This window comes from Gaetbulibacter aestuarii, assembly GCF_039537665.1.
Lineage (GTDB): Bacteria > Bacteroidota > Bacteroidia > Flavobacteriales > Flavobacteriaceae > Gaetbulibacter_A > Gaetbulibacter_A aestuarii.
This window is the reverse complement of the sequence record NZ_BAABAY010000001.1, coordinates 980416-1441788: the sequence shown is the minus strand read 5'-3', so window position 1 is coordinate 1441788 and position 461373 is coordinate 980416. Positions and strand designations below refer to the sequence as shown.

Here is a 461373-nt window from a genome sequence, read left to right as displayed (position 1 = left end):
AGAAGTGGTGGTAACAGCCTTAGGTATTAAAAGAGAGAAAAAGAGTTTAGGTTATGCCACTCAGGAGGTTGCGGGTGATGCCGTATCGAAGGTACAAAGCCAAAACTTCGTGAACTCTCTTTCCGGTAAAGTTGCCGGTCTGGACATTAAAGCATCTGGTACCTTAGGTGGTTCTGTAAACGCGGTGATTCGTGGTAATGCATCGATTGCAGGAAACAACCAGGCGCTATTTGTTGTAGATGGTGTGCCAATTAACAACGATACGCCAAACACAGGTAGCCAGGCTACTGGACGTGGTGGTTATGACTTTGGTAACGCTGCCGGAGATATTAACCCAGATGACATTGAGTCCATCAACGTATTGAAAGGTGCTGCTGCATCTGCATTATACGGTTCTAGAGCTGCCAACGGTGTAATCATGATTACAACTAAAAAAGGAAGCAAGAACAAAGGTCTTGGTGTTACCATCAATTCAAGTTTAATGATGGGTACAGTTGATAAAACAACTTTACCAACATACCAGAAAAAATATGGAGCTGGTTACGGTCCGTTTTACGATGGCCCTGGAAACTATTTTGGATTATATGATGTAAATGGTGATGGAATTGATGATGTAACAACAGTATTTACAGAAGATGCATCTTACGGTGCCGCTTTCGATCCTAACTTATTAGTGTATCAATGGAATTCTGTTTACCCGGAATTAGATACTTACAAACAAGCTACACCATGGGTAGCAGGTGCTCATGATCCAAACTATGTTTGGGAAACATCTACAACTGCAGTTAATTCTGTATCCCTTGATGGTGGTAGTGAAACTGGTTCATTCCGTTTAGGTTTAACCAACATGATGCAAACTGGTAACTTACCAAATTCAGAGGTTAAAAGAAACTCTATCAACTTTAATGGATCTCAGGATTTAACTGATAAATTAACAGTTTCTACGGTTTTCAACTTTACTAAAACTGATGGTAAAGGACGTTACGGTACAGGTTATGACTCCAACAACATCATGCAACAGTTCAGACAATGGTCGCAAATGAACGTTGATTTTAAAGAGCAAAAAGAAAGTTATTTCGCAACAAGACAGAATACAACTTGGAACGTTTACGGATTTGATAATCCAACACCAATTTACTCTGATAACCCATACTGGACATTCTACGAAAACTACGAAACCGATACAAGAAATCGTTTCTTTGGTAACGTTGTTCTAGATTATGAATTAACAGATTGGTTGTCAGTTATGGGCCGATTCACTTTCGACTCTTATGCTGAATTACAAGAAGAGAGAACAAACGTTGGAAGTTCTAACATTCCAGATTATACAAGAAGAAACAGAAATGTATCTGAGTATAACTACGATTTAATGTTGAACTTCAATAAAGATTTAACTGAGAAATTAAATCTTGCAGGTACAGTAGGTTTCACATTAAGAAGAAATGATTGGAACACTATCACTGGTACTACCAACGATGGTTTATTATTAAAAAGCTTATATTCTCTTTCAAACAGCTCAGGACCTATTACAACTGCTGAGTATGACGCAACCAAAATGGTTGACGGTATTTATGGACAAGCAAGTTTAGGATATGACAATTTTGCTTACATAGAAGGAACTTACCGTGTAGATAGATCATCTGCTCTTCCAAAAGCGAAAAACACTTATGATTACTGGTCTATTACAGGATCTTTGATTTTCTCGCAAATTATGGACGCAGATTGGTTGAGCTTCGGTAAATTAAGAGGAAACTACGGTATCGTAGGTAATGATACTGATCCATACAGAGTATTCAACTCTTACAATATTGTAACACCTCCATTTAATGGTGGTTTAGCAAGTAACCCGGGAGCACGTTCAAATCGTAATTTATTACCTGAAGAACAGAAAAACTGGGAAATTGGTTTAGAAATGAAGTTCTTGGATAACCGTTTAGGATTTGATGTAACGTACTACGATGCTAAAAACATCAACCAGATTACAAGTGTACCGGTATCAAATGCTACAGGTTATACATCGGCATTACTTAACGCAGGTACTATTCAAAACAAAGGTTGGGAAGTACAATTCAATGTAACGCCAATCAAACTTGAAAATTTTGCCTGGGATGTAACTTTAAACTGGGCTAAGAACGAAAGTTTAGTTGTTGAGCTTACTGATGGTATAGACAACTTACAGTTAGGTTCTTTCCAAGGTGGTGTATCGTTGAATGCAACTCCTGGTCAGCCTTACGGTACTATTAGAGGTAGAGACTATGTTTACACTAACGGTCAGCCAACTATTTATACAGCAGATGACGCTCCTAGTGGATCTTATGTAGGTGCTTACCAAAGAACAAGTGATAATAACGTAGTAATTGGAGATATTAACCCTGATTGGACGGGTGGTGTTTTCAACAGTTTCACATACAAAAATCTTAACTTAAGTTTCTTAATCGATATCCAAAAAGGAGGTGATGTATTCTCTCTTGATACTTGGTATGGTTATGCAACTGGTTTATACGATTTCTCTGCTGGAACTAACGATCTAGGCAACCCTGTAAGAGATCCTATTACTGGAACTGCCGGTAACTACGGTGCTGATAGTGGTGGTGTTATTTTACCAGGTGTAAATGCTGACGGATCTCCAAACCAAACAAGAAACTATGTAGGTTGGTACGCCAACGGTTGGGGATATGCCCGGGCTCCTAATGCAGCTCACGTTTATGATGCTGGATTTGTAAAACTGAGAGAGGTAAGTTTAACTTACAACTTCACTGATAATATATTAGGTAAAACTCCATTTACTAGTGCTTCGTTATCAGTAATCGGTAGAAACTTATGGATCATTGACAAGAGTGTTCCTTATGCAGACCCAGAAGCTGGTTTAGGTGCGGGTAACATTCAAGGATACCAATCAGGTTCATATCCAGCGGTAAAAGAAGTTGGAGCTAATCTTAAACTTAAGTTCTAAAAAAATAAATTATGAGAAAAATATTTATAACAATTTTATCTCTGGTAGTCTTGGCGTCATGTATGAGTGACAACCAATATGAGAACTACAACAGAGATCCGAAAAATCCAACTCAGGTTGACGCGGCATTCCTTTTTAATGACGCTATGAAGAGTTTGGTAGATCAAATGACGAGCACCAACGTAAACACGAATGTTTACAGGATGTTTAGTCAATATTGGACAGAAACCACGTATACAGATGAGGCGAACTTCGATTTAACGAATAGAAATATTCCTCAAAATCACTGGTCTGAAATGTACAGAGATGTATTATTAGACTTAACAGACGCTCAGAACATAGTTATGGAAAGTGATATGTCAGCAGCAGATAAAACTGTAAGAATGGCACAAACTGAAGTACTTTTAGTTTATACGTGGCAACAAATGGTAGATACCTTTGGAGACATTCCTTATTCTCAAGCTTTGGATGCCGGTACCTATCCACTTCCTGCTTATGATGACGCAGCTACAATTTATACTGATTTATTATCTCGTATAGATGCAGCTATTGCAGACCTTGGTGGAAGCGGTGAAGGTTTCTCTATCGATAACCTATATGGTGGTGATGTAAGTGCTTGGCACAAATTTGCAGCATCATTAAAATTAAGAATAGGTATCCGTTTAGCTGATTCAAATGCTACAGTTGCTAAATCTGCTGTTGAAAGTGCTTATAGTGCTGGTGTATTTAGCTCAAACGCAGATAATGCATCATTCGTTTATTTAGGAACTTCGAATCCAAACCCAGTTTGGACTTCATTAGTGCAGTCTGGTAGAAACGATTTCGTAGCTGCGAATACCCTGGTAGATATCATGAATGGATTAGATGATCCAAGAAGACCTGTTTACTTTAACGAGAACTTAGGGCCTGATACGTACGACGGCGGTCCTTACGGAGAAAACAACTCTTACGAAAGTTATACTCACGTAGGTGACATGCTAACTGATCCAACGAATCCAGCTTCCTTAATGGATTACGCAGAGGTATCTTTTTACCTTGCTGATGCTGCAGCCAGAGGTTGGTCTGTTGGAGGTACTGCTGAAGAACACTACAATAACGGGATCACAGCATCTTTCGATTATTGGGGTGTAGCAGACGTTGCATCTTATTTAGCCAAGCCTGAAGTAGCATACGCTACAGCTTCGGGAGACTGGAGAGAAAAAATAGGTACGCAATTTTGGTTGGCTATGTACAACAGAGGTTTTGAGGGATGGACAGTTTGGAGAATGTACGATGCTCCTACTCTAAATCTTCCTGCTATTAGTGGATTACCTGTACCAACACGTTACACATATCCAGTAAACGAACAAAACTTAAATGAAGCTAACTGGATGGCAGGTTCAACTGCTATCGGTGGTGACGAGCAAACAACTAAATTATTCTGGGACGCTAATTAATTCCTAAATAATTTTGTTAATAATTTTAAAAGCTGCTCCAATTGGGGCAGCTTTTTTTATTTAAATATTTGTTATTGTAACAATTACCATTAATTTCAGTCTTAATAAAAAGAAGAACTTTAAAAAAACCAAAATGAACCAACTAAAAACGATAGGCATAATTGCGGCTATGGTAATCAGTCTGGTAGGCTGTAATAAATCCGATGTAAATTTTGAAGGAGAATTTGATAATACAGGCGGTAATACAAACCCAGACCTACCGCGTACTGAACAAGATGTTCGAAATGATTTCCAAAACTTAAACTTACAACCAGGTATAAACGATGTTCAGCTAGAATCCTTAACAGAAGGTCTCTTTTGGAAATTTAGGGTTATTGTACCTGAAGGTGCCAGCGACACCAACAAAAAACCACTCATTTTTAATTTACATGGATCAGCACGAACGGTATCAGCCGATATTCATAAAAGTACGGGTTGTTTAATTGAACCTGCAACCGATGGGATTTTAGATGCCTATATTATTAGTCCCAACAGCGATGGGAAATTGTGGTATGAGGTAAATAATCAAATTCAGATATTAGCCCTCTATGATCTTGCTACCTCTTACCTATATGTTGATACAACAAAAACAGCTATAACAGGCTACAGTGATGGCGGCAATGGAAGCTGGTTCTATATGCAATATTTCCCTGATATGTTTTCAGCCGCAATTCCAATGGCTACCTCTTATAATACGGTTAAAAATGATGGCTCCATAGAAGCCATTCAAAAACCGTTGTATGTCATTCACGGGGAGAACGATCAATTATTTCCATTAGCCACTACACAAGGTTACGTAGATGCCTCTATTAACGCTGGTTCAGACATCACCTTTGTGGTAGCACCGGGATTAGACCATTACCAGCCATGCGATTACGTTTCATATTTACGGGATGGTATTGAATGGCTGACAAATACAGTTTGGAATTAAAACTAAATTTTAAGTGAAAAATGCCCTCTGTATTCTTCGCCGTTCGGTAATTGCATATAATACCAATAATCGTCAGGTGTTAAAAGTTTACCATTGAAGGTCCCGTCCCAACCTGCGGTAAGGAATGGATTGAATGTCTTTAACAACTTACCATAACGATCAAATATTTTGATGTAGAGTACACTAATATCGTATTTATCACGATCTAGGCCATAAACATTCCAAACATCATTAGATCCGTCATTGTTTGGCGTAAAATATTTTGGAAAGCCGAAAATATAAAATGATTTTGATACCATTTGACAACTATTCGCATCTTTTACGAACAACTCATGTTCCCCTTCCCTGATACCTGTAAATAATCCTGAATCCTGAAATTCACCATTAGGATCATCTAAAGCATACAGAAAAACTTCTGTTGGTGTATTGCCAAGAGCAACATTGATACTATGCCCATCAATATTTAGATCCTGAATCAAAGGTAATTCGTATTCTTTCACATTTACTAAAACGGTTTGTTCACAATCAACGTTCGGGTCATAAACCAGAACTTCATAAGCTCCGGGTGCCTCTACCATTATTTCCGGTGTTGTAGCGCCTGTATTCCATATATAAGAATAATCATTCCGCAGTGCTGGATTCATTCCTGACGAAATTGTATACGGATATTCTGTTTTACAAATTTGAATATCCTGATCAGCTAACTCCGGAAACGACTTCACAAAAAGTTGTAAAGTCCCCTCGCCGTAGCAACTATTGTCTGATTCAACACGAATATAAATATCGTCTGTATTTGAAGCGTATATATCTGGTAAGTTATTACGTCCAACCGCAGCTGCACTGGCCGTTTTATAAAACGTAATTTCTACATTGGTAGAAAGATTCAATTGACTTTTGATTTCAGCAGCCTTAGCGGCTAAATCAAAATCAGCAACACCATCGTTATCATAATCGCAGGAAAAAAGTTCTTGAACACCTACATTTACAGGTTGTGTGGTTTTTAGTTTTACTGTGGCAAGGTTATAACAATCTGAAGTTAACCCATATACTTTGGCATACAATACTTCATCCGGCGATTGATTTTTATAGATTGGACCAAGCCCATTTACTTTAAGCGTATCGTTAACAGCGTCATTTTGGGTGTGATAATAAAATACTTTAACATCAGCTCCATTACCCAGGCTTATCGGCTCATTAGCTTGATCTAAATCGAAGGTAGCTATACCATCATTGGGGTCGCCGTCATAAGAATCACATTGAACCAAATCGTATGTCGTATCTAAAACCTGGGGTGCTTCCTGAATAAAAATAGACTTAATAAAGGGATCGCGTTTCACCCCGTTTTGAAATAAAGTTAAACTTACCTGGTAATTTCCTGGCACAGTATATTCATGATAAGGTTCTTCTAAAGTAGATGTTTCACCATCTCCAAAGTCCCAAAGCACAGTGTCATAAACGTCATCTGTTGTAATGTAAAAATGGGTTGCATCACCTAAACAAGTAAATTCGTAATCGAATGTAAAGAGGAAAATAGATTGTATGAAAGGTGGTAATCCCAGTCGGACATATTTGTTATTTCCACCAAGGCCAACTGAATTCTCAGAATAATTACAAGCCGTTCCCGGAATATCCGGATTATCAATTACAGATAGACTTGTACCAACAGTAGCTACCTTGTACCCCGCCCTATATATTTTTCCATTAAGAGCTAATTGCAAAGCCCCCGCTATATTTTGAGTCGTGCTTATTGTTTTTCTGGAATTTGCAACATTAGAACTAGTAACGTCATATTGAAACAAATTTCCTTCAACAAAATCGTCTGATTCATTAAAAACATTATTTGTAATATACAATAACTTCGAATTTGGGGAAAACTCCACCCCATACGGATAGGCGTTCGTTAATAAAATTCTTTGGTTTGTTACGCCGCCACTTGAGTCATCAAAATCATAAAGTAAAACTTTTCCTGATTTTTTTCGTCCGGAACGCGGGCTACCGGCAAACGTTGAACTATGGGCAATTGCGAGTTTACTGCCATCGGGAGACGCTTTTAAGTAGCCTATTGCAGAAATATTTACACCTTCGGCATTTATAACAGGATTTACAGATTCCGGAACTGTAGAAATTACGGGATTAACATTTACACCGTTATAGTCAACCTTGAAAGCTAAAAACTTATTTATAAAATAGGTAATCACCCAAATAGAGGTTCCATCACTATGGGCTACTGCAGTAATCTTTTCTGTAGATTTGAACTCCTTCTCGGTGGCGTTGTTAGGGTTGTAGGTAATCAACGGTGTGTTTTTGGTACCGGGCACAATATCTCCAAATCCATTATTCAAATTCAGATCCACCTCAGAGTAATTGACACCATGTATTTCAGGCACATCTTTTAAATAATAACTAGGAAGATCTACAGTAAAAATGTAGTAATGCGTTGTTGTTCCGGGTTTTGGGATAATAATTGCCGACTCGGTGCTTGAACTATGACCAAATAGTCCAAAACCATTAGGCATTAAATCATGTTTCCTGTCCCAAACTTGAACACCATCCGTGTAGAATAAAAGATCTCCATTTGAATTTGAGATGGTAGCACAACCTTCACTTGTAGACAGCTTCCCATCCAACAAAGGTGTTGGTGTATTGGTTTTGAATTGCATACCAGCAAAAACACCAAAATACCAGTTCGCAGATTCCTTTTGGGCGAAGCCCATAGAAGCCATAAGAAAAACAATTATAACTAGTAATTTTTTCAAAAGAAGTAGTGTTAGCAGTGTAGTAGAGCTATTTAAAAATTAAATTTCAAATAAGTCTCGAAAATTTTGTTTGTTGATTGATTTTTTGAAAGTACATAATTTAAGCTTGAGTATCAAAAAAAACCGATAAAATTGAAATTCAAACTGAGAAAATGATAAAAAATATATTTTTATGTTCAGGAGTTTGACAAAAAATAGATTACAAATTAAAGCTCTTTTCAAAAAACAACACAAAAACCTTGAAGATTAACTCATTATTCAAATTCTAATTTAGAAGAAACTCGTCAGATATATTTTTGAAAAATAAGCATTTTTAACAGCGTTTAATTCAAGTAAAATCCTAACAAAATATTGAAAAATCTACCTTAAAACTTTAATATTAATATCAGTTTTTTCTTACCCCTGTGTTAAATTTTTAAGGAATACTGCCTAATTCCTCAATTTTACCTCAAATTTTAACGGTGTTTTGTTGTTTTATTAACTATTTATTAAGATTTTTGGACTTGACTAACTCTAATAATTATAATAATGAAAACAAAGTTTAGTGGATTGCTAACGCTTTTACTGGCGTTTGTGGTGCAAATTTCTTTTGCACAAGAAAAAACAATTTCAGGTACGGTATCAGATGCAACTGGCCTCCCTTTACCTGGAGCTACTGTTTTAATTAAAGGTACCTCTACAGGTACATCAACAGATTTTGATGGAAAATACTCAATTAAAGCTGCACAGGGTTCTACCTTAGTGTTCACTTTTGTTGGGTATACCACAAGAGAAGTTGCAGTAGGTAGCTCTAACACGATCAATGTAACTATGGAAGAAAGCACAGAATCGCTTGAAGAAGTTCTGATCGTAGGTTATGGTACCTCTACCAAACAAGCCTTTGCAGGTACTGTGAAAACGGTTGATGCCAAGGAATTAGAAATTAAAAACGTTTCTAACATTTCTCAAGCATTAAATGGTGAGGTTGCCGGTGTAACTGTAATTAATACTTCGGGACAACCTGGTACAACATCAACAGTACGAATCAGAGGTTATGGTTCTGTTAACGGTAACAGAAGTCCGCTTTATGTGGTTGACGGTGTTCCGTACAATGGTAGTTTGAATGCTATTGCTCCATCGGATATTAAAAGTACAACCGTGTTAAAAGATGCAACTGCAACTGCTATTTATGGTTCTCGTGGTGCTAACGGTGTAATTTTAATCAATACAAAATCAGGGTCTTCTAAAGATTCTTACATTGAAGTTGAAGTTAAAACCGGTATCAACGATCAGTTAATTCCGCGTTATAACGTTATCAGAAATCCTGAACAGTATATCGGTCTTGCATGGGAAGGTATTTATAACAGAGGTGTTATTTCTGGTCAGGCTGATCCCGTTGCATTTGCCAACGCAAACTTATTTAGCGCTGGGTATTTAGATCCGGGGTACAACATGTGGAATGTAAATTCTGCCAGCGAATTAATTGACCCTGTAACTCATACTGTAAGACCTAATGTAACTAGAAGATATACACCACTTTTATACTCAGACGCTGCCTTTGATTCTGCTTACAGAAAAGAAGGAAGTTTAAGAATGGGCGGTGGATCAGATAAATCTAACTACTACTTTTCTTTGGGTTATTTGAATGATGACGGATACGCCATCAACACTGGTTATGACCGTTATAATACCCGTTTAAAAGTTGATTCAGATATCAAAAAATGGCTAAATATTGGTGCAAACTTAGGTTATGCTTATTCTATTAGTAGAAATAACGGACAAACTGTAGGTTCTGAAAACGTGTTTGAATTTGCAGATAAAACAGCACCTATTTTCCCAGTATTTTTAAGAGATGATAACTACCAGTTAGTACCAGATCCTATTTTTGGCGGTAATGTGTATGACTTTGGTAATATTTCAGGATATCGTGCTAGAAACCAATCAGACGGGTTAAACCCAATTGCTACGGCATTATATGACCGTGTTGGTTTTAAAAGACACGAATTGAACACCAATTTATCTATGAATATTACATTCACTGATTATTTGACATTAGAAACTCGTTACGGTTCTCAATACTCTATTGAGCATTACAAAAATTATTCTAACCCTTTTTATGGAGGAGGATCAACAGGTGATAACCCTGGAAGTTTGTTTGTTAGAGATAGAGAACGCTGGAATCAGAACTTTTTGCAATTATTAAGATTTAATAAAAAGTTTGGAGATCACTCTGTTGAAGCATTAGCAGCTCACGAAACTACTGATTTTACATTTCACGAATCAACTCAATCTAAAGCCTTGGTTGTTGTGGATGGTTTGTTAGAACTGGATAACTTCCTTTTTAACCTATCGCCTCCTACTGGTTTTGAAGAAGGTTTCAGCATTGAATCATATTTCTCTCAAATCAATTATAACTATAGAGATAAGTACTTCTTAACCGCATCGTTAAGAACTGATGGATCTTCAAGATTTGTTAATGATAAATGGGGAACATTTGGATCTGTTGGAGCTGCCTGGGTAGTTTCAAATGAGGACTTCATGAAAAATACCATTTTCTCTTTCTTAAAGGTGAAAGGTTCTTACGGTGTGAATGGTGATCAAGCCGGTTTAGGTTATTATGATGGTTATGACACGTTTACAACATCTTTATTAAATGGTATTGCTATTTCTGCGAATACAAATGGTAACCCTGATCTAACATGGGAAACTTCGAAAATGTTCCAAGCTGGTGTTGAATTTAGCCTGGGATCATTTTTAGACGGTAGTGTTGACTACTACGACAAAAGAACTGATAATTTATTATTTGATAGACGTGTAGGACCTTCTGCAGGTATTGCTGTAATTACGGTTAACGACGGAGAATTAACTAATAAAGGTATAGAATTTGATTTAACCGGTCATATCATTGATAACAAAGACTTTACTTTAGACCTTACGGCTAATGGTGAGATCTTAACCAATGAGATTACTAGAATGCCTTTAGACCCTGCTACAGGAGAACAGAAGATTTTAGATAACTCTGCCGCATTTTACGGTTACTCTGTAGGTCGATCTATCTTTGATTTTTATATGAGAGAATATGCAGGTGTTGACCCTTCAAATGGAGCACCAATGTGGTACCAATATTATGATGATATCAACAATAACAACGTATTAGATGCGGGTGAACCTTCATCTAACTCAAATAGTCCTTGGGTTCCGGTAGATACAAATCTTCAAAACAGAACTGGTTCTATTGTAGAGTATCAAACTTTAGTGCCTGGAGCTAATATCAAAAAAAGAACGACTACAAACTATGCTGATGCCGCTAATGTTTATATAAACAAAAGTGCAATTCCAGATTTACGTGGTGCTTTCAGATTAGCAAGTACGTTTGGTAACTTTAATTTTGCAGCTCAGTTTACTTACAGTATTGGAGGTTGGGCATATGATGCGCAATACGCAGAATTAATGAGTGACCGTTTTGGTACTTTAGGTAATAACTACCACCAAGACATTCTAAACAGATGGATGCAACCAGGTGATATTACTAGTGTACCAAGATTAGCCGACGGTATTGACCAAAACAGTACTTCTACGTCATCTCGTTTTTTAACAAAAACAGATTATTTAGCACTTAACAACGTTTTACTTGGCTATACATTCCCAGAAAAATTCATTAAGAATACAGGTATTAATTCCTTAAATATTTGGGCTTCTGGAGATAATTTATTTATCAAAACCAAGAGAAACGGTTTCAACCCAACTACTAGTGAAAGTGGTAACTCAGGTCGTAGACTTTACGCTCCTTTAAGTACTTTCACCTTAGGTGTTAGAGTTAAATTTTAAAAAAAAAAGAATATGAAAAATATATTTAAATTAACGTTAGTTACAGCGACCTTAATACTATCAAATAGCTGTAGTAAAGACTTTTTAGAAAAGGAACCTTCGGAGTTTATCACAACGCAACAAGTTGCTGAAGCCGCTTCTAAAAACCCTGATGTAATCGCAGGAACCATGTCAGGTATTTATGCCTTGATGTTCCAGACAGGCACAGGGGGCACCGGTGGTCACGATGATTTCGGTCAGAAAGGTTATGACATTTTCGCTGATATGTTATCCAGTGATATGGCTCTTTCCGTAAGTACTTATGGATGGTACCGTGCAAGTATCACTGAATATCAGTGTACTCAAGATTATACTTACACCGACAATTATCAGGTGTGGAGATATTATTACAGAATTATCCGATCAGCGAATACCGTAATTGGTGCTTTGGGTGGTAATGATGCGATTCCTGAAAATGTGGAAAACCAATACATTATGGGACAAGCTAAAGCAATTAGAGCGCATTCCTACTTCTATTTAACTCAATATTTCCAAAAGAAATATGATCCATCAGAGAATATTTTACCATTTTATGATGATTTAGAAGACCAAAATGGGCCTAAAGTTCCTGCGTCACAAATTTATGATCTTATGATCAGTGATTTGACCTCTGCAATTTCGTTGTTAAACGGTTTCGAAAGAACTGATAAAGTTCAAATCAACCAAAATGTAGCCAAAGGAATTTTAGCCTATGTATATGGTGCTATGGGTGATAAAAACCAAGAAATTAAAACGCTTACGGATCAAATCATTGGTTCTGGAGAGTTCACTTTAATGAACGAAACAGAAGTATTAGGCGGATTTAATGATGTAAACACACCAGGATGGATGTGGGGTGCTGATATCACTCTTGACTCCGGATTGGATTTGGTGTCTTGGTGGGGTCAAATGGACTACTTCTCTTATAGCTACGCAGCTTATGGAGATTATAAAGTAATTGATGAAGATCTTTATGATAAAATTCCAGCTGATGATGTAAGAAAAGGACAATTTTATGATGTTTCAACATCTGTAAGATTCTTACAACCGTTAAATAAATTTTATGATGCCAGTAGAACACCTTACGGAGCTTCTACCTCTGTTGTAGCCGATTATATCTACATGCGTGTAGCTGAGATGTACTTACTTAATGCAGAAGCTAATGCTAAAATAGGAAACGAACCGGCGGCCAGAACGAGTCTGAAGGCTTTAATGAACTTGAGAGTACCTGATGCTTCTTATGTGGATGGTTTATCCGGTCAGGCTTTATTGGATGAAATTTCTCTTCAAACTAGAATTGAGTTATGGGGTGAAGGTAAAAGTTATTTAGAAATGAAGCGTAATAAGGAAACAAGAACAAGAGGACCTAATCACCTTTCTTTTGTAGGTGTTCCTATTCCTTATGATGATGAAAAAATGACTTTTGAAATTCCAGAAGCTGAAATTTTGAACAACCCATTCGTTAGTGAACAAAATAATTAAAATTTAAACTCATGAAAAAATTAATATATATATGTGTAACATTTTTGGCTTTGTTCACCATCCAAAGCTGTGAGGACAGCTTGCTTGAGGCAGATCTAAACTATGTTGCATTTGGTAAAGCTTCATATTCGACGTCGGTTCCTGTTTCTGGGTCAACCACAGTAGATATACCAGTTTATACTTCGAATATAACAGGAGCAGACAGAACATTTAATGTCGCTGTTGATGCTGCAAACTCCACAGCTGCAGCAGGCTCATTTACCGTACCAGGTTCAGTAACTATTCCTGGAGGAACAAATGAAGGTACCTTATCCGTTGCATTAAGCGATGTTGATCTGGGTATTGGTAACAACGCTGTCGTAATCAAATTTGATATGGCGGAGGAAGGTCTTAATACAGGATCATCAACAACCGTGAATTACATCCAACAGTGTGAAGAAATAACCGCAACACTGGACATTAACTTTGATTATTATTCAGAGGAGACCGGTTGGTATATTACTGACGCTTTAGGAGGTACTGTAGTTGAGGCTGAAGCTGGTACTTATGCTGATTACAAACGTGGTTCCGTAAGCGAATCTATTACCTTATGTGCCGGTAGAGATTATACTCTTGTTTTCACAGATGAATTTAGTGATGGTATGGACGACGGTGGTGTTTTAGGTGACTACACCCTAACCATTGGTGGTGTTGTAAAAGTTACCGGCGGCGGTGCCTTTGGTGCTAGCGAATCAACTGCTTTTGATACCAAGTAATTACGCACCGATTTAAATATTAAAAAGAGCCTGATTTCTCAGGCTCTTTTTTTATACCTTTAGACCATGGAAGATCAGACCCAAATTTTTGGTTTACGGGCTATTATTGAAGCCGTAACTTCAGGAAAGACCATCGATAAAGTTTTTTTACAAAAAGGACTTCATGGTGAACTATTCAACCAGCTGGAATCCCTAATACGTGCTGAAGGCATTAATACTTCTTATGTTCCGGTTGAAAAATTAAACCGACTTACAAAAAAGAATCATCAAGGGGCTGTAGCACAAATTTCTCCTGTGGAATTTCATGATATGGAGACCTTGATATTACAGATTGTTGAATCTGGAGAAACGCCACTTTTTTTACTACTAGATCAATTGAGTGATGTTCGGAATTTTGGCGCAATCATTCGTACTGCAGAATGTACCGGAGTGCATGGTATCATTATCCAGAAAAAAGGCGGTGCTCCAGTAAATGGCGATACCATTAAAACCAGTGCCGGTGCCGTTTTTAAAGTGCCTATTTGCAAAGTAGATCACATTAAGGACGCCGTGTTTTACATGCAAGCCTCAGGTATAAAAGTTGTAGCTGCTACTGAGAAAACCAATCAAACATTATATGATGTTTCCTTTAAAGAACCTACAGCCATTGTTATGGGTTCTGAAGGGCGAGGTATCAACCCATCCATTTTAAAAGTGGTTGATCATAAAGCTAAACTGCCTCTTTTAGGGGAGATTGAATCTTTAAATGTGAGTGTTGCTTGTGGCGCCTTTTTATATGAAGCCGTTAGACAACGCCTTTAATCCTTTTTCTTTTTTTTGTAATTATAATTGATAATGATCTGTTGAGAGTCCTCCTCCTCTATTTCTTCAGGTTTTGTTTCGATAAAATTTCCATCTTCATCAAAATGGTTTAAAAAGGGATCATCCGCTTCCTTAAAATCGGGTTGTTCCCAGGCATAAGTTTGTCGCCCAGCTATTTCTTTTTTAAAAAACAAAGCAAAAACCAGTCCGGTGATCAAACCAGCCAAATGACCTTCCCACGACATGCCCTCCTCTACAGGAAATACATACCAGATCATGCTTCCATATAGAAAAATAACACCCAGAGAAAGCGCTACAAATCTATAATTCTTTGCAATGATACCTTTAAAGAAAATAAAACTGAAAAGCACGTAAATGAGTCCGCTGGCCCCAATATGATACGCTGGTCTTGCAATACACCAGGTAAGAAATCCGGAAATTAATACACCATATATTAAGACACGCCAGGCAATAGCACGATAGAAATAGAATAAAGCCATACTCAAGATTAGTAAAGGCATGCTATTATGGTACAAATGTTCTATGCTACTATGGATAAACGGACTCAAAACAACTCCTCGTAATCCCGCGAAGGTTCTCGGGTAAATTCCGAAGGTGTTGAAATTGTATCCAAAACGCACTTCGAACCAGAAAACGATCCAAAGGAATAAAACGAAAAATACCGGATAGCCAACGACTCCGGTAGTGAATTGGAACTGTGATTTTGACTTCATTTGATTAAATATAGCAAATAATACTCCAAGTTGCAGCCTGATGCTAAATTGGCAGTATGCTACGTGAGTCCTGCCTACCGGCAGACAGGGATTATAGCAAACTACCGTGTAGTGTGGAAAGCACAACCCCCGATTTTTATCGGGGGACACGCCCAAAACTTAAAAATTTTGCTTTAATTTTACGTTTATGAATGCAAATGAGCCATTGGCAGAACGCTTACGACCAAAACACCTGAAGGACTATGTGAGTCAGGCACATTTGATAGGCGAAAAGGGTGCATTAACCCAACATTTAAAACACGGATTGATTCCATCGATGATTTTTTGGGGACCTCCGGGAACCGGAAAAACAACGCTGGCTCATATCATAGCTTCTGAATCTGAACGGCCTTTTTATGCTTTAAGTGCCATAAATTCCGGGGTAAAAGATGTGAGGGAAGTTATTGAAAAAGCAAAGCAAAGTGGTGGCTTGTTCACCACGAAAAACCCTATATTATTTATTGATGAGATCCACCGATTTAGTAAATCGCAACAAGATTCTCTTTTACAAGCTGTAGAGAAAGGTTGGGTGACCTTAATTGGTGCCACTACGGAAAATCCGAGTTTTGAGGTAATCTCCGCCTTGCTGTCGCGGTGTCAGGTTTATATTCTTAACGCATTTGAAAAAACAGATCTGGAAACCCTTTTAAATCGGGCTCTGGAAACAGATGAGTTCCTTTCGAAAAAAAATATCACCTTAAAAGAAACGAAAGCTTTACTTAGATTGTCTGGCGGGGATGCCCGAAAACTATTGAATCTTTTTGAACTGGTTGTTAATGCGATCGATAGTGATACCATTGAGATTACGGACGCTTTAGTAATGGACAAACTTCAAAACAGCACCGTAAAATATGATAAGACCGGTGAACAGCACTACGATATTGTTTCGGCTTTCATAAAATCGATTCGTGGAAGTGACCCGAATGGTGCCGTGTATTGGCTGGCCCGTATGATAGAAGGTGGTGAAGATGTTAAATTTATTGCGCGTCGTATGCTCATTTCGGCCAGTGAGGATATTGGTATGGCAAACCCGACCGCTTTGGTAATTGCTAATAATACGTTTCAAGCTGTGAGTACCATTGGGTATCCGGAATCTCGTATTATTTTGAGTCAATGCGCTATTTATTTAGCATGCTCTCCAAAAAGTAATGCCTCCTATAAGGCTATTGGTGCGGCACAACAGATGGTTAAAGAAACCGGCGATCTACAAATTCCTTTAGATCTACGCAATGCGCCAACAAAACTCATGAAGGAATTAGGATACGGCGCCGACTATAAATACGCCCACGATTATGCAAATAATTTTGTTGATCAGGAGTTTCTTCCCGACAGCATTAAAAACACCAGATTTTATGAACCCGGAGAAAATGCACGTGAGAAAGCGCATCGGGAATTCTTAAAAAATCGTTGGAAATCGAAATATGATTACTAAGCTTAAAACTTAATATTCAGTACTTTTTGAGAAACCACACCATTTTCTAAAGCCTCGTAGATCCATTGTCCATTAGTCTTGTAAATGACTGCTGATCGATTTTCAACCAGGTAAACATCTGCAACTTGTGTATTGAACATGCGATACACAACTTTTGGAGACCTATCAACTAACTGATAACCATTCGTGATTTCCTGAGCGTATAAGGTTTCTGAACTTGTATTGGATATTGCCGTGGGAACTTGTGGTGTAGCAACAACGATCACTTCGTTTTGCTTTTTTTTAGGGGCCTCCGTAAGCATTTCCGCCTCAGGTTTCTTAATTTCTGGCTTGTCCTGAGATTGTTTAGATTCAGCAACCATATCGGTTTTTGGCTGATAACTGTAATTTAATAATTCTAAAGGCTTAAAGGCATTTCGAGTAGCTTCGGTAAAAGCTCTTTTAAAATCTTTCTCCCGGCTTTCACCTTCCGGACCCTTGTAAACCTCTACTCCATCACAATTTTTAAGAACCAGGTTCAATTTTGTTTTAAACAAACCACTGTCCTCTACTAAATCAGAATTTAAGGCCAGGCAACGATTTTTCTGCAAATCTTCAGGTAATTGTTCGCCTTCCATATAGGCATCAAAACCATATTTTTTAAATAAAAATTTAGAAAGTGCATTGATCTGATATTGATTAGGCTCTTTCAGAAATTCATATTTCTTTGGAACAATCACATATTTATAATCATTCAAACTGGTCTGAGCCAAAGCATTGAAACCTATAATGAAGCTTGTAATAAGCGTTAATAGCGTGGTTTTCATTTTTATTTTTATAATAATTAGAATTTAAAGATAAGCATACATTTTAAAAATTCAGCGGTCGTCTAATGCAAAACCATACTAAAGATAGTTTTTCAATAATGATAAATGATTGATCTGAGGAATAACTTCGTCAATAGCATCGTTTCTAATGTTGAAGAAAATAACTTCCATGCCTATATCACGAGCTCCAAGCACATCGGCTTCATAATTATCGCCAATCATCACACTTTTTTCACTGCTGGTGTTGGCCTGTTTCAAAGCATGATGAAAAATATCCGGATGTGGTTTTTTAACCCCAACCGATTCAGAATTTGTAATGGTATCGAAATAATGAATGATATTAGAATGTGTTAACTTTTTGTGCTGAACCTCCTCAAAACCGTTAGTAATGATGTGTAATTTATACTGATTACTTAGATAATTCAGGATCTCTTCAGTATGATCGAATAAATGATTGAAACTACTGAGCCAGGTGATATAATCTTCGGAGAGCATATGGATCTGTTCGGCCTCCAAAACAATGTCAAGAGCTCTAAAGGCATCATCCAAACGTTTGAACCGAAGATCGGATTTGCTTATTCTGTTCTCCCTGTAAAGTTTCCAATAATTCAGATTTATTGGCTCGTAAACTTCAATGAACTCGTTTAAATTCACCGAAATAGCATTGCTTTTAAATATTTTATCAAAAGTTAACGCTGAATTTTTATCAAAATCCCAAAGCGTATGATCTAGATCGAAAAACACATCAGTTATGCCTTTAATCTTCATCCTGAGCCGAATTTAATATCATATTGAACAATTCTTTATAGCCGTTCCAGCGTTCATTCTCGCTAAAAGTATAATTATGAAACACCGCGGTGAATTCACCATTTACGGCCTTTACTTCATCAATTAGTGCTCCCAAAGCCTTCTTCTTGTCGAGTAATGAATGCTCTTTTAAAAGGGCATAATCTAAAAAATGATAAGGACAAATCTTTAATGGGGTTTGTACTTCGTAATCCAGATCATAGAACAAAAACGGTGTGCAACTCCCTGCACGAAAACCTAGTTGGTTAACATAGCCCATGGTATAATCCTCCTGAATTTCTAATTCAATTAAATTTCTATAGGAATCCGGTAAATTTAATCGGGAAAATGATTGCCTGCTAGATTTTAAAGGCATATTGATGATTTCTTCCATTCGTTTCTTCTCTTTTTTGAGTATCTCGGCATCATCGATGGCAAAATAGGAAGCTTTCAATCCGACTTCACAATAATCGGCAACATGTTTAATTAGGGAAACAAAATTGCGTTTATTGGGGTTGATCCCCTTGTCATAAGTTGAGTAATCTCCAATCAAAAAGAAAAAAAGAAATTTAAATTTACTTAGCTTCTGACGGTTAATAATGTATTTAAATGTATCGTAAGGATCGTGTTTAAACCCAAGTAAAACCGCATAGCGCATGTAGAGATCCCGTAATCGAAATTTGAAAAAATCTTTAACGGTACCGCCCGTTGTACGCATGAGTCCCTTCAACTTAAAATGATAGGCTACAGGAACATCAATAATCGGTTTAATGCTGTAATGCTGCTCAGGAAACTCGTAGTCGGGAAATTGCTTTTGTAAGGCGGCTTTGAATTTATATGCCCAGATATCTACAACAGGCTGGCGCAAAAAATTATGTTTGTATGCCAGGCTTTCGGTGGCCATAAACCGACCGTATTCATCTTTCACATGAGGCAAATATTCTTCATACCGCGATAACAAATAAAATGATGCCGCAAAAATATCATAAGGTATGGCGCTCTTCTCCCCGTTTGGAAAGAAACACTTTGTGTTGTCCCAATCAGAAACATGGATGTCGAAATCATTCAAACCTTGTTCAAATAAAATGTCATGACTTTTAATAAAGAACTCGCTACCCAACTGCTGTTTGGTGTACGACATTTTTAAGCTATTGTGCGCAATAAAGGATTCTATGGTGTTCGTAAAATCGACTTTAACACCCAATACTCTGGTACAAATATGCCGAAAAACATATTTGAGACGTGGTGAGATGTTATGCGTATAAACTAATAACATTAAAGAAGAGTTTCATCTGCAAAACTAAAGTATGCTTTTTCTGTGATAATAAGATGGTCGAGTACGGTTATATCCAAAACTTTTGCTGCGGTTTTCAATTTTTCTGTAATTCTTTTGTCGGCCTCACTGGGTTTTAGGGTACCTGACGGATGATTATGAGCTAAGATCAAACTGGTAGCACCCAACTCGAGCGCTTGTTTTAAAACCAGTCGCACATCTACCAAAGTTCCCGTGATGCCTCCTTTGCTCAATTGATTTTTTTGAATGACCTTATTTGAATGATTTAAATAAATGATCCAAAATTCTTCATGCTGTAATTCTCCAATCAGTGGTTGCATCAACTCAAAGACCGAATTGCTTGAACTAATTTTTGTTTGTTTTTGAGCATCCTCTAAACGTCTTCTTCGCCCCAATTCCAAAGCGGCCAAAATAGTAATAGCCTTGGCTTCACCAATGCCTTTAAAGTCCATTAATTGTTTTAAAGACATTTTTCCTAAAGCACTTAGATTGTTATCAACCTGCTTTAAAATACGTTGACACAAAGCCACAGCACTCTCATCCCTATTTCCAGAACCAATTAAAATGGCCACCAACTCAGCATCACTCAAAGCGGCTTGTCCTTTATACAGTAGTTTTTCTCGGGGCTGATCTGCCTGGCTCCAGTGTTTTATTGAAAACGAGGGGCTTTTTTCAGTCATTTGATAAATATAAATATTGTGAATTTATCAAACAATTTATTTGAAGATTAAACAGACGGTTTTAATTATTTTGAATTATTTTTTTCCGACTAAAGGAGTTCTTTTACGTCTTCAAAATCTAAACCACCATAGTTTCCAGAGCTCATTAAAAGCAGCGCTGTATTTTTTAAATTTTGATCGAATAAAAAGCTTTTAAATGCCTCGGGATTGGTATAAATAATGAGATCCTCACGATCAAAAGCAGTCGCAATTTGATCTTTACTTACCGCATCCAATTTTTTAATGGCAACAGCATCGGGGGAATAAAAAACCACGGCCTCATCGGCTGCATCCAGAGCGCCTTTATATTCCTTTAGAAATTCTGCATTCAAACTGCTATAAGTGTGCAATTCCAAACATGCCAAAAGCCGATAGTTCGGGTATTGTGCCTTAACGGCTTCGGTAGTTGCCTTTACTTTACTTGGCGAATGTGCAAAATCTTTATAAGCGGCACTAGAACTTGTTTCTCCTAATTTTTCAAGACGTTTGCTCGCTCCTTTGAAGGTTGCAATGGCCTCATAAAAATCGTCCTCATCTATACCCATATGCTGACAGATCCATTTTGCACCCGCCAGATTATTTAGATTGTGTTTTCCAAAAACTTCAATAGGTAAAGGCCCTTCGGAAGTTTCTAAAAAGGTTTGTCCGTTCTCGATCGTATAATCCGGTGTGTGGTAAGGAATTTTTCGGATGGGGTTTTCTGAAGCTTCCACCACGCGTTTTACTTCAGGATCTTCTTCATTGTAATTGATACTTCCTCCGTTAACAATAGAATCTACAAAAATCCGGAATTGCTCAACATAATTCTCATAGGTTGGAAACACATTGATATGATCCCAGGCTATACCACTTAATAAGGCAATATTCGGTTTGTATAAATGAAATTTTGGTCGACGATCAATAGGTGAACTCAAATACTCATCGCCTTCCAAAACAATAAAATCATTTTCTTCCGTAAGTTTTACCATCAAATCAAAACCTTCCAGTTGGGCACCCACCATATAATCTACGTCGCGATCGTGATAATGCATCACATGCAGAATCATGGAGGTTATTGTTGTTTTTCCGTGGCTTCCACCAATAACAACACGGGTTTTTTCTTTAGACTGTTCGTATAAAAACTCCGGATAACTATAAATTTTCAATCCAAGGTCCTGGGCTTTCAAAAGCTCTGGATTATCAGCTTTTGCGTGCATTCCTAAAACAACGGCATCCAAGGCATTTGATATTTTTTCAGGAAACCATCCAAAGTTTTCCGGCAACAAACCGGCATTTTCCAAACGGGATTTTGAAGGCTCAAAAATAGTATCGTCGCTACCGGTTACTTCATAGCCCATTTGTTGTAAAGCCAAAGCCAGATTGTGCATGGCAGCACCTCCAATAGCAATAAAATGTACCTTCATTGTATTTTATGTTGATTTTTTTTTAGAAAATATTCAGACTGTAAATATAGAAATTGACCTTCTAAAAGCCAGATGAAATTGCTGATTTCTATAATTGAAAAACTAAGGCCTAACGATCCAGTATTTTTTGCTTTTCAGCCTTGAAAGATTTTATCTGTGGTAATTCAGCTAAAGCCAGGTCGATATACTTTAGAGCCTCTTTCTTGTTTTGTTTGTGCATTTGGATCTGAGCTAAACGATAATGTGCCCAGGCTTTTGGAACACCATCCTTGGAGCTGTAATTCCGGATGTAGGTATGCAAACAGGCTTCACCTTTTTCCAGATCTATATTATACTCGGCAGCCACTTTTCCTAATTGATAATACAAAGCGTTCCTGTTTAATGCGCCTTGAGGTGTTTTGCTATCCCTACCTCGTTTTTTACCAGAGTTAGCACTTAAAGCATCACTCTCATCGATCCCCATTTTATAATATTTTTCAGCCAATTCCGGTTGATTATCGTATTCATAAACATAACCTAATGCCAAATAACCATCCAGTTTCGATAAATCCAAAAGCTCATGCGCATATTTTAAGGATTTGGTTTTGCTTCCCCCAAAAATTCCCGGTAATTGCATGTACAATTCTACCAGTGCCCAGCGCGCCTCAATATGTTTTGGATCTAATTCAATGGCTTTTAAAAAAGAAGCTTTCACATCGCCAATATAGCTTAGCGCTTTAAACTTGTTTTCCAAGGCCTTCATTCCTAAAACGCCTCCATATTTGTAATGGTAATCGGCATTATTACTGTTAAGTTCAATTAATTTTTTATATTCCTCCAGAGCATTATCCCATTTTTTCTGGTAACCATAGGAATCACCCAAAAGTTCAATAGCTTGCTGATTGTTAGGCTCTTTTTCAAGAAAAACTTTTATTAACTGTTCCGCTTTGTCGTATTGTTTATTTTGAAGAAATACCTCAACACCAGAAAGCGCGTTTTGCCCAAACATGGTGGCAGGTAACAGAAGTAGGTACAGAATTTTCTTCATCATATACAGGGTGAAAATGCAAATTTAAGATTTCTTATCTATTTAGGAAAAACATATCCATAACATAACGAAAGGCTTATCGTAATATTTCATTTCAAATCGTTGATAAGCCTATTAAGGTACATTAAATAAATGAATTCTTATTTACTCGGTGGCATTGTTGGTCTTACTTCAATCTTACTTGGTAAGGTTCTTGGATGCATTTTTAGTAGGTCGATAACCAACATTCCTATATCTTCTCCCTGAATTTTCCAGGCATCTTCACTGTTTGGAGTATGCCCGTTAAAATGGGTTGCCACAGAGCCTGGCATAATCGTACTCACTTTTATATTGTATTGCCGTAGATCGAGCATGGCAGCTTGTGTAAAACCGGTTACCCCAAATTTACTGGCATTATAGGCAGAACCTTTAGCGAAGAAATTGGTGCCGGCTAAACTTGAAATGGAAATAAAATAACCTTCTGATTTTTTTAAGGCCTCTACACTACTTTTTATAGAATAGAAAACGCCACTAAGATTGGTATCAATTGTTTCTTTCCACTGCGCTACGGTTAATTCATCTACAGCAGCAAAATGTCCCAGACCGGCATTAGCAATCACAATATCCAATTGACCAAAAGCCTCAAGTGTTTTAGCAACAGCTTGAGCCTGGCTATCATAATCTTTAACATCGGCTTCAATACCCAACGCTTTCGCTCCGGTTTTGGAGGCTTTAACTAATTCACTGGCAGCATCTTGTGCCGCTTTTTCATGGCGACTTGTTATAGCTACTTTTACTCCTTCATTAAGCAGGGCCAAGGCAACGGCATACCCGATACCCTTTGTTCCTCCTGTAACCAAAGCAACTTTATTTTCTAATAAACTCATATTAATTTCTTTTTTCTGATTTTATACGAATTTACGAAAACAACAGGCCTTCCCAAAAGATAAAATGTTAGGATAATTATAAAATTTGAAGCGAGAAGCAAGCTATTTTTTGGGTGGATATTTCGACATTACCTTATCAACTAATTGCTGAATTCGAGCCAATCGATTTTCAGGTGTGGCATCCGGATTAAATCGGTAATCACCTACAGCCTGCCAGAATAATTGTTTCTTGTTTTCATCTACAAAATCGATAGTGATCTGACGGTTAATCTGACCCTGACCTATAGGCAAGCCAATAGAAATACCTCCACCCATATTTCGGCCTCCACCACCAACGCCAAGACCCACAGTTTGATTAGGCGCTTGCTGGAATGCCTGACTACTGATATCTATAAAAAAGCCAGGGTTATCTGATAATTCCATACCCATCGTTTTCAATTTAGCGTCCAAAGCATCTAATAAACGTCTCGTGTCAAGATCGCTCAAACCCGGTTTCATATCACTGTAATAATTGTAAGTCTTGTATTGATTGAAATTGGTTCCCCGATCGTAATCATAGGTCACATAAATTGGAGCGCAGGAGCTCATCACTAAAAAAAGTATCGACCATTTAAGAAATTTCATAACACCTATTTTTCTTTAAATTTAATTAAAAATCAGCTGGTTTTTATGATCTTAAACTAAAATATTTGCTCATTTCATTATATATTTAGATATTTGTCTAAATACCTAAATGATGAATTATTTATTTAAAGCTTTAAACGATGAAACCCGGCGTCAGATTCTCGAGCTTTTAAAACAAGGCGACATGACGGCTGGTGATATTGCTGAAGCCTTCGATATTTCGAAACCCAGTATTTCTCATCATTTAGATATTTTAAAACGTGCCGAATTAGTTACCAGTGAAAAACAAGGACAATTCATCACCTATTCCATCAATACAACCATACTTGAAGATGTACTGCAATGGTTGATAACGCTTAAAAAATAAACCGATGAAATTAAAAAAAGAACTTCCGTTGCTTCTCATTATTGCCATACCATTGGTCTATTTGGCCTATGTATGGAATAGTTTACCTGAAACCGTCCCGCTTCATTGGAATTTTAAAGGAGAGATAGATAATTGGGGGGATAAATCCACATTGATTTGGACAACTTGCCTATTTACCATATTCATGTATGGTTTACTTTCAATAATTCCGTTCATAGATCCTAAGAAGAAACTTCAAAACATGGGACAGAAATATTACAATTTGAAATTCTTCCTGCTACTATTCATGTCCGGTATTGCTGTCTTTATTATTTATAGCGTTAAGGAACAAGCCATGCATAATCCTAATTTACTTTTTATTGTTCTGGGATTACTTTTTGTTGTTTTAGGAAATTATATGAAAACTATTAAAGCGAATTACTTTATCGGAATCCGCACGCCATGGACTCTGGAAAACGAAACCGTTTGGAAAAAAACGCATCAATTAGGAGGCAAACTTTGGTTTGTTGGTGGTTTACTTATTGTGATCTGTTGTTTGATTTTTAAGAAAGAACTCAGTTCTAAAATATTTATTGGGATTGTGATTACCATGTCACTTATTCCTGTGCTTTACTCCTACGTCACCTTTAAAAAATTAGATTCTTAAATTTTAAATTCTATGAGAGGCTTCTTATTTAAAATCATTTTCCTTTTGAGTTTTACTGTTGTTTTTTCGCAAGCAAAAAGACCTCAAACACCCGAAGCACCATTCAACTATACTTCCGACACCGTACATTTTAAAAATCCAAAGGCTAATAATATTACATTTGAAGGAACACTGACTATTCCCAAGAACATTAAAAACCCACCGGTTGCCATTTTAATTACCGGGTCTGGTCCACAGGACAGAAATGAAACTGTGAAACAGTTCAATCACAGCCCATTTTTAGTTTTAGCAGATTATTTGAGCCGTCACGGTATTGCTGTTCTTCGCTATGACGATCGAGGAGTTGGGAATTCTGAAGGTGATTTTTCAACGGGAACCTCATACGATTTCGCTACAGATGCCGAAGCTGCTTTCACTTTTTTAAAACAAAGAACCGATATTGACACTTCTGCAATTGGTTTAATAGGCCATAGTGAAGGCGGACTCATAGCACCTATGGTAGCTTCTAAAAACAAAGATGTAGCCTTTGTGGTTTTACTCGCAGGACCAGGCGTTGATGGTGCAGAAATTTTACGAAGTCAGGCTAAAAAGGTTGGAATGCTTTCCGGTGTACCACAAATTCAGTTAGATGAAAATGATACATTGAGTAAAACTATTTATGAGGTGATTAAAACCACTAAAAATGAAGATTCCATCGCAGCTCGGGTAACCAGAGGCCTTAATGATTATAAGGCGAAAAATCCCATGTCTGTTTTAGCACCATACATTACTCCGGTAATGATCGAGCAACAACTCAAAACATTGAAATCGCCATGGATCAAAGCTTTCATTCGGATCGATCCTAAGGATTATTTACAAGAAACGACCTGTCCGGTATTAGCTTTAAACGGCAGTAAGGATGTTCAGGTTTTGGCCGATCTCAATTTAGAAGGAATAAAAGCCGGTTTGGAAAAAGCACAAAATACTGATGTTACTATAAAAGCGTTAGAAGGACTTAATCATTTATTTCAAACAGCCGAAACAGGAATGCCGCAAGAATACAGTAAAATTGAAGAAACCTTTTCTCCAAATGCTTTAGAAATTATTTCGAACTGGATTTTGGAGCGTTTTCATTAGCGTTCAACAGCTTCCAAAGTACATCCTTGAGTTCGGTAAGTCCTTGTTGCGCCACAGATGAAATAAAGAGAAAAGGTACCGGAAGTGTTTTATCCAATTCGGCTTTCATCTCAGCTTTCAGCTCGGCGTCGAGCATATCACTTTTGGAAATGGCAACCAAGCGATCTTTATCAAGCATTTCAGGGTTATAACGACGCAACTCATCCAACAAAATATCGTATTGTTCTTTGATGTCTTTAGCATCTGCAGGAATCAAAAACAGTAAAATAGAGTTTCGTTCAATGTGTCGTAAAAAGTAATGCCCTAAACCTTTTCCTTCCGCAGCACCTTCAATTATACCGGGAATATCAGCCATAACAAAGGTCTTGAAATCGCGATATTCAACAATTCCTAAATTGGGTTTCAATGTTGTGAATTCGTAATCTGCAATTTTGGGTTTTGCTGAAGTGATAACCGAGAGCAATGTTGATTTTCCGGCATTTGGAAACCCTACTAAACCAACGTCGGCAAGTACTTTAAGTTCAAGAGTTACATCTTTTTCTTCCATGGGTAAACCGGGTTGGGCATACCGTGGTGTTTGATTGGTAGACGATTTAAAATGCCAGTTTCCAAGACCGCCTTTGCCACCTTTAGCCAGGATTTTTTCTTCGCCATCTTCGGTAATCTCAAAAAGAACCTTGTTGGTTTCGGTATCTCGAACTACGGTTCCTAACGGCACTTCTATTATAGCATCCTCGCCATCGGCACCGGTACTTCGGCTTTTACTTCCGTGCTCACCATGACCGGCTCGAACATGTTTTTTAAATTTAAGATGAAAAAGTGTCCAAAGATTCTTATTTCCACGAACGATCACATGACCACCACGACCGCCATCGCCACCATCAGGGCCGCCTTTAGCTACATATTTTTCGCGATGTAAGTGCGCAGAACCCTTACCTCCATTTCCGGAAGCGACATACAGTTTTATATAATCAACAAAATTACCTTCAGTCATGCGTTATGGGTTCCGCTTTGCGGAAAAATTAAATTAATATTTCAGGAGCTTATTACAGCTTATCGATTACAGCACTTAAGCGTTTTGTGATATCTTCAATAGAACCTACACCATCAACGCCAAAATATTTGTCCTGTGCTGAGTAATAGTCCTTTAATATCGCTGTTTTTTTGTAGTATTCAGAAATTCTGGTTCTGATCACAGATTCGTTAGCATCATCAGGTCTACCGCTGGTCTCACCACGTTTCAAAAGACGTTCTACAAGGATATCATCGTCTACTTCCAAAGCGATCATCGCATTAATTTGAGAATCCTTCGAATCCATTAATTTATCTAAAGCCTTTGCCTGCGCATTGGTTCTTGGGAAACCATCAAAAATAAAGCCTTTAGCATCGGCGTTTTTTTCAACCTCAGCATTCAACATATCAATGGTTACCTGATCGGGAACCAACTCGCCTTTATCCATGTAGGACTTGGCCAACATCCCCAGTGCTGTTTCATTTTTGATGTTGAATCTAAAAACATCACCGGTAGAAATATGTACTAAATTATATTTTTCTTTTAAGAAATTCGCTTGTGTTCCTTTACCTGCTCCAGGAGGGCCAAAAAGCACTAAATTTGTCATGTGTTGTGTTTCTTTTATTTGATAAACTTCAGGAATATCGCGTCCTAAACCGTTATAATCTAAACCATAACCTACTATGAATTTGTTTGGAATTTCCTTTCCAACGTAATGCAATTTGAAATCCTTATTGTAAGCTTCCGGTTTATGAAACAGAGTCGCAATTTTTAAAGTTTTTACCCTTTCATTATTAAAAATACGATACACTTCATTAAGCGTATTTCCGGTATCAATAATATCTTCCAAAATAATAACCGTGCGGTCTGTGAGATCCTGAGTCAATCCAATTAAACGTTGGATATCCTCGGTAGATTTCACGCCTTCATAAGAAGCTAACTTAATAAAAGTAACTTCGCAGGGTTTCGGATACTTTTTCACAAAATCGCTAACCACCATGAAAGAGCCGTTCAAAATACCCACAAAAACAGGTATTTCGTCTCCAACATCTTTAGAGATTTCAGCAACCATTTTATCTAAGATAGCATCAATTTCCTTAGCCGAGATAAACGGTTTAAAATATTTATCGTGAAGTTTAATCACTATAACTTGTTTTTAAGGATGCAAAGATAATCAATAGATTAAGGAATACCCATTTTTGAATTGCCATTTCCTGAGTATTTTAAGATTTAAGTGTATTTTTGCGTATCATTGATGACGATTTTACCCAAAATAACAACATGAATTACTTTTCTTCAAATTTTAAGCTCGGTATTTTAGGTGGCGGCCAACTCGGAAAAATGCTGCTTTACAATACGCGAAAATTTGACATTTACACCTGTGTTTTAGAAGCCAGTGAAGCGGCACCTTGTCGGATTGCTTGTGATGAATTTCACCTCGGTGATCTTTTAGATTATGATGCGGTTTATAATTTTGGAAAACACGTAGACGTTCTCACTATCGAAATTGAAAACGTAAATATTGAGGCGCTGGCCGATCTTGAAAAGGAAGGTGTTAAAGTATATCCGTCATCTAAAACATTACGTACCATTCAAAATAAGGCAAAACAAAAATTGTTTTACGTAGATCATAATTTACCAACGGCACCGTTTTCCAGATTTGCTTACTTATCCGAGATCAAAGAAGCCATAAACCACGGTGGATTAAAATTGCCATTTGTCTGGAAGGTTGCACAATTTGGCTATGATGGCCAGGGCGTAAAAATTGTAAAATCGATTGAAGATCTTGAAGGTCTGCCCAAAGGAGAATGTATTGCTGAAGAATTAGTTCCTTTTAAAAATGAACTCGCAGTGATTGTTGCCCGCAGTGCCGCCGGCGAGGTAAAAAGTTACCCCGTTGTAGAAATGGAATTTCACCCGGAAGCCAATCAGGTGGAATATGTGATCTGTCCTGCCAGAATACCGGAAGCAGTTGCTAAAAAAGCGCAAGAAGTGGCTCTAAAAACTTCTGAAGCTTATAATCATGTTGGATTACTTGCGGTGGAAATGTTTCAAACTCAAAATGACGAGATATTAATCAATGAAGTCGCACCAAGACCTCACAATTCAGGACATCAAACCATTGAAGCCAGTTATACCTCGCAATTCGAACAACACATTCGAGCTATTTTAGGTCTTCCTTTAGGAAAGACGGATAGCAAAGTTGGCGGCGTTATGGTAAATCTTGTTGGAGCAGAAGGATATACCGGTGATGTGGTTTATGAAAACATCGCTGAAATTATGAAAATGGCTGGTGTAACACCCCATATTTATGGTAAGAAGCAAACGCGACCATTCCGTAAAATGGGTCATGTCACTATTGTAAACGAAGATTTGAATGAAGCCCGGAAGATTGCTGAACAAGTGAAAGGATTAATTAAAGTAATAAGCACCTAATGACAAAAAACTTACCAGTTACACTAGCCATATTATTCATTTCATCCATTTTTTATGCTCAAGATATTGTTTTCGAAGCTAATGAAAATGTAGTTGTGCCGGTAGGTAAGGACAACGACCCCGTAAATGCATATTATACAAGCTATGATGGTTTCTTTAATCTGACGTTTACTAAAGACGAACTTATTGCTTTTAGCCGTTTTAATGATGCTTTCGAGAGAACTGACAGTATTCGGATCAATAAAACAGATCCAAGCTATTATGACGAAATAGCGACCTTCGGTGATAAACAAAAGCAGGCTGTGGTTTTTGAAAAGGAAAAAATGCTGCAGGGTAAATCGAAAAAAAATTATTTTTTTGTTGTTTATGATTTTGAAACCCATCAAGTGGTTCAAAAGACCATGGAATTTAATTTTGAGAATGAACAATTCTTGAGCACATTCACCTATAAGGATGCATTTTACATGTTAACTTTACTTCAAGATTATCCTATTTTAAGATTATACCGCCTGGACCTTAATTTAGAAAACACATCGCACAACGTTAATATTAAAAAAGGACCTCTCTATTATAACAACAAATTAATCGATTTTCCCGAGAGACCCGATTATTTGAGAAAATATCTGTTCGGTTTCGAATTCACGGTTAACTTCAAAGTTATACATGAAAATCAACCTACTGATATTCAATCTATAAGTGCTCCAAGTAAAATTTATGTTAGAGGCGACAAACTATACATTGGTTTGGATTCTAATAAAGATTTCAATTCATTAATTGAAATTAACCTTAATGATTACTCTATTTTAACCCGGCAAAATTCTAGAACTTTTTTTCCAAGAAACGAAAATACCGGTAGAAAAGTGAATTCATTTTTGTTAGATAATAAATTATTTCTTTTAAAGGCAACTAAAAAACGGGTTGCATTAAATGTTCTGGATTTAAACTCGAACAGTTATTTATTCGATAAAACCTTTGATTCAAATTCTCCATATTATGCTGATAGAAATTTGGTGATTTCCGAGGAAATATTAAAAACTCATTCGATTCCTAAGACTCAAATTGACAAGGATGCCAGCATAAAAAATCGGCTTAGACAAATTACTAATTTTCAAAGTGAAGTGGGATTAAAAGTCGTTGAGACAAAGAATAATTACCTTGTTACCATAGGTGGTTATTTTTATAGTTCAGGAGGGGTTATAATGATGGGAGGTATGGGTAATGGATTTGGTAGCCCACCACCTACGATGATATTTACACCTTCCTACTCAAGAACAAATTCATTGGATTTTTATCTTGATAAAAACAATTATAATTTAGCTTTGGATGTTGATTCCGGCTATTTTAAAAAGATGGATGACTTTCTGGTAGAAGAAGGTAAAGATCCTAAAGGCGTAAGAGCCGAAGCCAAAATAAAATTCAAAAGAAATGATGCGTTTTATTTCGGTTACTTAAATACAGCCGATCAAAAGTATTACATTAGAAAATTTAATTAACATGAGCAAAGTAGGAGTTATTATGGGAAGTAAAAGTGACCTTCCCGTTATGCAAGATGCCATCGACATCTTAAAAGGATTCGAGATTGAAGTAGAAGTTGATATTGTATCAGCGCATCGTACCCCGGATAAACTTTTCGATTACGGTAAAAATGCACATACTAGAGGCTTTTCGGTTATAATTGCCGGTGCCGGAGGTGCAGCCCATCTACCCGGAATGATTGCATCACTATCACCATTGCCCGTTATTGGCGTACCTGTTAAAAGCAGTAATTCTATTGATGGTTGGGATTCTGTGCTTTCTATTTTGCAAATGCCCGGTGGTGTGCCTGTGGCTACTGTAGCTCTTAATGGCGCAAAAAATGCGGGAATTTTAGCCGCTCAGATCATCGGAGCACAAGATACCGGTGTTCGCGACAAAATCATAGCTTACAAAGAAGGCTTAAAAACTAAAGTAAACGAATCTGCTAAAGACCTAAAATAAAAAAAGCCTCAAATGAATGAGGCTTTTTTAGCTATTAACAATAATTCTTTTGAGTTAGTCACTCATGAAGTATCTGAGACGAATATAGAAAAAAATTATTATGTGCGCATAATAATTCCAATCCTAAAAAATTATTTTTTTTAAAAAATGAACAAATACCTAAAAATACCTTTTGCAACTCCTTATAATTCAGCACCTTTTTCAAAAATTAAGACTGAAGATTTCATGCCGTCGTTCGTCGAATCGATGGATAAGGCTCGAGCCGAAATTGACGATATTGTTGAAAATCAAGACCCTCCAACTTTCGAAAATACCATAGAAGCCCTGGAGTTTGCAGGAGAACAACTCGATATTATCTCCAGTATTTTTTTCAATTTGAATTCGGCAGAAACTAACAAAACCATTCAGGAAATTGCTCAGGAAGTATCACCGATGCTCTCGGAATTCAGTAATGATATAACACTAAACCAAGAGCTTTTTAAACGTATCAAATCGGTTTATGATTCAAGAGAACAATTAAATTTAACCACGGAACAGGCCAGACTTCTGGATAAAAAATATAAGAGCTTTTCTCGGAACGGTGCCAATTTACCCGAAGATAAGAAGTTACGCCTTCGTGAGATCGATAAAAAATTATCACAGTTGAAGCTGAAATTCGGAGAACATGTTCTGGCTGAAACCAATCGTTTTGAGTTGCTGGTAACTGATGAAAATGACATTACAGGGTTACCGGAAGGCGCAAAGGAAGCCGCGAAACATTTAGCTGAATCCAAAGAAAAGGAAGGTTGGTTATTTACACTGGATTACCCAAGTTACATTCCGTTTATGACCTATGTTGAGAATAGAGCATTACGTAAAAAAATGGCGTTGGCATTTGGTTCTAAGGGTTTTCATAAAGATGATCTGGATAATCAGGATATTGTTTTAGAAATAGCCAAATTGCGTTTCGAGCGCGCCCAACTTTTAGGTTATAAAACCCATGCGCATTTTGTTTTGGAAGAGCGTATGGCCGAAACCCCGGAAAAAGTAACTGAATTCCTGAATGAACTTTTGGAAAAGGCAAAACCTGCGGCAGAACGGGAGTTTAAAACTCTTGAGAATTTTGCTAAAGAATTGGATGGTATCGATCACCTTGAAAAATGGGATGGCGCCTATTATTCGGAAAAATTAAAACAAAAATTATTTAATCTGGATGATGAGTTGTTGAAGCCCTATTTCAAACTTGAAAATGTTATTGATGGTGTGTTTACCGTTGCCAACAAGTTATATGATCTCAATTTTGAGCTTATCGATAACATTGACAAATACAACGACGAGGTTTTAACCTATAAAGTAACGCAAGGCAATGGCGCATTGGTAGCTATTTTTTATGCCGACTTTTTCCCGCGTCCCGGAAAACGAAATGGTGCCTGGATGACGGTTTACAAACCGCAGTTTGTTAAAAACGGAGAAAATCACAGACCTCATATTTCTATTGTTTGCAACTTTACAAAACCAACAAAAACCAAACCTTCATTACTTACTTTTAATGAGGTAACAACACTATTCCATGAGTTCGGTCATGCCTTGCACGGTATGCTGGCAAACACCACCTACCCTAGTTTATCGGGAACCAGTGTTTACTGGGATTTTGTAGAATTACCCAGTCAGATTTTAGAAAATTGGTGTTATGAAAAAGAAGCTTTGGAAATTTTTGCCAAACACTATGAAACCGGCGAGATGATTCCTATGGAATATGTAAAAAAGATCAAAGAATCAGCTACCTTTAATGAAGGTATGCAAACCCTTCGCCAATTAAGTTTCGGTTTGTTAGACATGAGTTGGCATGGCATTGATCCTTCAAAAATAACCGATGTAAAAACCCACGAATTGGAGGCTTTCGAAAACAGCCGACTTTACCCGGATGTTCCCGAAAACTGTATGAGCACCGCATTTTCACATATTTTTCAGGGTGGTTATTCCTCGGGGTATTACAGTTACAAATGGGCCGAGGTTCTTGATGCCGATGCTTTTGAATATTTTAAAGAAGAAGGCATTTTTAGCAAAACCGTAGCCGGGAAGTTCAGAACCCATGTGTTATCCCAGGGTGGTACGGAAGACCCGATGGTTTTATACAAAAGGTTTCGAGGTAAAGAACCGGAACCCGAAGCTCTTTTGAAACGAGCAGGCTTAATTAAATAAATGTTCCATTTTTTTAGTTTATTTTTGGGTATCAAAAAATTGCATTATGCCTGAGCATGAACTTCATCCTGATCAGTGGATCGATTTATACGCCGACTATCTGTATAACTATACGATCGTGCGTGTAAATGATAAAGATATTGCTCAGGATTTGGTGCAGGACACCTTTTTGGCAGGATTAAAATCAATGAAAAATTTTAAAGGTGAAGCCAGTGAACGTACCTGGCTTATTTCCATTTTAAAACGCAAAATCATTGATTATTACCGGAAGATTAATTCGAAAAAAGGTCAGGCTGAAGTTCGGATGAACTATTCCGAGGACTCAGAAGGTGAAGGTGATTGGTTGGAAGAACGCGTTGCCGATCCCTTTGATAAAACGGCGGAAGACGCCATGCAAAATGAAGAGCTTGGTGATGCCATCTACCGGTGTCTTGAAAAACTCCCTAAGAAACAGGCCGAAGTATTTAAAATGAAAAGCATCGAAGGTTTTGAAACTGAAGTAATTTGTAATGAACTCAATATTAAAGCGTCTAATCTTTGGGTAATAATTCATAGAGCACGCACGGCAATGGCACAATGTTTAAAAGAAAACTGGTTTTAATTATGTTTAAGATTTTTATTCCCTGTAAAGAAGCCAATCACAATTGTGACAAAACACAATACAAGGAGTCCTCCTTGTCTGAAAAATTGAAACTTTATGCCCATCTCTTATATTGCAGAGCATGCAGAAGGTATACCAGGAACAATATCAAGCTAACAAAATTGATAAAAAAATCACAGGTAAGATGTTTAGATAGGGAGTGTAAAAAGCGCATGAAAAAAGATCTTGATTCCTTAATTAAAAAAGGCGCTTAATAATATTCCAAAAGCCTTAACAGTAACCAAAATACAGGCACACCTTCTACCCAGAAAGCACTGTGATACTTCCCTTGCTCTTTATTCGAAGTAATTAATAACAAAAACAATATAAGTATTATAACGAGCAAGACACCGCGTGTAAAATCGGAACTTGTTTTTATAAAGTAGTTCAAGAATAAAGTCACGAATAGCAGAACTGTACCTATTATTTTTGTGAGCTTCACACCAATTTGTTGCGGGACCGTTGACAATCTTAAACTATCATACCTAAGGTCCCTGATCTCAAAAGGCAACATTAATACCAAAACAATCAAAAAGCGTTGTAAAGCAATAATTATCACCGACTGATCTACATGAATTTGATGTTCAATTACGGGAAGAAATACCGTAACACCCATCCAAACCAGTGCAATCAAATAAATTTTTAACCCAACAACACTACGCAGATTTTTTTCCTGATCTATAAAGAATCGTTTTGGTAAAAAAGGTATCGCATACAAGAAAGTTACTAATCCAAATCCGCCAATGTAATACAGAGTTCTTAAGCTCAATTGCAGACCAAAATAACCCATCAAAATAAAACAGAAAAAGGAAAATATCTGGATCATTTTGAGCTTATTGGTTAAACTACGATGATGAAATTTTGCAATACCAAAGTACTTCACAAAATTATAGCCAGTGATCGAGGCAAAAAACACAAAAAACAAGAGGTTTAAATCCAAAGGAATCTGCAAGTCTAAAAGCGTGATCCACGAGAGGCTGACCGCCGATAAAGCCACGTGAATACTACTATCAATGTAAAAATTAAAAACTTGTTTAAACACCTTCATTTTATAAAAATACACAATCTGTTAATAACGATTGCAATTGGTTAAAAACTTTCCTTTTTATCCATTAATTCACGTTAATTATTACTTACTTTTGCAAAATTATATAACATATTGCAACTTAATGAATACAAAAGCTTTTGCACTACGCCATATTGGCCCTAGAGAAGAAGATCGGAAATTAATGTTGGAAACCATAGGAGTGGACTCGTTAGATCAGCTCATTAACGAGACGGTACCTGCGGATATTCGTTTAAAAAAGCCTCTCGATCTTGATGAACCCATGACCGAATACGAGTATTTGTTACATATTCATGAGTTATCTAAAAAGAATAAAGTATACAAAACCTATATTGGTTTGGGCTACCACCCTACTATTACTCCCGCGGTAATTCAGCGCAATGTTTTGGAAAGTCCGGGTTGGTACACCGCTTACACACCTTATCAGGCTGAAATAGCCCAAGGACGTTTAGAAGCCTTGTTGAATTTCCAAACGATGGTTATGGAACTTACGGGTATGGAAATTGCCAATGCCTCGCTTCTAGATGAAAGTACCTCGGCGGCTGAGGCCATGGCCTTATTATTTGCCGTTCGGGACCGCCAGCAGAAAAAGGATGACATCGTAAAATTCTTTGTGTCAGACAGAACCTTACCACAAACCTTAGCTGTTCTAGAAACACGCGCTGTCCCCATTGGTATTGAATTGGTCATAGGCAAGGAAGAAGACTTTGATTTTTCTTCAGACTATTTTGGAGCATTATTGCAATATCCCGGAAAAGCCGGTGAGATCACAGATATTAAAACGTTTATTGAAAATGCAAATGCTGCGAATATAAAAGTAGCTGTTGCCGCTGATATTTTGAGTTTAACGAAGCTCGAGGCTCCCGGAAAGTTTGGTGCTGATGTTGTTGTTGGTACGACCCAGCGGTTTGGAATACCTATGGGCTTTGGTGGTCCACATGCCGCTTATTTCGCAACCAAAGAAGCTTATAAACGTTTTATTCCAGGCCGAATTATTGGTATCACCAAAGATACTGATGGTAATCGTGCCTTACGTATGGCACTTCAAACTAGAGAGCAGCATATTAAACGGGATAAAGCCACTTCTAACATTTGTACGGCTCAGGTGTTATTAGCTGTAATGGCAAGTATGTATGCCGTTTATCATGGCCCTGAAGGTCTGAAATCAATTGCTCAACGCGTTCATGATAAAACCGTGGCACTGGCTGAAGTTTTAGGAAAATTAGGATACAAACAAATCAATAAAACCTTTTTCGATACACTTCAAATTAAAACGAAGGCAAAACGCATGAAGCGAATTGCTACCAAAAAGAAAGTAAATCTTTGTTACCAGGACCGAAAAACGGTTACCGTATCGCTTAATGAAACCACGTCATTACGAGATCTTAATTACCTCATCTCGGTTTTTGCCGAAGCTGCAGAAAAAGAAACTATTGTTTTAGATAATGTGCCACATGTTAACATTATTCCTGAATCATTACAGCGCAAAACAGGGTTTTTAACTGAGGAAGTTTTTAATACCTATCATTCGGAAACAGAATTAATGCGCTACATCAAAATGCTTGAGCGCAAGGATCTGGCCTTAAATCATTCCATGATCCCATTGGGTTCATGTACGATGAAGTTGAATGCCGCTTCGGAAATGTTACCATTAAGTATTTTTAAATGGGCCAACATTCATCCGTTTGTAGCAAAAAAGCAAGCCAAAGGCTATTTCAAAGTTCTGAAAGATCTGGAAAATCAACTGACTAAGATTACCGGTTTTGCCGGAACATCATTACAACCTAATTCCGGAGCTCAGGGAGAATTCGCAGGATTAATGGTGATCCGTGCCTATCACGAATCTAGAGGAGAATCTCATAGAAATATTTGCTTAATTCCTTCTTCCGCACACGGGACCAATCCTGCAAGTGCAGTTATGGCAGGTATGAAAGTGGTGGTCACTAAAGCATCAGAAGATGGCAACATCGATGTTGATGATGTGCGTGAAAAAGCAGAATTGTATAAAGACAATCTAGCCGCACTAATGGTTACCTATCCATCAACTCACGGTGTTTATGAGTCAAGAATACGAGAAATTACTCAAATAATTCACGATAATGGTGGCCAGGTCTATATGGACGGTGCCAATATGAATGCTCAGGTTGGATTAACTAATCCGGGGAATATCGGTGCAGATGTTTGTCACCTCAACCTTCATAAAACCTTCGCTATTCCTCATGGTGGTGGCGGACCGGGAGTTGGGCCTATTTGCGTAGCCAAACAATTAGTTCCGTTTTTACCGAGTAATCCAATAAGAAGAACCGGTGGAGATCACCCTATATCCTCTATTTCGGGAGCACCTTTTGGATCGGCTTTAGCCTGTTTAATTTCTTATGGATACATAAAAATGTTAGGTTCAGAAGGATTAACAGAAGCTACAAAAGTGGCTATCTTAAATGCGAATTATATCAAAAAACGCTTAGAAGGCAGTTACAACACTTTATATTCCGGAGAGCAAGGTCGTGCTGCTCATGAAATGATTATTGACTGCAGACCATTCAAAGCATATGGTATTGAAGTTACTGATATTGCAAAACGTTTAATGGATTATGGATTCCATGCGCCAACCGTATCGTTTCCGGTGAATGGTACCATGATGATTGAACCTACGGAAAGTGAAAGTAAAGCCGAAATGGATCGTTTTTGTGATGCCATGATATCCATTAAAAAGGAAATTGAGTCTATTTCCGACGAAGGAGATAATAATGTTTTGAAAAATGCACCGCATACTTTGGAAATGATCACGGCTAATGATTGGCATTTGCCTTATTCCAGAGAATATGCTGCTTATCCCCTGGAATTCGTTAGACATAATAAATTTTGGCCAAGTGTAAGACGTGTTGATGATGCTTATGGAGACAGGAATTTAGTATGCTCCTGTGCCCCTATTGAAGCGTATCAAGAGGCTTAGAAGGTACTTTTGAACATCGTAAATTTTGAGGTTCACATTCGCGTTATTTTTTATAAAGGTCTTAAATTGCCTTGGACTAAATTAAATACAGAGAAATTAATTTATGAAAATAAAAATAACCGGAACGGGGAGCTATATTCCTTCTTATGTTGAAAAAAATGCCGCGTTCCACAACCATACGTTTTTAAACAGTGATGGTTCTGCTATAAATGCTTCAAATGAAACCATAGTTCGTAAATTTAAAGCCATAACGGGTATAGACGAACGTCGTTATGCCAAAGATCACCTAAACAACTCGGATCTGGCATCTTTTGCCGCAGAGCGCGCTATTGAAAAAGCTGGTATTAGTCGGGAAGAACTCGATTATATTATTGTGGCTCACAACTATGGTGATGTTCGTTTTGGTAGCCATCAAAGTGATACGGTTCCAAGTATTGCCTCTCGTGTCAAGCATTTGCTGCGTATAAAAAATCCACGTTGCGTAGCTTACGACATTCTATTTGGTTGTCCGGGTTGGGTGGAAGGTGTTATTCAGGCTCAGGCATATATCAAAGCGGGTATGGCCAAAAACTGTTTAGTGATTGGTGCTGAAACACTTTCGCGAGTTATTGACCCATATGACCGTGATTCCATGATTTATAGTGATGGTGCCGGCGCTGCTGTACTTCAAAATATTGAAGATACTACAGACACATCTGCGGGAATCTTAGCTCATGATTCTGTAACCTATTCTCTGGATGAAGCCCATTTTATTTTCTTCGGAGAAACCAATAATCAAGAGATCAATGATAACCGACGCTACATTAAAATGTACGGCCGAAAAATTTACGAATTTGCCATCACTAATGTGCCTTTAGCAATGAAATCGTGCCTGGATAAAAGTGGTGTTGATATTAAAGACCTAAAAAAGGTTCTGATACATCAGGCTAATGAAAAAATGGATGAAGCCATCGTGAAGCGTTTTTATAACCTTTATGGTTTGGAGATGCCGGAAAATGTGATGCCCATGAGTATTGGTAAACTTGGCAATTCCAGTGTTGCAACAGTACCAACCCTTTACGATCTCATTTTAAATGGTGAACTAGAGAATCAATCTATTCAAAAAGGCGATATTATTATGTTCGCAAGTGTAGGCGCAGGAATGAATATTAATGCGATTGTGTATCAAAATTAAATTCTTGACTACCTTATAAGTGCAAAATGCGACTTAAATTCGTATGGCTTAGAATCGTAAAAATAATTAACCAAAAACCAATAATCATCAGCGGGCATTTTTGCTCCTCTGTAGGTTCCATCCCACTTATTATTTTCAGGATTTAAGGTTTTTATTAATTTACCATATCGGTCAAAGATATTGAGTTTAAAATCACAATTAATATCAAGTATTTCAAGACTCCAGAAATCATTTTGACCATCACCGTTGGGAGTAAAGTATTGTTTTGATTTAAAACATTGGTTAACTTCTCTGGAAATACATTCGAGCTTTACATCAGGTAGATTAACCAAACAATTACTATTAATTTGTTTTACCTCAATATTCGAATAAATCCCACTTGGCAAACCATTCAAATATATAATTCCATTAGCATCGGAAATCAGTGTTTCTGAATGAGAAACATAGTCGCTGTAGCTAAGTTCATAGGTAGTATTTTCCAGCAAACCGGATACCATAAATGCGCCATCAAAAGCATCACAGGAAGTTGGATTTCGGAAACTTATTTGTGCCGTAAGTGGAGGCGCTGAAAGATCTATTTGTCCTAAATTTTCACTGCATCCCGTTTGGGGATCTGAAATCTCTATTTCTGAATAACTTCCTGCTTGTAAGCCTGATAATACTAATGTTCCGTTTGCATCAGAAACCTGGGTAACGAACTGATTCGAACCATCATTATATGTTATTGAATAAGACCTGTTGACCGATAGACCGGATATTGTTATACTTCCGTCAGGCGCATTACACGTGGTTGGATTGGAAAATGCAGAATTCGCATTCAATGAAAAAGAAGACAATTCTATTTGTCCAATATTTTTCGAACATTTTGTATTTACATCGGTTACCACGATATCTGAGTAAGTACCTGAAGACTGACTAGTTAAAATCAATCTCCCATCAGGGTCTGAGTTTTGATTAATCGTCTTTAAAGAACCATTATTGTAACTAACCTGATAAGTTTTATTAGCTTCCAGCCCTGAGAATGTAATATTCCCATCCATCGCATCGCAATTAGGGTTTGAAAATGATTCGATTGCATATGTTAGTTCTCCAAAATTAAGAATCCAGACAGCGCCTTTATTGGTTCCATTTTCACTATCGCGATAGGCTCCTACGCCGATTTTTAAGTTATTGCTGTTAGTATTTAGTAAACATACTGAACCACCAAACAAATCCCCATTTGATAATTGACCCGAAAAACAATTTTCATTATATGAATAAAAAACAAATAAAAAAGAAGTAACGAGGCAATTTAAAGGAGTCTGGTTCGTATTGGTGCTTTTATGACTTCAAAATATAACTTTTTTCGATAAGCTCATAATATTAAAGTTGTATTTGTTGATTTCTCCGATAAATTAATTTTTATTTCATTTTCAACCAAATGTTTAGATCTTTTATGAGTTGAAATTTGTGAGTTAGTACAACAACAACAATGGCATTCAAGCCTACCTTCACAAGGAGGTTTAGAATATTATTTGAAAATTCGGGCAGGGAATAAAATACCATAAAGGATAGCACAACCAACAATACTAATTTCAAATAGTTTTTGTCGAAAGGTAATATTCCGAATTTCCTGTAAATAAAAACCAATTTAAAACAGTTAAAACTTACCATAGCAATTATAGAGGCGTAAGCAACACCAATAATACCAAGATTGGTTTGGGTAAGGAAATATAGATTTAGTAGAATGTTGGTTAAGGCCAGGATCAAAACGGAAACCACGTTAAACCGATAATATTTTGAATAGGAGATAATTTCAGAATTAAATCCCGTGGCCATATTAAAAAGTACGTTAGCGCCAAGAAGAACGATAATGGGAATAGTATCGACCAATTTATCATAGGTTGGTAAAAGTTGAAAAAGCGAATCAATACCCAATAAGACTGAAGTGTATAAAACCGCACCTACAAAAAACAACAACCTCGCAATTTCCTTGTATTTTACACCTAGTTCGCTAATATTTTTGCTTTTGATATAGTCCGAGATTTTTGGAGCATAGACTAAAAAGATCCCTGTAGCGGGAATTGCCAGGGAAGACGCCAGGGCCACCCCAATATTAAACGTTCCGTTGGCCTCAAAAGACAAGAACTCAGGTATCATAAAGGCATCAATCCTAAAAGCCAGTAAAGAGCCAAAACTCCCTAAAAAAGAAAACAAACTATAACTATAATATTCCTTTCGGGAAATCTGAGAAAACAACGATCTAAAATTAAATCCCTTTATGGCCTTATAGTGCTTGAGCATATACAACACTAAAAGCAAAAGCAATAAAAAATACGATCCTACAAAGGTCCACAAGGCATTTATCACATTTAAATATCCAAAAATCAAAAGCCCGAAAATGGAAGGCAGCATAATTTTAGGAATGATCTTTTCGTAAAGCGTTGGTATTTCTAACTTTTCAATATTAGTAGCCTGCCTTTTAAACAATTCAACAAAAGCTAATACAAATCCCAGCGGAAATGCGTAAAACAAGTATTTGTAATTCTCCCAGGTAACGACGTAGTTTCCTAATAAAAGCACTAGAAAAAGAACAAAACTGATAGCAAGAATTGTAATTATGCCATATTTAAAAAGATAGCTTTTATTTTCTTCATTTAAGTTAGGATAAAAATGGATCAAAGCCTGTGCTCCACCGAAAACCATCAAAGGAAATAATATTTGTGCAATGCTATCTACATAACGCACGAGTCCTAAAAATTCTTTGTCTAAAGGATAAATGAATAATGAAGAAATGATTCCGATGGCCACACCAAAATAATTGATTAGCGTGTACCAAAATGCCTGTTGACGCGGTCTGATTTCTTTCATTACTTGTAACTTGATCGTTTTTTATACAACGTAATTATGCGGAGTTTTAATCCGGCAAAATAAAACAACAAGGTAAAGAAAAGTCTGAGAATTTGGGAACTTCCATAGAATTTTGAAAAATACTTAGGCAATCCGAAAACCGATCGAAAGGCTTTTAAATATCCCATTATAAGGGAATGATTAACGTTTAGTACCGTGGAAAGCATCATGAACTTCGATTGGATCACGTCTTTTTTAAAATGGCGTTGTATAACTCTATCATGAACCATTTTAGTTCGTTTTACAACACCGATTTTAAATTGATGATATCCAACGCGATCAACGTAATTTCTGTCCTCACCATAATGACTGAACAAAGGTTCAAACAAACCAACCTGCTTAATAACCCGTTTCGGGATGAGCCAGGCGGCCGCATTTACAAAAGGTACTTCAATTAAATTTTCGGAAATAGTTTTTGTTTTGCGCTGGTAATAACGTTCAAAATTTGCGTCTAAGGTCGTATTATCTGCAGAGAAATGTAACGGACTAAGAATTCCAAATTCCGGATTATTCGCCGCAGTGTCAACCAAAGCTTTCATGGTTTCAGGAAAAATCCAGGTATCCTGGTTCAGAAGAAAAACATAATCAGCCCCGCGCTGTATGGCCCTTCTGATCCCTAAATTATTTGCTTTACCAAACCCCAGGTTTTCCTCTGATTCAATAAGTTCTACCTCAGTAAATTTCTGAACGAGAGATACCGTAGTATCGGTAGACTTATTGTCGATAACAATCGTTGAAACGGGATAGATCGATTGCCGCAGGGATTGTAAGTTCTTTTCTATCCAATGTTCTCCGTTGTAGGAAACAATAATTATAAATACCTTTTTTTCCAAATTTACTCAGTTACCGAACAAAAATAGTCATATTTGTACTTATTATTGGCCTTATATGAACTTTTACATTGTTATTCCAGCGCATAATGAAGCCGATGTTATCGGAAGCACTTTAGAATCATTGACCAGACAAACCCTTTTACCAAAGCGTTTGGTTGTGGTGAATGACAACTCTAACGATACTACGGGCGAGGTGGTTCAATTATTTACGAATAAACATTCGTGGATTTCGGTAATACATTCTAAATCATCGAACGAACATTTACCAGGCTCAAAAATTATCAATGCGTTCTACAAAGGTCTGAAGACCCTGGACGAAAGCTATGATGTGGTTTGTAAATTTGACGCCGACCTTATTTTTCCGGAAAACTATCTGGAGCAATTGGCCCTTCACTTTAAAAAAAATAAACGGCTGGGTATGGCTGCAGGATTTTGTTATATTGAAAAAAACGGACAATGGATTCTTGAAAATTTAACCCGAAAGGATCATATACGTGGTGGACTAAAAGCCTATAGAAAACAGTGTTTTAAGGATATCGGAAAACTGAAACGTTCGATGGGCTGGGATACGGTAGATGAATTATTGGCCAAGTATCACCATTGGGACTTATTAACGGATGATACCCTTCATGTAAAACACTTAAAACCCACAGGACAAAGCTATAGTAAAGCATCAAAATATTTACAAGGCGAGGCCATGTATAAAATGCGTTATGGCCTTGTAATAACCTTTATTTCCGGTTTAAAACTGGCCTATCGAAAAGGCCAAATGGGCTTGCTAAATGATTATATCGCAGGCTATTTTAAGGCCAAAAAAGAACAAGCAGATTATTTAGTTTCAGAAGCCGAAGGGAAGTTTATCCGCAAACTCCGTTGGAAAGGCATGTTGGGGAAACTGAATTTTTTAAGCAGATCTTAAAACCTATTTTAAAACAAACGTGAGCGGATTTCCAATGGCTGCATTTGGAAAACTAATATTTAAAAGGGCCGACATAGTTGGCGCAATATCAGTTATCGCGGTACGCTCAAAAGTTGCTCCATGCTTTATTCCTTTTCCAAAAAATAGTAACGGTACATGGGTATCGTAATTATAAGTGGAGTGATGATCTGTTCCTGTTCTATTCCATTTATTATCCTTAAATACTTCGGGATCATACACATATAGCATATCGCCGGAGCGTTTTTGATTATGTCCGTTTGCCAACATCGTTTCTATGTATCCTGATGGTCCTTCAAACTGGTTGATATCGGAAGTACTATAAACCTTATCGATCAATCGATACTGCAACAAGGTATCAGCAACTTTTGATTTTATTTCAGAGAGGTTCAATTTATTTGAATCAATTTTATCATGGTCGAAAAAGATCTGATCATTGCTCACACTCCAAACTAATTGTGGCACCTTATAGCTTTTTTCCAGGTAACTATTAAGATCCTTCTTCATTTGCTTTTCATCAAATAATCCTGCAGGAATCTTTTTGGATAATAAGTATCTTGGCACATTCGGAGCGCCATGATCGGCTGTTAGAAAAACGGTGTACTCCCCTTTTCCAACCTGCTCATCCAAAGTTTTCAATAAGCGTGCTAATTCAAGATCCAAACGAATATAGGTATCTTCAACTTCCTTGGAATTCGGTCCAAAATCATGACCTACTTTATCCGTACTGGTGTAGCTTACGGTAAGTACATCGGTGATATCATCCTGTCCTAAAGCTTCATTTTTAAGTGCAGCGATAGCGAAATCAGTAATCATCGTGTTACCAAACGGACTTTCAGCCAGTAACTTATAATTTTCATTTTCAGATTTCAATGCATTCAAATCATATGGAAAAGTAGCCTGTTTTCTTCCATTATAAATACGTTCAAATGTATTTAGATCACTGCCACTTTCTGTGTAGGTTTCAATAGGATACAGTGTATTCCATACCTGCCAATACGAGTCAACTTTCCGCGAAGCGTTAAAATCTTTTACCCATTGCGGTAAGTCTTTCATGTAATAAGTACTGGATATCCAGTTTCCTGTGCCGTTGTGTTCATAATCGAACCAATAAGCGGCATTTGCAGCATGCCCTGCAGGCAAAATGGCGCTTCGATGTTTTATGGAAATTCCTATAGTTTTCCCGCGCATCTGGGTAAACAACCGGTTTTCATCTCCAAATGTTGTTGTTAACATTAAATGCGGCGACATTTTTCCGTCTTTACTCTCCGTTCCTAATGGTAAAACACTATCATCCTCAACACAATAAATGCTTTTTCCGGTTTTTTTGTTGAACCAATCATTTCCTATGATGCCGTGATATTTAGGCGTGGTTCCGGTGAATATTGAAGCATGTCCAGGTCCTGTTTTAGTAGGGGCATAATTGAAATGATTATTCTTACAATTATAACCTTCATGGATCATACGCTTGAAACCTTCATCCCCAAACTTATTATAAAAGCGGGTAAGGTAATCGTATCGCATTTGGTCGACCACAATACCAACCACAAGTTTGGGTCTTTCTGAATATTCTATTGTGGATTTCGTTTGGGATATTTGTGCTTTACAAGACAAACTTAGTATAAACACCAAGAGTAAAGCATAACTTGTTTTAGCCATTATTCATTCTTTTAGGGGCTCAAAAATAGATATTTTAAAAGAGGATTATGTAAAAATAAGGTTAAATACGCGTAACTTTTTTTACTTTAGCAATTCATAAAATTTATATGACTTACCTACGCAACATAGGAACGTACTTTTTAATGATTGCTGAAATGTTTCGAAAGCCCACCAAATGGTCGGTAATGAAACTACTTATCTTTAAGGATATCGACGATCTGATTAATAATTCTATTGGAATTGTCGCTTTCATTTCATTTTTCGTTGGTGGCGTTGTTACGATACAAACCTCACTAAATATTGACAATCCATTAATCCCAAAATATCTTGTTGGATTTGCAACGCGGCAATCGATTATTCTAGAATTTGCACCTACATTCATGTCTATTATTATGGCTGGTAAGGTAGGTTCATTTATAACCTCCAGTATAGGTACCATGCGTGTTACAGAACAAATTGACGCCTTGGAGGTTATGGGAATTAATTCTCTTAATTATCTGGTTTTCCCGAAATTTATTGCCCTGTTAACGTATCCCTTTATCATTACCATCGCGATGGTTTTAGGAATTCTCGGAGGTATGGCAGCCAGTGTTTATGGGGGCTTTAGTACGTTGCAGGATTATATTACCGGAATTCAATACGACTTTATTCCTTTCCAAATAGGATACGCTTATATAAAAACGATAGTATTTGCTTTCATTTTAGCTACGGTACCTTCCTACCACGGCTATTACATGACCGGTGGTGCGCTTGAAGTTGGTAAGGCCAGTACAACATCCTTTGTTTGGACGAGCGTCCTTATTATTGTACTTAATTATGTTTTAACTCAAATGCTGTTGACCTAATGATAGAAGTTAAGAATTTACATAAATCCTTTGGCGACAGCCATATTTTAAAAGGTATTTCTACGACGTTCGAGGAAGGAAAGACCAACATGATCATTGGGCAAAGTGGATCCGGAAAAACGGTATTTCTAAAATGCCTTTTGGGATTATTTGAATTTGAAGAAGGAACCATTTCTTATGACGGTGAAGTTTTTGCGGGACTCACAGAAGATGAAAAACGGAATTTACGTGCCAAAATGGGGATGGTTTTTCAGGGAAGCGCCTTATTCGATTCCATGAATATCGTTCAAAACGTGATGTTTCCGTTACAGATGTTTACCAAAATGAGTAAGAGTGAAATGGAAGATCGGGCCAACTTTGTATTAAATCGTGTGAACTTAAAAGATGCTCATTATAAAATGCCTAGTGAGGCTTCCGGCGGAATGCAGAAACGGGTTGCTATAGCCCGTGCTATCGTGAACAATCCGAAATATTTGTTTTGTGACGAACCTAATTCAGGGCTCGATCCAAAAACGGCCATTGTTATCGACAATTTGATCCAGGAGATTACCATTGAATATAACATGACCACAGTGATAAACTCTCACGATATGAACTCCGTTATGGAAATTGGTGAAAAGATCGTTTTCCTAAAGAATGGTATCAAAGAATGGGAAGGTTCTAACAGGAATATTTTTAAAACCGAGAACGAATCTATTACGGACTTTGTTTATTCTTCCAATCTTTTCAAACGCGTACGTAAAATGTACCTTGAAGAAATTAATTAATTCAGACGTTTCACAACAAGGGTATCCAGATCGTACTTCTCCTTTAACCAACGTTCCAGTCTTTTCTTGTCTTTTTCCCTCGAGGCATCATTTGATAATGAATCAATCCATTTTACAGAAAATTCAGGAATGGTATCCATTTTTTTGAAATTAGAACGGATCACATTCGCGTAGCTAAACTCATCGATGGTCTCATAATTAATTTTAAGTTCGTCTAGAAATTCCTTTAAGGGAATCGTATTTTTTTCATACCTCGATAATTGACGCACCTTATTTTCTAAAAATGAAATTTTTTGAGTCTGTGACAGCAAATCAAGAGAATCTCGCGTTCGCAACTCCGACATATATCTAAAATTATCAAAGCTGCTTGACTGATTTTGATTTATTACAAGCTTTGTATTCGCCAAAGCACCGTATTTCGACATGCGGTCTTGTAAAGCGGCGATCGTCTTTTCAGGAATAACATCTAACCCAAAGGTATTGAGTTCAATAGTAGATTCGCCATTATTGGAATATTTATAGGTTACATTCTTTTTTAAATAATCCACATGTGGTAGATCGGGCATTGTACCTAATTCATTAATGACATAACTTTTCGCGTCGCGGCTAAAATTACTCTCCTTTACCACATTAATAAAGGTCCATACGGCCGGGATCATCACCACAATAGCCAATAAAGAAGCTATTCGCGCGGTGCGTTTTCGCTTCGCGGAATTCACATATTTCAGCATTGGGAAGCCCAAAACCTTTACCACAATAAAGGTGGCCAGCGCAATAAAAATAGTATTGATGATGAATAAATACATGGCTCCGCCAAAATACATCCAGTTGCCTATAGCCAGACCATATCCTGCAGTACACAACGGAGGCATTAAGGCTGTGGCAATAGCTACCCCAAAAATTACGGAGGCTATTGTACCACGTTTGGTTCGGGCAATAATCAAGGCCATACCACCAAAAAAAGCAATCAAAACATCACGAATATCAGGTTTCACGCGACCCAATAATTCCGAGGTATCTTCACTTAGTGGAAAAATATAAAAGAATAAAAAAGCAGTGATTAAACTTAAAACGATCATGATCGCGAGGTTTATCAACGAGCGTTTTAAAGTATCAATATCATTAATGGCAATGGATAGACCACAACCTAAAATAGGACCCATAAGTGGGGAAATTAACATGGCACCGATAACCACTGCGGTAGAATTGGCATTCAAACCGATGGAGGCTACAAAAATAGAACAGATCAAGATCCACGCTGTAGCCCCTTTAAAGGATATATCCCCTTTGATGGCTTTCACGGTTTCATCGCGATCTGTATCGCCACGAAAATCCAACAATTCCTTGAGAAATCGTTTTACACTTTTAACTAAACCCTGAGCATCTTTTTTAACGGCTTCTTTTGATTTTTCTACAGCCTGCTCGTGCTTTGCTTCCTCTTCCTCAGAGAAATTGAACTTATTTTCTTCTGCCATTTTTAACCATATTGCTCACCAAACTTGTCTTTAACAGCCTGGAGTACTTTTTTGATGTCCTGTTCTTTTGATTTAGGAAAGATAAGCAAAACTTCCTCTTTATCAACAATGATATAATCGTTCAGACCATCAATAACTACAATTTTATCTTTTTTGGTCCGCAACATGTTACCTGAGGCATCTTCTACTAATGTTCTGGCATTTACTACGGCATTATTATTCTCGTCTTTTTTCAATTTATCGTAGAGACTTCCCCAGGTTCCGAGGTCGTTCCAATCAAATTCAGCAGCGATCACATAAACATTAGACGATTTTTCCATGATCGCATAATCAACAGAAATATTCTCCGCTTTCGGGTAGTTCTCTTTAATAAAATCGGTTTCTGCATCGGTGTTATAGGTTGAAATCCCGGATTCAAACAATTTGAACAAATTTGGTTGGTTACCTTTAAATGCTTCAACCACACTTTTAACGCTCCACATAAAAATACCGGCATTCCATAAAAAATTACCTTGTTCTATAAAGGCTTTTGCAGTGTCATAATCCGGTTTTTCTCTAAACTGATCTACCGGTTTAATGGTTTTTTCAGCTTTTTTATCAAATTCAATATAGCCATACCCCGTGTTAGGGAAAGTTGGCTGGATCCCAAGCGTCATTAAAGCATCATTTGAAGCGCAGAATTCAAAAGCCTGTTCAACATTTTTTGAAAAGGTCGCTTCATCTTCGATCCAGTGATCACTTGGCGCCACGATCATAAGCGCATCCGGATTTTCCTTTTGAATTTTAAGAGAAGCATACAAAATACAAGGTGCTGTATTCCGCATAGCGGGTTCCAGAACGACCTGCTTCTGAGTAACTTCGGGTAATTGTTCTAATACCAGATCGTTATAGCGTTCGTTGGTTAAAATATAGATGTTTTCCTTTGGAATAAAATGTGCTAAACGATGAAATGTCTTTTGAATCAAGGTATCACCGGTTCCCAACATATCGTGAAATTGTTTTGGAAATTCTTGTGTGCTTACCGGCCAAAATCGCGATCCTACGCCTCCAGCCATTAAAATGGCATAATAATTCTTGTTCATGTTAGTTGTTTAATAATTCTACTTCAGCATTCGGATTAAATAAATAAATACGTCCTGATTTAATCTCTATGCACTCATAACGCTTGACACGTTTCTTTCCCATTTTGAATATTTTCCCGTTGTAAATTCGGAAATGACGCCCTAAGGGAATTTCAAAAATATACGTTTTATTGTTGGGTTCATCAAATTTTTTTAATGCCAGAGCCAAAGCTGTATCGGTATCACTGGTAGCTTTTGGGTTTTTAAAATGTTTTGCCAAAAGTGGCAATAGTTCATCCGGAAAAATCTCAGGATTCAAAAAAGGCAACATAATCCGTTGAAAGGTATGTTTCCATTCTTTACCATGAGGTTTTATAAAACGACCATAATTCTGATAAGCCTCAAAATGCGCAATTTCATGAAGCAGAGTGATCAGGAAACGGTAATGATTTAAATTTGAATTGATCGTAATTTGATGCCTGCCATTGGGTAAGGCTAAATAATCTCCATGACGCGTTTTGCGCTCCTTTTTTATTTTAACCACCAAATGATCGTGTTCTAAGAGCTTCCTTACGCGAGGTAAGGCCAGTTCGGGAATATAATCAGTGAGATGCTCTGTCATGGCGCAAAAATACGGTTATATTTAAAAGAAGAGGAAGGAGGTGTAAAATAAAATATTTTACAGGTACTTTAATATTTTAGGGCAAAATGTCCTATAAAATAATGTTCATTATCTAATTCTACACGGAACCAGTAATCTGTTGATGGTAGTTTTTCACCTTTATATAAACCATTCCAACCTATACTATTTGGAGTAAGTTGTTTTAACAACTTGCCATATCTATCAAAAATAAAAATTTTAGCCTGAGGATATTTGGAAATACCTCTGATTTGCCAGGTATCATTTACCGCATCATCATTTGGTGTGAAATACTTTGGGTAATCTACTACGGTAACCGATTCAAAATCTTCACCACAACCCAATTTATCTCTTACATGAACATTATAAATACCTCCCAACAAATTATGAAACAAATTAGAGTCCTGATAATTTATACCATCTATCGAATATTCAAAATCACCATCACCTGTGGCTATAATCTCAATAAAATTATCGTCGGACAATTCGTTATATTTAACATCGGTTATGGTTGGCAATGCAGATCGTACGAGTTTAAATTCAAAACTATTCTCACAGGTAATGCCATCTTCACTCCTAGATATTTTTAATTTGTAATTTCCAGAGTTTATCAAATTAACTTCATTAGTATTTGATAAGATTTCTCCATCCTGATAAATCCATTGATAACTATCAAAACCACTAGCAACGTTCAGTGAAAGTGAGGGCTCCAGATCACACAAATAATAGCTTTCCTCCAAAACAACCTCAGGAAGTTGCTTTACAACGAGATTAAAATGTGTTTCGGAATAACAAAGGTTATTAAGATCATTCTCGACCCTTACATAAATAGTTTGATTCCAGGGTTTTGTGTTTCTGAATGACGACGGAAACGAGTTTCCAATGAGATTACCTGATTCATCATAATAAATAACACTCAAATTATGCTGATCTCCAATGATTTGTGATTTTAAATTTGAAGTATCAAAATCAGCATAACCACCACCTGTATCACAAGCATACCGTATTTGGGGCTGATTAATTTGAGGCTCACTGGTCGTTTTTAATACTAACGACGTTTCAGAATAACAACTGGTTTGTGGGTTGGTTACACGTACGATTAAGGTTTCTTGATTTGGAACAGTATTCGTGTAGGGGTTAGACAAGGGCGAAACCAATTTATTTCCATTTAAATCAAAAAAGGTTACATCTAAATCTGTTTGATCACCTAAAACATCCTGAATAATATTTGAGGTATCAAAATATTCAGAAATGCCATCGTTATTATCATCGCAACCGAAAATTTCATTTAAAGGATGGGCCTCAGGAAAAGGATTTGTTTTCAATTTAAAAGTTTTTGAATTGATGCATCCTGTTGAAGTATGTATTGCATTAACTGTAATTACTTCTTCGTGAGGTATATTATTCTCAATATTATCTAAAGAACCCGTGATCTCCTGTCCATTTTCAAAATAAAAGTGGATTTCTACATTTGAATTATTTGAACTTATTTCTTCCTTGACTAACTGTAAGTTAAAAAAAGCAAAACCATTAGTCTCATTTGAACAATTCACTAAGTCTGTAACACTTTCCAGATTAGGTTGAGGGTTTACAATCAAATCAAAAGTAGTCTCAGAATAACAACATGGATTATCATCATGAGAAACTCTAACCGTTATAGTTTCAGTACCCACAACAGTATTAGTAAATGGATTAGGCAACAAATCATATTCATTTCCACTTCCATCAATAAACTTCACAATCCTGTTAGTTTGCCCACCAAGCACTTGTGCTACTAAGCCTGATGTGTCGAATGTAGAAGATATGCCCGAATTAAAAGTATCTTCACAAGCATAAATATTTTCAATACCATAAGCATTGGGTGGTTCTTTAACATTAATGGTTTCAGTCAATACCTCGACACTTCCATCTTTTCCTGTTACAGTTGCTGTGATAGTATATATACCATCTTGTGAAAAATCGTGAAAAGGAGATAAATCTGCCGAGCTATTGTTGGTTCCTGAAGCCGGATCACCAAAATCCCAAATTACAGAAGCAATATTTTCTTTTTCTTCTACTCTAAACTCTTTTAAAAACTCTGAACAAATACTTGATGTGAATATTTCAAATTTACGCTCTGATACCACATTCTTAGCACCTGTAAGGTTGATATAAAATTTCCCATCTGGACGTCCGAGCTCTTCTGTGGTAATATATTTCATATTACAATAATTCTCATAGTAATCTTTAGTTCCGCAACCTTTATACCATGAAAAGTCATCATCTATTTCTGTCCCGGCAATAAACATAACTCCACTACCCCAAACAGTCTCATGTACAACCTCCACTAAAATTTTATTAACTGCAGGATTTATAATGATGGGCTTATCAAAGGTGATATTTATTATTCTCGGGTAATAATCACTAATATTCGGTAGCCTAACAGATTGGCTACTACCTATTAAATTAGATTCTGAAAATGAATTAGGGAAATTGTCATCAATTTTATAAATATTAAATTTAATACTAGCTCCTCCGTCAGAACCGCTTATCCCTACTTGACCGGAATTAATAACTAATTCTTCATTAGTTAGCAAACCAAATTGATCCAAATCAAAAACTCTAGCCCAATAAAACATAGCCGAGGAGCATCCAAACATTGAAGTTCTTATCAAGCTATCACCTACATTATGAGACAATCTAAGTAAATCACCTGAGTTTGAAATATCAATAGCTTCACCTGTTACATTGATATAAAAATTTGCATTTGGAACAGGATTATTTAACTCAGTAGTTTTAGTTAAAGTATAATTTCCATCACAGCCATGATACCAGGATTCACCAGTATCTTCAGCTGTACCTGCAACAACAACCCTAGCCGATTCGGGATTATAAGAATCGACCGATTTGTGCACAGTAACCAATATTCTGTCTGTGCCAGCCGGAACAACAATGGGCTCTTCAAAATTTACTTCAACAATTTCCGGATTACCACTAATAAACGGTGCCAGTCCAACACTCCGAGTTCCCAATACAGTTCGAGGATACTGTGATTGAAAAAAGACAGGAAAATTTTCATCAATACTAAAAACACTAAAAGATAGACGTGCTCCCGTATTGGACTCACTTAAAGCCACTTGACCAGAATTAATAAAAAACTGTTCATTTGGATTTATTCCAAAGTCAGACAGTTTAAAAATTCTTGACCAACCTTCATCGCTATCCTCACAGGAAAACATTCCTGTATCAATTGGCGTATTTCCAACATTATGGGTAAGTGTAATTTGCGCTACAGAACAGAAGCTTAGGAAAAAAAATAGAATTGACAGAATATTCTTCACGCTCCTAAAATAGGAAAATTGATGAATATATTATTTTATTCCAGAAAAAAAACACATTAATTCGATAAACATTAAGGTGTAGAATTAGATACCTGAAGTAATTTCCCGTTATAGTATTTATTTCCATTGAGTGAAAACTCAAAAATGTAGTCTGCCATTTCAAAAGCTGTTGTTGGAGCCTGATATCCGGGAAAGGCTTCTTCCAACATTTCCGTTTGAACGGCCCCTAGAGCTAACACATTAAATGAAATACCTGATTCTTTGTATTCTTCAGCCAATAACTCGGTTAAGGTAATTACCGCCCCTTTACTGGAACTATACGCCGCCAATCCGGGAAATTTCATACTGCCCTGCACGCCTCCCATGGAACTGATGGTGAGTACATGACTTCCTTTAGTCATAAAAGGCAAAATATTTCGAGTTAATTCGGCTACACCAAAAACATTGGTTTTGTAAACGATTTCAAAGTCTGCCGTTGTTGTATCAGAAAAAGGTTTATTTACAAGAGCCCCGGCATTATTAATTAATATATCAACCTGTTTCCAGTTTTTAGATACAAAATCTTCAACTTTTTTGTAGGCTTCAGAATCATTCAAATCGAAAGAAAAACAGGAAACACCTTTGAGATTTAAATCTTTAACCGGCTTTTCATTCCGCGAGAGCGCCAAAACTTCATGACCCGCTTTAGCAAATAATTTTACCAGTTCAAAGCCAATACCGCGACTGGTTCCTGTAATAATAACATTTTTACTCATTCTCATTTAGTTTTATTTCGTCCATTGGTGCATTAACCATACCGCTTAAGGCAGGAATCATCTCGTTTACAAATCGTGTCATATGATCAAAATCCATTTTGTCAACCTCATCATCAACATGATGATAATAGTTGAAATTTGTAAAATCGAAAGTTGATATGGCTTGTGCCGGAACATGAAATTCCCTAAAAAACGGATAATTATCAGAACGCATGAAAAGATTTAATTTTTTGGCTTGCGGTAAAAATCTAATTATGGTATCCTGGGCGTAAGAGTTCAATTTTTCTGCCATATTCGATCTGTTATATCCGGTTATATATGCTAATGCAAATTCGTTGTCTCGAGGCACTCCAATCATTTCAATATTGATCATGGTATAAACATTCAGATCCAAATCTTTTAATTTTGAAGCCAAATGCGCCGATCCTTTTAGTCCTTTTTCTTCTCCGGAGTACAAGGTAAACAAAACACTCCGCTTGGTGTGATGTTTGGCAAAATATCTGGCCCAGGCCAAAATAGCTACGGTTCCGGAGGCGTCATCATTAGCACCATTTGCAATAGAATCGCCATCTACTTTTTTTCCAAAACCGATATGGTCGTAATGAGCTCCTAATATAACGAACTCATTTTTTAATTCAGGGTCCTCACCTTCTTTATAGCCTACAATATTGTAACCCACGATATTTTGAATATTAAAGCTGTCGCGATAGGTTTTAAAAAAAGGTTTGATTTGGTTCGATTTGAAGTTAGCCTCAATAAATTGAGCTGCTTTTTCAATACCCGGACTACCGGTTTCGCGGCCTTGCAGACTATCGGAAGCCAAATACTCAAGATCAGCCTTAATTTGAGATTTTTGTATTGGCGCTTCCTGAGCTTTACAACTAAAAAGAGCCAGGACAAATAGTAAGGAAACGATCTTTTTCATAAAATTTTTTTAGCGACTAAAGGTATAAAAAAGTTGCTATTTTGATTGAAATTAGGATTCAAATACCTTTCGAATCAATCCATTTTGAAAGAAAAATAATATTTAACTCCAAAATATAGGCGCGCCTAACAAAATATATCGTTTAACCATTAAAAAATCATTAATTTAGAGAAAAAAATCAACCATGCCAATATATATGGACCGGCACGAATTGCCGCACGATATAACACCCGAAAAATTATCAGAGCTCCATCAAAAGGATCTGGATATTGAGCATAAGCATAACTGCAAAGGATTTACTTATTGGCTGGATCTGGACCAGAAATACGCCTTTTGTTTAATTCAGGCGCCGGACAGGGAGGCTGTTTTTAATTTGCACAAAGAATCTCATGGCGATCTTCCAACAACCATAATTGAAGTTGAACCGAACATAGTTGAAACTTTTTTAGGCCGCATGAGTGATCCTGAAACAGATAGTCCTGGAAAACTACCAAAGATCAACGATCCTGCATATCGCATCCTCATGATGCTCAATTTAAAACACCTTAATAATCTTAATAGTTTTAAAAATGATTCTGGTTTTAAGAGCCATTTTAAATTGAAAATTGAAAAGCTTGTCAAGGAAAATGAAGGTGTGATAACCTCCGCCAATGCTACCGAAATACTGGCTTGCTTCAAAAACGCTAAAAAGGCCATTAAGACTGCGGAAATAATTTCCTTGGAAAAACAGGCCAATAATTTCCATGACAATGCCTTTACCATTGGTATCGTTTCCGGATATCCTGTTACTCCTGACACCAACTCCTTTTTTGAAGAAGCCATTTCGCACCTCAAAAGAGTTTGCACTTTTGTGAAGGCACCAATAATTATCAATAGTGAATTAAGAGCTACTTATCATCAGGAAGAAGGACCCAAAAGAAAAGCTCTAAAAAACGCCTACATTCTTACTCCTGATGATGAAAAATTCATAAAGAAAGTTTGCAAATTTATAGATGCTAACTGGCAGGACCCTAAATTGAATATGGATCGTTTCAGTCAGGATATGGGTCTGAGTAAATCTCAACTCTACCGTAATATCATGCGTTTAACTGAAAAACCTCCCAATGCCTTTATTAGAAATTACCGATTAAGCCAGGCACTAGAGCGTATTAAAACACAGAATGGCAATATCTCCGAAATTGCCTTCGAAGCGGGTTTCAATAGTGTAGGTTATTTTTCAAAACAATTTAAAAATGCTTTTGGCGTGCTTCCATCAAACTACTCAAAATCACTTAAATAAATCTTATTTAAAACGAATTATGCAATAAATGTGCTATCATTTGCATGATTTGTCCAAATTAACCTTGTGCGCTTCTCGTAAATTAGTAATGAAATAAAAACTTCATTATTAACTAACAAACCAACTCTTATGAAAACTCTTAAATCAGTACTTATTCTAGTAAGTTTATTAACAACACCAATTATTATGGCTCAAGAAAGTACTGCTGCCGATCTTTTAAGAAAAGAAGCCAGCACGCCAAAAATGAACATGTACGTTATTGAACGTGAAATTCCGAATGTAGGTGCATCCACCACGGAGGATCTTACCAATATCTCCAAGAAATCTTGTAGTGTACTGGATGGGATGGGATCAAACATTAAATGGATGAACAGCTTTGTAACCGGTGACAAAATTTACTGTGTATATCTAGCGGAAAATGAGGAACTCGTTAGAGAGCATGCTAAAAAAGGCGGTTTCCCTGCGAATAAAATAAGTAAAGTAGAAACTGTTATCGATCCATCAACAGCCAATGAACAGTAAATCAAAACAGTGTAATTATAAAAAAACCACTTCAAATGAAGTGGTTTTTTTATGTTTTCTTAAGTTATCTTAAACCAGCATGGTTACCGGGTTCTCAATGTAACCTTTTAAAGTTTCAAGGAATTGAGCTCCTGTAGCACCATCCACAGTTCTGTGGTCACATGCCAAAGTTAGTTTCATGGTATTTCCTGGAACCACCTGACCATTTTTAACTACTGGTTTCTGAACAATAGCACCTACAGATAAAATAGCCGAGTTAGGTTGATTGATGATCGATGTAAAATAATCGATACCAAACATACCAAGGTTTGAAATGGTAAATGTACTTCCTTCCATTTCCTGAGGCGTTAATTTTTTATTTCGTGCCTTACCCGCTAATTCTTTAACCTCAGCACCAATTTGTGGTAAGGTCTTTTCATTGGCAAATCGCACTACCGGAACAACGAGTCCGTCAGGTACAGCCACAGCAACGCCCATATGCACATGATGATTCAAGCGCATTTTGTCCGGGAACCATTGCGAGTTTACTTGCGGATGTTGTTTTAAGGCTAAAGCACAGGCTTTAACAACCATATCGTTATAGGATATTTTCGTATCCGGAATGGAATTGAATTGACTTCTGAAGGCAATGGCATTATCCATATCGAATTCCACAGCCAAATAATAATGTGGCGCTGAGAATTTTGAATTGGTCAGTGACTTGGCAATTGCTTTTCGCATTTGCGAGTTTGGCAATTCTTCAAAATCTTCTTGACCCATTGGTACAAACTTACCAACAGATGCAGCGGCTCCCGGCGTATAATTTTCAATATCGCGTTTTACAATACGACCGTGATCACCCGAACCTTGAACTTGATTCAAATTAATACCTTTTTCCTCTGCTAATTTTTTCGCTAAAGGTGAAACGAAAATACGTCCGTTGGATTCAATAGGCGCCGGAGCCGCTTTGCGTTCCTGAGGTTGTGCTGCAGGCGCCGGTTTAGATTCCTCTTTTGGAGCTTCTGTTTTAGGTGCTGCTTTTGGTTCTTCCGCTTTCGAATCGTCGGCAGATTCAGGTTTATAATTTGCAGCAATGCCTGAAACATCGGTGCCTTCAGGACCAATGATAGCTAGCAAGGCATCAACCTTGGCAGATTCTCCTTCTTTTAAACCTATTTCTAGTAAAGTTCCCGATTGGAAAGATTCAAATTCCATCGTAGCCTTATCGGTTTCAATTTCTGCTAAAATATCACCTTCTTCTACTTTATCACCTACTTTTTTCAACCAGGTAGCTACGGTACCTTCCTCCATGGTATCACTTAAGCGAGGCATGGTCACTATAGTAACCCCTTCAGGAAGTTCTGGTGTTTCAGCAGTCTTTTCAGATTTTTCGGAAGTTTCTTCTTTGGAATCAGCAGCTTCAGCTTTAGATTCAGAAGGTGCTGATTTTTCTTCAGATTTTCCTTTACCTTCAATTAAATCTGAAACGTCTTCCCCTTCTTCGCCGATAATTGCCAAAAGATCATCAACCTTTGTGGTTTCTCCCTCTTTAACACCAATGTAAAGTAACGTTCCTTCATTGAAGGACTCAAATTCCATGGTAGCTTTATCGGTTTCAATTTCTGCCAGGATATCACCTTCTTCTACTTTATCACCAACTTTTTTGAGCCAGGTGGCGACGGTTCCTTCCTCCATCGTGTCGCTTAAGCGCGGCATGTTTACTACTGTAGCCATAGTTTAAATATTATTAGTAATGAATGGATAGTCTTTTTGCTCATAAACCGCATCGTACATCACATTTTTCTCGGGGAATGGCGATTCTTCAGCAAATTTTTCACATTCGGCAACGCGTTCTTTCACACGTTTATCAATTTTTTTCAGATCTTCTTCACTCGCATATTTCTTCTCTAAAATAACCTCCTTAACCTGGGTGATTGGATCTATCTTTTTATAATCTTCTACTTCTTTTTTAGTTCTGTAGTGCTGTGCATCAGACATCGAATGTCCTCTGTAGCGATATGTTTTTAGCTCTAAGAACGTTGGCCCACCGCCTTTGCGAGCACGCTGAATGGCTTCATCTAAACCTTCAGCTACCTTAACAGGATTCATTCCGTCTACCGGACCACAAGGCATTTCATAACCCAATCCAAGTTTCCAAACGTCTGTATGACTTGCTGTTCTGGCTACGGAAGTTCCCATAGCATAACCATTATTTTCACAAATAAAGACTACGGGAAGTTGCCAAAGCATAGCCAGGTTAAACGTTTCGTGAAGTGATCCCTGACGAGCAGCACCATCACCAAAACAACAAAGTGTTACGGCATCGCTTCCTTTGTATTTATCACCAAAAGCTATTCCGGCACCTAAAGGAATTTGACCTCCTACAATACCGTGTCCTCCATAAAACCGATGTTCTTTGGAGAAAATATGCATCGAACCTCCAAGTCCGTGTGACGTTCCTGTAGCTTTACCGTAAAGCTCAGCCATCACGCGTTTCGGATCTACGCCCATCCCAATGGGTTGAACGTGATTACGATAAGCGGTTATCATTTTATCCTTGGATAAATCCATGGCATGTAAAGCACCTGCCAGTACGGCCTCCTGACCGTTATATAAATGAAGAAAACCTCTAACTTTTTGTTGAATGTATACTGCAGCTAGTTTATCTTCAAACTTTCTCCAGAATGACATTTCTTCATACCAATTGAGGTATACCTCTTTTGTTATTTTTTGCATGGATCGTTATGTTTAATACACGAAATACAAAAGTAACACTTTGAACGTTATTGAGAAAACACTTCAAGTATAAATTTAACCGAAATCGTTATAGCACAGAGTTATCAAATAAAAAAGGCAACAAATTTTTCAAAGATGCTGATTTTGCTACCTTTCCCGTTTCTCCCATAAAGTAAATTTCGATGGGAAATTGTTGCTTAATTTCATACTCTGCAATAGCTTGCCGACAGGCTCCACAGGGTGGAATTGGCTTTTCTGAAAGTTTCATTTTTGAACCCGCAGAAATAGCCATTTTTAATATCCGAATTTTGGGAAATCGGGCGCCTGCGTAGTAAATAGCCGTGCGTTCAGCACACAATCCTGAAGGATAGGAGGCATTTTCCTGATTACTTCCAATAACAATCTCATTGTTTTCCATTAATAGAGCCGCTCCAACCTGAAAGTTAGAATAGGGTGCATAGGCTTGTTTTCGGGCTTCAATGGCTTTTTCCATTAATTGTTGAACATCATTTGACAATTCATTCAAATCATCAAAAACCTCTAAAACCGAAGCCACTTTAACTTCTTTCATTATTTACATATTGGTTGTACTAAGATAAAACAAAAAAACTATTGCTTTTGGCAATAGTTTTTTTGTTATCATGTTTGTTTAACTTTTAATATTCACGGTAAGAATCCGCACCAAAATTAAAGGTTAATGAAAAACGCAATGTGTTTTCAAGCGGGCTTTGAACTTTTGAAGCAGAGAACAAATACGATAGGTCAATGTTTACAATATTAGCTTTAAATCCGGCTCCCAGCGCGATAAATTTTCGAGCACCTTTATCCTGGCTCTCATTAAAATAACCCAATCTAAAAGCGAATGCATCCTGATAACGATACTCTGATCCGAGGGCCCAGGTAAATTCTTTTAATTCCTCACTGAAACCACCGGGAGCATCTCCGAAGGATTGGAACATTCCTTCTACAAATCCAACATCCTGTGATTTTCCTTGATAAATAACTCCGTTCGTATCAGAAACCTGATTTCCTAGAGTGTCTGTACCTTCATCATACTGTCCGTTTCCATTCGTGTCTGTATACTCATATTCGGTTCCAAGAATGGGTGGTGTTGGCACCAATAATTTTGTTGTTTCCAGAGTCACGGCTACCGTGTTGTAGTTGTCCAGAATAAAATCGAAACCGGCTCCTAAACGCAAGTTGGTAGGTTGAAAGTTTTCCTGCCCTGCCGCATCATATTTAAATTTCGGACCCATATTTTGAATTGCAAATCCGGCACGCCAACGACCATTAAAATCAGCATAGGCCTGTTCTTCACCCTGGTAATAACCGGAAATATCTACTCCAAAAGTACTCGCGGGAGAGGCATCGCCATCCACGCCGGTTAGTCTCAAATCCGAGCGTAAATAACGCATGGCTACCCCCATAGCAAATTGATCGCTTAAGCGTAAGGAATATGAAGCATCCAAAGTAAATTCATTCGGACGTTGTATCAAGGCTGTAGAAAACTCATCAGCCAGAAATTCAATATTTCCAAGAGAAAAATATTTTAAACTTACACCAAATGCGCTTCGCTCATCAAGACGATTAAAATAAGTAACATTTCCTAAAAATATATCATTAACCAGCTTACTTAAATAAGGGGTATAACTTACTCCTATTCCCGATTTCTCCTCAGAAAACACATATTTTGAGGGATTCCATTGTTGTGAAAAGGCATCAACAGAAGTTGCCACACCCATATCTCCCATCGATGCTGCGCGAGCATCTGGCGCTATGAGTAAAAATGGCATTCCGGTAGTGATCACCCGGGAATCATTCTGGTTGGGAATTATAGTGGTTTGTGCTGTAACTTCCTTGATACCAATAAGTAGTATCAATGAACATATTAGTTTCTTCATTGTTAGTGTTAGTTAGAAATTTAGTTTTATAGTATGACTAGTTTTTCAATTTTTTCTGCTCTTTTATCCAAAACACTGGAATACACAGTTAATTTATAAATGTAAACACCTTTTCCCAGTTTATCTCCAAAATCATCACGACCATCCCAAATAATATCTCTGGATAAGGTGCTCGTTGTTACTCCTGCTCCGGTGGTTTGCCCTTGAAGGGTTCGAACCAATTTTCCGGATACCGTGAATATCTGTATAGAAACGTCTAAAGGTGCCGAACTATTGTGATTGAACCAAAATTCCGTGTAATTCACGAAAGGATTTGGGTAATTTAATACATTTTCCAGTACCAGGCTCTGATCTTTATCATAAACGATAAATTGAATCTCCTGAATAGATGAATTATTAAATACATCCCAGGCCTTTAGCGTTAAGGTGTGTAATCCCGGAGCAAGATCCCGAAAAGGAAAAGTCACTAAACCTTTAGTGTAATCGTCTACTTCCGTTTGATAATAATCATTCAAGATGAAGGGGTTTGTTTCATCACCATCCAAAATAGCTACGATATCATGCCCTACACCACTAGCTGTGTTTATACCGTTTTCATCCGATAGTTTTGCAAGCAAGGTTGGCGATTCGTTTGTGATACCTCCTGAAACAAAACTTTCGTCATTCATAAAGAGGTTAATTATGGGACCCGTATTATCATTGACGGCATTTTCGTTAAGTCCACCAATTTTTACTGTATTGACACTCGCTCCTGTTTGATCTTCGAGAGCCGCATCGTTCTCAGAGTAAAAACTCACTTTTCCAAAACCAACCGGAATTCCAATGTCCTTTGGAACTACAAAATCAAAAGCAAATTGTCCGTTCTTAACAGAAGCCTGACCTCTAAAAATAATTTCACCCAAAGTTTCAAAATCCATTTTAACTAAAACACCATTATTTCGAGTGCCATCATTGGCCAAAGTTTGCCTTTGAATATTCTTATCGAAAATTGTCGTAGATAAAACTCCATTATAATTGGTTAACAAATTGCCTGAAATGTCAGTGACCTCTCCGGCTAATTTCACATAGCTTAGGGCCTTCAAAGTATCAGTGGCCTGCCCTACCGGTACATCGTTTATACTAGTTAAACGAACTCTGGGTTTTGGAAATGCCAGGGTCATTGCCGGGTCGCCAATAAAAAACACCAATCGCTTTTGTTCCAAATTGGGACCGCCAATATTATTCTTAGCTAAGCGTAAAGCTTCAGCCATTGTAGGGTATTCATAATCACCAAACGTATCATTGGTACTGTATGAAAATAAATATTGCCCTAAAATTTTGTTGAAATTAATTCCGAAGGTAACAAATACCTGGCGCGTTGTGGTAATTAAACCAATGGAGCCTGCTTGTTTGTTCCAATAAATAAGTTCACCGGCAGTTTCTCTGTAGGGATTATCGAATTTGGTGAATTCGCAAGTCACCGTTACAAAGCAATGCAGTTTATTGAAATTCCGCAGATTTTCAATATCCGGTTTCAGAAAAATACGTTCCTGAGCAAGAGCATCTTCACCACCATGACCGAAATAATTAAAAATTAAGGCGCCGGTATCAATGGCATTTACCAGAGCGGTATTCACCTGAGGATATCTTTCGCCTCCGGCGGAAGTTTCTTGTTTATAGGCATCCGCATAAATTTTAATAATATTAATAAAAGGTTTATTCTGTACAACCTCATTCGCAATAGCTTCGGAGGTTTCTTCAATAATACCTTCCCAGTCCTGATCGACGTCATCGGAGACCACAACATAATTATTTCTCCAACTACCGAAAGATTTTTTTTCGTAATAAGTGGCGATCTTATCCACAAGTTCCTGAGCGCGTTGTGGCGAATCCGCCAGAATGCGACCAACAGCAATATCTAGTTTATCTGAAGCTACCATTGTGCCCTCTTGAGGATCCATCATGCCATAAAAATCATCAGAAACAAAAGAATTGGTTTCACTAAAACTATTATAAGAATACCAAGAGGGAACAATATTCGTATTGTTGGGAATGCGGTCTTTATAATCAAAAGAACCGTCTCCAAACAGACAAACATATTTAACACGATTTTGCGTGGTGCTCGGATTGTCGTAAACATATTTTATAAAGTTCCTGATAGCACCTATATCGGGATTCCCTGTACTGAATTCGTTATAAATAAGATCTAACGTTACCACTTTAACATTGAGATTGCTTTGCTGTTTGTGAATTGCAGCCAGGCGCTCTGCCTGAGACAACAAGGCCACAGGCGTAATAATGACATAATCGATATCCTGGAATTGCCCCTGGCTGTCATTAAAAATTGTGCCCTTAAGATCTTGATTGGTCAGCGTTGGATCAGAGTCCATTTGCGGTTGGTAAAAATCTAAAGACGTTACCACCTGATATTTTCTTAAGGTGCCTAAATTAGCATTAAATGTAAAGCTATTATTAGCGTCGGTATTTTTTATAGCGGTTACATTATATTTATCAGTTACATCCCATACTTCAGAAACATTACTTGCATTACTTAACGTGTAAGAGGCTATACCAGAATTAAGTGCAGCATCCTTTTTTTGAAATAAAAATTGCTTGTCATTGAAGGTCAAACCCCGAACAGCCTCTATGGAAACATAATCCAAATAGCCTTTTGCTGAAGGATTTCCTTGATTATTATATTCCAAAGCAACATTTAAAACCGATCCGGAAACATTAATATCACCATCATAGAATCCATCTGATGCTAAATTAAAGGTTGGAGCTTTTGGCAAAGTTATAGAAGCCACATTAGCGCTATTTACCCGAACATCCATGGTGCTTTGAGAAGCTGAGGCTGCAGCTGCAAGGACTTTTATATGAACCGGTTCTGTAGTTACTAAATTGGGTAAATTAAAAGTTAACGTTTTTAAATTTTCAATATCAAAGCGATCGGCAAACCAGCGTCTACCCAAATTCGCAATATTGAAATTATCTTCTTCATAAAACTGATAATCATCAAAGGTACTTATGGCCATATCAACAGTACCCTGAGGCTGAATAGCAGCCTGGATTCGTTTCCCATTTCCCGGGCTTATATTCAGATAATAATAGGTTTTGTCTGTATAGCAATTAATGTGTGTATTACTTTCGGAATTAAATTGTTTGGGACCATCAGCAAAGAACAAAATATAATCGTCGTCATTAAAAACACCATCGCTTTCGCCAACAAATTCTATGGCATTCTCCTGAACATCTATTGGGTAAGGCGTTTGATTGGTATAAGGGATCATGGCCCCGCCATTACCATAAATCTTAACCGTTCTGGGGTCTAAACCATCAACGCTAACACCTAAAGCACGAATGAAATCTTTAGATAATTTGTATACACCAGTGGAATCAATATAGAATTTGTACCAAAGTCCTGAACTAAGAACAGAGCTGCTCACCCCTTTTTGTAAACTGAATTTATTCTGTGTACTTATTTTTCCAAGGTTAGAGCCAAATCCATAGGAAACTTGAAATGACACTACTTTTTGAAAACTGCCTGAACTGGACTTTATAATAGGCGACATTTGAAGTATTACAAAACGTTTACCACGAGCTGTGGCATTTTTTAAACTTGTTTTTAACGTACTTGGAATTTTTTTCGGATCCAGATCTTTTAATTCCGTAGAAGATAAATTAGCATAAATAACGTTAGAAATTTGCAGTGAAGCCTCGTTCACAATTTGAGAGGTTTCCCATTGAGCTATAAAGTTTAATCCGTTTTCGGTATCAAAATTGAAATAAGCCGGATCGAATGCAGGAAGAACCATGGTCTCATTTCCATCAGAAATTTTGTAATCACCGTCCCAATTCAGGTTAAAGGTTTTTTGCTGTGCAAATCCTGCTACCGAGATCATTAATAAAATATACCCTAAAACTTTCTTCATCACCAAATAACGTTCCTAACTAACGCAATAGTATTGCTAATTCACAAATAATAATATTTGAACAAAAGTAAAGATAATATTTTAGGAAAATTGACGTTTTAATTAGACTAACGGAGTAATAAAACGAATAAAATCATCGACGAAATGCATCAAAAATAGGGTGAAATGCTCTTTTTTTTGGTTAAAATGCATAAAATCACTTGCGTTGTTCGGTTTAATTGTTATATTGCAGCACCAAATAAAATATTTTTAGCTTACTTAAACGTATGGATATGAAAAAAATAGTAACGTACAAGATACTGCTAGTAGCGGCTCTCACGGTAGTTGCAACCAGTTGTAAAAAATCTTCGAGTTCGAGAAATAGTTCCAGAGCTACCGGTTGGGAAATTAATTCCAAAGATGGTGGTTTTCAGTACAATACAGATTTTAAAGAGCAGGAAACTTCTCCTGGTCTTGTATTTATTGAAGGTGGAACATTTACAAAAGGACGTGTTCAAGATGATGTGATGCACGATTGGAACAACACACCAACTCAGCAGCACGTACAATCTTTTTACATGGATGAAACTGAGGTGACCAACGAGATGTACCTCGAGTACCTTGACTGGATCAAACGTGTTTATCCCCCATCAGAAGAAAAATTCAGAGCCATTTATAATGGCGCTTTACCAGATACTTTAGTTTGGAGAAACCGCTTGGGCTATAATGAAGTGATGACGGATAACTATTTGCGTCACCCTGCTTACGGACAATATCCTGTGGTAGGTGTAAGTTGGATTCAAGCTGTAGAGTTTGCAAACTGGCGTTCAGATCGTGTTAACGAATACAACCTTGAAAAGGCAGGTTATTTAAAACGTGATGCCAAGGTTTTGGATGTTAACGCCGAATCTACTTTTAGTACTGATACTTATATCAATGCACCAACTTTAACCTATGGTGGTAATGAAGAAGTATTGAATGGTGATGGTAAAAGCAAACGTTTTACTAGAACGGATGCAGACGGAAACGAAACTAATATTTACGCTACAAGAGCAACCGGAATTATTTCTCCAAAATACAGACTCCCAACAGAAACTGAATGGGAATACGCCGCACTTGGTTTAAGCGAATTAAGAAGTTATAACCTTTATAGAGGTCGTAAAAAATATCCTTGGGAAGGTCAATATACCCGTAATGGTTCCCGTAAATATCGCGGCGACCAATTGGCTAACTTCAAACAAGGAAAAGGTGACTACGGCGGAATCGCAGGTTGGTCTGACGATGGTGCCGATATCACGAACAAGGTGAAATCATACGAGCCTAATGATTACGGATTGTACGATATGGCCGGTAACGTAGCCGAATGGGTCGCTGATGTTTACAGACCTATAGTTGATGGCGAGTACAATGATTTTAACTACTTCCGAGGAAACGTTTACACTAAAAATGCGATTAATGATGATGGTACGGTAAAAGTTGTTGGTGCTGATAATATCCAGTATGATACACTTTCGAACGGGAAAGTGGTAGCCAGAAATTTACCTGGTGAAATCGTTCAAGTACCTGTAGACGAAAATGAGACTTATCTTCGTACTAATTTCGATAGAAGTGACGAAATAAACTTCAGAGATGGCGACAAACGTTCTTCAAGAAATTACCAAAGTTTTGGTGATGATGATGAAAACACCGATGAAGAAGCTCAAACACGAAAAATGTACAACTCTCCAGTAAACAAAATTGAAAGAGATGAGAATGGTAAAATCATCAGAGAATATGATAAGAGTAATACCAGAACCTCTTTAATTAGCGATGAAGTTCGTGTTTACAAAGGGGGCTCATGGAAAGACAGAGCTTATTGGTTAGATCCTGCTCAACGCCGATACTTCCCACAAGATATGGCTACCGATTATATTGGTTTCCGATGTGCGATGTCGCGAGTAGGTTCAAAATCTAAAACGCAAAAGAAAACAAAAAATTAAATACGTTTTTAAGCATAAAAATCAAAAAAGTCCTGACATTAGTTAGGACTTTTTTAATACATTTATTTGTAAAACAAAATCATTGGACACAGCACATCTACACCAGCTTTTTTTAGAATGCCAAGCGGTATCAACCGATACCAGAAAAATTAGTAAAAACGCTATGTTTTTTGCCTTAAAGGGCGAGAACTTCAATGGTAACGCTTACGCGGAAGAGGCCTTAAAACAAGGCGCAAAATTCGCCATTGTAGACGAGGTAGAATTCCAAACATCTGAAAACATTATTTTTGTTAAGGACTGTTTGAAAGCCCTTCAGGAACTGGCAACTTTTCATCGATTTTATTTAAAAACGCCAATAGTTGCTCTAACCGGAAGTAACGGGAAAACGACAACAAAAGAACTTATAAACGCCGTACTTTCTCAGAAATACAAAACCACTGCTACCGTAGGAAACCTAAATAATCACATTGGCGTGCCGCTAACATTGTTATCCATGACCCCGGATACTGAACTGGGTATCGTTGAAATGGGCGCCAACCATCAGAAAGAAATTGAATTTTTATGTAGTATTGCGCAACCCGATTTTGGTTTGATCACCAACTATGGTAAAGCTCATCTTGAAGGTTTTGGCGGCGTTGCAGGCATTATAAAGGGAAAAAGTGAGATGTATGACTATTTAAAATCTCACGAAAAAACCGCTTTTGTTAATGCTGAAGACCCTATCCAAATGGAAAAAACAGAAGGTATAAACCGTTTTACCTTCGGAAATTCAAATCAGGATGTTCCTGTAGATTTTAAGAATGCCAATCCTTTTGTAAGACTGGCTTATAATGGGTTAGAGATCCAAAGCCAACTTATCGGAGATTACAACTTTACTAATATAGCTTTCGCAGTGGCTATGGGGCATTATTTTAAAGTGGATAAGTTGTCTATAAAACATGCCATAGAAAGTTATGTACCATCAAACAATCGCTCTCAAATTAAAATTTTAGGAACAAATAAGATCATTTTGGATGCCTATAATGCTAATCCAACAAGTATGCGCGCTGCGCTTTTAAATCTTAGCCGGCAATCCGGATCTAAAATGGCATTTCTAGGTGATATGTTTGAATTGGGTGAAGATGCGTTGAAAGAGCATCAAAATATTGAAGAACTTGCAAATTCCTTGGATATAGAGGCTATCACTTGTATTGGAAAACATTTTTCAGAGGCTGCTACAACATCAAATAAAATATCTCATTTCAAAACCTTTGAAGCATTCAAGCAAGCTACAGATCTTTCCAATTTAAATCATAAAACCATCCTAATAAAAGGGTCTCGAGGTATGGCCATGGAGCGACTTTTAGATTTACTTCCTGAATAATAAGAAGATATGCTATAAATAAAAAAGTGCCTGAAATTCATCAGACACTTTTTCCGTTTAGATAATCCTCCCTAAGAATTGACTAATAGCTGTTCAAATATCATACAAAAAAGCATACGACGCAATACTCAAAATGAGTATTTTTCAATATTTTTAAATTTTAACATATTGATTTGTCAGGAAATAAGTTAAATAACGGCGTTTTGTTTAACCTTTTATATCAAAAACTGATTTAATTTCATCATACCTATAAGTTCGCCGGTAGAAGAAATGTTCAATTTTTTTAGAATATTTCGGCGGTGTGTGTCCACAGTATTCGGACTAATATTCAGTTTTTCGGCAATTTCTTTACTAGAATAATTTAAAACCAATAAGCGAATCACATCACGTTCTCTGTTACTTATCCCATCAGAAATCAATTTCTGAGAGAAGTTATTGAAATACATCGTATCGTATTCATTATGGGCATTCAAGCGTTTCGCAGAAGCACAAATCTGCAAATTAATATCAGGATGCAATACGGTATAGTGTGCAAGGCCTATGATAGGCTTATTATTTGTATCAAATTCCAGAGGACTTGTATTCTGAATGATATTCACATACTCATCATCAGCATTTTTAAACCTGTAGTTCCATGTGTAGGTCATTTTCTCTCTATCCCCTTCCGGAATTTCATTTAATGTAAATTCCATCAGACTATTTAAGGCTTGCAGCCATTTCTCAAGATCGTCCGGGTGCATCCTACTCCAAAAATAACGCATCCCATGCTCCTCAAAAAGGCTTTTGTCAAGACCTAAACAAGATCGCATGTTCTTACTCACATATTCAAAGGTTAGGTTCTGCGTATTCGTGATGCAGAAAAATGTTGAACTATAAGGCAGATAATCGTCTAATTCAATGATTTTGTTTATGTGATGTTCGAGAGAGGGATTATCGTAAGACTTAAATATTTCATGGTAAGCTGATTTGATATTAATATCATTCATAGCAATTGGTAGTTTGTACGAAAAGTAATAAAAAAAGCTGAATCAAAAAATAATATGTCAAGATACACAAAAATATCGACAGTAAAATCAAGTTTTTATTTTTCGTGTTCTCCTGATTTCCAAATCTTAAAGTGCATATTTTTTGAATAAAATTTGAATAATATTTATTTTTAATTGATATATCAATTACATTTGTATCAAACAAATATTATGAAGACCCCTGCAAAGACCGTTTTCTACACGATCGAAAAAACCATTAAAACCTATAGAAAATTTTCTACCCGAAACTTTTTAAACGTTGTTGACGATATTACGGTCGATCAAAAGTTGATATTGCAATATCTGGATAGTTACCCGAAATTAAGTCAGAAAGAAATAGCTGAAATGGTTTTTAAAGATTCCGCGTCAATTACAAGAATGATCGACCTTATGGTGAATAAAAATTTCCTGAAGAGAACAATAAATAAGGACGACCGTAGAAGATTCAAAATTGAACTCACTACGAAAGGAAAAACAATATTATCAAAATTAGAACCTGTAATAAAGACCAACCGCGAAGCGGCATTTTCTGGAATTCCAGAAGAAGAATTGGAACAACTAAATAAAACCCTGAATAAAATTTTAGCAAATATCTCCTAACTACCAACACTTTTCAAAATTCAAACAAAGTAATATTATGAAAAAAGCCATCCTGATTATAAGTTTTTTCCTTTTAGGAATCATTCAGGCAATTTCTCAAAACAATGAACAAATTACAATCGGAACGAAACACACACTTCATTCAAAAATTTTAAATGAAAATAGACCATTTTTGGTGAGCCTTCCCGAAGGCTACAATGATAAAAACTCATCCTATAAAAGATATCCGGTACTTATTGTTCTCGACGGAAATATACATTTTCAATCCATAAGCGGCATGGTGAATTATATGAGCTCGGGTTATAACGGAAATTTGAAAATCCCTGAGATGATCATAGTCGCCATAGAGAATATCAACCGAAGACGAGATTTCACACCAGATAAAATCATTACAACACGAAAAAATGACTCCGGGGGTGGCGAAAGGTTTTTAAGCTTTCTAGAAAATGAACTCATCCCTTTCCTGGATGAGAACTACAGGACTGAACCATACAGAATTCTATTCGGGCATTCTCTCGGAGGGTTATTAGCTGCGCATACCTATATGAAAGAACACACTCTTTTTAATGCATTTCTTGCTGTGGATCCCAGCTTTGGCGCCTGGGATGCTACTACCATGGATAATAAATTAGCTACTGTTACCGACAATTCTTTTGAGCGGTTTATTTACATAGCTACTGCTAACTGGGGAAAACGAAATTTTAGAAATCGCGATAGGCATGTGCGGTTCTATGAAGCCCTAAACAGTAAATGTAAGAATGAGTTTCCTGGTAAATTAGAATACTTTGAAAATGAAAATCACGGTTCCGTTCCACCCCTTGCTTTTTATCATGGCATTTCAGCCTTGTTTGATGGTTATGGGGTTTACTACCGTGATGTAAAAAACACGAAGCAACTTGAGCAACATTTTCAAACCTTGTCGGATCGGCTTTCATGGAATGTTAATCCTCCTGAAGCTCTTGTAAATCGCATAGGCTACACGATGCTAAGAAGCAATGATCAAAACAAAAAGTCAGAAGCCTTAGCTTTCTTTATTATGAATACTAAAAACTATCCAAAATCATTCAATGCTTTTGATAGTTTAGCAGAGGCCTATGATCATTTGGGCAATATAGAAAACGCCATAAAAAATTATGAAAAATCTCTTGCTCATAATCCCAACAATGAAAACGCAAAAACCAAAATAAAAATCCTCAGAGAGGATCTAAAAAACTCGAAGCAGACAAAAAGTTATTTACCAAATCAAAACCCAATAAAAACCATAAAAATGTCAAACTCAAAACCGTTAATTAAACCAGGCCTCTGGCAATCTATGGGTAAAAATCCGTTTTGGATAAATGTTGTAGAAAATAATGTTTTTTGGCTTGGGATGAATCAAAAGACCGATGATGTAAATCTAGGTGAAAACTGGTGCCATGTTGGCCTCGGAAAAATAAAAGACGATACATTAGAACTGACATGGGCGGATATTCCTGCAGGAAAAGATCAATTAAATGGAAAAATAACCGTGGAAATAATCAACGAAACACATATGAAAGTTATCCAAGATTCAGGTAATTTTGGTAAATCAGAATGGCATTGGGTTGCTCTCAATAAATCGTTTTCTGAGGTAAACTTATAGATAAAGGTCTTTAATTCATTAATAAAACCAAACCATAAAAGCTCTTAAGTATACGTGAGAGATATTATCCTTTATCTGAATTTGTTACCCTGAACTTGTTTCAGGGTCTATCTGATTTAGAGCTTAGATGCTGAAACAAGTTCAGCATGACAAAATTTAGTAAGGTCCGAGAGGTTTGTATTGGTACAACAGAAAGCGTAATGCTTTAAAAAAGTTCAAATAAAAAAATGCTCAAGTAAACTCCATATCTATTATCCTCTGATTGGTGCTGTCACCCTGAACTCGTTTCAGGGTCTATCTGATGTAGAACTTAGATGCTGAAACAAGTTCAGCATGACAAATTTTAGAAACGTCGGAGAGTTTTGCTAAAGCATATCAATAAGCGTACTGCTTAAAAAATAGTGTAAAAAAAACGCTCGAGTAAACTCCATATCTATTATCCTCCGATTAATGCTGTCACCCTGAACTTGTTTCAGGGTCTATCGGATTTAGAGCTTAGATACTGAAACAAGTTCAGCATGACACAGTTTAGAAAGGTCTGGGGAATTTAATTACGTCGAAGTTTAGAATGCTTTACAAAGCAAAAATTAAAAAACCTGTTAGCCATGAACTAACAGGTTTTTTTCAGTTGTAACGCTATTAATCATTACAAAGGGAGGTTGAACTTTATTGCTTTACAAGCTTACGAATACCGTTTTTATTGTCACGGGTTTGTAAGTGTACGAGATATATTCCGGTGGTCAATTGAGAAACGTTCATTCTTTTATCACTTAAAGTGGATGAAGTCATCACCACTTTACCGGTGATATCATAAATTTTAATAGTTGAAATTTCATCTTTAGTTTGAAAGTTCAGAACATTTCGAGCCGGATTAGGGTACATACTAAATGTTGCTGTATTAAATTCTCGATTTGCAAGTGTATTATCCGCTACGATGGAATTGAATTCAACCGTTCCGGAATCATTAGCCTGCCCGGGATTAGCGGAAATGGTTGAACCAATACCTATAGTAAACGTCTGATTACCGGTCCATTCAGGATCAGTTCCGGCATCAGAAAGATCAAAAGTATAGGTTTGGTCCGATGCATCGCTGGTACTCATGGTCATTGTTCTGGTATTCGTACCATAAATAAATCTAAGTTGATCATTTGTTGCTGAATTATTTTTCAAAGTTATGTGTACATACTTATGTGTATCGGCATTAATATGATGTAAAGTTTGCTCAATTTTGGCATATTTACCAGGATCAGGAGTAAACGTTAATATACCTCCTGCAGGGCCTGAAATACTTCCGTTAGTAGCCACAAACCCTTCAGTATCGTTATCTGTATCAAACGTATAAGTTTCTCTCAAAGTGGTTGGTATAGAGGAAATAAATTCAATTTTATCGATATTAACCGTTACTCCTCCAACCGGAACCGTATAGGTAGCATTACCAGCTGCTTTAAAATGAACCTGAATATCATCTTCCGTAGCGGTATCGCCCCACTCCGAATTGGTTAAATCAAAATAATAGGTAACATATCCTGAATCACCGGCTGTAATATCTTGTTGTTGATAAACGCGACCACCGGCAGCTTTTGGATAAGAAATTCTCAAGAATGTTGGTCCGTTAGCACTCAGATTTTGTAAGGTTACCGCACAAATGGTGTTCGTAACACCATCTACGCCTGCCGTGGTACTTCCGAATTTAGGGTTATTAACACCTTCGGTTAAGTCGACAGCCACAAAGGTAGCATTCGGGGTTAATGTTGCACCTGTAGTAACTGCATCCCAACCATCGGAAGAGCTAGTAAAATCAAAGGTTTGGGAAAATCCAAACAAGGGGATTAAGATTAAAGTTAATAGCGTAATTTTTCTCATGATTTTAGTGTTTAGTTTTGAATTAATTAATTAGTAATTTTTTACAATTGGTTTCACCGTTTTTGAATAAGACCTTAACCAGATATATCCCGGATTTTAGATCTGAAACATCAATAGTTCTTGAGTTTTCCGTAGAGAACAACTGACCTAAACTACTGATTAGGTGAATATTTGAAATAGTTCTGTGAGTTTGAATATTTACGACACTTGTCGCTGGATTTGGGAATAATTGAAAATCTTTTTTTGATTTTACTTGATCGACACCTAGCGTACCATTGCCTAAGATGGCATTTTTAACGTCTTCCACCCAGCTCCTGTCTGAAACTTTGTAAATGGTTTTATTAGATTTTTCACCGGCATCCCAGGCTGTAAAACTGAATCCCCTACTTATAGCAGCATCTGCAACATATTCATGATACAATACTCTGGAGGTATTATCAGGGCCGCCATAACCACCACAAGTATTATTTACATAATCATAACCACAATAGTTGTCGGCACCAAACTCCCCTAAAAAAACGGGAATGTTATTCGTTTGAGACCAATTTAAAACAGTATCAAAATGACTATCCACATTGGCTTTATCAGCATCAGTTCCCCAGTTATAATCAGAATATTGTTGTTTTGAGGAACTTGTAAATTTAAATGGTACGTAATAATGAAATGTTGCAATTAAATGCACATCACTTGAAATGAGTGAACTCGATATTTGTAATGGGGCCTGCCAGGAATTCGCCCCACCACCGGTAATGATCACATTTCGTGTGGGATTGGTTTGCCTGATGATACTTAAAATATTAGTATTTACATTATCTACCTGAGAAGCGGACATATTAAAATAAGGCTCATTCATAATTTCGAATAATAAATTCTCAGATTTTAATTGAAAACGATCCGAAATAGCGGTCCATATCGCACGAAATCGGTCTTCAGCCGCAAGAAGGTCATTTCCTGTTTTATATTCTGGACTTGTAGCGTCGTAACTTTCCCAATACCATTTATCGCCATGTACATCAATAATTGCTACTAAACCTCTGGTTAATGCCCAATCTGTAACTTGTTCTACACGATCTAAAAATGTAGGGTCCACGGTATAATCATTAGGGCTCCCTATATAGTTATTACTCGAATCTGTATAGGTAACATCTGCCAATGCCGTGGTGTGCTTATCAAATCGAATTGGTATTCTTACCGTCGAAAAACCTTCGTTCAAAACATCATCAAAATAGGTTTCTTCCACAGCAGGTGCCCAGTTACCCTCATAAGGTGCACTTAGAACATTTCCCAAATTAATACCTCTGCCCATTTTTGCAACCATTTCCTGTGGGGTCGCCTGGCCAATACTTTGCCCGGAAAATAAAACGAAAAGAAATATCGTAATGGGAAATATTAAGTGCTTCATTATTAACTACTAACCATCATTTCTTTTTAACCTTATCTTTTCCTTCACGGCGCGCTTTCTTCTGTTTCTTGGTTAGAACTTCAGAATACATCTGCTTGAAGTACTTTTTGTTTACAGCCTTTATAGCTTCTTTATCAGCATTACTTTTGCGTAAGCCTCTTACCTCTTCAAGGCGCTTCATTTCCAATTCCGTTATTTGCGCCATTTGATCGTCTGTCAAGGCCTGAGATTTATCCCCGGCAACAATCTCCATATTTAATTTGTTTGCGCGTTCAGAAGCTTTCTCCTTCATTTTTGATTGAGCGGATACACTTAGGGAAAATCCAATAATCAGTAAAATTGCTGTTATTATTCGTTTCATTTTTGTTTCAGTTTTTTTTGGTTATTAATTATTGAGCGATGGCTTTCACATTATCAAAGCGCCATCTGGTTCTGTAAAAATCAAAATCAATGGTTTGGGTAACACGCATCGCGATATAAAAATCACCCGTTGCGTTAACAGTAAAGGTTTCTCTTTTATAGGTATTATTACCATAACCCTCACCATCCATACTTGCTACCGTTTCAGAACCAAGAACCGTCCAATCACTTTCGTTAAAAGTGCCTGAACCATCATAGGTTTGCGACCAATAAATTGTAGCCTCACCTGAGTTCTGATTTTTGAAAGCGTAGGATACATCAACAGAAATATCAATCGTTCCTCTTCCTGTTTGAACGGGTGTTACAACCACATTATCAATCAGTCCGAAATCAGCAGCAACCTGATTACTGTTATAAAACAGGTTCAATCCGTTATCTGAAGTTGCAGTTACGTCATTGACGTCACTAAACGAACCGGAATTGGTAATCAAATCAATTTGTTTGTTAGAAATATCCTGTGTTGGTAATATGATGTTTTGGAAACCTAGCACATCATTTAAATAAGTATTGGAACCATCGTTGGATTCAAAGGTTTCAACATAACTATAGGCGCTTGGATCCGGATCATTTTCTACAATGGTCGTGTTATACTGAATTAATGTCGAACCAAGATTTAATCCTCCTGAGGCATTGGTCATATCCAAAGTGAAGGCTTCATCACCTTCAAAGGTCGTATCATCAATAATTACCAGGTCTAGTGAAGCGGAGGATGAACCTGCGGGGATCATCAAATTATAAGGACTTGTGGTATCACCATTAAAGCTATAGTCATCTCCTACAGTAGCTGTGCCTGATGCCGTTATCTCAATCGTAGCATCTGCTGTAGTTGTTCCGGAAATATCAAAATTAAGGGTTACCGTACCTGCTCCTTCATCAATGGTTACAGGATTGGATGCATTAAAATCGATCGTAGGATTTGGTGCTTCGTCATCATTCACAATGGTTATTGTAGTTTCCGGAGTTGTTCCAATCGCAAGTCCGCCGGAAACATCTGTAATCGTAAAAATGATGTTTTTATCCACTGCGTATTCCGAATTATCGATAGGTTGCACATTAATACTGGCCGTTGTAGCTCCTGCCGGAACATTAATAGTCATTGTTGCACTAGTCTGTCCTTCAACCGTATAATCAGTACCGTAAACAGCATCCCCTGTGGCTTCAATAGTAATTATTCCACCATTTGTTGATTCCTGATCAAAAGGCATATTTATGGTTGTGCTCGATGCATCATTTTCCTGAATACTACCTGAATCACTTTCAAAACCAACAAGGGCTACAAGGGGATCGTCATTATCCAGGATGGTAAATGAGATCGTCAAATTTTCGCCTAATTCTATACCACCCGTAGCATCGGTTAAGGTAATAGTTAAAGTTTTGTTGTCTTCAATCAGATCATCATCAACAGGTTGAATAGAGAAAGTTTCCAACAAGCTGTTTGCATCTACCTCAAGATCAAACGACGCACTACCTGCGCTAGTTTCAAAATCGGTTCCGTATTCTCCACCGGTAACGGACACTGAAATGGTTCCTGCAGCATGATTGTAGGCGTCGATACCGATGTTAATTCCTAAAGCAGTAGTGGCGTTTTCTACTTCAGTGATTTCTTTTAATGAAAAATTTGCCACACCAGTTCCATTCGCCTGAACTTCATCTTTTGCACAGGTAAAATAAAGCGCAGACAATAGGATGGTGATTATGATTAGTTTTAGTTTCATGAAATATATAGTTTACTTAGTTTCTGTAAATGTCATGAAAATCACTTATTTAGAGGTTCGAAAATTGTCAGATAGAGTTTATTTTAAGTAAATTATTAACAAAAAAGCATTTTTACAGGCTATTTTTTATCAATAATGCTTTTTTATAAAATTCTAGTTATAAGAATGTAGATTAACAACTTTAATAGAACCGATGGTTCCTGTCAAGCCTTTTGAAGTTGTGGTGTAAGTCATTTTCGTTCCTCCAAAATTATCTTCGGTATACAATTCAACTTTAAAATCGAAGGGTACCATAATAGACTTAATATTGTCTTGATTTATTCCAATGCTTTGTAGATCTGAAAGGGTATAATTTCCTTCAGATAATCTGAAAGCATTTCCGGCGTAATTATCACCATCGTACAGTCCAATGGCGTCTGGATCTAATATAACATCACGAACCGGAATTCCCGCGGCGTCAGGAGTTTCTGTAAACCAAACATTATTGGCATAATCGTAATATTTGTTACCGGCATTTACAGACCATGGAATGTTATAAGCATCAAGAGATCTGGTCATGAAAGATGCAAAAGCCACTTGAGCTGGGATATCAAAATCATTACCTTTATTATAGTTTCCGGCCATCCAGGCGCCCACCCAGGTTACATAGCCTGTTTGTTGCATCCAGTTCACAGCCGTATTAATAGGATCCGTAATATTCGCACGCTCCTGAGCTGTAGATCCGTCATTCCAATATTTTTTGTTAGTAGAATCTTTGGTTGGTCCAGCTGCGTAAAAATGCCATTCTACCATGGTGTACTTATCTTTTGGCAATTGCAGGTATTGCAAATAATCAGGATTCGATAAATTTACAGGCGGGAAAATAACGATACGTTTTGGATTGCTTTCCCGAATGGCTGAAAGCGCAGAAGCGTAAAAGTCATTTATGGCTGTGTAATTCTTTTTGTACGTGCCTGAAATTTCAACCATGATATTAAAGGTTAAGTTTTCAGAATAATCTTTGAATTCCAAAGCCAGTTTTCGCCACCAAGTAGTAAGGTGGTCTTTAGCATCTGCATCACTGGTGGCTGTATCTTCAATATAATGGCCTTGATATGCTATAATGGGATAAATATTGTGAGCCAAACAAAAATCGACCTGCCCTTTTAACATAGAAATAAAATCAGGTCCAAGATCTTCATCCTGAACACGAATTCTAACATTGGTAAATCCGGCCTCATGAAAATCGATTACGACTTGTTCATTGAACAAGTCCATGTATTTTGAGAATTCTGCCCAGGTTACATCGAATCCTTTACCTAACTGAGCCACATAATCAACTGGTAGTAAGCCAGAGCCTTTAGTCGCACCCGGACCTTTTAAGGTGTCATTTTGAGTTGGATTAGTATTTGACGTAATTAAATCTGAGGATCCCTTTTCACAAGACAGAAAAAGAATACAAATAAAAAATACGGTAAATAGTGGTTTAAGTTTCATGGTGTATTTAGTTAAATTGGTTTTGGTAAAACTCTCAAAAAACACACCGATAGAGGGTATTAAAATTGTCAGAATGGGTCTACTTTCGGTCCAGGCACAATCTTACTCCCTTTAATACTGGTTGTATTCCATTATATTTTTTTGGTTATGATACCACTTTCCTTGTAACCAATACGTTGTGCCATGGTGTAAATGTATTTACCTTTTTCTACTGAAATAGGTTTCGTGTAAAGTTGCCAGTGACTATTGAAATCAAATTTTTTATCAGGACCGTCGGATATGATGTAAGCAATGGAAGCCCCTTCTGTGGCACATTCAATTGCCAACTTACCGTTATCATACAAGATGTTTGGATCCTCTGTTGAGGGTTGTTTAAAACCGGGCCACATGATATCGATCAATTCGGTTTCCGGCATCTGCCCCATATCGGCATAACCTTCGTAATGATCTCTAAAAGCCGTTCGCATTTGACCTAAAACCTCAGCATACTTTGGATCGTCTGCAAGATTGTTAAGATTGAAGGGATCATTGTTACAATCATAAAGTTCTTCCTTGGTTTTGGTTTCAAACCAGCTTTGCTGTACGTCGTTGAGCTTTCCTTCTTTTTCAAGTTTAAGAAAATTAGACATCATCGGAATTTGTTTTCTATAGCTGATATCTTTGTATTTAGGCAATTCCGGGAAGAAATTTCGCAAGTATAAAAATTGTTTATTTCGAACCGAACGGATGCGGTCTGAGTATTCATCAAAACGATCTGAACTACCAAACACATAATCGCGCTTTTGCGCATCGTATTTTCCCCGAAACGCCTTTCCTTCCATATATTCCGGTGGTTTCACTCCTGCGAGGCTGAGTACTGTTGCACCCAGATCAACATAAGAGATCAACCGATCGGTTCTCCCCTTGGTTTTACTGTTAATGTCCTTAATTAAAAATGGTGTTTTCAGCCCGGAATCATAGATCTCACGTTTTTCTCGCGGTAGAGGCCCACCATGATCGCTGTAAAAGAATACAATGGTATTGTCGTACAAGCCATCCTCTTTTAATTGTTTTAAAATGGCTCCAACCTTGGCATCCATAAGTTCGATATTGCTGTAATTTCTCGCTACCATATGCTTTGACGCCGCATTATCGGGAAAATAAGGTGGCACATAAACACTGTCTGGATTTACCGTAAGTGGTAAATTTTCATGTTTCCAAAGTTTACTTTCATGGGTATCATCAATATTGAAAACCGAAAAGAACGGTTTTCCTTCAGGACGGTTTCGCCAGTGCGCTTTTCTGTTATTTTCATCCCAGGCGGTCACAGGAGCTGCAAATTGATAATCTGTTTTTTGATTATTGGTACAATAGTAGCCATCGGCTCTCAAATATTCCGTAAAACATTTTACTTCGGCAGGAATAACTGCAGAATATTGCCGGATAGGTTCTCCGGTGATATCATTTCGACCCAGTTCCTCTTTGGTCTTATAACTTCGATTTCCCCAGGATTGCACGTCTTGTCCGGTTCTCATGTGCATGGTTCCTATGGTTGTTGGATACATGCTCGTTATAATTGAAGACCTACAAGGTGCGCAAACACCAACAGTAGCAAAAGCATTATCATACACAACACTTTCCTTAGCCAGTTTATCAAGATTGGGCGTTTTCGCAGTTGAATCTCCATAAAATGATAAAGTCGGACTAATATCCTCACACACGATCCAGAGGATATTTGGTTTTTCTACCTGTTCTTTATTTTCAGATTTCTGAATTTTCTCTTGACATCCTACCAACAAAGACATTACTAAAATGAATATCAGGGTGTAGCTTATATTTTTCATGATTTTATCTTTTTATTGATTTTGTCAGCATCATTTATGGTGGATTTACCATCAATATAACCCAGAGTTTTTAGGAAATTATCCGTTTTTCTTAAAGTGTCTTCAAAATAAGGTTTCCTATGGAAAAAAGCATGCTCCGCGCCTTGATACAAATACAAATCACAACGACTACCAACAGCTTTCATTTTTTTCTCATAGTCTCTGGAAGAGGCTACAGGTGTTGTTTTGTCGTTTTTGCCAAAAAAAACAATGGTGGGCGGAGCACCTTTAGTAATGTTGTGCAAAGGAGAAATTTCCAAATAACGCCCTTTCATTTTTCGATAACCATAGCCATTCTTACTATTATCATAAACCGGATTAAATAACACCAAAGCATTTGGTTTAGAGCTAATATTTAAATCTTCATTCGCTCCCTCTAAACCTCCAATATTACCGCAAACGGCTGCTAAATGCCCTCCGGCTGACCCTCCTCCTGCCGCTATTTTATTTGGATTAATATGCAAAGCATCTGCATGTGCTCTAAGATAGCGTATCGCAGATTTTGCATCCGCTACGGCTTCAAAAGGAGACGTGCCGTGGACATTAAAAATCCGATAATCCGCAGAAAAAGTAATCATACCTCTTGACGCTAAATATCTGCATTGTCTTTTAAAGGCCTTATAACTGCCACTGTTCCAACCGCCACCATGAAAAAAAACAATACTGTTATATGTTTTATTAGAATCGTAATCCGTGGGCTTGTACATGTGCAATTTCAGGGCAATAGTGTCTATTGTTTTATAAGTGATAACTTCCGGATCTATATTGGGAATATAGGACTGTGCCTGAAGCAAGAAGCCTAAAAAGAATATAAAACCGAACCCAGTAAGTTTCATAATCCTGACATTAAAAATTCGCTTTCCATTCATCTAATTCCTTCAGCAAGGTATCCGTTTTTTCAGGCATTTCTTTAGCAAGGTTGTGAGATTCTGAAGGATCTTTCTTTATGTTGTATAATTCCGTTCTTCCTTCTTCATACCAATTGATCAATTTGTAATCGCCCACACGAATAGCAGAAGATTTAGTATCACCTGTGTTTTTCGGTCTGGCATTTGGCGAGTGCCAAAAAACGGTTCTTTCAGGCCAGTACTCTTTGTTATTCAAAACAGGTAAAAAACTTTGACCATCGGTATCCAGTTTTTCTCCGGAAGTCATATCCAAAATAGTAGGAAACACATCCATAAGCATCACTAAAGATGCGTTTTCATCGCGAGGTTGAAAGTGATTCTTCCATTTTACAAATAAAGGCACTTTAAGTCCGCCATCATACAACCAGCCTTTACCCGCACGTAATGGAAAATTCGAAGTGGCCAAATGACGTTGCTTATAACCGTCATTGGAGAGTCCGCCATGGTCCGAAGATAAAATCACAATAGTATTATCTGAAATTTGTAAATCGTCTAGAACCTTTAAGAGCTTACCAACATTTTCATCCATATTTTCAACCATACCGGCATACACAGGATTATCCTGACGCATTTTGGTTCGCCCTGTTCCTTCTTTTATATATTCAGGTTGATCGCCAAAATCAAATTGGGAAATTTCTTTTTTATTTCTTTCCACATCCTCCGGCTTGGCTTCAAGAGGTTGATGCACCGCATAAAAGGCTAACATGGCCATAAAGGGTTTCTTTGTATCCCGATTTTTGATGTATTTAATAACCTGATCGGTTAAAACATCGGAAAGGTAATCGCCTTCTTTTCCAATAGAATCCATATCCACGATAGATTTCTTATTGGTTTTCCAATTATGTTTTGGTGTATTAAACGGATAAAAATAACTAATGGGAGAGCCTGCTGCTCCCGCTGCCAGTGAAAAATTATAGCCAAACCCCTTAGGACTACTGGCACCTGCTCCTAAATGCCATTTACCAAAATAGGCCGTTTGATATCCTGCTGCTTCAATATGCTTTATATAATTTTTATCGTTTGAAATAGCTCCGATTTCAAAACCGTCATCAGGAACCGTTCCATTTTGAATAGGATATCCTCCTGTCATCATAGCATAGCGTGAAGGGACACAACGCGGATAATTAGCATAAGCATTATTAAATCGCACAGATTGCTTTGCCAAACCATCGATATTAGGCGTTTGATATATTTTAGATCCCGTTAAACTCAGATCGTAATACCCCAGATCATCTACATGAATGACAAGTATATTGGGTTTTTTAGATATTTCCTCTTCGGTCTTTTTCTGTTTACAAGAAAAAAACAATAACGTGATTAAAAAGAAAACACTCAGATATTTAAAATACCTATATTTCATTTCTACTAACCTTTAAAGCTTTTTGTACACTGTAATACGCGGGAATAGGTTTAAATTTGTTGTCGTAGATCGATTGAAAATTTCCTGTACCTTTTTTTGGTCTCACACTTAAATCCCATAGATTGAGTGTAACTTCACCCTGCTTACTTTTTTCAATAAGTACATCTACGATTTTATCGTACACTTTTTTTTGGATTTGACGTTCACTTTTCAACTGATCTGCTTCATTATTTCGAACCAGGTAATCTAATTCAGTAATGTGAAAGGCTAAATCATGACTGTGAGCCCAATCAATTAAATCGCTCAATTTTTGAATAGTTTCATCCATGTTATCAACAAAATCTTTTCGTTTGGCACCCAAAAGTAAATGCGCTTGCCATCCAATACCATCTACCCGGTAACCTTTCGATCTTAAATAAAGAACCGTTTCTTTTACTTTATTCCACATCGGGGTTTCCATACCTACATTTTGATTATAAACCAATTCTTTGTTAGATCCATATTTTGTTGCGATCTCGAATGCTTTCAAAATGTATAGCGGATATCCATTTTCATCATAGCCCATTTTTAGCCAGGGATTTTCCCATTGATGCGTTCCTTCTTTTGGCCCGAACCATGAACCATCACCTAAAATGGTTTCATTAACAACGTCCATATATTTCACACAAGATTCATTATTGAATTTTTGAGTGATGGCCATCATGTATTCCTCCATGATTTTCGATAACTCTTCCGGAGTTCTGTGATCTGCCTTGGCCCATTTAGAAGCCTGCGGACTAACAGGTGAATGCAACCTTACAACTAAATGATGATCATTCGCGAAATCAATAAAATCATTAAGTTCAGTCCAATCCCATTCTCCAGGTTTCGGATGAACCCGAGTTTGTTTAGCCGCATTTGCAGGTGTTAAGTACTTAAAATCCTTTAGAAATAATTTTTCTTTTTTGGTTCCCAACTCCTCATAATTCAAGGTAGCACCAACACGTAATGGGGGAATCGATTTAATTTTATCTATGGCTTTTTCTTCCTGCGAAAAGCCTGAAAAAACCGTACAAATAAAAAGAAAATACAAAATCTTTTGGTTCATTATTTCTTTGGCTTTTCGTATTCAATATTATTTCTACCACCTTTGTGATTAGGTTTCATTTTCACATGTCGATCCTTTTTGAATTTTTCCAGTTTTGCTAGCATACTGGCAGCCTTTTCAGGCATTTCTTTTGAAAGATCGTGTTTCTCAGAAATATCGGTAACCACGTTATACAATTCCACTTTACCGGTTTCCACGAATTGCAATAATTTATAATCACCAATCCGAATCGCGGAAGTCTTATCATCGCCTGTAGAATTCGGACGCGCTTTATAAGAGTTCCAGTACACGGTGCGTTCTGGCCCGGGTTTTTTATTAAGGATCTCGTCCTTCATACTTACTCCGTCAATACCTTTTATTTTTTTGTCCAACACCAGATCAATGATCGTTGGGAATACATCCATACCCAGGATAACCGTTTCCTTATCTTCACCCGGTTCTCCGTGTGGCAGTTTGAAAATCAATGGCACTTTGATACCTCCTTCATAAATCCATCCTTTCCCTGCTCTTAAGGGTGCATTGGACGTTGGAATTAATCGGTTATTTGGTCCTCTAGTTGAGAGTCCGCCATGATCTGAAGTCAACACAATAAGGGTGTTTTCGTAAAGCCCTTCATCTTTTAATGTTTGAATTAGCTTTCCAATATTTTCATCAACATTTTCAACTAATCCGGCGTAGGGCGGGTAATTTTGTTTTACACGGGTATCACCATTACCTTCTTTAACGTAAGTTGGTCCATCGCCAAAATCGACATGCTTCATTTGCTCCTCGTTACGTTTGATATCTTTTTCCTTTGCTTCAATAGGTGTATGCACTGCATAGTAAGCCAATACACCCATAAAAGGTTTATTCTTATTTTCCTTGATGTATTGAATGGTTCTTCTCGTTAGAACATCTGTTAAGTAATCACCTGGTTTAGCGTAATCTTCAACATCTTCAATGGGTGCTTTTCCTCCTTTTTTACGATCTTTTTTTGGCTCATTAAAAGGATAAAACCGTGAGTGTGTACCACCCGCTTTACCGGCTGCGAATGAAGAACTAAAGCCCATGCCAACGGGACTGTCTTCATGATCTCCCAGATGCCATTTCCCAACGTAAAAAGAATAGTAGCCTTCATTAGCAAATTGCCTGGCAAAATTACGAGCCTCCGGAATAGAACCCGGGTTACCATGATTCTCTTTAAGAGGATAAGTTCCCGTCATGATACCGAAACGTGAAGGAACGCAACGTGGATAGCTGGAATATGCATTATCAAAGGTAAATCCGTTTTCCGCCAACTGATCAACGTTTGGCGTGTTATACATCACAGAGCCATTACGACTTAGATCGTGGTACCCCCAATCATCCACTATAATAAATAATACATTTGGCTTTTCCTGGGCTTGTAAATTTCGCAAGAAAAGAACAGCTGCAAGGATTACGATATATTTCAAATGAGCTCTCATACTATCCTTTAATATTCGTTTTATTATTCTTGATTTTATTGGCATCCTGACCAATTTTGGCCAAATGCTTCAATAATTCAGCTTTTAACTTTTGAACCTCCTTTTGATACTCGGGTTCCTTAACATGGTTCTTGGTTTCCAACGGATCTTTTTCATAATCATAGAACTCTTCACCAACAATATAATCTTCTTTATACGGCTTAAAACTTCTGTAATTATGGTCTAGCCACAGGGTGTAACGGTAACGATCGGTACGAATTCCATAACCCATGCGAGGTCCTCTGCGATATTGATGAAATGCGGCGTCCTGGTTAACTGTTGTAGCAGGATCATCGTCCAATAAAGGCACTAGAGAAATACCTTCAGCCTGATCTGATATTGGGACACCCGCAAGATCAAAAAGTGTTGGAAAAGTATCCAATAAATTTACAGGATTATGGCTTGTTTGGTTTTTGGCAACACCCGGACCTGCAAACATGAAAGGAATGCGTGTAGCTTGTTCAAAATTAGAATGTTTACACCATTCTGTGTGATCGCCCAGGTGCCAACCGTGATCACCCCAAAGTACAATAACCGTATTTTCTAAAATACCACGCGCTTCAAGAGCATCTAACAATTTACCTAATTGGGCATCGATATAAGAGGTGCAGGCCATATAGCCATGAATGAGATGCCGCTGTTTGGCTTCCGGTATTTTGTCTCCAATTTTTAGACTATCCGGGATATCGCTGAAAGCTCTTAATTCACCAAAAGAATGATAGGCAAATTCCGGTGTTCCTTCAGCTAGTTCCTGAAATTTCGCTAATTCAATTTTATCTTCATCATATAGATCCCAGTATTTTTTAGGAGCAATAAAGGGTAAATGTGGTTTTTGGTAACCCACACCCAGGAACCATGGTTTATCACCTTTCATTAGAATATCTAATTTTCTTAGAGCCTCTTCAGTGTAAAGTCCATCAAGATAAGCTTCATCTGATACATCTACATCTTCGGTACTTGGTTTGATGCGATCAAATACATAACTACGAAGCTTCCCTCTGTTCAATCCTTTGGAAGTCGCTTGGTCTATTAAAGCCTGCATTTCCTTCTTGGTTTCGGGATTTTGATAAAATTCAAACATAGGATCACCGTATTTTGGATCAAAATTATCCGGTTGGATCCATGGAATACTCCAGCTTTTACCATCATGCCCCGGAGCGGCCGATGGTTTGTGGTAGATTTTACCAATAGCCGTGGTTTCGTACCCTTGAGAGATCAAATATTCGGGCATAGAAACAAGATCCGGAGCCGATTTTCTAAAATCCGTGTGCAAGTCCCAAACCTTGGTAATATCCGGATAAGTTCCTGTCATCACACTAGCTCGAGACGGACCACAAACGGCATATTGCACATAAGCATTTGTAAAAGTCATACCCATTTTTGCCAGACGGTCGAAATTTGGTGTGATCATTTCGGAGTGACCGTAATTCGAAAGCAAAGGTTTCAAATCATCAACGGCAATAAAAAGAATATTTTTCTTTTGAGTATTGGTTTGTGCCTTGCAACTCAAAGTTGCTAAACACAGCATTATGGCAAATATATTTTTCATATTATTTTCTTGTATTGTTTTTGTTGACAATATCTCTAACGGAGGTCTCTCCATCAGGTTTATCAACAATTAATCCAAAATCCTTATCGGTTATTTTTCTGAAATCGGCCAGAGATTCATCATCTCCATATTGTTTCATGAGGCCTTTTAATTCTTCTTTGAGATGTTCCACTACATTGGAATATTGAGGATCGTTTATAATGTTATGTAATTCATTAGGGTCTTTTTCACGATCATACAGTTCCCAAACATCAATGTTATAATAAAAATGAGCAAGCGTATATTGAGGGGTTCGAATACCATAATGAGGCTGCACATGATGCCAATATGGGAATTCGTAGTAGTGATAATACATGGCCTGCTGCCAATCCTCTGGTGTATTGCCCTGTAAAACTTTTTTGAAGCTTTTCCCCTGCACCTCATGATCTGTGTTGATCCCGGCGATATCCATAAAGGTTGGAGCAAAATCGATATTCGAGATGATATCGTGATTCACAGATCCGGGTTTTACCATTTTTGGAAATCTCACGATAAATGGCATACGCAGTGATTCTTCATAAATGAAGCGTTTATCAAAAAAACCGTGATCACCTAGATAAAATCCCTGGTCGGAAGTTAAAACAATCATGGTGTTATTTGTTAATCCGTTTTTATCCAGATAATCAAGAACACGCCCGAGATTATCATCAACAGATTTCACACAGGCCAAATAGTCCTTTATAAAATTCTGATAACGCCATTTTCTACCATCCTGATAGCTCATACCCTCTGGTTGCACAAGTTCTCCCGGTTTAGCTCCATAAAACTCCCAGGCCAGGCGCTCCTTACCTTCTAAGCTATCGGGCGATTTTAGTTTCATATCACGACGAGAGAAAAAATCAACCGTCATTTCCGTATCTCCGGCTGTTAACTCTCTTCCTTTATAATCATCATTGAAAGTTACCGGATAAGGCATTTCAACATCTTCCCAAAGCTTTTCATATTTATGGTCAGGTTCCCAAGGACGATGTGGCGCTTTGTATTGTAACAACATTAAAAAAGGAGCACTTTTATCGCGTTGATTCTCCAGCCAGTTCAAGGCAAAATTGGTTGTTAAGTTACTGGAATAACCGGTTTCTTTAACATCCTTACCATTTTCATTGTAAACAGGATCCCAATAATGTCCCTGTTGCCCTGCGGAATTATGATATTTAAAAACGTCGAAACCTTTAGGCTCAGAACCCAAATGCCATTTTCCAAACAAACTGGTTTGATAGCCATTCTTTTGAAATTCCTGAGGAAAGGTCCATTTTGAAGCATCAAATTTTCCACCACTTTCATTTTTATAATAACCATTTACATTACTGTAATCTCCGGTTAAAATACTGGCTCTACTTGGGCCACAGATAGCATTGGTACAAAGCACATCTTCAAATAACATACCCTCATTCGCCAATCTGTCAATATTCGGTGTTGGCGCAATATCTTTATAGATGCCACCATAAGCACTAATTGCCTGAATGGTAAGATCATCAGCCATGACGTAAATAATATTCGGTTTTTCCTGAGATTCCTCCTCATTTGTCGCTTTGTTACTGTCGTTTTTACACGAAAAGGAAGCGAAGACAACAAACGCCGTTAAGGCAAGAAGGGATGCTAATGTTATTTTTCGTTTCATTTAATTTTTTAATTATTTATGACTTTATTTCTGTTCTTATTCTTTAAGGTTAATGGTTTCGGTAGCCTCGAATGTTACTTTTTTCAAATCCTTATCAGCCGAGGAATCTCCTGTCATAACCGTAAATTCTCCAGGCTCAACTACGAAGTTGAAATCAGCGTCATAAAAAGCCAGGCAGTTCGCGGTTATGGGCAAAGTCACCGTAGTAGTTTCTCCCGGTTCCAGGTGAACCCGTTTATAACCTTTGAGTTCCTTCACCGGTCTTGTAAATGAACTTATATTGTCTCTGATATACATTTGAACAATCTCATCGCCGGCCATTTCTCCGGTATTCGTAACATCTACTGAAACCTGAATAGTATCATTAATTGATGAAAAGGTTTCTTGTGATAATCGTGGTTCAGAGATTTTAAACGTGGTATAACTTAATCCAAATCCAAAAGGATGTAATGGTACTTTCTCCTCGGTATTGTACTTATGAATATACATGGTAGGCTTGTGGTTGTAAACCATTTGCAATTGACCTACAGATCTCGGGATGGTTACGGGAAGTTTTCCGCCAGGATTCAATGCTCCGAAAATAGTTTCTGCAACCGCCTGCCCTCCGAAGGATCCGGGTTCGTAGGCGTAAATAACGGCGTTGGCTTGATTTTCCAACTCGGGTTCTGCAATAGGACTACCACTTACATAAACCACAATAACCGGTTTACCGTTAGCCAGGATTTTGTTGGCCAGGGCCATTTGTTTTCCGGAAAGTTCAAGTGTCGCCCGATCAATATTTTCACCGGTCGTTTTATTAGGCCAGTCATACCGAAATGAATTTTCACCCAGAACGAGTATCGTCATATCGTATTGTTTGGCCAAAGTAGCAGCCTTATCAATATCACTGTCTTTCATTTTTCTTGAGCGTTCGCCGGCATTAAAGTAATCTACCTTAAATCCATTTTTTTCTCCCAGTGCTTTTATGCCTTCATAAACTGTCGTTGTATTTTCTGCGGGTTGTTCGTAAACCCAATCGCCCATAATCGTTTCGTTATTGGCATTCGGACCCGTTACAAATATGGATTTATTACTTCCTTTCAACGGCAGAATGCCATTATTCTTTAACAAGGTTATAGCTTCACGAGCTTGTTTTAAGGATGTTTCCTGATGTGTTTTATTAAAAACAACTTCGTTTTCCTTCCCAACCTCAACAAATGGATTTTCAAATAAACCCAATCGAAATTTAGCTTCCAATATTTTACTACAAGCCTCATCAATGCGTTCCTGAGGTAATTTACCCTCTTTCACCAATTGGATCACATAATCCGCAAACTTAGGTCCGTGCATATTCATATCCAGTCCTGCGGCCACTGAAAGCAGCGAGGCTTCCTTGTAATCTTTAGCAATATGATGCCAATTTGCAATTCTGGAAACATCATTCCAGTCACTCACATAAAATCCATTAAATCCCCAGCGGTCTCTCATCACATCGGTCATAAGAAATTTGTCCATATGCGCGGGAACGCCATTCACTTCATTGTGCGATAACATAATAGAAAACAGGTTTCCTTCTCTTACAGCTTCTTTATAAGGCGGTAAAAATATTTCAAACAAGGTACGTTTCGACACATCCAGCGGAGAGGCATTAAGACCGTTAAGAGATTCGCCTCCGCCAATTAAATGTTTAGCACAAGCGATGACATGATTGGGTAAATAGGTTCCGCTTTCAAAATCATCAGATTGTAAGCCCTGGATGGTAGCCAATCCCATTTTTCCTACCAAATAAGGATCTTCACCAAAGGTTTCTCCGGTGCGTCCCCAACGTGGATCGCGCAGTACATCAATGTTCGGCGTAAAGGCCCAATGAGAACCGGTGGCGCGCATTTCAAGGGCTGTTTGTTTACTCGCCTCTTTTAACAAAGCATCATCCCAGGTAGCAGCCTGTGTAATGGGAGAAGGATAAATTGTAGCACCGTTGTAAAGACCGTTACCATGAATGGCATCAATACCGATAAGTAATGGAATTTTTAAAGGTGATTTTTGAGCAAGCTTTTGTAGCTCATTAGCCTCCTCAGCGGTTACTACGTGTAAAAAAGACCCTATTTTACCTTCCGCTGCCATATCGGCAATATCTTGAATGGAATAGCCGGGATAAAATCCTTGTGCATCGTTTTTATCCAATTCGTCTGCCTTGAGGTTTTTCATCGCTTTGCGCATATGTTCTAAACCTACGTATTGCGACATTTGAGCTACTTTATCTTCAAGTGTCATCCGGGCCATGAGATCGTTTACGCGATCTTCAATTTTGGCTGAAGCATCTAGATATAGAGGTTCACCATTGTTAGACACTGATGTATTGTCTTGTTTGCAGGCAGCAAACAAGACAAACACAATCAGATACAATAAAGTATTGCGGGAATTCAAATTGTATTTCATTTCAATTAATATCCAGGATTTTGATCAGCTTGAGTTATGGCCTGGTTACCTGAAATTTCAGTTGACGGGATAGGTAACAGCATGTTTTTCACACTAACCGGATACATATAATCTTTTCTCGTATCAAAAGTTGGATTTGCATTATGAGGTTCTACAACTTCCTGAAGGAAATACTCATAGCCACGACGTCTTACATCAAACCATTCATGTCCTTCTGCCAGTAGTTCATATTGGCGCTCTCTCATAATGCGCATTCTGAACTCATCCTGAGTCATACCACTCCAATCTGCCGGCGCTGTGGCATCACCACTGGCCGTATGTCGTGCTCTGGCCAAAACTTCATTCACATAAGGATAAGCGTTTGCCGGTCCGTTAAGTTCGTTCTCAATTTCAGCCAGTGTTAACAGCACATCAGCATAACGTAACACTATAAAATTTCTACTGGTTGTGGTACCATTATAGTTGTAGTCCAGATATTTTCTGATGTATGCGTAGCCATCATTACCTCTGTCTTTTGCCGGATAAGTTTTTTGTTCTGAACCATCTCGTAGCAAATAGAAATCATAAATAAATGTGGCATCTATTCTAGGATCACCAGGATATTGTGCTACATGCTGATCAAAGGTTTCTTTATTCGGTCTGATACGGCCAAATGTTCTTTGATCTGTAGCTATATAAGCACTATTTTGTGGGGTGTACATTCTGATAACATCGGAATTTCTTGTTGCCCCATTTTGAGCGTATTGAATTTCAAAAATTGATTCAACAGTATTTTCATTTCCTTGTTCAAACAGTTCAGCATAGGTAGGTGTCAGGCTATACTTTCCATAAACCGGCATAATTTCATCATAAGCCTTTTGCCAGTAAGAAGGATCTCCTCCATCTTCTCCAGCCAATTGCACATATACTTTCGCCAGATAAACGTAAGCTGCAAGATTTGCCGGTCTGCCGGGCACATTAGCACCAAGTTCTGGCATCATGGTCTTGGCCTTTTCCAGATCGGAAATAATGAGACTATAAACTTCTTCTTTTGAAGCTCTTGGCGTGTGCAATGTTTCCGCCGTTGCCGGTTTCGTTTTAATTGGAACACCGCCAAACAGTCTTACAAGATCAAAATAAACGACACCTCTCATGAAATAGGCCTGACCCAAGGCTGATTCTTTGTTCGATAGATCAGCATCGGAGTTTTCCAGGTTATTGATGATCACATTGGCCACATTAACAGTCTGATACATTTGAGGCCATAAACGTGTTAACCAGGTATTAATTGGAGAACAGTTCAAGCTTGTGGCATCAGAACTAGCGCCTTGATTAGACCAAAATTTTCCTGAATGAGGTGCGATAAGGCCGTGCCAGGATGAACCGTGATATGCCGGATCGGCATAACTTTGATACAAACCATTAATGGCCGTTTCCACACCATCTACAGATGAGAATATTTGATCTTCGTTGTAATAGGTCTCGGGTAATTCTTCTAAGGCACTGTCGCAACTTTGAAACGCTGCAAACAAGGTTAGAAAATAGAGTATATATATTTTATTTTTCATGATGATATGCTTAAAATGTTATGTTTAATGAGATAGAGTATGATTTTTGATTTGGAAAAGAACTCCAATCTAAACCAACTCGAAGCGGATCAAAGGAAAAACTATTAACCTCAGGATCGAAGCCACTGTACTTCGTGAATAGTAATAAGTTCTGACCTGATATTGAAATATAGGCATTCGATATGGCCGGAATATTATCCACAGGAATGTTGTAACCCAGGGTCACATAATTCAACCGAAGAAAACTACCGTCTTCAATTAATCGGTCTGTAAAACCTGTATCACGAGCCAGATCATAACCCACTCTCGGATAGGTTCCGTTAGGATTAGATGGTCTCCAGGCATTAACATAAGCTTCTGTTCTTATGTTGTTAGAATTGGCATCGGCATAGGCTTCACGTAGTAAGTTCCCATTAGCGATGTCATTGCCTTGCACGCCGTTAAAAAAGAAACTTAACGATAAATTTTTATATTCAAAACTTGAACCAAATCCGTAATTAAAATCAGGGTTTGGATCTCCGATAACGGTGAGATCAGCATCTGTAATGTTACCATCATTATTTTGGTCCACCAGATACACATCACCTAATTGCGGTGCTATACCTCTAAAGGTAGGTGCGGCACTTAACTGCGCTTCATTTGAAATAATACCATCTGTGGCATAACCATAAAATAGTGCAGGAGCCTGACCTTCAATAAAGATATTCGCTGGTACTTTAAAGTAGTTACCACCAGAAACTTGTCTACCTAAAAAGGCACTATACGTTTCTGTACCGAATTGTGCAGGCGGAATACCTAATCTGTCAATTTTATTTCTATTGAAAGAAATGTTTCCATAGAGGTTCCAGGTAAAGTTATCTGTTCTAATAATATCGCCTGCTAAACTTATTTCCAACCCTTTGTTGATCAAATCACCCTGGTTAGCATAATAGTTTTCAAAACCATTAGAAGGTCCAATTTCAACATTCAACAGAAGATCTGATATTTTCTTGTAATATACATCCACGGTTGCAGTGTATCGATCGTCATCAATACCCAGGTCGAAACCAGCGTTATACTGACTCGTAGTTTCCCAGGTAAGATCGGGGTTGGCCAAATTCGTTGGAATAATTGCGGTAAGGGCTCCCCCATTAGCATCGGAATACGGTGTTTGGGTTGGACCGAAAGGCGTAATAGTGCGGTAATTTGGAATACCCTGATTACCGGTAAGCCCCCAACCTAAACGTAACTTAGCCTCAGAAAGCCAATCCACCTTGCGGAGGAATTTTTCTTTGTTCATTTTCCAGGCGAAAGCTAATGCCGGGAATTTACCCCAACGTTTTCCTTCAGCAAATTTACTACTACCATCTGCTCTGAATGTTGCAGTAAAAAGGTAACGATTCATTAAGGTATAGTTAAATCGACCTAAAAAGGAAATAATAGTTTCCTGTTGTTTATCGAAAAACAAAGGTTGATATACCTGACCTGTTGAAATACCATCAGCTCTTAAATCCTTATTTGGAAAATCTGAAGCCTGATTGGTTGTTCTTTGTATTTGATTTTGATCAAAAATCACCCCAACAGTTCCGTTTATTCTGTGTTTATTGTTGAATCTTTTTTTGAACATCAGGGTATTATCAACATTATATCTGAAACGTTTTAATGTACTTATACCGGCCTCACCATTAGCATTCTTACCTCTAAAAACCCCTGTGCCATACCAAACTTTACGTTCTTTATTTCTGTAATCCCCTCCAAACTGCACGCGGTAGGTAAATACATCAGAAATATCATAATCTAATTTAATAGATCCCAGAATTCGGGCTTCGCGGGAATAATCATCATAATCCTTGATCCAGGCTCTTGGACCATCAAGGGATTCTTCAAAATCGGTTCCGAAGAAATTATCCTGAAAGTTCAAAATAGGAGCTCCGGAAATAATTTGTCTTACCAGATTATTATTTGTACCACCTAAATTATCTGTTCCTTTAGATGCAGAATTTTTTTGATAATTTGCTGATATCTTCGTGTGAAGCTTTAACTTATCAGTAAGGTCATTCCTTAAGTTCGCAACAAAATCGATACTTTTAGCATAGGTTCTGGGAATAAGACCTTTGGTATCCGTAAATCCGGCACCATAATAATATCTGTTATTATCACCACCTCCTGAGGCGGTTATTCTTTGATTTAAGTTTATTGTTGATCTATAAGTATCTTTACTCCAATCTATACCCTGTATTCTATCTATAGAATTCGCATTGTCGATCATGTATTGCTCACTTGTTTGGTAATACGCTGCACTACCGTTTGGGTATATATAAAAAGAAGGATCGTAGCCTAAATTTGCTCTGTACTCATTTTGATACTCTATATATTGTTTTGGATCCAGCACATCAATATTTCTGGTGATATTACCTATTTTGGTTGTTGAGCTGTAATTAATTTTAGCGTTACCAGGTTTACCCTGCTTTGTGGTAATAAGTATTACACCGTTTGCTCCTCTGGAACCATAAATTGCGGTGGCGGAAGCATCTTTTAATACTTCGATACTTTCAATATCTCTTGGGTTAATACCCGATATACCTCCTTGTGGAGACAAATAACTGCTTCCTCCTGACAAAGGATCCAAGGTATCTTCTGTGGCCGAATCTACAATAACACCATCTATAACATATAATGGCTGTGTATTACCGGTTAAACTATTCACCCCTCGAATCCGAATACTGGACGGCGCACCTGGTTCTGTGCCATTGGCACTTACAAGCACCCCTGCAGCACGACCCTGAAGTAAATTTTCAACACCTTGAGATTGCGCAACAGCGTCCTTTTTCGGAAGAACAGAGGTTACAGAACCGGTTAGATCTTTACGGTCAACCTCACCATAACCAATAACAACAACCTCATCTAATTGTTCGTTATCTTGTTTAAGAACAATACTGATTGTTTTCTGGTCTGTAATAATAACCTCCTTGGTCACATAACCCAGGTAACTTACAACCAGTGTGCTCGGTGTTTCACTGAGAGTTATCTTAAATTTTCCATCAAAATCCGTGACTTCTCCTTTTGATGTTCCCTTAACTACAATAGAGGCTCCCGGTAAGGGAAAGTTTGTTTCGTCTGTTACAACACCACTTACTGTATGTTGTGCCAGCATCGCCAAAGGAAACATGGCAAAAAGTAGAAAGAGTAATTGCTTTGTGTACTTCATTGTTTTTTAGTTATTAGTCTTAAAATTTAGTGTCTGAAATCAGCTCTTAAATTTTTAGTCTAGTTGGTAATTTATTTTTTGAGTTTAGTTCATGCTAAACTAATTTTTTAATGCTTTTTCGAGTTTTAATAATTATCAAAAAGGGTATATTTATCGTCAAATTCTAGCTTTTTCACAATATAAACCCCCTAAAACTATGGTATTTATAAAATTTGGCAATAAAATATACTGAATTATAAAAATCTACTATTCTGAATTTCAGTCTTGTAAACTATCCACAAAACCTGTTGGAGTTTGTCCGTAAAATTTCTTGAAAGAGGTACTAAAATATTTAGGATTGGAAAAGCCAGAAGCATAGGCCACTTCTTTGATACTTTTATCCCCCTGAATAAGTAGTTTTTTAGCTAGTTTTAATTTAGTATGAATAATAAAATCCTGGGGTGAAAGATCAACAAGACTTTTCAATTTCATATAAAGTGAGGTTCTACTCATGCCAAAAATGTTCGATAGATCGTGTACAGAGAAGTTATTATTTTCAATATTTTGAAGCACAGATTCTTCGAGATCTTCTAAAAATTTCTGATCATTCTCATTTCTGAAAGATGCAGCATTATCCGCATCTGTCTCGTGAACATATTTTTCTCGCAACTTTTGCTGCCATTTAAATGTGTTTACGATTTTAGCCAAAAGAAATGGCATGTTGATAGGTTTCTCTATGTACTCTGAAATACCACTTTCTATACTTTCCAGTTTTTGAACAGAATTTTGAAGCACCGTGAGCATAAAAATTGGAATGTGATTCAAATTAATATCGTTCTTGATACGCTTTGACATTTCAATACCGTCCATTTCCGGCATAATAAGATCTGTTAGAATGAGGTCGGGGAAATTTTGCATCGCCATTTTTAAACCTTCCTCCCCGTTGTGCGCTTCAAAAACCTGAAAATGTGTTCCTAATGATTCTACCAGAATATTTCGTAGCTCATCATTATCTTCAACGATCAAAATCTTATTATCACTCAATTCCGCCAATTCACTGGGATCCTCATGTTCAATTAATATATCTCCCTGAATTTGAATTTTTTCAGAGTTAGTTTCCTGATGTTGGTGTCTAGCTTTAAAATTCTTCAATACTACGGTAAAGGTTGTTCCCCGGTTCTCCTGACTTTCAAATTGGATAGATCCTCCATTTTTCTCGATGAGTTTCTTGATCATTATAAGGCCTAAACCAGTGCCTGGTCTTTGGCTATTAATAACATTTCTAGCCCGGTAGTAACGTTTGAGAATGTACTTTTGTTGGTCTTTTGGAATGCCCATCCCAAAATCTATCACCTTTAGTTTAAGTTCACCGGACTTTGTTTTATCGAGTTCAATAATGATTTTATTATCATCGAAAGAATATTTTATGGCATTCGAAATTAAGTTAAGTACCACCTTATCAAAGGTTTCCTTATTGTAATAGAATAATTCGTTGGTCCATTTATTCCTAATTTCAATTTTTAAATTGTGGTCTTCAAACAATGGATTAAAATCACTTACTATCTTTTGAATATGCTTTTCAAGATTAATAGGAGAAACATAGCTTTTACCTGATTTATCTGTAGTCACTTTATGAAAGTTAAGCATCTGTTCAAATAATGAGCTAATCCGTTTTACGGTTGTTTTTATTTGATCTTTTGGAATATCGTGTTTCGCTTTTTCTGTAGCATTATCAAGTGATGATAATAATATAGTTAAAGGTGTTTTTATTTCATGCGTAATGTTATTGAACATATCAATTTGCTCATCAGCATTTCTTTTATTTACAATAACACTCGTAAAATGGATAATGAGTAAAATGACCCCTAAAATTATAAGTACGTAAACAAAAATAGCTTCATTGGTTGCCCACCATGGTGATAAAACCGTTATATTAATGGTACGTGCCTTACCAAAATTTCCATATTTATCAGCCGCTTTCACCTTAAACGTATATGTACCTGAACTCAGGTTGGTATATGTAGCAAATGCGTTATGGCTGGGCGTGCTCCAATCCGGATCGAATCCTTCCAGTTGCCATGAGTATTTAATTTTTGAAGGGGTCCCATGAGAAATACCGGTAAACGCCAATTGAATGGAGTTTTCACTACTTTTAAGCGTAATATTTTTGGTAACATTGATATGCTTCTGCAAAATTTTTGAATCACCGGGATCAACATCTTTATTGAACAACCTGAACTTATCAAATACAACGGCCGGTTTATAGTTATGGCCTTTAATTTCATAAGGATTATAGGTTGTTACTCCGTCCACACCTCCAAAAGCGAAAAGTGAATCTTTAAGCTTAGCGAAACTACCGTAATTAAATTCGGTACAAGCTAAACCATCACGTTTGTCGTAAATATTAATGATGGTATCTTTAGCACTCGTTTTTATATGAGCCAAACCTTTCGTAGTGCTCGCCCAGATATTGTTGTTATCCTGAACAATGACTCCTTGAATGATATCAGAGGGTAAACCCGATCGCATATCCAGCTTTTTGCATTGTTGGCTATTAAGATCATAAAACATTAAACCCGTACCATTAGTTGCTAAAAGTAATGTTCCGTTATTTAATTGGGCCAAAGCGTTAATATTAGAATACGCTCTACTTTGTGGTGTTGGTCTTGTACCCTCAATGAGTTCGAACCGTGATTTGTTTGGATTGATTCTGAAGGCTCCATTTTTTCCGGCGGCAATAATATCACCAGAATTAGATTCTATAATGGACTTTACAGGCTGAATGGGATAGGTGTCTATTTTTCCATTTGATCTTATAACAGTAACGTCGCCCTGTATTCCCCCGAACCAAATATTATTATGAGAGTCTTTACAAACCGTGTAAACCTTTTTTAACTGGAGTTTTTCCGATTTCTTCGAATCAAATTTCGTGATGCGAAAAGTATTTATATTAACTCTTAGCAAACCACTGTTATAGGTTCCCATCCACATATATTCATCATCTGCAGCAAGGGCTAAAACGACGTTATCACTACTTCCCGGACCGGAAAAATCATTGAGATGTTTCCATGTATTTGTTTTCGGGTTCCAAATACTAACACCTTTTTTTGTGCCAAACCAAAGCTTATTGTTCTTATCAATAGCAATCGATCTCGTGAAATTTGTAACTAAACTGTTTTCATTATTGATTCGGTGCTGAATCTTATTAAAAGGCAAGCGATACGAATTAAAATAATTCACACCACCACCGTAAGTTGCCAACCATAAAATCCCCTCGTTACCTATTTCCACATCATAAATGCCATTACTGGAAATAGAGTTCTTGTCATCAATATCGTCTACAAAATGATTTAGAACGTTAAAATTTCTATCTAAATAGTACAAGCCATCTCCATCGGTGGCCAAATAAATATTTCCAAGATCGTCATTGCAAATATCAGAGATCGGATAATGTCCTGGGTTTTTAAAATCAAGCGGTTTTAATATGTTTCCAGTTGGATTAAGGGTAAAAATTTTTCCAGATTTTGTTCCCACGAATAAGGCATTATTAGCCTTATTGATTAAATCTACATTTTTAATATCAGATGAAACAGGGCTTAAAATATCACTCTTAATATCGTATACATACAAACCGTCTGAAGCACCAACAAATATTTGATGCTCTAAATAATAAATGGAATATAGAACATGATTACTTATTAAACGAACAAGCGTATCTTCCTTACCATTAGGATTGTATTTCCAAAGACCATTATAACAAGCGATCCAAATATTTCCTTGATCATCTTCAATAATTTCATTCACTAAAGAAGGGTTTATATCAGGTGTTTTTCCAACGAGATTGAACCGGTCAAGAGTATTGTCGTATAAACAAATACCATTTTCCATTCCCGCCCAAATTCGTTGTTTGGAATCTATAAAAATATCCATGGTTCTGTTACTTACAGAACTTGGCAAACCATTGTACGTATTATAAACTTTATAGAATTTTGAGTTGTGTTTTAAAACGCCTTCTTCAGAGGCTATCCACACGTTTCCAATACTATCCTGAACTACAGCGTAGGTGATGCTCTGTGTAGAAACATTTTCACCGGATAGTTGTTTAAACTCAACGGTATTTTGAGCAAAAGACAACTGAAAAACCCCAATTACGGTCAGGCAAAAAATAAACCTTACGGAATTTAAAAAAGTGGTTATATTTCGTTTTTTCGTAATCACAATAACATAGACTCAAAGAATATCAAATATTTATTTTAAGAGCAATTAAATTAATTTTTTGTTAATAACAAGACTTAAAATTAATAAATTCTTAAGTAATGACGCTTTTTGAACCTAAACCGACAATTTACTAACCTTAACACTTTTGATAAAAATTAATTTTACCTTTCATGTTATAAACCCTTTAGGTCATCGGTACAATGAAAAACAATTATTCCGTTTGTTTTGTTTACAGTATTCTTTTAATCATAAGTTTGGCAACCACCAGGGTGAATGCACAACAAACTTCCTATACTATATCCAACGAAAAATTAACCGCAACTATTTTGGCTAAAGGTGCAGAATTAGCCAGTTTAAAGTCAGATTCTCTTGAATATATTTGGCAGGCAGACCCGAATTACTGGAATCGACATGCACCCATATTGTTTCCAATTGTAGGCCCTTTAAAGGATAAAGAATACATCTTAAACGGAAAAACCTATTCGATGCCTCAACATGGTTTTGCACGCGATTACGATTTTAAAGTAATTAAAAAGTCACCGAACGCTATTACCTTCGAACAACAGGCTAATACCGAAACTAAAAAAATGTATCCTTTCGATTATGTACTGCAAATAAAATACACTTTGAAAGGAAACACACTCCAGGTTAATTACACGGTTAAAAATCCTAATTCTGACACCATGTATTTTTCCCTGGGTGCCCATCCGGCATTTAACTGTCCTTTTGAACCGGGACAAAACCGCCACGATTATGACTTGGTATTTGATAAGAAGATCAAAACTAAAACTAAAAATAAGAATGATGGGTTATATATTGATGATTATTCTGAAGTTATGAACGCTCCGGGGGAGATAAATATTTCCGATACCTTATTTGATGAAGGCTCTTTAACTTTTAATCCAAATCCGTTTTCAACAGCAACCTTTGTGTACAAACCAACAAATAAAAAATACCTCAAGGTAACCTTTAGGAACTACCCGTATTTAGGCATTTGGTCTGCCGGAAATTCTCCTTTTGTATGTGTTGAACCCTGGCATGGCATTTCAGACAATTACGATCACAATAAAAAACTTGAACAAAAAGAGGGTATAATTCCATTAAAAGCTTCCAGAGTGTTTCAGTGTAACTTCTCCATCCAAATACTCTGATTAATGCTGTCACCCTGAACTTGTTTCAGGGGCTATCTGATGCAGAATTTAGATGCTGAAACAAGTTCAACATGACAAAATTTGGTGATATCCAGGAGATTTGGATATGTACATCAAAAAGCGTAGTTCTTTGAAAAAAGTCAAAAAAATGCTCAAGTAAACTCCGTATCTATTATCCTCCGCTTAATGCTGTCACCCTGAACTTGTTTTAGGGTCTTATCTGATCTAGAATTTAGATACTGAAACAAGTTCAGCATGACAAAATTTAGTAAGGTCAGAGAGGTTTGTATAGGTACAAAAGAAAGCGTAATGCTTTAAAAATAGTCCAAACAAAAAAGCTCTTGACACACTCGATATTTACTACCCTCCGATTGATGGCGTCACCCTGAACTTGTTTCAGGGTCTATTATATGCAGAATTTAGATGCTGAAACAAGTTCAGCATGACAAAGTTCGGCAATATCAGGGAGATTTGCATACGTACACCAAAAAGCGTACTGCTTTGAAAAAAGTCAAAAAAATGCTCAAGTAAACTCCGTATCTATTATCCTCCGCTTAATGCTGTCACCCTGAACTTGTTTCAGGGTCTATCTGATTTAGAGCTTAGATGCTGAAACAAGTTCAGCATGACAAAATTTGGGAATATACGTGAGATTTGGATATGTACATCAGAAAGTGTACTACTTTGAAAATAGTATAAACAAGAAAACGATGCTAATTATCCTTTTTTTCAAGCTCAAATTCAAAAGTAACCACGATATCTTCTGCAATTTTATTCCTCACAATTTTAGGAATTTCAATCTCAAAGTCTGAAGCGAGTACCTTGAATTTTCCTTTCATATAAACTTCATTTTTTTTAAAAGATAAAATAACCGGTATGCTATTCAGTGGTCTTTTAACACCATGAAATGTTAATTCCCCACGAAGTATTAAATTCTTAGCTTCCTTTTGAAGCGAAAAACCTTCAATTGTTCCTTTAAAAACAGCCTTTGGAAACTTATTAGATTCAGCATAGTTTTCATTGAAATGCTCCTCCATCAAAGCATTTTTAAACCTAAATCCGGTTACCAAAGCCAAGGCAGCAATATCTCCATTATCGGTATTAATAATTGCTGTAACTGATTTATTTGTTGCAGCAACCTCCTCAAAGGACGGCACAGAAGCTTCAAAACTTATTAACCCTGTTTTAGTAATATACCTATTTTGTGCATTGGCCCAGGAGCCGAAAATAAATATAATTAACACCAAAAAATTTTTCATTCCACAATGACGTTATATTGAATTTAATTCTCCAATAAACCATCATCTTTCCATTGCTGAATAAGACTTTTATCACTATCCGATAATGGATCGTTAGGAGACGGTGGCATTGGATTTGTGGAACTATTGACACGCGTTATAATCAAATCAACATAGTTTTTTACCTGGGCATAGGTTGTTAAAGCCATTGGTGCACTATTAACAGGTGGATCACTATGGCAAGAAATACAATTGCCATTTATTATACTTGCGATATCCGAAGTATAAGTCACTTTAGTGCTATTCGTAGGATCCGGAGTTGGATCAGGTGTTGGATCAGGCGAACCCGGATTAGCACTATCAGAGGAGCAGTTAAAAAGTAATGCCGTGATGACTAAAAGTGAAAGAGCATGTTTAAGTTTCATAATTTTCTAAATTTAAGTTGTACTATTTTTCAATAAATCCCATGGCCTGCCATTCTGTTATAATATCAATAAGATTTTGAGGTAATTTTTGTCCGCCATAAGGCATTAAACTTCCCGGACCGTTACCATTAATTTTACTTATTAAATTATTATTCAACACGCCATTTTTTACATTGGTATAGCTTACCAGAGAAATACTGGCCCCATTTGTTGGTGAAATTCCATGGCAGCTAATACAATTGTTATCAATAATTGGTTTTACGTGATCCACATAGGTTATTGTATTCCCTTGTGGTAAATCTTCTATTAAATCATCTGTACTCACACTGGTACAACTAAGCGCCGATAAGCAGATAAAAACGAATATTAATTTTTTCTTTTTGAACATGATTCTAATTAAAAATTCGGGTTAAATTAAATCCAAAATAAATATCTCCCTGACCCCAATCGCCTGTTGCCTGACCTAAAAAACCATTGGTATTCATTGCCTGAGCATTAGTAAATAGCAATTGAAAAACGTGTCCACCGGTTTCAATATCCACACCTATGGAAAGCGGATTTTTGTATGGCGAATCCGCAGCTCTATTTAAATGCCAACCATAATCAACATTTAAAGACCATCGTTTACCTAACTTATACCGCCCTCCTAACCCCAGAGCAAATTGTGAATTATCCTGATCATCAATGGCAACATAGTTGTCGTGAAAAAATGTTGGGGCCAATTCCAGAGATAAACCGGAGTTTAACTTTCTGGAAACGAGCAGTTGGGACATATAACCTAAGCGATGTTGAAATTCCAGTTTAGGGAGGTTTGAACTACTTAAAGCTGTATTACATAAAATGGTGTTATAAGATACCAGAGTAAAAGGAAAACCATTTTCCTGTTGACTTATGAACCTGATTTTTACTGAGGCCTCATAGGTTTTTTGGAAAGAACTCCTCGAAGCATTTATATTAATTGCATCAGAAAGTCCGAACACAAAATTTAAGCGTGTTACTGCATTATCCAATCCGAAAAAACTATCAAATCCATTCTCAATACTACCGAATCGATGGGAAACCATGAATATGAATTCTCCTTTAGAAATTAGTTTTGTCGATTCGAAATTAACAATCTTTATCCCTTTAAAAACAGCAGAGATATCTTGATTGCCTATGGAATCCGTATTTATTTCCTCAAGCAAATTGTTTTGGGAAAATGAAAAGATGGGAATACAAATGAGTATGTATAAAAGAGTTTTCAACATTTTAAATTTTTACAAATTGCTTAGTTTTGGCGGAGGTATCCGACGATAGTTTAACCAGGTAAATACCTCTAGACAAGTCTGAAATATTAACTTTAATGAGATTACTATTTTCGTACGATCTGTTTAAGAGCTCCTTTCCTAACAGATCATAAACATGAACATCTACAGTACTTAGTTTTTGAGGTAATTTGAGATTAAGAATTGCATTTGAAGGATTAGGAAACATTTCAAATTGGGCAATCGCATTTTCATCTATTCCTAAACTGTTTTGAACGGTTATCGTACCATACATAGATAACGGATGAATTGAACATTCGTAATCATTCACGCCCTCAACAGTAAAGGTTTTTGAGTATACATATCCTAATCCGGATTGGTTTCCACTATCAAAATTTGGCTCTACACTACTTCCTGCAATTCCGGTAACGGTATGGTTAAAATCATCATCCCAAATCCATTCTACGGTATCACCAACGCTAATAGTTTTGCTTGCTGCTGCACCATTCACTCCAATACTCCAGTAAATCTGATACGTTGTTTGTGCAGAAACACTGAACAAACTGAATAATAAAATAATAAGTAATTGTGTTTTCATAATTTAATGATTTTGAGTTTCTATTTTACAATGGTCCATTTTAATTAGGTCCAAAAGGTCATCATAGCCAATAAACCGGCCTTTTACTTTTATATTATTTGATTTAAGACTATCTAACTGAGAATCAAATTGACAAAACACCTTGTTATTTAAGGTTAAATCAAGTTTATTTTGATCCGTTAAATTTCCTTGAACCTCGATTATTTTATTCAAATATTTTTGCTCAGAAGCTTTTGGGTTGGCATAAAATTCCGCTTCTAAATCATTCGAATTCATCACAAATTCAGCAGGTTCTTCTTGTATGTTCCGATGCTCGTGATAGATGTAATTATATATCAAGTAGCCTAACACAAGAGCTAATATTAAAACCATCCATTTCTTTTGCATAGATTTTCAAATAACAAGCAGGTCAGTTCACGGTTTTTATTTGGAGACTGGGCATCTGACATCTAGGACAATCCCCTTAGGGAAAAAACAATTCTTCTTTTTCTAATATTTTAAAAACTTAAAACCTTCTATAAAGCTTTTTAAGTTCAATCCTAAATGTCATTAATAACAAAAATTAAAATATCTTAATCTATCATCATTACCTACTCTAAGGTCTACCCTGGTTTCACCGGAGTAGGTCTGTATTTCGTGCAGAGTCCAATTGTTATTACAATATGGCAGTTGAGGAATATCGATAACAACAGTCATATTGTTGCCTGAGCCACTAACCGTCCAGGTTCCAAGCGCTTCAATTCCTGACCAATAAACATAAATAGTACCGTCCTCATAAAAATTAAAATAGTACCCATCGTAATAATTATCATAATCGTTTTTATTGCGCTCTAATTGGTCTATTTCCCAACCGTTGCAATTCGTTAAAAATGAAATTAGTTCCTCTTGGGTACATTGGTTACAATCGTCGTCATTAAAATTGAAATCGTCATCTTCGTCACAATCATTACCATAAATCTCGATGGCTTCTTTAAGTTCGCTCAGATTATAAAGTGTTATTTCGGTTCCATCAAACAAATAGACTGTTATAGGAAACTCTATATTGATGATGTCGTTTTCATCAATATTGTGGAGAAATTCGTAAAGATCACGATCATTGTTAAGCGTTAATGTTTCTATTATTTCTTGGGAAGAGCTAAAAACAGTTGCCAAAATAGGGTATTCAAAATCGAGGCATTCAATATCACTATCCATTTCATTTTCACCATTACATTGACTTGCGTAATTAATAAGCTCATTGTTATTCTGAATTTCAACCTCCGTAAAATCACTCAAGACAATCGAAATAGGAAAAATAATTTCCAAAGTATCTGTATCATCGTCCGTGGTATCAAAAATAAATTCAACAGCGTTAAGGTCATCCTCATTATTTAAGATAATCTCAGTACCATTTGCCAATACCGTTATAGGCAGTTGGATACTAAAACAATTGGCTTTATCAAGAATATTATCAATGGACCCATCATTCATCGCTGTTGCCTGCATGAGATTTACCAACAATGAATTAGGCATCAAATTTTGATCATTAGTGGCCTGGGTAAACTCCGTATCTTCTGTTCTGCAGGAGGTCAACAAAAGCATCAAAAAAAGAAATAAATAAAATAATTTGAAATCTACTTTCATATTAGGTTTGTTGCGTCTTCTATTAATAGAACAACTTACTCTAAAATTATCCTGAAAATTATCTTAAAAAAATAATTCCGATTAAAAAACACTTTTTGATTGAAATCAATTTTTTTAAAAATTTTTAATCCTGATCGAATATTTAGTAGAAATTAATAACTTCAAAACAAAGGAAATACGATTCTGCCTGCTTTAATTTTAATTGAATAAATATTTATATACTTTTAATTGAAAATTTTACAATTTGTCTGAAGAGTTTGATAAATCTATTTGCAAAGAAGCGGTCTTCGAGAAAGTGTATGAGGCTTTTGCTCAAGGATTGCATGATTATTTGTATTACAAATATGGCGAGGAAGTGAACCCGAAAGATCTTACTCAAGAGGCGTTCATTAAACTTTGGGATCATTGTAAAAAAGTAAGTTTTAATAAAGCAAAATCATTTTTATTTACCGTAGCGAATAACATTGCTTTAAATAATATTAAACATAAAAAGGTTGTTTTAAAGTACCAGAACACGAAACCTAAGGATTATACGCATGAAAATCCAGAGTTTCTGTTTGAAAAAGAACAATTTCTTCAACGCTATAAAAAGGTATTGGAGTCCTTATCTGAAGAGCAACGCACAGCTTTTTTATTAAGTAAGGCTGAAGGAAAAAAGCACAGAGAAATTGCAGAAATTTTAGGTGTTACCCAAAAAGTGGTTGAATATAGAATCTATTCCGCTTTCGAAATTTTAAGAAATGAATTGGATGGATTCTCATTATAATAATCAGGAGATTTCGACTTTAAATTGTTATATTAAAAAATGATAGTTCCTAAATGAATAAAGATAAATTATTAGAAAAATGGTTGAATGATGCATTGACTGATGCCGAAATGGAAACATTTAAGGCCAGAAATGATTATGAACTAAATTTATCTATAGTCGAAAACGCAAAACTTTTTAAGGCCTCTGAAATTTCTACGGTTGAAGAATTTCACAAATTCAAAGCGGATTATAACTCAAAAAAAACCTTTTCAAAAAAGAGAACGTTGCTCATGCCCATACTGAAAATAGCCGCTGTTTTGGTTATTGCTTTTGGCGTTTATTGGGTGTTGTTCTCAAACCCCATGGTTACGGTTGAAACGCTTGCTATGGAAAAAACTAAGGTTGAGTTACCCGATCACTCTGTTGTAACTTTAAACGCTCTTTCAGGAATTGAATACAATAAAACCAATTGGATTTCTAAAAGAGAAGTGCGCTTAAGCGGCGAAGCCTATTTTAAAGTTTCAAAAGGAAAAACATTTAACGTAATTACCAATCAAGGTATTGTAACGGTAGTTGGCACCCGCTTTAACGTAAAACAACGCGACCAATATTTTTCAGTGAAGTGCTTTGAAGGACGTGTGAAAGTATCTTCAAATGGCATCGAAAAAATCCTTGAAAAAGGAGACTCTTACCAAATATCAAACGGAATTTATGCGAAAAGAAAAATAGCATCTTCGCAACCTTCCTGGTTGGAAAACAAAAGTAATTTTGAAGCTGTTCCTTTGAAAGAGGTTTTCGCTGAGCTGGAACGGCAGTATAATATTGAAATAATCTATAATGATGTTGATACTGAACGCCTGTTCACCGGGGGTTTTGTTAATGACAATTTGAAAAACGCTCTCATTTCTATTACTAAACCTATGAATTTAACCTTTGAATTGCGATCATCAAAAATTGTCATTATTCATGGGAAAAATCAATAGCGCAACAGGTCTTTCTATTTGCATTTTTCTTTTCATCTCCTTTTCGTTAAATGCTCAAAATCCGGCTCATAAGAAGCCGATTTCAGAGTTATTCCATGCGCTTCAGTCTAAATATCAGGTGCAATTTAATTATGATGAAGCTTTGGTTTCTGGAATAACATTAGAGGCCCCACCAAATAACCTCTCCTTAGATGAAATATTGAGCTATTTTGAAAAGCATACCCGCTTAGTATTTTCAGTATTAAACAAAAATTTGATTTTGGTTAATCAAAAACCTCCTTTGCTCTTATGTGGTTTTTTGAAAAATATTGAAAATCATGATCCCATAGAATCAGCCACCATTCAAGGAATACTAAATTCAACCACCAGTGATTCATCTGGCTATTTTCAATTGGAAATGAGCCAAAATAAGGACAGCATTACCATTCGCCATATTGGATTTAAAACTCTTGTTGCAGCTTTTAATGATCTCAAATCCGGAGAGTGTTCAGAAATTTTTCTTCAGCCTAAATTTCAAAATCTTTCAGAGGTTATCGTATCCAATTATATCACAAATGGCATTAATAAATTAAATGATGGTGCCTATGAAATGAATTTTTCAAATTTTGGAATTTTACCGGGTTTGGTCGAATCCGATGTTCTAAAATTAATACAGGCCTTTCCGGGTATTCACAGTATTAATGAAACAGTTTCCAACATTAATATTCGCGGTGGGACAAACGACCAAAACCTGATTTTATGGGACGATATTAAAATGTATCAGTCAGGTCATTTTTTTGGTTTAATTTCCATGTTCAACCCACAGATTACTCAAAAAGTAATGCTTACCAAAAATGGCACGGACGTCAGTTATACGGATGGGGTTTCAGGCACCATTTCTATGCAAACGGAGGAGCAGGTAAATTCAAATTTTAAAGGGAATATAGGTGTAAATTTCACAGATATTAACGGATTTTCGGATATTCCTATAGGTCGTAATTCTTCACTCCAGGTAGCGGCGCGAAAATCTCTTAGCGATTTTGTAAAGACGCCAACTTATCGCGAGTTTTTTGAGAGGATTTCTCAAAATACTGAAGTGGAAAGTAATAATTCAAACATTACAAATTCTGATAAAAGATTCGATTTTTATGATACCTCATTACGTTGGATTTATAACATGAGTGAAAAGGACTTTTTAAAAGTGAATTTTATTAATGTGAGTAATACGTTGCGATTTAATGAAAACACCGTGGTTGATAATCAAGAAAAATCGAAACAAAGTGAGGTCAGTCAGAATAGTATCGCAGAAGGTATTCAGTACAAAAGACTTTGGAATAAGAATTTTACTTCTACCCTGGAAGCCTACGAAACTGACTACAAACTTCGAGCCGTAAATGAAAATATTTTGGCTTCACAGCGCTATCTTCAAGAAAATAAGGTTTCAGAAACAAGTATAAAATTAATAACAGAACTTAAAATTAACAACAGTTTTACCCTGTTAAACGGTTATCAATTTATTGAGACTGAAATAACCAATCTGGACGATGTTGATAACCCGATCTACAGAAAAAAGATATCCGAGGTATTAAGAATACATGGCCTTTTTTCCAATTTAGGATTTAGATCAAAGAGCACAAAAACCAATCTTGATTTTGGTCTTCGAGCTAATTATATTGAAAAATTTAACAAAACCATTATTGAACCTCGCTTTAGTTTTAATCAACGATTTCTTGAATATTTCACTTTTGAAATTTTAGGGGAATTTAAAAATCAAAGTACCTCGCAAATCATCAATTTTCAAAATGACTTTTTGGGCATAGAAAGGCGACGGTGGCAATTATCAAACAATCAAGACATTCCCATATTACGAAGTCAACAATTTTCCACAGGTTTAAATTTTAGCAAAGCCGGTTGGCTTTTAAGTACGGAAGTTTATGAAAAAAGAGTAAATGGAATTACGGCACAAAGTCAAGGATTTCTTAACCAATATGAATTTGTGAAATCTCATGGAAGTTATAAGATTTTTGGACTTGATTTTTTAATAAGAAAACGACTTCATAAATTCAATACATGGATGAGTTATTCTTTTATGGATAATACCTATGATTTTGAGGATTTTGAACCTTATCCGTTTCCAAGTAATTTTAACATTGAACACTCCATGAGTCTGGGCACCTCATTTAAAACAAAAAATTTAAAAATTGCTGTCGGACTAAATTGGCACACCGGGAAGCCTACCACAGAGCCCGTGGATGGAGATAATATAGTGGATAATAAAATTATTTATAAAGACCCTAACAGTTCTTCTCTAGATGACTACTGGAAGTTCGATTTATCTGCGTTATACAACATTAAAATAAATCCGAATACGCATGCTAATCTAGGGGCTTCGATTTGGAATCTTTTTAATGTAGATAATATCATTAATAACTATTACCACATTGAAAACAATAGCGTAAAAGAGGTAAAGCAACATTCGCTCGGATTGACAACCAACCTGGTTTTACGCGTATTTTTTAATTAATTTTTATCTTAGGTATTGCTATAAGAAACGCTTGACAAACGCCGTATTTATTATCCTCCGATTGATGCTGTCACCCTGAACTTGTTTCAGGGTCTATCTTATGTAGCTTTTAGATGCTGAAACAAGTTCAGCATGACAAAATTTGGTGATATTCGGGAGGTTTGTATAGGTACAACAGAAAGCGTAATGCTTTAAAAAAAGTTCAAATAAAAAAATGCTCAAGTAAACTCCGTATCTATTATCCTCCAATTAATGCTGTCACCCTGAACTTGTTTCAGGGTCTACCTTAAGTAGCTTTTAGATGCTGAAACAAGTTCAGCATGACAAAATTTGGCTATCTAAGGGAGACTTGAATATGTACATCAGAAAGTGTACTGCTTAAAAATAGTGTAAACAAAAAAAACGCTCGAGTAAACTCCATATCTATTATCCTCCGATTAATGCTGTCACCCTGAACTTGTTTCAGGGTCTATCTGATGTAGAACTTAGATGCTGAAACAAGTTCAGCATGACAAAATTTGATGATATTCGGGAGATTTGAATATGTACATCAGAAAGTATACTGCTTAAAAAATAGTCCAAACAAAAAATGCTTGACACACTCGGTATTTACTAACCTCCGATTAATGCTGTCACCCTGAACTTGTTTCAGGGTCTATCTGATTTAGAGCTTAGATGCTGAAACAAGTTCAGCATGACAAAATTTGTTGATATTCGGGAGACTTGAATATGTACATCAGAAAGTGTACTGCTTTGAAAATAGTGTAAACAAAAAAAAACGCTCGAGTAAACTCGGCGTTTTTTCTATTTATTCGTGGGCGCGAAGGGATTCGAACCCCTGACCCTTTGGGTGTAAACCAAATGCTCTGAACCAACTGAGCTACGCGCCCTCTAAATTGGACTGCAAATATAAATTAGTTTTTAATACTGCAAAAACTTTTTTATAAATATTTTAAATAATTTCGGCCACTACAAAAGTGCTTCCACCAACAAAGATCACATCTTCATTTGACGCTTTTTCTAAAGCCATTTTATACGCTTCATTAACTGAGCTGTACGTATTTCCATGGAAACCATATTTTAGGAATTCGTTCTTTAAAATTTCTGCGTCAAGTCCTCTGGGAATATTCGGTCTGCAGAAATAATAATGTGCCGTTTTCGGAAATAAAGGAATAATCCGACTTAAATCTTTATCGTTTACCACGCCAATCACCAGGTGCAAACTTTTTGCATTTAAGGTTTCCAATTGCTGCATGACGTAAGTTAAACCTTCTTTGTTATGTGCCGTATCGCAAATCGCTAATGGTTGTTGTTGTAAAACTTGCCAACGCCCCAATAAGCCGGTATTTTTTACTACATGAGACAAACCCTTTTCTATAGCCTCATCAGAAATACCCCAACCATTTCGACGTAATTCGTAAAGTGTTTGAACCGCCGTTTTGATATTTTTTGCCTGATATATGCCTTTCAGGTCGGATATATACGTTGCATATTCCATGGCATCTGCGAACTTAATTTCAACGTTTTTCTCTTTCGCAATGCGGTTGAAAACGGGTGCCGTTTCTTTTTGAGTTTCCCCAATGACAACCGGTACTCCCGGTTTTATAATGCCCCCTTTTTCTTCGGCAATTTTTTCAAGGGTATCTCCAAGGAATTGCATATGATCGAATCCAATATTGGTAATTACTGATACTTCCGGAGTAATAATATTTGTAGAATCCAGGCGACCTCCCATGCCTACTTCAATAATGGCGATATCAACATTCTGTTCCTTAAAATATTGAAAAGCCATTCCAACGGTCATTTCAAAAAACGACAAGGCATGAGATTCAAAAAAAGACTTATGTTTTGCAATAAAATCCATTACATAGCCTTTTGAAACGGGTTCACCATTAATCTTAATGCGTTCCCTAAAATCCTTTAAATGGGGTGACGTATACAAACCTACCTTATAACCGGCTTCCTGTAATACCGAAGCGATCATATGGCTTGTAGACCCTTTGCCATTTGTACCGGCAACATGAACAGATTTAAATCCGGTTTCAGGATGATCAAGGTAATCTGTAAGAATTAAAGTGTTTGAAAGATCCGCTTTATAGGCAGCTTTTCCCTGATGTTGATACATAGGAAGCTGTGCAAACATCCAATGGAGGGTTTCTTTATATGACATGGGTTATTGACCCAATTTGAAGTTAACTTTTACGAAGCCTATTTGTTTTACTGGCGCATTATAGTCTGCAGGCCATTTATGAGATAAGGCAATTTTTTTCGCAGGTTCTAATAAACATGGATCAGTATTGGTGGTACCTTTAACTCCCGGGATAGCTTCGATAACGTTTCCCGCCTGGTTCACGGTTATTTTAACAATCACCAAACCGGACTCGTTACACTCTTGTTTTAAGGTTCTATAGGTTGCACGACCCCGTCCATTTAAACCATAACCCACTCCGCCACTTCCGGTACCTTCGCCACCAAAATAACTTGGCGCATAGGGATCGCCATTGAGTTGCCCTTTATCTCCGGAAACCGAATCATCACCCTCACTTCCTGTTGGGCCATCAGATCTACTAACTCCGCCTATCAAAGCATCAAGCTTTTTCTTTTTTTCTTCCTGTTCGCGCTTTTCTTCCGCAATACGCTCGGCTTCAGCCTTGGCTTTTGCTTCGGCTATAGCCTTGGCCTTGGCCTCTGCTTCCTTTTGTTTTTTTATAGCAATGTCTTCGGCATTATCGGCCGTTAAAACCTCTTCTTTTGCTTCCGCTGATTTTGTTGGCTCTGCAGCCGTTTTTTCAGTTTGTGGTGGTGTTTCTACCTGTTTTGGCTCAGATTTAACCGGTTGTTTAGGCTGCACAATTCCACTTCCAAAATTACTATTACCAAAATTAACAGCGACACCATATTCTTCAGGAGGATCCATGTAAGGGGTTCCCACTACAAATAATAGTAGTAAAAGAATAATAGCGATAAGCGCCGTGAGCTTCGCCGAATCCTTCTCGTATTTTGTTTTAAAATAGCTCATTAATTAGGCCGTACGGCTAAAATAACTTTAACTTTATTTCGGTTGGCAATATCCATAACCTTAACCACATTCTCAACAGGTACTGATTTTTCAGCACGTAAAATGATAGTTGGTTTTGCCTGATCCGATAGGGCTGCCATCAATTCATTTTCCAGAATACTTTCACCAACCCGCTTTTGATCGATATAATAGGTTAAATCTTTTTTGATACTCACCGAAACCGATTTTTTATTCTCGGTTTTTCCACTGGCTTTTGGCAACACAATATCAATAGCGTTGGTTGTTACCAGGGTTGAGGCGATCATAAAAAAGATAAGCAAAAGGAACACAATATCTGTCATTGACGACATATTGAATTCCGGTGTTACCTTGTTTCTTCCTCTAAAATTCATATTACGTAGGTTCGTTTAAGTGATCTAGGAATTCCAAAGAATTAGCTTCCATTTGATATACTACTTTATCGGTACGAACTACCAGATGGTTGTAGGCAATATAGGCTACAATTCCGACGATAAGTCCAGCCACTGTGGTGGTCATAGCGGTGTAAAGACCGCCTGCCAGTACATCCATTTGGATTGTTCCTCCCGAATTCGCCAATTCAAAAATGGCAAGAATCATACCAACAACGGTTCCAAGGAACCCGATCATTGGGGCCGCTCCTGAAATTGTCGCAAGTATACTTACGTTCTTCTCAAGACCATAAATTTCCAATCGTCCTGCATTTTCTATGGCGGTATTTATATCCGCCAGAGGTTTTCCTATTCTGGAAATTCCTTTTCCAATTAATCGTGATACCGGCGTATTTAATTGTGCACATAACAATTGTGCTGCTTCTATTTTACCGTTACTCACATGGTCTTTAATTTGATTCATAAAGTTAGCATCTACTTTAGAAGCGGCTTTTATAGCGAATAAGCGTTCAAAATAAATGTAACAAGCTATAATTAGGAGCACGAATAATACGGCAATAATTAATTGACCGGCTAAACCGCCACTAGTTATAAGTTCAATGATAGATAATGACTTCTCAACAGGCTCACTATTCGCGGCAGCCTGAGCAGCATCTGTTTGGGTTTGTAATAATTTTAAAAGCATATAATGGTTGTTTATTGCAATTGTATAACGTAGGTTTTTGTTTTAAAGTATGTTTAAAATAAGGTCCTGGTAACCATAAAGGCCGCAGCACCCACGAGGAAACCAATTAATGCCAACCATGATATCTTCTTCAAATACCAGAAGAAATTGATTTTTTCCATGCCCATGGCTACTACACCGGCAGCAGAACCAATAATAAGCATCGATCCTCCGGTACCTGCAGAATAGGCTACAAAATGCCATAATTCGTTATCGATAGGTTCGTGGAACATACCTAAGGTGGCAGCCACTAAAGGCACATTATCAATGATTGCCGAACCAACACCAAGAAGCAAGATTACGATATCGGAAACCGTATGAGCTTCATAAGCATAGTGTGTTTCGGTTCCGAGAAGCGGCATATGCTGTTGTAACGACTCTGCAAAATTAAATAGGATCCCCAGCGATTCCAGTGCCGCAACGGCCATCAAAATCCCTAAGAAAAACAGAATACTAGGTAATTCGATCCTTGATAAGGAATGATGCACCGGACTGTGATGTGCAGCAGCATCGCTTTCTTCAGAATCATACTCGGTCATACTGAATTTTGAGCTACTATAAATTTCTGCGAAAATCGCAACAACGCCTAATGAAAGCATCATACCAACGTATGGAGGCAAGTGTGTGATCATTTTAAAAACAGGAACAAAAACAATAGCTCCTAATCCTAAATAAAGCATGGTGCCACTAAATCTGGATTTTTTCTTTTCTTCGGTATCATCAAATTCGAGATCGCCTTTGAAAACGGGCAGGAAGGATGCAATTAATGAAGGCACAGCCATACACAGGAAAGATGGTACAAAGAGATAACCCAACAAATGACTGGTAGTAACTTTTTTACCAATCCATAACATGGTGGTGGTAACGTCGCCTATTGGAGACCATGCTCCTCCGGCATTTGCCGCAATAATAATCAAACCGGCATACCACAGTCTTACCTCACGGTCTTTTACCACCTTCTGAAGTATCGAAATCAGTACGATTGTTGCCGTAAGGTTATCGATGATCGCAGAAAGAAAAAAGGCTAAAAGTGAAAACACCCAAAGAATTTTTCTTTTACTCTTGGTATGAACAAAATCTTTAATTGTTGAAAAGCCATCGAAATAATCAATGATCTCAACGATGGTCATGGCACCCAGAAGGAATACTAAAATTTCAGACGTTTTTCCCAAATGATGTAGCAAGGTTTCCTCCATCAGATCGATTTTCTGCACGTGATCTAACAGACCAAAATTTTCCATCAGCGTATGTTCCGCAGAATCAAACCAATTGGGAAACGCATCAATACCCAAAGAAATGAGAGCCCACATTAAGGCCATCATGACCAGAGCAGGGATAAGTTTGTCTATTTTTAAACTGTGTTCAAGGGTTATCGCTAAATAACCCATCGCAAATATTAAAATAATTAGAGCATCCATGTGGTAAAATTTAAATAAGTTGGTTTAATGCAATTTCAAAAGCAGTGGCGCTTATCCCTGTTTTTGAATTGTTTTTATTATGTATTCTCTCAATCGCTTCTTTTATGCGATTGGATGTATCATTAAAAATGGCTTCATCTGTCATCTGCACACGGCGCTCCATAAAATAAGCAAAAACTCGTGCCATTCCGCAATTCGATATGAAATCCGGTATTAAACTCACACGAGTGTCTGTTTGCTCCATTATGGGCCCGAAGAAAATTTCTTTATCAGCAAAAGGCACATTAGCCCCGCACGAAATAACTTCCAGACCACTTCCAATCATCTCATCAATCTGATCGCGGGTAATCAAACGCGATGCTGCACAAGGCGCAAAGATTTCAGTTTGAATTTCCCAAATTCTTTTATTGATCTCCTCGAAAGGAATAAGATCATCCGCTTTCAAGGTATTTCCATTTTTAGCTAAAAATAAGGTTTTAATTTCTTCAAACGAAAAACCTTCCTCATTAATTAACCCTCCGGCAATATCAATAATGCCTACAATCTTCGCGCCCATTTGCGACAAATAGTAGGCTGCAGCAGCGCCAACATTACCAAATCCCTGGATTACAGCGCGCTTTCCTATAACCTCGCCACCATAAATATCGTAAAAATGTTTGACAGCTTCAGCAACACCAAATCCGGTGATCATATCTGCTACCGTATATTTTCGCCTTACATCGGGTGAATAGATTGGATTTTCGATCACTTTGATCACACCTTGACGTAATTGTCCTATTCTATTTATTTTATCAGCTTCCGTGGGTTTAAAATGTCCGTTAAAAACACCTTCCTGTGGGTGCCAAACACCACTTTCTTCAGTGATCGGAATCACCTCGTGAATTTCATCAACATTCAAATCCCCACCGGTACCGTAGTAACTTTTCAATAATGGCGATACGGCTTTATACCAGCGCTCTAAAACACCTTTTTTCCTTGGGTCATGCGGATCGAAATTGATACCCGACTTTGCGCCTCCAATGGGCGGACCGGAAACGGTAAATTTGATCTCCATGGTTTTAGCAAGTGATAAAACCTCATTCATATCCAGCCCTTTTCGCATCCTGGTTCCTCCACCGGCGGCGCCACCGCGCAGGGAGTTAATAACAACCCAGCCTTCAGCATCGGTCTCAGAATCTTTCCAGTTAAAAACTATCTCCGGGGCTTTATTTTCATATTTCTTTAATAATTCTTTCATTTCTAATTAATTATGTTTTCGTTTCGCTTTTTTGTGTTTTTTTGGATGGCATTTCATGAAGCGTAGCTACAACTGTGTCATTAGAAAAGGGTTTCGATTATTAATTCAACAAATATAAAAAACTAAAAGGCTTCACGGTTAAAAATGCCCTATTTATGGTGTAAATATTTTACCGGAACTGTGGTTTTTGGAGGCTCCTGTAACACTTTTCAAACAATTTACTTCGTCACGCAATTTTAAAACCCCTAGAAAACCAAAAATGAGCGCTTCTTTAAATTCAACAAGATCAGAATTCGGGATATGAAGTTGATTTGAGGTTTTTTCTCTTAACCGATCTATTAAAAAAGTATGGTATGCCCCACCTCCGGTAATAAGCACGGTAGCGCCGGTTGTTGTGTTTAGCACTTCACTGATTTGATCAGTAATATGCTCAGTAAATGTTCTCAGCACAATTTCTACCGGCAGATCCATCTTATTGATTCGTGGAAGAATTTCTGAATTGACCCATTCTATACCTAGAGATTTCGGAAATGGCAAAGCATAAAAATCTAGATCATTCAAACGCTTTAAAAGTAGATCATCTACAGAACCTTTTGAAGCCATAGAACCTTCATTATCATATTCAAAACCTAAGCGATTCGCATAATGATTAAGTACACTGTTAACCGGGCAAATATCATACGCGATACGCTCACCCTCGTTTTCAAAAGAAATATTAGCAAAACCACCTAAATTCAAACAGAAAGTATAATCAGAAAACAACAGTTTGTCTCCAATAGGAACCAAAGGAGCACCTTGCCCGCCCAAAGCCACATCTTGTGCTCTGAAATCACAAACTACGGTTTGTTTTAATTTTTTTGAAAGCATAGAGAGATTCCCTATTTGATAGGTGTAACCCTTGGCCGGTTCATGTTTTGCTGTATGCCCGTGAGAGCAAACCGCATCTATCCCGTTTATATGATTTTTAGAAATAAACCTTTGAATAATATGAGCTAAAAATTCGGTGTAATCGGCATCTATTTCACGCAATTGTACCTCTGAAAATGTTACCAAATGTTTTAAGGTTTGATACCAGGTTTCAGGATATTTTACCGTTTCAGAATGGTGTATCGTATAACGCCATTTTTCTTCAAATTCAAATGTAACATCAACCAGATCGATACCATCGAGAGAGGTGCCAGACATGACGCCAATAACCCGAAATAAATTTTTCTTCATATTGGGGTAAAAATAACAATCAAAATTGAAAAATTCACATCAAAACGGTATATTTGTAAACTTTTTTATAAAAAACAACCTAATAATTACGAATTATGGATTTTAGCCTTACTGAAGAACACCTCATGATACGCGATGCCGCTCGAGATTTTGCCCAAACTGAATTACTTCCGGGTGTCATTGAACGTGATGAAAAACAGGAGTTTCCCGATGAACTTGTGAAGAAAATGGGAGAGCTCGGATTTATGGGGATTATGGTAGACCCGAAATACGGCGGTAGTGGTATGGATACCATTTCCTATGTTTTGATCATGGAGGAATTGTCTAAAATAGATGCTTCAGCTTCTGTGATTGTTTCGGTAAATAACTCTTTGGTTTGTTACGGTATCGAAAAATATGGTTCAGAGGCTCAAAAAGAAACATATTTACCAAAACTTGCCACAGGCGAATTCGTAGGTGCTTTTTGTTTAAGCGAACCTGAAGCCGGTAGTGATGCTACTTCACAACGCACCACAGCCATTGACAAAGGTGATTATTACCTTTTGAATGGGACTAAGAACTGGATCACTAATGGTGGTCGCGCCGATGTATATCTTGTGATCGCACAAACCGATAAAGACAAAGGTTCCCACGGAATTAATGCATTTATTGTGGAACGCGGCACGGAAGGTTTTCATATCGGACCCAAAGAAAACAAATTAGGTATCCGCGGAAGCGACACACATACCCTGCAATTCAATGATGTAAAAGTGCCAAAAGAAAATCGTATTGGTGCTAACGGATCAGGTTTCCGCTTTGCGATGAAAACTCTTTCCGGAGGACGTATCGGTATTGCGGCCCAAGCTTTAGGAATTGCTTCTGGCGCTTATGAGCTAGCGCTTAAGTATTCTAAAGAGCGTAAAGCCTTTGGAACAGAGATCAGTAATCATCAGGCGATTGCTTTTAAACTTGCCGACATGTATACTGATATTGCTGCAGCGCGTCATTTGGTAATGCAGGCGGCCTGGGATAAAGATCAGGGTAATAACTATGATAAATCCAGTGCTATGGCAAAACTTTACGCCTCGAAAGTCGCTATGGAACACACGGTAGAGGCGGTACAAATTCACGGAGGAAATGGTTTTGTGAAGGAATACCACGTGGAACGTTTGATGCGTGATGCGAAAATTACACAGATCTATGAAGGAACTTCCGAAATTCAAAAGATTGTAATTTCAAGAAGCGTACTACGAGACTAATCCTGTATAATTTCAATAGATAAAACTAAAAGACGCCGCACTGAGGCGTCTTTTTTTTGTTAAGAAAGCTTAAAGTTTTCGACTTTACACATATCTATCTTTATCTTTAGAAAAAAAAGAATCATGCAAAAAACATATTACGACCCTGCCGACCTCAAAAAATTTGGAAACATAAGCGACTGGAACGAAGAACTCGGCGCTAAGTTTTTCGATTATTATTCTAAAGTATTTGAAGAAGGCGCCCTTACCGCAAGAGAAAAATCACTTATTGCATTAGCTGTGGCTCATACCATTCAGTGTCCGTATTGTATTGACGCCTACACCGGTGATGGTTTACAGCGCGGCATAACCAAGGAAGAGATGATGGAAGCACTTCATGTGGCTGGCGCTATTCGTGGCGGTGCCTCTCTGGTACACGGCGTGCAAATGATGAATAAAGTGAATAAACTCGATATGTAATTTATGACGATAAAATCACTACACAAGCGTGAAAGCGATTTAGCCCAAAGTAAAAATCAACTGGAAATTTTATCGAACGGAATCTTCCGCAATGGTGATTTACCAAAATTCAAGGATAAGATCGCAGAAACGAATCAATTTCCCCTTAAGGCAAAACCTTTGGAAATCCTGCAGATCAACGTGGGTTACATGTGCAATCAGGTATGCAAGCATTGCCACGTGGATGCCGGTCCGGACCGCAAAGAGATCATGACGCGTGAAACCATGCAACAATGTTTGGACGTTATAAAAAATACCGGCGCCCATACTTTGGACCTTACCGGTGGAGCGCCTGAAATGAATCCGAATTTCCGTTGGTTCGTTGAAGAAGCTTCAAAAATTGGTGTTAAGGATTTTATAGTTCGTTCCAATTTAACCATCATCCGTGCCAACAAAAAGTATCACGATCTACCGGAATTTTTCAAAAAACACAAGGTGCATGTGGTAAGTTCCATGCCGCACTGGACGCGCGGAAAAACTGACAAACAACGTGGCGACGGTGTTTTTGATAGTTCTATAAAAGCACTTCAAGAACTTAATGCCGTAGGTTATGGCATGCCTGGTAGCGACTTAAAGCTGGATCTGGTTTATAATCCTTCGGGCGCATTTCTTCCCGGCGATCAAGCTTCCATGGAAAAAGATTTTAAAAAAGCCTTGTTGGAAGATTTCAATATTCATTTTCATAATTTATTCGCCATTACCAATTTACCGATATCACGTTTTTTGGAATACCTGATCGCATCAGAGAATTATGAAGATTATATGTATAATCTGGTTGAAGCTTACAATCCGGCTGCCGTGGCTAACGTGATGTGCACCAATACCCTTTCTGTGAGTTGGGATGGGTATTTATACGATTGCGATTTTAACCAAATGCTGGAACTACCCGTGAATAGCAACGTGAAACATATCAGTGAATATAATGAAGACCTTTTGGAAGGTCGCGAGATCGTCATTTCTCAACACTGTTATGGTTGCACTGCAGGAGCCGGAAGTAGTTGTCAGGGATCTGTAGCTTAACATGAAAAAGGGTGTCATATTTTTATTTCTGGTTGGAACGCTTACCTGTTTTTCGCAGAACAGCTTAGTAAATGTTCTAAAAAAGTATAATAAAAATGAGGTTTCTTACATCATGCCGGACCAATTAAATCCGGATAATCCCAAACTCATTTTGTTAGACGCCCGGGAGAATAAGGAATATCAGGTTAGCCATATCAAAAACGCAAAAGAGGTAGGTTACAAACACTTCGATCTTAAAAGAACGGAGGCGCTTATTCCCAATAAAACCAGTAACATCGTTGTATATTGTACTATTGGTGTGCGTTCTGAGAATATAGCTACAAAATTAAAAAAAGCGGGTTATTCCAATGTGTTCAATTTATACGGTGGCATTATTGAATGGAAAAACAAAAAGCATCTCGTTTATAATAAACAGAACAAACTGACGGATAGTATTCACACCTTTTCCAAACCATGGGGTAAGTGGTTAACAAATGGCATTTCGGTTTATGACTAAAGATCTCATTATTGTATTTGTAAAAAATGCTGTTCCCGGAAGGGTGAAAACGCGTTTGGCAAAATCCATTGGCGATCAGGCCGCTTTTGAGGTTTATGAATCCCTCGTTAACCTCACAAAAGATACCTTAGTCCGTTTAAAACACGACAAACAGGTTTATTTTTCTGAAACCCTTGAATCTAGGGGCTGGAAAGGTTTTGAAAAACACGTTCAGGAAGGTTCTGATCTGGGAGAACGCATGCACAAGGGCTTTCAAAAAGGATTTCAAGATGGATATCAGCGCATTATTCTCATCGGCTCTGACTTGCCGGATATCAATGCTAAACTTATAAAAAAGGCTTTAGAAGCCTTAAACCAAAACACCCTGGTTTTCGGTCCGGCCCACGATGGTGGTTACTACTTGATCGGGATGTCTGAATTACAATCACAGGTTTTTAAAAACAAGGCCTGGAGCACCTCAACCTTACTTGAATCAACACTTCAGGAACTCGATAATAAAAACATAACTTATGGTTTATTGGAAACTTTGAATGACATCGATACCTTTGAGGATCTAAAGAAATCATCATTTTACAAAAGCAACAACATCCTTCGACAAAAAATAGAACAACATTATGGAGAAGATCATTGAAGAAACAGTAACCTACCTAAAAGACAAAGGCTTCGAAAACCCTGAAATAGGGATCATTCTTGGTACCGGTTTAGGGCAACTTATTGAAGAGATCAATATTTTCAACGAGGCCAGCTACAACCATATTCCTAATTTCCCAACAGCCACGGTTGAGTTTCATAAAGGAAAACTTATTTATGGCGAATTAGAAGGAAAAACCATTGTGGTGATGCAAGGTCGTTTTCATCTTTACGAGGGCTACACACTACAGGATGTTACTTTTCCGGTGCGCATTATGGAGAAACTGGGTATTCAAACCTTATTAGTTTCAAATGCTGCGGGAGCCATCAATCTTGATTTCAAAAAAGGCGAACTGATGCTCATCGAAGACCATATCAACCTGCAAGGTAGTTCTCCTCTGGCGTTTAAAGGTGTGGAATTTCTGGGAGAACGGTTTACAGATATGAGTGCGCCTTATGACGCCGAGATCAACAAGCAATTCAAAGCTATCGCCAAACGAAAAAATATCAGGCTGCACGAAGGCGTGTACGCTAGTGTGGTTGGACCCCAACTTGAAACTCGTGCCGAATATCGCATGCTCAAGATCATGGGTGCCGATGCCGTAGGAATGAGCACCGTTCCGGAAATAATCGTAGCAAATCATCTTAAATTGAAGGCTGCCGCCGTTTCTGTACTCACTGATGAATGCGATCCTGACAATTTAGAACCGGTAGATATTCAGGATATTATTGCCAATGCAGGAAAGGCCGAACCTAACATGATCACGCTGTTTAAAGAATTAATAAGAACACTTTAAATTTGGGGCGTTACCGCAATGGTCGGGCCTTCGGGAGTTGCACTTTCAAGGCGCTTGAGGAGATTACCACGTCGTTGCCTCCTCGTAATGACGAATCGGAACGTCATTGCGAACCAAGTGAAGCAATCTCATGATTAGAAATTCATTTCATTAGGTTACCACGTCGTTGCCTCCTCGTAATGACGAATTGAAACGTCATTGATAACAAAGTGAAGCCATCTTATGATTAGAAATTCATTTCATAAGATTACCACGTCGTTACCTCCTCGTAATGACGAATTCCTAATAACAATCGCAATCCGTTCTTCTAAACCTGAATATCAATCCAAAATTATGTTGGAAATGCTTGGTTAAATACGATTCAAAACTGTGCTTATAGGTCGTATCGATACTCAAACCAAAGGTCTCTGAAATCCAATACTTCAAACCAATACTGGCATTGAGTGTCCCCGCGCCTACCAGACTTTGCTCCAAATTTGAATTGGAATTATAAGCACCTTCATGAATCCAGGTATAGCCAAAACCAGCGGCGATATACGGCTCAAGATTTTCGTTTTTGAATATTTTTTTCAGATCCTTATTGATCATCGCATCAACACCAATATAATTCAAGCTATTTACATTAGCCGAATACTGCCCGGGAAATTCCCCCCAACGTGTGATACTGTTAAAAGATCCTCTTAAACTAACAAATACATCATCTTTAAAATAGTACCCAAAACGAGCACTCGGGATACCAAAATTCCAGTGATCATTAGCATTAAAAAATTCATCGAATAAAGGTCCTTGGGGCGCGTTTTCTCCAACAGGATAAACGTCTACAACATTAGCTCCAATTTCAAAAAACCAGGGACTTCTGTCGGTTCCAATTTGGGCAAATCCCGAATGTCCTGCAAGGAGCAGCATAGAAAAAATAAAAAATCTTCTCATAATTTTCTTTTAGTGGTTAATTCATTTTGGTGCAGCAAAAAGCCGCTTTGGTTAATTACTAAAACGTATCTATAATGCATATTGTGTCGTGAGGGAGGCAACCAATAAGCGACACGCTACAGTTTGGTTTACGTGTTACTTACGATATTTTTCGCAAAATAGATGTTTTTGGGCAGTAATAAAAATCAAAAAACCTAAGGATCGCATCTGACTTGTTATGTTTTATTAGGCAAAACGACTTATCTTGTGCATCACATTAATTGCACCTATATGAGTTATCACGAAACCACCCAGAATGTTTACAAAGAAGCAGCCCTAACCCCAGATATTGGGCTTTGCTGTACAACAAATCCTATTTGGGAACTCCCTGGATTGAAAATTCCAAAGATCATGCAGGAGATGAATTATGGGTGTGGCAGCACAGTGCACCCTCGTGATCTGGCAAACAATCCTAAAATGTTATATGTTGGTGTAGGCGGTGGCATGGAATTGCTGCAATTTGCATATTTCAACCGCCAAAAAGGTGGTGTTGTAGGTATTGATGTGGTAGACGAAATGCTTGAAGCTTCACGGAAGAATTTTAAAGAAGCTGAAGCTCAAAACCCATGGTTTAAAAGTGAATTTGTTGATCTTAAAAAAGGCGACGCACTGAACTTACCTGTAGAAGATAACAGTATTGATGTGGCGGCACAGAATTGTTTATTTAATATTTTCAAGACCGATGATCTTAAAAAAGCAATTTCTGAAATGTACAGGGTTTTGAAACCTCACGGACGTCTGGTAATGAGCGATCCAACCTGCGAACAGCCCATGAACGACACCTTGCGTAACGATGATCGCTTGCGAGCACTGTGTTTAAGTGGTAGTTTACCCATCAAGGAATACGTAAAAATGCTTACCGATGCCGGTTTTGGCACGATTGAAATTCGTGCTCGTAAACCCTATCGCATATTAGATCCTAAACATTATCCAACGGATGAGTTGATTTACATAGAATCTATAGAAGTTGCTGCCATTAAAGATCCGATGCCTGAAGACGGCCCGTGTATTTTTACCGGTAAAGCTGCTATTTATTATGGGGAAGACGATTATTTTGATGATAACAAAGGCCATGTGCTCCTACAGAATCAACCTCTGGCGGTTTGTGATAAAACCGCAGGAGCCCTTGCTGCGTTGCATCGTGATGATATATTTATCAGTCCGTCCACTTACCATTACGATGGTGGCGGCTGTTGCTAAATTTAATATTCTAGAGTGTAAAATAGGCCATGGAAAAGTATTGGGACATTTTATTGAACGCCTATTCCGGTTACTGGAATTATCTGAAAAAAGAATTTCTATTTCAAAACCAATGGGATAATTATTTCTATGGATTAATTCTCATTTCACTGATCGTTTGGCTTTTAGAAGCTGCTTTCCCATGGCGTAAAAATCAGGCCTTATTCCGTAAAGATTTTTGGTTGGATACCTTTTACATGTTTTTCAATTTTTTTCTGTTGAATCTGATCATCCTTATTGCTCTTTCCAACACAGCTGAAGCTGCCTTAAACGATGTTCTGAATCTTATAGGGTTAAATCTTGCTGAATTACGACTATTCAATGCAGATGATCTTCCAAAATGGCTGGGCTTACTCATTTTCTTTTTGGTGAGTGATTTTGTGCAATGGAACACCCACCGATTATTACACCGGGTACCCTGGCTTTGGAATTTTCACAAGGTTCATCATTCCGTTAAGGAAATGGGATTTGCAGCGCATTTAAGATATCACTGGATGGAACCTGTGGTTTACAAATCATTACTCTATATCCCCTTGGCCCTGGTTGCTAATTATCATGCTCAAGATGTTGCTATTGTTTACTTTTTTACCATCGCCATCGGACATTTGAATCATGCCAACCTGGGTTGGGATTACGGTATCCTGAAGTACATTTTTAATAATCCAAAAATGCACATTTGGCATCATGCCAAAGAATTACCAAACCACGCACGCTACGGGGTTAATTACGGTTTAACGCTTAGTATTTGGGATTATATTTTTAGAACTGATTTCGTTCCTCATGATGGTCGGGATATTGAATTAGGCTTTGCCAATGACGAGACCTTTCCCAAGGATTTTATGCACCAAGAGCTTTATCCACTTAAAAAAAAGCAGTAAATTAATAAGATGAAAGTTTTATCTATGCTTTTTTTACTCAGTTTTGTTGTGTTTCCGAAGACCGCTTTGGATTCGGATGCTATTCAACCTAAAACAGCACAAAAGGTGAACCATATGCTTTGGACAAACCTGCTTCAAAAGCACGTTTCTAACGATGGTCATGTAAACTACCGGGGTTTTAAAAAGGACTGGCCTGCCTTAAAAAATTACATTACAATTTTAGGCAAACAAACACCTCAAAGCAATTGGTCGAAACCGGAAACATTAGCCTATTGGATCAACGCGTATAATGCGCTAACGATAGATCTCATTTTAAGACATGATCCTGTAAATAGTATTAAGGATATTCGAAATCCCTGGAAACAAGAACTGTGGACTTTGGATGATAAAACCTACGATCTGGATTTTATAGAGCACCAGATACTGCGTAAAATGCAGGAACCACGCATTCATTTTGCAATCGTTTGTGCTTCATATTCCTGTCCGAAATTGAGGAACTCCGCCTATAAACCAGATCATTTGAACGATCAATTGGATCAAGCTGCGAAAGATTTCATCAATGATCCAAAACGCAATGACCTTTCAGAAAACAGTATAGAAATCTCCAAAATATTTCAATGGTTCCGAAGTGATTTTGAACAACATGGGAGCCTCATTGATTTTCTAAATCGTTTTGCCGATATTGAAGTTTCAAAAAACGCGCGCATCCGATTTAAAAACTACAATTGGGATTTGAATGATTAAGATTTCCATCATCATACCGGTTTTAAACGAGGTGAATACCATACCTAAACTTTTGGAACATCTCACCCAAAACATATCAAACCCAAAAACTACGGAGCTCATTTTTGTAGATGGCGGAAGTGATGATGACACATTAAAATTGCTGAAAAACACTCAGAACATTCATGTTTTTAATTCTGAAAAGGGTCGTGCGAAACAAATGAATCTCGGTGCAAGAAAAGCTCAGGGCGAGATCCTTTATTTTTTACATGCAGATTCACTACCTCCTAAAAATTTCGATCATTTGATTCTTAATGAGGTTTCCAAAGGAAATAAAGCAGGATGTTTCAAAATGAAATTCGACAGTAATCACTTTTGGCTGAAATTGGCTGGTTGGCTTACGCAACTACCTTTTCCAGCTTGCCGTGGCGGCGACCAAAGTCTATTTGTTACCAAAACCCTGTTTAATGACGTTGGAGGTTACGACGAGACCTTCTTTATATACGAAGACAACGACCTCATCAGGAAATTATACAAACGAAAGTCTTTTGTTGTAATCAATAAGTGGCTCATTACTTCGGCTCGAACGTACAGGTCTCACGGCGTTTGGAAACTGCAGTACTATTATGCTGTAATTCATTTAAAAAAGTTCTTTGGAGCTTCTGCTATGCATTTGAATGAATATTACAAAAAGCATGTTTTGCAATCTTAATTTCGACCTTTTTCCTTTGGATATAATCTTGGTAAGGGATCACTTTGATAAACAGCCTTTGTATCGATATTCATAGCAGATAACCGGCCGGTAAACGCTGCTCCGGTATCCATATTCCAAATGGTGGCCGCTTGCATTGGCATTTCAGAATCATAGCGAATCGTAGGGGTATGCCCGATATAAATTTCGTTGTAATGCTTTAAACGGTTGGGGTAATTAGGGTTGTCCTTTTTAATGTTTTCATCCAGGGCCAGGGCCATTTCCCAAAGTGTTCGATCGTAAAAAAAAGTACCCGTATTCACTTCTTTTTCCACGCCGTGCATCGAGGTAAATCCGGCGTGAATGAACAAACGATTATCAGCATCTAAATAATAGGATTTCATCGTTTTGAAAAATTTCAAATGTTCATGTTTAGCTTCTTTTGAAAAATCAGCATAACTTTCCATGGTAGCTTTACCGCCATGAATATACCAGGAAGGATTTACGGTGCCATCCTCCAACCAATTTTCGCACCAAATATCATGGTTGCCTTTGATGAAGATACACGAGAACTTATTTTCTAATTCCATTAAAAACTGAATCACCTGGGCCGACTCCGACCAACCATCAACATAGTCACCCAAAAAGATGAGTTGGTCTTCCTCAGTAATTTCCATAGTATTTAAAAGTTGAATCAAGGCTTTGAGTCCGCCATGAATGTCGCCTACAACAAAAGTTCGCATGAATAAATTGATTTTAAAATTTTGCTTAGATATTAGCCATTTAAGCTGTATTGTTTTTTGATCAGGGCTTCTACCGGCTTGTTCTGTGGGGTATACATGGTATTATTTTCACCTCCTACCCTGTCGTGATCATGAAACCACTTCCACAGAAAACCTCCAGAAAACCAGGATTCATTCCAAAAGGTTTTAAACAGCGCCTCAGTAGCATTGTATTGAGCCTTAACATTAACACCCTTCATATTACGGTCGCTCACCCAGGGCGCTTTCCCGGTGTAATCGACACTGCGATAACCGTATTCAGTAAATAAAACGGATTTCTTAACCTGATCAGATAAGGCCTTAATTTCAGGTTTATATTTTTCCCATCCCGCTAAACAATCTTCTACACTGGGCATTTTTTTATCACTCACCGGAAAATAAGCGTCTATGCCAACATAATCCAGATCACTCCAGAACGGCACTGTTTCATACTCATTCCAATTAGCCGCATAAGTTAATTTCCCTTTATAAACAACTCTAATTTTCGAAATTAGGTCCTTCCAAAATTGAGGACGCTCATGCGTAAAGTTCTTTAGCTCAGTACCTATACAAAACAAGGATACATGAAGTTGTTCTGCCAGTTTCGCGTAGGTTAAAATAAAGTTTGAATAGGATTTCTCAAAAGTTTTCCAATCGGCTTCACTCGCCATGGTTATTTGACCGGTAAATTCACCGCGCCATACCCAGATCTGAGGTTTTAACATGACCTGAATATCATGATCCTGCAATACTTTTATGTATTGCTTCACACCTTCAACCCGCTCACCAAACCATTGGCGCTCCGTGTTAAAAATGAGTTCCGGATGTTTCAGATCGCGTATAAATCCGAAAGGCATTACCGAGGCATAATTAGCATTTAAATTAATAACCGGTTGAATATGTTGTGCATCAATAGCATCACGGGAAGCCACGAAACTAACGCCATCAATTTTTTTAGTCTGGCCACCACAGGATGCCAGAATAAAACATAATATAACAGACAGGTATTTGGCTATTTTTGATCTCATAATAAGCCTAAGCTTTAGGGAAAGATACTAATCCATTTTCAAAAATTATTCGGTTTTTAAATTAAACTTCTGTTAAGTTCTTATCTTTAACTTCGACTGATTCACAACAAATCGCCTTTATGGAGCACATTGTTATTATAGGAAATGGAATTGCAGGTGTAACTGCAGCACGGCATATCCGCAAGAATTCTGATAAGAAAATAACAATCATTTCAACTGAAACCCCCTTTTTTTTCTCACGAACAGCCTTGATGTATGTTTACATGGGGCATATGACCTTTGAGCAGACCCAACCTTATGAAAATTGGTTCTGGAAAAAAAATCGTATCGATCTTAAACAAGGTTTTGTAAACCACATCACACCGGAAAATAAAATGCTTCATTTAGATGATGGCAGTACAATACATTACGATAAACTCATTATCGCTACAGGAAGTAAACCCAATAAATTTGGTTGGCCCGGACAAGATCTAAAGGGTGTTACCGGCTTGTATCATAAGCAAGATCTGGAGAATCTGGAAATTTATGCGCCAAACAATAAAGTGTGCCAGCGTGCTGTAATTGTTGGTGGTGGTTTGATTGGGGTAGAATTGGCAGAAATGCTTAATACCCGAAATATTCCTGTTACTTTTTTAGTGCGAGAATCCGGTTTTTGGGGCAATGTTCTCCCTGAAGGAGATAGTAAGATGATCACACAACATATAATAAGTCATGGGATTGATCTGCGACTAAATTCAAATTTAAAAGAAATTAAAGCCGATGAGAATGGCACAGTGAAATCTATTGTGATCGCAGAAACAAACGAAGAAATTCCCTGTAATCTCGTTGGTCTGACTCCCGGCGTTTCACCGAATATTGATTTCTTAAAGGATTCCGGAATAAAAACGCATCGTGGTGTGATAGTAAACCGCTATTTAGAAACGAATGTGGAAGCTGTTTATGCCATTGGTGATTGTGCTGAGCAAGAAGAAGCCATTGGGCGACGAAAACCTGTTGAAGCCGTTTGGTATACCGGTCGTATGATGGGTGAAACTTTAGCTCAAACCATCTGTGGAAATCGGATGAAATACAATCCCGGGCATTGGTTTAATTCGGCTAAATTCTTTGATATTGAATATCAAACTTACGGTTGGGTGTCATCCAAACCTTCCGACCATGAAGTTCATTTTCATTGGGAACATAACGACAAAACAAAATGCATAACCCTGGCTTATCATAAAACTGAGAGAACACTTCTAGGCATCAATACGTTTGGTATTCGGATGGGTCATGAGGTTTTTGATCGGTGGCTTACTGAAAAACGGGATATCGATTTTGTGATCGATCATTTAGCTGAAGCAAATTTTGATCCTGAGTTTTATGCACATTTCGAAAATGACATTAAAAAAGCCTACTTAAAAAACTATGATACTGTAAACCTATGAGTTTAAAACTAAATACCTCCATGGCTTTGGTTAAACCCGACGCTCAACCTTTGTCATCCAAACAAAAGGGTGCTGTTGCTTTGGGGACCTCCGGATTGTTTATTTTACTTTTAGCCCTTTTGAACACAAGCTTTCCCCATCAAGGTCTGTTTCTTACTTTAGCTTTAGGCCTGATAACTTTGGGTGTTGTATTATTTACGCACGACCTCTATTTAAACAAACATGAAGGTATTAAAAATGATGGTGTTTGGTTTAAAGCTATAACGTCCCGTGGCACCATAAGTTGGATTTTAGGAATTGTGCTCACCTTATTTTATATCGTACTATACTTTTACCCAAATCTTCTGGGACTAGCATCGGATGGTGGAGAAAACACCGGACTTGTGGGTTTATTCGATCCGCTGAGTAAATTATTAAGCGGGAATCCCGCGAGCCAATGGTTTGTTTATGGCACACTATACACCCTGGCTATAACTATTTTCGGATATAAATTCATTTTAAAATATCGGCATAATCGCTACGAAAAACTCCGGACTATGTCTGTGATGTTCTTTCAATTAGGTTTTGCTTTTTTGATTCCGGAATTCATGTCGCGCCTGAACGAAAGTCCAAATTATAATTTACCCTATTACGATTTAAAAAGTATCTGGCCTTTAAATTATTATTTATTCGATCAATGGTCTGTAAATGGGTTTTTATCTTCAGGAACTCTTGGTTTATCCATGCTGATTTTTGGCATCGTTTCGATATTCATTATCACTCCTATTTTAACCTATAAATATGGTAAGCGCTGGTATTGCTCCTGGGTTTGTGGTTGTGGCGGACTTGCTGAAACTGCGGGAGATTCTTTTAGACAACTTAGCGACAAATCTTTGAAAGCCTGGAAGCTGGAGCGCTGGCTAATTCATACCGTTTTGGTGTTTTCTGTGATCATGACAACCGCTGTTATTTACACCTATTTAGGTAGAGATCCTTCACGCTATTGGTTAACTCAAAACGTTTTTTTAACAGGTGTTGGGGTGCTCCTAACTCTGGTTTTTACACTTGTTATGATATTTAAACGGCACAGTTTAGGTAAAGATGCCCGCTACGGTGCCATAGGTTATTTTGTAATTATCGCCTCACTTTTTGCCATGCACTATACCGGTACTACCGATAAGATCTTTTTGATCAAAGCGAGTTCCTTACGATCCGCCTACGGTCTTTACATTGGTTCTATTTTTTCCGGAGTTATCGGCACCGGTTTTTATCCCATTTTTGGCAGTCGTGTTTGGTGTCGCTTCGGTTGTCCCATGGCCGCTATTTTAGGATTTCAGCAACGGTTATTTTCAAAATTCAGAATTACCACCAATGGCGGGCAATGCATTTCCTGCGGAAATTGTTCCACTTATTGTGAAATGGGTATCGATGTGCGTGCATATGCTCAGAAAGGAGAAAATATTGTACGCTCCAGCTGTGTAGGCTGTGGAATTTGCAGTGCCGTTTGCCCAAGAGGTGTTTTAAAACTCGAAAATGATACCATGAAAGGGCGCATAAATTCCAATGAGATCTTATTAGGGAACGATGTGGATTTAATGGATCTGGTTAATAAAAAATAATTCCTTAAACAATTGTATTTTTGCAGCCTAAGTTTAACCCATGGCCGTTATTAAAGTTATTATTCCCGCCTTCAATGAGGCAGATTCTATCGCACTCGTCATCCAGGAGATTCCAAAAATCGTAGATGAAGTGATTGTTGTAAGTAACGGCTCAACCGATGCTACGGAAGCCAATGCCGAAAAAGCCGGGGCTACTGTTCTTACTGAAACGAATAAAGGCTATGGCTATGCCTGTTTAAAAGGGATGGACTATATCGACCGACAGCAAACAAAACCGGATATCGTGGTATTTTTAGATGGTGATTACAGCGATTATCCTGAAGAATTGACTAAAATTGTTCGTCCTATTCTGCAAGAAAACATAGACTTTGTTATCGGCGCTCGCGCCAAACATCTCAGAGAAAACGGTTCGATGACCACACCACAGATCTTTGGAAACTGGCTGGCCACAACTTTAATGCGATTTTTTTTTAATGCAAAATTTACCGACCTTGGACCCTTTCGAGCTATTAAATACGAAAAGCTCTTAGCCCTGAACATGCAAGACAAAACCTATGGTTGGACCGTAGAAATGCAACTTAAAGCCCTGAAACAAAAACTACAATATTCTGAGGTTCAAATTCATTATAGAAACAGAATTGGTGTTTCAAAAGTTTCAGGTACGGTAAAAGGTGCTATATTTGCAGGCATAAAAATTCTGGGTTGGATTTTTAAATACAGTATTAAATGATTTTAGAAAAGATAATTATAGTAGTTTATACCTTCGCATTGATCATGATTTTAGCCTATGCGTTGGCACAACTGAACTTATTGTTTAATTATCTCACTGCCAAGCGTAAGGAGGATACTTCAGTTAAATTCGATTTTTCGAATCCGGATGAGATCCCCATGGTCACCATACAGTTACCGGTGTATAACGAAATGTATGTTATGGATCGGTTATTGGATAATATTGCGAAAATCGATTATCCTAATGACAAATTGGAAATTCAGGTGTTGGATGATTCTACAGATGAAACTGTAGAGACCACTCGAGCGCACATAGAAAAATTACAAAAGACTGGACTTGATATAAAACACATGACGCGTGAAAATCGCGTAGGCTTTAAAGCTGGAGCATTGAAGGAAGGTTTAAAAACGGCTAAAGGTGAATTTATAGCCATTTTTGATTCTGACTTTCTACCTGAGGAAGACTGGCTGAAACGTACCGTTCCTTATTTTAAAAATCCAAATATTGGTGTGGTACAAACCCGCTGGGGACATATCAACCGAAACTATTCTATCCTAACGAAAATACAAGCTTTTGCCTTGGATGCGCACTTTACTCTGGAACAAGTGGGTAGAAACAGTAAAGGGCATTTTATCAATTTTAACGGTACCGCGGGTGTTTGGCGTAAAGCGTGTATCATCGATGCCGGAAACTGGGAAGGTGATACCTTAACAGAGGATCTTGATCTAAGTTATAGAGCACAACTTAAAAATTGGAAATTCAAATATCTTGAGGATGTTGAAACACCAGCTGAATTACCAATTGTGATAAGTGCGGCGCGCTCGCAACAGTTCCGTTGGAATAAAGGTGGTGCTGAGAACTTTAGAAAAATGCTTTGGCGTGTTTTGAAAAGTCATAATATATCAGCTAAAACAAAAGTACATGGATTACTTCATTTGCTAAATAGTACCATGTTCCTGAATATCCTTATCGTAGCGATTTTAAGTATTCCTATGCTCTACATTAAAAATGAATACGCGCATTTAAAGACATATTTTATAGTGATGAGTTTCTTTGTGACCAGTACTGTAATTTTCTTCATTTGCTACTGGATCATGTACAGGAACATTTATGGCGATGGCATTAAGAATTTCATTCGCTATGTAGGAATGTTCTTCGTGTTTTTCTCCATCGCGATGGGCTTCTCATTGCACAATACCATTGCCGTTATTGAAGGCCATTTAGGTAAGAAAAGTGAATTTGTACGGACTCCGAAATTTAACATTAGCAAATTTAAAGACAATTGGAAAACTAATAAATACATCAATAAGAACATTTCTGTGAATGTTATTTTTGAAGGTTTGCTTATGTTGTATTTTGGTTTCGGATTGTACAGTGCCTTTGTAGTAGGTGATCAAGGTGGAGACTTCGGGCTATTCCCATTTCACCTGATGCTTTTCATCGGTTTTGGTTATGTATTCTTTAAATCGATAACCTCAAAAGTTTAAAATTTCCGACTTCATTTTAATGTATCTTTGATACATGTTAGGTAAAAGTTCATACTTAAATAATAAGGTACCGATTATTTTATTAGTGCTTTTAAGCACCTTGTTTTACTGGAGTTTTGCTTATGATCTGGAACGAACCGATTATTTTAAACTTCTAAGTTTATACTTCGGTTTATTTGTTTTCTTTATCATTCTTATCAATAAACTAAAGGATCAACCCAAGGTCTTAACATGGTTAGCTTTTGGTTTTCGGGCTATTTTTTTGTTGAGTATCCCCAATTTATCTCAGGATTTTTATCGTTTTATTTGGGATGGCCGCATTATTTTAGAAGGTTTTAATCCTTTTATCCATAACGTTGAAAATTTTATTTCGAGCGGTCTGTTTCCGGTAGCTCAAGCTGAAACGCTTTATCATGGCATGGGTGTTTTAAATGCAAGTCATCTCTCAAATTATCCACCAATAAATCAATGGTGTTTTATCATAGCAGCCCTGTTGGCGAATAAAAGTATTTTGGGATCTGTTATAATCTTGAGATTGATCCTAATCGCTGCTGATTTTGGGACGCTTTATTTTGGAAAGAAGTTATTGAAACTCCTTGGAAAACCGGAGCATTTAATATTTTGGTATATTCTGAATCCCTTCATCATCATTGAACTTACCGGAAATTTACATTTTGACGGCTTGATGATCTTCTTTTTAATATGGAGTTTGTATTTACTTCATCTTGGAAAATGGGGTTTAGCGGCAATTCCTTTTGCAGCATCGATCTCAGTAAAATTGATGCCGCTTTTATTTTTACCCTTATTTTTCCAATGGTTCCGGGTAAAACATAATAAGCATAACGAAACGGAACCTTCACACCTTAGGGTAAAAAGACTACTGGTTTTTTATTTCATTATTGGAATCATTACGCTGGCTCTGTTTGCTCCTTTTTACTCCCGTTCCTTTTTTGAAAACTATTTAGATACTGTAGCGCTGTGGTTTCAAAAGTTCGAGTTCAATGCCAGTTTGTATTACATTGCCAGAGCTATAGGCTATGGGTTTCGAGGCTATAATGAGATCGCCACTATAGGAAAATGGATCGCGATTATCGTGTTTTTAGCGGTCATGCTATTAGCTGTTTTTAGAAAAAATAAAACCATGGCACAACTCATTACCACAATGCTTTTCGCCCTAAGCTTTTATTACTTTACAGCTACAACCGTGCATCCCTGGTATATTGCCACGCTTTTATTTTTAAGCATTTTTACACGTTTTAAGTTTCCTCTGGTTTGGAGTGCTGTTATATTCCTAAGCTATTTGGCATACTTGCATGTTGATGACTCCGATAAATCTGAAAATCTCATTATAATTAGTATTGAATACGGCATTGTTTACGGTGTTTTCCTCTGGGAACTTTTTATAAAAAAAGGATCAAAATCCGTGACTTAAATTGTTCTGCCTTTAAAATTCAGATCCAATTTGCAAGTTTGGCTATAAACAGATCGATGACTTCAATGACGATCAGAATAATGATGATCCACTCCAGCCTGCTGCTTTCATTGTGATCCATAATATCTTTAAAAAGCTCCAGATTTTCTTTAATTATTTCAATACGATCATTAATCAATCTGTAATGATCTTTGAGATCAAAGACTTGCTTTAAATCCTGATTTAATTTATTGAGTTCTTCAATCTCCCAGGTAATTTCAGGGGAGTCAAAAATATAAAGGTTCTCAGCAATTTTATTCTTGATATTCAACACTCTGCCAATATATCGTTTTAAATTATGTCCTGAAATATCCAGTTTTCCATGTTCTTCCAAAAACAACGTATGCTCATTTGTTTCGGCAAGTAACTCTTGCGTAATTTCTGAATACCGATCTAAGGCTACCGATTGCGACGTGTTTAATAGCACTAAACGGATCATTTCTTGATCTAAATTTGGCAGAATAACGGTGTCGAAAGTAACTTTTAAGGTATTGGGTTCTACCGAAACTTGAACGGAATCTGAGAGTTTTTCAGAGGAATAATGAAAACAATACGGGATTAATTGTTCCAACGCACCACTCATTTCTGAAGGCGACATATTAAAAAAACTGACTATGCCATATTGAAAAATATAGATGAATTTGTCCTCTGATATCGCATAAAAGAGTTCGTCGCTATCCTGAAAAAGCAATCGCCAGGCCAACTTTTCTCTGCTTGACTTTATGCTGATAGCACTGGCAATCTGGTAAGCAACTACCGTATACATAGAGCTATAATTTGCAACAACCCTCTTGGGCTCCTTACTCTCGCAAAAGAATCAAATAAAAAATTAAAGTGGCTTCAAACTTTCAACACGATAAATAACTTCATCGTCTGAGTCGTCTTCCACAAAGGTTATTCTGAAATTGGTATCAACTAAACTCTTATCGTTTTTTAGGTCGTATTGTTTTAAAACGCGCGGATGAACTTCCTCAAAAGCTAATTCCTCGCCATTTTCAAACCAAAACGTAAAATAACCGTTTTTGTAGGATTTAAAAACAGCTGTTCTCATGGTATTTATAATTGGTTAATCGTTATCATCGTCGTCGTCATCCTCCAGTTCGCCATCCGGAATATCAGGATCCTGAACGGCATCCGGATCGTCGGTATCAAAATCTTCATAGTCGTCCTCATCATAGTTTTCCATGGTTACGGCAAGCTTGGTACTAACCTTCACCAAATATTTGGTATCCTCTGTGGTAACCTCAACTGCCTCAATAATTTCGTTATGTTGATTTCTGAATGAAATGATCTGATCGTCATCATAACCATCAGGATATTTCTCCACCAACATCGCTAAGATTTCAGGGGTTAGTTTTTTAAAATCTACAATGACACGTTTCCGGTTATCATTCTTATTTTTCATTCTAGTGGATTTAAATTTCTTTTTAGCATCAATTTACATGCCCAAAAGATAAGCAAAAATTAATGGCGCAACAATAGTAGCATCACTTTCTACAATAAATTTAGGGGTGTCAATATCTAATTTACCCCAGGTGATTTTTTCATTAGGTACCGCACCGGAATAAGATCCGTAACTCGTTGTAGAATCACTGATCTGGCAAAAATAACTCCAGAATGGTGTATCGGTACGTTCCAGATCCTGATACAACATAGGCACTACACAAATTGGAAAATCACCTGCAATACCACCACCAATTTGGAAAAATCCAATACCTTTTTCTGAATTAGCAGTATACCAATCAGCTAAAAAGGTCATGTATTCAATACCCGATTTCATGGTACTGGCTTTCAACTCACCTTTTACCACATAACTGGCAAAAATATTACCCATGGTGCTGTCTTCCCAACCCGGACAAACAATTGGCAGGTTTTTTTCAGCCGCCGCATACATCCAGGAATCTTTAATATCAATCTCATAATACGCTTCTAAAACGCCTGAAAGCAACATTTTATACATATACTCATGCGGCAAGTAGCGTTCTCCTTTAGCCTCAGCTTCCTTCCAAATTTCAAAAATATGTTTTTGCAAACGACGAAACGCCTCTTCTTCAGGTATACAAGTATCCGTTACCCGGTTTAATCCCTTTTCAAGAAGGCCCCATTCCTCTTTTGGCGTAAGATCCCGATAATGTGGTACGCGTTTGTAATGTGAGTGTGCTACCAAATTCATGATATCTTCTTCAAGATTCGCCCCTGTGCAAGAAATAATATGCACCTTATCCTGGCGGATCATTTCGGCAAAACTTTTACCAAGCTCGGCAGTACTCATCGCTCCCGCCAACGATACCAGCATTTTCGCACCCTTGTTTAACTGGTCTTCATAACCTTTTGCAGCATCCACCAGAGCGGCAGCATTAAAGTGTAAATAATGTTTTTCTATGAATTGAGAAATTGGTCCTTTTGTACTCATTATCAAATTATATTTCAGTATTAATCAAGCTGTTTTTCAGTATTCTTTTAATCTTTCTACGAATTATTTGTGGGTATCATACCCTAAAATTTGAAGCAGATCGGCACTTTCCTGTTGCTCACTAAACACTTTGGAAACCAATTTACCACTGGCATCCTTATCTATTAAAATGTGTTTCGGTGAAGGAATCAGGCAGTGTTGCAAGCCGCCAAAACCACCAATCGTTTCCTGATAAGCTCCGGTATTAAAAAACCCAATATACAACGGTTTTTCTTTATGATACTTTGGCAAATAGATCGCATTCATGTGCTGCTCACTGTTGTAATAATCGTCGCTATCACAGGTTAAACCGCCCAGTAGCACACGCTCATAGCTATCCTGCCAACGATTTATAGGCAATAAAATAAAACGTTTATTAATCGCCCAGGTATCAGGAAGTGTTGTAATGAAGGATGAGTTAATCATATTCCATTTCTCACGATCGTTCTGTTGCTTTTGATACAAAACTTCATAAATAGCACCGCCGCTTTCACCCACGGTAAAACTACCAAATTCGGTAAAAATATTGGGAACATCCACACCTTCCTCTTCACAGGTGAGCTGGATCTGATTTATGATCTCATCGATCATATATTCATAATCAAATTCAAAAGCCAGAGAATTTTTTATTGGGAATCCGCCACCTATATTCAGACTGTCTAAAGTGGGACAAATCTTTTTCAAACTAATATAAACGCGCAAACATTTCAGCAATTCGTTCCAGTAATAGGCATTATCGCGAATTCCGGTATTTATAAAAAAGTGTAGCATTTTTAGTGACACTTTTTCGTTGGTTGCTATCTGACTTTTATAAAATGGTAAAATATTTTTGTAACCAATTCCAAGACGCGAGGTATAGAATTCAAATTTAGGTTCCTCTTCGGAAGCAATCCGAATTCCCACATTAAAGTGGCCTTTAATTTCTTGTGAAAGCAGGTCGATCTCCTCGTAGTTATCAATAATCGGAATCGCATTTTTATGACCGTTATTGATCAATCGCGCAATATTGGTAACGTATTGAGCACGTTTAAAACCGTTACTAATGACGTAGGTATCATCCGTAATTTTACCCGTGGCTTTCAACTGTTCAACAATATCAATATCAAAAGCCGAAGACGTTTCAATATGAATGTCATTTTTCAAAGCCTCATCCAAAACATGTTTAAAATGAGAACTTTTGGTACAATAACAATAGTAATACTTTCCTTTGTATTTATGCTTTTTAATAGCTTCGTCAAACCACCTTTTAGCGCGGTTAATATTATTCGAAATTTGCGGTAAATAAGTAAACTTTAGAGGCGCCCCATAGGTTTCAGTTAAAGCCATCAAATCAATATCGTGAAACTGTAGTTGCCCCTTTTCAACTTTAAATTCTTCCTGAGGAAAATCAAATGTCTGATTTATTAAATCAATGTATTTCGTATTCAATGTGTAGTAAAAATAGTTTTTAAATTAGTTTTGCTCCTTAAAAGTAAACAATGAGAAAAACAAAACCAATCAAATACGTATTTGATTTTGAGTTATAGGCACCAAGCCAAAGCCGTTTGGCGCGGCATGGATTGAGGTAGCGGAAGTTAGCTTTAAAATTCGGTTGCTTAATCTGTAAGCTGCTTTTGAATATGACTTCCTGAATTTCAAAAGCCCGAACATAGAAACAGGTTTCAAATTGTTCAGCTAAGCGAGCCGCAAATGTAAATTATTTTTTAACACAGCAATCGTTTTGTAAAATAATTTTTTGGGCGTTCCCCTGCGGGTCGGGCTTTCCGTTGCAAGTCCTCGCGCTTTAGCGCTGTGGGCTTTTCACTACAATCCCTAACGCGAATCCGTAAGTTTTAAGAAAATTAAAATACAACGAGAAACAGCACTAAATTCAGAAAAAAGCTTTCTTATTTAATTTAATTATACGAATTTTCTTAAGTTTTCACTATATTGTTTTCAGAAATCAATCGCGCTCTATAACATCTTGATTTACAACCATAAACAAACCAGAATACGCTAGAAAACCTCAACCACTAAATGCCGATCATCGAATTAAAAACCGTAATTAAAGCGAAACAAGCCATCGTTTTTGATCTGGCACGAAGTGTTGATTTACACAGAATTTCCTTATTGCATACCAGAGAAAAAGCTATTGATGGTAAAACAACGGGGCTTTTAGAATTAAATGATTCCGTAACATGGCGTGCTAAACACTTTGGCGTATACCTTAAGCTTCGTTCTAAAATAACGGAATTCGATCAGCCTCATTTTTTTGTAGACGAAATGGTTACAGGTCCTTTCAAAACCATGAGGCACGAGCATGTTTTTATTACCTTCAAACAACAAACCATAATGACCGAATTCTTTTATTATCAGGCACCCCTGGGAATCTTCGGAAGGCTGGCCAACATCTTATTTTTAAAATGGTACATGACTCGTTTATTGATCAATAGAAATCAAGTCCTTAAAGATTATGCCGAGAGCGATAAGTGGCATAGCGTTTTAAAATAATAGGATAATCTAAACCACAACATTCAAAAATTCGTTTTTTAACATCTGTATTTAATTGATTTTTAATATCTTAGATACTGCTATTAATAAACCAAAAACCATCATGTTTAAATTCAAGTCCGTTCTATGGCTGGTCTTGACATTGTTTATTGTACAAGTCAGTTATTCCCAAACTATTTCAATCGATAAAAATTCGAAGTATCTAAAAAAAAATAACCTGATATTTTCTAATCATCCTAAAGAGGATCAAATAGGTAGGAAATTCTCGATCCTTAAAATCAATGAAAATTGTATGATTCTGAAACTGGAAAACTCAGATGGCAATTGCGGTGACGAGACCCAAATACAAATTGAAAGAAGTTTAAAGGTTACGAATCACAGTTTTCAATTATGGATAAAACCCAGTACCGAGCACGTTACAGAAAAGCAATTCATTGAACACGCTTTTCTGGTGCTGAATCAGGATCCCTTTGAAGATGGCATAGTAGGCTTAAAGGGCTATATTAAGCTGGAGATTCGAATGGAAACGACCTATAAATACAAATTACCCAAGACGAAGGATTACGATTATTTTACCTATGCTATGAATTTTGAGAATGATTAGAAAGGAAAACGAAGCCTGGTCATGGCCAGGAAGGTAATAATTTGGTAATCTCATGAAACAGATTGCTTCGCTTCTCTCGCAATGACGGTCCTTTTTGTTATTGCGAGAAACGCAGTGACGTGGTAATCTCTTTCCAAGGATTGCTTCGCTACTCTCGAAATAACTTTATTTCTACAACATTTGCAACTGATTCAATTCCTGCTTGCTCAAATGTTTCCAGTGGCCTCGAGGAATATCTTTTTTAGTAAGATGTGCAATAGCTACACAATCGATGCTGATGATATTGTAATTAAAGTGTTCAAAAATAGTTCGAATGATGCTGTTTCCGGTATTCTTGATTTTCAAACCAATTTCCTTTTTCGAAGCACCATCAATGTAACTGATCTCTTCAACGGTTATTAACTTACCATCGATCTTAAAACCACTTTCAATCTTTTTCAAATCCTCCAACTTCAAATTCTTATCCAGTTCAATATGAAATAGTCGCGGCACACCGTGTTTAGAATTGGTAAATTTATCGTGTATTTTATCGTCATTGGTAAACAATATTAAACCCTTAGAATTACGTCCTAAACGTCCAATTGGCTTAATATCCGACTTGGTTGCATTCGCTACTAAATCCATAACCGTTGGTCCTTTGCTATCGCTGGTTGTTGTTGCGAAACCTTTAGGCTTATTAAGAAGCACATAGGCTTTTTTTTCAGGATTGATTCGAGACCCATCAAAGCGAACGTCATCATTGAGTTTTACTTTATAGCCCATTTCTGTAACCACCTTGCCATTTACGGTTACCAAACCGGTTGCAATATGCACATCAGCTTCCCTACGGGAACAAATACCCGCATTGGCCACATATTTATTCAATCTGATTTCATTGGAATCGGATGCCTTTTTAGGAGTTCCTGTTGATTTTTTTACAGGGGCATTTCCGCGTGCGTAACTCTTGGAACGCTTATTATCCATACCGCGTCCTGAAGCTTTTCCTTTTCCCTTACTCCCTTGATGTCTGCTCATTACTTCTGAATTTTTTTGCAAAGATATAGTTAAATTAATCACTAACGATTTTAATCCCTATAATTTACTAAATCCGATTTAAAACAACGCTAACCTTGATTAAAACAATACAAAACACACCGGAAACGATAATGAATTTGAGGATGTTATGGAGAATCAGGTAATGTAATTTTCTTTTAGATAAACGCAATACCCAAAGAAATACCAAAAGCAAAAATGTACTAAAATAGAAGTAGAGGTACATGTAACCAACATCGAAATAATTCAATAGCAAATACGTTGGGATCAAAGTGAGTATCGCTAAAATAGTAAGCATAATTTTTGACACTTTTTCACCATAAACTACCGGTATGGTTTGATAATTTTGAACCAGATCTCCTTTAATATTTTCCAGATCTTTGGTGAGTTCTCGCATGGAAATCAATAAGAATAAATACATTGCGTGAATAAAAATGACCGTTTCGAAATTCTTATAATACAGGAAAATCGCAAAAAATGGGGTGATCGTGAGGATCGCCGAAGTTAAATTCCCAACAAAAGGCAACTTTTTAAGTTTGTGTGAATAAAACCAAATTCCAAAAATATAACCTGAAAAGAATAGCACCGCATTAAACGATACATAACTTGCCATGATTACGGCTGCAAAATTAAGCACAAAATAGAAAGATAGTTTGGTATTCTGACTTACGAATTGGTCCAATTGGGTTTTCAAGGGGCGGTTGATCAGGTCTTTTTCAGAATCGTAAAAGTTGTTGATAATATAACCACCCGCAATCGTAGCAGCAGATGCTAAAACCAACATGAGTAAATTTTCATCAAAAAGCACAGATCTTAAAGGTTTATCGTGCGCCATGATATAGATGGAAGCCAGGTATTGGGCAATAACCATCACCAAAATATTGTAGCCACGCACTGCAGAGAACATACTAAAAAACTTAAGAATGATATGTTTCTGTTTTGTAGCTGTCATACCAGGTCCTTATTTAATAATTGCCCTTGCGGACCTTTTAGTGAGAAGAATAAAAATACTTCTAGAAATTATAAACAACCTCTAATTTGTAACCGGCGAGAGCCTGTTTTGCTTTTTCGATATCCTCGGTAAATCCTAAAATATAACCACCACCACCAGATCCGCATAACTTCAAATAATACTGGTTCGTTTCCAGGCCTTTTTTCCAAAGGTCGTGGAATTGCGTGGGAATCATTGGTTTAAAGTGATTAAGAACAACCTTGGATAATTGTTTGGTGTTTTTGAATAAGGATTTGATGTTTCCGGTAAGGAAATCTTCAACGCAGGCATCCGTATGTTTTATGAATTGATCCTTCAACATGTTACGGAAACCTTCCTGCTTCATGTTTTCCATAAAAATACTTACCATCGGAGCAGTTTCGCCAATAACACCACTATCAATTAAGAATACGGCTCCTTTACCATTACTTTGCTGTGCTGGAATTCCGGTAGCCTCGATATTATCTTTAGAATTAATCAGAATTGGGATACTCAAATAACTGTTTAAAGGATCAAGACCAGAAGATTTACCGTGAAAAAATGACTCCATTTCCGCAAAAATAGCCTTCAAATTCAACAGCTTTTCGCGTGTTAAATTCTCCAGTACTGTAATTTTATCTTTGGCATAATTATAATAAATGGCAGCCACTAAAGCACCACTACTACCTACACCATACCCTTGCGGAATGGAAGAATCAAAATACATGCCTTCATCAAGATCGTGATTCAAAGCGTCCATATCAAACTGCACCAGACTGTCATCAATGTTTTCCAGATATGCCGCAAATCGCTTCAAACCTTCATTTGATTTTATGGCCTTCTCCGAAGGATTTTTATCCACTTTTAAAGCGCCATTGTAGAAGTTATAAGGAATGGACAAACCTTTGGAATCTTTGATGATACCATACTCACCAAAGAGTAAGATTTTCGAGTAAAATAAAGGGCCTTTCATTAAGCAATTTTTATTTGATAGTTGTACAAAATTACAACAGTTTTGCACCAAAACCAATTCTGTCACTAATATAATGACCATTTTGGCAAAATGCAACTAGTTCATTTTTAATAAATTCGCCAATCTGTTTTGCTTCATAATCGGGAAATAATAGGTGCACATTGGCTCCGGCATCCAAAGTAAAACAGAGATGGGCTTTTGTTTTTTCACGATACGCCCAAATCGCATTTATAATTTTTAATGTATTTGGTTTCATTAAAATGAAATACGGGTTGCTCGTCATCATCATGGCATGAAGCGTCAGTGCTTCCTGCTCCACCAAACTCATAAAGCCCTCTAAGTCGCCGCTCTTTAAAATTCCTTTCAACTGCGACAGATTATTTCCGGCTTGTTCAAAACGTTGCTTAGCGAACGGATGACCAAACATTAAATTGTGGCCAACCGTGCTACTAACCTGCTTTTCTCCTTTATCAACCAACAGAATAGTATCGTGATAATTTTTAAATACCTCATGCACTTCATATGGGTATTTTATTCCGTATAAATTAGAACTTCCCTCAATGCCCTCATGTTCACCCCAAACTACCAAATCACCTTCAATACTGCGGCAGGCACTTCCGGAACCAAGACGGGCCAGAAAAGAAGCTTTCTTTATAAAGTCTGCTTCCGAAAGGTTATCGGACATGGCCTTTTCAATACTCATCAAACATAATGCAAGTGCGCTCATGCCTGAAGCCGAAGAAGCAATTCCAGAACTATGAGGGAATGAATTTGAAGTTTCAATTCGAAAATGATAGGATTTCAAAAAGGGCAAATACGTTTCAACGCGTTCAAAAAAAGTGAGGATTTTAGGTTTGAAATCCGGTGCTTCCTTGCCATCTAGCAATATGGTAAATGAAAAATCGCGCTGATCTTCCTTTTTTGAAAAATGTATTGTCGTTGTTGTTTTACATGCATTAAGTGTAAAACTGATTGACGGATTTTCAGGTATTTGATTCTCGCGTTTCCCCCAGTATTTCACCAAAGCAATGTTGCTTGGTGACGACCAGGTAAAAGCACCACTGTTCAAGCTTTTTGTGTAGGGTTTTGGAATAAATTGGGCGTCCGTCATATTTTATATTTCTGTGGGCAAAGATAATAACTTTCGACATGCACGTTCGAAAAAATACATCTTAAGCTCCTATATTTTGAGCGGCAATAAAAGCTCCCGTCCAGGCATTCTGAAAATTAAATCCGCCAGTAATCGCATCAATATTTAAAACCTCCCCTGCAAAATAAAGATTTTCACAACATTTGCTTTCGAAGGTCTTAAAATTCACTTCTTTCAGGTCAACGCCTCCTGCCGTTACAAATTCTTCCTTAAACGTACTTTTTCCGTCGATATTGAAAACGGCCTGAGTCAGCTGATCTGCCAATGCCTCTAACTGATTTTTATTTAGTTCTGCCCATCGCATATTTTCGTTTATGCCTGCTGATAAAACCAATTTTTCCCAAAGTCGTTTCGGGATATCAAAGGAAGCCGATTTACGAACTAATTTCTTGCTGAGATCGTGTTTTAAGGTTTTTAATTTTTCTATAGCCGACTCCATATCCATAGTAATAAAATTTATTTCAATATCGAATTTATAATTGCAGGCCGCTAATTCAATAGCTCCAAAAGCAGAAAGTTTTAATATCGCCGGCGCACTAAAACCCCAGTGTGTCATGAGCAAAGGACCCGTGCTTTCTAAATCTGTGTTTAAAATCTTAACATGAACATGAGGTACCACCACACCGGGAATATCCTTAATCCGATCATCTTTACAATTAAAGGTGAATAAGGAAGGAACCGGCGCAACGATCGTATGTCCAAGTTCTTTTAAAAGCTCCCAAATTTTGGGATTACTTCCTGCAGCTACCAAAACAGATTCAGCATCAAATGTGTTTTTATTTGTACCAACGATAAAGCGATCTCCTTCTTTTTGGATATTTTTTACCGAATGATTTAAAAGAATTTCTACACCATGCTTTTGAGCTTCATTTAAAAAACAATCTATAATGGTTTGGGAAGAATCAGATTCGGGAAACATCCGACCATCATCTTCAATTTTCAGGGAAACACCGCGCTTTTCAAACCATGTAATCGTATCTCCGGTCATGAATTGATGAAAAGGTCCTAATAATTCTTTGTCACCTCGGGGATAATTTTCAATTAAGTTCCTGGGGATAAATTCGGCATGGGTTACATTACAACGTCCGCCACCCGAAACTTTAACTTTATTAAGTACCGTGTTTCCGCGCTCAAGAATACAAATTTTGAGGTCTGGGCGTCGTTTAGCAAGATTGATGGCTGCAAAAAATCCTGCAGCACCGCCACCAACAATGATCACATCTTTTGATATCATATCCTATCAGGAAAGTCGGTTATTATGCCGTCTACACCAAATGTTTTCATTCGTTCAATATCCGAAGGTTCATTCACTGTCCAAACATTTATTTTAAAACCTTTCTTGTGAATTTGGTTCACAGCATCTTCAGATAATAAATTAAAATCAGGATTAATAGCCTTCGCGTTTATGGTTTCAGCAAAAGTTAGTGCCTTCTTTAAACTGGTTTCCGTAAGGACGGCCAATGGGATATTTTTATTATGTTGAAACGCCTTTTTTAAAAGATCTTCTTTAAAACTAGAAATGATAAAGTCGCTATAACTCCAGCCTTTTTTCAGAACATAGGTTTCTATGATATCACAAGCCTCCTCAGCAGTTCCTTTGCCCTTCAATTCCACATTAACAAAGCATTTTTTATCAACCAGATCGAGTACCTCAACTAAGGTTGGAATCTGAAAATTCTTTAAAACTTTGAGTTTTTTAAGTTCTTTTAATGTGAAATTTGAAATTTTTCCTTTCCCATTCGTTACGCGACCAAGGGTAAAATCATGAAAAACGACCAACGCTCCGGAAGCACAAACATGCACATCCAACTCAATACCGTCAGCTCCGAGATCGATAGCTTTTTGAAATGACGGTAGCGTGTTTTCCGCCACATAGCCTCTGGCGCCACGATGTCCTATTTTTAATATCTGAGTCATCTTAATTTTTCGGTCGCATTAAACCTTCTTGAGCTACAGAGGCAATCAATACACCATCTCTGGTATAAATATTCCCTCTGGCAAAACCTCTTGCAGCGTTAGCATTTGGGGATTCAATAGAGAAAAGTAACCAATCTTTAAAATCGAAATCTCTGAAAAACCACATGGAGTGATCTAAGCTCGCCGATTGAATATTACCCCAATGTGCTTTACTGGCATGAGGATTCATCGCTGAAACCAGGATATTATAATCTGAAATATAAGTCAGGATTTGTTGTTTGGTTGCGAGATCCAAATCATCAACATTCCCTTTTAGCTTGAACCAAACATCATTAAATGGCGGCAGATCTTTGCGTTCCATAGGATTTGCAATTACGGTGGGTTTAAAGTCGATGGGGCGATCCACTTCAAAAAACGCTTTTAATCCGCTGGGTAAATAATCATTAAACTGATGTAAAATATCGGTCCAGCTCAGTAATTCCTCGGGCTGTTTGAGATCCGATTTCATGGCTTTTTGATGGCTGTAACCGGTTTCCTTTTTATGAAAAGAGGATGCCATGATAAAAATAATACGATCCTTCTGGCTCGCAGTCACCCGGCGTACGGAAAAACTACCACCATCACGTAGAATATCTACTTTATAGTCAATGGGCGTATTAAGATCGCCAGCCTCTAAAAAGTAGGCGTGTAAGGAATGTAATATTCGTCCATTCTTTACCGTCCTGTAAGCCGCATTCGCAGCTTGCGCCAATACTTGTCCGCCAAAAACCTGCGGACTTCCAATAGATTTGCTAGTTCCTGTAAAAGTATGGTCGCTTACATGATCCAGAATGAGTAGATCCAATAAATCGTCGACTGAAGTCATTTAAAAAGTTTTATGTAAAAATAGGAACTAAACCTAAGGATTAAAAACCTTAAAGGTTAAAGTATTGATCATGGTTATAACGATCCTGATCAAAAGTATATAAAAAAGCACCTCGGCGCGAAGCCGACATATCTTTCTCATCAAGTTTTACAAAGGCACTGATCTGGTTGAGCTTTCTGCGGAAATTACGTTTATCTAAAGATTCATTTAAGATACCTTCGTACAAGGCCTGAAGTTGTGGAATAGTAAATTTTTCAGGTAATAAATTTAAAGCGATAGGGGTATTTCGAACCCGGCGACGCAAACGGGTTATAGCAGAATGAACCATAGAAACGTGATCGAAGGCCAGTTCGGGAAGATTATCTACCGGAAACCATTTAGCGCCATGCTCCTCTATTCTATCATCATCGTACTCTGACCTTAGAATCAAAGCAGTGTAAGAGATCGAAATGGTGCGTCCTCTGGGATCGCGATTGGCTTTACCAAAGGCCTTTACCTGCTCCATATACACATTTTCTAACCCGGATAAATTGAATAGAACACGATTGGCGGCTTCATCGAGATCTTCGTCGTTCCCAATGAAACCGCCAATTAATGACCATTTTCCTTTTTGAGGTTCAGCACCTCTGTGAATTAAGAGACATTCTAATCGATTATTATTGAAACCAAAAATAATACAATCCACAGCGATCTTGATCTGCTGGGTTTGTTGATCGAACAGACTTTCAATTCTCATTTAAAATCTATTAAAGCGCTATTAGTTTCCCTTTTTGTAATCTTCAAGAAACTTCGCCAAACCGATATCAGTTAAAGGATGTTTTAACAAGCCTGTAATAGACGATAAAGGGCCAGTCATCACATCGCTACCTAATTTTGCACAATCAATAACATGCATCGTATGGCGAATTGAAGCGGCCAGAATCTGAGTCTCAAAACCGTAGTTATCATAGATCTGTCTGATCTCTGCAATCAGGTTCAAACCATCCGTTGAGACATCATCCAAACGTCCTAAAAATGGTGAAACATACGTTGCACCTGCCTTGGCTGCCAAAAGGGCCTGACCGGGAGAGAACACTAAGGTCACATTCGTTCTGATACCTTTATCTGAAAAGTATTTACAAGCCTTGATACCATCGGCGATCACCGGTAATTTTACCACAATTTGCGGATGTAAAGCAGCAAGTGCCTCACCTTCTTTCACCATACCTTCAAAATCTGTGGAAATTACTTCAGCACTCACATCACCATCCACAATGTCGCATATTTTCTTGTAGTGGTTTGTTATGTTTTCCGCGCCGGTAATCCCTTCCTTAGCCATTAAAGATGGATTAGTTGTTACACCGTCTAAAATCCCCAGAGCCTGGGCTTCTTTTATATCATCGAGGTTCGCTGTGTCAATAAAAAATTTCATAATATTTTTTTAAAATGTTTTTAAATAATTCAATACTTCTTTACTCACTTTTTCTCCTGTAAATCCAAATTTATCATCGAGAACTTTTGCCGGAGCAGAATATCCGAAATGGTCAACGCCGAATACATATCCTTTATCACCAACAAGGCCTTCGAGGTTTACCGGTAATCCTGCGGTTAATCCAAATAAAGGTTTATTTTTAGGGATGATATATTCCTGGTAAGCGTGATCTTGTGTTCTGAATACCCCTTCGGAAATTATTGAAGCAATATTCACTTTTAAATTGTGCTCAGCTTCCAAAATTGAAGCCGCTTCTATCAGTGTTGAAACTTCTGATCCATTGGCTACAAGAACCACATCCGGGTTATCAACTTCTTTAACTAAGTAACCACCCTTTTCAGCCGCTAAGGCATCATTGTATCTGGAGTCACCCTGAGCAGGCACATCTTTTATACCTTGTCTGGAAAGAATGAGTCCGGAAGGTGTATCTGTATTTTCCAGTGCCATTTTCCAGGCTACACTGGTTTCAGCAGAATCAGCAGGACGAAGTGCTAAGAAGCTCGCTTTACCACTGTGATTTTTAAGTTTTTCCAATAATCGAATTTGGGCTTCCTGCTCAATAGGTTGGTGGGTTGGTCCATCTTCACCTACTCTAAAAGCATCATGCGTCCAAACGTATTTTACAGGCAATTGCTGAATACCACTTAAACGAATGGCCGGTTTCATGTAATCTGAGAACACAAAGAATGTTCCAACCACAGGAATTACACCGCCGTGCAGTGCCAATCCGTTGGCTATGGCCGCCATGGTCAACTCAGCTACACCTGCCTGAAGGAATGATCCCGTGAAATCGCCTTTTTGAATGGCGTGCGTTTTCTTCAAGAATCCATCTGTTTTATCACTGTTTGATAAATCCGCAGAAGAAACGATCATATTCTCAACATGCTCCGCTAAATAACCTAATACATTTGATGAGGCTGCTCTTGTAGCCAGACCTTCTTTATGGGTAATTTCAGAGAAATCCAATTCAGGTAATTCACCAGAGAAAAAGAAATCCAGTTTTTTCGCTAAAGCTTCATTATCTTTTTTCCACGCAGCGATTTCAGCTTTCTTTGAAGCAGCTTGCTCCGTTTTTTTAGCGATGATATCTTTATAGAATGCATTTACTTCATCAAAAATCTCAAAAGGTTTTTCAGGATCAGCACCTAAGTTGATCAACGTTTTGATATAGTCCGCGCCGGTATTACCGATAGGCTGACCATGTAATTCAGTGTGGCCTTCAAAAATTTCTCCGTCTGCAGTTACACAACCTTTACCCATAATAGTCTTACCTATAATTAAGGTTGGTTTTTCAGTTTCGTTATTAGCCTTTGTAAGGGCGGCACGAATTTCATCATGATTATGTCCATCAATGGTAAGCACCTTCCAGCCCCAGGCCTCATATTTCATGGCCGTATCTTCCGTAGTAACCTCATCAGTTGGTGTAGATAATTGAATATCGTTAGAATCAAAGAACATGATAAAATTACTTAAGCCTAAATGACCTGCAATACGTCCTGCTCCCTGTGATATTTCTTCCTGAATACCCCCATCAGAAATAAAACCATAAATTTTATGGTTCATCCAATCTCCAAATCGCGCCTGCAAAAATTTAGCTGCAATGGCTGCTCCTACACCCATAGTATGTCCCTGACCAAGAGGTCCGGAAGTATTTTCAACACCACGTTTCACATCGACTTCAGGATGACCAGGAGTGATGGAACCCCACTGTCTGAATTGCTCAATATCAGATTTAGCATAATTACCAAGAAGGTAGTATTGGGCATACATTAAGGTTGATAAATGGCCGGCGTCCATAAAAAACCGATCTCTGAAAGGCCAGGTCATGTCTGTGGGATCGTAATTAAAAAATTCTGAATAAAGAATGTGCATATAGTCTGCACCTCCCATGGGACCTCCGGGATGTCCTGATTTTGCCTTTTCTACCATGGCTACAGCCAGTGCTCTAATATTATCTGCTGCCTGCTGATCGATTTTTTTGTTCATTGTAATTGGTACTTAATTGCGTTGATTTCGTTTTTGTTAAAATAAAGTTGATAACATTTATGGTAAAAATTTTTATATCGTCTACATAAAAATATCTTTGCAAATATATAATAAAAATCCATAAGTGTCATGAAGACACCTATGGATTTTTTTATTTTTATTGAATTCAACTTTTAAGGGCATTTTAAGACCATTAAATCATGAAAATCAAACCCCGAAAATAACCAAACCCTTACCATACAAAATTTAAATAAGTTCAATAATAATGGGAAATTCATTAAATTAGCACCTCAACATAAAATAAACTTCTGTGAAACATCCCTGGTTTCTGTTATATTTTATTTTTTTTTCAACATTTATTTCTCTGGCGCAGGAATTACCTCCTATTGCCATATATCAGCCCAAGGAATACAACGCCGAAAATCAAAATTGGAGCATCTCCCAATCTAAAGACCATTATATTTATGTAGCCAACAATAGTGGCCTGTTAGAATTTAATGGTGCCCGTTGGAAATTATATCCATCCCCTAGTGGTATCATGCGTTCTGTGCATGTTATCGACAATTTGATCTACACCGGCTGCTATCGTGAATTTGGTTATTGGAAAGAAAATAACCTGGGGACCTTAGATTACCACTCTATTTCTGATGAATTAAATATTAATTTCTTTGAAGACGAAGAATTCTGGAATATTATTGCTGTTGATGGTTATATTTTATTTCAATCTTTTAAAAGTATTTACATCTATGATAAGGATAAAAATACTTGTAGCCGCATTACCTCTGATGCTAACATATATAAAGTGTTTAAAGTAGACGTTGATATTTATTTCCAAAAAGAAAGAAATGGATTATACCGTATTGATAATGGTGAGCCACAATTAGTATCCGACCATCCAATTTTAAAGGAAAATCTCCTTGTTAATATATACAAGGAAAAAAAAACCTTGTTAATTGAAACTGAAAATAATGGATTTTACTGCCTAAAAGAAGACGGCTTAAATAAATGGGAGGTTTCAGCAAATAACACACTAAATGAAGTAAGTGTTTATCGAAGTACTAAATTACAAGACGGATCATACATATTAGGAACACGTTCCAACGGTATTATTCACTTATCTGCTTCCGGAGATATTTTACGAAGGATTGATACTGAGACCGGTTTAAGTAACAACACCATTCATTATATTTTCGAAGATGATAAATCAAATATTTGGCTAGCCTTAGACAACGGTATTAATTGTATCAATATGAATTCTCCGTTTTCTTTGTTCACAGAAAACGAAGGAAAACTTGGTACCGTTTATACCTCAATGATTTACGATAACATCCTATATCTTGGGACCAATCAGGGGTTATTTTACCGAAAGCTCGATGCTAACAACAATAACTTCAATCTTATTAAAAATACACAAGGGCCGGTTTGGAATTTGAAGGTCATAAACAATACATTGTTCTGTTGTCACGACACCGGCACATTCATTATTAAAGAAAATAAAGCAACCCTGGCGCTGCAAGCCAGAGGATCATGGGATATTAAACCTATCCCGGATCATCCGAAACTATTTTTACAAGGGAATTATAGTGGATTGTACATCATAGAAAATGGTGTTACCGGTTGGAACATCCGAAACAAAATAGCGAACTTCGATATTTCCAGTCGCTTTTTTGAGATTCAGAACAATACCATTTTTATGAGTCACGAAAATAAAGGTGTTTTCAAGATTACGGTGAATCCGGAATTAACCGAAGCTGTAGAAACTAAGATCGATACTGCTGTTGGCAAAAGTTTAAAATCCTGTATTGTAAAATACAATGGCTCTATTCTTTACAGTGACAGATCCGGAGTATTTAAATATCATAGTTTGAATGACAAATTTGAAAAAGACACCATTCTTTCTAAACTTTATACACCGGGAAATTATTTGTCGGGAAAATTGATCCTGGATAAAGAACACGATATGTTATGGAATTTTTCTGAAAACAATCTGAACTACGTGACTACAGGAAAATTTGCCAAAACACCTAAAATAAATAGAATTCCTATATCCGGAACATTACCAAAAGGGTTAACCGGTTACGAAAACATCACCTGGCTTTATCAAGATCATTATCTTATCGGAACCTCCAGCGGCTACGTCGTTTTAGATTTAAATAAGTTAAACCGTAAAGACTACAAAATAAATATCAATAGTATCATTAACCATGCTATTGCTGATAGCACCATTTTGGTTGATAAAACCGCCGATAAAACCTTTGCATATAAATACAACAATATCACTTTTGAATACAATGTACCTGAGTTTAATAAATTCCTGGATGTAGCCTATCAATATAAATTGGAAGGTTTATATTCCCAATGGAGTGATTGGTCTGATACGCCAACAATAACATTTCAAAATTTACCTTTTGGAGATTATCAATTTTTGGTAAGAGCTAAAATTGGTAATAATCTATCACAAAATACAGCGTCTTACACGTTTACCATCGCTAGGCCATGGTACGTATCTAAAACCATGATTATCGTGTATGTTCTTCTCGTTGTTTTATTTTCCATATTAATGCATAATATTTACAAGCATTATTATAAAAAACAACGTGAGCGCTTGTTAGAAAAAACCACGCGCGAACTTGAATTGAAAGAATTAGAGAATAAACAACAACTCATGCGCTTTAATAATGAAAAGCTGCGTCAGGATATTGAAAACAAAAATAGAGAGTTGGGCATTTCGACCATGAGCCTTATTAAGAAAAATGAATTTTTAAATAACATTAAAAAGGAATTGGAAGGCATCGACAATGTGAGAGATCTTAAAAAAATCAATCGAATTATCGATCGTAATTTAAGTGATAGTGATGACTGGAAATTATTTGAAGAAGCTTTTAATAATGCCGATAAAGACTTTTTGAAAAAAATAAAATCGCTACATCCTGAACTTACCTCGAACGACCTTCGCCTCTGCGCTTATTTGCGTTTAAACTTATCTTCTAAAGAAATAGCACCACTACTTAACATTTCACCACGTAGTGTGGAAGTAAAACGTTATCGTTTGCGGAAAAAGCTGAATTTAGAGCATAATTCGAGCCTCTCCGACTATATTCTGGAAATTTAATCCACAACATCTTCAAATTTTACCTATACAATACCACAACATTGAAGGTTTTTAGACCTATACAACGTATTCTTAAATTCACAATAAACCACCGCAATTATTAAGGTTTTCGCAAATTTGAGCGATTTATTTTGACATGTATATTTTTTGTAAAGGTGTTAAATGATTGTTAACAATATCAGCTTCATAAATTTACAAAAAACTAAAACTTAACTCAAATGAGACAAACCTTTTTAAAAATTCTAACTTTTCTGTGTGTCGCAATAGCCAGTGCACAAACAGTTCAGGTTAGTGGAATTGTACAAGACAACTCTGGAGTTCCTATTCCAGGTGTTAACGTTGTTGTTGTAAACACAAGTAAAGGAGCTGTTACCGACTTTGATGGTGGTTTTTCCATCGCAAATGTAGAAGTTGGCGCAACCCTTTCCTTTAGTTACGTTGGCTATGTAACAAAAACACTTAAAGTAACCGACAGTTCAAAACTTACAGTAACCATGCAGGAAGACCTCGCTCAATTAAACGAGGTTGTTGTTATTGGTTATGGTACTCAAACTAAAAAAGAAACTACAGGTGCTGTTAGTGTTGTGGGATCTCAGGACATTGAGGCTCTTAAACCACAACGCATTGAACAAGCACTCCAAGGACAAGTAGCCGGTGTAAACATTACAACTCAATCCGGTTCTCCGGGTGGTGGCGCCACAATTAGTATTCGTGGTATCTCTACAAATGGTGATAACAGACCATTGATTTTAGTGGATGGTGCCAGAATTGAAGACTTAAGTGTATTAAACCCCAATGACATTGAAAGCATCAACATCCTTAAAGATGCCACTGCAGGTATCTATGGGGTACAGGCAGCGAATGGTGTTATTTTGATCAAAACGAAGTCCGGTAGAAAAGAAATGCCATTAACTGTTGAATACAACGCTTATGGTGGATTTCAGCAAACAACAAGAAAAATTCCTGTTTTAAACGCTACTGAATACGCCTTAATAGTGAACGAAGCTTTAGCAGCCGGTGGTAATGAACCTCCATACACTAATATTGCTTCATTAGGTGAAGGCACTGATTGGCAAGATCAGGTTTTTGAAAACGCAGCCATCCAAAACCACAACATAAGATTAAGTGGTGGTGGGGAGAAAAGCACCTATTCTTACAGTGGTGGTTTCTTAACACAAGATGGTATCGTAGGAGGATCAGCCTCAAACTTTACTCGTTTTACCAATAGTGCTAATTATAACCTCGATTTCTTGAAAAATTTCAAATTAGTAACCGGTATTCGTATTACGCGTTCTAATAAAAGAAACCTTCCTGAAAACTCTAATGCTTCGGTATTGTTCAATGCCTTGAATATGAATCCGACTTTAGGAGTAAGAGATGCCAATGGTGATTACACAATTGCTGACGGTCTGGGAGCTGAAGTTATTAACCCAATTGCACAAATTGATGATAACTACAACAGAACTAAAATTTTTAGACTTAGTGGTAATGCTAGTTTATCGTATGACTTTTTAGATCATTTTTCAGTTCAAACAAATATTCAATTCAACTATTCCGAAGTAAAAGGAAAAATATTTGATCCAGTTGCTTTCTTTGGTAGCGGAAAAGTATTCAACGTTCTCGATGAAGCCACGGTGACGCTTTCTGATACTTATTACAGAGATTACCTGTTTGATAACATCCTGAAATACGAAAACACCTTTGGCGATGTTCACAATGTGAAATTGATGCTTGGTTCATCTATTTCAAAAGAAACTGGTGAATTTAAAGGTGGAACAGGCTATGGTCTTCCAAGCAATGATCCTGCTGATGCTACTTTAGAAAATGCCAGCCGTGTTCAACTTTTTAACCGTAATACCGGAAGATATCCTACATTCGATTCACGTTTATTATCGTATTTCGCAAGAGCACAATACGATTATAAAGGAAAGTACTTATTTTCTGCTGTAATTCGTCGTGATGGTTCTTCAAACTTTGGTCCCGAAAACAAATTTGGTTACTTCCCTTCAGGATCTATTGGTTGGGTAGCCTCCGATGAAAACTTCTTAAAGGATAGTAAAACAATTAACTTCTTAAAAATAAGAGGATCTTATGGTATTATTGGTAACTCCAGAATTGGTGCTTTCAGATACCTGTCTCTGTTAAATGGTGAAGGAACCTATATTTTCAATAATCAGGAAGTTATTGGTACCGCAAGTGGTGCTATTGGAAATCCAGAAATCAAGTGGGAAAAACAAAAGACCCTCGACATTGGTCTGGATATGAAATTGGCAAATAACAAAATTAGTGTTACCGCTGATTACTTTAAAAGACGTACTGAAGACTTACTGGTTGTTCCTCAAATTTCAGGATTGCTAGGTGTTGGTGGTGCCCCATATGTTAATGGTGGTGTTGTTGAAAATGAAGGAGCTGAATTAGTACTTGGATATACGAACACGTTTTCAAACGATCTAAAATTGAGTGTTAACTACAACGTAACATATCTTAGGAATGAAGTAAAATACGTAAATACTGATACAGGTGTTCTTGAAGGAGGTGCTTTTGGTATTGGCCAACCAGCGCCATCACGTATGGAAGCCGGTCATGCTTTAGGTTATTTTTACGGTTACCAAACCGATGGTATTTACCAAACTCAGGATGAGATCAATAATTCAGCTGTAACCAACGTGGCTCCGCAACCAGGTGACATCAGATTTATAGATCAGAATAATGATGGTGTTATAAACGAAGATGATAAGGTTGACCTGGGAAATCCTATTCCTGATGCTACTATGGGTATAAATGTTAGTCTTGATTACAAAAACTTCGATTTCTCAGCTTATGCTTTTGCATCTGTAGGTAACGATATCGTAAGAAACTACGAGAACAACAACCCGCTTACAAATAGCACCGTTTACAGATTAAGACGTTGGACAGGCCCTGGAACTACGAACGAGTACCCTCGTGTTACAGGTGGTGCATCTCCTAACGCCTTGTTCTCTGATTATTATGTTGAGGATGGTTCATTCATTCGTTTACAAAACATTCAGTTTGGATACTCCTTCTCTGATAAAGTTCTAGAGAATACGAAAATAAACAAACTACGCATGTATGTTTCTGCAAACAATTTGTTTACGCTAACAAAATATAGTGGATACGATCCGACTGCTTCTAATGGCGCCCCAATTGGTGGTGGTATTGACCAGGGATTTTATCCAAGTGCTAAAACATTCTTGTTCGGAATTAACTTAAAATTTTAATAAGTGATTATGAAAAATATAAAATTTAAAATCCTTGCGTTTTTTGCTTTAATAGCAATGTATTCGTGTTCTGATGATTTTATCGATGTAAAATCGCCAGATCCTAACACAGAGGATTTCTTCAACACTGAAGAAGATTATCAAAAAGCTTTGGTAGCAGCCTACGATATGTTGCAATCTACAGCGAAAATTTACCAATTAGGCGAAATTGCCTCAGACAACACCCTTTGTGGTGGTCAGGATGCTCTTGACACACCTGGTTTTCAAGAAATAGACGACATGATCCATAATCCGGTTAACGCTCAGTTAAGAGATATCTGGACCTGGATGTACACTGGTGTAAACCGTGCGAATTACATTATGGAATTTAAAGACAAAATCGATTTTCCAAATAAAACCAGTGTTATCGCACAAACACGTTTCTTAAGAGCGTATTATTATTTCCAATTAGTGAAATGGTTCGGTCCGGTGCCGATGGCCATTGATACTCGAATTCAGTTCGGTGATCAATTTGATATCGATCGTACTCCGGTAGCTGATGTATATGCTCAAATTGAAGAAGATTTGGAATTTGCTGCAGCTAATTTACCTTTAACAGTAAATGAAACAGGTAGAATAACTAAAGGAGCTGCTCAAGCGCTTCTCGGGAAAGTATATTTATTTGATAAAAAATATCCTCAATCCGCTGCCGCACTAAAATCAGTTATCGATAGCAATGTATACTCATTACTAACTACAGAAGCTCCTTTAATGTGGGAGAACGATCACGAAAATGGTCCTGAATCTGTATTCGAAATTCAGTATTCAGATATTGAAGGTGGATCTTATGATTGTTTCTATTGTTTAGAAGGAAACTACGCTATCGGGTTTAACGGTCCGAGAGGATACCAAGGTCCTTTCTTTGATTTTGGATATAGTTTCAACGTACCAACTCAGGAATCTTTTGATGCTTATGAAGATGGTGATATCCGAAGAGATTACTCAATATTAGATATCAACCAATGGCTTGCAGATCATCCGGATGCCTCTTATGATGAAGACGCAGGTTATGAGCAAACAGGATATTTCAACAGAAAGTATATTGCTCGAAAAGGTGATTTGAATTTACCTGATGCAGCGCTTACGAATCCAAATAACACACGTGTTATTCGCTATGCTGATGTTTTGTTGATGTATGCTGAAGCCTCTGCTAAGGCCAATAGCGGTAACCCAACCTCTGATTCTTATGAGGCTTTAAATATGGTTCATAGAAGAGCTTTTGGTTTGCCGGTTAACACTCCAGATCCATCGGATTATGCAGGCCTTTCTGCAAGTAGTTTTGAAGATGTCATTTTGAAAGAACGTCGTTTAGAGCTTATGGGTGAAGGACACCGGTTCTTCGATCTAGTGAGAATGGGTAAAGCTGCAGATTATATTCCAGGCTTCCAGGCTCCGAAGAACAACCTATTCCCGATTCCTATTCAAGAAATCCAACTATCCGGTAACCGTTGGGATCAAAACCCCGGTTACTAATAAAAAAATAAGATATGAAAACATTAAAATATTTAATCAGTTTTGTTTTGGTACTTCTCGTAAGTTGCGACCAGGACAACCACGATTTGAGCTTTGTTGAGTCACATCGAGCTCCGAGTGATATTTCTCTGGCGTTCCAAATAACGCAGGATAACTCCGGCTTGGTCTCAATAACGCCTAACGGACAAGGTGCTGTAACCTATAATATAGATTTAGGTGACGGTACTACAGATAAGGCCTCGGTAAAACAAGGCGAAAGTTTCGAGCATGTTTATGCCGAAGGAACTTATTCTTTAACTGTAGAAGCCATCGGCCTAACAGGATTAAAAAATGTGATAACACAAGATCTTGTAGTATCATTTAAAGCTCCTGAAAACTTAGCAATCGATGCACAAATAGATCCAACCAATCCATTTAGAGTGCTTGTTTCTGCCACAGCTGATTTTGCAGCTGCTTTTGAAGTGTATTTTGACACTTCAAATCCGGATGAAGTAGCAACACCGCTTCAATTAGATGGAACCGTTGGTTTTGAATATTCCGCCGTAGGCGATTATACGCTTAAAGTGGTAGCCCTAAGTGGTGGTGCAGAATCAACAGAAGGTACAACTACAGTTACTGTAAATGTGCCAGTTGAAATGCCTGTTGATTTCGAAATTTTCGATGCCAGTAAGTTTATTGGATTTGGTGGCGCTTCAGCAGAAGTAGTACCTAACCCGGACATGAACGGAAATAACTCTGCTACTGTTGGAAAAACGGTGAAAAACGGTCCTGAAGTTTGGGCTGGAGATGTAATCATCTTATCATCACCTATTGATTTCAGCAATAAAAAAGTGATCAATCTTGATGTATGGTCACCAAGACCTGGCGGAAAATTATTATTCAAACTCGAGAATTTGAATGACGCTGGAATATTCGTTGAAAAAGAAGTTACACTTCAAGGTAATAGTGCCTGGGAGAACGTAAGCATTGATTTCACCGGTTTACTTGATCCAAATCAAACTTATCAGAAACTTGTTTGGTTCTTTGATTTCGGCACCGTTGGTACAGGTGGTCCTGACTGGACGTTCTATGTAGACAATATTAAACAAGACTACGCAGGCGTACCAATTTCACAAATGGTTCAGGATTTTGAAGGTCCTGCTCCTACATTCATCGATTTCGGTGGCGCAGGAACACAGGTCATTGCTAACCCTGATGCTTCCGGTATCAATACCAGCGCTAATGTGGCAGCACTTACCAAAGGTAATGGTGCCGAAGTTTGGGCAGGAAGTTTCTTTGAAACAGGAACACCAATTGATCTTTCAACATTTAGCTCAATTAACGTAAAAACCTGGTCTCCAAAAGTAGGTATTACTGTTAAATTGAAATTAGAAAATGTAGATGCCTCTGTAACTTATGAGGTTGATCAAACTACAACAGTTGCTAACGCCTGGGAGAACTTGTTATTTGATTTCTCATCAGCACCTGCAGCAGATTATGTACGTGTTGTTATGTTCTTCGACTTTGGAACCGGCGGAGATGGCACAACATACTATTACGACGATGTTGAATTAAAAGGAACAGGTCAGTTACAGCCATTAGGATTCCAGGATTTTGAAGGTGCCGCGCCAGCCTTTACCGGCTTTGGAGGTGCATCATCTCAAGTAATTTCCAACCCTGATATGTCTGGCGTTAATACCAGTGCTAATGTGGCAGAACTTGTTAAAGGCAATGGCTCAGAAGTATGGGCTGGTACGTTCTTCGAAGTTGGTACACCACTCGATCTAACATCATATACCAGTATTAGTTTAAAAACCTGGTCGCCTAAGTCCGGAATTACGGTAAAACTTAAGTTAGAAAATATTGATGCTTCAGTTACACACGAAGTAGATATGACAACTACTGTGGCCAACAGTTGGGAAACTCTAACATACGACTTTAGCGCTGCTCCTGCAGCTGATTATGTGCGTGTAGTGATATTTTTCGATTTCGGTACAGCAGGAGACGGTTCATCGTATTACTATGATGATTTTACCTTAACCAATTAATCTGACGAATAATTTAAATTAAATACAATGAAACATTTAAAATATATAATTGGAACGTTAATCTTCGGGCTCCTGTTCTTCTACGGATGCCAAAATGAAGATATTCCGTTTGGTGAACTCACAGCGCCCTCAAACGTTCAAATATCAGTAAAATATCTTGATGACGTTGATGGCGATGGTGTTCTCGATGTTACATCTGCTCCCGGGTTGGGAAGTGGTCAGGTTGAAATTTCAGCTTCTGCTGATAATGCAACGTCTTTCCACGTGATCGTTCAGGGACAAACCGTTTTACAAAAGGGAGGTAAAGTAGACCATATTTTTGCCACCTTAGGAAATAACACCTATCCGATTACTGTAGTAGCCTACGGTACCGGAGGTGCTTCCACAACAAAAACAATTGATATCGACGTATTATCGTTATACGAGCCACCAGCCGATCTTTTAGAAATGCTATATGGTACGGGTCAAAGAACCTGGCGTATTGAGGCAGAAGTAGACAACCATTTTGGTTTAGGAGCTCCTAATGGAGATAATCCTTTCGGATATTATGGCGCGCCAGCAAATGCTAAGGATGGCGTTGGTATGTATGACGATCGTTATATCTTCAATGAAGACGGAACGTTTACCCACATTACAAATGGTGACGTTTTTGGCCGTGATGGTCTTATTCAGGAATTAAATGGCGCAGGTGGAACCCAGGATAATGCTGATATTCTCAATTATCCATATGACGATTACACTGAAACCTGGTCTTTATCCGCACCGGGTGATGTGGAAACCATAACGCTAAGTGGCCTGGGCTTTATTGGCTATTATACCGGTGGCGATCATAAATATCAAATTATTGAGCGTTCGCCAAACAAAATGACTATAAAAACCTTAGATGGTAACGGCGAATTCGATTGGGGATTCAAACTTATTGCCGTAGATTAATAATTCCCAGCTTAAAGTGTTAATTTATTAAATTTAGGGGGGCTGTATGGCCCCCTTAATTTAAAACCTTCATTTTTAAAAACCACAAGCGATGCTTAAAAGACTTGTTTATTTAATCCATTTAACCATGCTTGCACTTTTTTCTTGTTCAAGTTCTGAAAATTCACCTCCGGTAAATCCACCAACCGATACAGTACCTACAAATCTTACACTTTCAACAAACGTACAAGGTATTAGCACAAATGAACCTTATGGAGATGGTTCCGGCGTTGTGAATTTGGTAGCTCAAGCTACAAATGCTGTAAATTATGAATTCATTATTGATGATGGCTCAGCGATCCAAAGCACTGATGGAAAATATCAGGTAACTTTTAACGATAAAGAAGGTATAGCGATACATGATATTAAAGTTATAGCCTATTCCAATACCAATAATTCCATAAACCTAACGAAACAAGTTACCGTTTCTTTTTACAATGGTGCTGCCCCGGTTTGGGCCGACGAATTTTTTAAAGACGGAAAGCCCGACACCAATAACTGGACTTACGATATTGGAGCCGGTGGTTGGGGTAACCAGGAATTACAAACCTATACAAACAGCACAAATAATGCTGTGGTTGAAAATGGAATCCTCAAAATAATCGCTAAATCTGATGGCGCGGGAGGATACACTTCAGCGCGTTTAAAAACTGAAAATCTAAAAGAATTTAAATACGGGACATTAAAGGTAAGAGCCAAACTTCCGGGTTCAGCCGGAACCTGGCCTGCGATCTGGATGCTAGGAAACGACTTTGATAACGTTGGTTGGCCACGATGTGGTGAAATTGATATCATGGAGCAAACCGGCACAAACAAAAATGAAGTTCTAGCTACTTGCCATTGGTATGACAGTAATAGTGGAAACACCGCGAGTTATGGTTTAAAAACCTCGATTTCAAATGCTGCATCGCAATTTCATGTTTATGAAATGCAATGGTCTGAAACCTTCATTAGAGTATTCGTTGACAATGTGCAATATTACGAGATCGCTCTAAATAATAATTTACCATTCAATAAAAATTTCTTTTTAATTCTGAATATCGCCATGGGCGGAACTTTAGGTGGAACTGTTCCGGCAGGATTTACTCAGGATACTATGGAAATTGATTATGTTCGATTATATCAATAAACGAACTTCACAAATAGAAAAAAATTTAAGTACATGACTAAGGCCATGCAAACAGAATTAAAACATAACATTACAGAAGATAACGAAGTTAAAGGAGCATTGGTAAGTATCAATAATGAAAGCTATTACAAAATAGCTAATGTTGATAAGATGCGTCCTTTTTTTATGAGTATTGTGAGCGATTCCAATCACTGGTTGTTTATTTCCAGTAATGGCGGTTTAACGGCCGGTCGAAGAAATGCCGAATTTGCCTTATTCCCTTATTATACCGATGATAAAATAACCGAATCAGCTGATATTACCGGAAGTAAGACTATTTTTCAAATTCATAAGGATACAGGTACTTTGATCTGGGAGCCCTTTTCGGAACGCCAGATGGGTCAATATGATATCCATAGAAATCTTTATAAGAATAGCTACGGAAATAAAGTCATTTTTGAGGAGATCAATACAGATCTGGACCTCGCCTTCAGATATGAATGGAATTCTTCTGATGAATTTGGTTTTATTAAAACGTCTACGCTACGTAATACCGGAGATAAATCCATAAAAATTACGGTTCTTGATGGTCTGCAGAATATTGTTCCGGCAAACGTAAACTCAGAATTACAAGCCACGCGAAGTAATCTCGTTGATGCCTATAAAAAGAGCGAATTATATCCTGATGTTGGCTTGGGCACTTATGCTCTTAGTGCTGTTATCGTAGATAAAGCAGAACCTAGTGAGGCCTTAAAAGCAAATACGGTGTGGTCTTTAGGTATTGAAGATCCAACATATCTCATATCGTCTCTACAGCTTAATGATTTTAGAAAAGGTTATTCCGTTACTCAGGAAATCGATATGAAAGCTGAAAAAGGCGCCTATTTTGTAGTTTCAGATATCGAAATTGACACCAATACTGAAAAAAGCTGGATGTTCATTGCTGATGTTTCTAAATCTATTACACAAGTAGTAGCACTTTCAGAAAAAATCAAACAAAACGATATTACCGAAATAATTAAAAAAGATGTTGAGGCCGGAACTGAAAATCTGATCAAATTTGTTGGTGCAGCTGATGGTTTACAACTTACCGCCGACCCTCTAACCAATACCCGGCATTTTGCAAATACCATGTTCAATATTATGCGTGGTGGTATTTTTGATGACGATTACAATATTGAAAAAGCAGACTTTCTTCTGTATTTAAGTAAAGCGAACAAAGCCGTTTATGACGCTCATAAAAATGATTTGGAAGCGTTACCGGAAGTATTTTCCACAGACACTATAAAGTCTTTTTCAAATAAGAGCGATAACCCACATTTGAAACGTCTTTGCCTGGAATATTTACCACTTAAATTCAGCAGACGTCATGGTGACCCAAGTCGTCCCTGGAATCGCTTTTCAATAAATACAAAAAATGAAATTGACGGTTCGAAAATACTCGATTACGAGGGCAACTGGCGCGATATCTTCCAAAACTGGGAAGCTTTGGCTCACGCCTATCCGGAGTTCATTGAAAGTATGATCCATAAATTCCTGAACGCTTCAACATTTGAAGGCTATAATCCTTATCGTGTAACTAAAGACGGATTTGACTGGGAGGTTATTGAAGAACACGATCCGTGGTCGTATATTGGCTATTGGGGTGATCATCAGATCATCTATTTATTGAAGTTTTTGGAGTTCATAAACGACTATTATCCTTCGCGTTTGGAATCCTTGTTCCATGATAATGTTTTTGTATATGCCAATGTGCCTTACAAAATTAAAAGCTATCAGGACACCTTAAATAACCCGAAAGACACCATTGATTTCGATTACAAATTAAATGAAGAAATCCAAAATAAAAAGGCCGTTCTGGGTGCTGATGCTGCGTTGATCACAGATCAGAACAACCAAATATATAACGTTAATTTAGTTGAAAAACTTTTAGCCACAGTTTTGGCAAAAGTTTCAAATTTTATCCCTGAAGGCGGTATTTGGCTTAATACACAGCGCCCCGAATGGAACGACGCCAACAACGCTTTGGTAGGTAACGGAGTTTCTATGGTGACGCTTTATTACTTGCGTCGTTTTCTGAATTTCTTTAACACCATATTGGAGCAAGCGCCAGATAAGGATATTGTATTATCTGAAGCCTTTGCTGATTTCTTTGCTGCAATCCATACAGGACTCAGAGAACATGAAAGCATATTAGAAGGTCCTGTTTCAAATAAGGATAGAAAAACAGTGCTTGATGCCTTAGGAACTGCCGGAAGCAATTACCGTTTAAATATTTATGAAAAAGGCTTTAACGGGAAAAAGAAATCAATTTCCAAAACAGATTTGTTGGATTTCATCACAATCACACAAAACTATTTAGAGCATTCGATCCGTGCAAACAAGCGTTCTGACGAAATGTATCATGCTTACAACTTAATGACACTGGAAAATTCCGAAGAGATCTCAATTTCGTATTTACCGGAAATGCTTGAAGGTCAGGTGGCCGTTTTAAGTTCCGGTTACCTCTCGCCAAACGAAGCTTTAAGTCTTTTAAATGGATTAAAAAGTAGTGCGCTATTCCGCGAAGATCAGTACAGTTATATTCTTTATCCAAATAAAGACTTACCACGTTTCGATAAGAAAAATAACATTCCGGCTTCCAAAGTAGAAGGATCAAAACTGTTGCAACAATTAGTGAGGGATGGTAACATTGCTATTATTGAAAAAGATATATTGGGGGATTATCATTTTAATGCAAACTTCAATAACGCTAAAAGTTTAAAACAAGCCTTAAATCAGGTTTCCGGGGATTATCCGGAACTCGTAGCTCAAGAAGCATCAAAAGTTCTTGCCATTTTTGAAGAGGTCTTCAATCATAAAGCCTTTACAGGCAGATCCGGAACCTTTTTTGGTTATGAAGGTTTAGGGTCCATTTACTGGCACATGGTTTCTAAACTCTTACTTGCTGTTCAGGAAAATTGTTTAGGCGCAGTTCGCTCTGGAGAAAGTGAAAAGATCATTGGTGGTTTACTGGATCATTATTACGAGATCAATGCCGGAATTGGAGTGCATAAATCTCCAGATCTTTACGGGGCTTTCCCAACGGATCCCTATTCACATACCCCGGCAACCAAAGGGGCACAACAACCAGGTATGACCGGACAAGTAAAAGAAGATATCTTAAGTCGATTTGGAGAATTAGGCGTTTTTGTAACCGAAGGCCAACTCTATTTTAATCCGCGTTTATTACAATCCAAAGAATTTTTAAATACAGAAAACACCTTTCATTATACCGCTTTAAATGATGAAGAAAAATCCATCCATTTAAATCCCGGAGAGCTATGTTTTACGTGTTGTCAGGTTCCCGTGATCTATAAAAAAGCGGATAAAAATGCTTTGGAAGTTGTGTTTACAGATGGTAAAACTAAGCCTATTGAAGCTCTTAAGTTGGATAAAGAACTAAGTAAAAACCTCTTTGAAAGAACCGGGGCTATAGAACGTATCAATGTTTCAATAACCATATAGTTTATGCGCGCCGGAATTAAACATTTGTTGCTCTTCACCGTCCTAGCCCTGATGTTAGGGTGCAAGACTCGAACAACATATACCGTTGGAAAATCAGCATCAGAAATTCTGGGAAATCCTGATTATCTTGCTGTTTCTTATGGAGGATACCGGTCCATTTCACGTGATATTCAACCCACTCAGGAAGAGATCAAGGAAGATCTCAGAATCCTCGATGCGATGGGGGTTCACATGATTCGCACTTACAATGTTCATTTACCACAAAGCACGAATATTCTAAAGGCAATTCGATCATTAAAGGCTGAAAATCCCGATTTTGAAATGTACGTGATGCTGGGAGCTTGGATAAAATGCAAAAATGCCAATACTTCTGAGCCGGATCATAACACCGGTGATGAAGCGGAAAACGCTATGGAGATCAATCGTGCAGCAGCTTTAGCAGCCGCATATCCCGATATTGTGAAAATTATTGCTGTAGGAAATGAAGCTATGGTGAAATGGGCTGCGAGTTATTATGTGCAACCTGATGAGATCTTGAAATGGGTCAATTTTCTTCAAAATCTTAAAGATGACGGAAAACTGGCTTCAAATCTCTGGATTACCAGTTCAGATAATTTTGCCTCATGGGGTGGTGGCGGTGATGAATATCATGTTCCTGCCTTAACCCAATTGATCAATGCTGTGGATTATATTTCCATGCACACCTACCCCATGCATGATACACATTATAATCCTGAGGAATTCTGGATACTTTCCGAAGCGGAGGCTTCAAAACCGGATTCTGTTCAAATAAAATTATTAATGCAAAAATCTGTTGCCTTCGCCAAGCAACAATATGAAAGTGTAGTCACCTACATGAAAAGTCTGGGCGTTAATAAACCCGTTCATATTGGAGAAACGGGTTGGGCTTCCGAATCCAATGGTTTTTTTGGGCCGGATGGTACGCGAGCTGTAGACGAATATAAACAAGGTTTGTATTATAAAGGGCTTCGCGAATGGACCAATAAAAATGGTATTTCGTGTTTTTATTTTGAAGCCTTTGATGAAATCTGGAAGGATAGTCAAAACCCGGGAGGATCGGAAAATCATTTTGGACTTTTTACTATTGAAGGCAAAGTAAAATACGCTTTATGGCATCTTGTAGATGAAGGCGTATTTGATGGCCTCAGCCGAAATGGAAATCCGGTTACCAAAACATGGAATGGTGATAAAAAGGCCTTAATGAAAACGGTATTAGCCCCTGATTTTTCAGAAAAAGAAACACATAAGTAAGATGAAAAATATTATTTGTTTAGTCCTGTTGTTATCTGTGTGTGTGTCCTGCTCACAAACACGCACACAGGTTTCTTTTGAAGGGCGACAATTATTGGTGAATCAAAAACCTTATCTCATTAAAGGTGTTTGTTATCACCCGGTTCCTAAAGGTAGTCACCAGCGGCAGTTCAATAATCTGGATCAGGATATCCAATTAATGAAAGAAGCCGGTATTAACACGATCCGTGTTTATGAGCCAATCAAGGAAAAAGAAGTACTGGATAAATTTGCTGAAGCAGGCATTAAAATTATCATGGGCTTTGGCTATAATCAAAACGGAAGTTTTGACATGTATTCCGGAAGTTTTATCGACTACGTTAAAAAATACAAGGATCATCCCGCTATTTTATTTTGGGAATTAGGCAATGAATACAATTATCATCCAGAATGGTTCGAGGGAGATATGAATAATTGGTACAAGGCTCTTGAAGCTGCAGCTACCGAAATTCACAAGGTAGATACAAACCACCCCGTGTCTACAGCTCATGGAGAATTACCAAAAAAGATAGAATTAGATAAGTGCAAAAGCGTTGATATCTGGGGCATGAATGTATACCGATTTGATAAACCGGGAACCATTTTCCCGCAATGGGAAGCATTAAGTGATAAACCTATGTATTTATCAGAAGCTGGAGCCGATAGCTACATGACCACCACAGCGTATGGGTTTGAAAAAGGCGAAAACGAAAAAGCCCAGGCTCAGGCAAACAAAAACATTGTAACAGCTATTTTCAACCATAAAGATATTTGTTCGGGCGTAACTTTGTTCCAATTTACCGATGGCTGGTGGAAAACAGGTAATGCCGATACTCAGGATCCCGGTGGTTGGGCGCCTAATAGTTCGGGAGTACCCTATGATGGCTCACCTAATGAGGAATACTGGGGCATCGTAAAACTCGATAGGAATAAAAAAGCTACCTTCAACATTGTAAAAAAACTATACCAACAAAACTAATCACCAACACAACTAACTAAACTACAGACATGGCAAAAACGAAACTAGCATTGCGAGATAGCGTCCCGGTTGGGCAAAAGGCAGCCTTCGGCGCTGGTCATTTTATTTTGAATATTTTACCCGGTACGCTTGGAGTTTTTATTCAATTCTTTTTATTGACTGCCTGGGGTGTAGATCCGCTGTGGTCCGGGCTTTTAGGAGGTCTTCCCAGAATTTTTGATGCGCTTACCGATCCTATTATGGGCTTTATTTCAGACAATACGACGTCGAAATGGGGTCGCCGCCGTCCATATATTTTCTGGGGTGCGCTTATCAGTGGTGTTCTGTTCTTTTTAATGTGGCAACTGGATGATAACGCTTCAGAAACCTATATTATCTGGCATGTTATGGTATTGCAGATCCTGTTTTTAGTAGGAAATACCATGTTTGCCACACCTTTAGTTGGTTTAGGCTATGAAATGACAACAGATTATAATGAGCGTACACGTTTGATGAGTTTCGCAAATAGTATGGGACAAATTGCCTGGATCATTGTCCCATGGCTCTATGTGATTATTCCTGACTCCGATACTTTTAATACACAAACCGAGGGCGTGAGAACCATGGCGCTTATTGTGGGAGCTATGACTATCGTTTTCGGAATATTACCGGCCTTGTTTTGTAAGGGTATCGACTCGACTCATATGGAGAATAGGAAGAAAATCAACTTCAGAACTTTATCGGAGAATATGAAGGATCTCATTATAAGTATCAAACAGGTATCAAAAAATAAACCATTCATGAAACTCTGTGGCGCTACCTTTTTGGTATTTAACGGCTTCCAGCTTGTAGCAGCCTTTGGTGTTTTCATTATTGTATTTTATATGTACAATGGTAGTTATGAGGTCGCAGGTACTTGGCCGGCGTGGTTTAATACCATCAATGCCATGCTAACCGCCTTCATAGTAATTCCCATTGTTTCCAGAATGGCCAATAAATGGGGTAAGAAAAAAGCATTTTTAATTTCCACAGCACTTTCTATTGTAGGCTACGTACTCAAATGGTGGGGCTTCAATAAAGATCTAAATTATCAATTCAATCAAACCGCTTTAGGCGAAGGTTTGAATTCCATCGTAGCTTCCGTATTTAATTATTTGAATCCCTTGCTGCATGATTGGGGCATGTCATGGTTTTCTATTAATCCGGACAATCAAATCCCCTGGCTGATCTTTGTCCCAATTCCTTTATTTGCCTTCGGAATGGGTGGATTATTCACCTTAATGATGAGTATGACAGCAGATGTTTGCGATCTGGATGAACTAGATAACGGTATGCCAAGAAAAGAAAGTACCTTTGGAGCGATCTATTGGTGGATGGTAAAACTTGGGCAGGCCATAGCTCTTGTTTTGGGTGGTTTTGTGCTGAAAATAGTAGGTTTCGATCAGAACTCCACAGTTCAAACGCTCGATACCATGACCAATTTAAGAATCGCGGATATTATAGTTCCGGCTACCACAGCAGCTTTGGCGATGTGGGTAATGTGGAAATATAGTTTGAATGAAGACCGGGTGAACGAAATTAAAGAATCACTAATCAAAAGACGCGGGGAACTATAAGTTTCTTGGTAAAAGTATGTCATTAAAAACAAATAGAATATTAGCGCTTACAGGAGGTGAAGTGAACAGTAAAACCCTCAATGGCTTACAAAATCTTTTTGGACGTATCTTAAAACAAGGCATTCACGGGTTATGCTTCACGCCATATGTTGAAGGTCAGAAACCCGGTAGTCAACTTACCGAGAAACAAATTCGTCGCCGACTCAAGATCATTAAACCCTACACCAATTGGGTAAGATCATTTTCGTGTACTGATGGTAATGAATTAATACCTGTTATCGCCAAGGAACTCGGAATGAAAACCTTCGCCGGAGCCTGGTTAGGAACTGATCTGGAAGTCAATAAAAAAGAGATTGAAAACCTTGTTAAATTAGCGAAGTCCGGCCATGTGGATATGGCATCCGTAGGTAATGAAGTGTTATTTCGCAAAGACTTAACTGAAACACAGTTACTTGAATATATTCAGGATGTTAAACAGCAAATCCCGGACACAACCCTAACTTATGTAGATGCCTATCATCAATTTTCAACAACACCCAAATTAATTGAATTAAGCGATGTTGTATCTGTAAACTGTTACCCTTACTGGGAAGGATGCAGTATAGATTACGCTTTGATTTACATCAAAGATATGTATCAACAAACCAAAAAAATTGCTCAAGGTAAACCGGTAATTATTGCAGAAACCGGATGGCCAAGTGTCGGTGAGCCATTACACGACGCGGTGCCATCCTTTGAGAATGCCATTAAAGCCTTTGCGAACACCCAACTTTGGGCCAGAGATGAAGGCGTCGATCTATTCTATTTCTCAGCTTTTGATGAATCCTGGAAAATCGGTGAAGAAGGTACTGTTGGTGCACATTGGGGGCTTTGGGACAAAAATGAACAAGCCAAATATCATAAAACAGGATTTTTAAGTAAGAAGATAAAAGCTATTATTTAAAATTATTGCTGTTTCATTTTCCTGATTTTTATACCATTTAAAAATTCTATTTTGATACCCACCTCGCTTTATTTATTGATTTTCAATAATTTATATTCTTAATTTTACTGTACTTCTGAATAATTCACCCCTACATTACCCATACATTCCAGCTTTTATTCATTTTCATAAAAAATTAAATTTTCAAGAAAACCTGCTTAAGTCCTGCTATCAGGGAACATTTTTTCCTGTTTCGATAAAATAAAAATATTTCAATGGTGTATGATTTATGTATAGTTCTTAAAAAGCTGTTACGGTTTTTAATTGATTAGGTTTAAGACATCTCCATTGAGATTCAACCAATTAAATAATTTTAAGACCACCAACATGAAAAAAATTACGCTATTATTATTTATCACGATAATATCTATCGGATATTCCCAAACGAATACAAATTATACCTTTACTTTTGAAGACGGCACGAATGGCAGCGATATCAGCTATTGGAATGTGTTCGAAGGCGATACGCCAGCACCGGAAGTCGTTACCAATCCAGATCCTGATGGTGTTAACACTGATGCCTCGACCAAGGTTCTAAAACTAAATGTTCTAACAGGAAATGCATGCTATGCCGGAGCCGAAACAGTTCATGGCACTGTAGGCGTTTGGAGTTTAGACAACTCGACGACAACATTCAGTATGATGGTAAATAAATCGACCATCGGCCGCATCGGAATCAAATTTGTAGGGGAGTATGACGGGTCCGGATATCCCACCGTTTTCGAACTTACATCACAAAGTAACACTGTAGTGAATCAGTGGGAAACTCTAAGCTGGGATATATCATCATATGCGCCTTCAGTAAATATTGATCAGATCGTAATTTTTACAGATTTTACTTGTGGCGATCCTAACAGAAGTTCTGATAGTGTTACCTATATTGATAATATGAGTTTTACGGCAAACAAAAAAGCTGAGCCCGTTTTACCGGTATTCGTTACCTCATGGAATGTTGATTTTGAAACCGCTTCGGGTTTTGTTGGCGACAATGTAACGTCTTTTTCAGAAGTGGCTAACCCTGATAATTCTGGTATCAACACGAGTGCTACAGTGGCCGAAATAAACGGAATAAACGTGGGTTTATACTCCAATGCGCAGTATACGCTTCCTTCAGGAAGTTATTTTGATTTCGCTGGTAACGATAAAGGGTTTTCGTTAAAAGTTAGAGGCCCCAGAGCTATTCCTGTAAAACTTAAGGTAGAAGTGGCAGGAAACGGAGCTACTGTTGATGCCAATTATACAGATGTTGGAAACTGGCAAACCTTATTTTTTGATTTTACAACTTATAATGCAAGAAGTTGGGATAAATTTGTTCTGTTTTTTGATATTGAATCTGCTCCCAGTGCTAATGGCGCCGATGATATATTTAATTTTGACGATGTTGTTTTTGGTGCCTATAATACCTTATCGACAAAACCTGTAGTTCAAATTGATTCACAGATTTATCCGAACCCAACTCAGAATTCATGGTTGATCCGCACCCAGAACTCAGATATCAATCGTATTAGCTTATATAGTATTTTAGGTAAGCATGTTGTAGCTATGAATGCATCGGGCAGAACTGCAAAAATTGATGGCTCTTCGTTAAGAACAGGTATTTATTTTGCAGTGATCGAAACAACCATTGGCTCAAAAACAGTAAAACTAGTAAAAATTTAATTTTCTAATTCGAACATAACTTCGGTTATAAAAAAAAAGGGGTGTCTTTCCACCCCTTTTTTTACTTTTCAGGCAAGGCAATATCCTCATCCCAAATATATTTTCCAAACCATTGCCAGTTATGCCAGATTGCGGCTAAAACCTCTTTTGGTTTATTAATTCCATGACCAAAGCCTTTATACACCACAAGTTTTGTTTCCACACCATTATCCTGCAAACCCTGGAATAATTCATATGCATTTGCAATAGGAACACGATGATCGAACTCACCATGCTGAATTAAAGTTAGTGTTAATGCTTTACCCCAATTAAAAAAGCTTCTTGAAATTCAAGAAGCTTTTGTTTTTCTCAGTGCGGGCGGGGAGACTCGAACTCCCACACCTCGCGGCACTAGATCCTAAGTCTAGCGTGTCTACCAATTCCACCACGCCCGCTGAGTCCCGTAATTATCGGGATGCAAATATAAACAAGATTTTTAAATTCCAAACTGCAAACCCATAAAAACATTCTTTTTTTATACTTTTGAAAGAATCCTAAAAAACCCAATAATGAATACCATTCAATCCTATATTAATTCCCATAAAGATCGCTTTTTAAATGAACTTATCGAGCTCCTTAAAATTCCATCTATCAGTGCAGATTCCGCTTATAAAAAGGACGTACTGAAAACTGCCGAAGCCGTTAAAAGCAGTCTCGAAAAAGCCGGCTGCGATATGGTGGAACTTTGCACTACCGATGGACATCCTATTGTGTATGGCGAAAAGATCATCGACCCAAAATTACCAACCGTTTTGGTTTACGGCCATTACGATGTGCAACCACCGGATCCTATCAATCTTTGGGATTCTCCGCCTTTTGAACCAGTTATTAAAAAGACCGAGCTTCATCCTGATGGCGCTATTTATGCCCGAGGCGCCTGCGATGATAAAGGCCAGATGTACATGCATGTAAAAGCCATGGAACTAATGACCAACACCAATACCCTGCCCTGCAACGTGAAATTTATGATCGAAGGCGAAGAAGAAGTTGGAAGCGTCAACCTCAGCACCTATGTTAATAACAACCGTGAAAAACTGAAAAACGATGTGATCCTGATCTCCGACACAGGCATGATCGCTCCCGATGTGCCGTCTATTACCACAGGCTTACGCGGACTCAGTTATGTCGAGGTAGAAGTTACCGGACCCAACCGCGATCTACACTCCGGACTCTACGGCGGCGCCGTGGCAAACCCCATCAACATTCTCGCGAAAATGATCGCAGAATTACATGATGAGAATAATCGCATCACCATTCCCGGATTTTACGATGAGGTTCAGGAGTTATCAAAAGAGGAACGCGCCGAAATGGCCAAAGCACCTTTCAACCTGGAAAACTATAAGAAATCCATTGGTATTCCTGATATCTATGGCGAAAAAGGCTATACCACAAACGAGCGTAACAGCATTCGCCCAACCCTCGATGTTAACGGTATTTGGGGAGGCTACACCGGCGAAGGCGCCAAAACGGTTATCGCCAGCAAGGCTTACGCCAAAATCTCCATGCGCCTGGTTCCTAACCAGGATTGGCATGATATTACTGAAAAGTTCACCAAACATTTTGAAAGTATAGCACCAGATGCCGTTACCATTAAAGTAACCCCACATCACGGCGGTCAGGCCTACGTTACGCCGATCGACAATATCGGATATCAGGCCGCCAGTAAAGCATACGAGGACACCTTCGGAACGCCGGCCATTCCACATCGCGGTGGCGGCAGTATCCCTATTGTTTCCTTGTTCGAGCAGCAACTAAAAAGCAAAACCATCCTCATGGGCTTTGGCCTCGATTCCGACGCCATCCACTCGCCCAACGAGCATTATGGCTTACGCAACTATTACAAAGGCATCGAAACCATACCGTTGTTCTATAAATATTTTACCGAAATGTTTAATGAGTAATTTGGGTGTTCCCCCCGCCTTAGGGCGGGCGTCGGGCTTTCCGCTGTATCTTTTTTTCCTACGTCAAAAAAGGATGCCGCTTCAATCCCTAACACAGAACGGTAAATCATGATAAACAACCAACACACCAAAGAGCTTTCCATGCTCGCCATAGCCACACTTTTAATAAGTACTTCCGGCGTCCTGGGAAAATTCATCAATTTACCACCACCAACCATCATTTGGTTGCGCTGTGCGCTTGGTGGTTTGTTTTTGTATTTGTTTTGCCGCTACAAATCCTATAGCATCAACCTAAAATCCTCAAAAGATCTTCCCACTATTTTGCTAAGCGCACTATTATTGGGAACACATTGGACTACCTATTTCTACGCTCTAAAATTCTCTAACGTAGCCCTGGGCATGTTGTCGCTTTTTACCTTTCCGGTAATAACAGCATTACTGGAACCATTGTTCTTTAAAACAAAATTCAATGCCGTGCATATTCTGTTGGGGGTTATCGTTCTTGTTGGTATTTATATCCTGGCTCCCGATTTCAATTTCGAAAGCAGCGATGTTAAAGGTATTTTACTAGGTGTATTTTCAGCCTTTTGTTATGCCCTACGAAATCTCTTTTTAAAACGCCATGTAAAAAAATATAATGGCACTGTACTTATGCTGCATCAAATAGGGATCCTGAGCGTCGTTATGCTTCCGGTTATGTTCTTTATGGATGTGAGCAACCTAACAACACAATATCCTTATGTGATCTTACTCGCTCTGGTAACAACGGCCATCGGGCATTCCCTGTTCATCCATTCGCTTAAATATTTCTCGGTAAGTACAGCCAGCCTGATCAATAGCGTGCAACCTATTTTCGGGATCATCATGGCTTATGTGTTCTTAAACGAAATTCCGAATGTAAATACGTTTATTGGAGGTGCACTTATTTTAACTACAGCTATTATCGAGAGTAATCGCTCAGGTAAAGTCAAAAAAAACAGCCCGTCTTAAACGGGCTGTTCCTTGTTCAAAAACTAACAAATCAACCTTATGGTAATTGAGAATACCCGTGTCGGGTTTTCCACATAAAGTATTTTTCAAAAAGAACTTTAGAAAAATCAAAAATCACATTCGGTAGCATGATGGCAAATTTTCTTGGTTTAAACAGACTATTACTTAAAATAATAACCTCTTTTTTACCGGCATCCATAACACAGATTCCGGGTATTTTACCCCAGGCTTTTTTCTTTAATTCGGTTTTACCATTCGCAGTTCTAATGATGTTCTCGGCCACAATTTTACCGGTCTCATCAGAAGGATAGCCTGTTTTAGGTCCGGAGAATGGTACTTTTCCGGGAGTAAAAGGCAATTTCACGTCTACAGCAATACCAGCAGCCCATACATTAGGTATATCACGGTGTCTGTAATCATCGGTTACAGGAATATAACCTGCAGCAGTGGCATTCAAACCTTTAGAATTAGTTACAAAATCTACACCTACAAACGGCGGCATTAACATGGTGAATCGGCTATTCAATACTTCGCCGGAAGTCAATGCAACTTTATCTTCAAAAACCTCTTTAATTCCCACTTCGGTTCTGTAGTGGATATGGAACATTTTCATAAAGGATTTCAACATGGTTTCACCACCGGTAATACCGTCGATACCAAAGTGTCCTAAAAAAGTTTCAGGAGTCACCCAGTATAAGTTTACTTTTTTTCTGATGTTTTGCTCTCTCAGCCATTTTTCAACGTTAAATAAAAACTCATAAGCGGCACCCATACATCCGGCATTTTGAGTGGCTCCAATAACAATGTCACCGGGGTTTTTCTTGAATTCCTCAAGCGCTTTTCTTGTTTTCATGGCACCATTGGGTGTACCAATGTAGTGGGCAAATTCTTTAACTCCTGGTGCTACATCATATTTCACTTTTGGTCCTGTTGCAATAACTAAATGATCGTAAAATACATCACCCTGATCGGTGGTTACTTTATTCTTTTTAGTATCTACCTGCAGCGCTTCCGCTTTTAAGAATGTGACCCCTTTTTTCTCTAAAATAGTATCTTTTCTGAATGATATATCCTGAATATTTCTACGGCCAAAAGGCACCCAGATTAATGATGGAATAAATAGAAAAAGGGGTGATTTGTCGATTAACACAACCTCGTGTTGCGCTTTACCTTTTCGTTTGATCTCGAGGGCTGCAGTCATTCCTGCGAAGTTCCCTCCAATTACAACAGTTTTCATAATTCAATGTTTTTAAAACCTATATAAAGGTACGCATAACGTGCCATGTGGAATGTAACACTTGTTACAGTATATCAGTAAATTAGACCCTTTTCAAACTTTTTTATTTTTTGAGGATTTATGTAACAATTCAACAATTTTTACGTTCTAATAAACAATCAATCAAAAATCACTCTTTCATGTTAAAATCATTCTTTATCCTGTGTTCAGGAGCCGATTCAAAAATTTTAGACGACTGTAGTCCCGGAGAACAAAATAAGTATGTTGGTATTGGTGCGAGCGTTTTCTTGACGGCACTCATGGCCTTTATTGCAGCGGCCTATGCCCTAAATACCGTTTTCGATAATATTTGGATCGCTGTCTTTTTCGGAATCGTATGGGGCATGCTTATTTTTAATCTCGATCGGTTTATTGTCTCTACCATTAAAAAGACGGGAAGCTTTAAAAGTGAATTTATTCAGGCCACACCCAGGATTATTCTGGCAATCATCATCGCTGTCGTCATATCAAAACCTTTGGAACTAAAAATTTTCGAAAAGGAGATCAATCAGGTCCTTCTGGAAGAAAAAAACGACATGACCCTAGCTAATCAAAACCAAATTCTGGAACAATACACACCCGAGATTACCGCCATGGAAAAAGAAATCGCTGATCTACAGAATGCGGTAAAAACCAAAGAAACCGAAGTAAACAATCTCTATGATATTTACATTGGCGAAGCTGAAGGACGCACCGGTACTAAGTTATTGGGAAAAGGACCTGTTTATAAAGAAAAGCGAGAAAAACACGATGCTGCATTAGCCGAATTGCAAACTTTAAAGGAAACAAATGCGAAGAAGATTAGTGACCTTGAAACCAAAATCGATCAACTAAAATCCGATTATGACACTCAGGTGGGCGAGACGCAACCGGTTATTGATAATTTCGACGGACTCATGGCTCGCATCAGGGCTTTAGGAAAACTCCCCTGGCTACCTTCATTCTTTATTTTTCTTTTGTTCCTGGCGGTTGAAACGGCGCCGATTATGGCAAAATTATTAGCACCAAAAGGAGCTTACGACTTTAAATTGGACGATGAAGAACTGGCTATAAAAACCCATATCACACAAAACAAAACAGCACGCGAAGGCATGCTGCAAACCGACACCGTGATGAATCAGCGTTTGTATACCGAACTAGAATCGGATGCTGAACTTTACGATCATAAGCGCAAAAAGGCGAAAGACATCCTGAAACTTCAGGCGGATGCCTTTTATGAAAAACAAAAATCGGTGTTATAAAATTAGGCGGCTACCTGCGATTTGAAATGGTCGTAAAGATCTTTACTACCCAATCCAATAATGGCCATAGATTTTTGCCGTGCCAAAGCCTCTTTGTGCAAAGCTGCAATAGCTTCCACACCATAACGATCCATGGATTCAACATCTTCAATACTGATCGTTAAAGAACTAAAACGCTCAAAAATATGCTCGAACTCGGCTTGAAATGTAGCTAAGGTATCGCGGTTCAGACTGCCTTTAATTTTGAAGAAATTGTTGCAATTCGTAATTCTCAAATTCATTTTTTTATTGATTTAATACGTTAAAAAATAAAATCTTAGGAAGGCTAATAATCTGATTCTGACCTAAATTTACCACAAGAAAAACCGTTTTCCAGAATTTTTCGATAAATCGAAATGTAAATTGGGTGAAAAAAATTTTGGTGTCAATATTACCGATGAACAACATTTTTAATTACCGTTTTATTTATTTTTACGGAAATCAATTGGTTCTAATTACTATATGCAAACCCCAACACAAGTTCAAGTTACCCAAGAAACAGCCAAAGCTTTACTTTTTAAACACTATCAAGTTGAAGGTGAACTCACCGCGTTAGTAAGTTATCAGGATATAAATTTTAAGGTTGAAACTAAAAAAGGAACCAACTATGTTCTAAAAATTGCCGGTCCTACTGAAGCAAAAGCAAATCTGGAATATCAAAATGCGCTTTTAATGCACTTGGCAGATTTTAATAAAAATTTCGGAATTCCAGAATGTATTCCTAACAAACAAGGAGAGACACTCACTGTTATTCAGGACAACAATGGCAACGAGATTTATATACGCCTTCTAAGTTGGGTTTCAGGTCGTATGTGGCACAGCGTAAACCCCCAAACTGAAACCCTGCGCTTTAGCCTCGGCCTTGCTGCAGGTGAAATTACCGGGGCACTAAAAACCTTCGACCATCCCAAAGCTCATTATGAATTCGATTGGGATATCGCGCAATCCCTTTGGACCAAAAAGCACCTTGATATTTTTTCTGAAGAAGAACAAAAATTAGTGCTTCATTTTCAGAAACTTTTTGAAATGAAAACTGCATCCTACTCAAAATTGCGAAAAGGGATAGTACATAATGACCTGAATGATCATAATCTCGTAGTAAGTTCAGATCTGAAAAACCCAAAACTCAGTGGCATTATTGATTTTGGTGATGCTATTTATACCCAGATCATAAACGATGTGGCCATAACGTGCACTTACGCCATAATGGAGCATCCGGATCCGCTGGAAGCTGCCTTGTCTGTTATTCAAGGCTATCATAAGGCTTTTCCACTGAAAGATGAAGAATTACAGCATCTTTACAGCTGTATCGCCATGCGTTTGGTGATCTCTGTCACCAAATCTGCTCTTGGAAAGAAAAGCGATCCAGAAAACACCTATTTGCTGGTAAGTGAAACCCAGGCCTGGGAATTACTCAAGCTTTGGAAAAAAGTAATTCCCGACTTTGCCTATTACAGTTTCAGAGGCGCCTGTGGTTTCGATCCACATCCCCAGCAAAAAACCTTCGTATCCTGGGCTAAGTCTCAAGAGTTCAATTTGCAGCAACTTTTTCCAAATTTTCCTAATTCCGGGGCTTATCCCCTAGACCTGAGTGTTTCAAGTACCTGGATCGGACATCAATCCAATTTCAATGATCTGGACTTTTTTCAATATAAAATCGATGCCCTTCAAAAAGACCATCCGGATAAGATCATTGCAGGCGGCTATTTGGAACCTCGCCCACTCTACACCTCAACCTCCTACGATAAAATTGGAAATTACGGCCGCGAGAGTCGTACCATTCATTTGGGAATTGATTACTGGTTAAATGCACAAACTCCGGTTCATGCCCTCTTTGATGGTCAGGTCGTAATTGTTACAAACGATGCCGGCTATAAGGAATATGGCGGACTTATAGTTTTAAAGCATCAGCTAAACGATCTGGAATTTTACACGCTTTACGGTCATTTATCTGTAGCCAGTGTAGATACATTGACAATTGGAGATACGATCAAAAAAGGTGATGCCATTGGAAAATTAGGGAATCCGGAAGAAAATGGCTGTTGGGCACCACATTTACATTTTCAGATCATGTTATCCTTGCTGGATTATAAACTCGATTTTCCCGGAGTAGCCTATGCCAATCAGATCCATGTTTGGAAAAGTATTTGTCCCGATCCTAATGTACTATTCAAGGATAGTGCCCTTCAACCCGAATCCAAACCTGCTGATCAGGATCTTTTAGAATTCAGAAAAAACCATTTGGGTAAAAGTCTGAGTTTATCATACAAGGAACCTCTTAAAATAGTACGGGGTTCCGGTGCTTTTCTCATGGATGATTTGGGTCGAAAATATTTAGACACCATAAACAACGTGGCCCATGTAGGCCATGAGCATCCGGATGTCGTGCGCGCCGGACAACAACAAATGGCGGTCTTGAATACCAACACCCGCTATTTACATGAAACTATAAATCAATACGCAGAGGGTCTTTTAGAAACCTTACCGCTGGAATTGAGTGTGATCCATTTTGTGAATTCCGGAAGTGAAGCCAATGAGTTGGCGCTACGCATGGCGAAGGTTTACACCGGGCAAAAAGATATTATAGCCTCGGAAGCAGGCTATCATGGAAACACAAATCTTTGTGTAGATATTAGTTCTTATAAATTTGATGGCAAGGGTGGCCAGGGAAAACCGGAACACACCCATATTTTCCCGCTCCCGGACACTTTTCGCGGAAAGTGCAGAGATGAAAATGCTGCAAAGCATTATGCGCGGGAAGTCAAAAAATGTTTGGATTTCATTAAAGAAAAAGGACGTAACCCGGCAGCCTTCATTATTGAACCCATCATCAGTTGCGGCGGACAAATTGAACTCCCTCAAGGTTTTTTAAAAGCAGCATACAAGGACATTCGAAATGCCGGCGCTTTATGTATTTCGGACGAAGTCCAAACCGGTTGCGGCCGCATGGGAAGCACGTTTTGGGGATTTCAACTGCACGATGTTATTCCGGATATCATCACCATGGGGAAACCTCTAGGTAATGGTCATCCGCTGGGTGCTGTAGCCTGCACGCAAGCCGTGGCTGAAGCCTTCGCCAACGGCATGGAATATTTCAACACCTTTGGTGGCAACCCGGTATCCTGCGCCATAGGATTGGAAGTATTAAAAACAGTAAAGCGTGAAAACTTACAGGATAATGCCTTGCGAACAGGAACCTTTTTAAAAGCAGAATTTCTAAACCTAGCTAAAGACTTTCCAATTATTGGGGATGTACGCGGTCAGGGATTATTTTTGGGCATTGAGTTTACGGATGCTAATTTAAATCCGCTTCCGGAGCATACAGAATATCTCATAAACCGCATGAAGGATTTCGGGATTTTAATGAGTAGCGATGGCCCGGATCACAATGTTTTAAAGATCAAACCTCCGTTGGTTTTCAATCAAAATAATGCTGAAGAACTGCTTTTTTACCTGCGTAAAATCCTGAATGAAGATTTTATGTTATCTTTCAAACGAAAATAAATTTTATATGAAAAAAATCATTTTTGTCCTTTGTCTGATGTTAGCTTATGGAAGCTACGCTCAAAATGAAGAAGCCGATAAAAAGGCTATTCAAAAAGTATTAAAAGAACAACGTTTAGCGTGGTCTAAGAACAATATCGAAAAATTCATGGAAGGTTATTGGAAAAGCGACTCGCTTAAATTTTACGGCGCCAATGGTGTAACCAAAGGCTACGATGCTACTTTAGCGCGCTACAAAAAAGCCTATCCAAGTGAGGATCACACCGGTACTTTGAGCTTCAGGATCAATGATATATCCAAGATCTGCGCTGATGCATATTTTGTTTTAGGTGAATACCATTTAAAGCGTGAAGTTGGTAATGCCGATGGTATTTTTATGCAGGTCTTTAAAAAGATCGATGGCGAATGGAAAATTATTGCTGATACTTCCAGTTAAACTATGACGCTTAATATTCGAAAAGCGACCCTCGAAGATATTCCCACCTTATTAGAATTTGAACAAGGGGTAATTAAAGCTGAACGTCCGATGAATCCAACGATCCAGGACGGTCATATCAATTATTACAATCTAAAAAGTCTGATCACAGGTGATAATTCCGTTTTGTTAGTTGCAGAATTAGAAGGTGAACTTGTAGCTTCAGGATACGCCAAGATCTTGCCCGACCGCCATTATTTAAAACATCAATATCAAGGTTATTTGGGCTTTATGTTCGTGCCTGAAGAACATCGTGGAAACGGCTATAACAAAAAAATTATAGATACCCTTATTGCCTGGTGTAAAGAACAGGACGTTTATGAAATTCGCCTGGACGTTTATCCCGCCAATGAATCAGCGATCAAAGCCTACGAAAAAGCCGGTTTTCAAAAATATATGCTGGCGATGCGTTTAGACAGTCGCGAGTTGAAAGACTGAGTTATTTTAGACTTAACCCAAAAGGATCCTCAATACGATGCGCTGGTTCAGTAAACCAATTTGGCCCTTGTTCGGTCATGTAAATGTGATCTTCAAGACGGATACCGAATTCATCCGGAACACAAAGCATGGGTTCATTGCTCACACACATGCCCGGTTCTAATTTGGTGGTATCACTTTTCACCAGATATGGCCATTCGTGAATATCCAAACCAATGCCGTGTCCCGTACGATGTGGAAGACCAGGCAATTTATAATCCGGACCTAATCCTTGAGACTCAAGATAGTTTCTAACGGCAATATCAATGCTACCACATTCGCTACCCAAAGTCGCAGCTTTAAAAGCCACTTGCTGTGCTTCTTTTTCAATATTCCAGATGCGTTTTTGAAGATCATTGGCTTCACCATAAACATAAGTTCTGGTAATATCTGAAATATAATCATGGATCTGACAACCGGTGTCCACAAGAACCACATCATTTTCTTTCAAAGGTTTAGGTGTTTTTACACCATGCGGAAAAGATGAATCTACTCCAAAAAGGACGATACAAAAATAAGAACCGGCTTTAGCTCCATAGCGTTTATGGGCTTCATGAATGAACTGTGTTACCGTTTCACTCGTAATTCCGGGATGTATTATTCGGGCCGCTGCCTGTTGTACTTCAAGGGTAATATCCATAGCCAACTGCATAATGGCAAGTTCAGCTTCAGATTTCACCATGCGACAACCTGCTGTGATCGGTTTGGCGTCTACCAGGTTCAATTTACTATTCGATTCTAAAATACCATTGGTTACGAAAAACGGTGTGGCTTCATCCGTATAAATTGTACCACCTTCAATGCCATGTGTCTTTAAAACTTTTGAAAATAATTTTAACGGACTTTCATGTTCTTCCCAACCATGAACAGGGCCTTCAACCAACATAAAATCAAGAACGGTTCCTATCTCGAAAAACGGTGCTATATATTCTAAGGAACCATCATCAAACAGTATTGCTCCTACCATACGCTCAGAGGCATTCCAACGGGTTCCGGTAAAATAATACAAGTTGGTCCCCGCATGTAAATACATCGCCGGCACCTTGTTTTCCTTCAACATCCGGGCAGCTTTTTGTATCCGTGACTGAAATTCTGATTTTTGGATAGGTTTTGCTAAATGTGCCTTAGGTTCAATGGCTGCGAGTTCGGCTTCAGGTATAGAACCACCAATTCCGTAAGTTTTCATAAAAAGTGTGTTTTAAAAGGTTCTGTCCGGGTGGAACGGTAACAAATCTAAGGATGATTTTTTGTTTCCGATAATTTCTGATACTAATTTTCCGGTAGCCGGCCCCAAACTCCAACCCATCATCGCATGACCCGTTGCGATCACCAAATTATCACAGACCTTACTTTTTCCAATATAAGGCAAACCATCCGGCGATAAAGGTCGCAATCCACAAGCTGCCTGCGCTTTTTCCTCTTTCGTAATTTTTAGTTCCGGATAATAATTTTCTGTAGCCTCAGCTATGGCATTTACACGCACCGGATTAATCTCATGATTAATGCCACCAATTTCCATGGTTCCTGCAAATCGTGTAAACCCATCCATGGGTGTTACTGCAACTTTGACTTCAGTTAAAATTGAGGGTATGCTAATCCCTGTAGGACGTTCTACGTTTATGCGATACCCTTTACCCGCCTGAACTTTAAGTTTTAATCCTAATTTTTTTGATAATATGGGACTCCAGGTTCCAGCTGCCAAAACCACCATATCTGCAGTGAGTTCGCGTTTATCGGTTTTTACTTTATTGATTTTTTTACCTGAAAGAACAACATCCATAACTGTTTCGTTAGCCAGAATGGTCACATTTTTAGCCTTTAAATATTGAATCAATTCCGGCATAAAATTAGTTGGCGTAGTATGGGCATCGTCATGATAGAATATCGCTCCTTTTACATCTAGCTCAACATTGGGTTCGATTTTTTTCAGGCCTTCGCCGGAAAGAAGTTCTACTTGCAAACCTTCTTGTATCCCTCTTTGGCCAACCTGCCATTCATGTTCACCAACCTTATCTGTTTTGTAATACATCAACAGGCCTTTGCGTTCATAATGAAAACTGAATTCGCCGGAATCTTTCATGGTCTCATAAAGTTCGCGACTTAACAAATTGATATCTTTCAAAGGGACAATACCCTTTTCAACTTTTTCTTTGGTAGCCGACTTCTTAAAGGCCCACACCCATTTCATGAAATCGGCATCCAGGCGCGGTTTCATGTAGAACGGACTTGCCGGATTCATCATCCACTTCAAGCCTTTGGTAATAATTCCGGGAGAAGCCAGGGGAATAAAATGACTTGGCGAAATATACCCGGCGTTCACATAAGATGCCCCGGAACTAAAATTCGATTTATCAACTACCGTCACCTGATGGCCTTCTTTTTGAAGAAAGTAAGCGGTACTTAAGCCTATAATACCACCACCGATTATAACAATGTGCTTTCCCATACTTTTTAAATAACCTGAAATCCGTAAGCATACGGATCGTCCTCAGTGTCGATAATAATTGTGTTGTAACCATAGATCTTGGCCCAACCCTGAATGCTCGGAATGATAGCCGACTTACCCCGGAGTTCTGTCTCTGCTTCAATACACCCGATAAATTTACTACCTATAAAACTTTCATGAATAAATGGCTCCCCTTTTTTTAAAGTACCCTTCGCATGACGCTGCGCCATAACCGCAGAAGTACCGGTACCACAAGGACTGCGATCTATAGCCTTATCACCATAAAACACGGCATTTCGGCCTGATGACGTGGGATCGATAGGCTTTCCTGTCCAAAGTATATGAGTCACATTTCGTATCGTTGGATCTTCCGGATGAATAAAATAATCAGGATATTTCTCATTGATCCGCTGCCGAACCACTTGAGAATACTGGATGATCTTTCCGGCTGAAAAATCATGTACACCGGAGAAATGCTTTTGAGGATCAATAATGGCGTAAAAATTTCCGCCGTAGGCGACATCAAAATGTAGTTCGCCTAATTCGGGACAATCGACGGTTAAATTTTCAGCCGCGAGATAACTTTTCACGTTGGTAAGTTTTACCCAGTCTACTTTTTTACCGGTTTGTTGATACTTGATATGAACCAAACCAGCAGGCGTTTCCATTTTAATATTACCCGGAATTTTAGGTGTTACCAAGCCCTCTTCAATCGCGATCGTAATCGTTCCGATCGTACCATGTCCGCACATAGGCAAACAGCCGGAGGTTTCAATGAATAATATTCCAAAATCATTTTCCGGATCGTGAGGCGGATATAAAATACTACCACTCATCATATCATGACCGCGAGGCTCGAACATCAAGCCTTTACGAATCCAGTCGAATTCCTTTAAAAAATGCTGACGTTTTTCACTCATGGAAGCTCCAATAAGCTCCGGGCCGCCTTCTTTGATCACCCGAACAGGGTTCCCACAGGTGTGGGCATCAATACAAACAAAAGTATTTCTACTCATCTATTACGCATTAATTTTTAAGTGCCTCAGGCAATAATTCCTGGGGAAAAGACTGATAACTCACAGGGCGCACCCAGCGCTTGATCGCACTCGTGCCAACCGCTGTGAATCTGGAATCTGTAGACGCCGGATACGGACCCCCATGTTGCATGGACGGACAAACCTCAACGCCTGTGGGTACGCCATTAAACACGAGACGGCCAACGCGATATTCCAGGGCTTCCACAATAGGTCCAAGCGTTGGATAATCTTCTTTTTCAGCCATAATAGTTCCGGTAAGTTGGCCTTCCAAACCATTGATAATCTCTATGAGTTGGGCTTCGTCACGTGCAGAGACCACTAAAGAAAAAGGCCCAAACACCTCAGTATGGAGTTTTGGATTTTTCAAAAATTCGTCTCCCGAAACTTTGCATATTTGCGAGGCAGCATCGTTAGCACCGGTAACCTTTTCGATCTTTTTTACGGTTTCGGTTCCGGACTGTGAAGCGACTAAAGTACCATGCTCTTCGTATCCTTTTTTAATATTAGGATGCAACATACACTGCGCGTCCAGATCAGTAGTCTTTTCTGCCAAAGTCTCAATAAATGAATTTGTAAGATCACTTTCGACCGTTAAAATCAAACCGGGATTTGTACAGAACTGTCCTGCTCCCAAAGTAATGGAACCGGCGTATTGCTGAGCTATTTCTTCAGCTCTTTTCTCAAGCGCATTCGAAGTGATAACTACAGGATTGATGCTTCCCATTTCCGCGAAAACCGGAATGGGTTCCTCCCGTTGTGCCGCCAGATTGAACAGCGTTCTTCCTCCGGAAATACTTCCTGTAAAACCAACAGCCTTAACTTTGGGGTGTTTTACTAAAGCCTGGCCAACGGTTCGTCCGCGACCTGTAAGATTTGAAAATACACCATTGGGCATACCGGTCTTTTCTGCAGCTTTAATAACAGCTGAAGCTACCAATTCTGAGGTTCCGGAATGCATGGCATGTGCTTTTACAATTACCGGGCATCCGGCAGCCAAGGCACTGGCAGTATCACCGCCCGCTGTAGAAAAGGCCAACGGAAAATTGCTCGCTGCAAACACAACCACAGGACCTAAAGGCACTGAAGTACGTCGGAGATCCTGTTTTGGAAGTGGTTCTCTGTTGGGTTCGGCAGGGTCAAAAGTAAGATCACGCCAGGTTTCTTCAGCAATCAAATCGGCAAAACTACGCAACTGATTTACGGTACGACCGCGTTCTCCAATGGCACGACCTTCCGGGAGTCCGGATTCTGTGGTAAACATAGTTGTTAATTCATCTCCCAAAGCTAAAATCTCATCGGCAATGGCATTTAAAAAAGCGGCCCGTTTTGATCCCGGCATATTTCGATAGGTTTTAAAGGCCTCCCAGGCTAAATTTACAGCTTCCTCAACCTCATCAGGTGTTGCCTCATAAAATGCCGTGGGATTTTCCAGATTTAATTTCGGATTAATCGTTTTGTGTGTTTTATCACCTCCGGCTTTTAAGCTCCGACCGATATAATTTTTTCCAGTTATCATTTGTTTACTCATTTATCATTTAAAAATCTTAAACCAGTGTTTCCAGTTGCTTATAATCAGGAAGTTTGGGGCGTTTTTCCAAAGCATCAGTAATAATTTTCTCTATGCGTTTACGCTCTTCACCTTGTAATGTGAGTCGCGGTGCACGAACATATTCAGATCCTATGCCTGTATGGACTGAAGCCAGTTTAATGTATTGTACTAATTTTGGATGGATATCTAACTCCAACAACGGCATGAACCAACGGTAAATGGCTAAGGCTTCCTTGATACGTCCCGCTTTTTGAAGTTCATAAATAGCCACCGTTTCTGCAGGAAACGCATCAACCAGGCCGGCTACCCAGCCCTCGGCTCCTAATATTAAACTTTCCAGAGCAAGCGTGTCTACGCCCGTCATGATGGCAAGTCGATCTCCAAACCTATTGATGATCCTGGTTATATTAGTAGTATCACGCGTGGACTCTTTTACCGCCTGAATATTAGGGCAACTCTTCAAAAGGTCTTCAAACATGTCCAGTGTCACTTTGATCTTATAATCTATGGGATTATTATAGATCATGATGGGTAAGGACGTGCTATCCGCAACAGCTTTAAAATAGGCAACAACTTCTTCATCACTGGCATTATAGCGCATCGGCGGGAGCATCATCAGGCCTTGAGCACCATCGGCTTTTGCCACTTTAGCCAATTCCATAGCTGCTTTCGTGGTTTGTTCCGCAATATTCATGAGAACCGGCACTTTACCGGCAACCAGTTTTACAGCTTCGCGGGTAAGAATCCGACGCTCGGCATCCGTTAAAGTACTCGCCTCACCTAAAGTTCCTCCCAAAACAATACCATGTACACCGGCATGGAGTTGGGCTTCAATATTCACTTTAAAAAGTTCTAAATCTAAAGTATCATCTGCCTTAAATGGCGTTGTAATTGCAGGCATAACGCCCTTCCAGGTTATACTCATAATTTTCATTTTTTTTGATATTATAAAATTAGCCTTTAATTCATTTTAGAAATAATGCTTTGTTACTCAATAATAATATTATATTATCCATTTTTTATTATTTTATATTATTTTTGAATATGATATGCATATTTTAATATCAAATTCAATTTATAGCTTTTGAAAGTTTTACCTTTTAAAATACCGAAACCCGACTTTGGAAATCTGTTATACCAGGTGGATAAAGGCACGGCATTTTATGACAAACTTCATCAGCATGAAGAGATTCAAGTGAGTTTTATTTTGGAAGGTGAAGGCACTCTTGTTGTTGGTGATACGGTAAATTACTTTAACAAAAACACCTTGATTGTGATAGGGAGTAACTTGCCACATGTATTTAAAACGGATGTGGGGATTACCCGAAATGTACATATGTTAACTCTGTTTTTCACTGCTTCATCTTTCGGATCTAAATTTTTTGATTTGGACGAGCTCAAAGACCTGCAAGCATTTTTCAGGCGAGCAAAACGAGGATTTCAGATCAGCTCAAAACCGGATCCTGTTAAAAAACTGTTCCTTGAATTGGAGCGCGCTTCAAAGTTCAATCGGTTTTTGATTCTTTTACAAATACTTAAGCTTTCAGCCAAAGCGCCATATGTCGCTCTTTCAGACTATAGTTATGATAAAAAATACTCCGATGTTGAAGGGCATCGTATGCGTAATGTTTTTGAATACACTATGAACCATTACGATCGGGATATCCATTTGGACACCATTTCCAATGTAGCCAATATGACGAAAAATGCCTTTTGTAAATATTTTAAAAAACGCACAAATAAAACCTATGTCCAGTTTTTAAATGAATTGCGTATCTCCAAGGCTTGTCAGCAACTTATAGCTGAGAAAGATAAAGCCATCGCTGATATTGCTCAGGAGGTTGGGTTTAATAATTTATCGAATTTCAACAGGCAATTCAAAGCTTTTAAACAATGTAGGCCATCTGCTTATAGAAATTCGATCTAAAGTTTTTTAACGTAATCTGTTACCAGAACAATTTGCTGCGAACCAACCTTACCTTCTATATATTGGGAATTTTCAGGATCTACACGAATATTTCTAACGGCTGTACCTTGTTTTGCGGTCATACTTGTTCCTTTAACCTTCAAATCTTTAATTAAAACGACACTATCTCCTGATTCCAGTTGAGCACCATTCACATCACGATGAATTATTTTTTCACTTGCCTCCTGACCTTCTCCTGTAGCTTTGGCAAAACTGAGCAGATCGTCTTCCAAATACATCATATCCAAAAGATCCTTAGGCCAACCTTCTTTTTTGAGTCTTGAAAGCATCCGCCATGCCACTACTTTAACCGCATCAAATTCACTCCACATACTGTCATTTAGACACCGCCAATGGTGCGGGTCTGTTTTTTCAGGATCATTAATCTGCTCAATACAGGTTTGGCAAGCCAACAAACTACCATCAACGCCTCCCGTAGATACCGGTGGAACCTGATATAGTTCTAAACTATTTTGAGCTCCGCAAAGCTCACAACTATTATGACTTCTTTCTTTTAAGGCTTCTAATAAACTCATTTTTATATTTTAAAGCTGTTATTACAACACTTTTTGTTGTTGTTTTTTAGGAAGGGTTTTGACCACCATATCGTAGGAATGATCGATAAGCGATCGTATAAAATCTGCCGATAATTCACCCTGATGAATATAAACACTATTCCATTGTTGCTTATTCATATGCCAACCCGGTTTGATGCTTTCATAACGTTCGCGTAATTCAATAGCATATTCAGGATCGCACTTTAAATTGATAAAACCGGTACCCGCCTCCCATTCTTTAAGTGAAGCCAAAGCAAACATTTTGTTCAGCACTTTGAATACAAGGGTGTCATTATCAAAGGGAAAATGCTCTGTTACTTCCTTTTTACTCAGACAATAATCGCGATATTCTTCTATATTCATGATGCAACAAAAATTAACTGATCTAAGGTTGAATGGCGTATAAAATGGGCTTACTTGGCGTAGCATCATTTTCAAATGGTGCGATCTGTAAATTCAAAAAATAAGTACCATCCTTAACCGTGTTTGGAACAAAGATCATTTCGGTTATGGTAGTATCCATGCGCAGCTTCCCTGAGGTATTCCAAAAGGCATTATGCCCCAGCAATTCACCACCATCCTCTTCGCGATCAACACTTGGCATATCAACAAGTAAATGTTTCACACCTTTTTTTACCAAATATTTTATAGCATCCTCGAGCAAATAGGGCCAGTTGGAATGCGAGTATTGTCGCGATAATTTATCATTGGTATTGGGTATGGTTCTGATGATCACCGCATCCCGCTTTTTATTACCCAAAGCGAATTGCAGTTGCTTTCTGGAAATGGCCCGGTCTTCCATGTATTTCTCCGGAGCTACAGTGATCACTTCCGCCAGGAAAAAGAATTGCTTCAAATTTTCATTGATAGAATGCACTTCTTCAACAATATGCCCAACACATTCGGTATGTGTGCCATGGCCATGAGGATTAAAATGAATATCATTAAAATTCACGCTTGCACCTTCAGAAACCTTAGCGACCCACTCGCCATCAACCACGGCTTCAATACGTGGTGGATCAATATACCAGGCATTTACGTTGTTTTTTGAAGCTCTCATGGGTATGGAAATATCCAGAGGCTTAGCTAAATCGATGGTGTATTTTCTTGAATGGTAGTGTATTTTTGCTAGCATTATAAATTGAGTTTAAACAAATCGGCTGCAATGCCGTCAGTTAAAAATTTTCCTTCGCTCGTGGCCATCAGGGTTTCCTGTTTTAATTCTAAAAAACCCTGTTCAATATATTTTTCAGCTTGCTTTAATAAATAAGCCTTATACAGCGAACCAAAATCATGGTTTACCTTTTCTAGTGAAACGCCCCACATGGTTCGCAATCCGGTCATGACGTACTCATTATAAGCATCCGTTTTTGATAAGGTTTCAACCTCCAGGGGTAAAATAGCTTCCTCCAGGCTTTTCATATATTTCGAATTATTACGAACATTCCAGCTGCGCTGATTCTGATAAAACGAATGTGCCGAGGGCCCGATCCCTAAATAGGGTTTTCCTTGCCAATAAGCGGTGTTATTCCGACTGAAATATCCGGGTTTTCCAAAATTTGAGGTTTCATAATGAATAAAACCTGCAGCCTCCAAGCGTGCTATTAAGATATGAAATTGTTCTTGACTTTGGGAATCATCCACATTTTTTATGAGCCCTTTTTTTATAAAGGATGCTAAAGCTGTTTTTGGTTCCACGGTTAGCGCATAGCTTGAAATATGCGGTATATTGAAAGACAACGCTATATCGATATTCTCTTCCCAATGTGTGTTTGAAGCATCGGGAATACCGTAGATCAGGTCCAGAGATATATTCTCAAAATATGTTGTGGCGGTCTCCAAACAGCGTTTTGCTTCTTCCGCATTATGCGCGCGATTCATGAGTTTAAGATCGGTCTCAAAAAAAGACTGTACGCCAATACTCAGTCGATTCACCGGACTTTTAGAAAGGGCTTTCAATTTGGAAACCGAAAGATCATCAGGGTTGGCCTCAAGGGTAATTTCTGGATCTTTGGAAACATTATAGTTTTGGTAAACGGCCTCGATCAGGTGTTCTATTTCGCTTTGCGATAATAAAGAAGGTGTTCCGCCACCAAAATAAATAGTTTCGATTGGGGTGTTTTGAAAAATATCACGCCGAAGCTCCAACTCTTTAACTAAAGCGTCAAGGAGCTCTTTTTTCTTTTTTAAAGTCGTCGAAAAATGAAAATCACAATAGAAACAAGCTTGTTTGCAAAACGGAATATGAATATAAATACCGGCCATACCTCCAGCGATTATCCTATTTTATTAGGATTCTGCTTTACAAAAGCATCCCAGCCCGTATAACTCTTCCCAATCGTGGGTTTTCCGGAGTTATAAAAATGACACACCGCAGCCGCCAAACCATCGGTAGCATCCAGGTTTTTCGGTAGGGTTTTCAGGTTGAGCAAACTTTGCAGCATTTTGGCCACCTGTTCTTTACTGGCATTTCCATTTCCGGTAATGGCCATTTTAATTTTCTTCGGAAGATATTCTGTAATGGGCACTTCCCGACTTAATCCTGCAGCCATAGCAACGCCTTGCGCCCGGCCTAATTTAAGCATACTCTGTACGTTCTTGCCAAAGAAAGGGGCTTCGATAGCAATCTCATCAGGGTTATAGGTATCAATAAGTTCTACAGTACGTTCAAAAATGAGTTTTAATTTGATGTAGTGATCACTGTATTTTTTGAGATCCAATTCATTCAATTGCAAAAAGGTCATGGATTTATTTTCAACCTTGATCAGGCCAAAACCCATAATCGTTGTTCCGGGATCGATCCCTAAAATAATCTTTTCTTTACTCATCGTTGCTCACAATAATAACAGCCACTAATTGAAAATGATAAGCCTATGGATACCGTTGCAAGATCACCATTAAAAGAACCGTACCCCGAAGTTATCGGGTCGAAATCCTTGGCAAATCCCGCCATGTAAGACGCGTCTAAAAACAGCGACATGGTATCGGACAGTCCGTAATGAAACTCAATCCCTACCAGGACGTTTAAATAGGACAATTTGTTTTCTTTGTAATAGCTTAAAGGTTTTATCATGGTAATGCCCGGTCCGGCATGCAAAAACACACCAAAACGATAGAGGTTGAATACCTCCGAAGCATCATAGACCAACTGTAAATTCAGGCGTGTGGCATTGACCTTGAATTCTTGTGTGTTATCCTTATTTGAAAACCGGCTGTAACCCAGATCGAACTTCGCTCCAAAATCAGGACTAAATTGATATTGCAACCCCAGATTTACGGTTGGGAAATTAATAGGTTTGGCCTCAAAACCGGAAACTAAACCGGATTCTGAAGGATGATTAACACCGAGAGCGATCTGCGCTTTTAAAGTACTTTTATCCGTTTGCGCTTTCGCGGAAAACGTAAACAGGCATACCAGCGACAAACAGAACAGAACTTGAAATTTTAATGATTTTGATTTCATAGGTGTCAAAGATATTTACAGGATTTATCGGGGACTTTGGCTTCTCACAAAACTAAACAATTCTTTTTGTTTCGTTGGATATTGTTCAATAACTATAACTATTTGCAGTTGCATTTATTTTACATGGATCACTAAAGGCAACTCGAATTTTGTTTTTACCTGCTGTCCTTGTTTGGTGGCCGGATATATTTTGGGCAACGCACCGATACTATTTTGGATCAGTGAATTTATATTGGGGATTTCGCGAAGTGTTAACGAATCTACTTCAAAATCCGACAATGAAATCTCGCCTTTTTCTGATATCTGAAAATCAAGTGTGATGGTATCGCTCACATCATGAGTAACAACCAGTTTTTCTTTTTCCAGAAAATTCAGAATGTTTTTAGTGATGTAATTTTCAAAACAGTGCTTAACGGCTTGTTTTTCAATTAAGGAATCGCAAAAGGAAAAGGAAGGATATTCATCGACATCATTCCAGTCAAAAGTTTCTAATTTTTCCTTTAGAATGGATTCTGAAGATGTTTTTTTTACATCGAAATATTTACACGATGTTAGGGATAAAACTAAAATTCCTAAGTAAAGTTGCTTCATAAAACGTTCCAATACCGAAAAGTACAATTTTTTTAGGTTCTACACGACCATAAAAAACAAAACCGAAGGAAATCCTTCGGTTTTAAAAAAATATGCTGACTAACTTTTATAGAAATTAATTTTGTTTCTCCTTAGGCGCATCGGATACTTCAAAAATAATCGGTAAAGAATACGGCACCGTTACCGTTTTCCCTTTTTGCAATCCGGGTTTCATCTGTGGAAGTGCATTGATAACACGCAAGGCTTCCTGCTCCAGGGCCGGGTGACCCGCACGAGCACTAGCTCCTGTAACATTACCTTTGCGATCTATCTTAAATATCACATTGATACGTTGTCTTCCGGTTAGACCATTCTCTTTTCCAATATTGTTATTAAAGTTTCTGGTTACGAATTTTTGGATATTCTCAGACATACAGCGCTTTTTAGCAGCGTTCCCTTCTTCATTCTCACAACCAGGATACACAGGAACGTGTTCAATGACTGCGAAAGGCACTTCGATATCATCGATAACATCATTAAACATGGGTTTATCAAAACCATCGCTGGTAAAAACAAGAAGTTGTTTTAAGGCTTTTTCTTCCTCCTGTGAAACATTCCCCTGGGCCTGAATTTGATGGAAAATGGCAGAAATTTTTGACTCTAAAGGTGTTTTACTTTGTTTGGCGGTATAGGTCTGCACTTTTGCAATTAGATCCTGATCCAGGGCATCGCTTTGAATTATCTTGTACAATAACTGTAAACCGTAATCTTCGTGATCAGAAACATTTCCCTGCGCCTGAATTTGTTCTTTTACGGCTTGAATTCTCTCAATCAAATTGGTTTGGTTAACAGTCATTTGTACTTTCAATTTTGAGTTCTTTTGAACTTTCTCTGTACGCGAATTCTCATAATTAGAATATGCAACATAAGAAGGACCAGAACCATCCCTTGCACCTATTATTTTTTTAGAATAGCCTTCAGGTATTTTTTCTCCCACCGAATGAATACTCAAATGAACAAAACCTGTTTTGTTATCATAGTCCATCCATGACACATAATTGTTGATATTTTGTACTAAAAAAGTATCATAAGCTGAGATATTTTTCTTTTGATCATCAGTCAATTCTTCATTAAGTTTAATCTTAAAACTATACTGATTTAAATCTTCCGAATTATTTTGATTTACTAATTCCTGTCCATATGCATTCTGTATGCTTGAGGTGTAAGCCAACATTCCAAAAACCACAGGAATTAAAAGGGCATATTTTAAGACGTGAATTTGTTTTGATCTTGATTTTTGTAACATAATGATTCGTTTTTTGATTAATGATTGTTTAAAAAATGGGTTGATGAAAGACAAGTGTTTCGTATCGAAAACCTGCGTTAACAAATTTTGATAATACTCCGATTTGTTTTGATGTTTTACAGCCTGTGCATCCGCCATAAACTCATGTAGTGTTACCATACGATTTTGATACATATATACCATAGGATTACACCAAAACAACACCCGAAACACTTCAAAGAACATGAGGTCTAAACTGTGTTTCTGATTAACGTGCACCAATTCGTGTTTTAGGATGGCCTGTGTTTCCGCTTCATCCAATTGAGCACCTAAAAAAATGACATTGAAAAATGAAAATGCAGCAGAACTATGAGGTAATTTCACAAGGTAAAACTGATCTGTTTTATCTTTTGGATGACTATAAATAAGCCTTAAAAGCTTAGTGATTTTATAGATGAGCAAACTTGCTGCTACCAGCATTCCTGTAAAGAACAACAGCTCCCAAATGGTCCATGTCACCTCACCTATTGAAGTAGTGATCGTAGGATCTAAAATAACAGGTTCAGCAGTTGGTTTTTGTCCGATGAACACTTCAGGTAACTGAATGATATAATCTTTAGGAACGGCTTCTTTAAAACGTTCAATTCTTATAAAAGGTAATAACAACGACAATCCAAAGGTGGCCAAGAGGTACATTCTGTTCCAATTGAAAAAGGTTTCCTTCTTTAAAAAGATATCATAGATCAATAAAAAGAAGATCTGAAACGTGATGGTTTGAATGAAATACTGTAACATGATTAATCTTTTTTATTGATGTCCTTTAATATCGATTCCATTTCTTTTAAACTGATATCGTTCTTTTTAACGAAGAAGGACACCATACTTTTAAAAGAACCCTGAAAATAATTATCCACCAGGGTATTTATGGTTTGATTACTATAATCCTGTTGTTTTACCACAGGGAAGTACACATGGCCTTTACCTTGTTTTTCATAATCTACAAAGCCTTTATTTTCCAGAATTCTAACAATTGTAGACACCGTATTATAGGCGGGTTTGGGTTTAGGCATTTCTTCAATTATGGCTTTTACATTGGCCTTTTCGAGCTTCCAAAGAATTTTCATGATCTCTTCTTCGGCATTTGTTAACTGCTTCATCTTTCAACTAATTTTTTAGTTCAACAATACAAATATAACTAATTTTTTAGTTTGAACTAATTTTTTAGTTAAAAAGTAACAAAAAAGATTTATTTTAGTCTAATAGAAAATTTTAAATCCTTACGCGTGGATATATTTCTTGTTTGCATTGCTGCCCTGTTCCTGATCCTGGGGCTTATTGGTAGTTTATTACCTATTTTACCCGGGCCTCCTTTGAGTTGGGTCGGACTTTTAATTTTGTATGCCACGAATGCCATTCCTATGAACTGGACGCTAATCATTATCACGTTCATCATCGCTATGGCTATTTTTGTTCTGGATTATATTATTCCCGCCATGGGTTCCAAACGTTTCGGAGGCACACGTGCAGGCATGATCGGAACGTCTATTGGCCTCGTCGTTGGACTACTCGCGCCTATTCCCGGCGGGATCATTATTGGTCCGTTTGCGGGAGCCTTTATTGGGGAAATGATGAACGCTCCTAATTCCAGAATTGCGTTTAAATCGGCTGTAGGATCCTTTGTTGGGTTTCTGGCCTCTACATTTATTAAACTTGTCGTTGCGGTGATCTACTTTGGAATGTTCTTAAGCACCGTTTGGGATTACAAAGACACCTTATTTTCGGTATAAAAAGAAGAAGTCCCGGGGGTCTCTCACCTCCCCGGGACTATGTAAATTGCTATTATCAACAAAAAAAATTGAGGGATTAATTAATTTTGAAGTGTTGATATATCAAAGATAAGTATAAGGTATCTTTTCAAGCTGTGGAAAAACCGTAACAGTATTACGGTTTAATTATAAAAGTCAGATATAGTAGGAGTTACGAGTGAAACAAAATTTACACTTCATCGAATTTTTAACATTTCGACGGATTTTTTAGTATGAATTTTCTCGTTAAACGAAACCTTTTTTTCGAGCTTCTTCAAGTAAGGTCTCGTCCTGACCATCCTGAATATCGAACAGATCCTTCAATTGTTTTTTGCGTTTTTCTACCGCACTTAAGGAAATATCCAAATGAGCAGCCAGATTTTTCGTTTTTACGCCTTGCGATAAGAGGTAAAGAATTTTCCGATTCTTATCATCTATAACCACATCGGTAGCGATAGTTTTACGAATATGACTATTTACCGTACCGCTGTAGAATGGCGGATTGTGCAAAACAGCCTGAAAGGCACTGGCCAATTCACTGGAAGTAAGATCACTTTTTATGAGGAAACCTTCCGGATCGATGTTCTTTATGATATTATGAATTCGGAATGATTCACTGAACATGGTGAGTATAATTATTTTGGCTTTTGGCAAATGCTCTCTGGCATATTCCGCCAGATCTTCGCCGGAACTCATACTCCCATCGCTGGAAGGCGGTAAACTGATATCAACAAACAACATATCATAAGGTTTAGCCGTTTCTATGGCTTTATTCATGTATTTCACAGCCTCGTCACAATTGTTGGCGATATCAATTTTTAATTCCTGATGTTCTTTCTTAGTAAAAAGTAAGGTGTTTTGATACCCTTCAATAATCATGGGATGATCATCGATCATCAGAATTTTAATGGTTTCTGTCATGTATTAATCTTAGTTTTTGGGAGCTATTATTTTTACGGTTGTACCCTTTCCTTTTTCTGATGAGAGCGAAAGTGTACCGCCAAAATCCTTTATTCTGGATCTCATGTTCTTTAAACCGATGCCGGACTTCGCCTTTTTTAGGTCGAAGCCTCTGCCATCATCCTCTAAAATTACTAAAATTTTATGATTATCAAATTTAAAGTAGAGTTTTACTGTGGTTGCTTTGGCATGTTTGTAGATATTATGAAGACTTTCCTGAACGATCCTGTAGATATGAATTTTGGTCTTGTTGGGTACACTATCCCAGTCAATATCATCGTCATGGGAAAAATTATGATCCAGGCCGTAAGCCAAACATTGGGTATCCACCAGCGTTTTTATAATATCCTTAAAACCGCCTCCGGACACAAAATCGGTATTCAGGTCGTGGGAAACTTTGCGGATGTCCTGTTCGATGGTCTTGAGTTCTTCTACATAAGGCCCGATCGTTTTCACAGCTTTGGGCGACAAACTCATCACCAGACTATCTAAACTCAAACGCGTGCCGAACAAACGCCCCAGAACACCGTCGTGCAATTCTTCAGAAATACGTTTCTTTTCAATACCACGAGCTTCTTCAATTTTATCACTTTGGTTAAGCATCAGGTTATAGATCTCCTCATTGGCTTCCTGCTGTTCCTGAATGAATTTGAGTTCCTTGTTTTTATTACGCTGGGTGATCACGATGTAGATCAAGATCGCTGTGAGAATAACACCAATCGAAATAAAGAGCAACCAGAGTCGCTCTTTGGAAACTTCTGCCAGTTGCTTTTCTTTTTCCCGAGTTTCATACCGGATTCGCGCGGTTTTATTGCGTAACAAGCGTTGGGTATTTTGGATACTGTCATTAAGTTCGACGTATTCATTAAGGTATTTTAAGGCTTTGTCTCCGGTTTCAATTTTGGACAAAAGTTTTAAAGACGTTAAGATCTCGTCTCGATGAAATTTTTCAGCAACATCTTTCGCCTTAAAAGCATAAAAAAGCGCAGAATCTCTATTACCCTGCCTTTGATAATATTCTGCTAAATGCTCATATATAGTTGTCGTTCTATAACTTCCCCCAGGATTTATACTATCAATAAGATATAAGGCTTCAAAATACAAATCTGGAAGCCCAGAATTATCCTTGGATAAAAATTTATTATATCCATAATTACTTAATAGAACAGAATATAATTCTTGGCCTTTCGAAACTGTTTTAGATTTTAAAATTTGAAGAATGATTTGAGAGGACTTCGAATATTCCTTTTGCTTCCTATAAATTAAACTTAAAAGACTCTTACTAACTGAAATACTGTATTTACTGTGACTTTTAATAGTTTGCTCTAAATCAATCGATTTATTGATGTATTCAGTTGCTTTAGTGTATTGTTCAGACATCAAAAACACAAAGGCTAGGTTATAATAAGTATCCGCTTTTAATTTAGTTACAATATCCGTTTGTTTTAGTCGATCTAATATTTTCAATACTTCGATCGAAGTTATTTCACTTGCCGATAGATCATTTTCATTCTTTTGCAGAATGGCGTACTCGTATAAAGTCTTTGCTAATTTTAATTTTTCATTTCTGGAACGGTAGACTTTTTCTGCTTTTTTATAATGATAAAATGAACTATCACCCATTTGGATAAAGCGATACAATCGACCAATGTCATATTGTGCATCGGCAAATTCTACAGAATCTAAATTTTCACGCATTAACACCGTTTTTTTAATAGAATCTATGCTTTTTAGATTTTGTTCTATTTGGGCCGAGACGCTTATGCTTGATAAAAAGAATAATACAAGATAGAGTAGTGGTTTCAAGAGCTATTAGTGAATTTGATTTTTAGAGAGGGATAAAAAAGAATAATACATTTTTAGGTGACCGAAAAAGAAATTCCGGACCCTAGATATTTGATGGTTATCATATTTATTAATTTTTTGGCGCCTCTATGGTTACGGTGGTTCCTTTCCCGGGCTCGGATACTATATTAATTCTGCCGCCAATTTCCTTGATCCTGGAATTCATATTCTTAAGACCAATACCGGATTTGGCTCTGGTCACATCGAAGCCTGCGCCGTCATCGGATAAAAGTAATAAAATATTATTATTCTCGCGTTTAAAGTTGATTTTTACTGCAGAAGCCTTAGCGTGTTTATAGATATTGTGCAAGGTTTCTTGAATAATGCGGTAAAAATGGATCTTTGTTTTGTTGGGAATACTATCCCAATCTATGTCGTCATCATGAGTGAAGGTATATTTTAAGCCATAGGCCAAACATTGGGTATCCACCAGCGTTTTTATAATATCCTTAAAACCGCCTCCGGACACGAAATCGGTATTCAATTCGTGCGACACTTTTCGAATGTCCTGTTCTATGGTTTTCAGCCCTTCAATATACTGGCTACGGGTTTTGATAGCTTCCGGGGAATTATTCATATTCAAACTGTCCAAACTTAAGCGTGTCCCAAACAAGCGCCCCAGTACACCATCGTGTAGTTCTTCAGAGATCCGTTTTTTCTCGGCAGCTCGGGCTTCCTCGATATTATCACTTTGGTTAAGCATCAGGTTATAGATCTCCTCATTGGCTTCCTGTTGCTCCTGAATAAATTTCAGTTCCTTGTTTTTATTCCGCTGGGTGATCACGATGTAGATTAAAATAGAAGTCAGAATAACTCCGATCGAAATAAAGAGTAACCATAAACGCTCCTTGGAAACTTCAGCAAGTTGTTGTTCTTTTTCTTTAGTTTCATAACGGATTCGGGCACTTTTGTTTCTTAAGGCCCGTTCTTCTTTTTGAATACTGTCGTTTAAACGAACGTATTCATTTAGGTATTTTAATGCTTTATCCCCTGTTTCAATTTTAGACAACAATTTTAAGGAGGTTAAAACCTCATCTCTATGAAACTTATCAGCTATTTCTTTGGCTTTATATGCATAAAATAAAGCGGAATCTATTTTACCCTCACTTTGGTAATACTCAGCTATATGCTGATTTACAATAATAACGCGATAACTCCCCCCGGGGTTTAAACTATCAATTGATCTTAATGCTTTAAAAAACAAACCTGGAATTCCTGAAGTGTCCTTGGCTAAAAATTTTGTGTACGCATAATTATCCATTGTAGTATAATAGGAAGGGTCATCAGTCTTGATGACCTTTGCGTCTAAAATACTTTTGAATGTTTCTAAAGCTTTTTGATATTGCCCAGCCTTTTGATATGTTATTCCTAACAGATTTTTACTTACTTCAATACTTCGTTCGTTATAATCAGATATTGAACGTTCAAGGTCCATCGATTTATAAACATATTCTATGGATTTTTCATATTGACTTAAAAAATGAAATACTTGAGCTAAATTATAATATGTATCAGCTTTTAATTTTATTACGTCTCGTGACTGACTTAATGCATCACATAACTTAAGAACTTCAACAGAAGACAACTCACTTGCTGTTAAATCGTTCTCATTTTTTTGTAAAATAGCATATTCGTAATTAACTTCCGCCAAATTAAAAATGGCATTTTTTTCATGATAAATTTTTTCAGCCTTTTTGAGATGATAATAGGCACTATCTCCCATCTGGGTTTTTCTGTATTGTTGTCCAATGATAAACTGGGCATTGGCATAAAAAACTGAATCTAAATTTTTTCGTGTAAGTACATGTTTTTTTATTGAATCAATATACTTCAATTTACTTTCTATTTGTGCTGAAAGAAAATTAGATAGAAGTAGAAACATAAAAGAACAATAAAGCGCTTTCAAGAGAGATCAATGGATTTGTTGGTCTCTCAAATGTATCTATTATTTTTTAATTAAAATAAAAAAACTCCTCATGAAAATATGGGGAGTTTTTTTTTATTCCTATTTGAATGCACTTCTTTATTTGTCATCTATACCTCCTGAGGCGTATGTAGAAATGGTCTGATCTTTTTGTAAAATATCATTCTCATTAAGATCTTGCTTGGTACAAGATGAAAAAAGGGCTGAGATAAACACTAGAATCAAAGTAATTTTTAAGGCTTTCATAATCGGTTCAATTTTAAGGTTATTATAAATTTTCAAGTTTGTTAAACGTCTGGCCACAGGTTCTTTTGAACCATGGCTTGAGGGAAAATGGATAATTAACTTTAAAATCGAATACACGATTAGGTGTACAGATTTCTTTTAAAAATTTGTTTTGAGGGAATCGACCTTTTAAAGGTCTAAAATTGAATGGATTAATTTTCCTAAGTCGGCTGAGGGGACTTTGTGCCTTTTAGGATTAGCTAAATTATGTTAGAACGTAGTCAAAGATACAATAAAATCGTTGAAATGCAAATTTCATCGGTCAAATAACGTATTTTGTTAAAAAATTGTTGAAAACCTTACTTTTTAACAGATTTTGTTTGGACTAAACTTGTTTTTACGATTTTGGTTTTAACGTCCTCATCGCCATTATTTTGCATGCGCTGGATCAATAATTGCGTGGCACTGGCACCAATTTCTTTGGCGTGTTGCCTGATAGTCGTTAATTTTGGAATGGAGTGGTTAGAAACTGCTTTACTGGAAAACCCTATCACCGATATGTCTTTAGGAACTTTAAGCCCTAAGTTTACTGCGGTATTGATCGCAATAACACCCGAGGAACTATCGGCTGCGATCACACCATCAATGCCTTTATTCTTTTTAAAAAATTGCTTGATCTTCTTTTGAGGATCGTCCTTATTCGTTAAATGCAACAACAAAGGGGCTTGATTACCTATTTCTTCCAGCGCCTTTTTATAACCGCGTTCCCTAAGTTTTCCAACACTGAGATCTTCAATATCACTAAAAAAAGCAATCTTATTACGTTTTTCACCGATCATTCGTTTGGTTGCATGGTAAGTGGCCTCAAAATCGTCTACAATGACCTTATCGCAAAGTACATCATGAGCAACCCTGTCGAACATCACAATTGGTAAACCATTACTGATGGTATTTTTAAAATGTTCGATCTCGTTTTTTACCTGGGTTTCCTTGGCTACAGATAGAATAAAACCATCGACACTACCATTTGCCAGTAATTGTAGACTTTCCTTTTCCTTTTCCAAAGATTCATTGGAAATACAGGTAATGATGTTGTAGCCATGTTTTGTAGCTTCTCGTTCAATACTGAACAATACTTTTGATAGAAAATGATTTAAAATATCCGGGATAATAACCCCAATGGTCTTGGTCTTGTTCTGTTTTAAACTTAAGGCTACCTTATTGGGTTTATAGTTATACAGGGCGGCCAATTCTTTAACACGCTTTACGGTTTCCTCGCCAATTTCCTCGCTATTGTTTAAAGCTTTGGAAACTGTTGAAATTGAAACATTTAACTCTTTAGCAAGTTGTTTTAAAGTAACCATATTCGTGTTTTATGGATATCTGTTAAACCGGAACATGGCTAACAATATCTTGATGCCAAAATAACACATTTTAACAACACAAAACAAACACAAACGCCTTACCGACTATAATTTTTGAAAAATACGCTTTCAAACTTATTTTAATTAGCATCTTTGTGTTTCAAATTTCTAGTCATGATGAATTTCACGAATATCAAACTCATAGTATCTGATATGGATGGCACCTTACTGAATGACAACCATGAAGTGAGCCAACGTTTTTTTGATCAGTTTGAAGCCCTTAAAAAAAAGGATATCCATTTTATTGCAGCCAGTGGCCGCCAAATGCAAAGCATTCAGACCAAATTAAGCAAAATTCAAAAAGATATTTCCATCATTGCTGAAAATGGTAGCATCATTACCTACAATAATAAGACCGAGGTATTATTGGAACTTCATCAAAATGACATTGCTATCGCGATAGGTTTATTGCGCCAGGTAGAACAATGTTATCCGGTACTATGTGGTAAAAATACGGCCTATGTGGAAACGAACGACCAGGAATTCATTTCTAAACTAGCAGAATACTACACGGAATATACTGTTGTTGAAGATTTAACCACTATAAGTCAGGATGCATTTTTAAAGATCGCGGCCTATCATTTTGAATCGTCTGAAACCTATATCTATCCCAAGGTAAAACATCTTAGTGATCATTTACAGGTGGTTGTTTCCGGAGCGAACTGGGTGGATATATCGCACCCTGAAGCCAATAAAGGTTATGCTTTAAAGAAATTACAAGAGGATCTGGGAGTAACCCGGGAACATACTGTAGTTTTTGGTGATTATAACAACGATCTGGAGATGCTGCAATTAGCAGATTACAGTTTTGCTATGGCAAACGCTCACCCGCAGGTTAAGAACACCGCACGATTTTCTACAAAAAGTAATAGCGAACAAGGGGTGGAGTACATCCTCGATCAGATCATTTCAAGCTAAACAAAAACGCACACAAGATTACCTGTGTGCGTCAAATTGCTATTAACTTAAATCCTTAATGAGAATTTAGGATGGTGCATAGATAACACTTCTTATTTGAGCCAAACGTAACTTAAGTTACACAAGGCCATAGAATTGTTAAATTTTATGATTTTTTTAGTAAGCCACTCATTAAAAAGCATTTACGCTTTATAATCTATATGAATTACTGTCGCTTTTTGAGCCTTCAAAAGATCGATGATCACACGTTTATAAGTGGCCTCCAAACTCGGAAAATGATCTGCCAAAATGATTCTTTTTTTCAACAACAGTCCTCGAATTAAACACAATAATTCATATTGCATCACTGATAATTTTGAACCGTTCTCTCCAATGCTATCATCTACACCCAAAGGTTGGACTTTAGGAAACAAAGCCTGGATCTCCAAAAATTGTTTTTCTACCTTTCCCCGAATCCGTTTGGCCCGGAAAGCACTAACCGCTTCATACACGGTTTGGCCTATCAAAGGAATGTCACGAGATAAAAAGGCGATATTATGCCGTATCGACATTAAGGAGTAGGATCTGATATCCACCCCGTTAATTTGAATACTTCCTTTATAATCATTCTCAACTCCGCCGAAGGCATATATCAGTGCAATACCTTCAAGACCTCCTGGTAATACCAATGGACTATAAGCCATCTTCTCGGACCGGTAAAAAAGCGGCATCGATTTTCGAATACTAAAGTCCTCGATGGTCACCCGCGGATTCCTAACCTTCAGTACAGCGCCGTGTTCGACGGTTTCACGCTCCAGAGCGATTATTCTATGAAGCTTATGCACGGAGATATTTCCTATTTTATAAACTGTATTTAGGGTGAATAAACGTCGTACTACCGGGGAAATGGTAATATATAAAAGTATGAAGCTAATAAGAGTTGCTCCATGGCCGGTAAGGACTCCATTTTGAATATCGAGATAGAAAATATATAGAACCACCATCAAAATAGCATACCGGCTAAAGTATACAAACCCTTTATTTAGGATCAGCCATTTATTATAACTAATTGCAGCCTCCTTCACACTATCGGACTTCTTTTGATACTTCTTCAGTTCCAAGTCCTGTTTATTGAATAGAACTACACCTATAATACTGTTCAAAGCCCGACTTACAAAGGCTAGTTGCCCTGAGGTTTTATTACGTTTTTGAATGGAGCTTTCCTCAACCTTTTTATTCAAGAGATATATACCGCCGTAAAAAAATAATGAAAGCACAATAATGGCCGTTGTGCCTTTAACATTAAGTAAGTATAACCACCAAAGTGCGAGAATAATCATGACCACATCTAAAAACGCGCTAATGGTTCCTTTAATGTAAAGATTCTTCAAACTATTGATATCACCAGAATATCTTAAAAGGTATTTCCCGATACCTTTTTCCTTGTAAATACTATTATGAATGAACAGCTGATGCGAGAACAAATAGTCTTTTACCTGTTTTATAAAAATCTCCCCCTCGCGTTTTAAAGTGAATTGATAACCAAAATAAAAAGCAAAACGCAGCAAAATAAGGATTAAAAAAACGACCAAAAAACGAGGCACCGAATCAGTTAAATTATAAAAGAACTCTCCCAGAAAACGCGTTCGATAGCCTTTAAAGTGAAAAACCAACTGATAATAACGCCCAATGCTTACCGGAATAATTATGGTAAGCAAATTAGACAGCAAGCCTAAAAACAACACCAACAAGGTGTTGCTTTTCCGGCTAGCAATAAATTGTTTTATCAAATTATTTTCTGCATTGAAAATCATACGAGCTTCATTAGGGCATCAAGGCTTGAAAAAGCTGAGCCAAACGTGATTTTATCTGTAAAATCTTCCAGGGTGAAAATGGGTATATTGGTTATATTTTTTACTTCTTTTATCATAAGTGGACTTGTTGTGAACATACCACTGATAATTACCGGAGGATGATGTAATCGCTCCAGAGTTTGAATCCCAGTTTGAACTGCAAGGCTGTCTGAGCATGATAGCACCACACCATCTACCATATCCATAAAAGGGCGATGTTCAATTAAGGCTTTGGTTTCTTTTTGTAAGAGACCATCCGCTATTTCTATAACAACCACATCGGGTAAGGCACGTTCTACGCGATCCAAAAGAGTTTCTAGAATATCCAGAATGGTTTCCTTACTTTCAAGATAGGTGGACGGATATCCGCAATAGGAAAAATCAATAGCCGTTTTTGCACCGCAGTCTCTAACAAAACTACAATCTTTGGCAAAAACAGTACCTGTAAGCTTGATAAAAGCAACCCGCTTTTTTTGATCCATAAAACCACGAGACAAAAAAGCCGCAGTGGTCGTTTTACCACTATCCATACTACTTCCCAGGGAAAGGTATATTTGATAATCTCTTGGCTTTATCGGATTAAACTTCAAACGGTCAATACCGTTATAAATGGTGTTTATTACGGCATCATTCTCATCGACGGCATAACCAACCAACCGAACCTCGGTAGGTCCTATCTCTTCATATTTAAGATGCATACTTTCCAAAATACCAACAACACCTCCCTGACCAAGGATCTGGTATCTGGTGTGGTATTGTTCGGGTAAATAACCTTCAAACTGCGCCGTGGCATAACGCGTTCCAAAGGTTGCAAGAATACGATCTCCCGGGAAAATGTAGGTATTATTCCCGTCAACGCCCTGTACAGATTTGTGCTTTCCGATGTTAAGCACTTGAAATACGGCAACATCACCGGATTTTGGGCGGTAGGTCTTTTTGATCTTTCGATCTATTTTAAAACTGTTGATGTTCTTTGTAATGATACTTTTTTTAATGGTTCTCATATCAAGGTGGTTTTAAAGGTTATAACTGCAAGACAGTCCTATGGTTGTAAAATCATAAAACTTTCTGCTCACAGTGTTGGTATTGGGGTCTATGGTGTTAATATCTCTAGAGTTGAATAATCGGGAGTTAAATTCTTTTTGTTTCAAATAAAAAATTGAAAAATTAAAATGATCGATAGGGTAAACTTTCACGCCAATCTGTAACCTGTAGGCATGAAATCCGTTTGGAGATTCATAAGCTGTGGGTTCTCCATCGGTATTAAAATATTGAAGTTTTTGGCCATTAGCATAGTAATAGAAGCGCTGGTTTACAAAAGGACGCAAACGCCATGGCAAATCTGTATCGCGATAGTACAAATCTAAACGATAATAATACCGTTGCTTAAATTTGGAACGTTGTGTAAAATGCTGTTCGGCTACCAAAGCATTTTTCATTCTGAAACGACGCCCCAGGTGTGAACTCAATCGTACTCTGGCAGAAATACGGTGATAAACGAGTTGATTTCCGGCTACACCATCCAGTGAAAACGTAGGCGAATAACCTAATTTAACATCCCAATCGGGCGCCAGATCATAGCCTAATTCCAGATCAGGTTGAATAAAATTAAGACTCGAACTATTAAAACTGAACGAATGGAGCTGATAATAACTCAAATCAAATTTATCATTGAGATCAGCATTTACACCTAACAAGGTCCAAAGCATTGTCGTTTCAGTTTCACGCACCTGAGCTCGCGATAGAAGCCCAAATAAAAGGCAGAATACGATGCCTAAGGATTTTTTCATAATAAGTAATTAAGTTGGTTTGTTCGTTATACCTTCCTCAAGTTTCGATGAAATCGCCAATTTTGAATGAACATTTTGAATTAAAACATCCAAAATGTTTCATAGAAAAAGTATAGAGCAGATTAGCAATCCTAAGGTCAGGATAATTATTCCGGTCAATAGTATTTTCAAAACAGTATTCAAAGTAGATTTTGGGTCTGGCATAACATTTTATTTTTAATGTTATATGGATATAACCCGTAAGTATGAAAAACTCCTACCCTTGATTGAAGTTATTTTTAGTTGGAAAAAAATCTTTTTATTACAATTAATATTAACCTGCTGAAAATTAATGCCTTAAAGTAACCAAAGTTACACAGATCATTTATTTAAAAACTATTTTTGGACCTGTTTAGATAATCAAAAAAGTACCTCGACATCCCTTTTAATCCAAATTTTGTGTTGTGTATGAGTAGAAAAATACCGCTACTTTTCCTGCATGATTAGTAGATTAATTTAAAAAAATTAATACCTTTAATAGTAATAGCACCAAAAACAACTCTCTCTTCCTAATGACTACAATTGCGCCCTCTATAGCAGAGACTTTAAATGTTTTAAAGTCTGCCTTAAACGTTCCAAAAAAGAACATTTTTTACCACGGCATCTCAGACACCTGTACTAAAGAACCTGTGACATCCGAAAATTACAAGCTTGTAAACAAACTTTTGACGGTAGTTGAAAAGGAGCAAAAAATAATGCTCTGCAACGATCTCAGTCAAGATAATCGATTTAAATCTGATTACAAATCAAAAGGCAGCATTCAGGCTTTTATTGGTTTGCCCCTTTTAGGTTTGGGTGAAAGAGCTATTGGAATTTTCTATATTTTATTCGATCATAAAACAAAATATCCGAAAAATACGGAATCACTTTTGCTTGCGATTACAAAGCAGGCCGGACTTGCCCGAAGAAACGAAATGCGGCTCAAAAATTTAGAAAAAGAAAACAGAATTGTTTACAATGAGATCCGTAAACGCAAAAAAATTCTGGAAGCTACTCAAGCCGGTAGCTGGTTTTGGGATATTGAGAATCAAGAATTGACCATCACGCCACGTTGGGCCGAGATTATTGGGTATACCGTAGAAGAGCTGGAACCCGTAAACTATGAGATGTGGGCTAATTTAGTTTATCCCAAGGATCTTAAAATGGCAGAAAAAGCCATTCAAAGCTGTTTTTCAAAAGAGGTTAATTTTTACAACGTAACCTTTAGAATGATCCACAAAAAGGGGCATTATGTTTGGGTGAATTCTTCAGGGCTTATCACAGATTGGTCGAATACCGGCGAACCATTATACATGGTAGGTTCTCATATTGATGTGTCGCTTCAGAAAAAATCTGAGGAAATATTAAAACGCAACAAATGGCATCTTGAGGAGGTACAACGTATTACCAATATTGGCAGCTGGAGCTATGATGTAGTTGCCAAGGAATTTTTATTTTCCGAAGGTTTTTCTGCACAATTAAAATATTCAAAGAATCAATCGTTTGAAGACGTGATGGAGGACGTGATGGAAGAAGATAAATCTATTGTTTGTAAAGCCAGAAGCGCATGTATCAAATCAGGAAAACCCTTCGAAATAAATTACCGGATACAAACTCCAAATGACACGGTGTTATATATTGAAGAACATGGATTTGCTATAAAAGACGAAAATGGGAACGTTGTAAATATTTACGGGACACTACATGATGTGACTGAAAAGAAAAAAGAACAGCAACATCTAAAATTATTAGAAAGTGTTATCACAAATACAAACGATACGGTAATAATTACCGAGCCAGATCCCTTTAATAATCCCGGTCCCAGAATTATTTTCGTGAATGAGGCGTTTACTAAAATGACAGGATATTCCCCAGATGAAGTTATCGGAAAAAGTCCTAGAATCTTGGAAGGACCTAAAACAGACCAAAAAGAACTCGAGAAATTAGGTGAAGCGCTCAAAAATTTGGAATCCTATGAAGTTACGACCATAAATTATAAAAAGAATGGTGAAGAATTTTGGAATAATTTTACCGTAACACCGGTTATTGACGATGAAGGAAAATGTACCCACTGGATATCTATCGAACGTGATGTTACGAAAAAGAAAAAAGAACAGCAACATCTGAAATTGTTAGAGAGTGTCATTACTAACACTACCGATACAGTAATTATTACTGAAGCGGAACCTTTTGAGGATCCCGGACCAAAAATTATTTATGCCAACGAAGCATTTACCAAAATGACAGGCTATTCTGTAGATGAGATTATTGGAAAAAGCCCCAGAATATTACAAGGACCGAAGTCGGACTTTGAAGCCCTGAGCAAATTAGGAAAGGCCCTTCGGAATTGGGAAACCCATGAAGTAACAACTATAAACTACAAAAAGAATGGTGAAGAATTCTGGTGTAATTTTACCGTAACACCTGTGGCTGACGAAACAGGTTGGTACACCCACTGGATTGCTATTGAACGCGATGTTACAGAACAGGTAAATAAAATTAATTCACAACGTCTTTTGAATGAAATCAGTGGGATATTTACTGAAGAAGAAACCGTTAAAGGAGCGCTGCAAGGCTCCTTGGATAAAATTCTGAAACTTACTGAATTATCCTATGGTGAAATCTGGAGCCCTAATTGGGCAACCAATGAGCTTACCCTTATGGCAAATAACTATACCGACACCGAAGGTAAGGCGTTTAAAAAACTAAATTCAAAATTCGTTTTTGATCTGGATGAAGGTGTTCAAAGTAAAATTCTGGAAAAGAAAGAATATCAATTTCTTACTGATATTCAGAACAATCCAAATTTCGACCGGAGAGAAACAGCTAAAATTGCCAGGTTAAACACCGCTATTGGTTTTCCACTGGTCTCACACGATGAAGCCGTTGGAATATTAATGCTGGCCTCCAGAGAAAAACTGAAAAATTCATCGATTTCCAAACCTCTTTTCAAAGAACTAGAAGGGTTTTTAGGCAGAGAAATTAAGCGTAAAAGTTTAGAAGTTGAATTCAATGACGCTTTCAACATCACACCCGATATGCTAACCATTAGTGATGGGAGAAATTATTTTACGCGGGTAAACCCGGCTGCCACTAAAATTTTAGGGTATTCTGAAAAGGAATTACTATCACAAAGCTTTTTTAATTTTGTTCATCCTGATGACCGGGATATTACCATTGATCAAACAGACATTCTTAGTTCCGGAAATCCCGTGTATAATTTTGAGAATCGGTATATCACCAAGGAAGGAAAGATCGTATGGTTAAGTTGGGCGGCAACACCTTCATTTAGTAATGGTTTAACCTATTCTGTAGCTAAGGATGTTACGGAACGTAAGAAAACCCAGGCTAAATTGAATGCCTTAAACCTGGATCTTAAAAAACACACCTACGAACTGGAACAGAAGAATAAAAAACTTCAAAAGATCGCCTGGACCCAATCGCACCAGCTACGAGCTCCTTTAGCGCGAATTTTGGGTATTATAGAATCTATCGATCTGATTAAAAGAGAACAGAAGATGACCGAAGAGGAGATTCTATTGCACGAAAGCTTAAAAGAATCGGGAATGGAACTTGACAGAATGATCAAAAAAGTGGTGAAAAAAACAGATTTTTAAATGAAGGGTAAAAATACACTTATCTAGTATTGAAATACTGCATTTGTATTTCATTAAAAATTAATAAATATTTCACAAAAAAAAACTAACTTAGAAGGGAAGATGACTTTCATCATTGCGATCCGGTGGGCATGTGCCTAATTTAGCATGTTGAAAGTTGTTACACCATAAGAGCTGCCGATTTTTTAAAAAACCGCCAAATTTTTAAAGACTCCACACTTTTATTTGTTAACACTAAAAACCGGCTATGAGTATTACGAATAAAAATAGGTGCATACTTCTTGTTGACGACGACAACATCTGCAATTTCATAACAAAAAGAATCCTTGAGCAGCTGGGTTACAATAATTCTATTGAAATTACCCAAAACGGTGTTGCGGCACTGGACTTTCTGGAAAATACAATCAAAAATATTGAAACCCCTTTACCACAACTCATTTTATTGGATATTAATATGCCTGAAATGAATGGATGGAAATTCATTGAAGCTTTTGAAAAACTACCTGAAGTTATTGTTAACAATATGAAAATTGTAATGCTAACCTCGAGCATAAGTCCTGCCGACATCAAAAAAGCTGCAAGCACATCTTTTGTTGCAGAATTCATTACGAAGCCTTTAAACCTGGAGGTTATGCAGAGTATTCTTAAGAAATACACCTAGTTTTTATATCTACAGATAACACAAAATACTGCCGTTAATCCTTTCATCCTACTTCATTATTGAAAGATCTATACCGGCAAATACATCGTAAATAATAAGAATGGTTTAAACTAACCGATTAATAATACATTTCAAAAAATCCCAAATCGATGAAAATTAAATCCACTTTTACTGTGCTCAGCATATGCTTAACACTTTTATTTTTTTTACCTACCGAAACACTTGCGCAACAACAAAAAAAAGGTCCGCCATCGTGGGCACCGGCTCATGGCTATCGTGCTAAAGTGCGCCAGATCTATTTTCCCGATTACAAGATGTATTACGATCTTCAAAAAGGTGTTTATATCTATTTGAACAAAAACAGCTGGCAAATTAGTGTTAATCTACCTCGTATTTTGGGGAGAATAAATTTAAGTAGCACTCCAAAGGTGGAACTTGAATTAAATACTGATAGCCCACAACGTTATAATGCCGAGCATCTTGTGAAGTACAGAGGAAAAGGTTATAAGAACAAGATGAAGCACAAGGATAAAGCCCGGAAATAAATAACAATTTCCTGTAAAAAACCTATGTTTCAAAAGCAGTATATAAGTAACGATTGCACATGATTTCTGAAGTCTACGGCTAAATTAATCTTTTATTAATTCACTTAACTTTTCATTAGTGTTTTTAACCTTTACTTACCAAATGAATGGCTGCTAGTCATCTAATTTAGCGGAAACTAAAAAATTCCACTATGAGATGAAGAAACCTTTTCAATTACTACTTACACTTACATTTATCATATTATTTAATCAATTCCTTTCAGCTCAAGGCTGCGTGGCTATCCGCGGATTTTCCTCATGTAGCTCCAGCCAAATGGAGATGGGCTCCTCGCTTACCAAGGGAGACTTCTCGGTTGGTACGAATGTGCGTTACTTTAAATCGTTCCGACACTTCAGGGGTACCACCGAAGAAACGAATAGAATAACTGATGGTACTAATGTGATTAATCACTCCTATTTTGTAGATGTCGCAGTAGATTATTACCTCAGCAATCGCTTATATGCCAACTTATTGATTCCTTTTGTATCGCACTCCAGGTCGTCGATGTACGAACATGGCGGCAACAGTTTAGGCGACCGGCATATTACCAGATCCAGCGGATTGGGCGATTTACGCATTGGTGCCGGCTATTGGCTGTTTGAGCCAAACTCAAAATCCTATAATTACGCCATTGGTGCCGGAATAAAGTTGGCTACCGGAGATTATGCATATATGGATACCTTTTACAACCAAGGGCCCAATAAGGATCAAACAGTTGAAGCTGTTGTAGACCAATCCATACAACCAGGTGATGGAGGTTTTGGATTTAATTTAAATTTTCAGGGGTATCAAAGTTTATCAGAAAAATTTATGCTTACCACAACCCTGTATTATTTATTTAATCCAAGGGAAACCAATGGTGTATTAACGCGAAGCGGAAGAAGCGAATTTTCTGTTCCCGACCAATATGCAGCACAATTAGGTGCTATATATTTTACAAACCTACATGGTTTTAGCTTGTATTTGGGCGGCAGACTTGAAGGTGTTCCGGCATCCGACCTCATTGGAGGTAGCGCAGGGTATCGCAGACCCGGTTATGTGGTTTCGGTTGACCCGGGAATTTATTATAATTCCAGCAGATTGAGCCTGAGTTTAAATGTACCCGTTGCTTTGATTCGCGATCGAACGCAAAGTTATGAAGATAAGGTTCGTACAGCTGAAACCGGAGTTTACAGACAAGGGGATGCTGCTTTTGCTGATTATCTCATTAATTGTAATCTAACCTATAGATTCCGTAAAAAAGCACCAGAAGAAAACCATGGTATTGATTTTAATAAAACCAAATCCTAAGGACTTATTAATAGATACCATGCAAAGGCTCTGATCTATCAGGGCCTTTTTTTAATTGTTAGTATAGAAACAATCCCACACCAACCGTAATATTTGAAAAATCTTGTGACCCAATTTTTAAATGTTCGTAGCCTCCAATTAGTTTAAAATTCTTTTTGTGATAGTTCAATAAAAAGTTCAATTTATTTACAGTTTCGGTATTAATAAACGATTGATTAAAATTTGCTTCGATACTTAGCGGATTTGCAAAGAACCATTCCATCCCTAAACCATAGGTAAATCCGAATTGATGGACTTCACCGCCTACATAAGTAGTTCCCAAACCCCACCACAAATCAAATTTTTCTGCCCTAACCCGATAGTATTTGGCAAGGAAGTCATAGATCGCTAAATTATCTTTTCCAAAATTGGGATTATTTTCCCATAATTGGTAGTAATCAAAATCCAATCCAAAGCGTCTTAAAAATCTCAGATTCAAGCTTAGGTCCATACTTTTTAAAGTATTATTTTCAAACAGATAGCGCCCTGATAAGTCCGTTCTAAAACGACTGAAATTTTCATCTAATCCCACATTGTAATTTCCTTTATCGGAGTTATTGAAGGGATATTTTGTAACATAACTATTCGGAAACTCGTTGGGCGTCCCAATAAATGTTTGATAGGTTAAAAATGAAAATCCTTGAATAAATATATCCGCAAAAAATTCTCCGAAAAATCCCAAATCGGAAGAACTATCATCATCATCATCAGAACCTGAGTAACTTCGTGCAGATGACGGCTCAGGTTTCTTTTTTAAACTATTCTCAGCCCGGTTAATTTTTGATTGGGAAAAACCTATTTGTGTGGTCAACACAAAAACTATTAAACAAAGAAGGGTTCGTTTCATATCCTAAAGTTTTTAATTGAGCATCAATTTCAGTACCAATTCTTTTAATTGAACCAAAGATATTTTTATAATTATAGTACAGCGTCCAAAAATATCGCTGAAGTACAATACGGGACCAATTTAAAATTTTGAAATAGATATGATTTTTCGTGGATTATTTCAATTCCTGGTTCTTGAAAAAATAAAGATAAAGAGGAGCATTCATTTAAAGACTAATGAACCCTTCTAATTAAGAAGGGCTCTAGCTATTAATCACATACAAGGAGAATATGTAACACTCCTATATGTTCCATATGAGAAATGAAAATAAAAATTAAAGCCAAAAAACTCAAAAATCTAACAACATTATCGTTCCTATTTCTAAAATTGTTGCATTTCATCGATTTCAATAGTTGCAGGGCTAGGTGGCATGACACACATCATTTTATTACTAGAATTAAAGATCTTAATGAAATTATTAAATATTTAAAGACCTGTATATTAGTGTGTTTTAGTTAAAATTTGTATTATTGTTTAATTATTAATGAAAAAAATTAAACAAAATGAAAAAATTACCACTAATTATTCGATCGACCTTTGTTCTGTTGATCAGTCTGTCATTATTTAATTGCAGTAGTGACAGCCCTGTTGCCGACACTCCACAGGAACCTCAACCCACCGGGATGTCTAAAGTCTACCCGCTAAGCGCCGTTGCCAATCCCTCAATTTCTGGCACAGCGACGGTTTTAGAATTGGATGACAATTCCATTAGAGTAGATATTGATTTACAAAACACTCCATCAGGAGGTAGTCATCCGGCTCATATTCACTTTAATACGGCAGCCGAAGGTGGTGATATCGCCATCAGTTTGGAACCAATTAATGGGGATACAGGAAAAAGTTCTACAACCTTCACAACTCTAGATGATGGTACAGCAATTTCATATAGTCAAATCCTCGAATTTGACGGCTATATTAATGTACACTTAAGCGCCTCTGACCTTGGTACACTAGTAGCTCAGGGTGATATTGGGCAAAATGAACTAACAGGAAATAGTAAAGCTTATACTTTAAACTCCGTTGCCGTTCCCGAAATTGATGGAAGTGCTACGTTTTATGAGCGCGTTAATGGTGAAGCCTTAGCTGTTATTGCATTACAAAATACTCCTACTGGTGGAGAACATCCGGCACATATCCACCTGAATACGGCTGCTGAAGGTGGAGGTATCGCTTTTACCTTCAATCCCATAAATGGAGATACCGGTATGAGTAAAACCAATGTAGCTCAATTAGATGATAATACCCCTTTTGGATATGCCGATATTATGGATTTTGATGGCTACATTAACGTACATCTGAGTGCCTCTGACCTTGGTACAATTGTAGCTCAGGGTGATATTGGGCAGAACGAACTAACGGGAAATAATAAAGCTTATACTTTAAACTCCGTAGCCGTTCCCGAAATTGATGGAAGTGCTACGTTTTATGAGCGCGTTAACGGTGAAGCTTTGGCTGTTATTGCATTGCAAAATACTCCTGCTGGTGGAGAACATCCGGCACATATCCACCTGAATACGGCTGCTGAAGGTGGAGGTATCGCATTTACCTTCAATTCCATAAATGGTGATACCGGTATGAGTAAAACCAATGTAGCTCAATTAGATGATAATACCCCTTTTGGATATGCCGATATTATGGATTTTGATGGCTACATTAACGTACATCTGAGTGCCTCTGACCTTGGTACAATTGTAGCTCAGGGTGATATTGGGCAGAATGAACTAACGGGAAATAGTAAAGTTTATACCCTAAATACTGTTGATGTTGCAGGAATAAGTGGCACTGCGACCTTTGAAGAGCGCATTAATGGTACAACCCTAATAACCCTTGCCCTGGAAGGAACTCCGAATGGAGGATCTCACCCTGCACACATTCATGAAAATGACGCTGCAACAGGAGGAGGTATTATTGCAACTTTAAATTCTGTTGACGGAACCACCGGTATGAGCAAAACGCAAATTTCTGTATTAAACGATGGTACAACAGTGAGTTACACCGATCTTCTGAGCATTAATGGTTATATTAATGTGCACTTAAGTGCTTCAGATCTGGCAACAATTGTAGCTCAGGGAAACATCGGCTCCAACGAAGGAAGTTCAGCACAGGCAACAAACTACAATGTTACCAACAGTGGCTCCACCGCATACATTTTTAACGACAGCGGGTTTAATAATGACAGTAATCCAACGTTAACACTTGAACGTGGAAAAACCTATACATTTACTGTAAATGCTGCCGGACACCCGTTTTATATCAATTCGACTCAAGGAACAGGAACAACCAATGCCTACAATGATGGCGTTTCCAATAATGGCGCAGCATCCGGAACTATTACATTTACAGTACCTGCCGGTGCCCCGGACACACTATATTATAATTGTGAATTTCATGCTGCTATGACCGGTGTAATAAACATCATTAATTAAATAAATACATGATAATTAAAATTTCTTGATTGAAATCATTTAATTCCGGAATATCATGATCTGGAATTTTTGACCAACGATACTCAAATTCTCAAGAAATTGAATAAAAAAAGAAAACGATTTTCGCACAGGATACAGCAATATTCATAGTGCGGAAATCGTTTTTTATTTAGAAAAATAGCACAGCCCTGCTATTTTTATCCAAAAAGTAAAAATAACCACAAGAAAATGGAATAAGTATTCAATGCCTCTCACCTAAAATAAATTAGGCCTACTACTTGCCACAATGAAGTGGCCAACACAAGGTTGTCATCCTGAACTTGTTTCAGGATCTTTGGAGTATTAATTGTTATTAAATGAATTCAATCTTCATCAAAAAAGAATTCATGAATTTTAATAATGTCTCCCCTACCGATTTGAATTAAATCACTTGTTTCCTTTAAAAATATTCCTAATGATCTCTCATTATAAATAAATTTCATGTGAGGTGAATAATCTGTTACCAAATACATATCACCATCTATTTTATAAAAGTCGATATCCTCACCTCCATTTTTGCCCTTAATTCCTCTATTGACCACCTTCCCATTTTTTAGTGCTTCACGAATAATATGTTCATTACCTTCACTTGAAGCCACCTTTGAATAGGCAGTCATCATATTCATCCATTCTTCACTATCAATTAAAAACCACTTAACTTTATCAAAATCAATTCCATATTCATTTATCCATCCAAAACTCGTAAAACCAAATAAAACTGTTTTCTCTCCAAGCTTTGGTTCCTCACCATTAAAATCAAATTTTCTAATTTTAAAAGTAATGACAGATGTTGTAGACATATCCTTCAATTTTTTGCCATCAAAATCTAAGGTTTTTAAAGAAAATTTAGTGTATTCCGGATGATTTGTCAATAACCATTGCGTCGCGGTTAATTCAGCCTGCTCCTTCATTTGTTCAACAGCAGCAATACCCGCACCAATGGCTAATAAACCTCCAGCAACTGCAGCAACTGCTGCTCCGTCATTTTGTGCTTTGACTTGATTGGGTATTAGATAAATAATTAGTATTGAAATTAAAAAAAGCTTTTTCATTGTGAATGATTTAATGGTTAGTTAGTAAAAATAAAAAGAGAGTAAGTCCAATTATTTGAAAACTAATGTAAGAAATATTATATAATAACCGGGTTTGATTAAAGAAATTAGTTACATTTATATTATGGTAAAAAAGTTCCTACTTTATTCGCTGCTTTTTATTTCATTTAGTTCTTTTAATAGTTCTGAAGCTAACATTTATATCTGTACAGGTAAATACAGTAAAAAATATCATTACAAAAAAGATTGTAGAGGTCTTTCAAATTGTAAAAGTGACATTGAAAAAGTGACTCTTTCGGAGGCTAAAAAATTTGGTCGTACGCTTTGTGGGTGGGAAGATTAGTTTCCAAAGACCTTTAAAATTTGATCTAAATGCTGATAAATTTTCCTTAATGAAAAACATAATAATTTTTATCACGGCATATACAAGTCCCCCTTTTTGCCAATACCATTCCTTTGGGTTTAAAAAAGGAGTAGATACCGCTAATACGACATCTAATTATTTATGAAAAGGTTAGTTCTTTTAATAATTTTTTCTTTGAGTATCAACTTGATTACAGCTCAGTTTAAAATCAATAACCCTATTTACATTTCCGGAGAATTTAATATTGGAAATTACGTTGGAGGGGATATTAGCCTGAATTATATTTCAAAGAAAAACTATGTCTTTAAAATTGGTTATTCTGGTAATTTAAGGAAACCAAAATCTATACCAGAGGATTACGCTCTTGGATTCTCAGAGTTCTTAACACTATTCTTATTAGCCCGTCCGTATGATCAGTTAGAAAATTATTATGCAGGTACTGGTAAAGTTTATAATTTGAACCGGAATGGAACCATAAGGCTAAATATTACTTTTGGTTTAGGATACACTATTATCAGGGAACCCATAAATTGGATGCGCATAGATAACGCATTTTTAACTTCAAATTATACCTGGGAATATTATAAATATAATACTGTAAGCCTCATCATTAACCCAAAAATAGAATTTGCTTTCTCAAGATTTTATGGTCTTACTCTTTCTCCCATGATCCAGATAAACAAAGACAGAACTTATTTTGGAGTTGGAATTGGAAACATGATTGGTTTATTAAGGAAAAAACGGTACTAACAATAATTAAGTCTTCCAATTTGAGAAATAACCTTTCCGTATATTTTTGTAAGAATTTATACGTATATTGAACTTAAAACAAGTTGATATGATTTCGAAAAACACTCTTCTAAAGATGCTATTTTTACTATTACTAATTTCCTGCCAACCAAATCAAAGTGGAAAGGGTTACTATTCGGGGCTTGGTGATTATAGTGGTATATATCAGTTTCTTTCCAAAACGCCAGAAACTTATGATTGCGAAGGTTTGGCAAAAAGCTTAAATGATCTGGAAATTTCTTCTGATGGTCAATTTATAAGAAAAATGCACGGTTATAATGCCAATAATGAATGTGTTATTATTGAGACATTAACAGGAAAAATTACCATTACCCATCCCAACAAATGGACTCCTCATGGTATTGCCGAATATGACAACTCAGATTTAGTAGAACTTATTATCTTGGATTGGATGGAAGACGGTAAGCATAATGAAATTAGTTTTGACAGGGATGATGGTTCTGCTATATCATACACCTATTCCAGAGTCAAATAATATTCTAAAAAATAATAAAAAGTCGCTCCAAAAAGAGATAAGCGTCAAACGAATCTTACCTAAAATGAATTTATTTAACTGCTTCCACAATTAAAGACAAGACATGAAAAATTGGTGTCCAGAAAAAGTTCCTATTAATAGAGACGAAGATTATCACACTCATTATTTGGGTGAATTAGAAGATGGTAAACTCTTTTTTGGTTGTGAAACTTTCGTCTTTCCCAAAGGATTTACCAGTAATAGCTGGCAAAATGAGCGTTTGGAATATGTTGTTGTGTATCTTTTTGACAATGATGGAAATCATATTGATACCCTTTTTAAACTGCTTGGTAAGTCTAGTGATGTGAAATTAGGACAATCTGAACACAGTCTTAAAAGTTTATTAGAACCTCTTGGTAAACTAAAATTTAGGAATATTGAGATAAAACCTTTCTCTACTCATATCGACGGAATCAAATTTGGTTTAATCCCAAATCCTGAAACACAATCCATTGAACTACAACCAAGCTCAACCATTTCATTTTTTGAACCCTGGGATGGAGAATATTTCACTTAGAACACTTATTTTTCAACCATTATTGAAGACGAAATAAATTAAATGAGTAGTAAGATCTTAATTAAGATACCTCCTTCGGGTGAATTAGAAGAGATTCACTTTGGTAAACATTTCAGTCAGGCACTTTGGGTAGAATTTGAGCCTAATGAATGTGAGAAATGGTTTGGATGCTTCCCCTTGGAAAATATCAATGGTTATAATACTGTTTTAACAAACAAAGAAAATGAAGTGGCATTAGTTGTTGCAAGTGGCTTTGGATATCTCATTGACATTGAAAAAAAGAAAATGATTCTTAAAATTGCCGAATATCCACCAATTACAAGTGCAATACTGACTGAAAACCCTAATTACTTCGTTTTAGGAACATATTACTCAGTTTATGTAATTGACAATGAAAAAATAGTTCAGAAAATATCGCCAGACTTTATGGTTGAAGGCATTTACTTTAAAAAACAGGAAAACGGAAATGCTATCGGTGATTTAGCATCGGCTGAGAACCATTATGAATCCAATATTGATTTCAACTTTGACTTGCTTTCATTTAAAATGACACTAGATCAAAAGGTGAAAAGAAAAAGATTTAGACTTTTTTAATTGTCGAATATTTTAGAACACCCTAAAATAGAATAAAATGACCCAAACCAAGTCTTTTACAATGAGCACTCTAGAATCCATTGGATTATTGAATAAAGTTGTTAAAAATGAAAACAGTTCCGCATTCCTGTTGGAAATGAAACAACCTGACCTTTCAGCTAAAATCACCATACCTATTGACGTTTATGAAATTTTTATTGATATAAAATTTGAGGGTAATATTTTGACTGGTTGGGATGATTTTTATGGAAAAAGTAAAAAGGAGGATTACTTAGAAAAACTTTCTGAAATTAAGGAAATTCTTGAGGGTAAAGCTGAAATAATAATTGAAAATAATATGATTTATTTCAGTAGAGATACTGAATATAAAAGATGGTTTTAAAAGATGGAGAGGAACATGTTTTCAAATTTCTTAGAAATAAGAGCAAAATTAACCCTATATCCAACCCATAAGGGTGGAAGAAAAACTGGAATCAAAACGGGTTACAGACCAAATCATGTATTTGAGTATAAGGAGAACCCTTTAGTTTTTATAACATCATATATTGGACAAATTGATTTCAATAAGGATATGATTTTACCTGGTGAAACTGCCAACGTAATGGTTAAATTTCTAAATCATAACAATATTGAGTCTTTTTTAAAAAAGGGAAGGGTTTGGTGGATCCATGAAGGTGAAAATACACTTGGAGAAGCCGAAGTGTTAGAAATAATAGATTAATAATAATCACAAAATAAGCCATCCACTCCCCTTTTAATTTCTGAATTACCTAATACAAAAATAGCGGCTCCATTAGGGAATAAGGGTCGAACGCGTCTCACCTAAAATGAATTAGGCCAACTACTTGCCACAATTAAGTGGCCACCACAACTTTGTCATCCTGAACTTGTTTCAGGATCTTTACAACCTGCCCCAAAACAAAAATAGCGGCTCCATAAAGGAATAAAGGTCGAACGCGTCTCACCTAAAATGAATTAGACCTACTACTTGCCACAATGAAGTGGCCAACACAAGGTTGTCATCCTGAACTTGTTTCAGGATCTTTACAACCTGCCCCAAAACAAAAAAGCCCCTCCAAAAAGGAATAAGGGTCGAACGCGTCTCACCTAAAATGAATTAGGTCTACTACTTGCCACAATTAAGTGGCCAACACAAGGTTGTCATCCTGAACTTGTTTCAGGATCTTTACAAACTGAACCAAAACAAAAAAGCCTCTCCATAAAGGAAAAGCTTCTCACGAGTCTCACCTAAAATGAATTAGGTCTACTACTTGCCACAATTAAGTGGCCAACACAACTTTGTCATCCTGAACTAGTTTCAGGATTTTTGCGGTCTGGACGGGACTCGAACCCGCGACCTTCGCCGTGACAGGGCGACATTCTAACCAACTGAACTACCAGACCGTTGCTTTATTGCGGTTGCAAATATACATGGGTTTTTTTAGATGTCAAACGTTTTTTTATAATTTTTCTATAATTTTTTTCTTTATCCGAACTTTTGCCGTTCGACCATATAGGTCATTAAAATCGTATCAAAATCCTTGTTGATATCCGCCTCCACATACTTGATTTTATACTGAGCACATTTCAGTTTCATCGCCGTTATATATTGTGATACCGCCTCCTGATAACTTTCCTTGATAGAATCTGCATACAAGTTAATGTACTCCCCGGTCTCTACATCAATAAATCGTTTCGGTGTATTATCAAACTCGAAATTGATCTCTTTTGCTTTGTCAACCACATGGAATAAGATCACCTCGTGCTTGTTATATTTCAAGTGCCTTAAAGCTTCAAATAATTTTTCTTCAGACTCAGCCGTTTGAAACATATCCGTGAACAGAAAGATCATAGATCGCCGGTGAATCTTCTCGGCAATAAGGTGTAAATATTTGTAAGTGTCCGTAGTTCTTTGAACAGGATCAGACGCTACCACATCATTTAAGGCATGCAACAACATTTGATGATGGCGCTCGCTACCTTTTTCCGGAGCGTAAAAATCATAGGAATCACTATAAATACTCAAGCCTACTGCGTCTCGCTGACGTTTTAAAATACTCATCAAGGCTGCAGAAGCCAAAGCTGAAAAGGCTATTTTATTAAGTTTATCCAAGCTGAATTGCTTCATTTTCGGATAATGCATCGAACTACTGTTATCGATGATCAAATGACACCGAAGATTGGTTTCATCATCGTAACGTTTGGTGTATAACTTATCGGTTTTCGCGAACAACTTCCAATCGATATGCCTTGTACTTTCGCCCTGATTATATATTTTATGCTCGGCAAATTCTGCAGAAAAACCATGAAACGGACTTTTGTGCATCCCGGATATAAAACCTTCTACCACCTGCTTTGCGAGGAGCTCCAGATTTTTAAATCCGCCAACTTTATTTAGTTCCTGCTGTAAGTCCATTTTACTGTTGTTCAATTCTTATTTTGGGTTTTGTGCCCGAGGAAATTGTTGGTCTTTTTATTCACTTCTCAAGAGAACCAAGAAACGAGAAACGAGAACCAAGACACATTTTTTTGAACATTTAGATCATTTTAAGACCTTCTATGTTCCCTCCTCTCTTCTCCCTCCTCTCTTCTCTCTTCTCTCTTCTCTATTTTCCCTACTCTCTTTTCCCTAAATAACCTTATCCACAATACCGTAAGCAACCGATTCTTCCGCACCCATCCAATGGTCACGGTTAAAATCCTTCATGATCTTCTCAAATTTCTGACCACAATTATCAGCTAAAATCTGTGCGCTAATTTCTTTGGTTTTCAGAATTTCCTTAGCGGTAATCTCAATATCACTGGCTGGCCCTCTGGCACCACCACTGGGCTGATGGATCATCACTCGTGCATGCGGTTGAATAAAACGTTTCCCTTTCTTCCCCGCTGACAAAATGATGGAGCCCATGGAAGCCGCAAATCCGGTACAAATGGTAGACACATCGCTTTTTAAAGATTTCATACAATCGTAAATAGCAAATCCGGCCGTTACATAACCTCCGGGACTGTTGATGTAAAGGTGTATATCTTTCTTTTCAAGGGCGTCCAGATACATCAAACGATCTACGACATGCTTAGCAGAATCGTCATCTACTTGTCCCCACAAGAAAACCTTGCGTTCCTCAATCAATTTAGCATCTATGATATCTTGGATTTTATTGTCTTTATTTTCACTCATAATGATGTTATGTTTTTTCTTAAAGATTTAAAATTATGAAAATTAAAAGAACTTCAATTTCCAACAGTCTAAAATAAAAAAAGGTTTGCCATTTCTGACAAACCTTTACATTTTTCTTTTTCTATATATTATAATAGTGAATCGATAGCGTCTGTGTAGGCGTTCTTAGGTGCTACACCTACTTGACGACCAACAACTTCACCATTTTGGAATACCAAAACAGTTGGAATATTACGTACTCCATATTTCGCAGCAAATTCCTGATTTGCATCTACATCAACTTTACCAACAATGGCTTTTCCTTCATACTCGTTACTGATTTCTTCAATAACAGGTCCTACCATGCGACATGGTCCGCACCAAGCTGCCCAAAAATCCACCAATACCGGCTTGTCACTATTTAATACAGTTTCTTCAAACGTTGCATCTGTTATTTCTAATGCCATAATATTTTTATTTAAATTGTCTTTTACTTCTAATTATTTTACAAAATTAGTCAAAAAAATCCCGAAAGCTTACACACCTTCAATTTGTTTTACTTATAGTTCAATCAATCGGTGCTATTACAGTACACCGTTAGGTTCCATCGCGTTAGTTTAATTTATAGTAGAGCTCGCGTTCTTCTAATTCGTCGAGTAATTCTTGTGATACTTTCACCTTTTGTTTCCGACTTGGCATGGTTAATTTTATCTCGTCTTTTCTGTCGTAAACTATAAAATTAAGAGCCTGATTTCCCGGATGCATTTTCAAAAGATCTTTTAAATCTAAAATATTTTCTTCCTGAAGTTGATTGATATCTACCTGGATCGATAATTTTTTAGCGTAGGATTCCATCACATCGTGTAGTAATTGGAAATTATTAAATTGCAATCGGGGTTCCCCACGCTCGCCGGTATTCTTATTGATCCAACCTTCACGAACAAAACAGCGTACAAAAACAAAATTATTCTTCATTAAAAAATGACGGAACTTCAAGTATTCTTCACCAAAAATTCGAAACTCATAACTATCCGTATAATCTTCAATGGTAAATAATCCCCAGCCTTTTCCTTGTTTACTCACACGGTGCTGCACATCAGTAACTACACCTCCAAAAACCAATTCACGGTTCACATAAGGGGTAATATCGGTAAACATACCAACCGTACAATTACAAAAGGTCTTCATTTCGGTTTTGAAATCATCCAACGGATGCCCTGAAATGTAAATTCCAACAACTTCGCGTTCTTTACTCAGTTTTTCCATGGTGCCCCATTCTTCGCAAGGCGGCACCTGAGGTTCGGCAATTTGAACATTACTTGCATCACCAAACAAACTTACCTGAGCAGAATTTTCATTTTCCTGATGTTTCGCACCATATTTTATTGCTTTTTCTAAAAAGGTGATACCATCTCCTTCGTCGTGGAAATATTGAGCACGATGTGTATTTTTAAAACAATCGAAACCTCCGGCTAAGGCCAGATTTTCGAAGGCTTTTTTGTTAGCAGCGCGTAAATCGATACGTTTTGTTAGGTCGAAAATAGAGCTGTACGGCCCATCTTTTTTACGATTCTCCACTATCGTTTTTACGGCACCGTGGCCCACCCCTTTTATGGCACCCATTCCGAAACGCACGGCACCATCTTTATTAACCGAAAACTTATAATAGGATTCATTAACGTCAGGGCCGAGAACAGGTAGTTTCATCCGTTTACACTCTTCCATAAAGAAGGTCACCTGCTTAATGTCGTTCATGTTATTTGAAAGCACAGCCGCCATATATTCTGCGGGATAATGCGCTTTTAAATAAGCAGTCTGGTAAGCGATCCAGGCATAACAGGTCGAGTGGGATTTGTTGAAGGCATAACTCGCAAAAGCTTCCCAATCTTTCCAGACTTTTTCCAGAATTTTAGCATCATGACCGTTGGCACTTGCCTGCTCGATAAACTTGGGTTTCATTTTATCGAGTACTGCAATTTGCTTTTTACCCATGGCCTTACGAAGAACATCTGCTTCACCTTTGGTAAAGTTTGCCAATTTTTGCGATAAGAGCATCACCTGCTCCTGATACACTGTGATACCATACGTTTCCTGCAGATATTCCTCCATGGCGGGAAGATCGTACTCGATATCCTCATCACCGTGTTTTCGTCGTACGAAACTCGGAATGTATTCCATCGGACCCGGACGATACAGGGCATTCATGGCAATAAGATCTTCAAACACCGTTGGTTTTAAATCTTTGAGGTGTTTTTGCATTCCGGGTGATTCGTATTGGAACACCCCAACGGTTTCACCGCGTTGGAATAGGCGATAAGTTTTTTCATCATCCAGAGGAAAACTATCCGGATCCAGTTCAATACCATGTTTTGCTTTCACAATTTTAACGGTATCCTTGATGAGCGTTAAGGTTTTTAAACCCAGGAAATCCATTTTCAACAAGCCTGCCGATTCTACAACAGAGTTATCGAACTGGGTAACATACAAGTCAGAATCTTTGGCGGTGGCTACCGGAACAAATTTGGTAATATCATCGGGCGTGATGATGACACCACAAGCGTGAATTCCCGTATTTCGTACAGAACCTTCCAGGGTTCGCGCGGTGTTCACCGTTTCAGCTTCCAGATCTGAACCCTCAGAAATATTTAAAAGCTGATTTACTTTTTCAAGATCTTCAGAACGGAATTTCTGGCTCAACTCCTTTTCTTCCAAACCAAAAATCTTGTTCAATTTGGACATGTTCGGAATCAACTTAGCAATGCGGTCAGCATCAAATAAAGGCAGGTCTAGAACTCGTGCCGTATCTCGAATAGACGATTTCGCAGCCATCGTTCCATACGTAATGATCTGAGCTACCTGATTAGCCCCATATTTTTTAATCACGTAATCCATTACGCGACTTCGGCCTTCGTCATCAAAATCGATATCAATATCGGGCATACTGATACGATCCGGATTCAAGAACCGCTCAAAAAGCAGATCGTACTTCAATGGATCGATATTCGTGATCCACAAGCAATAGGCCACTACGGAACCGGCCGCTGAACCACGCCCCGGACCCACAGATACATCCATATTTCGCGCTTCTCGGATGAAATCTTCAACAATCAGGAAATAGCCGGGATACCCTGTGTTTTCAATAACGCTCAACTCAAAATCCAAACGTTCCTTGATGGCATCAGACAAGGGTTCGCCATAACGTTTTTTGGCTCCTTGATAAGTTAAATGACGTAAATAGGCATTTTCACCTCGTTTACCACCATCGAATTTATCTTCTTCATTTTTAAATTCATCAGGAATATCGAAAGCCGGTAAAAGGACATCACGGGCTAATTGATAGGGTTCAATTTTATCTAAAACCTCTTGAATGTTACTTATGGCTTCAGGAATATCTTTGAATAAAGCCTTCATTTCGTCAGCCGACTTGAAGTAATAATTCTGATTTGGCAAACCATAGCGGTATCCACGACCTCGACCAATCGGAGTCGCTTGTTTTTCACCATCTTTTACGCACAATAAAATATCATGTGCATTGGCATCTTCCTGATTCTGGTAATAGGTATTATTGGTAGCAACAACTTTGATATTATGCTTTTTGGAAAACTCAATTAACACGGGATTCACACGGTTTTCATCTTCCTGATTGTGGCGCATCAATTCAATATACAGGTCATCACCAAATTGCTCTTTCCACCACAAAAGGGCTTCCTCGGCCTGATTTTCACCTACATTTAGCACTTTGCTAGGCACTTCTCCGTATAGGTTTCCGGTAAGTACAATAAGGTCTTCTTTGTAAGTTTCAATGAGTTTCTTATCAATTCTGGGCACATAGTAAAAACCATCCACAAAAGCATGCGAGGACAATTTAGCCAAATTGTGATAGCCGTTCTTATTCTTTGCTAATAAAACAATTTGGTAACCGTTATCTTTTCGGGTTTTATCCTGATGATCATCACAAACAAAAAACTCACAACCAATAATTGGTTTTATTTCTTTTTCATTTATGGTTTCACCATTGGCTTCGGCTTCTGCCAGTTTATTTTTGATGGACCCATTGTACCGATTTACAGCATTGATAAAGTGAAAAGCTCCCATCATATTCGCATGATCAGTAAGTGCTACGGCGGGCATGTTGTTTTTCGCCGCGGCATCCACCAGGTCGGCCACACTCATGGTAGACTGTAAGATCGAAAACTGGGAATGGTTATGCAAATGCGCAAAAGAAACCTCCTGAAGATCGGATACATTTTGTTGAATATCTTCTTTGGTAATATCCGGTTCGGTGGCTTCTTTTATTCTAGCCCGGATCTTGGCACTTTCCTTTTTAAGATTGATGTGCTTTAAACCGATAAGCTGTATTTCCTTCGGATTTTCCTCCTGAAAGTTTTTAAAGTACTCCGGAGTTACATCAAGTTCCTCTTTGGTATATTCCTCACGGCGGATTAACTCCAGAAAACAACGCGTCGTGGCTTCCACATCGGCAGTCGCATTATGAGCTTCATCAAAAGGTTCATGAAACAGAAATTCGTGTAATTCGGTAAGGGTTGGCAATTTATATTTTCCGTAGCGTCCTCCGGGAATTTTACAAAGATCCGCGGTATGTTCGGTACACGTATCCAAAACCGGAAGTTCTTGCAATGGGTTGGCAACGGCGCCACGCACAAATTCGGCCCCCATAATATTAAGATCGAACTTCACATTCTGCCCAACAACAAATTTGGTTCTGGAAAGGGCTTCATTAAATTTTTCTAATACCTCAGCTAAGGGAATACCTTCTTCCTGGGCAAGTTCTGTAGAGATCCCATGAACTTTTTCTGCATCATAGGGAATATTAAAACCTTCAGGCTGTACTAAATAATCCTGATGATCGATACAATTACCCATCGCATCGTGTAATTGCCAGGCTATCTGAATACAGCGCGGCCAATTATCCGTGTCGGTAATCGGGGCGTCCCAGCGTTTTGGTAATCCTGTGGTCTCGGTATCAAAGATTAAGTACATAAATGTTCTCCTATTGGGTGCTTAAAAGTTCAAAATAAAGGAATAAAAATACATCAAAAACCAGCCTTATTAAAGTTAAGTTATGAACTATTTGTAAACAAAAAAACGAGAACCTTACAAACTGCGGGGTTTCAGAATTTAGCCTAAGAAATAAAAGTTATCTTAATGATTATCAGAAGTAGACCTTTTTAATAAGGTATATAAAAAAACACTTGCTCTAAATGATTTATAACATTCAGAGTCAAGCGCATTATTCTCCCTAAGTGAACTGATTAATAGCAAAACAAATGTAACCAGGCTTCTAATACAAACAAATACCCAAAAAAGGGTATTTTTAGTCGGGGTCGGCTTCATCAAAACTGAGCATCCTATTTATTATTTCTTACTTTCAAATGGAATGAAACAAAAAAAGCGCAACCTAAGGTGCTGCGCTTTTCAAACGAAAATTAATATCTAAGATACTAACTCTTTTGATTTTTTCTTCGGATGTGATTTGTAACACATCTACACTCCTTAAGATAAAAACATAAACCATTGATTACAAATATTTTAACAGACTTTAGGAAAAATTTAAGCGGTTTAACATTTCAAAGGAAATTCTTTAAGTTTTCTACGATATTTCTAATGAATTTTTCGAAATTGCCAACCCGACTAGACTTCTGTTTTTCACCCAATTAAATGATTAAAATAATTTGGTTGAAAATTCAAAATAATACATTATCTTTGCGCCCTTATTAATAACCGAGGTCGTGAACCTCAAATAATTAATTATTATGCCAGTAAAAATTAGATTACAAAGACACGGTAAAAAAGGGAAACCTTATTATTGGATCGTTGCTGCCGATGCACGTGCAAAACGCGATGGTAAGTACTTAGAAAAAATAGGTTCTTATAATCCTAACACAAATCCTGCAACTATCGATTTAAATATCGACGGTGCCGTGAAGTGGTTACAAAACGGTGCCCAGCCAACGGATACTGCTAAAAACATCCTGTCTTACAAAGGTGCCTTATTGAAAAACCACTTAATGGGTGGTGTTGCTAAAGGGGCGCTAACTGAAGAGCAAGCTGAGAAAAAATTCCAGGCTTGGTTAGAAGAAAAAGAAGCTAAGATTCAAGCTAAAGCTGAAGGACTTTCTAAAGCTGAAGCTAAAGAAAAAGCTGAAAGATTAGCTGCTGAAAAAGCTGTAAACGAAGCTCGAGTAGCTGCAGCAGAGCCTGAGGTAGAAGAAGCTGAAGAAACAGAAAACGCTGCTGAAGCTGCTGCTGAAACTGAAGCTCCTGCTGCTGAAGAAACAGCAGAAGCAGAAACTACGGAAGAAGCTCCTGAAGCTGAGACCAAAGAAGAAGCTCCTGCTGAAGCTAAAAAAGAAGAAGAATAAAAATTTATTTTTTATACTTTTAAACTCCGATAGCTCCTATCGGAGTTTTTTATTTTAACACCATGCAAAAAGAAGACTGCTTTTATTTAGGTAAGATTGTTAAAAAATACAGTTTTAAAGGCGAAGTATTAGCAAAACTGGATACGGATCAACCCGAACTTTACGATAATTTGGATGCGATTTTTTTAGAGGTTCGCGGGAGTTTGATTCCTTTTTTTGTAGAGGACACACAATTACATAAATCTGAACTGTTAAGGATCAAATTTGAGGACGTTGATACCGAGGCTGATGCCGATAGTATTTTAAAAAGCGGTTTGTACCTCCCACTCGATTTATTACCAAAACTGGAAGGCAACAAGTTTTACTTTCACGAAGTCATTGGTTTTAAAATAAATGATAAAAATTTCGGGGAGGTCGGAACCATAACCGCAATTAATGATTCTACGGCGCAATCCCTTTTCGTGATTGATAGAAATGGTACAGAAATTCTAATTCCTATGAATGACGATTTTATTAAAAAGGTGGACCGTAAGGCCAAAACTATTTTAGTAGAAACCCCGGAAGGGCTTATCGATCTGTATTTACAAGGCTAAATTTTAAGAAAGCCTCTGATGAATAAACCTTTCAAATTCAAACAATTTACAATAGAACAAGATCGCTGCGCCATGAAAATTGGTACGGATGGCGTATTACTTGGTGCCTGGACCTCGATTGAACACCGTCCGTTTTCCATTTTGGATATAGGTGCAGGAACCGGTGTAATTGCGTTGATGTTGGCGCAACGTAGTGCTGCTGAAGTTATTGATGCTATTGAAATAGACGATGATGCTTATGAACAATGCGTAGACAACTTTGAAAAATCGCCCTGGAACGATCGGTTGTTTTGTTATCACGCTTCGTTGGAAGAATTTGTAGATGAAATAGAGGACAAATACGACCTTATTGTTTCAAATCCACCATTCTATTCCGAAGACTATAAAACTGAAAACACCCAACGTGATACTGCGCGATTTGCTGATGCCTTACCCTTTGATCATTTGATTGAAAGTGCTTCAAAATTATTATCAGAAAACGGTTTTTTTTCGGTGATCATTCCTTTTAAAGAAGAAGCATCATTTATCGCTGCAGCTTCAGCTTTTGGATTATTTCCAAACCGTATCCTTCATGTAAAAGGGCATCCGGAATCAAAATTCAAGCGAAGTCTGATCGCATTTTCCTTCCGCGAAAGCGACATTGAAAAAAAAGAAATGATAATTGAAACTACCTGGCATCAATACACCGAGGATTACATCAATCTTACCAAAGATTTTTATTTAAAGATGTAATTACTTTTCGCGTTTGTTATAAAGCATAATGAGGTATAAGGGAATTCCCAAAAGCAATAACATAAAACCGTAAAAAACAGTTTCCGGACCTGCGCCGAAGATGGCCCAAAGTGAAAAGGCAAAACCTAATCCCCCGAGTACAAAGGTTTTTACCCAACTATTACAATGCAATTTTCGTTCTATGATTATCAGAATGTAAGCTGCACTTGTTAGTAAATACGGTAGCAAGGCAACAAAAACCACAATTTCGACGATCGTTTGAAATTGATCAACCAAACCTTTAGTAAAATTCATGAGCATTACCGCCGAGGACAAGAGTCCTCCGATGATCAAACCATACGCCGGAGCGCCATTTTTATTTTCTTTCCTAAAAATTTTAGGGAATAAATTATCTTTTGCCGTAGCCATAGGCATTTGACCTGTGATCAAAATCCATCCGTTAAGTACACCTAGCCCTGAGATAATCACACCGATGGCGACGAAATAGCCTCCAAAATCTCCGGAGATCAATTGTGCTGCTTTAGCAAAGGGTGCAGCCGAACCTTGCAAAATATCTGTGGGTAAGATCCCAAAAAGCACAATGGTGGCTAAAATGTATATAATAGCTGTTAAAACAGCACCAAACATCGTGGCTTTTCCAACTAAAACTTCAGGATTCTTAATATTTTCAGCGGGAATTGTGGCACATTCGATCCCAATAAATGCATAGAGTGTCAAGGCGGCTACCATCGGAAAAGTTGCAAAATCACTGTTCCCTGTAAGATTAAATTCCGGGAAATTATTTATATCGAAATAGAAAAGTCCAACAATAATTACGAAAATCAAAGGTGTTAATTTTAGAGCGGTTGTTATCACCTGAACAATTCCTGACTCTTTAATTCCTCCTGTATTAATCCAGGTAAACAACCAAATTAATCCTAATCCGATACTCACAGAATACACAGAATTGGTCTCTAATACAGGGAAAAAGAATCCTATGGCACCTACGATGGCAATGGCAATCGCGCCATTACCAACCCAACAAGAAACCCAGTAACCCCAGGCCATCAAAAATCCGATAAAATCACCAAATCCTTCACGAGTATAGGCATAAGGTCCGCCACTCTTATTAACGACGATTTTACTTAAATTACTGAATATTTTTGCCAAAATAATAGCGCCTACAGCAGTAAACACCCAACCCAAAAGACTGATACTACCATATTTTGCAAGAGCGGCCGGCAAGACAAAGATGCCTACCCCGATCATGTTCCCAATAACAAGAGAAGTTGCTGTAATTAATCCAACCTTTTGAGGTTCTTTTGAAGTCATTTAAGTAAGTTTTAAGGCAGGTATGGTTTAATTATGTAAATTACAGGCGACTAAATATACAATATAATCGGATATGCCTTACAAATTTTATGTTGATTCTGATATCACCAAGGCCGAGACCTTACCGGCTTCATTCTATAAGGATGAAATCTTGTTTGGCGATCTGAAAGAAAAAGTGTTTTTAAAGTCCTGGCAATGGATTGGCGATAAGGCATTGGTTTCTGAAAAACAAGCTGTATTTCCTTTTGTTCTGTTGGAAAATTACCTCACAGAACCCATGATACTTACCAAAGCTTCTGATGGTGAAATATCCTGTTTAAGCAATGTATGTACCCATCGTGGGAATCTTGTGGCTTATGAAAAAGGTATTTCAAAAAAACTGGTTTGTAAATATCATGGGAGACGATTTAATTTAAAGGGCGATTTTGAATACATGCCTGAATTTGACAAAACCGAAGATTTCCCAAGACCTTGTGACAACCTTCATCAGTTTCCGCTAAAACAATGGGGGCACTTATTATTTGCCGGATTAAACCCGGCTTTTGATTTTCAAGAGGCTGTAAATGTGATGAAAAAGCGGATTGGCTTTATGGATTTAGAACAGTTCCAAGAAGATAAAAGCAGACATAAAGATTTTGAGGTAAATGCGCATTGGGCCTTATACTGCGATAATTATTTAGAAGGTTTTCATGTGCCTTTTGTTCACAACGACCTCAATGCTGTTTTGGATTATGGAAGCTATGCGACGGAAATTTACAAATACTGCAATTTGCAAATTGGATATACAGAAACAGCCGATAACACCTTTGAACTTCCTGAAGATCATATAGATTACGGAAAACATGTTGCCGCCTATTATTTCTGGGTCTTTCCTAATATGATGTTTAATTTTTACCCCTGGGGACTTTCAATTAATATCGTAAAACCCATAAGTATCAATAAAACTAAAGTAGCTTTCAGAAGCTACGTTTATGATGCTTCAAAATTAGAAAAGGGCGCCGGTAGTGGTTTGGATAAGGTAGAACAAGAGGATGAGGAAATTGTGGAGCATGTTCAAAAAGGGGTCCGATCCTCCTTTTATAAAGCTGGCAGATTTTCACCAACCCGCGAACAAGGTGTTCATCATTTTCATCGTTTGTTAGCTGAATTTATAAATCAATAATTCAGCAAATTATTTCCTCATTTTGAATATAAAAAATCGTTTACTTTGGTTAAATTTGACATCTATTAAATTTTTAATAAAAAAAGACAGCATAATTTAAGAATTTTGCATTCAAACCCTTATCATTAAGCATGAAACCAGATTTATTTGAAGCACCGGATTATTACAAAATAGACGATCTATTAACTGAAGAGCATAAACTCGTACGTCAGGCAGCCCGTGAGTGGGTAAAACGCGATGTATCGCCTATCATCGAGGACTATGCTCAAAAAGCCGAATTTCCTAAACAAATTATTAATGGATTATCGGAAATTGGTGCTTTCGGGCCCTACATTCCCATGGAATATGGTGGTGCTGGATTAGATCAAATTTCGTACGGGTTGATCATGCAGGAAATAGAACGCGGTGATTCTGGAATTCGAAGTACAGCTTCGGTACAATCTTCTTTAGTGATGTACCCGATCTGGAAATATGGAAACGAGGAGCAACGCCAAAAATATCTACCAAAACTAGCCAGTGGCGAATGGATGGGTTGTTTCGGTTTGACCGAACCTGATCACGGCAGTAATCCCGGTGGCATGGTGACCAATTTTAAAGATAAAGGCGACCATTACCTTTTGAATGGTGCTAAAATGTGGATCAGTAATGCACCGTTTGCAGACGTTGCAGTGGTTTGGGCAAAGAATGAAGAAGGTCGCATTCACGGCTTGATCGTAGAACGTGGTATGGAAGGATTTTCAACGCCTGAAACTCATAATAAATGGTCGCTTCGTGCTTCAGCAACGGGTGAACTTATATTTGATAATGTCAAGGTTCCAAAAGAAAATTTATTACCAAACAAGTCCGGTTTAGGCGCACCGCTTGGTTGTCTGGATTCCGCTCGTTACGGTATTGCCTGGGGTGCTATAGGCGCTGCTATGGATTGCTATGATACCGCTTTACGTTACAGTAAGGAACGCACCCAATTTGGGAAACCTATTGGCCAATTCCAACTACAACAAAAGAAGTTAGCCGAAATGATCACAGAGATTACCAAAGCGCAACTTTTAGCCTGGCGCTTAGGCGTTATGAAAGAGAATGGTACAGCAACCTCAGCGCAGATCTCGATGGCAAAACGGAACAATGTGGATATGGCTATCAATATTGCTCGTGAAGCCCGCCAAATGTTAGGCGGTATGGGCATTACCGGTGAGTATAGTATTATGCGTCATATGATGAATTTAGAGAGTGTCATTACTTACGAAGGTACGCACGATATTCATCTGCTTATTACAGGCTTGGATGTTACCGGCCTAAATGCATTTAAGTAATCAAATCATAACAAAACTTTATAAAAATTCGGTTTCAAATTGATGGTTCAAGTGTTATTTTTGTAAAAAATTTGCATTATGAACACCGAAGCTATTCACAAGGCCATCAAGCCGCATCAGGATACGCTGCTTAACCATCCATTGTACAACAAAATAAAAACCGTTGAAGATCTGCAATTGTTTTTGCAGCATCACGTTTTTGCGGTATGGGATTTTATGTCGTTGTTGAAGGCTCTTCAAACAAAATTAACCTGCACTACAACGCCATGGATGCCCGTTGGAAATCCTGAAACACGTTATTTGATCAATGAAATAGTGCTTGCTGAAGAAACCGATATAGATCAGGAAGGACGTCGCCGAAGCCATTATGAACTCTATATTGATGCCATGGAAGATGCTAAGGCAGATACACGTTTAATTGCTGATTTCCTGAACCATGTTGAGGAAACGAAAAATATCTTTGTTGCTATAAAAAACAGTCCCTTGCCTGAAGCCGTAAAAGACTTTTTAAATTTCACCTTTGAACTTATAGAACAGGGAGAAGCTCACGAAATTGCTGCAGCATTTACCTTTGGTCGCGAAGATCTTATTCCGGATATGTTCACAGCGATATTAAAGAAGTTTCAAAATAACCTTAATGACGTCGACTTATCTAAGCTCATTTATTATTTTGAACGTCACATTGAGTTAGACGGCGATGAGCATGGTCCCATGGCTATGAACATGATTTCTGAACTTTGTGGAGGTGATTCAAAAAAATGGCATGAGGTTGAAGACGTTGCTAAACAAGCTTTAGAAAAACGCATCGCTTTATGGGATGGCATTGAACACCTCATTGAAGATAAGCAGCTTGTAGCGCAAAATTAGAACACTACCTACTGCCAAAAGATTTCTGTATCTTTACTTAAAAAGTTTTATGAGACAGAGATCATATATGATACTGAGCGCTTTTATGCTCTTTATTGGTTGTAGCAGCAATGAGGCACCACCTCAGGATGAATCCTCCAAAAATTCGACTTCAATAAGTGCGCCATCATTAGATGATGGCATCATTAGAATTTTAGCCCTGGGGGATAGTTATACCATTGGTGAAAGTGTATGTGAAACCTGCCGTTTTCCGGAACAACTTAAAGATAGTTTGATCCAAAATTTAAGTTCCGGTGATCCTGTTGAGTTGAAAATTATTGCCAAGACCGGTTGGACTACTTCCAATTTAATTCAGGGAATTTCTACAGAAAACCCTGCTGATAATTATGATCTGGTCACCCTCCTTATTGGTGTAAACAACCAGTATCAAGGAAAACCTTTTTCCCTATATGAGGAAGAATTTCCTAAGCTTTTAAATACGGCCATTCAAAAAGCAGGAAATGATAAGAGTAATGTGATCGTTGTGTCGATTCCTGATTATGCCTACACGCCTTTTGGTGGTGGAAGCAATAGTATTTCTCAGGATATCGATAAATATAACAGCTTTGCCAAAAGTTATTGTGGATCTCAAAACGTAACCTTCGTGAACATAACAGATATTACAAGAGAAGGTTTAAATGATCCTGATCTGGTTGCTTCGGACGGTTTACATCCCTCTGAATTAGCTTACAGCAAATTTATAGAACGGATACTCCCTTTGGCCCTTCAGAAATTAGCTGATTAAGCAACATTATAATGGTTTACTTCTTTTAGTAAACGTATCTTTGCCAAAATTTTTTTGGTGCAACTCCGTAGCATATTTTTTGTATTTCTTTATTTTGTTGCCATGCTAAGGCCATTGCAACCCTTGGTTTATTATGAACTAAACCAGGATTATATTGCCAACTTCTTATGTGTTAATAAGGATAAACCGGAAATGCATTGTAATGGCAAATGTTATTTAACCAAAGAAATTAAAAAACAGCAAAAGGAAGAACCCGCTTCGCAAAAAATTATCATGGAAAACTATCCAATAGGGTTCATCGAGATCACAGAGCTAAAAGCTAAACCGTCTTTTCCTGATATAATTTCAAATCCTGCTTGCTACTCCAATTTATATTATTTTGAATACAGTATAAGGTGTTTCCATCCGCCGGATTTGGTCTAAGTTACTTTTGAATTTTTTAGAATTTCCTTTGAAAAACATTTCACGGGGAAACAAAACTTAGTATACAAATTTTAACAATTATACAATGAAAAAATACATTGTTGCTGTACTATTTGCAGCGACCCTATTATCATATTCGCAAGAAAAATCAACATCTAATTTATGGGCCTCGGATCGCCCGGATGGCCATGCGCCCATTTCAATTATGGGTGATCATACTCACCATAAAGGGGAGTTCATGTTTTCATACCGAAGCATGTTTATGAACATGAATGACCTTACCCAAGGGAATAAGGATAGTAACATAAGTGCGGTACACTCCAATTACATGGTAGCACCGAAAAACATGGATATGACCATGCATATGCTTGGAGCCATGTATGCGCCTTCAGATAAACTTACCTTCATGGTTATGGCCAATTATATTGAAAATGACATGACATTAATCATGCGTAATGGAATGAAATTCTCTACAAATAGTGAAGGTTTTGGAGATGTTACGATAAGCGGATTGTACAATCTGTTTAATAAGAATCGGAAAGCGATGCATGCTCAATTAGGCCTGATTATTCCAACAGGAAGTATTGACAAAACCGACGTTACACCCATGTCGGCAGGAAATACCGTCCAATTACCTTATCCTATGCAAACGGGAAGCGGATCTTTTGGAGCCAAATTCGGTCTAACCTTTTTAGGTCAGCAAGATAAATTCTCCTGGGGTAATCAATTTACCAGCGTTATTATGCTGAATGATAATGATCAGGATTATAAAATGGGAAATAGCTATGCCCTGAACAACTGGATCGCGGCTCAGGCCGGCAAGAATTTAAGCGTTTCTTTCCGTTTAGAAGGTGCGTTGATCAATAAGATTAATGGCACTAGCCCCCTCTTGAATTCCATGATGGTTTCTACAGCCGACACAAGAAATTCAGGTGGCATTTATGTCAACACAGGCTTTGGACTAAATTATTTAGTACGACGTGGGAGTCTGAAAGGTTTTCGTTTAGCTGAAGAAATTAGTGCTCCGGTTTATAAAGATTTAAATGGTGTTCAGCTTCGAACGAATTATAATCTAATTGTTGGGGCTCAATATGCCTTCCATTAAAAGAAAATCATTCTTAAAAAAGCGTTTCCTTTTGAAACGCTTTTTTTAGCTTTATACCTCTTGCAATTCAAGTTAAATTAATTATCCAATTATCGTGATTCAGAAACGCTACGAAGGTTTTTTAAGTACGCCGGTTTTATGGCGAAATCGAACCCTATTTGACCTGGAAGCGTTTGAATTAAACTCGAAATCGACTCATCTTAGCAAAAATATCAATACACGTTTACGCCTTGGTAATTATGTAGAGCGATTGGTTTTCTTCGAATTAGCATCTCATAAGAATATTACCATACTGGCAGAAAATATTCAGATCCAAAATGGAAAAACAACTTTAGGGGAATTGGATTGTTTATTCAAAAGAGACCAACAAGTTTATCATATTGAAATTGTTTATAAGTTCTATTTATATGATGAGACCATTGGAGATTCCGAAATTGACCATTTTATAGGTCCGAATCGAAAGGATGCCCTAACAGAAAAGCTTTCAAAATTAAAAAACAAACAATTACCCTTATTACATTCCAAATCGTGTCAGGACTTTTTAAAAACCTTGAATTTACGATCAGAAGATATCCTCCAAAAGGTTTATTTCAAAGCGCAATTATTTCTGCCTTATAAAAAGCAGGTGAGTTTAACGCAATTAAATTCAGACTGCGTTTGTGGATTTTATATTCACCGGAATGCATTAGAAGCATTTAAAACATATAAATTCTTTATTCCAAAAAAGAAGGATTGGTTGGTAATTCCATATCCGCGTGTGGATTGGTTAACCTACGAATCATTTTATGAAAAGGTTACAGCTTATCTTAATGATAGGTATGCTCCGATGGTTTGGTTAAAATCAAAAAACGGAACGTTACAAAAATGTTTTGTGGTTTGGTGGGATTAACTCTCGGGTGCCAGCTCTACCTCAAGACCTTCCATTTCAGGTGTCATCGGGATTTGGCAACCTAAACGACTGTTCTCTTTTACATAAAAAGCCTCGGCCAACATAGCATCCTCATCATCACTCATCTCAGGAAGTTCAGTATCGCTTAGAACATAGCATTGGCAAGAAGCGCACATGGCCATTCCGCCACAAACACCAATGGTTCCTTCAGGAGCGAGTTCATAAGATCGAACGACTTCCATAAGGTTCATGGCCATATCAGTAGGTGCTAAAACCTCATGCGTTGCACCTTCTCTATCGGTTATTTTTATTTTAATATCAACCATTACTAATTCTAATTACTTAATACTTTTTTATCTTTAAAAAGAAAGTGCAAAAATATAATTAAATTTTAGAATGGCATGTTTTATGGACTTAATAGGATTATGAAATAATTTCATTAAAAATTATTCATAATGTGAGTTTTAGAAATTAAATGTAGGTGTAATGAATTAATTATTTTTTTCCATTGTTCCAATAATGTGGATTGGTACTTTGTGTTTTTTGATTCCAATAATCTTGGGTGACCTTATGGCCGTCAAATGTTTTGAGCTTCCGTTCGAAAACCCAAATCGTGGGGTTAAAAACCATATCAGTAACGGCCACTGTATACAATTGTGGATCTTCGTTAGACTTTCTAGTTTCTTCTTCAGTGATAACCTCAAAACCATTATGTTCCAATAATTCTTTGAGAAAATTTCGTCGGTTTTCATCAACACCCTTTTCAACAAAAGTAACTCTTGTTTCACCGATACTTCCAAATGTATGCTTACCTGATAAAGCCATAATCTTTTAATTAAATACACTACTTAATTGATAAATATAATCATACAACGGGCTATATAATCCAATCACTAAAATACCCACAAACGCTATTATTAATCCTAACCGCATGTAAAGTGTGTTCTTAAAATACGGAATAGGGTTTTCACTTTTTCTTAAGAACATAGCTCTGACAACCAATAAGTAATAATAAAGAGAAATAGTAACATTTACTACAGCCAAAAACACCAATAAATAGTAGCCTTTGCTTGCCGCTGCAGTAAACAAGAAGAACTTACCAAAGAAACCTGCTAAAGGAGGGATTCCAGCCAATGAAAACAACGCCAACATCATGATCAGGCTTAAATTAGGATTGGTTCTGTACAAGCCTTCATAATCATTCATCTTCTCTTTTCCTGTTTGTAAGGAAATAGCTTGTACAACACCAAACGCTGCCAAGTTTGAAAATATGTAAATCATGACAAAATAAACAATAGTAGCCGTTCCTAACTGTGACCCTGTTATCAAACCCAATAAAATAAATCCTGCTTGGGCAATAGACGAAAATGCCAAAAATCGCTTCATGTTTTGTTGTCTTAAAGCAAATAAATTACCCATAAACATGGTTGCTATGGCAATTACATATACCATATTATCCCATACATGCATGAGTGGTTTTAAAACAGTAAACAATAAAATCATTAAAATAAATACGGCAGCCCCTTTTGAAATGACAGACAAATAAGAGGCAATACTAATTGGAGCACCTTCATATACATCTGCCGTCCAGAAATGGAATGGTACTAACGAAATTTTGAATGCTAAACCTGCAAAAAATAAGACCATTCCCAATAAGGTCAAATTACTTGATGTGATCAATTCAGTTATACTATCAAAATAAATGGAACCCGAAGTCGCATAAAGCATGGAAATTCCAAATAATGATACGCCAGAGGCCAATGCAGCAGATAATATGAGCTTTATTCCTGCTTCACTGGATATTCGCTTGGCAGTTTCAAAAGCTGCTAATGCTGCTACTGGTAAAGTAGACAATTCCAATCCTAAATAAAACATCAAAAAATCCCCAGACGACATCATAAAATACATACCAAGTAACGAGGAAAACAATAATATAAAGAATTCACTTCCCTTGTTTTCACTGAATATTTTTGCCTTTAACCAATCAGCTGATTGTAATAATAAAATCAATACACCAATATTTAAGACATTCTTAAAGAAATGAATCATTGTATTGGTTCGGAACATCCCTCCAAACAAACTGCGCTCTTCAATCGTAAAAAAACCTATGACCGTATGGATTCCAAAAAGAAATATTGCTAAATGAATGATACTGCTTTTCTTTTCTACTCGAATAAAAATTTCGCCTATGAGCAATATCAAGATAATTGCCAAAAGCAAAATTTCATGCCGCATTAATAAAAAATTACTAAAATTCATTTTAGTTGTTCTTTTAAATTATAAAACGCCTTTTATAAAAGGTTCAAGACTTGCTAAAATCATATCGCTTAACCATAAAGGCGCGACGCCAATCCATACTATAGGTATTAGCAATAACAATATTCCTGTTTTTTCAAACCAGGTAGCTTTAGGCAACTCTAAAAAGTCGTTATTTTTAACCGGACCCATGAGCATGATACCCACCACTCTTAATACATAAACTGCAGTCACCACAATGGCAGAAACAGAAATAATAGTGGCCACTCTATAAAACATATCATCATGTTGGAAAGCACCCACGAAAATGTTCATTTCTGCCACAAATCCACTAAACCCAGGTAGTCCTAATGATGCCAAACCAGCTATAACGTAGATAACTGAAATAAAAGGTATTACTTTAAGCAATCCTCCTAATTTTGTAATATCCCTGGTATTTGTTCTTTGGTAAATCATACCAATTAACGCAAAGAACAATGCCGTCATGAATCCGTGAGAAAGTGATTGTAATATGGCACCATTCCAGGCCGTTTTATTCAACATTAACAGTGCAAACAACACCATCCCTAAGTGACTCACAGAAGAGTATGCATTAATGTATTTTAAGTCGGTTTGTTTGATGGCTGCAAATGCACCATAAATAACCCCAATTGCTGATAATATTATAAAGAACCATGACCAATGTAATGTTCCTTCAGGTAATAAAAACATAGCTACTCGAAACACCCCATAACCACCTAATTTCATTAAAACCCCTGCATGTAGCATGGATACTGCTGTTGGTGCTGACGCGTGCCCATCTGGCGACCATGTATGGAAAGGAAATAAAGCACCAATTACTGCAAAACCAATAAACGTTAATGGGAAAAATAGTTTTTGAGCTTCCACAGGGATGTTCACTTGTGCAATTTCTAATATATTGAAAGTTAAAGGCCCGCCATCGGCATTTGAATTGAAGTAAATTCCTAAAATTCCAATCAATAATACCGCAGATGCTCCCATAAGCATCAATGTTAGTTTCATTGCTGAATATTCTTTTGGTCCACTTCCCCAGATTCCAATTAACAAATACATGGGTATAACCGCAATTTCATAGAATACAAACATGGTAAATAAGTCTATTGAAATAAAAAACCCATAAACACCCGTTGAAAGAACAATTAAAGAAACAAAGAATTCTTTAGGCAGGTCTTTCATTTTCCATGAAATAAAAACACCTGCCAAAACAACAATAGAGGTTAAGACCAAAAGCGCTACTGAAATTCCATCAACACCAATACTATAATGAATATTGAATTGTTTAAACCAAACCAAATCTTTGGTGAAAACCATGATATCATTATTCACAACTCTTTCTTTAAAATAAGCAAATACTAAATTTATGGCCATTCCCAGCTGAACAAAACTTCCAACCATCGCTATTAGTCTTGCTTGCTTTAAACCTTTTGAAAACACCAATGCTAAAATGGTGATTACCGGTACTGCCACAAAAAGTGATAAAATATCCATATTATTCAATTAGTTTGTCCATAAATAAATAAACACTATAGCAATAATGACAACTCCTGAAATAAATGCAAAAGCATAATCTTGAACTTTTCCAGATTGCAGTCCCTTTATTTTTTTTGATGTATTCACTGTGGTGTTTCCAATGAGATTCATCGTTCCATCAACCACATGTCTATCGAACCATGCTGCTGGTGCAGAAACACATTTAAATAAAATCTTTTTTGTAACGAAAAGATAAATCTCATCAAAATAAAATTTATCATAAGACCATTTGTATAAGGACCCGAACCCATTTGCAAATCTATCTGATAATCTATTTTCTTTTTTATAGAAAACCCAGGCCAATAAAATTCCAATTAAACCAACACCAACGGCAACAGTGGCAAGCGGATAATTTAAATGGGCCTCAAAACCAGTACGATCTGGTGTCACAAATTCACTAAACGGTATAAACCCTCCAACAATACTTAATAGTGCCAATACTATTAAAGGAAATGTCATTGAAAGTGGAGACTCAGAGGGCACATGTTTGTATTTTGTTTCCCTTCCCCAGAAAATACCAAAGTATAATCTAAAAATATAGAAAGCTGTCAATCCGGCTACAAACACACCTACTAGATAGATAAGTTTGTTATGCTCAAAAGCAGCCACTAAAATTTCATCTTTACTCCAAAAACCAGCTAATGGAGGAATACCAGCAATTGCTAATGCAGCAATTAAAAAGGTGATATTGGTTACGGGCATGTACTTACGCAAATTACCCATATCGCTTATTAAATTACTATGAACTGCATGAATTACAGATCCTGCACCTAAAAACAATAAAGCCTTAAACATGGCATGGGTAAACAAATGGAACATGGAAGCCATATATCCTAAACCCTCATGACCTTCATAACCAGAAACCCCCAGAGCCAACATCATATAACCTAATTGAGACATGGTTGAGAATGCTAAAACACGCTTTATATCAGTCTGGGTAATGGCTATTATCGCCGCAAACAGCGACGAAAAAGCACCAACAAAAGCGACTATATTAAGAGCATAGCCATCCTCGATGAAATAATACATAGGGAACAATCTTGCTACTAAATACACACCGGCTACCACCATAGTAGCTGCATGTATTAAAGCTGAAACGGGTGTAGGGCCTTCCATGGCATCTGGTAACCAAATATGCAATGGAAACATCGCTGATTTACCAGCACCACCAATGAAGATTAAAATTAAAGCCCAAGTTAAAGTGGATAACCCCATAAAAGACGTCGCTGCCCAATTTAAAATAGCACTGCCTGCAGAGTTATTCAGTGTTTCAAAATCATAAGTACCCGTGTAATAGCCCACAATTAAGATGCCTATCAAAAAACCTAAATCGGCAAAACGCGTAACAATAAATGCCTTTTTAGCGGCAGATACGGCAGAAGGTTTTGTATAATAATAGCCAATCAATAAGTAGGACGACACTCCTACTAATTCCCAAAAAATATAGATTTGAAAAAGGTTTGTTGCTAACACCAATCCGAACATTGAAAATGAAAAGAGACCTAAAAAAGCAAAGAATTTGGTATAACCATCATCCCCTTTCATATATCCTCGGCTATAAATATGAACCATCAAAGACACCATAGATACCACACAAAGCATCATAACAGATATTGGGTCAATTAGAATTCCCATATCAATACTTAGTGTATCTGTAAAATTCATCCAGGTCGTTTTTGTAGTCAATGTTTGGTAAACGCCACCAACTTTTCCGATTTGAAAAAAGTACTTATATGCTGTATAGAAGGACAATGTTGCAGAAATTGTCAATCCTAAAACACCAATATATCCTGAGATTTTAGGTTTAATTTTTTGATTAAAAATTCCTAATAGCAAGAAAACCAGCAGTGGGATTAAGGGTATTAATATGATATAAGTTAGATTCATATTTAAACTATTAATATTTCATGATTTCTGTGTCTTTAACTTCAACAGAACTGATTTGCCTGTACAGGTTTATTATTATAGATACCGCTAAAGCAGTTTCAGCAGCAGCAACAGCAATAATAAATAGTGAAAAAATAACCCCTTGTAACATATCTGGATACAGGTATTTATTAATGACAACAAAATTTATTACGGAGGCGTTTAATATAAGTTCTATTGAAATTAAAATAGATATTAGGTTTTTTCTTGTCATGAAACCGTAGACCCCTATAAAAAATAGGATTGAGGTAACGGTAAGTAATTCGTATATGCTAACTCCAGTAATCATAACGCCTCATCGTTTTTAGTGGTTAGTTTTTTTCCTTTTGCAATCACAATACTACCAATCATAGCAGCTAATAATAAAATACTAACAACTTCAAAGGGTAATATAAATCCCCCTACTTCATACCTTAATAATTTTGCACCTATATCTCTAGTTATTGTTGTATTGGTGTTTTGTATAACATTAAAGGTGTGATTGTAAATAGTGTATAAAAAAACGCCAAGTCCAATAAAACATGTCAAACCTATGAGTAGCTGTTTGGATCTCTTAGCTATTTCCAATTCCATTTCTATATGATGTACTAATAAAACAGAAAATATAATAAGGACTATAATGCCACCCGCATAGACGGTTAATTGAACGGCTGCCAGAAAATTATAATCGATTAAAAAGTAAAATCCAGCTATCCCACAAAGAGCAAACAATAAATAGACAACAGACCTCAGCATTTTTCTGCTTGAGACAGAAGCAATTGCAAAAGCTACTATAATAACTGATAAAATGTAAAATATATATTTTTCCATAGCGCTAATCTTCTATACCCGCTTTAACTTTAGAATTTGGTCTATTTAAAACTTTGGTAAGTTTTGTTCGGTCATAAACAGCGTTCTCAAAATTTTGAGCCCAGACAATCGCATCAGTTGGGCAAGCTTCTATACATAAACCACACATAGTACAAAGCCCTAAATGATATATATGCTTATCTATTTTCTTTTTCTTTTTACCGGTTTCTTCATCTATACCTCTATCCCAAATAATCTCAATACTTCCATTAGGACACGCAATTTCACATTTTTGACAACCCGTACACTGGTGTTCATTATTTTCATCATGTGGCATCACTACTTCTCCACGAAAGCGTTCAAACATTTTTAATGTGTCCCTATTGTCTGGATATTGCTGTGTAATAGCTCCTTTTCGTGAGTGTAAAAAGTACTTTCCAGTAACACGCATACCCGTAAGCAGTGTTTTTATTCCTTTATATATATCTGAAAAATAACTCATCCTCTCTATAAATTAATCGTTATGTTTAACCAAACAATGATCGCCATAACCACGATGTTTACGAGGTTAATAGGCAACAAATATTTCCATTCCAAGGTCAGTAATTGGTCAACGCGTAATCTTGGAAAAGTCCATCTAAACCACATCATTAGAAACACTAAAATCAATGTTTTGCCTAAAAACCAAAAGACCCCTAACCACGGAATGGATTGAGTAATTCCAAAAGGAGACAACCAAGCTCCAAAGAAAATAGTAGTTGCGATGGCCGCGATAATGAACATGTTTATGAATTCGGCTAAAAAGAAATAGGCAAATTTCATTCCTGAGTATTCTGTGTGAAAACCAGCACCTAGTTCAGACTCCGCCTCCACCATATCAAAAGGCGCTCGATTGGTTTCGGCAGTTCCAGCAATCATATAAATCATAAAAGCAATGAGTGCGGGAATATGCCCTTGAACAATAAGCCAACCATTTTTTTGAATCTCAACAATTTGAGACAATTGCAACGTTCCCGTTAGTAATACCATGGTTAATAACGACAAGCCAATGGATAACTCATAACTTATTGTTTGAACACCGCTTCGCATTGCCCCGATTAGGGCAAATTTATTGTTACTACTCCATCCTCCTAATAATATTCCAATCACTCCAATAGAAGAGATCGCTATTAAGAAAAAGATTCCAATATTTATGTCAAATGCCTGAAAACCCTGAGTGAAAGGAAAAATAGCTAAGGCCATTAGTGATGAAATAATTACGAAGTAAGGTGCTAAATTGTATAAAAACTTATCTGCTTTAACAGTACCAGTCAACTCTTTTGATACCAGTTTCAAAGCATCTGCCATAGTTTGAAACAATCCTAATGGACCAACTCTATTAGGTCCAATTCGTAACTGAAACCAAGCCGCCACCCTTCTTTCAAGTAATACCAAATAAAGTCCCGCTACTGCAAAAATTACCAGATACATTAAAGCGACCAAAACCATAGCTGCAATACTAGAAACACTTTCCGGCATGAAGCTAACGAGCCAATCTTGTATGGTTTTTGTTATGTTTAAAGCTATATTCATAGTGTTTACATTATCTATCAATATCTGGTATTACCAGGTCTAAAGTGGCCATACTTGCAACTAAATCTCCAATTTTACCACCAACTGCTATGTGATTTAGTAACGATAAATTTGAAAATCCTGGAGATCGAAATTTAAGTCGATATGGGCTTTTTGTTCCTGTGCTAATAATATACACTCCTAATTCTCCACGAGCTGTTTCTACCCGTTGGTAAAATTCTCCTTTTGGTAATTTTATTACGGCATTGGTAGTTACTTTATGATCGCCATCTGGAATATTATCTATGAGTTGCTCTATTATGGCCAGCGACTCCCACATTTCCTGAATTCTAACGAGGTAACGGGCAAACGTATCGCCTTCTGTTCTTAAAGATTCTGTAAAAACTACACGATCGTATGCGCTGTAAGGATGATGCTTTCTTACATCACAAGAATATCCCGAACCACGCCCTACAGGACCAGAAGCTCCAAAGGAAATAGCATCTTCTTTTGATAAAACCCCTACCCCTTTTGTTCTTTTTTGAAATATAACATTACCCGTTAGCAGTTCATCATATTCTGGAAGTTTCGATTTAAAATGTGCTACAAATGCTTTAGTCCTATTAACAAAATTTGGATGAATGTCGAACATCAGTCCACCTGGGATATTATAATTCATTGTTAATCGGGCGCCACAAGTTTCTTCAAAAATATCATTGATCATTTCACGATCTCTAAAACCATAAAAATAGGTAGTCAAGGCGCCAACATCCATTCCCATAACACCCCACCACAAACAATGCGATGCAATTCGAGTAAGCTCGCTTAGAATAGTTCTAACGACTTTAACCCGCTCAGGAGCGTCAATTTCAAGTGCGTTTTCAACAGTTAAACAGACAGCCTCATTGTTAATGTGAGATGACAAATAATCCATTCTATCTGTTAAATGAACTATTTGCTGATAGCTATCACCTTCGCACATTTTTTCAATAGAACGATGTATATATCCTAGGTCTGGTTCTACTCTTTTAATGATTTCACCATCAATAGTCAATATTAATCTAAGTACACCATGCGTTGCAGGGTGCTGAGGCCCCATATTAATAAAATATTCCTCAGATTTAAAGTTGTTATTAATAGTAACTGTTTCCATGATTACTTATTTGATAATCATATTAATGTCATCGACATAATCCTTTCGTAAAGGAAATCCATCCCACTCCTCCGTTAAAAACAATCGTTTTAAATTTGGATGATTATTGAATTTTATTCCGAAAAAATCAAAAACTTCTCGCTCATGAAATTCTGCAGTTCTCCAAATATCACTTACGGTATCAAAGATTGGATTTTCCCGTTCTTCAGTCTTCACTTTTACAACAACGCTATGGCGATACTTAGTCGATTCTAAATGATAGACGACACCTAATTCTGGTTCCCAGTCAACACCGCTTAAACAAAATAAATAATCAAAATAAGTTTCAGGATTATTTTTTAATGCAGTCATTAAACCATGAAGCTGTTCCGGTTTTACGGTAATATTCAAAAATTGAGATGCTTCTTCAGAAAATTCTAAATCTGGAAACCAACTACCTATTACATCTTGTAACGCTTCGTTTTTCATAACTCCATATTTAAAGTCCTTCGTCAAACCCGTCTATTGGGTTTTCTTTATGCTTCATGTTTTCTGTTCTAATTTTATCTTGAAGCAGTAACATCCCTTCTAATAAAGCTTCCGGGCGGGGCGGACACCCGGGAACATAAACATCTACCGGGATCACATGGTCTGCTCCCTTAACAACAGAATATGTATTATAAAAAAAGGGGCCTCCAGAAATAGCACAAGCACCCATAGCAATTACATATTTTGGTTCTGCCATCTGGTCGTATAAACGACGTAAAACAGGGGCCATTTTATTAACAATAGTGCCAGCTATAATGATTAAATCTGCCTGTCTTGGGGAAGGCCGCGCAACTTCAAAACCAAATCTGGAATAATCATGCCTTGCAGCTCCTGTTTGCATCATTTCAATCGCGCAACAACTCGTACCAAAATAAAGTGACCAAAGAGAATTTGATCGCCCCCAATTGATTATTTTGTCTAATGAAGTAACAATCACATTCGCTCCATTTCCCGCAGGAATTACCTTTCCCGGGAAATTTTTTGGAAATTTATGATCCCTGTCTTGGACCTCCGATATATACCTTTTTTTGTCGTCTACTCCCATTTTAATGCTCCTTTTTTCCATGCATACAATAACCCAAGTCCTAATATTAAAAGGAATATGACTACTTCGATTAAAGCCACAAACCCAACATCCTTAAATACAACAGCCCAAGGCACTAAAAACGCCACTTCCACATCAAAAATCAAGAATAGAATAGCGAATAAATAATATCCTACTTTAAATTGTACCCAAGTAGGACCTTTGGTTACCATACCGCTTTCATAAGGTTCACGCTTTTGAAGATTATCGGATTTATGTGATATTAAGTTCGACAAAAAATTTGCCCCGGCGACCAGCACGACACCTGCGATAAAAAATACGATGATAGCTTCTGAACCCATTTCACTACGTTTTTATTTATTTAATTTCATAAGTATCTCCCGAGAAAAACAAATCATCTGTTTTTCTGAATTTTGATCTGGATTTAACCTCAGCCGTTAATGCATCTTCTCGTTCTTCTAAAGTGACATCCTCAAAACTTCTTATGACACCTGTTACCAATGGATACTCAAGTCTAACTAACATTTGATGCAACGTGGGATCTTGCTCTTTTGCGTCATGGACTAATAAATCTTCCTCTTTCACCCCGTTTTCGCCAATAGTCACTACTTCTAATTTCAGACGGTTTAAAACAAGCCCTTTGTCTCTGTTTTTTCCAAAAATCATTGGCTTGCCATGTTCAACAAATAATTGTTTGTCTTCTCGGACGTTTTTATCCGTGTATTTAGTAAAACAACTATCATTAAAAATGACACAGTTTTGAAGCACTTCAATTAAGGAGGTCCCTTTAAACTTTTCGGCATCAATAAACATTTGTGACATTTCTTTTGGTGTATTTCCTCCAATTCTTCCGAAAAACCGAGCTTGTGCTCCTAAGGCTAATTCACCAGGTGAAAATGGTGGTTGTGTATTTCCGTAAGGTGATGATTTTGTTTTTTGACCTATTAATGAGGTTGGCGAAAATTGGCCCTTTGTTAAACCATAAATTTCATTATTAAAGAGTATAATGTTTAAATTTATATTTCGCCGTAATACATGTATAAAATGGTTTCCTCCAATAGCCATGGAATCGCCATCGCCTGTAACAACCCAAACACTAAGTTTAGGATTAGCCAATTTTACACCGGTAGCAATAGCTGGCGCTCTACCATGAATACTATGCATACCATAGGTATTCATATAATATGGAAACCTTGAGGAACACCCAATTCCAGAAATAAAGACGACATCTTCCCTTTTAACCCCCATTTCCGGGAGAGCTTTTTGCATAGATCGAAGTATGACATAATCATCACATCCCGGACACCATCTTACTTCCTGATTACTTTCAAAATCTTTATACGTATATTTATTTTCAATTATTGCTTCCATGTTATTTAACTAATTGTTTAAATATTTCAATTAATTCACTATTTCCGAATGGCAATCCTTGTATTTTATTAAATTGAGATAAATTCAATCCATTAAAATTCATTTTTAATACCTTGGCAAACTGGCCATTATTTAATTCGCAAACCACAATTTTTTTGAATTTTTTTAAAACTGCTTCCGTGTTTTTAGGTAGTGGATTTATATATTTAAAGTGTGCGTATCCTATATTCTTATAGCCTAATTCATTAATATGCTTAACGGCAGAATGCAGAGATCCATAAGTACCTCCCCAGCCTACTACTAATAAATCACCACTAGTCGCAAACTCAGTAGTTAAATCCGGTATATAATTTTGAACTCTTTTAATTTTTTCGGCTCGAATTTTGGTCATGTATTCATGATTTTCTGGAACATACGATACATTACCACTTACTTTATCTTTTTCCAATCCACCTAAGCGATGCTCTAAACCTTTCGTTCCGGGTATAGGCCATTTTCTTGCCAGTGTTTTTTCATCTCTATCATAAGGATGCCACTCATCTACTACCTTTTTAATAATATTGTTCTTAATCTCGGGCATCTCATTAACACTTTTAATTTTCCACGGCGCTGAACCATTCGCTATGTATCCATCTGTTAGCAGTATAACCGGCGTCATGTGTTCTATTGTAAGTTTGGCAGCCTCATAAGCCATATCAAAGCAATTACCAGGTGTGCTTGCTGCCAAAACAATTACAGGACTTTCACCATTTCTACCATATAGTGCTTGCAATAAATCAGATTGCTCTGTTTTGGTTGGCAATCCTGTAGAAGGCCCGCCACGTTGCACATTAACAACTACTAAAGGTGTCTCAATCATCATGGCTAAACCTATAGCTTCACCTTTTAATGCTAATCCTGGACCTGAGGTTGTGGTTATGGCTAAATCGCCTGCAAATGAGGCTCCTATTGCAGATGTGATTCCTGAAATTTCATCTTCAGCCTGAAATGCTTTAACCCCAAAATGTTTATGTTTTACTAATTCATGTAAAATATCTGTTGCCGGTGTTATAGGGTAAGAACCCAAAAATAATTCCAATCCTGCTTTTTCAGCAGCAGCCAAAAAACCCCACGCTGTTGCGGTATTACCCATAATAATTCTATAGGTGCCACTTGGCATTTTAGCAGGCGATATAGTATATGCATTGGGAATCAATTCCAATGTTTCTGCAAAATAAAAACCCGTATTAAGTACTTTAGTGTTCGCTTCAATGACGTGTGGTTTCGCTTTAAATTTTTTATTCAAAAATTCTATAGTATGGTTTGTTGATCTATTATACATCCAATAAACCATACCTAGAGCGAACATGTTTTTTGTTCGGTTAATTTCTTTATTATCTAACCCTTCAATATCTTTTAAGGCCTCCTTAGTTAACGAGGACATGGCTACTTGAATAACTCTGTAGTTATCTAAACTACCATCTTCTAATGGGTTTGAAGTATATTGTGCCTTTTCTAAATTTTTCTTGGTGAAGGCATCTGTATCGACAATAATTGTATGGCCTGGTTTTACAGCGTATAAGTTTGTTTTTAACCCAGCGGGATTCATGGCAACTAACAAATCCAATTCATCACCCGGTGTACTTATTTCAACACTTCCTATATGTACCTGATAACCAGAAACACCATATAGACTTCCTTGCGGAGCTCTAATTTCGGAAGGATAGTTTGGAAATGTTGCTATGTCATTTCCAAACATGGCAGAGGTATCTGTAAACTGGGTTCCTGTTAATTGCATGCCATCACCGGAATCACCAACAAATCTAATAATAACAGCTTCAAGAATTTCTGGCTGGTGTTTTAATTGCTTTGTTACCATAATTTGATAATTTAAAAAGCTTAACGCAATGAATTTTACAAAGAATTCATTGTCCTATAACACCCAAAAGTAATATCACTTTTTAATTCTAAATATGACTTTTATCACATAAAAACAGTAAAATGTATTTTATTTTTACAAATATTAATTCTTATAAATTGATAAATAATGGCACTTTTAATAACAGATGAATGCATTAATTGCGACGCATGTATTGCTGAATGTCCTAATAATGCAATCTACGAACCAGATCAAGAATGGTCATATTCTGACGGAACAGGACTAAGTGGTAACGTAAAACTTTTAAATGGTGATGAGATAGATGCTGACGAACAGAACGCTCCTATTTCTGATGAATTTTATTTCATTGTATCAGATAAATGCACTGAATGTAAAGGATTTCATGATGAACCACAATGTGCATCCGTATGTCCTGTTGATTGTTGTATACCTGATGAAAATCATGTAGAAAACGAAGACACATTATTAAAGAAAAAAGTTTGGTTGCATGCCGAATAATTTTCAAAACCATAATTTTTAAATAATCAGAGTTTCTACTCTGTACTCAATTTCTATTTTTAATATTAGAGGTAAAACGTAATAACTGAGGGTTTCATTATTAAATGAAACCCTCAGTTATTTTTTTAATTATCACTTTTACATGACAATTATCATAAACTATGAACTTATTCATATTTAACTTTATAGTCAATTTACTTATACGGCCTCGAGGTTTTGGTCTATAATAAAAATCTTGTTAGGTCTAGACGCGATTAGATATTTTACAAAGAGCATGAAATATGCCTTTTTGTGAATTTTAATGTATTTAACAAGATATCCTATTATGAAAAAAGATTTTCCAAAACTAATTTGTGATGCTAACGAAGCTGTAGCTAGAATAGCACATAAAACAAATGAGGTATGTGCTATTTACCCCATAACACCCGCATCACCTATGGGTGAGCACGTCGATATTTATAGCTCAAAAGGACAGAAAAATATTTGGGACAATGTCCCAAGAATTGTTGAAATGCAAAGTGAAGGTGGTGCTGCCGGAGCCGTTCATGGTTCTTTGCAAGCAGGTGCATTAACAACCACATTTACAGCATCGCAGGGATTATTGTTAATGATACCAAATATGTACAAAATGGCAGGTGAACTATTACCAACGGTAATACACGTAGCCGCCAGGACCGTCGCAACACATGCACTTTCAATTTTTGGTGATCATTCGGATGTTATGGCTACCAGACAAACGGGATTCTCCATGCTATTCGGAGGGTCTGTACAAGAAGCTCAAGATTTTGCGCTTATTTCTCAAGTTGCAACATTAAAATCTAGAGTGCCTTTTTTGAATATTTTTGATGGTTTCCGAACCTCTCATGAGATTTCAAAAATAGATGGCATTTCTGATGATACTATTGAAGCCATGATGCCAGAAGATGCTATTATGGAGCACAAAAAACGATCGCTTGATCCCGATCACCCAGTTATTAGAGGGACCTCTCAAAACCCAGATGTATTCTTTCAGGCAAGAGAGGCTGCTAATACGTTTTACGAAAAAGTTCCTGGTATTGTTGAGGAAACAATGAAGGAGTTCTACAAACATACGGGTCGTAAATACAGCTTATTCTATTATGAAGGTCATCCAAAAGCAGAACGCGTTATTATACTTATGGGATCTGGCGAAGGTGCCGCACGAGAAACTGTCGAAGCCATGGTGAAGAGCGGAGAAAAAGTAGGAGTCATATTTGTACGCTTATTTAGACCATTTTCAATCAAACATTTTATTAATGAGCTGCCCAAAACCGTTAAAAAAATAGCTGTTCTTGACAGAACCAAAGAACCGGGAAGTGTTGGTGAACCGTTATACCAGGATGTTGTTACGGCATTAATTGAGAGCAACAGAGAGATGCCTATTGTCGTTGGTGGCCGTTACGGCTTATCTTCAAAAGAGTTTACACCTAAAATGGTTAAAGGAGTTTATGACGAATTATTAGATGACAAACCAAAAAATCACTTTACCGTTGGTATTAATGACGATGTTACTTTTTCAAGTTTACCAATTGACGAATCTTTTACAATAGAACGGCATACTATTAATTGCATGTTCTATGGATTAGGGTCTGATGGTACTGTGGGAGCTAATAAGAACTCTATTAAAATTATCGGAGATACTACAGATAACTTTGTACAAGGTTACTTTGTTTATGACTCTAAAAAAGCCGGAGCTCAAACCATTTCTCACTTACGCTTTGGTCCAAAACCAATATACTCTTCATATTTAATTGACAAAGCAGATTTTATTGCGTGTCATCAATATAAGTTTATTAAAAAGTACAATATGGTAGCTGATTTAAAACATGGAGGCACATTCTTATTAAACTCACCGTATTCTAAAGATGATATTTGGAATCATTTACCCAAAAGAATTCAGAAAGAAATTATTGAAAAAGAAGTTAATTTCTATGTTATTGATGCCACCAAAGTAGCAGACGAATCAAATCTAGGTAAACGTACCAATACCGTATTACAAACCTGTTTCTTTGCTATATCCGGGATTTTACCAAAAGATGAAGCCATCCAACGAATTAAAGATGCTATAGTAAAATCTTATTCTCATAAAGGAGATAGAATAGTTAAAATGAATTTTACTGCGGTTGATAATTCTCTGGCTAATCTGCAGCAAGTAGATTATCCAAAAGTAGTGACTAGTGAAAGACATTTAGAAACCGCCATGCACAATGCGCCAGATGGTTTTGTTACCGAGGTGTTAGAAAAAATATTAGGTGGATTTGGAGATGAACTGCCAGTAAGCGCATTTCCTGTAGACGGCACATTCCCGACTGGAACCACCCAATTTGAAAAAAGTGGTATTGCTGATTCAGTTCCCGTTTGGGATGATATAGATTTATGTACACAATGTAATAAGTGTGTTGCTATTTGTCCACATGCCGCCATTAGAGCAAAAGTTATTAGAAATATTGAATTATCTGATGCTCCATTATCGTTAAAATATGCGCCAGCAAAGGGAAGACCTTTCAATAAAGATGAAGAATCCTATGTCCTACAAGTTTCTCCTCAAGACTGTACAGGTTGTGATCTTTGCGTTGCTGTTTGCCCTGCGGTGAGTAAAGAATATCCCGACTTTAAAGCTATCAATATGCATAAAAAGCTTGAGGTCGAAGCTATAGAAGATGCCAACTGGGATTATTTTATTGAATTACCCGATTATAACAGAACAGAGCTGCAAATAACAAACGTTAAAGGGTCTCAATTTCTTAAGCCGTTATTTGAATTCTCCGGAGCGTGTTCTGGTTGCGGCGAAACACCATATATTAAATTACTAACACAGCTTTTTGGAGATAGTATATTGATTGCAAACGCCACAGGCTGTTCTTCAATTTATGGTGGCAATTTACCAACAACACCATATAAAACCAATGAATTCGGTCGTGGTCCTGCTTGGGCTAATTCATTATTTGAAGACAATGCTGAATTTGGTTTAGGTATGAAATTAGCTTTAAGCAAGAAACAAGAAATGGCAGTAAACCTCCTTAAATCGATTGAAAATGAAGTTGGAAAAGACTTAGTTGAGGCTATTTTAAATAATCCTGAAAAAACGGAAGCCGAAAAAGCAGAAAACTTTAAAAATTTAGACAAATTAAAAATCAAATTAGCAAATATCGATCATGAAAATGCTAAAAAATTATTACAATTAACTGAATACCTACGTAAAAAATCTGTATGGATTTTAGGTGGAGATGGCTGGGCTTACGATATTGGGTTTGGAGGTGTAGATCACGTCTTAGCTACAGGAGAAGACATTAACATTTTGGTGTTAGACACAGAAGTGTATTCAAACACAGGTGGTCAAACATCTAAAGCAACATCATTAGGAGCAAGTGCAAAATTCTCAGTTTCTGGAAAACGCACCAGTAAGAAAAGTTTAGCGTTGCAAGCCGTTTCATATGAAAATGTGTATGTCGCTCAAATCGCTATAGGTGCCAAAGATCTTCAAACTCTTAAAGCCATTGAAGAAGCTGAAGCTTACCCCGGACCATCCATAATAATTGCCTACTCCCATTGTGGTGAACATGGATATGATCTAGCTCATGGTGCATCGCAGCAAGAAAAGGCCGTAGAAAGTGGTTATTGGCCCTTATTTAGATTTGACCCGTCCAAACCTAAAGGCCAGAAATTTAAACTAGATTCTAAAGCACCTTCAATTCCACTAAAAGATTTCATGTACAATGAAACGCGCTTTTCAAGAGTGGTTAAAGACAACGCAGAACTAGGAGCTAAACTTCTTGAGCAAGCTCAAACAGAAGTAAATTCTAAATGGGAACGTTTAGAACTTTATAGAGATATGTAAACATAACTTTAGGTTGTGTATAAATTTAAAAACCATTCTCCATACTTCTATTAAAGTATGGAGAATGAATGCTAGAAATTACTAATCAATAATTAAATTTATTATGGAAACAGAAGCCATTAAATTCTTTGTTAAAGCTTCTCAAAAACTGAACCAAGCAAACAGAGAACTATTTAAACCAGAAGAAGATATTGTAACTTATTTAGTCTGCAAAAATTCTCAATCTGCCATAGAAAATTACTTAAAAGGTTATCTTGTAAAAAAGGGTTTGAACCCAAGTCAATACAAAACCATAGATAGTCTGTATGAACAATGTAAAAGGATAAATAAAGGTTTTGAAAAAGTGGACTTAGCGGACTTTAGTTGTAAGTCTTCTCACGATTTAGAAAAAAAATTTTGCAATAACGTTTCAAAAGTAAACGAGTGCTTTGATGCAGCAGATAGTCTTGATACGTTTCTAAAAAGAGAAAAAATTATTTAGTCTAAATTTATTAGATCAAAAAAATAAATTTTAGATGTGTGCCTCTGTTGGTTAATTTATTTTTTAACCAAATGGCATCGTTATGATTATATATTATCGATAATATTCACAACCTGTTCGATCTGGGGCGCATACTTTTTAATCGTCATTTCAACACCAGATTTCAAGGTCATTTGATTCACGCTACAACCTACACAGGCTCCTTGTAATTGTACTTTTACAAGCGTATCGTTCTCTTCAATGGATAATAAGGAAATATCACCGCCATCGCTCTGTAAAAACGGACGAATCTCATCCAGAGCCTTTTCCACATTTAGTTTAACTTCATCTGAGGTCATATCTTATTTTTTTACTGCTGAACAGCCAGCCATTGTTGTAATTTTAATAGCTTCAGTAGGTGGCAAATCTTCATTGCGTCGCACTACTTCTTCAACAACATTCCTCGTTAAATTTTCGAAAGCCTCTTCCAAAGGTGTTCCCGTTTGTAATCCGGCAGGACGACCGGCATCACCGGCTTCCCGAATACTTTGTACCAACGGAATTTCTCCAAGGAATGGCACTTCTAAATCTTCTGATAAGTGTTTTGCTCCTTCCTGTCCAAAAATGTAATATTTATTTTCAGGTAATTCAGCGGGTGTAAAGTAAGCCATATTTTCAACTATACCTAATACCGGCACATTTATACTTTCCTGTTGGAACATCGCCACACCTTTTTTTGCATCAGCCAAAGCTACATTTTGCGGGGTGCTCACCACAACTGCTCCCGTAATTGGAAGCGACTGCATAATACTTAAATGAATATCGCCGGTTCCGGGAGGCAAGTCTAAAAGCAAGAAATCTAATTCACCCCAGGCTGCATCAAATATCATTTGATTAAGCGCTTTCGCAGCCATGGGGCCACGCCATACCACTGCCTGATTTGGTTGGGTAAAAAATCCTATGGAAAGGATCTTCACACCGTAATTCTCGATAGGTTTCATTTTAGATTTCCCATCTACGTTTACTGCCAGAGGTTTTTCATCGGCTACATCGAACATAATAGGCATAGAAGGACCATAAATGTCGGCATCTAAAACCCCAACTTTAAAACCCATTTTAGCAAGGGTTACGGCTAAATTAGCTGTGATCGTAGATTTTCCAACGCCACCTTTTCCTGAGGCCACTGCAATAATATTATTGATACCGGGAATAGGATTGCCTTTTATGGTATTCGTTTTAGGTTTAGCAGGTGCTTCAACACTAATGTTGGTTTTAACTTTAGCTTTCTGGTAAACCTTATCGTGAATCGTTTTGAGAATATCGACTTCAGTTCTTTTTTTAGCCTGTAAACTTGGGTTTTTAATGGTGATATCAACAACAACTTCATCACCAAAAACATTAACATTTTTTACAGCGCCACTTTCAATCATATTTTGACCTTCTCCAGGTACTGAAATCGTTTCTAATGCCTTTAAAATGTCTTGTTTGCTTAGTTTCATGTATTAAGATTAATTCTAAATAGCAAAGATAACTAATATCAACGGAAGGGACATACTTCCTTTAGAAGATTTATCAATTAATTGATCGAATTTTTTTATGCTGAAATTTCAGTTTTTCAAGGCTTCGGAAGGATCCCAGAAAATAGCTTCAAAATTTTGTATTTGATTATTAACAACCACTACGCCTTCACTCTCTAAAAGCTGTTGCATAAGGTTTGTACCATCAAAATGATGCTTCCCTGTAAGTAAGCCTTTACGATTAACAACACGATGAGCCGGAACATCTTTGGTGTGGGAAGCATTCATGGCATAACCCACCATGCGAGCACTTTTGGCAGCACCCAAATATTTCGCGATAGCACCATAACTAGTGACCTTGCCAAAAGGAATCTGTTTAGCTACCTCGTGAACGCGATCGAAGAAGGAAATGGTTTCTTTTTCCACAACTAAAAATCTTTAAGAATATTAAAAAGGGTTATCAAAGCAATAATACCTGTAATAGTGCCGATACTATAGTTCATATTCTTTTGTGAAATGATACGTTTGGTTCCTATTCTATCGAAAAAGAACATGTAAATGTACAACATGACAAAGGTTCCCATAGCCGCTCCAGCAACGTATGAAGCAAGGCTTAACTTCTCAAAACTAAGTAACCCTACAGAGCCCAGGGTAAGCGTCATATAGGCTTGATAAGGTATAGGAAACATATTAATGGCCGACATGAACATACCTTGAAAAAAGCGACTGTGTTTACTTTTTATTTTGGGTTGTAATTGTGAACTCGGTTGTGATTTAGCAATAAAAAAATAATAAATGGTAATGAGCACAAAAATAACAAAGGCTACACGCTGCAAAATATGGATAACCTCTGGATGCCGACTTAAATATTTAGCAAAAATAGCAGCAATAGCTGTTTGAACAAGTACAATTATACAAACACCTACTGAAAACATAACCCCACGAACGTGACCTTCCTTTAAACTAATCTTCGCGGCTGTCATATTAAGAAGTCCCGGCGGAATCACTCCAATTAGAGCTACTATTAAACCTGTAAAAAAAATCAAGGTGATGTTCACGTTATTTTATTTTGAATCTAATATAGGTAATTGGTTTATTTTGCTCTAAATATTGGGACTCATAAAAGGTTTGAATTGCTGTAACATCTTCAGGGCTGCCATCCTGTTTGTAAACATTATTGTTGGCATACAATACCTCATGCCCTGCGCCATGCAACAAACCTAAAGTATATCCGTGCATGAACTCACTATCCGTCTTTAAATGTACTACGCCATCAGGTTTTAGTATTTTTTTATAACGCTCTAAAAAGGTGGCATTTGTCATGCGGTGTTTGGTACGTTTGTATTTTATCTGTGGATCAGGAAAGGTGATCCAAATCTCGTCGACCTCATTATTTGCAAAAGCGTGATCGATCAACTCAATTTGAGTTCGTAAAAACATCACATTGGGAATATCTTCCTTCAGCGCAGTTTTTGCACCACGCCAGAAGCGAGCACCTTTAATATCGATACCTATGTAATTTTTATTGGGATACTTTTTTGCCAGTGCTACGGCGTATTCGCCCTTTCCACAACCTAATTCCAACACAATCGGGTTTTCATTTTTAAACACCTTGTCATGCCAATGACCCTTGAGGTCAAAATTGCCTTTTACCAGGTCATCACGAGTAGGTTGAATAACATTTGAAAACGTTTCGTTTTCCTTAAAGCGTCTGAGTTTATTTTTACTTCCCACAGAATGTTTTCATATTAGTTTGGGCAAAATTAAGGATTTCCATAAGAGTCCTGCAACCCGGATAAATTAAAATTTCAGGAAGCGCTTTCTGTTTTTTCAACTACAGGATTTTCACTCTTCTTTTTTGGAGCTCTGGCTTTTTCCAGAGTAAAAGAGAATTCGCTACCAACATCAAATTCACTTTCAACGTAGATTTTTTCGTCGTGAGCCTCGATGATATGTTTTACTATAGAAAGTCCTAAACCGGATCCACCTTCTTTCCTCGACCCACTTTTATCTACGCGATAAAACCGTTCAAATAAACGTGGTAAGTGCTCTGCGGAAATACCTTCACCATTATCGGTAACACGAATAATCACTTTATTTTTTATCAGATTTTCAATACTTACTTCGGTAGTCCCTTTTACACGACCATATTTTAAGGAATTCACCACCAGATTTACGAGCACTTGTTGAATGCGTTCCCGGTCTGCTCGAACATAAACCGGTTGATCGTAATCCATATCAAAAGTTAGGGTGATCTTCTTTTTGCTAGCTTTCATTTCGAGCATTTCAAAAACGTTCTTTACCAACTCCACAATATCAAACACCTCTGTTTTCAGGCTCAGATCACCCACTTCGAGTTTGGTGATCATATCCAGATCTTTGATGATATAACCAAGTCGTTCGATCCCCTTACTGGCACGCTCCAGATATTTCCTCCGAAGTTTCTTATCCTTATCGGCACCATCCAAAAGCGTTTCGATATAACCCTGAACCGTAAACAATGGCGTTTTCAATTCATGAGATACGTTACCCAAAAATTCTTTTCGGTATTTTTCACGCACTTTTAAAGTCTCGATTTCAATTTTTTTATCACGCGCAAACTTGTCAATTTCCTGGGTAAGCGTACGCATATCTGTGGTAATGGCACCTTTGCTGATACTTGCTGACTCAAGAAGCGTTAGGTCATCATATATTTTCTTAACACGACGATAAATGAAACGTTGAACACGAAATTGCACTACAAAAAATGAGAAAAAGTAGGTACTAATAAAAAATGAAGGGATTACCCACCACGGCGGCGTCATCAAACTATATAAAAAAACGCCCACTAAAAGCGTTACAAATAGTGTGATAAGCAGTGAGGTCCTAAACGCAAAGCGATATGACTTTTTAAATTTAGACTCCATTAATCAACGAACTTGTAGCCTACACCTTTTACGGTTTTAAAGCTTTTGTCTCCCAATTTTTCACGCAGTTTACGGATATGGACGTCGATAGTACGTCCTCCAACAACCACCTCATTACCCCAAACAGTATCCAGAATTTCATCTCTCTTAAATACTTTTCCTGGTTTAGAGGCCAGCAGGGATAATAATTCAAATTCTTTTCTGGGCAGTAGAATCTCTTTTCCTTTAGAGGTTATTTTATACTCATCCCGATTAATTTCAAGTTGCCCTACTTTCATGGTGTTTTTAACCTCTTCTTCTTTAAAACGACGGAGAAGGGCTTTTACCTTACTAACTAAAACCTTAGGTTTTATAGGCTTTGTGATATAATCATCTGCTCCTGCATCAAAACCTGCAACCTGAGAATAATCTTCACCTCGCGCGGTTAGGAATGCGATGATCGTATTTTGTAATTCGGGATCTTTTCGGATGATTTCACAGGCCTCAATTCCATCCATTTCGGGCATCATCACATCAAGAATGATAAGCTGAGGTAATTCTTTTTTAGCTTTTTTTACACCTTCCTGACCATTTTCTGCCGTAATTACCTGATATCCTTCATTTGATAAATTATATCCAACGATTTCCAGAATATCCGGTTCATCATCAACCAACAGGATTTTAATATCTTTTTTTTTCATAAAAAGTATGACCTTAGTTTAGATTTCAAAGGTAAAGATAAAACTTAAATCATAATTTAACACTATGGCTATTATAAATAACGTTAAGATAACAAACACCTTACGGAAATTTAAACTTTCGATGTAAAACGTTAATCTTTAACATTTTTTTGGTACGACTTTTGTATTTCTTTACTAAATTTACATACCAAATGACTGTATGAAGAAAAACTACTTTTATATTTTCTTATTTTCCTTATTTTTTCTGACAAGCCTAAACGGGTTCAGTCAAACGAATCCCGGTAGTGGATTACCTCAGGAAAAAATCGAAGGATTGACCATTTACCCCAATCCGGTAAGTTATGGTCAAAATACCGTACACATTACTTCCAAATATAACGGCATTCTTACAGTTGCTATTTTTAATGTTCTTGGTAAACAAATTGCCTCCCATCGTATTTCCAGTAAAACACTGGATGTTACCAACTTAAGTAAAGGCGTTTATGTCTTAAAAATTTCAGAGAATAACATCTCAGAGGTTAGAAAGCTGGTCATTAAATAGTTATATTTTTATTTATTTTCTCGCATAAGTTATAGTTTTTAATTACTTTTGAGTACCTCAAATTAATTTACCTATCTTATGAAAACCCTCAACGTTACAATTAGTTTCGTACTAATTTCTTTTCTCAGTTATTCTCAAGTATTAATCAACGAATTTGAACCCAACCCTGATGGCGCAGATCCCAGCACAGTATCTATCGAGCTAAAAGGAACACCAAACACCTCGTTTTCAGGATTTCTTTTAAGTGCAGAATGTGATGGTGCTAACGGAATCATTCAGGATGCCTCGGAAGTTTCAGGAACCTTCGATGCTAATGGCCTATTGGTGATAAGTATTCCTGATTTAGAAAACCCATCGTTTACTTTATTTTTAACAGATACCTTTACCGGAACTGTTAATGTAACCGATATCGACATCGATGATGACGGCATAGTAGATGATACCTCATCATTCAACTTAGTTTACGATGCCATAGGCATACCCGACGCAGCCAGTGATGAAAGTTCCATATATGGAAATGATCTCGGCGGGACCGACTTCAAATATATAGGAGCCGAACCCTTTTTAGTATTTCGCGATGCAAACTCGGATGCGTTATTTGCTGTAATTTCTCCTGGTGATAGCGAGGTTTTTAACGTTAATGCCGAGGCTGTTCCCGCTACTAATTTTACGGGAACGGCAAATCAAACGAGTTTTGGGAGCGCCAATGCTTATGAATCAACTCTGGCTTTAGAAAGTTCTGCTATAACAGGTTTAAAACTATTTCCAAATCCAACCTCAGAATCATCAATCGTTATTACAGCGCAAAACCATTCTGATATTCAGGTTTCGGTTTATGACCTCATCGGCAAGTCTGTTTTAGAGCAAAAAGTAAAGAATGATCGGTTGGATATTTCAAATCTGAATGCTGGAGTATATATTTTAAAATTAAAACAAAACGATCGGGAATCTATTAAAAAATTGGTGGTGAAATAGGACCTTATCAACTGGTACCTATGATTACTTTTACCTACTTTTGTAATGAAATCCAAAAGTATTTTGAGTATTCATGATTGATACATCGGCTATTTTTAACATTGAAAACAACCGTGACTTTGAGACCAAAGTTTTCGAGGTATTTAAACATCAATTTAAAAATAACCGGGTTTACCGTTCCTTTTGTGATTTACTGTACAGGCATCCTGATGAGGTAAAACGCCTGGAGGATATTCCATTTTTGCCCATTCAGTTTTTTAAGTCGCATGACGTTCTAAGTTCAAAGCTATCGGCGAGCCATACCTTTACCAGTTCGGGTACCACAGGAACCACCCCGAGTAAACACCTCATTTCGGATATTAGTGTTTATGAGAATAGTTTTAACCTGGGATTCCAAAAATTTTATGGGTCGGTTTCCGACTACGTAATTCTGGCCTTATTACCATCTTATTTGGAGCGCGAAGGTTCATCGCTCATCTATATGGTCAATAGCTTGATCACCCAATCTAAACACCCCGAGAGTGGCTTTTATCTTAATGATCTCGAAAAATTAAAAAACAGGCTTCAAGAATTAGATAACACCGGCAAAAAAGTTTTACTTATTGGTGTGTCTTTTGCTTTATTGGATCTGGTAGAAAACTATACTTTTCACCTAAAAAATACCATAATTATGGAAACCGGTGGTATGAAAGGTCGGAGAAAGGAACTTATTAGAGAAGAACTTCATCAGAAACTCAAATCAGGTTTTGGTGTGACTGCAATTCATAGTGAATATGGAATGACGGAACTATTAAGTCAGGCCTATTCCAAAGGAAATGGTGTTTTTAATACACCCGAATGGATGCGTTTATACACGCGTGATACTGAAGATGCCCTAGTGTTACAGGAACCCGGTAAAACCGGTGGTATCAATATTATTGATCTGGCAAATGTAAATTCCTGCTCATTCATCGCCACACAAGATCTGGGAAAAGTAAATCCTGATGGATCTTTTGAAGTTATTGGGCGTTTTGACAACTCGGATATCCGCGGTTGTAACCTCATGGTCTTGTGAAAATCAGACCATTTTCCCAACAAAGAAAACCGATTTACAAGCCACTAAAAAAAAATTAAAAAATTACTGAATTTATTGAAAGCTATTCATAGCTTCTACGACCAATGAAACAACTAGAAAAAGAAAAATTTTTTTAGTTGGTTGGTTTGTTAAAAAAAAGCCCGGACGCTCGTCCGGGCTTTTTTGTTTTTTATTAGATCACCTGTATCACGAAGTAATTCTTTTTACCTCGCTGAAGTAACACAAATTTATCATTAATGAGATCGTTTGAAGTAATAACATAATCTCCGGAAACCTTTTCTTTATTTACTGATATTGAATTCTCTTTTAAAGCTCTTCTGGCTTCACCATTAGAATTAAGAAAACCTCCTTGTTCTGCTAAAGCGGCTACAATATCCAGACCATTTTCAATGGAACTTTTTTCAATTTCTGCACTTGGCACACCATCAAAAACATCTAAAAAAGTTTGCTCATTAAGTTCCTTCAAATCAGAACTCGTAGATTTTCCAAAAAGAATATTACTGGCTTTTATGGCATTATCCAGATCGTCCCTGGAGTGTACCATCGTTGTAATTTCCTCTGCCAAACGTTTCTGCAAAATACGCATATGCGGTGCTTCCTGATGTTCTTTAACTAAGGCTTCAATAGTTTCTTTATCTAAAAAAGTAAATATCTTGATATACTTTTCGGCATCCTCATCACTGGAATTCAACCAGTACTGGTAAAATTTATAGGGTGATGTTCTGTTGGGATCCAACCACACATTTCCGCCTTCAGATTTACCAAATTTAGAACCATCGGACTTGGTGATTAGCGGACAGGTAATGGCATAGCCTTTTCCACTATCAATACGACGGATCAACTCCGTACCTGTTGTAATATTCCCCCACTGGTCACTTCCTCCCATTTGAAGTGTACAGTCTTTTTCCTTGTACAAATGAAGAAAATCATAGCCCTGAACCAGTTGATAGGTAAATTCCGTAAAGCTCATCCCTTCAGAAGCATCAGAAGAAATTCGATTCTTAACCGAATCTTTGGCCATCATGTAATTTACGGTAATATGTTTTCCAACATCACGTATAAATTCCAAGAAGGTGAAATTCTTCATCCAATCGTAATTATTCACCAAAAGAGCCGCATTTTCAGCATCACTTTCAAAATCTAAAAAATGAGCTAATTGCATTTTAATAGCTTCCTGATTATGGCGCAAAGTTGCTTCATCCAACAAATTACGTTCGTTAGATTTCCCTGAAGGATCACCGATCATACCCGTAGCACCACCAACCAATGCAATGGGTTTATGCCCGCAACGCTGGTAATGGGCCAGCAACATGATGGGTACCAAATTACCAATATGTAAAGAATCAGCCGTTGGATCGAATCCTACATAGGCACTACGCATCGCTTCCATTAAATGCTCTTCGGCTCCCGGCATTACCGTGTGGATCATCCCTCTCCAGGTCAATTCTTCTACAAAATTCTTTATCATGAGTGCTTGATTTAAAAACTTAGGCAAAGATAAAAATCAATGTATAAATCTGCTCATTATCCTCTTAAAGTTTTGTAGGCCTCAACAATATCAATAAAAACAAATCAAGGGTTTAATAAATTTGTATTTTAGGGCCATGATTTTAGTAACAGGAGGAACCGGATTAGTTGGTGGTCATTTACTTTATAAACTTGCAAAGCAAAATGAAACCATCAGGGCTACTTACAGGAACAAAGCCAAATTAAAGAACGTAAAAGCCATTTTTGAAACCTATCAAAAAGATTACCAGGCGCTATACGACATCATTGATTGGGTAAAGGCTGATATTACTGATATTCCAGCACTTACTGATGCTATGGAAGGCGTTGATTACGTATATCATTGTGCTGCTTTCGTGTCTTTTGAGCCTGATAAATACTATCAACTTCGAAAAATTAATATTGAGGGCACGGCCAATATGGTAAATATTAGTTTAGCTGTCGGAGTAAAAAAATTCTGTTACGTAAGTTCTATTGCGGCCGTTGGAACAGAAGCCACGAAAACTCATATAAACGAAGAAACCCCCTGGAACCCTGAGGCTAATAATAATGTTTATGCCATTACAAAATACGGTGCCGAGATGGAGGTTTGGCGTGCCACACAAGAAGGTTTAAATGCGGTTATTGTAAATCCGGGCGTTATTTTAGGTCCGGGAATTTGGCGGTATGGCACAGGAAGCTTATTCAAAAAAGCCCACAAAGGTTTAAAATATTATACCTCGGGCAACATCGGACTTATTTCAGTGAATGATGTGGTAAATATCATGATCATCCTGATGCACAAAAACATCCATAACGAACGTTTTATTTTAATTGCTGAAGACTGGAAATATGAAAAGTTTTTGAAGCATCTGGCTAACGCAGTTCATGCAGAACCCCCGAAAAAAGAGGCACCCTATTGGCTATTACAAGTTGGATGGAGATTGGATTGGTTAAAACGAAAACTTACGGGGAAAAGACGGATACTGACAAAAAATTTGGTTCAGTCGCTTACAACGATTAAAAATTATGATACCGTTAAAATACGATCCACTTTAGATTATAATTTCCAGGATATAGATACGTTTATTTCTGAGGTTGGTCGCTGTTATCTGAAACAGGCGGAATAAGACCTTGCTCTTTTACAACTTCCTTCTTTTTGAGGTTGGCTAAAGAGTCTTTTATCTTTTTTGCGCGATTGATTGAATCTTTTTTAGCCCGAACTGCATTAATTGAATCGCGTCTGCGTTTCGAATTGGCTTTTCGTTCCTCTTCCTGCCGGTCTTTGAGATCCTTCAAAAGCACGTTTAAACTATCGTTTATTTTGGTGTAAATAGATTCATAATCATCAATATAATAGGCGTAATAATCATTACTCTGCGCAAACTGCAAACTATCAATATTGTATTTTTTGAAAATATAATTATCCGGATTGATCCCGGAATCACGCATCACTTTTTTGTTTGCTGAATTTGAAATCCCAATAAGTTTAGCATCGATCAAGATATCGATCATTTTATCCTCAGGAATCAAATTATCAGGTTTGTCCGGTGCCTCAAATTGATAGCAACCGAAAAAAAGGAGTACACATCCGAAAAAAACGAAACGATTTAAATTCATCGGTTAAAGGTTAAGCGTTTGGCGTGTTTCACTTCGGATACTTTTTGATTTTGATACACCAAAGCACCATTCAAAAAGGTATGTGTAATTCGCGATTTAAAGGTGGCTCCTTCAAATGGCGACCAACCACATTTATATAATATATTTTCCTTGGTTACTGTCCAGGGATTGTTTAGATCCACAAGCACCAAATCGGCATAATAACCCGGTTTGATATAGCCGCGTTTTTCAACCTCAAAAAGTATGGCCGGATTATGCGCATTCTTTTCAACAATTTTCTCGATAGAAATTTTTCCTCGGTGATACATTTCCAATAAGGCAGGCAGCGCATGTTGCACTAAAGGTCCGCCGGAAGGTGCTTTGGTATAAACGTTCTTTTTCTCCTCCAGAGTATGCGGCGCATGATCTGTAGCAATCACATCAATACGATCATCGAGAAGGGCATCCCAAATTTGCAAACGGTCTTTTTCCGTTTTTACTGCCGGGTTCCACTTGATCAGCGTGCCCTTTTTATCGTAATCATCGGAGTTAAACCAAAGATGATGGATACAAACCTCAGAAGTGATCTTTTTGTCTTTTAATGGAATTTTATTGGTGAATAAATTGGTTTCCTTACCTGTACTCAAGTGAAATACATGTAGGCGCGCACCTGTTTTTTTAGCGAGTTCTATGGCTTTTGAAGATGACAAATAACAGGCCTCTTCACTTCTGATAATTGGATGATACTTTATAGGAATATCATCTCCGAATTTCGCCTTGTACTCTTTTAGATTGCTGCGAATGGTGCCTTCGTCTTCACAATGAACAGAGATCACCATTTTAGTACTTTTGAATATTTTCTCAAGCACTTTAGGATCATCTACCAACATGTTTCCTGTGGAAGATCCTAAAAATAATTTCAAACCTGCAACAGTCTTTGGATCTACTTTAAGTATTTCATCTAAATTATCATTAGTGCCTCCAAACATAAAGGAGTAATTGGCATATGAGGTGTTTGCGGCAATTTCAAATTTAGCCTCCAGATTCTCAACCGTTGTGGTTTGCGGGATGGTGTTGGGCATTTCAATGAACGAGGTTATACCTCCTGCTATAGCTGCTTTAGATTCCGTAGCAATAGTGGCTTTATGGGTTAGACCGGGTTCTCTGAAATGAACCTGATCATCTATAGCACCGGGTAATAAATGCTTGCCCTCGGCATCGATAACCAAAACATCAGAAGATTTGGCACTTATAGATGAATCAATAGCTTTTATAAATTCACCTTCAATTAAAACATCTCCGGAAATCGTTTTTCCTTCGTTTACAATTTTGGCGTTTTTTATGAGGGTTTGTTTTAGAGACATAGCATTTTATTTTTTAAACAGACTTTTCATTTTCATAGAAATCACTCCAAAGATAGCTTCAGAAATGATGCCAGAACTCAATTTTGATTCTCCTTTTGTTCGATCTGTAAAAATGACAGGTATTTCAAGAATCTTAAATCCACCGAGATACGCTTTAAATTTCATTTCAATTTGAAAGGCATAACCAATAAATTTAATTTCATCCAGATTGATGGCTTCCAGTACACGACGCTTGTAGCATACAAAACCGGCTGTGGTATCGTGAATTTTCATTCCTGTTATAATACGAACATAAACCGATGCCAAATATGACATAAGCACACGGGTTAAAGGCCAGTTCACCACATTTACGCCTTTGATGTATCGCGATCCGATAACCACATCAGCCTGCTCTTCGAGACTGGCCGAGTAAAGTCGCGGTAAATCTACCGGATTATGTGAAAAATCAGCATCCATTTCAAAGATATATTGATAATCGCGAGCCAACGCCCATTTAAATCCATGGATGTAAGCCGTTCCCAGTCCGGTTTTTGCCTCTCGTTCTTCCAGAAATAACCGCCGGGAATAGGTTGCCTGCAGTTCCTTTACTTTTCCGGCTGTCAGATCAGGTGAATTGTCATCAACAACAAGTACATGAACTGATTCAGATTGCTGAAAAACGGCCTTAATAATGGCTTCTATATTTTCAATCTCATTATAAGTAGGAATAATAACTAAACTTTGCTCCATACTAAAGGCCTTGGTATTGGTCTGTTTTTTTAGCAAATGTAAGATATTTATAAAAGAATTTTTTTTAAATAATCCCTAATAATTAGAAACCCGTTTCAATATTTATAATAATTTTACGACGTGCTGAGATATATTGAACATAACGAGCCCCTAACCATCCTTCTTGTTGCCGGCCTCATTTTTATTGCATTGGCCAAATTGCTGGCTCCTGGACGCTTTTTGGATTTCATTAATTTACTATTCAAACCTAAATACCTTAAAGTTTACAGAAAAGATCAAAAATTTCTGGATTTGTTTGAAGCGTTACTATTTGCAAATCTCGTAGTATGCACAGCAGTATTTTTCTACATTATATATGAATATGGTGTTGGTACGCGTACAGTATACCCGGATATTTTAATAAAAATTGGTGTAGGTATTGGTGTTTTTATTGTAGCCAAAGTACTTATCGAACGTTTAGTTGGAAGCTTATTTGAAATTGATGATCTTATGGATAATTACTTATTTCAAAAAATTAGTTACAAGAATTTTCTAGGTCTTGTTCTCTTGCCGTTCAACGCTTTGTTACTTTATACGTTAGATGTTTCTGAAGCACTCATTTACAGCTTTTTAGGTATCCTTGTTTTGGTGAATTTCACGGGTTTAATTTCGACAATAAAAACAAATCAAAGTATTATAAAACAGCATTTATTCTATTTTATTTTGTATCTTTGCGCTCTTGAAATCGCACCCTATCTTGTTTTATACAAGGTATTTGTTCCATAAAATAAACAATTTGAACTTATGAAAGTGAAAACCATTTTAGTATCTCAACCGGAACCTAAAATTGAGAATTCGCCTTATTATGAATTGCAGGAAAAACAAAAGGTTAAAATTGACTTCAGACCTTTCATACATGTAGAGGGTGTGTCGGCAAAAGAAATTAGACAACAAAAAGTCGATTTAAGCAATTACACCGCTATTATTTTAACCAGTCGAAATGCAGTAGATCACTTTTTTAGAGTTGCCAAAGAAATGCGCTTTACGGTGCCAGACACCATGAAGTATTTCTGCCAATCCGAAGCTGTAGCCTATTATCTTCAAAAATATGTAGTTTACAGAAAACGCAAAATCTATGTTGGTAAACGAACTTTTCCAGAATTAACCCCTTTAATTAAGAAATACAAAGACGAAAAGTTTTTGTTGCCAACAACGGATAAGGTTAAACCTTTAGTTCCAGAAACTCTGGATAATTTAGGTATCAATTGGAAACAAGCTACATTTTATAAAACTGTAGTAAGCGACCTTTCTGATCTTGCCAATGTGTATTATGATGTTTTAGTGTTTTTTAGTCCGTCTGGTATTGAATCATTATTCCAGAATTTTCCGGATTTCAAACAAAATGATACCCGTATTGCGGTTTTTGGAAATACCACCATTAAGGCTGTAGAGGAAAAAGGGTTACGTGTAGATATTGCTGCGCCAACTCCCGAAACACCTTCCATGACCATGGCACTTCAAAAATATATTGATAAAGTAAACAAAGGAAAATAATCTTTTCAGTCATTATAACTAAAAGCCCGACCTTTTTATGAAAGATCGGGTTTTTTATTTTTTCCACTACCTGTTTTAGAGGCCTAAAAAACAAAAGCGTTTTCAATGTTATTTTTAAATTGTACATTTATAACACTAATAACAAAAATCATTCATCATGAAAAAACAGCTGCTTTGCTTATCCCTGATGGTATTATCGTTGGTAATGGTTCCGAATTCGGTTATGGCCAGCGAAATTAATCCAACATCGAAAACAACAGAAAAAACAGAAATTCCGGCCGAGGTTAAGACCATGCTTAACCGCCTTGAGGAAATAAAAGATATGGATAAATCGGACCTTAGTCGTGTTGAACGTAAAGAACTTCGAAAAGAAGTACGCACTATTAAGAGAGAAATTCGCTCATCCGGCAACGGACTTTACATTTCAACAGGAGCGATTATCATCATTTTACTTTTAATTATTATTCTATAAATCGTTACAGATTCAAAACAAAAAATCCCCAATAAACATTGGAGATTTTATTTTTAAAAACCGTAGCGTTGTGGGCCGCCACGTCTGATCTCTTCATTACAATGCATCTCAAACTTTTTGAAGTTTTCCCTGAAGGCATTGGTTAATTTGAAAGCCATTTCATAATAAGCCTGGTCGTTATTCCAGGTGGCTCGCGGACTCAACACACGCGTTGGAACACCAGGGCATTCACGTGGTTGCGCAACACCAAACACCGAGTGAATATGGTAATTATCGTAATTATACAAGCCTAGATCGCCGTTTAGAACAGCATTGATCATCGCTCTGGTATATTTTAATTCCATACGTTTTCCAACACCATAAGGACCGCCGGTCCAACCGGTATTCACCAACCATACATTAACACCGCTGGTCTTCATTTTCTTGCTCAGCATTTCCGCATATTTCGCCGGATGCAATGGCATAAATGGTGCTCCAAAGCAAGCTGAAAAACTAGGTACAGGTTCTACAACGCCAGCTTCAGTTCCTGCTACTTTAGCTGTATAACCGGAAATAAAATGATAGGCTGCCTGAGCCGGTGTTAGTTTGGAAATTGGAGGAATTACACCGAAAGCATCGGCCGTTAAAAAGAAAATGTTTTTAGGGTTTCTGCCAATCGATGGTTTCCTGATGTTTTCAATATGATCAATAGGATAACTCACTCTTGTATTTTGAGTAATCGAAGTATCGGCAAAATCAACCTCACCTTTATCATCCAAAATAACATTTTCAAGAATGGCACCTTTTTTAATAGCGTCGTAAATTTCAGGTTCCTTTTCTTTTGAAAGATTGATTACCTTGGCATAGCAACCACCTTCAAAATTAAAAACGGTATTCTCGTTGGTCCAACCATGCTCATCATCACCAATCAAACTACGATTCGGATCTGTCGATAACGTTGTTTTTCCTGTTCCGGAAAGTCCAAAGAAAATAGCAGTATCATCGTCTTTTCCAACATTAGCACTACAATGCATAGGAAGCGTGTTCTTGTATACAGGAAGTATAAAATTCAAGGCCGAAAAGATACCTTTCTTGATCTCACCGGTATAGCCGGTACCACCAATCAAAGCGATCTTTTTGGTAAAGTTCAGAATTGCAAAATTATGCTGACGCGTTCCGTCTGTTTTTGGATCGGCCATAAACCCCGGAGCATTTACAATAAGCCATTCCGGATCAAAATCTTCCAAAGCCTTCTCATTAGGACGCAAGAACATATTATAAGCAAACATATTACTCCACGGATACTCATTAATTACGCGAATATTAAGCTTGTAGTTAGGAGCGGCACAAGCATAACTATCGCGAACAAAAACCTCCTTTTCCGAGAGGTAATCTGTTACCTTATCGTAGAGCGCATCAAATTTTTCAGGATCAAAAGGAATATTGATATCGCCCCACCAAATTTTTTCCGAAGTAATGTCATCTTTAACAATAAAACGATCCTTCGGGGAGCGCCCGGTAAATTCACCGGTATTCACGGCCAAAACACCAGAAGCTGTTTCAACACCTTGCCCTTTTTTTAGAGTAAGTTCCTGTAATTTTTCCGGTGATAACTGGTACTTCACTTTAGCGTTTTTTATTCCGTAATCTTCTAACGAAATCGTTGTAGTAAGTTGATCAGAATTAAGCATTGTTTGAGTTTGTTTTAATTATATCGCAAAAATATAATATTATTTCTGTTTAATATTTATTAATTATTACTTTTAGGCTTTATTTTTAGGAAATTGACAAAAAGTAGTCCCCATGTGATAATAAAAAGTAAGCCGCCAACAGGCGTTACGAAAGCAAGGGTGGTAAAATCAAAAGTGTATAAACTATTGGTTGCCAATCCGTAAATGGATCCTGAGAAAAAAATGACCCCCAGAAGGGTGAGCCAAAACATGGATTTTTTGGTTTTTTCAGACAGAAAATTGGTCAATCCTAAAAATAAAAGAAAGAACGCATGATACATTTGGTAACGCACTCCGGTCTCAAAACTGGTTACCGATTCAGCGGGAACAAGTTGTTTTAAACCATGAGCTGCAAAGGCTCCTAAAATAATCCCGGTAAAACCTAAAACCGACGCCGTTACTAAAATAGATTTATTCATGTGTAGGTTTCAAATCAAGTAGTTAAAATAGCTACATTAGTAATACAAAAGTACTTAACAAAATTTACTTATGCGAAAGATTTTGATAATAGGTTCAGGAAAATCTACCTCCTACCTTTTAAAATACCTTTTAAACAAAGCAAACACTGAAAACTTGTTTATTACCGTGGCCGATCTCAACACCGATCACGCTAAAAAACTCATTAATAAACACCCCAATGCCGAGGTAAAAACGCTAGATGTTTTTGATGCCCCGGCCCGTGAAAATGCCATAAAAGCTGCGGATATTGTTATCTCTATGTTACCGGCCCGTTTTCACATTGAAGTGGCCAAGGATTGTGTTCGTTTCAAAAAACACATGGTAACCGCCTCCTACGTGAGCAATGAGATGCAAGATCTCGATAATACTGCGAAAAAGGAAGGTGTGATATTAATGAATGAAATTGGTGTCGATCCCGGAATAGACCACATGAGTGCCATGCAGGTTATCGATCGCATTCGTGAAGATGGTGGCAAGGTGATTCTTTTTGAATCATTTTGTGGCGGACTTGTAGCACCGGAAAGTGATGATAATCTATGGAATTACAAATTTACCTGGAACCCCAGAAATGTGGTTGTCGCAGGGCAAGGTGGCGCTGCTAAATTTTTACAGGAAGGCGCCTATAAATATATTCCTTACCACCGCCTTTTCCGCCGTACAGAATTTCTGGATATTGAAAATTTTGGCCGTTTCGAAGCTTATGCCAACCGCGATTCATTGAAATATCAAAGTGCTTATGGCCTCGATAACGTAAAAACGCTTTACCGTGGTACCATGCGCCGGGTGGGATTTAGCCGTGCCTGGAATATTTTTGTAATGCTTGGCATGACGGACGACAGTTATACCATCGACGACAGTGAGAACATGAGCTATCGCGATTTTACAAATGCATTTCTGCCCTATAGCCCAAATGATTCTGTAGAACTCAAACTGCGCCATCAGGTTAAGATCGATCAGGACGATATTGTTTGGGACAAGCTCACAGAGCTCAATTTGTTTGATGCCACAAAAAGAGTGGAACTCAAAAAAGCTACCCCCGCACAAATTCTTCAAAAAATATTAAGTGATAGCTGGATGCTCGATCACGACGATAAAGATATGATCGTGATGTACCATAAATTCGGTTATGAGAAAGATGGGGAAAAACATCAGATCGAGTCCAACATGGTTTGCATCGGCGAGAACCAAACCTACACCGCTATGGCAAAAACTGTTGGTCTGCCGGTAGCTATGGCCACCCTCGCTATTCTTAACAAAAAGATCACTACCCCGGGCGTTCACATCCCAATAACCAAAGAAATTTACGAGCCTATTTTGGAAGAGCTTAAAAGTTTCGAAATAAAATTCAATGAAAAAGAAGTTCCCTATTTAGGCTACAATCCCTTAAATAGTTAGATCTTGGATGTTACTCTGCGGGTCGGGCTTTCTGATGTATCTTTTTTTAATACTTCAATAAAGGATGCCGCTGCAATCCCTACCTGCCGATAGGGAGTATCAACAAAAAAAACTTTCATATTAAAAGTAAATGAGTATTTTTGATTTTAAAACGAAAGCAAACCAACATGAAGCTTAAAAGCAAAACCATCATCATCGATGGCATCGACAAGAAAATTCTAAGGGCACTGACTACGGATGCCCGAACGCCAATACTTGAAATTGCCCGAAATGTGGGTATTTCCGGTGCTGCCATTCATCAACGCCTAAGAAAACTTGAAAAGTCTAAATTATTAGTCGGTTCAAAATTTATTTTAAACCCCAAAGTATTAGGTTATTCTACACTTGCATTTGTGGGTATTTATCTAGACAGAGCGAGTAACTATGAAGATGTTGTTCGCACTCTAAGAAAAATGCCGGAGGTAACCGAGTGCCATTATACTACGGGACAATGGAATATTTTTATCAAGATCTTGTGTCATGATAATGCACATTTAATGCATTTACTCAATAAAGATATCCAGTCTATTTCAGGAGTTTTACGCACGGAATCTTTAATCTCACTAGATCAACAAATAGATCGGCAAATAGCCGTATAAATAAAAAGCCGAAACTCACGTTTCGGCTTTTCTTTTTTATCTCTGTAATGCTTATTTCATTTTTAAGAGCCAGTTGCGCATATCCACCTCTTTTCTGATCAGGTCGCGCAAATCATCAATTTTCACACGTTCCTGCGCCATGCTATCACGATAGCGAATGGTTACGGTGTTATCAGTTAAAGTATCGTGATCCACCGTGATACAAAATGGTGTTCCAATAGCATCCTGACGGCGATAACGTTTACCAACGGCATCCTTTTCATCATAAAATATATTAAAATCCCACTTAAGATCCTCTACGATCTGTTGGGCAATTTCAGGTAAACCATCTTTTTTCACTAAAGGTAAAATAGCCGCTTTTGTTGGCGCCAAGACACTTGGTAATTTTAAAACGGTTCTGGTGGTACCATTGTCCAATTCCTCATCCTCCAAAGCGTTAGAAAATACGGCCAGGAACATTCGATCTAAACCTATCGAAGTTTCCAAAACATAAGGAACATAACTTTTATTCTCTTCCGGATCGAAGTATTGTAATTTTTTACCAGAATATTTTTCATGCGCTTTTAGATCGAAATCCGTTCTGGAGTGGATGCCTTCCAATTCTTTAAATCCGAACGGGAATTTAAATTCAATATCAGCGGCTGCATCCGCATAATGGGCTAACTTTTCATGGTCATGAAAACGATAATTTTCCTCGCCCATACCTAAAGAAAGATGCCATTTCAAGCGGGTTTCCTTCCAGTAATCATACCATTCTTTTTGGGTTCCCGGTTTAATGAAAAATTGCATTTCCATCTGTTCGAACTCACGCATTCTAAAAATAAATTGACGAGCCACGATCTCATTCCTGAATGCTTTTCCTGTTTGGGCAATACCAAATGGGATCTTCATCCTTCCGGTTTTTTGAACATTTAAAAAGTTTACAAAAATACCCTGGGCCGTTTCCGGACGCAAATACAAGTCCATAGCATTTTCAGCAGAGGCTCCCAACTTCGTACCAAACATCAAATTGAATTGCTTCACATCAGTCCAGTTCTTACTTCCGGTCAATGGGTCGGCAATCTCCAATTCTTCTATCAGAGCCTTTACATCGGCCAGATCCTCTTTTTCCAAAGATTTTGCCATCCGCGAAAGCGTCGTGTCAATTTTTTCCTGATAACCCAACACCCTCGGATTCGTAGCTAAAAATTGGTCTTTATCAAAAGCATCACCAAAACGTTTTTCAGCTTTAGCAACTTCTTTATCTATTTTGGCTTCTATCTTGGCACAGTAATCCTCAATAAGTACATCAGCACGGTAGCGTTTTTTCGAATCTTTATTATCAATTAAGGGATCATTAAAAGCATCCACGTGGCCGGAAGCTTTCCAGGTGGTTGGATGCATAAAAATAGCGGCATCAATACCCACTATATTTTCGTGCATTTGCACCATGGCCTTCCACCAATAGTCACGAATATTCTTCTTTAATTCAGCTCCATTCTGCGCATAATCGTAAACTGCGCTTAATCCATCGTAAATCTCACTACTCTGGAACACGTAACCATACTCCTTTGCATGAGAGATTACTTTCTTAAATTGATCATCTTGATTTGCCATGATGCAAAAATATAAAACCGCCATAAATAAAGCGCGTGTTATTCAAAAATTACAACGCATAAATCGTTTATTTTTTCTAAGTTTATCCTTAGACCAAGTTTTCCCCAAATGCTACAGTCTTTACTTAACTTATTTTTTCCAAAAGTTTGCTATGCATGCCATCAACCGCTTATGGTCCGTGAGGATTCTATTTGCGTCGATTGTCGGCATGCCTTACCGGTTACAAATTTTCATTTTGACAAAAATCCCGCATTAAAAAAGGTTCTATTCGGCCGCGCTAACATAGAACAGGGCACCGCCTTATTTCGATTTGAAAAAAAAGGTCCGGTACAACACCTCATCCACGAGCTTAAATATAAAGGGCATCAGGGTATCGGAGAGGTTCTTGGCGATTGGTTAGGCGGGGAACTTGCAACACTCCCGGAATGGCAAGCTATCGATATGATCATTCCGGTACCCATCCATAAAAAGAAACTTAGAGAACGAGGTTTTAATCAGGTTACCAAATTCGGAAAACGTATAGCGTTTTCTCTAAATGCTGAATATCGTGAAGATCTTTTAATAAAAGTGATCCATACAAAAACGCAAACCAAAAAAAACCGCAGTGAACGCTTCAATAACAATCCGGAACTTTACAAACTGGTACATCCCGAACTTTTGGAAAATAAACATGTCCTTATTGTAGATGATCTGATAACAACAGGTGCCACACTGGAAGGTTGTATTTGCGTTCTAAATCAGGCGAAAAATTTAAAAATTAGTATTGCAACCATGGCAATAGCGTAAACAATAGAAGCGTTATACACATAAATTATGTAGGTTTGTAAAAAATTTTAATTTCTGGATGAAGAAAGGGTTTTTAAATGTTGTATTGGCACTAATCATTGTCTTAAGTGCCATTAATTGTGCTAATCGAGGCAATCCGGAGGGCGGTCCGAAAGATGAAACGCCACCAACGGTGATTAAAACAGAGCCCGAAAATTACAGTACACAATTTAAAGGTAGGGAAATTAAAATATATTTTGATGAGTACATCAAGCTAGAGAATCTTCAAAAGCAGTTGGTGATCTCACCCCCATTGAAAACACAACCGGAAATCACACCACTTGGTAGCGCCAGTAAGGAAATTACCATCAAAATTTATGATACCTTACAACCTAATACCACTTATGCTTTCAATTTCGGGAATAGTATTGTAGATAACAATGAAGGTAACCCTTTCCCGTTTTACCGTTACGTGTTTTCCACCGGAGATTATATCGATTCTCTGAAGGTTTCAGGAAAGGTTATTGATGCCTTAACCCGTAAACCACAAACTTTTATTTCTGTGATGCTTTATGAGGCCGATTCTACCTTTAACGACTCCATTGTTTACAGAGAACCCCCGCGTTATATCACCAATACTCTGGATAGTTTAACCACTTTCACATTAGAAAATTTGAAAGCCGGAACATACTTTTTGATGGCTTTAAAAGATGAGAACAACGACAATAAATTTCAACAAAAAACAGATCAGATCGCTTTTCATAAAGGCTTTATTACCGTTCCAACAGATTCCACCTATACCTTAAAATTATTTTACGAGGATATCGATTTTGATGCTACCAGACCACGGTTATTGTCCGGTGAAAAGATTGCTTTTGGTTACGAAGGTGATTACAAGGGGATGAACATTCAAATTAATTCTGAAGTTCCCGATGATTTTGTATCCCGCGTTACTAAAGACCCCAAAGCTGATACGCTGAATTATTGGTACAAGCCACGGTTAGATGTAGACACCCTATTATTTACAGTGACGCATCCACCAAAATTTAAAAAGGATTTTACGGTACGCATTAGTGAGCAAAAACGCGATACTTTGGTTATCGAAGGAAGTAAAGGTGGTTTAAAATTAGACGAACCTTTTAGGCTTGTTGGAAGTACTCCTTTTGACAGTTTAGATGTTTCAAAAGTCCATATTATGGATAAAGATTCTGCATCTGTAGAATTTAGATCGGAATTAGACACACTTCAAAATCAGCTGAATTTTTATTTTGATAAAACTGAGGACAACGGCTATTTTATTGATATTTTACCTGATGCGATAACCGACTTTTTTGGCGATAAGAATGATAGTTTAAGCTTCAGAATCGGGACTAGAAAAGCTTCTGATCTCGGCTCGATTCGATTTTATTTAACAAATCCACCACTACCCTTAATCATGCAACTTACTGATAAAAACGGTGAGGTTAAGGAAGAACGATACGTTGAGAATAGTAATCAGGTTGACTTTTTGAATGTTGCTCCCGGAGTGTATTTTATTCGGGCTATAGAAGACCTAAATGGTAACAAAAAATACGACACCGGAAACTATTTAAAAAAGATAGAACCTGAACCTGTGATTCATTTCCAGGATATCGAAGTCCGTGCAGATTGGGGTTATCCCACAACCTTGAATTTTAATTAAGCGTAAAGCTATCGCGGTCTTGCAAAAACTTTAGTTTGTTTCGATAGGCCGAAATATGGCGCTTTTCGAGTGTCACGATTTCCGTTTTTTCCTCGTTAGGATCAAAACCAGTAAGCCTTTTTCCTAAAACATCGTATACCGCCGAGTGCCCGGAGTATTCACTATTCACACCATCAATCCCCACACGATTGACGCCTATGCAATAACACATATTTTCGATGGCTCGGGCTTCAAGCAAGGCATCCCAGGCAGAAACCCTTGGTGTTGGCCAGTTTGCCACATAAATTAAAACGTCGTAATCTTCCGTATTTCGTGCCCACACAGGAAAACGCAGATCATAACAAATCAAAGGACAGATCTTCCAACCTTTATAGTTAACAATTAGTTTTTCAGTCCCAGCCGTATATATCTTATCTTCTCCAACTAAGGTAAATGTATGGCGTTTATCATATTGCGAAAAGTTACCTGAAGGTTCCACAAATAACATCCGGTTGTAATACTTGTTATTTTCTTCAATAACTAAACTTCCTGTAATTGCCGCTCCGGAATTTTTTGCCATAGTTTTCATCCAGGTTACCGTATCGCCATTCATAGATTCTGCTACCTCTGCTGCATTCATTGTAAAACCTGTGGAAAACATTTCCGGTAGAACAATAAGGTCTACATCATCTGAAATAGCTTCTATTTTTTTAGTGAAATTTTCACGATTTTTTTGTGGATCTTCCCAAACCAGATCGGCTTGTAACAATGCCATTTTTAAAGTTTCTGTCATGATGAAATTGAATTTAAAATTTTTGCCGCTTGTTCTAAGGTGCTTTCTTTTTTAGCAAAACAAAAACGTAATACTTTGGTAGGTGGTGGCTCATTATAAAACACAGAAATAGGTATGGATGCCAAACCGTGTTCTTTAACCAGGCGTGTGGCAAAATCCACATCTTTTTCATTGGTGATATTTGAATAATCCAACAATTGAAAATAAGTGCCTTTAGATGGTTTAAAAGTGAACGCTGAAGATTCTATCAAACTTAAAAAGAAATCACGCTTTCGCTGATAAAACGTAGATAACTCAAGGTAATGTTCAGGCTCTGCCATATACTCTGCGATGGCCAATTGGGTTGGATGATTCACGCAAAACACTGTGAATTGATGGACTTTCCGAAATTCCTCCATAAGCGCCTTTGGTGCGCAACAATAGCCTAATTTCCAACCGGTACTGTGAAAGGTTTTTCCAAAAGAAGCCGTGATAAAGGTTCTCGATTTGAGTCCGGGAAACCGACAGGCACTTTGGTGTTTTTCATCATCAAAAATAATATGCTCGTAAACCTCATCACTCAAAACCATAATATCCGTATGGTCTGTCACCTTTTGTAATTGCAACATATCATGTTCAGAAAATACGGTTCCAATCGGATTTTGAGGCGTATTGATCACGATCATTTTTGTACGCGAACTAATCTTCGCCTTAACGGCATTCCAATCCACTTTAAAATCCGGGCCTTGCAATTCCACAAAAACCGGAATACCGCCATTCAGTTCCACCGTTGGTTCATAGCTATCGTAAGCCGGTTTGAATAGGATCACCTCATCACCTTTTTTAATAAAAGCAGAAATGACCCCGAAAATAGCCTGAGTTGCCCCGGCAGTAATAGTAATTTCCGATTCCGGATGATAACTGTTATTATACAACAATTCATATTTTTTAGAGATCGCCATGCGCAGTTCCAAAACACCGGGCATAGGCGCATACTGATTATGGCCATCGCGCATTGCACCAACAGCAAGATCGATCAGTGATTTATCCATGTCAAAATCAGGAAATCCTTGTGATAAATCTATAGCCTTGTGGGTACGTGCCAATTGACTCATTACCGCAAAAATACTGGTGCCTACATGTGGTAATTTAGAAGTATGTTGCATATCTGTAAAGATACGGTTTCTGAGCAGAAAGCCATATCGAAAATGCAACTTGAAAGCATAAAAAACCCCGATAAAATCTATCAGGGTTTTTTTCAATAGTATTAATATATTTTAATCACGACCACCAAAAATCGCCAGGGCCCAGTACAATAAAGAAGCTAAAGCCCCAATAGCGGCTACCACATAAGTTCTTGCAGCCCATTTCAAGGCATCTTCTGAACCTTTGTATTCATCAGGAGTAACGATATTTTTATTCTTCAACCAAACCAGAGCACGGTGACTTGCATCATACTCAACAGGAAGGGTGATAAAGCTAAATAAGGTTGCAAATCCCATGAAGAATACACCGGCTGCCGCTGCATACCAGCCTAAACCGATTCCGGCAGCACCACCTAAAAGCAGTCCGCCAATAATTAACCACTGAGACATCCCGGAAGTTACACTAACTACAGGCACTAACGCAGATCGCATGGTTAACCAACTGTAGGCTTTTGCATGTTGCACCGCATGGCCACATTCATGTGCCGCTACAGCCGCAGCTGCCGCGTTTCGCTGTTTGTACACAGCTTCGCTTAAATTAACCGTTTTATTTCTGGGGTTATAATGGTCCGTTAATCGTCCCGGGGTTGAGATCACTTCAACATCAGTAATGCCGTGATCTGAAAGCATCTTTTCAGCTATTTCCGCACCACTCATGCCATTATGCAACTGTACTTTGGAGTATTTTTCAAACTTACGTTTAAGTTTGTTACTCACCAGCCAGCTCGCTAAAGCAATCGCACCAATAATTAAATAGTATTCTATCATCTTTTTAAATAAATTGTTTACTACCTAATATAGCAAAAATAACGCCAGATTTACGATGTGAAAGTTTGTCAGTTTTACACTGTTTCCAAATTCATATCGAAAGCTTCCGCGATCTCAGGATACACGATTTTTCCTTTAACGATATTCAATCCTTTAGCTAAAGAAGGATTCTTTTTGCAAGCTTTTTTCCAACCCATTTCAGCTAATTTTACAACGTATGGTAAGGTTACGTTTGTAAGTGCCATTGTAGATGTGTAAGGCACAGCACCCGGCATATTGGCTACAGAATAATGTACCACATCATCAATAATATAGGTTGGGTCCTGGTGTGTTGTTGGAACAGTCGTTTCAAAACAACCACCCTGATCTACAGCCACATCAACCATTACGGTTCCGGGTTGCATTTCTTTAAGCATATCACGGGTAATTAATTTTGGTGCTTTCGCTCCCTTGATCAATACACCGCCAATAATAAGATCGGAATCTTTTATATGTTTTCTAATGTTATATTCACTTGAGAATTCACTAATCACGTTATTCGGCATAATATCACTCACGTAACGTAATTGTTTCATATTGATATCCATAATGAATACGTTAGCACCTAAACCGGCTGCCATTTTAGCGGCCTGAATTCCTACAACACCTGCTCCCAAAACGAGAACTTTTGCAGGCGGTACGCCAGGAACACCTCCTAGAAGGATCCCACGGCCCATAATAGGTTTTTCAAGGTATTTGGCACCTTGTTGAACAGACATACGTCCGGCTACTTCAGACATGGGTATCAGAAGCGGTAAACTTCCATCAGGATCTTCCACGGTTTCGTAAGCAATACAAACTGCTTTACTATCCATCATCGCTCTGGTGAGCACTTCACTTGAAGCAAAATGGAAATAAGTGAAAACCACCTGATCCTCACGAATTAATTTATATTCAGGTTCAATGGGTTCCTTTACTTTAACGATCATTTCCGCGGCAGCGTAAACTTCCTCAATAGTGTCTAAAATAATAGCACCAACCTCTTTGTAATCTTCATCCAGAAAACCACTATTATAACCCGCATTTTTCTGAATATATACGGTGTGATTTCGTTTTGTTAATTCAAAAACACCGGAAGGTGTCATCCCTACACGGTTTTCGTTGTTCTTGATTTCAATAGGAACTCCAATTTTCATAAATAACCTCGTTTAGATTTATAATAATGCGGCAAAATTATAAATAAAAAATTGAATATTTTGAGTGATAAGGGGTTTTTGTTCACTTTCTTTTAGTGAAAATACTGTTAAATTATTTATTCTGTAATTCAGTACCGCGAAAAGGCTAAAATCTGAAAGTTTTAAAACAACGTATTATCCAACAATATTCACGATCTTCCCGGGCACTACAATGACCTTTTTAGGCGTTCGACCGGCCAATTGCTCCTGTGTTTTCTCGTTTTCCAGAACTGCTTTTTCAATGTCTTCTTTACTCATATCCAAGGGTAATTCCATCGTGAAACGCATTTTACCATTGAAAGAGATCGGATAATTTTTGCTGCTTTCTACCAAATGCTGTTCATCGAAAATCGGGAAAGGTGCCGTGGCAATACTCTCTTTGTGCCCCAATCGCTCCCAAAGCTCTTCAGCGATATGCGGTGCATAAGGCGAGATGAGCACTAACAAAGGTTCTAAAATGGCTTTGGAATGGCATTTTTGAGCCGTGAGTTCATTCACTGCGATCATAAATGTTGAAACCGAAGTGTTGAACGAGAAGTTCTCAATATCTTCCTGAACTTTTTTGATGGTTTTATGAAGTGTTTTTAAACTGTCTTTTGAAGGTTCCGTTTCGGTAACTTTTAAGCCATTATCATCCATGTAGAGCTTCCACAATTTTTTAAGGAAACTATGCACACCGGTAATACCGGCGGTGTTCCAGGGTTTGTATTGCTCTAAAGGACCAAGGAACATTTCGTATAGTCGAAGGCTGTCGGCACCGTAGTCTTCACAAATTTGGTCGGGATTTACGACGTTGTATTTGGATTTGGACATTTTTTCGACATCCCGATTGACGGTAAACGAATCTCTTTTGGTCTCTTCTTCAGTAGTTATAAATTTGATATGATCATATTTATATTTCTTCATCCACTTTCGGAATGTTGAAACATCCATTTCGTTTGAAGAATTTACATAATTTACATCCACATGAACTGGATCAAATTGAATTGAACTTAAGGATTGACCTGTAAACTTTTGAATATATTCTATAGTTTCCTTTCTTGTTTTAGGATCTTTATAACTATTATAAACTTCTCCCGAAACAAAGAAATTTGGCTTCTCATTTATTCTATAAATAAAAGCACTCGTCCCCAGAATCATCCCCTGATTGATCAGTTTTTTAGCAAATTCATCATAAGGCACCAAACCTTTATCGAACATGAATTTCTGCCAGAATCGGGAGTACAATAAGTGTCCCGTAGCATGTTCACTACCACCAATGTAAAGATCCACTTGTTGCCAATAATTAATAGCTTCCTGTGAAAAGATCGCTTCATCATTATGCGGATCCATATAGCGGTTAAAGTACTGCGAACTTCCCGCCCAACCCGGCATGGTATTCAATTCCAGTGGAAATACCGTTTTATGATCTATCAGATCATTAGAAACCACTTTATTTTTATCGGTGTCCCAGGCCCAAACCGTCGCATTACCTAAAGGTGGTTCCCCGGTTTCGGTTGGTAAATATTTTTCAACTTCAGGAAGAGTAATCGGTAAGTATTTGGCATCAATCATTTGTGGCATACCATCTACATAGTATACCGGAAACGGTTCTCCCCAGTAACGCTGACGGCTAAACACCGCATCGCGCAAACGGTAATTTATTTTCCCTTTACCCTGCCCGATCTTTTCGAGGGCTTCTATGATCTTTTTGGTCGCTTCTTTATGGTTTAAGCCGTTTAGAAAATCACTATTTGCAATGATCGTATTGTCTTTATCGGCAAAGGCTTCTTCGGAAATATCCGCGCCTTCAAAAATATTTGGAATGGGCAGATTAAAATGTTTCGCAAAATCGTAATCACGCTGGTCGCCGCATGGTACCGACATTACAGCGCCTGTTCCGTAACCCGCCAAAACATAATCACCAATCCAAACCGGAATGGCTTCTTTGGTAAATGGGTGTTCCACATAAGCCCCGGTAAAAGCACCGGTTATGGTTTTTACATCGGCCATACGTTCGCGCTCACTGCGTTTTGCTGTGGCCTCTACATAGGCATCAACCTCCGCTTTTTGAGCAGGCGTTGTTATTTTTGAAACCAGTTCATGTTCGGGAGCAAGCGTCATGAAACTTACGCCAAAAATGGTATCAGGTCGGGTAGTAAAGACCTCAATCCCCCTGGCCCCCGGAGGGGGAACGGAGTCCGGTTCTATTGAACTTCTAATTGAAAGTTCATGTTCTATACTTTTTAATACGCCTTCAATATTTCCTAAAACTTCTTCATTGGTGAACCGAATCACTTTAAAGCCATCATTCTCTAAAATTTCAGTTCGTTGGGCATCAGCTTCCTTTTGACTATCATGAATTTTACCATCAACCTCAATGATCAATCTTTTTCTCAAACACACAAAATCAACAATAAAATCACCGATCAAATGCTGTTGCCTAAATTTACTTTCTAAGTTTTTATTTCTCAGTTGAGACCAAAGTGCAGCTTCCGCTTCCGTTGGATTAGCGCGCATCGCTTTGGCTTTTTCTAAGAGGATCGCCGAATTATTTCCACCGGTCATATAACCCGGTTTTTTAGTCCCAGCTTTCTCTTCCCCTCCGGGGAAGGATAGGATGGGGAATGTCACTGAAGCCCCCACCGATTTTCCAATCCAGTTGCGCTGACTTTCCTTAAGAGCATCCGTCCAATCGATCTTTTCCAAGCCCTGAAGCAAGCGTTCCGCGTAAGCGGAAATACGCATACTCCACTGGGTCATTTTTTTACGGATCACCGTATGTCCGCCACGTTCTGAAACCCCATTTACGATCTCATCATTGGCTAAAACGGTTCCTAATTCCGGGCACCAATTTACCTCGGTTTCCGCCAAATAGGTCAGGCGGTATTGCAATAATATTTTCTGTTGTTCTTCTGAAGAGAATTGGTTCCAATCCGCTGCTGAAAATAGCGTAACATCGTCATCGCAAGCCGCATTAACCTTTGTATTTCCTTCAGATTCAAAAATGGCAATAAGACTGGAAATATCTTCCGCTTTATTGCTATTGTAATTGTACCATGAATTATATAGTTGAATAAAAATCCATTGTGTCCATTTATAATATTTCGGATCGGAAGTGCGCACTTCCCGAGACCAATCGAAAGAGAATCCGATCTGATCTAACTGCCGACGATAGGTTTTAATATTTTCGGCTGTGGTGATGGCCGGATGCTGACCGGTTTGGATCGCGTATTGTTCCGCCGGAAGGCCAAAACTATCATAACCCTGAGGATGCAAAACGTTAAAACCTTGATGCCGTTTGTATCGTGCATAAATATCCGAGGCAATATAACCTAGAGGATGCCCCACATGCAACCCGGCGCCACTGGGATAAGGAAACATATCCAGAACGTAAAACTTAGGTTTATCACTGTGATTCTCGGCTTTGAAGGTTTGATGCTTCGCCCAGTAATCCTGCCACTTCTTTTCTATCGTGTTAAAATCGTATGTCATTTTCGGTGTTCCGCTTTTGAAAGCGCAAATTTACGCTTTATAAACAAACTGTAAAACCCTGACAAGGATTAAATAAGCAGGCTTGTTTTTCAAATTGTAATTTTTAAAGATTTAAGTTCTACTTTTGCAGCTTAAACCGAAATCCCTTTGAATAAAAGTATCCTAAAAGCACATTTAGCCTTACTTGGCGCCAACCTCATCTATGGTGTGAATTACATCATCGCCAAAGGGATCATGCCAGATAAAATTGGGCCGGATGCTTTTGTATTTATACGCCTGCTTTTCGCAACGCCATTGTTCTGGATACTAAAGAAATTCGTGATTACAGAGCGGGTTGCTACCCGTGACTATTTGCGATTGATGTTATGCGGATTGTTGGGAGCAGCGGCAAACCAATTGTTATTTTTTCATGGCATCAACCTAACTTCACCGGTAGACGCCTCTATAATCATGACCGTTGTTCCCGTGATTGTGCTTGTTTTTGGTGCACTCATCCTTCATGAACGCATCACAAGAAATAAACTCATCGGAATCACCATTGGAGGTATTGGTGCCGTAGCGCTTATTTTATATGGCAAAGAAGCCTCAGGAACCAGTTCGCTTTTGGGTAATCTTTTTATTTTTCTGAATGCTTCGAGTTACTCCTTATATCTCGTTTTTGTGAAACCACTGATGCGAAAATATAATAGCGTAACTGTAGTGAGCTGGGTATTCTTATTTGGATTTCTGTTCACATTCCCGATAGGAATAGGTGATTTTATGAATACAAATTACGAGGCGTTTACTTTAGGAACTTACCTAACCGTGGGCTTTGTGGTAATTTTCACGACCTTCTTCGCCTATCTTTTTAATATTTATTCACTGAGTCATGTATCGCCATCCGTAACCAGCAGTTATATTTATTTACAACCGCTCATCAGTTTCTTGATGGTTCTTCTCTATGCAAATGTATTCGATCAAAAAGAATACGCACAAGATATTAATCTGGTGAAGATCATCAGCGGCATCCTGGTGATTTTTGGCGTTTATATGGTAAGTCGGAAATCGAAAGTGAAAGTTTAAGCACGCGCTTTTTCTTCCTGCGGCAGCAAACAATGGTAAATAAAAGCATTGGTTGGTGTTTCAATACCTAATAATTTACCCTGCTTTACAATGTAACCGTTGAAATTTTCAAGTTCGCTAGGTTTTCCTTCCATAACGTCGCGTTGCATCGAAGCCGTCGTATTATAATCCATTTGATCGATAATCCCGATGACCATTGCAACATCTTTCGGACTCAAACCAACCCCTTTGGCATTAGCAATACTAACCATTTCGTCGGCAGTATCCTTGATAATCTTACGGATGCCTTCATGGGAGCGCATGTCGCCAAAAACAGCTCGAGTAAGCGCTCCAATACCGCTAATCGTACAAATGAAAAGAAATTTTTTCCAGATATCCAGGTGAATATCATCAGACAACGTGTTTTTAAAACCAGCTTCATCAAAGACACTTTTAAGCTGTTTTACGCGTTTTGTTTTTTCATTATTATATTCACCAAAAACAATCTCCGGTTCAAACGTAATGTGGCGGATAACTCCCGGAGCTTCAACCATACTCACAATTTTACATAAACCTGCCAGCGCATTATGCTCTGGCAATACTGCTCGAAGTTTATCGGCATTATCGGCACCATTTTGCAAAGGCAAAACCATGGTGTCTTTACCAATGATGGGTTTCAGCTTTTCTGCAACTTCCGTTACCTGCCATGATTTTACACCCAGAATCACTAGATCCGGAGTACCAACTTTTGCTAAATCATCAGTGGCTTTTGGATGCACGGTAAAATCACCCTGGACACTTTTTATTTGTAATCCGTTCTTTTTTATGGCTTCCAGATGCGCACCGCGCGCAATAAATGTTACGTCAAATCCGGCTTGTACGAGCTTCGCTCCAAAATAACCGCCAACGCCACCGGCGCCAAACACAACAATGTTCATATGTTTTAGTTTATATAAATAGACTTTAAATATACTTTATTATTTTTACATCATTAATCCCGGATTGTTATGAGCTCATCTTTTGAACAACATCAAAAACGCCGCTTAATTTCCTCGTATTTTTCAGTGGTTTTAAGTATTGCCCTTGTATTATTTTTATTGGGGCTACTTGGTATGTTGGTTCTCAATGCAAAAAAGGTTTCCGATCATTTTAAAGAACAGGTAGTGGTAACCATTTTTTTGAAGGATACGGCGAAGGATGTTGAGATTAAACAGCTTGAAAAAAGTCTGGCTATGACAGATTATGTAAAGTCCATCGATTATGTTTCCAAAGAACAGGCTGCAGAGATCATGAAGGCTGAAAACGGCGAGGATTTCATGGATTTTGTAGGTTATAATCCTTTGCAAAATTCAATTGATATTCATTTGAAAGCCGACTTTGTAACCACCGAACAATTAGAAAAAATGGCGGCTGATGCTATGACCAGAAATTTTGTAGATGAAGTAACTTACGACAACGATCTGGTTAATCTTATGAACAATAATGTACAAAAGATCAGTTTCTGGGTTTTGGTGATCAGTGGTATTTTCACCTTGATTGCGGTGTTACTCATAAACAGTTCCATTCGATTGTCGGTATATTCTAAGCGATTCACCATAAAAACGATGCAAATGGTTGGTGCCACCAAACAATTTATCAGAAGACCATTTGTATGGAAAAGTGTGCGTTTAGGAATTATCGGTGCCATTTTGGCTATGGCCGGCATGGGCGTGGTATTATATTATGTAAATCAAACATTTCCTGAGTTAAGTTTACTGAACAACCCTACCGTTATGGTTGGATTGTTTGTAGTTATTTTTGCCATGGGCATCGTGATAAGCTGGATCAGTACCCATTTTGCCACCCAGCGTTTTTTAAATTTAAAGACCGACGAACTTTATTATTAAATTTTTACAAAATACTTAACAAGCCTATTTTAAATAAATGTGTTACTTTGTAGCATAAGTTGAATGAACTATGGGAAAACAAAAGGAAAAAGAAACATCTAAACCAACATTTGTTTTTGGAAAAAAGAACTATAAATGGATGTTCATAGGTCTTGCTATTATTGCTCTGGGCTTTATTTTAATGAGTGGCGGTGGCAGTGACGATCCTAATGTTTTCAATCCGGAAATTTTCAGCTGGCGCCGTATTAGGTTAGCACCTATGCTCGTTTTAATAGGCTTTGCTATACAGATTTATGCCATTTTACTGAGCCCTGAAAAGGACTAAGTATGCTTTATTTTATTCGCAAATTTTTCAGCTAAAATACTGAGATACTTTTGGGTATTTTCAAGTGCATCTTCCAAATTCCTGGCTTCATGCATCAATGCAGCTGCGTGGTCAATCCCAAATTTTTTAAGCGCTTCCATATCCAAAGCAATTCCGCCGCAAAAAGCCGCAACATTAATATTTTCCGCTTTCGCGGAAGTTATCACACCATGAATCGTTTTTCCGGAAAGTGTTTGAAGATCCAGTAAACCCTCACCGGTAATGATCCAATCTGCAGCTTTTATTTTAGAATCGAAATCTATCAGTTGCTTTACCAGATCGATCCCGGGAATTAGATCTGCATTTAAAAAAATCGTTGTTCCGGCACCCATACCTCCGGCGGCTCCTGCACCTTTTATGGATTGAACATCAGTATTAAATTGGATTTTAAACAAGGTGGCAATATGCCTCAACCCTTTATCTAAAGCTTCGATCTCCTCCGGTGATGCTCCTTTTTGAGGACCATAAACGTAGGCAGCGCCGTTTTCTCCATACAACGGATTCGTAACGTCACAAGCCACTTTGATCTCTATATTTTTCAAACGTTCATCAACTTTTGAAGTATCGATCTGATAAATTTCAGAAAGATTTTTTCCTGTAGGAGAAAGTTCATGGCCTTCCTTATCTAAAAAACGATAGCCCAATGCCGAAGCCATCCCAATGCCACAATCATTGGTAGCACTACCACCAATACCCAGAATAATGGTTTCCGATCCTTTGTCTATGGCCGCTAGAATAGCCTCTCCCGTTCCCCTGGTGGTGGTGTAATAACAGTTTTGCTCTTCTTTTTTTAATAAGGCCATTCCCGATGCATTGGCCATTTCTACAAAAGCCGTTTTTATTGCCGGCATATATAGAAATGAACTTTGAATGGGCCTGAACAAAGGGTCGCTCACGGTGATGGCTACGGTTTCTCCATCCAAATGATAATCTAGAATTTCAATGGTTCCGTCACCCCCATCAGATAAGGGAAGTTTCAAAATTTCTGAATCAGGCATAACTTTGAGCAAACTATTTTCAACAACCTCACAAAATTGCAAGCCTGTTAAACTCCCTTTAAATTTATCCGGCGCCAGAATGAATTTCATCTCAAATAATTAATTAGTACATTTATTACAATCAAAAACAAGACGTATGGTTGTTTTAATAGCACTCGTAGTTGTGGTCGTTCTTATGGTGATTGCAGCCTCAAAATACAAATTTCATCCGTTTTTATCACTACTTTTAGCTGGAATTGTTATGGGTTTCGTTGGCGGACTCGATAGTGATGATATCACAACAACGCTAACTTCAGGATTCGGAAAAACACTGGGAAGCATTGGGATTATTATCGCTTTCGGCACTATTATAGGCGCTTATTTAGAACAAAGTGGAGGCGCAAAAACCATGGCAATATGGGCCCTAAAAACTATAGGTAAAAGTCGATCTGTACTGGCTATGAACATTACCGGTTTTATAGTTTCGATACCGGTGTATTGTGATTCGGGATTCATCATATTATCGCCATTAAACAAGGCCTTAAGTAAACACAGTAAAATTGCCATCCCGGTTCTAGCAGTTTCTCTGGCTGCCGGCTTGTATACCGCCCATGTTTTTGTACCCCCAACCCCGGGACCTTTAGCTGCAACTGCGGCCTTAAATGCCGATCTCGGTTTGGTTATTGTATTGGGTTTAGCCGTAGCGTTTCCTGTGTCTCTGGTAGGTTATTTTTGGGCGCGGTATCTTCAAAAACATTACAGTTACACTGAAGAAATTGAATCTGAAACTCAGGATAAGGCTGCTGAGACTAATAAACCGGAGCAGCTTCCTAAACCTACACCTGCATTTTTACCTATCATTATCCCGATCGTTTTGATTGCTTTAAAATCTATTTCAGACTATCCAACGCATCCCTTCGGTGAGGCTGTTGCAGCTCAGTTCATAAACTTTATTGGAAATCCTGTAATAGCGTTGCTAATTGGTGTTTTTCTGGCCTTTCGATTGAAAAAAAATGTGCCGGAAGCTGATCATTTTCATTGGGTTACCAGCGGATTGAAAGATGCCGGAATTATTATTTTAATTACGGGGGCCGGTGGTGCTTTTGGCGCCATTCTGCAAGCAACGGGTATTGGTGATTTTATCGGAACCCATTTTGCCGATTATAATCTTGGACTTTTCCTGCCATTTCTAATTGCCGCTGTATTAAAAACAGCCCAAGGTTCTTCTACAGTATCTATTATAACAACAGCAGCCATAATGGCTCCTATTTTAGCATCTTTTGGTCTAGATAGCGGCTTGGGTCGTGCCCTGTGCGTACTAGCAATTGGCGCAGGAGCCATGACGGTCTCGCATTTAAACGACAGTTTCTTTTGGGTGGTAGCGCAATGTTCGGGAATGAACACCCAAACTGCTTTAAAAACCCAAACTGTAGCAACTTTATTGCAGGGCGTTTCAGGAATACTTATCATCCTTATTATTGGATGGATTTTTATCTAAATACCTTGTAATTACTTCATATAAATAGCTATTTTTACACCATGAATAATATTTTAGACTCCATTATTCTTGGGCTTATTCAGGGCCTTACAGAATTTTTACCCGTTTCATCAAGTGGCCATTTAGAACTGGCAAAAGCTATTTTAGGCGATACGCAAGTCCCGGAACAAAGCCTGCTATTTACAGTTGTTTTACATTTTGCAACGGCTTTAAGCACCATCGTTGTTTTTAGAAAAGATATATTAAGTCTCATTAAAGGTGCCTTGACCTTTAAATGGAATGACGATCTCAGTTTTATTGCAAAAATTATAGTGTCTATGATTCCTGCTGCCATCATAGGAGTTCTTTTTGAAAGTGAATTAGAACAATTATTTGGTGGTCAGGTGGTTTTGGTTGGTTTTATGTTGATCATCACCGGTTTATTGTTATACCTTGCTGATCGCGCCAAAAACACCGGTAAGCCTGTGAGTTTTGGAAATGCCTTTGTTATTGGTATTTCGCAGGCCATCGCTTTACTTCCCGGTATTTCCAGATCCGGTGCAACTATTTCCACCTCGGTTTTATTGGGAAATGACAAAACCAAAGCCGCTCGCTTTTCTTTCTTAATGGTAGTGCCGCTTATTTTAGGCAAAATCGCCAAGGATATTATGGGAGGTGAACTGAGTTTCCACACGGCTAACATCACCGGTTTAACTATAGGATTTATCACCGCATTTATAGCAGGATTATTCGCCTGTACCTGGATGATCACGCTAGTTAAAAAAAGTAAACTGTCCTACTTTGCTGTGTACTGTTTTGTTGTTGGTGTTATCGCTATTGGGGTGTCTTTCTTATACTAAATCGTTATGCCGACCAAAGAAGATTTCCTAAACGGAAAAGTTATTTTAATTGATAAGCCTTTACACTGGACCTCTTTTCAAGTAGTTAACAAATTACGCTGGGCGATAAGAAAAGCCTTCAACATAAAAAAAATAAAAGTGGGACATGCGGGAACGTTAGATCCGCTTGCTACAGGTTTGTTGGTCATTTGTACAGGAAAAATGACCAAACAAATTAACACCTTTCAAGGACAGATCAAAGAATACACCGGTACCATTGTTTTGGGAAGTACAACACCTTCCTACGATTTAGAAACGGAAATCGACAAAACCTATCCCACAGATCATATCTCCGAAACAATAATACGCGAAACAACAAAACAATTTACCGGAATTATAGAACAATTTCCTCCTGTTTTTTCAGCCATTAAAAAGGATGGTAAACGTCTCTATGAATTTGCGCGTGATGGTGAAGCTGTTGAAATTAAATCCAGGCAGGTTGAGATCAACACCTTCGATATTACCAAAATTGATGATTTAAACGTTGATTTTAAAGTGGTTTGCAGTAAAGGAACCTACATTCGGTCTTTAGCCCATGATTTTGGAAAAGCTTTAGATGCCGGCGCCCATTTATCGGCTCTGCGACGTACTAAAATTGGCGAATTTCATGTGGATGATGCTCTGAGCATTGATGACTTCATAAATAACCTAAAGAACTAAATTCTTTATTTTTACGTATATTGGGTATAGAAATGCTCTAAATTTTATTCGATTTGCACCTAACAGATCAACATAAAGCCCTATTAATTACCTTCTTCATGGCAGGAACCGTCGTGCTTTCTGTGTTTAGCTTTAGCCTAAAACAAAAGGAGGCTAATATCGCCGAAAGTTATTACGAAATTGAACCCGAAAAACCTTTAACTCCCGAAGAAATGAAGGTTTTAGAAGCCATGGACAAATTAAATAATACCAAGCCTGAGACCAATCAGGCCTATAACGAAAATAAGGAAAGTAAACGTTTTGATCAGGCTTATAAATCGATTGCCCCTCCAAAAGACTATGTTCCAAAATCTTCCAATTACGAGGAATTACAAACCTTTGCAAAATCTCATGAATACGAAGATTCCAAAGTGAATCGCGAAGAAATTTCTTCATTTGATAAAGTAAACGAGCTTCTAAAAAAACAAAAGGATGACAGCAATAACGGTAGCAGTACCATTAGATTTTCCCTTATTGACAGAGAAAAGATTTATATCCCAATTCCGGTTTATTTGTGCGAAGTTGGTGGTAAAATCGTAGTTAATATTACCGTAAACGCACGTGGTGATGTTACCGATGCTTACATTAATAATTCGTCTTCCTCTTCCAACGAGTGTTTAACAGAGCACGCTCTGGAATATGCCAGGGAATCCAAATTCAGTTCTGCAGTTAATAAACCTTCACAGTTAGGTACAATCACCTTTAATTTCATAGGGAAACACTAGGCTGTAATCGGCTTAATATTTGGATGAGATCCTGAATAATGGTTTTTCCTTTATCATCATTATACCAATATTGCAAATCCTCCTTAAAACTTGCTGTTAATACCCCATTAGCCGCCTTGAATCTATTCACATATCCTGTAACTTCGGAAGGGCGCGGCCCATAGGTGCCAATAACATTTCCGGTTTCCTTATCGATCATAATAACTTTAGGAATGGCACGATTACCTTGAGTTAAGAAGTTATCCATCAATTCAAGGTTATCATCCCGAAGCACAATTCGTAATTCAATATTCGGATTAATCTGTGCTATTTTATTCAAAACGGGCAGCATGTGAGCACCATCGCCACACCAGCTTTCAGCCAAAACTAACCAGATCAATTTTTGTTCGTAACGCTTGAACGTCTCGGCATCGGCCTTGTTTATTTTTAGGGTTTTATCCCAGCGTTTCATTCGCCTGTCATTGAGTTTTGTAAATTGAATGTGGGCCTCAGATTGCTCTTTTCCAGACGTTCCGTTGGTCATACTAAGATGATGGGTTAAAGTTCGGTATTCCTCATAAGTGATGCTTCGATCTAAACTGGTTTTTATTGTTGAATTCATGGGATATCATATTTAAATAGAACAAAAACTAACAGAACAAAATTACAGGCTGTTTGTTTTAATTATGCTGACTTTTGTCATACTTTTACTTTTTATAGAATCTTTTTTATTCCGTAGTTCTGATGAAAAAACACAAATGTGGTTGGTGTTTGGGGGATCCTCTGTATGAAGCATATCATGATACCGAATGGGGTGTTCCGGTTTACGATGATGCTACCCTCTTTGAATTTCTAACTTTAGAAACTTTTCAGGCGGGTTTAAGTTGGATCACGATCCTCAGAAAACGTGAAAACTTCCGTCAGGCTTTCGATCAATTTGATTACAAAAAAATTGCCCAATATCCACAAGAAAAAATTGATGCTTTATTAAACGACGCCGGCATCATTCGAAATAAATTAAAAATAAAGGCAACAGTCTCGAATGCTCAAGCTTTCATGATTATACAGGATGAATTTGGAAGTTTCAGCAACTATATTTGGGGCTTTGTTGATGGAAAACCTATTAAAAACGAGCTCAAAAACCATAAAGAGGCGCCTGCCAATACGCCTTTAAGTGATCGTATTAGTGCCGATCTGAAAAAACGAGGTTTTAAATTTGTAGGTTCTACCGTGGTTTATGCCCATATGCAAGCCACCGGCATGGTAAATGATCATGAGGTACAGTGTTTCCGTTATCTAGAAGTTTAATAATCTGAGAATTGAATAGAAAAACGTTCCATAACCTACTTATTTTGGCTTTGATGCTTCAAGGCCTTATTGGATTCTCTCAAAATGATTTTATAACCTGGTCGCAATCACAATTTGGTGTTGAACATAAGGCTAGCCCTAGATACAGCATTGATTTTTCCTTACGATCGCGTTACGTTGTTTATGATGAAAACGGACTACAGTTCAGGCAACTTCTTTTGGAATTAACACATTTTTCCAGTTTTAAAATAAACAATAATCAAACGGCGAGCCTGGGAATAAATTTAAGAAACAGAAGCTGGTTTGATCCGGGATCCAATGAAATTCGACTCACTGAAGCATACGAAATAAAATCAAAAAAATCAGTTTGGCGACATAGCCACCGATTTCGTATCGAGCAACGCTTTTATGAAGGATTTACTAATTTTAGAGAGCGTTATCAGTATGCCGTTGATTTTCCTTTAAAAGGACCCACTCTGGAGGTTGGAGAACCTTTTTTATATGGTGCTGTGGAAGGTTTATTAACCTTAAATAAAGACCGGGCGCCAAGATTCAATGAACGTACAACGGTAGTTATTGGGTGGAAACTTACAAAAAAATTAACGATTTTCGCCGGACCTACTTTAGACTATCAGATCAGAACGCGGCATTACGATCAGCAAAATGTATTGTTCATTTTAACGGCAGCCGTTCTAAAAATTTAAATCAGCCTGAATAAATTTTATAAATAAGTTAGAAATTGGCTTCTCGGGATAGGTTTAGCTCCAAGACTTTCTAAATGTTTGGTATAAACCTGGCAATCGATCAATTTATAATCACTCTTTTGAATAAAGCTTATAAACCCGGCCTTACTGGCATTACTTACTTTTGAAAACATACTTTCTCCGGAAAAGATACCATTACCCATATCGATGCCATAAAGACCCCCTACCAATGCGTCATCCTTCCAAACTTCGACTGAAATAGCATAACCCAATTTATGAAGGTTATTATAGGCCTTAATCATATCGTGGGTTATCCACGTTCCGTGTTGATCGTAACGCTCTGCGGTAGCACAATGAGTTATTACGGCATCAAAGGCCTGATTTGTTGTTACTTTAAACTCGCTGTTTCGAAGTACCTTTTTCATGCTTTTAGACACTCTGAGTTCCTTAGGAAATAACACAAATCGTGGATCGGGCGACCACCATAAAATAGGTGTTTCATGCTCAAACCAGGGAAATATCCCCGATTGATACGCCAGTTTTAAACGTGCCGTAGAAAGATCGCCACCAACTGCCAGCAAACCGTCATCGGTAGCTTCTTGAGGTGGAGGAAACCATATGGTATCATTTAAAAAACGCATGATCTAAAAATAAAAAAACCTTCCAATAAAAGTATTGAAAGGTTTCTATTTTAACGATTTTCAATTTCGTAAAATCGAATTATTTTAAAATGGCAGATCATCATGATCATCTTCATTTAGATCGCCGGCAGGTTCAAAAGCATCAGCCGGAGGCACAGGTGGCACATCGCCTGAAGCTTCTGTTTGTAAAGCTTCAATACGCCAACCTTGAATAGAGTTAAAATATTTTGTTTCGCCTTGCGGGTTAACCCATTCTCTTCCTCTTAAATTAATATTGATCTTCACTTGTTGCCCCACTTGGTAACTGTTTAACAACTCTGTTTTATCCTGCACAAACTCGATCATGATGTGTTGCGGATATTGCTCCTCTGTAGTAACTACAACCTCGCGTTTTCTAAATCCGTTATTTCCAAAGGTTTGTGTTTCTCCAATCAATTTAATTCTTCCTTGAACTTCCATGTTTTACTATTTATTTCTTATTTATATTCAATTTGTTGTTTTAATCCATTAACTCAGTAATATTTTCCAGGCGCTATCAACATCTCCAAAGCTTAAATAATTACGAGCCAATTTATGTTTTTCCCGATGTGTAGCCGATTTAATGTTCGGATAGCGTTCAGAAAGACTGGCAATAAACTCCGCCACCGCCTCTTTGGTAGGCAGGGCTTCAACATTGCCTAACATTCCTAAATTATTTCCGGTTAAAATCATACTGTTTTTAACGTGATCAGGGAAACTATCCACACCAATACCCTTAGTTCTAATGGGTTTCGGAATTTCAAAAAATCCTTTTTTCGCCCTTGAATAAAAACTGCCTCCGGCACGTGCCACCAAATCTAGCTTCACCTGGTTAATCGCACCATCTTCATCTAAAACCTCATCATCAATATGTAACCTTAGAACCTCGCAAATGATCAGATTTCCTGCGCCACCTTCAGTTCCCAGTTTAATGATATCCATCACCTTACACTCCATTTGCACTGGCGATTCGGCCACTCGAAAAGGTTTTACCACTTCCGATTTCAGCATGGTTAAACCAGCTTTATCAAATTCATTCACGCCTTTGTCATATTCTGTACTGCTCAATGACATTTGATGAACCATATCGTAGTTCACCACATTAATGACCACCTCTCCTGTAGCTTCAATATTCTCTAATGTATGCTTTACCGTATTATCGCGAACACGACGTGAGGGCGAAAACACCAACGTTGGTGGATTCGAACTAAAAACATTAAAAAAACTGTATGGCGACAGATTTGGATTGCCTTCCGCATCAACAGTACTGGCAAAGGCAATGGGTCTAGGCGCTACGGCACTTAAAAGGTAACTATGTAATTTACTTACGGATACACTTTTTGGTTCTATAGACGGCATAAACTTTTTTAATTAAAACAAATGTAACTAATCTCGTCTTGAACTAAAAACAGATTTACTAACAACTAAGACAATAATATTAACAGTTTTGCATTATATTAACGATTCATTTTATTAAGTATGGTTTTTAGCAAAAATAGTAATGCGCTTCGCTGGATAATGGTGATAGCTTCTTTTATTATTGTCACCCTGATCCTTTGGAAAACCTATGAGTTCTTTCAACATTTTAAGGAAGAAGAACGCAATAAAATGGAAAATTGGTCTGCTGCACAATCTACATTAATCAATAGCTCTACCGACGAAAATTTAGAATTACCCCTGAAAATATTAACGAGTAACCATTCCACACCGATGTTGGTGGTTGATTCTAAAGGAAATTTAACGAGTTATAATAATATTGATGAGAACAAGATATCGGATTCGCTTTCTGTTAAAAGACTCATTAATGCTTTTAAACAGGAGAATGATCCCATTCCCGTAGTTATAGATCATACCGTGGTTAGCACAATTTACTATGGAAACTCCGAACTTTTAAACAAGCTAAAATACTATCCGTTAGCCCTTTTGTTAATTGTAGTGCTTTTTGTGGCTGTAATTTTCTTTTTTTACAGCAGCACCAAAAATGCAACACAAAATAAACTTTGGTCTGGCATGGCCAAAGAGACAGCGCATCAAATTGGAACCCCATTATCCTCACTTATTGGCTGGACCGAAATTTTAAAATCGGAACATATCAATCCTGAATACATTACTGAAATAGAAAAAGATATTGATAGGTTACAAACCATTACCGAACGTTTCAGCAAAATTGGATCCTTACCTACACTTGTGGTAACAGATATTATTCAGGAAACCATAAATTCTTTTGATTACCTGAAATCGAGAGCTTCCAAATTGATAAATTTTGAACTTAACGTCCCAAATGAAGAAATTCCCGTACATCTTAATAAACAACTTTATAGTTGGGTGATTGAAAATCTGGTAAAAAATGCCATAGATGCTATGAAGGGACGTGGAACACTTCGAATTGATATTGAGCAATTAGAGAACAACATAAAAGTTCATGTCTCCGATACGGGAAAAGGCATTCCTAAAAAGGATTTTAAAAACATTTTTGAACCAGGATTTACCACAAAACAACGTGGTTGGGGTTTGGGAATGTCCTTGTCTAAGCGCATTATTGAAGATTTTCATCATGGTAAAATTAAAGTTCTGCATTCTGAAAAGGATAAAGGAACCACTATGGAAATCATATTAAAACGCGCCACCAATGCCTGAAAAATTTATTGAGGTTAAAGAAGTTAATTTAAAAAATAATTGTCCGGTTTGTTATAGTAACGAACATCTTCAAATTACCTTTTACCAAAAAATTAAAGAGTCAAAGCTTTACAAATGGCTCACTTCGGAAGTTAAAAATGAAATGACTTGTGCAAATTGCGAGTCTACTATTTACCCTGTACAATGGACAGACGATATTGAACGCGTTTACGACTATCATCGTAAAGCATTTCACCCTAATAAATCGACTTTCCGATTAAAGGTTTTGGGTTGGGTAGTTATTGTTTTTGTAGCAATTGTACTTGTAGGCGTTGGCTTTACCCTGTTTTATTCGAAATTATAGCTCAGCCTTAATAGCATCAGCTAATTTTTGGAATTCTTCCTTGGAAGGATGCGCCTTTTTAGTGAAACGAGCATCTTCCATATCGCGAAGTGGTATAAGGTGTACATGAGCATGAGGTACTTCCAGACCAATAACCGACATCCCAACGCGCTTACAGGGAATGGCTTTTCTAATGGCAAGTGCCACTTTTCTGGAAAATTTCATAAGTTCGGTGTAGGTTTCCTCATCCAAATCGAAAATTTTATCGACCTCTTTTTTAGGAATACAAAGTGTGTGCCCCTTGGTGTTTGGATTAATATCCAAAAACGCTAAAAAATTATCGGTTTCCGCAATTTTAAAACAAGGAATGTCACCTTCAATTATTTTTGTAAAAATAGTTGCCATTGGTTTTTGGTTTTATCTGGAAATTTCAATGATATCAAACTTCATTGTACCGCTTGGCACCTGGATCTCTGCAACATCGCCAACCGATTTACCAAGTAGCCCCTTACCTATTGGTGAATTCACAGAAATTTTACCTGAAGCCAGATCAGCTTCACCATCGGCTACCAGTGTGTAAACCATCTCGGCACCGTTGGTTTGGTTCTTTATTTTCACCTTCGATAAGACCAAAACTTTAGAATTATCCAATTGCGATTCGTCGATAATACGAGCACCAGCCAAAGCATCTTCTAATTTAGAAATTCGCATTTCCAACATTCCCTGCGCTTCTTTTGCAGCATCGTACTCTGCATTTTCACTCAAGTCTCCTTTATCTCTGGCTTCGGCTATAGCTTTAGAGGCTTTTACGCGCTCCACGTCTTTTAATTGCTTTAACTCGTCTCTTAATTTCTTTAATCCTTCAGGTGTATAGTATGATACTTTACTCATAACGTCATCATTTAATATTAAAAGATGCTGAAAAATTCAGCATATAAAAAAATCCCGCGAACACGAGATTGTAATTTCAAAAATACAAAAATTTTAAATATGATGTTAGTTCGAAGCCTAAAACTACATGCATTAAACCCTTAAAAGTCAAGGTGCATTATGAGATAATAAAATTATATTTTAACGCGTTTTACTTTTATTGTACCTTTCGAATCCAAATATTCTTGCTATGAGATCGCCTTATATTCTTTTTATTTTTCTCCTCGTATTTTCTTGTAGCAATAACATCAACCAAAATGAGAACTGTCGTTTTTTGCTAAATGTTGGAGTTAATTTAACCATCGATCTTAATTTGCCCCAATACAGCCAATTACAATTTGCAGGAAACTCTGTTTATGAGCCAAATCAGGGTAACGCAGGCATAATCATTGCTTACACAGGTGTGGATTATCTGGCCTGGGATGCCGCAGATCCTAATCATGTATTGCAATCTTGCTCTGTTTTGATGAATTCAGGTTTATTTGCCACTTGCGGCTGTGAAGATAAAAACAAGTATAATCTTGTAAACGGACTTCCTGAAAACACCAACCTCCAATGTGGTTTGAAGTTTTATCGCGTTGAAAAATCCGGTAATACGCTGTTTATTTCAAATTAAATCCTCCCCTCATAATCGCAAAGAAAGACAAGCATTAATCACTAGAAGACATGTCATGCTGAACTTGTTTCAGCATCTATTTTCCTTATCCTTGGTAGACCCTGAAACAAGTTCAGGGTGACAAGGTCTAAGGGAAGGATAATGTTTACCTATTTTACTTGAGTGGTTTTTATTTTTAGACTAAAGTCAAAGCGAGAACCTTAAAGGTAAGTGCTATCAAATCCTCCCCTGACCCCTCCGGAGGAGGGGAAAGTTTAGAGGATAAATTTCATTAAAATTTAAAGGTGGCACCCAACAAAAAGTTTGTAGTTGCCTGAGGATAATAGCCTGCGTAATATCCTGTAGTAGTCCCGGTAGGACTGCCGGTATCCGGATAATCATACGATCCGAAATACCCATTCGACACATATTCTTTGTTAAAAATATTGTTCACCAAAGCGGATAAAGTAATCGATTTGAACAGTGATTTAGGAGTTATCACATAATTCACATTAATATCATTCACAAAATAACTATCCAAAACAGATTCCGGATTATCGGTATTACCCATATATTGTTTACCAACGTATTTACTCAATAAACTCATATCAAAATTTGAAACGGGCTGGTAGGTGAATCTATTCCCGATCACGACATCCGGTGAAAAAGCAATATTGGTATCCCCCAGATTAATCAATTCACCATTTCTGGATGTAGTAAAATTTCGATTCTTATTCTGACTTATCGCGGCGTTCGGTGCCAAACTAAACGCATTACTGATCTGCCAATGCGCATCAACTTCCAATCCTAAACGGTAGCTTTTTCCACTGGTAGCCCGCACCGGATTTCCAACATCATCAAGGGCTCCGGTAAGTACCAGCTGATTTTTGTAGAACATATAATACAGGTTGGAATTCAAACGTAAATTCGACGTTTTGAAACGCCATCCCAATTCTACATCGTTAAGCGTTTCATTTTCGGTAACTCCGGCTTCAAAATCATCTCGGTTTGGTTCGCGATTGGCCACAGCAAATGAGGTATAAAAACTACTCGCCTTGGTTAGATCGTAAGTTAAACCAACTTTAGGATTGAAAAAATTGAATCTGGCATTGGTATTGAAATCGATACGATCAGAATTTAATCCATTGGTTTTGTAGGTTACAAAACGACCTTGCAAATCGGCAAAACCGGTAAGCTTATCTGTAAGGATAACAGTAGCTTTCGAAAACACACTGTAGTCATTTTTTAAAGACGTTCCATCATAATAATGGTCGCGGATCATGGTGTTTGGCGCCAGGTTACTTCCCCAAATCACTTCACCAAAATGATCTCCGGTGTAAGAACTCAATGATAATCCCGTGATCCACTCCAATCGACTCGTTTTATAAGTAACGTTGGCTGTAAGCACATAGAAATCATTGTCCAGCCAGCGTCGAACGATCACATCTGAACCATCTTCGATCAGGTTGGCAAAATCGGCTGCTAATTCGTCCGTTTTATATTGTTCGAAATACCCTTTCCCCTTGGTATAATTCAAACCAAGATTAGTGGACCAGAAGTTATTGAATCGTTGATTCCAATGTAACTGATAATGATCTTGCCAATAATTATCGGTCTCATTATCATAAGTGTACGGGTTTTGACGACGATCTTCCTGAAGTTGATCTGCCGTAAGACCATACCAGGATTGATAAGTGCGTTCTTTACCACCAAAAGTAATGGCTTTAATCAAGGTGTTGTCATCTTTATAAATCCCTTGTAAAAAATAAGATTTTAAGTCGGTAAACGCGCGATCTACGTAACCATCAGAATATATTTTTGAAAGTCGCCCGGAAATCTCAAAATGGTCATTCAGTAATCCGGTACTCATTTTTACCGTGTGTTTTCGGGTATTATAACTCCCGAAACTATTGGAAATTTCAGCAGAAGCATCTTTCGTAACAGCATCCGTTAATAAATTCAAACTCGCCCCAAAAGCGCCGGAACCATTGGTAGAAGTTCCTACACCGCGTTGTAATTGCAGACTTTCCACGGACGAAGCAAAATCACCTAAATTCACCCAAAACGTCCCCTGACTTTCAGGATCATTATAAGGAATTCCGTTGATTGTAACATTTACACGTGTAGCATCAGTTCCACGTACGCGAATTCCGGTATACCCAACACCCGCACCCGCATCACTGGTAGTTACCACAGAAGGTAAAAAATTTAATAGTTGCGGCATGTCCTGCCCTAAATTCCGTTTGGCTAATTCTTGCTTGGTAAGGTTGGAATGGGTAATTGGTGAATCCGCATTTACCCTAACGGCTTGTACCAGAACCTCATCGAGTTCCTGGGTTTTGGTCGTGTCTTGAGACACTTGATTTTGCTGGGCAAAACCTGAAATTGAAAACAGCAAAAGTGCTGCACAAAGAACATAATTTTTCATGTCGATTAAAAAAATTTATAATCGAATAAAAAGAGGTCATTATTCTTTATTGGTTATGAAATGATTTTTGTTGAATCCCCATCAAGGCCATCATTTATAAATGGGTGGCTTTGTTTAAAATTCATTATTCCTAAACAGCATTACCTGTTCCAGGTTCAATGGGTATGATCTCAGCCGATAATAGGCACCCCTTTTTTGAGAACGGTACAAAGATAATGAGCTTGCCTTAATTGAGAAACCAATCGAAAGGTTTTTTTAACTAATATCCGGTTTTTGCCTGGAAGCCTTTTTTTCGGATCGGATCTTTTTACTTTTCAATCGCTTTTTAATGGCCGCTTTCGAAGGTTTTGTAGGTTTTCTTTTTTTTGGCCGAACCAATGCTTCATCGAGTAATTTAAAAAATCGCTTGATAACGCGTTCTTTATTTTTATGCTGACTTCTGGTGTCATCACACTGTAAAATAAGTTCACCCTCTTTAGTTAGGCGATTTTGCCATTTCTGCTCTAATCTTGCTTTTATCCCTTCATCTAAAGCTTCAGATGCCATCAGATTAAAATGTAATTCCACTTTGGAAGACACCTTATTCACATGCTGCCCGCCACTACCGGAGCTGCGGACCGCTTTAAAATCCAATTCGTTTATTAAGCCTTCTTTCGAGTAATTCACGAGCCGCGGTGTTCCGGTTTTAATAGGTCGTTTACGGTTTTCACCGGATTGAAAGTATCCAGTGGCACTTCAACAAAGATCGTATTCCAATACGCCATACTACCATTCCATAAGCCGGGGCGCTCAAGGGCTTTTATAGGCCTTCCATTTTGAGTTTTCATGTTAATAAAAGCCGTATCCGGATCCGTAAAATCCATGAGGTTAAAATGATTTCCCTTATAATCTTTTACGCCACAAACTAAATCCGTTGGATTGAAATGTGTCGCTTTTTTAACAATGGCTTTTTGTTTTTTATCATGAATATCTATTTGAGCAAACTCTACAATTTGAAGTGAGATATCACCATTAGAATCACGTACCCAAAACGGACCACCACCGGGCTCACCCTTATTTTCAACCATGCCGCATACCCGAATTGGACGATTTAATTTATCATGTAAATACGATGCTTTTTCTTCTAATGAAAAATCCTCAAAATCTTCGTCTAATTTCACGTTCAAGGTTTTGTTTAGGAATGATGCAATAGTAAGCAATTCGGTCTCCGATCCGCGGTTTTTATCCAGATCATGCAAGTAATTAAATACCTGTTCCTGAGCATTTAGTAACACCCCTGCCAACAGCTTTTTGTATCGCGACTGTTCGCGGTTCTTATTAAAAACAACAATATTGTCGATATTTTTTATGAATATCAGGTCCGCTTCCAAAGCATTCAAATTTTCCAACAAGGCCCCATGGCCGGCTGGACGAAACAATATTTTTCCGTTGTGTTTAAAGATTTTGTTGTCTTCAGTCAATGCGATGGTATCGGTTTTATCACTTTGAGTGGAAAAGCTCACGTCGAAACTGGTAGCTGTTTTTTCTTCTAAACCGGTTTTTATAGTATTCCATTCTGATGCAAAATCAGAGAGATGTTTTTCAGAAACGGTAAAATGAAGTTTCGCCTTTTGATGTGCCGAAGCGTACAACGTAGCTTCCTGCATATGCTCATAAAAGGCTGTTACTGTTTGTTTTCCGTAGGTATGAAATGGCAATAATCCTTTAGGTAAAAAACTAAAATTAAGCCCTTCCTGGCTAAGCATAGCTTTTACAAAGGCTACATAAACTTCATTTTTATCCAGATTGTCATAGTTTGGATATAGATCTTCCATCTTTTCTACAACCTCGTCGTAAAAAGGAAAATATTCCATTTCAGAAATAAAGGTTTTCAACTTATCATTGGGCTGTTTATCAGCAAACTCATCAACCGATTCTTCAAATGGATCGTATTCGTCCAAAAAATTAAACAAGAATTTAAACATCCTTGTGGCCGCACCGGAAGCAGGAACAAATTTTATGATATCAAGAAATTCCTGACTCGATTCGAAAATGCGAATAAAATAGTTGGTCGTAGCATAATCAAAACGTTCAATACCATCACCAACAGTGGCGGCCGATACCAGATGGGAATAAGACATCCCCTTCTTGATCTGGGCTATCTGAGCACCAATATCATCCACGTGTTTTCCTTTCGCTTTTAATTCTGCTATCTCATTATCTGTAAACATTATAAAGCGGTTTTTAATAATTTATCTATATGTTTAGTTGCGGTTTCCAATCGTGTTTTTTTATCGCCTTTCAGCAAAACGTATGGTCTATTCTGTTTGATCAGTTCATTTTCAAAAGCCTTGAACATCGCCTCGCGTTCTTCGGGTTTATCCCTCAGATCATCGGCCTCCCAAGGCGTATCGATGTAGGTTAAAAAATATAGATCGTAGGTATTTTCCAGAGCATATTTTTCTAAAACGGGATCACAACTCCCTAAATAATAGGTCTCTGAATATACTTTGGTTTCCAACAGATCGGTATCACAAATGAGCACCGTATTTGTTTTCCCAGCAAGATCGTTTTCCATCGCCATTTGTCCTGCTGCTATGGGTAACAGATCATGCGGCTCACAAGTTTTGCGCTCGTTATTCCATTTGTTCTGCAAATATTCACGAGCATATTCAGGTACCCAAACGGAGTTATAGTATCGCGCTAACTGACGCGACAAGGTTGTTTTACCGGTTGACTCAGGACCGAACAAAACTACTTTTACGCAGTTTGCAGGTTGTTGTTTAAATTTTTCTTCCATGCTAAATAACCAAATACGGCTATGAATGTGAACCCTAAATATTGAAGACTCGTAAAGGTTAAACCTTTATAAAAGTACAAAGGTACCGAAATAATATCTCCAATAATCCAGAAGATCCAGTTTTCAATCTTACGCCGTGCCATAAGCCACATCCCTACAAAAAATACAGCAGTTGTAACGGTATCCACATAAGCTGTCCAGCTCGTCCACTTATCGAAAACAGTGTAAACTAAATAAACAAATAAGAGGGTCGCAATAAATATCGCTGTACTCAGTTTTTTTTCGTTGTCTGTGGTTCTGGTGATTGGTGTTACGTGGGTAGCATCTACTTTCCGTGTCCAGATATACCAGCCATAAACACTCATAGCAAAGTAATATCCATTGATCATCATATCACCAAGCAAGCCCCATTTCAACAATAAATAAACAAAAATAATAGTACTCACCATACCGGTAGGAAACACCAAAATATTATTTTGCTTGGAATACCAAACGGACAAAAAGCCGAAGATCACGGCAACGATCTCCAGAATAATATCCACCGTGGCATAATCACGATACTGCGAAAAGAAAAAATCAAAAATCGGGCTCATAATCGTGACGGTCTGAAGTAACCAGTTTCATATACAATACACCATGTTCCATCAAAGTAAAGGTTTCTTTGATCTCGATATTCAATACAGACATCACCGTATCGTAATCTCCATAAACCTGAGTGCTTAACGGATTTTCAAGAACCTTTAATCCTGATGCTCTAAGTCTTTTTATAAACCTGATGATAATGTCTTCAAAATCATCGGTAAGCGGCGATAAGGTTAATTCAACTGAAATATTCATAATATCTTTTTATTCTTTTCAATTTTTAAAAAAGGAGCTCTTACGGAACTGTAAAAGCACAGGTAAAGCCTTCGAATTCCAAAAATTGAATTTGGTATTTGTGTTTCGTTCTATTGTAATCGATCCATGCAGTCGTTTTCTTATCTTCTAACATAAACGGAATTACCAAACAATGCGCCTTAAAACTTAAACCCGGCGTGGCAAATAATTTATATAAAGATTCTTTTACGCACCAAATTACTGTGAGTTTGTTTACATAATCAGGCGCTTTCGGGTCTAAATAATCGCATTCATAATCGATAAACTTATGGGCAATGACCCTAATTTTCTCGCGTTGTTTTTCAATATCGATCCCAACGGGACTATTGCTCACGATCACCGCAGAGAAAAAGAAGGAATGCGTAATCGAAATGTATTTTTCATCTTTCAAATGCGGTTTGCCAAAATCATCATAATACAGATCGGTATCCGCATAACCAAAAGCCTTCAATAAACAGCGGACACTTAAAAATCCGCGTTGATGCAAAACACTCTTCATCCCTAAAACCCGTTCCAAACTTTCAGGTTTTAATTCTACCTCAGCCATGAATTCATCGTAGGATTCTTCGATATGCCAAATCTTAACTTCCGTTTCGGAATTAGGAGTAATAGTTTTATAAAGTGGCATTTAATATTCTAAAAGTTATTGGTTATCTTTGCAGCCTGAAGGACTTAAACCATTATTGCAAGGCGAATTTAACTATTTTAAATGCTAAAGCAAAGGGTTTTCAGGTTGAACATTTACGAGTTTAAAAGAAACATATATATGAGTACAAAAACAATGCCTTACGTTGCCCATAAAGTGAAAGATATTACACTTGCAGACTGGGGAAGAAAAGAAATTGAACTGGCCCAGGCTGAGATGCCCGGCTTAATGAGTTTGCGTGAAGAATATGGCGCATCCCAACCTTTGAAGGGCGCGCGTATAGCAGGTTGCCTGCACATGACCATTCAAACTGCAGTGCTTATCGAAACATTACAAGCCCTTGGTGCGGAAGTAACCTGGAGTTCTTGTAATATTTTTTCAACACAAGATCAGGCTGCTGCTGCCATTGCTGCTGCAGGAACTTCGGTTTATGCGTGGAAAGATATGACCGAAGAAGAGTTTGATTGGTGTATCGAGCAAACACTCTTTTTTGGAGAAGATCGTAAACCATTAAACATGATTCTTGATGACGGTGGCGATCTTACCAACATGGTACTTGATAAATACCCGGAATTAGTTTCAGGTATTAAAGGTTTAAGCGAAGAAACGACTACCGGAGTGCACCGTTTATACGAGCGTATGAACAAAGGTACATTACCAATGCCGGCTATTAATGTGAACGATTCTGTAACTAAAAGTAAATTCGATAATAAATACGGCTGTCGCGAAAGTGCCGTAGATGCCATTCGTCGTGCCACCGATGTCATGCTCGCAGGAAAACGTGTTGTTGTTTGTGGCTATGGCGATGTAGGTAAAGGTACGGCAGCATCTTTTAAAGGTGCAGGAAGTATCGTAACTGTAACAGAGATCGATCCGATCTGTGCCCTTCAAGCTGCGATGGACGGTTTTGAAGTTAAAAAACTTGAAACTGTTGCACCGAATGCTGATATCGTGATTACCACTACAGGAAATAAAGACATCGTTCAGGCACGCCATTTTGAAGCTTTTAAAGATAAGACCATCGTTTGTAATATTGGGCACTTCGACAATGAGATCGATATGGCCTGGTTAAAGAAAAACTACGGACACACTAAAAATACCATCAAACCTCAGGTTGATAAATACACCATCGATGGTAAGGACATCATTATTTTGGCTGAAGGTCGTTTAGTGAATCTGGGGTGTGCTACCGGTCACCCAAGTTTTGTGATGAGTAACTCATTTACGAACCAGACTTTAGCACAGATCGAGCTTTGGAACAACAGCGATAATTACGAAAACAAAGTATATATGTTGCCAAAACATCTCGATGAAAAAGTGGCAAAACTTCACCTTGAAAAAATCGGAGTTGAGCTTACAGAATTACGTGAAGATCAGGCCGAATACATAGGCGTAAAACCCGAAGGCCCTTTTAAACCTGAATATTACAGATACTAATACCTGTTTCAGATAAAAATAAAAAACCCTAATCAATAGTGATTAGGGTTTTTTTATGGCCCGTTTATTTTAAATCTTTTAAAATAAACCGCGCTTTCCACGATATCTTTTTTTGCTTCAAAGGCAAAAAAAGGATGCTGTTTCAATCGCTCGTGCGGGCTGAAATATTCATAATGAGATATGTATTATATCTTAAAAATTGAATCTTCAAGATTCTGATTCAACGTTACCTCATCCACGGTCATTTTTACCTCTCTACCAAAATTATTCGTCATTTCCGTATAAGGGATTTTAACGCCATCTACATTTTTGTAATCAGCGAATCTGTTTACTGCTGCTCCGTTATCTGTGGCAACCTCCTCTTTTATTTTCAAACCGGAATCTGCAGAAAAATAAATCTTTTTAGACTGACCGTAAGGGGTGTTCACTTGAACCACATAAGTCTTCCCATCAGCATCCATGTTCATACCCAAAAGTTTTAATTCGTATCCTTTTTGACCGTAATTAAGTTCCGGAAAAATAGCGGCCTGACTCATAATACCCGGCTTGCTCTTTTCAGGTATTTCCTGCTTCTGACCATTATTCTCCGCATAAACCTCATTCCCATTAACGATATATTTGGCTAAAGTTCGGTTCATTTGAGGTAATGAAACTGAAAGAAACATTTTACCAGGCTTCTTTTTCTTTATATCAAAAACGATCTCGTTGCCTTGTATCATTTCTTTTCTTGTAATTGAAATATCTTTAACCGCTTCCAAAACTTTTCGCCCTCCTATGGCTTCAATATAATTATCAATAACCTTTGTGGCATCCATGCCTACAGGAGCTTCCATTAATTTTGTGAAGGTGTTATTATCGGGATTCAGATCCGGCACTTCATGATTCGGATCTATTTCAACAGATACAATTCTTGAATTTGAAGGATAATTATAAACGTATTCCGGACCGGTCATCCAAATTTCAACCGGTAGTTTAACCGTTTTTGTGGTGTTATTCTCATCCGTAATTTTCAAGGTTACCGGCATCGGCATTTTGTATTTATTCAATAGCTTGATCAACGCACCTTTTGAAGGATCGCCATCAACATAATCCACGCCTTCTATAGCCTGATCCAATTTCCAGTTATTCATAAACCAACCTTTCCAAAACCAGGTTAGGTCTTCTCCGGAAACACTATTCATCGTATTAAAGAAATCCCATGGTGCAGGGTGTTTAAAGGCCCAGCGTTTTATATAGGTTTTAAAAGCATAGTCAAAACGATCTTTTCCTAATACCGTATTTCGTAAAACCTTAAGCGCCGTGCTTGGTTTAAAATAAGCTTCCATACCAAGATTTTGTTGGTTATGTATAACATCTGGAGTCGTAAAAACAGGGTCCAATGCCTCATTAAACATTTGATTTCCCGTTTGCTGCAGATCGCTAGGGTTGTAATATTCTCCATCATTAAATTCCTTGGTATCAACACTATTAATAAAAGTATTGAAACCTTCATCCATCCATGCGTATTTACGTTCATTGGAGCCCACGATCATTGGAAACCAATTGTGTCCAAATTCATGATTTATAACACCCCACAAACTACTGGTTTTACTTTTGTAGCTACAAAATACAATACCGGGATATTCCATACCTCCCTCATGCCCGGCAACATTTGTGGCAACAGGATAGGTATAAGGCAACCATTCTTTCGAGTATAATTCAATAGAATTTTTTACATATTCTGTGGAGCGACCATAGCCATCCTGTCCAGAGTTTTCTTCCGGATATACGGATTGAGCCAAAGCCGTTTTTCCGTTAGGTAAATTAATTTTTGCCGCATCCCAAATAAAGGCTTTTGATGCCGCCCAGGCCACATCCCGACTTTGATTTATTTTAAAATGCCAGGTCAGCATACCGTTTCTATCTCCTTCGTGATGGGTTCCTTCCATCATTTGCGCTTTAGAACGGATCATTACGGTCTGATCGCTTTTTCGAGCTTTTTCTAATTGATCCATTTCTTGATCAGTTAAAACCTCTTTTGGATTTTGTAGTTCTCCTGAACCTACAACAATCATGTTTTCCGGTGCTGTAATTTCATAATCAAAATCTCCATATTCGAGATAAAATTCACCGGTTCCCAGATACGGTAAAGTGTTCCATCCATCAACTTCATCTAAAACTTCCATTCTAGGATACCACTGGGCAAGCGTATAGATCCATCCGTTTTTAGAATCAAACCGGCCCATGCGATCTTTTCCGTGTTCCGGGATCTCAAAAGAATAGTCTATCGTAATGTCCATACTTTCACCTTTAGATTTTAAGGCCTCCGGTAATCGAATTTGCATCCGCGTATCCGAAACGACGTAATCAGCCTTTTCATTTCGGTGGTCCATACTAATCGAAACATTCTTAAGATGATAACCATCTGTAAACGTATGCACGCCATTTCGATCATTCGAAGGGTATAATGCCGATCCCCGGGAATCCTTTCTAAAGGTATTTTGATCTAATTGTAACCATAAAAAATCAAGATTATACGGACTATTATTGATATAGGTAATCGTCACTTTTCCTTCCACTTTATGATTGATAGTATCCAAGGTAGCTTTGATCTTGTAATTCGCTTGATTTTGCCAGTACATGGGCCCGGGTTCTCCGGTGGCGCTATGAAATGCATTGGTTTGCCCCGTCATGAAAAGCGGACTGAATGCTTCATATTTGTCAAAGGTAGATTTTGGTACTTGTTGGTCTTGATTTTGTTCCTGTGCTCCTGCCACATTTAAAAAACCCATGGTCAGGCAGATCACAAAACAAATTTTTAAAAATGCTTTCATGCTTTAATTTTTATTAAATAATTGGATAAGTATCTTGTGTAATTAACATCTCTTACAAAATTAGCACGACCGCTTTATGTTATTTCTTAAAAAATTCACAATTTATTTCAATACAGATGTTAATACGGGTGAATTCAACCATATATTTTTGAAAATTATAAAACCTAAGGTCTTAACTACGCCGTGTACAACGGTAAACCTATCAAAAAAAATAGAGCATTACTTTAAAAAAACTATCTTAGTGTAGAAGAAGTTCAATAAACCAGGTATGACTAAAAGCACCCTTACTTTCTTTTTCTTTTGGATAAACATATTGTCCTTTGCTCAGGAAAAACCCAATATACTATGGATTACTTTCGAAGACACCTCGCCACAGTTTATTGGATGTTATGGTAACCAAAGTGCCCACACACCAAACATAGACCAACTCGCCAGGGAGGGATTTCAGTTTACAAATGCGTTTTCCACCGGAACGGTTTGTTCTCCATCACGGTCTACATTAATAACAGGAGTACGCACCTATAAAATGGGTACCGGCAACCACCGCAGTAATTACCCTATTCCCAATTTTATAAAAGGATTTCCATATTATTTAAAACAAGCCGGTTATTACACAAGTAATAATGTGAAAACAGATTATAATATTAAGGATGAAAAAGCCTTTATAAAGGAAGCCTGGGATGAGAGTTCGAACTCCGCTGGCTGGTGGAAAAGAAATCCTGATCAACCCTTCTTTTCCGTCTTTAATTTAATGGATTCGCACCAGTCTAGAACCATGACCTTACCCTACGAAACCTACCAAAATATAGTATGGGATAAGCTCCCGAAAAACCTTCAAATTTCAGAGCAGGACTTCAACATGCCTCCCAACTACTACGATACACCTGAAATGCGTAAACAATTTGCCAGAGTGTACAATAGTATTGCGCTTACAGATTATAAAATTGGACAAATCTTAAAGCGTCTGGACGATGAAGGATTGCGGGATAACACCATTATTTTTTGTTTTGCCGATCATGGCGAAGGTATGCCCAGAGGGAAAACCAATGGCATAAATTATGGTTACCAGATTCCTATGATTGCCTGGTTTCCTGAAAAATACAAAGACCTGTCGCCCTGGAAAAAAGTTGGCTTAGTTAAGGAACTGGTTAATTTTGAAGACCTCGCTCCTACCATGCTCGCCCTTGCCGGAGTTGACATTCCGGACCATATGAAAGGTCGAGTTCTGGTTACAAAAAAAAGGGAAACACCTCCCGAATTTATTGAATTATCGAATGATCGTTCCGATAATGGTATTGATATGACACGCAGTATAACCGATGGCAGATTTATTTATAATAGAAATTACTTGCCTTTTATGCCCGAACTCCGTTATATCCGTTATATGGAAATTGGTGATATCAAACAGTTGATGCGTGAGGATTTTCATAAAAACAACTTGTCTCAATTTCAAAAGCGTTTATTTGAACCAAGGGTAGCAGAAACATTTTATGATACCAGCACGGATCCTTGGGAAACTAAAAATTTAATCGATGATCCCGGATTTCAAAATAAAATAACACCATTCAAAAAAGCTCTGGATTCTAGTATTTTGGCGGCCAGGGATGTTTTGTTTTTACCGGAATATGAGATCGATAAAATATCTGAAAAGGCAACGCCTTACGAATATCGTTTGGATAAAATCAAATATCCTTTTTCGAAAATATATGCCATAGCATCCTTATCCGGAATTCGGGATAATTCGGTTGCCAAAAAACAAATTAAGGCCTTAAAAAGCGCCAATGATATCATTCGTTATTGGGCCATCACCGGTTTGAAAAGTCAAAATGAAAAAACGCTCTTTCAATATAAAAATGTCATCATTAACGCCATCACCGATAACTATCCGCCGGTTGCACTTACCGCAGCATCTATTGCCTATGACCTTTTTAAAGATCCTGCTGCGAAAGAAGCCTTAATAAATTTCTGTAAGGATCCAAACGATTACTTGAGCTTAATGGCCATAAATTATCTATTATATATTTCTGATAAGACACCCTTTATTGAAGTCGTAAAACAACAAGCCTCCAGTGACACAAGAACTTACAATGTCAAGGCTGCCGGTCTCGATTTTCTGGGAATTTTAGGACTGGTGCCTAATACCTACGATTACCGATCATCACTAAACCCAAATAAATAATATAACATGAGTTTTTTAAGGTTACCGATCATCATTTGTTTTATTTATACATCATTCGGCTTTAGCCAAAACCCCGAACCCGATAAAACAAAACAACCAAATATCATTTTTATTTTAACCGACGACCTGGGTTATGGTGATCTTGGAATATTTTTTCAAAATCAACGTAAGATTACCTATGGAACAGCCAAACCAAACATGCAAACTCCCAATCTGGATGCCATGGCTCAAGAAGGCATGATATTTACTCAACATTACGCTGCAGCTCCTGTTTGCGCCCCCTCCAGAGCTTCCTTGCTCAGCGGATTGAGTCAGGGACATGCCAACGTTAGGGATAATCAATTTGATAAAGCATTAGCCGATAATTACACCTTAGGTAATGTCATGCAAAAGTCGGGATACATAACCGCCGCTATTGGAAAATGGGGCTTACAGGGTGATGACCGCTGGTCAAAAAATGGTAATACCTGGCCGGCTAAACCAACCAAACGCGGCTTCGATTACTTTTATGGCTACATGCGGCATAAAGACGGGCATGAGCATTATCCTAAAGAAAAACTCTATCGAAATGTAGGTCAGGTTTGGGAAAACGATTTGGATGTTACAAATGCACTGGATAAATGTTATACAGCAGATCTTTGGACGGCAAAAGCGAAACAATGGATCACGCAGCAAACCGGAGCAAACGACAAACCTTTTTTTATGTATCTGGCGTACGACACCCCTCATGCGGTTCTGGAGTTACCCACACAAGCCTATCCAAAAGGGGGTGGTTTAAACGGCGGACTTCAATGGGTGGGAGAACCCGGGAATATGATCAACACAGCATCAGGAATCCCTGATTCCTGGATACATCCGGATTATGCCGATGCTACATATTCTCCTGAAGGGAAAATAATCCCCTGGCCGGAAACCTATAAACGTTATGCTACTGCAGTGCGGCGCATTGACAGTGCAGTGGGTGATCTTATTCAATTACTGAAAGATTTGAACATTGACGATAATACACTCGTCATTTTTACTTCAGACAACGGCCCTTCGAGGGAATCGTATTTGCCCGGAAATTTCATTGAAAACACGCCTGATTTTTTCGAAAGTTTCGGTCCGTTTGATGGCATAAAACGCGATGTACTGGAAGGTGGGATCCGGATGCCACTTATTGCCCGCTGGCCAAATCATATTCCAAAGAATGCCATCAACGATAAGCCTTCCATTTCTTATGACTGGCTACCAACTTTTACTGAGTTAGTTGGTTTTCCAGCTCCAGCAAACAGTGATGGCACATCTTTAGTGCCAACCCTCACCAATGAAGGTGTTCAAAACCCTAGCCATATTTATATAGAATATTATCAAAACGGGAAAACACCTGGATATGATGAATTTATTCCTGAACATCGCGGCCGCTCCCGACAGAACATGCAGATGATCAGACTCGATAATTACGTTGGTTTACGTTACAATATCACTGATCCCAAATCCAATTTTGAAATTTTCAATACCCCCTTGGATACCCATCAAGCCAAGAACCTGGCAATGGATTCAGATATGGATACACTTCAAAACCTGTTCAAAGAAAAGGTTCTTCAAATGCGTCGTGTAAACAAATCGGCCCCACGCCCTTACGACAGTTTGCATGTGCCTTCAATAAAATTATTAAATCCAAAAATTGGTTTAGAATGGCTGGGATTCTCGGGAGCTTATCCATGGCTTCCTAATTTATATCAACTGAAACCAGAAACAACGGGCATTACAACAGGCTTAAATGATTTTGATTTTTCCGCAGTACCGGAAGATTATTATGTATTGAAAGGTTTTATACGAATTCCGGAAGACGGACAATATACCTTCAATTTTAGTGCCTCTGAAAAAGCACTTATTCGTTTGCATGATGCTATGTTAGTTGATGCCGATTTCGGGTATCAGCCGAATGCTAAAAAATCAGAGATCATGAGACTCCAAAAAGGGTTTCATCCCATTTATATTTATCTTCAAAATAAGAGAAGGATTCAAAACCCAATACAACTGCAATGGTATAAATCAGGCATGAACGAAGAACCTGAACCTGTCATATTTTATGTGGAGTAAAAGAGGAGGTTGATAAAATAAAAAACCCTTCCTGAAATTCAGAAAGGGTTTTTTTTATCGTTCAATCTATTATTTCTTAAGCTTCAAAAGGCTCAATAGAAACATATGATTTGTTGTCTTTTTTCTTCGTAAATTTTACAATACCATCAACCTGGGCATGTAACGTATGATCTTTAGAAGAATATACATTCTCACCTGGGTGATGTGTATTTCCACGTTGTCTTACAATAATATTTCCTGCTACGGCAGCTTGTCCACCAAAGATCTTAACACCTAAGCGTTTTGATTCTGATTCTCTACCGTTTTTCGAACTTCCGACTCCTTTTTTATGTGCCATGTTATTTCGATTTTATATTTTAATATTAACTTAAAGCAGCTATTAATTCAGCTTTCTTCAATGAAGAATACCCTTCAAGTCCTTTTTCCTTAGCCATTTCTTTTAACTGTGCTACAGTAAATTTGCTAAGATCTTGAGATTCTTCTTTTGCTTTTGCTGGTTTAGCTTCTGCTTTGGTCTCTACTTTTTTAGTTTCGGTTTTCGCAGCTGGTTTTGATTCAGCTTTAGCAGTTTTAGTTTCTGCTTTTACAGCTTTCTTTGCTCCAGAAGCCACAATGCTCTCGATCTGGATCTCAGATAAAGACGCTCTGAAACCATTTTTCACACGGTAACCTTTACGTCTTTTCTTTTTGAAAACTATCACTTTATCACCTTTTAGGTGTTTTAAGACTTTTGCTCCTACTTGAGCTCCGTCTATAGCCGGGGCGCCTACGGTTACTTTGTCACCATCGCCTAAAAGAAGAACATTGTCAAAAGACACTTTTTCACCTTCTTCAGTTTGCAAACGATTAACAAAGACCTTTTGGTCTTTTTCAACTTTAAATTGTTGCCCTGCTATCTCTACAATTGCGTACATAGCGTAACGTTTTAACAAATTAATTTATTCAATATCGCCTGCCCTTGGGCAAAAGCGAGTGCAAATATACTGCTAAATAATTAATCTACAAACGTTTTATTTACTTTGATAGCATATTGTTACTGTTTTTGAATAATTGCATGACTGTAAGTGCTGAAACCACTGTGGTTGCAAAGCCCATTATGGCCACAATAAAGGTGACGATCCCTACATCGATATCAAAATTTCGCTTTACCGTTTGAAGTAATTGGTCTACGAACATATCATTAACTTCGGTAGCATAAACCAAAAAGAAAATGGTAAATGCCACGGTAGCCACGAAACCCGTAATGATCCCATTTTTAAAACCTTCAACGTAGGTGAAGGTAGCCGGGCTTTTAATTTTCGAAATGTAAATAACTTCATAAATACCGAAGGCTGTTATAGCTGCATTAAAAAAACTATAAACAGGATTGGTACTTTTTCCGAACAAGTCCAATAACAAGAAATAAGCTATTAATACAATTCCTGTTACAAAACCATACCGAATGGGAAGGGATATATTTTTCATAGGTAGTAATTTATTTTAAACGTTTTAATGTTCTGCCATTCAAATTAAGAAATAACTAGGAATCTCGTAATAAAAAAATCATAAAATTTATTTATTACACCCAATCAACCATCAATATTTAGTAGTTTTGTTATCCGTTTAATAATCAAAATTTTTAGTAATGACATCTATTAAAACCATATTTGGCGCTGCTCTGATCTTAGTTGCTGCAAGCAGTTGTAAAAATAAAGTGGCTCCCGAGGTTAAAACCATAGACAATCAAGCAACCGCTCAAGTTTCGAAAGAGGCTCAAATTGCAAATCCAAATGCTCATTTCGCTAAGGCGGAATTCACAATTAATGGTATGACCTGTGCTATGGGTTGTGCGGCAGTCATTCAAAATCATTTATCAAATATGGATGGTGTAAAATCTGCTAAAGTTGATTTCGATAAAAAATTAGCCATGGTTGAATACGATGATGCCAAGGTAAATGCAGAGTTACTAACCAAAACAGTAAGTTCTGTTGGTAAGCAATATGAGGTTGCCGATATGAAAACCGTTGATACCTTTTCAGAAAAAGAATAAACGTTTTTACTTCCACTTCAAGGTTTCCATCAGGTGTCGCATATCCTTTTGTATATAAGCGGCAGCAGGCAAAATGGAATCGTAATTAGGTCGCGATTCAAAGTATAAGGACCCGGTTAGAAAATGTTCCGTACTATCGGTAACATAAAATTGTGCCGGTGATGCTACATTTCCTTTAACTACAGATAAAATCCCATAAACATGGTGCACCGGGTTTTCGTATGGATATGCCGGAATTTCATCGGCCATTTTAGTGTGCTCCAGAGTGAATTTTTGGGCGTCGTGTAAAAAATCTTTTAGGTTTTTTTCATTCTGATCGATCGCCTTGTAGGTTAAAAACACAGTGCCTTTTAGAGAAGGATAATTCAAATTTATCCCGTAGCTTTCCGTAGGGGCGTTTAATTTTTGAATAACCAGGGGTTTGGATATGGTGTTCTTCTCAAACGTAAATGGCAGATTGTTATTTGTAGTTTGATATTTTGGCTCAGGATAATCTAAGCGAAGATAGGCTTTGGGCTTAGGAATGTAATCGTTGTGACAAGCCACTAAAAACAAACCTAGTAGTATTATGAGTAAGCTATTTTTCTTCATTAATTTATGGTGAATTTTATAAGCTTGATTCGCTTTTTATCTAATGCTTCTATGGTGAACAAATAATTTTCAAAAGGGATCTTACTATTCAACTTTGGAAAGCTTCCTGAAATCTCCAGAACAAATCCGGCCAGAGTTTCCGCTTCCCCTTTTTTGGCTTCAAAAACAGAATCGTCTTCGAGTTTTATAATCTTGTAAAAATCCTTCAACGCCGTTTTACCCTCAAACACATAATTATTGTGATCGATCTTAGAATACATCAGATCTTCATCATCGAACTCATCACTAATATCGCCAACAATTTCTTCAATAATATCCTCTAAAGAGATCAAACCGGAGGTTCCTCCGTATTCATCAACCACAACCGCCAAATGCACTTTTTTCTCCTGAAATTCAGTCATCAGATCGTCTAGTTTTTTATTCTCCGGAACAAAGAACGCTTCACGCAACAAACTTGTCCAATCGAATTGCTTTCTGTCGATATACGGCAATAGGTCTTTAACGTAAAGAATGCCCTTAACATTGTCGATATTATCTTTGTAAACCGGAATTCTGGAATAGCCATTGGCAATAATTTCAGGGAGAATATCGCTATATTTCTGATCGGCATTTAATGCGAAAATATCTATTCTGGGGCGCATGACCTGTTTCGTATCGGTATTTCCAAAAGATACAATACCCTGCAATATCTTGTGTTCTTCTTTTGTAGTATCTTCTTCACTGGTTAATTCTAAAGCCTGCGATAATTGGTCTACACTAAGGTTCGATTTTTGCCTACCCAATTTATTATGGATCGCCAGAGTCGTACTTCGCATAGGTAAACTTATTGGTGATAATAGTATATCCAACACACGTAACGGATAGGCCATAAAAAGGGCGAATTTTAAATTATTCCGACTGGCATAGATCTTAGGTAATATTTCACCAAAAAGTAAAATGAGAAACGTAACAATGACAACTTCAACAATAAATTTCAAAACTGGCGCTAAGCCTGAAAAAAATTGCTCGCCAATGAAGGAGAACAAAATAACAATACCAATATTGATAAAGTTATTCGCTACCAAAACCGTTGCCAAGAGTTTTTTGGGCCGCTCTAAAAGTTTCGCAATAATCTCTATTCGCCGGGAAGATTTCTCCGAATCAGATTCTAAATCGGTGCGGTGCAAGGAAAAAAGTGCAACTTCCGCACCGGAAATCAAGGCAGAACAAAATAAGAGTATTAGCACCAATACAACTCCAAAGGCAATTGAAAAATCAATTGAAATAATTAACGCTTTAAAACTCGAAGGGTCAGGATCCAACTACTTTGGTTTTGGTTTAACTTTGTTTAAAACGGTAAATCGTCGTCTGTATCATCGGGTGAAGCAACCGGTGCTTCAGGTTTTGCAGACGACTGTGGTGAAGCTGAACTGGAACTTGAGCTTCCCTGAGCATTCGCTTCACTTTCACTTTTAGTAGAAAGAAACGTAAAATCAGTGCATTGAATTTCGGTGGAATAGCGGTCGTTTCCACTTTCATCTTGCCATTTTCTGGTTTTCAATCGGCCTTCAATATAGACTTTGTCTCCTTTGCTTAAATATTTTTCGCAAATTTCAGCACCCTTATTTCTCACTACAATATTATGCCACTCCGTATTGGTAACACGCTCATTGGTTTGCTTATTTGTATAGGTTTCGTTTGTTGCCAAAGGAAACCGCCCAATACAGCCACCACCTTCAAAATAGTGCATTTTTACTTCATCACCCAAATGCCCTATGAGCATCACTTTATTTAATGTACCAGACATGCTTTTCTTCTTTTATTTTGAATTGCAAAGCTACGGTATTGCTTTGCATTTTTTTAAAATTACTAAAAAATAATGAGTGTTAATAACAAACTAATTAAAATTAAAGGTCTCAATAAAATTCCCAATCAGGATAGGAACCGGATAGGCATTTATTTTTTCTTTAGGAATTCCATTGTCAAGGGTCTCAACCGAAACAATATAAAAGGTGGTGTGCAAATGCTGATGTGATAATTTATGGATGATAGGTTCTTCATTATATAGTCTAAGTTCAAAACTTTGGTTCTTCAGTTTAGGATGCTCTTTTACCAGAGACTCAAAACGTTTTAAAGTTATTTTCTTTGGGGTTTCAATTAATGGAAACTGATACAAATTTTGCCAGATTCCCTTTCCAACACGTTTCTCCAAAAGTATTTTTCCATCTTCTGAAATGAAAACCAGAAAATTAAAATATTTCTTTTTGGGCTTTGCTGCTTTTAGTTTTACCGGCAATTCATTTATCACATTTTTTTGAAGCGCCACGCAGCTATTGTTGAACGGACACACCGAGCAATCCGGATTTTTAGGTGTACATTGGATGGCGCCAAATTCCATAATGGCCTGGTTGTAATCGGCAGGTTGCCTGGTATCCATAACACGTTGCGCCAAAGTTTTAAATTCTTTGACCCCTTTAGTAGTATTTATTGGTGTAGAAATACCAAAATAACGCGACAAAACCCGATATACATTACCATCAACCACCGCAGTATTTTCATTAAAACAAATAGAAGCAATAGCACTAGCCGTATAATCGCCTACGCCTTTCAATTTTAATAAGTCCTTATAGTTAGATGGAAATACCCCATTCAATTCATTTACAACATACTTGGCCGCTGAATGCAAATTCCGTGCTCTGGAATAATAGCCTAAGCCCTGCCACAATTTTAAAACGGTATTTTCATCGGCTTTAGCCAAATCAAAAACACTCGGAAAACTTTTAATAAACGCTTCATAATAGGGCAAACCCTGCTTTACTTGTGTTTGTTGAAGGATAATTTCAGAGAGCCAAATTTTATAGGGGTCTGTGGTTTCCCGCCATGGCAAATGACGTTTATTATTTGAATACCAGCGTATTAATATTTTATTAAAGGACATAAAAATGGCACAAGCTTAAGTAAAAATTAACGTTTATAATCTTAAATTTTAATGAATTAGGTTTGAAATATTGAATATTTAATTCCTATATTTGCATCCCTTTAGAAAATTAATAGTAACCCAAAATTAAAAATTTTAAAAATGACTAAGGCTGATCTAGTAGCGAAAATTTCTGAAAAATTAGGAATTGAAAAAGGAGATGTTCAAGCAACTGTTGAAACATTCATGGAAGAAGTAAAAACCTCATTAGAAGGAGGAGATAACGTTTACCTAAGAGGTTTCGGAAGCTTTATTGTAAAAACAAGAGCTGAAAAAACAGGACGTAATATTTCTAAAAACACTACCATAAAAATACCTGCTCACAACATTCCAGCGTTTAAACCTGCAAAAGTATTTGTTGAAGGTGTAAAAACGAATGTTGAAGTTAAATAATGCATTCAAAGAAATATTAATTTTATAAAATACACTATTTATGCCAAGTGGTAAAAAACGCAAAAGACATAAGGTAGCGACGCACAAGCGTAAAAAAAGACGTCGCGCCAACCGTCACAAAAAGAAAAAATAGATCAAAAAAGTAGTTTCTATAACTACTTTTTTGGTTTAAGAGTACAAACGTTCATTGAAATGAGTTCATAGAAGTTATGAGCTCCACGGATTTAAAAAATCCTGTGGTGTTTAGCAGGTTTGTCTGCTAAACAAAAATATTGTTTAATCCATCTGTTACGCCCAGGCGTAATGGATAAAAATTAACTACATGGAAAGAGAGTTAATCATACGATCTGGTTCCGAAGAAGTTGATTTTGCCTTACTAAAAGATGGAAAACTAACTGAATTACAAAAGGATGAAGATGGTAACAAATTTTCCGTTGGTGACGTGTTTATAGCCAAAATCCGGAAAACTGTTCCTGGTCTAAATGCCGCATTTGTTAATGTGGGTTATGAAAAAGATGCGTTTTTGCATTATCATGATTTAGGACCAAAACTACCTTCCCTTTTAAAATTCACAAAACGTGTAAGCACAGGTAAACTAAAGGATTTTTCTTTAAAAAAATTCCCATTTGAAAAAGACATTGATAAAAACGGCAAGATTGCCGATGTTTTAAAATCAAATCAATCGCTATTAGTACAAATAGTAAAAGAACCAATCTCCACAAAGGGTCCCAGAATCAGTTCTGAGATTTCTATAGCCGGTAGATACATCGTTTTAGTACCGTTTTCTAATCGCATTTCTATTTCACAAAAAATAGAAGATCGCGATGAAAAGGACCGTTTAAAGCGTTTAGTAAAAAGTATCACACCGCAAGGGTTTGGCATTATTGTTCGCACAGTAGCACAAGGCAAAAAAGTAGCAGAACTAGATAAAGATTTACAAAATTTGCTTAGTCGTTGGACGGCAATGTGTAAAAAGCTACACCGAGCACATCATCCTAGTAAAGTTTTGGGCGAAATGAATAAAGCCTCGTCATATTTACGAGATATATTCAATGATACCTTCACAAGTATTTATGTTGATGATGAAGAGCTCAGCATTCAAATTAAAGATTATTTGCAAGAAATTGCACCAAAAAAAGAATCCATCGTAAAATTGTATCAGTCGAATGTCCCGATTTTTGAAAAATTTGGCATTGAAAGACAAATTAAAACCTCATTCGGTAGAACTGTTTCTATGGCGAAGGGCGCATATCTGGTGATAGAACACACAGAAGCTCTTCACGTTATAGACGTAAACAGTGGAAACCGATCTAACAAAGCTAACAACCAAGAGGAAACAGCCCTGGAAGTTAATTTAATCGCAGCTACAGAAATAGCGCGTCAGTTACGTTTACGTGACATGGGCGGTATTATTGTTATCGATTTTATTGATATGACCAGATCTGATAATAGGCAAAAGTTGTTTAATCATCTTCGTGATGAAATGAAAGATGATAGGGCAAAACATAAAATTTTGCCGCCAAGTAAGTTTGGCCTGATACAAATTACGAGACAGCGTGTTCGTCCGGAAATGAACATTAAAACCCGCGAGGTAGACCCAAGCAGTGTTAATGGTTCTGAGATTGAAGCACCTATCGGAGTTGTGCAAAAAATAACACACGACCTCGAACAACTTATTAAAAAAGACTATAAGAAGATGACCTTAAACACACATCCTTTTATAGCGGCCTTCCTAACCAAAGGCTTTCCATCTGTACGTTCAAAATGGTTTTTTGAACACAAAAAATGGGTAAAAGTTTTACCAAGAGATGCTTACACATACTTAGAATATCATTTTTTTGATAAAAATGGTAAACAAATTAAATAACAAAAAAACCCTTTCTAAATTTTTAGAGAGGGTTTTTTTATGCCTTGTTCTGACTTAGAGATTATAGATTCCGGTCTGCGCCGGAATGACATTTCGAACTGAACGACTATCTCCTTATTTTGTCATTCCCGCGAAGGCGGGAATCTCATAATCGTCATTGCGAACGTAGTGAAGCAATCTTTTAAAATGGAACGGAACTTCTATACATGAGATTACCGCGTCGCCACGCTCCTCGTAATGACAATACTACAAAGACTTTGCATTAAAGGTATCCCCCTGAGCCAGATCACCGGTTTCAAAACCTTTTTTAAACCAGCGCATCCGCTGCGCTGAAGTACCATGTGTAAACGAGTCAGGAACAACACGTCCGGAGGATTGTTTTTGCAGGCGATCGTCTCCAATCGCATTAGCGGCGTTCAAAGCTTCTTCAAGATCGCCGGTTTCCATCATCCGGGTCATCTCCTGAGAATAATGCGCCCAAACACCAGCCAGAAAATCGGCCTGAAGCTCTAGTCGCACTGAATATTTATTGTATTCTGTTTTACTTAAATCGCCCCGTAATTGATTCATTTTATCCGTTATTCCCATAATATTTTGAATATGGTGTCCTACTTCATGGGCAATAACATAGGCCTGGGCAAAATCTCCGGGTGCATTGAGCTGGCGTTCCATATCATCAAAAAAACTCAGATCCAAATACAATTTTTCATCACCCGGACAATAAAAAGGTCCCATCGCGCTTGAAGCAGAACCACAAGCGGAACTTACAGATCCATTAAAAAGGACAAGTGTTGGTTCCCGATAATTCTTTAAAAGTTTATGCCAAACATCTTCGGTATTGGCTAAAATAGTAGCTGAGAATTGGGCGAGCTCTTCATCCTTGGCCGTCGATTTATAAGGCGTCGTAGCCTCCGTTTGAACACCGCCATTCAAAATCTGACCAATAAGGGTTAAAGGATTTTTCCCTAATATTAAGGAAACGATCAAAAACCCTCCAACTAAAAAAAGACCTACTTTAGAAAAAAGAAGTCTTAATAAGGGTTGAAGTAAACTGGGATTTAATCCGCCTATCCCCTGTCCTGGACCTCGTTGACCACGGCGATCTTCAACGTTGGAGCTTTGCCTTCTGCCTTTCCATTTCATGTGTTTTTCGGAGTTTTAAGGTTACGTTTTGGTTTTCCAATTTACACATTATTTTGATATGATGGTAGATTCCTACCTACGCAGGAAAGACGGATCATAGGGTCATGAGTAGCGCAGTGAGGAATCTATCCGTCATGGCGAACGCAGCGAAGGAATCTGTTAATATGAATCAGAACTTCTATTCATGAGATTACCACGTCGCTACGCTCCTCGTAATGACGTTAGATTTTTAAGGTGCCGGATTAGGAATCGCCTCCTGTACCGCATCAATCTCATCTAAAATGGCATCACTTAAGGTGATATTTACAGAATCAATATTCTCTTTAAGCTGATCCAAATTTGTGGCTCCAATAATATTGCTGGTTACAAATGGTCTTTGATTTACAAAAGCCAGACTCATTTGAGCCAAGCTCATGCCATGTGATTCAGCTATGTCTAGGTAACGTTTTGTGGCTTCAGTAGATTGCGCACTACTATATCGGGCAAAGCGCGGAAATAATTTCAATCGGGCGTTATCAGCTGCAGTTCCTTTGATGTACTTTCCGGATAACACGCCAAATGCCATAGGAGAATAAGCCAATAAACCTATCTTTTCACGCATGGCAACCTCGGCAAGATCTCCTTCAAAAGTACGATTCAATAACGAGTACGCATTTTGTATGGTTTTCATTCGTGGAAGGTCGTGATGTTTTGATTCTTCTAGAAAACGCATGGTTCCCCAGGCTTTTTCATTCGATAATCCGACGTGTCGAATTTTCCCGGCTTTAATTTGCTTCTCCAGATCGCCTAAAACCTTATTGAAATTTTCTTCCCACACATCACTGGAGTCGTGTTTATAATTACGGTTTCCAAAAGTATTGGTAAGGCGTTCCGGCCAGTGCAACTGGAATAAATCGATATGATCGGTCTGCAAACGCTTTAATTCTTTATCCACAGCATCTTCGATTGAGGCAAAACCGTCCTTTCGGATATGAGCTACATAATCGCTGGTTCGACCTACAATTTTACTGGCAATGATTACCTTATCGCGATTCCCTGTTTTCTTTAACCAGGTTCCGATAATCTCACTTGTGCGGCCTTGTGTTTTTGGATTGGCCGGAACCGGATAGAGTTCAGCAGTGTCGAAAAAATTAACACCGTGTTCCAGGGCATAATCCATTTGGGCATGGCCCTCGTCTTCGGTGTTTTGGTTTCCCCAGGTCATGGTGCCCAGACATATTTTACTCACTTTAATATCCGTATGGGGAATGGTGGTGTATTTCATCGGTTTTTTTCTTTTTCTTTTTTTAGTGAAGCATTTTTTTAAAACGGTTGTAAAGATAAAAAACCTTTTAGGGAATGTCTAACCTAAACATAAGATAAAGTGTTTTGGAGATTCTTCAATCGCTGCGCTCCTTCTGAATGACAAGCCAATTCTACATTGCGAACCATGTGAAGCTATCTTTCCACTGGTAATTAATTTATAAGATTACTTCGTTGTACCTCCTCGTAATGACGGACTAGATTCCTGCCTGCGCAGGAATGACAATAGGAGCGTCATTGCGAGTGAAACGAAGCAATCTTTTAAAATGAAGAAGAACTCCTTTTATCAAATTACCAGGTCGCTGCTTCCTCATACTGATGCATGCAGATAAACCCGCGTTAGGCCTGCCTGCCGGCAGGCAGGGATTGAGGCATTGTTGGAGCGCCTTGCAAAGCGCGACTGCCGAAAGCCCGACCCGGAGGGGAACGCCCAAATTATCCTAATTATTATTTCTCATTCAGGAGCTTGGTCAGCTCATCCAGTTTTGGTTCAAGAATCACCTCGATACGACGATTCTTGGCGCGTCCCTCGGCAGTCTCATTGGTTGCTACCGGAGCATATTCGCCACGACCTGCAGCCGTTAAATTCTCTGGATTGATATACGGATTTTCGCGTAAGATATTAACAATTGACGTGGCGCGTTTAGTTGATAAATCCCAGTTGCTGGTAAGGATCCCGTTGCCTTTGTAAGGCACATTATCTGTGTGACCTTCAATAAGCACAGCGATATCAGGATTGTCTGCCAAAACATTGCCCAACTGTTCCACGGCGCGGCGACCCTGACTATTTACAGCCCAACTTCCGGAATCGAAAAGTAGCTTGTTCTCCATAGATACGTATACCTTGCCGTTACGCTGCTCTACAGTAAGACCTTTGCCTTCAAAATCGGTAAGCGCGTTTGAAATAGCGTCTTTCAACGCATTCATTGCAGCATCTTTTTTGGCAATCACAGCCTCGAGTTCTGCCACACGATTGGAGCGTTCTTCAAGGGCTTTTTTAAGATTTTCAAGTCTGGTTCTTTCTGCTGCTAAGGCTTGTTCCTTGGCTTCGAGATTGGCCAATAATTCACGGTTTTTCTGAGAATTTGCTGCTATAGCTGCTGAACTATTTTTCTCTAATGCATCGTATGACGCCTTTAAATTATCGTAATTAGAACTTAAGGCATTGTATTGCATTTGAAGTTTATCGCGTTGTGCAATAGCTTCTTCATAAGCTGTTTGTAATTGTTTCAACTCGTTGTCTGAGGCGTTTTTAGCCTGGGTAAGTACATCGATCTCATCAGAAAGTTTTCTGTTTTCTTGCTTTAAATCGGCATACTTTTTCTCAAGATCTTTATATACTTTTGGGGACACACACGAAGTGAGAACGACTAATGCGAGGAATAAAAAAGAAAGCTTTTTCATGTTTTTACGTTGTTTGTTTGAGTTGTTATTTTTTAAGCTCGACTAAAATCGGACAGTGGTCGCTGTGAACGGCCTCCGAAAGTATAACGGCTCTTTTAATGTTTTCTTGTATCTTATTGGCAACCATGGCGTAATCGATCCGCCAACCTTTATTATTGGCTCTGGCGTTGGCTCGGTAACTCCACCAGCTGTATTCTTGTTTCTCTGGATGTAAATACCGAAATGAATCTGTAAATCCACTATCAATAAATTCACCGATCCACTCACGCTCTTCCGGTAAATATCCGGATACGCCCTTCATTTTTGGGTTATGGATATCAATAGGTTCGTGACAAATATTATAATCACCACAAATCACCAGATTCGGGATGTCTTTTTTCAGTTTATTCACATAGTCCTGGAACATATCCATATAATCAAACTTGTGTTGTAATCGGGCGTCGTTGGTTCCTGATGGCAGGTATAAACTCATTACCGAATAGTTTTCAAAATCGGCGCGGAGGTTCCGGCCTTCCTTATCCATCGACTCAATTCCCGTGCCATACTCAACATGTTTTGGCTTTATTTTACTAAGAATAGCCACGCCACTATAGCCTTTTTTCTCGGCACTGAACCAATAGTTGTAAGGATAACCCGCTTCTTCAAAAAGACTGAGATCCAATTGTTCTTTTAACGCTTTAATTTCCTGCAAACAAATAACATCGGGGTTTGCTGCTTTTAACCAATCTAAAAATCCTTTGTTTATGGCGGCTCTAATACCGTTTACGTTATAAGATATAATTTTCATTGATAGTCCTTTCTGATTTTATATACGTTAATGTAGACTAAAATAGTCTGTTTTAGCTAAAATAATTAATGCGTTACATTTACACCATAAAATAACCGGTTTTATCAAAAATATGTTCCGGGCATTTTATAAATTTAAATTCCGCGAAAGCGAAAATCGTTTTATAAGCTCTGAACCTTTAGAAAAACATAATATTTTAAACGATTTACAGTTTTACTAGCACATGAAATATCTAATTGTTTTATTGATTGGTTTTATGGGGTTTTATGCGTTTTCGCAGGAAACCAATTCCAATTTCAAAACAATTAAAACAGCGGTTCGCGACAGTATTCAAATGGATAGTGTCAGTATTAATTCAAGTCGGTTTTCTGTGGAAGATCTCCAGGGAAACCCTATCGATCCCAGTTTGTATGCCGTTAACTTTTCAAAAGCACTATTAATTTTTAAAAGCAAACCAAAAACGGATTCCATCAGAATTCATTATTTGAAATTTCCTGATTTCATGACCAAAACCTACAAGCAATTGGATGAATCGGTTATCGTGGAAGATAATTCCAATAGCGATAAGTTATACACCCTGTCGCAACCTAATACAAGCAATACGTTTGTACCTTTTGATGGTTTAACAACTTCGGGAAGCATTTCTCGGGGCGTTACTATTGGAAATAATCAGAACTCGGTTTTGAACAGTGAACTCGATCTTCAAATTACCGGAAAATTGAACGATAAGGTTTCCTTAAGAGCTTCCATTCAGGATGCCAATATCCCTTTGCAGGAAAGTGGTTATTCCCAACGATTAGACGAATTCGATCAGGTATTTATTGAATTGTTCAGTGAGAAATGGAACATTAGGGCCGGCGATATCGACCTGCAAAATAATTCAAGTTATTTCATGAATTTTTCAAAGCGTGTCCAGGGTTTATTGGTCAATACTAACCTTGGTAGCGCAAGTTCGAAAACGCGACTTTTTGCTTCGGGAGCCATGGTACGCGGGCAATTTACTTCAAGCCAGTTTACCGCTCAGGAAGGGAATCAGGGGCCGTATAAATTGCAGGGCCCCAATGGCGAATTATATGTTTTGATCGTTTCGGGAAGTGAAACAGTTTATGTTAATGGCGTTCCCTTGCAACGTGGTGAGGACAAGGATTATATCATCGATTATAACGCCGGAGAGATCACTTTTAATGCTACCTATCCGATAACTTCTGAAATGCGTATTACTGTAGATTACCAATATAGTGAGCGTAACTATGCCCGATTTGTAACCTATGCGGGAGGCGAACATCAAACGGAAAAATTGCAATTGGGTGTATCGGTGTATTCTGAAAATGACTCGAAAAATCAGCCCTTACAACAAAATCTTTCAGATGCTCAAATTCAGGTTTTAGCGAATGCCGGAGATGACAAGAATTTAATGCTGGCTCCTTCTGAAGTTCCGGAGAATTATTCAGAAAATCGCATTTTATACAAGAAAGAATTGATAAACGGCGCTGAGGCTTTTGTGTTTTCGAACAACCCGGATGACGACTTATTTCGCGTAACATTTACCCTGGTTGGTCCTAATCAAGGCGATTACATTTTAAGCAATTCGAACACCATAAATAATATTTACGAGTATGTTGGTGTGAATCAAGGAAATTACGCTCCGGTGATTAAGCTGGTAGCGCCAACCAAATTACAGATCGCCAATATTAATGGTATTTATATGCCCGGCGATCGCACTAAAATTAGTTTTGAAGGTGCCGGTAGTAAGAACGACCTGAATCTCTTTTCAACTTTGGATGATGCTGATAATAACGGCTTCGCCGGAAAGATGAATCTTGAGCAAAATCTGGTAAAAAATGACAGCTTATGGAATTTAGACGCTTTTGTAAGTACAGATTATATCGAAAAGGATTTTAGGACGATTCAAATATTGTATAATGCTGAATTTAATCGGGACTGGAATTTAAACCTGTCGAGAACGCCACAAGCTTTGGGAGATCTTGGAAACCAGCTGTTCTTTAAATCGGGTATGGAATTGCATCATGCTGAAAAAGGACAAATGAATTATCAATTTGAACACCTCAATTATTCTGAAGGATTTAATGGTAACCGCCAAATACTGAATGCTGATTTGTTATTGAACCGCTTTCAGATTCGCTCTTTCTCAAGTTTCCTAAAAACTGATGCTATAGATAATCGTTCGAAGTTTTTAAGATCGTACAATCAATTTTCATATAGTTTCAAAAAAAGTTGGTTGGGCACAAAATTAGATCTGGAACACAATGAACAACGCGACAAAACTACGGATAATTTAACGCCCTTAAGTCAGAAATTTTCATCCTATGAATTATTTTATGGTATTGGCGACAGCACCCGGGTTTTTGCACAAGTTGGTTACAAACACCGGGTAAATGATAGTATTCGTAATAATAGTTTACAACGTGTGAATCGTTCAAATACCTATTACATCAATTCCCAGCTTATTCAAAATACGAAAACGAAATTATCCCTGTTTGCTAATTACCGCCGACTAAAATATGACGACACCAACATTCCGGATGAACAATCTCTAAATTCGCGTTTACTTTTCAATCAGAATTTCTTTAAAAACATCCTGCTTTGGAATACGGTTTATGAAACCAATTCAGGTTCTCTGCCCCGCCAGGATTTCACATATGTAGAGGTTGAAGCAGGCCAGGGTGCTTACACCTGGATCGATTACAACGGTAATAATATCCAGGACCTGGAGGAATTTGAGATCGCACAATTTCAGGATCAGGGGAAATATATTCGCGTTTTATTACCGAACCGTGTATTTATTAAAACCCATCAAAACAGACTGAGCCAAACCTTGACCTTTAATCCCGCCTCGTGGTCCGTTAGTGAAGATAAATCACAAAAGTTTTGGTCTCATTTTTATAATCAAACCAGCTACTTGATAGATCGTAAAATAGAACGCGAAGGCCATGGTTTTAATTTAAATCCGTTTCAAGCCGATGCCGATAACCTTTTGGGATTACAGCTAAATTTCAGGAATGTGTTATTCTTGAATCGCGGTAAACAACATTATACCACCTCGTATACCTTAATTAATAATCAAACACGGCGCGTGTTGTCTATTGGTGCAATTTCAACAAGTTTAAAAAGTCATCAATTCAATTTCAACCATAAACTTTCAGAGAACTGGTTATTGAATATTTTGAGTTCTTTTGGAACTAATGAAAGTACCAGTGAGAATTTTTCCAGCAGAAGCTTTAATTTTAATGAAGGCCTTTTTAATCCTAAATTGTCTTATCTGTTCAACGAAAATTCCCGCTTCGATGTGTTCTTTCAACAGGCCTCAAAGAACAACACCATTGGCAATTTGGAATCTTTAAAACAGCAGAAATACGGGATGTCATTTTCTTTTGCCAATCCAAGATCAGGCGCTATTAATGGTGAGTTCAATTATTTTTCAAATGGTTTTACGGGTAATGCCAATACGCCGGTGGCCTACCAAATGCTGGAAGGTTTACAACCCGGAAAAAACTTTACCTGGAGTTTACTGGCACAAAAAAAGTTAACGGATTTCCTGGATTTGAATTTGAGTTATTTCGGACGGAAAACACCAACGAGCAAAACCATTCATACAGGCTCGGTACAGCTTAAAGCCTACTTTTAAAACTAATATTATCCACTTTTCTGATCACTTTGATAATGGTATTTACGGCCTGCGTGTAAAATTCAGGTTGAATATTCACAAAATCATCTGTGGGTTGATGATAATCTTCATGATCTGCAACACCGAAATACAAAAATGGAATTCCCTTTGCATAGAACGGTTCCTGATCTGAGGAATAGATCCAGTTCTCCTCGCCGTCGTAGCCATCGTGGCCCGGGGTTAGTTTTATTTCATTATTAAAATGATAGCCTACGATACTTTGACGCAATTGTTCATTTTGCATCGTTCCAACAACAAAAAGTTCATTATTCATACTTCGGCTTATCATATCCATATTAACATTCAAAACGATATTATTTTCATTCACAATCGGGTGATCCACAAAATAAGTAGAGCCTTGAATATCTAATTCTTCTCCATCAAAAGCAGCCAAAATAATAGAATGCTTCAGTGGATGGTCCTTAAAATATTGCGCCATAATGAGGAGTGCACTGGTGCCGGAGGCATTATCATCAGCGCCATTGTAAATTTGGCCCTGTTTTATTCCTTCATGATCGTAATGCGCGCTGATAACAATGTATTTACTTTTGAAACTAGTACCTTCAATAAGCCCCAAAATATTAGTCCCTTTGTAATCCTTTCCGTTGTGTCGAAAAAAGAATATTTGCTCGTAGTTGTCTTTCTTTAATGGCTTTATTTGAATTTTGGAAAAAACATCAACAATATAATTCTTTGCTTTAAGGCCACCCTTAGTTCCGGTTCGCCTTCCCTGAAAAGCATCCGATGATAAATTTTGAATATTGCGAAGGAGTTCCTGCGGATCAAAATAGTCGGAGTAAATACTGGTAGATCCGTTTTGTGCGGAAACACTGAAAAATAAACTAAATATGAGGCAATAAAAAAAGGTTTTCAGCATGTAATCAAAATTTAAAATAAAAATACAATTTAAAACTTGAAGCTGAAAAAGTAAAACATAGACTCCCTGATTTTTAATTTTTTTTATTTATAGTATATTTGATTTTTAATTTGTTATTCATTAAGCATGTCAACCACCATCAGACTATTGCTTGTATTTATAGCATTTTTTTGCTTTCAGTTTTGCGCAAAAAATGACGATACGCCACAAGCCAACTTTCTTTTTCAAGAATTATCTCATAATAAATCACATGTTGATTTTAAGAATACCTTAAAAGAAGATGCCCAGCATAATATCATCAACTACATCTATTTCTACAATGGTGGCGGTGTGAGCGCTGGTGATATAAATAATGATGGATTACCCGATCTTTTCTTTATTTCGAATCAAAATGAAAATAAATTATATCTGAATAAAGGTCATTTAGAATTTGAAGATATTACGAAAAAAGCCAACGTAGGTGGTAACGCCGATTGGAATACGGGAAGTACCATGGTAGATATTAATGGCGATGGCTATTTGGATATTTATGTTTGTGCTGTTTCCGGACTTTTAGATTTTAAAGGGCATAACGAACTCTATATTAACAATGGCAATGGCACTTTTACCGAACAATCCAAAGCTTATGGTTTGGATATAAAAGCATATTCTACCCACTCCTATTTTTTTGATTACGATAAAGATGGTGATCTGGATTGTTACATTGTGAATCATGCTATTCATACCATTCATTCACATGGCGAAGCTGCCGTGCGAAATAAACGTGTTCCTTATGTAGGCGATCTGCTTCTGGAAAACAACAACGGCCATTTTGAAGATGTAAGTGAAAAGGCCCATATTTATGGCGGCATTAATGGTTATGGACTTAGTGCCTCCATTGCAGATTTCAATAACGATGGCTGGGATGATATTTATGTTTGTAATGATTTTCAGGAAGAAGATTATTATTATTTGAATAATCAGGATGGAACCTTTAGAGAATCTCTAGGGAAAGCATTTTCAACCATTTCCCATTTTTCTATGGGAAGTGATGCCTCCGACATCAATGGTGATGGTTACCAGGATCTGATCGCACTTGATATGTTACCACGTGATGAAAAAGTTATAAAAGAAACCGAAGGTGACGATGCCATGTATACTACCTTTCAAGACCTGCGAGACAAAGGCTACAAGGATCAATATTCCAGAAATATGCTACAAATGAATAAAAAAGGGCAATATTTCACAGAGGATGCACTATTTAATGGTGTCGAAGATACGGATTGGAGCTGGACACCATTATTAGCAGACTTTAATAACGACGGCTATCAGGATCTTTTTATCAGTAATGGGATCAAGCGACGCCCGAATGATATGGATTTTACGAAATACGTGGCTAATAGTTTTAAAAAAGAAAACAGTACGGATTATCTCTATAAATCGATTGATAAAATGCCTAGCGGAAAGGTTCCAAATAATATTTTCAAAGGTAATGGCCAGAAGTTTACAGATGAAACCGGTGAATGGATGGCAGCTACACCTTCCCTTTCCAACGGGGCTACCTATGCAGATTTAGATCTGGATGGTGATCTGGATATTGTAACCAATAATGTAGACGATTATGCTACAATTTACGAGAACACATCCAGTGGCGGGGAACATTATTTAGGCCTTAAGTTGAAATACAAAGCCATGAATACCTTCGGATTAGGTTCCAAGGTAATTGTTTACTCCGGCGAGAAAGAACAATTCAAACAACTATATAGTTCTCGTGGTTTTTCATCTTCTACACCAGCCAGGCTTCATTTTGGATTAGGTGTTTCAAAAAGCATTGATTCCTTGAAAATTATCTGGCCGAATAACAGCTATCAAATAGAAACCAATCCTAAAATAGATACAACACAAACTATTGCATATCGTGAAACCGGTAAGCAAATGAGTTATCCAAAAGATGGAGCTTCAAAATCGGAATTTACCCCCGCTAACCTGCTTTCATTTACTCATAAGGAAGACGAATATTACGATTTCAATAATGAAAAAATTATTCCCTATCAGGTATCTAAGTTGGGTCCGGCTATCGCTGTTGGGGATATTGACGGTAATGGTTACGCAGACATTTACATTGGTAATGCCTCAGGTTATGCTGGTCAGTTATTTTTGAACGATGGCGCAATTTTCAGCCCTTCTGCCCAAAATCAGTTTGAGTTAGATGCTCAGTTCGAGGATAATGCTGCCGCCTTTTTTGATGCCGATGGTGATGGCGATCTGGATCTCTATGTGGGCTCAGGTATCAATAGGGTTCGAAATAAAAATTATGAAATGGACCGTTTATACCTAAACGAAAACGGACAATTCACCAGGTCGAAGGATGGTATTTTTACCAATATTTTAAATACCTCAGCGGTGGCACCATATGATTATGATCAGGATGGCGATGTTGATCTGTTCATTGGTAATTTATCCGATCCGGGGCATTTTGGAAATACTGTAAATGCGGCTATTTTAAAAAATGACGGCAAAGGTAATTTTAAAACCGTGGAACAGAATTTTTCTTTGAAGAGTTTCGTGACTTCAGCTCACTGGATCGATATTAATGGGGACAATCAAAAAGATCTTTTGATTTCAACGGAATGGGATGCACCAAAAATATATCTGAATCAAAATGGTGTTTTAAGTCCAATAGAGGTGCCCGAAAAATTAAATGGTCTTTGGGAGAGTATAACCGCTTTCGACATCGATAAAGATGGTGACCAGGATATCTTACTTGGAAACTGGGGCTTGAACACAAAATTCAATCCAAGTGAGGAGAGTCCGCTAATGATGTATTTTGGTGATTTTGATGATGACGGAAATACCGAAACGGTTCTAGCCTACACAAAGAATGGCAAGGAATACCCTGTAAACAGCAAGGATGAATTGGCCTCACAAATGAATGTAATTCGCAAACGTTTTGTAGAGCACAAAGATTATGCTCTAAAAACCATTGAAGAAGTTCTAACACCTGAAGCACTTAAAAAAGCTAAGAAATATTCAGTGTACACACTGGCTTCCGGATATCTGGAAAATAATAACGGACGGTTTTCAGAATTCAAACCCTTTCCAAAGGAATTCCAATTAGCACCAATTCATAGTTTCGATAGTATTACTCTCGATGGTGAAAACGCTTTGATCGTTTCCGGAAATAGCTTAAGTATGAATACCTATCACGGCGGATATACTTCATTAAAAGGACTGTTTTTAAGATCGATCTCAGACTATGATTGGGTATCGGATTATGGTATGGCACCATTTAACAACCAGATCAAAGGAGTTAAAACCATAAAAATGAAAAATGGCAAAACTGCTGTTTTGGTGATTCCTGATGACGATCCTGTACAAACGTATCTTTTCAAAAATTAAGACATAAAAAAAGTCTGATGAAAATTCATCAGACTTTGAATTTTATAAATTGAGAACGCCGTTTTATTTCATAGACGCCTTTAAATATTCTCGATTCATACGAGCTATATTCTCTAAAGAAATTCCTTTAGGACATTCCACTTCGCAAGCTCCGGTATTGGTACAGTTTCCAAAACCTTCTTCATCCATTTGTTTCACCATGTTCAAAACACGATCAGTCGCTTCAATTTGACCTTGAGGCAACAACGCAAATTGCGATACTTTGGCAGAAACAAATAACATAGCCGATGAGTTTTTGCAGGTTGCTACACAAGCGCCACAACCAATACAGGTGGCTGCATCGAATGCCTTATCAGCATGATCCTTTTCAATAGGGATATTATTCGCATCCTGCGTATTACCGGAAGTATTCACAGAAATAAATCCTCCCGCCTGTTGTACACGATCGAATGCTGAACGATCTACGATGAGATCCTTCACCACGGGGAAGGCATTTGCTCTCCATGGTTCTATATAAATGGAATCGCCATCCTTAAAACTTCGCATATGTAATTGACAAGCGGTTGTACCTGTTTCAGGACCATGTGCTCTTCCATTAATGAACAGCGAACAAGATCCGCAAATTCCTTCTCTACAATCATGATCGAAAGCTACCGGCGATTCGCCTTTTTCAATTAAACCTTGATTCAAAACGTCAAGCATTTCTAAAAAAGACATATCAGGAGAAACATCGCTTACCGGGTAGGTAACCATTTGTCCTTTATCGTTGGCATCTTTTTGACGCCATATTTTTAACGTTAAATTCATTCTAATGTTTTTATTTGTAACTTCTCACTTTCACTTCTATGTTTTCGTACTGAAGATCTTCCTTATGAAGCACAGCATCGCTTGGTTTGCCTTTATATTCCCAGGCTGAAACAAACTGATATTCTTCACGACGTAAAGCCTCACCTTGTTCTGTTTGGTATTCTTCTCGGAAATGACCACCGGCTGATTCTTCACGTTCAAGAGCGTCTTTAGCAAACAATTCGCCTAGCTCCAAGAAATCCGCTACACGACCAGCTTTAGCCAACTCCTCATTAAACTCGTCAGCAGTTCCGGGAATAAGAACATCCTTGTAAAAGGCTTCACGCAGTTCAGCGATTTCCTTAATGGCTTCTTTTAATCCTTCAGCATTTCTGGCCATACCACATTTATCCCACATAATTTTTCCTAAACGTTTGTGGAAATAATCTACAGATTTGGTTCCTTTATTATTAATCAAAGCTTCAATACGCTCTTTAACCTGTTTTTCTGCTTCTTCAAACTCTTTCGTATCCGTTGGGATCTCACCGGTTCTAATGTCGTTCGATAAATAATCCCCAATGGTATAAGGCAACACAAAATAACCATCTGCTAAACCTTGCATTAACGCCGAGGCTCCCAAACGGTTGGCACCGTGATCAGAGAAATTCGCTTCTCCAATGGAATACAAACCTTGAACTGTGGTCATTAAATTATAATCAACCCAAAGACCTCCCATGGTGTAATGCACCGCAGGATAAATCATCATAGGTGTTTCATACGGATTTACTCCTACGATTTTTTCATACATCTGGAATAAGTTCCCATATTTACTTTCAACGATCTGTTTTCCAAGTTTGGTGACCACTTTGGAATCATTCGAATCCAGACCTTTAATATGCGCCTGCTCTTTTCCATAGCGCTCAATAGCGGCTGAGAAATCAAGGAAAACGGCCTCTCCGGTTTTATTCACACCAAAACCGGCATCACAGCGTTCTTTCGCTGCGCGCGAAGCTACATCACGAGGCACCAGATTACCGAAAGCCGGATAACGACGTTCCAAATAATAATCTCTATCATCTTCAGCAATTTCGGTAGGTTTTAATTTTCCTGCCCGAATAGCTTCAGCATCTTCTTTCTTTTTTGGTACCCAAATACGACCGTCGTTTCTCAAAGATTCAGACATCAATGTTAATTTAGATTGATGATCTCCTGAAACCGGTATACAGGTTGGGTGAATTTGGGTGTAACAAGGGTTTGCGAAAAAAGCACCACGTTTATGTGCTTTCCACGCAGCGGTTACGTTACTTCCCATAGCATTCGTTGACAGGTAAAACACATTACCATAGCCTCCGGAAGCTAGCACTACCGCATGCGCAGCGTGACGCTCAATTTCTCCGGTTACTAAATTTCGTGCAATGATGCCGCGGGCTTTACCATCAACAATAACAACATCTAACATTTCGTGACGGTTATACATGGTAATCTTTCCTCTGGCGATCTGGCGGTTCATAGCAGCATAAGCTCCTAAAAGTAACTGCTGGCCAGTTTGTCCTTTAGCATAAAAAGTACGAGACACCTGAACACCCCCGAATGAACGGTTATCTAATAAACCACCGTACTCTCGGGCAAAAGGCACCCCTTGAGCCACACACTGATCGATGATATTTGTAGATACCTCAGCAAGACGGTAAACATTGGCTTCACGCGAACGGTAATCGCCACCTTTAACCGTATCATAAAATAAACGGTAAGTAGAGTCGCCATCACCTTGATAGTTTTTGGCTGCATTAATACCACCTTGAGCCGCAATGGAATGTGCGCGACGTGGCGAATCCTGATAGCAAAATGCTTTAACATTGTATCCTAACTCGGCCAGGGTAGCTGCAGCAGAACCTCCTGCTAATCCAGTTCCAACAACAATGACATCAATTAGTCTTTTGTTTGCCGGACTAACCAGTTTAATATCGTTTTTATGTTTCGTCCATTTGTCCGCTAATGGGCCATCTGGTATTTTAGAATCTAATATTGACATGTTAGTTACGTTGTTTTAGTGGGAAAAATGATGAAATAAGGCAATAAAAATAAATCCTAATGGAATGCCTATCGCGTAAACACGACTGAAGCCTTTTAAGCCTTTTACATATTTATTATTTGCACCAAGCGATTGGAAAGCCGAATTGAATCCGTGGAGTAAATGTAAACTCAACAGGATAAAGGCCACAACATAGATACCAACACGCAAAGGACTTTCAAATTTATGAACCGTTTCCGTGTAATATCTAAAGGTATCACCACCATTCATGAGTCCGCTCATATCCCCTTGAATGTATTTGGTATTCATTTCAGGAATCCAAAAATCTGCAAAATGCAAAGCTAAAAATGCCAGAATAACGGCGCCGCTCAATAGCATATTACGACTCATCCAGGTTGAATTCCCTGATGGATTTGAATTCACATAACCAATTTTCCGGGCACTCCTGTTTTGAATTTCCAACACAAAACCCATAATAAAATGAAACACCACACCAAAGATCAGGATGGGTTGCATAATAAATTGGATCACCCAATTCGTCCCCATAAAATGAGAAGCTGAATTGAAGGCATCTTCACTAAAAACAGATAATAAATTGATGGAAAAATGTAAAATTAAAAAGGACATTAGTAAAAAGGCTGAAAGCGACATGGCTACCTTTTTTCCTATCGAAGATTTTAAAAATCCGCTCATTATTTTGTAGTTAAATTTAGTTTAGCAAAGGTACGCTACAATGGCATTTTTGACAAATTACACGACCCTTGTTTGGTTATTTAGAATCATTTTATATAAAAATGAAGTCTTCTGTAAAAATACTGAATTTTTAATGAAATAGGTATTAGAATTATAAATCCTTTCTATTCAATTATTGAGTTTTTACTAATGCCAAACGTCTTAAGTTTTGTACTTTTAAGGACTGAAAAAATAACTGAAAATTTTCGACATGAAATATCATCCTATAGACAAGAAATTATTCATTAAAAATCGTAAAAATTTTGCCGCTAAAATGAAACCAAACAGTTTGGCGGTATTTAATTCGAACGATATTTATCCGATAAGTGCAGATAGCACGATGCCTTTTCAACAACACCGCGACATCTTTTATTTAAGTGGTGTTGATCAGGAGGAAAGTGTCTTGGTAATCTTTCCGGATTGCCCTAATGAAAAACATCGCGAAGTACTTTTTCTAAAAGAAACCAACGACCATATTGCTGTTTGGGAAGGTGAAAAGTTAACCAAAGAAAAAGCCTTTGAAACCAGCGGTATAAAAACGGTTTACTGGCTTCAGGATCTGGAAAAGATCATGTTTGAAATGATGACCCAGTGCGACACGGTTTACATCAATACCAACGAACACTACCGTGCCAACGTAGAAACCGAGACCCGTGAAGATCGTTTTACAAAATGGCTGCTAGCAAAATATCCGGCGCATTCGGTAGCTAAGAGTGCTCCCATTTTACAACGCCTGCGATCCGTAAAAGATCCTATGGAGATTGATATTATGCAGCAAGCTTGTAATATTACCGAGAAAGGATTCAGACGTGTTTTGGATTTTGTAAAACCCGGTATTTGGGAATACAATATTGAGGCAGAGTTTATGCACGAATTTTTGAATAACCGCTCCAGAGGTTTTGCCTATACGCCTATTGTAGCCTCCGGAAATAACGCCAATGTATTACACTATATTGAAAATAATCAGGAGTGCAAAGCAGGAGACCTTATCCTTCTGGATGTTGGAGCCGAGTACTCAAATTATTCCAGCGATATGACACGAACCATTCCGGTTTCAGGAAAATTCACCAAGCGTCAAAAGGAAGTTTATAATGCTGTTAATCGTGTAAAAAATGAAGCTACAAAACTTTTGGTTCCAGGAACTCTTATTGGAGAATATCACAAAGAAGTGGGAAAAATGATGACCTCAGAGTTACTCGGTTTAAAACTTTTGGATAAAGCTGATGTACAAAATGAAAACCCGGATTGGCCGGCATATAAGAAATATTTCATGCATGGCACGTCACACCATATTGGTTTAGATACCCATGATTACGGAATTTTGACTGAACCTATTCAGGCGAACATGGTATTTACTGTGGAGCCTGGAATTTATATTCCTGATGAAGGATTTGGTATTCGTTTGGAAGACGATTTTGTTGTTCAGGAATCGGGTGAACCCTTTAACCTGATGCGCAACATCCCAATCGAAGCCGACGAGATCGAAAGCATCATGAATTCATAAAAAAAAGGGCGCTGTTAGCGCCCTTTTCTCAGCTATTAATTAACCAAATTAAACCACTGCCAACTCAAATACATAAGCATTGAGTTTTTGCAGAGTTTCCACTTTGTCTGTGGTATTGATAAGTAAGGAAATGTTATTGTTGCTTCCTCCGTATGAGATCATACGGATTTTCACATCGTGCAGAATTTGGAATAATTTATAAGTATCGTAATGATTTACGATGGCATGTCCAACCAAACATACAATACTTTGATTGTGATCTACTTCAATGGTAGCGATCTTTTCTAGATCAACTAAAATTTTATCAAGATTTTTTGTGTCGTCAATCGTGAGTGATACGGCAACCTCAGACGTTGTAATCATATCAATAGAGGTTTCATAATATTCGAATATTTCGAATACTTTTTTCAAAAAACCGTGGGCTTGAAGCATCCGTCCAGATTTGATTTTAATGGCCGTAATACCATCTTTGGCGGCAATGGCCTTCACACCATTTTCTGAGGTAGATTCTGAAATTAAAGTACCATAAGCTTCAGGATCCATAGTATTTTTTAAGCGCAAAGGAATATTATCGGCGCGTACGGGAAGTACGGTTTGAGGATGTAATATTTTGGCCCCAAAATACGCTAACTCTGCAGCCTCATCAAAGGACAAATTGGCTATGGGATGCGTCCCTTCAACACAGCGCGGATCATTGTTGTGCATACCGTCGATATCGGTCCAGATCTGCACTTCTTCAGCATGAATAACCGCTCCTAGTATGGTAGCCGTATAATCACTTCCACCACGTTGTAAATTGGAAATTTTACCTTGATGGTCCAGACAAATAAAGCCTTGAGTTATATAAATGTTTGCCGGTTCAACTTGTTCAAGTTCCTTTTCAAAAGCCAATTTTATAGCCGGTAGATCAGGATCATGAAGGACGTCGGTACGCATAAAATTTAAGGCAGGGAGAAGGGTTGACAAAAGTCCTTCTTGTTTCAAATAATTATTAAACATAAAAGTTGAGAGTAGCTCTCCCTGCGCCAATATGGTATTCTCTATTTCAATTGAAAAATGAGCATCGCATAATGCTCTTAAAGTATTAAAACGTTCCCGAACGTAAACTTTGGTATGATCATTCAAAACAGCATTCTGTAAAAGCTGATCTACAGTTTTTAAATATTTGAATTCAAGATCGTTAATTTCTTCGATGGCCTGAGCCGACTTTCCTATGGCAATCATTTGCGCAATAGCTACCAACGTATTGGTAGTGCCGGACATGGCAGAAAGCACAACAACCTTAGGCGCACCATCATTAATGATATCCTTTACATGCGCCATATTTTCAACAGAACCCACAGAGGTGCCACCAAATTTTAAAACCTTCATTATCTATCTGATTTAGTTTTTCTAATGATTTTAGCAACAAAACTATAACCTCGCTTTACAATAACACTATTTTTTCAAAAAAAAGTTTATTTTTGCACATAATGTTAAATATTTAACAAGTTCAAAATTTTATAACATGAAAACGGTATCGCACTGTGTAGAGGACATTTTGATTACGCAGCCTTATTTGGAGGAAGCCTTATCCCGAAATATTATCAATTTTAGCGCCTTAGCCATTGAGCTCACGGAACCCATAAGTAAAATGCTGAAAAAAGAAGTGAAACCGGGAGCCGTCATGATGGCATTGAGGCGTTACAACCCACCGCCAACACTTGGCAACTCGATCAAAATGAAACGCGTTATCGAAAATTTGGGGGATATCACTGTGCGTTCAAACCTCACCGATTTCACAGTTAGAAATTCGGACACCATTATTGACAACCACGCTAAAATTTTAGAACGTATCAATCAGGAATCGAAATTATTCTACACGTTCACCCGTGGGATCCATGAAAGTAATATTATTATTTCAAGCAGTTTAAATGACTTTATAAAAGACTGTTTAGAAAATGAACAATTTCTAGCTATCCAGGAAGGCTTATCTGCCATAAGCGTGAACCTTCCACAGAATAATTCGAAAATTGCCGGTTTATATTATCACTTTTTTAAGCGTTTGGCCTGGGAAGGCATTGTGTTATACGAAGTTCTTTCTACCACAAACGAGTTTACTATTTTAGTAGAGGATGAATACGTTGACAAAGCCTTTAGCGCCATAAAAAAAGTAAAATCTTAACAGCGTTTTAGAACGCGTGTTTTCTTTGGAATCCTATCTTTGTTTCCCAAATGAATATCCAAAACTTTACATATAAAGGTATCCCTGTTTCTTATTCTGACGATGGTGCCGGCGAAGTTATTTTATTACTTCATGGTTTTCTGGAAAGTAAATTGATCTGGCAACCTTTTATTAAGGAATTGGCAAGGAAAAACCGCGTCATCACCATGGATCTTCTTGGTCATGGGCAAACCGGTTGTTTAGGTTATATCCATAGCATGGAGCTAATGGCAGAGCCCATAATTGAACTCCTTGAAAACCTTAAAGTTAAAGATTGTATCGTTCTGGGACATTCCATGGGTGGATATGTGGCTTTGGCTTTCGCCGAAAATCGACCCGATCTTGTAAAAAAAATAGGTTTAATAAATTCGACTTCGCGTGAAGATTCCAAAGAGCGCAAACGAAACCGTGATCGAGCAGTGAAGGCCGTAAAAGAAAATCCGAAACGGTTTATACGGATGGGTATTCCAAATTTATTTTGCGAAGAAAACCGAACTGTTTTTACTGAGGCTATTAAAAAAGTAACCGAAGCAGCTTTAAAAACGCCAACTCAAGGGATCATTGCTGCTTTGGAGGGCATGAAGATCCGCCCGGAACGAACTCATTTTTTATCTGGTTTGAATGTACCCAAATTGATGATCGCAAGTAAAAAAGACCCGGTTTTAGATTTTAAAGCTTTAAAAAAAGAGGCGGAAGAAGCCTGTATGACTTTGGTTGTTTTTCCTGATGGCCATATGAGTTTTATTGAGAATAAGGACGAATTCTCAAAACAAATTATGTATTTCATCGAATAATTTATGCATTTTATCGGTATTTTGAATTTTTTTTCTACATTTAGGAACTTAAATCTACCGAAATGAGAGAACAAACTCAACATCCCGGCTTATTTCCAAAAATGTATTGCTCCGTTTTTGGACATCATTATGTAGTATCAAAAAAAGTGACGTACCACGTGAAAGAGTATACTTGCAGCCATTGCAAAAAACAACTTACCACAAACAGTAATGGCCATCTCATAGAATTAACCCCAAAATTCAGAGAAATTAACGCTATCCTGGAACGTATACACAACAATCGAATTTTACGTTCAAAGGAAAAAACACTCGCTTCATCGATTTATTAACAATGCGTTTCATCGTATTTAAATGTTTTTCATACATTTAACTTCCTCTCCTAAAAGTTGAATTAATAAACATATTAAGTACATGGGAAACCTTAATTGCAAGATGTTCGGACATCAATTGGAAGTCACTCGAGAAGTTACTTATCACGTCAAAGAATATACTTGTAAACGCTGCAGAAAACAATATACTACCAATAGTAATGGCAACCTCGTAGAACTCAGTCAAAAGTTCAAAGAAATCAATGACGTTTTAGAACGTATTCATCAGAATAGGGCTGCCAATCGCATTAGGGTTAAAGCCAAAGCACCGGAAAACCTTCTGGTTTTTAGCCATTAAAATTTTTCCAACCTTGTGCTTTGATAGGTATTTTTGTCTCTGCCCGAGTAATGAGGTGTAACCCTTCTTTTTCCTCTTCCATATAACCTATCACAGTTAGGTTCGGATTTCCTTTAATTTTAGGAAAATCATCCTGAGAAATGGTGAAGAGCAATTCGTAATCTTCTCCGCCGTTAAGAGCCACAGTGGTGCTGTCCACATCAAATTCTTCACAAGTAGAAATAAGCGCCGGATCAATAGGAATCTTATTTTCGTAAAGCACACAACCTACTTTACTCTGTGAACTCAAATGTATGATCTCAGAAGATAAGCCATCACTAATATCGATCATGGATGTGGGTTTTACTTCGAGCTTTTCTAAAAGTTCAACAATATCTTTTCGCGCTTCAGGTTTAAGTTGACGTTCGATCAAATAAGTATACGGACTTAGATCCGGTTGGTTCTGCGGATTCACCTTAAAAACTTCCTTTTCTCGCTCCAGGACTTGTAAACCCATATAGGCGCCTCCGAGATCGCCGGAAACAACCAGAAGATCTTTTGGTTTCGCTTGATTGCGATACACAACCTTTTCAGCATCAACTTCACCAATAGCCGTAATAGAGATCAATAATCCTTTGGTAGACGAGGTTGTATCTCCTCCAACAACATCAACATTGTAAGCCTTAGCAGCTGTTTCTATTCCCGCGTATAATTCTTCTAACGCTTCCACAGGAAAACGGTTGGACACAGCGATAGACACCGTAATTTGGGTGGCTTTGGCATTCATGGCACATACATCTGATATATTTACTACCACCGCTTTATAACCTAAATGTTTCAGTGGCACGTAGCTAAGATCAAAATGAACACCCTCAACCATCATATCAGTTGTGACTACAACTTGTTTGTTTTTAAAATCCAAAACAGCGGCATCATCACCTATACCTTTTACGGTTGTTTGTTGGTTTAATTTCAAATTTTTGGTGAGATGATCTATAAGTCCAAATTCACCATATTCGCTTAGAGGCGTGCGTTGTTGATTTTTATCTTCTATCATGCTGCAAAAATAATAAGCTTATTTGGTTTAAAAGTCCTCTTTCTGTATAAAATATATGAAACTATATATTGAAAAACTATTGATAACCGTCGCCATAGCCTGTTCTATATCAAGGTTATTAGTGTTTCATACTAATTCTTTTAAAAATTCGTTTTAAATTACCTCCCGATACAAAACATATTTTAGAACATCTCGCTATGCTGAATCTTAGAAATATCAAATCTGCTCTTTCAAAAGTTTTTGATAGGTCATTGATTATCCTCCTCGTAATTTTAAACGCTTGTTCCAATGAACCTGTAGTACCGGTTCAACCTGTAGTGGATTTACCTGGAACGCCCTGCGAAAATGGATTTGCAGGTATCTATCCATGTAACGGTTACGACCTAATGGCGCAAGTACCGTTGAGCGACCTAAATGCCACTTCAGGAAATGATTGCTGGGGCTGGACAGATCCTTCAACAGGTAAAGAATACGCACTTATGGGAACAGATGCAAATACCTCTTTTGTAGATATCTCTACGCCAGATCAACCGGTGGTCATCGGGATGCTACCCACAGCAACAGTGAGCAGCTCCTGGCGTGATATTAAGGTGTATAATAATTATGCTTTTATAGTAAGTGAAGCCAGTTCTCATGGCATGCAGGTATTTGACCTTACCCGTCTTCGAAATGTAACGAATCCTCCGAAAACCTTTTCGTCTGATGTTCATTTTACAGGTTTTGGAAGTGCTCATAATATAGTAATCAATGAAGCCTCAGGTTATGCCTATCCCGTAGGTCAAAATCGAAGCAGCACCTATGCCGGAGGCCCTTTATTTATAAATATTCAGGATCCACTGAACCCGCAAGTGGAAGGTGGCTTTGCAGATGCTGGTTATTCTCATGACGGTGAAGTAGTTACTTATAACGGACCGGATAACGATTATACCGGACAGGAAATATTTGTGGGTAGCAACGAAAATGAAGTGGTTGTTGTAAACGTAACCGATAAACAAAACCCAACCATAATCTCAAGAATTACCTATGATAATGTACGCTACACGCACCAAGGTTGGTTTACAAAAGATATGCGTTATTTTATTGTAGGAGACGAACTGGATGAACTGCGATTAGGAAACAACACCAAGACCATAGTTTTGGATTTTACCGATCTAGATAACCCAACCCTTCATTTCAATTATTTTGGAAATCTTCCGGCCATCGATCACAACGGTTATGTAAAAGATGATATGTTTTATCTGGCAAATTATCGTGCCGGAGTGCGCATGATCGACATTTCACAGATCGCCAATAAAACCTTTACAGAAGTTGGTTTTTTTGATACTTATCCTGCAAATGACAGTGCCGAGTTTAACGGCGTTTGGAATGTATATCCGTTTTTTCCCAGCGGAAATATTATCTTGAGTGATATTGAAAAAGGCTTGTTCATTATCCGAAAAAGCGCAAATTAGAAATCGAGGTTATAACTTATGGTTTTCCTGAACAGAAATCTCCTTTTTTTGCTTGGCATTTGGTTTTTGATGCAGTCTTGCAGCAAGGAAAACTCAAGCAATCCCCCGGAAAATAATACCATTACTAAAACCTTTGGAGGTAGTGGTAATGAAAATGCCCGATCTATTACCCCAACATCAGATGGCGGTTACGCTATTTTAGGTTCTGTTCAAAGTAATGATGGTGATGTTCTTGGCAAAACAGACACTTCATTTGATTATTGGTTACTAAAATTCGATGCTGAAAACCAACTACAATGGCAAAAAACCTATGGTGGAAGTCTGGATGATCGCGGGCAAAGTATTATTCAAACCACAGATGGCGGATTTGCACTTTTGGGTTACAGCAAAAGCTCAGACGGTGATGTTAGTGCAAATAATGGCTATGATGATTTTTGGTTAGTAAAAACTGATGCTTCCGGCACGATCGTCTGGGAAAAGTCTTTTGGCTACTCAGGTACTGATACGGGTTATTCAATGATCCAAACCTCAGATGGTGGTTACCTCTTGATTGGGGTTTTGGATGTTTCGGCCTCCGGCGGACTCGGGAATAATAAAATGGCCACAGCGAAAAATCATGCGGGTGGTGATTATTGGCTTATTAAACTAAGCGTTTCAGGAGAAATTCAATGGAGTCATTATTATGGCGGAACATATACAGACACCCCCTATAGTGTTTTAGAAACCATGGATGGAGATTTTATTGTGGTTGGCTCCTCCGATAGCGATGATGTCGATATTACCAATAACAAAGGTACTTATGACTTTTGGGTGATCAAGGTATCTGCAACGGGTTCCTTAATTTGGGAAAAGAATTTTGGTGGCAGTAATACCGATGAAGCAAGAGCTATAGCCGCATCCAACGATGGCAATTTCATTATTGTGGGCGATACCCGAAGTAACGACCTCGATGTTTCAAACAATCATGGTGCCGCCGATATCTGGGCCATAAAAATAAATACATCAGGAGATCTATTATGGCAAAGAACCTTTGGCGGTAGTAGTTTTGATGCGGGCAGATCTATCAGGAAAACACCGGATAACAACTTTATTATTGCCGGAAATTCCCGAAGTGCCGACGGAAACTTAAATGTGAATTTTGGACAAAATGATGTTTGGATGTTAAAAATCGATACCAACGGAAAACTATTATCTCAAAATACCTGGGGAGGCTCTGATGTTGATCTCGCTTTTGATGCGGTACAATGGGTTAATAATAAGATTATAACAGTTGGAGAATCATCAAGTAGTGATGGTGATATTCCGGAAAACAAAGGATTTTCAGATCTTTTAATTATCGAAAATGAATAAGGAGAGTTTTAATAAAGTCATTGTTATCCTATATATTTCCATGTTTTGGTCCTGTAGTTCAAATTCAGACCTACAAGCAAAGGAGGTTCAGGTAAGCTTTAATTTTAGTTCGAGTTGGCGTGGTGTTCCTGTAACAAATGCCGACTTTAACGATTTAAAATACACCAATACCTACGGTACATCTTTAAGTTTAAGTAAACTGCGATATTTAATTTCTAATATTCGTTTTACAAATACAAATGGAGACATTATTCATTTGCCTGGTTACCAGTTAATCGATATTACTGAAAACAAAAACCTAAGTTTAACCCCTGAACAAAGCCTTCCAACCGGAAAATATACTCAAGTAAGTTTTACTTTTGGTTTTACAAATGGCGACAATTATAATAAGAGCTATCCTGATCTGAATGCGGCGTCGTGGAATGTCCCGGAAATGCTAGGTGGAGGTTACCACTTTATGCAAATGGAAGGAAAATTTTTGGATGACACCAATACTGAAATCAGTTATGCCATGCACATGATAAGAGCAGTAGATAATAACCTTACCCCGATGCGGTTTGAGGACACATTCTTTACCGTAAATTTAGGACCAATGACAATCTCTGACAATACCACAATATATATGGATATGAATATAGCTGCTTGGTTCGACTCACCAAACACTTGGAATTTAAACGACCTTAACAACATGATGATGCCCAATTTTAATGCGCAACTGATGCTCTTTGAAAACGGTCAGAATGTATTTCATTTAAATCACATAACCCCTTAATTTGAAGCGGTCTAATACACATATTATTCTTTATTTATTTCTTAGTTTTTTTTCTTGCGGAAATGAACCGGTTACCGGATATGAACCAACACCAGAACCATTAAAAATACCGCCTCTTTTTGAATCATATATTTTAGCTCCGGTACTTCCTATTGATAACCCACAAACCATAGAAGGTGTAGCTTTGGGAAAACAATTATTTTTTGACCCCATATTATCTGGAGACAACACACAAGCCTGTGCTGATTGCCATGCCCCACAAAATGCATTTACCGATATCAACCGTTTTAGCACAGGTATTACGGGCACTTTAGGAAAACGTAATGCCATGCCTCTATTCAACTTGGCCTGGAATTACGACGAAAAATTCTTTTGGGATGGTAGAAGTTTTAGTTTGGAACATCAGGTATTTAGACCTGTTGCTGATCCTACAGAAATGGCAAGTATTTGGAAAGATCTGGTTGTAGAATTACAAAATCATCCGGAGTATCCGCAAAAGTTCAAAGATGCCTTTGGCACATCAAAAATAGACTCAACTTTGGTAACTAAAGCAATTGCCCAATTTGAACGTACTTTAATTTCGGCCAATTCAAAATTTGATAAATATTTGTTGGGCCAGGTAGAACTCACTCCAAATGAATTAAACGGTTTTAATGTGTTTATGGACGGGGAAAAAGGCGACTGCTTCCATTGTCATGGTAGCGATAAAAATCCGTTGTGGACAGATAACCTTTTTCATAATAATGGTCTTGATTCAAGCTTTTCAGATTTGGGATTAGGGGTCATTACCGGTGATCCGGCAGATAATGGCAAGTTCAAAACACCATCGTTAAGAAATCTAGCATACACAGCTCCATATATGCATGACGGCAGATTTGCAACCTTAGAGGAAGTTATTAATCATTATAGTGAAGGCTTAAAAAACTCCTCAACCATAGATCCTTTAATGAAATTTGTAAATCAAGGAGGCGTACAATTATCACAACAAGAAAAAGCAGACCTCAAAGCTTTTTTGCTTACCCTCTCCGACCCGGAGTTTATCAGCAATCCAAATTTTAAACCATAGAAAATTCACCCTTGAAATACCAAAAACATCGATGAAACGCATGTTTTCGATGTATTTCATCGAAAATTAAACACCTGAAAAGCTCGAAACTAAATTTGTTTTCTATTTTAACAGTCCCCTAAATCTGATTAACCATGAAGGCAAATAACACAACCAATCCGTTTTGCATGATTTTTGGCCATAATTATTTTGTTGAAGACAAACAAGGTGATGCCTCAAAACTTCGCTGCAAATGCTGCAAAAATGAATTCTCTCTCGATTCTAATGGCAACCTGTTTGATAATGCAAAAAATCAATTGGATCCTTTGTTTTCTTAATCATTCTTCCAAAAATTATTGTCTTATAAAATTTCGCTATTTAGGCTATAGTAAAAATTGATAAAACTATATGCTAATATAATGTTAGGTTTCGCTGTATTCCGTGACTTATGTTGTATATTTGTGCACTATTTAGAAGAAATCTAATTAAGACTATGATAAAAGTTTCTGAAACAGCTAAAAAGAAAGTCATTGAACTGATGAACGATGACGGCTATAACCCAAGCACTGACTACATTCGAGTGGGTGTAAAAAGTGGGGGTTGTTCGGGATTGTCATACGATTTAAAGTTTGATAAAAATGCCGCTGAGGACGATAAGGTTTTTGAAGACAATGGTGTTAAGATCATTGTAGACAAAAAGAGTTTTCTATACCTCATCGGGACCACATTAGAATACTCAGGAGGGTTGAACGGCACCGGGTTCGTTTTCAATAACCCTAACGCCAACCGTACCTGTGGTTGTGGCGAATCATTTTCATTATAAAAAATCCAGAAAGCATTATGTCGAAGTACACCGAAGATGATTTAAGGGAAGAACTTAAAACCAAAGAATACGAATACGGTTTTTATACGGATATTCAATCTGATACATTTCCAAAAGGTTTGAATGAAGACGTTGTTCGTGCACTTTCCAAAAAAAAGGAAGAGCCTGAATGGATGACTGAATGGCGCCTTGAAGCGTTTCGTGCCTGGGAAAAAATGATAGAACCGGAATGGGCCAATGTCCACTACAAAAAACCGGATTTTCAGGATATTTCTTATTATTCGGCACCAAACAAAAAACCGAAATACGAAAGTCTTGATGAAGTAGATCCTGAACTCTTAGAAACCTTTGCTAAACTTGGTATTTCCCTTGATGAACAAAAAAAATTAGCAGGTGTAGCTATGGATGTAGTAGTTGATTCTGTGTCTGTAGCCACAACCTTTAAAAAAACATTGGCCGAAAAAGGCATCATTTTTATGAGTATTTCGGAAGCTATCCAAAAGTATCCGGACCTTGTAAAAAAATATCTTGGAACTGTTGTTCCGAAAAAAGATAATTTTTACGCTGCTCTAAATTCTGCAGTTTTTAGTGACGGATCGTTCTGTTACATTCCAAAAGGTGTAAGATGCCCTATGGAACTTTCCACTTATTTCCGTATCAATCAGGCAGGAACAGGTCAATTTGAACGCACACTTGTAGTTGCTGACGAAGGGAGTTATGTAAGTTATCTGGAAGGTTGTACCGCACCAAGTCGTGATGAAAATCAATTGCATGCCGCCGTAGTAGAATTGATCGCTTTGGATAATGCAGAAATAAAATACTCCACAGTACAAAACTGGTTCCCCGGAGATTCCAAGGGAAAAGGTGGTGTTTATAATTTTGTAACCAAACGAGGACTTTGCGAAAAGAATGCGAAAATTTCCTGGACCCAAGTGGAGACCGGTTCAGCCGTAACCTGGAAATATCCAAGTTGCGTGCTTAAAGGCGATAATTCCGTAGGTGAGTTCTACTCCATTGCGGTAACCAATAATTACCAGCAAGCAGATACCGGAACCAAAATGATTCATCTTGGGAAAAACACAAAATCGACCATTATTTCAAAAGGTATTTCCGCAGGAAAATCACAAAACAGTTACCGCGGATTGGTTCAGGTAAGTCCACGTGCAGACAATGCTCGTAACTTTTCACAATGCGATAGCTTATTGATGGGAAATGAATGTGGCGCACACACTTTCCCTTACATCGAAGCAAAAAATAAAACCGCTAAAATAGAACACGAGGCTACCACCAGTAAGATTGGTGAAGACCAGATCTTCTATTGCAACCAACGTGGTATTGATACTGAAAAAGCCATCGCTTTAATTGTGAATGGTTTCAGTAAAGAAGTACTTAATAAACTACCCATGGAATTTGCTGTGGAAGCACAGAAATTGCTGGAGATCAGTTTAGAAGGTAGCGTTGGATAAAAGAGATATGAGAAAAGAGACAAGAGACAAGAGACAAGAGACAAGAGACAAGAGACAAGAGACAAGTAATATCATAAATGCAAAAACTGAAACCTCTCTACTCTCTATTCTGAAAAAAAAGAAAAGAGAAAATAGATATTAGAAAAGAGACAGGGAATATTAGAAAAACAAAAATTGAAACCTCTATATTCTCTATTCTAACTTCTCTATTCTGAAAAAAAATAAAGTAAAAAACAGAGATAAACCACAATGTTAAAGATACATAATTTACACGCCGGAGTTGACGACAAAAGCATCCTTAAAGGCATTGATCTGGAGATCAAGCCCGGAGAAATACATGCTATTATGGGCCCTAACGGGTCTGGTAAAAGTACCCTAGCTTCTGTTATTGCAGGAAAAGAAGAATACGAAGTTACCAAAGGTGAGATCCTTTTTGAAGGTGATGACATTGGTGAACTTTCTCCTGATGAGCGCGCTCACAAAGGGGTATTTTTATCCTTCCAATATCCTGTAGAAATTCCGGGAGTTAGCGTAACCAATTTTATAAAAACAGCAATAAACGAAACGCGTAAAGCTCAAGGCTTAAGCGAGATGCCAGCCAAAGATATGCTAAAGCTTCTTCGTGAAAAAGCCGAGCTTTTAGATATCGACCGCAAATTCTTATCACGTTCTTTGAATGAAGGATTTTCTGGTGGTGAGAAAAAACGAAACGAGATTTTCCAAATGGCTATGCTAGATCCTAAATTAGCTATTCTGGATGAAACTGATTCCGGTTTGGATATCGACGCCTTGCGTATTGTAGCAAACGGAGTAAACAAACTAAAAACGGATGATAATGCCGTTTTGGTAATTACACATTACCAACGTTTGCTAGACTACATTGTTCCGGACTTTGTACACGTTTTAGTGAATGGTAAAATCGTGAAATCAGGAACCAAAGAACTGGCTCACGAGTTAGAAGAAAAAGGTTACGATTGGATTAAAGAAGAGGTGAATGCTTAATATTGAGCAAATGGATTTGAAAGATAAATTAATAACATCATTTATGGCTCTTGAAGACCGCGTAGATGTAGAAAACTATGTTCACGATGTGCGTTCCGAAGCCATAAAAATATTTGAAGACAAAGGCTTCCCCACAAAAAAGGAAGAGGCCTGGAAATACACTTCTTTAAAATCTATTTTAAAAGAAGATTACAGTGTATTCCCAAAGGCTGAAAATGCGCTGGAATACAACGATGTTAAAAAATATTTTATCCACGATATAGACAGTTATAAGATTGTATTTATCGATGGGAAATATTCCTCGCACCTGTCTCAAACAACACACGATGGTATGGATATCTGTTTGATGTCTGCAGCCATTGCCAAACCAAAATACCGTTTGGTAATCGAGAATTATTTCAATAAAATAGCGTCAAAAGATAGTTTATCCTCGTTAAATACAGCTTTTTCTCAAGAAGGAGCTTTCATTCATATTCCAAAAAATAAACTGGTAGAAAAGCCTATTCAGATCTTACATTTCTCTACAGGAAATGAATCTGCAATAATGCTGCAACCACGTAATTTGATCGTGGTTGATGAGAACTCCCATGTTCAGATCATCGAGCGCCATCAAAGTTTAAATAACAATCCCGTATTAACAAACAGCGTTACCGAGATTTTTGCCAATAAACGCGCTATTGTAGATTACTACAAGATCCAGAACGATACCCAAAATGCATCGCTTATTGATAATACCTTTATCAAACAAAAGCAGGAAAGTGTCGCTTCGGTACATACTTTTTCCTTTGGAGGCAAGCTTACCAGAAATAATCTGAACTTTTACCAGCAAGGCGAACGCATTGATTCTACCCTAAAAGGTGTCACTATTATTGGCGATAAACAACATGTAGATCACAATACCATGGTACACCACACCGAACCAAATTGTGAAAGCCATCAGGATTATAAAGGTATTTTTGGCGATAGCGCTACCGGTGTATTCAACGGTCAGGTACTTGTGGAAAAAGAAGCCCAAAAAACCAATGCCTTTCAGGCCAACAACAATATTTTATTAAGCGATAAAGCTACGATAAACACAAAACCGCAGCTCGAAATTTTTGCCGACGATGTAAAATGTTCACACGGTTGTACCATCGGGCAGCTCGATGAAAGCGCCATGTTCTACATGCAAAGTCGCGGTATTCCGCACAAGGAAGCCCGCGCCCTGCTCATGTATGCCTTCAGCAACAATGTGTTAAGCTCGGTAAAAATTCCTGAGATCAAACAGCGTATCAATAAACTTATCGCAAACAAATTAGGCGTGCGTATCGGATTCGATCTGTAGTCTAATACGAAGCTATTTCCCGCTATCCGCTGTATCTTTTTTGGGAGAAAAACCCAAAAAAGGATGCCGCTGCTATCGGGGCTAAACCAAAACCTATGTTCAACGTTAATAGCATACGACAAGACTTCCCCATACTTTCCAGAAAAGTGCATGGGAAACCACTCGTGTATTTTGACAACGCGGCAACCTCACAAACACCAAAACAAGTTATTGATGTTATTGTAGAGTATTACAGTAAACACAATGCTAATATTCACCGTGGTGTACATGCTTTGAGTCAGGAGGCTACCGATCTTTACGAACAGGCAAGAAAAAAAATTCAGACGCATTTTAATGCCGCGAAATCGCACGAAATTATTTTCACTTCCGGAACAACGCATAGTATAAATTTAGTTGCCAACGGGTTTAGCAATTTTTTAGGAAAAAACGATGAGATCATTGTTTCTGCGTTAGAACATCACAGTAATATTGTGCCCTGGCAAATGCTCTGCGAACGCACCGGAGCAAAACTAAAAGTGATCCCAATGAATAACGAGGGCGAACTCGTTATCTCAGAGTTCGATACTTTGTTATCCAAGAACACCAAATTGGTTTTTGTAAATCATGTGTCCAATGCGCTAGGCACAGTAAATCCTATCGAATATATTATAGGAAAAGCCCATGAAGTTGGTGCAGCCATACTTATTGATGGCGCGCAATCGAGTCCGCATATCAAACCTGATGTTCAGGCTTTAGATGTCGATTTTTACGTAGCCTCTGCACACAAGCTATGTGGACCCACCGGCGTTGGTATGCTTTACGGAAAAGAAGAGTGGTTAAAAAAATTACCTCCATACCAGGGAGGTGGTGAAATGATCGCCGAGGTAACTTTTGAAAAAACAACCTATGCTGATCTACCTCATAAATTTGAGGCTGGTACACCAAATATCTGTGGCGGTATTGCCTTTGGTGCAGCTCTCGATTACATGAATAATATAGGATTTGAAGCCATCGCTGCCTACGAACAGGAATTATTGGATTATGCCACCAAAGAACTGCTCATGATCGATGGTTTAAAGATCTACGGTACCTCCGAACATAAAACGGCCGTGATCTCCTTCAACCTTGAAGGCATTCATCCGTATGATGTTGGAACCATCCTGGACCAACAAGGTATCGCTGTGCGTACGGGACATCATTGTGCGCAACCCATTATGGATTACTACAACATTCCGGGAACCGTTCGGGCGTCCTTTTCATTCTATAATACAAAAGAGGAAATTGATGCTTTAGTTTCAGGTGTGAAGAAAGCTCAAAGAATGCTTTCATGATCGTACACGCCCGTACTAGAATTCTGATAAAATAATAAATCTTAAATAAAAATTCAATTTTCTTTAATACTTTTTTCATTTTTGTTAAAATCCCTTTCATTTGAACGAAAATTTGGCGAATCCTTTGAAAACTTTTCAATACTTTCTATCTTCATCCTCGACTAATTCAAATTAACAAATAAATGAGAAAATTATTTTTAGGTATGGCTTCACTAGCCCTACTATTTTCGTCTTGCGACAACGAAAAATCAACCATTACGCCAAGTCAGGAAATTGACATGAGCAATTTCAGTGTTTACACTCCCGATGCTGAATTAACTGCCAAACCTACCGATGGTAAAAGCAACACCAAAACCTGTTATTCCATGAATGTCCTAAACCGACAACTCCAGGAAAACCCGGGCTTAGAACAAAAAATGTACGCTATCGAATACCAAACCAGAAAATACATTGCTGGTAAAGGAAAACCATCCGGTGGCGGTGGCGGTGGCGGAAACACCGATCCTGATGTAGATGTACTTCCTATTGCTGACAATTTAGGAACTATAAACATTCCAGTTAACATTATTATTGTATACCCTGATGCATCAACTGTTACCCAATCTCAGATTGATACTCAAATGGCAACACTTAACGATGACTTTGTGAATCCGCATACAGATCAACTTCCTAGCGGAACTACCTTTGCTAACGATGCCACGAATGCTGGATTTAGTTTCACAGTAGCCGGTGTTTACAGATACAACGACCCTACGTCTTCGTGGGGAACTAACGATGCTGTAAAAGCTGCTTATCCTCCTATTTCGCCAGAAACCCATTTAAATATCTGGGTTTGTAATATTGGTGGTGGTATCTTAGGATACGCCCAATTCCCGGGTGGTGCACCTGAAACCGATGGTGTTGTAATTGGTGGACCTTATTTTGGTACTACTAGTGGTGTATACGGTTTAGGTAGAACAGCTACCCACGAAATCGGACATTACCTGAACTTACGTCACATCTGGGGCGATGGTCCTTGCCGATTTGATGATTATGTAGTAGACACTCCTGATGCAAGTGCTTCAAACGGAGGTTGCCCTACGTTCCCATCTGTTAGCTGTAAATCTGCTGATATGACCATGAACTACATGGATTACACGTATGATGCTTGTATGTATATGTTCACCGACGGACAAAGAAACAGAATGCGCGCTATCTTCCAACCGGGAGGTGCCAGAGCTGCATTAGTTGGAAACTAAAAAACGTTTCCTTTATAAAATTGAAAAAGACGCCAAAATTGGCGTCTTTTTTGTATTATTAAGTGAATAAATAAAAATTAAAATGAAATATCTTTTCATCTTATTATCATTCTTTTTAACTGAAAACGGATGTTGTAACAAAAACAACATCGATCAGGAAGCACTGAGTTTTGAATACAATGCTACCTCCCGGGGATTGTTTCAACAAATTACTATAGACAAAAATAAGATCAAGACCATTTCCGCCAGAGGCGAAAAACCTATTGAAAAAGCATGTCCCGATGATCTCTGGGCATCCCTTGTAAATAATTTAGATAGCCTGGATCTTAAAACTATTGAAAATTTAAAAGCACCATCAGACAAACGACTTTTTGATGGCGCGGCACATGCCTCTCTTAGTATCAATTATAAAGACAAAACTTATAAAAGTCCCTCTTTCGATCATGGCAATCCGCCTAAGGCTATCGCGTCATTGGTAAAAGTAATACGATCTGCAGCAGAAAATATTGAATAGGTAATTTTGATATCGTATTTTTGTGTAAAATTTTGTGATTGTGACTATTGAAGAAATACAAAACGAGATCATTGACGAATTTTCAATGTTTGAAGATTGGGAGGAACGTTATCAATATATGATAGATTTGGGGAAAGATTTACCCCTTATTGACGACCAATACAAAACTGAAGATCATATTATAAAAGGATGCCAAAGTAAAGTTTGGGTACATGCGGAATTAAAGGATGATAAAGTGCATTTTACCGCGGATAGTGATGCCATCATTACCAAAGGTATTATCGCGATCTTGATTCGTGCATTCTCAGACCAAAAACCTGAAGATATCATCAATGCTAATACCGATTTTATTGACGACATTGGACTAAAAGACCACCTTTCGCCAACAAGAGCTAATGGTTTGGTAAGTATGATCAAACAATTAAAAATGTATGCCATTGCATACAACGCGCAATTGAACGCCTGATCGAAAAACACAAAAAAGAAAATACTATGAACGATACTATAGATACTGCCGAGCTTGGAGAAAAAATTGTAAATGTTTTGAAAACCATTTACGATCCTGAAATTCCTGTGGATATTTACGAACTCGGACTCATTTACGACGTTTTGGTAAATGAAGAAAATGAGGTTAAGATTTTAATGACCTTAACGACACCAAACTGTCCGGTAGCGGAAACCTTGCCTTTGGAGGTTGAAGAAAAGGTGAAATCGCTGAATATGGTAAAGGATGCCGAGGTTGAAATTACTTTTGACCCACCCTGGACTCAAGACTTAATGAGTGAAGAAGCAAAACTGGAATTGGGTATTTTATAAATACTTCACTCTCTATCCTTACACCTAAAAAAATAATCACATGCCTGATGAGATTATAAATCGTGTTGCAAACAGTAAACTCATAACATTAAATCTTGAGGATTATTATCCTGTGGGTAAACGTGTTGTTTTCGATATTAAAGATTGGTTGTTTGAAGGTTTTGTGCTTCGCGAAAAAGACTTCAGACAGCAAGTTTCAGAACACGACTGGACTGCATACAAAGATGCTTTTGTTGCACTTACCTGTACCTCGGATGCTATTATTCCGGGTTGGGCCTACATGCTTATTAGTTTACAACTTGCAGATATCGCCAAAAAAGTAGTTATCGGAAATTTAGAAACACTTGAAACCTCAATATATCAGGACATTATCCAGGACATGGATGTTTCCGAATACAAAGATAAACCTGTTATTATCAAAGGTTGTTCAAAAAAACCCGTCCCTGAAAATGCCTACGTTATGCTGGCCAAAAAATTGAAACCGGTAGCAAGATCCATTATGTATGGGGAAGCCTGCTCATCGGTGCCTTTATTCAAAAGGAAATCTTAAAACCCACCATACACTTATGAAAAAAATTTTGCTATTAACATGGATCGTTTTGAATGCTGCGGCATTAACCGCCCAGACCAAAGAAGAATTACAAGCCCAAAAAGCTGAAAAACAAGCCGAAGTAAAAGCTGCACAAGGTGAACTTAACGCGATTCAGGCAAAACTGGATGCCCTACCCGGTTGGCGTTTAAAAGCCTTTGGGGTTATTGGCGGAAGTTTATCCGAATTTAATAACTGGTATGCTCAGGGAGCGCCAAACAACAGTTCAGGGAATATTGGTATTACCTTGAATGCTTACGCGAATTTGATTGAACCAAAATATTTTTGGCGAAATAATTTAAATACTAATTTGAAATGGGTGAAGTTGGATAATAAAGACATTGCTACTGACGATTCATCCTTCAATCCAACTACTGACGTTTTTAACATTTCATCACTTTACGGTAGAAATCTAACTAAAAGTTTCGCAATTTCCGGAATGATGGAATACCGAACCACATTGTTAAACAACTTTAACGATCCCGGTTATTTAGATGTTGGTGTGGGTGCTACCTGGACGCCTATTAACAATTTGGTGGTCACTGTAAATCCTTTGAACTACAATTTTGTATTCAGTAAAAATTCAACAGTATTTGAATCCTCCCTTGGTGCTAAGATCGTTGCCGATTATACCAGAGAGATCGGAGCCATCAATTTTAAAACTAATTTTTCAACCTTTCAAAGTTATAAATCGAGTGATCTTTCCAACTGGACTTGGACCAATGCGTTCAGCTACACACTCTGGAAAATGATCGGGGTTGGTTTCGATTTCGGTTTGAGAAGTAATAAACAAGAAGCACTCAATTACATTCAAAACTTACCAATTACTAGTGGAGGAGATCCTAATGCCACCTTCGACAGTATTGATAATGAATTACAAACCTATTATACCATTGGATTGAGCTATAAATTCTAATGACATCCAACATAATATAATTTTCTGAAAGTCGCCTTGAGCGACTTTTCTTATAAATAACATCATTTTATTACATTATTTTGTAAAAAAATGTATTTTATCCCTTTTTTTAGTATTTCGTCGAATTTTTTTATTACATTGCCGTGGTAAATTAGTGAATTGTTATACCAACCACCTTATGAGTAAGAAAAAAATCGTTTTAGCGGAAGACAACTCTACCTTATCCATGCTTCTCAAATTTAGATTGGAAAAAGAAGGCTATGAATTGTTTTCAAGCGTTGATGGAAAAGCCGCTCTCGAATCCATCGAAACGAACCAACCCGATTTAATTATTACAGATATTATGATGCCATTCATTAGCGGTCTGGAAGTAATTAGCCATGTTCGGCATAAATTAAATTCAAAAGTGCCTATTATTGTTTTCTCCTCTGCAGGTCAGGAAGAAATGGTTTTAAAGGCCTTCGATCTGGGTGCCAATGATTTTATGGGAAAACCATTTAGTCCTAATGAATTGTTGATCAGGGTTAGAAAACTAGTAACCTAAATTTATCGTAAGTAACCATGATGGAGCCCCAAAACATCTTAACTGCTTATAAAAATTTTCCCCACCTCATTCAAATTACCTGGGGAACTACGGCTGTATTGATTATAGCAATAGTTATACTTACCATAAATTTAAAGTTTTGGCGAGCTGCCAAACGAAAAAAAGAAGCCAATCAACAAAAGGCCCAAGCAAAATTTGAAAGTTTAATCTTAGAATATTTGTATTCTCAAAATGACAATCCTAATTATCTCTCCACTAAACAGTTAGTGATTATTGATGCTTTCGCTCATCCTATTAAAGTGAAATGGAAACGTCGGATCATTGTTAAAATACTTTATAACTTATTGTCTGAGGTTTCGGGAGAAATGTCGGATATCATTAAGAAATTTTATTTCAGAACAGGACTTTACAAATATGCTTTATTCAAATTAAAATCTAAAAAATGGGAGGTTATTGGAAAAGGTATCGAGCAACTCACTCGATTTAAAATCATTGAGGCCCATCAGCGCGTAAAACCGTTCTTGAATCATCCTCGTGACGAGGTTCGAAAGGAAGCCCATATTTACATGGTAAGCTTATTTGGTTTTGAAGGTCTCTCGTTTCTCAATACAATTGAGGAGCCGATGTCTGAATGGGCTCAGATCGAAATTTTGGAAACCTTACAGGAAATTGAAAGTCAGGAGTTTTGTGATATTAAACTGTGGTTAAAATCCAATAATAGATCTGTGGTGCTATTTGCCTTAAAACTGGCCAAAATATATAATCAGTTTGAAGTAAATGAAACCTTAATGGAACTCTTATCACATCCGGACAAAGATATTCGGGTGCAAACGATTGAAGTACTCACACATTTATATGGTATCGAAGCCAAGGAAATGCTGAAGGCCAACTTTAATGATCTAAGTCTGGAAGAACAAATTAGTTTCTTCAAGCTTCTGGAAAAATTAGTGATGCCAAATGATGAACCCTTTGTTGAAAAACATCTGTTCCATAAAAATTTCGAAATACAATTATTAGCCCTTAAAATTTTAAAATCTATCAACCTAGACAAATTCTTGCATATTAAGGAGGATACTGAAAAAAGCAGTAACTCCGATATTCTGGAGTATGTAAACAACCTATAATTATGGATACCAGTACGGTAAATATTATTTTAAAAATTCTACATTATCTCTTCTTCGGATTTGCGTTTTTGGCTATTCTATCCTATATCGTTCTATCTGTAATTTCGGCCAAGGAATCTATAGAATATCTCAAGAAAAACAGTTTTGTGAATTATAAAGATATTTTGTCTTCTTCCATGGCGCCAACAATAACCATTATCGCTCCGGCCTACAATGAGAGTTTGAATATTGTAGAAAACGTGCGTTCGTTGTTATCCAATCATTATACAAAATATAATGTGATCATTGTAAACGACGGCAGTAAAGATGACAGTCTGGAAAAATTAATCGAAGCTTACGATCTGGAAAAAGTAGATTTCATTATTAATCAAAAAATAAAAACCAAACCATTACGGAAAGGTGTTTTTAAATCTAAAAACCCAGCCTTCGAAAAATTATTAGTTGTTGATAAAGAAAACGGCGGTAAGGCCGATGCTCTAAATATTGGATTGAATATTAGTAAAAGTAAATATGTAGCCTGTATCGATGTAGATTGTTTACTGCTTGAAGATGCCTTACAAAAAATGATAAAACCCTTTCTGGAACAAACCGAGAAACGCGTTATTGCAGCAGGTGGTGTTATCAGAATTGCTAATTCCTGCAAGATCCAGGGAGGGCGCCTCTTAGATATTAATCTACCTAAGAATCTTATCGTACAATCTCAAATCCTGGAATATTTAAGAGCCTTTTTATTAGGTCGTATGGCCTGGAGTCGCTTAAATGGTTTACTAGTAATTTCAGGTGCGTTTGGGATTTTCGATAAAGAAATTGCCATAAAAGTTGGCGGTTACGATACGAATACGGTAGGTGAAGATATGGAATTGATAGTTCGCATGCGCCGATATATGGAGGAGCAAAATGAACCTTATCTGGTATCTTATATTCCCGATCCGTTATGCTGGACGGAAGCTCCCGACAATTACAAAACCTTAATATCTCAACGAAATCGCTGGACTCGTGGCACTATTGAAACACTGAGAAAACATCGGAAGATCGCATTTAATAAAAATTATGGTGCCTTTGGATTACTAAGTTACCCTTATTGGCTATTCTTTGAACGATTATCCCCGATCATCGAAACCATTGGATTAGTATATTTTGGAATATTGCTGGCATTACAAGAAGTGCGCTGGGAGTATGCCTTATCTTTTTTAGTTTTAGCCTATACGTTTTCTGTCCTATTTTCATTGGTTGCTATTTATTCGGAAGAATTTACATTTCATCAATATAAAAAGAAAGGAAATGGCTTTAAACTCATCCTGTTGGCAGCATTAGAACCTCTTATTTTACATCCAATAATTCTATATGCCGCTTTAAAAGGGAATTACGATTACTATTTCAACAAAACAAAAAAGTGGGGCACCATGACCCGAAAAGGATTAGCTACAGCTTAAAACCAAACAAAAATGAACCTAAAGTTAAATAAAGAGAATTTTATAAGATACTGTTACGCCATTATAGCGCTGACCTCTGTATTTTGGTTGATTAGTATAACCGAAATAATTCTGTCTGATGCCATACAAGGAAATTATCTAAGCACCCTTATGTTTAAACTTACCAACGATTTTTGGGCAGGATTATTCATAGGCTTAGTTTGTTTTCCGGTTTTTTACCTGTTGAATATTCTTTTAGGCAGGAAATCTGTAAATGTTATCATTGGCTTTTTTGTTATCCTTGTTCTGGTTCAATTTTCGTTAGTAGAATATAGCTTGACCACCAAAGTAAATTTAGGCGCAGATATTCTGGGGTATTCTTTTGATGATGCTTTTATGACGGTTTCAAAATCTGAATCCTATTCCATAGCCTTTTTCATACCTTTTATAGTATTTCCTCTGGCATTGATCCTTTTGTATAAATTCTTTCAAAAGTGGTTACTCGAAAAAACTTTAGTCGCTTTAGGCTTAATCCTCATCGTGGTATTTGGAGGTATAAAACTGGTTTTTTCTGATACTTCTAAAAACCTTAATGAAAATAAAACCGCCTTTTTATTTACCGATGTTTTAAAATACCAAAACGAGCAACGCTTATTGAACAGTTATCGTTTTGCAGACCGAAATGATTATCCACTCCTTCAAAATTTCAAAAATAACAAGGATGTATTATCGCCCTTTTTCAATTTGAAATCTGAAAAACCAAATATTGTTTTTATTGTAGTTGAAGGTTTGGGTGGCGAATTTGTGGACAACGATGTTTATAGTGGCTTTACACCATATATCGACTCTTTAATTACTGAATCTCTGTACTGGAAGAACTTCGTGAGTAACACCGGACGTTCCTTCGGAATTTTACCATCTCTTTTCGGATCACTGCCGTATGGTGATAAGGGGTTTTTAGAAAAGAAAGATATCCCATCACATCTGTCATTGATCAGCCTACTCAAAGCGAACCATTATCAAACCAATTATTATTCAGGTGGGCCATCTGAATTTGATAGAAAAGTTAATTTTCTGGATTATAACGGTGTTGATAATATTATTGATGTTTATAAATACGGAGCTGATTTCAAAAAAACAGATACCGACGATCAAGGCTTTTCATGGGGTTATCCTGATGATGCTATTTTTCAAAAAGCATTAGAAACCATGCAACCTGAGAAACAACCGCGATTAGATATAGTAATGACCATTTCGTCTCACGAACCATTTATTTATCCAAATCAGGAAGCCTACATGGAACAGGTTGATACTGTTTTGAACGATTTACCAAAATCGGAAGACGTTAAAACCCTGATTGAAAACAATAAGGAAATCTTCGGTTGTTTGTTGTATACCGATGCTTCGATAAAGACTTTTATGGAAGCTTATAAAAAACGTCCGGAATATGAAAACACCATTTTTGTGATCACCGGAGATCATCGCCTGATCCCAATTACTCAAAAAGATAAACTGTGTCGTTTTCATGTACCTTTTTTAATTTACAGTCCGCTATTAAAACAACCGGAAACCTTCAAATCTATCTCATCACATCTGGATGTTACACCAAGTTTATTACAGATGCTTTATGCAAATTATAAGATGAATCCTCTGGAAAAAGTAGCCTGGTTAGGAGAAGGCCTGGACACTTCAAAGACTTTTTCCAATCACAAAAAAATTCCTTTGATGCGTTATAAAGGGAGTATCAACGATTTCATTTACAACGATTATATGTATTCTGATGGCGAGTTATTTAAGATAAAACCTGATTTTGGATCTTATAAGGTGAATGAAGAATTACTGTTTAAAAACATCACTGATTCATTAAATGCGTTTAAAAAATTGAACGCTTATGTAACAACTCAAAATAAGATCTTCCCTGAAGATCTCAATGTTTATGCTACCCCTACGATAAATTTTACGGATGCTCAGGTGGCCAAGATACAAGAACTTTCAGACGGAAAAACCTTTGACGAACTTATGATCCTTTCTCGTGATTTAGCTCATGAGAAAAAATTTAAAACAGCCCGATTACTGTGTGATTATATTATTAACGAATATCCTAATTACACAGATGCCCGCGTATTAAAAGGGCGCACCCTCGCCTGGGAGAAAGATTATAACGCCTCTGAGGAGGTGTTATTACGAACCCTGAAACGTGCACCAAATTATGAAGATACTTATGAAGCTTTATTGGATCTGTACTGGTGGTCTGATCAGGAACAAAAATCTGAATCAATATTTGATCAAGCCAGAGAAAATAACATTCAAAACCCGCAGCTAGAATTCAAAATGGCCAAAGCTTATAGCCGATTGAATAAAACTGAAAATGCCAAAACCATATTAGATAGTCTTATTGCCAAATATCCTGAAGTAGCTGAATATAAAACCTTCGAAAACACTTTAAACCAACCGCAGTAATTACCATGAAACAATATATTGTCGTAATATTTTTATTAATAGGCTCCTTTACTTATTCCCAAACAGAGGTCTTTAAAGGCGATCCCGATCGTGCTTTTGAAGTGGCTCGAGAGCTTGCCTTTAACAAAAAACGGAAACAAGCTCAGGATACTTTGCTTTTAATTTTGACCAAATATCCTGATTACCATGACATACGTTCCTTTTTAGGAACCACTTATTCCTGGGATGGCGAGTACAAAAAGGCACGTAAAGCTTTTGATTATGTTTTAAAACGAAGTCCGGAGCGACTTGACACCTGGACAGCCGATATAAAAAATGAACTCTACGCAGGAGCTCCGGTGGAGGCCATACAAAAGGCCAATACGGCTTTAGAATATTTTCCAGATGATGCAGAACTTTTATACTTGAAAGCCAGTGCTCAGGAAGCTGCCGACAATCCTGAAGACGCTTTAATTACTATTGAATCTAATCTTGAGTTACATCCGGATCATGAAAAATCCCAGATATATAGAACCAACCTAAAAAATAGATTGAGCTTAAATACCATAGGATTACGCTCAGCGGTCGATTTGTATTCGGAACGTTTTGATCCTATGCAGTATTATACGCTCCGTTATGGAAAAGCAACAAAATATGGAAGTATTCAGGCAAAACTTAATTTTAACCGAAGGTTCGCATCAAACGGTTTACAAGCCGAAATTGATTTATATCCAAGAATAACCACAGGGTTGTACGCCTATGCCAATTTTGGTTATTCTGATTCTTTCCTGTTTCCTGATATCCGTTATGGTGCAGAACTTTATAAGACCTTACCTAAAAGTCTTGAAATTTCCGCAGGTTTCAGAGCCTTGAAATTTCAGACTACCACTACTATTTATACAAGTTCCATTGGTTGGTATAACAAAAATAATTACTGGGCTTTACGTGGTTATCTTACGCCCGGCGAGCCTAAAGCCAGTATGTCTGGTATTCTAACCTTCAGACATTATCGCTCGGATGTCAATAATTATTTTAGTATTGATGCAGGTGCCGGATTTTCACCTGAAGAAAACCGATTCAATTTCAATAACGATCAAAATGCGATCGTAAAATTATTGTCGCAAAAACTAAATTTCGGTTATTATTTTTCATCAAAGAACAAACAGAATCTTTGGGGTTTACAAGCCGGAGTTGCACATCAGGAAGATAATTTAAACTACGGTTCATATTTTTGGATCTATTCATTTTCCTTATCTTGGGATCTCATGTTCAAATAGAAACAGACTAAGATCAATTAATGAAACAAAAACTAAAAACCGCCCTGGCATTTGCTAAAAATATTTTCGAAACCGGAGCCATTTCCGAAACAAGTCGCGATGCTGAAATTGCTATTTGCAAACACCTTTCTAACGCCCCTAATAAGGTTTTTGTTGAATTTGGAATTGGTCATGGTAACATTACCCAGGAAATTTTAAATAGCATTTCTAAAACTTCAAAATTATATGCTTTTGAAGTCAATAAAGATTTTTGTGATCATGTAAAAGAAACTATTCCGGACGAACGTCTTATCGTTATCAATGAAGGAGCTGAAAAGATAAAAGAATTTGTAAAAGAACCTGTAAACGGTGTAGTGTCATCAATACCCTTTTCGTTTTTCAGTAAAGAAAAAGCCTTTGCCATTTTACAAGATGCTTATGATCTCATGGAAGATAATGCCTATTTCAATCAGGTATTATATACCAAATTCAACTTCAAAAAATTTCAAAAAGTATTTGACGATTGTAAAATGAGCTCCAATAAAAAGTTGCTTACCGAATATATTTATTATTGTAAGAAATCAAAAAGCTAAAGGGCTATTCCATTTCCTCATAATTGTAATCAGGATATAGGAAATTATTGTAAGGAAAACGCGTAACGTGTATGGAACGAACCTCATCGTAAACCCGTTTTCTAAATTCTTCCAGGTTTTCTTTTTGGGTAGCCGAAATAAATAAGGCATTATCCCCTATTTTATTCATCCAGGTACTGCGCCATTCATCCAGGGTGTAATGGCGTGATGTTTTTTCAGTTTCCAGATCATCCTCATCCAACGGTTCTGCTTTGTAGGCATCGATCTTATTGAAAACCATGATCGTAGGCTTATCACTACTGTCAATTTCACCCAAAATCTTATTCACAGATTCGATATGTTCTTCAAAATTTGGATGTGAAATATCAACTACATGTAAAAGCAGATCGGCTTCGCGTACCTCATCCAAAGTACTTTTAAAACTTTCAACCAATTGTGTTGGCAGCTTTCGAATAAATCCAACGGTATCACTTAACAAAAACGGTAAATTTTGAATCACCACTTTACGAACGGTGGTATCCAGTGTTGCGAACAATTTGTTTTCTGCAAACACATCACTTTTACTGATCACATTCATTAAGGTCGATTTCCCCACGTTAGTATAACCCACCAAAGCCACACGCACCATTTTTCCACGGTTTCCACGTTGCACAGCCATTTGTTTATCAATGGTTCTCAACCGCTCTTTGAGTAAGGAAATTTTATCACGAACAATACGGCGGTCAGTCTCGATCTCAGTTTCACCCGGTCCGCGCATACCAATACCCCCTTTTTGTCTCTCAAGGTGGGTCCACATACCACGTAAACGAGGCAGTAAATATTCACATTGAGCAAGTTCTACCTGAGTTCGGGCATAACTGGTTTTGGCGCGCTGCGCGAAAATATCCAGAATAAGATTGGTTCTGTCTAAAACCTTTACTTTAAGAATTTTACTGATATTACGTTCCTGTGCAGCCGATAATTCATCATCAAAAATAGCAGTGTCAATATCATTTTCAGCGATATAATTCCGAACCTCATCCATTTTTCCGGTACCAATGAAAGTTTTCGGATTAGGCATATCCATTTTTTGGGTAAAGCGTTTCATGGCGTACCCTCCTGCCGTGAAAGTTAAAAACTCCAGCTCGTCCAAATACTCTTTCAATTTGGTTTCATCCTGATTCTTGGTTACTAAACCAATTAACACAGCTTTTTCTAAAGCTACATCTTTCTTTTCTATCATGCTGCAAAGTTAAGCAATTATAGCTATTTTTAATTTTTATATTATTGAATTATGTCTCATTCTTCTAATGAAATTCCTGTTCAGGACAACATGCAAACTATTGGTTTTTACAATCTTGAAAATTTATTCGACCTAAGTAATGACCCTAACACCAACGATGATGATTTTCTACCGATGTCTTCAAAACGCTGGACACCGAAACGCTATCAGAACAAACTTCGGAAATTAGGTTTTGCCATTTCAAACATTGGAAGACAAGAAACAGGAAAACATCCGGCGTTAGTAGGTTTGGCTGAAGTTGAGAATGCCAAAGTGATCCGGGATCTTCTTAGTTCTGAATACCTTGAAGAATACCGTTATGATTATATTCATTTTGATTCCCTGGATGAACGTGGCATTGATGTGGCTTTAATTTACGATACTGATGCTTTTAAAGTATTACATACTGAAACCTTCGGAGTTTTACTTACGGATGAAGATGGCGCTCCGGATTTTACCCGCGATATTCTGAGAGTTTCCGGTTTACTTGATAATGAAAAAATCCATCTCATCGTGAACCATTGGTCCTCCAGACGTGAAGGTGCTGAGGAAACTAGTCCAAAACGCATGGCCTCTGCAGAAAAGGTTGGTTATATTATTTCCCAAATTCGAGACACTGAACCTAAGGCTAAAATTCTGGTTTTAGGGGATTATAATGATGAACCGCAAAGCGAAAGCATTCAGTATATTGTTAATAACTGCCAACTTTACAACCCTATGGAAACCTTAAAGTCGTATAAACGCGGATCAGTAAATTTTAAACGACAATGGTTTTTGTTTGACCAAATATTATTGAGCACCACTTTTTTTAAACCCTCACAAACCGAATTCGAATTCAGCAAAGCCGAAATTTTTGATGAAGATTTTCTGAAATTGTTCAACGGCCCTTTCAAGGGGTCACCATTCAGAACCTATGTTGGTTCAAAATATAAAGGTGGTTACAGCGATCACTTTCCGGTGTATGCAATCTTAAAAAAATAACTCAGTTCTGGTAGCTTATTTTCACTTCATCTAATTCATAAACACCATCAAAACTGTCCTGCCCACCTCCGGTATATTTAAATGCGATATGAATGGTTCCGCTTAAACAAGAAAGGGCTACCGGCCCGGAATTAAACCAGGGTGCAAAAGGATCGGTGTCTTTAACAACATAGGCATCTTCAAGCACCTTCCAGGTTGCTGATCTTATATTTTCTTTACGTCCATCCCAGTCGGAAGAACAAAGCACTTCCATAAAACTGCTATCTGCTCTGCTATTTGATGTTTTAAATTGAAGGGTGACGCCACTGTAATTATCGAGATCAATAGACGGCGTAATGAGCCACCCGATATTACTGAGATCTCCGGAGCTCGCCGAGTTAAAACGTGCCGAGCGGCCAATTGAAGCGTTGGACGACGACGACGAAAATGCTTCCCAGCCTTCACTTCCGGCTTCAATATAATTCGTCCAGCCACTTCCTTCAATTAATTGATTATTACGTTCCAATTCAAAATCATCATAAAACAAAATACCCTCGCCAACAGAATTTGACAATCCACAGGAAACCACCTCAGGGTCGCAACGATCAGCTTTTTCATTGGTAATATCAGACCGGCTGTTTATTAAAAGCACATTAAAATCATCACCGTAATCCCGACTGAAAATCCCCTGAATATCAAACGTGCCCTGAGGTAACAATTGTGCTTTAAAATCTGAAAACGTACTGGTTTGTAAAACGCTTGAAACGCCCGATGCACAACTTTCCAAATGCCGAAGTCCATCAAATTCGTCATAGGATTCCGCCGCAAAACTCGCCCCTAATTCAAATCGGTTCAACTGTACATCTTTAAGCATCACCAAAGTGTTTTCATCGGCCTCTTCCAGATTCTCCCAAGTTTCAATTTTTGGTGTTATCGAAACGATGTCCTGTGTTCTTAAAACAATTTTTTTATATTCAGAAGCCTGAATAGGCTCCACCGTGGCACCAGTGCCTTTACCCAAAGTAAATACCCCTTCAGTTTCGCCAACAGTTAATCCATTTACTTTTACATATACTTTTTGACCGAATTGATAGGTGTCGGATAAACTGGAAGCATTAATAGCGATTTTTATGCCCAGTCTCGGATCATTATCCAAGTTGGAATCATCTGTTTTATTTTGAATAATCAGTTCCTTATAAAAATTCCCCGCACGATCTGAAGAGATCACGTACCCCTCGATAAACAAGTCTGTATCGCTCTCGATTACAGCAGTGTCATTCCCCGCATTAGCGGCTTGATCATAGATCGATTTAACCACCTTGAAGGTCGTGATTTGTGAAGCGGGAATATCCAGATCTTCCGCATGATCCGTGGGAATATCAAAAGGACCATCCTGTACACAAGAACTCAAAAAACAGATCAAGATAATCCAAAATATACTTTTAATAGCTTTCATTTTTAATTGATTTTAAAATCTGTAACTTACGTTAACAAAGTAAGTCGTACCTCGTCCGTACCAATACTTCGGTCCAAAAACAGGTTTATCCAAAGCCTGATCATCGCGTAATTGTCTGTAGTTGGCATTTCTCGCCTGTTCAAAGCCACCTGTTTTAAATTTTTGATCAAACAGATTATTGATACTGGCAAAAAAACTGATGTATTTATCTCCAATTTTAAAAGATTTTCCACCGATCAAATTCATGAGCATATAACCTTTAAACTGTTCTTGAGCTAATAGGCTTTTGGCCAAATTCTCATCGTAATCATTAAAAACCTGACCATCAAAATCGGTAAAGAAATTGGAACTTCGTGTTAGAGGACTTACATCTATATAGGCATGCGACAACCAATTCGCTGTGGCTCCCATAAACCAATAATCGGGATCGCGATACTCGAAACCCAACGCATAAGCTTGTTCCGGACCTGCAGCTAATCTGTAGTTCTTTAAATAAGACTTGCCAAAATCATTAAAGCCATCAATAAAACCGGCTTCTTCGGCGCGTTGATTGGCTTCCGTGGTTAAATATAAATTTGGGTTATTAGCATAGGTATATTGACCTAATGAAGTAACACCTTTTAAACTCAATGTGCTGGTAACCTTTGCTTCAATTCCTAACTCAAGGCCCAAACGTTTGGTGTTTACACCTTGTAAGATCTCCTGAACAAACGCTGTATTATCCCCTCCAATGCCGTCAGCAAAAAAGAAGGCGATGTCGTTAGCATCCTTTACGGAAATAAAATAACCGGTTAATCTGGCTTTCAAGATACTAGATCGGAAATAGTAACTCAGGTCGGATGCCAGAACTTTTTCCTGAGTCATGTTTGGAACAGTATTTTGATTTTCTCTGGGGTTTGTATAACTGTTCTGAATGGTTGGCGCTCTTGAAATATATCCCAGATTAGCGTCCAGTACATGTTTTCCTGAAAGTTTATAATTGCCCCCCAACTTTAGTCCAAATTCAGGGAATTTCAATTTTTCTCCGGCACCCAGAGAATTTTCTGAGAAAGCACCGTTTTGATAGATCCCTTGTCTTTGATATTGGGTAAATCCAAACTGACCAGACAGGTACATATCGACCTTGGAATACTTAAGTTCGGCTTTAGCAAAAGTCTCCAAAACCTGCGCATTCAATTGATAATGATATTTGAATTTTTCGCCCTCGTGAACGAGCCGGTTCGGATGGAGCAGATCATTTTGCGCAGCGTTTATATTCTCAGCAAAACCATCGATATCCAGATAAGTGTTTGCTCCTAGTAAATCAATAACTTCAGCGTAATTTTCAGAATTTAAGGATGTAAAATTGATAGCCGAATTCAGAGTAACATGCTCAGAAATTGTTTTGTTTAAAATACCGTTGAAGGTGAATTGTCTATCACTCACCACATCAGCATACAAGGCGTAAATAGCATTGCCGCCTAATTTTGTATTTGCAATATTGGCTTCGTAAAGTTGGTTCCAATCGAGTTGACCATCCTTTAAAAATGTTTCCAAAGCGAGATAAGCATTCCCAAGATTTTCAGGGTCATTCCGTTCAAAATAACTCGGTAATTTTTGATAATAGGTCGGACTTGGATTCGTGCCGCCACCTTCGGGAAATCCATGAACGAGATCGGTTCCCTGATAATCCAAACGACTGTTGGAAAACCTCCCAAATTGATACGCAACATTGGTGTTCAGGCTGGTCTTGGAATTGATTTCCCAGTTATGATTCAACATCAAAATAGGTTCGTCAACCGTTTTTATCCGGGCATTGCGCTTGATCCCGTTTTGGTAGCCCCAATACGGATTGTATTTTATACCTTTTAGATCGTATACTTCCTGGGTATTCGGGCCAGCTTTACCACGTTTGTTTGGGGCATAAATCCAGGTAAAATTCAAGCTTTGTTTGGTACTGAGTTTTCTTTCAACAGAAATAAAAAATGAATTTGCGTCATAAATAGTACCTTCCTGAAAGCCACTGTTTCCCCAACGCCTTCCTAAAGCTATGGTATAGGCCCAACCATTTTCCAACAATCCTGAAGCATAACTCGCCATAAGTCGGTTACTATAACTTCGATTGGCACTGGAATAGGTTAGATTTCCACCGGGTCTTGCATCAGAAGCCCTGGTATTGATATTAGTGGTTCCTATAACACTTCCAAAATTATAATCGGATGGTACCAACCCAGAATTAAATTCCTGATTGCGCAAAACATTGTTAAGTCCGCCCCAGTTACTCCATTGTGGTTTCCCATTAAATAATTTATTCATTCCAATGCCATTAATAAGTACTTTGGAATTTTGAGAAGACATCCCCCGTAAACTGAAAAACGCCTGACTAAAATCAAAGGCTGCCGCACGTTGAAACACATCAAGTGATGCTAAAAGCAACCCGGAAATATTATCAGCACCGCCGTCAGCTTGATCCAATTCATCATCAGTTAAGGTAATAGCAAAACTATCCTGATTAGTTTGATAATCTCGATTTAAGGTCATGTCACTAATATTTAGTGTTTCGCCTTCTTGGATCACAATCGGAAAACGCTTCGTAACGTATCCCTTTTTCGAAATCTTAATAAATTGTTCACCTAACGGAAGGGTAGCCGAAATTCTAAATATCCCTAAAGCATCGGTAAGGGTTTTGAGGTCGGTATTCTCCATAGAAACAGTAACACCTGACAAAGGTTGGAAAGAAACGGCATCTTTAACACTTCCTGTAAGCTCAGTAGCTTGAGGGAAGCATAAATGAGGGCCTAGTCCAATGGACACGATAAGCAGGATTTTGTACATATGCTGTTTGGGGCTAACAGTTAAATTCCTTTTACGCGTTTGAAAATGTACAGCATTTATCAGAATAATGTAAATTTGAGTGTTGTTTTCTACAACAAACCCAAATCTCACCTTATGAACCTACGACAAACGGCCATTTTTTGGCTCTTTTTAAGTGTTTTAGCCACAGCTCATGCCCAGGGCAAACGTTATAATATTCGCACTGTTGCATTTTATAATCTCGAAAATTTATTCGACACCATTAACAATCCAAATAAATTGGATGAGTACAGTCCGATAATGGAAATGAAATCCAATCGCTCTGAAGCCTACTGGAAAAAGATCCATAATATGGCTCGTGTTTTATCGGATATCGGAAAGGATGAAAGTCAAGATTCTCCTGCAATTATTGGTGTTTCAGAAGTTGAAAACAAAGCCGTTGTTCAGGATCTGGTAAACGACTCCTTATTGATTGAAAAAAATTATGGTATCATTCAATATCCTTCGCCAGATTTGAGAGGGATCGATGTCGCACTCTTATATCAAAAACGTTATTTTACGCCTACCTCCAGTAAAAGTTATGAATTAAAAATCTATGATAATACCTCAGGAAAACGCCAATTTACTCGCGATCAATTGGTAGTTAGCGGACAGTTGGAAGGTGAACCCGTACATTTTATTGTTAACCATTGGCCCTCCCGAAGAGGCGGAGAAAAACTATCCGGTTATAAACGCCTGGCTGCCGCAAAACTTACAAAACGGATCACCGATTCTTTACTCACTTTGGATCCTTATGCTAAGGTGGTGATCATGGGCGATTTGAATGACGACCCCACAAGCAACAGTTTAAAAAAAGGCTTGAAAAGTTCAAGAAAAAGAACTCGAATGGGGCTCGGAGATATTTACAATCCATTTGAAAACTTTTATCATTCCGGTTTAGGAACAACCGCTTTCAGGGATGCCTGGAGTTTGTTTGATCAATTATTAATGACGAGAGGATTATTAAACGGGAATTATAACGGATTTCAATTTTATAAAGCAGGAATCTACAACAAAAATGTCATCGTAACTGCAAGTGGACGCTACAAGGGTTATCCACTACGAAGTTGGGGTAATGGTGGCTTTACTAATGGATTTAGCGACCATTTCCCGGTATATATTTACCTCATTAAAAAAATTGAAACGGATTCTCCTTAAGACAACCAGGTACTCCAGGGAATTCTGGATAATAACAATACCAAACCTAAGGTATAGAAAATAGCAATTTTCTTAAGTTTAGCACTAGAGGTTAATTTCTTCTTATGCTTTGAATAGCCAATAGTGATGAGTGCTATGGCAATTATATTAACCAGTGGATGTTCAACCAAATACAAACGACTAACAGGATCTTTCATGATAGCGCCCATACCGATCTCACCAAACAATTGAAGTCTTGGCGACACAAAATACAAGAGTAATCCCATAAGTAACTGAATATGTGATACAATTAATGTAAAAAGGGATAAACGAAAATCAGTGGCTTTGTATTCTTTACCGGTAGCCGATTTATATATAGCGTTAACAGTGGCAATGATCAAAATGAAAAGAACAAGAAAAGCCCAATAAGAGTGGAGTGATTGAATGGTTTCGTACATGGTTAGAATCTCAATATTAATTTACACAAATGTACTAATTATAAAGGATAAAAAAACCGCTTAAAAGGTAAGCGGTTTGCAATCGTTGAATTTTTATCTATTGCCAGGTATTTTCGGCGGGTGTACCACCCCAGATAAGCGTTGCCAAATAGGGATTATCGATAAAGGGATTCCGATCACCTTGTGCCCCGTAAATAACCTCATTTCGTTGTTGCTCAAAAGGAGAAACAGGATCTTCCATATTCCATTTTAAAAATAAATTAATGCCACCCACTTTATCAAAGGTTTCTCCGTAACGTACATTAAGATACATCACCATACGGGCCACATCACCTTTCCATTCATCGCCAGGAAACCAATGATTACCATCAACTTTTTGATAATCTCCTGTACCGTCTGCAAACGGATAATTACTCCGACTACTATTTACAGCATCATCACAAGATCGCAAATGATGTAAATCGGTAACCGCATCTGCCGTCTGTAAAAGCGACTGAGGGTAAATGTGTTCGGTATTAAACGTTTGTGGAGAATAGGGATTGTTTCCTGAGGTATATTCTTTCCAATAGCGGCTTTCGCCGGAATACATGAGAATAACATTATCGGGGTTACTTAAATCAGCATCAGCATTGTACAAATACTCATGGCGCTGGCCATAGGATAAAATCGTGGTGTGTTTTGAAACCGTAAGCTTTTCTAACTGATTGAAGTTATAATCACCATTGTCGGCGAATACAACCCCATCATAATAGTCGGATAGTTCTGCAGGAATATTGAAATTTACAATCTGTGCGACGGTAATGGTAACCGTAGCCTGAGAACAATCGGAAGGTGTACTGGTATCACATAAGGTATAAGTAAAAGTATCATCTCCGGTAAAATTTGCAGGGGGTGTGTAGGTATAACTACCATCATTATTTTTACTGATGGTCCCGCCGTTAGAACTTGACGCATCAAAAGTAGAAATTGTTGCCTGATCCAGTAAGGTATCATTATCTAGTAAAGTTTCCATAACTAATAACTGATCTTCAGCGGTAGCATAAAAATCATCCACCGCAATGGGGGTACCATTATCAACAGGCCCCGGATTATCGGTACTTCCGGAACTGCAACTCAGAGATATAAAAAAGCTAAAAAGAGCTAAAAAATAGCGTTTCATGATTCAAAAATTGGGTAAATAAATGTAATTGATTTATAGGATAATTAAAAGTAAAATGAAGAGATACGTCATAAAAAAACCACTTCTTTATGAAGTGGTTTTTTATATAATTTATAATCTTTTCAGATTAGAGATTCATTTTGAAAGTAAAGTTCCAGGTCGTTCCGAAACCGAACCAAACCGAGTTACGTACATCTACACCTTTCCAGGTTGGGTTAGAACCATCAGCATAAATGTTAGTATTCGATTCAGAGATGTAAACCTCATCAAACAAGTTGTTGATGTTCAATCTTAAGTAAGAATCTTTTCCAAACAGATCAAATCTGTAGGTTGCACCAAGATCAACTAAGTTATACGATGGCAACTTGATAGCTCCATTGTTATTTGGGTCTAAGAAAGCCGAATCAGTTACACTGTAATCCGCATATAAGTTACCGGCATTTCTCCAACCTAAATCAAAGTTAAAATGATCTCCAAGACTATAGTTTACTGCTAAATACGATGTGAATTGCGCAGCATTACCAATTTTAGCATCTTTAGTGTAAAGTGTTCCTGTACCAATTTGAGTGTTTGTATCATCAAATAAAGTAGAAGAGAAGTCTTTAGTATATTTCCAATCACCAACAGACAACATTCCGTTAATTCTTAAGTCAGAAGTAGCTTTATAGTTCGCTTCTAATTCAAAACCGTTATGTAATTCATTGATGTCCTTAAACTGTGCAGTACCGGAAGTTCCACCAGAGTTAGTAAAACCTCTGGATACAAAACGGTTACCCCATTTTGTTGAGTACACGTTCACGTTCATAGAGAATGACGGTAAACGCAGACCGTAACCTACTTCAACAGAAGTGATCTTTTCGTTTTGAAGATCAGGATTCACGTCGTTAGCAAAGTTAGGGAATACCGCGTCAAAGTTTGGCTGACGGCTAATATAACCGGCATTGAAGAATACGTTAGAAGCATCGCTAATGTTATAGTTAGCACCACCTTTTACATAACCACCACCAACATTTTTCTTTTTACTTAAAGGATTTGTTGGAGAGTCAAATAAATCTTCTCTTTGGAAAGATTGGTTAGACAATCCCCCTTGAAGTACAGCTGTGAAATTGTTACTGTCTGAAGAATATTCAGCCAGTCCGTTAACACCTTGCCAGCCTACATATCCAACATTGTAATAATCGATCTTAGCACCTTTTAATCCAGTCTTTTTGAAAGGATCAGCATCAATTGTTGTTTCAATAATCTGACCGGCATTATTTTGATTTCCTGTTGAATAATAAGCATCTAAGCCCATCAAGTTGTTCAAAGCTCGGTAGTGGTATCCGGTATAATCCCGAAGATCAATACCAATACTATAACGCATGTTACCGGCATCAATATCTAAACTAGAGATAGCACCTACCCAGTCATGAGAGTTCATAGAAGCACGTCTTACAAGAACTTCTCTATTCACATTGTCATCTCTGAATCCATTAGATCCGATCAATAAGCCCTGGAAATCTCCACGACCAAGGTCTCCTGTGTATGGTAACGTCGTGGTTCTGTTATGGTTCACTACATAATCAAAGTTGATGGAACCATCAGCATTTCTTGCAGCGGCACCACGACCTCTGTTTGTCAAATGCTCTGTTAAATCGATATTAAATGGATAAAGGTCGATATCTGCATTACGGAAGTTCTGACCTCTTGGACCAGTTCCTCCACCACGACCGGCTGAACCGTATAATGATGTCGCTAATTTTACAGATTCAGAAATTTGCCAATCCCAGTTAAAGGTTGCCAATGGTTTATTGTAGAAGTTTCTTCTCATGTTAAATTCTTCTCCATTTAGGTAACCACCATTGGTGTTCCATCTTCTGTCGATTCCGGAATCACCAAAGTTTTGATAATCACGGATAGAAACCCAACTTGAACGTTGGTGGTGCCATTGTCCGGCGCCTAAGAATGAAAAGTCGAAGCTGTGTTTAGAACCTTCAGGAGCATATCCAACGGCAAAGAAATACGTCCAACCTGATCCTTTAGTGAAGTCTATATAACCATCACCAGACCATTTTGATAACAAATAACTACTAGACCAGCCTTTATCGTTTTTACCGGTGTTGTAAGCGGCAGTTGTTTTGGTGTATGCATCGTTACCAATGATTTGCGACACAGAACCACCTTGATCTTTTTGAGACGATCTGGTGAAGATAGAAACTGTACCACCCACAGAAGGTACTGCTAAACGAGAAGCTCCAAGACCTCTCTGGATCTGAATTCCGGAGGCAACATCGGATAAACCTTGCCAGTTAGACCAGTATACCCAACCGTTTTCCATGTCGTTAACCGGCTGACCGTTGATCAAGAACGCCGTATTTCTTTGGTCGAATCCACGAAGTCTAACGCTTGAATCTCCGTATCCACCACTGGTTTTAGTTACATAAACACCAGGGGTATTGTTCATGATTTCAGGAAACTCCTGGTTTCCTACTTTTAAAGATATTTCTGAAGCTTTAATTGTAGACACAGCAACAGGTGTTTTTCTGTCTATTGCAACATCTACTACACCAGTAATTACAATCTCCCCTAAAGAGTTGTCTGGTGATAACATAATGTTTCCAAGGTCTGCGCTTCCGTTGAAAGCTAAAGTAATTGTTCCGTATCCTACATAAGACACCTCAATAGTACCAGAGGTTGCTTGTGTCATTAACGAAAACTTACCATCAAAATCTGTAGAAACACCGTTTGAGGTACCTTTTTCTACAACATTCGCTCCCGGAAGAGGCGAATTCAAGTCGGCATCAATAACGGTACCCGTAATGGTACTCTGAGCCATTAAAACTGTAGTGAACATAATTGCAACCACAGTCAATAAAGTTTGAGTAACTTTTCTCATAATGTAAAAATGATTAATTAATAATTTGAATTAGTCGTCGCAAAATTAAGGAATATTAACTATTAAACATTAAGCAATTGTTAAGAAATTTAACATAGTTATAAACAAAACCCCCTTCAAAATTAAATTTTCGAAGGGGATTTTAACATTTCATTAGAAAGATGTAAATATTTTAAGAGTTTTGCTTATAATGTCGCAACAACCGGAGGGTAGAATTATCATGTTCATTTAACGTTGAACCATTAAACTCTTTCAAAATTTTTGAAGCCAATTGCTTACCGAGCTCTACCCCAAACTGATCGTAACTATAGATATTCCACACAATACCCTGAACGAATATTTTATGCTCATACATGGCAATTAATTTTCCTAAACTTTCTGGTGACAATTGATCTATGAATATGGTATTCGTAGGTTTGTTGCCTTGAAAAATTTTGAAGGGAACAATGTCTTTCGGGGTTCCTTCAGCAATTACAGCTTTCTCCGTTTTCCCATGCATTAATGCTTCTGTCTGAGCTAAAAAGTTGGAGATCAATTTATCCTGATGGTCCTTATCTCCATGCAAGGACTTTTTAAATCCAATAAAATCAGCAGGAATCAATTTGGTTCCCTGATGAATCAATTGGAAGAAGGCGTGTTGTGCATTGGTTCCGGGTTCACCCCAAATAATAGTTCCTGTTTGGTAATCTATAGGGTCGCCATTTCGATCTACACTCTTACCATTACTTTCCATGATCCCTTGCTGCAAATAGGTTGCAAACTGATTCAAATACTGAGAATATGCGATGATCGCTTCACTCTCGGCATGAAAAAAGTTATTGTACCAAACACTAATCAAAGCAAGAACTACGGGAATGTTCTTATCAAAATCAGTTGATTTAAAATGATTGTCCATTTTATTCGCTCCGCGTAATAACGCGTCGAAATTTTCAAACCCCACAGCTAAACTAATACTCAAACCTACAGCACTCCAAAGCGAAAATCGGCCGCCAACCCAATTCCACATTGGGAAAATATTATCAGGATCGATCCCGAAGTCTTTTACAGCATCCAAATTGGTAGATACAGCCACAAAATGTTTGGCAATCGCTTCCTGATTACCGGTCTTCAAAAACCAATTCTTAATGGTATTAGCGTTTGAAATGGTTTCCTGCGTCGTAAAAGTTTTTGAAACCACAACGAACAAGGTCGTTTCAGGATCCAGGTTTTTGATCACTTCATGAACATGATCGCCATCAACATTACTTACAAAATGTGTCGTCAGATGATTTTTATAATACTGAAGTGCATCAACCACCATCGCCGGCCCAAGATCAGAACCGCCAATACCAATATTCACAACGTCGGTAAACGCTTTTCCGGTAAAGCCCTTTCGCTGGCCGGAAAGCACTTCATTAGTAAAGGCTTTCATTTTATCCTTAACAGCATAAACCTCAGGCATAACGTTTTCACCGTCTACAATAAATTCAGCATCTTTTGGTGCACGAAGGGCGGTGTGTAGAACAGCACGATCTTCTGTTTTATTAATATGTTCTCCGGAAAACTGACTCGTAATCGCCTCTTTAAGCTTCAACTCATTGGCTAATTCCAAAAGGTATTTAAACGTCTCTTCCGTAATGCGGTTCTTAGAAAAATCGACATAAAAATCATCAAAAGCAATGGTAAATTTTTCTGCTCGCTTATCATCATTGGCAAACATATCTTTCATATGCATGCCCTTAACTGCCTCATAGTGGTTTTGTAATTTCTTCCACGCGGCAGTTTTAGTTGGGTTTACACCAGGTAAGGCCATAAGTTGTTATTGATTGTAGGTCATTAAATTGGCAGCTAAAGTATCATTTTCAGCAACTCGCATATTCTCGGGAACTTCTGATACCTCGTAAGGAATGCTATCCAATTCTTGTTTGATCGGTTTTATAAAATCTAAGAATTTCACTTTTAGTGAATCAGAAATCGGTTTCGCTTCCGGTAGCTTTTGTTTGAACGGATCTACCTGGCGACCATTTTTCCAAAAACGATAGCACACGTGTGGTCCGCCAGTATTGCCGGTCATTCCAACACGACCAATAATATCACCTTGCTTCACGAATTGACCAACCTTAACCAAGCGTTTGCTCATATGCAAATATTGCGTTTCGTAGGTGGCATTGTGACGGATCTTAACGTACTTCCCATTACCACTGGTATAACTTGACTTAATCACGGTACCATTTGCAGTAGCCATAATTGGGGTTCCAACTGGTGCAGCGAAATCGGTACCTTTGTGCGGACGAATACGATTTCCGTAATAAGCAATTCGACGACGTAAATTATAGCGTGATGAGATACGGCTGAATTTAACCGGTGCCTTTAAAAACGCACGGCGTAAATTCTTGGCTTCATCACTAAAATAATCGACGATGCCTTTTACTGTATCTGTTTTAAATCTGAAAGCATAAAAAGGTTCTTTATTGTGTTCAAAATAAGCCGCTTTAACCTGAGCAACACCGGCATAAATGGTATCATCAATATATTTATCGGTATAAATCACTTTAAATCGATCTCCTGGTTGTAGGCGTCTAAAGTCGATGGTCCATGCATAAATATCATCGGCCATGATATACGCTAAACGCGGGCTCAATCCTTTTTCATCCAGGGTTACAGAAATATTATCATTAATAACTCCGGTCGCCGTTTTTTCAACGTATTTAATTGGCTTTTTACTTTTGTAAGCAGAAATTATGGAATCCTTAAAGTTGATGACCACATAATCTTCCAGGTTTGGCTGATAAATAAAACACTGCGCCGTTTCCAGAGAGTCTTTGGCACATAACAAGGTATAAGGTTTGCCTGCTTGCAAAAATCGGGCTATATCGAAGGTATCTTTCGCTTTCTGTGCGATGTTGAAAATTCTGGGATATCCAACATTGTTCCGCTCTAAGATTTGACCGAAACTTTCATTTTTTTGAACGGTATCCCGCTTTACCACAAAGTCATTCAGTTTGAAACCAAATTCAAAAACATCTTTTGGTTTTTCAATTTTGGCTACAACATCTTCTACTTTAGGTGGTTTTTCTTCATTTTTACAGGCTGTAAAAAAACCTGAAATTACTACTAATGCTATTAAACATCGTGTCCCCAATGTGCTAATTCCTCTTCTGTCCATAAATCCGGAAAAAATATTCTTTTTTGATATTTTGGATGCATGTATTTTACCCACTCACTACCACCAGTGGCTTCCGCCGCATGGCCCCCAATATTTAAGTAGTGATTGGCCGTGGTGTAATGCGCCATAACCCACTTTATATTAACCGTATAATCGTAGTGTCGCATAGCTTCAACGAGGTCTTTATTCTTCTGATCGGCCTCAGGTAAACTTTTAAATTTGCACCACAAATTATGCTTATAATAAAATTTTGTAAATCTAATAAATTCTTCTTTATAACGCGCTTCAAACGTTTTTAATGTGTACGATTTCTTTCCTGTTTTATAATCTTTCCCTGCCGCTTGCCAGTACAAATGCTCAAAAGCATTCTCATAGGACGAGTTTCTGTCAATGGTATCACGGAATCGTTTATCGATCAAATTGATCAATTCTGTTGAGGCGAACTCTATTTTTCGGTACTGTGCGCTTTGAAATCCACTTCCGGGTGTTAGTGTTTTTCTGAACTTATTGTATTGCCCGATATCCATTCCATCCTTCATGATACTAAATGACGAAGTCAATACATCAAAATACCGACTAATACGCATGATCTTATCTGTAAATATCGCCGTGGTCAATGCCTTGTGTTCTGCGATCTGCTCGATCTCACTTAAGATCATTTTAAACAGCAATTCAGAAATCTGATGATACATGATAAATACCTTCTCATCAGGAAAAACCGTGCGCTGTACCTGCAAACTCAGCAAGGCATCTGTTTGGATATAATCCCAGTAATTTATAGGTTTACTATGCAATAATCCCTCCAGGTGCGCCTCGACATCCTGATCAAGGGCGGCATATTTTTCTTCCAGGGCTTTCTCTAATTCAGCGTCCAATACAAGATTAATTTATATGAATTTGGAACGGATATTTCAGGCCTTTAAAGGCTTCAAGGTCGGCTCGCAGCGACCCTACAGCAAGATCCGCTTTGATGCGCAAAGGTACTTTATTTTTATCATTCGACACCCAAAGCGTTAAACTTTCTTCCTCTTTAAACACGCGTCCTGCCATCACATATGGCCGAAACTTCAAGGCATCAATTTCTCCAAAATCAGTTTCAATGCGGTCTTTACCCAAATACTTTAGTTTGAAACCATAATTTTCCTGATCAAAAAATATATCGATGGTCACCTCATCTCCCGGTTCCAACTTATCCGTATTCAGATTATTTCTCAAATAGTAAAACGTAGAAACCATATCCTGAATGTTAGGCTTGGTATCAAACGTAGATTGCACATTGTGTTTAATATCGTCAACATGTGCTTTTTGGTTTTTCTGGTCAAATTCAATGGTGAGGTTTTTAGTATAACCTCCTTCGTAAATATTGCGTACAAATTTATAAGGCAGCAAGGTTTGTTGATCGAAATAGCTTTCGTATCGATCATTCACCTTAAAAAACCACTTGATCATCCCTGTGGTCCAGCCTTTCCCAACCACGTGATACACGGGAGTACCACCCAAATCGGTTTCCTTCACGCTCAAGGTGGCATTTCCGGCCTTTAAAAAACCGCTGTAGCTCATCTTAAACTTGAACCATTCGCCATCTTTAAACGACGAATTTTGGGCAAATCCCACCTGAAGTGTTGCCAATAAAAGTCCTAAAAAAAGTAGTTTTTTCATCATAAAATTTGGGTGTTGGATATGTAACTATTAAAATTTACATTTATTGTTCTACACACCAAAACGCAATTACTATTCCAAAAATATGAAAATTCTTTAAACGCCAACGTTCAAGCAGGTTTCTTAACGTTTATTTGATATTTCAGAAAAAGCTTTATTCGGGCGTTACCAACTCCTATGTCGGCGGTCGGGCTTTCCGTTATACTTTTTTTCATACTTCGAAAAAGGATGCCACTTCAATCCCTGCCTTCCGGCAGGCATACCTAATGCAAAAAACCGGCTCCATTGGGCAAATTACCACAACAGAACCGGCTTTTTATATTTCAAAAATATATTTTAAAGCGTTCCTCTATTAGCTTGCTCGCGCTCAATAGATTCAAACAAGGCTTTAAAGTTTCCGGCACCAAAACCTCGGGCTCCCATACGTTGAATAATTTCAAAGAACAGGGTTGGACGGTCTTCCACAGGTTTCGTGAATATCTGTAGCAAATAACCTTCTTCATCAGCATCGATCATGATACCTAAACCTTTCAGAGTTTCAATATCTTCCCGCAATTCATGACTGAATTCTTCCAGTCTGCCAGGAACAGCCTTGTAATATTCTTCCGGAGGTGTACTTAAAAATTCTACACCACGCTCTCGTAACTGACTCACGGTACTGATGATATCGTCGGTAGCCACAGCAATATGCTGTACTCCGGCGCCTTCATAAAAATCAAGGTATTCCTCGATTTGAGATTTCTTCTTCCCTTCTGCAGGTTCGTTGATCGGAAATTTTATTCGGCCGTTACCATTACTCATCACCTTACTCATCAGTGCGGAGTATTCCGTGTGGATCTGCTTGTCGTCGAATGATAAAAAGTTTTCAAAACCCATGACATCTTCATACCATTTTACCCAGGTATTCATTTGACCCCAACCTACATTTCCAACCATATGGTCGATGTATTTTAATCCTACAGGCGTTGGATTGTAATCACTTTTCCAGGGTCTGAAACCGGGCATAAAGGTGCCTTTGTAGTTTTTTCGTTCCACAAACATGTGAACCGTTTCGCCATAGGTATAGATACCTGCTTTTACAATTTCACCGTGTTCATCGGTTTCTACAACCGGAGCCAAGAAAGATTTTGCGCCGCGACTGGTAGTTTCTTCATATGCTTTTCTGGCATCCTCTACCCACAGGGCAATCACTTTTACACCGTCGCCATGCTTTACAATATGCTCGTTAATGGGATTTTTACTGCTTAATGGTGTCGTTAAAACCAGGCGAATTTTGTCTTGTTTTAACACATAACTCACTGAGTCTTTGGAGCCTGTTTCCAAACCTCTGTATGCAAGCGACTGAAAGCCAAATGCGGTTTTATAAAAATGGGCTGCCTGCTTCGCGTTACCCACATAAAATTCTACATAATCAGTGCCCAAAAGCGGCAGGAAATCCTGCGCCCCGGCGAATATTTTTTCGAGACCGTAGTCTACTGATTTTATATCTTTACTCATGTCTTCTAATTTTAATTCTGTTTTCTAAACTTTACTCGGCAGCTCTAGCCCTGATTGCAGCGGCATCCTTTTGTTTTTTCAACAAAAGATATAGCGGAAAGCAGGAAATAGCTCCTGATTAATTTTACTCCAACCACGATTTAAAATAACTCTCATCGGCTATTTTCATGGCTTCTTCTGTAAGCTGCAACGGCTTAAACGTATCTACCATTACGGCTAACTCTTCGGTTTCGGTCTTTCCGATACTGCGCTCGGTGGCTCCCGGATGCGGCCCATGTGGGATACCCGCGGGATGCAGAGAAATATGACCCGCCTCAATATCGTTACGGCTCATAAAATCGCCATCGACGTAATACAGCACCTCATCGCTATCGATATTACTGTGGTTGTATGGCGCCGGAATGGATTGCGGATGATAATCGTACAATCGCGGCACAAAACTACACACAACAAAAGCATCGGTTTCGAAGGTTTGGTGCACTGGTGGCGGCTGATGAATACGCCCAGTTATGGGTTCGAAATCATGAATGGAAAAAGCATACGGATAATTGTAGCCATCGTAGCCTACCACATCAAAAGGATGGGAGGCGTAGATCATTTCAATTATATCATCTTGTTTTTTAACTTTTATAAGAAATTCACCGGTTTCATTATTGGTTTCCAGCGTTTCCGGGCGACGAATATCACGCTCGCAAAACGGGGAGTGTTCTAATAACTGTCCGAACCAATTTCGGTATTTTTTTGGTGTATAAATTGGCCTGCGCGACTCCACGATAAATAACCGATTGTCTTTTGTATCGAAATCTATTTTATAGATCACGCCGCGAGGAATCAATAAATAATCACCATATTTAAAATCGAGATTCCCTAAATGCGTGCGTAAAGTTCCACTACCTTTATGAATGAACAGAAGTTCATCGGCATCGGTATTCTTGTAGAAATAATCTTTGGTGGATTCTTGTGGTGCTGCTAATTCAATGGCACAATCAGAATTGACCAAAACTGTTTTTCGGCTATCCAAATAATCGGCTTCCGGCTTCACCTGAAACCCTTTAAAGCGATATGATTGGATATTATTAACGCGCGCAATTTTTGGGGCTACACTGTATTGATTTCTTATTTCCTTTACTTGTGTGGGCCGCTGCTCATGGTAGCTGTTTGTAGACATACCATCAAAGCCAATGGTACCGAACAACTGTTCGTAATACAAACTGCCATCAGGCTTTCTGAATTGCGTGTGCCGCTTATGTGGAATACGTCCTAATTTATGATAAAAAGGCATAATTTAATGTTTTAATTATTTAGGATTAAACCCTAAGGTTTAGCTGGTATAAATTACAAAAAATGTTACTATAAAGGTACGAAAATGTAGCCTTATTCGGGATTTCGCTTAATAAGGAAATGAAGATGTTGTAGTAAGTCTTCCCAGAAATATTTCATAATGTAACAAATATCGTGAATTTCCTTGAAACCATAAAAACTTCTTAAAACCAGAAACCTACATTAATAAAGAAAATACTTTTCTTTCGCTCCGGAGAATAACTGAATTTGGCCTGAACCGGACCAAAAAATGTATCTACCGCATAACCTAGACCATAACCGCGATAATCCGGTAAGGTAAACCACTCTCCGGTGTCAAAAATATCATCGGCAACGTTGGCCCAATTAGCCTCCATAGTTACATGATGCTTTTTGAATAGCTCATAATCCAAAACGGCAGAAGCTTTTACATAGCTATTCCCCGTTAGAGAAATAAAATCGTAGCCTATAAATGGCACAAAATTATTGATGAAATTTGCACCGTAACCACCCAAAGCGAAATCGAGGGTTTGCGTAGATTTATCACCAATCTTAAAACCTCCGCTAGTTTCCAGATTTACCGCAAATTTATCTGATAGTCCGAAGGCTGTTCCAATCTCGGCTTTACCAATAGCAAAATTCTTAAAATCCTGATTAAAGCTGGAGCCGTAAACATACCAATGCAAATCGCCTTCAAAATAAACACCTCGGGTTGGGAAGTATTTGTTATTATAGGTATCTAATTTCAAATTGCCAAAAACACTGATATAATCGGTGTTCTCGAATTCGTATTTACTATTAGAATTTGGCGCGAACAAAGTCTCGGAAATAATTTTTAAACGCTTATGTTCTGCTCCAAGACTTAATGAAAAATCTTTCCTGAAAAGGGTTTGCAAATAGAACTGGTTGGTTTGATCGGCCAGTTTTACTTCAAGTTTGTTAATGTCCGAATTCCCTATTTCTGCATCTGTAAGCAGAAGTCTTGCACTAACATTCTTTTTGAATTGATTGTATCGCGATCTAACACCGATGCTCCAGTAAAACCCTTTGTCTATCAGATAATCAAAATTATAGCGCACATTATCTCCTAGAATAAAATCGAGCGACGCCACATCGTTTGAGAAGAACAAGCGTTTCTTGGTAAGATTGATAAGTGCAGCACTGCGGTAAAGCTGGTCATAGTGCACACCAAGCTTTAGAAAAGTGGTTATTTTTGATTCCCTTACAAAACCATGAAAATCATACCCGGACATCGAATCCGAAGGTTTTAAATCATATTCAAAAGCATCAAAATTATTAGTGCCTACCAATGAATTAACTCCTTTTTCCACCTGGTTATAACTCACCTTTTCCCCTGGTTTCAGTTTTAATTTTCCCAATAAATAAGCGCGTGAATAATGACTTGCCCCTTTGAAGGAAATTCTATTAATTCTCAGGCTGTCAATAGGTTTTATTAGTCTTCGTGGTTTTCCAAGCTTTGGCAAAGCATCCAGCTCCGGTTCGTTTTTTAATGCAGCCTCCAAACCGTTTTTTATAATCTCAGCTCCGGCATCAAAAGAAATCACCGTGTATTCTTTAACCTGTGGTTTTATGTAAATATCTGTTTCTTTGGTCTTGGAATCCATAGCCTTTATGGTCCTGAAATTATTGATCTGAAGCAATATTTCCGGCGCAGACTTTAACTCGTCTCGGGTTCGCAAACCGGCTTGAACATCTACTCCAATAATGATATCCATACCTTTTGCTCGTAATTCATCTATGGGATAATTATTTAAAACTCCACCATCAATAAGCACATCCTGGTTAATCGTTACCGGTTGAAATAAAGAGGGTAAAGCACCACTGGCCATCATACTTTGCGCCAAACTACCATGATCCAGAACCACCTCTTTTCCGGTTTCTACGTTCGTGGCAATACAGAAGTAAGGAATAGGTAAATTTTTAAATTCTTTAATGTTGTTTACCGGAAGCGTTAGCTTAGACAATAAGTTATACGTGTTTTGCCCTCGGGATAATGCCGAAGGTAAATTCAGTTTAAACCCTTCAAACGGCAGAGTGATCGTGTATTTTTCAGAATTATCTCGCTCATAAAAGGCCTTGGCCTCTCTGGGAAGATCATCACTAATTATTTTATCAAAATCTACCACCTCAAAAATAGAGTCCAATTGTTTTCCCGAATAGCCGGAAGCATATAAACCACCAATAATTGCACCCATACTAGTTCCTGCTACATAGTCGATCTTGATGCCCAAACTATCAATAACTTTCAATACACCAATATGGGCCAGGCCTTTGGCACCTCCTCCACTAAGTACTAATCCCACTTTTGGGCGTGCGTCTTCTGTTCTATCCTGCGCTTTCGCGGAAAATAAAACAAACAAACAAATGAGGGTGAGGAGTAATTTTTTATTCAAAATATATGGGCGAATTAATTTTTGTTAGTTTTATTTGAATCAGAATAAAACAACATTCTGACTATAAAGATAACAGTTATTTTTGATTAAAATACTGATAAATCTTAGCGGCTTTGGAGGCGCCAACAACATCTTCTAATTCGTCTAACTTGGCGTGGGCAACGCGTTTCGCAGATTTAAAATGTTTTAGCAAACTCACCACGGTTTTTTCACCAATCCCTTCAATAGTTTCCAATTCGGTATTCAATGCCGATTTGCTGCGGCGATTGCGGTGATGCTCAATACCAAAACGATGCGCCTCGTTTCGCAATTGTTGGATCACTTTTAGCGTTTCACTTTTTTTATCGAGGTACAATGGAATAGGATCGTTAGGATAGAATAATTCTTCCAGTCGTTTGGCGATGCCAATGATGGCAATTTTTCCTCGTAAACCCAAAGCATCCAGACTTTTTAAGGCTGAAGACAATTGGCCTTTTCCGCCATCAATAACAATGAGTTGTGGCAACGGTTGATTTTCGTCTAATAAGCGTTTGTAACGGCGATATACGACTTCTTCCATGGAAGCAAAATCATCCGGACCTTCTACGGTTTTAATATTGAAGTGACGATAATCTTTTTTGCTTGGTTTTCCATTTTTAAAAACCACACAAGCTGCCACAGGGTTGGTTCCCTGAATATTCGAATTATCGAAACATTCAATATGTCGCGGTTCTTCTTTTAATCGAAGATCCGCTTTCATCTGTGCCATGATCCGGTTAGCATGGCGGTCGGGATCTACAATTTTCATTTGTTTGAAACGCTCCATGCGGAAGTATTTGGCGTTTCGCTCAGAGAGATCTAAAATATGTTTTTTGTCTCCCAGTTTTGGTATGGTTACCTTAATGTCATCACCAAGATCGATATCGAAAGGAACATATATTTCTTTAGATTTTGAATGAAAACGTTGCCTGATTTCAATAATCGCAAGTTTTAATAAGGTTTTATCCGATTCATCCAATTTCTTTTTGATCTCGAGGGTATGCGAACGAATGATGGAACCATAGGACAATTGCAGAAAGTTCACATAACCATAACTTTCATCACTCACAATTGAGAAGACATCCACATTACTGATCTTCGGATTTACAATGGTGGATTTAGCCTGATAGTTCTCCAGAACATCAATTTTTTCCTTTATTTTCTGAGCGTCTTCGAACTGCATCTTCTCGGCAAAGTCATGCATCTGCTTTTTAAATTCCGACAGGGAATCTTTAAAATTGCCTTTTAAAATCTCCTTGATCGCTTTAATATTGGCATTGTATTCTTCTTCGGATTCTTTGCCCTCACAAGGCCCATTACAATTCCCTAAATGATATTCTAAACACACCTTATATTTACCTGCCTCGATCTTATCTTCCGCCAGATCATAATTACAGGTACGAAGCGAGTACAAACCACGAATCAGGCTTAACAAGGTGGATACCGTTTTCATGCTGGTATATGGACCAAAATATGTGCCGCCGCCTTTGTATACCCGACGTGTTGAGAACACTCTCGGGAACCGTTCATTTTTAATACATATCCAGGGATAGGATTTATCATCTTTCAATAACACATTATAGCGCGGACGATGTTTTTTTATAAGATTGTTTTCGAGGAGTAAAGCATCCGTTTCAGTATCTACAACAATGTGCTTGATACGCGCTATTTTTTTAACCAGGACCCTGGTTTTTCCGTTGTCGTGAGTTTTGGTAAAATACGAGCTTACACGCTTTTTTAGGTTTTTGGCCTTGCCAACATAAATAAGGTTATCATCCTTATCAAAATACTGATACACCCCCGGTTGGTTTGGCAAAGTTTTAAGTTGAATATCTAAAGCGGGCGTATCCATATTTTCAAAGGTAGCCCAAAATATAGTTAAACTAAAAATTAGCTTTTGATTTTTTAGTACCTTGCATATACCTTTTTTTGAACCATCAAAACCTGAACTCATGAAACGTTTGTTCGTTATTTTTGTAACCCTTTTATTATCAGAAACAGTTGTGGCACAAGAGACCTCAAATGATTTTGGTATGCAATTTAACCATGTTGCCTTATCAGTCTCTGATCTGGATGCTTCGGTGAATTTTTACAAGAATGTTTTGAAGCTTCAGGAAATAACTAACAGAACAGAAAAAGAAGGCATCAGGTGGTTTTCTTTGGGTCAGGGTAAAGAACTTCATTTGATCTCTGTTATTCCCGGCGAGATAAGCTTGAATAAAGCGGTTCATTTTGCACTGAGCGCACCAAAATTTGATGCCTTTATTGCCAACCTGAATGCCCGAAATATAAAATACTCCAGTTGGGCCGGGGAAAATAAAAAGATCACCATTCGTGCCGATGGTGTGAAACAGGTGTATATTCAAGATCCTGACGGCTATTGGATAGAAATAAATAGTGCTGATTAGTCGTTTGAAAAAGATATTTTCAAACGACTATTTTACTACCTTGCGCCACTTTTAAAAGACTTATGACGAAACAAATAATAGGCCGTAAAGATACGGTCGACTTTCCGAAATTGGGACTTTTTAATATTGAAGTTAAAATTGATACCGGGGCCTATACCTCGGCCATTCATTGTTCTGAAATTATTGAAGAGGGTGATCACCTACGTTGTATATTCAACAGTGAGGTTCATAAGAATTTTGGAAAAACCGAAATCATCTTCGAAGAGTATTCTCTTACCAATGTAAAAAGCAGCAACGGCTATAAAGAGAACCGATATAAAGTAAAATCCGAAGTTGTATTTTTTGGAAAAACATATAAGATTAACTTAACTTTAAGCACCAGAGACGATATGAAATTTCCTGTTCTTATTGGTCGGCAGTTTTTAAAACATAAATTTTTAGTTGATGTCGATTTAGAACAAGTCTCATTTTTATCCACAAATCATGAACATAGTCATCCTATCCAGAAACGCTAATTTATATTCCACAGATCGGTTACGAGAAGAAGGTGAAAAGCGTGGGCATAAAATGGAAATCATTGATCCTTTAAAATGCGATATTATTATTGAAAAGGAAAAGCCTACCATTTACTACAAAGATCGTTACCTCGATTACGTAGACGCCATTATCCCGAGAATTGGAGCCTCAGTAACCTTTTACGGTTGCGCCGTGGTTCGCCAATTTGAAATGATGGGCGTATTTACCATTTGCACCTCCGATGCCATCCAGCGATCCCGCGATAAATTACGCAGTTTTCAACGCCTTAGTAAAGCCGGAATCGGGATGCCAAAAACCGTATTTACTAATTATTCCCGCGATGTTGAGGAAGTTATTGAACACGTTGGCGGGACACCCGTAATTATTAAATTATTAGAAGGAACACAAGGTTTAGGCGTTGTTTTAGCTGAAACCAAAAATGCAGCCGAATCTGTTTTGGAAGCGTTTAATGGTTTGCAAGCACGTGTTATTGTTCAGGAATACATCAAAGAGGCCGGCGGTGCAGACCTTCGTGCTTTGGTAGTAGACGGTCAGGTAGTTGGAGCGATGAAACGTCAGGGTAAAGACGGTGAGTTCCGATCTAATTTACACCGCGGAGGTTCTGCCAAGGTTTTAAAGTTAGATCACAACGAATTAAAACTCGCCATGAATGCTTCACGCGCTTTGAAACTTCCTGTTTGCGGTGTCGATATGTTACAATCATCCCGCGGGCCGTTGATCCTCGAAGTAAATTCTACCCCGGGTCTGGAGGGGATTGAAGGAGCAACCGGTAGAAATATTGCCAAAAGCATCATTCATTTTATTGAGCGTAATAAACGCGAATCGTGATCCTTTAAAAAAAATTCAGCATGCGTTCAGAAAATCATAATATAAATATTTTTAAGGAGGTTATAAGCCCCGGAGAAAGCAAAGAAGTTAACTTTGATGTGGCCAATTTGCATACCTCATCTCCTGTGAATATCCCGATTATTGTTGAACGCTCTAAAAAGCCGGGACCTACGGTTTTATTTACTGCCGGAATTCATGGTGATGAAGTTAACGGTGTTGAAATTATCAGGCAACTTATTGCTAAAGGTATTAATAAGCCTAAATGCGGCACCATTATTTGTATGCCGGTTATTAACGTTTTTGGTTTTATTAACCTGAAACGCGAATTCCCGGATGGCCGCGATCTGAACCGCGTTTTCCCGGGAAGTCCTAATGGCTCCCTTGCAGGCCGTGTAGCCTACAAACTCGTGAAGGAAGTAGTTCCCCATGCTGATCTGGTTATCGATTTTCATACCGGAGGTTCCGGTCGCTTTAATGCACCTCAGTTACGGTATTCAAAAGAGGACAAAACCCTGGATACGTTAGCTCAGGTTTTTGGAGCGCCTTTTGTTTTGTACTCCAAAAATCTATCGAAATCCTTTCGTGCTACTTGCAAAAAATTAGATGTTCCTTTACTGCTTTTTGAAGGCGGTAAGTCGTTCCATATTGATGAGATGGTAACAAATTCCGGAGTGAACGGCTCGAAACGTATCCTGAAACATTTAGGCATGTTGAAGACGGTATTTAAGTCGACAAAACCAAAACAGGATTGCCTGTTCATTTCAGATAGTAAATGGATCCGGGCAAAATATTCCGGAATGTTCAAGGCTTCGATAGCTATCGGAACTCATGTTAAAAAGGATGATATCATTGGAAACATTACTGATCCTTACGGAAAATTCAATTTTTTCGTTCGCGCCAAGAATTCGGGGTATATCATCAATGTTAATGAGTCACCAATTGTATATCAGGGTGATGCTTTATTCCATATCAGTACCAAGATCAAAAAATAAGCATGACGAAGGCCGAATTACGTAAGAAATATAAAGGACTTCGTGCATTGCTATCCCCACAGGAACGCGACGATATGAGTTTGGATATTGCCAATCAGCTTTTAAAATTACCGATTTGGAATTACTCCTACTACCATATTTTTTTAACGATTGAGGAACTTCGCGAAATCGATACTAATTATATTTTGAATATTCTGGCAGGAAAAGACAAACATATTGTTGTTTCAAAAAGTGATTTTGAATCAGGCAAAATGACCCATTTTTTATTGACGGATAGCACGATTCTTAAAAAAAACACCTTCAATATTCCGGAACCTGTAGAAGGGATCCAAATTCCCGATTCGCGTTTAGAAGTTGTTTTTGTGCCCTTATTAGCTTTTGACATGAAGGGGCATCGCATTGGTTATGGCAAGGGATTTTACGACAAATTCCTGGCTGATTGCGCTCCTGAAACGGTAAAAATCGGGTTATCATTTTTTGAACCGGAACAGGAAGATATCCCGGTATTTGAAAGCGATATCAAACTTGATTACGGTGTAACGCCTAGAGGTGTTTATTCAATCTGATTCGCACAGCTTTCGCAATAGGTTTTTCGCAAGAAAGGATCCTCCAATAACTGAAACGTTACGCCACCTTCATCAACTGAATTGAACAATTTGCAAAACCGCTGTTTGTTAATGTTTATGGCGTTAAGCATAATACTCCGGTAGTTTTCTTCACTGGTAATATCTTTATCAAAAAGGGTCAAATTCAAATAATAGAATAGGAGGTTTTCGTCGATATCAATTTTATTAGCTTTTTCCTTTAAAAGGTCTATTGCCATATCTCGAGTACCATAATTGCTAAAAAACTCGGCCAAACTCAGATAATCGTAATTTGATAAATTAAATTCTTTATAGTTCTTACGGACAAAATCTACAGATTTATCTTTATTTGAAAAATCGCGAAACTTCATCAATTTCTCGGCTATTACCATTTGTAAGTTTACCAACATACGATCGATAAGCGATTTCTCAATATTGTAATCTTTCAAATCAGTAATTTCATTTTGCAGATCACGCTCATCCATTTTTATGGCATTATAGTATAATAGTTTTAAACGAACCGCTGCTAAATCATATTGGATTTTTGGGTTTTGAGGATCAAGTTTTTCAAGTTGTTCCAATTGATCTAGTACGATCATAGCCTCACTAAAATCAGATAAATAACGGTAACCTGCATTTTTAACCAATAAATCAACATACGCTTTGTTGTATGGAATGCTCATTTTATCCAAAGTTTCAGACACATTGGATTTTCCCCGAAGTTTTTCAAAAATTGAATTTTGAATATCATTGGCTTTTCCGAGTTGTCCTGCACTTAAAGCAGCATTAAAATTGGCTATGAGCTCACCTTCCGATTCGGATGTGTATTTCGTTTTCTTTTCAATTTCCAATTCCAGAACAGCTTTTCTGTGATTTTTTAAAATGGGTTCCATTTCCCTGGAAATGTTACCTGCTATAGCTTTTCTTACACCTTCTTTGCTCAAGTTACCCAAATAGGCATATTTCGTTCCTTTAATATCATTAAAAAATTCTACCCAGTTTTCCGATGCAGAAATCGTCGTTTTTATTGTAGGCGTTTGAAAGGATTGCAAGGCTTCAATGACACTTTGTGCGCGTAATTTTTGTAATTCAATATTCCTCGATGAAATGCCTTCAATAGAAGAATACGATTTAATATCGATCTTCTTAATGTTGTAATAACCCAATTTTAAGGAATCATAAACCGGCTTAATATCTGCTTGAGAATACGTAGATTTATTCTTTTTGAAGGGTATAATGAATTTTAAAGTTTCTTCAGTTGTAGCATAGTTGGGATCATCAATGGGTGTCACCTTCTTGGTATTATAACTTACATCATCCAAATACATCCCCATATCCAAGAGATCCATACCATAATTCTCCAAATTATAAATTACGTAATAACGGCACATATTTTTATTGCTCAAGAACAAAATATTGTACTCAAGCTCACTGTAAAGCAAGTTATTTGGTACATCGCCAACGTAAATCTGATAACGCCCATTGCCAACAGAGCGCATACTATTTTTCAGTGCATAATAGTAAACAGGAGGTAATACTGTTCCCCTTACCTGATCATTAGAAATATCAGTTAGTGAACAATCATACCTGCTTTTTGCAACCACGTCTATGGCTAAACCATCGTAAGGATTTTCAAATAATTCATTAAACCAGCGGTTGTCATTAATCTCAAAATAGAGTTTATTGCCGACCCGTTTTATGGAAAACTTGACCTCTTCGGGTTTTTGTTGAAATAACCGACTGAATTTATTACATTTTTGACTTTTCCCATTATTTGGAAAAACAATATCGTAGGTATTTTGGGCGTGTGAAAATTGAAAGAATAGGTACGCGCATAGCGCCAAAAAAAGATGCTTTAGGTTCATCAAGAATTATGGTATAGATTTAATAGCTTGTTAAATATAGTAAATACCTTTGAAGAATTAAAAAAGTAGAAGTAAGTTTTTTCTTTTAATCAGATTCTACTTTTTCTGAAACGCGCGTTTATTAAACACTATAAGCATTAAAAATCCGGTGCTAATAGCCATGTCGGCCACATTAAAAACCGGCTCGAAAAAGTTAAATCTTTTACCTCCATAAAACGGAAGCCACTGTGGTAAATCAACACTAAATAAAGGAAAATATAGCATATCCACCACGCGCCCATGCAACATAGCATCGTAACCACCATCAGTTGGTAAGAAGGTAGCTACCTGATTTAAACTACTATCGAATAAAACGCCATAAAATACAGAGTCTATGATATTTCCCAGGGCGCCGGCAAAAATGAGTGCAATGGCTAAAATTAATATTCTGGATTGCTTTTTTTTCGTAGCATCATACAACCAGTAACCAATCCCTATAATGGCTACAAGCCTAAAAACGGTGAGGATGAGTTTTGCAGAACGCTCCGTCATAAATGAAAGAAAATCACTGATCTTGGTACCCCAGGCCATCCCATCATTTTCAATGAAATAAATTTTAAACCAGGAGAATACAGAAATACTTTCGTAAAGCGAAAAATGAGTTTTAATATATATTTTACTGATTTGATCTACCAGCAAAATAATAACGATCAGAATAGTAGCTTTTTTTAAAGACATGAAATTTTAATTTCCCTCAGCGACAGAATGAAAATAAAAACGCCTCAAGGTTTTTGAGACGTTTCTTTTACTTTATAAAACGTATTATTGTTGCATATTTTTTGCTTCAATACTTAAAGTAGCATGCGGAACAAGCTCTAAACGCTTTTTGTTTATTAACTTCCCGGTTACACGACAAATGCCATAGGTTTTATTTTCAATACGGATTAAGGCATTCTTTAAGTCGCGAATAAACTTTTCCTGACGAATTGCTAACTGCGAATTGGACTCCTTACTCATAACCTCACTACCTTCATCGAAAGCTTTAAATGTAGGTGAAGTATCATCCGTACCATTATTATGATTGTTCATATAAGCACTTTTTATCAACTCCAAATCATGTTGTGCTTTCTTTATTTTATCCTGTATCAAAGCTTTGAACTCAGCTAATTCTTTATCTGAGTAGCGTACATTAGCATCTGTTTTCATAATATTAGTGTTTTTGTATATGAAGCTTCGTATTTACATCATCGAACGAAATATCAATACCATCATGGATTTCGTCTTTAATTTCTAGGGCTTCAGTTAATGTTTCTGTTTTTATATAATCAATATTTGTTTTTATAGCATTTACGATATGTGCATCTTTTTGAAGCATCACATCGATACGATCTGTAACCTCGAAACCGGAATCTTTACGTAGGTTTTGAATACGATTAATAAGTTCACGGGCTATTCCTTCTTTACGTAGTTCATCGGTTATGGTAACGTCTAAAGCTACAGTCAATGCGCCTTCATTTGCAACCTGCCAACCTTCTATATCCTGAGAGGTAATTTCTACATCGGCACGTTCTAATGTAATGTTTTTTCCATTAACGGCGACTTCCAAAGCACCATTTTGTTCTATTTTGTTGATATCTTCCGACGTAAAGTTCATAACAACGTTAGCTATGGCTTTCATATCCTTTCCAAACCTTGGCCCTAATACTTTAAAATTGGGTTTTATCTGTTTTACAAGAATATCGGAAGCATCATCTAAGAGCTCAATCTCCTTGACGTTCACTTCATATTTTATCAATGAAGATACGGCTTCAATCTCTTCTTTTTGTTGGGCACTAATTACAGGAATAATCACTTTCTGTAACGGCTGACGCACTTTAATTTTCTCTTTAGCTCTTAACGATAACACCAAAGAAGATATTGTTTGCGCGCTTTCCATCTTACGCTCCAGAGATTTATCGATGACGGCTTCATCGTAATCCGGGAATTGGGCCAAATGCACACTTTCAAATCCTTCTTTTTGGCTCACTGAATTTAAATCCAAATACAATTTATCCATAAAGAATGGTGCAATCGGGGCACCCAATTTCGCAATGGTAAGCATACACGTGTAAAGAGTTTGATAGGCCGATATTTTATCTTGTTGATAATCGCCTTTCCAGAACCGTCTTCTGCTTAAACGAACATACCAGTTACTCAGATAGTCTTGTGTAAAATCTGAAATGGCTCTCGCTGCTTTTGTTGGTTCGTAATCGTCGTAGAATCCATCTACTTTTTTGATCAGGGTATGAAGTTCAGAGAGAATCCAACGATCCAGTTCCGGACGTTCTTCCAACGGTACTTCAGCTTCGCTGTAATTAAAACCGTCTAAATTCGTATACAGACTAAAGAATGAGTACGTATTGTAAAGTGTTCCAAAGAATTTACGTTTTACTTCTTCCACACCATCAATATCAAACTTCAGGTTATCCCACGGATTGGCATTGCTTATCATATACCAACGCGTCGCATCAGCACCATAATCTTTAAGGGTTTCAAACGGATCTACGGCATTCCCTAAACGCTTGGACATTTTTTGTCCGTTCTTATCCAAAACCAAACCATTCGATACCACATTTTTATAGGCAACAGAATCGAAAACCATAGTTCCTATAGCGTGAAGCGTATAGAACCAACCACGTGTTTGATCGACACCTTCGGCAATAAAATCTGCCGGGTAAGCGATTCTATCATCAATTAATTCACGGTTCTCAAATGGATAATGCCATTGCGCGTAAGGCATAGATCCGGAATCGAACCATACATCGATCAAGTCACTTTCACGATACATTGGTTTTCCGGAATCAGACACCAAAACAATAGCATCAACAATATTTTTATGCAGATCGATCTTAGCATAGTTTTCTTCACTAAAATCGCCCACTTTGAAATCCTCAAAAATGGCTTTGTCCATCACACCGGCGTCCACCGCTTTTTGCATTTCGGCTTTTAATTCTTCAACAGAACCAATGCAAATCTCTTCCTTACCATCTTCGGTACGCCAGATAGGTAATGGAATGCCCCAATAGCGCGAACGCGATAAATTCCAATCGTTGGCATTCGCTAACCAGTTTCCAAAACGCCCGGTACCGGTGGCTTTTGGTTTCCAGTTAATGGTTTCATTCAATTCGTACATGCGATTTTTCACATCGGTGACCTTGATAAACCAGGAGTCCAAAGGATAATAAAGGATCGGTTTATCGGTACGCCAGCAATTCGGATAGCTGTGTTTATATTTTTCAACCTTAAAGGCCTTATTTTCTATTTTAAGTTTGATAGCGAGTTCTACATCCACAGATTTCTCAGGAGTTTCACCATCGGTATAATATTCATTCTTCACGTACTTCCCTGCAAATTCCCCCATTTCTGGTCTGAATTTCCCTTGAAGATCAACCAAAGGCACTAAATTGCCATGCTCATCTTTTACCAGCATTGGTGGAATTTCCGGTGTGGCTTGTTTCGCCACCAGGGCATCATCTGCACCAAACGTTGGCGCTGTATGTACGATTCCGGTTCCGTCCTCAGTAGTTACAAAGTCTCCCGCAATAACGCGAAAAGCATTCTCTGGATGTTCGAATGGTTGTGCATAATCCAGGAGCTGTTCGTAAGTGATCCCTACTAAATCTTTTCCGGTAAATTCCTTACTTACAAAGTATGGAATCTTTTTATCGCTTTCCTTGAAACCTTCTAAATCTGCACTACTTTCAACACGTTTGAATTTTCCTGAGAACTGATAATCTACCAGCTTTTTTGCCAGGATCACTTTGATTGGCTCAAAAGTATATTGGTTATAGGTTTCAACTAAAACATAATCGATCTTTGGCCCAACAGTTAAAGCCGTGTTACTTGGTAAGGTCCAGGGCGTGGTCGTCCAGGCCAGAAAATAGATGTCGCCTTCGTTTTGTAAAAAGTCAGGAAGGGAATCTGTATTCGCTTTGAACTGTGCTACCACCGTTGTATCCGTTACGTCCTGATACGTTCCCGGTTGGTTCAACTCATGTGAACTCAATCCGGTTCCTGCTTTTGGCGAATAGGGCTGGATCGTGTAGCCTTTATACAATAAATTTTTGTTGTAGATCTGTTTAAGCAACCACCAAACCGATTCCATGTATTTGGGTTCGTAAGTAATGTACGGATCGTCCATATCTACCCAATAACCCATTTTCTGTGTAAGATCGTTCCACACATCGGTGTAGCGCATAACCGCTTTTCTACAAGCAGCATTATAATCTTCAACAGAAATGGTTTTGCCGATATCTTCTTTGGTGATACCGAGCTCTTTTTCCACGCCCAATTCAATAGGTAAACCATGTGTATCCCAACCGGCTTTTCGCTTCACCTGGAAACCTTTCATGGTCTTATATCGGGGGAAAATATCTTTAATAGCACGCGCCAAAACATGGTGTACGCCGGGCAATCCGTTTGCTGAAGGTGGCCCTTCAAAAAATACAAAAGGTTTATGTCCTTCTCTTGTAGAAACGCTTTTCTCGAAAATGGTGTTTTCTTCCCAATAGTGCAAAATTTCTTCTGCTACTTTTGGTAAGTCAAGTCCTTTATATTCAGGAAATTTCGTGCTCATCAACTGGTCTTTCTTTTAAATGCGCGAATTTAATGAATTTTAACAAAAATGACCCTATGGTTTTCTATTATTTAACAACGCGTTAAAACGACGTTCATTTTTGCCTTTACCGCACTATTTTCAGGGTTTCAGACAATGACACCAATGAGGTCTTCAATTTTTGAAATGAGCTGAATTTTAATTTTGGTGTTTTTTAGCGCGATTTTATTGTATTTCGAAATAAAAATTGTAGAAAATCCGAGTTTTTCTGCCTCCAAAATACGTTGTTCAACGCGTTGTACGGGACGAATTTCTCCTGATAAACCTACCTCAGCGGCGAAACAAAAATCTTTTGGAACCGGCGCATCTTCATTGGAAGATAAAATAGCTGCCACAACACTCAGATCAATGGCAGGATCATCAACGGTAATTCCGCCAGTAATGTTTAGAAAGACGTCTTTGGCTCCCAATCGGAAGCCGGCACGTTTTTCCAGAACAGCCAAAAGCATATTTAATCGTTTCGCATTAAAACCAGTGGCGCTGCGTTGTGGTGTACCGTAAACCGCAGTACTAACCAGGGCCTGAACCTCGATCATTAAAGGTCTTAATCCTTCAATGGTAGCCGCAATGGCATGCCCGGAAAGTTCATCGTCCTTTTTTGAAATTAACAGTTCGGAGGGATTCGTTACTTCTCTTAATCCGGAACCTTGCATCTCATAAATACCCAATTCATTTGTAGAACCGAACCTGTTTTTATGAGCTCTTAAAATTCGGAATACGTGATTGCGATCGCCTTCAAATTGTAGTACTGTATCCACCATGTGTTCTAATATTTTCGGTCCTGCGATATTACCATCTTTAGTAATATGACCAATCAATAACACCGGCGTCGAAGTTTCTTTAGCGAATTTGATAAGTTCTGTTGTACATTCCTTGATTTGAGATATACTCCCGGAGGAAGATTCTATATAATCACTATGCAACGTTTGGATAGAATCGACGATCACAATATCCGGTTCCAGATCCGAAATTTGCTTGAAGATATTCTGAGTTTTGGTCTCGGTTAAAATGTAGCAATTATTATGGCTCGGATTGATGCGTTCTGCGCGGCGCTTAATCTGTTTCTGACTTTCCTCACCGGAAACATATAACGTTTTATACGGTAATTTTAAAGTCATTTGAAGCAATAACGTACTCTTTCCAATACCGGGTTCTCCGCCTAAAAGTGTTAATGACCCCGGCACCAGGCCACCACCTAAAACGCGATTGAATTCTTTATCGAAGGTATCTAAACGTGGTTCTTTGGACACATCGATGTCCTGGATCCGAAGGGGTTTGGATGCTTTTTTATTATTGGTTGAAGGAAGTTTCCAGTCGCTTTTTTCCGGTTTTTGAACGACCTCTTCAACGATGGTATTCCACTCTTTACAAGCATTGCATTGCCCTTGCCATTTGGCGTATTGGGTGCCACAATTCTGACAGAAAAAGGTTGTTTTTACTTTAGCCATTAATATCCGAAATCTGCTTTAATGGCATCAGCGCGGTCCATGGCCATATCTTTCGTAATACCACCAATTTCATCAAGAGCATAAGCTGATTCAAAAGTTCGCATGGCTTTTTTGGGTTCTCCGGTTTCTTCATAAAAACGCCCGATATAGTAAAGTCCCATAAGGGTATCCGGATAGGCTTTATTTGCCATTTTTCCGAGTTCTTCATATGCCTCGAAAAGCTCATTTTTTTCAATGGCCGCAGCAATCGCTTTAAAATCATTCACCAAAATTGGTTTATCTATGCCATAATAATCTTTTATAGCCTGATATTTTTCTTTGAGATAGGTTACCGGCGAGCCTTCCAGTTTTAATATTTTATCCTGATATTCCTGCTTTGAAATGGGTTGAAAAACCTTGAACATAAATTCTAAGGCTTTAGGTAAAGCTTGAGCCGGTAACGCATAATGCGAAGGGCTTTCAAAACTATTAAAATTATACTGTACCTTTTCGTTTTCCTTAGCCTTGATATCACTATCTAGTGCCGATACCATATCCTTGATGGATTTCGTATCCAGAGCGGTATCAGCCAAACAATAAAACGTATTTTTCTCAACTGAACCTAACCTTTGGGGTAAATAATCGATCATTTGTGGTGCTAATTCCGGACTCATGGCAATATAGCCTTGGAAGATCGGATCGGGTTTCAACAAAAAGTAATTGATAAAATTGGCGGTATCGCTCTGTCCAACAATAACCTTGAAATTACCAATGCGATAGTTACGTTCCAAATAGGTTAAAAGTTCTCCGCCAACAAATTCAAAAAAGTTAGCTCCACTTTCAATAGGCAAACCATTTTGTGCTGAATACATACAATCGTCGTAACGCTTTCCATATTGATTAATACCCACAACTATGGCTTCAGGCATTTCTTCCCAATACGAGAGAAAATCTACATTACCCGATACAGCTTCAAATAAATAATCACCATCCAACACCACAAAAAGTGGATACGCTTTGTCTGAATTAGCTTCATAATTTCGGGGCAATAATATTTTTAACTGGCGTTCTTCACCCATTTTTTGAGATTGAAAATTCTCATATTTGGCCTGGGCGTTAAGCGTTTGTAAGCTAATAAATAGCAGCACAATACATAGTGGTAATTTTTTCATTACTAAAGGATTTGAGAATGATAGCACAAGGTAATAAAATAAGCGATAGATTGAAAGTAAAATACTTTAGGTATTAAGCTTCTTTAATTTGATTTTTTCTATTAAAAACAGGCAGCAAAATTAAGGAAAGCCCCCCAAAGATAATGATCAAAATAGTTTGGGCAGACCACATGATCCAACCAAAAGCACGACTGGGATCTGCTGCATAACCGAATAGAGAAAAGGCCAACACAATAGCCTCAGGATAAGAACCTATACCGCCATTAGTGGCAGCGATACTAAGACCACCTGCTATAAATCCAACGAGAATGGCTGAAAAAGGAATATCGGAAGTGTTAGGCAAGGCAAAAGATGTCACATAGAACATAAGCACATACATAGCCCAAATAAATATGGTATGAAAAATAAATGGCCACTTTTTCTTCATTTTGAAAATACTGAGTGCCCCTTCAATTAAACCGTTCACAAAAGTTTTGATTCGCAATGCCAATTTTGATTTTCCGTTTTTGATGTATTGAAAAACAACAAGCATTCCCAAAATCCCAACTAAGGCCACGATAAAGAGTTTCAAAGGGTCGAATCGATCTATTAAAAAAGAATAAATAAAATCGAATTGAATGAATAAAGTAACCACGACAATCAGAAAGATCATGATCAGATCTGCGATACGCTCTGCAACGATGGTACCTAAAACTTTTTCAAAAGGCACTTTTTCATAATTGGTAATAATGGACGCACGCGCCACTTCACCTGCTCTGGGAATGGTATAATTAATAAGGTAGGTTGCCAAAACCGCCATGATGCTATTACCCAGTTTAATCTTATAACCCAGTGGTTCCAACTGAAACAACCAACGGTAAGCTCTGGATAAATGACTTAATAGCCCAAAAAGCATACCTAGTATAATATAGAAATAATTGGCCTTTTTAAAATATTGAATTAAAGTCTCTATGGAAATTTGCGACAAGGAATACCAAACTAAAAAAACTCCCAGTGCTAATGGGAGTGTGAATTTTAGAATATCTTTCGTTGTATATTTCAACAGGTTATTTTAAAAGGTTTGTAGCTTCATCGGGAAATACCAAGGCCGGTTTAAATACTTTAGCTTCCTCTACACTCATGAAGGCATAAGTAATTAATATTAAGGTATCGCCAACAGAAACTTTTCTGGCTGCTGCCCCGTTAAGGGTAATTTCACCAGTATTTCGGGGTCCCGGAATACAATAGGTTTCTAAGCGCTCACCGTTATCGTTGTTAACGATCTGCACTTTTTCTCCCTGAATAATATTAGCGGCATCCATCAGATCTTCATCTATGGTAATACTACCTATATAGTTGAGGTCTGCACCAGTGCATTTTACTCTGTGGATTTTCGATTTTACAACTTGAATTTGCATGTGGCAAAGATAATTAATTTAATGCGATATTATCTATCAGTCTTATATCATCTGCATACACTGCTATAAAGGCTCTATATGCTTTTTGTGGTTCTATTTGTTCTATTGGTTTTAGGGTTTTAGTATCTGCAATTACAAAATATTCTAATTCTAATAAGGGTTGTTTTGCAAATTCTTCCTGAACCCAAGCACTTATATTTTGTGCAGATTCTGTGCCAAACTTTGATCTGACAGTTTTTAATGTTTTGTAAATAAAAGGTGCTGCCTTTTTATGTTCTGGTGTTAATCTTAAATTTCGTGAACTCATGGCCAAACCGCTTGGTTCGCGAAAAATAGGACAAGCAATTACCTTTACAGGAAGTGCTTCTTTTTTCACCATTTTTTTTATGATCGCTAGTTGCTGAAAATCCTTTTCTCCAAAATAAGCCCTTTCAGGTTCAATGATTTTGAATAGATGTTTTACCACCGTACCAACGCCATTAAAATGTCCCGGACGAAATTTACCCTCCATTTCATGTTCCAAACCATCAAAATCAAAAGATTCAGAGGTAGTTTGGCCTTCATAAATATCATCAACCTCAGGAGCGTAAACCATAATGTTGTCTGTATCCAAAGCTTCCAAAGCTTTTAAATCCGTATCCAGCGTTCTTGGATATTTCTCTAAATCCTCGGCATTATTAAATTGGGTTGGATTCACAAAAATAGTCACTGCCACCTTGTCGTTTTCCTTACAGGCTTTTTTCACCAAATCTAAATGACCTTCATGCAAGGCACCCATGGTAGGAACTAATCCAAGGTGCTTCCCATCAGATTTAAATTTAGCAATCGCTTTCCTTATGTCTTCTTTATTAGTATAAACTTTCAATTGTTCTTAGAAAATAACGCCCGCAAACTTAAGATTTTACAAGCAATCTGCATAAAATTTTGTACTTTTGCGTGTTTTTTATTGTGAATTTTAAAAAGCACAAGGTTTATGTAATGGAATCTTTCTGTTTCTTTTTTCAGGGAAACACCTAAGAATCCATTTTATTTTGATAATAAATTCAACAAAAAACTAACTTATGAAAGATAAGAGGATATTGTACGTATCGTCGGAGGTGGTGCCTTATTTACCAGAAACAGAAATTTCGTCTATGTCATTTGAAGCCCCGCGATTGGTGAATCAGCAAGGTGGACAAATTCGAATATTTATGCCTCGATACGGGAATATTAATGAACGCAGACATCAATTGCATGAGGTCATCAGGTTATCAGGAATTAATTTAGTAATTAATGATCTGGATATGCCACTTATTATTAAGGTTGCTTCTATTCCTAAAGAACGCATTCAGGTTTATTTCATCGACAACGATGAATATTTCAAAAGAAAAGCAACACTTACCGATGAAGACGGTAAGCTGTTTGCCGATAATGATGAACGTGCCATCTTCTTTGCCAAGGGGGTGATTGAAACCGTTAAAAAGTTAAACTGGTCGCCGGATGTTATTCATGTACATGGCTGGTTGGCATCATTATTACCGGTTTATTTAAAAGAATTTTACAAGGACGAACCTTTATTTAACGAGAGTAAAATTGTAACCTCTGTTTACAACCAAAGTTTTAACAATACGTTAAATAAAGATATGATTAATAAGGTTAAATTTGACAACATAAATGACGATGCCATTGCAGTGCTCGAAGAGCCAACTTATATCAATCTGATGAAGGTTGCTATAGACCACTCTGACGCTCTAATCATGGGCTCTGAAGAGATTCCGGAAGCGCTTGAAGCTTATGCAAAAGCATCAAAAAAACCTGTTCTAGAATATAAAAGTAGAGATGAATTTGGAGAAGCCTACACGACTTTTTTGAATGACGAAATGTTAAGCTAATCTTTATATTCTGCAAAATTAACTTATGAAAAACAAAACAAACGCCCTTAATGTAGTTGTTACCCTCCTGATATTGGTTTTAACTTTTGTTGCTTGTGATAAAGAATTTAATGATCTACAAAGTGACGTATTAGGAAAAGAAAATCTGAACTTTACCACCAGTGAAATGGATCTTCCCGTTGTAGCTTACAACAAGAAACTGGAGAATATTCAAATAAATAATTTATCCTCTAATCTTTTAGGAGTATACAATGATCCTGTTTACGGACTAACTACAGCTAGTATCGTAAGTCAAATTACGCCAACGAGTTTTAATCCCCTTTTTGGAACCAATACCGTGGTGGACTCTGTGGTTTTGTCTATTCCTTATTACAGTAAAAGTATTTCGAGCAATGAAGCTATTCCACAATATAGCATTCGTGATTCTTTATATGGAGAAGAACAAGATGGCAGTATGAACCCTATAAAGCTAAGTGTTTATAGCAATACCTATTACTTAAGGGATTATGTGCCTTTTGAATTGGGTTCAAGCAATCAAATGTATTATTCTTATGCCGATTTGGCCGATAATAATAATCAAAATCAGGCTCTTGATGGAAATAATACCATTAATTTTGATGATTTTAAAGGCCCTCTCTTATATGAAGACCCGGAATTTGAACCAAGTGCCGAGGCTATTGCTACCAATAAAACCACCAATGGCGAAGTCACTACAGATTATGGCGTTCCGGCATTACGGGTTAAATTAGACAACACATTTTGGAAAAATACGATTGTTGATGCTTACAAAGCTGACAGTACGATTTTGAGAAACGGTAATAATTTCAAAAACTATTTTAGAGGAATTTATATCAAAGCAGAGCCTATTAACCAAACGGGTAATATGATCCTACTAAATATAGCGTCGTCTGGAGCCAATATCACGATGTATTACACGAAAGATTCGAGCAGTACAGAAGGAGAAACCGAAAATGGCACTTACACATTCAATTTTTCAGGAAACAGACTCAATACGTTTATCAATGCCTTTGACGGACCCACGTTACAAAATGGAAATAGCACGGATGGTGATGAAAAACTTTACTTAAAAGGTATGGGTGGTTCCATGGCCGTTGTTGATTTATTTAATTCTCCTGAAGATTTACAGGCATTTATTGATAAGTTTCGATTGAAAGACGAAAATGGCGATTATGTTCAGGATCCTGCTACTGGAAACTACAAACTAAAAAGTTTGATCAATGAAGCTCAGTTGGTTATTTACGAAGATGAAAGTATGGCACAAGGGCCTTTGCATGCTAACGGTGACGATTTTCATAAATATGACCGCCTTTATGCCTACGACTTAGCCAACAATCAGCCAACCCTAGATTATTTAGTTGATGGCTCAGAAAATCAGCAGGATGCATTTAATTCAAAGTTTTTAGCCCTTGGACAACGCATCGCAGATGATGGCACCAATTACAATTATAAAATACGATTAACTGAACAACTTAACAGTTTATTAGTTCAGGACTCCCTACATACGAAAATTGGTTTGGTTCCCTCCACGAATGTAAACTATAGAACAAATGCCGACATCCTCAATAGTATGAATGACGTTACCAAAGTACCTGCGGCGACTATGATAACTCCAAGAGGAACGGTGGTTTACGGATCGAATACTACAGCAGATAAAAAATTAGTGTTAAAGATCTTTTACACTGAAGAGAAATAAAATTAAGTGAAAGAACGCATAAACATCTCATAACTTGAATAATAAAAGTCATTTTTAATCGAATGACTTTTATCGTTTAAATCTGGGTGTTTGTATAATATTTACTGTAAATTCAGTAATAATTTTACATCTTTGTTCTTTCTTAACCTCAAAAATTCAAAATTTAAATTATGTGTGGAATTGTTGGATATATTGGCTATCGCGATGCTTACCCCATTATCATAGAAGGTTTAAAACGTTTGGAATACCGTGGATACGATAGTGCCGGTGTTGCATTGTATGACGGAAATGACCTGAAAGTAACCAAAACAAAGGGTAAAGTTGCCGATCTTGTGGATAAATGCGAACGTGAGATCTCTACTAGCGGAAATGTTGGTATTGGCCACACACGCTGGGCAACGCATGGCGTTCCTAATGATGTGAATAGCCATCCTCACGTTTCAAATTCCGGAGATTTGGTGATAATCCATAATGGGATCATCGAAAACTACGATGCTTTAAAACAAGAGCTTATTTCCAGAGGTTATACGTTTAAATCTGATACGGATACAGAGGTTCTGATCAATCTTATTGAAGATGTAAAAAAACAAGAGAATGTTAAACTTGGAAAGGCCGTTCAGATTGCCTTAAACCAGGTTATTGGAGCTTATGCCATTGCTGTTTTTGATAAAAACAAACCGGAAGAAATTGTAGTGGCTCGTTTAGGCAGTCCGCTAACTATTGGTATTGGTGAGAATGAAGATGAGTTTTTTATCGCTAGTGACGCTTCCCCGTTTATTGAATATACTAAAAATGCTGTTTATTTGGAAGATGAAGAAATGGCGATCGTACGTTTTCACAAAGGCATAAAAGTTCGAAAAATTAAAGATGATTCTATGGTTGACACCTATGTTCAAAAACTCCAGATTAACCTGGAGCAAATTGAAAAAGGCGGATACGATCATTTCATGTTGAAAGAGATTCATGAACAACCAAAAGCCATTCAAGACACCTATCGTGGTAGACTTCTACGTGAACAGGCTATAATAAAAATGTCCGGGGTTGAAGATAACATGAAAAGATTCCTCAACGCAAAACGTTTTATTATTGTCGCCTGCGGAACATCCTGGCATGCCGGGTTGGTAGCAGAGTATATTTTTGAAGACCTGGCAAGAATTCCAGTTGAAGTGGAATATGCGTCTGAATTCCGATATCGAAATCCCGTCATTTCAGAGGATGATGTCGTAATTGCCATATCACAATCCGGTGAAACCGCTGATACCTTGGCAGCTATTAAATTAGCTAAATCAAAAGGTGCTTTTGTATTTGGAGTTTGTAATGTGGTGGGGTCATCTATTGCAAGAGAAACAGATGCCGGTGCATACACACACGCCGGTCCTGAAATTGGTGTGGCTTCTACAAAAGCCTTTACCACGCAAATTACAGTGTTAACATTAATGGCCTTGCGTCTGGCTCGTGCTAAAGGCACTATTAGTAGTTCTGATTATCGACAACATTTATTGGAATTGGAAATGATCCCGAGTAAAGTAGAAAGAGCTTTACTTTCAGACCCTTTAATTGAAGAGATCGCCTATAAATATAAAGATTCAAGAAATTGTTTATATCTAGGCCGCGGCTATAATTTTCCGGTGGCTCTCGAAGGCGCTTTAAAATTAAAAGAAATATCGTATATCCATGCGGAAGGCTATCCTGCTGCTGAAATGAAACATGGTCCCATCGCCTTGATCGATGAGAATATGCCCATTATTGTTATAGCCACGAAAAAAGGACATTACGAAAAAGTAGTCAGTAATATACAGGAGATCAAATCTAGAAAAGGACGTATCATTGGTATCGTTACCGAAGGTGATGTTCAGGTTAAAGAATTGGCCGACCACGTGATCGAAGTTCCTGAATCCTCTGAATCCTTATCTCCTTTAATCACAACCATTCCGCTGCAGTTATTGTCATACCACATTGCTGTACTGCTCGGTAAAAATGTAGATCAACCTCGAAATTTGGCTAAATCCGTTACTGTGGAATAGTAAAAATCTTCATTTCGAAAAAAATTAAATAGGCTGAAATATCGTAAAATCGTATATTTCAGCCTGTTTTTTGAGAAAAACATAAATATATTCTGGTATTTTTAACAATAAGTACTATGCGCGCATAATTTTTTTATACATTTATGCGTAACTAATTGGATATATACATATATTGTACGACTAAAACTAAATTAAATAGATGAAAACACTAATCCCCTTTTTCTTGTTGTTGTTTAGCAGTCTGACTTTTGCCCAAACAACAATTTCTGGTACTGTTGTAGACGAGAACAGTGTACCCATTGCCGGAGCAAACATTGTAGTGGTAGGTACATCAAGCGGAACGGTCACGGATTTCGACGGAAACTTTTCGCTTACCTACAGTCAAAATCCTCCATTTACAATCGAAGCGCGCTACGTAGGCTACGAAACCCAAAGAGCCGAAGTTACACAGAATAATCAAACGATTAATATTGTACTTAAGGAAGGAAATGCCCTGGACGAGGTTGTAATTTCAGCTTCCAGAACACCTGAACGTATTTTTGAATCTCCGGTAACAGTAGAACGTATTGGCGCAAGAGATATCAAAAACACCGCATCAGCTGATTTTTATGGTAGCCTGGAAAATTTAAAAGGTGTTGACATCAATACAAATAGTTTAACCTTCCAATCACCTAACACCCGAGGTTTTGCCACCTTTGCCAACAACCGTTTTATGCAGTTGGTTGATGGTATGGACAACTCCACACCGGCACTTAACTTCCCTATAGGAAACCTGGTTGGTATTACGGAAACTGATGTGCAAAGTGTAGAATTACTTCCCGGAGCATCTTCCGCACTTTATGGTGCGAATGCCTTTAATGGTATTTTGTTCATGCGTAGTAAGAATCCTTTTGATTATGCCGGAATTAGTGCTTCCGTTAAACGAGGAATTACATCTCAGGAAGCAGCTGGTGATAATCCGTATACCGATGTGAGTGTGCGTGCTGCCTATAAATTCAGTGATAAATTTGCCGCCAAAGTGAATTTTGGATATTTAAAAGGAACCGATTGGGCAGCTAACAACACCGAAGATAAAAACGATCCATCAAAAACCAGAGCCGCCACAGATTACAACGGACTAAATGTTTATGGTGATGAGGTTGCCACGAACATTCGCTCTGCTTCAGGTTTAGGAATCATTCCTGATGTAGTTGTAAGTCGTACGGGCTACAACGAAATGGATTTAACCAACTATGAAGCTTCAAGTATCAAAGCTGACTGGGGCTTGTATTACCGCCCGTGGGCTAACGATTTTGAAATATCTTATCAAGGAAAAGTAGGAACCGGTTCAACCATTTACCAGGGTTCTAACCGCTACCAAATTAGGAACTTTTTCCAACAACAACACAAAATAGAGTTCAAGAACGATAATTTCTTCTTAAGAGCCTATATGGTTGGTGATGATGCCGGTGATTCCTATGACATGCTTTTTACAGGGATTAATGTAAATCGGGCCTGGAAAAGTGATGAAGATTGGTTTGGTGATTATATCGCAACCTATGCAGGTATTGAATTAAGTGGAAACCCCATGGGTTTAACTACACAACAAAAACACGATGCGGCTCGTGCCGTAGCAGACACTGGAAGATACTTACCGGGATCACCCGAATTTGAAAATGCATTTAACAGAATTACAAAAGATCCCAATTTTCAAACCGGATCTAAATTCCAGGATGGTTCCGTGTATTACCATGTGAATGGAAATTACAACTTGAGTCATCTGATTGACTTTGCTGAGATTCAGATTGGTGGATCCTACAGGTCTTACAGTTTAAATTCATACGGTACTATTTATACCGATCAGGATGGCCCAATCGATTATTCCGAATATGGTCTGTATACCCAGATTCAGAAAAACCTGGAGTTAAGTGATGCCTTAGAGCTCAAATTAACCGGATCTTTACGCTTTGATAAAAACCAATTTTTCGATGGTTTCTTTTCTCCGAGACTTTCAGCAGGATTAACAGTGAATAAAAATCACAACTTTAGAGCTTCTGTACAAACCGGGTTTAGAAATCCAACTACTCAGGATCTATTCATTGGTTTAGATACTGGTGGACCTATCTTAGTTGGATCGGCACCAAACAACCTGGACCGCTATGTTAGAACCTATAATGTAAGTGCTTCGGGTCAGATGCTAGGGCAGCCAGCAACCATTGAACAGTCTGGACGTGCAGCCTATCAAAACTCATATACGGCAAGCTCCGTACAGGCTTTTGCAGCTAATGGATCCCCATTAGAAATAGGAAACCCTGACTTAATAAAACCTGAACAGGTTACCTCTTATGAGGTAGGTTACCGTGGAAAATTTGAAAAGTTTAATGTGGACCTTGTTGGCTATTATAATAAATACAAGAATTTTATTTCGCAATTTGGTGTAATTGCACCGCTCTATGGAACTGTAGGTGATAATTCGCTTTCTTTGGCAGCTATTGCCAATGGTGACTATAAAACTTATGGTATTTATACCAACTCACCCGCCGATGTAAATTCTTATGGTGCTTCCATCGGAGTTTCAACTAAGATTTTCGATAAGTTCGATCTAAGCGGAAGTTATACTTTTGCAAAGCTTGATTTCAACCGCCAGAAATTCCCGGATTTTGTAACAAATTTTAATACACCCGAACATAAATTCAAAGCCTCTTTTGGTAGTACTGACCTCATTAAGAACTTCGGATTTAATATCAATTACAGATTCAGCGACGATTATTACTGGGAAGCCACCTTTGGCAATGGTTTAGTGCCTCAGTATCAAGTGGTAGATGCCCAGATCAATTTAACTGTTCCAAGTATTAAATCAGTATTTAAATTAGGGGGCACAAACCTTTTAGGTGAAGAATACTTTACCGCTTATGGTACAGGCCATATCGGATCGATCTATTATTTATCATGGACTATTAATAATCTATAATTGTTATGAAAAAACATATATTGACATCAAAATATTTATGGCTTTTATTGAGCCTTTTAAGCATCGTAGCTTGTAATGAACCTGACGATGTTCTAGCCGATTATAATGTTCTACCCGCAGCTCCAGAGGAGCTTCCTGCCCTTACTGCAGGTTCAGCTAATTTTTCTAAATATGTGGCTATTGGAGCTACATTTACAGCAGGCTTTACAGATGGCGCTTTGTTTAAGGCATCTCAACAAAATTCATTCCCTAGTATTTTAGCAGGTGAATTTGCTAAAGCAGGTGGTGGTTCTTTTACTCAACCAATGATGAATGATAATTTCGGTGGTCTTGCTTTAGCCGGAACACGAATCCAAGATCCCAGATTGGTTTTTGGAGGCGCTGGCCCAGTTTCTTTGGAAAGTATCATTGGACCCGTAACGGTAACCACGGATATTGCTTTAAATAATCCAACCGGACCATTTAATAATCTAGGAGTTCCGGGAGCTAAAAGTTATCACCTTTTTTACAACGGCTTTGGTAACATAGCCAACTTGCCTTCAGCAGCAAACCCATATTTTGTGAGAATGACCGGGGCAACACCCAACGCTTCTGTAATGGATTTAGCCATGGCACAAAACCCAACGTTTTTCACCCTTTCTGAAATTGGTGGAAACGATGTTCTGGGCTATGCGACATCAGGAGGTACAGGTGTAGACCAAACCGGTAATTCAGACCCATCAACCTACGGTAATAACGATATTACTGACCCTACTGTGTTTGCTTCAGTGTTAAATAATGAAGTCGCTCTTTTAACTTCAGGTGGGGCTAAAGGCTTGATAACAAATGTGCCTTATATTACCGATTTACCTCATTTTACTACAGTACCTTATAATCCCATACCTTTAGATGGTGCAACCGCTGATTTTTTAAATAGTGCCTCAGCCTATGGCGCTTATAATGCCGGTGTACAGCAAGCCTTAGCATATTTAGTAAGCGTGAATGCGATAACTCAACAAATTGCTGATGCTGAACTTGCAAAAAGAACCATTCACTTTGAAGCTTCTGAGACCAACGCCGTAGTGATTATGGACGAAGATCTTATCGATTTAACAGCAATTAATCCTGCTTTAATTAGTATGAGACAAGCCACTGAAGATGATTTGTTCGTACTTCCGGCTGCTTCTTTTATAGGCACCGAAGCTGTACCTAACAATCCGCAAACGGTTAACGGCGTAGCTATTCCTTTAGCAGATAAATGGGTATTAACCCCTGAAGAACAAGCTGCCATTAAAACCGCTACAGATGCTTACAACAGTACCATTGAAGGCATTGCCAGTAGTAATGCCAGTGTTGGTTTAGTAGATTTAAAAGGTATTTTATCGCAATTAGCCTCTACAGGTTATGCGTACGGTGATTATATCTTAACTGCTGATCTTGTTACAGGAGGCGCCGTGAGCTTAGATGGAATCCATTTAACGGCTCGTGGTTATGCTCTAATGGCAGGTGCATTTTTAGATGCTATCGATGCTAATTTTGGTTCCAATTTTGCCGCTTCAGGAAATATACCTGATGCCAGTATGTACGGCACAAATTATTCGCCAACTTTACAATAAGTAATGACCCCTAAATAAATTACAAACACCTTCCTAGAGAAGGTGTTTTTTTATGGAAAAAACCTCGAAAAACAACTTTTGATTTAAATTAAAAAATATATCTTTGCAGCCGAAAACAAAATGTGTTTTTAGACAATTAAATTGCATAATATTAAACAGATAAGTAATGTCAAAAGTTACAGGTAAAGTTGCTCAGATAGTAGGTCCGGTTATCGATGTTGAATTTGGTGCTGGTGCTGAACTTCCAAAAATTTATGATTCTTTAGAAATTAATAGACCAGATGGTACTATTCTAGTACTTGAGGTTCAGTCTCACATTGGTGAAGATACTGTACGTACTATTGCGATGGATTCTTCAGACGGTTTAAGCCGTGGCACTGAAGTTGTTGCTACGGGTGCTCCTATTCAAATGCCAATTGGTGAAGATGTTTACGGTCGTTTATTTAACGTGATCGGAGATGCTATCGATGGTCTTGGTGACTTACCAAAAGCCGGAAAATCAGGTTTACCGATTCACCGAGAAGCTCCTAAATTCGAAGATCTGTCAACTTCTACTGAAGTATTATTTACCGGAATTAAAGTTATCGATTTAATTGAGCCTTATGCTAAAGGTGGTAAGATTGGATTATTTGGTGGTGCCGGTGTTGGTAAAACCGTATTGATCCAGGAATTGATTAACAACATTGCAAAAGGTCACGGTGGATTATCTGTTTTTGCCGGTGTTGGTGAACGTACTCGTGAAGGAAACGACCTGTTACGTGAGATGTTGGAATCCGGTATTATCCGTTACGGTGAAGATTTTATGCACTCTATGGAAGAAGGCGGATGGGATTTATCCAAAGTAGATAAAAAGAAAATGAAAGAATCGAAAGCCACTTTCGTATTCGGACAAATGAACGAACCACCGGGAGCCCGTGCTCGTGTAGCCTTATCAGGTTTAACTATTGCTGAATATTTCCGTGATGGTGCCGGAGATGGACAAGGGAAAGACGTATTATTCTTCGTTGATAATATTTTCCGTTTTACACAAGCTGGTTCTGAGGTATCTGCACTTTTAGGTCGTATGCCATCTGCGGTAGGTTACCAACCTACTTTAGCAACAGAGATGGGTGCGATGCAAGAGCGTATTACGTCAACTAAAAAAGGATCTATTACTTCTGTTCAGGCGGTTTACGTTCCTGCGGATGACTTAACGGATCCTGCGCCAGCAACAACCTTTGCCCACTTAGATGCTACAACAGTATTGTCTCGTAAAATTGCCGAGCTTGGTATTTATCCTGCGGTAGATCCGTTGGATTCTACGTCTCGTATCTTAACCGCTGACATTTTAGGACAAGAGCATTATGCTTGTGCGCAACGCGTAAAAGAGTTATTACAACGTTACAAAGAATTACAAGATATTATCGCCATCCTTGGTATGGAAGAATTATCTGAAGAAGATAAATTAGCTGTAGGTCGTGCAAGACGTGTACAACGTTTCTTATCACAACCATTCCACGTAGCGGAGCAGTTTACTGGTATTCCAGGTGTATTGGTAGATATTAAAGAAACAATCAAAGGATTCAATATGATCATGGATGGTGAATTAGATCACCTACCTGAAGCTGCCTTCAACCTTAAAGGAACCATTGAAGAAGCTATTGAAGCCGGAGAGAAAATGTTAGCTGAAGTTTAATCAGCAAAATAAAGATCAGATCATTATGTATTTAGAAATTGTATCACCGGAAGCTACACTTTTTAGTGGTGAGGTACAGCAAGTGGCTGTTCCAGGCGTGCATGGTGAATTTGAAATGCTGAATAATCACGCACCAATCGTTTCACTATTGAAAGCCGGAACGGTGAAGATTACCGGTGACATTACCTTAGATGAAGCCGTTCAGGATAAATTCAGTAAAGGTGATAAAAACACAACCTTATTACATATTGTTTCAGGAACCATAGAAATGAAAGACAATAAGGTGATCGTTCTAGCGGATTAAAAACACCTCAAGATATTTTAAACCCGACGTGAAAACGTTGGGTTTTTTTATGCCATTTTTTTCCAGGTTCGGATTAAAAGAACACAACAACTAACAGCTACTAGAGTGAGTATTGATGCCCAAAGTAATTTTCCGTAAATAAAATAGCCCGTCGCAAAAAGCACACTGTAAACCCCAATGATCCCTGTAAAAAAGGCTAAAATTTTAAATCCGATATTGTGGAATTTACCGTTCTGAGCAAAAACCAGGTTTTCAAACGCGTTCAAGACTATTTTATCGCTGGGTTGCGTTAAAAGTGTAACGATAATCCAACCAACAGTAGTGATCAGGACACCCAGAATTAATTGCCAGTGCCCTTGTAATTCAAACCAGGGCTGATCCAGTTTACCGTTTATGAAAAAAATAATAGCAATAATGAATGAAATACCCATCGCTGCTATTTCACTATAGGGGTTAATACGACGCCAAAACCAACGCATAATAAATAACAATCCTGTTCCCGCTCCTATTTGTAAAAGGAGGTCGAATACATCTTTTGCCGACTTGATATAGAATGAAAATAAGGCGGCACATAACATGAGTAAAACTGTTGAAATTCGGCCTACCAGAACACGTTGCTTTTCACTGGCGTTCTTATTAATGAATCGTCCATAAAAATCATTGACAATATAGGAACTCCCCCAATTCAGTTGGGTGGAAATCGTGCTCATAAATGCTGCAATAAGAGACGTAAGCACCAAGCCAATAAGTCCGGCAGGTAAGTAAGTCATCATGGCGGCATAAGCCACATCCTGTCCCTGCATTTCCACATTGAGTGAAGGGAAGGCGGTTGTGATACTTTCCATGGTCGGAAAAACGATCAAGGAAGCCAAACCAACTAAAATCCATGGCCACGGACGCAAAGCATAATGGGCAAAATTAAAAAACAAAGTAGCCCAGGTAGCGTGATTTTCATCTTTAGCCGCAAGCATACGTTGCGCAATATAACCACCGCCTCCGGGTTCTGCACCCGGATACCAGGTACTCCACCATTGCACAGCAAAAGGAATGATAAATAAAGTAATTAAGGCTTCCGGATTGGAAAAATCAGGTAGAATGTCGAGTTTATCTACTACATTTGGGTTTTGCAATAATTGATCCATACCTCCTACCTGCGGAAGATTTACAACATAAATGGTTGCCCAAATCGAGCCAACCATAGCGATAATAAATTGCACGAAATCTGTTATAAGAACCCCTTTTAAACCTCCAAGAGAGGAATAAATAACCACTATGATCGAAGAATATAAAAGCGCTTGTTCCTGGGAAATACCTAATAAAATATTTCCAATTTTAGCACCGGCCAAACATACACCGGCCATGGTGATCACATTAAAAATAACGCCTAAATATAAGGCTCTGAAACCACGGAGAAATCGTGCAGGTTTTCCTGAATAACGTAGTTCGTAGAATTCCAGATCAGTAGTGATCCCGGAGCGTCGCCAAAGTCGGGCGTAGAAAAATACCGTGAGCATTCCTGTGAGCAGCATGGCCCACCAAACCCAGTTTCCAGACACGCCATTTTTACGCACTAACTCTGTAACCAAACCGGGTGTATCGGCAGCAAAGGTTGTAGCCACCATAGAAACACCCAGCAACCACCAGGGCATATTTCGTCCGGATAGAAAAAATTCAGCACTGCTTTTACCGGCTTGTTTTGAAACCCACAAACCAATAATAAGACTTAAGGCAAAAAATAAAATAATAATCGTGTAATCCAGACCCGATAAATGTACCATGAGCTATTCCTTTTTAAGGGTATTAATAGACTTTTTTAATCACATTTGTAACGATACCCCAAATGATGAAATTGTTTTCCTCTGTAATTTTAATAATCGGATAATTAGGGTTTTCGGGTTGTAACCACATACCGTCCTGATCTACTCTGAGGCGTTTTACTGTAAACTCACCATCAAGGAAACATACAGCAATTTTATTGTTTGAAGGTTCAATACTGCGGTCGATTACCAGAAGATCGTTATCATTAAGTCCGGCTCCAATCATCGATTGCCCGCTAACACGCGCAAAAAAGGTCGTTTCTTTATTCTTTACCAGTTCATGATCAAGAGATAAGCGTTCTTCGGTAAAATCTTCAGCAGGTGATGGAAAACCGGCAGAAACGCCTATATCTAAAAAAGCAGCTCCCAAACCAGTTGACGGTTCCGGAGTGAAAATAGTGAGGGGTTTTGTGTTTGGTATGAACATAAGCTTACATTGGTTTTGCGTTAGCCCTGCCTGCCGGCAGGCATGGATAAAGGCATTGTTGGAACTCGCCCGCAGGGCAGCAACTGCCGAAAGCGCGACCCGTAGGGTAATGCCCTAAAGATTAATAGCTAAATATAGCATTTTATGATTTTTTAATTAAAAAAGTTTACCTTTTTTCATGATGGTATTGCCGAGACGTTTGTAAACCTGCTTTTTCCCTTTTACACAAAAATGGTACTCCCCTTTGGTTCTTAGCTCGGTGGCGGAGGTTAGAATGACCTCGGAAACACTAACATTATTATCTTTAGCCACTTTTTCTTTAATATCGTCGATGGTGGCATGACCTCGTTTTAATTGATTTTGAATTTTACTATTTAGGTTGGGCTCCTTAAAATTTTCAGGAAGCTGACAGCTGGTTTCATCTTCCGATGTAGGCATATCTCTTTTATTCGCTGCTAACCTTTCTGAGGCAGTAGCATCAAGATATTCCCAGGTAAAATTGGGTTTCAGGAGAACCTTTCGACCATCTTCAGTAGTTACAACTTCACCCTTTTGAGCGAAAGCAATACTGGAAATTCCGATAAAAAAAAGAAGTAAGACTGATTTCATGAGTTCCTGTGTTTTAAATTAAGGTAAGTGTTTAGATTCCAACCAGGCATCGCGCATAGCTTTTTGTTTAGCGCTTACCGGAGTATTGCTCGCTTCGAACAGATCTAAGGCATAATCTTTACTAGCCTGAAGCGTTACCGTTGTTTCTTTAGTTTTCCCAAAACGATTAAAAATTACTTTGACTTTATCGCCTGGATGATAGGTTTGAATTAGCCCACCAAAATTGGTGGTTTGAAGTACCGGCGTCGTATCCACTTTGATAATTTGGTCTCCATTCTCGAGACCAGCCTGGTATGCGGCACCTCCCATGATCGTGTTTTCAGTTATGAATCCGCCTTCAACAGACGCTCCAAAATCTACTTTTTCGGGATCCTGAGTGAGTGACACACCCACGGTATTTAATAAGGTTTTCATATTTGGCATATCACTTTTATAAATGTAATTACCGAAAAAATGATCGGCAAAATCTTTACCGGCATAGCTTGTCAGGGTATTTTGAATATCCTGAATCGTGTAGGGAATTTCAGTTTTTCCGAAGTTATTCCACATCTTTTTCATAAAATCGTCCAAATTCAAACCTTCTTCCCGAAGTGACAGATCGAGGGCAAGTCCGAGCATATTTCCATAGGAATAATAAGAAATAAACGTATTTACCCGATTTACAGGATCTACAGAGGTAGCGGCATCTACAAACGGCGCCTGCTGACTCATCCCAATGGGTGTAAAAAATTGTCGCGCCGGAGAATTCCAAACGTAATTAAAGGTTCGGGATAATCCTGTAACGTAATCTTTAGGCGTCATGATACCTGCCCTTGTTAAGATAAGATTGGTATAATATTGCGTGAAGCCTTCGGCAAACCACAGAGCACCACTCATATTAGCATGCTGAAAATCGAAAGGCTCCAATGTTTTTGGGCGAATGCGTTCTACGTTCCAACTATGAAAGAATTCGTGTGAAACGGTTCCGATATTTCGGTTAGCACCGTCGGCTGCCAAACTTCTGGTGGAGGTACAAATGGTGGAATTACGGTGCTCCATACCATCGCCTGAAGCATTAGGAATGTAGCAAGCTAAAAAGGTATACGCGCCATAGTCGTATGGTGCCAGAGTTCCGTAAACGGCTTCTTCCTGCAAAACCACTTTTTTCACCATTTCAAAATAGGCATCCAATTCGGCATCGGTGCCATTGTGATGTAACACAAAATTTACGGTTTGCCCATGAACCTTAAAGGAGCGTTTACTATAATCGCTTATCTCCGTAGGGCTATCCATAAAATATTGCAAGTTTGGGGCATAATAAGTATTCCCATTTTGATGTTTCAATTGTGTAGCCACTTTCCAGTTCAGATCTTCTCTGGGGTTAAAAGTTACCTGGATTCCTTGATCTGCAAGGTCTGGTGCATACATAAAAGTGGCAGGCATATTCATATGGGCGTGGGTTTCATCGAACTGGCTATAAGTACCGCCGCCGCGATTCGCAAATAAAGTATAGGTTACATGAATGGTACCGTCATGGCCGGTTACCTTCCAGGAATAGGGATCAGGACGCATAAATTTCAAGGTATCGCCTTTACTGTTCGTAACACTTACACCGTACACATTCTTTGCAAATTCATGCAAGGCATAACGGCCCGGGGAAGCGCGACTCATTTCAAAGATAATGGTGTCTTTAGTAAGCTGCGTAAATGTAGCCTCGATTTTCGCCTCATGATGCACCGCATTTTCAAAACTTATATTATAGTTTGTTGCAGTTTGGGCTGAAATTGGTAAATAAAAAGAAACTAGAAGAAGAAAAGGAAAAATTCTATTCATAAGGCTAATTTTGAAGCCCTAAGATACTATATTTACAGGAGGAAACCTTTTATAGGTATCGCGTTTTTTATGAGTGAAACATTTAGAACCATAGCCCAATTTCAGTATTCATCTGAAGCTCAGATCGTAAAGGGTCGTCTTGAGGCTGAAGGTATTCAAGTATTTTTGGCCGATGCCATGACCATAGATGTAGATCCTTTGGTAAGCCAGGCTATTGGTGGCGTAAAATTAAAAGTGTTAGCCAGAGATGCGATGAAAGCGCAATATATTTTAGACACCATAGCTAAGTATGCTTTAGACGATAACGGTGATCCCATTCGGTGTCCCAATTGCCAAAGTCAGGAGATCTCATTATTTTCTACAATTAAAGATGTCAAATCATTTTTAGCATTTACCTTAGGTTTTTTATCCGGCACACTTCCATTTTACAGAAAGGATAAATACCGGTGTTCCAGATGTAACACGGAGTTTGATCTTCGTGTTTAACTTTTTTAACGTCATTAAATTCGGGGTTTTGCATTAGTTTTTCATACATTTGACCGCTGAAAAACCAATCAATATGTTACGATACTCCCTTGTAATACTAATGGCGCTTTGTACAACTTACATTTTCGCGCAGGAACAAACCCAGCAAAATCAAAATCTTGATACCGTAATGATCTCTTCAACAAGAATTGATCTGCCATTTAAGGAAAACTCCCGATCTATAGAAATAATTTCTTCAGCAGATATAAAGAATAGTGCGGCAACAAATCTTGCCGGCCTATTGCAGGAAGTTGCCGGTATTGATATTCGTCGTCGTGGCACGGCAGGAAGCCAAGCCGATTTATATATTCGTGGTGGTAGTTTTGATCAAACCCTTTTACTCATAGACGGTATAAAAATGGATGACGCACAAACGGGTCATCACACTCTGAACGCTGCTTTACCCCTTGAAGTTATTGAGCGCATTGAAATTATTAAAGGTCCTGCAGCTCGTGTTTTCGGGCAAAATGCTTTTACCGGAGCAATCAATATCGTAACCAAAAAAAATATCACGAATAGTGTGAGCCCACAAATTCAAACAGGTTCTTTTGGACAGCTTAACGGCTCGGTAACGGTTGGTACAGAATTAGAGAATTCATCACACCTTTTACATGTAGGGAAACTCACTTCAAATGGTTATCGTTTTAACTCAGATTACGAAAATTCGAATTATTTTCTAAAAAGTGTTTTTAACAAGAATACGCAACCGGTTGAATTTCTGGCTACCTTTTTTGATCGGAATTTTGGGGCGGAAAATTTTTATACCACCAATGCTACATTTCATGAATATGAGGAAACCCAAAACAGTTTAATTGCCTTTACCACGACCTTTAAAAAAGGGAACCTAAAACTGAAGCCTCGCGCCTATTGGAAACGCAATCAAGATATGTTCTTGTTACGCCGCGACGACCCGAGTTTTTATCGCAATATGCACATTACAGATAAAATGGGTGGCGAGTTGAACGGTTCTTACACCTCATCGGCTGGAATTACCGGTTTTGGTGTCGACCTTTCTAAAACTTGTATACGAAGTAATAATCTGGGACATCGCAATCGCTTTATGGCGAACTTGTTTTTAGAACATCGTTTTTCACTTTGGAACGAAAAAGTAGATATTACTCCGGGTGTTGCCGTAACTTATTTCTCGGATTTTAAATTTCACGCCTTTCCGGGAATTGATATTGGATATAACCTGAGCGATCGATTTAAAGTTTATGGTAATGCCGGCTATACTTACAGAATTCCGACGTACACCGATTTATATTACAGCGATCCCGCAACTCAAGGAAATCCTGACTTGCAACCTGAGGAAGCCATTTCAGGTGAAATCGGTGGTAAATATAGCAGTTCGAAATTTTCGGGTGGGTTCGCCCTTTTCTACCGCGACGGACGTCAATTGATAGATTATGTAAAAAATGTAGATAGCGATCCCTTTCGTGCTACAAACTTACGCGATCTTTACTCCAAAGGCTTTGAAGTTAATACAAGTTACAATTTTGAGATTAACAACATGAAGCAAAATCTATCTGTTGATTATGCTTATTTGAAGGATCAGGTTGGTGAATTGAATTTACCATATTCACGTTACAGCATCAACTCCCTGAAACATCACTTTACCTCTAGATTAAGTACTCAGCTCATTAAAAACGTGCACTTTAATGTGATCTACAAATATGCGGAACGTACTGCCGGCGAAAGTTATAATGTTTGGGACAGTTCCCTGATATTTGATGTAAAACCTTTTGAATTTAGTATTCTGGCTAACAATATTTTTGATGCTGATTACATTGAGACCGGTATTATCCCGATGCCACCAAGCAATGTGTTGTTTGGATTGCGTTATCATTTCAAGTAATTCTGATATATCTGGAATTCCCGAACCGCGTTAGGCCTGCCTGCCGGCAGGCAGGGATTGCAGTGAAAAGCCCACAGCGAGGAACGAGCGAGGACTTGTAACGTAAAGCCCGACCCGCAGGGTAACGCCCAAATAATGTTTTTCAAAACACATTTTTTATTACTTTTGAGTTGTTAAACCATTACAATTTGGCATTGAACCTACAAGAGATACCGCGTGTAAAAACCATTACCAAGGAGGCGTTTATGGCTGAATATTTTACACCTCAGAAACCGGTAGTGATCGAGCGTTATATTGAGGATTGGCCCGCTTATAAAAAGTGGAATCTGGATTATATGAAAGAGGTGGCCGGCCATAAAACTGTACCGCTTTATGACGACAGACCCGTAGATTACAAGGATGGTTTTAACGAGCCACATGCCAAAATGAAGATGCGGGATTATGTGGATTTACTTAAAAACCAACCGACGCGCTACCGAATTTTTTTATGGAATGTTTTAAAGGAGGTACCGGAACTACAAAAGGATTTTAGCTTTCCGGATTTTGGTTTGCGCCTGATGAAAGGTTTGCCGATGTTGTTCTTTGGCGGACGTGATTCGTATACATTTATGCATTACGATATTGATCTGGCCAACATTTTTCATTTTCATTTTGAAGGTACGAAAGAATGTATTTTGTTCGATCAGAAGCAAAACGATGCCTTGTATAAAATTCCGTATTCACTTATTACCCGGGAAGATATTGATTTTCACAACCCGGATTTTGAGAAATGGCCGGCACTTAAAAACGCTCAGGGCTATATTACCCGATTAAATCATGGTGAAGTATTGTATATGCCCGAAGGTTACTGGCATTACATGCGCTATATAACACCCGGTTTTTCAATGAGTTTACGCGCTATTGCGCGGCACCCAAAGAATTTAGGGAAGGCCATATATAACATTTTTGTGATGCGCCACCTGGATAATGCGATGCGCCGTATAAAAGGTCAGGATTGGATCGATTGGAAAAATGAACAAGCCATTGTACGCACCAATAAAAAAAATAATATCACTGGATAAGTTCGTAAGCTTTCTCGTATACCAAATGCGATTCCCAACCTCGATAGAGCAAGTAATCGATCAATTTTTTCTTCTTTTTATAGGGATCTGATTCTCTGATTTTTTCAAAACGTTTTTCGGCCAGTTCATGGAACGTATTCAAATAGGTGCTTTCGCTTATGGTGGCCAGAGCTTCTTTTATGGCTATTTTACTAATGTCGCGTTTTTTAAGTTCTAAGGTAAGCCGGCGGCGACCCCATTTTTTTATGGTGAACTTTCCGCTCACAAAAGCCTTCGCAAAGCGTTGCTCGTTCAGGAAATTATGCTCAATAAGATGCCCTATTATGATTTCTATAGCTTCCGGAATCATATGCATATGTTGTAGTTTTTGCCGCACTTCCTGATGACAGCGCTCCTGGTAAGCACAGTATTGTTCCAGCTTTAGCGTGGCTTCTTCAACGGTATATGTTTTTCTATTATACATGGAAGTTTGGCTTCATTTAATGAAATACCTGATTGAGAATTTCGAGAGATTTGGGTGTTTTAAAACTGCCCAAATGTAATTCAAAATATAACAATATGAGATTTAAAAAATTTTGGCGTTGTTTGGCGTTGATCTTGATATCCGGTAAATTCTCGAAGGATATGTCCAGCAATGTTTTAAGCAAGTTCAGTTGCTCGCCGGAAATACTGTATTTTCCGGTTTCCTGAGGTTCAAAATGACCTTCCATCAAGTTGAAATAGGGATCGTCTATTTGTGAAACGTCAGGATAAAATCCGAGATATTTGGTGAGTTTTAATAAGAATAGGAGATGGAAATTTGCAAACTGCTCATGTACATCGAGCCACATGAGGGTGTTTTCCAAAAAACTATAAAGCGCGGGATTGGGTTCTTCTTCCTTTAAAGCTGCCGCCAAAACCTCTGCCAGGAACATAACAATACTACTTTTTAAAACCTGAGTATGCAAACTTGTATAAACATGGGCCACACGAACGTCCTGCAAACTCTGAAGACCTTTGTTCTCTTTATAGTTAAAGGAAATTTGAAGTTGGGAAAGCAATTGAAAATAGGCTATTTTACTCTTCCCTTTTTTACTTTTGAGAACTCCGTAAAGCAGGAAACTAACAATACCCAGTTGTTTGGTATAACAGCGCACAATAAGATCGTTATCGCGGTATTTTAACTTTGAAATAACTATGGCATCTGTTGTAACTATCATAAGCTAACGCACGATCATTACTTTTAAGACCTGAGTTTCGAAGGTTTCTAAATCCGAAAGCATAATTAAATACACCCCGGAAGCCACATCATTATTCGCCAGGTTTTTTCCATTCCAATAGGCCGTACCGCCATCGATCTCAAGGTTATAGCCACTGTATCGGTCATTGATCCGGGACTGTGCTTCGGTTACTAAATTCCCTTCGATATCGGTTATCTTGATATTTATATCATCTGAAAGTCCCACGATCTTTATTTTGTCCTGAGCCATATTAAATCCGGGGCGCACCGGATTAGGGTACACATAAGCATTTGCAAGATCATTGGCAGGTCCGGAACTTCCCGAATCAAAAGACACCAACCCTTTTGGGGTCGCGATATATACTTCACCATTGGAGCTATTGAGGCTTATATCGTTAATGCGATTGGAAGGCAATGGCGAATTATCTGTTGTAAAATGATAAATGGTTTTCTGCCCGTCTGAGGAGAAATAGAAAAGGCCCGAATTATCAGTTCCGATCCATTTATTATTACCGCCGTCAACCTCAATGTCTGTTATAAATTGCTGAAATAACAGTTCTTTGGCAATGCCATCTTCTTTAATAATAATATTATCAACTTGAGGATTTGAATTTGTAAAAAAATCACTTGGATTATAGAGAACCCGCAGTCCTTTATAAGTCCCTATCCATAGTTGGTTACGTTTATCGATTGCAAGTGCAGTAACATAGGTATCTGGCATATTCTGTTCATCGCTCACAATATTTTTTATTTGCGGTGACCCGCTATCGGTTTTAACGGCAATAACGCCATAATTAAAACTTGCTATCCACTTGGTTTGATCGCTGTCTATTACTAAATCTGAAAACCCCAAATTACTCCCGAATTCTGCAGGAATTATATCTTTAAAACTGAATGACTGCCATTGGTTACTTGTTGGGTTATATGATTTTAGCGGGGCATTGATTAAACTTGTAAGCGTCCATAAAAGTCCATTAGAATCAAACTCTGAAGCTCCAACCCGAATATCGGTGTAACTGGGATCATTAGGTAATTGAAGCGATTCAAGCCCGCTGTTACTTTCATTGTATAAAACTACCGGTAAACCATCTTCAAATTTTAATAAACCACTAAAAAAAGAACTGATAAACACCTGGTTATTATTTTCGGGATTCACGGAAATAAAATTTAAAGATTTGGCATCGAAAAGTTCAGTATACGGTGTATTTGTCCACGAATTATTATCATAATAACTCACACCGCGACTATTCAAAGGGTAAGGATTTAAAGTTACACTATATTCTCCAAAAGTTACCCAAAGGCCATTAGGTATGGTTTGTAATTTAAATGGGGAATTCAATAAAGGTCCATCCGGGTGAATTTCGATAAAAATGGTTGGATTGGGATAGTTTGTACTGAGTACCCCAAAATCCTTTGTTCCTATAAACATTTCATTCCCTAAAATGGTCGCCGACTGAAAAATGGTATTAAAATCAGAACTTACATTTACCTGTGATTGTAAATTAAAATTAGCATCGTAAGCATAAACTATACTTTTGGTCGTTACAAGTAATACTCCGTTCGCCGCCTTAACCTCTGAAGGTAAATTGGTATACGATGCAACTTCACTCAACACATCATTATTTATCTTGTATAGACTTCTATTATTTCGAAGTGTATATAATTGATCCTGAACAACATCCATTTGTAAATAATCGCCGGTCGTGACGGTTTGCCAATTGTTATAATCGACCAGGTTAGGACTCGTAACCAAAGCCTTTTTTATGCCATTATTGTTAGAGCAGGCGGCATAAATATAATCCCCAAGAATAGCGGTTTCATTCACGATGATCTGTTCTCCGGAACTTCCAATAAAATAGGTGTCGCCAAATTCTAAACGTTCCAAATTAAATACAGAGATTCCAAAATTAGTAGACACATAAACCACATTACCATAAGGATCGAAATGATTGATGCGCTTCGCATTTTGCGGAATGGTAATTTTATCGACAATATCTACCACACTCAAAACCTTATCATCATTATCAAAAACCACTTCCATTAATCCATTTGAATATCCTATCAGAAGTAATCCGTAATCGACACTATAGTAAACACTGGAGATCGTTTCTCCCGAAAGTCCGTTAATCGTGGTAATTTGTTCCGTAGCATTCGTTTGTGGATCATAAGTGAAGATCGCGTTATCGGCAACCGCATATATCTTATTATTTCCCTGAATGACCTGAGATACATTATAAAATGAAAAATGTCCCGTCCACGACGCAGAGAAATCCTGAGCAACCCCCGAAAATGAAAAGGCAAAAAAAAGGAGTATGAGAGATTTTTTGATCATGACACAGTCTTACAGTCAAATATATTTATAACTAACGAGTTTTAATTCAAAAAATTTTTATTTCATAAAAAAAGCCCTCTGATTTCCAGAAGGCTTTTGATTTATTCGAATTGGATACTTAAACAATTCCCTGGGCAAGCATGGCATCAGCCACTTTTACAAAGCCGGCGATATTTGCACCGCGAACATAATCGATGTATCCATCCTCGTCTTTACCATATTCTATACACGATTTATGGATATCAGACATGATCTCTTTCAATTTATTATCAACTTCTTCACGCGTCCAACGGTAGCGTAAAGAGTTTTGTGTCATTTCCAAACCAGAAGTTGCAACGCCACCTGCATTAGAGGCCTTACCAGGAGCAAAAAGGATTTTCGCTTTTTGGAAGGTATGCATAGCATCTTTTGTTGAAGGCATGTTAGCACCTTCACTTACGCAGATACAGCCATTTTTCAACAAGGTTTTGGCATCATCTTGATTAAGTTCGTTTTGCGTAGCACAAGGTAAAGCTACATCACACGGCACACCCCATGGTGTTTTACCTTCGTGATATTTAGCATTTGGATATTTATCCAAATATTCCTTAATGCGGGTACGTTTTTCATTTTTAAGATGCATCACATATTTAAGTTTTTCAGCATCGATGCCAGCTTCATCATGAATAAATCCTGAAGAATCAGAAAGCGTTAATACTTTTCCGCCCAACTGGATCACTTTTTCTGCAGCATATTGTGCTACGTTACCAGACCCGGAGATCACCACATTTTTTCCTTTAAAATTGTCGCCTCGTGTTTCCAGCATTTTTTCAGCAAAATACACGGCACCGTAACCGGTAGCTTCAGGACGAATTAATGAACCACCCCAAGACATCCCTTTTCCGGTAAGTACTCCGGTAAATTCATTTCTCAATTTCTTATACATCCCAAAAAGGAAACCGATTTCACGTGCACCAACGCCAATATCCCCGGCAGGAATATCCGTATTAGGACCAATATGACGGAATAATTCACTCATAAAGGAATGACAAAAACGCATGATCTCATTATCACTTTTCCCTTTAGGATCGAAATCACTACCACCTTTACCACCGCCCATTGGGAGTGTAGTTAAACTATTTTTAAAAACCTGCTCGAAGGCCAGGAATTTTAAGATACTCATATTCACAGTAGGATGAAAACGCAATCCGCCTTTATAAGGCCCGATAGCAGAATTCATCTGTACACGATAGCCACGATTCACCTGGATCTCTCCTTCATCATCAACCCAACAAACGCGGAACTGAATAACACGCTCAGGTTCTACCATACGAAGAAGAATATTTTTTCCGTAATATATTTCGTGTTGAACGATATAAGGAATTACTGTTTCAGCAACTTCCTCAACGGCTTGTAAGAACTCCGGTTCGTCTCCGTTTCGTTCTCTAACCATATCTAAAAAGGTCTCAATATTTTCTATCATTGAAATAAAATTAGAAATTTTACAATTATTCGGTGCAAATATACGATATCTTCAATTATTAAGGTCTTTTTTTTTGAATTTCGTAATATTAAATACGCAGATTTTTAAAGCCAGAATTTCGTTTTTTTAGCCTAATGCCTGGTTAAGATCATCGATCAGATCGTCAACATCTTCAATACCAACACTCAAGCGGATGAGTGAATCGACTACCCCGGTTTTCTCACGAACCTCCCTGGGTATACTGGCATGCGTCATGCTCGCCGGATGACCGGCTAAAGATTCAACGCCACCAAGTGATTCAGCTAATGTAAAGACCTTTAGATTTTCCACCATTTTTATGGCTTGTTCATAATCATTGCCTTTGGTAGTGAACGATAACATTCCGCCAAAATCACGCATTTGTTTTTTAGCTATGTCGTGATTTGGGTGACTTTCGAAACCGGGCCAATAAACCTTTTCAACTTTGGGGTGTTTTGCCAAAAATTCGGCGACCGCTTTCCCATTCTCGCAATGGCGTTGCATACGAACATGAAGTGTTTTTATGCCGCGTAACACCAAAAAGCTGTCTTGTGGCCCGCAAACCGCACCGCTGGCATTTTGAATAAAATACAATTTGTCGGCCAGGTCTTTATCTTTAACCACCAGGGCTCCCATAACCACGTCACTGTGTCCGCCAAGATATTTTGTAGCCGAGTGCATTACAATATCTGCACCCAGATCTAACGGGTTTTGTAAATAGGGCGTGGCGAAGGTATTATCAACCCCCAACATAACCTGATGCTTTTTAGCAATTTTGGCTGCAGCCTCAATATCAATAATGTTCATCATCGGGTTGGTAGGCGTTTCTACCCAAATGAGTTTGGTGTTTTCATTGATGTAGTTTTCAATATTATTGGCGTCCGCCATACCAATAAAATGAAACTTAATACCAAAATCCTGAAAGATCTTAGTAAACAAACGGAAGGAGCCTCCATAAAGGTCGTTTGTAGAAACCACTTCATCACCAGGTTTTAGGAGTTTTATCACAGCGTCAATGGCTGCCAGACCGGAAGCAAAAGCCAGCCCATAATTTCCGTTTTCAATGCTGGCAAAAGCCTTCTCCAAAGCAGTTCTGGTGGGGTTCCCACTTCGTGAATATTCATACCCCTGATGCCCTCCGGGCGTGCTTTGGGCATACGTTGAGGTTTGATAAATAGGTGGCATCACAGCCCCATAGGCCTTATCGTGTTCCTGACCACCGTGGATGGTTTTGGTGTTGAATTTCATAAATTATATTTAGTTTTTTACGGCACGTATCAAGGCCATGATATACCCCAAATGCAGTCCTTCGTGAAACAAAGCAAATTGCAAAGCATCATCTACAGATTTCAAAGTATTGCCTGTTGTTGATACGGTATATTCCTGAAAATTATTGAACGCTCCTTTTTGATAATCACTTTCCAGAGTGCTTAGGGTAGATTTCAAAAGTTCCTTGATCTCATCAACCTCAGCCTGAGATACAGGCCCTTCGGGTTTAGAGCCCTTTTGGTATTTAGCTACCATAGCGTCACTAACATGCATAGGAAGACCTGACAATTTATAGCATAAAATCTGAGAAGTAACCAAAACATGACCAATATTCCAGATGATGTTGTTATTGTAGCCTTTTGGAATCTTGTTCAAGGTTTCTAAAGAGCATTTTTCAAGGTACTGTTGGAAGTACGGACGGATGTTTGTAAAAACATCAAAAGTGAATGTCATAGTCTTATTTTTTTAGTGAATTATCCTTTTTAAAGCTGAAAATTAATGGTATTTTGGGTCATATAAAAACGAAAATGAAAAAAGTATACTATTTAAAAACCTGTAATACCTGTACCAGAATTATAAAAGAGCTGAATCTGGGATCAGACTTTATTTTTCAAGATATTAAAAGTGAGCCGATTACCGTAAAACAATTGGAGCAAATGCAGGCATTGGCAGGCAGCTATGAAGCTTTATTTAGCAAACGGGCCAAACTTTACAAGGAAATGGATTTAAAGAACCAGAATCTGAGTGAACGGGATTTTAAACATTATATTCTGGAGCATTATACATTTTTAAGTCGCCCCGTGATCATTATTGATGATAGCATTTTTATTGGCAGTGCCAAGAAAACGGTTGAGGCTGCGAAGGGAAGGCTTTCCTAAATTTTCACTATTTTAGCTTCATCCTAAAAAATTAAAATTCAATTATTTACAAACTAATTGAGCCTAAGATGACGATCACAGCCAAACACGACCAGCGCATCGCAAATATGACCTTTGCTTCAGTTTATCCGCATTACCTTACCAAAATCGAGAAAAAGGAGCGAACCAAAGCGGAACTGCATCAGGTTATTGAATGGCTTACCGGATTCGATGATCAAAAACTTCAGGAATTAATAGCTGAAAAAGTAACTTTTGAAGACTTTTTTAAACAAGCCAAACTAAACCCGAATGCCCAATTAATAACAGGAATGATCTGTGGCTATCGGATTGAGGACATTGAAACGCCACTCACCAAACAGGTTCGATATCTCGATAAATTAGTTGATGAATTAGCTAAAGGGCGAAAAATGGAAAAGATTTTAAGAACATAAATAATTACGGGGATGCTGAAAACCGATAGAGTAAGCTAATATTTAAACAACCACCGATGAATTTAGTAGTACTGTATCCACAACCCCAAGATGCCGACCAATTTGAAAAAGATTATGCTGCCCACATGAAATTACTTCATGAAAAAACAGGGATTCCTAATGATGCCAAACCGTATACCGTAACTAAATTTTTGGCCGGACCTGACGGTAATCCACCATTCTACAGAATGTTCAATATGCCTTTTGAATCTGCTGAAGCACTTCAGGCAGCAATGGCTTCACCGGGCATGCAAGAAGTTGCTGCAGATGCACATCGTATTTCAAGTGGTGGTGCACCAACAATTTTAATTGGTCAATCAAATTAGATACCGTTAAAATCATAACTTTGCCTGGTCATGAAGGTGTCGTAATAATCATTTCTCGTCATTTTAATGTAAACACAAAAGTCTCTGATTGAAGCCCGCTGAAACATGAACAAAACCACATTTGAAATTTCAAAAATGGATTGTCCTTCCGAGGAAAATCTTATTCGCATGTCATTAGATGGTATTTCCGGTATTGCCCATTTGGAGTTTGATATTCCCAACAGAATACTCGAGGTATACCATAAAGATGATAGTCTTCCCATTGAAAACGCTATCCGTAATCTCAATTTAGGCGATAAAAAAATTAAAACCGAAGCAGCTGAAGCACTAGCTTTTGAAGAACATACAAATCAGCGCAAATTACTTTGGACGGTTCTCGGTATTAATTTTGCCTTTTTTATTATTGAAATGACCACAGGGGTTATTTCCAGTTCCATGGGATTGGTTGCTGATAGTCTGGATATGTTGGCCGACAGTTTTGTTTACGGTTTAAGTTTAATGGCCGTTGGCGGAACCATATTTAGAAAAAAGCAGATTGCTAAACTTGCCGGTTATTTTCAAATGGCGCTTGCCATTATTGGTTTTGTTGAGATTTTAAGACGCTTTTTTGGTTATGAAAGTCTTCCAAACTTTAAGACCATGATCATCGTTTCTATTTTTGCCTTGATCGCCAATGCTATTTGTTTGTATTTGATGCAGAAATCGAAAAGCAAAGAAGAAGCGCACATGAAAGCGAGTATGATCTTCACCTCAAACGATGTGATCATTAATTTGGGCGTTTTGTCAGCAGGATTTCTCGTGCACTGGTTAAATTCAGGAATGCCGGACCTCATCATCGGAACTATAGTTTTTGTTCTGGTTCTTCAGGGTGCTTTCAGAATATTAAAGTTGAGTAAATAAACATCGCTGTTTTGGAGGTACTTTTGAGATTTTCCGGCCATCGTTTTCGGTTGCTGAAATTAGTACTTACCTTCGTAATCCGTATTATTTAATATTCCTGCAACTGAGATGCAATTAAGCCTAATCGTACTTCAAATCAAGCATAGTTTCGAAATTAGTGACTTGTCCAAGATTACGATTTTGATCATTGGCGCAACGGTAGGATTTCTTTCCGGTTTATTAGGCAAAGGCGGAAGCGCCGTTACAACTCCGGCCCTTCAAATTTTTGCAGGGATTAATCCTTTTGCTGCTTTAGCCTCTCCGCTTCCGGCTACCTTACCCACAACCATTTCAGCCTCTATCGCTTACAACAAAGAAAAGCTTATCAATAAAAAAGTCGTTCTTGTTTGCATATTATTAGGTATTCCAGCTACTTTGATAGGGTCCTTTTACAGCCATTGGTTGGGAGGTGAGACATTGATGATTTTAACAGGTCTCTTTGTCCTCGCTTTGGGGCTTTCTTTTTTTGTTGGAAAACCCATTCCTGAATCCGATAAAATTACGATCATTAGATTATGGAAGGTTATTACCGTAGCCTTACCCGTTGGATTTTTGGCAGGTTTGCTAGCCAATAGCGGTGGTGTATTATTCGGACCCTTGTTTATTCGTTACCTGAAAATGCCTACCAAACAAGCTTTAGCTTCCAGTCTTCTGGTAGCAGCAGGACTCGCCATTCCCGGAACTATTGCGCATTGGTATTTAGGTCATATCGACTGGGAAGTCGTTTTGCTTTTATCGGTCAGTTCTATTCCATTTTCTTATTTGGGAGCTAAACTGGCTATCCATCTTAAAAGTATCATCCTGGAGCGCATTTTCGGGTTTATGCTAATCGTTTTTGGGGCCTTCGACCTATGGTACAATCTGGTTTATCTATAAAAAATATCCAAAATGTAGTATCTTTAAAACATGAGATTCCACCTGCTATTACTACTGATCATAAACCTCACTTTTTACAGTTGTAAAAATAAATTCATTGATTTTAATAATACTCAGGAAGACTACCCGATCATCCCAAAACCAGCCTCTTTACAAATATTGAAAGGGCGCTTTGTGATGGATGAAAATACCAGAATCTTTGGAAATTCAGACCTTGAATTTGAAGGTAATTTTTTAGCTCAATTACTTCGTCAACAAACTGGTGTAAGCATACCCTTTGATACCCAAAAGAACGGCAATATCCTTTTAAAGCTTGATTCTTCAATCCAGAATAAAGAGGCCTATATTCTTTCAATTCAACCTGAAATTATCATCATTTCAGGTAAAACCTCAGCAGGAATATTTTACGGCATTCAAAGTTTATGTCAATTGATTTCCAATCAAAATGAAACAATCACAATACCGGCAACCCTTATTAAAGATAAGCCTCGTTTTGCTTATCGCGGAATGCATTTAGATGTTGCCCGACATTTTTTCCCACCTGAATTTATCAAGCGTTATATTGATTTTTTGGCCTTACATAAAATGAATCGATTTCACTGGCATCTTACCGATGATCAGGGTTGGCGTATCGAAATAAAAAAATATCCCAAACTCACCGATATTGGTGGCTGGAGAAACGGTACTATCAAAGGACATTTCCCCGGAACGACCAATGATAATCAGAGATATGGAGGTTTTTATTCTCAGAAAGAAATTAAAGATATTATTGGTTACGCGGCTTCCAGACATATTACTATAATTCCTGAAATTGAACTTCCGGGGCACAGTAGCGCGGCCATTGCGGCGTATCCGTTTTTGAGTTGTTTTCCTAAAGAACCTACTATAATACCCAATAATATGATCTCCAAAGTTTCTAAAATTCAACAAAACGAAGGACAACCTAAAATTGTGCAGGAAACCTGGGGTGTTTTTAATGATGTGTATTGCGCCGGAAAGGAAGAAACATTCACTTTTGTTGAAAATGTGCTTCTAGAGGTTATGGACCTTTTCCCTTCAAAATACATTCATATCGGAGGCGACGAATGTCCGAAAGGTAATTGGAAACGCTGTCCTCAATGTCAAAAAAGAATGAAGGAACTCGGCTTGGCTGATGAACACGAACTTCAAAGCTATTTTATTCAACGCGTTGAAAAATTTGTTAATAGTAAAGGAAAACAGATCATTGGCTGGGATGAAATTCTTGAAGGGGGTTTGGCTCCTAATGCTACCGTGATGTCCTGGCGAGGAAATAGAGGTGGTATTGCAGCGGCTAAAGAGAATCACGATGTCATTATGAGTCCAAATTCCCATTGTTATTTCGATCATTACCAATCAAAAAATAAAGACACCGAACCTTTGGCAATTGGTGGCTATTTACCCATAGAAAAAGTATATGCTTTCAACCCGGTTCCTGATGAACTTGACGGCCATAAACATCAATTTATTCTTGGAGGTCAGGCGAATTTATGGACGGAATATATTACAAGCCAATCGCAAGCCGAATATATGCTTTTTCCCAGGATGACGGCATTGTCAGAAGTTTTGTGGACATCTCCTGATCAAAAGAACTGGGGTGATTTTAAATGGCGTTTGAAGCAATTTAAGAGTTTATACGAAGCCTGGAATATTAATTATTGTAAGCATGTGTTTGCGGATTAAAACAGATCCCATTCATGGCGTTGAAGCTTTTGATTCAAAGAACTTAAAGCCTTATTTTTTAATTAAAAATTATTCCTTGGCTAAACCAAAAAAAACTCATTTTCAATTCAAAAAAAAACTATCTTTAGTTTGGGTAAATCCAAAAACGAAACTGTAAAATCCAATACTATTTTTTAAAACTTTTCAACTTGATTCATCCTCACACAGAACTACAATTTATCAGTAGTGAAATAGGATATGGCGTTGTTGCCACTAAATTCATTCCGGCGGGTACTATTACATGGGTTTTAGATAAATTGGATCGAGAATTTACACCTCTGGAAATTCAAAATTTAGACCCTATTTACCAAAACATCCTAGACACCTATACCTATCGCAACAATCAAGGCAACATGGTATTATGCTGGGATAATGGTCGGTATGTAAATCACAGCTTTAACTCAAACTGCCTATCGACAGCTTATGATTTTGAAATTGCCGTTAGAGATATCCGGATAGGAGAACAATTAACCGATGATTATGGCTACCTTAATATTTCTGCTCCTTTTAAAGGGGTTAATGAAGGCACCAAACGAAAAACGGTTTATCCGGACGATCTTTTAAAATATTTTAAAGTTTGGGATAAAAAGATCGAAAAAGTATTTCCAAAAATTAGCGCTTTAGACCAACCTTTATGGCAAATACTAGCTCCAAAAGTCCAGAATCAAATTGAAAAGATTTTAAAAAAAGAAGAGCCTTTGGCATCTATTCTTACCAATTATTACAAAAAGGAAGATACATATCATTAAAAGTCACTGATTAAAAAGATTTAACATTCAAGCCTTTATGAGGAAAGCCTTTTCGGTAAATATCCGGCTTCAGCCATAAAGGTTAAAAAGCATTATCTTTATCTCGTATTAGCATTCCAAAAAAAATCAAAGAATATTTCATGGCGATACTTAAAAAAATCCTTCTTTCTCTGGCAGGCATTCTTCAGGTTTATTTTCTATCCGCTCAGGATCTTTATAAACGTCAGCCCTTAGCCAATGTTCAGGCCTACGATTTCCATGTAACGCTTAATGATTCTACTAACGTAATCCAAGGTGAAGCTTTGGTAACTGTTGATCTTAAAGCAGAGGCTAACTCTTTTTCTTTAGATCTTATTAAAAAAACAGGATTATATGGTATGACGGTAACGGGTGTTTTCGAGCAGGATCAACCGGTTGATTATACCTTTTCAAATAATAGAATTGTAATTCCTATGAGTTCCGGCGAATCAAAGCAAAGAATCTTCAAAATTGCATATCACGGCATGGCAGAAAAAGGTTTGGTAATAAGTACCACAAAATTTGGTCAGCGTTCCTTTTTTGGTGATAACTGGCCCAACCTAGCTCGTTATTGGTTACCATGTGTGGATCACCCCTATGATAAAGCTACGGTAAGTTTTGAGGTTACGGCACCGGAATGTTACGATGTGGTTGCTACCGGAAAAAAAATTCAGGAAAGCAATCTTGGTAATGGTTACAAACTCACCGTTTATCGAGAACCGGCTCCTGTTGCAACTAAAGTGGTTACTATAGGCGTCACCAAATTTGCCTCAACGCTGCTTGGTTCCGTTGATAATATTCCGGTAACGGCCTGGGTGTATCCTGAAAACCGTTTGGAAGGTTTTTCAGATTATGCCGTGGCTGTTGATGTTTTAAAATATTTCACTAAAGAGATCGGGCCGTTTCCCTGGGCAAAACTTGCTAATGTACAAGCTAAAACCCAATGGGGTGGTTTAGAAAACGCCGGAACAATTACCTATCCCGAACGCTCTGTAACCGGGAAGAATACCTATGAACAAACTATTGCGCACGAAATTGCGCATCAATGGTTTGGAGATTCAGTAACGGAAAACAGCTGGAATCAGGTTTGGCTAAGTGAAGGTTTTGCTACCTACTTTGCTGTTTTATTTCAGGAATCGGTTTACGGCGATGAAAAACGCAAAGCTGAACTGGAAATAGACCGACAAGAAATTATAGACTATTTTAAAGAAAATCCTTCACCGGTAGTAGATAACACCATTAAAGATCCTTTCAAGGTATTGAGCGTGAACACGTATCAAAAAGGAGGTTGGGTATTGAATATGCTGCGCCATAAATTTGGCAATGAAACCTTCTGGAACGGGATTCGGTTATATTATAAAACCTACAAAGACACTAATGTTTCCACAACAGATTTCAGAACGATCATGGAAAAAGTATCCGGCCAGAACCTTGAACATTTCTTTGAAGAATGGATCTTCAATAAAGGATATCCGGAGCTACAATGGGATTGGACCTTCTCTCAGGGTAAATTAAAACTTCATATTAATCAGTTACAGACCTATTATACGTTCCGTTTTCCTGTTGACATAGGCATCGTTCAAGGAAACAAAATGACCTTAAAAACCGTTCAGATCGATGCTGCTAAGAATACCTTCGAAATGGATCTAAATTCGAAACCAGATGCAGTTATTTTGGATCCTGAGACCTGGTTGTTATATGAAGATAAGAACAAATGAATTTTTTAAAGTCATTATGCCCAAATATCATTCTTTTTTTGTCATAATATTTCTAGCTTCTACCCTGGTATTCGGACAAGAAAAGAATGGCAATTCCTCCAAAAAGGTTTATCACGTTTTATTCGTTGGAAATAGCCTAACATATATCAACAATCTTCCGGAACTTGTAAAAAACCAGGCTGCTTTGAGAGGAATTTCTGTTGATTATACGCTTTTGGCTTTTCCGGATTACGCCATTATTGACCATTGGAAAGATGGTAAAGTTCAAAAATTAATATCTAGCCAAAATTTTGATTTTGTAATCATTCAACAGGGACCTTCCTCTCAAAATGAAGGTCGGGAAATGCTCCTGAATGATGGCCAAAAATACAGTGAACTCTGCCAATTGAATCATGCTAAATTATGCTACTTTATGGTTTGGCCGGCTTTGACTTACTATCATACTTTCAACAAAGTGATCGGGAATTATTCCGATGCTGCTAAAAAAAATCATGCTTTATTGCTTCCTGTTGGCAAGGTTTGGAAAACTCATTTTGATGACACCAGTAATTTCGACTATTACGGGTCGGACGGATTTCATCCCTCTTTGAAGGGAAGTCAAGTAGCTGCGAAAATCATTGTGGAAAATTTGTTCTTTTCAAAATAATGGCACAAACCTTGTAAACACGTTATAAAAACAACATCCTTATGAAATATCTTATCACAATTTTCAGCCTATTTTTCGTGTTGAGCTGCCAAAGTCAGTCGGCAGTCACCAATTCAAATTCAAGTTTTAAAACTATTATGCTGTGCTCTACAGGCGAGGTGGAAACACGTCCCGATATGGCGAGCTTTAACATTAATTTGAGTTGTTTGGATAAATCAATTGAAATATCAAAAAACTGTTTGGTAGACCAATCAAATGCTTTAATGAGAACCATAAAAAGTTTTGGAATTCCGGAGGATGATATTTTAACGACCTCTGTAAATTTGAATAAAAGTTATACCTGGGTAAATAATTCAAAGGTTTTTGAAGGTTATAGAAGTAGCACTTCAATTTATGTCACTGTAAAAGATCTGAAAAAACTCGATACCATGTATACTGCTTTATTGGGTAATGAAAATCTGGATCTTAGCGGATTGAGTTACTCGCATTCAAAAATGGATGAATTAAAAAATGATGCTTATGTAAATGCCCTTCAGAAAGCCAATTTACTGGCAGATAGATTACTTCAAAACCTACCGGAATCTAAAAAGGAAATTTTAAAAATAGGTAACGTTCAAATTTCTGCAACACAACCTCAGAATAATGCTAAAGCGCTGGCTGAAAACGATCGTGCTGCCTTTTCAGCATCAAATCAACCTGTAGCAATAAGTACCGGTATGGTTAAAGTGCGGGCCACACTTTTTGTAGAGTATCAAATTAAATAAGTGCTATGCCATTTAAATAGATGTATTAAGGCATAAATTTTTGATTTTGAAAATACTATCTTTAGACTTCAGGCGGATCACCAAAACCGTTAACCTGAAGCTATTAGTATTATGAAAATTGCCGTATTTAACACCAAATCCTATGATCAGGATTATTTTGAAAATTACAACAAAAATTATCACTTCGACTTTACTTTTTTAGAATCAGCACTGAATGAAAAAACAGCACAAATCACATCCGGATTTGATGCTGTTTGTGTTTTTGTGAATGATGTAGTAAATAAAGAAACTATCAAGATTTTAGCTGAAAACGGAATCAGGCTGATTGCCTTGCGCTGTGCCGGTTACAACAATGTTGATCTTGAAGCTGCTCGGGAAGCTCATATTAAAGTGGTGAGGGTTCCGGCCTACTCTCCGGAGGCTGTTGCCGAACATGCCATGGCCCTAATCCTGACCCTGAATCGAAAAACGCATAAGGCCTACAATCGGGTTCGTGAGGGTAATTTTTCATTGAAGAATCTTATAGGTTTTAACATACACGGAAAAACACTTGGCGTTATAGGTACAGGTCAAATAGGTGCTGCATTTTGTCATGTGGCTCAAGGTTTCGGAGTTCAGATTTTAGCTTTCGACATTAACGAAAATCAAGCTTTAAAAGACCTGGGAGTAACTTTTGTAAGTCTGAAAGAACTGTTTAAAAAATCTGATATCATTTCACTTCACTGTCCTTTAAATGTGCATACCAAACATATCATAAACAAATCTTCAATAGCAGAAATGAAAGAGGGCGTTATGATTATCAATACTAGTCGCGGGGCGCTTATAGATACTAATGATGTTATCGATGGTTTGATAAATAATAAAATTGGTTATTTGGGTATCGATGTTTACGAGCAGGAAGAAAATCTCTTTTTCGAAGATCATTCCGAGCATATTATTAAAGACGAAACGATTTTAAGATTAATGAGTTTCCCAAATGTTTTAATTACGTCGCATCAAGCCTTTTTTACTCAGGAAGCCATGGACAAGATTACTACCACAACCCTGGATAATATTAAAAGTTTTAAAGAAGGAGCGGTTTTAAAAAACGAAGTAAAAACATAATTTATAGTATATTGAAAAAGAATAATCGCATTTTCGCTAACAAAACCATAAAATGAAATCACTTAGAGTAACTCTTAAATATTTTATTTTTTTATTTGTTTTCCCTTTTTGCTCGAACATTTATGCACAAGAAAATAGGCCATGCGAGCGACTTACCGATACCCTAAGTGGGATAGTGTTCCATAAAAATACAGCGGTTAAAGCTACGCCTGTTATCGGTCAGGAACAATTGGCTATGGATCTTAGACCCCTTTTAACTATTCAAAACGAAGATTATGACGCTGAAGGCATATTCGATAAAACATTAGTCGCAGGATTCATTGTAACTTCCCAAGGTGACATTTTAGGCCAAAGAATATTAAAATCTTCAACCATAAATCGATTGGATAGCCTTTATTTATCAGCATTAAAAAAATTTAAATGGAATCCGGGTAAATGTGAGGATAAAAATGTGAATTCCTGGATGAAGTTTGAAGTAATGATTTACAAACATAAATAAATATTTTATCCAGTAACTTTAACCTCTAACAATTGTTATTGAAAAAGAAATTCCATAATACAATAAAGGCATGAAAAATCTGGCAGTAATATTATTCATTTTTTGTGCGGTAAATACGTTAACAGGTCAACCCTCCAAACAAAACTTAAAATATAAGGATAGTTTACAATACTATTATGATTTGGCAAACCATCCGCAGTCGCCTTTTGATCTCGCAAACGCCTATAAATTTTATAATGAAAAGCAAAAACTAAGTAGCGCCAAGAAAGATACCTTAACAGCCATAAAGTATTTGAGACAAATTGCCATAATCCAATTGAAACTGGGAGACTATTACGGTAGTGAATCATCGGAGGTAGAAGCCCTTCGCTATTTGGAAGCGATGAAGCAAACCGACTTTACCCGAAAAAATAAATTGGGCCTTTACAATGAGTTAGGTGGTATTTATAAAGAACGAATGGATTATGACCTCGCTCTTAAATATTTTAATAAAGGGCTAGAATTGGCTCAGACCAAGGCCGAAAATAATATTATTAAAAATAATATGGCCTTGGTTTACAACAAGCAACTTCAGTTTGAAAAATCTGAAACCTTACTCTCCGAGGTGTATAAAAACAGTATAATTTTAGGTGATTCCGTCCAATTAGCGAGGGCTTTAGACAATCTGGGATTTGTTGAAGGAAAGCTTAATCGTCCGGACGCACTGGATCATATGAAACAAGCTTTGAATATGCGATTGACCCGTAATGATCAACTCGGGACCTATGCAAGTTACAAGCATCTTTCACAGTATTTCATGGACCAAAATGATTATGAAAAAGCCCAATCTTATGCTCAAAAAGCTTATAACATTTCAAAGCAGATACAAAGCACCTCATATTTAGAGGATGCCTTGGATAACCTGATCTCAACCCGTCCGAATACCATTGAATATCAATACAAAAAATTGAAGGATAGCATCGAAACAGCGAAAAAATTGGCTGAGAATAAATATGCGTTAATGAAATTTGACTATTTAAACCAGAGACAGATTGCCAGTACATTCAAAATTCAAAAAGAAAAAGAACATTTAAAAAGCCTATTATTTCGAACCCTTGTAGTTATTATAATGGTAGTTGTTGCCTTGATATTATCCATGTTATATTCAAAAAATCAAAGGGATAGACTACAAGAAATTTACCTTACTGAAACACGAATTTCTAAAAAATTACACGACGAAGTAGCCAATGACGTTTATCAGGTTATGACTCAATTAGAGAGTGATATTGCAAATAAAGATAAGGTACTAGATGCTTTAGAAGACATTTACAGCCGCACTCGAGATATTTCAAAAGAGAACAGTTCAATTGCACTTAACGAAAACTTTGAAGAGGTTTTAAAGGATTTACTTATGCGATACCACACGAATAAGGTAAATGTAATTACCAGAAACTTATCAAAAATCGATTGGAATGCCTTCGAATCTTTTAAAAAAATTACATTATACCGTATCCTTCAGGAATTGATGGTTAACATGAAAAAGCATAGTAATGCAACTATTGTGGCCATCACTTTTAGATCAAAAGGTAAAAAACTAACAATAAATTATTCCGATAATGGTGTGGGTTGCCAACTAAAAAAACTTTCAGGTCTTCGGAATGTGGAAAACCGTATGGTAACAATAAACGGAAGTGCTATTTTTGATTCAAAACCTGGTCAAGGTTTTAAAGCTAAAATCTCGATGTAAAAATGTTTAATAAGGTATTAATCGTAGACGATCACGATGCAGTAAACGCCGGTGTACTGAGTGTTTTAAAGAACCTCGGTTTTCAAACTGTGGATACTGCCCAGTATTGCGATGATGCTTTTCTAAAAATAAAACGAGCTGCTTTTGACCAGGTTCCTTATGATTTATTAATCTCAGATCTATCATTCAAAAAAGAGTTCCGTAACCGTAATTTACTTTCCGGTGAGGATCTCGTAAAGGCCGTTCGACCTGATTACCCAAAGCTACCTATTATCATATATTCGATGGAAGATCGGCTGCAAAAGGTGCGCACCCTGATTAAAACTCAGGGTGTGAACGCCTATGTTTGCAAAGGCCGAAAAGGCTCTGTCGACTTGGCAATGGCCATGGAAGCTATTTCCAAAGGCGACATCTTTGTTTCTCCACAGGTAGAACAAGCGCTTAACCCGGATGTAGAACTTGAGATAGATGATTACGACCTAACGCTAATTAAACAATTATCCATTGGACATTCCCAAAGTGAAATAAGTATTTATTTGCAGGAAAACAATATGTCCCCAAGTAGCCTCAGTTCTATTGAAAAACGCTTGAATCGCCTTAAAGATCAATTTCAAGCCAACAATGTCACTCATTTAGTGGCTATTTTCAAGGATCTGGGGCTATTTTAACATTAAATGTTAAATTATAATATATTATTACGGAATCCCGTAACATTTTTCACTTTTTTGTTACTAATATTGTACTGCTATTAATAATTTCCTTAGGGAGAGTTGAAAGGGCGCGTCTTTTTATAAGGCGCGCTTTTCTATTTTCAACCCTATTAAAGCATAAAAAAACCCTTGATTTCTCAAGGGTTTTAATCCATTTGGGTTTAGAGATTACCAGTTTTCAATTTCTTCAATTAATTCATTCTTTTTCTTTCCGGTTTTCTCTTCAATGGTTCCTAACATTTCATCAAATTTTCCTTCCGCATAGGTTAGATCGTCATCAGTAATGTTAGCGTATTTTTGTTTAAATTTTCCTTTTACTTGTTTCCATTTTCCTTCTAATTGTTCTTTGTTCATATCTTTAATATCCATATCGTTCTTTGTTTTTTAATTATTAATTCATTATTAATATAAGGTTCATTCAGGAATTTGAATGCCGCAAAAGATGAAATTCTTGACGCATTTGATGACTACGAGATATTGCTTTTTTAACTAACGAAATAGTAAATGGAAAAAGAAATTCTCAACGGAATTTAATATTCTGCCGCAGAGCCTTTATCTTTAGGGTTAAATTTTAGATTTGTGCCTTCAAATCTACCACCAATACGATTTTAAACTATGACAGATTTACTTAATTTAGATAATACCTTCGGCAAACTTTGGGAAAAATTGAATGGCTGGGTAGACGCCATCATTCTGAAGCTCCCAAATTTTATTTTGGCCGTCATCATCATGGTGATGTTCTATTTTATTGCTAAAGGCATTCGAAAACTTCTTCGTAGATTTTTGTTAGTTCGAATCAGTCAGAAATCGATTCAGGATATGATCTCAAAGATCGTATTCGTTTGCATCATCTTACTTGGATTTTTCATTGCACTGGGTGTATTAAACCTCAATAAAGTACTTACTAGTGTACTTGCCGGTGCAGGTGTTGTTGGTTTAGCCGTAGGTTTGGCGCTTCAAGGTACTTTAAGTAATACGCTGGGCGGTGTAATCCTTTCGTTCATGCCTAATATTCGCATAAATGATTTTATTGAAACGAATGAAACCAGTGGTTTTGTTTCTGAAATCAGCCTAAGAAATATCGTTTTAAAACAGACTGATAATAACTATGTGGTAATTCCTAATTCAAAATTCATTGAAAACCGTTTTACCAATTATTCCCTGAGTGATAGAAGTAGAATTACCGTTGGCTGTGGTGTAGGTTATGAAAGTAATCTACAACAGGTTGAGGATATCGTTACCAAAATCATTTCAGAAAATTTTAAGCAAAAAGGAAGCGAAAAAGTGGAGTTTTACTTTACAGAATTCGGTGATAGCTCTATTAATTTTGTTACCCGTTTTTACGTGGATATGATAAGTAGTAAACAAGAGTTTGAGGCCAAACATAAAGCCATCAAACTCATTAAATCTGAATTCAACAAAGAAGGAATCAATATTCCATTCCCCATTCGCACATTGGATTTTGGTAAGAACAATTTACGAATCGACTATAATAAAGAAGATCAGTAAATTTTTTAAATGAATTTTTCACCTTTTGTGGTTGAAGAGGTTACCGGCTCTTCATCATAAAAACTTTTTTCTAGTCCGGCGGAATCCACTTCAAAGAGTTTTAAAATCTCTGCACGATTGGAAACCAGCATAATATCCTTAGCATTGATAGCAATTGGGTGATGCAACAGTGCCGGGTTTTTTTGAACCATTTTTATCCAGTCCTTGTTGTCAAAATCCTGCTTATTATCATCAGTGACCATTTCTGTGTTAAAGATGTCTTCAAAAGACATGTTCAATTCCTCGGCAATTTCAACCCAGGCCGTATCACTAAGTTTAGTTTTAGAAATATCAATAATTTCAACAGGTTTTTTCACAGCTTGCACATAGCCCAACACTTTTTTTCCTAAAAAGGAGTCTGAGCTATAAATGTATGTTAGCTGTCTCTTGTTCCGTGCTAATACTGACATAATTTTTTCTTCTTTTATTTTATTTTCTTTTTCTTGTTTTTTATTTGACATAAACTGTTTTTTTATTTACGAATTCCAGAATGCCTTCCTTAGATAATTCTCTGCCAAAACCAGAAGCTTTGGTACCTCCAAAAGGCAATCTGGGATCTGATTTTACTAATTCATTGATAAAATAGGCTCCGTCAGGTATTTCAGAAATTGCTTTGCTTGCTTTTTCTGTATCTTCAGTAAACACCATGGTTCCTAAACCAAATTTGGTGTCGGTGGTAAGTTTTAAAGCTTCTTCAAAATCATTCACTTTAAAAATAGGTGCTACAGGTCCGAAGGTTTCCTCTCGAAAAACTGCCATATCAGTGTTTACCTTAGTTAAAACGGTTGGAGCATAATACGCTTTATCGCGTTTGCCGCCAAGAATCACTTTGGCACCTTTTTTAACGGCATCATGTACTTGTTTTTCCAGATCAACTGCAAGATCTTCTCTGGCAAGGGTAGCAATTTCGGTGCTCTCTTCCATGGGATCTCCAAATCTTAAATCTTTTATTTTTTTGGTGAATTTCCCCAGGAATTCATCATAGATTCCTTTTGTAACTATGAACCGTTTTGCGGCAATACAACTTTGTCCGGTATTTTGCATGCGGGCGTTTACCATGGTATCTAAATAAGTGTCCAGATCCGCATCATCTAAAACTATGCAGGCATTGTTACCCCCAAGTTCCAAAACTACTTTTTTAAGATGCTCTCCGGCAACCTTAGCAATATGTCGCCCGGCCTTTTCGCTTCCTGTTAAAGACACCGCCTTTACAATGTCATTTTTAATAAGTCCATCAATGGTCTCATGATCCGTTAGTAAAGTTTGAAAACATCCCTGAGGATATCCGGAATCTTCAAATAACTTTTGGATAGCCAAAGCACAACCACTCACATTGGAAGCATGTTTTAATAAGGCTGTATTACCAGCTGTAAGCGTTGGAACAGCAAAACGGAAGACTTGCCAAAATGGGTAATTCCAGGGCATAATAGCCAGGATTACACCTAATGGATCGTAACTTATAAAACTCTCCGTAGCATCAGTTTCAATAATATCATCAGCCAAAAAATTCTCCGCATTGGTGGCATAAAAATCACAAAGGAAGATACATTTATTAATTTCAGCCCGACTTTGAGAAATAGGCTTACCCATTTCCTGCGTCATCAATTCACTAAGATATTCTAGGCGATCTTCCAGCAGGTTACTCAAATTATTAAGCAGATTCGTGCGTTCTTTAATCGATTTTTCTTTCCACACTTTAAAAACAGAATTGGACTTCTCCAGTTTGGAAGCTACAAGTTCCGGGGTATCCAATTCATATTCCTGCAAAACTTTGCTATTATAAGGATTTTTTGATTCGATGGCGTTTTTTATTAAGGTTGTATCAGACATGATTCTTATTTTTAAGCTTATTAAATTTAAAGTAAATGAACCGAATACTTTAACTGTATAGCTATAAAAATTAACGTCATCCATTGTGAAAAGTTCCAAACAAGACCAACGATAAGAGACAACCGTATTATTTCGAAGTAAATCCTTCTTCTAAATGAAGAGAAATTTGCTTTTTAAAGGCGCTAGGAGAAATACCATATTTCTTTTTGAATATTTTAGAAAAATAACTCCTACTGGTAAACCCGATAGAGTAAACGATTTGGGAAATATTTAAATTGGAATTGTGCATAAGGTCCCGGGCTTCTTCCAGACGCACATGCCGAATATATTCACTTACCGTTTTTGCGTAAAGAAACTTAAAACCATCTTGTAATTTTACTTGTGATAAACCTGTATTTAATGAAATATCCTCGAGCGTATAATTTTTTGAAGGATCTTTGGATATTTTTTCGGCAAAATTTCGAATGGAGCGTAATTCTGATTCAGACAGGGAGATCTCAACGGGAACCGCTTGTTCGTAAGAATTATGGGTTTTAATATGCATTGAAAGCAATTGGTAAACCGTTCCTTCTATTTGTAAATTCCGGATCATGCCCTGAGTGTCTACATCTTGCAAAGCCTTAACGTAGTCGGCCATTTTAAGACTAATCGGGCCGTAATACGCAAATTCATTCTGGTGTTGGGTATCAACAAAAACATCATGCAGTTTTTCATTAAGCATTTCTGAAATATTAAGACGCTTGTTTAAAAACTGCTTCCTTGAGATACTGATTATGTTAAGTTTGATAGCCCTGTTCTTTTCAAAATACAGTTCGTGCAAACTATTTGAACTGCCGGCAATGATGACAGAATGGAACTGCTCAACCCGATGCTTTTTTGTTTCGTGATTAAATTTATGTTCGAAATTTCCTTTAGTACAATAAAAAAAATACAAAGGATTAAAATTTTCCGAACCTGTGATCAGCAGTACCGGTTCAAAGAAATTCAAATTAAAATCGATCAGGGTTACGCCCCAGTCGAACCCCATGTAAGTGATATAACCCTTAGCCCGGGAATTATCAACTTCAAGTGTATAGGCTCCCCACTCTTGCCGGATATCTCCACCAATATAACGTTGCATTTGCTGAACACGTTCTAAAATTGAAGCATGTGTGAGATGAATTTCTATCACGTTAACCTTTAGTTTTAAATTTTTTAATATCGCGCTTCGAAATACCTAAATGTTCATTGCTCAAAGCTGAACTATCCTTGATCACAAAATTATTCAATACTCCAAACCCTGAACCCCTGGCCTCGGCATTAACCAATTTAGGATCACTATAAATCCCTTGAGCATCTTTCGGAAGATTGGTAATCTCACCAAAATAATTATTATGAATAAATTGCGTATTTACGTCTTCATTAAAAGAAAACTTATTTTCACCTTCAGAATAGAATATATTATTTTCAAAGGTCGTGTTTACAGGCCAGGGACCACCCCAATTATCCATATAAACAATATTTTGGTCTAGAGAGTTTTTTGGTGGTATAATCACATTATTATAAATGGCCGTATTTTCAACAGGGCCAGTAATATGAAATACCGGAGAGAAAGGTCCTTTCCGCTCCGTTGGATAAGGTCGGATACCATCATTTACACTCACATTATACCGAATAACAGCATTTTTAGTACCCACATTACCGGCACTTCCAAAGGTATTTCCATTATTACAAACCAAAAGGAAGCCTCCATAATTATCATGGCTGTAGTTGTATTGAATGATGGTACCTATGCAATTATAATCGGCATCAAATCCCTGACCGTCCCATTTAGCCTTGTGACCACTAACTTCGTTAAATTGAATTATGGTATTATCCGAACTCCAGGGCCAAATCCCAGCAGCTGCTTCCTGGTGCGATAATATATCCGGAAAATCTCTAAGGACGTTAAACTCAACAATAGCACCATCACAACCAATAGGAACGATACCGTCTCCGGGAATTTTCTCCAAAAGATTATTTCGAATAATCACACCCAAACTGGGGTACCAATCATTGCGATTGGTATATCCACGCGAATTAATTCCGTTTCTACCGCAATGGTGCAGGTAACAATTTTGAATCATAAGATCAACAAAACGGGATTTTATCCTATCTCCCGAATTCTTCCAGTAAATAGCGCTTCCACCCCCTTCTTTTTTTACTAAACTGCCATTTACGTGATGAATTTCAAGACCATCCAATACAATACCTCGACAATCACCAAAATCTTCAGCAAGTATCATCACACCTCGTCTTTTGGCCTGCCGTTGTTCGCCTAAATTTGTGATTTCTATATTCCGAATTTGCCAATACTCCACATTACGCAATAAAAGGGTGAATAACTTTTTACCTTCACCATGAATACCCGGTTTTGAACCTTCACCATAGGAATCGATAATAATAGGTTGGTTTTTTGTTCCACTTCCATTACAAATAAGTTGCCCGTAATATTTTGTTCCGGCCTTTATTAAAATATAATCGCCAGGCTTTAAAGTGGTCGTATTCAACTTTTCTAATGAGGCCCAGGGCCGATCAACAGAAGTTCCCGAATAGTTGTCATTGCCAGAGTCGGCATTAATGTAATAGGTTGTTGCTCCGGCATATTGAATGAAAAAACTAATTACCAGAATAAGAAATCTATTAATTTTCATAATTTTTTATTCCATAATCATTTCAGGATCTGCAACGGTTCTGAAACCAACGTGTTCTGCTGAAGAATCCGGGCTTGTACCCATCCTGGCAGAAACTCTAAAACTGGAACAATACGAATCGCTGCAAAGAAAGGAACCTCCTTTAATGATTTTCTCTTGTAAATAGGGATTCTGTGGATTGTAAGCCTGACTCGCGCCTTGAGGATTCATCGCTATCGTATTTTTAGCGGCTAATTCTTTATAATAATCTACATTATACCAATCTTGTGTAAACTCCCAAACATTTCCGGCCATATCATATAAACCGAAACCATTTGAAGGATATGATTTTACGGGTGCGGTACCTTCAAAACCATCAACTTTGGTGTTGTAAACAGGAAATTCTCCTTCCCAGGTATTGGCCTCTTGTGCCAACTTTGAGCGATCATCACCCCAGAAATAAATGGTATTTTTTTGTTTTCCCCGAGCTGCATATTCCCACTCGGCTTCCGTTGGTAATCGTCGGTTGGCCCACTGGCAATAGGCCAGAGCGTCTTCATAACACACATGAACAACAGGGAAATTTTCCTTGCCATCCAAATTACTGTCTGGTCCTTGAGGGTGTTTCCAGTTAGTTCCGATAGACCATTCCCACCATTGTGAAAAATCATAAAGATTAGGCACTGAAGACTTTGTTTTTTTAAAGCGCAAAGATCCCGGTTGTAATATAGAATCTGCCGGTTTTTGAGTGCCCTCCGGCAATTGCTTTTTCATTTCTTCCCAATCAATCGCACGTTCAGCAACGGTAACATAGCCTGTTTCCTTAACGAATTTGGCGAATTCAGCGTTGGTAACTTCCGTAATATCCATAAAAAAACCGTCAACCTTTACGGGGTGTTGTGGTTTCTCATGGTCCATAGCCTGTTTATCCTGCGGAACAGCCCCTTGCATAAACTCACCGCCGGGAATCCAAACCATGCCTTCCGGTGGATGATTCTTTAAACTATCCAAAACCGTTTCAGGTAGTTTCGGTTTTTCGGTAACCATAATTTGGTCTGGTTGAGTTTCAGTTTTTTTCTCTTTACAGCCCAAAGCAAATAGCATCGGAACGACTAGAAGCACAAGATATTTTTTCATTTTAACCCTCATTTCAATTCAATTCAACCATAAAAATAGAACTTATTTTTACAATATTGGTTACTATTTTTTTAAAGTTATATTTTTAAAATCCTGAATATCGCCTACTATCGTTTTGGTTTAATACCTTTGTGAAACTTAAAAATTGATTTATGATATATTCAATGACCGGTTATGGGAAATCTGTGGTACAAATGCCTACCAAAAAAATTACCATAGAACTCAAATCCCTTAATAGTAAAAATCTGGATCTGAATGCCCGGATGCCTTCCATTTATAGAGAAAAAGAACTAGCCATTAGAAAGCTTCTGGCTGATGCTTTGGAAAGAGGGAAAATTGATTTTTCTATTTATGTTGAAGCCACTGCTGATGATACCTCAACGCAGATTAATACGCCGGTTGTAAAGCAATACATGAATCAGCTTCGAGAGGTTGTTCCCGGTGATGATCTGGAGTTACTAAAAATGGCTGTACGCTTTCCTGACGCCCTTAATACGGTTCGTGAAGAAATTGATGAAACAGAATGGGAAGCCATAAAAAAGGAGATTATCCTTGCAGTGGAAGATCTGAATGCACACCGTTTAGATGAAGGTAAAGTTTTGGAAGCCGATTTTAAGAATCGCGTGGAAAATATTCGTGCCCTTCTTGAGGAAGTTGCTGCCATGGATTCAGATCGCATTAAGGCTGTTCGGGAACGTTTGTTAAAAGGTGTTGAGGAATTGAAAGAGAAATACGATGAGAACCGCTTTGAACAGGAGTTGGTATACTACATTGAAAAATTTGATATTACTGAAGAAAAAGTTCGGCTTAAAAATCATCTGGATTATTTTACAGAATCGTTGAACTCTAAAGACTCCAATGGTAAAAAACTAGGTTTTATTTCCCAGGAAATGGGTCGTGAGATAAATACGATTGGATCAAAAAGTAATTATGCTCCTATGCAACAATTGGTGGTTCAGATGAAAGATGAATTGGAAAAAATAAAAGAGCAGCTGTTGAACGTGCTTTAAAAACCCCTTGTTCGTGTCGAAAATAGAAAAAAATACCACAGGTAAACTTATTGTCTTTTCCGCGCCTTCAGGATCTGGTAAAACTACTATTGTCAAACATTTACTGAAGCAACCGCAGTTAAATTTAGAATTCTCAATTTCAGCAACCTCACGCGAGCGACGCGGCCAGGAAGTTGATGGCAAGGATTATTACTTTCTTTCCGCCAAGGAATTCAAAAATAAAATAAAAAACAACGAGTTTCTGGAATGGGAAGAGGTGTATCGCGATAACTTTTACGGTACTTTAAAAACCGAAGTAGAACGGATCTGGGCCATGGGAAAACACGTTATTTTTGATATTGATGTGTCCGGTGGTCTAAGGATAAAACGCAAGTATCCTGAGCAAACACTGGCGATATTTGTAAAACCACCTAGTATTGATGAATTAAAGATCCGACTGAAAAAGCGTAAAACGGAAAGTGACGATAAAATCAATATGCGTATTGCCAAAGCTTCAGCAGAATTGGCTACAGCACCTTTATTTGACACCATTATCGTGAATGATACGCTGGAACACGCTTTGGCACAAGCCGAAGAACTTGTAGGTGCTTTTGTAAATTCAAATCCTGAAACCTAGTTAATCGTATGAAAATTGGCTTATACTTCGGATCATTTAACCCGATACACATTGGTCATTTAGTTATTGCGAATCACTTCGCGGAATTCAGTGATCTGGATCAGGTATGGTTTGTAGTTACGCCACATAATCCTTTTAAAAAGAAGGAAAGCCTCTTGGATAATCATCAACGGTTAGAGCTGGTATATCGCGCTA

399 protein-coding genes, 3 tRNA genes and 1 pseudogene (2 of these 403 cut by a window edge) are annotated in these 461373 nt (G+C 37.7%); 185 read left to right on the top strand and 218 right to left on the bottom strand.

The genetic code is table 11. The annotated features are described in order from the left end of the window. The 3 genes from ABD682_RS06380 to ABD682_RS06370 all read left to right on the top strand — a co-directional run. A protein-coding gene (locus tag ABD682_RS06380) for a SusC/RagA family TonB-linked outer membrane protein (protein ID WP_344740242.1) crosses the window boundary here: on the top strand, positions 1 to 2953 show its 3' portion. It extends 308 nt beyond the left edge of the window; 2953 of the gene's 3261 nt are visible here — the last part of the coding sequence; its start codon lies beyond the left edge, outside the window; the stop codon is at positions 2951 to 2953. A gap of 11 nt (positions 2954 to 2964) precedes the next feature. Beyond that, positions 2965 to 4389, top strand: coding sequence for a SusD/RagB family nutrient-binding outer membrane lipoprotein (locus ABD682_RS06375; RefSeq protein WP_344740240.1), 1425 nt, complete (start codon positions 2965 to 2967; stop codon positions 4387 to 4389). A gap of 133 nt (positions 4390 to 4522) precedes the next feature. Continuing rightward, a complete protein-coding gene (locus tag ABD682_RS06370) occupies positions 4523 to 5359 on the top strand; it encodes a dienelactone hydrolase family protein (protein WP_344740238.1) in 837 nt (278 codons plus the stop codon). A 2-nt stretch (positions 5360 to 5361) separates the two neighbouring features. On the opposite strand, the gene ABD682_RS06365 is transcribed toward ABD682_RS06370, so the two are convergent. Continuing rightward, complete coding sequence (locus ABD682_RS06365) at positions 5362 to 8115, bottom strand: T9SS type B sorting domain-containing protein (RefSeq protein WP_344740236.1); 2754 nt, start codon at positions 8113 to 8115, stop codon at positions 5362 to 5364. Between the two features lie 549 nt (positions 8116 to 8664). On the opposite strand from ABD682_RS06365, the gene ABD682_RS06360 reads away from it, so the two are divergent. From ABD682_RS06360 to rlmB, 4 genes are all read left to right on the top strand, one after another. Next, positions 8665 to 11922: a SusC/RagA family TonB-linked outer membrane protein gene (locus ABD682_RS06360; protein ID WP_344740234.1), complete on the top strand. Its 3258-nt coding sequence runs from the start codon at positions 8665 to 8667 to the stop codon at positions 11920 to 11922. Positions 11923 to 11934: 12 nt separating this feature from the next. After that, positions 11935 to 13422 (top strand): RagB/SusD family nutrient uptake outer membrane protein, encoded by a 1488-nt coding sequence (locus ABD682_RS06355; RefSeq protein ID WP_344740232.1) that lies wholly within the window; start codon positions 11935 to 11937, stop codon positions 13420 to 13422. An 11-nt stretch (positions 13423 to 13433) separates the two neighbouring features. Beyond that, positions 13434 to 14177 (top strand): hypothetical protein, encoded by a 744-nt coding sequence (locus tag ABD682_RS06350; RefSeq protein ID WP_344740230.1) that lies wholly within the window; start codon positions 13434 to 13436, stop codon positions 14175 to 14177. A 66-nt stretch (positions 14178 to 14243) separates the two neighbouring features. Further along, positions 14244 to 14978 carry a 23S rRNA (guanosine(2251)-2'-O)-methyltransferase RlmB gene (gene rlmB, locus ABD682_RS06345; RefSeq protein ID WP_344740228.1) on the top strand — a complete coding sequence of 245 codons (735 nt, stop codon included), beginning with the start codon at positions 14244 to 14246 and terminating at the stop codon, positions 14976 to 14978. Here the strand turns inward: rlmB and ABD682_RS06340 are convergent. Next, entirely contained in the window at positions 14975 to 15712 is a 738-nt protein-coding gene (locus ABD682_RS06340; protein ID WP_344740226.1) for a rhomboid family intramembrane serine protease, read from the bottom strand. The two genes, rlmB and ABD682_RS06340, sit on opposite strands and share 4 nt — an antisense overlap. Positions 15713 to 15899: 187 nt before the next feature. On the opposite strand from ABD682_RS06340, the gene ABD682_RS06335 reads away from it, so the two are divergent. Continuing rightward, entirely contained in the window at positions 15900 to 17183 is a 1284-nt protein-coding gene (locus ABD682_RS06335) for a replication-associated recombination protein A (RefSeq protein ID WP_344740224.1), read from the top strand. Positions 17184 to 17185: 2 nt separating this feature from the next. Here the strand turns inward: ABD682_RS06335 and ABD682_RS06330 are convergent, their stop codons facing one another. The 8 genes from ABD682_RS06330 to ABD682_RS06295 all read right to left on the bottom strand — a co-directional run bounded on the left by ABD682_RS06330 (position 17186) and on the right by ABD682_RS06295 (position 24708). Beyond that, positions 17186 to 17989: a hypothetical protein gene (locus ABD682_RS06330; protein WP_344740222.1), complete on the bottom strand. Its 804-nt coding sequence runs from the start codon at positions 17987 to 17989 to the stop codon at positions 17186 to 17188. 78 nt (positions 17990 to 18067) lie between these two features. Then, positions 18068 to 18757, bottom strand: coding sequence for a YjjG family noncanonical pyrimidine nucleotidase (locus tag ABD682_RS06325; protein WP_344740220.1), 690 nt, complete (start codon positions 18755 to 18757; stop codon positions 18068 to 18070). Then, entirely contained in the window at positions 18747 to 20051 is a 1305-nt protein-coding gene (locus ABD682_RS06320; RefSeq protein ID WP_344740218.1) for a polysaccharide deacetylase family protein, read from the bottom strand. The genes ABD682_RS06325 and ABD682_RS06320 overlap by 11 nt, the downstream gene beginning before the upstream one ends. Continuing rightward, on the bottom strand, positions 20051 to 20749 hold the full coding sequence (radC, locus tag ABD682_RS06315) for a RadC family protein (protein WP_344740216.1): 699 nt from the start codon (positions 20747 to 20749) through the stop codon (positions 20051 to 20053). Before radC ends, ABD682_RS06320 begins: the two co-directional genes overlap by 1 nt. Positions 20750 to 20838: 89 nt before the next feature. Then, positions 20839 to 22191 (bottom strand): UDP-N-acetylmuramate--L-alanine ligase, encoded by a 1353-nt coding sequence (locus tag ABD682_RS06310; protein ID WP_344740214.1) that lies wholly within the window; start codon positions 22189 to 22191, stop codon positions 20839 to 20841. Positions 22192 to 22300: 109 nt separating this feature from the next. Next, complete coding sequence (locus ABD682_RS06305; RefSeq protein ID WP_344740212.1) at positions 22301 to 23221, bottom strand: tetratricopeptide repeat protein; 921 nt, start codon at positions 23219 to 23221, stop codon at positions 22301 to 22303. Between the two features lie 137 nt (positions 23222 to 23358). Continuing rightward, complete coding sequence (locus tag ABD682_RS06300; protein WP_344740210.1) at positions 23359 to 24084, bottom strand: SDR family oxidoreductase; 726 nt, start codon at positions 24082 to 24084, stop codon at positions 23359 to 23361. Between the two features lie 102 nt (positions 24085 to 24186). Further along, positions 24187 to 24708, bottom strand: coding sequence for a DUF4136 domain-containing protein (locus tag ABD682_RS06295; protein WP_344740208.1), 522 nt, complete (start codon positions 24706 to 24708; stop codon positions 24187 to 24189). A gap of 112 nt (positions 24709 to 24820) precedes the next feature. Between ABD682_RS06295 and ABD682_RS06290 the strand changes: the two genes are divergently transcribed. From ABD682_RS06290 to ABD682_RS06280, 3 genes are read left to right on the top strand one after another with little or no spacing between them, the layout of a single operon-like run. Then, positions 24821 to 25075, top strand: a complete 255-nt coding sequence (locus tag ABD682_RS06290; RefSeq protein WP_344740811.1) for an autorepressor SdpR family transcription factor — start codon at positions 24821 to 24823, stop codon at positions 25073 to 25075. 4 nt (positions 25076 to 25079) lie between these two features. Further along, positions 25080 to 25721, top strand: a complete 642-nt coding sequence (locus ABD682_RS06285; protein ID WP_344740206.1) for an SdpI family protein — start codon at positions 25080 to 25082, stop codon at positions 25719 to 25721. Positions 25722 to 25733: 12 nt separating this feature from the next. After that, positions 25734 to 26837 (top strand): alpha/beta hydrolase family protein, encoded by a 1104-nt coding sequence (locus ABD682_RS06280; protein WP_344740204.1) that lies wholly within the window; start codon positions 25734 to 25736, stop codon positions 26835 to 26837. Here ABD682_RS06280 and obgE read toward each other — a convergent pair. Beyond that, entirely contained in the window at positions 26803 to 27831 is a 1029-nt protein-coding gene (gene obgE / locus ABD682_RS06275) for a GTPase ObgE (RefSeq protein WP_344740202.1), read from the bottom strand. The genes ABD682_RS06280 and obgE overlap by 35 nt on opposite strands. 52 nt (positions 27832 to 27883) lie before the next feature. After that, the gene (locus ABD682_RS06270) at positions 27884 to 28993 is read right to left on the bottom strand and encodes an adenylate kinase (RefSeq protein ID WP_344740200.1); all 1110 of its coding nucleotides are present in this window, start codon (positions 28991 to 28993) and stop codon (positions 27884 to 27886) included. Positions 28994 to 29130: 137 nt separating this feature from the next. On the opposite strand from ABD682_RS06270, the gene ABD682_RS06265 reads away from it, so the two are divergent. The 5 genes from ABD682_RS06265 to ABD682_RS06245 all read left to right on the top strand — a co-directional run bounded on the left by ABD682_RS06265 (position 29131) and on the right by ABD682_RS06245 (position 35044). Further along, complete coding sequence (locus ABD682_RS06265) at positions 29131 to 30285, top strand: 5-(carboxyamino)imidazole ribonucleotide synthase (RefSeq protein ID WP_344740198.1); 1155 nt, start codon at positions 29131 to 29133, stop codon at positions 30283 to 30285. Next, positions 30285 to 31778 carry a hypothetical protein gene (locus tag ABD682_RS06260; protein ID WP_344740196.1) on the top strand — a complete coding sequence of 498 codons (1494 nt, stop codon included), beginning with the start codon at positions 30285 to 30287 and terminating at the stop codon, positions 31776 to 31778. The genes ABD682_RS06265 and ABD682_RS06260 overlap by 1 nt, the downstream gene beginning before the upstream one ends. Position 31779: 1 nt before the next feature. Continuing rightward, entirely contained in the window at positions 31780 to 32262 is a 483-nt protein-coding gene (gene purE / locus ABD682_RS06255) for a 5-(carboxyamino)imidazole ribonucleotide mutase (RefSeq protein WP_344740194.1), read from the top strand. 147 nt (positions 32263 to 32409) lie between these two features. Then, the gene (locus ABD682_RS06250) at positions 32410 to 34443 is read left to right on the top strand and encodes a M3 family metallopeptidase (RefSeq protein WP_344740191.1); all 2034 of its coding nucleotides are present in this window, start codon (positions 32410 to 32412) and stop codon (positions 34441 to 34443) included. Between the two features lie 46 nt (positions 34444 to 34489). Next, positions 34490 to 35044, top strand: a complete 555-nt coding sequence (locus ABD682_RS06245; RefSeq protein ID WP_344740189.1) for a sigma-70 family RNA polymerase sigma factor — start codon at positions 34490 to 34492, stop codon at positions 35042 to 35044. Between the two features lie 250 nt (positions 35045 to 35294). Here the strand turns inward: ABD682_RS06245 and ABD682_RS06240 are convergent, their stop codons facing one another. Beyond that, entirely contained in the window at positions 35295 to 36131 is an 837-nt protein-coding gene (locus tag ABD682_RS06240; protein ID WP_344740186.1) for a UbiA prenyltransferase family protein, read from the bottom strand. A gap of 121 nt (positions 36132 to 36252) precedes the next feature. Between ABD682_RS06240 and gcvP the strand changes: the two genes are divergently transcribed. Beyond that, positions 36253 to 39102: an aminomethyl-transferring glycine dehydrogenase gene (gene gcvP, locus ABD682_RS06235; RefSeq protein ID WP_344740183.1), complete on the top strand. Its 2850-nt coding sequence runs from the start codon at positions 36253 to 36255 to the stop codon at positions 39100 to 39102. 103 nt (positions 39103 to 39205) lie between these two features. Continuing rightward, positions 39206 to 40276, top strand: a complete 1071-nt coding sequence (locus ABD682_RS06230) for a 3-oxoacyl-ACP synthase III family protein (RefSeq protein ID WP_344740181.1) — start codon at positions 39206 to 39208, stop codon at positions 40274 to 40276. Between the two features lie 8 nt (positions 40277 to 40284). Here the strand turns inward: ABD682_RS06230 and ABD682_RS06225 are convergent, their stop codons facing one another. The 3 genes from ABD682_RS06225 to ABD682_RS06215 all read right to left on the bottom strand — a co-directional run bounded on the left by ABD682_RS06225 (position 40285) and on the right by ABD682_RS06215 (position 43998). Continuing rightward, positions 40285 to 41487: a T9SS type B sorting domain-containing protein gene (locus ABD682_RS06225; protein ID WP_344740179.1), complete on the bottom strand. Its 1203-nt coding sequence runs from the start codon at positions 41485 to 41487 to the stop codon at positions 40285 to 40287. A 190-nt stretch (positions 41488 to 41677) separates the two neighbouring features. Continuing rightward, positions 41678 to 43126: a lipopolysaccharide biosynthesis protein gene (locus ABD682_RS06220; protein WP_344740177.1), complete on the bottom strand. Its 1449-nt coding sequence runs from the start codon at positions 43124 to 43126 to the stop codon at positions 41678 to 41680. Next, complete coding sequence (locus ABD682_RS06215; protein ID WP_344740175.1) at positions 43126 to 43998, bottom strand: glycosyltransferase family 2 protein; 873 nt, start codon at positions 43996 to 43998, stop codon at positions 43126 to 43128. Before ABD682_RS06215 ends, ABD682_RS06220 begins: the two co-directional genes overlap by 1 nt. A 55-nt stretch (positions 43999 to 44053) precedes the next feature. Between ABD682_RS06215 and ABD682_RS06210 the strand changes: the two genes are divergently transcribed. Next, complete coding sequence (locus tag ABD682_RS06210; protein ID WP_344740173.1) at positions 44054 to 44917, top strand: glycosyltransferase family 2 protein; 864 nt, start codon at positions 44054 to 44056, stop codon at positions 44915 to 44917. Positions 44918 to 44920: 3 nt separating this feature from the next. Here ABD682_RS06210 and pafA read toward each other — a convergent pair whose 3' ends face one another. Further along, positions 44921 to 46594, bottom strand: a complete 1674-nt coding sequence (pafA, locus tag ABD682_RS06205; protein ID WP_344740171.1) for an alkaline phosphatase PafA — start codon at positions 46592 to 46594, stop codon at positions 44921 to 44923. Positions 46595 to 46701: 107 nt separating this feature from the next. On the opposite strand from pafA, the gene ABD682_RS06200 reads away from it, so the two are divergent. Both ABD682_RS06200 and ABD682_RS06195 read left to right on the top strand, forming a co-directional pair. Further along, on the top strand, positions 46702 to 47439 hold the full coding sequence (locus ABD682_RS06200; protein WP_344740169.1) for an MlaE family ABC transporter permease: 738 nt from the start codon (positions 46702 to 46704) through the stop codon (positions 47437 to 47439). After that, positions 47439 to 48206, top strand: a complete 768-nt coding sequence (locus ABD682_RS06195; protein WP_344740166.1) for an ABC transporter ATP-binding protein — start codon at positions 47439 to 47441, stop codon at positions 48204 to 48206. The genes ABD682_RS06200 and ABD682_RS06195 overlap by 1 nt, the downstream gene beginning before the upstream one ends. Here the strand turns inward: ABD682_RS06195 and ABD682_RS06190 are convergent. From ABD682_RS06190 to ABD682_RS06165, 6 genes are all read right to left on the bottom strand, one after another. Continuing rightward, positions 48203 to 49681, bottom strand: a complete 1479-nt coding sequence (locus ABD682_RS06190) for a DUF389 domain-containing protein (protein ID WP_344740164.1) — start codon at positions 49679 to 49681, stop codon at positions 48203 to 48205. The genes ABD682_RS06195 and ABD682_RS06190 overlap by 4 nt on opposite strands. A gap of 2 nt (positions 49682 to 49683) precedes the next feature. Beyond that, positions 49684 to 50763 carry a mannose-1-phosphate guanylyltransferase gene (locus tag ABD682_RS06185; RefSeq protein WP_344740162.1) on the bottom strand — a complete coding sequence of 360 codons (1080 nt, stop codon included), beginning with the start codon at positions 50761 to 50763 and terminating at the stop codon, positions 49684 to 49686. Between the two features lies 1 nt (position 50764). Then, complete coding sequence (locus ABD682_RS06180) at positions 50765 to 51364, bottom strand: SprT-like domain-containing protein (RefSeq protein WP_344740160.1); 600 nt, start codon at positions 51362 to 51364, stop codon at positions 50765 to 50767. A gap of 68 nt (positions 51365 to 51432) precedes the next feature. Beyond that, positions 51433 to 54702 (bottom strand): T9SS type B sorting domain-containing protein, encoded by a 3270-nt coding sequence (locus ABD682_RS06175; protein ID WP_344740158.1) that lies wholly within the window; start codon positions 54700 to 54702, stop codon positions 51433 to 51435. 71 nt (positions 54703 to 54773) lie between these two features. Continuing rightward, complete coding sequence (locus tag ABD682_RS06170) at positions 54774 to 55457, bottom strand: SDR family NAD(P)-dependent oxidoreductase (protein WP_344740156.1); 684 nt, start codon at positions 55455 to 55457, stop codon at positions 54774 to 54776. Then, positions 55450 to 56382 (bottom strand): M28 family peptidase, encoded by a 933-nt coding sequence (locus tag ABD682_RS06165; protein WP_344740154.1) that lies wholly within the window; start codon positions 56380 to 56382, stop codon positions 55450 to 55452. Before ABD682_RS06165 ends, ABD682_RS06170 begins: the two co-directional genes overlap by 8 nt. Positions 56383 to 56566: 184 nt before the next feature. On the opposite strand from ABD682_RS06165, the gene ABD682_RS06160 reads away from it, so the two are divergent. Continuing rightward, the gene (locus ABD682_RS06160) at positions 56567 to 57661 is read left to right on the top strand and encodes a nickel-binding protein (RefSeq protein ID WP_344740152.1); all 1095 of its coding nucleotides are present in this window, start codon (positions 56567 to 56569) and stop codon (positions 57659 to 57661) included. Between the two features lie 129 nt (positions 57662 to 57790). Beyond that, on the top strand, positions 57791 to 58183 hold the full coding sequence (locus tag ABD682_RS06155) for a DUF4242 domain-containing protein (RefSeq protein WP_344740150.1): 393 nt from the start codon (positions 57791 to 57793) through the stop codon (positions 58181 to 58183). A gap of 69 nt (positions 58184 to 58252) precedes the next feature. On the opposite strand, the gene ABD682_RS06150 is transcribed toward ABD682_RS06155, so the two are convergent. The 5 genes from ABD682_RS06150 to porU form a co-directional block, all read right to left on the bottom strand. Further along, complete coding sequence (locus ABD682_RS06150; RefSeq protein ID WP_344740148.1) at positions 58253 to 59896, bottom strand: pyruvate dehydrogenase complex dihydrolipoamide acetyltransferase; 1644 nt, start codon at positions 59894 to 59896, stop codon at positions 58253 to 58255. A gap of 3 nt (positions 59897 to 59899) precedes the next feature. Further along, a complete protein-coding gene (pdhA, locus tag ABD682_RS06145) occupies positions 59900 to 60898 on the bottom strand; it encodes a pyruvate dehydrogenase (acetyl-transferring) E1 component subunit alpha (RefSeq protein ID WP_344740146.1) in 999 nt (332 codons plus the stop codon). An 88-nt stretch (positions 60899 to 60986) separates the two neighbouring features. After that, the gene (cdd, locus tag ABD682_RS06140; RefSeq protein ID WP_344740144.1) at positions 60987 to 61469 is read right to left on the bottom strand and encodes a cytidine deaminase; all 483 of its coding nucleotides are present in this window, start codon (positions 61467 to 61469) and stop codon (positions 60987 to 60989) included. Positions 61470 to 61554: 85 nt separating this feature from the next. Continuing rightward, on the bottom strand, positions 61555 to 62799 hold the full coding sequence (porV, locus tag ABD682_RS06135) for a type IX secretion system outer membrane channel protein PorV (RefSeq protein ID WP_344740142.1): 1245 nt from the start codon (positions 62797 to 62799) through the stop codon (positions 61555 to 61557). A gap of 26 nt (positions 62800 to 62825) precedes the next feature. Next, on the bottom strand, positions 62826 to 66710 hold the full coding sequence (gene porU / locus ABD682_RS06130) for a type IX secretion system sortase PorU (RefSeq protein WP_344740139.1): 3885 nt from the start codon (positions 66708 to 66710) through the stop codon (positions 62826 to 62828). Positions 66711 to 66976: 266 nt separating this feature from the next. On the opposite strand from porU, the gene gldJ reads away from it, so the two are divergent. Beyond that, a complete protein-coding gene (gene gldJ, locus ABD682_RS06125; RefSeq protein WP_344740136.1) occupies positions 66977 to 68668 on the top strand; it encodes a gliding motility lipoprotein GldJ in 1692 nt (563 codons plus the stop codon). Positions 68669 to 68750: 82 nt separating this feature from the next. Beyond that, positions 68751 to 70031, top strand: a complete 1281-nt coding sequence (locus tag ABD682_RS06120; RefSeq protein ID WP_344740133.1) for a UDP-N-acetylmuramoyl-tripeptide--D-alanyl-D-alanine ligase — start codon at positions 68751 to 68753, stop codon at positions 70029 to 70031. A gap of 215 nt (positions 70032 to 70246) precedes the next feature. Here the strand turns inward: ABD682_RS06120 and ABD682_RS06115 are convergent, their stop codons facing one another. Beyond that, entirely contained in the window at positions 70247 to 71017 is a 771-nt protein-coding gene (locus ABD682_RS06115) for a LuxR C-terminal-related transcriptional regulator (protein ID WP_344740131.1), read from the bottom strand. 210 nt (positions 71018 to 71227) lie between these two features. Here ABD682_RS06115 and ABD682_RS06110 point away from each other — a divergent pair, with 210 nt between their 5' ends. Next, the gene (locus tag ABD682_RS06110) at positions 71228 to 71656 is read left to right on the top strand and encodes a MarR family winged helix-turn-helix transcriptional regulator (RefSeq protein ID WP_344740129.1); all 429 of its coding nucleotides are present in this window, start codon (positions 71228 to 71230) and stop codon (positions 71654 to 71656) included. Positions 71657 to 71693: 37 nt separating this feature from the next. Then, entirely contained in the window at positions 71694 to 73277 is a 1584-nt protein-coding gene (locus ABD682_RS06105; RefSeq protein ID WP_344740127.1) for an alpha/beta hydrolase-fold protein, read from the top strand. A 666-nt stretch (positions 73278 to 73943) separates the two neighbouring features. Here ABD682_RS06105 and ABD682_RS06100 read toward each other — a convergent pair. The 16 genes from ABD682_RS06100 to ABD682_RS06025 all read right to left on the bottom strand — a co-directional run bounded on the left by ABD682_RS06100 (position 73944) and on the right by ABD682_RS06025 (position 101325). After that, positions 73944 to 75140, bottom strand: a complete 1197-nt coding sequence (locus tag ABD682_RS06100; protein ID WP_344740125.1) for a T9SS type A sorting domain-containing protein — start codon at positions 75138 to 75140, stop codon at positions 73944 to 73946. 22 nt (positions 75141 to 75162) lie between these two features. Further along, entirely contained in the window at positions 75163 to 76542 is a 1380-nt protein-coding gene (locus ABD682_RS06095; RefSeq protein ID WP_344740122.1) for a cellulase family glycosylhydrolase, read from the bottom strand. Positions 76543 to 76558: 16 nt separating this feature from the next. Continuing rightward, complete coding sequence (locus tag ABD682_RS06090; protein ID WP_344740120.1) at positions 76559 to 76903, bottom strand: hypothetical protein; 345 nt, start codon at positions 76901 to 76903, stop codon at positions 76559 to 76561. 28 nt (positions 76904 to 76931) lie between these two features. Then, a complete protein-coding gene (locus ABD682_RS06085) occupies positions 76932 to 78677 on the bottom strand; it encodes a Calx-beta domain-containing protein (protein ID WP_344740118.1) in 1746 nt (581 codons plus the stop codon). Positions 78678 to 78830: 153 nt separating this feature from the next. Next, positions 78831 to 80153 carry a glycoside hydrolase family 5 protein gene (locus tag ABD682_RS06080; protein ID WP_344740116.1) on the bottom strand — a complete coding sequence of 441 codons (1323 nt, stop codon included), beginning with the start codon at positions 80151 to 80153 and terminating at the stop codon, positions 78831 to 78833. A 131-nt stretch (positions 80154 to 80284) separates the two neighbouring features. Beyond that, a complete protein-coding gene (locus tag ABD682_RS06075) occupies positions 80285 to 81976 on the bottom strand; it encodes a sulfatase-like hydrolase/transferase (protein ID WP_344740114.1) in 1692 nt (563 codons plus the stop codon). Then, positions 81973 to 82851 carry an alpha/beta hydrolase gene (locus ABD682_RS06070; protein ID WP_344740112.1) on the bottom strand — a complete coding sequence of 293 codons (879 nt, stop codon included), beginning with the start codon at positions 82849 to 82851 and terminating at the stop codon, positions 81973 to 81975. Before ABD682_RS06070 ends, ABD682_RS06075 begins: the two co-directional genes overlap by 4 nt. Before the next feature lie 10 nt (positions 82852 to 82861). Further along, positions 82862 to 84283 carry a sulfatase gene (locus ABD682_RS06065; RefSeq protein WP_344740110.1) on the bottom strand — a complete coding sequence of 474 codons (1422 nt, stop codon included), beginning with the start codon at positions 84281 to 84283 and terminating at the stop codon, positions 82862 to 82864. Further along, a complete protein-coding gene (locus ABD682_RS06060) occupies positions 84273 to 85370 on the bottom strand; it encodes an endo-1,4-beta-xylanase (RefSeq protein ID WP_344740108.1) in 1098 nt (365 codons plus the stop codon). Before ABD682_RS06060 ends, ABD682_RS06065 begins: the two co-directional genes overlap by 11 nt. Continuing rightward, positions 85370 to 86860, bottom strand: coding sequence for a sulfatase-like hydrolase/transferase (locus ABD682_RS06055; protein WP_344740106.1), 1491 nt, complete (start codon positions 86858 to 86860; stop codon positions 85370 to 85372). Before ABD682_RS06055 ends, ABD682_RS06060 begins: the two co-directional genes overlap by 1 nt. Next, on the bottom strand, positions 86817 to 88403 hold the full coding sequence (locus tag ABD682_RS06050; RefSeq protein WP_344740104.1) for a sulfatase: 1587 nt from the start codon (positions 88401 to 88403) through the stop codon (positions 86817 to 86819). Before ABD682_RS06050 ends, ABD682_RS06055 begins: the two co-directional genes overlap by 44 nt. A 1-nt stretch (position 88404) precedes the next feature. Then, on the bottom strand, positions 88405 to 90060 hold the full coding sequence (locus ABD682_RS06045; RefSeq protein ID WP_344740102.1) for a sulfatase family protein: 1656 nt from the start codon (positions 90058 to 90060) through the stop codon (positions 88405 to 88407). Between the two features lie 36 nt (positions 90061 to 90096). After that, positions 90097 to 92478 (bottom strand): glycoside hydrolase family 3 N-terminal domain-containing protein, encoded by a 2382-nt coding sequence (locus tag ABD682_RS06040; protein WP_344740100.1) that lies wholly within the window; start codon positions 92476 to 92478, stop codon positions 90097 to 90099. 5 nt (positions 92479 to 92483) lie between these two features. Beyond that, positions 92484 to 94025, bottom strand: coding sequence for a RagB/SusD family nutrient uptake outer membrane protein (locus ABD682_RS06035; RefSeq protein ID WP_344740098.1), 1542 nt, complete (start codon positions 94023 to 94025; stop codon positions 92484 to 92486). A 10-nt stretch (positions 94026 to 94035) separates the two neighbouring features. Then, positions 94036 to 97212, bottom strand: a complete 3177-nt coding sequence (locus ABD682_RS06030; RefSeq protein WP_344740096.1) for a SusC/RagA family TonB-linked outer membrane protein — start codon at positions 97210 to 97212, stop codon at positions 94036 to 94038. Positions 97213 to 97470: 258 nt separating this feature from the next. Further along, a complete protein-coding gene (locus ABD682_RS06025; protein ID WP_344740094.1) occupies positions 97471 to 101325 on the bottom strand; it encodes a hybrid sensor histidine kinase/response regulator transcription factor in 3855 nt (1284 codons plus the stop codon). 284 nt (positions 101326 to 101609) lie between these two features. On the opposite strand from ABD682_RS06025, the gene ABD682_RS06020 reads away from it, so the two are divergent. Beyond that, a complete protein-coding gene (locus ABD682_RS06020) occupies positions 101610 to 102560 on the top strand; it encodes an aldose 1-epimerase family protein (RefSeq protein ID WP_344740092.1) in 951 nt (316 codons plus the stop codon). 713 nt (positions 102561 to 103273) lie between these two features. Here ABD682_RS06020 and ABD682_RS06015 read toward each other — a convergent pair. The 7 genes from ABD682_RS06015 to ABD682_RS05985 all read right to left on the bottom strand — a co-directional run bounded on the left by ABD682_RS06015 (position 103274) and on the right by ABD682_RS05985 (position 107688). Then, positions 103274 to 103819, bottom strand: coding sequence for a YceI family protein (locus ABD682_RS06015; protein WP_344740090.1), 546 nt, complete (start codon positions 103817 to 103819; stop codon positions 103274 to 103276). Between the two features lie 23 nt (positions 103820 to 103842). After that, on the bottom strand, positions 103843 to 104223 hold the full coding sequence (locus tag ABD682_RS06010; RefSeq protein WP_344740088.1) for a hypothetical protein: 381 nt from the start codon (positions 104221 to 104223) through the stop codon (positions 103843 to 103845). 22 nt (positions 104224 to 104245) lie between these two features. Beyond that, on the bottom strand, positions 104246 to 104611 hold the full coding sequence (locus tag ABD682_RS06005; RefSeq protein ID WP_344740086.1) for a hypothetical protein: 366 nt from the start codon (positions 104609 to 104611) through the stop codon (positions 104246 to 104248). Positions 104612 to 104615: 4 nt separating this feature from the next. Continuing rightward, a complete protein-coding gene (locus ABD682_RS06000) occupies positions 104616 to 105470 on the bottom strand; it encodes a DUF5777 family beta-barrel protein (RefSeq protein ID WP_344740084.1) in 855 nt (284 codons plus the stop codon). Position 105471: 1 nt separating this feature from the next. Beyond that, positions 105472 to 106065 carry a T9SS type A sorting domain-containing protein gene (locus tag ABD682_RS05995; RefSeq protein WP_344740082.1) on the bottom strand — a complete coding sequence of 198 codons (594 nt, stop codon included), beginning with the start codon at positions 106063 to 106065 and terminating at the stop codon, positions 105472 to 105474. Between the two features lie 3 nt (positions 106066 to 106068). Next, positions 106069 to 106452, bottom strand: coding sequence for an OB-fold protein (locus tag ABD682_RS05990; protein ID WP_344740080.1), 384 nt, complete (start codon positions 106450 to 106452; stop codon positions 106069 to 106071). A gap of 162 nt (positions 106453 to 106614) precedes the next feature. Further along, positions 106615 to 107688 (bottom strand): hypothetical protein, encoded by a 1074-nt coding sequence (locus ABD682_RS05985; RefSeq protein WP_344740078.1) that lies wholly within the window; start codon positions 107686 to 107688, stop codon positions 106615 to 106617. 244 nt (positions 107689 to 107932) lie between these two features. On the opposite strand from ABD682_RS05985, the gene ABD682_RS05980 reads away from it, so the two are divergent. From ABD682_RS05980 to ABD682_RS05970, 3 genes are read left to right on the top strand one after another with little or no spacing between them, the layout of a single operon-like run. Further along, positions 107933 to 108454 (top strand): RNA polymerase sigma factor, encoded by a 522-nt coding sequence (locus tag ABD682_RS05980; protein WP_344740076.1) that lies wholly within the window; start codon positions 107933 to 107935, stop codon positions 108452 to 108454. Between the two features lie 53 nt (positions 108455 to 108507). Next, positions 108508 to 109419, top strand: a complete 912-nt coding sequence (locus ABD682_RS05975) for a FecR family protein (protein WP_344740074.1) — start codon at positions 108508 to 108510, stop codon at positions 109417 to 109419. Then, complete coding sequence (locus ABD682_RS05970; protein WP_344740072.1) at positions 109403 to 111922, top strand: TonB-dependent receptor plug domain-containing protein; 2520 nt, start codon at positions 109403 to 109405, stop codon at positions 111920 to 111922. Before ABD682_RS05975 ends, ABD682_RS05970 begins: the two co-directional genes overlap by 17 nt. 815 nt (positions 111923 to 112737) lie before the next feature. Here ABD682_RS05970 and ABD682_RS05965 read toward each other — a convergent pair. The 8 genes from ABD682_RS05965 to ABD682_RS05930 form a co-directional block, all read right to left on the bottom strand. Then, a tRNA-Val gene (locus tag ABD682_RS05965) sits at positions 112738 to 112812 on the bottom strand. A gap of 62 nt (positions 112813 to 112874) precedes the next feature. After that, the gene (locus tag ABD682_RS05960; RefSeq protein WP_344740070.1) at positions 112875 to 114092 is read right to left on the bottom strand and encodes a bifunctional folylpolyglutamate synthase/dihydrofolate synthase; all 1218 of its coding nucleotides are present in this window, start codon (positions 114090 to 114092) and stop codon (positions 112875 to 112877) included. Positions 114093 to 114095: 3 nt separating this feature from the next. Next, positions 114096 to 114941: an energy transducer TonB gene (locus tag ABD682_RS05955; RefSeq protein WP_344740068.1), complete on the bottom strand. Its 846-nt coding sequence runs from the start codon at positions 114939 to 114941 to the stop codon at positions 114096 to 114098. After that, on the bottom strand, positions 114941 to 115333 hold the full coding sequence (locus ABD682_RS05950; protein ID WP_344740066.1) for an ExbD/TolR family protein: 393 nt from the start codon (positions 115331 to 115333) through the stop codon (positions 114941 to 114943). Before ABD682_RS05950 ends, ABD682_RS05955 begins: the two co-directional genes overlap by 1 nt. Before the next feature lies 1 nt (position 115334). Further along, on the bottom strand, positions 115335 to 116036 hold the full coding sequence (locus ABD682_RS05945) for a MotA/TolQ/ExbB proton channel family protein (RefSeq protein WP_344740064.1): 702 nt from the start codon (positions 116034 to 116036) through the stop codon (positions 115335 to 115337). Positions 116037 to 116089: 53 nt separating this feature from the next. After that, positions 116090 to 117493 carry a sodium:proton antiporter NhaD gene (nhaD, locus tag ABD682_RS05940; protein WP_344740062.1) on the bottom strand — a complete coding sequence of 468 codons (1404 nt, stop codon included), beginning with the start codon at positions 117491 to 117493 and terminating at the stop codon, positions 116090 to 116092. Positions 117494 to 117503: 10 nt separating this feature from the next. After that, on the bottom strand, positions 117504 to 118730 hold the full coding sequence (locus ABD682_RS05935) for a Glu/Leu/Phe/Val dehydrogenase dimerization domain-containing protein (RefSeq protein WP_344740059.1): 1227 nt from the start codon (positions 118728 to 118730) through the stop codon (positions 117504 to 117506). A gap of 153 nt (positions 118731 to 118883) precedes the next feature. Further along, positions 118884 to 119948 carry an anhydro-N-acetylmuramic acid kinase gene (locus tag ABD682_RS05930; RefSeq protein WP_344740057.1) on the bottom strand — a complete coding sequence of 355 codons (1065 nt, stop codon included), beginning with the start codon at positions 119946 to 119948 and terminating at the stop codon, positions 118884 to 118886. A 95-nt stretch (positions 119949 to 120043) separates the two neighbouring features. Here ABD682_RS05930 and ABD682_RS05925 point away from each other — a divergent pair, with 95 nt between their 5' ends. From ABD682_RS05925 to ABD682_RS05900, 6 genes are all read left to right on the top strand, one after another. Beyond that, the gene (locus ABD682_RS05925; RefSeq protein ID WP_344740055.1) at positions 120044 to 121186 is read left to right on the top strand and encodes an acyl-CoA dehydrogenase; all 1143 of its coding nucleotides are present in this window, start codon (positions 120044 to 120046) and stop codon (positions 121184 to 121186) included. A 123-nt stretch (positions 121187 to 121309) separates the two neighbouring features. Beyond that, positions 121310 to 121645, top strand: a complete 336-nt coding sequence (locus tag ABD682_RS05920) for an arsenosugar biosynthesis-associated peroxidase-like protein (RefSeq protein WP_344740053.1) — start codon at positions 121310 to 121312, stop codon at positions 121643 to 121645. Between the two features lie 3 nt (positions 121646 to 121648). Beyond that, positions 121649 to 122704 (top strand): arsenosugar biosynthesis radical SAM (seleno)protein ArsS, encoded by a 1056-nt coding sequence (arsS, locus tag ABD682_RS05915; RefSeq protein ID WP_344740051.1) that lies wholly within the window; start codon positions 121649 to 121651, stop codon positions 122702 to 122704. A gap of 1 nt (position 122705) precedes the next feature. Next, on the top strand, positions 122706 to 123200 hold the full coding sequence (locus tag ABD682_RS05910; RefSeq protein WP_344740049.1) for a rhodanese-like domain-containing protein: 495 nt from the start codon (positions 122706 to 122708) through the stop codon (positions 123198 to 123200). After that, positions 123193 to 123831: a TIGR04282 family arsenosugar biosynthesis glycosyltransferase gene (locus ABD682_RS05905; RefSeq protein WP_344740047.1), complete on the top strand. Its 639-nt coding sequence runs from the start codon at positions 123193 to 123195 to the stop codon at positions 123829 to 123831. Before ABD682_RS05910 ends, ABD682_RS05905 begins: the two co-directional genes overlap by 8 nt. Then, entirely contained in the window at positions 123815 to 124627 is an 813-nt protein-coding gene (locus ABD682_RS05900; RefSeq protein ID WP_344740045.1) for a purine-nucleoside phosphorylase, read from the top strand. The genes ABD682_RS05905 and ABD682_RS05900 overlap by 17 nt, the downstream gene beginning before the upstream one ends. 282 nt (positions 124628 to 124909) lie before the next feature. Here the strand turns inward: ABD682_RS05900 and ABD682_RS05895 are convergent, their stop codons facing one another. Beyond that, positions 124910 to 125557 carry a hypothetical protein gene (locus tag ABD682_RS05895; protein WP_344740043.1) on the bottom strand — a complete coding sequence of 216 codons (648 nt, stop codon included), beginning with the start codon at positions 125555 to 125557 and terminating at the stop codon, positions 124910 to 124912. Positions 125558 to 125827: 270 nt separating this feature from the next. Here ABD682_RS05895 and arsM point away from each other — a divergent pair, with 270 nt between their 5' ends. Genes arsM through ABD682_RS05875 form a run of 4 tightly spaced genes read left to right on the top strand, consistent with a single transcriptional unit; the run spans position 125828 to position 129148 of the window. Next, positions 125828 to 126796: an arsenosugar biosynthesis arsenite methyltransferase ArsM gene (gene arsM, locus ABD682_RS05890; RefSeq protein ID WP_344740041.1), complete on the top strand. Its 969-nt coding sequence runs from the start codon at positions 125828 to 125830 to the stop codon at positions 126794 to 126796. Positions 126797 to 126825: 29 nt separating this feature from the next. Continuing rightward, positions 126826 to 127713: a sterol desaturase family protein gene (locus tag ABD682_RS05885; RefSeq protein ID WP_344740039.1), complete on the top strand. Its 888-nt coding sequence runs from the start codon at positions 126826 to 126828 to the stop codon at positions 127711 to 127713. Between the two features lie 9 nt (positions 127714 to 127722). Next, the gene (locus tag ABD682_RS05880; RefSeq protein WP_344740037.1) at positions 127723 to 128457 is read left to right on the top strand and encodes a DUF547 domain-containing protein; all 735 of its coding nucleotides are present in this window, start codon (positions 127723 to 127725) and stop codon (positions 128455 to 128457) included. Continuing rightward, on the top strand, positions 128450 to 129148 hold the full coding sequence (locus tag ABD682_RS05875; protein ID WP_344740035.1) for a TIGR04283 family arsenosugar biosynthesis glycosyltransferase: 699 nt from the start codon (positions 128450 to 128452) through the stop codon (positions 129146 to 129148). Before ABD682_RS05880 ends, ABD682_RS05875 begins: the two co-directional genes overlap by 8 nt. Here the strand turns inward: ABD682_RS05875 and ABD682_RS05870 are convergent. Both ABD682_RS05870 and ABD682_RS05865 read right to left on the bottom strand, forming a co-directional pair. Then, complete coding sequence (locus ABD682_RS05870) at positions 129145 to 129870, bottom strand: metallophosphoesterase family protein (protein ID WP_344740033.1); 726 nt, start codon at positions 129868 to 129870, stop codon at positions 129145 to 129147. The two genes, ABD682_RS05875 and ABD682_RS05870, sit on opposite strands and share 4 nt — an antisense overlap. A gap of 32 nt (positions 129871 to 129902) precedes the next feature. Further along, a complete protein-coding gene (locus ABD682_RS05865; RefSeq protein WP_344740031.1) occupies positions 129903 to 130916 on the bottom strand; it encodes a glycoside hydrolase family 113 in 1014 nt (337 codons plus the stop codon). Positions 130917 to 131035: 119 nt separating this feature from the next. Between ABD682_RS05865 and ABD682_RS05860 the strand changes: the two genes are divergently transcribed. The 5 genes from ABD682_RS05860 to ABD682_RS05840 are packed head-to-tail and all read left to right on the top strand — an operon-like array spanning position 131036 to position 137587. Beyond that, a complete protein-coding gene (locus ABD682_RS05860) occupies positions 131036 to 132340 on the top strand; it encodes an NAD(P)/FAD-dependent oxidoreductase (protein WP_344740029.1) in 1305 nt (434 codons plus the stop codon). Beyond that, on the top strand, positions 132337 to 133938 hold the full coding sequence (locus ABD682_RS05855) for a 4Fe-4S binding protein (RefSeq protein ID WP_344740027.1): 1602 nt from the start codon (positions 132337 to 132339) through the stop codon (positions 133936 to 133938). The genes ABD682_RS05860 and ABD682_RS05855 overlap by 4 nt, the downstream gene beginning before the upstream one ends. Before the next feature lie 40 nt (positions 133939 to 133978). After that, positions 133979 to 134668: a glycosyltransferase family 2 protein gene (locus tag ABD682_RS05850; RefSeq protein ID WP_344740025.1), complete on the top strand. Its 690-nt coding sequence runs from the start codon at positions 133979 to 133981 to the stop codon at positions 134666 to 134668. Then, on the top strand, positions 134665 to 136155 hold the full coding sequence (locus tag ABD682_RS05845) for a cellulose synthase family protein (RefSeq protein WP_344740023.1): 1491 nt from the start codon (positions 134665 to 134667) through the stop codon (positions 136153 to 136155). The genes ABD682_RS05850 and ABD682_RS05845 overlap by 4 nt, the downstream gene beginning before the upstream one ends. 34 nt (positions 136156 to 136189) lie before the next feature. Then, entirely contained in the window at positions 136190 to 137587 is a 1398-nt protein-coding gene (locus ABD682_RS05840) for an MptA/MptB family glycosyltransferase (RefSeq protein ID WP_344740021.1), read from the top strand. 19 nt (positions 137588 to 137606) lie between these two features. On the opposite strand, the gene ABD682_RS05835 is transcribed toward ABD682_RS05840, so the two are convergent. The 5 genes from ABD682_RS05835 to ABD682_RS05815 all read right to left on the bottom strand — a co-directional run bounded on the left by ABD682_RS05835 (position 137607) and on the right by ABD682_RS05815 (position 141506). Beyond that, a complete protein-coding gene (locus ABD682_RS05835; protein WP_344740019.1) occupies positions 137607 to 138392 on the bottom strand; it encodes an RMD1 family protein in 786 nt (261 codons plus the stop codon). Positions 138393 to 138455: 63 nt separating this feature from the next. Continuing rightward, the gene (locus ABD682_RS05830) at positions 138456 to 138677 is read right to left on the bottom strand and encodes a hypothetical protein (protein WP_344740017.1); all 222 of its coding nucleotides are present in this window, start codon (positions 138675 to 138677) and stop codon (positions 138456 to 138458) included. 15 nt (positions 138678 to 138692) lie between these two features. Beyond that, positions 138693 to 139031 (bottom strand): hypothetical protein, encoded by a 339-nt coding sequence (locus ABD682_RS05825; protein WP_344740015.1) that lies wholly within the window; start codon positions 139029 to 139031, stop codon positions 138693 to 138695. Positions 139032 to 139064: 33 nt separating this feature from the next. Beyond that, positions 139065 to 140039: a deoxyhypusine synthase family protein gene (locus tag ABD682_RS05820; protein ID WP_344740013.1), complete on the bottom strand. Its 975-nt coding sequence runs from the start codon at positions 140037 to 140039 to the stop codon at positions 139065 to 139067. Positions 140040 to 140102: 63 nt separating this feature from the next. Next, positions 140103 to 141506 (bottom strand): type III PLP-dependent enzyme domain-containing protein, encoded by a 1404-nt coding sequence (locus tag ABD682_RS05815; protein WP_344740010.1) that lies wholly within the window; start codon positions 141504 to 141506, stop codon positions 140103 to 140105. A gap of 588 nt (positions 141507 to 142094) precedes the next feature. Here ABD682_RS05815 and ABD682_RS05810 point away from each other — a divergent pair. Both ABD682_RS05810 and ABD682_RS05805 read left to right on the top strand, forming a co-directional pair. Then, on the top strand, positions 142095 to 142568 hold the full coding sequence (locus ABD682_RS05810) for an SRPBCC family protein (protein WP_344740008.1): 474 nt from the start codon (positions 142095 to 142097) through the stop codon (positions 142566 to 142568). 292 nt (positions 142569 to 142860) lie between these two features. Next, positions 142861 to 143172, top strand: a complete 312-nt coding sequence (locus ABD682_RS05805; RefSeq protein ID WP_344740006.1) for a hypothetical protein — start codon at positions 142861 to 142863, stop codon at positions 143170 to 143172. A gap of 171 nt (positions 143173 to 143343) precedes the next feature. Here the strand turns inward: ABD682_RS05805 and ABD682_RS05800 are convergent, their stop codons facing one another. The 10 genes from ABD682_RS05800 to ABD682_RS05755 all read right to left on the bottom strand — a co-directional run bounded on the left by ABD682_RS05800 (position 143344) and on the right by ABD682_RS05755 (position 153536). After that, entirely contained in the window at positions 143344 to 144186 is an 843-nt protein-coding gene (locus ABD682_RS05800; protein WP_344740004.1) for a pseudouridine synthase, read from the bottom strand. A 67-nt stretch (positions 144187 to 144253) separates the two neighbouring features. Further along, a complete protein-coding gene (locus ABD682_RS05795) occupies positions 144254 to 145156 on the bottom strand; it encodes a geranylgeranylglycerol-phosphate geranylgeranyltransferase (RefSeq protein WP_344740002.1) in 903 nt (300 codons plus the stop codon). A 61-nt stretch (positions 145157 to 145217) separates the two neighbouring features. Then, entirely contained in the window at positions 145218 to 146147 is a 930-nt protein-coding gene (locus tag ABD682_RS05790; protein WP_344740000.1) for a mevalonate kinase family protein, read from the bottom strand. 31 nt (positions 146148 to 146178) lie between these two features. Next, the gene (locus tag ABD682_RS05785; protein ID WP_344739998.1) at positions 146179 to 147258 is read right to left on the bottom strand and encodes a diphosphomevalonate decarboxylase; all 1080 of its coding nucleotides are present in this window, start codon (positions 147256 to 147258) and stop codon (positions 146179 to 146181) included. 61 nt (positions 147259 to 147319) lie between these two features. Beyond that, the gene (locus ABD682_RS05780) at positions 147320 to 148531 is read right to left on the bottom strand and encodes a BaiN/RdsA family NAD(P)/FAD-dependent oxidoreductase (RefSeq protein ID WP_344739996.1); all 1212 of its coding nucleotides are present in this window, start codon (positions 148529 to 148531) and stop codon (positions 147320 to 147322) included. After that, the gene (locus ABD682_RS05775) at positions 148528 to 149214 is read right to left on the bottom strand and encodes a glycerophosphodiester phosphodiesterase (protein WP_344739994.1); all 687 of its coding nucleotides are present in this window, start codon (positions 149212 to 149214) and stop codon (positions 148528 to 148530) included. Before ABD682_RS05775 ends, ABD682_RS05780 begins: the two co-directional genes overlap by 4 nt. Before the next feature lies 1 nt (position 149215). Beyond that, positions 149216 to 150079 (bottom strand): acyl-CoA thioesterase, encoded by an 864-nt coding sequence (locus tag ABD682_RS05770; protein WP_344739992.1) that lies wholly within the window; start codon positions 150077 to 150079, stop codon positions 149216 to 149218. Positions 150080 to 150128: 49 nt separating this feature from the next. Then, positions 150129 to 150815 carry an NUDIX hydrolase gene (locus ABD682_RS05765; RefSeq protein ID WP_344739990.1) on the bottom strand — a complete coding sequence of 229 codons (687 nt, stop codon included), beginning with the start codon at positions 150813 to 150815 and terminating at the stop codon, positions 150129 to 150131. A gap of 21 nt (positions 150816 to 150836) precedes the next feature. Continuing rightward, entirely contained in the window at positions 150837 to 151490 is a 654-nt protein-coding gene (fsa, locus tag ABD682_RS05760; RefSeq protein ID WP_344739988.1) for a fructose-6-phosphate aldolase, read from the bottom strand. A 9-nt stretch (positions 151491 to 151499) separates the two neighbouring features. Beyond that, entirely contained in the window at positions 151500 to 153536 is a 2037-nt protein-coding gene (locus ABD682_RS05755) for a transketolase family protein (RefSeq protein ID WP_344739986.1), read from the bottom strand. A 310-nt stretch (positions 153537 to 153846) separates the two neighbouring features. On the opposite strand from ABD682_RS05755, the gene ABD682_RS05750 reads away from it, so the two are divergent. From ABD682_RS05750 to ABD682_RS05695, 12 genes are all read left to right on the top strand, one after another. Next, positions 153847 to 156648, top strand: coding sequence for a triple tyrosine motif-containing protein (locus ABD682_RS05750; protein WP_344739984.1), 2802 nt, complete (start codon positions 153847 to 153849; stop codon positions 156646 to 156648). A 218-nt stretch (positions 156649 to 156866) separates the two neighbouring features. Beyond that, on the top strand, positions 156867 to 159887 hold the full coding sequence (locus ABD682_RS05745) for a SusC/RagA family TonB-linked outer membrane protein (RefSeq protein ID WP_344739982.1): 3021 nt from the start codon (positions 156867 to 156869) through the stop codon (positions 159885 to 159887). 9 nt (positions 159888 to 159896) lie between these two features. Beyond that, positions 159897 to 161399 carry a RagB/SusD family nutrient uptake outer membrane protein gene (locus tag ABD682_RS05740; RefSeq protein ID WP_344739980.1) on the top strand — a complete coding sequence of 501 codons (1503 nt, stop codon included), beginning with the start codon at positions 159897 to 159899 and terminating at the stop codon, positions 161397 to 161399. A 14-nt stretch (positions 161400 to 161413) separates the two neighbouring features. Further along, complete coding sequence (locus tag ABD682_RS05735) at positions 161414 to 163426, top strand: hypothetical protein (protein ID WP_344739978.1); 2013 nt, start codon at positions 161414 to 161416, stop codon at positions 163424 to 163426. A gap of 27 nt (positions 163427 to 163453) precedes the next feature. Next, entirely contained in the window at positions 163454 to 164359 is a 906-nt protein-coding gene (locus tag ABD682_RS05730) for a glucan endo-1,3-beta-D-glucosidase (protein WP_344739976.1), read from the top strand. A 127-nt stretch (positions 164360 to 164486) separates the two neighbouring features. Beyond that, a complete protein-coding gene (locus ABD682_RS05725; protein ID WP_344739974.1) occupies positions 164487 to 165527 on the top strand; it encodes a glycoside hydrolase family 16 protein in 1041 nt (346 codons plus the stop codon). A 33-nt stretch (positions 165528 to 165560) separates the two neighbouring features. Continuing rightward, the gene (locus ABD682_RS05720) at positions 165561 to 169013 is read left to right on the top strand and encodes a hypothetical protein (RefSeq protein WP_344739972.1); all 3453 of its coding nucleotides are present in this window, start codon (positions 165561 to 165563) and stop codon (positions 169011 to 169013) included. Between the two features lie 3 nt (positions 169014 to 169016). Continuing rightward, entirely contained in the window at positions 169017 to 170285 is a 1269-nt protein-coding gene (locus tag ABD682_RS05715; RefSeq protein ID WP_395360388.1) for a glycosyl hydrolase family 17 protein, read from the top strand. 1 nt (position 170286) lies between these two features. After that, positions 170287 to 171282, top strand: coding sequence for a glycoside hydrolase family 2 TIM barrel-domain containing protein (locus ABD682_RS05710; RefSeq protein WP_344739970.1), 996 nt, complete (start codon positions 170287 to 170289; stop codon positions 171280 to 171282). A gap of 29 nt (positions 171283 to 171311) precedes the next feature. Continuing rightward, positions 171312 to 172877, top strand: a complete 1566-nt coding sequence (locus ABD682_RS05705) for an MFS transporter (protein ID WP_344739968.1) — start codon at positions 171312 to 171314, stop codon at positions 172875 to 172877. Between the two features lie 16 nt (positions 172878 to 172893). Beyond that, positions 172894 to 173820, top strand: coding sequence for a glycoside hydrolase family 17 protein (locus ABD682_RS05700; RefSeq protein WP_344739966.1), 927 nt, complete (start codon positions 172894 to 172896; stop codon positions 173818 to 173820). Positions 173821 to 174186: 366 nt separating this feature from the next. Next, positions 174187 to 175518: a T9SS type A sorting domain-containing protein gene (locus ABD682_RS05695; protein ID WP_344739964.1), complete on the top strand. Its 1332-nt coding sequence runs from the start codon at positions 174187 to 174189 to the stop codon at positions 175516 to 175518. Between the two features lie 61 nt (positions 175519 to 175579). On the opposite strand, the gene ABD682_RS05690 is transcribed toward ABD682_RS05695, so the two are convergent. Then, positions 175580 to 175798, bottom strand: coding sequence for an alpha/beta hydrolase family protein (locus ABD682_RS05690; RefSeq protein WP_344740808.1), 219 nt, complete (start codon positions 175796 to 175798; stop codon positions 175580 to 175582). Positions 175799 to 175870: 72 nt separating this feature from the next. After that, positions 175871 to 175952, bottom strand: a tRNA-Leu gene (locus tag ABD682_RS05685). A gap of 114 nt (positions 175953 to 176066) precedes the next feature. On the opposite strand from ABD682_RS05685, the gene ABD682_RS05680 reads away from it, so the two are divergent. Both ABD682_RS05680 and ABD682_RS05675 read left to right on the top strand, forming a co-directional pair. Then, entirely contained in the window at positions 176067 to 177458 is a 1392-nt protein-coding gene (locus ABD682_RS05680) for a dipeptidase (RefSeq protein ID WP_344739963.1), read from the top strand. A gap of 108 nt (positions 177459 to 177566) precedes the next feature. Continuing rightward, positions 177567 to 178448 carry a DMT family transporter gene (locus ABD682_RS05675; protein ID WP_344739960.1) on the top strand — a complete coding sequence of 294 codons (882 nt, stop codon included), beginning with the start codon at positions 177567 to 177569 and terminating at the stop codon, positions 178446 to 178448. Between the two features lie 37 nt (positions 178449 to 178485). Here ABD682_RS05675 and ABD682_RS05670 read toward each other — a convergent pair whose 3' ends face one another. Continuing rightward, on the bottom strand, positions 178486 to 179685 hold the full coding sequence (locus ABD682_RS05670) for an NAD(P)/FAD-dependent oxidoreductase (RefSeq protein ID WP_344739958.1): 1200 nt from the start codon (positions 179683 to 179685) through the stop codon (positions 178486 to 178488). A gap of 179 nt (positions 179686 to 179864) precedes the next feature. Between ABD682_RS05670 and ABD682_RS05665 the strand changes: the two genes are divergently transcribed. After that, positions 179865 to 180965, top strand: coding sequence for a DUF4407 domain-containing protein (locus ABD682_RS05665; protein WP_344739956.1), 1101 nt, complete (start codon positions 179865 to 179867; stop codon positions 180963 to 180965). A 2-nt stretch (positions 180966 to 180967) separates the two neighbouring features. Here ABD682_RS05665 and ABD682_RS05660 read toward each other — a convergent pair whose 3' ends face one another. Next, a complete protein-coding gene (locus ABD682_RS05660; protein ID WP_344739954.1) occupies positions 180968 to 181246 on the bottom strand; it encodes an STAS domain-containing protein in 279 nt (92 codons plus the stop codon). A 220-nt stretch (positions 181247 to 181466) separates the two neighbouring features. Here ABD682_RS05660 and ABD682_RS05655 point away from each other — a divergent pair, with 220 nt between their 5' ends. Genes ABD682_RS05655 through ABD682_RS05645 form a run of 3 tightly spaced genes read left to right on the top strand, consistent with a single transcriptional unit; the run spans position 181467 to position 185421 of the window. Further along, on the top strand, positions 181467 to 184508 hold the full coding sequence (locus tag ABD682_RS05655; protein ID WP_344739952.1) for an aminotransferase class III-fold pyridoxal phosphate-dependent enzyme: 3042 nt from the start codon (positions 181467 to 181469) through the stop codon (positions 184506 to 184508). Positions 184509 to 184515: 7 nt separating this feature from the next. Then, positions 184516 to 184944 (top strand): YybH family protein, encoded by a 429-nt coding sequence (locus tag ABD682_RS05650; RefSeq protein WP_344739950.1) that lies wholly within the window; start codon positions 184516 to 184518, stop codon positions 184942 to 184944. 3 nt (positions 184945 to 184947) lie between these two features. Continuing rightward, positions 184948 to 185421 (top strand): GNAT family N-acetyltransferase, encoded by a 474-nt coding sequence (locus ABD682_RS05645; protein WP_344739948.1) that lies wholly within the window; start codon positions 184948 to 184950, stop codon positions 185419 to 185421. 1 nt (position 185422) lies between these two features. On the opposite strand, the gene ABD682_RS05640 is transcribed toward ABD682_RS05645, so the two are convergent. From ABD682_RS05640 to ABD682_RS05620, 5 genes are read right to left on the bottom strand one after another with little or no spacing between them, the layout of a single operon-like run. Next, positions 185423 to 186646 carry a M24 family metallopeptidase gene (locus ABD682_RS05640; RefSeq protein ID WP_344739946.1) on the bottom strand — a complete coding sequence of 408 codons (1224 nt, stop codon included), beginning with the start codon at positions 186644 to 186646 and terminating at the stop codon, positions 185423 to 185425. 12 nt (positions 186647 to 186658) lie between these two features. Next, a complete protein-coding gene (locus ABD682_RS05635; protein WP_344739944.1) occupies positions 186659 to 187906 on the bottom strand; it encodes an NAD(P)/FAD-dependent oxidoreductase in 1248 nt (415 codons plus the stop codon). A gap of 5 nt (positions 187907 to 187911) precedes the next feature. After that, complete coding sequence (locus ABD682_RS05630; protein WP_344739941.1) at positions 187912 to 188922, bottom strand: 4-hydroxyproline epimerase; 1011 nt, start codon at positions 188920 to 188922, stop codon at positions 187912 to 187914. Between the two features lie 10 nt (positions 188923 to 188932). After that, a complete protein-coding gene (locus tag ABD682_RS05625; protein ID WP_344739939.1) occupies positions 188933 to 190459 on the bottom strand; it encodes an aldehyde dehydrogenase (NADP(+)) in 1527 nt (508 codons plus the stop codon). A 28-nt stretch (positions 190460 to 190487) separates the two neighbouring features. Continuing rightward, positions 190488 to 191417: a dihydrodipicolinate synthase family protein gene (locus tag ABD682_RS05620; RefSeq protein ID WP_344739936.1), complete on the bottom strand. Its 930-nt coding sequence runs from the start codon at positions 191415 to 191417 to the stop codon at positions 190488 to 190490. Between the two features lie 159 nt (positions 191418 to 191576). Between ABD682_RS05620 and ABD682_RS05615 the strand changes: the two genes are divergently transcribed. Beyond that, the gene (locus tag ABD682_RS05615; RefSeq protein WP_344739934.1) at positions 191577 to 192419 is read left to right on the top strand and encodes an AraC family transcriptional regulator; all 843 of its coding nucleotides are present in this window, start codon (positions 191577 to 191579) and stop codon (positions 192417 to 192419) included. Here ABD682_RS05615 and ABD682_RS05610 read toward each other — a convergent pair. From ABD682_RS05610 to ABD682_RS05570, 9 genes are all read right to left on the bottom strand, one after another. Then, positions 192416 to 192994, bottom strand: coding sequence for a PhnA domain-containing protein (locus tag ABD682_RS05610; RefSeq protein WP_344739932.1), 579 nt, complete (start codon positions 192992 to 192994; stop codon positions 192416 to 192418). The two genes, ABD682_RS05615 and ABD682_RS05610, sit on opposite strands and share 4 nt — an antisense overlap. Positions 192995 to 193015: 21 nt before the next feature. Beyond that, entirely contained in the window at positions 193016 to 193378 is a 363-nt protein-coding gene (locus ABD682_RS05605) for an MmcQ/YjbR family DNA-binding protein (RefSeq protein WP_344739930.1), read from the bottom strand. A 22-nt stretch (positions 193379 to 193400) separates the two neighbouring features. Then, the gene (locus ABD682_RS05600; RefSeq protein ID WP_344739928.1) at positions 193401 to 194150 is read right to left on the bottom strand and encodes a cyclase family protein; all 750 of its coding nucleotides are present in this window, start codon (positions 194148 to 194150) and stop codon (positions 193401 to 193403) included. Beyond that, positions 194150 to 195280, bottom strand: a complete 1131-nt coding sequence (gene hemW, locus ABD682_RS05595; protein ID WP_344739926.1) for a radical SAM family heme chaperone HemW — start codon at positions 195278 to 195280, stop codon at positions 194150 to 194152. The genes ABD682_RS05600 and hemW overlap by 1 nt, the downstream gene beginning before the upstream one ends. 11 nt (positions 195281 to 195291) lie before the next feature. Beyond that, positions 195292 to 195843, bottom strand: a complete 552-nt coding sequence (gene ruvC, locus ABD682_RS05590; protein ID WP_344739924.1) for a crossover junction endodeoxyribonuclease RuvC — start codon at positions 195841 to 195843, stop codon at positions 195292 to 195294. Further along, the gene (locus ABD682_RS05585) at positions 195840 to 196478 is read right to left on the bottom strand and encodes an outer membrane beta-barrel protein (RefSeq protein WP_344739922.1); all 639 of its coding nucleotides are present in this window, start codon (positions 196476 to 196478) and stop codon (positions 195840 to 195842) included. Before ABD682_RS05585 ends, ruvC begins: the two co-directional genes overlap by 4 nt. Positions 196479 to 196592: 114 nt before the next feature. Further along, entirely contained in the window at positions 196593 to 197069 is a 477-nt protein-coding gene (locus ABD682_RS05580) for a hypothetical protein (RefSeq protein WP_344739920.1), read from the bottom strand. Between the two features lie 115 nt (positions 197070 to 197184). Next, positions 197185 to 199128, bottom strand: coding sequence for a M56 family metallopeptidase (locus tag ABD682_RS05575; RefSeq protein WP_344739918.1), 1944 nt, complete (start codon positions 199126 to 199128; stop codon positions 197185 to 197187). Positions 199129 to 199130: 2 nt separating this feature from the next. Beyond that, positions 199131 to 199490, bottom strand: coding sequence for a BlaI/MecI/CopY family transcriptional regulator (locus ABD682_RS05570; RefSeq protein WP_344739916.1), 360 nt, complete (start codon positions 199488 to 199490; stop codon positions 199131 to 199133). Between the two features lie 126 nt (positions 199491 to 199616). On the opposite strand from ABD682_RS05570, the gene ABD682_RS05565 reads away from it, so the two are divergent. Next, positions 199617 to 200120, top strand: coding sequence for a DUF456 domain-containing protein (locus tag ABD682_RS05565; RefSeq protein ID WP_344739914.1), 504 nt, complete (start codon positions 199617 to 199619; stop codon positions 200118 to 200120). Between the two features lie 264 nt (positions 200121 to 200384). Here ABD682_RS05565 and ABD682_RS05560 read toward each other — a convergent pair whose 3' ends face one another. The 5 genes from ABD682_RS05560 to ABD682_RS05540 form a co-directional block, all read right to left on the bottom strand. After that, positions 200385 to 201059 (bottom strand): response regulator, encoded by a 675-nt coding sequence (locus ABD682_RS05560; RefSeq protein WP_344739911.1) that lies wholly within the window; start codon positions 201057 to 201059, stop codon positions 200385 to 200387. A gap of 9 nt (positions 201060 to 201068) precedes the next feature. Continuing rightward, the gene (locus ABD682_RS05555) at positions 201069 to 202796 is read right to left on the bottom strand and encodes a sensor histidine kinase (protein WP_344739909.1); all 1728 of its coding nucleotides are present in this window, start codon (positions 202794 to 202796) and stop codon (positions 201069 to 201071) included. Between the two features lie 217 nt (positions 202797 to 203013). After that, positions 203014 to 204777: an ATP-binding protein gene (locus tag ABD682_RS05550; RefSeq protein ID WP_344739907.1), complete on the bottom strand. Its 1764-nt coding sequence runs from the start codon at positions 204775 to 204777 to the stop codon at positions 203014 to 203016. Positions 204778 to 204966: 189 nt separating this feature from the next. Further along, positions 204967 to 205113, bottom strand: coding sequence for a hypothetical protein (locus ABD682_RS05545; protein WP_344739905.1), 147 nt, complete (start codon positions 205111 to 205113; stop codon positions 204967 to 204969). A 338-nt stretch (positions 205114 to 205451) separates the two neighbouring features. Beyond that, a complete protein-coding gene (locus ABD682_RS05540; RefSeq protein WP_344739903.1) occupies positions 205452 to 206456 on the bottom strand; it encodes a LacI family DNA-binding transcriptional regulator in 1005 nt (334 codons plus the stop codon). Between the two features lie 174 nt (positions 206457 to 206630). Between ABD682_RS05540 and ABD682_RS05535 the strand changes: the two genes are divergently transcribed. Continuing rightward, positions 206631 to 207434 carry an HAD family hydrolase gene (locus tag ABD682_RS05535; protein ID WP_344739901.1) on the top strand — a complete coding sequence of 268 codons (804 nt, stop codon included), beginning with the start codon at positions 206631 to 206633 and terminating at the stop codon, positions 207432 to 207434. A 182-nt stretch (positions 207435 to 207616) separates the two neighbouring features. On the opposite strand, the gene ABD682_RS05530 is transcribed toward ABD682_RS05535, so the two are convergent. From ABD682_RS05530 to ABD682_RS05520, 3 genes are read right to left on the bottom strand one after another with little or no spacing between them, the layout of a single operon-like run. Beyond that, entirely contained in the window at positions 207617 to 209227 is a 1611-nt protein-coding gene (locus ABD682_RS05530; protein ID WP_344739899.1) for an ABC transporter transmembrane domain-containing protein, read from the bottom strand. Further along, on the bottom strand, positions 209224 to 210270 hold the full coding sequence (locus tag ABD682_RS05525; RefSeq protein WP_344739897.1) for a P-loop NTPase family protein: 1047 nt from the start codon (positions 210268 to 210270) through the stop codon (positions 209224 to 209226). Before ABD682_RS05525 ends, ABD682_RS05530 begins: the two co-directional genes overlap by 4 nt. Positions 210271 to 210282: 12 nt before the next feature. Continuing rightward, positions 210283 to 211056: a DUF2490 domain-containing protein gene (locus tag ABD682_RS05520; protein ID WP_344739895.1), complete on the bottom strand. Its 774-nt coding sequence runs from the start codon at positions 211054 to 211056 to the stop codon at positions 210283 to 210285. A 551-nt stretch (positions 211057 to 211607) separates the two neighbouring features. On the opposite strand from ABD682_RS05520, the gene ABD682_RS05515 reads away from it, so the two are divergent. The 4 genes from ABD682_RS05515 to ABD682_RS05500 all read left to right on the top strand — a co-directional run bounded on the left by ABD682_RS05515 (position 211608) and on the right by ABD682_RS05500 (position 217227). Then, positions 211608 to 214691, top strand: coding sequence for a PAS domain S-box protein (locus ABD682_RS05515; RefSeq protein ID WP_344739893.1), 3084 nt, complete (start codon positions 211608 to 211610; stop codon positions 214689 to 214691). A 247-nt stretch (positions 214692 to 214938) separates the two neighbouring features. Continuing rightward, positions 214939 to 215352: a response regulator gene (locus tag ABD682_RS05510; protein WP_344739891.1), complete on the top strand. Its 414-nt coding sequence runs from the start codon at positions 214939 to 214941 to the stop codon at positions 215350 to 215352. A 149-nt stretch (positions 215353 to 215501) separates the two neighbouring features. Then, positions 215502 to 215897 carry a hypothetical protein gene (locus ABD682_RS05505; RefSeq protein ID WP_344739889.1) on the top strand — a complete coding sequence of 132 codons (396 nt, stop codon included), beginning with the start codon at positions 215502 to 215504 and terminating at the stop codon, positions 215895 to 215897. A 196-nt stretch (positions 215898 to 216093) separates the two neighbouring features. After that, a complete protein-coding gene (locus ABD682_RS05500; protein WP_344739887.1) occupies positions 216094 to 217227 on the top strand; it encodes a transporter in 1134 nt (377 codons plus the stop codon). A gap of 58 nt (positions 217228 to 217285) precedes the next feature. Here ABD682_RS05500 and ABD682_RS05495 read toward each other — a convergent pair whose 3' ends face one another. Beyond that, the gene (locus ABD682_RS05495) at positions 217286 to 218113 is read right to left on the bottom strand and encodes a hypothetical protein (RefSeq protein WP_344739885.1); all 828 of its coding nucleotides are present in this window, start codon (positions 218111 to 218113) and stop codon (positions 217286 to 217288) included. 542 nt (positions 218114 to 218655) lie between these two features. Here ABD682_RS05495 and ABD682_RS05490 point away from each other — a divergent pair. Next, positions 218656 to 220578 carry a hypothetical protein gene (locus ABD682_RS05490; protein WP_344739883.1) on the top strand — a complete coding sequence of 641 codons (1923 nt, stop codon included), beginning with the start codon at positions 218656 to 218658 and terminating at the stop codon, positions 220576 to 220578. 362 nt (positions 220579 to 220940) lie between these two features. Here ABD682_RS05490 and ABD682_RS05485 read toward each other — a convergent pair whose 3' ends face one another. Then, positions 220941 to 221669, bottom strand: coding sequence for a hypothetical protein (locus ABD682_RS05485; protein WP_344739881.1), 729 nt, complete (start codon positions 221667 to 221669; stop codon positions 220941 to 220943). Between the two features lie 538 nt (positions 221670 to 222207). On the opposite strand from ABD682_RS05485, the gene ABD682_RS05480 reads away from it, so the two are divergent. The 6 genes from ABD682_RS05480 to ABD682_RS05455 all read left to right on the top strand — a co-directional run bounded on the left by ABD682_RS05480 (position 222208) and on the right by ABD682_RS05455 (position 225189). Continuing rightward, positions 222208 to 222783 carry a hypothetical protein gene (locus tag ABD682_RS05480; protein WP_344739879.1) on the top strand — a complete coding sequence of 192 codons (576 nt, stop codon included), beginning with the start codon at positions 222208 to 222210 and terminating at the stop codon, positions 222781 to 222783. A 115-nt stretch (positions 222784 to 222898) separates the two neighbouring features. Next, entirely contained in the window at positions 222899 to 223318 is a 420-nt protein-coding gene (locus tag ABD682_RS05475; protein ID WP_344739877.1) for a hypothetical protein, read from the top strand. Positions 223319 to 223421: 103 nt separating this feature from the next. Continuing rightward, on the top strand, positions 223422 to 223874 hold the full coding sequence (locus tag ABD682_RS05470; protein WP_344739875.1) for a hypothetical protein: 453 nt from the start codon (positions 223422 to 223424) through the stop codon (positions 223872 to 223874). Between the two features lie 42 nt (positions 223875 to 223916). Then, a complete protein-coding gene (locus ABD682_RS05465; protein WP_344739873.1) occupies positions 223917 to 224468 on the top strand; it encodes a hypothetical protein in 552 nt (183 codons plus the stop codon). 61 nt (positions 224469 to 224529) lie between these two features. Continuing rightward, on the top strand, positions 224530 to 224850 hold the full coding sequence (locus ABD682_RS05460; protein ID WP_344739871.1) for a hypothetical protein: 321 nt from the start codon (positions 224530 to 224532) through the stop codon (positions 224848 to 224850). 15 nt (positions 224851 to 224865) lie between these two features. Further along, the gene (locus ABD682_RS05455; RefSeq protein ID WP_344739869.1) at positions 224866 to 225189 is read left to right on the top strand and encodes a hypothetical protein; all 324 of its coding nucleotides are present in this window, start codon (positions 224866 to 224868) and stop codon (positions 225187 to 225189) included. Positions 225190 to 225798: 609 nt separating this feature from the next. Here ABD682_RS05455 and ABD682_RS05450 read toward each other — a convergent pair. The 5 genes and pseudogenes from ABD682_RS05450 to dnaE all read right to left on the bottom strand — a co-directional run bounded on the left by ABD682_RS05450 (position 225799) and on the right by dnaE (position 232626). Beyond that, positions 225799 to 225872 (bottom strand) — tRNA-Asp (locus ABD682_RS05450). Positions 225873 to 225954: 82 nt separating this feature from the next. After that, the gene (locus ABD682_RS05445; protein ID WP_344740805.1) at positions 225955 to 226884 is read right to left on the bottom strand and encodes a DUF58 domain-containing protein; all 930 of its coding nucleotides are present in this window, start codon (positions 226882 to 226884) and stop codon (positions 225955 to 225957) included. A 213-nt stretch (positions 226885 to 227097) separates the two neighbouring features. Beyond that, the gene (locus ABD682_RS05440) at positions 227098 to 227646 is read right to left on the bottom strand and encodes a ClpP family protease (RefSeq protein WP_344739867.1); all 549 of its coding nucleotides are present in this window, start codon (positions 227644 to 227646) and stop codon (positions 227098 to 227100) included. A gap of 128 nt (positions 227647 to 227774) precedes the next feature. Continuing rightward, positions 227775 to 228104: pseudogene (gene trxA / locus ABD682_RS05435) on the bottom strand (thioredoxin); the annotation flags it as partial. Positions 228105 to 228237: 133 nt separating this feature from the next. Continuing rightward, positions 228238 to 232626, bottom strand: coding sequence for a DNA polymerase III subunit alpha (dnaE, locus tag ABD682_RS05430; RefSeq protein WP_344739865.1), 4389 nt, complete (start codon positions 232624 to 232626; stop codon positions 228238 to 228240). A gap of 773 nt (positions 232627 to 233399) precedes the next feature. Between dnaE and ABD682_RS05425 the strand changes: the two genes are divergently transcribed. The 3 genes from ABD682_RS05425 to ABD682_RS05415 all read left to right on the top strand — a co-directional run bounded on the left by ABD682_RS05425 (position 233400) and on the right by ABD682_RS05415 (position 235333). Beyond that, positions 233400 to 234008, top strand: a complete 609-nt coding sequence (locus ABD682_RS05425) for a 30S ribosomal protein S16 (RefSeq protein ID WP_344739863.1) — start codon at positions 233400 to 233402, stop codon at positions 234006 to 234008. A 62-nt stretch (positions 234009 to 234070) separates the two neighbouring features. Continuing rightward, positions 234071 to 234601 carry a ribosome maturation factor RimM gene (rimM, locus tag ABD682_RS05420; protein WP_344739861.1) on the top strand — a complete coding sequence of 177 codons (531 nt, stop codon included), beginning with the start codon at positions 234071 to 234073 and terminating at the stop codon, positions 234599 to 234601. 18 nt (positions 234602 to 234619) lie between these two features. Continuing rightward, a complete protein-coding gene (locus tag ABD682_RS05415; protein ID WP_344739859.1) occupies positions 234620 to 235333 on the top strand; it encodes a tRNA1(Val) (adenine(37)-N6)-methyltransferase in 714 nt (237 codons plus the stop codon). Here ABD682_RS05415 and ABD682_RS05410 read toward each other — a convergent pair whose 3' ends face one another. Next, positions 235334 to 236644 (bottom strand): amino acid permease, encoded by a 1311-nt coding sequence (locus ABD682_RS05410; RefSeq protein ID WP_344739857.1) that lies wholly within the window; start codon positions 236642 to 236644, stop codon positions 235334 to 235336. A gap of 73 nt (positions 236645 to 236717) precedes the next feature. On the opposite strand from ABD682_RS05410, the gene ABD682_RS05405 reads away from it, so the two are divergent. The 6 genes from ABD682_RS05405 (at position 236718) to ABD682_RS05380 (ending at position 243184) form a co-directional block, all read left to right on the top strand. Continuing rightward, positions 236718 to 237806, top strand: a complete 1089-nt coding sequence (locus ABD682_RS05405) for an SRPBCC family protein (protein WP_344739855.1) — start codon at positions 236718 to 236720, stop codon at positions 237804 to 237806. Positions 237807 to 237937: 131 nt separating this feature from the next. Further along, a complete protein-coding gene (locus tag ABD682_RS05400; RefSeq protein ID WP_344739853.1) occupies positions 237938 to 239116 on the top strand; it encodes an acyl-CoA dehydrogenase family protein in 1179 nt (392 codons plus the stop codon). Positions 239117 to 239194: 78 nt separating this feature from the next. Continuing rightward, the gene (locus tag ABD682_RS05395; RefSeq protein WP_344739851.1) at positions 239195 to 239983 is read left to right on the top strand and encodes a DUF3050 domain-containing protein; all 789 of its coding nucleotides are present in this window, start codon (positions 239195 to 239197) and stop codon (positions 239981 to 239983) included. Positions 239984 to 240032: 49 nt separating this feature from the next. After that, positions 240033 to 240767, top strand: a complete 735-nt coding sequence (locus ABD682_RS05390; RefSeq protein ID WP_344739849.1) for an SGNH/GDSL hydrolase family protein — start codon at positions 240033 to 240035, stop codon at positions 240765 to 240767. A gap of 508 nt (positions 240768 to 241275) precedes the next feature. After that, positions 241276 to 242295 carry a transporter gene (locus ABD682_RS05385; RefSeq protein ID WP_344739847.1) on the top strand — a complete coding sequence of 340 codons (1020 nt, stop codon included), beginning with the start codon at positions 241276 to 241278 and terminating at the stop codon, positions 242293 to 242295. 94 nt (positions 242296 to 242389) lie between these two features. Continuing rightward, positions 242390 to 243184: a DUF1853 family protein gene (locus tag ABD682_RS05380; protein WP_344739845.1), complete on the top strand. Its 795-nt coding sequence runs from the start codon at positions 242390 to 242392 to the stop codon at positions 243182 to 243184. On the opposite strand, the gene ABD682_RS05375 is transcribed toward ABD682_RS05380, so the two are convergent. From ABD682_RS05375 to ABD682_RS05305, 15 genes are all read right to left on the bottom strand, one after another. Further along, the gene (locus ABD682_RS05375) at positions 243181 to 243510 is read right to left on the bottom strand and encodes a 2Fe-2S iron-sulfur cluster-binding protein (protein WP_344739843.1); all 330 of its coding nucleotides are present in this window, start codon (positions 243508 to 243510) and stop codon (positions 243181 to 243183) included. The genes ABD682_RS05380 and ABD682_RS05375 overlap by 4 nt on opposite strands. Positions 243511 to 243679: 169 nt before the next feature. Further along, positions 243680 to 244009 (bottom strand): hypothetical protein, encoded by a 330-nt coding sequence (locus ABD682_RS05370; protein ID WP_344739841.1) that lies wholly within the window; start codon positions 244007 to 244009, stop codon positions 243680 to 243682. 6 nt (positions 244010 to 244015) lie between these two features. Continuing rightward, the gene (locus tag ABD682_RS05365; RefSeq protein WP_344739839.1) at positions 244016 to 245443 is read right to left on the bottom strand and encodes an NADH-quinone oxidoreductase subunit N; all 1428 of its coding nucleotides are present in this window, start codon (positions 245441 to 245443) and stop codon (positions 244016 to 244018) included. A gap of 18 nt (positions 245444 to 245461) precedes the next feature. Further along, positions 245462 to 246949, bottom strand: coding sequence for a complex I subunit 4 family protein (locus ABD682_RS05360; protein WP_344739837.1), 1488 nt, complete (start codon positions 246947 to 246949; stop codon positions 245462 to 245464). Between the two features lie 9 nt (positions 246950 to 246958). After that, positions 246959 to 248878 carry an NADH-quinone oxidoreductase subunit L gene (gene nuoL / locus ABD682_RS05355; protein ID WP_344739835.1) on the bottom strand — a complete coding sequence of 640 codons (1920 nt, stop codon included), beginning with the start codon at positions 248876 to 248878 and terminating at the stop codon, positions 246959 to 246961. A 10-nt stretch (positions 248879 to 248888) separates the two neighbouring features. Continuing rightward, positions 248889 to 249206 (bottom strand): NADH-quinone oxidoreductase subunit NuoK, encoded by a 318-nt coding sequence (gene nuoK / locus ABD682_RS05350; protein ID WP_344739833.1) that lies wholly within the window; start codon positions 249204 to 249206, stop codon positions 248889 to 248891. Then, entirely contained in the window at positions 249203 to 249727 is a 525-nt protein-coding gene (locus tag ABD682_RS05345) for an NADH-quinone oxidoreductase subunit J family protein (RefSeq protein ID WP_344739830.1), read from the bottom strand. Before ABD682_RS05345 ends, nuoK begins: the two co-directional genes overlap by 4 nt. Before the next feature lie 4 nt (positions 249728 to 249731). Continuing rightward, complete coding sequence (locus ABD682_RS05340) at positions 249732 to 250208, bottom strand: 4Fe-4S binding protein (protein ID WP_344739828.1); 477 nt, start codon at positions 250206 to 250208, stop codon at positions 249732 to 249734. A gap of 5 nt (positions 250209 to 250213) precedes the next feature. Further along, on the bottom strand, positions 250214 to 251278 hold the full coding sequence (gene nuoH, locus ABD682_RS05335) for an NADH-quinone oxidoreductase subunit NuoH (RefSeq protein WP_344739826.1): 1065 nt from the start codon (positions 251276 to 251278) through the stop codon (positions 250214 to 250216). 10 nt (positions 251279 to 251288) lie between these two features. Then, the gene (locus ABD682_RS05330) at positions 251289 to 252410 is read right to left on the bottom strand and encodes an NADH-quinone oxidoreductase subunit D (RefSeq protein WP_344739824.1); all 1122 of its coding nucleotides are present in this window, start codon (positions 252408 to 252410) and stop codon (positions 251289 to 251291) included. A 6-nt stretch (positions 252411 to 252416) separates the two neighbouring features. Then, positions 252417 to 252878 (bottom strand): NADH-quinone oxidoreductase subunit C, encoded by a 462-nt coding sequence (locus ABD682_RS05325; protein ID WP_344739822.1) that lies wholly within the window; start codon positions 252876 to 252878, stop codon positions 252417 to 252419. A gap of 10 nt (positions 252879 to 252888) precedes the next feature. Beyond that, positions 252889 to 253482, bottom strand: a complete 594-nt coding sequence (locus ABD682_RS05320) for an NADH-quinone oxidoreductase subunit B (protein WP_344739820.1) — start codon at positions 253480 to 253482, stop codon at positions 252889 to 252891. Next, on the bottom strand, positions 253473 to 253823 hold the full coding sequence (locus tag ABD682_RS05315; protein ID WP_344739818.1) for an NADH-quinone oxidoreductase subunit A: 351 nt from the start codon (positions 253821 to 253823) through the stop codon (positions 253473 to 253475). The genes ABD682_RS05320 and ABD682_RS05315 overlap by 10 nt, the downstream gene beginning before the upstream one ends. Positions 253824 to 253839: 16 nt before the next feature. After that, positions 253840 to 254853: a 2-oxoacid:ferredoxin oxidoreductase subunit beta gene (locus ABD682_RS05310; RefSeq protein WP_344739816.1), complete on the bottom strand. Its 1014-nt coding sequence runs from the start codon at positions 254851 to 254853 to the stop codon at positions 253840 to 253842. A gap of 1 nt (position 254854) precedes the next feature. Then, on the bottom strand, positions 254855 to 256711 hold the full coding sequence (locus tag ABD682_RS05305) for a 2-oxoacid:acceptor oxidoreductase subunit alpha (RefSeq protein WP_344739814.1): 1857 nt from the start codon (positions 256709 to 256711) through the stop codon (positions 254855 to 254857). A gap of 168 nt (positions 256712 to 256879) precedes the next feature. On the opposite strand from ABD682_RS05305, the gene ABD682_RS05300 reads away from it, so the two are divergent. The 3 genes from ABD682_RS05300 (at position 256880) to ABD682_RS05290 (ending at position 261567) form a co-directional block, all read left to right on the top strand. Then, positions 256880 to 257230 carry a 4Fe-4S dicluster domain-containing protein gene (locus ABD682_RS05300; protein ID WP_344739812.1) on the top strand — a complete coding sequence of 117 codons (351 nt, stop codon included), beginning with the start codon at positions 256880 to 256882 and terminating at the stop codon, positions 257228 to 257230. Positions 257231 to 257555: 325 nt separating this feature from the next. Next, complete coding sequence (gene nifJ / locus ABD682_RS05295) at positions 257556 to 261086, top strand: pyruvate:ferredoxin (flavodoxin) oxidoreductase (RefSeq protein WP_344739810.1); 3531 nt, start codon at positions 257556 to 257558, stop codon at positions 261084 to 261086. Positions 261087 to 261189: 103 nt separating this feature from the next. Then, positions 261190 to 261567 carry a HEPN domain-containing protein gene (locus ABD682_RS05290; protein ID WP_344739808.1) on the top strand — a complete coding sequence of 126 codons (378 nt, stop codon included), beginning with the start codon at positions 261190 to 261192 and terminating at the stop codon, positions 261565 to 261567. An 86-nt stretch (positions 261568 to 261653) separates the two neighbouring features. Here the strand turns inward: ABD682_RS05290 and ABD682_RS05285 are convergent, their stop codons facing one another. From ABD682_RS05285 to ABD682_RS05255, 7 genes are all read right to left on the bottom strand, one after another. Beyond that, the gene (locus ABD682_RS05285; RefSeq protein WP_344739806.1) at positions 261654 to 261905 is read right to left on the bottom strand and encodes a NifU family protein; all 252 of its coding nucleotides are present in this window, start codon (positions 261903 to 261905) and stop codon (positions 261654 to 261656) included. A 3-nt stretch (positions 261906 to 261908) separates the two neighbouring features. Continuing rightward, positions 261909 to 263045, bottom strand: coding sequence for an Mrp/NBP35 family ATP-binding protein (locus ABD682_RS05280; protein ID WP_344739804.1), 1137 nt, complete (start codon positions 263043 to 263045; stop codon positions 261909 to 261911). Between the two features lie 108 nt (positions 263046 to 263153). Next, entirely contained in the window at positions 263154 to 263489 is a 336-nt protein-coding gene (locus ABD682_RS05275; RefSeq protein ID WP_344739802.1) for an MGMT family protein, read from the bottom strand. Between the two features lie 2 nt (positions 263490 to 263491). After that, positions 263492 to 264121 (bottom strand): lysine transporter LysE, encoded by a 630-nt coding sequence (locus ABD682_RS05270; protein WP_344739800.1) that lies wholly within the window; start codon positions 264119 to 264121, stop codon positions 263492 to 263494. A gap of 1 nt (position 264122) precedes the next feature. Continuing rightward, positions 264123 to 264797 (bottom strand): tRNA (guanosine(46)-N7)-methyltransferase TrmB, encoded by a 675-nt coding sequence (gene trmB / locus ABD682_RS05265; protein WP_344739798.1) that lies wholly within the window; start codon positions 264795 to 264797, stop codon positions 264123 to 264125. 74 nt (positions 264798 to 264871) lie between these two features. After that, complete coding sequence (locus ABD682_RS05260) at positions 264872 to 265969, bottom strand: sensor histidine kinase (RefSeq protein ID WP_344739796.1); 1098 nt, start codon at positions 265967 to 265969, stop codon at positions 264872 to 264874. Then, a complete protein-coding gene (locus tag ABD682_RS05255) occupies positions 265969 to 266649 on the bottom strand; it encodes a response regulator transcription factor (protein WP_344739794.1) in 681 nt (226 codons plus the stop codon). The genes ABD682_RS05260 and ABD682_RS05255 overlap by 1 nt, the downstream gene beginning before the upstream one ends. Positions 266650 to 266848: 199 nt before the next feature. Between ABD682_RS05255 and ABD682_RS05250 the strand changes: the two genes are divergently transcribed. The 3 genes from ABD682_RS05250 to ABD682_RS05240 all read left to right on the top strand — a co-directional run bounded on the left by ABD682_RS05250 (position 266849) and on the right by ABD682_RS05240 (position 269219). Beyond that, the gene (locus tag ABD682_RS05250) at positions 266849 to 267190 is read left to right on the top strand and encodes a T9SS type A sorting domain-containing protein (protein WP_344739792.1); all 342 of its coding nucleotides are present in this window, start codon (positions 266849 to 266851) and stop codon (positions 267188 to 267190) included. A 78-nt stretch (positions 267191 to 267268) separates the two neighbouring features. Beyond that, positions 267269 to 268165 (top strand): T9SS type A sorting domain-containing protein, encoded by an 897-nt coding sequence (locus tag ABD682_RS05245; RefSeq protein WP_344739790.1) that lies wholly within the window; start codon positions 267269 to 267271, stop codon positions 268163 to 268165. 73 nt (positions 268166 to 268238) lie between these two features. Further along, positions 268239 to 269219 (top strand): LuxE/PaaK family acyltransferase, encoded by a 981-nt coding sequence (locus tag ABD682_RS05240; protein ID WP_344739788.1) that lies wholly within the window; start codon positions 268239 to 268241, stop codon positions 269217 to 269219. 193 nt (positions 269220 to 269412) lie between these two features. On the opposite strand, the gene tyrS is transcribed toward ABD682_RS05240, so the two are convergent. Then, complete coding sequence (tyrS, locus tag ABD682_RS05235) at positions 269413 to 270708, bottom strand: tyrosine--tRNA ligase (RefSeq protein WP_344739786.1); 1296 nt, start codon at positions 270706 to 270708, stop codon at positions 269413 to 269415. 136 nt (positions 270709 to 270844) lie between these two features. Here tyrS and ABD682_RS05230 point away from each other — a divergent pair, with 136 nt between their 5' ends. Further along, positions 270845 to 271855, top strand: a complete 1011-nt coding sequence (locus ABD682_RS05230) for an NAD-dependent epimerase/dehydratase family protein (RefSeq protein ID WP_344739784.1) — start codon at positions 270845 to 270847, stop codon at positions 271853 to 271855. On the opposite strand, the gene ABD682_RS05225 is transcribed toward ABD682_RS05230, so the two are convergent. The 3 genes from ABD682_RS05225 to ABD682_RS05215 are packed head-to-tail and all read right to left on the bottom strand — an operon-like array spanning position 271812 to position 274417. Continuing rightward, entirely contained in the window at positions 271812 to 272345 is a 534-nt protein-coding gene (locus ABD682_RS05225) for a DUF4296 domain-containing protein (RefSeq protein WP_344739782.1), read from the bottom strand. The genes ABD682_RS05230 and ABD682_RS05225 overlap by 44 nt on opposite strands. Beyond that, complete coding sequence (locus ABD682_RS05220) at positions 272342 to 273688, bottom strand: dihydroorotase (RefSeq protein ID WP_344739779.1); 1347 nt, start codon at positions 273686 to 273688, stop codon at positions 272342 to 272344. Before ABD682_RS05220 ends, ABD682_RS05225 begins: the two co-directional genes overlap by 4 nt. Before the next feature lie 6 nt (positions 273689 to 273694). After that, positions 273695 to 274417 carry a polyprenol monophosphomannose synthase gene (locus tag ABD682_RS05215; protein WP_344740803.1) on the bottom strand — a complete coding sequence of 241 codons (723 nt, stop codon included), beginning with the start codon at positions 274415 to 274417 and terminating at the stop codon, positions 273695 to 273697. A gap of 120 nt (positions 274418 to 274537) precedes the next feature. On the opposite strand from ABD682_RS05215, the gene ABD682_RS05210 reads away from it, so the two are divergent. The 3 genes from ABD682_RS05210 (at position 274538) to ABD682_RS05200 (ending at position 276422) form a co-directional block, all read left to right on the top strand. Next, on the top strand, positions 274538 to 275182 hold the full coding sequence (locus ABD682_RS05210; RefSeq protein ID WP_344739777.1) for a DUF4271 domain-containing protein: 645 nt from the start codon (positions 274538 to 274540) through the stop codon (positions 275180 to 275182). Positions 275183 to 275200: 18 nt separating this feature from the next. Beyond that, a complete protein-coding gene (locus ABD682_RS05205) occupies positions 275201 to 275950 on the top strand; it encodes a uroporphyrinogen-III synthase (protein WP_344739775.1) in 750 nt (249 codons plus the stop codon). Positions 275951 to 276107: 157 nt separating this feature from the next. Then, complete coding sequence (locus ABD682_RS05200) at positions 276108 to 276422, top strand: hypothetical protein (RefSeq protein WP_344739773.1); 315 nt, start codon at positions 276108 to 276110, stop codon at positions 276420 to 276422. A 53-nt stretch (positions 276423 to 276475) separates the two neighbouring features. On the opposite strand, the gene pckA is transcribed toward ABD682_RS05200, so the two are convergent. Continuing rightward, positions 276476 to 278092 (bottom strand): phosphoenolpyruvate carboxykinase (ATP), encoded by a 1617-nt coding sequence (pckA, locus tag ABD682_RS05195; protein WP_344739771.1) that lies wholly within the window; start codon positions 278090 to 278092, stop codon positions 276476 to 276478. A gap of 59 nt (positions 278093 to 278151) precedes the next feature. Further along, on the bottom strand, positions 278152 to 278550 hold the full coding sequence (locus ABD682_RS05190; RefSeq protein ID WP_344739769.1) for a DUF423 domain-containing protein: 399 nt from the start codon (positions 278548 to 278550) through the stop codon (positions 278152 to 278154). 70 nt (positions 278551 to 278620) lie between these two features. On the opposite strand from ABD682_RS05190, the gene ABD682_RS05185 reads away from it, so the two are divergent. Further along, positions 278621 to 279985 (top strand): saccharopine dehydrogenase family protein, encoded by a 1365-nt coding sequence (locus tag ABD682_RS05185; RefSeq protein ID WP_344739767.1) that lies wholly within the window; start codon positions 278621 to 278623, stop codon positions 279983 to 279985. A gap of 167 nt (positions 279986 to 280152) precedes the next feature. Next, positions 280153 to 280623 carry an Lrp/AsnC ligand binding domain-containing protein gene (locus tag ABD682_RS05180; protein WP_344739765.1) on the top strand — a complete coding sequence of 157 codons (471 nt, stop codon included), beginning with the start codon at positions 280153 to 280155 and terminating at the stop codon, positions 280621 to 280623. A 51-nt stretch (positions 280624 to 280674) separates the two neighbouring features. Here the strand turns inward: ABD682_RS05180 and ABD682_RS05175 are convergent, their stop codons facing one another. Continuing rightward, positions 280675 to 282219 carry a glycine--tRNA ligase gene (locus ABD682_RS05175; RefSeq protein WP_344739763.1) on the bottom strand — a complete coding sequence of 515 codons (1545 nt, stop codon included), beginning with the start codon at positions 282217 to 282219 and terminating at the stop codon, positions 280675 to 280677. Positions 282220 to 282390: 171 nt separating this feature from the next. Between ABD682_RS05175 and ABD682_RS05170 the strand changes: the two genes are divergently transcribed. Continuing rightward, complete coding sequence (locus ABD682_RS05170) at positions 282391 to 283005, top strand: ComF family protein (RefSeq protein WP_344739761.1); 615 nt, start codon at positions 282391 to 282393, stop codon at positions 283003 to 283005. Positions 283006 to 283063: 58 nt separating this feature from the next. Further along, the gene (locus tag ABD682_RS05165) at positions 283064 to 284665 is read left to right on the top strand and encodes an Ig-like domain-containing protein (RefSeq protein ID WP_344739759.1); all 1602 of its coding nucleotides are present in this window, start codon (positions 283064 to 283066) and stop codon (positions 284663 to 284665) included. Here the strand turns inward: ABD682_RS05165 and ABD682_RS05160 are convergent. The 5 genes from ABD682_RS05160 to ABD682_RS05140 form a co-directional block, all read right to left on the bottom strand. Then, entirely contained in the window at positions 284658 to 285437 is a 780-nt protein-coding gene (locus ABD682_RS05160) for an amidohydrolase (RefSeq protein WP_344739757.1), read from the bottom strand. The genes ABD682_RS05165 and ABD682_RS05160 overlap by 8 nt on opposite strands. Further along, positions 285434 to 286582 carry a methionine aminotransferase gene (locus ABD682_RS05155; protein ID WP_344739755.1) on the bottom strand — a complete coding sequence of 383 codons (1149 nt, stop codon included), beginning with the start codon at positions 286580 to 286582 and terminating at the stop codon, positions 285434 to 285436. Before ABD682_RS05155 ends, ABD682_RS05160 begins: the two co-directional genes overlap by 4 nt. Positions 286583 to 286693: 111 nt before the next feature. Then, positions 286694 to 287389 (bottom strand): zinc metallopeptidase, encoded by a 696-nt coding sequence (locus tag ABD682_RS05150; protein ID WP_344739753.1) that lies wholly within the window; start codon positions 287387 to 287389, stop codon positions 286694 to 286696. Between the two features lie 74 nt (positions 287390 to 287463). After that, on the bottom strand, positions 287464 to 288564 hold the full coding sequence (gene ald / locus ABD682_RS05145) for an alanine dehydrogenase (protein WP_344739751.1): 1101 nt from the start codon (positions 288562 to 288564) through the stop codon (positions 287464 to 287466). Between the two features lie 174 nt (positions 288565 to 288738). Next, on the bottom strand, positions 288739 to 292077 hold the full coding sequence (locus tag ABD682_RS05140; protein ID WP_344739749.1) for a leucine--tRNA ligase: 3339 nt from the start codon (positions 292075 to 292077) through the stop codon (positions 288739 to 288741). Between the two features lie 147 nt (positions 292078 to 292224). On the opposite strand from ABD682_RS05140, the gene ABD682_RS05135 reads away from it, so the two are divergent. Beyond that, positions 292225 to 293139: a DMT family transporter gene (locus ABD682_RS05135; protein ID WP_344739747.1), complete on the top strand. Its 915-nt coding sequence runs from the start codon at positions 292225 to 292227 to the stop codon at positions 293137 to 293139. Here ABD682_RS05135 and ABD682_RS05130 read toward each other — a convergent pair. Further along, positions 293136 to 294056: a ketopantoate reductase family protein gene (locus ABD682_RS05130; RefSeq protein WP_344739745.1), complete on the bottom strand. Its 921-nt coding sequence runs from the start codon at positions 294054 to 294056 to the stop codon at positions 293136 to 293138. The two genes, ABD682_RS05135 and ABD682_RS05130, sit on opposite strands and share 4 nt — an antisense overlap. 69 nt (positions 294057 to 294125) lie before the next feature. Between ABD682_RS05130 and ABD682_RS05125 the strand changes: the two genes are divergently transcribed. Continuing rightward, positions 294126 to 295004 carry a cell division protein FtsX gene (locus ABD682_RS05125; protein ID WP_344739743.1) on the top strand — a complete coding sequence of 293 codons (879 nt, stop codon included), beginning with the start codon at positions 294126 to 294128 and terminating at the stop codon, positions 295002 to 295004. A gap of 70 nt (positions 295005 to 295074) precedes the next feature. After that, positions 295075 to 295329, top strand: coding sequence for a DUF3098 domain-containing protein (locus ABD682_RS05120; RefSeq protein ID WP_344739741.1), 255 nt, complete (start codon positions 295075 to 295077; stop codon positions 295327 to 295329). Here ABD682_RS05120 and ABD682_RS05115 read toward each other — a convergent pair. Next, positions 295326 to 296456 (bottom strand): glycerate kinase, encoded by a 1131-nt coding sequence (locus ABD682_RS05115; protein WP_344739739.1) that lies wholly within the window; start codon positions 296454 to 296456, stop codon positions 295326 to 295328. The genes ABD682_RS05120 and ABD682_RS05115 overlap by 4 nt on opposite strands. Before the next feature lie 46 nt (positions 296457 to 296502). Between ABD682_RS05115 and ABD682_RS05110 the strand changes: the two genes are divergently transcribed. The 4 genes from ABD682_RS05110 (at position 296503) to ABD682_RS05095 (ending at position 300145) form a co-directional block, all read left to right on the top strand. After that, on the top strand, positions 296503 to 297843 hold the full coding sequence (locus ABD682_RS05110) for a GntP family permease (protein ID WP_344739737.1): 1341 nt from the start codon (positions 296503 to 296505) through the stop codon (positions 297841 to 297843). A 41-nt stretch (positions 297844 to 297884) separates the two neighbouring features. Beyond that, positions 297885 to 298682, top strand: a complete 798-nt coding sequence (locus tag ABD682_RS05105; RefSeq protein WP_344739735.1) for an undecaprenyl-diphosphate phosphatase — start codon at positions 297885 to 297887, stop codon at positions 298680 to 298682. A gap of 6 nt (positions 298683 to 298688) precedes the next feature. Continuing rightward, entirely contained in the window at positions 298689 to 299381 is a 693-nt protein-coding gene (gene truB / locus ABD682_RS05100; protein WP_344739733.1) for a tRNA pseudouridine(55) synthase TruB, read from the top strand. A 98-nt stretch (positions 299382 to 299479) separates the two neighbouring features. After that, a complete protein-coding gene (locus ABD682_RS05095) occupies positions 299480 to 300145 on the top strand; it encodes a TonB family protein (protein ID WP_344739731.1) in 666 nt (221 codons plus the stop codon). On the opposite strand, the gene ABD682_RS05090 is transcribed toward ABD682_RS05095, so the two are convergent. Beyond that, positions 300129 to 300746, bottom strand: coding sequence for a thioredoxin family protein (locus ABD682_RS05090; RefSeq protein WP_344739729.1), 618 nt, complete (start codon positions 300744 to 300746; stop codon positions 300129 to 300131). The two genes, ABD682_RS05095 and ABD682_RS05090, sit on opposite strands and share 17 nt — an antisense overlap. Positions 300747 to 300868: 122 nt before the next feature. On the opposite strand from ABD682_RS05090, the gene ABD682_RS05085 reads away from it, so the two are divergent. Then, positions 300869 to 301432 carry a DNA-3-methyladenine glycosylase I gene (locus ABD682_RS05085; protein WP_344739727.1) on the top strand — a complete coding sequence of 188 codons (564 nt, stop codon included), beginning with the start codon at positions 300869 to 300871 and terminating at the stop codon, positions 301430 to 301432. 11 nt (positions 301433 to 301443) lie between these two features. Next, a complete protein-coding gene (locus tag ABD682_RS05080) occupies positions 301444 to 302136 on the top strand; it encodes a DUF2490 domain-containing protein (protein ID WP_344739725.1) in 693 nt (230 codons plus the stop codon). A 17-nt stretch (positions 302137 to 302153) separates the two neighbouring features. Here the strand turns inward: ABD682_RS05080 and aat are convergent, their stop codons facing one another. The 3 genes from aat to ABD682_RS05065 form a co-directional block, all read right to left on the bottom strand. After that, positions 302154 to 302777 carry a leucyl/phenylalanyl-tRNA--protein transferase gene (aat, locus tag ABD682_RS05075; RefSeq protein WP_344739723.1) on the bottom strand — a complete coding sequence of 208 codons (624 nt, stop codon included), beginning with the start codon at positions 302775 to 302777 and terminating at the stop codon, positions 302154 to 302156. 84 nt (positions 302778 to 302861) lie between these two features. Beyond that, on the bottom strand, positions 302862 to 303236 hold the full coding sequence (locus ABD682_RS05070; RefSeq protein WP_344739721.1) for a DUF3127 domain-containing protein: 375 nt from the start codon (positions 303234 to 303236) through the stop codon (positions 302862 to 302864). 48 nt (positions 303237 to 303284) lie between these two features. Next, entirely contained in the window at positions 303285 to 304154 is an 870-nt protein-coding gene (locus tag ABD682_RS05065; protein WP_344739719.1) for a flavin reductase family protein, read from the bottom strand. A 120-nt stretch (positions 304155 to 304274) separates the two neighbouring features. Here ABD682_RS05065 and ABD682_RS05060 point away from each other — a divergent pair, with 120 nt between their 5' ends. Beyond that, a complete protein-coding gene (locus tag ABD682_RS05060) occupies positions 304275 to 305432 on the top strand; it encodes a sensor histidine kinase (RefSeq protein WP_344739717.1) in 1158 nt (385 codons plus the stop codon). Then, the gene (locus ABD682_RS05055; RefSeq protein WP_344739715.1) at positions 305425 to 305775 is read left to right on the top strand and encodes a hypothetical protein; all 351 of its coding nucleotides are present in this window, start codon (positions 305425 to 305427) and stop codon (positions 305773 to 305775) included. Before ABD682_RS05060 ends, ABD682_RS05055 begins: the two co-directional genes overlap by 8 nt. Here the strand turns inward: ABD682_RS05055 and ABD682_RS05050 are convergent. Continuing rightward, positions 305770 to 306159, bottom strand: coding sequence for an HIT family protein (locus ABD682_RS05050; protein WP_344739713.1), 390 nt, complete (start codon positions 306157 to 306159; stop codon positions 305770 to 305772). The two genes, ABD682_RS05055 and ABD682_RS05050, sit on opposite strands and share 6 nt — an antisense overlap. A gap of 12 nt (positions 306160 to 306171) precedes the next feature. Then, the gene (gene greA, locus ABD682_RS05045) at positions 306172 to 306645 is read right to left on the bottom strand and encodes a transcription elongation factor GreA (protein WP_344739711.1); all 474 of its coding nucleotides are present in this window, start codon (positions 306643 to 306645) and stop codon (positions 306172 to 306174) included. A gap of 229 nt (positions 306646 to 306874) precedes the next feature. Between greA and ABD682_RS05040 the strand changes: the two genes are divergently transcribed. Then, positions 306875 to 307300: a hypothetical protein gene (locus tag ABD682_RS05040; RefSeq protein WP_344739708.1), complete on the top strand. Its 426-nt coding sequence runs from the start codon at positions 306875 to 306877 to the stop codon at positions 307298 to 307300. Between the two features lie 271 nt (positions 307301 to 307571). Here the strand turns inward: ABD682_RS05040 and ABD682_RS05035 are convergent, their stop codons facing one another. The 7 genes from ABD682_RS05035 to ABD682_RS05005 form a co-directional block, all read right to left on the bottom strand. Then, positions 307572 to 309707, bottom strand: a complete 2136-nt coding sequence (locus ABD682_RS05035) for a TonB-dependent receptor (RefSeq protein WP_344739706.1) — start codon at positions 309705 to 309707, stop codon at positions 307572 to 307574. A gap of 255 nt (positions 309708 to 309962) precedes the next feature. Next, the gene (arfB, locus tag ABD682_RS05030) at positions 309963 to 310373 is read right to left on the bottom strand and encodes an alternative ribosome rescue aminoacyl-tRNA hydrolase ArfB (protein ID WP_344739704.1); all 411 of its coding nucleotides are present in this window, start codon (positions 310371 to 310373) and stop codon (positions 309963 to 309965) included. Then, complete coding sequence (locus ABD682_RS05025; RefSeq protein WP_344739702.1) at positions 310370 to 311917, bottom strand: DUF4301 family protein; 1548 nt, start codon at positions 311915 to 311917, stop codon at positions 310370 to 310372. The genes arfB and ABD682_RS05025 overlap by 4 nt, the downstream gene beginning before the upstream one ends. Further along, complete coding sequence (locus ABD682_RS05020) at positions 311917 to 312486, bottom strand: AAA family ATPase (RefSeq protein ID WP_344739700.1); 570 nt, start codon at positions 312484 to 312486, stop codon at positions 311917 to 311919. The genes ABD682_RS05025 and ABD682_RS05020 overlap by 1 nt, the downstream gene beginning before the upstream one ends. Next, on the bottom strand, positions 312447 to 313079 hold the full coding sequence (gene pnuC, locus ABD682_RS05015) for a nicotinamide riboside transporter PnuC (protein ID WP_344739698.1): 633 nt from the start codon (positions 313077 to 313079) through the stop codon (positions 312447 to 312449). The genes ABD682_RS05020 and pnuC overlap by 40 nt, the downstream gene beginning before the upstream one ends. After that, positions 313063 to 313323, bottom strand: coding sequence for a YkoF family thiamine/hydroxymethylpyrimidine-binding protein (locus ABD682_RS05010; RefSeq protein ID WP_344739696.1), 261 nt, complete (start codon positions 313321 to 313323; stop codon positions 313063 to 313065). The genes pnuC and ABD682_RS05010 overlap by 17 nt, the downstream gene beginning before the upstream one ends. Before the next feature lie 40 nt (positions 313324 to 313363). Beyond that, complete coding sequence (locus ABD682_RS05005) at positions 313364 to 313990, bottom strand: 4'-phosphopantetheinyl transferase family protein (RefSeq protein ID WP_344739694.1); 627 nt, start codon at positions 313988 to 313990, stop codon at positions 313364 to 313366. Positions 313991 to 314128: 138 nt separating this feature from the next. Here ABD682_RS05005 and ahcY point away from each other — a divergent pair, with 138 nt between their 5' ends. Then, on the top strand, positions 314129 to 315445 hold the full coding sequence (ahcY, locus tag ABD682_RS05000) for an adenosylhomocysteinase (protein ID WP_344739692.1): 1317 nt from the start codon (positions 314129 to 314131) through the stop codon (positions 315443 to 315445). A gap of 185 nt (positions 315446 to 315630) precedes the next feature. Here ahcY and ABD682_RS04995 read toward each other — a convergent pair whose 3' ends face one another. Next, entirely contained in the window at positions 315631 to 318258 is a 2628-nt protein-coding gene (locus ABD682_RS04995) for a M1 family metallopeptidase (protein ID WP_344739690.1), read from the bottom strand. Between the two features lie 268 nt (positions 318259 to 318526). On the opposite strand from ABD682_RS04995, the gene ABD682_RS04990 reads away from it, so the two are divergent. Then, on the top strand, positions 318527 to 320437 hold the full coding sequence (locus tag ABD682_RS04990; RefSeq protein WP_344739688.1) for a sulfatase-like hydrolase/transferase: 1911 nt from the start codon (positions 318527 to 318529) through the stop codon (positions 320435 to 320437). A gap of 6 nt (positions 320438 to 320443) precedes the next feature. Further along, on the top strand, positions 320444 to 322522 hold the full coding sequence (locus ABD682_RS04985; protein ID WP_344739686.1) for a sulfatase-like hydrolase/transferase: 2079 nt from the start codon (positions 320444 to 320446) through the stop codon (positions 322520 to 322522). A 76-nt stretch (positions 322523 to 322598) separates the two neighbouring features. On the opposite strand, the gene rpmA is transcribed toward ABD682_RS04985, so the two are convergent. The 3 genes from rpmA to ABD682_RS04970 all read right to left on the bottom strand — a co-directional run bounded on the left by rpmA (position 322599) and on the right by ABD682_RS04970 (position 323986). Then, on the bottom strand, positions 322599 to 322859 hold the full coding sequence (rpmA, locus tag ABD682_RS04980; protein ID WP_344739684.1) for a 50S ribosomal protein L27: 261 nt from the start codon (positions 322857 to 322859) through the stop codon (positions 322599 to 322601). 25 nt (positions 322860 to 322884) lie between these two features. Then, positions 322885 to 323436, bottom strand: a complete 552-nt coding sequence (rplU, locus tag ABD682_RS04975; RefSeq protein ID WP_344739680.1) for a 50S ribosomal protein L21 — start codon at positions 323434 to 323436, stop codon at positions 322885 to 322887. 100 nt (positions 323437 to 323536) lie between these two features. Next, positions 323537 to 323986, bottom strand: coding sequence for a DUF4199 domain-containing protein (locus tag ABD682_RS04970; RefSeq protein WP_344739678.1), 450 nt, complete (start codon positions 323984 to 323986; stop codon positions 323537 to 323539). A gap of 160 nt (positions 323987 to 324146) precedes the next feature. Between ABD682_RS04970 and ABD682_RS04965 the strand changes: the two genes are divergently transcribed. Next, a complete protein-coding gene (locus tag ABD682_RS04965) occupies positions 324147 to 324551 on the top strand; it encodes a heavy-metal-associated domain-containing protein (protein WP_344739676.1) in 405 nt (134 codons plus the stop codon). Positions 324552 to 324557: 6 nt separating this feature from the next. Here ABD682_RS04965 and gldD read toward each other — a convergent pair whose 3' ends face one another. The 4 genes from gldD to mutY all read right to left on the bottom strand — a co-directional run bounded on the left by gldD (position 324558) and on the right by mutY (position 328059). Then, positions 324558 to 325142 carry a gliding motility lipoprotein GldD gene (gldD, locus tag ABD682_RS04960; RefSeq protein WP_344739674.1) on the bottom strand — a complete coding sequence of 195 codons (585 nt, stop codon included), beginning with the start codon at positions 325140 to 325142 and terminating at the stop codon, positions 324558 to 324560. Further along, entirely contained in the window at positions 325142 to 326443 is a 1302-nt protein-coding gene (locus tag ABD682_RS04955; RefSeq protein ID WP_344739672.1) for a gliding motility-associated protein GldE, read from the bottom strand. Before ABD682_RS04955 ends, gldD begins: the two co-directional genes overlap by 1 nt. 26 nt (positions 326444 to 326469) lie before the next feature. After that, positions 326470 to 326928, bottom strand: coding sequence for a single-stranded DNA-binding protein (locus ABD682_RS04950; protein ID WP_344739670.1), 459 nt, complete (start codon positions 326926 to 326928; stop codon positions 326470 to 326472). Between the two features lie 90 nt (positions 326929 to 327018). Continuing rightward, complete coding sequence (gene mutY / locus ABD682_RS04945; protein ID WP_344739668.1) at positions 327019 to 328059, bottom strand: A/G-specific adenine glycosylase; 1041 nt, start codon at positions 328057 to 328059, stop codon at positions 327019 to 327021. A 141-nt stretch (positions 328060 to 328200) separates the two neighbouring features. Here mutY and ABD682_RS04940 point away from each other — a divergent pair, with 141 nt between their 5' ends. Both ABD682_RS04940 and ABD682_RS04935 read left to right on the top strand, forming a co-directional pair. Next, a complete protein-coding gene (locus tag ABD682_RS04940; protein WP_344739666.1) occupies positions 328201 to 328491 on the top strand; it encodes an HU family DNA-binding protein in 291 nt (96 codons plus the stop codon). A gap of 322 nt (positions 328492 to 328813) precedes the next feature. Beyond that, the gene (locus tag ABD682_RS04935; protein WP_344739664.1) at positions 328814 to 330358 is read left to right on the top strand and encodes an Rne/Rng family ribonuclease; all 1545 of its coding nucleotides are present in this window, start codon (positions 328814 to 328816) and stop codon (positions 330356 to 330358) included. Between the two features lie 246 nt (positions 330359 to 330604). Here the strand turns inward: ABD682_RS04935 and ypfJ are convergent, their stop codons facing one another. The 4 genes from ypfJ to ABD682_RS04915 form a co-directional block, all read right to left on the bottom strand. Further along, complete coding sequence (gene ypfJ / locus ABD682_RS04930) at positions 330605 to 331501, bottom strand: KPN_02809 family neutral zinc metallopeptidase (RefSeq protein WP_344739662.1); 897 nt, start codon at positions 331499 to 331501, stop codon at positions 330605 to 330607. A gap of 229 nt (positions 331502 to 331730) precedes the next feature. Then, a complete protein-coding gene (locus ABD682_RS04925; protein ID WP_344739660.1) occupies positions 331731 to 332765 on the bottom strand; it encodes an aldo/keto reductase in 1035 nt (344 codons plus the stop codon). Positions 332766 to 333250: 485 nt separating this feature from the next. Further along, positions 333251 to 334207 (bottom strand): OmpA family protein, encoded by a 957-nt coding sequence (locus tag ABD682_RS04920; RefSeq protein WP_344739658.1) that lies wholly within the window; start codon positions 334205 to 334207, stop codon positions 333251 to 333253. 25 nt (positions 334208 to 334232) lie between these two features. Beyond that, complete coding sequence (locus tag ABD682_RS04915) at positions 334233 to 334994, bottom strand: exodeoxyribonuclease III (protein ID WP_344739656.1); 762 nt, start codon at positions 334992 to 334994, stop codon at positions 334233 to 334235. 223 nt (positions 334995 to 335217) lie between these two features. Here ABD682_RS04915 and ABD682_RS04910 point away from each other — a divergent pair, with 223 nt between their 5' ends. Beyond that, entirely contained in the window at positions 335218 to 338640 is a 3423-nt protein-coding gene (locus ABD682_RS04910; protein ID WP_344739654.1) for a hypothetical protein, read from the top strand. On the opposite strand, the gene ABD682_RS04905 is transcribed toward ABD682_RS04910, so the two are convergent. Further along, on the bottom strand, positions 338624 to 339556 hold the full coding sequence (locus tag ABD682_RS04905) for a M28 family peptidase (protein WP_344739652.1): 933 nt from the start codon (positions 339554 to 339556) through the stop codon (positions 338624 to 338626). The genes ABD682_RS04910 and ABD682_RS04905 overlap by 17 nt on opposite strands. Before the next feature lie 126 nt (positions 339557 to 339682). On the opposite strand from ABD682_RS04905, the gene ABD682_RS04900 reads away from it, so the two are divergent. Next, on the top strand, positions 339683 to 342934 hold the full coding sequence (locus ABD682_RS04900; RefSeq protein ID WP_344739650.1) for a CRTAC1 family protein: 3252 nt from the start codon (positions 339683 to 339685) through the stop codon (positions 342932 to 342934). Between the two features lie 63 nt (positions 342935 to 342997). Here the strand turns inward: ABD682_RS04900 and ABD682_RS04895 are convergent, their stop codons facing one another. The 3 genes from ABD682_RS04895 to ABD682_RS04885 are packed head-to-tail and all read right to left on the bottom strand — an operon-like array spanning position 342998 to position 346445. Beyond that, positions 342998 to 343741, bottom strand: a complete 744-nt coding sequence (locus ABD682_RS04895; RefSeq protein ID WP_344739648.1) for a succinate dehydrogenase/fumarate reductase iron-sulfur subunit — start codon at positions 343739 to 343741, stop codon at positions 342998 to 343000. 10 nt (positions 343742 to 343751) lie between these two features. Further along, a complete protein-coding gene (locus ABD682_RS04890) occupies positions 343752 to 345752 on the bottom strand; it encodes a fumarate reductase/succinate dehydrogenase flavoprotein subunit (RefSeq protein WP_344739646.1) in 2001 nt (666 codons plus the stop codon). Positions 345753 to 345767: 15 nt separating this feature from the next. Next, positions 345768 to 346445, bottom strand: a complete 678-nt coding sequence (locus ABD682_RS04885; protein ID WP_344739644.1) for a succinate dehydrogenase cytochrome b subunit — start codon at positions 346443 to 346445, stop codon at positions 345768 to 345770. Between the two features lie 250 nt (positions 346446 to 346695). Between ABD682_RS04885 and ABD682_RS04880 the strand changes: the two genes are divergently transcribed. Then, entirely contained in the window at positions 346696 to 347988 is a 1293-nt protein-coding gene (locus ABD682_RS04880) for an aminopeptidase P N-terminal domain-containing protein (protein WP_344739642.1), read from the top strand. Positions 347989 to 348036: 48 nt separating this feature from the next. On the opposite strand, the gene ABD682_RS04875 is transcribed toward ABD682_RS04880, so the two are convergent. Then, positions 348037 to 349359 (bottom strand): aspartate kinase, encoded by a 1323-nt coding sequence (locus ABD682_RS04875; RefSeq protein ID WP_344739640.1) that lies wholly within the window; start codon positions 349357 to 349359, stop codon positions 348037 to 348039. 136 nt (positions 349360 to 349495) lie between these two features. On the opposite strand from ABD682_RS04875, the gene ABD682_RS04870 reads away from it, so the two are divergent. From ABD682_RS04870 to ABD682_RS04855, 4 genes are all read left to right on the top strand, one after another. Further along, complete coding sequence (locus ABD682_RS04870) at positions 349496 to 350152, top strand: hypothetical protein (RefSeq protein ID WP_344739638.1); 657 nt, start codon at positions 349496 to 349498, stop codon at positions 350150 to 350152. Positions 350153 to 350202: 50 nt separating this feature from the next. Next, positions 350203 to 350985 (top strand): alpha/beta fold hydrolase, encoded by a 783-nt coding sequence (locus ABD682_RS04865; protein ID WP_344739636.1) that lies wholly within the window; start codon positions 350203 to 350205, stop codon positions 350983 to 350985. Between the two features lie 62 nt (positions 350986 to 351047). Beyond that, positions 351048 to 351314, top strand: a complete 267-nt coding sequence (locus ABD682_RS04860; RefSeq protein ID WP_344739634.1) for a hypothetical protein — start codon at positions 351048 to 351050, stop codon at positions 351312 to 351314. 82 nt (positions 351315 to 351396) lie between these two features. Then, a complete protein-coding gene (locus tag ABD682_RS04855) occupies positions 351397 to 351651 on the top strand; it encodes a DUF1660 family phage protein (protein ID WP_344739632.1) in 255 nt (84 codons plus the stop codon). Here ABD682_RS04855 and thiL read toward each other — a convergent pair. Next, complete coding sequence (gene thiL, locus ABD682_RS04850) at positions 351641 to 352687, bottom strand: thiamine-phosphate kinase (RefSeq protein ID WP_344739630.1); 1047 nt, start codon at positions 352685 to 352687, stop codon at positions 351641 to 351643. The genes ABD682_RS04855 and thiL overlap by 11 nt on opposite strands. A 197-nt stretch (positions 352688 to 352884) precedes the next feature. Here thiL and ABD682_RS04845 point away from each other — a divergent pair, with 197 nt between their 5' ends. The 22 genes from ABD682_RS04845 (at position 352885) to ABD682_RS04740 (ending at position 374671) form a co-directional block, all read left to right on the top strand. Next, positions 352885 to 354138 carry a choice-of-anchor B family protein gene (locus ABD682_RS04845; RefSeq protein WP_344739628.1) on the top strand — a complete coding sequence of 418 codons (1254 nt, stop codon included), beginning with the start codon at positions 352885 to 352887 and terminating at the stop codon, positions 354136 to 354138. 48 nt (positions 354139 to 354186) lie between these two features. Beyond that, entirely contained in the window at positions 354187 to 355488 is a 1302-nt protein-coding gene (locus ABD682_RS04840) for a hypothetical protein (protein ID WP_344739626.1), read from the top strand. Beyond that, a complete protein-coding gene (locus tag ABD682_RS04835) occupies positions 355481 to 356260 on the top strand; it encodes an MbnP family protein (protein ID WP_344739624.1) in 780 nt (259 codons plus the stop codon). The genes ABD682_RS04840 and ABD682_RS04835 overlap by 8 nt, the downstream gene beginning before the upstream one ends. Position 356261: 1 nt before the next feature. Continuing rightward, the gene (locus ABD682_RS04830) at positions 356262 to 357326 is read left to right on the top strand and encodes a cytochrome-c peroxidase (protein ID WP_344739622.1); all 1065 of its coding nucleotides are present in this window, start codon (positions 356262 to 356264) and stop codon (positions 357324 to 357326) included. 134 nt (positions 357327 to 357460) lie between these two features. Next, positions 357461 to 357643 (top strand): hypothetical protein, encoded by a 183-nt coding sequence (locus tag ABD682_RS04825; protein WP_344739620.1) that lies wholly within the window; start codon positions 357461 to 357463, stop codon positions 357641 to 357643. Between the two features lie 155 nt (positions 357644 to 357798). Next, complete coding sequence (locus ABD682_RS04820) at positions 357799 to 358128, top strand: HesB/IscA family protein (protein ID WP_344739618.1); 330 nt, start codon at positions 357799 to 357801, stop codon at positions 358126 to 358128. Positions 358129 to 358145: 17 nt separating this feature from the next. Continuing rightward, positions 358146 to 359594, top strand: coding sequence for a Fe-S cluster assembly protein SufB (gene sufB / locus ABD682_RS04815; RefSeq protein WP_344739616.1), 1449 nt, complete (start codon positions 358146 to 358148; stop codon positions 359592 to 359594). 249 nt (positions 359595 to 359843) lie between these two features. Then, complete coding sequence (gene sufC, locus ABD682_RS04810) at positions 359844 to 360596, top strand: Fe-S cluster assembly ATPase SufC (RefSeq protein ID WP_344739614.1); 753 nt, start codon at positions 359844 to 359846, stop codon at positions 360594 to 360596. Positions 360597 to 360606: 10 nt separating this feature from the next. Further along, positions 360607 to 361920 (top strand): Fe-S cluster assembly protein SufD, encoded by a 1314-nt coding sequence (sufD, locus tag ABD682_RS04805; protein ID WP_344740802.1) that lies wholly within the window; start codon positions 360607 to 360609, stop codon positions 361918 to 361920. 95 nt (positions 361921 to 362015) lie between these two features. Next, positions 362016 to 363230, top strand: a complete 1215-nt coding sequence (locus ABD682_RS04800; protein ID WP_344739612.1) for an aminotransferase class V-fold PLP-dependent enzyme — start codon at positions 362016 to 362018, stop codon at positions 363228 to 363230. Positions 363231 to 363412: 182 nt separating this feature from the next. After that, positions 363413 to 364468, top strand: a complete 1056-nt coding sequence (locus ABD682_RS04795; RefSeq protein ID WP_344739610.1) for a zinc metalloprotease — start codon at positions 363413 to 363415, stop codon at positions 364466 to 364468. 82 nt (positions 364469 to 364550) lie between these two features. Then, complete coding sequence (locus ABD682_RS04790; protein WP_344739608.1) at positions 364551 to 364982, top strand: hypothetical protein; 432 nt, start codon at positions 364551 to 364553, stop codon at positions 364980 to 364982. Positions 364983 to 365022: 40 nt separating this feature from the next. Continuing rightward, entirely contained in the window at positions 365023 to 365448 is a 426-nt protein-coding gene (locus ABD682_RS04785; RefSeq protein ID WP_344739606.1) for a SufE family protein, read from the top strand. 26 nt (positions 365449 to 365474) lie between these two features. Then, positions 365475 to 365798, top strand: a complete 324-nt coding sequence (locus tag ABD682_RS04780; protein ID WP_344739604.1) for a DUF59 domain-containing protein — start codon at positions 365475 to 365477, stop codon at positions 365796 to 365798. A gap of 40 nt (positions 365799 to 365838) precedes the next feature. After that, positions 365839 to 366348, top strand: coding sequence for a DUF2480 family protein (locus ABD682_RS04775; protein WP_344739601.1), 510 nt, complete (start codon positions 365839 to 365841; stop codon positions 366346 to 366348). Between the two features lie 16 nt (positions 366349 to 366364). Continuing rightward, positions 366365 to 367303: a DUF3078 domain-containing protein gene (locus tag ABD682_RS04770; RefSeq protein ID WP_344739599.1), complete on the top strand. Its 939-nt coding sequence runs from the start codon at positions 366365 to 366367 to the stop codon at positions 367301 to 367303. 178 nt (positions 367304 to 367481) lie between these two features. Beyond that, the gene (locus ABD682_RS04765) at positions 367482 to 367847 is read left to right on the top strand and encodes a response regulator transcription factor (RefSeq protein WP_344739597.1); all 366 of its coding nucleotides are present in this window, start codon (positions 367482 to 367484) and stop codon (positions 367845 to 367847) included. A gap of 17 nt (positions 367848 to 367864) precedes the next feature. Next, positions 367865 to 368971 (top strand): HEAT repeat domain-containing protein, encoded by a 1107-nt coding sequence (locus ABD682_RS04760; RefSeq protein ID WP_344739595.1) that lies wholly within the window; start codon positions 367865 to 367867, stop codon positions 368969 to 368971. A 2-nt stretch (positions 368972 to 368973) separates the two neighbouring features. After that, on the top strand, positions 368974 to 370404 hold the full coding sequence (locus ABD682_RS04755) for a glycosyltransferase family 2 protein (RefSeq protein ID WP_344739593.1): 1431 nt from the start codon (positions 368974 to 368976) through the stop codon (positions 370402 to 370404). Positions 370405 to 370416: 12 nt separating this feature from the next. Continuing rightward, positions 370417 to 372843, top strand: a complete 2427-nt coding sequence (locus ABD682_RS04750; RefSeq protein WP_344739591.1) for a sulfatase-like hydrolase/transferase — start codon at positions 370417 to 370419, stop codon at positions 372841 to 372843. Between the two features lie 5 nt (positions 372844 to 372848). Next, positions 372849 to 374099 (top strand): YaiO family outer membrane beta-barrel protein, encoded by a 1251-nt coding sequence (locus ABD682_RS04745; protein ID WP_344739588.1) that lies wholly within the window; start codon positions 372849 to 372851, stop codon positions 374097 to 374099. A gap of 20 nt (positions 374100 to 374119) precedes the next feature. Next, positions 374120 to 374671: a class I SAM-dependent methyltransferase gene (locus tag ABD682_RS04740; protein WP_344739585.1), complete on the top strand. Its 552-nt coding sequence runs from the start codon at positions 374120 to 374122 to the stop codon at positions 374669 to 374671. A 4-nt stretch (positions 374672 to 374675) separates the two neighbouring features. Here the strand turns inward: ABD682_RS04740 and hflX are convergent, their stop codons facing one another. After that, positions 374676 to 375893: a GTPase HflX gene (gene hflX / locus ABD682_RS04735; protein WP_344739583.1), complete on the bottom strand. Its 1218-nt coding sequence runs from the start codon at positions 375891 to 375893 to the stop codon at positions 374676 to 374678. Between the two features lie 51 nt (positions 375894 to 375944). Here hflX and ABD682_RS04730 point away from each other — a divergent pair, with 51 nt between their 5' ends. After that, entirely contained in the window at positions 375945 to 376913 is a 969-nt protein-coding gene (locus ABD682_RS04730) for an endonuclease/exonuclease/phosphatase family protein (RefSeq protein ID WP_344739581.1), read from the top strand. A gap of 1 nt (position 376914) precedes the next feature. Here the strand turns inward: ABD682_RS04730 and ABD682_RS04725 are convergent, their stop codons facing one another. Both ABD682_RS04725 and ABD682_RS04720 read right to left on the bottom strand, forming a co-directional pair. Next, positions 376915 to 378348 carry a DUF5689 domain-containing protein gene (locus ABD682_RS04725; protein ID WP_344739579.1) on the bottom strand — a complete coding sequence of 478 codons (1434 nt, stop codon included), beginning with the start codon at positions 378346 to 378348 and terminating at the stop codon, positions 376915 to 376917. Positions 378349 to 378360: 12 nt separating this feature from the next. Beyond that, entirely contained in the window at positions 378361 to 381162 is a 2802-nt protein-coding gene (locus tag ABD682_RS04720; RefSeq protein WP_344739577.1) for a carboxypeptidase regulatory-like domain-containing protein, read from the bottom strand. 114 nt (positions 381163 to 381276) lie between these two features. On the opposite strand from ABD682_RS04720, the gene ABD682_RS04715 reads away from it, so the two are divergent. Next, on the top strand, positions 381277 to 382338 hold the full coding sequence (locus ABD682_RS04715; RefSeq protein ID WP_344739575.1) for an endonuclease/exonuclease/phosphatase family protein: 1062 nt from the start codon (positions 381277 to 381279) through the stop codon (positions 382336 to 382338). Here the strand turns inward: ABD682_RS04715 and ABD682_RS04710 are convergent. From ABD682_RS04710 to uvrC, 11 genes are all read right to left on the bottom strand, one after another. Continuing rightward, positions 382335 to 382775 (bottom strand): hypothetical protein, encoded by a 441-nt coding sequence (locus ABD682_RS04710; protein WP_344739573.1) that lies wholly within the window; start codon positions 382773 to 382775, stop codon positions 382335 to 382337. The genes ABD682_RS04715 and ABD682_RS04710 overlap by 4 nt on opposite strands. Positions 382776 to 382872: 97 nt before the next feature. Next, positions 382873 to 383934: an endonuclease gene (locus ABD682_RS04705; RefSeq protein WP_344739571.1), complete on the bottom strand. Its 1062-nt coding sequence runs from the start codon at positions 383932 to 383934 to the stop codon at positions 382873 to 382875. 127 nt (positions 383935 to 384061) lie between these two features. After that, a complete protein-coding gene (locus tag ABD682_RS04700; protein ID WP_344739569.1) occupies positions 384062 to 386809 on the bottom strand; it encodes a TonB-dependent receptor in 2748 nt (915 codons plus the stop codon). A gap of 172 nt (positions 386810 to 386981) precedes the next feature. Beyond that, positions 386982 to 388601, bottom strand: coding sequence for a glucose-6-phosphate isomerase (gene pgi / locus ABD682_RS04695; protein WP_344739567.1), 1620 nt, complete (start codon positions 388599 to 388601; stop codon positions 386982 to 386984). Between the two features lie 6 nt (positions 388602 to 388607). Further along, on the bottom strand, positions 388608 to 389954 hold the full coding sequence (locus tag ABD682_RS04690) for a peptidoglycan DD-metalloendopeptidase family protein (RefSeq protein WP_344739565.1): 1347 nt from the start codon (positions 389952 to 389954) through the stop codon (positions 388608 to 388610). Continuing rightward, positions 389912 to 390829: a tryptophan 2,3-dioxygenase family protein gene (locus ABD682_RS04685; protein ID WP_344739563.1), complete on the bottom strand. Its 918-nt coding sequence runs from the start codon at positions 390827 to 390829 to the stop codon at positions 389912 to 389914. The genes ABD682_RS04690 and ABD682_RS04685 overlap by 43 nt, the downstream gene beginning before the upstream one ends. A gap of 7 nt (positions 390830 to 390836) precedes the next feature. Then, a complete protein-coding gene (locus ABD682_RS04680) occupies positions 390837 to 391613 on the bottom strand; it encodes a DUF3108 domain-containing protein (protein ID WP_395360584.1) in 777 nt (258 codons plus the stop codon). A gap of 336 nt (positions 391614 to 391949) precedes the next feature. Next, positions 391950 to 393110: a 4-hydroxyphenylpyruvate dioxygenase gene (gene hppD / locus ABD682_RS04675; RefSeq protein ID WP_344739559.1), complete on the bottom strand. Its 1161-nt coding sequence runs from the start codon at positions 393108 to 393110 to the stop codon at positions 391950 to 391952. Positions 393111 to 393234: 124 nt separating this feature from the next. Further along, positions 393235 to 394392 (bottom strand): homogentisate 1,2-dioxygenase, encoded by a 1158-nt coding sequence (locus ABD682_RS04670; protein ID WP_344739557.1) that lies wholly within the window; start codon positions 394390 to 394392, stop codon positions 393235 to 393237. A gap of 202 nt (positions 394393 to 394594) precedes the next feature. Continuing rightward, a complete protein-coding gene (locus ABD682_RS04665; RefSeq protein ID WP_344739555.1) occupies positions 394595 to 396823 on the bottom strand; it encodes a patatin-like phospholipase family protein in 2229 nt (742 codons plus the stop codon). A gap of 76 nt (positions 396824 to 396899) precedes the next feature. Beyond that, positions 396900 to 398693: an excinuclease ABC subunit UvrC gene (gene uvrC, locus ABD682_RS04660; RefSeq protein ID WP_344740800.1), complete on the bottom strand. Its 1794-nt coding sequence runs from the start codon at positions 398691 to 398693 to the stop codon at positions 396900 to 396902. 100 nt (positions 398694 to 398793) lie between these two features. Here uvrC and ABD682_RS04655 point away from each other — a divergent pair, with 100 nt between their 5' ends. The 5 genes from ABD682_RS04655 to ABD682_RS04635 all read left to right on the top strand — a co-directional run bounded on the left by ABD682_RS04655 (position 398794) and on the right by ABD682_RS04635 (position 402172). Beyond that, a complete protein-coding gene (locus ABD682_RS04655; protein ID WP_344739553.1) occupies positions 398794 to 399249 on the top strand; it encodes a VOC family protein in 456 nt (151 codons plus the stop codon). Positions 399250 to 399311: 62 nt separating this feature from the next. Beyond that, the gene (locus ABD682_RS04650; RefSeq protein ID WP_344739551.1) at positions 399312 to 399764 is read left to right on the top strand and encodes an ATP-dependent zinc protease family protein; all 453 of its coding nucleotides are present in this window, start codon (positions 399312 to 399314) and stop codon (positions 399762 to 399764) included. Continuing rightward, a complete protein-coding gene (gene rimK, locus ABD682_RS04645; RefSeq protein ID WP_344739550.1) occupies positions 399733 to 400614 on the top strand; it encodes a 30S ribosomal protein S6--L-glutamate ligase in 882 nt (293 codons plus the stop codon). The genes ABD682_RS04650 and rimK overlap by 32 nt, the downstream gene beginning before the upstream one ends. Before the next feature lie 20 nt (positions 400615 to 400634). Next, a complete protein-coding gene (locus ABD682_RS04640) occupies positions 400635 to 401606 on the top strand; it encodes a succinylglutamate desuccinylase/aspartoacylase family protein (RefSeq protein ID WP_344739548.1) in 972 nt (323 codons plus the stop codon). Between the two features lie 2 nt (positions 401607 to 401608). Next, positions 401609 to 402172, top strand: coding sequence for a 5-formyltetrahydrofolate cyclo-ligase (locus tag ABD682_RS04635; protein ID WP_344739546.1), 564 nt, complete (start codon positions 401609 to 401611; stop codon positions 402170 to 402172). Here the strand turns inward: ABD682_RS04635 and ABD682_RS04630 are convergent. The 9 genes from ABD682_RS04630 to panC form a co-directional block, all read right to left on the bottom strand. Continuing rightward, the gene (locus tag ABD682_RS04630; RefSeq protein WP_344739544.1) at positions 402160 to 404058 is read right to left on the bottom strand and encodes a hypothetical protein; all 1899 of its coding nucleotides are present in this window, start codon (positions 404056 to 404058) and stop codon (positions 402160 to 402162) included. The genes ABD682_RS04635 and ABD682_RS04630 overlap by 13 nt on opposite strands. Positions 404059 to 404151: 93 nt before the next feature. Then, a complete protein-coding gene (locus tag ABD682_RS04625) occupies positions 404152 to 404772 on the bottom strand; it encodes a lipoprotein signal peptidase (protein WP_344739542.1) in 621 nt (206 codons plus the stop codon). Between the two features lie 84 nt (positions 404773 to 404856). Next, a complete protein-coding gene (locus ABD682_RS04620; protein ID WP_344739540.1) occupies positions 404857 to 405240 on the bottom strand; it encodes a TraR/DksA family transcriptional regulator in 384 nt (127 codons plus the stop codon). 4 nt (positions 405241 to 405244) lie between these two features. After that, the gene (gene ileS / locus ABD682_RS04615; RefSeq protein ID WP_344739538.1) at positions 405245 to 408649 is read right to left on the bottom strand and encodes an isoleucine--tRNA ligase; all 3405 of its coding nucleotides are present in this window, start codon (positions 408647 to 408649) and stop codon (positions 405245 to 405247) included. 128 nt (positions 408650 to 408777) lie between these two features. Then, a complete protein-coding gene (gene radA, locus ABD682_RS04610; RefSeq protein WP_344739536.1) occupies positions 408778 to 410136 on the bottom strand; it encodes a DNA repair protein RadA in 1359 nt (452 codons plus the stop codon). Continuing rightward, the gene (locus ABD682_RS04605) at positions 410136 to 411287 is read right to left on the bottom strand and encodes an alpha/beta hydrolase (protein WP_344739534.1); all 1152 of its coding nucleotides are present in this window, start codon (positions 411285 to 411287) and stop codon (positions 410136 to 410138) included. The genes radA and ABD682_RS04605 overlap by 1 nt, the downstream gene beginning before the upstream one ends. A gap of 73 nt (positions 411288 to 411360) precedes the next feature. Further along, a complete protein-coding gene (locus ABD682_RS04600; protein WP_344739532.1) occupies positions 411361 to 412329 on the bottom strand; it encodes a lysylphosphatidylglycerol synthase transmembrane domain-containing protein in 969 nt (322 codons plus the stop codon). Between the two features lie 4 nt (positions 412330 to 412333). Then, positions 412334 to 412684, bottom strand: a complete 351-nt coding sequence (panD, locus tag ABD682_RS04595) for an aspartate 1-decarboxylase (RefSeq protein ID WP_344739530.1) — start codon at positions 412682 to 412684, stop codon at positions 412334 to 412336. A gap of 13 nt (positions 412685 to 412697) precedes the next feature. Beyond that, a complete protein-coding gene (panC, locus tag ABD682_RS04590) occupies positions 412698 to 413549 on the bottom strand; it encodes a pantoate--beta-alanine ligase (RefSeq protein WP_344739528.1) in 852 nt (283 codons plus the stop codon). Between the two features lie 196 nt (positions 413550 to 413745). Here panC and ABD682_RS04585 point away from each other — a divergent pair, with 196 nt between their 5' ends. From ABD682_RS04585 to ABD682_RS04555, 7 genes are all read left to right on the top strand, one after another. Beyond that, a complete protein-coding gene (locus ABD682_RS04585) occupies positions 413746 to 414555 on the top strand; it encodes a glycogen/starch synthase (RefSeq protein WP_344739526.1) in 810 nt (269 codons plus the stop codon). A gap of 25 nt (positions 414556 to 414580) precedes the next feature. Further along, entirely contained in the window at positions 414581 to 416269 is a 1689-nt protein-coding gene (gene bamH / locus ABD682_RS04580; RefSeq protein WP_344739524.1) for a BamH family beta-barrel-assembly machinery protein, read from the top strand. Positions 416270 to 416439: 170 nt separating this feature from the next. Continuing rightward, positions 416440 to 418293 carry a glutamine--fructose-6-phosphate transaminase (isomerizing) gene (gene glmS, locus ABD682_RS04575; RefSeq protein ID WP_344739522.1) on the top strand — a complete coding sequence of 618 codons (1854 nt, stop codon included), beginning with the start codon at positions 416440 to 416442 and terminating at the stop codon, positions 418291 to 418293. A 199-nt stretch (positions 418294 to 418492) separates the two neighbouring features. Beyond that, positions 418493 to 421243 (top strand): TonB-dependent receptor, encoded by a 2751-nt coding sequence (locus tag ABD682_RS04570; RefSeq protein WP_344739520.1) that lies wholly within the window; start codon positions 418493 to 418495, stop codon positions 421241 to 421243. A 5-nt stretch (positions 421244 to 421248) separates the two neighbouring features. After that, positions 421249 to 422838 carry a G-D-S-L family lipolytic protein gene (locus ABD682_RS04565; protein WP_344739518.1) on the top strand — a complete coding sequence of 530 codons (1590 nt, stop codon included), beginning with the start codon at positions 421249 to 421251 and terminating at the stop codon, positions 422836 to 422838. A 166-nt stretch (positions 422839 to 423004) separates the two neighbouring features. Beyond that, the gene (gene atpD, locus ABD682_RS04560) at positions 423005 to 424513 is read left to right on the top strand and encodes a F0F1 ATP synthase subunit beta (protein WP_344739516.1); all 1509 of its coding nucleotides are present in this window, start codon (positions 423005 to 423007) and stop codon (positions 424511 to 424513) included. Positions 424514 to 424538: 25 nt separating this feature from the next. After that, positions 424539 to 424817 carry a FoF1 ATP synthase subunit delta/epsilon gene (locus ABD682_RS04555; protein ID WP_344739514.1) on the top strand — a complete coding sequence of 93 codons (279 nt, stop codon included), beginning with the start codon at positions 424539 to 424541 and terminating at the stop codon, positions 424815 to 424817. 47 nt (positions 424818 to 424864) lie between these two features. Here ABD682_RS04555 and ABD682_RS04550 read toward each other — a convergent pair whose 3' ends face one another. The 4 genes from ABD682_RS04550 to ABD682_RS04535 all read right to left on the bottom strand — a co-directional run bounded on the left by ABD682_RS04550 (position 424865) and on the right by ABD682_RS04535 (position 429482). Next, the gene (locus ABD682_RS04550) at positions 424865 to 426595 is read right to left on the bottom strand and encodes a sodium:solute symporter family protein (RefSeq protein WP_344739512.1); all 1731 of its coding nucleotides are present in this window, start codon (positions 426593 to 426595) and stop codon (positions 424865 to 424867) included. A gap of 22 nt (positions 426596 to 426617) precedes the next feature. Then, on the bottom strand, positions 426618 to 427061 hold the full coding sequence (locus ABD682_RS04545; protein WP_344739510.1) for a LexA family protein: 444 nt from the start codon (positions 427059 to 427061) through the stop codon (positions 426618 to 426620). 156 nt (positions 427062 to 427217) lie between these two features. Further along, positions 427218 to 427670 carry a DUF3157 family protein gene (locus tag ABD682_RS04540; protein ID WP_344739508.1) on the bottom strand — a complete coding sequence of 151 codons (453 nt, stop codon included), beginning with the start codon at positions 427668 to 427670 and terminating at the stop codon, positions 427218 to 427220. An 18-nt stretch (positions 427671 to 427688) separates the two neighbouring features. Further along, entirely contained in the window at positions 427689 to 429482 is a 1794-nt protein-coding gene (locus ABD682_RS04535) for a M61 family metallopeptidase (protein ID WP_344739506.1), read from the bottom strand. Positions 429483 to 429551: 69 nt separating this feature from the next. On the opposite strand from ABD682_RS04535, the gene ABD682_RS04530 reads away from it, so the two are divergent. The 3 genes from ABD682_RS04530 to ABD682_RS04520 all read left to right on the top strand — a co-directional run bounded on the left by ABD682_RS04530 (position 429552) and on the right by ABD682_RS04520 (position 432923). Next, positions 429552 to 429968 (top strand): putative signal transducing protein, encoded by a 417-nt coding sequence (locus ABD682_RS04530; RefSeq protein WP_344739504.1) that lies wholly within the window; start codon positions 429552 to 429554, stop codon positions 429966 to 429968. Between the two features lie 73 nt (positions 429969 to 430041). Then, on the top strand, positions 430042 to 431862 hold the full coding sequence (locus ABD682_RS04525; RefSeq protein WP_344739502.1) for a TonB-dependent receptor plug domain-containing protein: 1821 nt from the start codon (positions 430042 to 430044) through the stop codon (positions 431860 to 431862). A gap of 188 nt (positions 431863 to 432050) precedes the next feature. Beyond that, positions 432051 to 432923 carry a cupin-like domain-containing protein gene (locus ABD682_RS04520; protein WP_344739500.1) on the top strand — a complete coding sequence of 291 codons (873 nt, stop codon included), beginning with the start codon at positions 432051 to 432053 and terminating at the stop codon, positions 432921 to 432923. Here the strand turns inward: ABD682_RS04520 and ABD682_RS04515 are convergent. From ABD682_RS04515 to ABD682_RS04490, 6 genes are all read right to left on the bottom strand, one after another. After that, positions 432913 to 433386, bottom strand: coding sequence for a regulatory protein RecX (locus ABD682_RS04515; RefSeq protein WP_344739498.1), 474 nt, complete (start codon positions 433384 to 433386; stop codon positions 432913 to 432915). The two genes, ABD682_RS04520 and ABD682_RS04515, sit on opposite strands and share 11 nt — an antisense overlap. Before the next feature lie 16 nt (positions 433387 to 433402). Continuing rightward, positions 433403 to 434122 (bottom strand): DNA repair protein RecO, encoded by a 720-nt coding sequence (gene recO, locus ABD682_RS04510; RefSeq protein WP_344739496.1) that lies wholly within the window; start codon positions 434120 to 434122, stop codon positions 433403 to 433405. A gap of 3 nt (positions 434123 to 434125) precedes the next feature. Further along, positions 434126 to 436474 (bottom strand): type IX secretion system anionic LPS delivery protein PorZ, encoded by a 2349-nt coding sequence (porZ, locus tag ABD682_RS04505; protein WP_344739494.1) that lies wholly within the window; start codon positions 436472 to 436474, stop codon positions 434126 to 434128. Positions 436475 to 436592: 118 nt separating this feature from the next. Beyond that, on the bottom strand, positions 436593 to 437936 hold the full coding sequence (gdhA, locus tag ABD682_RS04500; protein ID WP_344739492.1) for an NADP-specific glutamate dehydrogenase: 1344 nt from the start codon (positions 437934 to 437936) through the stop codon (positions 436593 to 436595). Between the two features lie 126 nt (positions 437937 to 438062). Beyond that, positions 438063 to 439202 (bottom strand): cystathionine gamma-synthase, encoded by a 1140-nt coding sequence (locus ABD682_RS04495; RefSeq protein ID WP_344739490.1) that lies wholly within the window; start codon positions 439200 to 439202, stop codon positions 438063 to 438065. Between the two features lie 9 nt (positions 439203 to 439211). Next, positions 439212 to 439676 (bottom strand): DinB family protein, encoded by a 465-nt coding sequence (locus ABD682_RS04490; protein ID WP_344739488.1) that lies wholly within the window; start codon positions 439674 to 439676, stop codon positions 439212 to 439214. A gap of 74 nt (positions 439677 to 439750) precedes the next feature. Between ABD682_RS04490 and ABD682_RS04485 the strand changes: the two genes are divergently transcribed. The 14 genes from ABD682_RS04485 to ABD682_RS04420 all read left to right on the top strand — a co-directional run bounded on the left by ABD682_RS04485 (position 439751) and on the right by ABD682_RS04420 (position 452344). Further along, positions 439751 to 440101, top strand: a complete 351-nt coding sequence (locus ABD682_RS04485; protein ID WP_344739486.1) for an arsenate reductase family protein — start codon at positions 439751 to 439753, stop codon at positions 440099 to 440101. Positions 440102 to 440169: 68 nt separating this feature from the next. Next, entirely contained in the window at positions 440170 to 440532 is a 363-nt protein-coding gene (locus ABD682_RS04480) for a DUF2200 domain-containing protein (RefSeq protein ID WP_344739484.1), read from the top strand. 56 nt (positions 440533 to 440588) lie between these two features. Continuing rightward, positions 440589 to 440897: an EthD family reductase gene (locus ABD682_RS04475; RefSeq protein ID WP_344739482.1), complete on the top strand. Its 309-nt coding sequence runs from the start codon at positions 440589 to 440591 to the stop codon at positions 440895 to 440897. Between the two features lie 105 nt (positions 440898 to 441002). Next, complete coding sequence (locus tag ABD682_RS04470; protein ID WP_344739480.1) at positions 441003 to 441797, top strand: cation efflux transmembrane domain-containing protein; 795 nt, start codon at positions 441003 to 441005, stop codon at positions 441795 to 441797. A 108-nt stretch (positions 441798 to 441905) separates the two neighbouring features. Further along, positions 441906 to 442712: a sulfite exporter TauE/SafE family protein gene (locus ABD682_RS04465; protein WP_344739478.1), complete on the top strand. Its 807-nt coding sequence runs from the start codon at positions 441906 to 441908 to the stop codon at positions 442710 to 442712. A 30-nt stretch (positions 442713 to 442742) separates the two neighbouring features. After that, entirely contained in the window at positions 442743 to 444413 is a 1671-nt protein-coding gene (locus tag ABD682_RS04460) for a beta-N-acetylhexosaminidase (protein WP_344739475.1), read from the top strand. A gap of 188 nt (positions 444414 to 444601) precedes the next feature. After that, positions 444602 to 445201, top strand: coding sequence for an SET domain-containing protein (locus tag ABD682_RS04455; protein WP_344739473.1), 600 nt, complete (start codon positions 444602 to 444604; stop codon positions 445199 to 445201). Between the two features lie 140 nt (positions 445202 to 445341). Next, entirely contained in the window at positions 445342 to 446937 is a 1596-nt protein-coding gene (locus ABD682_RS04450) for a M1 family metallopeptidase (protein WP_344739471.1), read from the top strand. Positions 446938 to 446953: 16 nt separating this feature from the next. After that, the gene (locus ABD682_RS04445) at positions 446954 to 447583 is read left to right on the top strand and encodes an SGNH/GDSL hydrolase family protein (RefSeq protein WP_344739469.1); all 630 of its coding nucleotides are present in this window, start codon (positions 446954 to 446956) and stop codon (positions 447581 to 447583) included. A gap of 41 nt (positions 447584 to 447624) precedes the next feature. Then, positions 447625 to 448347 (top strand): SIMPL domain-containing protein, encoded by a 723-nt coding sequence (locus ABD682_RS04440; RefSeq protein ID WP_344739467.1) that lies wholly within the window; start codon positions 447625 to 447627, stop codon positions 448345 to 448347. A 111-nt stretch (positions 448348 to 448458) separates the two neighbouring features. After that, on the top strand, positions 448459 to 449451 hold the full coding sequence (locus ABD682_RS04435; protein WP_344739465.1) for a 2-hydroxyacid dehydrogenase: 993 nt from the start codon (positions 448459 to 448461) through the stop codon (positions 449449 to 449451). A 52-nt stretch (positions 449452 to 449503) separates the two neighbouring features. After that, positions 449504 to 449950, top strand: coding sequence for an energy transducer TonB (locus tag ABD682_RS04430; RefSeq protein ID WP_344739463.1), 447 nt, complete (start codon positions 449504 to 449506; stop codon positions 449948 to 449950). 70 nt (positions 449951 to 450020) lie between these two features. Next, a complete protein-coding gene (locus ABD682_RS04425) occupies positions 450021 to 451676 on the top strand; it encodes a tetratricopeptide repeat-containing sensor histidine kinase (protein WP_344739461.1) in 1656 nt (551 codons plus the stop codon). A gap of 2 nt (positions 451677 to 451678) precedes the next feature. Further along, on the top strand, positions 451679 to 452344 hold the full coding sequence (locus ABD682_RS04420; protein ID WP_344739459.1) for a response regulator: 666 nt from the start codon (positions 451679 to 451681) through the stop codon (positions 452342 to 452344). Between the two features lie 210 nt (positions 452345 to 452554). On the opposite strand, the gene ABD682_RS04415 is transcribed toward ABD682_RS04420, so the two are convergent. Further along, positions 452555 to 452740, bottom strand: coding sequence for a CsbD family protein (locus ABD682_RS04415; protein WP_344740797.1), 186 nt, complete (start codon positions 452738 to 452740; stop codon positions 452555 to 452557). Between the two features lie 261 nt (positions 452741 to 453001). On the opposite strand from ABD682_RS04415, the gene ABD682_RS04410 reads away from it, so the two are divergent. Further along, positions 453002 to 453895 (top strand): mechanosensitive ion channel family protein, encoded by an 894-nt coding sequence (locus tag ABD682_RS04410; RefSeq protein WP_344739456.1) that lies wholly within the window; start codon positions 453002 to 453004, stop codon positions 453893 to 453895. Positions 453896 to 453900: 5 nt separating this feature from the next. On the opposite strand, the gene ABD682_RS04405 is transcribed toward ABD682_RS04410, so the two are convergent. The 5 genes from ABD682_RS04405 to ABD682_RS04385 all read right to left on the bottom strand — a co-directional run bounded on the left by ABD682_RS04405 (position 453901) and on the right by ABD682_RS04385 (position 459552). Continuing rightward, entirely contained in the window at positions 453901 to 454395 is a 495-nt protein-coding gene (locus ABD682_RS04405) for an arsenate reductase family protein (RefSeq protein ID WP_344739454.1), read from the bottom strand. Beyond that, a complete protein-coding gene (locus tag ABD682_RS04400; protein WP_344739452.1) occupies positions 454385 to 455764 on the bottom strand; it encodes an NAD-dependent succinate-semialdehyde dehydrogenase in 1380 nt (459 codons plus the stop codon). Before ABD682_RS04400 ends, ABD682_RS04405 begins: the two co-directional genes overlap by 11 nt. Before the next feature lie 127 nt (positions 455765 to 455891). Then, on the bottom strand, positions 455892 to 456935 hold the full coding sequence (locus tag ABD682_RS04395; protein ID WP_344739449.1) for an AraC family transcriptional regulator: 1044 nt from the start codon (positions 456933 to 456935) through the stop codon (positions 455892 to 455894). 1 nt (position 456936) lies between these two features. Then, positions 456937 to 458436 carry a right-handed parallel beta-helix repeat-containing protein gene (locus tag ABD682_RS04390; RefSeq protein WP_344739447.1) on the bottom strand — a complete coding sequence of 500 codons (1500 nt, stop codon included), beginning with the start codon at positions 458434 to 458436 and terminating at the stop codon, positions 456937 to 456939. Positions 458437 to 458442: 6 nt separating this feature from the next. Next, positions 458443 to 459552, bottom strand: coding sequence for a formylglycine-generating enzyme family protein (locus ABD682_RS04385; protein WP_344739445.1), 1110 nt, complete (start codon positions 459550 to 459552; stop codon positions 458443 to 458445). A gap of 152 nt (positions 459553 to 459704) precedes the next feature. Between ABD682_RS04385 and ABD682_RS04380 the strand changes: the two genes are divergently transcribed. The 3 genes in view from ABD682_RS04380 to nadD are tightly spaced (at most 13 nt apart) and all read left to right on the top strand, a layout consistent with a single transcriptional unit that may run on beyond the window. Then, entirely contained in the window at positions 459705 to 460562 is an 858-nt protein-coding gene (locus ABD682_RS04380) for a YicC/YloC family endoribonuclease (protein WP_344739443.1), read from the top strand. A gap of 13 nt (positions 460563 to 460575) precedes the next feature. Further along, positions 460576 to 461178, top strand: coding sequence for a guanylate kinase (gmk, locus tag ABD682_RS04375; RefSeq protein ID WP_344739441.1), 603 nt, complete (start codon positions 460576 to 460578; stop codon positions 461176 to 461178). Positions 461179 to 461186: 8 nt separating this feature from the next. Further along, positions 461187 to 461373 carry the beginning of a nicotinate (nicotinamide) nucleotide adenylyltransferase gene (gene nadD, locus ABD682_RS04370; protein WP_344739439.1) on the top strand. Its footprint extends 392 nt past the window's final position, so 187 of the gene's 579 nt are visible here — the first part of the coding sequence; it begins with the start codon at positions 461187 to 461189; its stop codon lies beyond the right edge, outside the window.

Coding starts and splice junctions, on each gene's coding strand:
- ABD682_RS05470 (WP_344739875.1), top strand. CDS start 223,422: ATGAAAAATTGGTGTCCAGAAAAAGTTCCTATTAATAGAGACGAAGAT.
- ABD682_RS05460 (WP_344739871.1), top strand. CDS start 224,530: ATGAGCACTCTAGAATCCATTGGATTATTGAATAAAGTTGTTAAAAAT.
- ABD682_RS05710 (WP_344739970.1), top strand. CDS start 170,287: ATGAAAAATATTATTTGTTTAGTCCTGTTGTTATCTGTGTGTGTGTCC.
- ABD682_RS06100 (WP_344740125.1), bottom strand. CDS start 75,140: ATGAGAAAAATTACGCTATTAACTTTAATCTTAATCCCCTTGTTTGGA.
- ypfJ (WP_344739662.1), bottom strand. CDS start 331,501: ATGAAATGGAAAGGCAGAAGGCAAAGCTCCAACGTTGAAGATCGCCGT.
- ABD682_RS05630 (WP_344739941.1), bottom strand. CDS start 188,922: ATGAGTAGAAATACTTTTGTTTGTATTGATGCCCACACCTGTGGGAAC.
- ABD682_RS06165 (WP_344740154.1), bottom strand. CDS start 56,382: ATGAAAAAGATCGTTTCCTTACTATTTGTCCTGGCTCTTTTTAGTTGT.
- thiL (WP_344739630.1), bottom strand. CDS start 352,687: ATGATAGAAGATAAAAATCAACAACGCACGCCTCTAAGCGAATATGGT.
- ABD682_RS04885 (WP_344739644.1), bottom strand. CDS start 346,445: ATGAGCGGATTTTTAAAATCTTCGATAGGAAAAAAGGTAGCCATGTCG.
- ABD682_RS04870 (WP_344739638.1), top strand. CDS start 349,496: ATGAAAACGGTATCGCACTGTGTAGAGGACATTTTGATTACGCAGCCT.
- ABD682_RS05805 (WP_344740006.1), top strand. CDS start 142,861: ATGATTCTGAAACTGGAAAACTCAGATGGCAATTGCGGTGACGAGACC.
- ABD682_RS05535 (WP_344739901.1), top strand. CDS start 206,631: ATGATGAATTTCACGAATATCAAACTCATAGTATCTGATATGGATGGC.
- ABD682_RS05660 (WP_344739954.1), bottom strand. CDS start 181,246: ATGAATTTGAGAATTACGAATTGCAACAATTTCTTCAAAATTAAAGGC.
- ABD682_RS04875 (WP_344739640.1), bottom strand. CDS start 349,359: ATGAAGGTTTTAAAATTTGGTGGCACCTCTGTGGGTTCTGTTGAAAAT.
- ABD682_RS06065 (WP_344740110.1), bottom strand. CDS start 84,283: ATGAAATATAGGTATTTTAAATATCTGAGTGTTTTCTTTTTAATCACG.
- ABD682_RS05960 (WP_344740070.1), bottom strand. CDS start 114,092: ATGTCATATAAAGAAACCCTCCATTGGATGTTTGCACAGCTTCCTATG.
- ABD682_RS05580 (WP_344739920.1), bottom strand. CDS start 197,069: ATGAAGCAACTTTACTTAGGAATTTTAGTTTTATCCCTAACATCGTGT.
- ABD682_RS04390 (WP_344739447.1), bottom strand. CDS start 458,436: ATGAAAATTAATAGATTTCTTATTCTGGTAATTAGTTTTTTCATTCAA.
- ABD682_RS04835 (WP_344739624.1), top strand. CDS start 355,481: ATGAATAAGGAGAGTTTTAATAAAGTCATTGTTATCCTATATATTTCC.
- ABD682_RS04990 (WP_344739688.1), top strand. CDS start 318,527: ATGACTAAAAGCACCCTTACTTTCTTTTTCTTTTGGATAAACATATTG.
- ABD682_RS06090 (WP_344740120.1), bottom strand. CDS start 76,903: ATGAAACGAATAATAACAGCAATTTTACTGATTATTGGATTTTCCCTA.
- ABD682_RS04465 (WP_344739478.1), top strand. CDS start 441,906: ATGCAATTAAGCCTAATCGTACTTCAAATCAAGCATAGTTTCGAAATT.
- ABD682_RS06355 (WP_344740232.1), top strand. CDS start 11,935: ATGAAAAATATATTTAAATTAACGTTAGTTACAGCGACCTTAATACTA.
- ABD682_RS06110 (WP_344740129.1), top strand. CDS start 71,228: ATGAAGACCCCTGCAAAGACCGTTTTCTACACGATCGAAAAAACCATT.
- ABD682_RS05670 (WP_344739958.1), bottom strand. CDS start 179,685: ATGAAAACTGTTGTAATTGGAGGGAACTTCGCAGGAATGACTGCAGCC.
- ABD682_RS05680 (WP_344739963.1), top strand. CDS start 176,067: ATGAATACCATTCAATCCTATATTAATTCCCATAAAGATCGCTTTTTA.
- ABD682_RS06350 (WP_344740230.1), top strand. CDS start 13,434: ATGAAAAAATTAATATATATATGTGTAACATTTTTGGCTTTGTTCACC.
- ABD682_RS06200 (WP_344740169.1), top strand. CDS start 46,702: ATGACTTACCTACGCAACATAGGAACGTACTTTTTAATGATTGCTGAA.
- ABD682_RS06240 (WP_344740186.1), bottom strand. CDS start 36,131: ATGAAGGTGTTTAAACAAGTTTTTAATTTTTACATTGATAGTAGTATT.
- tyrS (WP_344739786.1), bottom strand. CDS start 270,708: ATGATAAAGAATTTTGTAGAAGAATTGACCTGGAGAGGGATGATCCAC.
- ABD682_RS06190 (WP_344740164.1), bottom strand. CDS start 49,681: ATGGCAGAAGAAAATAAGTTCAATTTCTCTGAGGAAGAGGAAGCAAAG.
- ABD682_RS04530 (WP_344739504.1), top strand. CDS start 429,552: ATGAGTGAAACATTTAGAACCATAGCCCAATTTCAGTATTCATCTGAA.
- ABD682_RS05925 (WP_344740055.1), top strand. CDS start 120,044: ATGGATTTTAGCCTTACTGAAGAACACCTCATGATACGCGATGCCGCT.
- ABD682_RS06070 (WP_344740112.1), bottom strand. CDS start 82,851: ATGAAACTTACTGGGTTCGGTTTTATATTCTTTTTAGGCTTCTTGCTT.
- nuoK (WP_344739833.1), bottom strand. CDS start 249,206: ATGATTACTGGAGTTAGCATATACGAATTACTTACCGTTACCTCAATC.
- ABD682_RS05425 (WP_344739863.1), top strand. CDS start 233,400: ATGCCAGTAAAAATTAGATTACAAAGACACGGTAAAAAAGGGAAACCT.
- ABD682_RS04950 (WP_344739670.1), bottom strand. CDS start 326,928: ATGTCTGGTACATTAAATAAAGTGATGCTCATAGGGCATTTGGGTGAT.
- ABD682_RS05250 (WP_344739792.1), top strand. CDS start 266,849: ATGAAGAAAAACTACTTTTATATTTTCTTATTTTCCTTATTTTTTCTG.
- ABD682_RS05005 (WP_344739694.1), bottom strand. CDS start 313,990: ATGCCACTTTATAAAACTATTACTCCTAATTCCGAAACGGAAGTTAAG.
- ABD682_RS06295 (WP_344740208.1), bottom strand. CDS start 24,708: ATGAAATTTCTTAAATGGTCGATACTTTTTTTAGTGATGAGCTCCTGC.
- ABD682_RS04705 (WP_344739571.1), bottom strand. CDS start 383,934: ATGAAACGCTATTTTTTAGCTCTTTTTAGCTTTTTTATATCTCTGAGT.
- aat (WP_344739723.1), bottom strand. CDS start 302,777: ATGCGTTTTTTAAATGATACCATATGGTTTCCTCCACCTCAAGAAGCT.
- ABD682_RS05545 (WP_344739905.1), bottom strand. CDS start 205,113: ATGAAAGCCTTAAAAATTACTTTGATTCTAGTGTTTATCTCAGCCCTT.
- ABD682_RS05700 (WP_344739966.1), top strand. CDS start 172,894: ATGTCATTAAAAACAAATAGAATATTAGCGCTTACAGGAGGTGAAGTG.
- ABD682_RS05725 (WP_344739974.1), top strand. CDS start 164,487: ATGCTTGCACTTTTTTCTTGTTCAAGTTCTGAAAATTCACCTCCGGTA.
- ABD682_RS05770 (WP_344739992.1), bottom strand. CDS start 150,079: ATGACTTCAGTCGACGATTTATTGGATCTACTCATTCTGGATCATGTA.
- ABD682_RS05650 (WP_344739950.1), top strand. CDS start 184,516: ATGAAAAAAATCATTTTTGTCCTTTGTCTGATGTTAGCTTATGGAAGC.
- ABD682_RS05755 (WP_344739986.1), bottom strand. CDS start 153,536: ATGAACAAAAAAATCGATCAGCAGGCAGCAGATAATATTAGAGCACTG.
- ABD682_RS04540 (WP_344739508.1), bottom strand. CDS start 427,670: ATGAAATCAGTCTTACTTCTTTTTTTTATCGGAATTTCCAGTATTGCT.
- sufD (WP_344740802.1), top strand. CDS start 360,607: ATGGATTTGAAAGATAAATTAATAACATCATTTATGGCTCTTGAAGAC.
- ABD682_RS05225 (WP_344739782.1), bottom strand. CDS start 272,345: ATGAATTTAAATCGTTTCGTTTTTTTCGGATGTGTACTCCTTTTTTTC.
- ABD682_RS04715 (WP_344739575.1), top strand. CDS start 381,277: ATGAACCTACGACAAACGGCCATTTTTTGGCTCTTTTTAAGTGTTTTA.
- dnaE (WP_344739865.1), bottom strand. CDS start 232,626: ATGTACTTAATCTTTGATACCGAGACCACAGGATTACCAAAACGCTGG.
- ABD682_RS05280 (WP_344739804.1), bottom strand. CDS start 263,045: ATGAAACTAAGCAAACAAGACATTTTAAAGGCATTAGAAACGATTTCA.
- ABD682_RS05780 (WP_344739996.1), bottom strand. CDS start 148,531: ATGATATCAAAAGATGTGATCATTGTTGGTGGCGGTGCTGCAGGATTT.
- ABD682_RS05745 (WP_344739982.1), top strand. CDS start 156,867: ATGAGACAAACCTTTTTAAAAATTCTAACTTTTCTGTGTGTCGCAATA.
- ABD682_RS04790 (WP_344739608.1), top strand. CDS start 364,551: ATGAAATATCTTTTCATCTTATTATCATTCTTTTTAACTGAAAACGGA.
- ABD682_RS04420 (WP_344739459.1), top strand. CDS start 451,679: ATGTTTAATAAGGTATTAATCGTAGACGATCACGATGCAGTAAACGCC.
- ABD682_RS04450 (WP_344739471.1), top strand. CDS start 445,342: ATGGCGATACTTAAAAAAATCCTTCTTTCTCTGGCAGGCATTCTTCAG.
- ABD682_RS05525 (WP_344739897.1), bottom strand. CDS start 210,270: ATGAGAACCATTAAAAAAAGTATCATTACAAAGAACATCAACAGTTTT.
- ABD682_RS05835 (WP_344740019.1), bottom strand. CDS start 138,392: ATGTATACGGTAGTTGCTTACCAGATTGCCAGTGCTATCAGCATAAAG.
- ABD682_RS04935 (WP_344739664.1), top strand. CDS start 328,814: ATGGAAAGAGAGTTAATCATACGATCTGGTTCCGAAGAAGTTGATTTT.
- ABD682_RS06155 (WP_344740150.1), top strand. CDS start 57,791: ATGAAAACTCTTAAATCAGTACTTATTCTAGTAAGTTTATTAACAACA.
- ald (WP_344739751.1), bottom strand. CDS start 288,564: ATGAAAATTGGAGTTCCTATTGAAATCAAGAACAACGAAAACCGTGTA.
- ABD682_RS05040 (WP_344739708.1), top strand. CDS start 306,875: ATGAGATCGCCTTATATTCTTTTTATTTTTCTCCTCGTATTTTCTTGT.
- ABD682_RS04585 (WP_344739526.1), top strand. CDS start 413,746: ATGAAAGATAAGAGGATATTGTACGTATCGTCGGAGGTGGTGCCTTAT.
- ABD682_RS05575 (WP_344739918.1), bottom strand. CDS start 199,128: ATGTTACAGTATTTCATTCAAACCATCACGTTTCAGATCTTCTTTTTA.
- sufB (WP_344739616.1), top strand. CDS start 358,146: ATGTCGAAGTACACCGAAGATGATTTAAGGGAAGAACTTAAAACCAAA.
- gldJ (WP_344740136.1), top strand. CDS start 66,977: ATGGATATGAAAAAAATAGTAACGTACAAGATACTGCTAGTAGCGGCT.
- ABD682_RS06265 (WP_344740198.1), top strand. CDS start 29,131: ATGAATTACTTTTCTTCAAATTTTAAGCTCGGTATTTTAGGTGGCGGC.
- ABD682_RS05475 (WP_344739877.1), top strand. CDS start 222,899: ATGCTATTTTTACTATTACTAATTTCCTGCCAACCAAATCAAAGTGGA.
- ABD682_RS05405 (WP_344739855.1), top strand. CDS start 236,718: ATGCCTTACAAATTTTATGTTGATTCTGATATCACCAAGGCCGAGACC.
- ABD682_RS05740 (WP_344739980.1), top strand. CDS start 159,897: ATGAAAAATATAAAATTTAAAATCCTTGCGTTTTTTGCTTTAATAGCA.
- atpD (WP_344739516.1), top strand. CDS start 423,005: ATGTCAAAAGTTACAGGTAAAGTTGCTCAGATAGTAGGTCCGGTTATC.
- sufC (WP_344739614.1), top strand. CDS start 359,844: ATGTTAAAGATACATAATTTACACGCCGGAGTTGACGACAAAAGCATC.
- ABD682_RS04655 (WP_344739553.1), top strand. CDS start 398,794: ATGAAACGTTTGTTCGTTATTTTTGTAACCCTTTTATTATCAGAAACA.
- ABD682_RS04425 (WP_344739461.1), top strand. CDS start 450,021: ATGAAAAATCTGGCAGTAATATTATTCATTTTTTGTGCGGTAAATACG.
- ABD682_RS04910 (WP_344739654.1), top strand. CDS start 335,218: ATGAAATATCTAATTGTTTTATTGATTGGTTTTATGGGGTTTTATGCG.
- ABD682_RS06185 (WP_344740162.1), bottom strand. CDS start 50,763: ATGAACAAGAATTATTATGCCATTTTAATGGCTGGAGGCGTAGGATCG.
- pdhA (WP_344740146.1), bottom strand. CDS start 60,898: ATGCAAAAAATAACAAAAGAGGTATACCTCAATTGGTATGAAGAAATG.
- ABD682_RS05950 (WP_344740066.1), bottom strand. CDS start 115,333: ATGAATTTTAGAGGAAGAAACAAGGTAACACCGGAATTCAATATGTCG.
- ABD682_RS05125 (WP_344739743.1), top strand. CDS start 294,126: ATGAGCTCATCTTTTGAACAACATCAAAAACGCCGCTTAATTTCCTCG.
- ABD682_RS05665 (WP_344739956.1), top strand. CDS start 179,865: ATGTTAAAATCATTCTTTATCCTGTGTTCAGGAGCCGATTCAAAAATT.
- bamH (WP_344739524.1), top strand. CDS start 414,581: ATGAAAAACAAAACAAACGCCCTTAATGTAGTTGTTACCCTCCTGATA.
- ABD682_RS05860 (WP_344740029.1), top strand. CDS start 131,036: ATGGAGCACATTGTTATTATAGGAAATGGAATTGCAGGTGTAACTGCA.
- ABD682_RS04495 (WP_344739490.1), bottom strand. CDS start 439,202: ATGAAATTCAACACCAAAACCATCCACGGTGGTCAGGAACACGATAAG.
- ABD682_RS04795 (WP_344739610.1), top strand. CDS start 363,413: ATGAGAAAATTATTTTTAGGTATGGCTTCACTAGCCCTACTATTTTCG.
- ABD682_RS04730 (WP_344739581.1), top strand. CDS start 375,945: ATGTCTCATTCTTCTAATGAAATTCCTGTTCAGGACAACATGCAAACT.
- ABD682_RS05945 (WP_344740064.1), bottom strand. CDS start 116,036: ATGCTTTTAAAATTATTACAAACCCAAACAGATGCTGCTCAGGCTGCC.
- ABD682_RS05485 (WP_344739881.1), bottom strand. CDS start 221,669: ATGAAAAAGCTTTTTTTAATTTCAATACTAATTATTTATCTAATACCC.
- ABD682_RS06280 (WP_344740204.1), top strand. CDS start 25,734: ATGAGAGGCTTCTTATTTAAAATCATTTTCCTTTTGAGTTTTACTGTT.
- ABD682_RS06260 (WP_344740196.1), top strand. CDS start 30,285: ATGACAAAAAACTTACCAGTTACACTAGCCATATTATTCATTTCATCC.
- greA (WP_344739711.1), bottom strand. CDS start 306,645: ATGAGTAAAGTATCATACTATACACCTGAAGGATTAAAGAAATTAAGA.
- ABD682_RS05605 (WP_344739930.1), bottom strand. CDS start 193,378: ATGAATATAGAAGAATATCGCGATTATTGTCTGAGTAAAAAGGAAGTA.
- ABD682_RS04765 (WP_344739597.1), top strand. CDS start 367,482: ATGAGTAAGAAAAAAATCGTTTTAGCGGAAGACAACTCTACCTTATCC.
- ABD682_RS05315 (WP_344739818.1), bottom strand. CDS start 253,823: ATGGGTTCAGAAGCTATCATCGTATTTTTTATCGCAGGTGTCGTGCTG.
- ABD682_RS04770 (WP_344739599.1), top strand. CDS start 366,365: ATGAAAAAAATTTTGCTATTAACATGGATCGTTTTGAATGCTGCGGCA.
- ABD682_RS05540 (WP_344739903.1), bottom strand. CDS start 206,456: ATGGTTACTTTAAAACAACTTGCTAAAGAGTTAAATGTTTCAATTTCA.
- ABD682_RS05765 (WP_344739990.1), bottom strand. CDS start 150,815: ATGAGAATTGAAAGTCTGTTCGATCAACAAACCCAGCAGATCAAGATC.
- ABD682_RS05200 (WP_344739773.1), top strand. CDS start 276,108: ATGAAAAAACAGCTGCTTTGCTTATCCCTGATGGTATTATCGTTGGTA.
- ABD682_RS05300 (WP_344739812.1), top strand. CDS start 256,880: ATGGCACTTTTAATAACAGATGAATGCATTAATTGCGACGCATGTATT.
- ABD682_RS06220 (WP_344740177.1), bottom strand. CDS start 43,126: ATGAAAGAAATCAGACCGCGTCAACAGGCATTTTGGTACACGCTAATC.
- ABD682_RS05850 (WP_344740025.1), top strand. CDS start 133,979: ATGGCCGTTATTAAAGTTATTATTCCCGCCTTCAATGAGGCAGATTCT.
- ABD682_RS04750 (WP_344739591.1), top strand. CDS start 370,417: ATGAACCTAAAGTTAAATAAAGAGAATTTTATAAGATACTGTTACGCC.
- ABD682_RS05360 (WP_344739837.1), bottom strand. CDS start 246,949: ATGGATATTTTATCACTTTTTGTGGCAGTACCGGTAATCACCATTTTA.
- arsS (WP_344740051.1), top strand. CDS start 121,649: ATGACGATAAAATCACTACACAAGCGTGAAAGCGATTTAGCCCAAAGT.
- ABD682_RS06060 (WP_344740108.1), bottom strand. CDS start 85,370: ATGAACCAAAAGATTTTGTATTTTCTTTTTATTTGTACGGTTTTTTCA.
- ABD682_RS05600 (WP_344739928.1), bottom strand. CDS start 194,150: ATGCTAGCAAAAATACACTACCATTCAAGAAAATACACCATCGATTTA.
- ABD682_RS05085 (WP_344739727.1), top strand. CDS start 300,869: ATGAAAAAACACAAATGTGGTTGGTGTTTGGGGGATCCTCTGTATGAA.
- ABD682_RS06320 (WP_344740218.1), bottom strand. CDS start 20,051: ATGTTATTAGTTTATACGCATAACATCTCACCACGTCTCAAATATGTT.
- ABD682_RS04800 (WP_344739612.1), top strand. CDS start 362,016: ATGTTCAACGTTAATAGCATACGACAAGACTTCCCCATACTTTCCAGA.
- ABD682_RS05985 (WP_344740078.1), bottom strand. CDS start 107,688: ATGAAAGTAGATTTCAAATTATTTTATTTATTTCTTTTTTTGATGCTT.
- purE (WP_344740194.1), top strand. CDS start 31,780: ATGAGCAAAGTAGGAGTTATTATGGGAAGTAAAAGTGACCTTCCCGTT.
- nifJ (WP_344739810.1), top strand. CDS start 257,556: ATGAAAAAAGATTTTCCAAAACTAATTTGTGATGCTAACGAAGCTGTA.
- ABD682_RS05645 (WP_344739948.1), top strand. CDS start 184,948: ATGACGCTTAATATTCGAAAAGCGACCCTCGAAGATATTCCCACCTTA.
- ABD682_RS06230 (WP_344740181.1), top strand. CDS start 39,206: ATGAAAATAAAAATAACCGGAACGGGGAGCTATATTCCTTCTTATGTT.
- ABD682_RS05870 (WP_344740033.1), bottom strand. CDS start 129,870: ATGCGAACTTTTGTTGTAGGCGACATTCATGGCGGACTCAAAGCCTTG.
- ABD682_RS05845 (WP_344740023.1), top strand. CDS start 134,665: ATGATTTTAGAAAAGATAATTATAGTAGTTTATACCTTCGCATTGATC.
- ABD682_RS06030 (WP_344740096.1), bottom strand. CDS start 97,212: ATGAAGTACACAAAGCAATTACTCTTTCTACTTTTTGCCATGTTTCCT.
- ABD682_RS05155 (WP_344739755.1), bottom strand. CDS start 286,582: ATGCAACATACTTCTAAATTACCACATGTAGGCACCAGTATTTTTGCG.
- ABD682_RS05375 (WP_344739843.1), bottom strand. CDS start 243,510: ATGGTTGATATTAAAATAAAAATAACCGATAGAGAAGGTGCAACGCAT.
- ABD682_RS05160 (WP_344739757.1), bottom strand. CDS start 285,437: ATGACAGAAACTTTAAAAATGGCATTGTTACAAGCCGATCTGGTTTGG.
- ahcY (WP_344739692.1), top strand. CDS start 314,129: ATGAGTACAAAAACAATGCCTTACGTTGCCCATAAAGTGAAAGATATT.
- ABD682_RS04485 (WP_344739486.1), top strand. CDS start 439,751: ATGAAAAAAGTATACTATTTAAAAACCTGTAATACCTGTACCAGAATT.
- nuoH (WP_344739826.1), bottom strand. CDS start 251,278: ATGAATATAGCTTTAAACATAACAAAAACCATACAAGATTGGCTCGTT.
- porV (WP_344740142.1), bottom strand. CDS start 62,799: ATGAAGAAACTAATATGTTCATTGATACTACTTATTGGTATCAAGGAA.
- ABD682_RS04905 (WP_344739652.1), bottom strand. CDS start 339,556: ATGCTGAAAACCTTTTTTTATTGCCTCATATTTAGTTTATTTTTCAGT.
- ABD682_RS06075 (WP_344740114.1), bottom strand. CDS start 81,976: ATGAAAAATATAAGCTACACCCTGATATTCATTTTAGTAATGTCTTTG.
- ABD682_RS06310 (WP_344740214.1), bottom strand. CDS start 22,191: ATGAAGGTACATTTTATTGCTATTGGAGGTGCTGCCATGCACAATCTG.
- ABD682_RS06035 (WP_344740098.1), bottom strand. CDS start 94,025: ATGAAAAATAAAATATATATACTCTATTTTCTAACCTTGTTTGCAGCG.
- ABD682_RS04445 (WP_344739469.1), top strand. CDS start 446,954: ATGCCCAAATATCATTCTTTTTTTGTCATAATATTTCTAGCTTCTACC.
- ABD682_RS05415 (WP_344739859.1), top strand. CDS start 234,620: ATGAATAAACCTTTCAAATTCAAACAATTTACAATAGAACAAGATCGC.
- ABD682_RS05855 (WP_344740027.1), top strand. CDS start 132,337: ATGAGTTTAAAACTAAATACCTCCATGGCTTTGGTTAAACCCGACGCT.
- rlmB (WP_344740228.1), top strand. CDS start 14,244: ATGGAAGATCAGACCCAAATTTTTGGTTTACGGGCTATTATTGAAGCC.
- ABD682_RS05675 (WP_344739960.1), top strand. CDS start 177,567: ATGATAAACAACCAACACACCAAAGAGCTTTCCATGCTCGCCATAGCC.
- ABD682_RS06115 (WP_344740131.1), bottom strand. CDS start 71,017: ATGAATGATATTAATATCAAATCAGCTTACCATGAAATATTTAAGTCT.
- ABD682_RS05035 (WP_344739706.1), bottom strand. CDS start 309,707: ATGAAAAATTATGTTCTTTGTGCAGCACTTTTGCTGTTTTCAATTTCA.
- ABD682_RS04535 (WP_344739506.1), bottom strand. CDS start 429,482: ATGAATAGAATTTTTCCTTTTCTTCTTCTAGTTTCTTTTTATTTACCA.
- glmS (WP_344739522.1), top strand. CDS start 416,440: ATGTGTGGAATTGTTGGATATATTGGCTATCGCGATGCTTACCCCATT.
- ABD682_RS04525 (WP_344739502.1), top strand. CDS start 430,042: ATGTTACGATACTCCCTTGTAATACTAATGGCGCTTTGTACAACTTAC.
- rimK (WP_344739550.1), top strand. CDS start 399,733: ATGAACATAGTCATCCTATCCAGAAACGCTAATTTATATTCCACAGAT.
- ABD682_RS04680 (WP_395360584.1), bottom strand. CDS start 391,613: ATGAAAAAACTACTTTTTTTAGGACTTTTATTGGCAACACTTCAGGTG.
- ABD682_RS05735 (WP_344739978.1), top strand. CDS start 161,414: ATGAAAACATTAAAATATTTAATCAGTTTTGTTTTGGTACTTCTCGTA.
- pnuC (WP_344739698.1), bottom strand. CDS start 313,079: ATGAGCCCGATTTTTGATTTTTTCTTTTCGCAGTATCGTGATTATGCC.
- rplU (WP_344739680.1), bottom strand. CDS start 323,436: ATGTACGCAATTGTAGAGATAGCAGGGCAACAATTTAAAGTTGAAAAA.
- ABD682_RS05240 (WP_344739788.1), top strand. CDS start 268,239: ATGATTGATACATCGGCTATTTTTAACATTGAAAACAACCGTGACTTT.
- ABD682_RS05625 (WP_344739939.1), bottom strand. CDS start 190,459: ATGATAACTGGAAAAAATTATATCGGTCGGAGCTTAAAAGCCGGAGGT.
- ABD682_RS05385 (WP_344739847.1), top strand. CDS start 241,276: ATGAAAAAATACATTGTTGCTGTACTATTTGCAGCGACCCTATTATCA.
- ABD682_RS05910 (WP_344740049.1), top strand. CDS start 122,706: ATGAAAAAGGGTGTCATATTTTTATTTCTGGTTGGAACGCTTACCTGT.
- ABD682_RS06300 (WP_344740210.1), bottom strand. CDS start 24,084: ATGAGTTTATTAGAAAATAAAGTTGCTTTGGTTACAGGAGGAACAAAG.
- ABD682_RS04825 (WP_344739620.1), top strand. CDS start 357,461: ATGAAGGCAAATAACACAACCAATCCGTTTTGCATGATTTTTGGCCAT.
- ABD682_RS05505 (WP_344739889.1), top strand. CDS start 215,502: ATGAAAATTAAATCCACTTTTACTGTGCTCAGCATATGCTTAACACTT.
- gldD (WP_344739674.1), bottom strand. CDS start 325,142: ATGAAGAAAAATAGCTTACTCATAATACTACTAGGTTTGTTTTTAGTG.
- ABD682_RS05895 (WP_344740043.1), bottom strand. CDS start 125,557: ATGAGAAGATTTTTTATTTTTTCTATGCTGCTCCTTGCAGGACATTCG.
- ABD682_RS04405 (WP_344739454.1), bottom strand. CDS start 454,395: ATGTCAAATAAAAAACAAGAAAAAGAAAATAAAATAAAAGAAGAAAAA.
- ABD682_RS06010 (WP_344740088.1), bottom strand. CDS start 104,223: ATGAAACTTAAACATGCTCTTTCACTTTTAGTCATCACGGCATTACTT.
- ABD682_RS05885 (WP_344740039.1), top strand. CDS start 126,826: ATGGAAAAGTATTGGGACATTTTATTGAACGCCTATTCCGGTTACTGG.
- ABD682_RS04480 (WP_344739484.1), top strand. CDS start 440,170: ATGACGATCACAGCCAAACACGACCAGCGCATCGCAAATATGACCTTT.
- ABD682_RS05285 (WP_344739806.1), bottom strand. CDS start 261,905: ATGACCTCAGATGAAGTTAAACTAAATGTGGAAAAGGCTCTGGATGAG.
- ABD682_RS05840 (WP_344740021.1), top strand. CDS start 136,190: ATGTTAGGTAAAAGTTCATACTTAAATAATAAGGTACCGATTATTTTA.
- ABD682_RS06015 (WP_344740090.1), bottom strand. CDS start 103,819: ATGAAAAATTTTTTGGTGTTAATTATATTTATTTTCGGCTCCTGGGCC.
- ABD682_RS06330 (WP_344740222.1), bottom strand. CDS start 17,989: ATGAAAACCACGCTATTAACGCTTATTACAAGCTTCATTATAGGTTTC.
- ABD682_RS04415 (WP_344740797.1), bottom strand. CDS start 452,740: ATGAACAAAGAACAATTAGAAGGAAAATGGAAACAAGTAAAAGGAAAA.
- ABD682_RS05555 (WP_344739909.1), bottom strand. CDS start 202,796: ATGCGTGAAAATTTAGATTCTGTAGAATTTGCCGATGCACAATATGAC.
- ABD682_RS04410 (WP_344739456.1), top strand. CDS start 453,002: ATGACAGATTTACTTAATTTAGATAATACCTTCGGCAAACTTTGGGAA.
- panD (WP_344739530.1), bottom strand. CDS start 412,684: ATGCAAATTCAAGTTGTAAAATCGAAAATCCACAGAGTAAAATGCACT.
- ABD682_RS05050 (WP_344739713.1), bottom strand. CDS start 306,159: ATGGCAACTATTTTTACAAAAATAATTGAAGGTGACATTCCTTGTTTT.
- ileS (WP_344739538.1), bottom strand. CDS start 408,649: ATGAGCACGAAATTTCCTGAATATAAAGGACTTGACTTACCAAAAGTA.
- ABD682_RS05190 (WP_344739769.1), bottom strand. CDS start 278,550: ATGAATAAATCTATTTTAGTAACGGCGTCGGTTTTAGGTTTTACCGGG.
- nuoL (WP_344739835.1), bottom strand. CDS start 248,878: ATGAATCTAACTTATATCATATTAATACCCTTAATCCCACTGCTGGTT.
- ABD682_RS06170 (WP_344740156.1), bottom strand. CDS start 55,457: ATGAGTAAAAATGTTATTATTACAGGAACCAGTCGCGGTATTGGCTTT.
- ABD682_RS04670 (WP_344739557.1), bottom strand. CDS start 394,392: ATGCCTTTTTATCATAAATTAGGACGTATTCCACATAAGCGGCACACG.
- ABD682_RS05875 (WP_344740035.1), top strand. CDS start 128,450: ATGATTAAGATTTCCATCATCATACCGGTTTTAAACGAGGTGAATACC.
- ABD682_RS05560 (WP_344739911.1), bottom strand. CDS start 201,059: ATGACAGAAACCATTAAAATTCTGATGATCGATGATCATCCCATGATT.
- ABD682_RS05215 (WP_344740803.1), bottom strand. CDS start 274,417: ATGGAGCAAAGTTTAGTTATTATTCCTACTTATAATGAGATTGAAAAT.
- ABD682_RS05730 (WP_344739976.1), top strand. CDS start 163,454: ATGAAACATTTAAAATATATAATTGGAACGTTAATCTTCGGGCTCCTG.
- ABD682_RS05775 (WP_344739994.1), bottom strand. CDS start 149,214: ATGACTCAGATATTAAAAATAGGACATCGTGGCGCCAGAGGCTATGTG.
- ABD682_RS05120 (WP_344739741.1), top strand. CDS start 295,075: ATGGGAAAACAAAAGGAAAAAGAAACATCTAAACCAACATTTGTTTTT.
- ABD682_RS04915 (WP_344739656.1), bottom strand. CDS start 334,994: ATGAAAATTATATCTTATAACGTAAACGGTATTAGAGCCGCCATAAAC.
- ABD682_RS04470 (WP_344739480.1), top strand. CDS start 441,003: ATGAACAAAACCACATTTGAAATTTCAAAAATGGATTGTCCTTCCGAG.
- ABD682_RS04920 (WP_344739658.1), bottom strand. CDS start 334,207: ATGAAAAAGCTTTCTTTTTTATTCCTCGCATTAGTCGTTCTCACTTCG.
- ABD682_RS05105 (WP_344739735.1), top strand. CDS start 297,885: ATGAATAATATTTTAGACTCCATTATTCTTGGGCTTATTCAGGGCCTT.
- ABD682_RS04725 (WP_344739579.1), bottom strand. CDS start 378,348: ATGAAAGCTATTAAAAGTATATTTTGGATTATCTTGATCTGTTTTTTG.
- ABD682_RS06080 (WP_344740116.1), bottom strand. CDS start 80,153: ATGAAACTTAAACCACTATTTACCGTATTTTTTATTTGTATTCTTTTT.
- ABD682_RS05495 (WP_344739885.1), bottom strand. CDS start 218,113: ATGAAACGAACCCTTCTTTGTTTAATAGTTTTTGTGTTGACCACACAA.
- mutY (WP_344739668.1), bottom strand. CDS start 328,059: ATGTCCTTTAATAAAATATTAATACGCTGGTATTCAAATAATAAACGT.
- ABD682_RS06085 (WP_344740118.1), bottom strand. CDS start 78,677: ATGAAACTAAAACTAATCATAATCACCATCCTATTGTCTGCGCTTTAT.
- ABD682_RS05955 (WP_344740068.1), bottom strand. CDS start 114,941: ATGAGCTATTTTAAAACAAAATACGAGAAGGATTCGGCGAAGCTCACG.
- hppD (WP_344739559.1), bottom strand. CDS start 393,110: ATGAGTAAAGATATAAAATCAGTAGACTACGGTCTCGAAAAAATATTC.
- ABD682_RS04625 (WP_344739542.1), bottom strand. CDS start 404,772: ATGTCTTTAAAAAAAGCTACTATTCTGATCGTTATTATTTTGCTGGTA.
- ABD682_RS05065 (WP_344739719.1), bottom strand. CDS start 304,154: ATGCCGTCTATAGAACCAAAAAGTGTATCCGTAAGTAAATTACATAGT.
- ABD682_RS05255 (WP_344739794.1), bottom strand. CDS start 266,649: ATGAAAAAAAAAGATATTAAAATCCTGTTGGTTGATGATGAACCGGAT.
- ABD682_RS05260 (WP_344739796.1), bottom strand. CDS start 265,969: ATGGAGTCTAAATTTAAAAAGTCATATCGCTTTGCGTTTAGGACCTCA.
- ABD682_RS04430 (WP_344739463.1), top strand. CDS start 449,504: ATGAAATCACTTAGAGTAACTCTTAAATATTTTATTTTTTTATTTGTT.
- ABD682_RS05180 (WP_344739765.1), top strand. CDS start 280,153: ATGAAGCTTAAAAGCAAAACCATCATCATCGATGGCATCGACAAGAAA.
- ABD682_RS06305 (WP_344740212.1), bottom strand. CDS start 23,221: ATGATGAAGAAAATTCTGTACCTACTTCTGTTACCTGCCACCATGTTT.
- ABD682_RS04635 (WP_344739546.1), top strand. CDS start 401,609: ATGACGAAGGCCGAATTACGTAAGAAATATAAAGGACTTCGTGCATTG.
- radC (WP_344740216.1), bottom strand. CDS start 20,749: ATGACTGAAAAAAGCCCCTCGTTTTCAATAAAACACTGGAGCCAGGCA.
- ABD682_RS05520 (WP_344739895.1), bottom strand. CDS start 211,056: ATGAAAAAATCCTTAGGCATCGTATTCTGCCTTTTATTTGGGCTTCTA.
- ABD682_RS06000 (WP_344740084.1), bottom strand. CDS start 105,470: ATGTTGAAAACTCTTTTATACATACTCATTTGTATTCCCATCTTTTCA.
- ABD682_RS05165 (WP_344739759.1), top strand. CDS start 283,064: ATGAAGAAAGGGTTTTTAAATGTTGTATTGGCACTAATCATTGTCTTA.
- ABD682_RS04775 (WP_344739601.1), top strand. CDS start 365,839: ATGCCTGATGAGATTATAAATCGTGTTGCAAACAGTAAACTCATAACA.
- ABD682_RS04940 (WP_344739666.1), top strand. CDS start 328,201: ATGACTAAGGCTGATCTAGTAGCGAAAATTTCTGAAAAATTAGGAATT.
- ABD682_RS05095 (WP_344739731.1), top strand. CDS start 299,480: ATGGCAGGAACCGTCGTGCTTTCTGTGTTTAGCTTTAGCCTAAAACAA.
- ABD682_RS05370 (WP_344739841.1), bottom strand. CDS start 244,009: ATGGCTTTATCAGGTAAGCATACATTTGGAAGTATCGGTGAAACAAGA.
- ABD682_RS04460 (WP_344739475.1), top strand. CDS start 442,743: ATGAGATTCCACCTGCTATTACTACTGATCATAAACCTCACTTTTTAC.
- ABD682_RS05490 (WP_344739883.1), top strand. CDS start 218,656: ATGAAAAAATTACCACTAATTATTCGATCGACCTTTGTTCTGTTGATC.
- ABD682_RS05090 (WP_344739729.1), bottom strand. CDS start 300,746: ATGAATTCAACAATAAAAACCAGTTTAGATCGAAGCATCACTTATGAG.
- ABD682_RS05395 (WP_344739851.1), top strand. CDS start 239,195: ATGAACACCGAAGCTATTCACAAGGCCATCAAGCCGCATCAGGATACG.
- ABD682_RS05880 (WP_344740037.1), top strand. CDS start 127,723: ATGAAAGTTTTATCTATGCTTTTTTTACTCAGTTTTGTTGTGTTTCCG.
- ABD682_RS05140 (WP_344739749.1), bottom strand. CDS start 292,077: ATGACATACGATTTTAACACGATAGAAAAGAAGTGGCAGGATTACTGG.
- ABD682_RS04440 (WP_344739467.1), top strand. CDS start 447,625: ATGAAATATCTTATCACAATTTTCAGCCTATTTTTCGTGTTGAGCTGC.
- ABD682_RS04780 (WP_344739604.1), top strand. CDS start 365,475: ATGAACGATACTATAGATACTGCCGAGCTTGGAGAAAAAATTGTAAAT.
- ABD682_RS05010 (WP_344739696.1), bottom strand. CDS start 313,323: ATGAATATTTCAGTTGAATTAACCTTATCGCCGCTTACCGATGATTTT.
- ABD682_RS04515 (WP_344739498.1), bottom strand. CDS start 433,386: ATGTATAATAGAAAAACATATACCGTTGAAGAAGCCACGCTAAAGCTG.
- ABD682_RS05465 (WP_344739873.1), top strand. CDS start 223,917: ATGAGTAGTAAGATCTTAATTAAGATACCTCCTTCGGGTGAATTAGAA.
- gcvP (WP_344740183.1), top strand. CDS start 36,253: ATGAATACAAAAGCTTTTGCACTACGCCATATTGGCCCTAGAGAAGAA.
- ABD682_RS06055 (WP_344740106.1), bottom strand. CDS start 86,860: ATGCCAATAAAATCAAGAATAATAAAACGAATATTAAAGGATAGTATG.
- ABD682_RS05825 (WP_344740015.1), bottom strand. CDS start 139,031: ATGAAAAATAAGAATGATAACCGGAAACGTGTCATTGTAGATTTTAAA.
- ABD682_RS06210 (WP_344740173.1), top strand. CDS start 44,054: ATGAACTTTTACATTGTTATTCCAGCGCATAATGAAGCCGATGTTATC.
- ABD682_RS04890 (WP_344739646.1), bottom strand. CDS start 345,752: ATGTCAATATTAGATTCTAAAATACCAGATGGCCCATTAGCGGACAAA.
- ABD682_RS05245 (WP_344739790.1), top strand. CDS start 267,269: ATGAAAACCCTCAACGTTACAATTAGTTTCGTACTAATTTCTTTTCTC.
- ABD682_RS06245 (WP_344740189.1), top strand. CDS start 34,490: ATGCCTGAGCATGAACTTCATCCTGATCAGTGGATCGATTTATACGCC.
- ABD682_RS05635 (WP_344739944.1), bottom strand. CDS start 187,906: ATGGGAAAGCACATTGTTATAATCGGTGGTGGTATTATAGGCTTAAGT.
- ABD682_RS06005 (WP_344740086.1), bottom strand. CDS start 104,611: ATGTTCAAAAAGAAAAAATTAATATTCGTTTTTATCTGCTTATCGGCG.
- ABD682_RS05400 (WP_344739853.1), top strand. CDS start 237,938: ATGAAACCAGATTTATTTGAAGCACCGGATTATTACAAAATAGACGAT.
- ABD682_RS05055 (WP_344739715.1), top strand. CDS start 305,425: ATGCCTGAAAAATTTATTGAGGTTAAAGAAGTTAATTTAAAAAATAAT.
- ABD682_RS05185 (WP_344739767.1), top strand. CDS start 278,621: ATGCGAAAGATTTTGATAATAGGTTCAGGAAAATCTACCTCCTACCTT.
- ABD682_RS05530 (WP_344739899.1), bottom strand. CDS start 209,227: ATGATTTTCAATGCAGAAAATAATTTGATAAAACAATTTATTGCTAGC.
- ABD682_RS05340 (WP_344739828.1), bottom strand. CDS start 250,208: ATGAGTTATTTTTCAGATATATATAAAGGAATAAAAACACTGCTTACG.
- ABD682_RS05900 (WP_344740045.1), top strand. CDS start 123,815: ATGGAGAAGATCATTGAAGAAACAGTAACCTACCTAAAAGACAAAGGC.
- ABD682_RS05720 (WP_344739972.1), top strand. CDS start 165,561: ATGACTAAGGCCATGCAAACAGAATTAAAACATAACATTACAGAAGAT.
- ABD682_RS05290 (WP_344739808.1), top strand. CDS start 261,190: ATGGAAACAGAAGCCATTAAATTCTTTGTTAAAGCTTCTCAAAAACTG.
- porZ (WP_344739494.1), bottom strand. CDS start 436,474: ATGATCAAAAAATCTCTCATACTCCTTTTTTTTGCCTTTTCATTTTCG.
- ABD682_RS05975 (WP_344740074.1), top strand. CDS start 108,508: ATGAATAAAGATAAATTATTAGAAAAATGGTTGAATGATGCATTGACT.
- ABD682_RS04380 (WP_344739443.1), top strand. CDS start 459,705: ATGATATATTCAATGACCGGTTATGGGAAATCTGTGGTACAAATGCCT.
- ABD682_RS06340 (WP_344740226.1), bottom strand. CDS start 15,712: ATGAAGTCAAAATCACAGTTCCAATTCACTACCGGAGTCGTTGGCTAT.
- ABD682_RS04985 (WP_344739686.1), top strand. CDS start 320,444: ATGAGTTTTTTAAGGTTACCGATCATCATTTGTTTTATTTATACATCA.
- ABD682_RS05585 (WP_344739922.1), bottom strand. CDS start 196,478: ATGAAATCAAAATCATTAAAATTTCAAGTTCTGTTCTGTTTGTCGCTG.
- ABD682_RS04570 (WP_344739520.1), top strand. CDS start 418,493: ATGAAAACACTAATCCCCTTTTTCTTGTTGTTGTTTAGCAGTCTGACT.
- ABD682_RS06370 (WP_344740238.1), top strand. CDS start 4,523: ATGAACCAACTAAAAACGATAGGCATAATTGCGGCTATGGTAATCAGT.
- ABD682_RS06105 (WP_344740127.1), top strand. CDS start 71,694: ATGAAAAAAGCCATCCTGATTATAAGTTTTTTCCTTTTAGGAATCATT.
- ABD682_RS05500 (WP_344739887.1), top strand. CDS start 216,094: ATGAAGAAACCTTTTCAATTACTACTTACACTTACATTTATCATATTA.
- ABD682_RS05820 (WP_344740013.1), bottom strand. CDS start 140,039: ATGAGTACAAAAGGACCAATTTCTCAATTCATAGAAAAACATTATTTA.
- ABD682_RS05110 (WP_344739737.1), top strand. CDS start 296,503: ATGGTTGTTTTAATAGCACTCGTAGTTGTGGTCGTTCTTATGGTGATT.
- ABD682_RS06290 (WP_344740811.1), top strand. CDS start 24,821: ATGAATTATTTATTTAAAGCTTTAAACGATGAAACCCGGCGTCAGATT.
- ABD682_RS05715 (WP_395360388.1), top strand. CDS start 169,017: ATGCGCGCCGGAATTAAACATTTGTTGCTCTTCACCGTCCTAGCCCTG.
- ABD682_RS06180 (WP_344740160.1), bottom strand. CDS start 51,364: ATGACAGAGCATCTCACTGATTATATTCCCGAACTGGCCTTACCTCGC.
- ABD682_RS04970 (WP_344739678.1), bottom strand. CDS start 323,986: ATGAAAAATATATCCCTTCCCATTCGGTATGGTTTTGTAACAGGAATT.
- ABD682_RS04400 (WP_344739452.1), bottom strand. CDS start 455,764: ATGTCTGATACAACCTTAATAAAAAACGCCATCGAATCAAAAAATCCT.
- ABD682_RS04475 (WP_344739482.1), top strand. CDS start 440,589: ATGAATTTAGTAGTACTGTATCCACAACCCCAAGATGCCGACCAATTT.
- ABD682_RS04860 (WP_344739634.1), top strand. CDS start 351,048: ATGAGAGAACAAACTCAACATCCCGGCTTATTTCCAAAAATGTATTGC.
- ABD682_RS05510 (WP_344739891.1), top strand. CDS start 214,939: ATGAGTATTACGAATAAAAATAGGTGCATACTTCTTGTTGACGACGAC.
- ABD682_RS04855 (WP_344739632.1), top strand. CDS start 351,397: ATGGGAAACCTTAATTGCAAGATGTTCGGACATCAATTGGAAGTCACT.
- ABD682_RS05410 (WP_344739857.1), bottom strand. CDS start 236,644: ATGACTTCAAAAGAACCTCAAAAGGTTGGATTAATTACAGCAACTTCT.
- ABD682_RS04490 (WP_344739488.1), bottom strand. CDS start 439,676: ATGACATTCACTTTTGATGTTTTTACAAACATCCGTCCGTACTTCCAA.
- ABD682_RS04640 (WP_344739548.1), top strand. CDS start 400,635: ATGCGTTCAGAAAATCATAATATAAATATTTTTAAGGAGGTTATAAGC.
- ABD682_RS04895 (WP_344739648.1), bottom strand. CDS start 343,741: ATGAATTTAACGTTAAAAATATGGCGTCAAAAAGATGCCAACGATAAA.
- ABD682_RS05640 (WP_344739946.1), bottom strand. CDS start 186,646: ATGAAAACTTACGGAATTGGTGGTTCTATACCTGAAGCCGAACTCGCA.
- ABD682_RS04550 (WP_344739512.1), bottom strand. CDS start 426,595: ATGGTACATTTATCGGGTCTGGATTACACGATTATTATTTTATTTTTT.
- fsa (WP_344739988.1), bottom strand. CDS start 151,490: ATGAAATTTTTTATTGACACAGCGAACCTCGATGATATAAAAGAAGCC.
- ABD682_RS05115 (WP_344739739.1), bottom strand. CDS start 296,456: ATGAAATTCATTCTGGCGCCGGATAAATTTAAAGGGAGTTTAACAGGC.
- ABD682_RS05655 (WP_344739952.1), top strand. CDS start 181,467: ATGCAAACCCCAACACAAGTTCAAGTTACCCAAGAAACAGCCAAAGCT.
- ABD682_RS04720 (WP_344739577.1), bottom strand. CDS start 381,162: ATGTACAAAATCCTGCTTATCGTGTCCATTGGACTAGGCCCTCATTTA.
- nhaD (WP_344740062.1), bottom strand. CDS start 117,493: ATGGATGCTCTAATTATTTTAATATTTGCGATGGGTTATTTAGCGATA.
- ABD682_RS05220 (WP_344739779.1), bottom strand. CDS start 273,688: ATGTCTCTAAAACAAACCCTCATAAAAAACGCCAAAATTGTAAACGAA.
- arsM (WP_344740041.1), top strand. CDS start 125,828: ATGAGTTATCACGAAACCACCCAGAATGTTTACAAAGAAGCAGCCCTA.
- ABD682_RS06375 (WP_344740240.1), top strand. CDS start 2,965: ATGAGAAAAATATTTATAACAATTTTATCTCTGGTAGTCTTGGCGTCA.
- ABD682_RS04820 (WP_344739618.1), top strand. CDS start 357,799: ATGATAAAAGTTTCTGAAACAGCTAAAAAGAAAGTCATTGAACTGATG.
- ABD682_RS04880 (WP_344739642.1), top strand. CDS start 346,696: ATGAAATATCATCCTATAGACAAGAAATTATTCATTAAAAATCGTAAA.
- ABD682_RS05515 (WP_344739893.1), top strand. CDS start 211,608: ATGACTACAATTGCGCCCTCTATAGCAGAGACTTTAAATGTTTTAAAG.
- ABD682_RS05230 (WP_344739784.1), top strand. CDS start 270,845: ATGATTTTAGTAACAGGAGGAACCGGATTAGTTGGTGGTCATTTACTT.
- ABD682_RS04435 (WP_344739465.1), top strand. CDS start 448,459: ATGAAAATTGCCGTATTTAACACCAAATCCTATGATCAGGATTATTTT.
- ABD682_RS05205 (WP_344739775.1), top strand. CDS start 275,201: ATGAAAGTGAAAACCATTTTAGTATCTCAACCGGAACCTAAAATTGAG.
- ABD682_RS05905 (WP_344740047.1), top strand. CDS start 123,193: ATGACTAAAGATCTCATTATTGTATTTGTAAAAAATGCTGTTCCCGGA.
- ABD682_RS04545 (WP_344739510.1), bottom strand. CDS start 427,061: ATGTTCATACCAAACACAAAACCCCTCACTATTTTCACTCCGGAACCG.
- ABD682_RS06020 (WP_344740092.1), top strand. CDS start 101,610: ATGAAAAACAATTATTCCGTTTGTTTTGTTTACAGTATTCTTTTAATC.
- ABD682_RS05455 (WP_344739869.1), top strand. CDS start 224,866: ATGTTTTCAAATTTCTTAGAAATAAGAGCAAAATTAACCCTATATCCA.
- obgE (WP_344740202.1), bottom strand. CDS start 27,831: ATGACTGAAGGTAATTTTGTTGATTATATAAAACTGTATGTCGCTTCC.
- ABD682_RS06095 (WP_344740122.1), bottom strand. CDS start 76,542: ATGAAGCACTTAATATTTCCCATTACGATATTTCTTTTCGTTTTATTT.
- ABD682_RS05930 (WP_344740057.1), bottom strand. CDS start 119,948: ATGAAGAAAAATTTATTTCGGGTTATTGGCGTCATGTCTGGCACCTCT.
- ABD682_RS05990 (WP_344740080.1), bottom strand. CDS start 106,452: ATGCAAAAGAAATGGATGGTTTTAATATTAGCTCTTGTGTTAGGCTAC.
- ABD682_RS06250 (WP_344740191.1), top strand. CDS start 32,410: ATGAACAAATACCTAAAAATACCTTTTGCAACTCCTTATAATTCAGCA.
- ABD682_RS05070 (WP_344739721.1), bottom strand. CDS start 303,236: ATGGAAGTTCAAGGAAGAATTAAATTGATTGGAGAAACACAAACCTTT.
- ABD682_RS05620 (WP_344739936.1), bottom strand. CDS start 191,417: ATGAGTATAACCTGGAAGGGCGTTATGCCTGCAATTACAACGCCATTT.
- ABD682_RS06335 (WP_344740224.1), top strand. CDS start 15,900: ATGAATGCAAATGAGCCATTGGCAGAACGCTTACGACCAAAACACCTG.
- ABD682_RS06160 (WP_344740152.1), top strand. CDS start 56,567: ATGCCAATATATATGGACCGGCACGAATTGCCGCACGATATAACACCC.
- ABD682_RS05795 (WP_344740002.1), bottom strand. CDS start 145,156: ATGACAGCTACAAAACAGAAACATATCATTCTTAAGTTTTTTAGTATG.
- porU (WP_344740139.1), bottom strand. CDS start 66,710: ATGAAGAAAGTTTTAGGGTATATTTTATTAATGATCTCGGTAGCAGGA.
- ABD682_RS04755 (WP_344739593.1), top strand. CDS start 368,974: ATGGATACCAGTACGGTAAATATTATTTTAAAAATTCTACATTATCTC.
- ABD682_RS04995 (WP_344739690.1), bottom strand. CDS start 318,258: ATGAAAGCATTTTTAAAAATTTGTTTTGTGATCTGCCTGACCATGGGT.
- ABD682_RS05170 (WP_344739761.1), top strand. CDS start 282,391: ATGGTCCGTGAGGATTCTATTTGCGTCGATTGTCGGCATGCCTTACCG.
- ABD682_RS04845 (WP_344739628.1), top strand. CDS start 352,885: ATGCTGAATCTTAGAAATATCAAATCTGCTCTTTCAAAAGTTTTTGAT.
- ABD682_RS06150 (WP_344740148.1), bottom strand. CDS start 59,896: ATGGCTACAGTAGTAAACATGCCGCGCTTAAGCGACACGATGGAGGAA.
- ABD682_RS06325 (WP_344740220.1), bottom strand. CDS start 18,757: ATGAAGATTAAAGGCATAACTGATGTGTTTTTCGATCTAGATCATACG.
- ABD682_RS04555 (WP_344739514.1), top strand. CDS start 424,539: ATGTATTTAGAAATTGTATCACCGGAAGCTACACTTTTTAGTGGTGAG.
- ABD682_RS05810 (WP_344740008.1), top strand. CDS start 142,095: ATGCCGATCATCGAATTAAAAACCGTAATTAAAGCGAAACAAGCCATC.
- ABD682_RS04385 (WP_344739445.1), bottom strand. CDS start 459,552: ATGAAAAAATATCTTGTGCTTCTAGTCGTTCCGATGCTATTTGCTTTG.
- ABD682_RS05345 (WP_344739830.1), bottom strand. CDS start 249,727: ATGGAAAAATATATATTTTACATTTTATCAGTTATTATAGTAGCTTTT.
- ABD682_RS06045 (WP_344740102.1), bottom strand. CDS start 90,060: ATGAAACGAAAAATAACATTAGCATCCCTTCTTGCCTTAACGGCGTTT.
- recO (WP_344739496.1), bottom strand. CDS start 434,122: ATGATAGTTACAACAGATGCCATAGTTATTTCAAAGTTAAAATACCGC.
- rpmA (WP_344739684.1), bottom strand. CDS start 322,859: ATGGCACATAAAAAAGGAGTCGGAAGTTCGAAAAACGGTAGAGAATCA.
- ABD682_RS05305 (WP_344739814.1), bottom strand. CDS start 256,711: ATGGTAACAAAGCAATTAAAACACCAGCCAGAAATTCTTGAAGCTGTT.
- ABD682_RS05440 (WP_344739867.1), bottom strand. CDS start 227,646: ATGAGTGAAAATAAAGACAATAAAATCCAAGATATCATAGATGCTAAA.
- ABD682_RS05175 (WP_344739763.1), bottom strand. CDS start 282,219: ATGGCAAATCAAGATGATCAATTTAAGAAAGTAATCTCTCATGCAAAG.
- rimM (WP_344739861.1), top strand. CDS start 234,071: ATGCAAAAAGAAGACTGCTTTTATTTAGGTAAGATTGTTAAAAAATAC.
- ABD682_RS04620 (WP_344739540.1), bottom strand. CDS start 405,240: ATGAAAACAGATGCTAATGTACGCTACTCAGATAAAGAATTAGCTGAG.
- pgi (WP_344739567.1), bottom strand. CDS start 388,601: ATGGCCTTACCTGGTGTAAACCCAACTAAAACTGCCGCGTGGAAGAAA.
- ABD682_RS05695 (WP_344739964.1), top strand. CDS start 174,187: ATGAAAAAAATTACGCTATTATTATTTATCACGATAATATCTATCGGA.
- ABD682_RS06050 (WP_344740104.1), bottom strand. CDS start 88,403: ATGAAAAATATATTTGCCATAATGCTGTGTTTAGCAACTTTGAGTTGC.
- radA (WP_344739536.1), bottom strand. CDS start 410,136: ATGGCTAAAGTAAAAACAACCTTTTTCTGTCAGAATTGTGGCACCCAA.
- ABD682_RS04700 (WP_344739569.1), bottom strand. CDS start 386,809: ATGAGAAAAGTTACTCAAACTTTATTGACTGTGGTTGCAATTATGTTC.
- ABD682_RS06040 (WP_344740100.1), bottom strand. CDS start 92,478: ATGAAATACAATTTGAATTCCCGCAATACTTTATTGTATCTGATTGTG.
- ABD682_RS04605 (WP_344739534.1), bottom strand. CDS start 411,287: ATGAAAAAATTACCACTATGTATTGTGCTGCTATTTATTAGCTTACAA.
- ABD682_RS06285 (WP_344740206.1), top strand. CDS start 25,080: ATGAAATTAAAAAAAGAACTTCCGTTGCTTCTCATTATTGCCATACCA.
- truB (WP_344739733.1), top strand. CDS start 298,689: ATGCCGACCAAAGAAGATTTCCTAAACGGAAAAGTTATTTTAATTGAT.
- pckA (WP_344739771.1), bottom strand. CDS start 278,092: ATGCTTAATTCTGATCAACTTACTACAACGATTTCGTTAGAAGATTAC.
- ABD682_RS05570 (WP_344739916.1), bottom strand. CDS start 199,490: ATGAAGCAGTTAACAAATGCCGAAGAAGAGATCATGAAAATTCTTTGG.
- ABD682_RS05320 (WP_344739820.1), bottom strand. CDS start 253,482: ATGGGAGTAGACGACAAAAAAAGGTATATATCGGAGGTCCAAGACAGG.
- ABD682_RS04865 (WP_344739636.1), top strand. CDS start 350,203: ATGAATATCCAAAACTTTACATATAAAGGTATCCCTGTTTCTTATTCT.
- ABD682_RS05995 (WP_344740082.1), bottom strand. CDS start 106,065: ATGAAAACACAATTACTTATTATTTTATTATTCAGTTTGTTCAGTGTT.
- ABD682_RS05310 (WP_344739816.1), bottom strand. CDS start 254,853: ATGGAAGCAATAATTGAAAATAAATATACGTATAAAGATTTTGAAAGT.
- ABD682_RS05865 (WP_344740031.1), bottom strand. CDS start 130,916: ATGAGATCAAAAATAGCCAAATACCTGTCTGTTATATTATGTTTTATT.
- ABD682_RS04650 (WP_344739551.1), top strand. CDS start 399,312: ATGACGAAACAAATAATAGGCCGTAAAGATACGGTCGACTTTCCGAAA.
- ABD682_RS04690 (WP_344739565.1), bottom strand. CDS start 389,954: ATGGACAGAAGAGGAATTAGCACATTGGGGACACGATGTTTAATAGCA.
- ABD682_RS04710 (WP_344739573.1), bottom strand. CDS start 382,775: ATGTACGAAACCATTCAATCACTCCACTCTTATTGGGCTTTTCTTGTT.
- ABD682_RS05025 (WP_344739702.1), bottom strand. CDS start 311,917: ATGTTTACAGATAATGAGATAGCAGAATTAAAAGCGAAAGGAAAACAC.
- ABD682_RS05150 (WP_344739753.1), bottom strand. CDS start 287,389: ATGATAGAATACTATTTAATTATTGGTGCGATTGCTTTAGCGAGCTGG.
- cdd (WP_344740144.1), bottom strand. CDS start 61,469: ATGAAAGAAGTTAAAGTGGCTTCGGTTTTAGAGGTTTTTGATGATTTG.
- ABD682_RS05060 (WP_344739717.1), top strand. CDS start 304,275: ATGGTTTTTAGCAAAAATAGTAATGCGCTTCGCTGGATAATGGTGATA.
- ABD682_RS05365 (WP_344739839.1), bottom strand. CDS start 245,443: ATGAATTTTAGTAATTTTTTATTAATGCGGCATGAAATTTTGCTTTTG.
- uvrC (WP_344740800.1), bottom strand. CDS start 398,693: ATGGATACGCCCGCTTTAGATATTCAACTTAAAACTTTGCCAAACCAA.
- ABD682_RS05790 (WP_344740000.1), bottom strand. CDS start 146,147: ATGAAAGGCCCTTTATTTTACTCGAAAATCTTACTCTTTGGTGAGTAT.
- ABD682_RS05830 (WP_344740017.1), bottom strand. CDS start 138,677: ATGAGAACAGCTGTTTTTAAATCCTACAAAAACGGTTATTTTACGTTT.
- ABD682_RS05130 (WP_344739745.1), bottom strand. CDS start 294,056: ATGAACATTGTTGTGTTTGGCGCCGGTGGCGTTGGCGGTTATTTTGGA.
- ABD682_RS05920 (WP_344740053.1), top strand. CDS start 121,310: ATGCAAAAAACATATTACGACCCTGCCGACCTCAAAAAATTTGGAAAC.
- ABD682_RS04900 (WP_344739650.1), top strand. CDS start 339,683: ATGTCAACCACCATCAGACTATTGCTTGTATTTATAGCATTTTTTTGC.
- ABD682_RS04565 (WP_344739518.1), top strand. CDS start 421,249: ATGAAAAAACATATATTGACATCAAAATATTTATGGCTTTTATTGAGC.
- ABD682_RS05325 (WP_344739822.1), bottom strand. CDS start 252,878: ATGAAAAACGAAGCGTTACAAGATGTAATAGGTAGTTGGTTTCCAGAT.
- pafA (WP_344740171.1), bottom strand. CDS start 46,594: ATGGCTAAAACAAGTTATGCTTTACTCTTGGTGTTTATACTAAGTTTG.
- ABD682_RS06195 (WP_344740166.1), top strand. CDS start 47,439: ATGATAGAAGTTAAGAATTTACATAAATCCTTTGGCGACAGCCATATT.
- ABD682_RS05705 (WP_344739968.1), top strand. CDS start 171,312: ATGGCAAAAACGAAACTAGCATTGCGAGATAGCGTCCCGGTTGGGCAA.
- ABD682_RS04925 (WP_344739660.1), bottom strand. CDS start 332,765: ATGAAATACACCACCATTCCCCATACGGATATTAAAGTGAGTAAAATA.
- ABD682_RS05800 (WP_344740004.1), bottom strand. CDS start 144,186: ATGAGCAGACATCAAGGGAGTAAGGGAAAAGGAAAAGCTTCAGGACGC.
- ABD682_RS05330 (WP_344739824.1), bottom strand. CDS start 252,410: ATGGAAACAGTTACTATTAATAACAACTTTAAATCTGAGGAATATTTT.
- ABD682_RS05935 (WP_344740059.1), bottom strand. CDS start 118,730: ATGAAAGAATTATTAAAGAAATATGAAAATAAAGCCCCGGAGATAGTT.
- ABD682_RS04745 (WP_344739588.1), top strand. CDS start 372,849: ATGAAACAATATATTGTCGTAATATTTTTATTAATAGGCTCCTTTACT.
- ABD682_RS05445 (WP_344740805.1), bottom strand. CDS start 226,884: ATGGACTTACAGCAGGAACTAAATAAAGTTGGCGGATTTAAAAATCTG.
- ABD682_RS05970 (WP_344740072.1), top strand. CDS start 109,403: ATGGGAAAAATCAATAGCGCAACAGGTCTTTCTATTTGCATTTTTCTT.
- ABD682_RS04965 (WP_344739676.1), top strand. CDS start 324,147: ATGACATCTATTAAAACCATATTTGGCGCTGCTCTGATCTTAGTTGCT.
- ABD682_RS04740 (WP_344739585.1), top strand. CDS start 374,120: ATGAAACAAAAACTAAAAACCGCCCTGGCATTTGCTAAAAATATTTTC.
- ABD682_RS05785 (WP_344739998.1), bottom strand. CDS start 147,258: ATGACGGACGCCCAATTTATTCCAAAACCCTACACAAAAAGCTTGAAC.
- gdhA (WP_344739492.1), bottom strand. CDS start 437,936: ATGATAGAAAATATTGAGACCTTTTTAGATATGGTTAGAGAACGAAAC.
- ABD682_RS05390 (WP_344739849.1), top strand. CDS start 240,033: ATGAGACAGAGATCATATATGATACTGAGCGCTTTTATGCTCTTTATT.
- ABD682_RS05020 (WP_344739700.1), bottom strand. CDS start 312,486: ATGGAAGAAAAATTTAAACAACAACCTGCAAACTGCGTAAAAGTAGTT.
- ABD682_RS04760 (WP_344739595.1), top strand. CDS start 367,865: ATGATGGAGCCCCAAAACATCTTAACTGCTTATAAAAATTTTCCCCAC.
- ruvC (WP_344739924.1), bottom strand. CDS start 195,843: ATGAGTAAAGAAAAGATTATTTTAGGGATCGATCCCGGAACAACGATT.
- ABD682_RS05610 (WP_344739932.1), bottom strand. CDS start 192,994: ATGAGTTTATTAGAAGCCTTAAAAGAAAGAAGTCATAATAGTTGTGAG.
- hflX (WP_344739583.1), bottom strand. CDS start 375,893: ATGATAGAAAAGAAAGATGTAGCTTTAGAAAAAGCTGTGTTAATTGGT.
- hemW (WP_344739926.1), bottom strand. CDS start 195,280: ATGGCCGGTATTTATATTCATATTCCGTTTTGCAAACAAGCTTGTTTC.